Below are 461,373 nucleotides of genomic sequence, written 5' to 3'. Positions count from 1 at the left end.
CTTGATAATGAACAAATTGCAACGTTTGTTAAACAAATTCGTTCCGTTGCTCCTGAAGCGGCCGGAACTTCCGTTGATATCATAGAAAGTGCAAATACAGTGGTTCATGCTTTTATTATTGCGGCGGTTATGGCGATAATAACTTTGGCCATCATTATATTTATCGCATTACGTCGAATATTGGATATGTGTCTTGTATTAATGCCTTTGATATTGTCAGGACTTATGACAATTATTGTGATTGTCTTAATCGATCAGCCTTTGAATTTTGCCAATATCATTACATTACCGCTTTTACTTGGAGTTGGTGTATCCTTTAATATCTATTTTGTAATGAATTGGCGTGAAGGACTATCGAATCCCTTATCATCGCCAACTGCTAGAGCGGTTCTATTTTCAGCTTTAACAACTGGAACGGCTTTTGGATCTTTGGCAGCTTCAGCCCATCCTGGAACAGCGAGTATGGGGTTATTACTATTGATATCCCTAGGATGTACATTGGTGGCGACATTAATATTTGTTCCTGCGTTATTACCCAAACGGGATATCGATAGGGAATAAATCTATTGGGATGTTTCATTCCAATAGATTATATAGAGGTAAGGGTTAGAAACAGGCCTGAATGAATTTTTGAAAAGCTAGAGCACGGTGACTAATTGAATTTTTTTTCGAATCAGACATTTCTGCAAAAGTTAACGGGTTATTTAATGGTTGAAAAACGGGATCATATCCATGACCGTATTGTCCACGGGGAGGCCAAATAAAATTACCGTCAACTTTTCCTTCAAATTCATATGTTTTACCGTTTGGATATGCAAGGGATAGCACACAGATAAAATAAGCCGATTTATCAGGAATGGACTGTAATTTATCATGTATTTTTTGCATGGCCATAGAATAATTCTTATGGGGTCCCGCCCAACGAGCAGAATATAAACCAGGATCCCCATTCAATCCATTAAGGCAAAAACCGGAATCATCTGCCAAAGCAATCATGTTTGAGACATAACTGGCTTGTAAAGCTTTCAAACGGGCATTTTCATGAAAGGTTGTCCCTGTTTCTTCAGGTTCTGTCAGATTAAGTTCACCTGCCGAATGAATTCTTAATGAAAAATTGGAAAGTAATTGATGAATTTCCTTTACCTTATTTGGATTATGGGTGGCGAGAACAAGTTCTGTATCACGAATAATTTTAGGTGGAAGCGAAAACATTTAAATTCTTTCATCATTCAAAAATTAAATATGTTTAAATGAGAATTACCTCTGATTAAATTATAATGCCATAATAATTTGTTTAAAATTAGAATAAATATAAGGTTATGATTTTAATGTACAATAAAATAATATTTCTAGATTAATTTGCGGCAATTATTTTTAATATGATCTAATAAAATTTCATACTTAATAAATAAAATTCATTATTAAAAATATTACTTTATATCATTCTGATAGATAATTTATTTTTCTAAAGTGGTATTTATTTTATAAATCATTTATTTTTAATAATTAATGAATGATCTATGATAGGAAAAAAGAATGCAGTCAATTGATGCGGCTTTAGCGGGTAATTTTCAATTTGATCACCAAATCAAGATCAATCGAATGGGATTTGGTGCGATGCGTATTGTTGGTAAAGGTGTATGGGGGGAACCTGAAAATCGTAAGGAAGTTATTGCAACTTTATATCGTACGCTAGAATTGGGGATTAATTTTATCGATACGGCAGATAGCTATGGTCCTTTTATCAGCGAAGAATTAATTTGCGAAGCACTTTATCCTTATCCGAAAAATTTATTGATTGGCACAAAAGGAGGTCACACTCGGCATGGGCCGGATATTTGGCGACCCATTGGCAGTCCAGATTATTTACGTCAATGTGTTTTAATGAGTATGCGTCGTCTAAAACTGGATCAAATCCGTTTATGGCAATTGCATCGTGTGGGGGAAGATACTTTTCCGGAATTACAGTTTGAAGCTATCGCCAAAATGCAGCAGGAGGGATTAATCGGTCATATTGGGTTATCTGCCGTATCTGTAGGGATGATTAAACGTGCGTCAAAATTTTTCAAGGTTGCTTCCGTTCAGAACAAATATAATCTGGTTAATCGGGAATCAGAAGCCGTTGTTGATTTTTGTGAGGAAAATAATATCGCTTTCATACCTTATGCACCTTTGGAACAGGGGGTGAAATTCACTGGTCCTGTTCTTGAAGAAATTATGAACAAAAAACACGCCTCAGCCCGTCAGATAGCGTTGGCCTGGCTATTAAAACGTTCAAAAATCATTGTTCCCATTCCCGGAACGGGTTCCGTTCAACATTTAGAGGAAAATACAGCAGCGGTGAATGTTAATTTGACGGATGATGAATGGACAAAACTTGATTTGGAGGGGAAAAAGATTTGGGATAAACAAAAAAAATCTGCAAAATTATATTTGTAAACTGAATAAAAGATCGACATATTCTTGGAATAACAACATAGTTGTTTTTTACTCATATTAAAAATGTTATATAAGAATAACTCCTAATAATCGAGTTTTCACAATTGATGTAGAGTTTTTTTTATGTCTTCGAAAAATTCTGATCCGTCTAATACTGGTAATAAATATAGTAATTCAATTATAAAACGCCCCAGATACCGTATATGGCGGATGTTGGTTGGAATACTTGCAGGCTTGTTCCTTTTTATTCTTGCGGGAGGTGGATTATTTGCCTGGATAAAATATGAGGGAGCCGTACAGGATTTGCCTACTGTTGAGGGGTTGAAAAATTATGCCCCGCCTGTTATGAGCCGGATATATGCCAATAATGATCGTGTCATGGCAGAATTGGCATCAGAGCGGAGATTATTTGTTCCCATTACCCTTATTCCGGATCGGGTCAAGAATGCTTTTATCTCGACAGAGGACAAGAATTTCTATTCTCATGGCGGGATAGACCCCTTGGCAATTGTACGTGCGGTTGTACAAGATATGTTCCGTAAAACGTCAGGTAAGCGTCTGGTGGGGGCGTCAACGATTACGCAACAGGTTGCGCGTAATATGTTGCTTAACAATAAGCGGAATTTGAATCGCAAGATTAAGGAAGCTATCTTGGCAATTCGAATTGAACAATCCCTGACCAAAGATCAAATTCTGGAAATTTATTTAAATGAAATTTATCTTGGTGATGGTGCCTACGGGGTTGCTGCGGCCGCACAAACTTATTTTCATAAAAATCTTGATCAGCTGACCGTGGCAGAAGCGGCCTATCTCGGTGGATTGCCGAAATCTCCTTATAATTATGATCTTTATCATCATCCAAAAGCAGGGCTGGAACGTCGTAATTTCGTTTTGAGCCGTATGCTAGAAACTGGTGCAATCAGCAAAGAAGTCCTGAAACAGGCAATGGATGAACCTCTGCAAGTGACACAATCTGTTATAAGACGTGGACCTTTGGCAGGAACACAATGGTTTTCCGAGGCTGTAAGGCGTGATCTGATAGATCGCTATGGAATGGATAAAACAATGCAGGGTGGTTTGGAAGTTCATACGAGTTTGGATCTAAAAAATCAAAATCTAGCAACAAGGTTAATGCAGCAGGCATTAATGAAATATGATCGGCAACATGGTTGGCGAGGTGCAATAAATCATTTAAATATTGAAGATGGAAAAGAATGGAGTGATTTGCTAGCCAGACAAAAAAATCCTGCCGGGATATTGGATGCATGGCGTGTTGCCATTGTTTTGAATAGTAGTACGGGAAAAGTTGGATGGTTGGAGAATAAGAATGAGAAATTGGCTTTATTGGAAAATAAGGATGTAAGTTGGACAAAGCGTTCTTCTCATCCATTAAAAATGGGCGATGTTGTTTTAATTGAGCCTTTGGCTGATAATGGTAAAGTCGCCTTGCGTCAGGTTCCTCTGATAGAAGGTGCGTTAATTTCTGTTGATGTTCAGACAGGCCGCGTTTTATCCATGTTTGGTGGATGGTCATTTGCTGAGTCACAGTTTAATCGAGCAACACAAGCTCAACGACAACCAGGCTCTTCTTTCAAACCCATAGCTTATCTGGCGGGGATGGAACAAAATATTCCGCCATCTCAGATTTTTATGGATTCCCCTTTTTCAGCAGGTAGTTGGCATCCAAACAACTATGAAAAAACATTCTGGGGACCAACAGCGTTACATAATGGCTTACGTTATTCAAGGAATTTGGTCACCATTCGTTTGGCCGCTCAAGTCGGGATGAATGCTATTTCAAATTTGGCAATTGCATTAGGTGAAGTAGATTCAATGCCTAAGGTTTTACCTGCCGTTTTGGGTGCTGTGGAGACAACGGTTTTCCGTCATGCTGGTGCCTATGCAAGTATTGCGGCAGAGGGGTTGTTAACAAAACCAACCTTAATTGACTATATTCAGGATCGGAATGGAAAGGTAATCTGGCATTCAGATGTCTTGAAGTTGGAACATTCGGAAGATCCAGATAGGCTTCCCCTTATTATTGATCATCGTAAACGTGTTGCATCAGCTCAAAGTTCCTATCAAATTATAACCATGATGGAAGACGTGATGAAACGTGGAACCGGTATGTCGGCAGCGCGTGGGATAGATCGTCCACTTGCCGGCAAGACAGGAACCAGTCAGGATTTTAATGATGCGTGGTTTGCAGGATTTTCACCGGATGTCGTGACAGTAGTATGGTTTGGGTTTGATCAGCCAAAAACATTGGGAAAAGGTATGTCTGGCGCTGTTGTTGCCGCGCCAGTTTGGAATGAATTCATGAAAAACATTCTGGCTAATCGCCCCAAACTTGATTTTGCAAAACCAGAAGGTGTTTTTCTAGCAAGTTATGATACGAGTAAAGGAAGTGTAACCGATGCTTTCAAGGAAGGACAAACCCCGGGAATTAGCATCAATTTGAATAAGGGGGCAGCAACGGGTGAGTTGACAGCCCAGGATACAGGAGCTGAAAATATACCTGATTCTGAAGAGTCCATGGATAGTAATGAGGGGATTGTATCTCCATCTAATGAAGGAAGTGAAAAAAAGATTGGTGAAAAAACAGGTCAATCTTCATCTTCAGGTGAAGGGGAAGATATAGGTATGGGTGGATTATATTAAGGTTGACCTTGTATTTTTATTAAAATCTTGTTAATTGGATTAATAATTAATTGCATTTAAGGTAAATAAAGGAAACGAGTATGTCTGCGGAGAGTGATACACTCCAACAAACAATAGAGCAGTCTTTAGAACTGCTGAGGAGGCATCTTTGACTGGGATACAGCTAAAGATCGTCTAGCCGAGTTAAATAACCGCATTGAAGATCCCAATCTATGGGATGATGCGGAAAATGCGCAAAAGATTATGCAGGAAAGAACAGGGCTTGCCAATCAAATTGAGCGGGTTGAACGGTTGGAGCAGGATTGCAAGGAAAATCTTGACCTAATTGCGTTGGCTGAACAAGACAATGACATGGAAATTGTTCAGGATGCCTTGCAACAATTGCAATCAATGGAAAAAGAAGTTAAACGTCTTGAATTGGAAAGTTTACTTTCTGGTGAAGCCGATCGGAATGACTGTTATCTGGAAGTGAATTCCGGGGCAGGAGGCACGGAAGCGCAGGATTGGGCTGAGATGATGTTAAGAATGTATACACGTTGGGCTGAACAACATGGTTATAAGGTAACCATGTTGGAAAGTACTGAAGGGGAACAGGCGGGTATAAAATCGGCAACATTGCAAATAAGCGGGATAAATGCCTATGGGTGGCTGAAAACTGAAGCGGGAGTTCATCGCTTGGTTCGTATTTCGCCTTTTGATTCCGCTAAAAGGCGTCATACATCTTTTGCTTCTGTTTGGGTTTATCCAGTTATAGATGATTCAATTGATATTGAAGTAAATGAATCAGATTTGAAAATCGATACGTATCGTGCATCGGGTGCTGGCGGACAGCATATCAATAAAACGGAATCAGCCATAAGAATTACCCATGTTCCAACAGGAATTATTGTCGCTTGTCAAACGGATCGATCACAACATCGTAATCGGGCAACAGCAATGGAAATGTTGAAGGCCCGTCTATATGAATTGGAATTAAAAAAACGCGAGGAAGAGGCGGCACAGACAGAAGCCAATAAAACTGATATAGGTTGGGGTCATCAAATCCGTTCTTATGTTTTGGCACCCTATCAATTGGTGAAAGATTTGCGAACGGATGTGGAAAAAACCAATCCAGATGCTGTTCTGGACGGTGATCTGGATGATTTCATGGCAGCGGCACTGGCTTTAAGGGTGGGGGCAACACGTTCAGAAGCAAGTGCGAAAGCAACATGATAAAAAGGCTTTGTTAAAAACTTTGACTAATAATGATTTATCAGTGGATAAGTATTGAAGATGAGTAATTTCACAGGAAATGGAAAATGATTCATGGTTAATCTTAATCAACGTCATCCTATTGAATCTATTGGTATTTTAATTCTTGTTATTTTGTTTCATATTTTTGGAATTCTTGGATTATTGTTTCTGATGCATTCCAATAAAAAAGAAGATATGCCTGCTCCATTAGAAATAAGGGTTGTAGATGTATCTTCCGCCGCATCCTCAGCTTCCGCACAGGTTTCACAACCACCTGCACCGGAAATGATTGTTCCACCTCCACCAGAGATTGAGCCCCCCCCAATTAATACAGAAGCCCCTGTACAACCTAAACCGCCTAAAATTGTAAAAAAACAAGTCAAAAAAAGGGAACCGGCTGCCCAACCTGCAAAAAGCTCGGCATCCGATAGTCAAAATCAAGGGAATATGAATGGTACATCTGGTGAGGGGATGTCGAATACTCCAAATGATGGTCCTCCTGACAGAAGTGCTGGCAGCCGTGCACTTAATGGTGTTAAAATGAATTATCCTCCTGATATGGAAGCAGCGGGTAAGGAAGGTCGGGTTATACTATCCTGTGATATTGAAGCGGATGGCCATACCAATAATTGTAATGTAATTGAAGCCAAAGGAGGAAACTCGTTTAAAGAAGAGGCTCTACGCTATGTGGCTTCTGCCCGTTATCGTCCAGCCACACGCAACGGTATGCCAGTAAAAGAGAAAAATCATCGTCTTACAATCAGTTTTAAATTAGGTGCTGGATAAAAATGGTTCATTTATTTTGGATTGGATATGTCAATTAATCATCTTAAATGCAAATAAAGTTAAAATTTCTTTGAATTTAGTTACGTTAATGTCGAAAAATATGAATAAATTTACCAAACAATATATTGGGCAGACTAACATTGATAATCTGTGCTTTCATGATATGAATTTTTATGACAAAAATTTTAGGGATGGTTTAGTTGATGCTTTAAATATTTGTAAAAATATATTTAAGGAACATGATCGTTACGTTATTGGGTTATCAAAAATCAATCCCAGAGCGTCACCAATTCGATAACAGATATGGTATATAGGTTTGAAATGAACCTAGAATCAATTATAAGTTGATGGTTATTCATATCAATATAAAAATAAATAACAATGAATATGTTTATGTTGTCTGAGGTTGTTTAAAGAAATTACTGCCCAGTAAAATTAACGAAGGAATGTGTTAAATATGGATAAAAATAAAAGTTTATTTCGATTGATTCGTTTTAAATTCACTGTGATTGCCGCATTTTCTGGAATGCTTTGCCTGTCAGGTATAAACAATGGTTTTGCACAGCAGCCTCAGCAAAATATACCAACATCAACTGCACATGATAACTCCGCTTCTCAACCAATGCAAAATTCAGCGGGTAGCAACGTAAATCCAGTCGTTTCTTCGACCATAGACAACCCAGTAAAACCGGAAGCTGTTCCTCAATCATCAGAAAATCCATATGGTTTAAAAGCTTTGTGGAAAGCGGGTGATATTGTTTCAAGGATAACATTGCTTGTGTTGGCAATAATGTCAGTAGGGAGTTGGTATGTAATCGTTGCAAAAATTGTTGTCCAAAATCGTGTAACGCGTGCTGGAAAAGAAGTGCGTGAAAAACAGTTCTGGCAACAAAACACTTTAAAAAAGGGTACGGAGAGTTTAGGTAGTAACTCTTCCTATCGATATATTTCTGAAAATGGTATTGATGCACTGATGCATTATGAAGGCTCCTTGCAGGAAACGATTGATTTATACAGCTGGGTGTCCATGGCCTTACATAGAGCGCTTGACACGATACAGGGACAATTGCAAGGCGGTCTGGCTTTTTTGGGAACGGTTGGATCCACTGCCCCTTTTGTAGGATTGTTCGGAACAGTCTGGGGTATTCATCATGCCTTGACCGCCATTAGTATCGCTGGACAGGCTACCTTGGATAAAGTTGCCGGTCCTGTAGGCGAGGCTTTAATTATGACAGCAATTGGTTTGGCTACGGCTGTTCCAGCTGTTCTGGGATATAATTTCCTGGTTCGTCGCAATAAAGTGATTATGGATCAAACTCGCAATTTTGCTGCAGATGTTCAAACAGTCTTACTTGGGGGAAACCTGAATAATAAAAAAGTGATCTCTGAGTAAGGAAAGAAAGGCACATGAGCTTTAATTTGAATGGTAATCGTGGTGTGGGGGATTTTATCAGCGCGGAAGGGGATTATGATGAGGTGGTATCCGAAATCAATACAACCCCCTTGGTTGACATCATGCTTGTACTACTGATTATCTTTTTAATCACTATTCCTGTTGCCACACACGCTGTAAAGGTTGATATACCAGAACGTAATAGTCATTTAACTCAAACCAAGGTAGGAAATATAGCCCTTGTCATTAAGGCGGATGGTCAAATATTTTGGAATGAACAGCTATTACCTGACGATAATGCATTAAAGGCAAAATTGGCTTCGGTAGCATCTTTACATCCTCAGCCCCAAATTCAAGTTTGGGGAGACATACAGGCAAAATTTGAGAAAGTTGGTCAGGTTATCCAGGGTTGTCAGCAAGCCGGGATCAGTCGGGTTGATTTTATTACGAAACCCATTAGGAAATAGTAATACGGTATAGGGTTAAGCCAGATTATATGATTGAAAAGGATATAGTATAATGCGTTCATTACGTTCTGGACATGCTCGCAGAATCATGATTCAGCAAGGTGAAAAGGAAGAAGAGGTCATGGTAAATATTAACACGACCCCCTTGATTGATGTAATGCTGGTTTTATTGGTAATGTTGATCATAACTATTCCTCTACAGACGCAATCCGTACAATTGGCCTTGGGAAGAGCAGTTCCAGTAAATGAAACAGAACTTCCAAAAACGGTGACAATCGGTATTGATTTTGATAATAGTTTGTCGATTGATGATACTGCTATTTCCAATGAGGATGCGTTACTTGATCGTTTTCGTGAAATAGCTGCTAATTCTGACCAGCCAGTTGTTGTCGTAAAGCCCAATCGATTGGCCAATTATAAAAATGTTGCCATTGTTTTGGCTGATGCCCAACGGTTAGGAATAAAAAAGATAACAATTGCCAATCAACAGTAATGGATGAGGATAGATCGGGATATTAAACTATGAAACCTGTTACTTTATTGCGAAATTTATGGATGGTGGCTTTATTGGGAACTGCTGGAGGTTTATATTCAGTTTCTATTGAATCCAAAGAAGTGGTAAGCCAAAAAATGGCTGCTCCTTTAAAAAACATAGAACATCTTATGAAACAGGGAAAGATTGCCCAGGCCAATGCTGCGCTTAAGGAAGTTCAGACAATTCCAAATCCTTCCGCCTATGAAAAAAATATTATTGAACATTTGCGGATTGCTTTGGCAATCAAGCAGAATGATCTTGATGCAGCCTTTACCGGATATGATGAGTTGATTAATTCCACACGTACGTCTGCATCCGAAAAAATTCAAATAAGAATGGCGCAGGCCAGCCTTGCCTATCGAGCTCGACAATATGTGAAGGCAATAGAATATATTAAACAGTATTTTTTGGTTGGTGGTACCAATACACACATGAAAACATTGTTGATCCAGTCATATTTTCTTAACAATAACTATAAGGAAGCAATGACAGCTCAGCAAAAACAAATAGATGAAGAAATAAAAAATGGTCAGGTACCAGCTGAATCCCAGTGGCAAATTATGGCTAATTGCCAAGAAAAACTTGGAGATCAGGATGGTTTGCGACATAGTTACACGCAATTGGCTATGCATTATCCCAAAGCCGAATATTGGGGACATATTATGGCGGCACTATCATCCAGTCGTGATTTATCACCCTCTGTCAAACTTGAAATACTCAATTTGCGTTTTAATATGAATTTAATGAGGACCAGTGAAGAATATATGGAAATGGCGGAAGTGGCAATGCAAGCCAATATGCCGCATTTCGCATTGAAAATCCTTGCGGCTGGTTATGACAAGGGAGTATTGGGTACGGATCATAACTCTACACGTGTTATGAGATTTAGGAAATTTATTCAGGATAAAATTAACGAGAATAAATCAGCGTTACCTGCAAAATTGGAAGCTTTCGAAAAGGCACCAAATGGTGATGATATGTTGATGCTTGGATATGATCAGGTTATGGACGGTAAAGGTCAGTCAGGTCTGCTATTGATGAAGGAAGCACTGAAAAAAACGTTGAAAGATTCTAATGAGGCGTTGCTTCATTATGCTATGGCACAACTACAAGTTAACCAGAAAAATCAATCAATTCAAAATCTAAAATCTATCCAAGCACAGGGAGTTATAAAAGAAATTGCTGATTTATGGCTGATTAAATTACAGACAAAATCCTAAATCTTGAAATAGGATATATTGAAATACTAAGTAATTAATAATAATATGCTTTTTCGTGAAGAGGATAGTTTGCGATATTTTTAACAATTGTTTATTTATTTGTCTATTTTGATAAATCCACTTAAAAGGCATATTTCTTGATAGGTTTTTATTTGGGTAAAATTTGTTTATTTAAGGTGGAGGGATTAAGGAACTGGGAATGCTTATTCATACGGAAGAAACACCAAACAATCATGCATTGAAATTCATTTTGGGTAAACCGATCCTTGATTCGAACCAGACAATTGATTTTACGAATAAAGAGGCTTCAAATATGTCGCCACTCGCATTGAGCCTGTTTGATGTTGAGGGAGTGAAACGTGTTTTTTTTGGTCACAATTTTATTGTTGTAACCAAAGATGAGAAAGTTTCCTGGTATGGGCTGAAATCAGCGTTAAGTGCTATCATCATGGATTTTCTCTTGATGAAAAGACCCGTTCTCGATAAAACTTCAAAAGTCAATGTGATCGAGATGGAAGTTGCACCTGAGGATCAAGCGGTTGTTGAGCAAATAAAATGGATATTAGATACGGAAATTCGTCCCTCTGTAGCCAAAGATGGTGGCGATATCATATTTTACGGTTATAAGGATGGATGTGTTTATTTAAGAATGCAGGGATCCTGTCAGGGATGTCCCTCTTCAGCAATGACTTTGAAACATGGGGTGGAAGTGATTCTGCAGCGACATCTTTCTGAGGTTATTACTGTGGAGCAAGTAAGAATTTAATTTTATTTGCTAAAGAAAATATCAAAAAAATCTATGTTTCGGATCAATTCGGATGATTGAATTGGAAAAAAGAAATGGATGAAACATCTTCTTTGTCTATGGAATGTCTGGATCGTCTTTTTAATTTGGCACGGACGCCTAGGGGTTGGTTAAATAGGGATGTGGAAACTTCTGTTTTATATCAGCTTTATGACTTGGTAAAAATGGGTCCTACTTCTGCAAATTGCCAGCCAGCTCGGTTTACTTTTCTTAGTCATCCGGTAAGTAAGGAAAAATTGAGACCCGCACTTACAGACGGGAATATTGATCTGGCACTATCCGCTCCTGTTATTGTTATTGTAGCATATGATCCAATATTTTATGAAAAATTACCGATTTTATATCCAGCGGTTGAATTGAGATCATGGTATGCGGGAGACATGCCATTTGCTGAAGAGACGGCTTTGCGCAATTCTACTTTGCAGGGAGGATATATGATTGTTGCGGCTCGTTCATTGGGGCTTGATGTTGCTCCCCTATCGGGTTTTGACAATACAATGGTGGATCGACTGTTTTTTGAAGAGCAGGGTTGGCATTCCAATTTTTTGATATGTTTGGGATACGGGAATAAAGAAAATATTGGGAAACGAAATGAAAGGCTTGCGTTTGAGGAAGCCTGCTTAATGTTGTAAATCTATGAAAAACGATAAAACAATTTTAGTCATTAATGGTGCCTCTGCATCTGAGCAGGCACCTAATTTTATTTCTGTTGTTGTTAAGGATCAAATATATAGGTTGGAATGTGAAAAAAAATCCTTTGAACGAGGTGCCCCAGAACGATTTCCAATCTATTTCAATGAATTTGTACGGAACGGTTATTTAGTCGCTAATAAGATTGATCTTATTTCTATTATTATTGGACCTGGATCTTTTACGGGATTGAGGGCTTCCATTGCATTCTCATTGGGATTGCAAACAGGGTTACATTGTCCGGTTGTCCCTTTACGCCGTGGTGAGGCGATTTTTCCATATATCGAAAAAGACTATTCTGGTAAATTAGTTTGGCATATGACCCTGGCCCGAAGAAATAGGGTATTTATTGAAACCAATCAAAAATCTGAAATAAAAGCTTTCGATTTTGTTGATATACCATGGCCGGAAGAAGAAGTTATTTTGTCAGGTGAAGCGTTTCCAATTATAAAACCTCTTATTCCAACAAAAGTCAATTGGCGTAAATCCTCTATAAATGAGGCGGATGCAGTTATGATGGCCAAGATTGCGGATCATTATGATCAGGGTGATAAAGTTACGAATAAACTCTATCCTTTATATATAGATCCTCCCAAAGCGAGTTTACCTGCTGGTGGACTGCGAAAAGCACCAAAATAAAAATGCCGAGAGAATGAAGTGATGCCGATACAATTTATTACAGAGGGAAATGGTTTAGAATATCCATTGGCATTATTACATCAATCCGCTTTTCCAGAACATGAATATTGGAAACCTGAAGATTTCAAAACACTGATGGCTTTACCTACACATTCTGCATGTGTCTATATGGATAAAGAAAATGTAATGCTGGGTTTTCTATTTTACTCCAAAATTATTGATGAAGCGGAAATAGTTACTTTTGCTGTTTCCCCCCCCTTTCAGGGAAGAGGGATAGGCAAGGCCATTCTTGAGCAATTTATAAAAAAAATGAAAATGGAAAACATCAAATCAGTTTTTTTAGAAGTTGCTGAAGATAATAAAAAGGCATATCAGCTTTATTGTAATTATAATTTTGAAGTTCAAACAAAAAGGGTTGATTATTATGGTAAAAATAAGAATGCTTATCTTATGCTGAAGTCTTTGTCCTAGAACGACTCTTGGTAAATAGAGAAATATATCTTTTTTAATGATTTGAATTAAGTTATAAATAGTTTGAAGAAAGCTATCTTTTGAAGTTATAATTTTTGTTGAAAATTGACTTGGCAATTGTCCGTATTCCAGTTAGGGCGCATATAGGCTTCTTTGTAATAATTGAATGAATTGTATGACACGTGAAAAAATGAATAATTTATCTCATATAGAACGGTTATGTATTAAGAAAGGTCTGAAAATGACCGGGCAGCGACGTGTTATTGCCCATGTTCTTTCGCATGCCCATGATCATCCCGATGTTGAAGAGTTATATCGACGGGCCTCAAAATTGGATAATAATATCTCTGTAGCCACGGTCTATCGTACTGTTCGTTTGTTGGAAGAAAAGGGTATTCTGGAAAAACATGATTTTGGTGGGGGACGTGCCCGTTATGAAGTGACTGAACAGGGAACGCATTATCATTTAATCGATGTTGATACTGGAAAAGTGATTGAATTTGAAGATCCTGAGCATATCAAGATGATTGAGATCATGGCGAAAAAATTAGGGTTCGAACTGGTTCAGCATCGGTTGGAACTGTTTGGGCGCCGTATTAAGACAGAACAAGATTCGTAATTTTTACAAGATATATATAAATTATTTTGGTTTATGATTTATATAGAAAGAAAATATGCATAGGGAAAAGAGAAGCGGTTCTTTATCAACTTTAGAATTGAGAAGAGATAAATTTGTTGAATTACGTTCAGGTAGCCTAGGAGTCAGGTTGGCCGAGACAGAATCGGAAAAGGATGCAGCCCGAGCTTTACGTTATCGAGTGTTTTATGAAGAGATGGGAGCGATTCCTAACGAGAATATTCGTAATCTTAAAAGAGATTTTGATGAATATGATGACTTTTCAGATTATTTACTGGTAATTGACTATAATAAAATATCTGATCATGAGCGGGTCGTGGGAACCTATCGATTAATTCGAAAGGAAAATGCCGACAAGGCGGGTGGTTTTTACAGTCGTGCAGAATATGATCTTTCCGTATTACAGGAATATCCTGGCAATCTTTTGGAGGTCGGTCGCTCTTGTGTCCATCCGCAATATCGTAATCGATCCGCAATGCAGTTATTGTGGGAGGGAATTGCTGCCTATATTTTTTATTATCGAATAGATATCTTATTTGGTTGTGCCAGTTTCCCGGGAACAGACCCCGATCAATATGCCGAAATCTTAACCTATCTTTATCAAACTCAATTGGCACCCCCAGCTTTGTTAGTCAAGGCATTGCCAGAGCGTCGTGTGGAAATGTTGCGTGTCGATCCGCATCATTTGGATCATTTTCGTTGCCGATTGGAACTTCCTCCTTTAATTAAGGGTTATTTAAGACTGGGAGGATATGTTGGGGATGGTGCTGTTATCGATCAGCAATTTAATACCACGGATGTTGCAATAATTCTTAAAACTGAACTCATTGCAGATAAATACTATCGTCATTATGAACGACGTTTGAGAGACGCATTGGAATTTTGAATTATTCATGAAGTTTGAAAATTTATAAACTATTTTATAAAGTTATTTCATACATTAAGAAAATGGATTTTCATTTGGATAAATGGCATGACTTAAAAGGATGGCAAGGGGCATTGTATCTCACAGGTTTGGGAGGAATATCTGCCTTGGCTTTTCCACCTATCTATTTTATATTTATTTTATTTTTGTCATTTCCGTTACTTCTGCATTCAATTGATCATTCCAAAAATTGGAAATGTGCCCTGATGAAAGGGTACTGGTTTGGTTTTGGTTTGCATACAATCGGATTATCGTGGCTTGTAAATGCTATACTGATACGGGCACAGGACTTTTGGTGGCTTGTTCCAATTGTATCTCCATTATGTGCGATATTACTTGCATTATGGACGGGTTTGCCTACGCTTTTCTATTATTGGATAAAACCTTCAAAAAAATTAAAAATTTTTGTTTTCGCTGGTTTATGGACCGTTTGTGATATGTCCAGAGCGGTGATGTTGCCGCCTAATTGGTGGAATCCTGTTTTGACAGGTTTCCCATGGAATCCTTTGGCCAGTACCTGGGAGATCCCTGGCAGGATAGGGGATATTTTTATCCAGACCGCTTCCCTTATTGGAGTGGATGGATTGACATTGATAACGGTTATTCTCGTCTTGCTTCCATTATATGGAAAAAAAGGATGGATGATTATCGCTGGAACTATTTGTGGTTTGGCTTTATTTGGTTTTTACCGTTTGGTAGAAAAACCGCCTATTACAGATAATAATACACCCATTGTTGCCTTAATTCAGGGAAATATAGCTGAAGATGACAAGATAGCGAATACAGATCCTCGCCGAATTTTCCAGAAATACATGCAACTTACTTCGGATGCGGTTGTTCAGGCGGTAACCTTGCGTCAAGAATTGGGGCAGTTTGAAAGACCTATCATTTATGCCTGGCCTGAAAGCTCTTTTCCGGGAAGTATTCAATATGATGACGCAGCCAGAAAAGTTATGATGCAAAATAATCCAGATGCCTCTTTCGGTATTATAGGGGCCATCACCCAGCAAGAACCAAATATTCTTTACAATAGTTTGGTAGTTTTAAGGCAACCGGATGGAGCGATTGATCATGTATATAATAAAGTGAAATTGGTACCTTTTGGTGAATCCCAACCTTGGTATATTCCATTTCATGTTGTACCTGGACAGGTTTTAACACCAGGTGAGGGAAATGTCACATTGAATTTATCAAGAGTAAGTTCTTTTGCACCATTAATATGTTATGAAGTTATTTTTTCGGGACAGATTCTTGATTATAAAAATAGACCAAAATGGATATTGAATTTAACAAATGATGCGTGGTATGGAAATTCTGCCGGTCCTAGACAACATCTTGCTGCGGCAAGATTGCGTGCCGTGGAGGAAGGAATTCCAGTTGTGCGTGTAGCAAATACGGGAATATCAGCAGTTTATGATTCTTATGGAAGAAAAATAAGCCAGATTGACTGGGGCGTCAAAGGAGTAAGGGCGGTTGCGTTACCAGGAGCTTTGTCTTTTACGTTGTTTTCGTTGGGACATCGTTTTATTCCTTTTTGTTTGTCACTTATTTGTATTTTTACAGGAGTAGCAGGCAAATTCCTCTCGAGGGGGAAATAATTAACTAAAGGGCTAAAGAACAAGGTTGTATGGATGGAGAATATTCGTTTAAAGTTGAATTGGTTTAAATTCAACGTTTTTTTACCAAATATACAATCTTTTAAATGGTTATACGCTCCTAAAAAAGAAGCCATTTTTTTCTCATTGCGAACAATCATTGCCTCTTTTCTTGCTTTGGCAATTTCCTTATGGATGGAAATGGATAGCCCCAAATGGGCTGTTATGACAGTATGGATTATTTCTCAAACCTCTCGGGGAGAGACGATAACCAAATCAAAATGGCGTATTGTGGGAACCATAGTCGGAGTTGTTGTTTCGGTTTTGATTGTTGCCGCATTCCCTCAGCAACCATTTTTATTTGAAATATGTCTGGCTTGCTGGATAGGGGGCTGCTGTTTTTTTGCAAGCCTAATCCGTAGCTCCAGTTCCTATAGCGTTGTCTTGGCAGGATATACCTGTACAATTATCGCTTTTACAGCAAGTTCTGATCCTGAAAATGTGTTTATGCTGGCAATGTCCAGGGGCACTTATATTATTTTAGCTGTATTGTGTCAGGATTTAGTTGAACGTATTTTTGCTTATAATCAGGAGAAACAGGCTCGATCTAATATTGAGAAGAATATGTTAATGGCCATAACAGGAGCCCTTAATGTTATCAAGGATGTTTTTAATGGTGATTATCAGGCTGTCTACCGGGTAAGGGAAACCTTTTCTGCTATTGCTGCAACAAGAAATACCCTAGAATTCAGAAAAGCTGAAATGACTGGTAACGATCATATGATTGACCATGTTCATGCCACTTTGTTTTCTGTAGTCATTGTTTTGACTAGATTAATGAATCTAGTGCTTTACATGCGGGAATTCAAAGAGGCAGGAAATGATTTCCATAGTATTTTTTCGCAAGTTCATACTTATGTTCAATCTCTGATTCAATTTATAAATAAGAATATGGATTTTAGAGCGCATATGCAAAAGCTTGCCGATCTTCGTTGGGAATGTCGACAGATTATTGCCAATCATATTTTTCATGATACGGCTTTAAACTATTCAGATCGTGAATCTATTGAAAAACAGTCTTTTCTACATCAAAGAATTTTATATCGGGCTTTAAGTGAATTATTGGGCGAGTTGGAAGTGGTTTTAAGGGAATACAGAATGGTTCACAATCCTCCCCTGCATGACCGTTTTACATTTAGAATGCCTCCACTGCTTAATTTCAGATTGGCCTGGTCGAATGGATTGCGTGTTTTTTTGGTGGTGATTTTGTGTTGTCTGATTTGGGAAGTTACTGCCTGGCCTAATTTTACAAATGCTCTCGGATTTTCCTGTATGATTTGTGGCCGCCTATGCCTTTTTGAAAATAGTTATAAATTTTCATTGGATTTTCTAAAAGGCACAGTTTTGGCCATGATTGTCAGTGGTATTATGAATGTTACTTTAATTGCGGCAGCAAATACGATTGAGTTGCTCTGTATCGCTTTTTTCATTCCAGCTTTTATCGGGGGATTGGCGATTTATAATTTGCCAACCCGTGGTATAGGGATGAGTTTCACAATCTTTTTATCATTGATGCTGGTTGTTGATAATCAGGATAAAATGAACGAACTGACTTTTTTCAATACGGCTTTTGCCACTGTGGCAGTGGCAGCGATTGCTATTTTTTCATTCCGATATATCGCACCATATTCACCAATTCAGGTGCGAAAATCAATTCGTCAAAGAATGATAAAAGATATTCATACCCTGCCAGTATTATTGACCATTCCTCCGGCAAGAAAATGGCTTGCGGTAACGACGGACTGGTTTGTTTCATTGATGAGGCAGTTTGACCCCGCTAAGGAGCTAACACTGATTAGACGGTATAATCAAGGTGCATTGGCGGTAATGGTTATCGGGATTAATATTATTGAAATGAGAAAAATGATCATTCATGACATTTTACCTGAGGATGTTAAAAATCAATTGCGTGTTGTTATTAGAAGAATAAGTCATTTTAAAGGAGGACATCATGTCAGGACTGTCTTGATCATTAAAAGTGCTATTCGACGTTTACAGTACAGGGAAAGTCATGAAAAGAACCTTGCACAAAGACTTGAAATCGGTACGGCAATTGCATGTTTAATACCAATACATTATGCATTGGAAAAAAATCTTACATTTTTCAATTTATCATACAGTGATAATTAATGTGTCCCTGTTATGATTAATAATTTTAATTATTGAATAGAATAAATAAAATTATTTGAATGGTATAATTTATGTTTATTGTTTCCAATCTTTTATTTTTAATGATTATTACCATAATTTTACTGTTTTACAGTTATGTTGTCGGATATCCATTTGCCAGAAAAGTAAATAAATACGGATCTTTTGAATTATCTTTCCCTTTTGGTATCGCTATTTTGGGAATAACTGCATTATGGATCAATAATTTATTTAATATTGGAACATTTCAGGCCGCTATAATATTTTTATTTCCTCTGGGTCTGACGTTTTGGATCAATAAACCGAGTATTGAGTGTTATAAAAAAGGTTTTTCTGACAAACCGATTATTATTTTACCTCTGATTTTGTCATTTATAGCAGTATCAGGTGTTTTTATCAAAATAAATGGATCTGATGTTGGGATTTCTACACCTTTATTTGACCATATAAAAATAGCCTTAGTTAATTCAATTGTTAGGGATGGCTTCCCTATAATAAATCCTTTCTGTATTGATCCATCTTCAGGAGAATTATTTCATTATTATTATCTTTTTTATTTATTGTCAGCAAATATTGTTGTATTTTTCCATTGTTCAGGTTTAAATGCCGATATTATTCTTGCTTTTATTTCTGCATTTATTTCTATATTTACTTGTTTCTATTTATTAAGTGAATTATTTTCGAAATCTATTAATAAAAAAAAAGGTCAATACTTATTCTGTTTCTTTTTATTTTCTGGTTCGATTGTTTCTTTTGTCGATTTATTGACTGGTTATAAACTTTTTAAAATTCTATCAAATGTTCATCCCCTAGAATCATGGATTGTTCAAGCCGCTTGGGTGCCACAACATCTCTTGGCTGCATCATGTTCAATTCTGGCCTTATTTTTAATTGGCGCAAGAAATTTAAATAATAAAATAATTTTATTTTCAATTATTATTTTGGTTGGTGCCGGATTCAGCTTTTCGGTATGGGTTGGGGGGCTTACATTTGCGGTAACATCATTAATGATTTTTGTTGAACAAATAGTTGGGAAAAAAAATAAAAAAAATGTGTTAATTAACTGGTTATGGCTGGTTCTGGGGTCTTTTATAATCATTTTACCGATTATGTATAATGTCATTACCGTCCCTGTAAGGGAATCCGGTTTTCCAATACGTATATTTATATATAATTCATCAGTTTATAAACAGTTTATAGATTTTATTTTCTTTTTCACTGGGGCAATGATTTTATGGTTTCCGGTAATAATAATTGGATTATATTGTTTGATATTTGAGATTTTATTAAAAAGAATAAAGATTGATCCATCTTTTAGGGTAATATTATTTATCTGTTTAGGGTCAATTTTTGTTTCTTTATTCATTCACAGTAGTATATATAATGACGATTTGGGTTGGCGTGCAATTTTATTATTTGTTTTGACAGGAACAACGATTGTCACTTTTTATGTCAATGAATATTGTTCCAGTTTCAAAAAAGCAATTTTTATATTCATTGCTCTAATTGGTATTATTGAACCATTAAATTTCAGTAAAATGTTGATATTCGGTGCGGATTATTATAGACCCAGACCAAGTTTAAAAGAATTAAACAAAATAACTCACCAAACCCATAAACAGGACAGATTACTAATTAATATTCATCAAAACGAGACTTTTGAACCATGGGGGGGCAATCTATTGCCACCTATAATGGTTAACAGAAAATTTTGTTTTCAAAATATTAGCTATGTCAAAACTTTTGGGCCTAACTGGGGTGACAAGGTTGAATTGATGGATCATGCGATCAGACAGTTTTATAACGGTAAGGCCAATGATAAGGATCTGGCCTTGATTAAACAGTTTCGGTGTAATGCAATAATTGTTACACGTTATGATCCGGTTTGGAGCTATATGCCTTATACAGATTTAACCAGTGTTTATTCTGATAAAAATTTGAGAATTTATAATTTTAATCGGTGAGGGAATATTTTTAAAGTTAAATCATGATGTTTTTTTCCTATTATAACAAAGTCAAGTAAATGTTATCATGGCGTTTATGAATATTTAATTGATGCTATTTGTCCTGATCTCTGATATATCCCTTTTCTAAAGCTGTATATTGAAGATCAGGCATTCAGATGCGTCTTAGCGATTTTACATTACCGTCATTTAGCTGGTTATTTGCCCCACAAAAAACAGCCTTGATATTTGCGCTTAGAACCATCATTGCCTCTTATATTGTATTGGTCATTGCTTTATGGATGGAATTGGATAGTCCGCGTTGGGCAATTATGGCCGTATGGATTGTAGCCCAGAATTCATCCCGTGGGGAAATCCTTTCCAAAGCTTATTGGATTATTACCGGAAATGTCATTGGTATTATCATGGCATTGGTTATTGCGGGCTGTTTTCCACAACAGCCTTTTATTTTTGAAATTTCAGTTGCTATTTGGGTGTCATTTTGTTGCTGGATTGGCAGTTGCACAAGAAATTTCAGGGCTCTGGGTATGGTGATGGCAGGATATAGTTGTGCCATTGTTTTATATGGTGCCGTTGATAATTTAAATAATGTTTTCATGCTCGCAATGGCACGGGGAAGTTATTTTATTTTGGGCATACTCGCAGAAAATTTTACCGCTCGCCTATTTGATCTCAATTTGCATCATCAGGCCCATAGAAAATTGACAGAGGATTTACAATTGTCAATTGAAGAGGCTGTTAAATCCGTTATTAATATGATGAATGGAGATGATTGGGCGGTTCAACGATCAGATCAATTTTTGGCATCCGTTATTTCATTAAATAATAATATTGAGTTTCGTGAAAAGGAGATGCAGGGTACAGGTCATACAGGGGATCATGCCAGGGCTGTATTATCTTCAGTTTTGAGTTTGATTATCAAAGCTTCGGGTTTATCCATTTTAATGAAACAGACAGAAGGGAAAAATTTACAATTTTCAAGTATTTTACCCCTTACACAAATCTATTTGCAGGAACTGCTAAATCATCTTAAGTCGGGTATTTCCATTGATGCATCTTTAAAAGCTTTGAATTCACTAAGATGGGAATGCCGACAACGTATTGCTGATAGTTTTTACCGTGTATTAAAAGAAAAAAAAATTTCGGATGATGAATATGCAGAAAAAACTTTAAATGATCGTATATTATATCAAGGTTTACGTGAAATTTTGGCAGAATTAGAAGTTACTCTGAAAGAATTTGCTAAAAGTCGAGATATGACCTTGAAAGACCACTTTCGTTTTATTGTCAAAAATAGTTATGATTTCAAAAGAGCTTGGAGAAATGCGATCAGGGCTTTTGTGGCAATAACATTTGGTTGTATTGCCTGGGAAATTACTGGTTGGAGCTACGGTCCGCTTTTTCTTGCATTTTTATGTATGGGATGTGCACGGTTCTGTATATTTGAGAATGCTTCGCTTGCCTGTAAGGGTTGGTTTAAGGGGGCGTGTTGGGCTATATTTGGTGGATTTATTTATAATTTTCTTTTCTTGCCTATTATTACGAATATAGAGGTTCTCTATTTTGTGCTTTTGATTCCGTTCATGATCGGGGGATTAGCAATGGCGGTGCCAAAATATGCTGCGATCGCTTCGGCATGCATGTTTTTTTTCTGTTATATGATTGGATTTACTAATGTTGGTAGGATGGATGAAGTAACCTTTTTTAATGATTCAATGGCTATTTTCATGAGTGGATTATTCGCCTTTACCGCATATCGGTTGGTTTTTCCTTACCAACCTCGTAAATTGAGGTTTCAGTTAAGACAGAAATTGCTACATGGTATGCATCATTTGGCGAATGCTATTGTTGTTCCATTACCTAGAGAGTGGATTAGTTATGTAATTGAAGCTTTTGTCGTGTTAATGCGTCAGCTTGATGAGGACCGAAATACGACGCTGGTGCAAACCTATCGTCATGGAACGATGGCCGTGACATTGATTGGTGTCAATATCATTCGGTTGAGAGCGATGGCTGCCCATGACATCATGACGGAAGATATTAAAAATATTCTAAAAGTTGTTTTAAGACGTATTGCGAAATTTGATGGCCGTCATGCCAAATATGGTCCACATGCAAGAACTGTTGTGATTGCCCATCGTGCCATTTCTCGGTTTCGGGAAAGGGAAAGTCATGAAAAAAATCTGGCAATCCGTATAGAAATCAGTGCCGCTATTTCTTCCCTAATAATTATTTCATATGCCTTGGATAAAAACGGATCTTTCTTACGGTTGTAGCTATTGAACATTATCAAATTGCCAGTAATCCCTTTTCATTTTTCAAAAAAAAGAATAGTTTGGAAACTGTCATCATATTTATGTGATTAAAAAATAAAAAGGTTTTTGTGAGTAGGTGATCGGATCCGCCAATGTGCCGTGGTATAAAAAATATTCATGGTCCAGAAAAAATTTCTTAGAAAATTACCGTTGGATTTATGCCCCAGGCTGGTCAGCATTTATTTTTGCCCTTAGAACTACCATTGCTTCTTTTTTGGCATTGGCAATCGCTTTGTGGCTGGAATTGGATAGTCCAAAATGGGCTCCCATGACAGTTTGGGTTTGTGCAAGGAACACATCACGTGGGGAAACGATATCAAAGGCATATTGGCGTGGTGTTGGAACCGTTTTTGGAGCTATTGCCGCTGTTGTTTTTGTTGCGGTTTTTCCTCAACAGCCATGGTTATTTAACATTACAGTTGCCTCGTTTGTCGCCCTTTGTGTTTGGTGTGGAACATGCATGCAGAGTTTCAAGGCGTATGCCATGGTTTTATCAGGTTATACCTGTGCGATAATTGCTTTTAGTTCCATAAACGATCCACATGGAACATTTATGATGGCAATGGCCAGAACCACTTATATTCTTCTCGGGGTTTGGTGTGATAGTTTCGTGGGTCGTTTTTTTGATGTTAATATCGATAAAAATGCTCGGACCCAATTAAACAACAATCTTAAATTTGCAATCTGTGAAACGATTCAGTCTGTTGTCAATATGCTGTCAAAAGATGAAAAGATGGTTTTGCATTCACAGGAATTGCTGACTTCGGTTATAAGTTTTGATAATTCAATTGAATTCAGGCAGATTGAAATGAATGGTAATGATCATACAGGGGATCATGCACATGCGGCTTTATTTTCAGTGACAGCTGTTTTGGCGCGAAGTATGGGTCTGTCCATACGGATGCAGCATTTCAAGAATGTAACAGCTGACTTTGCTAGTATCATTCCCAATGTTCAGGAATGTTTAAAAAGAATTTTAGATTCCATTGAAAATGATCATGATTTTAATTTGGACCAATCTTATTTGAATAAACTGAGATGGGAATGTCGACAGCATATTACAGATAGTTTTTACAAGAAAATTGATACTGAAACTCCCGATAAGGGGGCAAAACAGAGGGAAATTGTTTTTAACGACCGTATTCTTTTTCGTAAGTTAAGTGAATTACTGGGTGAGATAGAAGTTACTTTAGAGGAATATCATAAAAGCAGTCATCCTATTAAAAATGATCATTTTAAGTTTCATGTTTCTGCACCTTTAAATTTTGATCTGGCTTGGAAAAATGGTTTGCGAACTTTTGTCGCAATGATATCTGCCAGTTTGATGTGGTATATGACAGGCTGGAATATGGGGGGAACCATGGTCTCCCTGACTGGAATGGGATGTGCACGTTTCTGTTTGTTTGAAAATCCTGCACAAGTTACTTTTGGATGGTTTAAAGGTACATTTTGGGCTTTATTGGCAGGAAGTATTTTGACGCTTTATCTCATTCCACCGTTGGGAAATTTCGAATCTCTTTGTATGGCACTTTTTATTCCTACAATGTTGGGTGGATTGGGAATTGCCAATTTGAAAACGCTTCCTGTATCCGCTTCCTATGCCGCATATTTACCCTATATGTTGCAGCTGGATAACCAGGTCAGGTTGAATGAATCAACATTTTTCAATAATTCCCTAGCTTTGCTAATGGGGATATTTTTCGCGATTGCTTCTTTCCGAATAATATACCCCTATAGTCCTCTTAAAACCCGTTTGCATTTACGGCAAATGCTATTGAAAAAAATGCATGCACTCGCTTCTGTATCTTTTTATAAAAGAAGTCCCCGGATATGGCTTTTTCAAACAGCCGCTTTGTTGGTTAATATGGTACGACAGTTGAGCGGTGAGTCCAATACAAAATTGATTCATGCATATAGCCAAGGTACTGTGGCAGTGATGATGATCGGATTGAATATACTTCGTTTGCACTCCATGATCGATCATGATGTTGTGACTGAAGATATAAAGATCTTATTGAGAATTGTTTTAAGACGTATCTCCAAATATAGCGGTAAATATGGTCGGACAGTCGCGGTTTGTCATGCGGTTGTAAAAAGATTGAGAGAGCGTGAAAAAAGTGAAAAAAATCTCGCCCTTCGTATGGAGATTATTGCCGCCGTATCTTGTTTGACTGTCATTGCTGATTCCTTAGATAAAAACAAGGCTTTTCTGGATGTAACTCATCCTTTCCTGCTAAAAGAGGATAGTGTCATATAAAAGACTTGTAATTAATTAAAAAATTGATAAAAATCATTTTGTTATAAATCACCGGGGTGTCCGTTAGGGGCTGAGAATAAACCCGTAGAACCTGATCTGGGTCATGCCAGCGAAGGGAGGAACTTAATGCGATCAATTTTATTTGCTTTTGTACGTTATCTTTTACTGTTAATCCCTATTTTGGGGAGGCTTCCCTCTATTCAGGCAAAAGATATTCATATCACTCAATCTCAACCAGAAACTCATTCGATAACGCGACAGGAAATGCAGTCTGATCCTGGTGAGCAGATTATAGTCAAGGGAACTTTCCGTGGTTATCCTTCTGCCAATGGATATATTGGTAAGCAAGCTGGTGGGGGATTGATTAGACCAGAAGATTCTGTTCGATCCCTTAGTACCGTTTCTTCGGATTTTATTCATAAACAGGCACCCACGTCCAATGTTTACAATCTTATAAGTCTATTGCCAGGTGCAAATGTGTCGGGATCGGACCCTTTCGGACTTGCCACACAAACGGACATGACGGTAAGGGGAATGACTTCTGATTCTATAGGATATGTTCTAGAGGGAATGCCCTTAAATGATGTGTCCGATGGCGGTGGCTATTTGAATCAGTTTGTTGATATGGAAAATCTTGAATCAGTAGGTTTAAGTCAGGGAAGCCCCGATCTTGACAGTCCTGTTTTTAATGCTGCCGGTGGCGTTGTCAACATCAAGTTTCGTGAACCATCTGATCATCTGGGTGGAATGACCCAGTTTTCATATGGTTCTTATCATACGGGTAAGATTTTTGCCCGTATGGATACCGGAAAAATTGGCAAAACGGGTATTAAGGGTTTTATTTCCTATTCTTATACGGATGGGGACAATTGGCGTGGAGCCGGATATGACCATCGTCAACATGTTGATTTTAAATTTACCAAAGAATGGGGGAGTGACAATCGGGTTTCATTGCTTGGTAACTGGAACCGCTCTTTGATGAGCAGCTATTATACGCCCACTAAGCATGAATGGAAAATGAACGGGATAAAAAACGGTAATAATTATTCAGGCACATGGTATCATAATGGAATAGACAATAGTAATTACTGGAAATTATATCAGCAAACCTTTCAGCAAATTTATCTTGCAACTCCCGGACAATTCACGCTGACAGATAAATTGCAATTTACAGTAACTCCCTATTTTCAATATGGTTATGGAAATACGCCATATGGAGCTATGCTTTCCGATCGTGGATTATGGCAGGGTACTCTTCCTGTGGAAGGGAGCATTTCCATTCCAGGGGCTGTTGACGGTCAGGGAATAGTTATGGGAGATTGGTTCCAGCGAACTTATCGTTCAGGTTTCACTCCAGAATTACATTTAAGATTAAAACATCATCATTTATACTTGGGATATTGGTATGATTATTCAGACAACTTGATAAATGAACCTTTTACGCCAGTATCAGAAAATGGCAAACCATGGGACTTGTGGGGGGGGAAAGGCAAGACGATCCGTTTACCAGACGGTCAACCACTTTATGCAAGGGATACAAGTATAATTACGCAAGTAAATGCGGTATTTATCGGGGATCGCATGAATTTTCTTCATAACAAACTGCATATTGATGTGGGATTTAAGCAAGTTATGCTATCACAGGCTGGATATAATCGTATTCCAGGACCTCAATATCGTACCGGTAACAATGTTGCCAAACCATTGCCCAGAATTGGCATGGTTTATCAATTTACAAAGGAACATCAGCTTTTTGTCAGCGCAAGTACAAATTTTTCTGTTCCCCATCAATCGACGTTGTTTGATACCTATGATCCAAATTCTGGAACATTGACAAAGAAGGGGACAAATCATCTGAAAACAGAATATTCTATCGAGGAAGAGATTGGCTATCGCTATAATGGTCCACGACTGGTTGGTTCGGTTACATTTTTTAACTATAATTATACCAATCGCATGATCAAAACAGTTTTACGACAAAACAATGCATGGATAGGATCTTCAATTAATGCGGGTGGACAGACCTCACGTGGAATAGATGCTGAATTAGGATTGAAACCCTGGCATCATTTTAGTCCCTATATATCAGGGGAGTATTTAAATGCAACCATGGATAATGATTTTAAAACACGTGGAGATTATTTGCCTACCAGCGGAAAAAAAGCGGTAAGAAGTCCATCCTGGCAGTTTGCAATAGGGCTAACCTATGATGATGGACATTTTTTTGCCAATGGAAATATGAAAATGGTAGGCAAGCAATATGCCACCTTCATGAATGATGAAGCAATGGGTTCTTATGCAACTGGCAATCTTGCACTTGGATACCGTTTTGATTCTATTTCTTTTGCAAAATATCCAGAAATCAGGCTTAATTTTATAAATATAACTGATCAAAAACATCTGTCAGGAATAGGTACTCCAACATCAAATGCTCATAATACGGTTGGAAAAAATGGGACTGCAATCAAGGGTTCATCACCTTATTATAACATTGGTGGAGGATTTGCCACAATGTTAACGCTAACGTCCGCTTTATGAAAGTCAGGATGATGATGAGAATTTCAAGAATATTTATCTTTTTTGCGATTTTGTGTTCCATTTCCCAGGTAAAGGCAGAGGATAAAGTCACCGTAATTTTGGACTGGTTTCTCAATGCAAGTCATGAATCTTTGCTGGCTGCTCAATATAGTGGAGCTTTCAAACGTTACAATCTCCAGGTTGAGATGATCTCACCCGCTGATCCTGGTACACCACCAAGATTGGTAGCTGCGGGACAGGCAGATATTGCGATCTCCTATCCTATTCAATTGGGTATGATGATTGACCATCATATTCCGTTAATACGAATTGGATCTCTTTTAAATCAGCCCTTAAATACATTGATTACCTCGCGGAATATCAAGACCTTACAAGATTTAAAAGGAAAAAAAATCGGTGTTTCCGTTGCCGGGGATGATCATACGATTTTGAAAACAATGTTGGAAAAGACAAACGTTCAGTTATCCGATGTACAGATCATAAACGTTAATTTTCAGCTAGAACAGGCATTAATGACTGGGGCAGTTGACGCAGTTATCGGTGCATCACGGAACTATGAAGTGATTGATCTTGAACAGAAGCATTATCAATTCAATATTTATAATCCAGAAGATTATGGTGTTCCAATTTATGATGAAATGATTTTTGTAACTCGTCCTGAACTTGTAAAAGATTCACGAATTATCCGTTTCATGCAGGCCTTAAAAGAGGGGAATGTATATTTGAAAAGCCATTCTCTAGAAGTGTTTAACAAGACAATTAAAGATCATCCTGAATTGAATACGCCCTTAAATAAAACCGCTTGGAATGTGACCCTAAATTTATTACCGACAGATCCAGTTATCTATGATAAAGCAAAATATCAACAATTTCTTGATTTTTTGTGGAATAAAAAGGTTATCAAGCATCCTGTACAAATTTCATCATTTACAGCTTATTGATAAATGGTAATAATCTTAATAATTTTTTAAATATATTGAAAGTAACATGGAAGTCAAATAATATCAAAATTATAATAAAATTTATTTAAGTTCGAAATTTTAGAAAGATTATTATGCAGGGTCAATTACTAAATTATATAGTGCAAGATAATAAAGGCTATATTGTTGGAGATAATGGTCAACGTTACCAATTTTCTGGAAATGAATGGAAAGAAAATCGTATTCCAACCAAAGGGGAGCGTCTAGATTTTGAGGTTGATGCCTCAGGACAAGCTAAATCAGTTTTCTTTGCTCTTGATAGTCAGAATGGTTCAAGTCATGAACAAAATAGTGATCAATTCGATCCAAACATGCATGAATTATATCAAACAGAGTCAACTTATAATATGTTTCAATGGTTCTGGAAATGCTTAAGAAATCTTTTTAATTTTTCTGGAAGGGCAAGAAGAAAAGAATATTGGTTTTATATGTTGATTTTGTTTTTATTAACTATTTTTATTAATGTTTTTGTACTTCTGGTTGTTGGTTTTATGGTTGGAAATCTTGATGACTATACAATGAGCATATTGACAAATATTACAAGTTCATTACTAGTCATTGTTTTTATAATTCCCTCATTCGCAGTAACCGTTCGACGTATGCATGATATAAATCATTCGGGTTGGTGGCTTCTAATAAGTTTTGTTCCCATTATTGGTTCAATATTATTTCTAATATGGATGTTGAAAAATACCAAATTTGAAAGAAACAAATGGGGATCACCTGCTAAATCCAGATAGATGATAATTTTTATGAAATTCGTATAATCATTAAATTTGGTATAGAATTTAAAATTCATATACTATTACGGTTAAAATCCGTAATAGTATAATTTAAAAAATCATATAGTGTTTAAAATAATTTTGCATAAAAATGATTTTAAACCAGAGGCAGATAACTTCACATTGTTGCACTTCAGAAAATAAAGGCTCTTTATGTAGAAGACAATGATCAATGTTATCAATTTCTGGGAAAAAATGGTAAGAAAATTATCATCCAGCCAAAAGGGGAATGTCTTGATATTGGTTGTTGGCGCTTTGGAACAAGCATATTTTTTTCTTGTTCCTGTTGAAAAATTCTAATAAATTTTGTGAATTATTAAGGTAGAAATAACCAAAAAAATTCGGTATCACATTTCATTTCAGGATTTATTGTTAATCTTTATTTTGTAAATATATTTTTTTAAGATTTTCATAAAAATTTTTAGGCGGTTTTGTGTTGAGAAATCTTGCTGTAATTATTCATCACTTACATGATATTAATTGTTCAGGCTAATGGTTATTGATGTATCCGATTGATAAATGTTTTATTATTATTATTTGACATGCAATGAATACATAATACCGGATTTATCAATGGGAATCTCCTGTCTAAATTTTCAACAATTAAGATATATCTTGAATTAGGGATCATATTAGAAGGCAGTGATAAAACTGCCTTAGGAATTTTGATTAATGAGTTAAACTATGATGATAGGATAATTTTGCCATAGCACAGGAAACAAGACGACTATCCAAACTGCTGGCACGACTGGTTAAAATGATTGGGGCCTTCGCACCTAGTACTATTCCAGCACTGTCTGCCTGTCCAATGAATGATAGAGATTTGAAAAAAATGTTTCCTGCCTCTAGATTGGGAACAACCAGAATTTGGGCCTTTCCAGTTACGGGTGTATCAAGACCTTTCATTGCCGCTGCCTCAGGGCTGATGGCATTATCTAATGCAAGAGGTCCATCAAGAATACCATTAACAATTTGTTTTCGATCTGCCATTTTGCACAAGGCTGCGGCTTCAAGAGTAGAACTAATATCTGGATTTACCATTTCTACGGCTGAAAGAATTGCAACCTTGGGAACGCCATATCCTAAAGCATGATGCAGATCTATGGCATTTTGAATAATATGCATTTTAGTGACAAGATCCGGGGCAATATTAATGGCGGCATCTGTAATCATGTAAGGGGTATTCCAATTGGGACCATCCATTAGGAAAACATGGGTAATGCGTTTACCTGTTCTTAAACCGGTCTCTTTATTGATTACAGCTTTCAAGAGAATGTCCGTATGCAGACTGCCTTTCATCAATAAATGCGCTTTTTGTTCGCGAATTAATTTTACACTATGTGTGGCGGCCTCAGATTCTGAAGATGCCTCAATAATTTGATGGTTTTTCAGATCCAATCTATATTGTTCGGCGATAAGCTTGATTTGTTTTTTGGGACCAACAAAAATTGGGGTGAGTAAACCAAGTTTAAAGGCTTCAAGTCCTGATTCGATAGCGGTTGCTTCGCATGGATAACATACAGCACAATAAGGTGGGGATTTAACCTTTGCTTTTTCAATAATTTTTTGATGATGGTTATACATGGATCAATTTTTTCCTTTCTTTTTTATTTGTATGTGCCCCCCCAATCGTGACAGTGCGTTTTGCAGGGGACCAGACGGTAGTATTGGAATTTCTACAGGTTCCACCAAAGATGAATGATTTATAGATTTTGTCAAAGGGTAAGTGTTGTATCGTTGGTAAACAAATTTTAAACGAGCCACAATTTTCTGGCCAAAATAAAGATTGATTTTTTCAATAAGACGTTCAGAAAAATATTGAAGTTCGGTTGCTGTTGTATTAGAACATGCAATTGTTAACGTCCCGTTGGCTAGATGACGTGGAGATGTTCTATTGCCGTATATAGGGCCGATAATATCGACCCAATTAATGCTGATCTGGCTGTGGGCAAGGGATTTTTGGCGAAAAGCCTGTTTCGTAAGGCTATGAACAGTACCGCCAATTTGACTCATTGTAAAGGTGCGCCTGTCAGGATGTCGAGAATTCTGTTCTTTTGAAGTTTGTGATAAATTGCGTTTTTTTTGGTTTTGTTTGGGAATATTTGTCATTTTATGTCAAAACAGGGTTTTTGTGCGCAGTCATTATTAGAATGGTATGATCATAATCGGCGAGATCTTCCTTGGCGAGCAAAAAAAGATGAAAAACCAAATCCTTATTATGTGCTGTTAAGTGAAATTATGCTTCAGCAAACACAAGTTGCAACGGTTATTCCATATTTTTACCGTTTTATAGAACATTTTCCAACTATTAATATTCTGGCAGATGCAGATCGTGATACGGTCATGTCACTATGGACTGGACTGGGATATTATAGTCGAGCCAGGAATTTGCACCGTTGTGCTCAGGAAATTATGCGTAAAAATGGCGAGGTTCCTGATACGGTCAAGGAACTAAAGGTTTTATCAGGTGTTGGAAATTACACAGCGGCAGCGATAGCGTCAATTGCCTATAATGTTCCTGTAGTGCCAATTGATGGTAATGTCGAACGTCTGACAGCACGTTTATTTACTATCGACGCAGAGTTACCAAAAGCAAAAAAATATCTTGATGAAAAAGCTGGTCATTTAAATGATGATCTTATAGCTAAACAAAGAGCCGGTGATTTTTCCCAAGCGTTATTTGATGTGGGAGCAACAATTTGCAAACCAAAAAAACCTTCCTGTTTATCATGCCCTTTGTCTAGACAATGTTTGGGATATAAAAAGGGAATAGCTGAAACATTGCCAAGAAAGGTCGTAAAATCTTCAAGACCTGTAAGATATGGAATTGCTTTTTTTATTCAGGATCGGGAAGGCAGGATTTTATTTAGGAAACGTCCAGCAAAGGGATTGCTGGGTGGAACCTTGGAATTGCCAGGCACTCAATGGGATTTAAAGCCAATATCACTGGATAATGCAAAAGAAAGCGTTGGGGTGAAAGGATTATTTGAAGACAAAGGTTGCATTAAACATGTTTTTACACATTTTGTGCTTAAATTAAGACTTTATAAAAGAATAGAAAAAATTGATTTATCGTTTAGAAATCGAGATGAGTTATGGTATGATTTCGATGACATACAATTTCTTCCATTTTCTTCATTGATGAAAAAACTTGTTCAACTGGGCTTTGATTGATAGATAAATACAGGTGGTTTTAAATATGCAAACTGTCGTAAGCCCGAAAAAAATTGGGATTTTATTGGTAAATCTGGGAACACCGGAAGCAGCGTCTTATGGCGCAATACGACGTTATTTATCAGAGTTTCTCTCAGATCGACGTGTTATAGAAATGAATCCTTTGATTTGGCAACCTATTTTACAGGGGATCATTCTAACAGTTCGACCATTCCGGATTGTAAAACCTTATCGAATGATTTGGGATAACCAAGAAAATAAAAGTCCATTAAGTGTGATTACAGAACGTCAAATTCAAAAGTTGCAATCACGGTTCAAGAACAAACCTGTATTAATTGATTGGGCAATGTCATATGGAAAACCATCCATTGAGCAAAAAATCAGTCATTTCTTAAAAAAACAATTTTATCATTTATTTCTCTTGCCCTTATACCCGCAATACAGTGCGACAACCACGGCAAGTGTCAATGATAAGCTATTTAGAATTTTGCAGAAATATCGCAAACAACCTGCAATACGCACGATGTTTTCGTTTGCGGATCATCCGGTTTATATTCAAGCTTTATATAAACAAATTGAAACGACCTTAAACTCATTATCCGAACAACCCGAACGTATAATTTTATCTTTTCATGGTCTGCCGCAAACCTATGTCGATAGAGGAGACCCGTATGAACAGGAATGTCAAAAGACCGCCACGGCATTGCGAAAAATGATGAATAAAGATGAGCGATATATGCCGTTGGTTTATCAGTCCCGTTTTGGGCCCGGCAAGTGGCTAGAACCTAATATCACTGATGTTATTAAAAAACTTGTCACGGAAGGTGTAAGAAATATAGCGGTTATGGCGCCTGGTTTTATAACAGATTGTCTTGAGACAATTGAAGAAATCGGTCATCAATATAAAGCTTTATTTTTAAAAGAAGGAGGTAAAAAATTCATTTATATTCCCTGTCTAAACGATGGGGAAATAGGAATTGATATGCTTGAGGGCTTTATTAATGAAGAATTGCGGGGGTGGATTTAAATATCTGATTATTTTAGATGAAATATTGAAATAAATGATTTTAGCTTAAGGAATGAGAAAGATTATGCAAAATATATATAGAATACACAATAAATTTTATTATTTGTTTATTATAGGTTTCAGTTTTATTTTACCATCAACAAATGTTTCGGCTTTGGTTGAGCATCAGAAAACCTCTATAAAAACTATTTCTTCAATTGTATCTCACCCTGACAAATCAGATAACGACAATCCTGTTATAGATTCAATTTTATTAACCGGAAATAAAAAAATAAGTTCTGAAAAATTATTACATGTTATTCCACTTCATCAAAGAAGTAATGTAAATGAAACAAAAATAATGCAATCAATGTTTAAAATTGCGAAAGAATATAAAAAAGCAAATATAAAAGTAACAATAACCCCAATTATTGGTAAGGTTATTAATAATCATACATCTATTCAATTTGATATTCACGAAAAATAATATTAAAATTGATTGAATTCATTTGTATCTTGGGAAATTCGTTCTTCAACTGTTTTTTTGGTTTTTAATGTGGAGCCGATAATTTTCAATATAAATAAAATCAACAGGCCAATGATAATGTCAATAATAATCATAGTGCCAAAAATACCCATAATCTTCCTCCTTTAAAAATTCTAATTCATTATATGTTGAAATGGTTTGATTGTTAATGCCTTATTTATATTTAACAATGGCTATCTGTATTGAAATTATTGCGACAAGCAGTTTAAAAGCATCAAATGGTTTTACAAATTTGGGATTTACGATTGTTTCCCTGATAGGATATGCCATATCATTTTATTCATTATCGATCGCATTAAGGATCATTCCTGTTGGAATAGCCTATGCAATTTGGTCTGGGGTGGGAACAGTAGGAATTTGCATGATTGGATGGGTGATTTACCAACAAAAATTAACTATGACTTCAATTATGGGAATATTATTTATAATTATAGGAGTTTTGATTATTAATTTAGGACAAAATTCTCATTAGGAATTAATTGGAAGCGTTGATTCCATTTAATGATTATAGAATAAACGCCCCAATTTATTTTATCGGCTTGGTGGAGCCATAAAAGAAGGTTCTATATTTTTCTTAATATGTTTGGCAAGAATTTCATCAAGTTTTTTATAGTCCTCTTTTGTCAATTGCCAGCCCAAGGCATCTTGAACACCATTTATCTGTTGGGGTTTTCTAGCTCCCCAAAGTGCAATATTGCCTTTATAACGATCAATGACCCAGCGAACAGCCAAGGCTAGCAAACTTTTATTGTAGTTTTTTTGTGCATATTCTTCCAAATCTCTAGTCGCTGCCAAATAATGTTCGAAAAGGGGTGGTTGAAATTTAGGATCAGATTTTCTCAAATCATCCCCCGTGAATTTAGTGTCTTTGTTCATTTTTCCACTTAACAAGCCACGGCAAATTGAACCGTAACAAAGGGTGGCTAACTTATGTTTTTCTGCGCAAGGAAGAATATCATTCTCGATACTTCTTTCGAACATGTTATATGGAGGTTGAATAGCGGCCAAATCGGCATATTGGCTGAATTCTTCAATTTGTTTGGTTGAAAAATTGCTGACACCGATTGCTTTGATCTTGCCCTCTTTTCTCAATTTTTCCATAGCCTGTGCCGTTTCTTTAATCGGGGTTTTATCATCTGGCCAATGAATTTGATAAAGGTCAATATAGTCTGTATTCAGTCTGCGTAAAGAATCCTCAATTTCTTTTTGAATACGTTTTGGGCTGGAATCTCTAAACATTTTACCAGAATTATCCCAATTTAATCCGACTTTAGTGGCCAATACAATATTATCTCTTTTCCCTTTTAAGGCTTTACCTACGACTTCTTCTGCATGGCCAAAACCATAAACTGGCGCTGTATCAATCATATTGATACCATTGTCTAGTGCTGCATGAATGGTTTTGATAGCATTGTCATCATCGGGTCCTCCCCATGATGATCCGCCGATTGCCCATGTTCCTAGAGCAATTCGAACGATTGTTTTATCAATATTGTGGATTTTGATTGTGTCATGTTGATTAGTCATGATCCCTCCTTATAAGACTTAAATATTTATATCAATAATAAGTTTATCATGATTTATATTTTGCGCGTAATTATTATTTAAATATTAGTAGTAAAGATATTAATATTTAATTTTTCATTAATCCATATAAATGAATATTTAGTAATAATAGTAGTAAATAAAATTTTTATTTGTGTTTCTACAGTTTTATTATTGAATCATTCAATGGGGGGCAGTTCTTCATCTGATTTCAGTTTCGGAGTACTGGCATCCATAATGGCTAGTATTGCAGCTGTCAGAGGTGAAGCAAGGATCAGTCCTGGCATGCCTAAAATTGTACCAAAAACAGTTTGAGATAAGATAGTGATAGCAGGAGGCATTTTTACAGTATGTTTTTGGATAAGAGGTGATAAAACATTTCCTTCTAAAAACTGGATGATACAATATAAGATTATGACCAATATACCTTCTTTATTCCCTTGAGAAAAACCAATTAAAACGGCAGGAACAGCCCCTATGATTGCTCCGATATAAGGGATAAAATTCGCCATGCCGGCAACAAAACCCAATGCAAGGGCCAGGGGTACCCCAATAATGCTTAAACCAATGAAAGAGCAAATCCCGACGACTAGCATGTCCAGAGATTGTCCAGCTGTCCAGGACCATAAGGCATGTCCGCCAACCATTAATAACTTACGGATTTTTGGACGTTGACGACCTGGGAAAAGACGGAGTAGGCCATTACCGTATAAATTTGGTGAGGCAGCAAAATATAAACCCGCTATGAATACAACAAATATGGTGCCAAGAACCCCAAATACAGATGTAATGAAACCGGTCATTGAACCTGCAATTCTAGAGCCAAGGGTAAAATGAGCATTACTATTATTAGAACCCCCGCCAATAGAATTGGGAAGATAATTCATAATCATGTCTCCCAAGGGATTATTATGCAAACGATCCCTGAAAGTCCCGACTTGAGTTCCAAGAGCATGTTTTAATTTGATAATTTGTTCATTAATCTGCGGTCCGCTGGTTAGGATGACTGCACTAATAATGCCAACAATTAAAATTAAAACTATGGTCAGAGCTAGCCAGTGGGGAAGATGTGTATGTTTGCGAACGATCGTTGCAAGTCCCTTCAGAATTATGGCGGTTAGTGTTGCCGCAAAAATAATCATCATCAAATCGCCAATAAGCCAGATTGCTATAACCCCTACGGTCAGCAAGATGACAATTTGAAGAAGGGAATAGAGCTGTTCCTGTTGGGTTGGTTGTTCTGAATTAGAATTAGGAGACATTTTATTATATATTTATAATATTATGAATATGATCCATCATGCGATGATTGTTGTGATAATTCAATAGTTAAATAATATCATGTTGAGTTTTTAGAAAGAATTTTCACGCATGCTTTTTTCATAATGGCTGACTGTCTCTTCCACTGATCCGTCAGCGTATATTTCTCCAGCTTTTAGCCATATTACACGGGTACACCATTGCCTGATGATTGGCATGGAATGTGTTGTTAAAACAACAATTTCTGCCTTATTGATTATATTTTCCAATCGTTGTCTTGCTTTACCCTGAAAATTGTTATCTCCAGCCATGAACCATTCATCCATGAGCAAAATATCTGGGGTTACAGATGTTGCCAGACCAAAGCTTAATCGCATCATCATACCTGCAGAATATGTCTTGATTGGCAAATCGAGAAATTCATGTAATTGTGCGAATTCCTCAACATCTTTTTCCAGGGCTTTGATCTGCTCATTATTGTATTTAAGACGTTTACCCCTTAAATAAATATTTTCTCTACCAGAGAGGATACGGTTCATGCCAGCATTCGTATCCAATAAAGATTCTATTTTACCGTTAGTAATGATTTTTCCAGAATTGGGTTCGTATATTCCAGTGATTGCACGAAGCAGGGTTGATTTTCCTGCCCCGTTGTGGCCGATCAATCCAATACGCTCTCCCGCTTTTATTGATAGATTGATATTTCGCAATGCTTGAACTGTTATACGGTTAGTATTGTCAACCAGAATATCAGCACCTGTTTTCTGGTTTAAGGGTTGTTGTTTAGAGATGAACTTTCCTGCCTTAGCAAATAATGTTTTTTTTAAGGAACGATGATTGCTATGATAAAGAGGGAATTGTAATGAAAGTTCCTCTAATTTTATAAAACTTGATTGATTCATTGATTGGATTTTATAACGCTCTTACATTACGAACAGTATTTTTAAAAAATTCTATATTGATATTATCTTTTAGCATGTCAATAAAGCAGTAGTTGATATTGTTTGAGGAGGCTATTAAAAAAGGCCAGCATGATATGCTGGATTTATTTTTGTTAAAAGAGGTCAATTCCAATAAGGTTGTGTCTTTTTGACAGAAATATAGATTAATCAGTTCAGGACAATGTGGGGCTATGATAAATTCAGCCTGTGAAAAAAGTGCGATTTGTGATTCCCAGTCCATATTCTCTAAATGGATAATGGGTAAATTCAATTCATTACAAGCCTGGGTCAAGATTGATTGAAAATGATCAGAAAAACAGGATTGATTTTTCTGATTTGTTGCAATCAAGAAATTTGTGGGAAGGTCATTTTTATATCGGGAATTTTTGTTAATGAAATTGAAGATTTTTCTAGTGTCATGAAAATTGAAATAATCGTAAGGATAATGACTGTTTGGATGGAATAATGCTAGTTTTTCCGCTTTATATATACCGTCCTTCAAAAATATTGTACGAGAGTTTAGCTTAGCTTTTTCTAATGTGTTATCATATAATTCACGAGATATTGAATTATCAATGAATATATTATTGTTTCTATATTCAGGAATGGCAATTTTCATTGTTGTAGGTGTATATAAATTTGCCAGATAAGATTTTGACAGACAATATCCCATCCAGTGGTCATATTGCATCCATTTGGGATCAAAAGCGAGAAAAATTTCTTCTAATAATTGTGCGTTAATTAAATCAATCTCTATTTGATCTAAAGACTGATTTTTACAAAAATGAAGAGTTTCATCAATTAATTGTAGATCATTTGTTATAACTACACCATCGAATCCCTCTTGAACAATAAAATAAGCATTTTCAAGAATTGATAAAAAGAGATTTCCTTCAGGGATATAAGTTAGAATATCATTTAAATTGTTATTGTGCGGATCAATCTCAAATCCTAAATCATTTAAATTTTGCCCTTCGTAAGCCGGGATCAAGGGATGACGCAAACGTTTTGAATGATTAACTGAGCTTTTCAATACGCCAGGCGGGCGAAAAGTAAAAATAGAACAATTTTCCTTAATATTCATGGTTCAATCGCTTTGTATATCTTATAAATAAATAGTTTAAATTTTATATCCAAAAAGCCAGCCTTGTTTTCGACCGTATAAACATTATCCAAGCAAGTCCCCATAATACAAAACTATAAACTAAAGCACTTAGATAAACAGAAATGGTAGGGATTTCACCTAGAATAGGTCCCTTGATGATCTGCATTGTGCTAAATATTGGATTAATTAAAAGTAAATATTGATGTTTGTGAATTTGATATGGCATCCACATGATCGGGGTGATGTAATAAACAATTTGTATAAGACTGTTGATTATTTGAGGAATGTCTCGAAAACGCGCACAAATACAACCTAGAAAAATACTGATGGCAAGACTATTGATAATCCAAATAATAAATCCTGGTATGGATAATAATATAATCATACCAGGCCATTTATTGTAATAAAGAATTACAAGAAAGGGAGTAATGCAGTTTAAAAGGGTAATCAGGAAATTCCTGACAACAGTACGGATCGCTTGCAGGAAAAAGGGAAGTTTAAGTGAATGAATGAAAGTGTCGGTTTGTAGAAAACATTGACATGCATCAACAATCATATTGGCAATACCGTTTTGCCAAAAAATAAAAGAGATTGAAAGATAAGGGAGATAGGTTTCCGTATGGATTTTAAACAGAGAACCGTAAATGAGACCAATTGCCAACATCATCGTCGCTGATGAGAATGTCATCCATATAGGTCCTAAAAGGGAACCTTTATAACGTAATTTGATATCTAGCCATGCCATTGAATAAGCTAGTTTCCACAATTTTAAACTTTCTTTAATATCGATCCAACATTGTAGATGTCGATAATAAAAATTCTGATTACTGGTTCGTATTTGCGTGGACATTTTAAAGATTAGACATCAATTCTTGTTGAAACAAAATATTTAGTCATGGTTTATCACAAAGAATAAAATATACACAAATCATTCTTCAAAAAATGACGGGGATTTTTTTTATTCTTATACTTTTAATAATAAGTTTTCTTACTCTATTGTAAAGAAATGCTTTATAATGTACACCTTAGATAGAATTCTTAAAGTGTTTATCTGATTCGTACAAGTCTTTGCAATCCGAACAGCTTCGTAAGATAACACTGAAAAAAATGGATTTATTTGGAAATAAATTCTTTATGGAATGTAGATAAGGGTAAAGGTATAATGAAGCGATCAGAAGATTTTACAGGATCTGGCGAAAAACTCAAATCTGGTTCAATGAAGTTTATTATTTCCAGACAAAACGAAAAACAACTTCATGATAAATCTCTTTATTTATCCATGGTTCGTTTTGGTGTGCTCGGATGTATTATTGGAATGTTGGCTGCATGTGCAAACAATGCACCCCGTCAGCAACAAATACCTATTGCTCAGGAAGTTGCGCATTATAAAGCGAATGCCCGTTCTTACTATACTCCACCAGGGCCTCCAGAAGATCCATGGGGGCCATATATTCGGGAGGCATCTGCTCGGTTTGATGTGCCTGAAATATGGATTCGGGCAGTTATGCAGCAGGAGTCTGGTGGAAGTTTATACCATAATGGGCAACTGGTAACTTCGGGTCCCGGTGCGATGGGGTTGATGCAGTTAATGCCCCCAACATATGATGAAATGAAAATTGCTTATAATCTAGGGGATGATGCTTATGATCCTCATGATAATATCATGGCTGGAACGGCATATATTCGTCAAATGTATGATATTTATGGCTCTCCAGGTTTTTTGGCTGCATATAATGGGGGGCCTGGCAGATTGGATGATTTCTTAACACATAATCGTACATTACCTTTGGAAACCCGACGGTATGTTGCCTCAATTGGCCCTCAAATTCAGGGTATAAAACCAAACCGACAATCGCAAGCTGATTTGATGGTAGAGGGTCATGAAAATGGTATGGGTGTCAGTGCAGTTCAATATGCTGCGGCAACGCAAGCCGGATTTCAAAGAATGGCATTATCGCCTCAAGCTCAGGCAGTGCAGAATGCATGGCAAAATCGCCAGACGACAGAAACGCTTAATCAGGCCAGTCTTAATGGGACAAGCTCTGCAACAACTGATAGTTTGAACAGGCAAAGTTTACAAGTAGCGGGCTCAGCAGCGACACAAGTTGCTATGGCATCACCATTGTCTTCACAGCCTGCTGTATCAACCTATCCAGTTAAATGGAAGAATTTTGACACTCATCCAGTTGCTTCTTCAACTGCACCATCAGTCGTTACGCGTCAAGATGTTAAATCAGCATGGTTGGCTAGGGGATATCAATCAACCCAGGCACCAGCAATGCAATCGCGTCCAATGCCTGTTCAGGTTGCATCAGCTCCGGCAGCTTTGCCATCAAGATCAGAACGGAAACAATATTATAGACCCATTTCCTACCAATTTCCAGCTGCAGTGGCTTCTGTAAATTATAATCGTAAAAGAGGTATGGATTTAACTAAAAAAGAAAATGAGTCGTCATTATCAGGGAACTGGGGAATTCAGGTCGGAGCTTTTGCTTCATCAAGTCAGGCGAAAAATGCAGTTGGTATTGCAAAAAATCGAGCTTCTCTTTTTTCAGGTAAGCAACAGGTACAAGTCGTTCAAAAAGGTAAAAGTAAGATATATCGCGCTCGGGTGACAGGATTAAGTTTAAATGCCGCTCAGATGGCCTGTAAAAAATTAACTGCTTGCATCATGATAAAACCATCCAATAGTTAATGATTCTAAAATTTAATTCATTAGATAATATTAAAAGCGTGCCAAATAATTATATGTTTAGTTCGCTTTTATTAAAAATTAAATTGTGAATATCTGCAATTTGGGTTCAGTTATTGCCCGAAAAAATTGAAGGTCTGTTATAATCTTACGGTTCAACTGTTCTACTGTAATTCATGATCAGTATGGATTATGCATAATTGTTTTTCCAATTGCAATGGTATCAGCTTGTATGACTTGCCAAAATAGTTTTGGCTTTCAATGGAAAGGATATTACAACAACAGTAATAGTTGTAATGTCTGTTTGTTGCTTTATTTTCTCTGCAAAAAAAGCTTAAAACCTAGTTGGCAGGAATCAGCAGACCAAGGTCAAGATTGCAGATGAAACGTGAATAACAGCAAAACCTAGTTTTTCCGATTTCTTGCAGAACAAGATGGATTCTTCCAGATTTTATCCGATTTTGACTTAATCAATAGCGGAAATTTTTGCCCAAACAAGAATGTTGGTAGAAATTTCTTTCTTACGGCTTAATAAACCTTTAAAGGTAAATGTATGTGGTTAAGTGAGTTTTTTTATATTAATCTGATCTGAGATTAGATGGTAGAAAAAGAAAAGCATGAAGTAATATTCATTAACCATATGAATGTCGATGTCATTCAAACCGATTATTTTTTCGTTGCTAATTAATTAATAAAATCCAGATTTGTTTTTTTGATTACCCCTTGATGGTCGTTCCCGTTGGCACAGGAGAAACCAGAAAAAATGGCTGAAGGAACAGTGGTTTGCCAGCCATATAGGTCAAGATGGAAGAATAGGATGCATATCTTTGATTATGGGTTTTCCATGGAATATGAGTTGAAACTTTTCAATCAGCATAGACCAGTTGAATGGCGACTGACATTGATGATTAACGACGTATATAGAAATCAAGTTCATTTTTAGCTTGTTTTGCTTCTTCAGGCAATAATTCGACACAGTGAGGAGAAGTTTGTCTTTTAAGTGAAACAGCTGTTGCCTTGATAATTAAAAAATCAGTTCCAGATTTAATATACTGCCAATATGAACAAGATGCCAATCTGTTTTTTTCAACATTGGCACTATATTGGCATAATGACGGTATGATAATACGGTTTTCCAGAGATAGGAAACCGATTTTATGGTTCAAAAAGGTGAATCAATAACCTATTATTGTTACACAATATTGTAATCGTTAAAAATCAGTTATCCTGATTAACAGAATGTAAAGAGTTCCTCTTTGGGGAAACGTGATTTAGGTTGTTTGGCGTTATAATCAGTTTTATCATGATAACCCAAAGTAATTACAAGAATACTTGTAAATCCTTTTTCTTTTAGGTGGAATTCTTTGTCTAAAATATCTGCATCAAATCCTTCAATGGGACTGGCATCTATATTTGCTAACGAGGCACCTAGTAATAAGTTTCCAAGAGCAATATAACCTTGTTTTGCTGTCCAATTGGGAAGATCCTTTAGAATTTTTTTATGCAGATTCATATATCCGATATAAAGATTGATAAATTCTTCCTTGTTTAAATTTGGGTTATGACGGCCATCCTTAATTTCTTGTTCAATAATTTTGCGAATATAGGCTTCATCCATATCTGTTTTTGAACAAATAACAATTGTATGTGAAGCACGGTCAACCTTGTGTTTATTATAAAGGAATTCTTCCCTTACCATTGATGAGGCAACGCGCTTAATACCATTTTCCGTGGAAGCGACAATGAAGTGATAAGGTTGTGAATTAATTGAAGTAGGTGTGTAGCGTAAAAGGTCAACTAACTGATTTATAATATGATCAGGAATTTTTTTTGTTGGATCATATCTTTTAGCGGTAAAGCGACGGTGTGCAAATTTTTCGATATCCATGATTATCCTTACGTTAATAATTCATAATAAAATTATATACATGTAAAAAATGTATAATAAATTAATATATGCCTATAATCGTAAAATGAATGGAAAAAGAGATCAACCTTAAAATGGTCGGTTTATATTACGATTATTTAAAAGTGATAAAGAATTATGTAGTTACAGCCCGTATAATGATAGATAAGATATACATGCAATTCAATTCTTTAATTATTAATTAATTTACAACTTTAGGCTTGTATTGAGTGTTTCATGAAATGTTTTATTAATATAGAAATTTGTACTATAAAAATTAACTTACCAATTTAAACATGTTATTTTTTAAAAATGTATTTTTTCAAATTTTTTGTGTCCATTTATGAGAGTCAACAACATTTTAATTTTTCATAGTAAATAGATGAATAATTTGAAGATTAGGCAGTGTATTTAGATAAGATTTATAGCCATTGATGCTATTACTTAAATAGCAAATATGCGGGTTTAAGGTTTTGCTAAATTATAGATTTTATTTGGATGAATGCTATTGAAGCATCAATGCATAATTTTATTATAAGGATGAAAATATTATAGATATCCGGGGGAAAATTTTGTAACAAAAAAAGGTAGGATTTTACGGTTATTTTGTATAGTGGTATTATCTCAAAATATTTTATTAAATTTTAATAAGATATCAGTCAAAAAGGTTTTGACATTTTATTCTACTAAACAGAATTGATAGCGTAATAATCAGCAAGGTAAATAAATTTATCGAGGTTAGAGAGGAAAAATGCGATAATTTTATAGAAATGGGGCCTGTAGTAACAGATTGAGGTCCATAGGTTAAAAGTGTAAGGGCATAAAAATCAATAGTGAGAATATAAATTGTCCAAGCGATAATACTGCTAAACAAGATACCATAAATGATACGGTTAAATTTTAACATGCTCCTTCCTCCTTTCACAGAATACGGTTTTTACATTCGTAATATTCCATTATTTCAAGTAGATTTACCATTATATTGAAAATTATAAAAAAAATCAATTTAATAAAGTGGTTATATCAATTAATTTTGACTTATTAACGTTATGGATTTTGTTTTTTTAGTAAAAAAGCAAGAATTATTTTTGCCGTTTTTTCTGGCGAATTAAGTTTATCTTTATCTTCCGCAGGAAAAAAGGATTGTCTCAATAAGGTTTTGGTTGGCGGAGGGGTAATGGTTTGAACATGAACTGTAGAGATATCCTTTATTTCTTCTTTCCAACAATTTATAAGATTTTGAATAGCTGCCTGAACAGAGGTGACTGATCCCCAAAATGCACCGGGTTTCGTTATCCCCTGAAGAAAAAGAGCTTGAGAATTTGGTGTGGCGCATAACAAGGGGGACAAAGTTCGAACAAGTTTCATACAGCTTGTAAAATTGATGGAAATATTTTTTGACCAGTCTTGATCCGTTATTTGGTCAACAGGTGTAAGTGGCGTGTAATGAAAGGCTGCATGAATGAAAATATCAAGTCGATGGAATTGCTGGGCAATGGAAGGGCCAATATTATCAATTGTTGTATCGAATGGATTTTTGGGTTGCAAATCAAATGGAAATAAGGTGGCCTTACCACCTTTTTGGCGGATTATATTATCTGTCTGTATTAATCCTCCCTGCGTTCTTGCGCTGAGAACGCAGTGTGCACCAGCCTCGGCCAATGCTATGGCACAAGCCTGACCTATGCCACGACTTGCACCAGTAATGAAAGCCACCTTGTTTTTAAAAGGGAGAGTAACTAAGGATGACATGACAGTTTCATTATTTATTTTGTGTTAGGTTCATGTCATGATCTGTAAGTTGAATAGGATAGTCTCCTGTAAAACATGCATCACAATATTGCGGCTTTTCGTTATTTCTTTCCATTTCTTCCAGAGCTTTGTATAATCCATTGCATGAAATGAATCCCAGTGAATCTGCCCCAATCAATTTGCACATTTCATCAATATCATGTGTGTGTGCCAATAGTTTTTCTTTTGATGGAGTATCAATTCCGTAATAACAGGAAAACCGTGTGGGGGGAGAGGCAATACGCAGATGAACCTCGGCTGCTCCTGCAGCTCTGACCATTTCAACGATTTTTTTGGATGTTGTTCCACGGACGATGGAATCATCAATTAAAATGACGCGTTTGTCTTTTAAAATTGAACCGTTTGTGGAGTGTTTGAGTTTTACTCCAAGATTACGGATTTGATCAGTCGGTTCAATAAAAGTCCTTCCTATATAATGACTACGGATTATGCCTAACTCAAATGGAATATTGCTGGCTTTTGCATAGCCGAGCGCAGCAGGCACACCGGAATCGGGAACAGGAACAACAATATCTGCCTCAACGGGATTTTCAAGCGCGAGTTCGGCTCCAATTTTTTGACGTGCTATATATACGGATTTATTTTCAATAATAGAATCGGGACGGGCAAAATAAACATATTCGAAAATGCAAAAGCGATGAGAAATATTATGAAAAGGTTTAATGGAACGGATACCCTCATCATTAATGATGATGACTTCACCAGGCTCGATATCACGGACAAATTCCGCGCCCATGCTGGAAAGTGCACAGGTTTCACTGGCAACAACCCAGCATTCTTTTTCCTTATTCTGGTTGAGTTTGCCGAGTATCAGGGGACGAACACCTAACGGATCACGAGCGGCAATTAACATATCCTTGGAAAGGGCCACCAGAGAATATGCACCCTGAACCTGTTTTAAGGCATCAATAAAGCGGTCAATAACATTGCTGTAAAGGGAAATGGCAATCAAATGGATAAAGACTTCGCTGTCTGTACTGGATTGGAATAGACATCCTCTGCGTACCAGGGATTGTCTAAGGAGTTGTGCATTGGTAAGATTTCCATTATGGGCAACAGCAAATCCACCAAATTCAAAATCACCATATAAAGGTTGTACATTACGAAGCTGCGTGGCACCTGTTGTAGCATAGCGATTGTGACCAATCGCAATTCCGCCTGGTAATTTGGCGATAACCTGGGGATCGGCAAATACTTCACCGACCAGCCCCAAACCACGATGAATATGAAAATTTCCATTGTAAGTAACAATACCTGTCGCTTCCTGACCTCTATGTTGTAAGGCATGTAATCCCAATGCAGTCAATGATGCGGCATCCTGTGTTGTCCAGACGCCTACCACGCCACATTCCTCATGAAATTTATCATCTTCATGATCTGGGGATGTATGTATTGTTGAATAGGATATTGATTCGCTAGATTTATTCATCGCAATTCCGAAAATAAATGAATAGATAAGGGTTTTATGAGTTAAAAATGGCCAGGATTATTGTGAGGGAGCAATTGATGAATATCCCCCCTCTGGTTGAACAGCAGACGGCTCATCATTATGCGATTGATCTGTCGAAGAGGATTGATGAGATATTCCATTATGTAATCCAGTTCTGTCAGGTATTGATACTCTTGGTGTCTTTGTTTGGGGGACAACAACATCCCGTTGCATTGAGCTTGGGAGAAGATTATTAATCAGGACAGCTCCCTGATATATATAGGGAACCATTTGACTTTCTTGAAGAGGTTCAGGCCATTGTGCGGCAGGAAAAATTATTCCGCCAATCAGATAGAGAATGGCCAACCCTGCATATCCCTTAACCCCACCACATATTGCACCAAGCAACCTGTCCAGACGACCCAAAAGGGAGATTCGCGCAGAATTTTGACCGACAACGGCATTTGCCAGCGCATTAATGACAATACAGGTCAAGGCAAATATAACAATAAAGGAGGCAATATTTGCCAAATTTTCAGAGTTTACGTAAGGCGATAGCTTGGGGGCAAGATCGGGATACCAGCGATTGGCCAAGCTGGCTGCAATAATCCATCCAAATAGACCTATACATTCACGAGTAAACCCTCGCGTAAGACCGGATAAGGCACCAAGGATAATTACACCAAGACAAACAAGATCAATCCAGTTCATAGAATTAAGCACTTGATTAACTTATTCCCTTTAATAAGATTATAAAGCGGTATTAGTAAATAAACAATTCATTTACCGCAATGGGTAAATAAAAAATATTTTTATAATTTTTAATTACAAAAAACAAATAACTGTAAATTGTTTGATAATCATGGATCTCAATTATGAAGGTGGTTGAACTATATCATAAATAGAAATTATTTTTCAGAGTTTTTCAATCACGGGTTAATATATTATCTTCACGTTGTAAAATCTTGATTGGATCATTGTCGTAATTTTCTGTATCCTCTTCAGGTTGCAGACGGCTGGGTAATAGCATTCCATTCTGATCCAGAACAGGGTAGGCGGCTGAAGCTACAACATGAGTGTTTGTACGTTTTAAATCACGGGCCAATTCAATCATGAATGAACCATACTGAATCTGGTTTTTTTTATCGTCTGTACTTTGTCGAAGATTTTCATAATAGATAGCGATAACTTTGCTTTCAATTTCACGGAATATATCCTTCTCTTCGGCAAGTTTACGGGCAATATTCTCGTCTTCATTAATCAGCAAGGTTGCTGTTGTATGAAGATTTTTATGGATGCGTCGCATCATTTTTTGCAATGGATCCATCATGGGTTTTGGTAAAATGATTCTTTGTTTAACCATTTTCTGTACGGTTGAAAGAACATTCCTGTCCAGGACATCACCCGCATTGGCAATTTGTGTACAGAAGGTTAGGATTTTTTCCACCTGATTCAATTCATTTTGATTCAAAGCTTCGGGATCCAAACCGGTGACGTAACTTTGTATTGAGTTTGTTAATTTATCTAGCGTATTATCAAAACGTCGTGCGGCGCTGGCAATTTGAGGTGTTTGATTTTTAAAACTATCGTCAACACCATTCAGCATTTTTTCCAAAATATCACATAAACGCAATGATTCCCGGGTTGCATTGCCAAGGGCAAGAATAGGTGATTGAATGACGGATTTATCAAGATAGACCGGTTTTGAGGGATCCTGAACGGTTTCCTCTTTTGTGCGTGGAAATATTTTTTTTAGTAAATTGGCGTAGGGGGTTAGGAAAGGCAAGAATAGAAGTGCCGTTGCAATATTAAATAATGTGTGAAAATTGGCGATAGATCGGTTGATATCAGGATAGTAATATGTGAACCAATGGGTGAGTGGATGAATAAAGATAAAGACAATGGCCGCACCGATAACACGGTTTATTAAATTTCCCATAGGTAAACGTTTGGCAATCACGTTTTTTCCTGTTCCCTCTATCACGGGATTGAGAGCGGTACCGATATTGGCGCCCAAAACCATGATAAAGGCTGTTTCAGCAGGTATGACATTGTGAGAGGCGAAGGACGCTATTAGCAATACAACCGCCACGGAAGAATGCATAATCCAGGTCAGGATCATTGATAATAAAATTGTAATAAAAGGCATATCTGTAATGTTGCCCAATACTGTACGAAGCGCTGGTTGGTTGGTATAGGGATGAAGGATTACCAGAAATTGATGTAGGGAGATCAGAATCAGGCCCAATCCGATGAAGACGCGTCCAAAATCACGGATATGATTAAGACCCCGGCGAAACATGATGACGCCTATCAAAACAAAAAGGGGTGCGATACGGGACACGTCAAATGATAATAGCTGGACAATTAGGGTGGTTCCAACATTTGCCCCCAGCATAACCGCCAATGCAGAAGGTAGTCCGATTACCCCATTGGCGGCAAATCCAGTGATCATAAGTCCCGTTGCAGTTGAGGATTGCAAGATTGCGGTGATACCTGCACCTGCGATAAAAGATTGGAATCTGTTTCGTAACATGGTTGACAGGAAATGATTTAACCGTGCGCCAAACGCTCGTTGCACACCGGTTTGAACCATATGAACACCCCATAAAAGCAGGGCGACACTACCAGCAAGATCAATTACAGTAACAAAATTCAAGGAATATCCTCTTTTAAAGTTTTAAGTTATTGAAGTTAGAAGAAAAAAGTTTTTTAAATAAAAAAAGTTATAAATTAAAATTATATAAATAATTGAAAAATTCCTTGTCAAAAGGTGAATATAGCATAATTTTACGCGCTTGAAATTAAACTTTCCAATTTAATTCTCGAAACTGTCGGATTTAAATTTTGAAAATATTACTGGTATCGGTTTTCGTTAATTGGGATATTTTAGATAAGATTTTCAATTTTTTGATATTTTAAAAATTGAAATTGTTTTTTTTCATTAATATATTAAACTAAAATCAATTTATATTGTAAGAAAGAAATTAATTATGTCAAAATCTGATAAAAAGTTTATTAATCTTTCAGAAGATTATGAATTGAATTATATTTTAAAGAAATATAACAAAGCACAAAATAAAGCTAATCGTGATATGTTGATAAAAATTATTAATGATGCGAAAAAAAATAACCCTGAAATAAAAGAGATAACGCATTCTATGATTGATTCCATTTTAAAAGATAAATTGGACAATTTTGAATAACAAAAAAAATCTAAAAAATAATTTTTGTTTTAATGTTATTAAGAGCGTTTTGTAATAAAAAAATTGTGATAAGGGATTAATTTTTAAATAGTAAAAGGTGATAAAGCCATCACTATGTTATTGTTATGCAAATTATAAATTATTCTAACCTTATCACAATGTTATTGAATATAAATATAAGATTTAAATTAATTATTTATTATTGTGAATTGAATAATTGATTATTTTTTTTAATAAATACCGTTTTGCTAATTTTAAATTCTATTTATGGAATGATTTATAATGGAAAACTATCAATAATTTGGTTCTTGGTGTTTTCGAGTTTATCAAAATAGCTTAAATCAAGTTGTCTTAATGGAATATGATTTAAATTTTTGAATAAAACGGGGTTATAAAAATTTATTTCTGTACGATGTATGCCTGCGAAATAATCAAAGAATTTCCATTTTCCTCCATCATGCAATTTATTATCCCATAACCAAATATTTGGGATATGATAGCTGTCTGCAATAACAAGTCCATGTAAACTGCTGGATGCAATATATTTGCAGGATTTTAGCTGGTCAATAAAAACGTTAATATCAGGATCGGTGATATCAATAAAAAGAGTATTGGGTGTATTTTGTAATATTTGCTCTACCCAGCTCTTTTTATATTGACTGTGATGAACAATAAGACCCCAGTCATATTTTTTTTCTTTGTTGGGGTTATATATACGGTCACATATTAATCCAGGATCCCCATAAGGTAATCTACATTTATGTGAAGTGAAGGATTCATGGGTCAATGGTCCACGTAATAAAGAAATCTTGAATAATTCAGTAGGTAATGAGGAAGGTGAAAGAGTTCCGCTCCCCCATACAGGATAAATTCTGTTTCTTGGTGTTGCCCAGTTTAAAATGCTGCCTATTCCGATTAAGTCTGTGTTTTTTAAATTGGTTCTACATATTATTTTTTTACTTAAATATCCAATAATATATAAATTTAGTTCATCACCTATATTTGTGAACTGTTTGTTGCGCCACCAATATAGATTAACAGAATTGTTCATTTTTTTGTTAACCAGAGTGTTGAATTGGTTTATATCAAATTTTATTTTATATGTTTTTTGAAGCTTGAATTTCTTCCATTGTTTATTTTTTAGCTGTACAGTTTGAAATAATGTTTGATGATGATGTGTTGTAATGGGAATATTATAATAATAACAGTTTAATCGTCGAGAAATAAAAGAGTAATTTCCGGGAAATTGATGTTTTATAATAACATGATCAAACAGGTTTTTTTTATCATGGATGAATCCTGTTTTCATATCAGTTGTGGACAAATAAACAGGGTGGTGATTGTTTTTTTTCTGAACCATATAGAGGTGATGGTTTAGATAGCATAAAGAAGATTCTTCTTCAGTTCTGCAGATTATAAAATTTTTAAGTGACATAGTTAAAAAAGTTTTTAACCTAATTTAAATTTTGTCACCTAAATTAAATGTGAATGTTTATTGCGTCAATGAAAATTCATATTTTTATTGTCATACAATAAAATATTTTGCTTTAGGATGAAAAATTACCAAAGCTGACGTTGACTGCTCTGGATGCAATTGCCATTCTTCAGATAGGGAGATTCCAATCTGCTTTGCGTCAAGAAGATTCAATATATATTTTTGATCCTCAAGATTAGGGCAAGCGGGATAGCCAAACGAATATCTGGACCCGCGGTAATTTTGCATCAACAGCTTGTTCATATCAGGATCATCTTCACTACTGAAACCTAGCTCTGCCCTCATTCGTTGATGCGTATATTCAGCCATTGCCTCGGTTATTTCAACAGATAAACCATGCAAATATAAATAATCCTGGTAACGGTTTTCTTCAAACCAGATTCTGGCTGTGTCTGAAGCTTTTTGACCTACAGTGACAATTTGCAAGCCAATTACGTCACGAATGGGATCATTATAATCCCGGATATAGTCAGTGATGCAAATGCGTTGATTGCCAGGCTGTCTTGGAAGGGTAAATCGGCACAATTCGGTTTTCCCATCCCTATCGAAGAGGATTAGGTCCTCAGCGCTCGCAGCGGCTTTCCAGTAACCATAAACGGCTTGTGGTTGAAGGATTTTTTTCTGTTCACATTGTTGGATCAATTTATATAGTATTGGTCGTAAATTTGTTTTCGCATCTTGCAGGAATTCTTCCAGCGTTTTTCCCTGCTTTTTCATTCCCCACTGCAATTGATATAAAGAACGTTCGTTTAGGAAGGGTAAAACAGCTTTTAAACTGGTTTCCAACTTTCGCGCACCCCAAAATGGTGGATTGAGGGGAGGTTCGTGAGAAGTCATTTTATTTCTTCGCAAGGATGATTCTTCCATGGAAAGAGGAACTACAATGGTTTTTTCCTTTTTTTCGGGACGTTTGAGTCTTTTATTTTTGATTTTTTGGGCAGCAAGATAATTACCTAAATCACCATGGGTTAATTGTTCCATAAGTGTCAAACCATCAAAGGCATCCCTGGCATAGGCAACCATCCCGTTATTTTTTTTATAGATTTCCGCACAATCTTCTTCAACGTAGGCACGTGTTAAAGCTGCTCCTCCGAGTAGGACAGGTATGCTGAGGCCTTGTTGCGCCATTTCTTCAAGGTTTTCTTTCATGATAACAGTTGATTTGACCAATAATCCAGACATGCCGATCGCGTCAGCATTATGTTCCTTTGCTGCCTTAATCATGTCTGCTACAGGTACTTTAATGCCTAGATTGACAACCTTGAAACCGTTGTTGCTTAAAATGATATCGACAAGATTTTTGCCAATATCATGTACATCCCCTTTAACTGTCGCCAAGATCATCGTACCATTGGTTTCATTATTTTTCTTTTCCATAAAAGGTTCAAGAAAGGATACGGCTGCCTTCATCGTTTCGGCAGATTGCAGGACAAAAGGAAGCTGCATTTTCCCGGATCCAAATAATTCCCCTACCGTTTTCATGCCATTAAGTAAAAGGGAATTGATTATTTCAAGGGGGGCATAGGTTTCCATCGCCTTTTTTAAATCATCCTCCAAACCTTTGCGATTTCCATCTACAATTCGGTTATGCAATTGTTCTTCAATGGTGGTAGCGATAGCGCGAGTTGCCACTTGTGTGGCTTTACGATCAGCAAAAATTTCTAAAACTTTTTTGAGCGGGTCATAATCATCAGTTCTTCGATCAAAAATCAAATCTTCAATGACTTTAACTTCATCTTTGTCCAAAAGGTGCATGGGCCGTATTTTAGAAACATGAACAATGGCAGCTGTCATTCCCATTTTCTGGGCATGATAAAGAAAAACAGAATTCAAAACTGCTCTGGCGGCTGGATTAAGTCCGAATGATATATTGGATAATCCGAGCACAATTTGAATGTCAGGGAATTCATCGTGGATGGCTTTGATCCCTTGTAAGGTCCATAAACCCAGTTTACGGTCATCTTCTACTCCGGTGGCAATAGTAAAGGTAAGAGGGTCAATCATCAAATCGGAGTGAGGCAGGCCATATTTGTTACAGGCAAAATCAACTAATCGACGGGTGATTCGTAATTTGTCTTCAGGTGTTCGTGCCATTCCTTGTTCATCAATGGTTAATGCAACAACAGCGGCACCAAATTTACGGGCCAGTTTTAAACGATGGGCCGCTATTTCTTCACCATCCTCAAAATTGATTGAATTAATGATGGGTTTTCCACCATGAAGTTTAAGACAAGTTTCAATCACTTCCGTACTAGTAGAATCTATAACGAGAGGAACATTGATAGATGACGTGAGGCGAGGAATAATTTCCTTCATATCCTTTTTCTCATCATGACCTACAAAAGCCATACAAACATCCAGGGCGTTTGATCCTTCTTTCAGTTGCTCACGACCGATTGTAACGCATCCATCCCAATCTTGTTGATCCTGTAAATCACGCCATTTCTTAGAGCCATTGGCATTACAGCGTTCCCCAATCGAAAACAGACTATTTTCCTGTCTTAAAGGTGTGGGGGTAAAAAGACTTGAAACCGAGGGAATCCATATTGAACTTCTGGGTATACAGGCTGGTCGGTCTGTGAAGCATCCCCCCAAAGCCGCTTCGTTTTTGAGCATCTGATCAAATGCAGCAATATGATTAGGATTAGTTCCACAGCAACCACCGATCATATTTATTTTCTGTTCTTTTATATAACGGGACATCCAAACGGCCATTTCTTCTGGAGAAAGTGGATAGTGCGTTTTACCGTTGACGAGTTCTGGCAATCCTGCGTTAGGTTGCATTGAAATTAAATGCGGCCAGTATTGAGATAGCCATTTGATACCCTCGGCCATTTCCCGAGGACCTGTTCCGCAATTCATTCCCATCATTTGAACATCCAACGCTTCAATGACGGTCGCTGCGGCAGCGATATCACTTCCAACAAGAAGGGTGCCTGTTGTCTCAATGGTTACTTGTACAAAGATTGGTAAAAAAATATCAGCTTCTTTTAATGCTATCTTGGTTGCGTTTACAGCAGCCTTGATTTGAAGTGGATCTTGGCATGTTTCAATTAAAAAAGCGTGAACACCTCCTTCAATCAAACCTCTACATTGCTCTGTAATAGCGTCTTCAAGTGAATCATAATCAATATTTCCCAAGGAGGGTAGTCTAGTCCCGGGTCCGATTGATCCAAGAATATATCTATTTTTTTTATCAGCAAATGAATTTGCGGCTTCATTGGCAATTTCAGCGGCACGTTTGTTGATTTCTCTTGTTTGGTCCTGAAGGTCAAATTCGGATAGGGTGATGGAAGATCCTCCGAAAGAATTTGTTTCCACCATATCTGCACCTGCTGCAAAATAGCGTTTATGAATATCCCTAATCAAATCGGGTCTAGATAAATTAAGGATTTCTGTACAGTTTTCCTTTCCCCAAAAATCTTTGTTAATATCGAGGTCAAGTGCTTGAATGATGGATCCCATTCCTCCATCACATAAAAGAATCTGTTCATGAAGTTGATTCAAAAGCTGACTTTGTTTGGACATAGAAAACCTTGATGTTAGCATTTTTTATTTATTAAAATCAGGATACTCAATTGAAATATCTACCATAATTTTAATAAAATGAAATTTATTAAATAAATAAAAAAAAGAATAAGAGGTCCATTTCGCATTTTAATTATTTGAATTAATTTTGATACTCCAAGTCCGGTTTGAAGATATGTGAAAAGAATGATAGGGTAAAACTCATTATAGTATTTATTGCATATTCAGCATGAAAAGAATTGAATTATTAAAATGATAATGATATTTTGGCAGAAAAATTGCAAAGCATTAATTGATATAGTTAATTAAGGAAATGATTTTATTGTTTATTTTAATGGTCAAATGAATTTATGATAATGAAGACTGCATATTAAAAAAAGCTGTTCTTATTAAAAATTTGTAAAATATTTTGTTAATTTAATTGATAAAGGATGATCGGTGGATCAACCAGATAAGGGCTCCATACAGTCAGGAGCAGGGCAAAGCAATAATCAAGGGAAAACGCAGAAGCTTTCCCCAATGATGATTCGTTTACGGGCAACAATGGCAGCTGCAAAATATCATGGGGTTGATCTTGATATACGTGATTTTGCAGCTGAGCCTGGTGAAGACTCTCCATCCCCGGCAACCTTGGCACGCTGGTTGAATAGTCAGGGGCTGATTGCTAAAGGGATGCGTTTGAAATGGCGATATTTGATACGCTTGTACAATTCACCTCCCATAGTACTAATGTTTAAGGATGGTTCCGCAGGATTGATGGTGGGTGTCAATCCTGAAAAAAGGATTGTTTTTTTAAGAGATCCGTTGAAGGGAGAGGGTGAACCTCCTATTCCTGTTGAAGAAGTCCGTTTAAGGCAGGCATGGACAGGTGATATTCTTCTTGTAAAGCAAAATAAAAACCTGTCTGAAAGTGAAGATAAGCTCGATTTTAAATGGCTTTTCAAAATGGTATTGCGTGAACGTGCCTCCTTGCGTGATATTTCAATAAGTTCGATGATAATCAGCGTTTTGCAAATTTTTCCTGCTTTTATAGTGATGCAGGTTGTAAATCGGGTGGTTGCTTTTCAATCAATGGCGACACTGGTATCGATTAGTGGATTGTTGATTGTCTTAAGTTTTTATGAAATTTTAATTAGTTATGCCAGACGAGAGATTACCAACGTTATGGCAACACGTTTGGATGCTCGTATTTCAATTCATACCTATAATCGTTTGCTTTCTTTACCGTTGGAATTTTTTGAACGACAACAGACTGGTCGTTTGATCGGAAAGGTTTCTCAGATATATCAGGTGCGAGATTTTATCACGGGCCGATTAATGACAACTTTTCTGGATTTGTTTACATTAGTTGTTATTTTACCATTCTTATTTTACATTAGTGTTATTTTAGCATGGCTGACCGTTGTTGCAGCAGGTTTAATAGGTTTAATTGTGGTTATTTTTATTAAACCCTTAACATATTATTATAGTAACCGTATTGAAGCGGAAATGACACGTGGATCAGCAATGTATGAAACCGTTGCGGGTATACGAACTGTTAAAACTTTAGCTTTGGAACCTTCACGTCGTCGTGAATGGGATAATATCGTTGCTGAGGTTTGTAAATGGCGGTTATCAACAACGCGTATGCAAAATTGGCCTGAAACATTGGTTATGCCGTTGGATTTTTTTATCAATCGAGGGATTATTCTTATTGGTGCCTTTATTTGTATAACCAATCCAACAGCGGGAGTTGATGCTGGTGCAATTGTTGCTTTTATGATGCTGGGAGGTCGTGTCGCGGCTCCTCTCGTTGGGTTGGCTAAATTAATGACCGTAATAACAGAAGTAGAAACCTCATTATTTCAAGCGGGGGAAATATTAAATAATCCAACGGAAACAAAAGCGTTGACTACAGGATTAAGACCAAAGATTATTGGTGCGCTATCCTTTGAAAATATTAATTTTACATATCCTGGGGGAAGTAGTCGGGCGTTAAAGGATTTAAATTTTTCAATTCCAGCAGGTACGATGTTGGGTTTGGTAGGACGAAGTGGATCCGGTAAATCCACTATAACGCGTCTTTTACAAGGCGTTAGCCGAAATTATGAAGGTTTTCTAAGGCTGGATGGTGTAGATTTGCGTGAAATCAATCTTACCCATTTAAGACGCTCTTTTGGTGTTGTTTTACAGGACAACTTTTTGTTTCGTGGAACAATTAGGGATAATATTACCGCTGGACGTCCCGGATTGACGATGGAAAAGGTTATCTGGGCAGCACGAATGGCTGGCGCTGAAGAATTTATCGAACGTATGCCCGCAGGATATGACACTTTTATCGAAGAGGGTTCAACGAATATTTCAGGAGGACAAAGGCAACGTCTTGCAATTGCAAGAGCTGTTATTCTAGACCCAAAACTAATGATTCTAGATGAGGCAACATCCGCTCTTGATCCTGAAAGTGAAGCGTTGGTTAATGCCAATTTGGAGCGAATTGCCAAGGGAAGAACGATGGTTATTGTTTCACATCGATTATCATCATTAGTTAATTGTGATCAAATACTGGTTATGGATCAGGGTGAAATGCAGGCAATTGGAACACATGAACAATTATTAGAAACCTGCGAAATTTATCGTACTTTATGGTTGCAGCAAAATCGACATGTTGATGAGAGAAAGCATTCAAAAAAGAATGAAGCCCAGAAACCTGTAATTACGGAAGGAACATAAAATGGTGGATGATAATCATAAAAATCAGTTGCCAGGAAATGTGAATTCTGAAAATAACAATGAAAAGTCTAATATTTCTAATGAATTGACAGATACTACTGAAAAAAAAATAAAAAAAACTTCAGAAAAAAAAGATGTTTCATCGACTGATGAACAGACAAGCATACCAGAAGGATATTTGCCTGCAGCAGATAACGAGACAGAATCTCAAGCTGATATGCCGATAGCTTTACTAGAGTTTACTTCACCTACTGCAGCTATTATCAATATGCCGCCAACGGCTTCTGCCCAGTATATTACTTGGGTTATTGGAGCTTTGGCGCTTTTTTCCATTATCGCGTTATGTGTGTTTCCACTTGACAAAGTGGTTTCAGCTCAAGGTCGACTGGTTTCAGTGGATCCACCTTTGTTAATCCAACCAATGGAAGAGAGTATTATTAAATCAATTGATGTTAAAGAGGGGGATTTTGTAACGAAAGGACAGGTTTTGGCTCATTTGGATCCGACAATTCAACAGGCTGATATTGATAATCAACGTTTACAAGTTGAAAGTGGACAGGCTGAATTTGACCGTTTGCAGGCCGAAGCTGCTAATAAAAACTATACAGTGGACCCATCTAATCCTTATTCGGTAGAACAGGGGAATAGTTTTATAAAAAGAAAACTTGAGTATGATGCGAAAGTTGATGGTTTCAACCAGAAAATCAACGAACAATCGTTTCAACTTAAAAACTTTCTCGCAACTACTGCTGTATTGAAAGGGAGATTGCAAGTTGCATCTGATATTCATTTGATGCGGAAAAAATTGCAGGAACAACAAGTGGGAAGTCGCTTATCAACTTTGGGTTCGCAAGATACTTTAATGGATGTTGAGGATAAATTAATAACAGCACAACAATCAGCGAATGCCACGCAAAAGAAAATAGCATCTTTATTAGCTGATAAACAGGCCTACATTGAAAGTTGGAAGGGTGAAGTTTATAAAAATCTAACTTTAATTCAAAGACAATTGGCAAAAGATAAGGGAGAGTATGAAAAGGCAAAACTTCGTCGTAAAAAAGTTTTGATGAGGGCCGAACAGGATGCAATCGTACTATCAATTTCAAAAGGTTCTGTTGGTTCTATACTAAATTCTGGAATGCCGTTTATGACTCTAGTACCTGTTGGTACAGGTTTGGAGGTTGAAGCTGCTGTACAAGATGCGGATGTTGGATATATGAAGTTGGGTGATAAAGCGATTATAAAATTTGATACTTTTCCCTATACACAATATGGTGGAGCGGAAGCAGTTGTAACAAATGTTAGTGCCGATGTCTTTCAGCCTGGTGATACAGGTCAGGATATGAGTAATCGTCGGGGTGCAGCACCTTTACAATTTCGAGAAAAACCTTTTTATCGTGTAAGATTGAAAATCAATAAATACACTTTGCACAGTATACCGAATTTTTTTCATCCAACCCCTGGACTTACTGTTACAGCTGATGTTCATGTTGGTAAAAGAACAGCGGCTCAGTATTTAATGAATGGTATTGTACCTAAGTTAACAGAAGGAATGCGTGATCCACAGTAATGTAAAACATAAGGTGAAATTGAATTGGGAAATTTATGATGCGTGTTTTTTTTAATCCCTTGAATAAAATCAGAAAAAAGAAAATTCAAAAACTTTTGAATAAAGGGAAAAAACATTATGAAAGAAAAGAATATGTTTCAGCATATAATTGTTTTTCACAGGGCGCATCTTTAAAATCCCCTGAAGCTCAATATTACCTGGCTTTATGTTATTTAAATGGACATGGAGTTGCTTTTAGCCTGCAAGAAGCGTCTTTATGGTTTGAAAGTGCAGCATCAGCTGGCTATAATGACGCTGAATATATGCTTGCATTATTATATATGCGTGGACTTCCCGAACTTAATGCAGTAACGGGACATGATATATTTACCCTAAAACAGGCTAAAGTTTCCGATGACTTGAAAACCGATTATGAAAAAGCTCGTTATTGGGCTCAAAAAGTAGCTGAAAATGGGTCTGCTGATGGTCAGGCCCTCTATGCTTACCTCTTATCAGAAATCACATCTGAACAAAATCAATTTGATGAAATAATAAAATGGTATGATAAGTCAATTTCCCAAGGTTCACCGCAAGGTTATATGGGGAAAGGATTATTTTTATTAAAAATTAGCAAAACCCAGGATGATTTTTCCAAAGCGGCTGCATTATTGCAAGTTGCAGCTGAAAATGGACTTGGTACGGCGATTTATACCTTGGCTATTATGTATGAAACTGGAAAAGGGGTTGAAATTAATCATGAATATGCTGTTCAGTTGTATAAACAGGCTGCGGAATTGGGTATTCGACAGGCTCAAGCATTATATGGCATTGCCTTACGAAAAGGAAATGGAGTTGAGCGGAATTTCATTGAAGCTGAAACTTGGTTAAGACGTGCTGCCGTAGGTGGGGATGTAGAGGCTGCTTCGGTATTGGCCGATATGTTGGCATCAGGTAATAAGGATATACCACCTAATTATACTGAGGCTATAAAATGGTATCAGTTTGCGTTTTTAGAAAAACAGCATGTTGGTGCCGCTTTTGCCTTGGGATATTTATATTTTAATGGTTTAGGAGTTGTTAAGGCTGTAGATAAGGCAATTGATCTTTATAAATTTGCTGCGGATAGAGGATATTTGCCAGCGTTAGATATTCTTGCCGAAATCGCTCTTACAAATTCTCAATATATTTCTGTAGAAGAAGTCGTCGATAATTATTTGCGTCCCCAAGCGGAAAAAGGCAACAAGAAAATTATGTTAAAATTAGCGATGGCATTGACAAACAATAAAAATTCTGAAGTTGATTTAAACAAAGAAAAAGAAGCAAAAAAGTGGTTGCAAATCTGTTGTGATGAAGATGCAGAAGCTCAATATTGGTATGGGCGCATGTTGTTGCAGGGAATTGCTGGGGAAAAAAATCTTAAAGAAGCTTGTAAATGGATCAAGTCTTCAGCGGAGCATGGGATAGTCAAAGCGCAATTATTATGGGCTTCCCTTTTGTCGGAAGGGAAAACGGAAGATGGAAAAATTCATATTCAGGAAGCTTTAGAATTTTTTAAAAAGGCTGCTGAAAAAGGTGATGCATCGGGCATGTTTTCATTGGGTGCAATTTATGGGGGTGGAAATCATTTAAGAGAAAATAGGCAGGAAGCTCAAAAATGGTTTGAAAAAGCTGCTGAATTGGGTCATTCAAAAGCTCAGCTGATGTTGGGACGTTATTTATATGACGGTTTAGCGGGAAATAAAGATATAGCTAAAGCGCGTTATTGGTTTGAAAAAGCAAAAGATAATGGGGAAAAAGAAGCAGGGTTGGTATTGAATGCACTAGATGAGGAAATAAATCAGCAAGATTTGAAACCTGTTAAAAATAAACAAGTGGAAGTGGCTCCTGGTTTGTTTATATTTCAAGACACATAGCTAATTTATATTTAATTGCTTAATTGTGAGGCGTTGTGTCAGGAAAAAATAAAGCACAATTAGTGGTTTACGCTAGAAAAAAAGCAGAAGGGCTCGAAAAACTAAGAAAGAATGCACAGATTGCATATTCAAAAGCCCAAGAAGCTAAGCAAAATGGACAAATTGAGATTGCACTTCAATGGATGTGTAGAGCGCATCATTTAACACGAGGCAATCCGAACATTATCTTTGATTTGGCAGTTTTAAATCTAAAAACTGGTAATTTAGAGGGTGCCCATGATTTATTGCAGCCTTTATTGAAGCAATATGATTTCTATGAAGGCTGGATAGCACAAGCAGTTATTTATTCTTCTCGCAAATCCTCAAAACAATTAATTGAAATTTTGAATTATTTTCTTTCTCATTACAGTCCATCCCCGGAAACATGGTTATTGACTATTAATCTCTTGAAACAGGTTTCAAATATTGTCGGCTGTTGTTGTATCAAGGGCTCATTAAATGAAATATGGATAGATTCATTTAATGATTATCCAGTCAGTATTTATTTGGATAATCAATTATTTATTAAAACAAATCAGCCAAAAATTATCCTGCCTTCAGGCTGGCAGAAAAAATATAAAAAATTACGTATTGAACAAGATGGTGTTCCTTTTGTAGGCAGTCCTGTTGATTTGGAGTCAATTAATCTAACAATTGGGTTTGTAGAAGTTAAGAATGAAACATTAATCGGGTGGGTTTGGTGTCCAGCCGAGCCCAGTCGAATACCTTTGATCACTATAAAAGATTATAAGGGAAAGATTTATCATCAATTTCAACCCAAGGATGATATTGAGGTTGTTACTCTTGAAACACCTTTATTACAGGCAAAATCTTTTAGAATTCCCATCCATGATTTTTCTGCCGGAATGTATTCTGTTCAAGATGAGTTTTTGCGTCATTTAATTGGTAGTCCTTTGGATCCAAGCTTGGAATTCAGGGCAAAAACTTTTTTAATCCATATGCAAACCCCTGCATATCATAAGAAAAATATTAAAATTTCAAATGTAGCTCATTTTTTTCCTGTTCAAGCAGTTTATAAAGGATATGACCCAGTAATAGATAAAAAATCATCAGAGGGCATAGTTATTGTCATACCTGTTTATAAGGGAAAACAGATAACATTGGATGCACTTCAGAGCGTATTGAATAGTGTACCGGAAAATGTAAAGATTCAATTGGTTAATGATGCTTCTCCTGATAAGGAACTGGTTGTTTCATTAAAGAAATTCATAGATGACCAGCAAGTTTTTTGCATTAATCATAAGGTAAATAAGGGTTTTCCCACTGCTGTTAACAGTGGTATGAAGGCTTGGCCTGGATACGATATTATCTTGTTAAATAGTGATACCTTTGTAGGAGGGAAATGGACCGAAACGCTTTGTCGGGCCGCTTATCAGGAAGAAAATATTGGAACGGTAACTCCTTTTTCAAATGATGCGGGTATTTATTCTTATCCTTATCACGATAAGAAGAATTTGATGCCTGATAATCAAACAATTTTTCATTTTTCAAAAATATTTAAAAAAATAAACGGGCATCAATTAATAGAGATACCTACGGCACATGGTTTTTGCATGTTTATCCGACATGACTGTCTGGCGCAAACAGGATTGTTTCGTGAGGATTTATTTGCCCAGGGATATGGTGAGGAAAATGATTTTTGCATGCGTGCACGGCATTTGGGTTGGAAACATGTTTTGGCAGCTGATTGTTTTATAGGACATAAAGGGGGTGTTTCATTTGCGTATGCAAAAAAACTATTAGGGAAAAGAAATACGGAAATTCTCAATCGGCTTTATCCAGGATATGATGAAATGGTACAGGATTTCATACGTGATGATCCGTTATTGCCATTCCGTCGAAATATTGATCTATATAGAATTCAAATCCTGTTTGATGCTCAAAAGAAACGTCATGAGAAGTATCAATTTGTTTTACTGGTCACGCATCAATTTGGTGGAGGAGTGGAAAGGGCGGTTCAAGAAAGAACAGATATTTTACGTTCCCAAGGTTTTATTCCAGTATTGATCAGACCGACAATTTTGGAGGATGGCTGTCAGATTGAAATTCAATTCAAATCAAAAAGAAATTTGGAAAAAGAAATAAACCTGATTTTTCCCAATCTAATTTTTTATTTTCCTCATGAATTAGAAAAATGCCTAAATTTTCTACAATTTCTTTCTGTAGATTCGTGTGAAATACATCATTTGAAAAAACATCATAAATTGATGACAGATTTATTACTTAAAATAAATAAACCTTATGATGTATATATTCATGACTATCTGATTTTTTGTCCGAGAACCGTTTTGTTAAATGAAACCATGCATTATTGTGGAGATCCGAATGATTTGCAGATTTGTCAAAATTGTGTAAATAGTTTGTGGAAGGAAGAAGAAAGCCCTAATTTCATTGATATGGAAAAATGGTGGCATGATTCATGGAAGGAATTAAAACAGGCAAGGGCTGTTTATGTGCCTTCTAATGATGCATTTAAACGTGTTTCAAAACATTTTCCAGAATTGGGACAGTTGGCGTTAAAATTTCTCGAAGACGATCGTCCTGATCTCACTATGAAACAATTAACATTCTTTTCTCAAAAGCCCTGCCAGTTGAATGGAAAGATCAAAGTTAGAGATAATAGTTCAAACCGTTTCCGTATTTGCTTAATAGGTGCGATTGGAGTGGAAAAAGGGTTTGATGTCATTCTTGCCTTACTTCAAGATGCTGATAAGCGTGATTTGCCGATTGAGTTTGTATTGGTTGGTCGTTCCGTGGATGATGATTTGCTAATGCGTTCCGGTCGCATATTTGTAACAGGAGAATATAAGGAGGAAGAGGCAGTTTCCATGGTGCGGGAACAAGAGGCTGATCTTGCATTTTTCCCGTCAATTTGTCCGGAAACCTGGTGTTATTCACTAAGCATTGCTTGGCGGGCTGGATTGAGGACAATAAGTTACGATATTGGTGCTATTGCTGAAAGAATTAAGCGAACTGGACGAGGAAATGTCATTTCGTTAAATTTATCTATTGCCAAACAGAATGATTTTTTATTAAAAGAATGTAAATATGTTGGTCATTAAATAAAAATTAAAATTTGTTTTGAGAAATTATTAATTTTTTATTAGTTTTAATAAAATATTATTTAGTTATTTTAACTTTGCTATACTTAGCCATCTTTTAAAAAGGAAATATATTAATGTCAAAGTCTGATGATCAATCAAATAATAATCAGTATCAACAACGAATTATTGATTTAAATGTAAATGGTCATTTAATGAGTTTGGACACTGGATTATATTGTATTTATCATGTTGCCAATCAAATTCCAGCTGATGAATTTGGTTTGCCTGGACTGCGTATTTCTGTTCCTCCCTTCAAACAGAACGCTACAGTTGAGATCAAGACTTTTGAAAATGATGGGTGGCTAGGCGCTGAAAAAAATGCTGTTCTAGTACGTATTTCGGGAGATGCGGGTTTGGTTCTTGTAACAGTTTATCGGAATCCATCAAATAATTATCCCGCACCTCAATTACAGGTTATTCGACTTAATGATGCTTCTGAAAATGATAATTCAAATAATTTGACAAATGGATTGGGCAATCAAAATTCGGGTATCAATGAAAAAATAGCCAGACAGTCAAAGCGTGCGGTAGCTCAACAACAGAATGAAATTGAAAAAGAAGGCAAAATGCGTGTTGTCGCCCATGTTCAACGTCTTGGTGACGTTAGTGTCGAACTTGGAGATTGGATTGGTATTCCAGACAGTAAAACATGGATTGAAGGATTCGGTTTGTCATTAGATGATCGTATACAGCCAGAAGATATTGAATATCAGGCTGTATTGGGAAAAGGGTGGTTTTCTCCCTGGTATAAGGGTAATGAATTTTGTGGAAGTAGAGGAATGTCACTTCCCTTGTGCGGTTTGCGTGTTAGATTGAATGGTGATGCCGCGAAAAAATATACCTTATCCGTGAAAGCAACCTTTATAGATGGAACTAAATTAGGTCCTGTCGATGATGATACCATTCTTTCATCGGAAACCATTGCGCCTCTAGAGGCATTTAGCCTGGATTTGATTGATCATGACAAGGGAAAAAATAGCAAGGAAGTCCCTGGAACTCATGTTAGTTCCAGCAATGTGAAGAGTATAAAACCAAGAACTAATATCAAGGTTAAAAATGCTAAACATAAATCTTCATCTAATCAGAAAAAAACTGAAAGCTGATTTTAACCAATATTGATTACCAAAATTAATTATGTTTAATTAATAATTATTGAATTAGCTCGTTAAAATTGTGAAATATTTATTCATACATCAAAATTTCCCCGGTCAGTATTTACATATAATAAAATATCTTGCGGGAAAGCCTGATAATGAAATTGTTTTTGTCAGTCAAGTGACGAGGCGAACAATTGGGGGAATTCGGAATGTCTTTTACGGTAAAATTGATCCCGTAAATGAATTGCACTCTTCCTTGAACGAATTACATCAGGCCGTTAAAAGAGGAGAGGAAGTTTACCAAACTCTTAAAAAATTAAAACAGCTAGGTTTTGTCCCTGATATCATTATTGGTCATCAGGGATGGGGGGAGATGTTGAATGTTCAGGATATTTATCCTGATGTTCCAATATTGAAATATTGTGAGTTCTATTATCATTCAGATGGATTGGATGTTAAATTTGATCCGGAATTTTTATCTGATGAACTGCTTCCGTCACGGGTCAGAATCAAGAATACCATTAATTTAATCTCTGCGAATAATCCAGGTTGGGGACAGACCCCTACGTTGTTTCAGTGGAAAACCTATCCTGAATGGGCGCGTGGACAAATTACAGTGTTGAGAGAAGGGGTTGATTTAAAGATTTGCAGTCCTGATGCAGATATATATAATCATACAATGAAATTTGAGGATTTCATCATCCACCCCAAAGATAAATTGGTCACTTATGTTGCCCGTGGATTGGAACCCTATCGAGGGTTTCATATTCTTATGCGCTCCTTACCCAAAATTTTGAAAGAACGTCCAGACGCAAAAATCGTTATAGTTGGTGGGGATCAAGTCAGTTATGGTGCTGCGCTTCCCGGTAAATTGACCTGGAAACACTATTTTCTTCAACAGTTGGGTAATCAACTGGATCCCACTAGAATTTATTTTGCCGGGCTTTTGTCTTATCCCGTTTTTTGCAAACTTTTAAAACGGTCAGATGCGCATGTGTATATGACCTATCCTTTTGTTTTATCGTGGTCTTTACGAGAAGCGATGGCGATGGGTTGTCCGATTATTGCCAGTGATACTGACCCAGTCAAAGAATTTATTGTTCATCAGAAAACTGGAATTCTGACACCTTTTTTTGATAAAGAAAAACTTGCTGATAATGTTTTGGAGGTTCTTGAAAATAATGATCTTTCAAGTAAAATCAGACATTTTTCTCGGGAAGAGGCTGAACGATCTCTTTCAATGGATATTTATTTAAATAATTATAATACATTAATCGATGATCTTATAAATCATCGAACGCCAGATCTAAGTCTAGGTAAATCCCCTGCCATGATTGGAGAGGAGCTGTAGATCATATCCGTAAAAGGGAATTTAAATACGTTAAACTATTGTATATTACAATTTTTTTTAAATTAAGTTATATTAAAATTGTATTTTATTGAAAAATACTGATATATACGTTTTTTGCCAAATTCTCTGATTTATAATAAGGAAAAACCTTATGGATTTTGATCGCATCAGCCGTCGTAAATTTACGCGTTCTTTTCTAATGGCTTCTGGTGCCGCTTTTATCGCCGGTCGTTATGGAAATCAGGCATTCGCTGAAGAGCAATCTCAAACTGGGGATAGTCATTTTCCTAATTTGGGAACAATGCAAAAATTTCAGGGGGCTGCAAGAAAAATAACACTTGCTTGGAGTGCGGATTCAATATGTACGGTTGCCTTTCCAGTTGCACAAGCCAAGGGTTTTTTTAGTAAATATAATCTGGATGTAAATTTTATTGATTTTGCAGGATCTGTCGACCAAATGCTGGAAACAATGTCGACAGGTAAGGCTGATGGTGCGTCAGGTATGGCCCTGCGTTGGTTGAAACCTTTACAGCAGGGATTTGATGTTAAACTTGTTGCGGGGTTACATTCTGGCTGTTTGCATTTATTGGCTTCTGGTACAAGTTCCATAAAGAATCTAGCAGATCTGAAAGGTAAGACAATCGGTGTTGGAGATATTGGTGGACCTGCAAAAAATTTTTTCAGCATGCGTTTCAGGGAAATCGGGATAGATCCTGAAAAAGACGTAAATTGGCGTCAGTTTCCATCTGACATTCTACCTTTGGCTATAAAACGTCAGGCGGTCCAGGCTGCAGGACTGGATGATCCCTTGGCTTATTTACTTAAGCAGGAACATCATCTTGTCACTATAGATTCCAATATGTCAGGTGAATGGGCAAAAATCGCCTGCTGTGTTGTCGGTTTAAGAGGGTCATTGATAAGAAAAGATCCATTGGTAGGCAAGGCACTTACTCAGGCAATTCTGGAAGCAGGTCAATGGGTGCATCATAATAAGGAAGAGGCGGCTGAAATTTTTAAACCCTATGCGCCCAAGGCAACTGTTGGGCAGTTAACTGAAATTCTTGAATCAGAAGGAACCCATCAACAGGTTATTGGCAGCAATCTCCGGCAAAATGTATCTTTTTATGCACAGCAATTAAAACAAATAGGTGTTTTTCCTCTTTCTCTCGATATAAATGCGTATGCCGATAAAGTTACCGAGGACATTTTTGCTTTATGATTCAAAAAGTAAAAATGGCATATTGGCCGCAATTGGCAGCTTTTATAATGTGGTTTGGGACTGCTTTTCTTACCTATTTTATCAAAAATGCTGATGATTTTCCCAGAACAACTGAATTTACCTGTCTATGTATCATTATAGCAGTTTTTTGTGTAGTAACGCTTCCATTTAATAAAGTTAGATATTATGGACCATGGTTGCTGGCTCTGGCTCTTATTACAGGAGGATGGGAAATTGTACAGGCAAAGTGGTTGCTACTGCCGCGTCCTTTTTTTGGTGCACCACAGGAATTATTGGATGTATTCATAACAGATTGGTATCGCTTACTGGATTCCCTGTTACATTCCCTAACGTTGCTGTTGGGAGGATATATTTTTGGTTGTCTTATTGGCTTTTTAATCGGAATAGGAATGGGATGGTCTTTACGTTTTGGCTATTGGGCCCATCCTGTATTGAGGTTTTTTGGACCTTTGCCACCTGTAGCTTTTTTACCTTTACTTTTTGCCGTTATACCATCCAGTTGGTTGGCGGGTGAACTGTTAATGGCATTTGCCGCCGCTTTTCCTGTTGCAGTATTGACATGGTCAGGAATCGCAGGGGTCAATCCGGGATATTATGATGTTGCCCGAACGATGGGGGCAAGCTCATCCTTCTTGATTCGTCATGTTGCCATTCCTGCAGCTTTACCTTTTGTTTTTGTAGGGATGTTCATGGCTTTGGGTTCCTGTTTCTATATGCTTGTCGTAGCGGAAATGCTGGGGGTAAAAGCAGGTCTCGGGTTCTATATGCAATGGGCGCAGGGATGGGCTGCCTATCCAAATATGTATGCGGCTTTAATCATCATGGCGGTAATGTGCACAAGCTTCATGACCCTACTTTTTAAAATTAGGAATCGTTTATTGCGTTGGCAAAAAGAAAGTATTAAATGGTAGGGATGTATGGCGGAAAAACAAAGGATTGACATCACACATTTAAGTCATGGTTATAGCCTGGATAATGATGATTTACCGGTATTGGATGATATTAATCTGACAATTGAACCACAGGAATTTGTTGTCATACTGGGCCCATCAGGATGTGGTAAATCAACATTGTTACGAATGATAGCGGGGCTTGAGCAACCTTTGAATGGATTGATTCAGGCAAATGGACAGGAAATTTCTAAGGCAGATCCATCAAGAGTGGTTGTTTTTCAGGATCCGACCCTATATCCATGGTTGACAGTCTGGGATAATGTCAATTTGGGTTTCAAAATCCGTAAGGAAAAGAACAATCATGCAGTTCAACTGATGCTTGAACTGATCGGGTTGAATAGTTTTAAAAATGCCTACCCTCGACAATTATCTGGTGGCATGGCACAAAGGGTGGCGTTGGCCAGAGCCCTGGTTAATGATCCAGGCATTCTTATTTTGGATGAACCACTGGGAAAATTGGACAGCCTGACTCGCATTACAATGCAAAAAGAGTTGGTTCATTTATGGCAACAAAGAAAATTCACGGCAATTATGGTAACCCATGATATTGAGGAGGCATTGTTACTGGCAACGCGCATCATTGTCATGCGACATCGTCCAGCGCATATCATAGGTGAATTTCGACTCAATATGGATTATCCAAGGCATAGAGACACGGAAGAACTGATTAAAATTCGTAAAGATATTTTTCATCTTTTGGGTCATCAATCAGATTGGTAAAAATTAGATCTACCAGCATATTTAAACGTTCAACGTTTATTTAAAGAAATAGGATGAATTATAAAAATCATTATTAATCTTTGATGATTTTTATAATAAACTAGGAGAAATTTTAAGCTCCTAGTTTATCTGATAAGCTATATATTTATTTTTTATATTTTTTAATTGCGGTTTCAATTAATTCACAAGCTTTTGCCTTATTGTCCCAGCCTTGGATTTTAACCCATTTACCCTTTTCCAAATCTTTATAATGGGTAAAGAAATGTTCGATTTCTTGGCGGGTAATTTCTGGAAGCTCTAAAACTTCATGAATTTTCGAGTATAGAGGATGGATTTTATCGTGTGGAACACAGATCACTTTTTCATCCATGCCTGATTCATCCTCCATTTTTAAAACACCGATTGGACGGGCACGAATAACACAACCTGGAACCACCGCTTCCGGAATCAAAACCAGCATGTCAATAGGGTCACCATCAGCTGCAAGGGTGTTGGGAATAAATCCATAAGCAGCAGGATAAGCCATGGGGGTAAAGACAATACGGTCAACAAAAACAGCACCGCTTTCTTTGTCAACTTCATACTTTACTTTTGAACCCTTGGGAATTTCAATAACAACATTAATATCATTAGGCACGTCTTTGCCCGGTGCAATCTTAGAAAGATCCATAATCATGTTCCATTATTATTTAAAACAGAAATACTAGCGAATTGCCGTTGATTTATCAATATTGAAACGGGTTAAATTGCTAAACAGGGATGACCTGATAGTCATATCTGGACTTGATCCTAACATTTTGGAAAAATTATAAAAATATATCCCAAAACTTTTGATGATATTAGGATTATGGATAAATGAAATTGAATGGAATGGGTAATAATCAAAGTTTTTTCGGATAAACGTAAAGAAAACGCTTGCAAAAATGATTGTTTTGCGGCAAATATGAGCTGCGTCAACGCGCCTGTAGCTCAATTGGTTAGAGCCGACCGCTCATAACGGCCTGGTTGCAGGTTCGAGTCCTGCCAGGCGCAGACGCTTTTTATCCAGCCTGAGGGCAATAAAAGATAACGGTGATTGTCTCAGGTTCTTCCCCCTAAATATTTAATACTAGATAGATGATATAAGGAGCTTCTTAACGATGGCTGGGCCTCAATATGTATACGTGATGAAAGATTTGACAAAGGCTTATCCCGGTGGTCGTGAAGTGTTTAAAGGCATAACTTTGTCTTTTCTGCCTGGGGTAAAGATTGGTGTTCTTGGGGTCAATGGTGCGGGTAAATCAACTCTATTACGCATTATGGCAGGTAAGGATAAGGAATTTGGCGGGGAAGCCTGGGCAGCTGATGGAATCAGGGTTGGATATTTAGAACAAGAACCGCAGCTGGATGAAACTAAAACGGTTGGTGAAAATGTTGCCGAAGGTTTTGGCCCTTTAAAAAAGGCTGTTGATCGGTTTAACGAAATTTCAATGAAATTTGCCGAGCCGTTGGATGATGACACCATGAATGCCTTGTTGGCAGAACAGGCTGATCTGCAAGAAAAAATTGATGCCGGTAATGGTTGGGAACTTGATCGTCAAATTGAAATTGCCCTTGATGCGTTACGTTGTCCACCAGCTGATGCAAGAGTCGATAAATTATCAGGAGGTGAGCGACGTCGTGTCGCCCTGTGTCGCCTGTTGCTGGAAAAACCAGATATACTTTTATTGGATGAGCCGACAAATCATCTTGATGCGGAAAGTGTGGCATGGTTAGAACAGACATTACGGGAATATGCTGGTACCGTTATTCTGATTACCCATGATCGATACTTCCTGGATAATGTTACGAACTGGATTTTGGAAATTGAGCGTGGCCGTGGTTATCCATTCGAGGGTAATTATTCTTCATGGCTTGAACAAAAGCGCAAACGTCTGGCTCAGGAAGAAAAAGAGGAAAGTGCACGTCAACGGGCTTTGGCGGCAGAACAGCAATGGATCAATTCCTCACCAAAGGCACGTCAGGCGAAAAGCCAGGCCCGTATTGCAAAATATGAGGAAATGCTTTCTCAAAGCCAGGAAAAGGCAACAGGTGTTGCGGATATTTATATTTCTCCTGGCCCCCGTTTAGGTAATGTTGTTATTGAAGCGGATAATCTCAGCAAAGGATTTGGTGACCGTTTACTAATTGATAAATTAAACTTCAAATTGCCTCCTGGAGGGATTGTAGGAGTAATCGGTCCAAATGGTGCGGGTAAATCAACCTTGTTCAAAATGATTATAGGTGCTGATAAACCTGATGAAGGTGAGATACGTATTGGTGATACGGTAAAGTTGGGATATGTTGACCAATCCCGTCATGAATTGGATCCTAATAAAACCGTATGGGAAGAAATTTCCGGTGGGACGGATGTCCTTTATCTGGGTAAGCGGGCAATTCCTTCGAGAGCCTATGTTGGAACATTTAATTTCAAGGGCTCGGATCAGCAGAAAAAGGTTGGTGTTCTATCCGGTGGTGAACGAAACCGCGTTCATCTTGCCAAAATGTTAAAACAGGAAAGCAATGTAATCCTGCTGGATGAACCAACCAATGATCTTGATCTCGACACTTTGCGTGTTCTTGAAGAGGCTTTGGAGGAATTTCCCGGTTGCGCTGTAGTCATCAGCCATGACCGATGGTTTCTGGATCGTCTTGCAACTCATATCCTTGCATTTGAAGGGGATAGCCATGTCGAATGGTTTGAAGGCAATTTTGAAGCGTATGAAGAGGATAAGCGACGGCGTCTGGGCCCTGATGCAACAGAACCTAGTCGTATCAAATATCGTCCAATTTCACGATAATTTCGGTTATTATTGATTTAAATTGAAAAAGCCCATATGATTTTTATCATGATGGGCTTTTTATGTAAGTTTTGATATCTGTGAACTGGTTGGATTTAAGAACTTCACGTTTGATTTTATCGCCGGTAAATTGGCAGGATATGCCGGATATTTTGGCTTTAAAAACGGATGTATTGACCTTTAGTAGTATGTTGGGTGGTGTTCGATCTTCATGGCAAGTGCAAAAGGAAATGGCTGAAGATATTCTTTATTGGGGATCACATAGGATTGGCATATATACTGTCCGCAAGCATATTCAAAATAGAACAGGTCAATTTTTGGGAATAACAGGGATACACTTGCGCAATGATAACCGTGGGCATGCATTGAGATTTGCACTATGGGGATGGGCGCAAGGGAAAGGATATGCCCGTGAGGCAGCATTTGCTGTACTATCGGCCGCCCATGAGCGTGGGTATAAACGGATAGTGGCGGTTACCAAAGAAAGAAATATAGCCTCTCGTCGTATTCTTGGAAGTATTGGCATGAATGTTGAGGAGCAATTCATGCGTCATGGATACAAGATGCTAACCTATGTCAGTGTATTATCGTAGAGAGAATGATTGTATAGTCCGACCAAAATTTAAAAAGATATAATGTATATTGTAATTTTTATGCAGACATGAAAAATCCAGAATACGGACAAAAAAAATTTTTTTCAGTTAAAGGCACATCCGTATTCCAGATTCCAGATTTTTTAAAGAATTATACTTATGAATAAATTATGCTGTTACCTTTTTTGGTTTGGAGCCTTTGGCACCGTAATATAGAATAAATGCGTAACAAATCAGGGTTAGAAAGAAAGCATGCTGAATTCCAATGGAATCGCTTAGCATTCCCTGAATGAACGGTACGACTGCACCACCAACAATAGCCATAACTAACAAACTCGATGCCTGTTCTGTTAGAGGGCCCATTTCTGCAATACCAAGTGAGAATATGGTTGGGAACATTATAGAGTTGAACAACCCAATCGCCACAATGGAATAAACCGCAACGTACCCTGTGCTAAACATGGTTGTCAATAAAAGACAGAGATTGATAATTGCACACCAACTTAGCATTTTACTTGGCGAACTTTTGACCATCACGGCTGATCCAACAATCCTGCCAACCATGGTGCCTCCCCAGAATAAAGTAACATATTGTGCAGCTTGCTGTTCAGACATTCTGCCTATTTCTGGCAGGGTCAGATAATTTATCATAAAACTGCCCAATGCGACTTCGGCACCAACATAACAGAAGATTCCTATAGCGCCCAAAACTGCATGAGGATGTTTGAACACGTCAGAAAGTTTATAGTTTTGTATCTGTTGGTTTTGATTGTCGTCTTTGTTGGTAGGTAATTTAAAGATTGCTACAAAGCCAGCCAGTAAAACAAGGATAATTCCAAGCACTGCATAAGGAGTTTGAACAGATTTAGCTTGTTCTTTACGATACTGTTCAATTTTAGTATTGGTTGAATCAGAAATATGTTGTTTGAGCTGTGTGAGATTTTCCTGATCAATTGGTTGCAATTTCAGGGTTGAAAAGCTTTCAAGAGCTTCAACCAAGGATCCGGTTGGAATTTGATCAATTTGTTCAGCGGTGAAATGACTTAATAAGCTTAATTTTTTTTCAGTTGGTATATTGTTTAGTGTTGTTCCAATTAATTCGGGGGAAAATTTTTGTAATTTTTGTTGGATTAGGGAATCCGGAAGCTTTTCGTATACATAAGGAGGTATGTTTTTCAAAGCATAAGCAACATTTTCATTGGAGGCCTTTGCAAAAATTGCCTCTATATCATTTGTTGGATTATTTTCAAGAGTTGAAATTAACTGGATGGTCTGTGGATCGGATGCAATCCTGTTGGGTATTGTATAAGCGGCACCGGTTAAGATTAGAATACTGCCAAGATAAGGAGCAACAGTCGTCCCAAGGGCATTCAAGGCCTGGGCCATGTTAAGGCGGCTAGAACTTGTTTTTTGTGGCCCTAAAAGTGTGACATAAGGATTGGCTGAAACTTGCAGGATGGTAATGCCGGTTGCCAAAATAAATAGGGCAAGAAGGAAAAAGTAGTAATTGGCAATTGTTGCTGCCGGCCAGAATAAAAATGTTCCAATGGCGGCAATAATCAATCCGGTAATGATTCCTTTTTTATAGCCAAGCCTAGATACAATTTTGCCTCCTGGAACAGACATTAAAAAATATGCTCCAAAAAACGTGAATTGCACCAGCATCGCTTGTGTGTAATTAAGGTTAAAGACGGTTTTGAGATGTGGAATCAAAATGTTGTTTAGACAGGTTAAGAAACCCCACATGAAAAACACGATTGAAATAACACTTAAGGCAATAGGGTAATTGGTAAATTTATTGTCTTGAGTTGTTATGGATGACGCTTCATTTGAAGAATGACTCATAAACTTAATTCCCTTGTTATTTAGGGTTATATTTTATATCAAGATGGTTTCTTTTTTAAGGTAAATATAGAAAGGCAATATTTATTTAACAAGAACTCATAAATTATAGCAAAGCATAAAAAGTGTCTGTTAAAAAGGTTTTTTTTAATTAAACCGTAAAAAATGCCACGAAATTCTTAATCTTGAATTGCTATTTGATAATCCATTTATTTTTTTGTGAATTACGCTTTTCCCAACCTTTTTCTTCAAGCTCTGGTTTATCCCGGATCGTTTGTGGATATCCAACACAGAGGTAAGCGATAAATTCAAGGGTTTCCGGTATTTCAAGAATTTGATGTATATCCGTCGGTGTTATGATGGAAACCCATCCAACGCCTATACCATAGGCTCTGGCAGCTAACCAGAAGCTATATATGGCCATAACAGTTGAGTAAGCGGTGGTTTGCGGCATTGTCTTGCGTCCCAGGCCTTTACCCTGATCGGGATTGCGTTCGGAAAAAACAGCAATATGATGTGGAGCGTCATCCATTCCGGATAGTTTTAGAGAATTGTAAAGCTTTTGGTTATCGGAACTGTAATCACGGCTTGCCTCTAAATTATTTTTTTTAAAAACATTATGGATTTTCTGTCGCAATTCGGGCCTGTTAATTTTGATAAAATACCAAGGTTCACTCAATCCAACAGAAGGTGCCTTACATGCAAAAGACAATAATTGATCCATTATTTCGTCAGGTATAGGATCTGGTTTAAAATGCCTGACATCCCTTCGCCAAGTGAACAGCTGTTCAAGTTCATTTATAAAATGATCTGAAAAACGCTCTTTAATCATGATTACTGGCAGGATAATTATTATGCCATCATAAAATATTTTATGATGGTCAATTTAATTTAGGAGTGGTTTTGAAGTTGGCGTTTTAAGGCTGCAATCAAAGCGGATACATCATTTTGATGACGTGCAATAAAAGATGTGTAATCTCCTCTTTGAGTTACGGCAAGTGATGCATTTTCACCAATAATATCAACAACCATTGGGGAGCCATTTTTAATTTCAATAATCCACTGAATGACGACATCTGGCTGTTTTGGACGTTTCAAGGTAGTCTGAATGGATTTTTTGTTTCCCTCTGTTGACGTAATTTCGCCAATGGTAAATGAAACCCCTTTATATTCTCCAAGCCGATTGGTAATTGAATTAACGAGTACCTGATGAAAAAGCTGGGTATATTCTTGTTGCTGGTCTGAAGTGGCGACTCTCCAAAAACGCCCCAGACAGAATTTCGCGATACCATCGACATCAACATATTTATTCAAAATAGGCAGAAATTTTTCTTTTTGTTCAGTCTTCGAATAATCTGCATTTACAATGGCAACCATTTCATTCCCGGTGGATCGCAGCCACTCTTTCAACTGATTGTCGGAATAGGTGGCTTCTGAAGCATGAACTTGGGTTATAAGAGGGAAAATCGCTTGTTTTGAAACAACGTTCCCGGCAAGGAGAATACCGCTAATCGCAAGTGCAGGAAAAAAGATTTTACAGGGATGAATTTTCAAAATATAGCTCCTAAATTATTTAACATACCATGCAGGGACAGTTGCTCTATGATCCTCGATAAGTGCTTTGATTTCAGCATCTTGCTGTTGTTGATAGGCACTTCGGATGGTTGCGTAAGGATCCAAAGAATCCTGTTGCAATTGATTCATTGCATCAAGATAATCAGCCCTCGAACTTATTACACCTAAAATATTATATGCCCAGTTAAAAGTTATCAAGCCATATCCTCTGGGAACATAATTCCATGGTGACAGACCAACCGCAATGATGGATCCCCCACCTTCACGTAGAGAGGTTGGTCCCATGAAGGGAACGAATAGATAGGGACCTGATTTTACGCCCCAACTGGCCAGAGTCATACCGGGGGTGGTGTCATGATGTTTATATCCAGCCATTTCGGCTACATCTATTAATCCTCCAATTCCGGCCACCATGTTTATACACCAACGGGCAAAAGCATCTCCAGCGCGTCTTGATTTACCTGCCCCGACATCTGAGAAAAAGACAACGGGTTCATCCATGGTGCGTATCATATTGCTGAGTGATTTTCGAACTACTTTCGGCACCGCCCATACATACGCTTTGGCTACAGGTTTCAACGTATATTTATCCATTTTCATTGTAAAATTGTACATTTTACGATTGGTTGGCTCATATTTGTCATTATTATGTTTATATTCAGCCAAGGCTTCAGGATCTTTTGGTGGCGGATTACTGCATCCATTCAGAAAAATGCCAAGACAGCCCAGAAAAGTTAAGCAAGGTAATAAAAAATTCTTTTTTTTCAGTTCGGATGATTTTGGAAAATTAAAGAAAGAAAATAGGGTGAAATTCATGGCAACCTTTGTTAACTTTTAATTCGTTATAACAATTTTAAATTTTGATCATACAATTTAAATGAATTAAATAAATAATCATAACAATTTAGGCAATAACAATTCAGAACATAGCAGATTCATCATTAAACAACAGAAAAAAGAATTTGTATTAATTAAAATTGAGACATGAAAGATCTGATTGTGGTAATAAAACAACAAATAACGAAAGATCTTTTATGTTATGCTCATGTCTCAAAATTAAAAATCTGATCCAAACGATTATATAGAAAATTGTTGAAATTAAATTCCACGATTATGTTTAATATAATCCCATGCAGCATTAATTTTTACGATTTTTTGGTTTGCCTTTTCAATTTCCTGTGGATTTCCCCCTTTTGCTGCAATAAGGTCAGGATGATAGATACGAACAAGTTCACGCCAACGGTTGCGGATAGTTTCGGTATCCGTTTTAGGATCAACCCCAAGTATTACGTATGCATCAGGTTCGTCAGAAACAGAACGGGGACTGCCTCCTTGGGCTGCATAATCCCATACTCGTTCTGAGAGACCGAATATATGCTGGATATGTCGCAAATATTTTTCTTCAAGCGGATGAAGAGGTTCCGATTTTTTTAAATCAGAACGGGCCAGCATATATAGAAGGATAAAAACATTTTCAAGTTTGCCTTTTTCCTCTTGGAAATTATGTTTAAGAATTTTTGCAAATTTTGGATAATCATCAACTCTTGAACGGGCCCGATCAAAAAGCATACCTATTTGCTTTTCTTGCTGTGGTGGAATATGAAGATGATGTTTAAAATAATCAACCTCACTTCGGTTGACCGGACCATCACATTTGGCAAGCTTGGCAGATAAAATGATGAGACATAATGCCATAACTTGCTCTTTTTTACCGGCATTTGAGGCCATTTGCACAGCAATATAGGTGCTGGCACCCACAAGATCGGGAGAGATCTTATGTTTCCATTGTTCAACCCATCCTCCCAAAGGTGGATTCAACAGCTTGTTTTTATCCGCAGCATGACCAATGGCAGCACCTAGTAATGCTCCAAGAGGACCACTTGTTGCGAAGCCGGCGATTGTTCCAAAAATTTTTCCAAAAACAGGCATTGAATTAATATAATAGAATTAAACTCGCTTCATTCTATTATTCTTTTGTTAAAAGGCAAATTTATTTTAAAAGTTTTCGTGGCATATATTATCTGTAATATGAGGGATAATTTATTTATTTAATTACAGTCAATGATTTTTATTGAAAAAAGTTGGAAAAATCAAATAATTATATATTTTTTAATATATAATGTAACGCTGTTAATCTTAGCATAGAGGATAGCGGATGATTTGCACACCGTTTTGCATCAATTTCAGTAATCAAATGAAGCAGGGTAAGATTTTTTGATACCGCCATTTGATCTAAAATATTCCAAAAGTCCTGTTCCAGAGCGATGCTTGTGCGATGGCCAGAAATTTGAAAACTGCGTTTTTTTAAATAATGTCGTGACATGATTTTTGATTGGCTTGCAATTATACGGATATTATAAATTGATCAAATGCCCATTGGGCTGTTTCCTTGATAATAGCATTATCATGATTTTTCCAATTTATTATTAGTGGTAAAAGATTTTCTATATTTGAATTACCTGCTGCAATCAGGATATTCCTGATAAATCGTAAATGACCAATACGCTTTACAGGAGATCCAGTGAAAAAACTTCTGAAATCTTCCTCATTGAATTGAAGAAATTTTGCAAGTGGGGGTGAAACAAGTTCGGTTCGAGCCTGTAACTTGATGTGACGACTTTGGCTGGCGAAACTATTCCATGGACAGACAGCCAGACAATCATCACAACCGTAAATTCGATTATGCATAGCCTTACGAAATTCGATGGGGATACTGCCGGCATATTCTATAGTGAGATACGAAATACAGCGTTTTGCATCCAGTTTAAAAGGCTCGGGAAAAGCTTGAGTTGGACAGGAAACCAAGCATTTTTTACAGGAACCACAATGTGATTTGCTTGCAGGTAGAGGGGGAATATGAAGGGTGGTCAATATCTCACCTAAAAAAAGCCAACTGCCAAATTGACGGGAAACCAGATTTGTATGTTTTCCCTGCCAACCTAAACCTGCCTTTTGCGCGAGAGGTTTTTCCATGATGGGTGCCGTATCGACAAAAACCTTAACCTGTTCATTATTTGAATAATATTTTGTCTCTTTTAATATAAATTGGGCTAAATGTTTCAGCCATCCCTTGATTATATCATGATAGTCCCGATTACGGGCGTAAACAGATATATTTGCATATTCAGGATGTTTAAGATTTTCCAGGGGATTTTCCCGGGGACCATAATTTACTCCCAAGACAATTGCCGTTTTCACTTCTGGCCATAAATGGTGGGGACTGGAACGATAATATAGACGATCTTCCAACCACTGCATGGTTCCATGTCGTTTGAGAGAAACAAACTCCTTAAGCAAAGCCGCTTTTTCTGGTGGAAGAGATGCTTCACAAATGCCACATTGATCAAATCCCAATTCAATCGCTTTTTTTTGTATAAGTTTGGAAAAGTTTTTAGGTAGCATGAAGATATGAATATATAACTACATCAATTGTAATTCAGATTATCTATTTTATAGAATAGGTTTGTATATTCAAACAAGTTTTCTTTAAGTGTAAAAAACATTCTTAAAATGAAAAATATCCAGAGATATGATTTTTATTGTCACGTAAATAAATATAGAAATAGGTCATGATTATAGTTTTATTTGCAATTGACCTAATTATTTAAAAATTGTAACGTCATAATTTAAAGAACAAATAATAAGTTGTTGTTTTAAGAAAAGTAATAATTCAAATAAAAATTCAGTTTATCAATTAAACAATTGTACGGTTTTTTTTAAATCATAAACTTTATAAGTATTCAATTAATATCACGTAAAGGGGCAAGTAAAAATGCAGAAAAAACGTATTGTTGTATTAGGAGGTGGAATTGCAGGAATGGAATTCGTGACCCGATTATCCTCTTTATTGAAATCTGAACAATATGAATTAATGTTAATTGATAAAAGCGAATATCATATTTGGAAACCGATGCTGCATACATTTGCTGCAGGAAGTGCGAAACCCAATGAACAGGGGATTAACTTTCTTACACAGGCCAAACGTGATGGTTATATCTTTAATCCTGGAAATGTTTCAAAAATTGACTTGAAACAGAGAAAAATCACTTTAGACGCATTATATGACAAAACCAACAAAGAAATACTTCCGGAACGGAATATTGAATTTGATTATTTGGTTATTTCAATGGGCAGTAAAACCAATGATTTTAACACTAAAGGTGTAAAAGAATATGCCTATCCAATTGATGATCTGGATCATGCCCTTGATTTTTACAATGATTTAAGGAATTTTATAATACAAGCTGCAATTTTGAAGGAAAAGCATCATGTTGTCATTGTTGGGGCCGGAGCGACTGGAGTTGAGTTAAGCGGTGAAATTATCTATCAGCTTAAACAGTCTTCACAGTATGTTGGGTATGATTTTACCGATTATTTGCATTTGACAGTTGTGCAATCGGGGGATCAGATCTTACCCACTTTTGAGAAAGAAATTGGTAATGCTGTCAAAGTGACCATGAATAAAATTGGCATAAATACTTTGTTATCAGCGCGCGTAAAGGAAGTAACCAAGGATCACGTATATCTTGAAAATGGTGCTGTAATTCCTGCAGATCAGGTTGCTTGGACAACCGGAATAAAAGGTGATAATTTATTGCAGGAAATTGATGGTGTCGAATATTCCAAACGATCCCAGATTGTTGTGACCCCACGATTACAAGTCGTTGGGTTTCCCTATGTATTTGCAATGGGAGATTGCTCTTCTGTTCAAGATAACTCTTTACCACCAACCTCACAGGTGGCTACGCAACAGGCCTACTATTTAAGTCGTAATTTTTTAAAACTGATTCAAGATCCTGCTTCGGTCAACCTTTTTGATTATAAAGATTATGGTTCACTTGTCAGCGTTGGACGTTATCAATCTTTTGGTGTTTTTGGTCATCATATTGCAATAAGAGGGTGGGTTGCAAAAATTGCACATTTATATTTGTATCGGTCACATCAAATCAGAATATTGGGTTTGAGACGTGCAATCAGTGCAATTTTGGCAGATAAATTCAGAAAGCTGTCAATATAGTTAGGCTCGATAAAAGGTTTTGGGTTTGCTTGTTTGTATTAAGAGCATAAATAAATCATATATCCACCACAGCCAGACAATTCCGCAAAAAACATAACCTATCAGGACTATTTTTGTAACTAATCCTAAAACCATAAGGAAAGCCATCAGGATACCGGTAAAAAATTTGTTTATATAGATACGATGCACCCCGAAGAAACCCAAAAAAAACCAAAGGATCATAGCGATTACAAATGATCGGTTTCTAACATTTAAATTGGTTACCAGACTTATTAATCTTTTACATTCCTTTAAAGTTAAATTGTTATTGAACATTGATGATTAGCTTCCATTAAAAATTAATGATCAATGTATTATATAGTTTAAATATCTTGATTTTAAATATATTGGGATATGGGAATGTACTATTAACTGTTTGTTAAAAATATAAATAAATTATTGATTTATGTTTGATCAATGTTCATTATTATTGAACATTGATTGTAAATAATATGTAACAAACTTTGAATCATTCAAGAAACTATTCTATTCTTCATAAAAAGCGCAAAGTTTGTTTCCATCAGGATCACGAAGATAAGCCAGATATTTATTTGTTCCTTTGCGTAAACCTGGAGGGTCCTCAATTGACATACCACCATTGGCTATTCCTGCGGCATGGAATTGATTGACCTGTTCGGGAGAGTTCATTTGAAATCCGATAGTTCCACCATTGGAATAAGTTGCAGCCTGTCCGTTGATTGGCTTGCAAATAATCAGTTTTTGACCATCCTTCGCATAAAAAGGGCGCCCCTTTTTATCAAATCCTGAATCGGAAAGATTCATAACCTTGAAAATAGCATCATAGAATTTCTTTGCTTTTTCTATATTGTTGGTGCCGACGCAGATGTGACTGAATAACATATTTATTTCCTTATAAAATTACTTGATTTGTATAAATAGGTTAGAATTGATATTGCCTTTTCACAATGAATTTTTTAATTTTTTGATTGTTTTTGAAGAAAAATGAGAGAAATTAAATCGTATCTCTCCTTGAGACCCTCCAAACTCTTCACCCTTTGCAATAATTATTTTTTGTTTTAACCATTCCTGTAAAAGGGTGGACAATTCCTTATTTTTGTCTGGAGGACATTTTGAATAGAGATAAAGTCCACCTTTTGGAGGTTGAAATTGGAACAGAGATTGGTAATTTTGATCCAACCAATGACATAGATTCTTTGCTTTTTTCGAAAGTTTTTTCTGTAAAAAATTGAAATGATTATCCATTTGATGGGTTAAATAATACTGGGCAAGTAATTGTGGTAAAACACTTATTCCACCCTCGATTTGACGTCTAACATTGGCAAGCTGATGGATAATGGGACGGGGGGCTATAATCCAACCAACACGGGTTGCTTTACCAATATATTTAGATAAAGAACCAAGATATATAACCTGTTTGTATTTGTCATACATTTTGATAGATCTACAATCAGTATTCTCATCAAATGAAAGTAGGCTATATGCATCATCTTCAATAAGAGGAATTTGATTATCATGACAAAGCCGTAGGATTTCTTTTTTACGAAAAGATGAAAGGATTGAACCGGTTGGATTTTGAAAAACTGGATTTAAAAAAATCATTTTTACGGGATGTTTACGAATCAATTTCTGGAGTATTTCTGGGTTCACCCCATTTTGATCCAGTGCAGCAGGATGAACACGTAAACCGGAAGCTTGAAAAATGGGAAGTCGGAAAAAAGAGGAAGGGGTTTCTACCGCAATATGATCGCCTGGTCCTAACAAGGTTTGAGTCAATAAAAAAAGGGCCTGCTGAGTTCCAGTTGTAATTAGAATTTCGGATAGGTCAACTGATATACCTATACGTTTTTTCATATGATATTGAACGGCCTGGCGAAAGGAATAAAGACCTAGAAGCGTAGTTTCATCATCTTGTTCTAACGATAGAACATGTTGCCAGGGTAAATCGGTAGGATCAATTTTTGGTAAAAGGGAAGGTGCAAGATCACCAGTTGCCATATCAATAAGGTTGATATGCTTTTCCTGAGCCTTTTTACGTAATTCTTGTATATGAATTTGATAGGGATCTCGCTGATATTGGGTATATACCGATTTGACAGGATACCAATTCATTGATGGATAAAGATTTATTTCATGTTTGAGCGGATTTACATAAGATCCACTGCCTATTTTTCGAATTAATAATTTTCGGTCTGTCAATTCGTTCAATGCACGGATAACAGTTGAACGATTGATGTTCAGGAGATGGCTCAACTGCCTTTCAGAAGGCAATCGTTCACCAGGACCCAGGGTGCCATTGATAATGGCTTGCTGAATAAGATGAATAAGTTGTTGATATAACGGTTTATTGGAAGAGGAAGACAAAGTCCACATGATGATCAAACCCTGAATACAGAGTCATGATATAATATTAATATTTTTTTTACTATATTATTTTTTTATAAGAAATGTGGAATTATTTCCATTGCTGGATATTATCAAGCTAGGTTTTTGGTTATAAAGCATATCCCTTTCAAAATTGCCGATTGTATTTATTGTAAAGGCATCGAACGATCTTTCTATTATCCCTTCTACAAACGGGAAACTTTTTGTCAAATTTATAATTCCAGTTGATCCGGCATTGCTTATTAGTCATAGTACTTCTCAAGTGAGTTTATAAATTTAAAGATTACATATAAATTGGATGGGTTTGAATCATACCAATTGGATGTTTTAATTCCCTGAATGTTTATGCATGATAATCTTAATTTAAACCGGAGAATATATTAATGAATAAAAAAGTAGGATCTGAAAGAGTAAAACGTGGTATGGCCCAAATGCAAAAAGGTGGGGTCATTATGGATGTTGTGAATGCAGAACAGGCAAAGGTAGCAGAAGCAGCGGGTGCAGTTGCCGTGATGGCTCTGGAACGGGTTCCTTCTGATATCCGTGCTGCTGGAGGGGTGGCTCGTATGGCTGATCCAACTATTGTCGAGGCTGTTATGAAAGCGGTGACTATTCCTGTAATGGCAAAAGCCCGGATTGGTCACATTGCCGAAGCTCGCGTACTTGAAGCGATGGGTGTTGATTATATTGATGAAAGCGAGGTTCTTACACCTGCAGATGATGAATATCATTTGCTGAAAAGTGAATATACAGTGCCTTTTGTTTGTGGATGCCGTGATTTAGGTGAAGCGTTGCGCCGTATCGGTGAAGGTGCCTCTATGTTAAGAACCAAGGGGGAACCGGGCACAGGTAATATTGTTGAAGCTGTACGTCATATGCGCAAGGTTCAGTCACAAATTCATCATGTAATGGGATTGAAAGACGATGAATTGATGGTATATGCACGTGATCTTGGTGCACCTTATGAATTGGTTAAACAGGTTAAACAGCTTGGCAAATTACCTGTTGTAAATTTTGCTGCGGGCGGTGTGGCAACACCTGCGGATGCGGCCTTGATGATGTCATTGGGTGCTGATGGCGTTTTTGTTGGATCCGGTATCTTCAAATCAGAAAATCCCGAAAAATTTGCCCGTGCAATTGTTCAGGCAACAACTCATTATGAAGATTACAGATTGATCGCCGAATTATCCAAGGGGTTGGGTGTGCCAATGAAGGGTATTGAAATGAGCAAATTATCAATGGATGAACGAATGCAAGAACGGTCCCACTAGATTTTGGGAAGGGGGAAATTTAAATTTCCCCTTTATGGAATTTTTATAATGTTGATCAAAAAGGTATATATGAACCATTATGCATAAAAAAATTGGGGTTCTTGCGTTACAAGGAGCAGTGAGTGAGCATATTGCCCAGTTGCAGGGATTGGGTGCTTTGGGAATTGAGATTAAAACAGCAGAAGATCTTAAGCGGGTGAAGGGATTGATTATACCTGGTGGTGAATCAACAGCAATCAGCCGTTTGATACAAGAAGTTGGACTTTATGAACCAATACGTGATTTTGCAAGAAAAAATCCGGTTTTTGGTACTTGTGCAGGCCTAATTTTGTGTGGTTCCTCTATTACAGATGGTGGAGAGAAATTAAAACCTTTAAATTTGATCGACATTGCCGTAACACGTAATGGTTTCGGTCGTCAGATTGACAGTTTTGAAGTTGATTTAGATATAGGGAATATAGGAAAAAATATTCCTTCCGTTTTTATTCGCGCCCCCTATATTGCTTCAGTTGGTGAAAATGTAAATGTCCTGGCGGTATATGATAAAAAAATCGTTATGGCGGAACAGTGCAATATTCTAGTTTGTTCTTTTCATCCCGAATTGACAGAAAACAATCAGGTTATGGATTATTTTATATCCAAGATTGACAGTTGATGAAATTTATAAGCTAACCGTTCCTTTGTTTTCTTTCCAATGAACAAAAAAGCCAGCATGATGTAGTGATTGCTGGTTTTTTTATTTGCAAAAAGATAATTTTTAAATAAAACGTTTCACTTATTTATCATTTTAAATTTTAATAAAATAGTTTATTTATTTGAAATATTTATATTAAGGTATTTGATAATGAAAATTAAAAACGTTCAAATCAGGAATTTCAAGCGTTTTACTGACTTGAAAATTGAGGGGATTCCAGAAACTGCCAAAATGGTTGTTTTGGTAGGGCCGAATGGTTGTGGAAAATCATCAGTGTTTGAGGCATTTAATTATTGGCAGTCATCGAATTTTTCACAAAAAATTCATCAAATGAATAGTTCAGCTCAAAAAGAGTATTTTCTTAAACAGAGGGCAATGATAGAACAGATAGATAATCATTCTGAATATTATCTTGATATATGTAAAATTGAAATATATTTACACCAAAATGGTAATAAATCGAAATTTTATTTTAGGACAGCATACCGTAACGACCCTGGTTTTTCCGTTAATACTCTTGAAGCTAGTTGTGGCAATAATACTTTGGCATTTATTGAAAATGACCAACGTGTTAAGTTGAATTACCAAAAAATCATGAAAAGAACAATTGATAGGTTATATGAAGAAGACAATGACAGTAAAACAATCAAAAAATTAAGAGAAGAACTAATTGGTAAACTTCAACAATCAGTGCAAAATGTATTTAGTGATTTGATATTAAATAATATTAAAGCACCATTAGAAGAGGGTACCTTTTACTTCAAAAAAGGAATTATAGATCATTATAATTATAAAAACCTGTCCAGTGGGGAAAAAGCCGCCTTTGATTTATTATTAGACCTAATTATTAATCTTGATGAATATCAAGGTGCTTTATTTCTTATTGACGAGCCTGAAGTGCATATTCATACCAATTTACAGGGTAAAGTGATTGAAGAGATGTATAAGCTTATTGAAGGTGAAGGGCAATTGTGGATTACGACACATTCACTTGGTGTCATGATGAAGGCTAAAGAACTTTCCCTTAAAAATCCAGGCAGTGTCGCTTTTCTTGATTTTGACCAGCATGATTTTGATCAAGCGGTTACGTTAAGGCCTTCGCCGATTGATCGGGTGGTATGGCAGAAATTCATGTCGGTTGCTTTGGATGGTTTGGAAACAAAATTGGCTCCCGAAATTATTGTCATGTGTGAAGGGAGTTTAGAGGGTAAAAAACGCTTTAATTTTGATGCGAAAATTTATACTTGGATTTTCCAAAACCAGTATCCTCATATAACTTTTATCTCGGGAGGGTCATGCAATGATCTGAAAAAAAAGAGCCGGGAATTTAGAATGCTTTCTTCGGTTTTGGAGCAACAAAGTAAAGTGCTACGTTTAATTGACCGTGATGATTACAGTGATGAAGAAGTTAAAGAATTTCAGAAAAAAGAAATTTTCACAATTGGTCGTCGTGCTATAGAAAATTATCTCTGGGATGATGAATTGATTACAAAATTGTTAGAGAAACATAATAAAATCGAATTATTGTCCGAAGCTTTAGCCGGTAAAGAAAAGGCCATAAAAAACAGTGTATCACGTAAACATGCAGAGGATGATTTAAAAAGTGCTTCGGGTCAAATTTATATCGGGTTGAAGGAATTATTAAATTTGAGCAGATGTGGAAATGATCACATTACCTTTATGAGAGATACGATGTGTCCCCTTATTACTCCTGATACTAAACTTTATAAAGAAATGAAGCGGGATATTATTGAACCTATTTTGGAATGTGCTTCATCTAAACAATAATTTTGTCTTCAAGGGGTATCAAGACAAAACTTTAAGCAATATTTTTAGTTTATATTATTGAAGTTATAATCAATTCCATTCATCCAGTTTCCAATCGCCTTTATTCCAGTCATTATGCAATTCTGTCGCTTTTTCTTCTAAATTTTGATCCAAGATAGCCTGATGTATAGTTCGCATTAGTCTTTGGTAATAGGCAAGATTATGCCAGGTTAGCAACATTGCTCCAAGGATTTCCTTGCTGCGGAAAAGATGATGGATATAGGCACGACTGTGTTTTGAACAGGCGAGGCAATCACATTCTGGATCAATAGGTCGCCGATCATGAATGTGACAGGCGTTTTTCATATTAAGTGTTCCACGGCTTGTATAGGCACGACCGGTTCTTCCCGCTCTTGTTGGCATGACACAATCGAACATGTCAATCCCCCGCATAACTGATCCCAACATATCCTGTGGCGTTCCCACACCCATTAGATAACGAGGTTTGTCTGATGGAAGATAGGGAACAGTCACATCAAGGGTTTCAAACATTTGTTCTTGGGGTTCACCAACAGCAAGTCCGCCAATTGCATAACCTTCAAATCCTATTTTGTTTAATGCCTCCGCGCTTTCAATCCTTAAATCGGGTTCAATACCTCCCTGAACAATGCCGAATTGAGCATAACCAGGTCTTGTCTTGAAGCGTTTTCTTGACCGTTCCGCCCAACGCATCGACATACGCATTGAGCTGGCAATGGTATCATGACTGGCTGGAAGTGCAGGACATTCATCAAAACACATGGTTATGGTGGCATCAAGCAGATATTGAATATCCGTCGAGGATTCTGGTGTCAATTTATATGTGGATCCGTCAATATGAGAACGAAAGGTAACACCTTCCTCGTTCAGTTTACGTAAGGCCCCCAGAGACATCACCTGAAACCCGCCAGAATCCGTTAAAATAGGTCCAGACCAATCCATAAATTTGTGTAATCCACCCAGTTCATGAATCAGTTCCGCCCCTGGACGAAGCATCAGATGATAGGTGTTTCCCAATACTATTCCCGCTCCGGTTGAACGGACAGCATCCATGGTCATGGCTTTGACTGTTCCCACTGTTCCTACAGGCATGAAGGTTGGTGTGATTACGTCGCCATGAGCGGTATGTAATATTCCCGCACGGGCTTTATGATCTTGAGCTTGTTGTGTCCAATGGAATTTTAACGATGTCATGATTGGTGTGTCAAATTAAAAAAGGTCAATTTATTGATGTTATATAAATTTATTCTATGAAAAGGAAGATTAAAAAATTATCTAATTATCATGGATATTGAAAATTTATCATAATCTGGGGGATAGTGATCATTAATAAAATGATTATATTCTTTGATATTCTTACAAATTTTCGAAAAACCTGAATATTTTAACATTATAATTGATAAATATTGTAATTAGAGATAGGTATTTAATATAGTTAATATTCATTCAGTAATAAATCAAAGTATTGCAGAAGATATGGCTGTTGTTGGTTCTATCCAGAAAAAACAGAATCAGTTTCTTAATTTCTCCCAGAAAAATCCCTATGATAATTTATCTTGCATGAAACCTGAAAATGTTTCATTTATTTAAAATGACAGGGTTGTTATAACTCAAGAAATTAAAATACTTTGTTTATTATAAAAATTCTTTTTCAATAATACATGCATCCCCGTAAGAATAAAAACGATAATTGTTTCGAATAGCATGTTCATAGGCTTGACGCATTTTTTCTGTTCCACCAAAAGCGCAAACCAGCATAAATAATGTGGATCTGGGTAAATGAAAATTAGTCATCAAGATATCGATGGATCTGAATTGATGACCTGGACGTATAAAAATGGATGTTTCCTGTTGAAAAGGGTGAAATATTCCTTGTCGATCAATTGCACTTTCCAATAATCGCAAGGTTGTTGTTCCCACCGCGATAATACGTCTTTTTTCAACTTTAGCTTGATTCAATCGTTCAGCGTTTTCTGGACTGAGCACGCCATATTCTGCATGCATATGGTGATCATTGATGTTTTCACTTCGCACTGGTAAAAATGTTCCAGCACCCACATGTAGAGTAAGGGCCAGCCGTTCAACACCTTTATGATCAAGCTGGATTAATAATTCTTCTGTAAAATGCAATCCGGCTGTAGGAGCGGCAACTGCACCAGGATTTTGTGAAAATATTGTGTAATAATCCAGCTCATCCCTTTCAGTTGGTCCATAGGGACGACGAATATAGGGAGGTAGCGCCAATTGGCCAGATGTATTAAGCCATTTATCAAATTCATTACCCTCAAGATTAAAACGGATAAACGCACCACCACCTGTTTCAAGTTTTACCACTGTGGCAAAACATTTTTTATCTGGAAAATCAAGGCGGTCTTGTTCCTTTAAACGTTTACTGTTTTTGATCAATACATGCCAAGTACCATCTCCCATCGGTCGATCAAGTGTAATGCCAATGTGAGCCATACCCCTTTGTGCGAATAATTTGGCGGGAATGACCTTTGTATCATTGGCAATCAAGATATCACCTTTTTGAAAATAACAGGGTAAATCCCGTATTGTTTTATCCTGAAATTTTCCCGATTTTGATGGAATGTAAAGAAGTTTGGCAGCCTCTTTGGGACGAGCCGGATGCTGGGCAATGCAATGTTCAGGAAGCTTGAAATCAAAATCTGCAGTAAGATCAGTCATGGATTATTATGGTTGAGTCATTAAAAAATGTTGAGAATATACATTTATTAAATGTATATATCGGTTAGAAAGATCAAGAGATAAGAATTATTGGTTTTCTTGGCAAGTGTACAAACGAACTGTATCGTCTTCATAACGTATATCATTTAATGTTTTTTCTTCAGTTAAAATACGGCATCCTGTCACATCGGGATTATCTTTTGCTCCAACGCGATAATAAGCCAATGAATTCTTTACTGGTTTCCCTTGTTTAATCGTATCATTATTAAAATTACCCATAACCATAAAGGATAATCTTTCCGCCTGTGTTATCTCATGTGGCGTGAAAATGGCGCTGGTTAGAGGAAAAGCGTTTTTTTGTAATTTGCCATAATAGGCAGGTAACTTATTTTTCGAAAATTGATGCAAGTTACTCATATTATAGATTAATGCAATGATTGCTAATAATAAGGTTAGTAATTTTGTATAATAATTAACATCACGCCCAATTAAAATGGCACTGATGATACAGATCAAAATTATATGGGTATAACTGTAATGGGCCAGTCTTGTTTTGGCGAGACTGAAGATCAGAAAACTTGACAGGATTGCAGAAAGAATAATTAAAATATCATATGAAAACATTTTCCATTTTCTAAATGAAAAAGAATAAATCAAGGCGAAAATGAAAATTATGGTGATCAGACTAAAATGATCCACAAGCTGATTAAAAAAATACCAGATGGAATGGTAATGACCTGTAATACGGTCAGAGGCTCTGGCTATAAGGTCATAGCAGTACATTTCCTTGATAAAATCGAACTTGTCATAGGGATAACGTAATGCTAGCCAGATTAAAATAGGTGAAAAAAAAATGATTATGGGAAAGGTAAATGATTTTATTGAAAGCTGTTTGTTTTTGAATAAATAAACGTAAGCAATAAAATAGGGAATAGCCATAAAAAGAGCATGCCAGCTTTTTGTTAAAAAAGCCAAGGCAGAAAAAAAAGCCGCAAGTGTAATATGTCGGGTATCATTTTTACTTGCTAGGGCAATTACAACCATAACTTGGCAAAATATATAAAAAGCATCCGCGTCTCCAGAACGGAAACCGTGGGTTTTGATTATCAGGGATGCAGTAAATATTAGGGATAAAAAAAGAATGGAGCTGATTATATTATATTTTTTATATGTGTAATAACAGACAATACTGCAAAGCAGTATTGTTGAGACTATTGAAAATAATCGTACTGTTAAAATGGATTTCCCAAATAAAGAAATGATAATACAAGTTGGTAAAAAGCTGAGTATGGGTTTTAAATTCCACATATCAGTTTTATTCATCCATGTGTTGATAATCCAGTTTTTATTGATATTCATTTCAATTGAACTGACTGCATGACGGCTTTCGTCCCAGCTATCGAAATGGGTAAGATTTATATGATAGAAAAGGGTGCAATAGAAAACTGCAAGAAGTACAAACAATAGAATAATAAAAAAATTTTTTCTTGTTAATAAAAACATAATTATTCAGTCATCATTATAAAAAACAGGTTTTTATTCATAATCAATTATTTCGTTAGAAAATAAAGTGTTTGAATGAGCGTTAAAATGTTAATTTATAAATTTTTACATGAAAATAAAGATATTTCGTTCTGATCATGTTTATTTTTTAATTCTGTTACTTTTTCAGTTACGGGATGACATCGATTGATATCGGAATTGTCGTTGCCTTGATCCCGATAAAAAACCAGTGCTTTTGATATGGGTTTTCCATATTTGATTTTATCATAATTGAAATTGCCAAATACCATGATGGCTAAACGTTCATTCTGTTCTATATGTTGTGGTACATATAAGGTATTATATTTTGGATAGGCATTTTTTTGTAGTTGATAATAATAGTCTGGCAAATGTATTGAAGAGATTTTATGTAGATTGGTAAATGCAAAAATAACTGCTATAAAACTTAGAATAATAATAAAATATCGGGTATATTTATTAATGTCTCGACCAATCAAAATACTTGTGACCAGACAGATTAATATAATATGCGTATAGCCATAATGGTAAAGTTTTGTTTTAGCCATACTGTAAATCAGCAGACTACTCAAAATGGCTGATAAATAAATGATGATATCATAAGTTAAAAAATGTTTTTTCCTATATTTGTAACTATAAAATATGGAAAATATAAATGTTAAAAAAATGAGGCCAAAATTATTGAATAAAATTTTTATAAAATAATTCCAGCCATGAATATGATTTTCAATCATATGGGAGGAGCGTTTTATTAAATCATAACGCACCATTTCTTTGATAAAAGCAAAACCATCATATTGATAACGTATGCCAAGCCATATTAATATGGGCAAACTAAAACAAATGACAGGATATAAAATAGCTTTTATATTGAACCGATGGCTTTTAATTAGATAACCATAGGAAATTAAAAAGGGTAAGCCCAGGAAAAGAGCATGCCAACTTTTTGCTAGAAAAGCTAACGATGAAAAAAAAGCGGCCAGAGTAATATGAAAATGATCATACTTTGTTGCTAATGATAATGTTGCGGTAATTTGACAAAGGATAAAAAATGAATCAATGTCGCCGCTTCTGAAAGCATGGTTACGAATTAAAAGTGAGGTTGTAAATAGAAGTGAAATAAAAAGAATGGCTGTGTAAATATTATATTTTTTAATTGTATAATAACAGACAAGATTACATAAAAATATTGCACATAAAAGAGAAAAAAGACGGATTGCTAGAATTGATTTGCCAAAAAGTAAAATCATTAGACAAGTTGGCAGAAAACTTAAAATAGGTTTTAAATTCCACATGTCGGGTTGGCCAGCCCAACTGTTTATAATATAATTATGATTGTAGATCATTTCCAAAGCACTGACGCCGTGTCGGCTCTCATCGGAACTGGCAAAAGGGATTTGATTGATATGAAAGAATAGAATAAAAATAAATAAACCCATTAAGGCTATTAATAAAATATTCCAAAAATTCTTTATGATTATTAACATGTTTAAAATATTTATAAATTAAAAATAATTTTTTTATATTAAAATGATTGGGAGTCAATGAATATTATACAATAAAATTTTATATAATAATAAATTTATAATGAATATAAAGACTTGCAGTTTATTTGTTATTGTGAAGGAATATAGTTTAAATATTTAAATTATATTAGAAACTACGAAGCATGATAGTAGGATTAATAGTCTAATAAACTATGATATTTTTTATAATCTGGATAATCTATTAGTCTCATAAATCGCTTTATGTTGTAATTAATCTATCTTTAACAAAAGTTATATTTTAACTGTTAAAAAAATGATTAATATTTTTTATAGCACAATACGGTTTATTGCCAATTAAACTTTTGGTTTTGTTAAACTATTTATCATTTGATATTATATTATAAAATTTAATCGGTTTTTTTTCTAAAAGCATCTAAACTTATAACCTGTGATTTCTCTTTCGATGCGTTACTTTCCTTAGAAGGTTTAGCATCTTTTAATTCTTCCATATTATTTGTAACTTTACGGAGTGTTTGAACAGGTGTCTTTTCTTCAGATTGAATCACGGTTAGACTAGAGGGAATAGGCTGAAAATTAAATGCTAGATTAACAAACGGATCCGCAAACCCAATAACAGATCCGAAGGGAATAACCAATATACTCCCAACTCCGCCAAATGAAAGACCAACAGACATTTGCTGTTTAATTCTGTTGATTTTCAGATCCCAAAATTGATGTTGTAAAACAATCGTCATTTCTTCTGGATATTTTTCTTTAAGTTGGGGTGGAATAATCACATTAGGATAGTCGGTTTTAAACTGGATATAGAAATTATGGCTCCCAGGCAGTCCATTTTTTGCAACTGATTCCAGAGCTTTTAACATGACCTCACGATAGGCAGCTTCAATCCATTCATTATATGGTAAAAGGGAAGGAGGGTTTTCGTTAGAACCTGAATTATCTGAATTGGTCATTGTCTAAACTTTAACTATAAAATCAATAATCTAAAGTGAAGGGTTTCTGTTGCCCGGCACCCTTCAAGCCGCGCTTGTCACATTGGCTTATTAGGCCGCGATAGCGTGTGCCTCGAAATTATCGTTGGCATTTGTAAAAAACAGTCCGATAACGGTGGTACAATACCGAGCAAAAAATATATCTTTACTACGCGTGTCGATCCTGTTTCGTCCCCATAAGCTTTATGGTGGAGACGCCGGGTACCGCCCCCGGGTCCACTACGCCTATTTCATATACCGTTTATTGCCATAGTTGGATAAACCAACAATTTTAATATAATAATATTTCACTAATAAAAAAAGGGGAAATTAATTTTTTTTGATCCAAATTAAATTTCTGGGTAACCGTAATTAATTTCCAATTGTTTTTACTTATTATTTCTTTATAATTTTCCGTAATAATCTTAACAGGAAATAAGCAATGAAAAAATCAGTAATCTTTGGAACAACCGCAGCCATTCTTGTACTAGGTTCAAGTCTTGGAGGTGGATATATCTATCTTCAGCATCAGCTACATAATCGTCTTGATGCGGGAATTAAAATGTTGGAGCAATCCTTTCCGGGTTCTTCTATTGTTTATGATCGCAGTGTAACCAATGTATTCACACGTAGTGCCATTTTGGAAAAAGTGAAGATCAAAGGCCAGTCTGGGCAATTATATACAATGGATAAATTGAATATCAAATCTGGTTCACGTAATGGATTGATGAGCGCTACAATTGATAATTTTGAAACAAAAATTGATAGTGACTTGATGATGAATAACGGGCAGATTCACGTTGATCATATTGATTTAAACAATTTTGTTCCCAGAAAGGATTTGCTTGACATCGATGCATCTGGAAAAATCAAGAGTGTTTATTTTTCAAAGGCAAAATTTGATTTGTTAAATCTGAAGAATATTACAATGAAATTATCTTCTGGATCGGAAAAGATAGCAATAGCTCAATATCAAATCAAAAATTATGGATTAGATCGGAAATCCGACCAAACTTTGAATGATTTCCGTTATTATGATAAAGTTAACAATCGGGACAATTATTTCAATATTCAATCACTTCAGATTAAGGATTTGAGTTTTGCTAAATTTTTCCAAAATATTGAAAATGGAAAAACGTTTGAATTTGCAAGTGACGAACCTAAACTTTTTCATATTAAAAATGTCGAATTAAAAATTGATGTTGCACGATACCAGCTTGGTGACATGCAAATTTCGACAGAAAAAGATGGAAAAAACCGTTTGTTTAGAGGTAATAAATTCGATAACTTACAATTACAAACCGATAGTGATCCAAGACTGTACGCTTTAAAGCAATATGGTTATGATCAACTAAATATGTTCGGGAATTTGTCCGCGCAGTATCATTATGATCTGCAAGAATGGAATCTTGAACCGTTCCAGATTGGTGCAAAAAATATTGGGAATGTAAAAATTAATGCTCGTGTAAAAGGTCCGGAAAAACCATCAGCAAATAATGAAATGGCAATGATAAATGATTATAAAATTGTATCCTTTACAATGCATTTTCGTGATGATGGATTAATACAACATTTGGCTGATCTTAAAAGCCGTGAAAAGAATGAATCCGTTGATCAGATTAAGCAAGAATGGATTGAGGATTTACAGAAACCCGATAGAGATTTTCCGGAATTGTCTAAACAAGCTGGAAATGCTGTCATTGATGTTATTCATCATCCGGATCATGAGCTTACAATTGAGGTTAATCCAGATAAACCTTATTCATTTTTAGATCTAACTTCATATAATGCCAGTCAGATAATTGATCATTTGAATATTAAGGTTCATAGTGATTCTAAGCATTAATAATGGATTTTATAAAATAAATTCATGAACTTATTCGGCTGGATTGAATAAACTTACATAAATTACATTTTCAAGATGTGCAAAATGAATAAATTGAAAAAAGTATTTTTCTCTCTATTTGTTTTGCTTTTTATTTATTATAGGACTGAATTTATATAATATACGTTATAGGGGGGGTCCTGTTCATATTAGAATACACGCATAATGCCCTGACACGGATTGCAGGAAAAAAGGGCATTATTCATATTCCAAGGCGTTTGTCCTTAAAGTTTTCCAAACGGTCATTTTCGAGAATATAAATGTGACGCTTGAAGATGGTAGTTATTTAAATGTTAAGAAACTGAAACTAATACCAGCAATGGGCAGGAAAGTAGCTAAACTTGTTGCCAAAGATATTGAATGGAATAAAGATGGAAAAATCAGGGTATCAAATTCATATTAACTATTTGAGAACAGAGGGTATGGGAAACGGTACAAGAATTATTTTGGGAAGTATAGCCAATTTTTTATATAAAACAGGCTATCATTCAATTACGGTTGATTTTTCATATGATGATAATCAATCATTTTTTACTAATGAAGCCTGCTATATATTTCGGAAAAAATTTTGTCCACATTGATTTGTCCTGTTTATTGGGTTTGAATTTAAAGCCGCATTTTTTTTAAATAGCTAACGAGGGGAATATGCAAATCATGACTGTTAAAAACCATTAAAATCATATATTTTAGGAAAATAGTTTTATACTGGTTTATAAATAATTTCTTAGTCGTACTTAAAATGAGTAAATAGATTATTATGGCACTTACAGAAGAACAACAGGCAGATATTAAAGCGCAGTCAAGTCAGCAACTTTATACAAAACGGCCAATTTCGCCAGGTTTGGAAGAAATGCTTTATCAAGCTTTTCCTGTACTGGATCATGGATTTGTCAGGGTTGTCGATTATATGGGTAATGATTCTGCAATTGTTCAGGCAGCCCGAGTTTCATATGGAACCGGTACAAAAAAAGTATCGGAAGACCGTGGTTTGATTCGATATTTAATGCGTCATTATCACACAACCCCTTTTGAAATGTGTGAAATTAAGTTTCATGTTAAATTGCCAATTTTTGTAGCACGACAATGGATTCGTCATCGTACGGCCAGCGTGAATGAATATTCGGCCCGATATTCAATAATGGATAGAGAATTCTATATTCCCGAACCTCGCGTATTGGCAATGCAAAGTAAGGTTAATCATCAAGGTCGTGGAGAAGTTCTTTCTGCTGACCAATCAGAGGCAGTTCTATCGCTTTTACGTAATGATGCGCAAAAATGCTATGATGATTATGAAAAAATGCTTCGTACTCCTGAAGAAAATGGTTTTGGGCTGGCTCGTGAGCTTGCCAGAATGAACTTGACCTTGAACAGTTATAGTCAATGGTACTGGAAGGTTAACTTACATAATTTATTTCATTTCTTGCAGCTAAGAATTGACTCGCATGCACAATATGAAATCCGTGTTTATGCCGAAGTAATGCTGAAAACGGTTCGGGCATGGGTTCCTCTGGCTTGTGAGGCATTTGAAGATTATCGCAAAGGGGCTGTAACATTTTCCTCGACCATGATGAGTGTTATTGGCAAGTTGTTAAATGGACAATCTGTTGATCAAGCTGACAGTGGATTAAGCAAACGTGAATGGACAGAAATGATGCAGATTCTGGATCATTACAAATCCTAGAGTTAATGTGTATATAAAATCTCTTGGAAAGATTGAAAATGGAAAAACTTTTATATGTTGCTGGTATTATCATTTTATTTATCGGCATTGTTGCAGCGATGTGGTTTCTTCCTTTTGGACGTAATCTGGATGCGGATAATCAGTATCTACATGAGACTTTTTATACAAAGAAAAAATGAACTATGGTAAATATTTGATTATAAATATGAAAGTAGTTGAAAATTTCATTATGGATTATAAAGATAAAAAGAATCTTCCTGTCGATGAATATGAGTATGAATTGCCTGGTGAATCCGTCCATTCGTCATCTGAATCAATGGGAGAAAGTTTTTTTACCCAACCTTCAAATCTTGATTCTGACATTAAACCTCTAGATCCAAATCAAAAAATTGAATTTGCCACTTTACGTCCTTGGTATATTGCCTGTACTTTCGTTTTGGTTTTGGGGTTGATTTTTGAATTTGGAATTTTAGGAAAAAACGGAAAGCAGGGACCTTTATGTCGGTATATGCCAAAAAATAAGGTTTGTTATGTTTTGGCAGGTCCTGGATCTTCTTTAGAGAAATAGATTCGGGGTGACAGGGTTTTTAGAAATTTTTGCTATTTGCAAGTCCTGTTTTACAAATGGCGGGATAAATTAAATCTGCAATAGCATGGTAGGCTTGACTTTCTGGGCCATCAGGTTGTTGAACGGTTATGGGAATTCCCTCATCTGATGCCGTACGGATCGCAGGTAAAATAGGTATTTCCCCCAAAAAAGGTATATTCAAAGCTTTGGCTTCTTTTTTAACACCATCCTGTCCAAATATATAGGTTTTTTCCTGACAACGAGGGCAAAGAAAATAAGACATATTTTCAATGATACCCAATATAGGGGTTCGCGTTTTCTGAAAAAGAGAAATACCTCTTTTGGCATCCAATAAAGCAATATCCTGAGGTGTGGAAACCATTATCGCACCATCTAATTTAATGGATTGGCCAAGGGTAATTTGAACATCACCCGTTCCAGGAGGCATATCAATCAACATGATATCCAACTCTCCCCATTTTACGTCTGACAACAGTTGTTTGACCGCCCCCATTACCATGGGTCCCCGCCATATAACCGCCTGATTCGTGGGAACCAGCATGCCAATGGAAATTGCTGAAATACCCCATGCCGTCATTGGGATCAGTTTGTGGTCTCTTACTTCTACCTTGCCTTTTAGATCAAGCATATGTGGAATGGAAGGGCCATAGATATCAGCGTCCATGATGCCAACCTTTAATCCTTTTTGAGACAAGGCAATCGCAAGATTGACAGTTGTTGAGGATTTTCCAACACCTCCTTTTCCCGAAGCGATTGCAATGACACATTTAACCGAATTGAGAGTTTCAATGGGTTTGGCATTTTTTATATTATTTGCTTTTATTGAAGTTGTATCTGATTTGGTATGACCGGTTTGTTTGGGTGGGAATACCAAGCGTTTTGATATGGTTGGATCATGTAAGCCGGAAGAAATGGCATTCATAAAAACACGGGCTTGTTCCACATCTTTAAGCTGACTTAAATGGTGTTCGATTTTTGCCCGTAATGGTTCCACTTGAGCGGGATCAACATTGGGGACTTTTAACGTTATATGTATTTTTTGGTTTTCAATATGAAGCGTTTCAATCAAATCAGTGTCTAGCAGCCGAATATAAGGAGACCATGGAAGCGTAAAATCTTTCAAAGCCTCTTTGACTTTTTGCCGGTTAATTGAAATAGGGTTATTCATGTAAAACCTTGAAGAAACAATCATTAAAAAATGTAATTATCAAGTTTATTTTAAAAAGTATATAACAGATTTGTAAAGTTGTAATGAAGCTCTGAAACTAATTTTCTTCATTTTATTTAGAAAGAAAATGTAGAATAAATTGGAAAGAATCGTTAAGGAATAAAGTTCTGATCAAACAGCAAAAAAAATCAAAAAGGGATCATCGTATCGATGCTTTGCGTGGATTGGCGCTGATCATGATGTATATTGACCATATTCCTGAAAATCTTCTAAATCGTTTTACCATGCGGAATGTAGGGTTTGCCGATGCAGCAGAAATTTTCGTATTATTAGCTGGATATGCTTCCTGGCTTGCATATGGAAGAAGGATTCCACTTGACGGGTTTTGGAAAATTTGCAAAAGGATTTTTGCACGTTGCTGGAAAATTTATCTTTTTCAGATAGGCTTGGTATTAATTACATTATTCAGCATCTATCAGTGGCGTCGGGTATGGATACTGCCAGTTGATTTTTTAGAGCCTGAATTGGCGCATGGTCACAGTATCTTAAGAGTATTCTGGCGGTTGTTACTTCTGGATGCATTGCCAAGCAATCTGAATATTTTGCCACTCTATATCATTTTACTCGCCTTTTTTCCCATCCTTTATTTAATCATGAAATATCGTTGGTGGTTGGCGTTGGGAATAAGTTTTTTGCTATGGAGTTGGGTTAATCTTGATCCATGGTTCAATTTTCCTAACTGGCTCGATCCTGATGGTTGGTTTTTTAACCCTTTAGCATGGCAGTTTTTATTCACGCTTGGGGTTTATGGTTCTATTCTCGCAGGTAAGCATGAAGGTGATTTTCCATATTTTGTATGGTTACAGGGACTTGCTATCGCTTATTTAATCTTTTCTTTCCTAGAAGCGTTTCCATGGGGATATTGGGGATTACCCGATTTGAGATTGATAGAACTGCATACTCCTGCAAAGGCTTATCTTTCACCATTGCGATTGATGGACGTTATCGCAATATTTTATCTTGTTCAATCTTCAAAATGGACCAAACATTTTTCCGAAAATAAAGTTGGACAGCTTTTGGCTTTATATGGTCGACATTCGCTGGAGGTTTTTTCCTTGAGTACGGTTTTTGATCTATGGGGGCGTTTGATGTTCGCTAGCTGGGGACAATCAGTATTTTTGCAGCTAGGTATAAATTGTATCGCAATATATATTCTTTATCTCCTGTCTTTATATCTTGATAAAAAAAGACAACGATTAAGAACTATCAATCTAAGATCCCAATAATATTATTAAAGTTCAATAATTTCAAAAATCAGGATTTATTCAGAAATAAGCTTATCATGAATTCATGTCTAAGATGTTAGAATTTTAAAACAGTGTAACCATAAAATCATGATTTTAGATAAATTTATATTTATTTTAATGAATTTTATGGTTAAATTAATTCAGTTATTTGATCTCTGCATGTTTTTAGAAAAGAGATAAGTTTGCGCATGAAGTAACCTGTAATAATGCTGTTATTATTTTTAATGAATAAAGAATAAGTATGTCAAAAAATCTTTTTCAAGGGGATTTGACACGTTGTTTGATCCTTACCATGGGGATATTCGGTTTGGTTTCAACTCATCGGTTGCAAGCTCAACCTGCTGTTAACTTACCTTTTATAGGTCGTTTAACTTGGCCAGATAAATTTAGTTCTCGATGTTCTTCTGGTAGTTTTGCAAATGTTGCCGAAAAATTATTGCCGACGGTGGTTAATATCTCAACCAGTCGAGTTCTTAAACCGGGGCAGCATGATGATGAAGATGATGACAATACGGAGGATACCGCTTCTGATCCAGATTCCCCTTTCGAAAAATTCTTTCAAAACTATATGAATGGCAAGAGTGGTCCTGATGACGGTATGGAACATCTTCAGGCGTTGGGTTCTGGTTTCATTATTGATTCATCAGGCCTTATCGTAACAAATTATCATGTTATTAAAGATGCCGACCAGATTTTGATAACTTTACAGGATAATCGGACGGTTAAAGCGGTATTGAAGGGATATGACGAAAGAACAGATATTGCCTTACTTAAGATTAATGTGAAAGAACCATTAACCATTGCGCATTTTGGTAATAGTGATTATTCAAGGATAGGTGACTGGGTTTTGGCAATTGGTAACCCATATGGTTTATCTGGAACCGTGACATTCGGTATTATTTCATCAAGGGGAAGGGATATAGAACAGGGGCCATATGACGATTTTATTCAGACAGATGCCCCAATCAACAAGGGAAATTCCGGAGGTCCCTTATTTAACATCAAAGGAGAGGTCATAGGCATTAATACAGCTATTTTTTCACCTTCTGGAGGGTCAATAGGCATTGCTTTCGCCATACCTGCCAATGAGGCAAGGGATATTATCAATCAGCTTCGTGTAAACGGCAAGGTGACTCGTGGATGGATTGGTGTTCGTATCCAGGAAATTAATGAAAGTATAGCGAGCAGCCTGAATGTAAAACCGTTTCAGGGAGCCTTGGTTGTAAAAATTGAGAAGGGTAGCCCTGCTGATAAAGCTGGATTAAAATCTGGCGATATCATAGAAAAAATAAATAGCCAGGTTGTTACAGCCCACACAATGCCAAGGATGGTTGCTGCCGCTCCCATTCATTCACAAATTAATTTAACAGTTATAAGACGGGGAAAAGTTGTTGATTTACCTATAGAGATACAAAATCTTGAAGAAAATGAGGAAAGTAAGGAGAGTGATATTCAGGATGAAAAGGCAAGAGTATTAGTAATTAAAGATCTGAATATTACGGTCAGTACGATAACGAATTTACTAAGACAGAAATATAATCTGGCAGAAAAACAGCAGGGCGTTGTAGTGACCGCCGTACATCATAAAGAGAAAAATTTGATGCAGCGTTTAAAGCCCGGAGATGTAATTGTGGGAACAAATACTAAAACTGTAAATGATGTTGATATGCTTCAACAGGCAATCACAAGTGTAAAAAAAGAAAACAGAAATCCTACTTCAATGCTTTTGCTGGTTCAAAGCGGTTCTATTATGCATTGGGTTGCAGTCCCGTTCGTTTCCGAAAGAAACAAAAGCGATCATAAACGATAATTCTGATCATGAATTCCAGGATTTACGGTTAATCGAGCAAGGTATAAATGAGGTTTGGAATTAAAAGGCTGAATTTATATCCCGCTGTTATTCAAAGTGTTCGGTTATTATTATCTGTAGCAACAGCAAGCCTACTTGCACATCTATGTAAATTGAACGAACCTTATTGGGCATTAATTACAGCTGTTATCGTGACGCAAAGTCGTATCGCTCAAACCCTTCAGACCAGTCGTGATCAAATTATTGGTTCTCTGATTGGTGGAATTGCAGGGATCATAGCCATTGCCTTGCAGATTTATTGTGGCTGGTCACCGATTATAGTGTTTACAATCGTAATGATTCCGATGGTTATGTTCGTTTCATGGCGTCCCACCATGAGGCTTGGAGTTGTGACACTTGCAGTCGTTTTTCTATTCCCTTCACCCGGAGGGATTTTTGAAAGACCTTTTGATCGTATCTTTTCAATTGTTGTAGGTGTATTGGCCTCTTTATTGGTTAGTTATTGTATATTGAGACCTCAGGCTAGATATCATGCCTTTTTACATGCCAAGGAAGCTTTTAGTAAATTATATAAATTATTACACGCTGTATTGATTGAAGGAATTTCATGGGATGCTGTTGAAGCCAAAAATGATGAAATCATTACAGAACTTCGCGAATTGGCCAGTGATATAGATGAAGCACGTAAAGAACGGCCTACCTGTGTTTTGGAAGAAACGGATCCTGTACTTGTGCAGTTATTTCCAATTTTGCGACGTTTGCAAAGTGATAGTATTTTTGTGGCAAGAGCAATGGAGGCTTATGGTCAAAAATTACATCCCAATACCGAAAAAGCCTTGGAACATGCTTTAAAAGAAATATTTTATTTTTTTAAAATTCAGTCTGTAAGACAGGCCAACGGCAAACATAAAAAATTGCGGAATGCCTGTGATATTCATGTTGATTTTAATTCCTTGTTAAATCCACTGCTGGAAGAGGCTAAAAAATCTTGCCCTTCCATCATTCAATTTACATTAAAGGCACTTTGTAATGATTTTTGCAGAGGTCATGATATCTTTTCCTCATGAAATGCTTTTAACGATATTATTTTGGTTTCTTATAGTTTGAGATTTCATCATCGCTTAATGTTCTTGCTTCATTGGCAAGCATTATTGGTATGCCATCCCTAATTGGATAAGCCAAACCTGCATTGCAACTGATCAGTTCATCAGCTTCACGATCATAAATAAGAGGGCCTTTTGTCACAGGACAGACAAGGATTGAAAGCAGTTTTGGATTAATGGGAGGGGTATTTTGAGACATTTGTTTATCCTTTAATGAATTAGATAAATTCTATTGGCAATCGGGCTTAAGAAAATAATAAGGTTGATAATTGACGACGTCCCTGCAACGTGGCTGGATCGTCAAATCCCCAAGATTCAAAAAAACGTAACAATTGTTTTTTTGCCGCTTCATCATTCCAGCTTTTGTCTCTTTTCATAATTTCAAGCAATTCATGTGCGGCTTCATTCCTTTTTCCGGCACCATTTAAAGCGGTAGCCAGTTCATAGCGTGCCTGATAATTATCTGGATCCGATTTGATTCTCTCCATTAATGTCTGTGTATCTCCAGTGTTTTTTTCACCTTCCAATGCAAGGTCAATGGCAGATTTTGCACCTATAATTTCGGCATGATTCTGTATGGATTCCGGAACTTGCTCAAGACTTTCCTGTGCCGCTTCTGGTCCTGCACTGGCAAGAATTGATCGTATCAACCCGCCCCATGCTTCAGGTTTTTCGGGTTCCAGTTCAAGGGCTTGGGAAAAAATACCCATTGCCTCATCGAATTTTTTGTTATGCAACAATGTTTGTCCCTGTTCAATTAAATCCGCGCTAGGCATTGCACTTCCAGCGGTTTTTAATAATTGACTGACAAATTGTTGAATTGCATTTTCAGCTTGCACCCCTTGAAATAAATCAACTATTTGCCCCTGCCAAAAAGCAGCAACCAGAGGGATAGACTGAATGGGAAGGCCGATTTGCATCAACTGTTGGACAAGGGCTTGATTTGCGTCTATATCGATCTTTACAAGTTTCACGCGTCCTTGAGTGGCATTTGCAATTTTTTCCAATAATGGTGTAAGTTGTTTGCAAGGGTTGCACCAATTCGCCCAAAAATCAACTAAAACAGGAATTTTTTGGCTGGCTTCAACGACTTCCTGAACAAAGCTATTTTGATTACCTTCAATAATACTCGTTTTGGAAGAAGAAGCCGATGAAATGGCTGTTCCATGTTCAGTCAAAAGTTGACCTTTTGCAGGTTGGGACGGGGAGTTAAAAAGCGCCATAAATCATATCCTGTTTCATTTAAATGAAAAATTTGATTCTCATATGTTTAACAATTTCTAGATATTAGAATTTATTTTTGTATATATTATAGTGGATGAGAGACAGGAAATAAAAATAATTTTTAATTTTTGTTTTTTCCGCTTGCATCTTTAATAGAAATATCATAAAAGGCTTTTACGTTCTTCAGAGCGGGCGTAGCTCAGGGGTAGAGCACAACCTTGCCAAGGTTGGGGTCGTGGGTTCGAATCCCATCGCCCGCTCCAATTAATAATTTATTAAGTTAAATCTTACTTAATATAGATTAATTTTTTAATCAAATAATCATTATATTTTCTGTAGCGTACAAAAGAAATTATATGAAATTAATTCATATATTGTTATTAAATGTATAAATGCTTGAGAATAAGATATTATCGTCATAACTTGGGTTTTTATTTTAAATATTCCAACTAAATATAGTTCGTAATAAATTCAAAAGATTATATGATTTTTTATTTCAAAAATAATTTATAGAAACTGAAAATTTCCATTATTGATTTTTCTCGGAATTTATTATTTGAATTTCTATCAGAAAAAATTGCCTTTATATTGTGCAATAGGTTCGCAGTAATTATGTATCAATCATTATTTTTTTAATGGACTAGATAAAGATTGAAGAGTAATTGTGAAAAAAAAGTTATTGATTTTACTTTTTATTTTATTGGGATTTGGAATTTGTGTTCAAGCGCAAAATCCATGTCAAAATAAGTTTTTATATGGAAAACCGCCAGTTATTGAATGGCCGATAAAAACAGTCTGCTTCAAAGATTATGCCGCTTCTTTTTCAGATATAACTTTGGGGAATATTTATTCAGCTGAATTTTTGACAAAAAATCAGGTAATGGCCAGTAAGAATATGAAAAGATATGGTAAATTTGATAATCGTGATCCTGTTATCAGGGATTACAGAGGATCAGGTTTTGATCGTGGTCATATGACGCCTAGTGGGGATATGCCTGATTATCAATCTCAGGTACAGACTTTTATCTCCAGTAATATTGTACCTCAGACAAAGCAGCTGAATAGTGGAAAATGGAACTGGATTGAACATAATGTAAGGAAAATGGCAATATTCTACGATCAGTTATATGTTATAACAGGTTCTTATTTTCAGGAACCGGTCAAAAGAATCGGTTATGACGGAGTATGGGTTCCGTATGCAGTCTGGAAAGCGGTTTATATTCCGTCCTTAAAAAAGGGTGGGGTTTATTTTTGTAAAAATTCACATAGGCCTGTATGTTATCGCATGAGTATAGCTTTTTTCATTTACAAAACCGGGATTGATCCTTTTCCAGCGTTATCCAATGATATCAAGGAAAATAAATTTCCCTTGCCTAAACCTGTTCGTCCAAGGGTTAAGTAATATTTTTTATATTTTGAAGACAAGAATTGAATTTAATATGGAATACTGTTTCTGACCTTTTTGAATAGTTAATGAGAATTTTATTGTATTATGCTTTTTATCAGCATATTTTTCATACACTTATGTGTATTGGTAGTACCGGGCTCTGATTTTCTATTAAATTCAAGAACAAGGTTAACAGGCAATAAAAAAACTGTCATTCAAGTTGTAACGGGTACAACATTGGGGGCAATTATCTGGGCTTTGTTCTCGTTGTTGGGATTGCACCTTATTTTTCAATATTACCCTTTTTTACGAGAATTAGTTTTATTTGGCGGGTTAGTTTATTTATTTTATCTGGCATTTCAGATTTACAGATCGGCTGATTTACCATTGCCAGCAGAGCACGGCATTGGTCATTCATATTTTTTTACCGGATTGCTTACCAATTTAACCAACCCGAAAGCTTTACTTTATTTTTCAAGTATTTTTTTCAATTATTCATTTTGGGTCAAATCCTTCCAATGTTTTTTTTTATTTTTATTATGATAACGCTTGAAAGCCTGATCTGGTTTCTTTTTGTAGGATTGGTTTTTTCACATTCCGGGATACAGGCCTTTTATTAAATCTATAAGTTCAGGATAGATAGATTATCAGCATGTGTTTTTATAATGTTTGCATGCTCAATTATATTTAAATTATTTGTAAAATAAACTATCCTTATTATGTATAATTAAGTTGGTATTAAACTATTTAGTATATTCCATGGTTGTGAATATTTGAAAATAGGAACACATAATCAGAGGATTTGTGATGTTAACGATTATTCAATCTCCGTCAAAATATATCCAAGGTGCTGGTGCACTTGAAAAAGTTGGTAAATATGCCTTGATGCTGGCCAATAGTTATTTGGTTGTCGCTGATAGTTTTGTAATGAATTTGACACAAGCCACATTGGAAAAAAGTTTCCAGATTTCCTCGGTGCAGGCATATTTTGAAATTTTTAGGGGAGAGTGTTGTAAAAAAGAGATTAATCGTTTAGGTGAAATTCTAAAGAGACACGGTTGCAAAGGGGTTGTCGGTGTTGGTGGCGGGAAAGCCCTTGATACAGCGAAAGCCATTGCGTTTTATAATAAGGTTCCGGTTATAATTGTGCCGACAGCTGCATCGAATGATGCGCCAACCAGCGCTTTATCTGTAATTTATACCGAAGATGGCGCTTTTGAGGAATATTTGATGTATCCTTCCAATCCTGATATGGTAATTATGGATAGCACAATTGTTGCCAATGCACCCCTTCGTTTATTGATTTCAGGAATGGGAGATGCATTATCTACCTATTTTGAAGCCAGAGCCTGTTATGAGGCAAGAGCTGTCTCCATGGCAGGGGGGCAATCAACATTGGCAGCCTTGAATTTGGCCAGGTTATGTTATGAAACCTTGTTGGAGGAAGGGTTGAAGGCGAAAGCGGCTGTCGAGGCTGGAGTTGCTATAAAAGCTGTCGACCACATTATCGAGGCGAATACGTATTTAAGTGGCATCGGATTTGAAAGTTCTGGCTTGGCAGGGGCACATGCAATCCATAATGGATTAACCGTTCTTGAAGAATGTCATTCCATGTTACACGGTGAAAAAGTTGCATTCGGCACTTTAGCCCAGCTTGTACTTGAAAATGCGAAACAGGAAGAATTGGAAACCGTTCTTGATTTTTGTGTACAAATAGGTTTACCGGTTACTCTTGACCAAATTGGTATACAGGATAATGATGATCTTAAGGGAAAAATAATGAAAGTGGCAAAGGCAAGTTGTGCAAAAGATGACACTATACACAACATGCCTTTCGAAGTTTCTGAAGATCAGGTTTATGCCGCTATTATGGCTGCTGATAGAATTGGTCATAAATGGTTAAAAAACTATAATATTGTTTTGTAGCTGCATTCAATCATACGCAATTTCGTGAGATTGTGTATGATATTTTGTTAATTATTCTGTATTAGATTGAAAATCAATTTTTCTTAAATTAGAAAGCGTCCTAAAATTACATTCCTTGACATGATAAATCATACATGCTTCAGTTTCATGTGGATTTTTTAGGGATTGTCCATCCTGGTCAAAAGATATCCTGCATTTCTTATAGCTGATAATTAATTTATTTTTCTTGAGTGCAAAAGGATCAACAAAACCCGTAATCTCAATTTTGCAGCTTGGAGTGTTATAATGAATCATGCCATAAGCGGGATAGTATGGCATATAACCTACAGCCGCATAATTACCCTGAGTTCTGTTTTCATAGAGGATCAGATTAACGGTGTCCTTTTCGACAGTTTGTTCTGTAATGGATTGTGAGGAATGAGATGGATTCATTGCCATTGTGGGTAAAGATAAAATAATGCAGATAATTGTATATGCATATTTTATTTTTGATATCAAGGATAAGGATTTCATTTGGGTTGACCCTTTTCTTCGGATTTGCTTGAAGAAATATTCTCTTTAATCGTTATCGGATAAATACGGTTTACTATTGGCAATGTTTCAAAAGAGCAAAAATCCCCATGCCATGTACTACAAGGAATTGTCTCACTAAGTATTTTCAATTGATGGTTTTTTGTAATTTGCATAGATATTTTGCAATAGGGATCTTCTTTGGCAGTGAATTCTAGTTTTGATGGATCATGATGGTTGAGTTTCGTATTTCCATGGGTATTTGCCTGACAGGTAGGAGAATTGTAGGCTATTAAAGTTGCTCCAGGATGGATGGGATCTAAGGCTATGACATAATTTTTGCTTATGCCGACATGGCTTTCGAAAATTTCTATTTGTGGTAAAATTCTAGACGATTTATTTAATGGACCGATTTTAACACTGGATTTTGTATTTACAGATCTTGCATATGCCAAATTCGATAAAACAGTCAAAGAGATTATTAGAGACAGGATTGTATACGATAAAAATTTTATCAATCTAAAACTCCACATTTGGGTTTTAATAAAAATTATTCTAAATGAAGGTTTAGGATAAACGTAATCTTGTTCTGATTTCAAGCTTGTAAAAAAAATTAAAGCTTACGAATCAAATTGTGAAAATTAGGATGCCATATTTATAATAATAATGGCATTTATTTTAACTCAGTTCATTTCATAAAAAAGTTGTTGAATAGTATCTAATCCATTAATCTTGTTTGCCAAGATAAGTTGTAACAAAATTCTGGCTTTTTGCGGGTTTAAATCAGCTGCGGCTATAAATTTGTTGGCATCATCATTAACTTCAACATTACGATTGACAAATCCGCTTCCCGTTCTGCTGGATCGAACAACAATAACACCCTTGCTGGCGACCTCTTTCAATGCTTGTATCGCCTGGGTTGATGTATTTCCATCGCCAACGCCAGCAAGGATTATGCCTTTTGCACCTCTTTTGACCGCATCATGAATAAGATCTCCATCCATCTGGATATGAGAATAAATAATTTCAACACGCGGAAAAGGGGCTTTCTCAGGTATGGCGTAAATATGTTTCCTTGCATTACTGGACGTACGGTAAAAATATACATGATCATTATTGATAATGCCGATTGGCCCTGTATTGGGGGATTGAAAAGTTTGAAGGCTGGTTGTATGGCTTTTTTGAACAGAATGTGCATCATAAATCATGTCATTCATTACTATCATGACAGGTTGGTGATAAGCCTCAGGGCGTGTAGCCAATTTAACAGCATTGACAAGATTGGATGCACCATCTGAACTGATAAAATTGGTCGGGCGCATTGCACCCGTCAAAATAATTGGTTTTTTCGAATTTATAAGTTTATCAAGAAAAAAAGCGGTTTCTTCCATGGTATCAGTGCCATGGGTAATGATAATTCCTGATATCGAAGGATCATTTTCAGCAGCCTGAACTTTTTTGGCCAATTTTAACAAAATTGTATCAGACATATCCTGAGAACCGATTTGCGCCACAGGAACAACATGAATTTTTGCCATGTTTTGTAAAGCAGGTATGGAAGCGACAAGATCTTCTCCTTTGGTGTTGCCTGCTTTATATTCGAGCTTGTCTGTTGTTGCTGATCCTGCGATGGTTCCTCCGGTAGTTAGTACAAGAACCTGTTTTTTTTCAGGTTTGATAACACGATCTATATCATTCATCGGTTTATCTTTCTCAGTTTTTGCATAAGAAGGGGAAAGTAAAATCAGACTTAATCCCACGGGGATAATTAAAAACTGAAAGAGGGGTCTAGGTAAAATATTCATTATATCAGAATTAATTTTATATAATTTAATTATATTAATTGATCCAGGTTACTACCCTACCCATATTCAATATACTATTTTTCTATTAATTAAAAATATTATTATTAATATGCTCTATAGCTCTATAAAGAGACAAGGTACAGGTTAAATGGTTTTAAGTGTGTTCAAAAAAGGCTGTAAACGATTCATGATGCCTTATTTCTCACAGTGGAAGATGACAATTTTACCTGTTTTGCAAAAGGGATATAAAACAGATTTTATACAGATAACTGAAAATTGTGACATGATCTGTTTAATTGATCTATCTTACGCCCTGCATCCACAATCATTCATTAATACGATAGAATTTGAATGTGGAGATCCTACGATAAATCTGAATGAATTCTTGATTTCAAAACGTAAATTTTCAGTCAATATTTCCGGAGGAAAAATAAATACGAAATCGACGATTGCATTTAAAATCATTACTGATACAGGATTAGAGCAAATTTTTACGGTTTTACTGGATGTTATTGGTCAAAATAAAACAGTTTATAATCAAAGGCACGGTTTAAGAAAACCTGAATTATGGGTTATTAACAGCGATCCAGATCAAAATTATAAACAGGAATTTGGATTATCCTGGATTGAAGGTGATTTATTATTAAATCTTAAAACACTTAATCTCTGGCAATATGACCCTAAAATTAATTCAAAATGGTTCAAGATTTTTACAATGCAGGGGGTCGTTAAGCCGGTTCCAATTGAATATAACCTTTCTGACAAATCTTGTCTATCGCAAATTGAAAAATCATCAAGACCTGATATTAAAAGGAATTCATTGTGTAATGAGAATATTGATGTCAAGTCCATTCATACAGATGCATTTATATCTGGGAATCCTATAGGAAAAGGGATTTCTGTCGTTACAGAAGGAATGATTGCCGGACAAAGTCTTTATATTGGAACAGCAGGAATAAAACCTAAAAATATTTATCTTGGTTGTAATGGGGTTGTTTCGACTAAACATCTTTCAGCAGATTTTTTGCAACTCGCATTCTTTTCCATTAAAGAACTACCAAATTATGTTCCAATAGGCACATTAATATTATGCCATGATTATCCAGGTTATTCTTCACCAGTTTTACTTTGCTCCATCAAGGATAAACCGAAAAATTCTGGGGAATGGAATATTGTTAATGATAAAGTCTTGCTAAAAAATAACATATCGGGAAAACCGGATTTAACTGTAGTTTCTTCCAATTTATCATTATTGGATGATGATAAAATTGTAGAGATAAGACCCTCGGTCACAAATATTTCAAATCGGACTGTTAAACCTGTTCCGTCAGAAAAATCTTTTTCTGCAAATAATCACCATTATATAAGGTTGTCATCCAAAGATTCAATCATACCATATTCAAAGAAAATAGAAAATTCATGGACTAAACTTAAACTGGATAAAATATCCCCTGTTCAAAACATTTCAGATGAATGGCAAAATAAAAATGAATTATGGCAAATTCCCGCAACGGGATTGTTACAAATAAATGGCTCATTCATATTCAAGGAAGAAAATATGGATTTGTCAGGACCAATCTCTTTTCATGGTGGCGATCAATTGGTTTTAAAAATTGTTAAAACCGGAAAAACAGTTCGGTTCCAACCTGTTAATCAAATTGAATTTCCCCTGATTCCTTATATCAATGATGTGATGAATACAATTTGTGCCAGTCCAAAGTTAACTTTTTCTAATGCGATTCCTGTAACAAAAGGAGATCAAATAAGTTTTGAAACGGTTTATTTGCATCAGCCTGATGCCTTGAAAAACAATCTGGACCTGAAAATTAATAAAGCTATTTTCGAGATATATATCTTATAAGTAATTTTATCAGGTTCAAAGTGAAAAATAGTTGAATAACCATACGATTCTATAGCCTGAAACATATACTCATCGATAGATCCAAATTTGTTTGTATAACATATGACAGTATGACCAATGAATATAAATCTTATAAATCAATGGGAAGTTATTTAAATAAATATTCAGTTTTGCTGAGGTAGATGAAGCAAAAAAGTTTGTTTCAATCTTATCTTTGTTGTCTCTATGAAGTTATGCCGCAAATTTATTTATTTCTAGCTTGATGCATTGAAGAAGATGTCCAAATCCGATAAGCAAGAGTTATATCGTCCGGAACATAAACAACGAGGGGTAGTTTGCTATTGTAGTTTATAAAGGTTAAATTGGTCGTAATTGAAACCTGCTTCTCTTGTTCAATGTTCTGTGGACAGGCCATCAGGGTAGAAGCCGGTTTGCTGATTTTGTCTAATCTGTAAAAATCATATCCCCATCCTTGAATTGTTTGTGTTGTCATATGACCGTGGATTATGACCGTGTTACAGTCTGATTTAATTTTTTTCTGGGGAATCAATTCAACACGTGCATTGTATTCATTTGAAAGGGGTGGTAGTTGAATTACGATTCTTTGATATCCTTTTTCTGCTTTAGGCCATATGGATAGTTGATTTTTACCAAGATTAGCAGAAGCATGATATAATGGTATTAAATAACACATGGATAAAAGAAGAAGAAATTGTTTTCGAATTAACATTTTTATTTCCTAAATGATAATTTTAGTTTTTAATTATAAGTTATGATAGTAAAATTATTCAACAAGACCTTGTAATTTTAATCTCAAATATAATTTTTAATTAAAGTAAAAGGGATTTAATATATTAATTTAAATTTTGATAATTTGCAGGGTTGATCATTTGAGGGGTGTTGTTTAATTGCTATGAAACTTTATATTTACGAACATTGTCCTTTTTGTGTCATGACAAAAATGATTTTTGTTTTGAAAAATTATCCCGTCGAAATATCATATTTACTATATGATGACATTCATGGTCCCATGCAAATGGTAGGGCGCAAACAGTTGCCTATATTGGAATATCAGCAAAATCGCTTTATGCCGGAAAGTCGTGATATTATTAACTATATTGATACAACCATAGATAAGCCAAAGATTACGTTGCCTGATAATGAAGAAATTATGGAATGGATCAGTCATGTTCAACGTTTTATTTATCGCTTGACCTATCCTCGTTGGGTAAATGCACCGTTTCCTGAATTTTCCACAGAAGAGGCAAAGAAATATTACCGTAAAAAAAAGGACCCCTCTGGCGGGGGATTTGTTTCTGATCTGGCTGATCCGAGCTTGATCCAGAGAACTCAAAAGGCGATTGACTGTCTGGAACCCTTAATGAAAAATTATCCTTTGTTGGATTTGAAACGGCAGCTATCTTGGAACGACTTTTCACTTTACAGTATGCTTCACTCGCTATCGATTATCAAGGGGATTACCTATGGCGTCAATGTTGATCGATGGCGTAAGAAAGTTTCTGAAACATGTTCCATTCCCTTGAATGATGCTTTTGCAAACTGAATGTGTTTTATGTAACTCTGTGATGAATCACTTGACCGATTATTATTAAAACGGGACTACCTATTTTTTTTTGCATAACCAAATCAGGTAAGGTTTTTAAATTTCCGATAATTACCTGCTGATCGTGAAAGGTTCCTTTTTCAATCGCAGCAGCAGGCCATGTTTGTTCCAATCCTTTATCAATAAGTGTTTTACATAAAAGAGGTAAAGAAGAAAGTCCCATATAAATGACCAAGGTTTGGTCTTTAAATATCATGTTCTCCCACGGTAGGTTAAGTTGATCTGTTTTCTTGGTATGACCGGTTAAAAATAAGCAGGCCTGTGCACATTCACGATGTGTTAGGGGAATTCCGGCATATGCCGCACAACCATTAGAAGCGGAGATGCCGGGTATAATTTTAAATGGAATTCCAGCATGCATTAATGCCTCGGCCTCTTCCCCACCGCGGCCAAATATAAAAGGATCACCACCTTTCAATCGTAAAACACGTTTGCCTTGTCGTGCATATTTGATTAGTGAATCATTTATTTCTTCTTGTTTTAAAGTATGGTGATTTTTTTGTTTTCCTACAAAAAATAATAATGCATCACGACGTATGTAATCTAGGATTTTGGGTGATAATAAATTATCATATAAAATGATATCAGCATTTTGCAGGTGATGAAGTGCTTTTATGGTTAGTAAATCCGGATCACCCGGTCCTGCCCCAACCAGCCATACCTCACCTTTCTTCAAAAAAGGTTCTTTTGCAATATTCTTGAGAAAATCAAATGCTTGTTTTTCTTTTTGTTGGCTAATAAGGGAAGTGCCATAGCCATCAATGAATCTTTCCCATAACCGTTGTCGTTCTTGATGGGTTGATAATATTTCCTTGGCCCAATTCCTGTGTTTTCCGATGAATGAAGCTAATGGACCGATGACTTGTCCGAGTAGAGGTTCAATTTTTTGACGTATTCGCCGTCCCAATACAGGAGCGGAACCTCCTGTGGAGATGGCGATCTGTACAGGATCACGATCAATAATCGAAGGGGTGATAAAGGTAGATAATTCCGCATTATCAACGGTGCAGACAGGAATATTTAATTTTTTTGCCCATAGGGAAATAAGAGTATTATATTCATGATCGTCAGTCGTGATAAAAATTAAGGTAGCGTCTTTCGCATTTTGAATAAAATCATTTTCGTTTAGTAAAGGGGAACAAAATTTAATCAGTTTTTCTTTTTCATAGGTTTGCAATTCTTTATTAAAGGTTTGCGCATAAACTTCAATTTGTACATTTTTTCTTAATAAAAGCCTGATTTTACGTGCCGCAATTTTACCCCCGCCAATTATCACTATTCGCGTTCCATCTATACGCAAAGTTATTGGAAAATAAGAGGGAACTTCCGAATTTATCAAATTGTCATTCATGGATAGTAGAGAGTAAATAGAGTTTCAACTGAAGAAATTTATCTGATAAAAAGCCTCATATTTATTTAAACAAATAATTTGTAAAAATAAAGAGAAAACAGAAAAAACACGTAAGAAAATAGTTCTTAATTGTTCGGGGTGTATCTTTGCGATGACGGATATGATTTTTTATTCATAAATGTGAAAGATATAAATCTCATATCTTGAGAAGCATATTTTTCTTTTGTAAAAAAAGATTGATGATGATAAATATGAAAACATTATAAATTAAGGTTTGGATGACTATATGAAGACCTATGATAAAGGGGTCAGGCCATTGTAAACAATTAATCTATCCGTAAACAATTCTATCCAACTAAATTGTAGCGTTTCTGAAATAAAGTTAATTTTATGATCAATTTGATGATGCAAGAAACGGATTTTGTCTATAGTGAAAAAAGCCTTGAATATGATCCTACCTAATAATCCACGTTTCAACAAGATCGCTTTTATCTTAGTTTTATTGGGTAGCATAATCTATATTATCCTTCATTTGCGTGAAGACATAATAGGCGTTACTAATCCATCTTTTCTGGCATTTGTATTATTGGCTCTGGCTCTTGTTATTGCTTTGGGTTTTGAATTCATAAATGGTTTTCATGACACGGCCAATGCTGTTGCAACTGTAATTTACAGCAATTCCTTGCCGCCAATTGTAGCTGTTGTCTGGTCGGGTTTATGGAATTTCCTGGGTGTCTTGTGTTCAAGCGGCGCTGTTGCTTTTACAATAGTTTCTCTTTTACCTGTTGAATTAGTTCTCAAGGTTGGAAGTGAAGCTGGATTTTCAATGGTTTTTGCATTACTTCTGGCTGCAGTGATCTGGAATCTGGTAACTTGGTTTTTCGGGATTCCGAATTCTTCATCTCATACTTTAATTGGTTCGATTTTGGGCGTTGGTCTAATGAATCAGTTGCTTATGGGAAATAACAGGGCAAGTGGTGTTGACTGGGGACAGGCTTTGCAGGTTTTCAAGGCTCTTGTATTCAGTCCTTTGGCAGGATTTACGATTGCATTACTGGGAATGTTTCTGTTGAAGAATTTTTTACCCATCACCTCTTTTTACAAAGTACCTGAAGCAGGAAAGACACCTCCTTGGCCGATCCGTTTATTATTGATTCTTACATGTACCGGTGTAAGCTTTAGTCATGGTTCAAATGATGGGCAAAAGGGTATGGGATTAATCATGCTTATTTTGATAGGAACCGTACCAACCGCATATGCGTTGAATAATGCGGTTTCATCAAAACAAGTCGAGAATTTCATGAATAAAGCGGTAGTTATTGATCAAGTTCTCATGAAATATAATAATAATCCAGATTTACCTACAATTGATCAAAGTCGTCAAATTCTGACAAAAACAATTCAGTCCAGTAAAATTTTTCCCGAAACTATTCCTGCTATTCGTATGATGTTGCAATCCATTCAGCATGATGTAAATAACAAGGAAACTTTTAAGCAAGTCCCGGTTGAATATCAGGCCAATTTAAGAAACGATTTGTATTTGGTTGAACAGAATCTGGTGCATTTTACCAAGGTATCTCCCCTGACATCTTCTCAAAAGGATTTATTTGAAAAATTCGAGAAAGAGATTGTCACGGCAATACAATTCATTCCTCCGTGGGTCAAGGCTGTAATTGCAATTGCCCTAGGTTTGGGAACAATGGTTGGATGGAAAAGAGTGGTTGTTACAGTAGGCAGGAAAATTGGTAAAAATGAAATGAGCTATGGTCAAGGTGCGGTTGCTGAAACTGTCGCGATGACAATGATACAAATGGGAAATCAGTTTCATATGCCTATTAGCACCACTCATGTCGTGACTTCTGCGGTGGCAGGAACTGCATTGGCCAACGGTGATGGTATTCAATGGAGAACAATACGTAATATGGCAATGGCGTGGATTTTAACCTTGCCTGTTTCAATTATGTTATCTGCAGTTCTATTTTGGATATTTTTAAAATTATTTTAGTTTGGGATTTATGTTCAATAAACGAATAAAATTTTTGTGTAAAATGTCTATCTACTACTTGAAATAAATAAAAAATCTGTAAATAATTTGGTAAAATTACATATCGTTTTTCTATATTTGTATATAGAAAAACGTAAAGATAAAAATCTGTTTATTGTATGTTTTTATTTCATTCAATAACAAACTGTAAGAGCTAACAAATGTATCATTAAATAATCAAATTTGTTTTGTCATATTAGAAAAAAAATCATAACATGCTTTGTTAATGTTGAGCTGGCTATTCAGGAAACGGAAACAATTAAATATTTGGGTTATTTTTTTATGTATCAAACTAAATCACGCTTCTCCGGAATATAAAGATATTTTTCTTGGATTTGTTAGAATGGATTTATAGCAGTCTGACCATTTATTCTTGAAATTTTTATTGTATAAAATGCTTTCCTGACAGGGGGCAACATACCAAAGATTATTATTAAGTTCCTCTTCCAGCTGTCCTGGTGACCAATTGGCATGACCAAGGGCTAGTAACGCTTTTGAAGGACCATGCCCTTCTGATAAATCACGTAAGATATCCAGGCTTGTACTCAATTTGATTTGTTTTGTTACATAGACTGATTCCTTACCTTTCCAGTCATTTGTGTGCAGAACCAGACCATGGGCATTTTCAATTGGACCACCCGCTGTAATGGAAAAATTATTTGATGTTGGCATCGTTTTAATTCCAAGCTGATTTAGCAATTCTTTTGGAGTTGGTTTGGCAATATGACGGTTAATGACAATGCCCATTGTACCTTCCTTCGGAGAATATGCACAAATAAAAACAACCGTCTGTGCAAATGCGGGTGAGGTTGTAAAAGGACTTGACATTAGAAAACAGCCTGCCAATCCTTTGGTAAGATCAAGGAAAGAATGTGTCATTTTTCAAAGAAACCAAATATAATAATTTATTTAAAATGAGATGATTCAAATTAAACTATACTATCAGATTTAATGAAATGTAAATGAACAGCTTTTAATAGTCCGTTTCAAAAAAATAATTTATAATTGCTGTGATGTAATTATTATAATTTACTTAGTTTTTTAATAGTTAGGGGAACGAAAATCATGAGGGAAACGGTACTGGTCACAGGTGCATCGGCTGGATTTGGAATGGCAATAGCCGAAGTATTGGTGCAGGAGGGTTATCAGGTTGTTGCAGCAGCACGTAGGATGAATAAATTGGAATCCCTATCAAGCAAACATCCTGGAAAAATTTTTCCACTTGAAATGGATATGACCAAATCAGAATTGTTTTTGAGTCAATTGGGTAGTTTACCAGCCAAATTTCAGAATATTGATGTTTTGGTCAATAATGCAGGATTGGCACTTGGCGTGGAGCCAATTCCCAATATTGATTTAAAGGATTGGGATCGGATGGTTCAAACAAATATTATCGGATTAATTCATTTGACTCAGTTGGTTATTAGTGGAATGCTTGAAAGAAAGAGGGGACATATTATTTCCTTGGGAAGTATTGCAGGTACGTATCCATATCGTGGTGGGAATGTTTATGGTGCGACAAAGGCATTTGTTAAACAGTTTATGTTAAATCTTAAAACTGATCTGGTTGGCACTGCATTGAAGGTAACAAATATTGAACCGGGTCTTTGTGGGGGAACCGAATTTAGCGAGGTAAGACTAAAAGATTCTGCTAAAGGTAAAGAAGTTTACAAAGGTACAATTCCCTTAACAGCTATGGATATTGCTGAAACGGTACGTTGGATTTTAAGTCTTCCCTCTCATGTCAATGTTAATCGAATTGAACTTATGCCTGTTTGCCAAGCGCCGGGTGGGGTTGCAGTAGTAAAAACAGGAAATTGATATATCGTAATAATTTATCGTTAACATTAAAGGAGCTTTAAATGTCGGATCAATCAATACGTGAGTTGTTAAGAACAAAATATCGTGTAGAGGATGGAAAAAAATTTCTTATAACGGATTATAATGCGGATGATACTGCCGGATTATCCCTATCTCCCAAAGAAGCAAAAAAAGTGCTGAAGAAACGTATTAAACGGTTAAGTTATTTACAAGAGCTGTTATTTGCGAATGGGCATTCAGCTTTATTGGTCGCTTTGCAGGGTATGGATACTTCTGGTAAGGACGGCACGATTAAACATGTCACTTCTGGAATAAATCCGCAGGGCATTACGATAACTTCATTTAAGCAGCCTGGTCCTGTAGAATTGATGCATGATTATTTGTGGCGTATTCATATGGCCGTTCCTTCCAGAGGCAAGATTACGATTTTTAATCGAAGTCATTATGAGGAAGTGCTTGTTACCAAGGTTCATCCCTCTATTTTGGCCAATCAAAAACTACCGTTGCGGGTACTTAACAATAAAAATTTCTGGTCTGACCGTTATGAAGATATTCGTAATTTTGAAAAATATATTTATCGACAAGGTATTGGAATAGTTAAATGTTTTTTAAATATATCCAAAGAGGAACAGCGCAAGCGTTTATTGGCACGTTTGGAAAATAAAGAAAAACAATGGAAATTTTCCCCCAATGATCCAAAAGAGCGTCAATTTTGGGAAGAATATCAAGGTGCATATCAAGAGGTTATTGTGCAGACAGCGGCACCAAATGCCCCCTGGTTTGTGATTCCTGCCAACAACAAATGGTTTGCACGTTTGGTTGTCGCGGAAATCATGATTGATGAATTGGAAAAACTTCATATTCCAGAACCCAAGCCAAGTCAAGAAGTTCTGGAATCTTTAAATTCACTGAAAGCTGAATTAGGAGGTAAATTTTCTGATAATAAAGCAGGAAAAAAAATCAAAAAGAATAATAAAATCAGTAAAGATAAAAAAATAAAGAATCTAAATAAGTCTAAGGAATAATCTTCAATGATTATTGAAACTCGTTTTTTTTCTTGGCTGTTCATATTGTCCAGCCTCTTTTTTTACTCTTTTCAAAGTCTGGCACAACCTGCTTCTGATAAATGTGATAATGAAAATTTTTTACATATTCAACAAGAGTATGAAAATAATATTGAACATTTAACTTTCAAGGATGTTCCTGTTCATCTTTGTGGTAAGGTGATCACAGTAAGTGATGCACGTTATACCAGAAGTGGCTTACATGGCTATTTTTATCTTTATGTCGGGAAAGGTGTATCCATTCGAATTGTGAATAATCTCGATGAAATGAAAGCTCCAACCTGGCCTTGGGTAAAAAGAGGGGACTATGCTGAAGTTGTCGGGCGATATTATTATGATAGCCCAAGACGTCAAGGAGTTGATTGGACGCATAAGGGAGCAAGCAGAAAATGGCCCTATCCAGGTTATGTGATTATAAATGGTATAAAATATTATTAATTCAATTAGAATTTTAAATATAAAAATAAGATTATGCGTTTTGAAACATCATTTTTTGAAATTTTGATGATAAAGTAGAATATATTTTAAACCAGCTCGTTTTTTCTTGATAGAATTGAATTTATTTCTTTTATGCAATTAAGGAATATTTTATTATTTTTTACTATTACATGAACTTTGCCACCTTTTGTTAATGTACCAAACAATATTTCATTAGAGAGGGGTTTGTTAATAAAGTCCTGAATAATACGATGCATAGGGCGTGCTCCATACAATGGATCATATCCATTTTCAACCAGCCAATCCTTTGCCGATTTGGAAATTTCTATAATAATGTTTTTATTTGATAATCTAGTGTTTAATTCATTAATGAATTTATCAACAATTTGAGCAACGATTGGTTTTGATAAAGGTCTAAAATTAATAATCGCATCGAGACGATTTCTGAATTCTGGTGAAAATTTTTCGTTTACGGCCTCGTTTGCATATCCTGCTTGATGATTTTTTACAAAACCAATTGCTGAACGAGCAAATTCTGTTGCCCCTGTATTGGTGGTCATAATAATGATAATATTTCGAAAATTAATTTCCTTACCATTATGATCTGTTAAAATACCATGATCCATTACCTGTAAAAGAATATTATGTAAATCAGGATGAGCTTTTTCAATTTCATCAAGAAGAAGAATGGCATAGGGATTCTGGTCAATTATATCTGTCAACAATCCACCCTGATCAAAACCGATATAACCGGGTGGTGCACCAATCATTCTTGAAACAGAGTGTTTTTCCATATATTCAGACATGTCGTATCGGATGAGCTTGATGCCAAGATGAATTGAAAGTTGTCGAGCGATTTCTGTTTTTCCAACGCCTGTTGGTCCTGCAAAGAGGTAGTTACCTATTGGTTTTCTTTCGGAACGCAACCCGGCACGGGAAATTCTTATGGCTGAAGCTAATGTCTCAATTGCTTGATCCTGCCCAAAAATAACTTTTTTCAGTTTATTATCAATTTGAGAGAGAACCTTTTTATCACTGGTTGAAACAGTATTTTCAGGAATGCGGGCTATATTAGCAACTGTTTTTTCAATGTCATTGACTGTAATCGTTTTTTTGCGTTTTTTGGCAGGGGAAATGGCCTGTATAGCACCAACCTCATCAATTATGTCTAATGCTTTATCCGGAAATTTACGGTCATGGATATATCTGGCAGATAAGGTAACCGCTGTTTCAAGAGCATCATGAGTGTATTTTACATTGTGATATTTTTCATAATTTTTTTTAAGACCTTTTAAGATGTTGATTGTTTCATCTATCGAAGGTTCGGGAATATCGATTTTTTGAAATCTTCTGACTAAGGCATGATCTTTTTCAATATATTGCCGATATTCCTTATAGGTAGTTGATCCGATACATCTTAAACTGCCTTCGGCGAGTGCTGGTTTTAAAAGGTTTGATGCATCCATGGATCCGTTTGTAGTGGAACCAGCTCCGACTATTGTATGAATTTCATCAATAAAAAGAATGGCATTTTTTTTTTGTTTAATGGATTGAATGAGGGATTTTAAACGTTCTTCAAAATCACCTCTATATCGTGTACCAGCTAATAAAACTCCCATGTCTAATGCATAAATTATAGAATTATGCAATAACTCAGGTGCTGTCTTGTTTACAATCTGTAAGGCCAGACCTTCTATGATAGCGGTTTTTCCTACACCAGGATTTCCAACCAATAACGGATTGTTTTTTGTTCGACGTGCCAATATTTGGATTGCACGCTGAATTTCATATTGCCTTCCAATCAAGGGATCAATACGGTTTTGACGGGCTTTATCGTTTAGATTAACGCAATAAAGTTGTAAGGGATTGGTATTCTTAGAGTTTGAATTTTCTTTTTCAGTATAGGTAAACAGATCATTCAACTGGTTATCGATATCATTCTGAGGTAAAAAATTTGATCCAAAAAAATGGGTGGATTCTGTATTTTTTGTTATACCATGTGCGATAAAATTCAGAATGTCCAATTTTGACAAATTCTGCATTTGTAAAAAGTAAACCGCATGACTTTCCTGCTCAGAAAAAAGAGCAATTAAAACATGCACGGCACTAATTTTTTCACTTGGGTCTGAAGAAAGATGGACAGACGCGTTTTGAATGACCCTTTGAAATGCATGCGTGGGTTTGGGGGATGGTTTTTTTTCAGTTACTAGAATATTCAGGTCATTTTTAATAAATGTGAAGATATCTTGACGTAATTTTTCAAGATTTATCTGACAGGCTTCAAAAATTACAATAGCATCGGGATCGCCTGTCAATGCATAGAGCAAATGTTCAAGCGTCATGTATTCATGTTGAAAATTTAAAGCAAACTCAAAAGCTTGTCGTAAGGAATGTTCTAAGTTATCAGATAACATCATTTAAACTTTCAAACTGTGAAATATCGAAAGAGAAATCCTACATATTCCTTTTATTTATTATATAGTTATTGAAAAGGGTTTATAAAGTTAATATTTTGATCAAATCATATTTAATTAAATTTATTCTTTTTCTAATAGGCATTGCAGTGGATATTGATGTTGTTTGGCAAGATTCATAACCTGCATAACTTTTGTTTCAGCAACCTCGTATGTGAATATACCACATATTCCTATTCCATTGTGATGGATTTTTAACATGATTGAAACAGCATTTTCAGTTGTTTTTCTGAATATTGTTTCCAATGTGTAAATGACAAAATTCATGGGAGTGAAATCATCATTGAGCATAAGAACTTTATACAGGGTGGGTTTCTTCAAATTTGTTTTTGTCAGCGTTTTTGTGTTCTTTCTAGAATCATGCTGGTTCTGGTTGTAAGTCATACAATAAAGAGAAAATGATTTACTAAAGGGATTCATTATGATGTATTTGGAGTGCATTTTATAAATTTCATAAAATATTTTGTTAAGGTTCAAATTAAGGAAGAATCTAATTGAATGATTTTGATTTGGACTTGTATGGTTGCAAAATATGGCGTAAATTCAGATGTATATTTTTTATATGAATATAAAGTTCCAAATATATATTCGTAAAGATAGTAGTGCAATTTCTTGTAACGTTTTGTTTAACATGGGGATTTGATTCCAAAAATAAACAAAACAATTTAAGAAGTTAATCATTTTTAAAGGTCAAGTAAACGTTTAATGAAAAAGAAGCTGGAAAATTAAAGTGTCCACTTATTGCAATCATATAAAAAAATTGAAACAGTTAAACTTTACCGTAAGTCTTAAGAAAATTATGAGAAAAACGTCCAGGAATTTTTTCTTAGTTTTTTTTACGGCTGTATATTCCTATACACTATTTTATGCGCATTGTGCGCATGCCCAGTATGTAGGAAGAATCAGTTCAATTGTAATGGACGTTAATGGCCGAGTCTTGTCAGAACAGGATGCTGATTTGAAACGGTTTCCAGCCAGTTTGACAAAAATGATGACCTTATATATGGCATTTCGCGCCTTAAATGCCAATGCCATACGATTTGATCAGAGAATTCCTATAACCATTCATGCAGCTTCAATGGAACCTTCCAAATTAGGAGTCCGTCCAGGTTCATATATTACTGTCAGGGAAGCTGTTTTAGGCTTGATTACTAAATCAGCGAATGATGCGGCTAGCGCTCTTGGTGAATTTATTGGAGGTGGAGACGAAGAACGCTTTGCCAAAATGATGACACAACAGGCCAAAGTTTTGGGAATGAATCGGACACGTTTTTATAATGCTTCTGGCCTTCCAAATCCTGGTCAACTAACAACTGCGCGTGATTTGGCAATTTTGGCACAACATTTGATTTCAGATTTTCCTCAATATTATCCTTTGTTCAGAACACCTTACTTTTATTTTCGTGGACGGACAATCCCCAATCACGATCCCCTGTTAAAAGGTTATGCTGGCGCGGATGGGTTAAAAACAGGTTATACAGCTGCGGCAGGGCATAATCTTGTAGGATCAGCCGTTCATGATAATGTCCGTTTGATTGGTGTTGTTATGGGTGCACCAAGTAATGGTTCACGAAATCAATACATGATGAGTGCACTAGATGACGGATTTGCAAAAAGTGGTGTGGCTCCTGTTGCTAGACCGGTTTATCTGGCAAGAACAAATTCCTTGAAAAAACACCCACGTTATAATAAACATCCAAAAGTAATTCTTGTTCGTGCAACCCGTACTACAAGAGGTAAAAAGTCGGTTGAAGTGGCACAGGCCTCGTCACGTACTTCAATTGCAAAAAAACGGGATTCGATTTTTAAGCGTAATATCAAAAAGGTGGCTGTGAGACATCATGCCATATCCAGACATAATCGGAAAAAGTAAGACTGGACAGGGATCATAATCCTAGCTAGGTATATAAGAAAAGTTCGTAAATTATACCACGTTATTTATTATTGGTAATTTGATAAAGTCTTATTGGAGAGTTAGGAATGACAGATCGTCGCATGATGTTTTACACTCAAGAGGATTTTGTTGGGTTAAGAGCTGTGGGACGTTTGGCAGCAGAAACACTTGACATGATTACTCCTCATGTTCAGGAAGGTGTTACAACAGACGAACTTAATCAGATTATTCATGATTATACAATTGATAAAGGTGCCATTCCAGCACCACTTAACTATCGTGGTTTTCCAAAATCTTGTTGTATATCTATCAATCATGTAGTATGTCACGGTATTCCTGGAGATCGTAAATTAAAAAATGGAGATATTGTTAATATCGATGTTACATCTATTCTTGATGGATGGTTTGGTGACAGTAGCCGTATGTATGTCGTTGGCAAGGCCTCACGCTTGGCACAACGATTGATAGACGTAACCTATGAAAGTCTGAAAAGGGCAATAGATATTGTTAAACCCGGGAACACTTTGGGGGATATAGGGTACGTCATTCAGCAATATGCAGAATCACAGCGTTTTTCTGTTGTACGCGATTTTTGTGGTCATGGAATTGGACGCGTTTTTCATCAAGAACCCAATGTATTGCATTATGGAAAAAAGGGGCAGGGACTTGTGCTAAAACCAGGAATGGTTTTCACTATTGAACCTATGTTAAACGCTGGTAAGGCAGACGTTAAAATTCTTGATGATGACTGGACAGCCGTAACGCGTGATCGATCTCTCAGTGCGCAATTTGAACATATGATGGGAGTAACTGAAGATGGATGTGAAGTATTCACCTATTCACCCAAAGGTTGGAATTGTCCTCCTTATATTTGATGATTTTTATCAAAATGGAAATTAATAAATCAAAATTTGATAAAGAGTTGTATAAAATGAATATTTGTTTGAAATTCTAATTTAAGACTAATAAATTCATCAAAACAATATAGATTAGAATTTCAAAAAGTTTTAATATTGAGTTATTTAGAATTTCTAAATAGAGTTGAAACTTAATTTAAATCAAGTTTTTTATTTTTGAGAACACCAAATAATTATTTATTTCATAAAATTGTTATAAATTAAAATATTTACCATAGGATAAGAATGCTTTGGTCTTGTATTTAAACAATATATCAAGACCAAAAGTTTTAATTAATGTTTTAAAAACGTTCATTAAACTGGCATTATTATAAAATTGACTATCGAGCATTATAAATGATGTTAATTTGTTTAGTTCAATTAAAATTATAAATAATAAAACAAATGGTTGTCTTATTAAGTCTTTATTTAATTATTATATATAGATATTATAAGTCAATTTATAGTGATTTGAACTTTCAAAAATGAAAGATATAAAATGTCCAATTTCTTTTTTAATGATCGTGCTTCATTAGTGAATGATGCTATTGAAGGTACATTAGTCACAGCTCCCTATAATAATCTTGTGAAACTTGATACTGACCCTTCTATGAGAATTGTGGTTCGTAAAGACTGGGATAAGAAAAAAGTTGCCGTTATTTCGGGGGGGGGATCTGGACATGAGCCTACTCATTTAGGATTTGTTGGTAAAGGAATGTTGACAGCCGCTGTATGTGGCGATTTGTTTGCCTCTCCTTCGGTTGATGCCGTATTGACCGCCATTACAACAGTAACAGGTGAAGCTGGCTGTTTATTGGTAATCAAAAATTATACAGGAGATCGTCTAAATTTTGGACTTGCGGCTGAAAAGGCAAAACAGTTAGGCTACAAGGTAGAAGTTGTTATGGTGAAGGATGATATTTCTTTACCTGACAATAAACAGCCACGTGGTATTGCTGGCACTATTTTTGTCCATAAAATGGCCGGTTATGCTGCCGAGACCGGGTATTCTCTTGAGGAAGTTAAAAAATTTGTTGATTATGCAAATAGGCAGATTTTTAGCCTGGGAGTTGCCATGACTGGGTGTGATTTACCCCAGTCCCAAAGTGATGATAAACGAATTCCGGAAGGATCTATTGAACTGGGTCTTGGTATTCATGGTGAACCAGGCGCCACGACAATTAATACTCAAAATAGTCGTGAAATCATGGATATCATGACAGCAAAAATCAAGGCTTGTATAAATGATTCGGATCGTCTTGCCGTCATGTTGAATAATCTGGGTGGTGTTTCGGTTACAGAAATGGCCATTTTGGCTAAAGAACTTTCATATTCTGCACTTGCTTCAAATATTGACTGGATTGTAGGACCAGACTGGTTTACGACAGCGCTTGACATGAAGGGTTTTTCATTATCAGCCATGGTTTTGGATGACAAGATCGTCAGCGCTTTGACAGCACCTGTTGAAATTACAGGATCTTTTAAGGCTGTTCAACCTACTAAAATTGTACATATGCCTGTTAATCCTGTTGAAACTAAAGTGCAATTCACACCTTCTGATAATCCAGTTGTGGCACATATTATCGCCGTTGTTACAAAGACATTGAGTGATCTTGAAGGAAAATTGAATGATCTGGATGCCAAGGTTGGGGATGGAGATACAGGTTCAACATTTGCTGCAGGGGCAAGAGGTATTGCCGAATTGTTAAATACCAATCAATTACCCTTAACCGATCTGACAAAACTCTGTCTAGTCATTGGTGAAAGACTGGCTGTTGTTATGGGGGGCTCCAGTGGTGTTTTAATGTCGATTTTCTTTACTGCAACAGGTCAAAAAATTGCTGAAGGTTCATCATTTGTTGAGGGTCTTGTATTTGGCTTAAAACAGATGAAACATTATGGTGGGGCTGATCTTGGGGATCGTACGATGATTGATGCGTTACAACCTGCTTTGGAAATATTGCTTAAAGATCAGAACGATTTAAAAGGTGCCGTTCAAGCGGCTGAAAAAGGCGTTGAAAATACGGCAAAAGCAACGAAAGCAAATGCAGGACGTTCATCCTATTTGAACAGTGGTAGTTTGGCGGGAAATCCTGATCCGGGTGCTGTAGCTGTCGCAGATGTTTTTGCAGCCTTGTCAAAACAGTGTCCAAATAGATAAGTTATAAATTATTCTTGAAAAGCTGGCTATGTTATAATAACAAGCTAGCTTTAATTTTTTGATAATGAGAAATTAAATTTTATTGGTCATATACTTCTACTTGATTTAAATGTAATACATTTTCATCATAAAGACTTATTTTGACATACTGGGCGTTAATATTATTCACTCTTATAATTAATGGGTTGCCATCGGCTCCACCAAAAATAATTCCGTCAGGATAATCAGCGACAATTATCCAGTTTTCGTTATCATCAGATACTTCAACTTTTATTTTTGAGGCACGATCTTCAAAGTTTAGACGATTATAAATGATTATGTGTTTAATGTTGATTGTGCGGGGTAATTCCAGTTTCCACCAAGGGTTATATTCTGTTGCAGTATGAAAATTGTAATCTGGACCAATACGTCCATTAACTGCGCCCGCAGCATCTTTGTATATGTCATTGAATTTTGAAAATGCACAAACGGATGATTGTGAAGCTTTACCGCCAAGCGCCCAGTTCACGGCCTCAGGTTTTTTTATCCACCTTTCCTGAAGTGCAATTTCATTGAATTGTTGATAAAAACCTACATTTCCTGTTTTTTTTATTGTATCATGAATATATTGGTAAAAGTCATTGGGCTTAAGATTCTTTAGACCTCTTCTTAATGAAGAACGTGGATTGAAAATTGGATTGATACCATCATGTGTAATGCAACGTTCCACAAAATCTTTGCCTTTGACAGGATGGCATATCGTGCCATGAATGTTAACATATGGATCAAGATAGTAATAACCACTACAAAAATCATATGGTTGTAATTTGCAGAAGTTGCGCAATTCTTCCACAATAGGGTTTTCCATTTCAAAAACAGCTGATGGAATAAATCCCTCACAATATGGCCATATGATGGAATTATCATTATTGTATAGGTATGAAATCTCTTGTTTTTTCATAAGAAGATGGTCAATTGCCCGGGCGGATAGTGCCAATACCGGTAAAAAACAATATTTAGAATTTTTAAAATAGGGTGTTATCGTATCTTTGAAAACCCAATGATCCGGTATGCTTAAAATGTTGTGGGCAATTAAATCTGTCTGTTTTTTTTCAAGGGATGTTATTAAGGGGTCTAGATTAATATTTATTAAGACATCATTTTCAATCATTATATAATGATTATAGTTAGGCAAGGCTTTGCGTAAGGCATATAAAGGATAATCAGCGTTATACCATAAAGTTTTTTGACCGGGAATATTCGGGATATTGAATTCAGAAAAATCAGAGGTATGACCTATTTTAGGAAAATCACCTACATCCAAGATCTCCCTGCTTTCATCAGCAAGAATAACAAAATCAGCTTTGCTAAAAGAACCTTTAAGGCGTCTTGCCATATATTCGATATCATCATTCCAAATATGAGTTCTAAATGCAATAATAACACTCATTGAAAAAACCTTAAAATAAAATATTGAAAGTTAATATATATTTTGTAAGTGTTATTTTGTCTATTTTTATATTAAAAATAAAATTGTGTTATGTTTGTTTATGCAAGATATAAAAAATATTTCTTTAATAGATTTTTTCAGAAATATTTTAATTAAATAATACACGTTCAGGAAGTGATATGAAAAGCGTAATCAAAGAAATAAGACAAAAAAAATATAAATATTCATTAGGTATATTACTCATTTCAAGTGGTTGTTTTTCTGGGGCAGTTTATGCGCAGGTTGGTAATGGGGTTGATGCCTTAGCGTTTGGTGAGGTTGCTCAAGAAACCATGTCTTCAGAACCTGTTGTGGCGTCAAAAGGAATGGTTGTTTCGGCAAGTAATCTTGCTGCAAAAATTGGATCTGAGGTTTTAAAGAATGGTGGAAATGCAGCTGATGCAGCTGTGGCAGTTGCCTATGCAATGGCGGTTACCTATCCTGCCGCTGGAAATTTAGGGGGCGGGGGGTTCCTCACGCTTCGTTTACCAAATGGACAGGCTTATTTTATAGATTTTCGAGAGAAGGCGCCAAAAGCAGCAACTTCCAAAATGTTTGTTGACAGTAATGGAAAGAAAATGCCCAATGCTTCTATATTGGGATGGAAAGCTGTTGCTATTCCGGGAACGGTGGCAGGTATGGAAATGTTGCGTAAACGATGGGGAAGCAAGTCTCGTGCGGAATTAATGGCCCCAGCTATTAAACTTGCGCAAAATGGATATATCTTGACGCAGGAAGATATCGATCTGATGGCGACTTCTCTGTCTGATTTTGCCAAAGATCGCAATGCAGCTAAAATTTTTCTTAAATCAGATGGAAATCCATGGAAAAAAGGGGATATCTTTCGTCAAAAAGATTTGGCAGATACCTTGCAAACTATTTCAAAGCATGGGGAAGATGTTTTCTATCATGGTTCAATTGCAAAAAAAATAGTTGATGCCAGTAAAAAGCATGGTGGAATATTGTCCTTGAAAGATTTTGAAAATTATCATCCACGAATGATGCTGCCATTAACTTGTTCTTATCGAGGTTATCATATTGATACAGCCCCGCCTCCAAGTGGAGGGGGAATAGCTTTGTGCGAAATGTTAAATATTTTATCCGGTTATGATTTACATAAAATGGGTCTTCAGACAGTTCCTGCGGTGGAAAGACAGGTTGAAGCAATGCGTCGGGCCTATTCAGATCGGAGAGATTTGGGGGATCCAGAATTTGTTGATAATCCTGTAAAACACCTGAATGATCCCGATTATGCAGAAAAAATACGTCAAAGCTTGACCTTTAAAAAAGCGGTTGTTTCTTCCGACTTGATTCCCGGAAAGGTTACCGAGGTAACATCGTCGAATAAGAAGGAAGGAAAAGCAGTAATATCACATGAAAGAAATGAAACGACGCATTTTTCTGTTATTGACAAGGATGGCATGGCGGTTTCATTAACCTATACGCTTAATGGCTGGTATGGAGCGAGGGTTGTTGCTGGCAATACCGGTATAATTATGAATGACGAAATGGATGATTTCTCAACGGTGCCAGGTGAAGCAAATATGTATGGAATAATCGGGGGTAAGGCTAATGAAATTGCCCCGGGAAAAACGCCCTTATCTTCAATGACACCAACAATAGTTTCCAAAGACAATAAAGTCTTTATGGTAATAGGCAGTCCCGGGGGGTCAAGAATTCCCACTATTATTCTTTCTGTGATAACAGGTGTCATTGATTACAAAATGAATATTCAGCAGGCGATTAATCTTCCCCGTATACATGAACAATGGCAGCCTCAGGGAATTCAGCTTGAACATAATGCGTTAAGTGGTCAAGTTCGTAAAATTTTAAAAAGAAAAAACTATCCCTTGGATCTTTACTCTACTTGGGGAATTGCCGAAGGGATTCTTGTTGGACATGATAAAAACAGAAAGACTGTTTATTATGGCGGGATGGATTATCGTCATGCTGGCGGGGGAGCTATAGGATATTAATTTTTGATTATACATATAAAAAATAATTTTTTTGAAAATCAAAAAAAATACTTGCCAATTTTTTTTAATTTGTAATAGAAAGAAACTGGAAAGCTTGGGTGGACGAACACCTTGTGAACTCGGTCAGGTCCGGAAGGAAGCAGCCATCACGAGTATCGTTTGGGTCATTCAAGCTTTCCTTGGATTTAAGACAAATAAATTAGAATCTCAGGTAATTTAGTGGTATAATCAAAATTCGCAAAACCTGATTTTATCATATTTTCTGGAATGGTTGTTAATGAAAGATATTCCGGACGAGCAATTACCCACCCCAGATATAGAGTCTGCTGGATTATTTGAATCCTTATCGAGCGATGATTCTGAGATCAAACCCTCATCTGATGAAAAGTCTTATCGTGTCTTGGCACGAAAATATAGACCTCAGGATTTCAAGGATTTGATTGGTCAAGAAACGATGGTACGCACTCTGCGCAATGCTTTTGCAATGGGTAGAGTTGCTCATGCTTTTATGCTTACGGGAGTTAGGGGAGTTGGCAAAACAACAACCGCCCGTATTATCGCGCGTGCATTAAATTGTATAGGGGTTGATGGTCAGGGTGGACCTACGGCAGATCCCTGTGGTGTTTGTCCAAATTGCAAGGCAATTTTGGCAGATCGGCATCCTGATGTATTGGAGATTGATGCAGCTTCTCATACAGGTGTTGATGATGTAAGGGAAATTATAGACGGTTCACGTTTCCGTCCCATTCAGGCCAGGATGAAGGTTTATATCATTGATGAAGTTCATATGTTATCGCGTAATGCGTTTAATGCATTGTTGAAAACACTCGAGGAGCCACCTGACCAGGTTACATTCATTTTTGCGACAACTGAAATTCGCAAGGTTCCCGTAACGGTATTATCACGTTGTCAACGGTTTGATCTGCGACGTGTCCCGCAGGATCAGCTAAGTCAATTTTTTCAAAAAATTTCAAATCGGGAAAAAGTAAACATATCTGATGAGGCTATTCATTTGATTGCGCGTGCAGCTGATGGATCGGTCCGGGATGGTTTATCCTTGTTAGATCAGGCTATTGCACTTGGCCGTGCCACTATCCCTGATCAGCCAGAAAATGATAAACTGGATCATGAAATTACGGCTGAAGCTGTTTCAGGCATGTTGGGATTTGCGGATAAAACCCTAATATTCGATTTACTTGAAGCAATTATGTCAGGAAAAGCTGATCAGGTTCTAAGCTTGACTGAACAGGCTTATGCAGGTGGCGTTGATCTGGGCGTGTTATTATCCGATCTTCTGGAACTAATTCATCTTCTTTCAAGAATGAAATCATTGCCAAATTTGCGAAATGGTTCTGAGCTATCAGAACTTGAACGAAATCGTGGTGGTCATCTGGCTTCCACACTTTCCATACCCCTATTGGGTCGCGCATGGCAAATGCTGCTTAAAGGGATTAAGGAGGTTGATATGGCTCCCAATCGTAAGGCAGCAGCTGAAATGATTTTGATTCGTTTATGTTTTATAGCCGATTTACCCACTCCTGGTGAAATAATCAAGCATTTATCCAATTCCCCTGAACAGAAGTCAGACCAATATTCTCATCATTCCTCATTATCATCTTCAGATATGCAATCATCAAAGCCAACGTCATTGGTATCTGTATCAAAAGGGGGTAGCAATTTTCATGGATATGATAAAGCTTATGCCATAAATCCATTGATACAACCAAAATCTGAAGTCCTGTCATTGCCTAAACAAAATCCCGAGATCGAAAATCCTCGAATTTTATGGAACAGTTGGCGGGAAATTATATCTTTTGTAAAGCAGCAACAGGCTGCAATTTTGCATGCCCATTTACGTAATGCGGTTCATCTGGTTAAATTCGCACCACCAATGATTGAAATAAGAATTGAAGATAGGGCTCCCGCAAATCTGCCCCAACAATTATCAAGATTGTTGAATGAACATTCAGGGTTGCGATGGACAATTGTTCTTTCCCAGCAAAAGGGTGAACCAACCTTGATGGAACAGGAATCTTTACAGGTTCAGGCCGATTTTGACGAAGTTGCATCTGAACCAATCGTAAAAGAAATTATGCGTATATTTCCTGGGGCTGTTGTTAATAAGGTTATCAATCCACATCTTGATGAATATGGTCTATTTCCAGAACACAATTCATTTACAGACAGGGATGAGCAAAGTATGTCAGATCTTGAAACTGAAAAAAAATCAGCAATGATAGATGATTTTGACGAATTGACATATAATTAGTCCCAAAATTAAATTTTGAAAGAGAATTGAATGAAAAATTTTGCCAATCTTATGAAACAAGCTTCTCAAATGCAAAGCAAGATGACCGAGATGCAAGAAAAGCTTGCCGCCATTACAATTGAGGGTGTTTCAGGGGCCGGTATGGTAACTGTAACATTGGGTGGAAAAGGTGACATGAAATCTATAAAAATCGATCCGAAATTGGCTGATCCGGCTGAAATGGAAATGTTGCAGGATCTTATTGTTGCAGCTTACAGTGACGCACGTAGGCGACTTGATGAAACAACACAGGAAGAAATGCAGAAAGTTACCGGGGGAATAAATCTTCCTGAAGGTTTAAAATTTCCTTTCTGATTGACCAGAAGTTATCTTGTGAATATGGGTAATAAAGGTAATTTTTTGTTAGTTAATTATCTTGGTAAGAAGAGGGTATCGTGGGTGGTCCGGAAATTGAACGGCTAATTTCTTTATTTGGTAAATTACCTGGTTTTGGACCACGTTCGGCGCGTCGTGCTGTTTTGTCATTACTAAAACAGCCACATTCCCGTATGATTCCCTTGGCAAACGCGTTAGAACAGGCAGCCAAGATGGTGAGAATCTGTTCTTCCTGTGGTAATTTGGATAGCAGTGACCCATGCCAGATCTGTAATGATTTAAATCGTAATCGTGAATTGATTTGTATCGTTGAGACAGTTGGGGATTTATGGGCACTGGAAAAAACCGGAGCGTTCAGGGGCTATTATCAGGTGTTGGGCGGCACTTTATCCCCCTTGGCTGGGGTAGGGCCAGAGGATTTAAATCTAGCGCCTCTTTTAAAACGGTTGAAGCGCAATGAAGTCAAGGAAATTATTCTTGCACTAGGTGCTACGGTTGAGGGTGTAACAACTATGCATTGGCTATATGATCAATTGTTACCCTGGCATGTAAAAATTACCCGTGTTGGTCAAGGCATTCCAATGGGTGGCTCACTGGAAATTCTTGATGAAGGAACCCTGACAGCGGCTTTGACCGCCAGACGTCCAGCTTAGTTATGCAAATTCGTGATTTTTTACTGCAAAAATCATGTTGTTTATGATAATAAGTTGCATCTTTACAAAATAAAGGAAAGTTCTGTGTCCAATCAAGGGAGATCAACTAATTTTTTCCCAGTTTCTGATTCACTCCCTAAAGTTGCTTTTATTACGGGAGCGACCGTAAGGTTAGGGCGTGAAATTGCTTTAACCTTGGCAAGATTTGGATTTGATATTGTTTTACATGCTCGTAAGCGCACTCAAGAAGCTGAAACATTGATAGAGGAAATTCGGCAGCTTGGGAGAAATGTAATTCTACTGACAGCCGATCTTTCCGATGCTGATCAGGTTAAACGCATGATTGAACTGGCAGTAGATCAATTGGGATCAATAGGTATTCTGATTAATAATGCAAGTGTATTTGAGCGCGATGAATGGGATAGTGTAACCTTGCAATCCTGGCAAGAACATTTAATGCCCAATTTATGGGCCCCTTTTCAGTTAATTCAGGATTTTGCAAAATTATTACCGAAGCAATCTAGTGGATGTGTTATTAATTTGCTTGATCAACGTGTATGGTCTCTAACACCACATTTTGTCAGTTATACAGTTTCCAAATCCGCATTATGGACATTAACACAAACAATGGCCCTAGCATTGGCACATAAATCAATTCGAGTCAATGCTGTTGGACCCGGTCCAGCAATGGCTCATAAACGTCAAACCGCCGAACAATTTGCCAATCAATGCAAATCTGTTCCGTTGCAGCGTGGCACGTCTGCACAGGAAGTGGCGCGAGCGGTACTAAGCTTGATATGTTTACCATCTGTGACGGGACAGATGATCGCTTTGGATGGAGGGCAACATTTACAGTGGTCACCGACATTAATGCCAGATAAAAACGAGTAAAACAGGATTTATTTATGAATTTTTCCCTAGTATGGTCAGGGCATTATGACATACCCTTACGTCGTATTTTTATTCGTGACTTAATTTTGATGGCACGTATAGGTGTTTATGATTTTGAACAGGAAAATACTCAGCGTATTCAATTGAATATTTCCATTGGAATTCAGGAAGAAAAAGGCGTTGGTCCAGACATTTTATCCCGGACGGTATCCTATGCGGATATTGTTGATGATGTAAAAGACACTGTTCTTCAGACCCATTTTCATTTGGTCGAAACGTTGGCTGAGACCTTGGCTGACCGTATCTTGAAAGATAAGAGGATTCAGGTTGTTCGCGTCATGATTGAAAAACTGGATATTATTCCGGAGACAGCTGGGGTCGGCGTTGAAATTGAACGATGGAATAGATAAAGTCTGCTATTAATACCAGAAAATTTGCAAAATACTTTTTTATCTTTAATTGATTAAATACAAATTTATTAAAATTCAAGTTTGTTATGCTATCAAATGCGATTTAAATGGTAAGACTGGTTAATGTATTTATAATCAGAAAAGAGGAATTCATAATGAATTCCTGTATCATTTTTAAGAATCGTTATCGTCGTCGTTATTTTTAATTGCTTCTATTTCAGAGCCGATAGCATCAACATCGTCCTCAAGATCTGAAGCATCCTCAATTACATCATCGACATCAGCATCTGAATTTTCCAGATCATCAGTATCAATCATGGTATCGATTTCTTTTTCTTCGTCCAGATTGCCGCTTCCTTCAATTTGACGATGACGAGGTAGTTCAATGGGTTGTTCAGTGCCACATTTTGGGCATACAGGTAACATTTTGTTTAAATCATAAAAACGAGTCCCACAAGCACAACATGTTCTTTTAATACCCAATTCTAGCTTGACCATTTATGTATCCTGTTCTCTGATCGAAAAAATAAAACATAAATATGGCGAAATGCCAGTTTATTGTCTTATTGTCAAATGATAAAATACGATTTGTTGATTTAAATCAAAGTTTTTTTTGTTTTTATACTCTATTTGTTAAATTGGAAAATAAAATTATGACAGTTACTCACTCAAAACAACCACTTGTTGTTTCTTTTCTACAACAACCTTTAAAAGGTAAAGTGAATGTTCCAGGTGACAAATCAATCAGCCATCGTGCTCTAATGTTATCGGCTCTGGCAAATGGAGAAACAAAAATCACGGGATTGCTTGAGGGTGAGGATGTTATGCAAACCGCTCAGGTCATGCGTGCTTTGGGAGCAATTATTCATCAAAAGGCACCCGGTGAATGGCACGTTATAGGCAAGGGGGTTGGATATCTGAATGAACCCGATGATGTTTTGAATATGGGAAATTCCGGAACGTCGGCGCGGTTGTTGAGTGGGATTTTATCAACACATAATATTTTCAGCGTTATGACAGGTGATTGCAGTTTGAGAAAACGCCCCATGAGAAGAGTTATAGAACCCTTGAGCCAGACTGGTGCCCAGTTTATTACGCGCGATGGGGGACGTTTGCCTATGGCGATCAAGGGAGTGGAAAAGGCTAATCCCGTTACATACCGGTTACCTGTTGCGTCTGCCCAGGTAAAATCCGCCATTTTGTTGGCGGGTCTAAATGCCAATGGCATGACAATTGTAGAAGAACCGATTGCAACAAGAGATCATACAGAAAATATGTTGAATCATTTTGGGGTTAAGGTTGATATTAGCACCTTAGCTGAAAAAGGGCGCAAAATCTGTTTGCAAGGCCCAACAAAACTAGTAGCTAAAGATGTTAATGTTCCAGGTGATCCATCCTCTGCTGCATTTTTGATGGTAGCTGGCTTGATTATTTCCGGATCAGAAATACTGATAGAGAATGTTGGACTTAATCCTTTGAGAACCGGGATAATTGAAGCGTTGAAAATGATGGGAGCAAATTTGCAGATATCTAATAAGCGTCAGGAAGGTGGTGAAATAACGGGTGATATCATTGTTAAAAACACGACATTAAAGGGTGTTGACCTTCCGGCTTCAATTGTCCCATCCATGATAGATGAATTTCCAATTCTATCGGTTGCTGCTGCGTATGCCAAAGGCGAGAGCCGTTTTAGAGGATTGGCAGAATTACGGGTTAAGGAAAGTGATCGGTTTAATAGCATCATAAACATGTTGCGGAAAAATGGTGTTTCTGTTGAATCTCACGGAGATGATATGATTATTGAGGGTACCTTTGGTAATATTCCAGGGGGAGGCGAAGTTGAAACCCATATGGATCATCGATTGGCAATGAGCGCTTCAATCTTGGGATTGGTTGCAAAAAAAACGATAACTATCGATGATATTCGTTTTATACGCACCAGTTTTCCTGGATATTTTGAATTGATGAATTCACTGGGGTGTGGATTTCAAATATAAAATATAATTATAACTTAATATAAAGGCTAATGAATATTCATTATGAATAAAAATATAATTATAGCAATCGATGGACCTTCAGGTGTGGGAAAGGGAACATTGGCCAAGTCAGTAGCTGATTATTTTCATTTACCTTATCTTGATACGGGATTGCTTTATCGGGCAGTTGGTAGAAAAATGCTGGATGCAGGTGAAAAACCAGATTCCAAATCTGTCCTGGCTTTTGCTGAAAATCTTCAAGAAAAAGATTGGTTAAGAAATGATCTGCGTATACCTGAAGTGGATAAAGCGGCCAGCCAGGTTGCTGCCAATCCAAAAATCAGAGCCGCTTTATTAAATGTTCAACGCAATTTTGCCATGTTAAGAGGCGGGGTTATGGATGGTCGGGATATTGGAACGGTCATTTTTCCTTCCGCTGATTTTAAATTTTATCTTACGGCCTCACCAAGGATACGGGCAGAAAGACGCTGGTTGCAATTTGCTAATTCTTCAAAAGCCGAAAATAAAGAACAGCAGATTAACAAAATAGAGATGGATTTGAAAACCAGGGATGAAATGGATTCGTCTCGAGAAGTAGCTCCGTTAAAACCTGCAGAGGATGCTATTGTAATTGATACAGATCATTTGACAGCTCTGGAGGTTCTAGAAAAAGTGGTTAATAAAGTAAAAAGACATAATAATTGTTAAAAAGATAAGAAATTTAAATTTATCTTTAATAAATTATTGAAAAAAAAGTAACTTCCTTATATGCTCCCCTCTATTCTTAAAGAATAGAATAAAATATTTTTTCGTTGAAATTGTTTCATGAATTCAATCGTGAAAAAGTCGTATTTTTATAAATAGATTCATTCTATTTTGGAAACGCGCAAATTAAAGTCTGTATATAAAAGGCAATATTTGTCTTTAAATGTGACTGGGATTACAGAAACTCATGGCTGCAGCCACCACACAAACCCCTAATGATCATTTTGGTGGGGAAGATTTCGCTACGCTTTTAGATGAAACCCTTGGACAAGATATTGGGTTCGAAGGCTCCGTTGTTGTAGGTAAAATTGTTCGTTTAACGGATGATTATGCGATCGTTGATGTCGGTTTAAAAAGTGAAGGACGTGTTCCTTTAAAAGAATTCGCACCTGCGGGTGTAAAGGCAGAAGTTAAACCAGGCGATATGGTTGAACTTTATGTGGAACGTTACGAAGATCGTGACGGTTCAATTCTGCTTTCACGTGAAAAGGCACGTCGTGAAGAGGCATGGTCTGCTCTTGAAAAAGCATTTGAAAATAACCAACGCATAAACGGAACCATTTTCGGTCGTGTCAAAGGTGGATTTACTGTTGATTTAGGTGGGGCAATGGCTTTCTTACCTGGATCACAAGTTGATATTCGCCCTATCCGTGATATCAACCCCATGATTGGTGTAGCACAGCCTTTCCAAATTTTGAAAATGGATCGTGCCCGTGGGAATATTGTTGTTTCTCGTCGTGCGGTATTGGAGGAAACACGTGCTGAACAACGCAGCGAGTTGATACAAGGATTAAAAGAGGGCATGATTCTGGATGGTGTCGTAAAGAACATCACGGATTATGGCGCCTTTGTTGACTTGGGTGGTGTTGACGGATTATTGCATGTCACGGATATAGCCTGGAAACGTGTCAATCATCCAGCTGAAGCTTTACAGATTGGTCAGCCGGTACGTGTTCAGGTTATTCGTTTCAATCCTGAAACTCATCGTATTTCTTTGGGTATGAAACAGCTTGAAGCTGACCCATGGGAAAATGTCACAACAAAATATCCTGTTGGCTCACGATTTACTGGTCGCGTTACAAACATCACGGATTATGGCGCTTTTGTTGAATTGGAACCTGGAGTCGAGGGGCTTGTTCATATTTCCGAAATGTCTTGGACAAAGAAAAATGTTCATCCCGGCAAAATTGTATCAACATCTCAGGAAGTTGATATTGTTGTATTGGATGTTGACAGTTCAAAACGTCGTATTTCATTAGGTTTGAAACAGGTTCAACCAAATCCTTGGCAACAGTTTGCTGATACACATCAGGTTGGTTCTGAAATTGAAGGTGAAATCCGCAATATCACCGAATTCGGCCTGTTTATCGGTCTATCAGCCGATATTGATGGTATGGTTCATATGTCTGATCTTTCATGGGATGAACCTGGTGAAGTTGCTATTACTCACTTTAAAAAAGGTGACGTTGTTAAAGCAAAAGTACTTGATGTGGATGTTGAAAAAGAACGTATTTCATTGGGTATCAAACAGTTAAGTGAAGATTCTGTTGCAGATGCACTTGCAAAAGTCAACAAGGGCAGTATTGTTACATGTACCATCACTGGTATTCAACAAAATGGTATTGATGTAAGTGTTAATGATATTTTAAGTGGATTCATACGACGTACCGAACTTTCTCGTGACAAGGCGGAACAACGTCCGGAACGTTTTAATGTCGGTGACCGTGTAGATGCTAAGGTTGTTTCAATTGATAAAAATGCACGTCGTTTAACCTTAACGATTAAGGGACGTGAAGTTGAAGAGGATAAACAGGCTATTTCTGATTATGGGTCTTCAGATAGTGGCGCTTCCTTGGGAGACATTCTTGGAGCAGCTTTCCGACGACGGAATGAAAACGAGCCGGATGTAGAATAGGATTTTTATATTTTTAACTTTTAAAAAACAGGCTTTGTAAAAAGTCTGTTTTTTTTATTGATACAATTTATTCTTTTAATGAAAACTGTTAAAAGATAATTTTTATAATTTTAAAAAATTATAATTCAAATTGGTTGTGATTACGCAATCTTTTGTAGTATATCGTATATAAATTATATTTTTTACTAAAATCATAGATTTTGTTACTTTTTCTAATTAATTAAGAATTATTAAGTATTTATCATGGCAGTCATTTACAATACAAATTATACGCATAACTCTAATTCTTACTTAACTCTTGCTGTTTTTTGGGCAGCAAAAAAACTATGGGGGGATGATAATGTTGTTGTAGTTGATAATATGGATATCTTGTCAGTTGCAGCAAGTGGAGAACATGAAGTTATTATTTGTATTGATGGACAGCGAACTGATTATGAATTGATGAAAAGGCTTAGACCGTGTTTTAAAACCATGATTTTCTGGGCTTTTGAAGATCCCTTCATGTTGGATTTCAATGTTCAGGTAACGACTATTTTTGATTATGTGTTTACAAACGACCCTATTTGCGTGAAGGCCTATCAAACAGAAGCATTTTATTTACCTTTGGCTGCAAGTGATCAAATTCATTATCGTAAAGTGAAAGAAACTGATGCGCTGGATTATGATATATGTTTTGCGGGGACAATGTGGCCAAACCGTGTTGATATTTTACGTCGTGTTATAATTGCCTTTCCCCAGGCACGGTATAAATTGATTTGCCCTGGGAATGAATATTTGCCACCTTTGCCAGCTGATTTGAGTGAAAGGGTTATACATAGACCTGTAAGTATTGAAGCGTTTACTGATTTTGCCAATGCAAGTAAAGTTACCTTAACAATGTTTCGCAATTATGCCAGTCATGGAGATATAGGGCAGGCAACTGCACCTGGTCCACGTCTATATGAATTGGGTTTGGCTGGTGCAGCACAGATTGTGGAATTGCCAGCAGGTATGAATGAGAAATATTTAAAAGAGATTAATGGCGTTGCTATTGCCCATAATACTGAAGAAATCATTAAACAGATCGCAGAGGTAATTGAAAAAAAGAATATCAGAAAGAAAATGGCGATTTCCTCCCAGCAATCTGTAATGAAATCACATTTGTATCAAAATCGTCTGAAAGTTATTGAAGATGTGACTCAGGCGGATTTTTCTCTAAAGAAAAAAAAGAAAAAAATTATTGTTGAATCTCAGTTTAAAAAAAAATTGAAGGTCTTATTTGTCACGCATTCCACTATTCGTGAACAAGTATGGGGTGGCATTGAAGTATATCAGCAGATTATTTCTTTTGGACTAGTAAAAGATGTGGAATTTTATTATTGGCTTCGTCGAAGAGGTGCATGTACGCTAACAGATTCCAATGGTCAAGAATTGGAACGGTTTGACATGCCAGATGTGGGCTGGTTGGATTCCATGAATGATGCCGGGGAAGAAACTGCCTTTTCGAATATAATTAATCAATATGGATTTGATGTGGTTCACATTCAGCATTTAGGCCATCACACTCTTTCTTTACCGATTATAGCCAAGGCTTGCGGTATTGGAACGGTTTTTTCTTTTCATGATTTTCTGGCGGTTTGTTCTCATTATAATCTTTTGAATTACGAACAACGTTACTGTCGTATTGAAGAAAATAAAGATGTTGGAACTTGTGATGTTTGCCTTAAAATTTCTGAAAAGCTGGATTTTGGTGTGCAACAGACACGACGTGCATTTGTTGGAAAGGTCATGAAATCCATTGATGCATTTTTATATGGAACACAACATTCGTTTGATGTGGCAAAATATATTTATCCTGTTGTTGAAAATAAAAAAAATTATATTCTTGGTATCCCTTCGCCAGACACAACAATACCTTTGATAAAAAAAGAGTTCAAACCCTTGGAAGGCAGAAAACTGAAAGTTGCGACTGTTGGTAATTTTATCCGTTCAAAGGGTGCAGATACGATTTTATCCATATTACAGACTGCCAATCCAAATTTGTATGAATTTCATATTTTTGGATATATGCAGCCTGACTATGAATCTGTCCTAAAAGATTTGAAACTTGATAATATTATATTGCATGGTTCATATGGATTGGGTGAAGTTTCGGCATTGCAGGTAGCAGATGTAGCCCTGATATTGTCAATATGGCCCGAAACATATTGTATATCGCTTTCTGAAGTTTGGCAGAATGGGTTAATTCCCATTGTGACAGATGTTGGTGCGTTAAAAGATCGTGTGCAGGATGGAATTAATGGATTTACGGTTCCCATCGGGGATGTGAATCTGGTTATTGATCGATTGGAACTGATACGTTCCGATGAAATATTGCGTCAGAAGCTTATCAATAACATTTCACCTGATTTATGGGTTAATTCAAAAGAATATGCTGAAAAATTATTGCAAGTTTACGATGAAGTCGTTCCTATAAATATGTTGGGTAACAGCGGGTTGCGATGGGATATAGGGCGGCTTCATTATATTCCACATGCATCTTGGAAAGAGCAGGCACCACCTCGTCATATTTTTGATGCGCCCACAAGTAGCAGTCTTTATATCGAGCTTCCACAGGAAATTGAAGATTGGGCAGTTGTACAGGGAGCACATTTTTATATTGATGATATCTGTTATCATATTCTTAATGTCGATGATGACAGCAAATTTAAAGAGGCAGATGAATTCCATATTCGTGGATGGTTTATTTATCCTGATATGTCCAATGCAGGAAATTTGTATACGGTTTTGATTCATCAGGATAGTGATTTGACAATTTTCTTAAAATGCGATCGAGAAAGTCGGGAGGATGTGGCATCTAATTTTGTTAATGCTCCTGTACGAAATGGATTTTCGTGTAAATCAGCATTGAGAGGAAAATGGTGTGAGGGCCGTTTCAGAATTGGCTTGATTAATGTTGTCAATGGAATAGCGGCATTTCAACTGGCTGGTTACGAAATAAAGGTTAATGCCGGAAAAGTTGTTAAAATCTATAATGAATTTCATGATAATCAGGTTATATTAGATGATTTTCTGCGTATTACTGAAAAAGATGGTATTATGCGTGGAATAAAATTAAGTGATATTTCTGAAAATAGATTGTTTCATAAAAATTTAGGTAAACTAGAATATTATATTCAAAATTTATCTACGGATGTTAATCCGGAAAATGAAAAAGCAGGGAATTTGCTTAAAATTTCTGGATGGGCCTTTGATCGCACAACAAGTAAGGCAGGGCAGATATATCTTGCCTTTGTTAATGAATCTTTTAAAAACTGTTTTTTTGTTGCCACATCAAGATTTATTCGTCATGAAACAATTTCAGTTTTTCAAAATGTTCCATTAAACAATGGCTTTTACATACAATTGGATTTACAGAAAGGATATTCTCTAAAATTAGAAGGAAAATTTCAAATTTTTCTGATTAATCTCATTCATAATGAATTTTTGGTTGTTCCAGTGAATATTTCTGTGAATTTTAAAAATAACCAGGTCAGTAATATTATGGATGATATAATAAATGAAGATACAATTGATCAATATACGGATTTTTTGAAAAGAAAATTATTTAGGGAGTGATTTTAATTAATAAAAATAATTTCAAATAAATTTTAACTAGCGATAAGTATAATTATTTAAGTAGCTATTTTAATTAAAATATAAGGTGGTAAATCGTGTATGATAGTGAAGAAAAACAACCCAAATGGATGGTTTTCGACTTAGAATGGTATCGTAATCGGTATAAAAGTTTTTCGTTACTGATACAGGATATATATCAAGGCGATGTTTTTGCTTATCATTCAACTAATGGGTATAAGGTTGGAAATTCGCCCAATCCGTATTTTGATGAAAAATGGTATTTGACAAAATATTATGATGTAAAGGAGCTTATAAAAAAAGGGAAATACACTTCTGGATTTGATCATTACTGTAAAATTGGCTTTAAAGATCATTCACCACATTGGTTATTTTCAGAAACATTTTATAAAAAGCATAATCCAGAAATAAATGACCTGATTGGCGAGGGAAAACCTTATATTAATGGTTATGATCATTATTTACGGGTTGGAGATAAATCCTGCCTTACAGGAAGTTTTTTTTTCAATCCCTGTTTGTATTTATCCCAAAAAGAGAATTTAGACGAAATTACAGAATATGGTCCATATCAATATGTTTTAACAAATGATACGGATGATTTCGATAAATTCAGACTTTCATGGTTTTTTGATCCAAAATGGTATGGAAATACATATTCAAAGGAAACATTAAAAACCACCAATTATCAATACTTGAATCTTCTCCATCATTATCTATCCAATCCAACACCAACATTATTCTCGCCTTTGGAACAATTTTCCGAACAATTTTATCTTGAAAACTATCAGGATTTATCTCCTTCGATTTTGATGGATGGTCATGGACTTTTTCGAAATGGTTATGAACATTTTATTGTATGTGGATGCAAGGAAAAACGAAAACCATTGAAGGATTTTGATTATAATCAATTTTCTGATGAGATATTTGAAAAAATTGCAAAAGACAATCTATATCTGAATATATTTGAATATTGGGTGGCTCAACAGGATTTGCATCTTTTAAATAAATTCATGGAAATCCAAAAAAAATATTCAAACGATAAAGACAAAATCGAAAATAGTTTTGATATACAAAAATCAGTAAAGAATCAAGAGACCGTTGAATCTGGGGATGTTTCAGACGCCATATCTACGCGAAAAAATGAAAAAGGGTTTCCAGTTATCGAGGATAACATTTCTAATATTGAAAAGGAAATAGCCTCTTCAGATTATATGCCAATATGGCAGACTTTTGATGAAAAATGGTATGTTCACAAATATGATCATGTAACTTCAAAAATGAAGGCACTGGAAGTTGATAGTGTTGAAGAATATTATAAAACATTTGGTTGTTTTGAAGGTCATTCCCCCAATCCTTATTTTGATGAGGAATGGTATTTACAGAAATATCCTGATGTAAAACTAATGGTTGATTGCCATCAATTTACTAGTGGTTTTCAACATTATTGCAAGGAGGGATATCATACCCATGATCCGCATTGGTTATTTTCTGAAAAATATTACAAAAAAGTAAATCCACATTTGACAAATGAGAATTTGGAAAGGAATGGATTTGTTAATGGATATGACCATTTTCTGAAAGTGGGAGATATTGAGGGAAATAGTGGCAGTCTTTTTTTTAACAGTAATTTTTTCATTGGAAAATATCAACAGGCCATTAAGGAAGGGTTATCGCCTTATCAACATTATCTAAAATATTTGGATGAAATTGATAGTAAAATACAGGTATCCTGGTATTTTGATCCAGAATGGTATGCGCAGAATTATCCAGAAATAACAAAGGCAATTTCAGAAGGAACATTCAACAATTATATTCATCATTATCTAGTAAACAATCAAGCTTTCAATTTCAATCCAAATGCCTGGTTTGATGAATCCTTTTATGATCAAAAATATAAAAGCCAGCTTGAGAATGTTCAAGCGTTCAAAAAATATAGAAATGGATATGCTCATTTTATTTACGAGGGAATACAGCTTTTGTGGGATCCCTGTGAAGAAATAAATTTACAGCAATATGCTGCGGATAAAGCTGTTAAACAGGATATTCAAAAGGGACTTTATCCAAATGCCTATATTCGATTGCTAGCTAGCGGAACAAATTATGGGGGGAAGAATAAGGATTTACCTGTTTCGTCACAATCTGATAGTTTGCCAATTCAAAAATATATAGAAAATGACAAGGATGCAGTTGATCAAGCATTATGGGCTAAATTTGATGGGGAATGGTATATAAAAACCTATCCTGACCTAAGTGAAAGAATGAAAAATTGTGGTTTGGATGATGTGGAAATTTATTATAATCAGGTAGGTTCAATTTTAGGTCATTCTCCCAATCCCTACTTTGATGAGGAATGGTATTTACAACGATATCCTGAATTAAGAAAAAATATTGATCGTGGAGCGTTTAAATCAGGTTTTGAGCATTATTGTAATCAGGGTTATTTGACACATGATCCTCACTGGCTTTTTTCAACACATTATTATTTAAAAAATAACGCTGATTTTATTCATGAAGTTATTAATGATTCCCAATATATTAATGCCTATGATCATTATCTGAAAAAAGGGGATGGATTACGTCGTACAGGATCCTTGTTATTTGATCCTTCAATCTATCAACAGGCATGTTATGAACGTGAAGATGTAAAGCGCAGTCAAAACCCTTATAGAAATTTTCTTTATTATCTTAGTGATGTTGAAAAAAATACAAATGTCTCTCTTTATTTTGACACATCATGGTATTTAGAAAAATATCCTGATGTAAAACAAAAAATTGCTGATGGTGAATATCTTTGTGCTTTACATCATTATTGTTTGAATGAAACTCCAAAACTATTTAATCCATCTCCATGGTTTGAAGAAGAATTTTACCTAGATCATTATAAGGATATAAATCAAGCCATTGAATCAACAGCAAGTTTTAGAAACGGCTATGATCATTTCATACATTATGGTGCGTTAGAACTTCGTTCTCCAAGGATCGATATTAGTCTGCACGAATATTATCTATCAGGGGATATTCGTGATAAGGTTGAAACGGGTATATTTAGGGATGCTTTTGCTGCTTATGTATTTGAACAAAAACTTGATCAGTGGATAAATAAGCAACCTGATGATTCTCATTATCGCTTGACTAATGAAACAAAGGAAAGCAGAACATATTTTAAAAAAAAATCAAGACTTGTTTTACCATCGGTTGTTCATGAAAAGCTTGATTTCTCCTATAAGGGTCAGGCGGATATCTGTGTAATTATGTTGATGCACAATAATCTGACGGTAACATTGACAGCGTTGGCATCCCTTCGCTCTAATTTTAATGGAAATATACAATTGCTTTTGGGTGATAATCACTCGATAGATGACAGTAAATTTATCCAAGGTTGTTTGATCGGTGCTTCCGTAAACCGTTTTCCTTATAATTTTGGCTTTGGTAAAGCATGTAACATATTGATTGAAGACGTTGATGCCCCGATTGTTATCTTTTTGAATAATGACATTAATTTATTGCCGGGAGCAATTGATGCACTTTGTAAACGGTTGACTTCAGCAGATAATATTGGTGCAGTCGGAGGTAAAATAATTCATCCAGATGGATTGCTTCAAGAGGCAGGCCAGATTATTTGGCGGGATGGAACAACGACAGGGTATTTGAGAGGAAAAGACCCATTGATTCCCGAGGCGAATTTTGTTCGGGATGTTGATTATTGTTCAGCGGCGATGTTGGCAGTAAAATCAAAAGTGCTGAAGGAATTGAATGGATTTTCCCCTATTTATTATCCAGCCTACTTTGAGGATACGGACTTTTGTGTTCGGATGATAAAGGCAGGATATCGTATTGTATATGATCCCAATGCAGTTGTCGAACATATGGAGTATTGTTCAAGCAATCCGATTATTTCAAGTGGTTTGATAAAGCGAAACCATCGATTATTTGCCAGAGAACATGCGGATTTTTTAAGGTTTCAATCTCCCCGGCATAGTGACAATGTTTTAATTGCGCGACAGAGACGAAATATAAATAAAAGAATTTTATTCATTGAGGATAGGGTTCCTTTAAAACATCTTGGGTCTGGGTATATTCGTTCAAATGACATTATCTTTCAAATGTCTGAATTAGGGTATGAAGTGACGGTTTATCCTATAAATTACTTTTATCCCCATGTTTATCAGATTTATTCAAGCATGCCTGATACGGTTGAGGTATTGTTCAATCATACAGTTGAACATCTTCGTGATTTCTTTAAGGAAAGGGCGGGATATTATGATTTGGTTTGGATAGGAAGAACCCATAATTTAAATAGAATATTGCCCATGATGGGTGAAGCTAGCCGTTATTTACCCCAGGAAATAATCCTTGATACAGAGGTTGTTGCGACACCCCGGACACGATTGCAGGCAAAGCTATTGGAAAAGGAAATAGACGAAAATTTTCAACAGGCTCTTGAGGAGGAGTTATCCTGTGCAAAACATTGTCAAGAAATTGTAGCCGTTAATGAAATTGATGCAAATTATATTAGACAGGCAGGATTTAACAATGTCGATATCCTCGGACATAGTATCAACATACGCAAATCACAAAAGGAATGGAAAGAGCGCAAAAATATTCTTTTTGTTGGTGCTTTGCATGATGATCAGGCACCTAATTATGACAGTTTGAAATGGTTTATAACTTCTGTGATGCCGATTTTGATTGATAAAATGGGATCGGATTTTACTTTTTCAATTGCAGGCTATGTAAATCCTTCTGTTGATATATCCGCCTTGATTAATTATCCTGATATAGATTTTTTGGGAATGGTGCCAGATTTGTCCAGTTTATATGATGATCATCGTGTCTATATCGCACCAACGAGATTTGCGGGTGGCATTCCCTATAAGTTACATGAAGCTGCATCCTATGGAATTCCTATCGTGGCGTCAAATTTATTGGTGGAACAACTGGGATGGCAAGATGAGAGGGATATTCTTGCAGCCTCCACGGATAATCCGGAATTTTTTGCCTCGCAAATTATTAGGTTGTACCAGACGGAGGAATTATGGAATCAACTGCGTCAAAATGCCCTTGATCGTATTGCTCGCGAATGCAATCGTGAACGGTTTAAGGAGCAGTTGCAGTCAATTTTATCAAAAGTTATTTTACACAGGTGTTAAAAGGTTCATATGGCTATAAAATCAAAAAATAAATTTCAAAAAACTAAAAATGAAAAAGTAATGGTATGCAGTGGTGGACGTTATGAATCGCAGGCCAATGCGCAGATCCGTGAAGCCATTATATCAGGTTGGGAAAGTGTTTTTGGTGAAGGTAATGTAATTTCCACGAATATTGCAGGAGCCGCGGCTGCAATTGAGTATATAAAACCTAAAATTGTTTTTTCAATTGGATCATATTTACCGGAAAGCACCTATTTTGGAGAAGTATGTCACAGGGCAAAAAAATTCAATGCGATCACCATTTTTTGGGCGACAGAAGATCCGTATGAACAAGATGCCAATTACAGAATTATTGACGATTTCGATGTAATATTTTCCTGTGATCGTTGGGGGACGAATTTTTATAATCATCCACATACCCATTTTTTACCTTTGGCAGCTTGTGAAAAGTTGCATTACCGTCCCATTGACGAAACCATTGAAAAAACGGTTGATGTCATGTTTTGTGGTGTTGCATTTGGTAGCCGCAAGGATGTCATGCGCAGCATAAAACCAGCCCTGACAAATCTAAAAGTAAAAATTATCGGCCCGGGTTGGGGTGAATTCGGGATTGGCTTTTCAGATGCCAGGATAGAGAAAGATCAGTTAATTGAGTTATATCAGCGCTCGAAAATTGTTCTTAATTTGGGTCGTAGCCTTCATTTTGAAAATAAACGGTATATGATTATGCCTTCAAACCCTGGACCAAGAACGTTCGAGGCATCTGCCGCAGGTGCTATGCAGCTTTTTCATGAAGATAATTATGCAATTCATGATTTTTATGAACGGGATGAGGTCCCGGTTTTTTCAACACGTTATGATTTTCAACAACAACTTGATAAATATTTGAATAATCCAGATTTATTATTGGAAACGGCTAAAAAAGCACAGGCACGCACTCTGCGGGATCATCTCTATAATAACCGAATTCAGACCGTTATGGAAATTTTGAAAAATGATGGATTTCTAGACTAGATTATATTTTAGAAAAATTATTTGATATCATTTATTTAAGACAGGAAAAAAATTTTAAATATGCGGGGATTTATACTCAATTTTATCATACAGACTAATACAGGGTATATCTCAGGCGATGATGGGCAGCGTTACGAATTTAGTGGCGATGAATGGAAGGAAAATATCGCCCCTCAAAAAGGGACCTGTGTTGATTTTCAAGTCAATCAACTCGGTAGGGCTGTTGCAGTTTTTATATTAATTGATGATAAAAATGTTCATTTTATGAATAAAATTCAATCGCGGACCCAATATGAACAACAACTTGAAAAAGAAAAAAACTATACGATCATAGGATGGTTTAATAAATGCATCAGAAATTATGTTAATTTTGAAGGAAGGGCCAGAAGAATGGAATTTTGGTCGTTTCAAATTTGTTACTTGGCCGTTTTTTTTATTGGACTACTCATAATTGGCCTGTTATTTTCTGCTACCGTTTTTCAAACGGATACTTCATTTGATGGAATACTAATTTTTGAGGTCTGTCTATATCTATCAATATTCTTGTGGAGTATATTTAGCATTGTAATGTTTATTCCCATGATTTCCGTTGCGGTCAGACGTCTTCATGATATTAATTTGTCAGGTTTTTGGTTGCTTCTTCATTTCATACCCGTTGGTTCAATTGGTGTTTGGATCATGTTTTGCATTGATACTAAATATGAAGATAATCAATGGGGGCCTCCAGCAAAATTAAAATATAGATAACTGATTTTCATCCTTTTTCTTTAACAGTTTTACAGAAAAGGGATTTTTGTTATCAGTCTGGATAATATAAAATAAAAAAATATAAAATAATCTATGTTAATAATTTTAACAGTATTGTTTGTAATTCTTTAATAATATTAATTCTATTATTATGGAATTATTTTGGTTGTTTGTATAATTATTTATTATTACAATATAAATACAAAGATTGGGATATTCCGGAATATTGACCAGAATATTCAATAATCAGGTGTTTCTGATAATTCGGTGAATGCAAAAAGTCCACCATTTATCTTTACTGAAAAGGGTGCAAACAGATGAACATGTCAGAGAATAACATTGATGTATCTAACCAATATGATAATGAAGAAAATAATACAATCATTGATTGGTTTAATAGATGTATAAAAAATTATTTGACAATAGAGGGAAGGGCTGGAAGAAAGGAATTCTGGTATTTTCTGCTTATCTTTCTTACCGTTCTGGTTATAAGCACGGTCGTTCTTTTTTATGTTGTATATAATATAGGATCATCATCCCATCCAGTCTTGTCAATTCTTGTATGGGTTATTTATCTTTTTATTTTCTGTTGGCTTTTATTTACGTTCATTCCCCTGATTTCGGTTTCAATCAGGCGTTTGCATGATATTAATCTATCGGGGTGGTGGTTATTGCTATATTTTACCGGCATAGGGTCATTAGCCCTTATTATCATGTTTTGTATTGATAGCAAACCAACGGAAAACAGATGGGGAAAGCCTGCACATAATATAAATCAATAGTGACTACTTGATTATGAAATAATATCTCATCCATTCAAATTTCAGGTTAAAATATTACAAAATCAAAATAAGTGATATTATAAATGAGATATACTGTGGATAAATTTTCTGACATTTTAGGTGGTGATAATCAACATATCACTGAATATTTGGATTACTATGTTCTTGATAAAAAAGAGCCAGAATTTGCTGTATTGTTAACTGGTAAATGGGGCATCGGTAAAACATATTATATCGATGCATATTCAGGGATTGATAAATTACAAAATAGCAAAATCATTTTAAATGAAAGTGAATTACCGAAAAAAAAACGAAATTGGTTTATAATATATTTGGTATTTATCTTTCGAAAGTTGGTATCCGTTGGTATAAAATTTGATCATTATCTTGTATTCGAACCTGATCGATTAAATAAAGTATTATCAAGAAATGAAAAATTAAAAAAATATAATATACGATTTATCAAGATCAGCGTATTCGGTATCAAAACTGTAGAAGAGCTTGAAAGTAGATTGACTAAATCAATTTTTGGTAATTTTAATATTCTATCAGATATTGCTTCCTTATTGATTAAAAATGCAAATATTTCTAATTTTGCCAACCCTTATTTTTCCTTACTCAAGGCATTTATTTCATTAACAACTTTTCCAGATTTAAAAAAAAAATTGAAATCTATTATTTCATCAGTGAAAAAACATAATCTGGTTTATATTCTTGATGATTTGGAAAGATCAGATATTCCCTTAAAAGAGTTGCTGGGCTGGATCAATCAAGTTGTAGAGGTTGAAAAAATGAAAGTTATCCTTATAGCGAATGAGGAAAAGCTTTTGATTGAACAATCTGAAATTTCTGAGATTGAAGATAACGAAAAAAGTAACAAAGACAGTAACAGGCAACCTGATAATGTAAATCAGGGTAAAATAGTTGATCGCAATAAACAGGCTGTAGATCCTGAAATTCTGAAAAAATCCGATTTATATAAAGAATTTAAAGAAAAAGTCATTGGGAAAACTTTCAAAATTCATTCCAATTTTGAAGCTGTAGTGGATTATTTTTTATTTACTGGCGAGGATGGCACGGAACCCAACAAATATAAAAAGATTATTGCACAATTTAGTCCCTTTATCAAAAATATTTATAAAGATAGTCAAATTGCCACACCAAATTTAAGAGGGCTTAAACAGGCCATAGATGATTATGGATATTTGTTACATAATATCAAAGACGATTATTATCCCCTGGAAAAGGATAATGAATTAAAGGGTGAAGAAAGAGTAAAGAATGAAATAAAAAGAAAATTTATTGATATATTGATTGAAAATTTTTTTATTTTAAAATTAATAATTATTGAATGGAAAATAACGGAAAATGATTTATCTGAAAAAATCATGAAAGATATAAATAAAATATCAGTTAATTTGCGCTATTCTTTTAATAATGATCCACCAGAATTAAAAGAAATATATGCTAAAAATTATAAACTTCTGAATATTATAAATAAAAGAAGATTTTTTTATAATAATTATTTAGAAAGATTTTTTCTTTCATTTAATTCAATATAAGTTACTATATTTGAAATGCATGTATGGGTTAATATTCTATTTAGATCAGATTTTACTAATATAGATAAAAACATTAAAAGTTTTTTTGATAAGAATCGAAAGGATTTATTGGATAAATTAATTTTTTATAGATCATTAGATAAAAAAGATTTTCAAAATTTACTTAATGAATTTAAGGTTAATTATACTTCGTTAAAATATTTGGATTTTCCTATATTTTTTCACTATTTGGGATTAATTATTTATTTTAATGAAAAGAAATTGATTAAGGAAGATATAAATTCAATTAAGTGGCTCGCAGTTAATTATATCAGGAAATATTGCAAGGCATGGATAATAAAATATGGAAATGATGTAGATTGTGATTCACTTTATAATCCAAAAAATTATGATTTTTTATCGCGTCATAATCCTGTTTTTTCTGAAATACTGGACAATTTTAGAAAGTTCAAAAAAATATGTATTTCTGAATTGTCCAAAGATGAAGCAAATGAAAAATTAAAAAAAATAATTCAGATGTTAAGGGAAGAGGAAAATATCGATTTTGATAATGTAATTTACTTTAATGATGAAAATCGGCAAAAAGAAATTTTTATCAACAATGATTATATTGATGAATTTGTTCAGGCAATAGTAAATTGTAAAAATTCTTTGATATATGATTTTCATCATGCGTTACATTTACGGTATAATAGTAACCATTCTTATAATAAAGAGATTCTTATTAAAGAAAAACCTTTTTGGCAAGAAGTTGTTGAAAAACTTAAAGAATATATAAAAGATTATGATAGTGATAATTCTCTTAGAACCGTTAAAATTGTAAATTTGGAATTGCTGATAAAAGATATTCAAGAATTTATAAAGAAACTTCAAAAATTAAAGGATTTTGAAAAGTATAAAAACATGATTTCTTAATCTAAATAAATAATGAATGAGGTTGAGTTGCTTATTGTTTGAGATTAGCCGCATCTTTGGTAATCTGGGCGAGGTCATCAATTCTGATCCATGTTTTAAAGGCTTTCCGAATATCGCCGGCACCCATCCGATAATAGATTAGGGCTGATCTTTGCGGTGTGTCCAGGGGCAATCCCAATTCGCTGAAGGCCAAATATTGTGACGCGAGTTTGTCAATGCTGGAACATTGCAATGGGATACTCCTCAGCAATGACGCCTTGGCCAGTTGCAGTTCATGTTCGCTGACGGGTTGCGTCTGCATGGCCTGCAAGTCTTTCAGGGCTGCCTTGCGGGCGAGATCAACCTTGTCAGGATCCGCACCAAAACTGATGTTATATCCCGCACGTGTGCGGGACCAGTCAAAAGAGCTGTTTACGTTATAGACATATCCTGTCTTAACCCGCAAGTCTTTGTAAAACCGTCCCGCAAATCCGCCACTTAATATTTCATTGCCAAGGTTCAGGGCATAATGATCCGGATGGTAAACGTTCAGCGGGATGGATTCAACCAATGCGACGCTGCTTTGCACTGCGCTTTTATCGGGAACATGAATGTAGGAGGTCTTGCTATTTGGACGTTGAGGCAAATCAAGATTGGGCCTGACACCTTTCGCCTTCCATGACCCGAAATATTTTTCAACGGTTGCCTTCGCTTTTTCAGGCGTTATGTTGCCTGCCACAACAATTGTTGCAAGGTCTGGACGAAAGGATTGCTGAATTTTTTCAGGTCAAAACCGGAAATTACTGATATTTAAATATTATATTTTTCTTTTCTCAATTTTACATATTCATTGATAAGTAATTCTGTATTCATATGAGATTCTTGTGAATAAAAACTTAAATGAGAGACAGTAAAATCGGAAAATAAAGCTGTTTTACGATTTAAATATTGTGGTGTATTGCTTGTTAAAATTTGTTCATCATCGCATTGAAAAGGCAACATCATAAAGCGTAAATCTCTTCCTTTCCAAGATATAAAATTAATTGATAACCTTTTGTCCCATTCTACAATTTTTGATGTTAAAGGTAGGGGCTTTCCACGATTTTTAATGAAATAAGAGTGCAGCTTTTCAGCTTTTTCTCCATTTTCCCATAAACTACCCTTAAAACCGTTAGGTGGAAGTTCAAATTCACCTACCTCATCAGGGATGGATAAATTCTCTTTTTGAAAATAGGCACATACGCCGTTGTTGATAACGTTTGCTGATAACAGGAAATATTCATCATTTCTTCGTCTGAAATCAATGAATTCCTTCAGTTTTTCAAGTTCAATATAAACTATATCATCATCACATTTCAGGAAAACATCATCTTTGAAAAGGTCAATTCTTGAAGCATAATATCGATAGGCATGATAATAGGGATAAGATTCGTTTAAGTTGCCTATGAATTGTTTTATTCTGTCATTGACATAACAGAACTCTAGCCATGCACCAAATCCGCCTTGCAAGTATAATTTTGGTATATTGTCTCTATTAAGGAGGTTGAATGTTGGAAATTCATATCCGTTGATTGAAATATTTATGTTGTTATCACTTCCCCTGCTGATCGTGAGGATATTATCGCAGTAAGCGTTTAGGAGAGTGAAAAATTCTGTTTTAAAAATTTCCTCTGTATTGTCTCTATTATTGTCATATAAATTTTTTGAATCAACTCTTCTTATTTCCGAACCGGAGTTACCCCATCCACCTATGACAACCTCTGTAAATTTATCCTGGTTTTTTTCTACAAATGCTATATGAAGATCATTTGATATTCTTAAAGGAATGGTAAGTTTAGAATTTTTGGGTAAATCTTTATAAAATTGGTAACCGGCATTATCTTGCATATATGCTATTGGTCCGTAATTGTTTCTGACATATTCTTTATCAGTTTTATTACGGGTAAAATCCCATATATGCCATTCATCTAATAAATTATTGTTTAGTGCATATCGTATATATTGATTTAAATTTTCCATTCTGTCTTGACGACCGGCAAATGTAATTAAAATATTTTTTGACATATAAATTCCACTACTTAATTTTTATAAGATGAAGGGTAAAGATTATAATTTTTAATTCAAAATAACAATAATATATAATTTTATTTCTGGTTAATTGGCCCTTTGGTAATCTGGGCGAGGTCATCAATTCTGATCCATGTTTTAAAGGCTTTGCGAATATCGCCGGCACTCATCCGATAATAGATTTGGGCTGATCTTTGCGGTGTGTCCAGGGGCAATCCCAATTCGCTGAAGGTCAAATATTGTGACGCGAGTTTGTCAATGCTGGAACGTTGCAATGGGATACTCCTCAGCAATGACGCCTTGGCCAGTTGCAGTTCATGTTCGCTGACGGGTTGCGTCTGCATGGCCTGCAAGTCTTTCAGGGCTGCCTTGCGGGCGAGATCAACCTTGTCAGGATCCGCACCAAAACTGATGTTATATCCCGCACGTGTGCGGGACCAGTCAAAAGAGCTGTTTACGTTATAGACATATCCTGTCTTAACCCGCAAGTCTTTGTAAAACCGTCCCGCAAATCCGCCACTTAATATTTCATTGCCAAGGTTCAGGGCATAATGATCCGGATGGTAAACGTTCAGCGGGATGGATTCAACCAATGCGACGCTGCTTTGCACTGCGCTTTTATCGGGAACATGAATGTAGGAGGTCTTGCTATTTGGACGTTGAGGCAAGTCAAGATTGGGCCTGACACCTTTCGCCTTCCATGACCCGAAATATTTTTCAACGGTTGCCTTCGCTTTTTCAGGCGTTATGTTGCCTGCCACAACAATTGTTGTAAGGTCTGGACGAAAGGATTGCTGATAGAAATTTTCCAAATCATTTAAGGTTAATTTCATAACTTTTTCAGGGACTGGCTGACGTAAACTTGGGTCATTAATGGGATTAACCGCTTTTGCAACGGATCTGTCAAAATGATAACCTGGGGACTGGTATAATCCTTTTAGGGACTGCGCTGTTTGTGATTTGACGATATCTAGGTTTTCTTGTTTGAAAGAAGGATTTAACTCGCTATCAGCCAATAACTGCATACCACGGTCAAAATAGGGCGTAAGAACAGATAATGAAAATTCGCTTCCTGTATTGATATCGGCAGCGATGTCATCAATCTGTTTGCGAAAAGCCAGACGATCATAAGTCTTGGTCCCATACTTGAACATCTCATCTGTAATGTCTGAAATACCTTCCTTATCTTTTTCCTCTTGCAGACTTGAGTTCTGTCGAATGGCACCGAATACACTTATGGTATCACTGACATTGATTGGCTGAACAATCAAACGAATACCATTTTTCAGGGTTATATCTGTAGGTAAAGGGGATGCCTTGGGTATATTAAGTTTTTTCAGTGCCTTATCAGCCCATTCAGGCAAGGGGACAGGTCTATCAGGAATTGAGGTAAAAGATTCAGCACCTCCATAACCTTTTTTCGATAGAGGATTTCCGGAATCCTCAGGTGTGAGAATCGCCGTGATCGCTTCTTCCGGTTTTAAAATCCTTTTTGCCAATTGGTTAACTTTTTCTGGAGTGACTGCATTAAGAGCGGCAATCATATCATCAGGACTATTTAATTTCTGAAAAGCCAAGGCATTTGACCAGCTGCTGGCCAATCCCGTGATACTGTTGGCAGAGAATTTGAGGGATGCAATCTCCTTGCGTTTTGCCGCTTCAACAAGTTCGGCCGGAACACCATTTTCATGAAAATATCTAAGGATTGTCTGAACCTCGTTCAAAAGGGATTGATAATTCCTGTTTTTTGGAAATGCTGCAATAGCCACGCCAAAGCCCGTATTGCCTTTGGGAATATATTCAAAATCAGCTGACAGGGCCTTTCCCTGTGGCACTAAACCATATAACTTTTCCCGCTGGCTTGAAATAACGTCACTCAGAATGGTCGCGGCGGCATAATCACTGGATTTTTCCCCAGGCATACGCCATGCCATTGTTATAAGTCCAGCTGGGAGATCCGTTGGAAAATGTAATGTTTTGGCTTTTATTGGCTTTAATTTGAAAGAGGTTTGTTTGGGTAGATTTTTGCGAGGTAGGGAAGAAAAATTTTGTTTGACAGTTGCCAGGGTTTTTTGGGGATCAATATCGCCTGAGATAACAAGGATTGCATTATTGGGTGTGTAGTAAGTTTCATAAAATTCACGTAAATCCTGAACGGTTGTTTTATCAAAAGATGGACGGGTTCCCAAAGCATCATGTTCATATGGGGTGTCCTTGAATAAAATCTTTTGTAATTCAGAAACATATTTATAAATTGGATTGGACAAATCCCTTGAAACTTCTTGTTCAATCGCTCCACGTTCCTTGTCCCAATCCGCGGCATTTAAGCTTAATCCATTCATTCGTAAAGCTTCAATTTTCAGGATAACATCTAAATCTTCGGCAGGAGCTGTGTAATAATACTGTGTGACGTGTTCTGTGGTAAAGGCATTATAGCTTCCGCCCAATTGTGCCCCGATAATTGCCAGCTGATCCTTGTCTAGACCTTTGCTTCCACGAAACATCATATGTTCCAATGCGTGTGCAGTTCCCGGGAATCCCTTTGGCGTTTGGTTGGAACCGGCAAGATAGTTGACTTGCGCCGTAACAACAGGGGCCAAATTATTTTTAATGATAATCACCCGTAATCCATTTTTCAAAGTGGCGCGAATTACCTGCTGTTTTGAAGAAGATATATTTTTTGATGAAATATGATTGGTGGGAACAGAATAGGCAGGATGAAGAAACCCGCTAAAAGGGGTGGTTGCAAGCAAAGTCAAGCTTAGTGTCAAAGGGGGTAGGATTGATCTCATGTCTTTGATTTCCTGTTCGGGTCTTGTCTATATAAAATATTTAAAACAGGGTTGTTTAATTTGTAAAAGCTAATCTTGCTTAATTACAGAGGATCTGTCAAAGACAATCTATTGTAAGATTGGATATATTAACTTGATTTGTATGAAAAAGGATAATTCGTAATTTTCTTAAAAAGTAAGATAGTAACATCTTACTTTAATAAGATATCCATATTGAATAAAATCTGAATTACGATTCTTGTTCCGTTGCGTGATCGGAATTTAAAGTGATGTATCGACCTATAGAAATTTGTTTGATCAGATCAAATTGTTTGTCAATGAAGTCAATATGTTTTTCTTCAGAATCCAAAATTGAAACAAAAATATGACGAGTCACGTAATCCTGTATCTGTTCACAATAGGAAACTGCCTCGCGTAAATCTTTGCAAGCCTTCATCTCCATCTGGCGATCAGCATGGAGGATCTCTTCAACTGACTGACCAATCTGTACGGTGTTTAATCTTTGCATATTGGGCAATCCGTCAAGCATGAGAATACGTTCAATCAGCGAATCTGCATGTTTCATTTCCTCAATGGATTCCTGGTATTCTTTTTTGCCAAGAATGGTGACTCCCCAATGACACAGGGTTTTGTAGTGAAGATAATATTGATTGATGGCTGTTAATTCATTTGTAAGTTGAATATTCAAATATTCAATTACTTTTTTATCTTTGATCATTAATGAAATCCTTAATTGTTGTATGTTTAAATTACTTGATATTATTAAAATAATCTTTGTGATTATTTAGTTAATTATATGTTTTTTTTATAAATAAAAAAAGAAATAAATCCATGATCAAAAAAAGTTTAGATACGTAATAAAAAAATTGTAGACATAGTTATTAAGAATGGTTATTATAATCATTATTAACAACCTAGTTGTGATGGGGCCTTGGCGATGTATATTTGTTCATGTCGTGCATTAACCGACAAGGATATAGGAAATGCTATTAAGGATGGTGCAGACTGTCCAAGCAAAGTTTATAAATCTTGTGGTTCAAAACCCGACTGTGGTCGATGTATTCAACGGATTTTGAGTATGTTGAAAGAACATAGGCAAAACGCGATCCAACCCTAATTTTGTATGTTTGTTTCTTGATATCCTTTAACCCGCTTTTTAATTAAAGCGGGTTCTTTTTGTGAAGGTTAAAATATAATTTTTGGAAATGTATATTGTTTGATTAAGCTTGATATAATGCTATAACTTTTTTAAAAGTTGCTGGATAAAAGTTTCATGTTTTCAAATAATAAACCCCCCATTTCTGATCGAATTCTCGCTCTTGATCTATGGTTACTGGATCGTTTTTTCCAACCAATTGCTGACCGTCTGCCAGAAAAATGGTCAGCATTGAAAATTGGAATGAGTTTACAGCTCGGATCGCTGGTTTTTTCAGCCGGTTCTCTGATTCTACTTGTTCTTTATTTTGAAATGAGTATTTTTTCTGTGCTTTTTAATGTAATGGCATGGTGTCTTGGCGTGTTATTTTATTTATCCATTTATCGTATGCAATCCATTATTCGGGTAGGATTTCTCAATCCGTTTCGTATGATGCTGGCAGGCATAAGAATTATCTCGATTCCATTTGCAATCTATTCAATCTATCTAGGAATCGTCGCGGATCAGCGTTTTCAGGAAACATTATTATTGAACAGCATCAGTAATACAATTTTTGTATTTGGCATCTATCTTATCTCCTGTCAGCCCAGCCCTCCGCCAGAAAAGAAACGTCAAACCGCTTTTTCATTGAATACAATGTAAAAAATATTTTAATTCCATAAAAATAAGTTTTTAAAAATGGTAATCATAAATCTATAATCAAATCGTATAAAAGCTGAAAAAGCTATCAAAAATGATGTCTATGTTTATGACAGTTTTTCTGAAGAATTAAAAACACAGATTTTTTTCATTTTAAAGAATTTATTAGAAATCAAACATGAATATTATTCAAATGATAATAAATACGAACATGTTTTAGATTTAATTGAATGTGTAATTAATATAAGGACAGCAAGTTTTTCAAAAAGTTAATCCCTATTATGAGTTTAAAAACGATAAAATTTTAATTGAGTTGATTGAGGAATTGAATAAACGTTTTCTTTATTCGGGCGTAGGGTATCAGTATGAAAAGGGTGAAATAATCCGTATTGATCATCAATATGTTCATAAGGAAATCGTTAAACCTGCATTGGAGATTATTCATAATAAGGCTTTTGAAAAGGTTAATGAAGAATATAGTAATGCACATAAACATTACCGGAATCAATATATCAAGGATTGTATTGTCGCATGTAATCGTGCTTTTGAATCTTTGTTGAAGTCGATTTGCAATGAATGTGAATGGGAATATGATCCAAACAACCGGGCCAGTGATCTTATAAAAATTATACACAACAATGGATTGTTTCCTGCTGGGATGGAAAAGACAATCGACAATTATATCATGATTCTCAAAACAGGGGTGCCAGAATTGCGAAATCATTTTGGTGGTCACAGCAGTTCGTCTCAATCTCCATCGCGATCAATTTATATGGCGGAATATGTTTTACATCTTACCGCGACAAATATTGTTTTTTTATTTAATGCTTTCAGGGATTATCAATCCAAACAGAATTAAGGATTGTTTTTCTGATATTCCATGACTCTCTGTTCAGCCATATTTCGCCACGGTGCATCTGAAGGTGCGCGTTGTAAGGCCTGTTGAAAAAGAGTGAATGATTCTTCGGTCATATGACCATTTTTTTGAATTATCAGTTCGGCAATTTGCGCGGCCAGGTAAGGGTCAAAACTTTGGTCAAGAGCTGTTTCCCAGGCTTGAATAGCATTGTCTAACTGACCTTGTTCAGCTTCAATCCGGCCTAGTAAGAGGTAACCTTTTATCCGTTTCGGATCATTATAAGCAAGCGTGACAATTTTTTCTTTCAATTGTTTTACATAAGGTGCGAGATCTTTATTCTGTTTTTGCTGTTCAGCTATTCTTGTCCGTAAGGGTTGAGAAGGCAAGGCAGGTACACCATTAAGCAAATAGAGACCTATGGCGGTCAGGGGAATGCAAATCAAGCCGCACAGAATAAAAAAATGACCATTGGTTGCCGGATCACAAGATATGGAATTATTTTTTTCACTTTGATCGTCCGAATTTAAAAGCCGGCGTTGAATTTCAAGTTTTGCCTGATGATATTCTTCTGGTAAAATCAATTCCTGTCGCAATTCACTTTCCAGTTCTTTAAGTTGTAACTGGTAAAAAGCTAGTGAAGGATTATTCGCTAATGAAGGATATTTTTTTCGGTACAGACTTATAAAACAGGGTATCAAACTGATAAGACTGATTAAAATCATCATTATCCATAACATGGATCAAGGTTCTTTCATCAATTTTTCGAGACGTTTTTCTTCATCTTTATTTAAGGGAGATGGCTTCAACCCTTTTTTCCTGAAATTTATGAGAGCTATTAGACACCCTGTCAAAAGGGCAAGTAAAGGCATAAACCACAATAACGCGGTTGCAAGATTAAGGGGAGGACTTAACCGCACGAAATTGCCGTAACGGTCAACCATCCATTGGATGATTTGATCATCGGTTTCACCAGCCTGAACATGTTGGCGAACGACTTTTCTTAGATCCCTTGCCAGTTCGGCATTACTGTCTTCTATGGATTCATTCTGGCAAACAAGACAGCGTAATTGCGAGCCAATTTCTTCGGCTTTTTTTTCCTGCCGTTGGTTTGGCAATATTTCATCAGGGCTGTCGAGACCATAGGTGGGAATAGAAAAAAAGTTAATGATTATCAGGACAAGAATGATAACTAATCGCATTGATCAAGTCCCTACAAGTGAAAGCAGGGATGAAACAGCAGTTTTATCCAAAGGTTTGGCATAATGCCAACGTATAATTCCCCCCGGGATAATAAGAAAACTTTCAGGCACGCCAGAAATTCCCCAATTGATTCCAATCATCCCCTCATCATCCTGTCCTAGATATTGATATGGATTTTCATGACGGTTTAGAAACTGGTCTATCGTATTATATTTGTCTTTATAAGCTATGCCCCATATGGAAAGCCTGGTGGAAAGCTGATTCAAAATTGGCATCTCACTGATACAGGGTAGACACCATGAAGCAAAAAAATTGATTAATACGGGTTTGTGCTGTTGCTTTAACAATAGACTGTCAAAATTTTTGTAGGATAATATTGGCTTGAGTTTGAAATTTGGAATAGGTTTGTTCAAATTGGGAAGTTCTATTTTATGCGGATCGAATTTTCCATTTTTTAAACTGGAAAGCATCGTGGCAAACCCTCCACCTGCAAGAACGGTTGCACCCAGTGGTAATCCCCATATCAATCGTCGTCGGGTAATGGATTTCATGATGATTGTTCCATATTTTGCATAGAAAATTTTTTATTGTTCTTATTGGCGCAAAGATCAATAAGGGTGATGATACCTCCTAATATCATAATGAAACCACCGATCCAGATCCAGGGTGCCAAGGGGTTGAAATGTAATCTCAGGACATAGACGCTAGCTTTGTCATGATTGTTCCTGTTATCTCCAAGAACAGCGTACAAATCAGCGATAAAATTGGTATGAATGGCTACATCTGTTATGACCTGTTGCTGGCGAGGAAAAAAATGTCGGGCAGGAAACATCCAGCATATTGTTTTATTATGTCTACTGATTTTAAGAACCGCCTCCTCGGATTGATAGTTGGGTCCATTTCTTTTCTGTACAGATTCTAGGGTCCATTCATAACCCGCCAGATGCAGAGTTGTCCCAATAGGTACCTCAACAATTTTTTGTTGACTATAGGCCATTCCCACAATCCCCAATAAGGTAACAGCAACGCCAATATGAGCAATATAGGCAGCATAAAAGGATCTGGGTAAATTTTTCATCCGGCTGATATTATTTTTGAAAGAGGTATGAAATAAAGATAATTTACCGCTGAAATCTGTGAGGGCACCCATGATTACCCAGAATGAAACCCCTGTCGCAATCGCTGGCAAGAAACGATGTAAATAAATAAAACTTGCGATAACGATAATGATCGTAATAATTCCCATAATGGATAAAGGACGAAGCAAATTTTTTATTTTTGCTTTTTTAAATGCCAACCAAGGTGCAAATGCCATAAAAAAAATAGCAATAAGGGCCGGAGGGATAAAGGTTTTGTCAAAAAATGGTTTTCCAACGGAAATAGTCTCTCCATCAATCATTTGTAAAACAGGAGGGTAGAGGGTGCCAACCAAAATAATGGCAGCCAGGGAGCAGAATAATATATTGTTGAGAATGATTGAGCCTTCTCGAGATAAAGGCGCAAATAATGCCGTGAATAAAAGAAGTGGAGCCTGCCACGCAAACAGAACCAAAGCGCCTCCACAAATAATTGTTAGTAATACAAGAATGAAAATTCCACGGGTTGGATCTGATGCAAATGCGTGTACGGAATTTAATATGCCAGAACGCACCAGAAAAGTTCCACATAATGCAAGAGAAAAAGTTATAATGGAAAGAAAAATCGTCCATGCTTTCAGGGCTTCACGTTTTTCAACGATCAAGGCTGAGTGTAATAAGGCGGTTCCCGTCAACCATGGAATTAATGCGGCATTTTCGACAGGATCCCAAAACCAGTAGCCTCCCCATCCAAGAACATAGTAGGACCACCATGATCCAATTGCTATACCAGCGGTAAGAAAAACCCATGCAGTAATAACCCAGGGTCTAATCCATCGTCCCCAGACTGCATCAATTCGTTTTTCCATCAATGCGGCAACAGCAAAGGCGAATGGGATTGAAAAACCTACATAGCCAGTATAAAGAATTGGGGGATGAAACGCCAATCCCGGGTCCTGAAGTAGCGGGTTCATTCCTTGACCTTCCATCGGGGCAGGCCAGATTCGCAGGAAAGGATTTGATGTAATCAGGCAAAAAAGTTCAAAACCAGCTGCGCATCCGCCAAGAATGGCAATGATTTTTATTCTCAATGAAAATGGAAGATGATGACTGAAACTTGAAAAAAGAACCCCGAAAAAGGAAAGTATAAATGCCCACAAGAGAATTGAGCCTTCGTGATTTCCCCATATGCCTGTTACTTTATAAAGAATGGGTTTGTCACTTGCACTATTCTGTAAGATATTTTGCACAGAAAAGTCATTATTCAATGCTGCTGTAACCAAACAAATAAATGTTATCAACAGAGTGAAAAACTGTCCCCATGCCAGGGGGGACGCTAGATTCATTAAATGAAAATTATATTTTTTGTTTCCTAGTAATGGCAGAACAAATTGAGCCCCCGCCAAACAGCAGGCAAGTGCCAATGCAAAATGACCAAGTTCGGGACTTAGAAGAATTGAAAACATTTGTCATTCCATTGCTTATTGGGGTTTTATCATGTGGTTCCAGCTGTCTGGATCGGGTGGTGGACCAAAACGCGGATCCCACTTGCCATTTTTGCGCAAAGCGTCGGCGATTTCTTTAGGCATGTAAGTTTCATCATGTTTGGCCAATACTTCAGTGGCGATGAATATTCCTTGAGGATTTAAGTAACCAATGGCAATAACGCTTTGTCCCTCTCGAAATAGATCAGGTAAAATGCCTCTATATTTTATATGAATGGCGGCTTTTCCATCTGTAATATCAAATATAGCCATTGGTGTGTGATGGTCATTCTGATGATGAAGGGAGTTGGCAACAACCATTCCTCCCAATCGTATTGTGGTAGAATTAGATATGGATTGGTTTATGAGTTGGGAAGGAACTTTGAAATAGACCAAGTTACTTGAAAAAGCTGATAAAATCAATGTGATTGCAATCGCGAAGCCCATCATGCAAGTTAGAATTATCCATAGACGTTGAGTTTTACGTTTCATGATTAAGTTTTTTCATAATGTCCAGTTTATTTTTTGCCTGGTGAAACCGTCTATAAGTGGTAAGCCATAAAGCCAAAATAGTTAACAGGGTAATTCCATAAGCGGAAATCAAGTAGGGGAGATGCGACATGATCATTGCATTGACAAAGATTGTGAATTGATAAGTAGGCGATGGATCTGGTTTTCAAGAATGGCGGTTCGCATTCGTGTAAATAGTATACCTATAAATCCAAGGGAAAAACCCAGTGAACAGAAAATCAATGGGGTAGCAATGGAAAGAGTGATTGAAGAGGCATGGGTTAAACTGAATGTATTTGGCTGATGTAATGTGTTCCACCATTGAACACTGAATTTGATTATAGGGAGATCAAAAACGCCTGCAAGGGCAAGAATGGAAGCTGCCTTATAACCCTTTTGAGGTTCATCAAAGGCATGACATAAAGTGATATGTCCTAAATAGAGAAAAAACAATATCAGAACTGATGTTAATCGTGCATCCCAAACCCACCAAGTGCCCCACATGGGTTTTCCCCAAATGGACCCCGTTATTAAACATAGGGCAGTTACAATAGCTCCAACAGGTCCAATTTCTTTGGCCGCTAGATCGGCTAAGGGATGTTTCCAGACTAGGGATGAAAAACCGCAAAAAGCAAGTAAAATATAACCGGCACTGGCAAGCATGGCCATGGGAACATGAATATACATAATTCTTACGCTATCCCCTTGCTGCCAATCTGCTGGGGAGATAAAAAGGCCCCATATTATTCCAATGACGATGAAAAGCAAAGCAAACCCGTTGATCCAGGGCTGCAGTTTTGTCGTAAACTGAAAAAAAATTTTCGGATTTGCCAATCGATTGATTGAAAAAAATCGATTACTTCTTGGTTTTGATAGAGTTCTTGAATCAGTCATTGAAAAATAATCAGGGTTTATGGAAAATAAGAGGATATTTTATATTTAAAAAACTGGCAAGCTTATCCATTCTTGGTCATAATATGTTTTTTTATTTATGATTTGTAAAGTAGTGATGGGAGAACAAATGTTATTTGTAATAATGTGTAATGACAAACCTTCGTCTCTAGAAATGAGAATGGCTGTTCGCTCTCAACATCTGGCGTATCTTAAAACTTATGAAAAACAAATAAAAATTGCTGGTCCCTTATTGGATAATGAGGGAAAAAGTTGTGGCTCACTCATTATTCTGAATGTAGAAGATCGTGCAGCTGCCGAGGGATTTGCCATCAGTGATCCTTATGCAAAAGCAGGTTTATTTGAAAGTGTCATAATTCGTTCCTTTAAGGAAGTTTGTTCCGAAGGTCAGATGATTCGAAAATATATTATGGAATAATTGAATTTTCACAATAATAAATGATAGAACATTATTAATGTATTTTATATCTATCAACGTTATATATCATTGGGATTTTTTATGAAAGATTTATCATTGTTACAAAAAGTTGTTATACCATCAGGAATAGCACCTTTAGGATTATATATAAGGACTCGTTATCCAGAGTTATGGTTTTTACAACCTAATGAATTAATTTTTCAAAAAAGGAATGTTGAATTCAAGATTGATGAACATATAGCATTTAACACATTTTTTGGTGCGTTTTCACTTACAACATGGATGAATAAACCGGATATAAAAGAAATTGTAATTTCAATTCAATTTTCAGGTGAAGGAATTGTTACCATATGGCATGATAATGGTTATGAGCCTCCATTTTATGTTATGCAAACAGCAATTAAAGGTCAAAACCAAAAAATTGATTTGACAATAGATTTAAAAAAACTATCGGGGAAAACAGGAATTATTTTTCCAGAGATAACAATTTTAAGCGAATCTTTTTCAATATCTAAAGTTTTTTATTTTACTACACAAAAACCAACAAATAATGTACGTATGGCTTTAATAATGCCTACTTTTAATAGAGAAATTTATGTAAAAAGAAATTTAGAGATAATTAAAAATTCTACATATGATGAACTCGATAATAAAGTTTCAATTTTTATTATTGATAATGCTAATTCTAATAGTTTTGATGATATAGAGTATGAAAATGTAAATATAATAAAAAATCGTAATTTCGGGGGAGCAGGAGGATTTGCTAGAGGTATATTAGAAGTTTTAGATAGTCAATCTAATTTTACTCATGTATTATTTTGCGATGATGATGTATTAATTGAGCCTGAAGTAATCTGCAGAGCTTTTCATCTTGCAAGTTTTTTAGATGATAAAAGCATTATTCCTGGTGGAATGATGAACTATGGTGATCGAGGACGTTTACATGAAATTGGAGCACAAGTCAAAGGTTTTGATTTTAGTAGTGTAAAACCTAATTTGGATTTGACAACATCTTCTGGTGTAATATTTTATGATAAATTAGAATATAGTACTTTTTATGGTTGGTGGTTTGTAGTTTATCCAAAAAAAATTATTGAAAATTTTTTACCTGCTCCATTTTTTGTAGGTTGGGATGATGTTCAGCAAGGACTTGTTTTACAAGGAAAAGTCGATATCGTAACATTAACGGGAATTGCAGTTTGGCATGAGGAGTTTACAAAAAAAGAAGTTAATTGGAGATGGTATTATCATATTCGTAATGGATTAATTGTTAATTTTGTATATGGAAAACCACCTATATTTAAAGAAGCATTAAATATATTTAAATGTCTTTTAACCTATAGATATGAACGTGCAGAATATTTATTGGCTGGCATAAAGGACGCAATGAAAGGGCCAGAGTTTATAAAAAATTTAGATCCTGAAATTTTTCATCAGGATCTTGTAAAAAAACAAAAAAGTAAATTATTAAATATCCGTCAAGATCAGATGGATATGAAAGATTATAATCGTTTTATAAAGTATTCATTTATAAGAAAATTATTTATAATTTTAACATTAAATGGACATTTGTTACCTTTAAAATTAATGTATAAAGCTGAAACTCCTCTTGATCATGGATGGGTCTTAGAACCGTTACATAGCTTTAGAATAAGTGCTATTTTTAGGTGCCCTAAAGTAATTTATTATGAAAAAATTTCTAATATGGGTATAACTTGTGAAATTGATTCAAAACGTTTTTTTAATCTGTGTAATGAATTGTTTCTTACAATAATTGAATTATATAAAAAGCAATATATATTAAAATTTAAATGGAAAAAATCATTTAACGGTTTAATTACTAAACATTTTTGGAAAAATTATTTAGGATTAAAATAAAATATTGTTTTAATCTTTATAAATTTAATTATACCAATAAAAGAGTTTTTGGGTGAATATTGTAACGATTCCCCACAAACTCATTGTCATGAATGATAATATCAAAAGAGCGGCAAACATCAAATCTGTTTGAAAACGGTTGTTGGCGTTTTGCATTAAATATCCCAAACCGGAAGACGCGCCGACCCATTCTCCAATGACCGCACCAATGGGAGCGATAGCTGCCGCGATTTTCAAACCTGACGAAAAAGCGGGTAAAGCAGCAGGAATACGTATAAATAAAAGTTGTCGTAAGGCAGATGTATTCATGGTTTTGCTTAAATCAAGATATCCTTGAGGTGTTCTGTTTAGACCGTCAAAAAAGGATGAAGTTACGGGAAAAAAAATCATTATAACGGTCATTACAATTTTTGAACTTATTCCGAAACCAAACCATAATACGAGTAAAGGGGCTAGAGCAAAGGTGGGAATTGATTGACTGATAATGATGATGGGCATTAACCAGTGACGGAGAAAAGGAACAAGTATCATAAAAAGAGCAAGAAACATTCCAAAAAAACATCCAATTACCAACCCTATTATGGTTTCTTGTGTTGTTGTAAGCGTGGCTTGCCATAAAAGCTGATGATTAATGTTTAGAGCTTGAATGACCGCTGAAGGTGAGGGTAAAAGATAAGCGGGGATGTAATTGAAAAAACTGATCAACCACCAGATAAAAATCAAGCTTCCGATTAATGAAACAATGCGGATACTTATTAAAAAAGATTCATGTAAATGAGTTTTCATGATTGTGTTTTTTCTATCAAAAGAGATAATAAATGGGCTTGGGCCTTTTGTAAGTCGAGATTTTCCAGCGGATGAGGTATAGATCCAGGAACTACCAAAGAATCGTATAGTTTTGCAGGAGTTCCTGCCATAATCTGAATTTGTTCTCCCAATCGACAAGCTTCGAAAGGATCATGTGTGATAAGAATAACTGTTTTACCTTTCAACAATTTTGCCGTATAGGTTTGCATGTTGGTTCGTGTTACACTATCCAATGCTGAAAAAGGTTCATCCATTAAAACGATGGGGCGATTTTCGTACAGTGTTCTTGCAAGAGCGATACGTTGACGCATTCCGCCAGACAGTTCGGATGGATATGCATTTGCAACATGGGATAAGCCTACTTGTTCAAGGATATCTAAAGCTTTATGCCGATTTGGTTTTTCACCACGGAGTTTACTGCCTAGGGTGACATTATATAGTATTTTTGCCCAAGGCATTAACAGATCCTGTTGTCCCATATAACTGATCCGTTTTGATAAAGATTTGTTATCATCCGCTTTTACGCTTCCCAGCTTATAATGTTGCAATCCTGCAATAATTTTTAAAAGACTACTTTTACCCACACCACTTGCACCAAGAATAATACTGAATTTTCCGGCTGGAAAAACAGTGTTTAGATTTTTGAACAATTGACAATTATTGAAGGTTAATGAAACATTCTCTATCAAAATGCTTGGGGGATTGGAATCAGACATTATTTTCAGTTAATCCAAATGGAATTGAAATGCGAGGAGGAAAGGCAAGCTGGTAATCTCTTCCACGTTGCAGTGAATAATTGGGATTATAAAATGGATCATAATTTATGATTTTAAAATGTTTTTTTTTCAGGGAAAGAATTTCCTGTCGTTCTTTTCCGGCACGTTCACCCTTGTAATGATTTCCGAGTGAAAGAGATTCGTAATGGATCAGTTGTGCATTCTGACACTGGATGATATGATATTTTTTCTCTCTTAAACGTAAACAGAAATCAATATCATTATATGCTATTTCAAATGTCTCATCAAATCCATTAACCTCGTTAAAAGCCAGACGACGAATAACCATACAGGCACCTGTCACGGCACTGACCTCATGATCATGCGTCAGGTAAAAATTATCTGACTTATGAAAACGACCGGCATGTTCACATAAATTAGCGGCACCCATTATAACGCCCGCATGCTGAATATTTTTATCAGGATAAAATAGTTTTGCACCAACAGCGCCTACTTTTTCATTTTGCATATGACCCATCATTAAGGATAACCAGTTTTGATCCAGAGGTTCAATATCATCGTTTATTAGGGCTATAAAAGGGTATTTAGAATGCCTGATGGCAACGTTGCAACTTTTCGAAAAATTGAATTGATCTGTTTTGACAAATAGAACTTTTAAATATTTATAATACTGGAATGAACTGAGAAATTTTTCTTGTTGTTTTGTCAACGGTTTATTTTGCGAGATGACAAGAATAATTTCTAATTTTGGGTAAGAGGTTTTTTTTATTAGTTTTGTAATACATTGATGTATGGTTTCGGAACTGAGGGTTGTCGGGATGATGAGACTTACGGGATTTTGATAATTTATATAATTTATATCAAAGGGAAATATATGCGTATTAACACTAAATTGCCAATTCAGCTCAGTTTTGAAAATTTTGATGATTTCAATTATTTCATTTTTATCATGTAATGATACTTTTGCAGTCCTATGACTTAAGATCAGAGGGACATGATAAATAAAATGATTTTTTTTCCATAAATAAAGGGCCAAAGCCATTCTAATGGCATAAATGGAACGAATTGGAGAATCAAATTCTTTTATGAAATCATCAAATATATCTTTTCTGATAATCCATATATCTTGGGTAAGATAACCTGTCAGTAGAATCGATAAGTTAAAATTTTGCTTGAATACAGGGTTGCTGTGTTCATTCAGATTATTGATTTCATCTGAATCAGCGTAAAGTGCGGCCGGATAATGTTGACGAGTAGCCTGATCGGCAAAAACAGCCAAACTGTGTTCTTCTAAAACTTCGTTTGAATTTTTAAGAATGATATAATGTGCTTGAAAAGCTTGGGGAGTGGTTCTTCCTCTAGTATTCGGATGCTGGTAAAAATTGTTCCAGTCAATTTCCATGGTTTTACCATAATATGTAAATAATGAAAAAACAGGCCATAGATGAATATAATTACTTTCATATAGTTTCTTTATCTCGTTACTATTCCAGTTTTCATATAAATTGTACCAATATTTATATGGTAAATTAGGAAAAAATATTTGTTGATTTTGTAATAATCCCATTCGAATACGTTTGTTTAGATGAATGAAGGGATAACAAAAAATTTTTATAAAAGTAAAAGGATTTATAATAATTAATATTAAAGCCGTCGTTAAGCGGCTCAGAGCCCGAATTTTTACTGATGAAACTGATTGTAAAGCGGAATTAAAAATTTTGGCGATTGGATAGATTCGTAAACAGTTCGTTTTCTCAGGAAGATAAACAAGAGATACACGCCAAAAGTTGGGAAGAAACCTACCGGAGACAAGATAAGTTAAAGGTTCAAATGTTGGGTCATCCCTATGGTTTATATATAGATACAATGGGATCGTTTTGGGTAATTTTTTATGTAATTTTACGGAAATCAGGCACCATTTTTTTTGATATTTAGAGGGTAATAACCTTTCAAAATAGAAAAAATCTCGGAAAAGTGACATCTCATCTCACGTTTGTTATTCGACAATTATTTTAAATTATAAAATTATTAAAAACTTAATTTGGTTTATTTTAACATTTTTGAATAAAAATTGAAATATTTGTGAAATTATATTTCAATCTTAAGTGGCTTATAAATGGGTATTGAGCTTATTTTCGTCTAATAAAATTATATAGGGGTCATTGATAATGGTAAACAATATTGAAGCCGTACAAAGTAACCTCTCATATGGACGTAAAAAAGGGTTTTTACGATCATGTACAATGGGTATTCTTTTTTTGAAGATCTCGATTTCATTTTCTTATGCAAATGTCTATCAGACTAACCGATGGAGATCAAATATAACTCCTTTTTTAAATAAAGAAAAAGAAGAAAAAAAAGATAAAGATGAAAATGATCAACAGGCTGAATATATTTGTTATGAAAAATCCATCCGTTGCACAATGTGGAATGCGGATAGGGTCGTAAATGTTGATCCATATAAAGACCTTCATTATCAAGTAGGTTATTCAACGCTTGCCTTTCCAAAGGGAAGACCGACATTTTATTCAGCGAGTAAAAAACTTAGTATCGCTTTTGGTCTTTATATTAATTACGACATTGGGGCTTTATTAGGTCCAAACAAACGAGCGAATGGACCAAAAGTTTCAAGTTATCAAGGAACTTTACGTCGTGGACGTCCGATTATTGTTGTAAAATATACTGATTTCGCCTTAACGGTTACACCAGATATTGGACGTTTTGGACTTGAACATCATGATCTGTTCGGAGCGGATTTGAAATATACAGGTATTAAGAATCTGGTAATTGGAGGGGGTTTACTCCAACCCACTTTATCAATGTTGGATTCTGAAACTTCCAGGGGATTTTTTCTTGCAGAACGACCCATGGTTATCGATATGTTAAGAAATGTTGCCGGAGGGGAACCTCGTGCTGGTTTCAATGTTATTCATTGGGGGCAGCGATACCTTATCAGTGTTGGCTATACAGGGCAACGCGTTGGTAAAAAATTTACCAATTTTCAACAGGGGCAGAAGGGAGGCGTTTTAAGATTGGCGGGTCGTCCAATAGCTTCAAGAAATATTGATCTTCATTTGGGCGTAACAGGAACATTTGCCGTTCATGGTGAAAATAGAAAATATTCTATTGTAAGTTATAATGAATCCCGTCTTTTCCCTTCCGCGGCAGATTTTAAGACAGGAACCATCAATGGTGTCAACAGTATATGGGCTGTAGGTCCTGAATTTGCCTTACGATGGAAAAGGTTGATTTTTCAAGGGGAATATTATTCATTTTTTATGCCAAGAAAGAATGAGGGATATGGACATAATGATAATCTTCATTTTTGGGGATGGTATGGAAGTTTAAATTACGCGATTTTCGGGGCTCATCGTCATTATTTACCCTCTCGCGCTATTTTTGCAGCACCAGAAGGTTCACTGTTTAATCCTGCCGCTGGGGATTGGGGAGCTTTGGAATGGTCAGTCCGTTGGAGTTATCTGAACCTCAATAGTCATGCTGGGGATTATGAAAATAACAAATATGCAGCAGGAGTGCAAGGTGGAAAACAGAAAGTCATAGCAACGGGGTTTAACTGGTATCCGTCACCACATTTCAGGGTTATGATTGATTATAATCATATAATTTCATCACGTGCTAGAAACAATTTATGGCATTTAAGAAAAAAAGATAGCAATCTAATAATTTCACGTTTACAACTAACTTTTTAAGGTTTTAAAGTGCTATTTTTAAAATTTATTTAACATGAAAAATTATTTTTTCTAAATATAATACTATATTTTAACGTAAATAAAAATATATTACAAAAATATTGTATACATAATCAATACTGGATACATTAATATTTGAAAAAAATAATTGAAAATTCTTTCAAAGATTAAACAGGTCTTTATTAAAGAAAATCCATGGAAATTGTAAAATGCGAAAATCTTATGAAACTTCTATGGCTTTTTCAAAATTCGGGATTTATTCAATATCATTATATTTTTTATTGAATTGGGTTTCAGCCGCGAAAGCCAATGATGATTCTTTATTCCAAACAAATCAGGTTACTTATTTAGATCCTTATAAAAATATAATTTATGACATGTGTGATTTTAAAATCAGCTTTCCCAAAGGTAGATTTTTATTAAATTCAATGAATAATCATTTCAGTCTATCAATTGGAACGTCCATTCAATATGATATTGGTGGTTTCATAGGATCCGATAAAAAACATAATCAACCCGATATGGGTGGGTCACAGGCTGTATTGAGGCGTGCAAGATTTATCATAACAATTGCCTATGATAACTTTAAAATTATTGTTGCTCCTGATGTTGGACGTGGTGCATTGGTTAATGATTCATTTCATGAGATTAATCTTAATTACATCGGGTTTCATCATACAGATTTATCCATTGGTTTGATACAACCATCAGTCACTTTGCTGGGATCTGAAACATCTGCAGGATTTACCCTGGTAGAACGCCCCATGATCATTGATCTTGTAAGAAATATAGCTGGTGCGAATGCCAGAATAGGATTTACAGCCTCTCATTGGGGAAAAAATTATTATATTGGCGCTTCAGTTACCGGACAGCGTTTTGGTAAATTTTATCAGGATTTTCAAAAGAATCAAAAAGGGGGAATTATTCGTGCTGTCATCCATCCAATAGGATCTCAAAATTATGATTTGCATATGGGAGTGAGTGGAACGGTCGCATTTCATGGAGATAATCGGAGATATTCCATGAATGCACTGCCAGAGGCCTTTATCTGGCCGGGGCGTTCCTATATTCGTACCGGAAAAATTAACGGGGTAAACAATGTTTGGGCAATAGGTCCTGAATTCGCCTTTAGATTCAACCGTTTTATTATTCAGTCAGAATATTACTCAATTGATTTGCAAAGAAATTCGGAAAATAATTCACGCCGATCAAATTTAAAGTTTGCTGGATGGTATGTCAGTACAAATTATGTCTTGTTCGGTCAACCAAGACAATATTTTTCCGAACGTGCCTATTTTTCCGCACCAAAAAATGCGCTTTTTAATCCAGCGGTAGGGGATTGGGGAGCACTGGAATGGACAGCACGCTGGAGCACCATGAATTTAAACAGCCATCGATACGATTGGGATAATGGCAAACCAAAAAATATACATGGTGGAAAACAGCACGTTATCGCAACAGGTTTCAATTGGTATCCAGCTGATCAGATGCGATTTTCGCTTGAATATAATTATGTTTTTGCCACTCGTTCAAGAAATAATTATTACAATAGTGCTGGTCGTAAAAGTAATATTCTTATTTCTCGTATCGAATTTAATTTTTAGAAATTTAATTCTCCCAAGGGCTTGATTTTTAGAGGTAAGGCTTTAAGCTGTTCTTGAGAATATACAAATTTAAAAGGATTTGAATGATTATTCATTACTGAAATGAGACAAAATTTATAAACAGAACTGCTCTGTTTAATCTTTCTTCAGTTTAAAGCTGTTAATACAGTAGGATCCTTCATGGTTCAAAAAAATCGAATAAATAGTGTAGAGGCCTTATATAGGAATATAAGACCTATTTTGTCATGTTCATTTAATATTATTGTTTTAAAAGCTACTATTTCTTTTGCCTATGCCCAAACAGAACGTGTTTCTAATTCATTGATTTCTGCGTTTCCTAATTCCAGAAACAAACAATCCATCTACCTATGTTTGGATCATAAACAGGATTGTACAATGTGGAATGCTGACAAAATTCGAAACATTGATATTTATAGGGATATTTCTTATCAAATAGGTCATTTCAATTTGAATTTTCCCAAGGGACGTCCAACTCTGGTATCCAGTGATCGTCGATTCAGTATCTCTCTTGGGGCAAGTTTACAGTTTGATATTGGTGGAATTATAGGTCCGGATAATAAACGCAATGGATCCAGAATGGATGGTTCACAGGCATTTTTGCGTAGGGGGCGATTTAATGTTGCTATCCGCTATGATGATTTCATCATTAATATAACACCGGATGCAGGGCGCCCAGCATTGGTTAATAATTCCATTTATGAGGCCTATTTAAAATATGTCGGATTTGAAAACACCATTATCGCTATCGGTCTGTTACAACCTCCCATAACTATGCTGGATACTGAAAGCTCAAATGGATTTATTCTGGTTGAACGTCCAATGATTGTTGATCTGGTTAGAAATTTAACAGGATCAGATGCCCGTCTTGCCTTGATGATGACTCACTGGGATAAACGGTATTATCTTAGCGCTTCAGTTACCGGACAAAGGTTGGGAGGAACCTATCAGGATTTTCAAAGAAATGAACTTGGCGGTATTGTAAGAGCGGCGGTAAGACCTTTAGCTATCAATCATTATGATATGCATTTGGGTTTATCAACAACTTTTGTGACACATGGTGATAGCCGAAAATATTCATTAAGTACGGGACAGGAGGGGCAAGTTTGGTTGGGCCGTCCTTATTTGCGAACAGGAACTATTCAGGGTGTAAATAATATATGGGCAATAGGACCTGAATTTGCGGTAAGATTGAATCGTTTTCTGATACAGTCTGAATATTACACCATGTTTTTGCAACGGGTTGCGGAAAAGTCAGGCAATAGGCCCAATTTGCATTTTTCTGGCTGGTATATTAGCGTCAATTATGTCCTGTTTGGACAACCAAGATCCTATGATGAAAGTAAAGCTGTTTTCACTCCCCCTGTCGGGAGCTTTTTCAATCCTGTCGCGGGAGAATGGGGAGCTTTGGAATGGTCAATCCGATGGAGTAACATGAACCTTAATCATTATAAATATCGTATGAATGAAAACGGTCATTATCTTGGGGTTCAAGGAGGAAAACAAAATATATTTGCAACAGGGTTGAATTGGTATCCCTCGTCACATATGCGGATATCACTTGATTATAATCATGTAATGGCGACACGGTCTAGAAACAATTACTATAATTCAACTGGACGCACAAGTAATCTGATTATGTCCAGGGTACAATTTACATTTTGACAAACTAATAAAGTTCCAGTTGTTCATGTTGTTTATTTTGTTGAATTTTAACAGCATCTTCAAGATCAATTGAAATCAGTTGGCTTATGCCGCGTTCCTGCATCGTGACACCATAGAGGCGTTGCATGTGACTCATGGTAAGTTGATGATGGGTTACAACTAAAAAACGTGTCCCTGCCTGTGACATGTCAGACAACAATTTACAGAAACGTTCAACATTGGGATCATCTAGAGGGGCATCAACTTCATCAAGAATACAAATTGGAACAGGATTACATCGGCTGACAGCAAATACAAGTGATAAGGTTGTCAACGCTTGCTCACCACCAGAAAGTAAAGAGAGCGTTGAAAGATTTTTTCCTGGAGGTTGAGCATAAATTTCCAAACCGGATTGTAATGGATCTTCATGAGGTAAAAGCTTAAGATAGGCTTGTCCGCCATTAAACATACGGGTAAATAATTCCTGAAAATGATGATCCACTTCCTTAAAAATAGCGTTTAATTTGCTTCTTCCCTGTTTATTAAGTTTACAGATAGATTCACGTAACTGTTGGATTGCTGTGGTTAATTCATTGAATTCGTTTTCAAGATGGTTAAGTTCTGTTAGTTTTTCCTGATATTCGAGGTCTGCCCGCAAATTGACAGCTCCAAGTGCTTCCCGCTGTGCCTTTAATGATGCAATTGAATTTTTTAATTTTTTTTCTGCCTGATCATCCAGATCATGATCATTTCTCTCGTTTGACAGGTTTTTGATTTCGTCGGTAATGTCGCTATCAAGTTGAGCAAATACAATCTCGGCTTGTTCTTTTTTGGTTTCGGCTTTTATAAGTTGTTCTTGAATTTTATTTTTTTCCAGCTTTATATTTTGTAAATTCTGTTCGGCATTTTTTTTTGCTTGATCATATTCTATATTTCTTTTTTGCAATTCTTGATAATTTGCAACAGATTGCCGTTCTGCATTTTTAAATTCATTAAGTTTGGATTTTAAGATCTCAGGTAGTTTATCTATATCTTTAAGTTGATTTTCAAGATTCAGTATTTTTTTAAGAATTTGCTCTTTTTCGTTTTGTCTTTCTCTGAAATGTTCTTGCCATTTGTCCAATTGCTGAGCAAGGGATTTTTTTTGAATGTCCAGATTATCTTTTTCTTGAAGAATTAAATGATAGTCAAGCCGTTTTTTTTCTTTTTCTGTTTCATTAATTCCATAGTCCTCTTTCAGTTTTTTTAATTTATTTTCCATTTCTTCACAATTAATGCGATGATTAAGATTATATTCCGCTTGATGAAAAAGAACGGAAATTTCTTTTAGATCGTTTTCAAGTTTCTGACATCGTGGAGTCAGGGCATCCAGTCGGCTTTGCTGCTGAATAGTAATTTCCTTAAGAGATTGATAAGAAAGCTGAGCCTGATTTAATTCAGTTTCCGTTTTTAGAAAAAATTCATTTTCATTATCTAACTTTTTGCTAAGCGTATTGATCGTATCTTCAATAACATGAACAGATTGAAACATTTCTTTAGGATTTTCTGCTTGATTAAGTTGTCTTTCCAAATTATTTAAATTTTCCCTATTTCTATCAATCTCTATTTCAAGATGTGCAAGTTTTTCCTGTAGAGATTCAATCTGGATTTTGTTTTGTGCATTTTGGTTCAAGCGTTGTTGATATTGTTCCTTGACTAAGGAATATTGATGTTCAAATCTATTGATATCCTCTTTTTTTTGCTGAACAATCCGTTCTTTTTCTTGTTCTATACGTAAATATTGATAAATTTTCTCTTTATCTGGTAAGGGTATCTGAGTCTTTTTATGTGCTTGTTCAAAATATAATTTTTTTGTTTTAAGTTCGTTTTGAGCCTGTTGGACAGCAGGTTCAATGGCGTTAAATTGAGCCTCGGCCATTCTGGCTTCATTTTGCAAAGCGTAAAAATCCTGAGTAATTATTTGTGCCCGTTTTTCAATATCCCTATATTCGCTTTTGATTTGCAATAATTTATTTTTAAATTGTATTTGTGTATTTTTTAATTGTTCATACAACTTTTCTATCTGTGGTGATTTTTGTAAATGACGTTTTAAATCCTCTTCGATATTTTGCAGAAGGTGTTTTTGAACCAATCGTTGTGCAGATTTGTTTTGAATGGCATGTGTTTGGTAATAACCATCCCAGCGCCAGATATCTCCTTGTTGAGTAGCCAGCATTTGCCCTGGTAAAAGATAGGGAAAAAGTTTATTCCCTTCTTCAACTGAATTTACAATTCCAATTTGCTGAAATGCTCTTTGTAAGGGCGGCGGCGGGGAAATAACATCAAACAGGGTTGGCAATGCACCTGTTAATGTTGTCTTGATATTACTTAGGGTAACCCAGCCCCGGGATGCATCAAGACCAGTTGGTGCATCAATAGTGTCATCAAAAATTGCAGCTATAGTTTTTATCCATTTCTGAGGTATTGATAAAGGATCAAGAACGGCTGGTAATTCAGTATTGATGTTTTCCTCTGATGTTTGTTTAAGGATTTGTGCCAATCCTTGCTGTCTTGCTTCTAAATTACGAATTTCACTTTCATGCTGTTGGACAATGGAAGACTGTTTTTCCAAAGCTTCTGTATTTTTCTTTAGGTCATTTTCAATTTGTTCAATTAAATGATGCTGTTTTTTTAATTGTAAATTAATATTTTCATATTGTGTTTGTTTTTCCTGAAGATATTCAGGAGCAATTAGCTGTTTTGCCAGATATTCCTGTTGTTTGGTTAAAGTCTCGAATGAATTCTGTGCCTGTTGTAAGTTGGTATGAATTATGTCAAGATTCTTTTTGTTTTGATCATGGATCTGTAATGCTTGATTATAAGAATTTTCCTGTTCAAGGCGTTTTTTTATGGCTGCTTGATGATGCTCGAGTGCCAAATCAATTTCTTTTTTACTTTTTTCAAGTGTAATTTGTGTGTTGATTAACTTTTCCTGAAATTGTTGTTCTTCTTCTGTTGCTAAAGACTGACTTTGCAATTGAGTGATTTGATTAATAGTATTTTGATAATCATCATTTAATCGCTTTTCTTGTGATTTGATTTGTCTTATTGTCTGATTGAGATCATTATAATTTTTTTCTAACTGTTGGGCATGATAAGTTTGTTTTTCCTTTTCAAATTCCTTGGACTGAATGGTTTTCTGAAGAATTTGTCGGTTTGCTTCAATCTCCTCTAGTTTTTTTTCGAGAATATCTAGTTGCTCTCGTTTTTTTTGCAGTTTTTCAGCTGAAGGAAGTTTTTCAAGACAACTTTTTTGTTCGGATAAAAGCTGTTCATATTCGAATTGAAATTTGGTTTTTTCATCATTTACCTGATTAAAATATTGCGTTATCTCATGATTTTTATTTATAGATGTAGACAGTTTTTTTTCATCTTCATGGATTAAATCAAGCAGGATAGCACTTTTTTCTTCTAGGGTTTTAACCTCCTGTTCAATCTGGAGAATTTTTGTTGGATGATGGTCAAGTTTTTCATTAATTGTGTTGATTTTGATTAGAATATTTTCCTGATCGGATTGATTATTTTCAAGATGAGACTGTATGTCTATCAATTGGGTTTTGTTTTCTCTCAGCCGGTCATTCAATTGTTTTATTTCTTGTGTTTTCTGATTTAATTCATTTTCAAGTCTAGAAATCTGCTGGCGCTGATGATCACAATGAACGCGCGCCTGAATTTCCTGTTGATGCAGGGTAGCGGATTCTTTTTCCATAGCTTCCAGATTGTTGTGCAAATCCAGAATACAATTTTCTTTTTCCCCAATTCTATTTAGAATAATTGAAATTTGCGTTTTAAGATCAAGAAGCTGTTTTTGCGCCCGTTGGTAATAAAGTATCTGCAAATTGGTTTCTTTATCGCGTACAGCTGTAGATATCTCACGGTATCTAGTGGCTTGTACAGATTGTTCTTTAAGTGTTTGGGTTTGATTTGTCAGCTGCTCTTTCAGGTCATTTAATCTGTCTAGATTTTCTTCAGTTGCTTTTAATTTCAGCTCTGCCTCTCGTCGACGGTTATATAACCCAGATATCCCTGCAGCCTCTTCTAGAACCTGTCTTCTTTCCTCTGGTGAGGCGGAAATAAGTTGTGCTATGCGATTTTGACTTATAATTGCTGTTGAACGTGGACCTGATCCAAGATCAGCAAATAGGGTTTGAATGTCCCTGGCGCGTTGTATTTTTCCATTAAGGCGATATTGACTGCCTCCTTCCCGTTCAATTTGGCGGGAAATCTCAATTTGATTTTGGTTATGAAAACAGTTTGGAATAACCTCATCAAACCCGTTTTCGGTTTGGTTTTTAATATTTTCAAGAGTTATTGCAACTTCGCCAATGTTAAAGGCTGCACGTCGTGCAGTTCCTGCAAATATGACATCATCCATTCCTGTACCCCGCAGGGAACGGGCGGAACTTTCCCCCATAACCCAGCGAATAGCCTCTACAATATTTGATTTACCACATCCATTGGGACCAACTATACCAGTTAATCCTGGTAAAATATCAAGTGAAGTCGTATTTGCGAAACTTTTAAAACCAGAAATTTTTAAATGGGTAAAATATATTGGCATATAAGTTTGTTGGTAATGAAATTATGAAGGTACAGGTCTTGTCAACGCATCATTAACTTCCTGATCAAATTTATCAAGTGTTAATTCACCAACAACTTTTTTACCGTTGAAGATAAAGGTTGGTGTACTGTCTATTTTGAAATGTTTTTCAGCGTAATTGCTTTCTTCCAATATTATTTTTTGAATTGCGTCATCATGAGTTACCTGCTGAAAACGCTCTTTGGACATACCAGCCAAAATCGAATATTTTTGCAATTCTTGCAAGGGATCAGCATTTTCATTGAAAGCCCATTGATCAAGATTACTCAGGAGGGCTGTAATAAACGGTTTATATTGATCTACTGGTAGGGAGCGTGCCACAATCGCGGCTTTTAGAGCTACTTTATCCAGGGGAAAATCTTTAAAAATGTAGAAAACTTTTCCAGTATCAATATATTTTTTTTGTATTTGGGGAAGTATATCATGTGCAAAACGTCCACAATGCACACAGGTTAGCGAAAACCATTCTTCAACATGAACTTTTGCATTGGAATTCCCGAGTGTACGAGGAGTTGAAAAATTTTTAGGTATTTCCGCATGAGTGGGAATTTTGGTCGCCATAATAGTCAAAACAGGCAAAACTGAGGCTAGTAAGGAGCGTCGTGTTATGAACATGATATTATTTCCAGTAAAATAAGTTCAAGTATGAGAGAAATTACAATTTAGATAATATCCCAAAGGATTGGTAAAATTATTAATTATTTCTCATTTATAATTTTTATAACAAAGAAAAACCATACAGTTCTGGAAAGCAAGTTAAAAAAATTCTCAACCACCACGAAATATAAAGTATACAGCTCCCATAACGCATAAACCGGCCCATAAATAATCAAGCTTAAAAGACTGATGCATGAAAAATATGCTGAAAGGGATAAATACGGAAAGAGTTATTGCTTCCTGCATGATCTTTAACTCACCAAGGGATAGTTTTGTAAACCCAATCCTGTTGGCAGGAACCTGGATAAGATATTCTCCGAGAGCGATGCCCCAGCTGATTAATGCAGCTATATACCAGGGTTTGCCGGATAATGTTTTTAAATGACCATACCATGCATAGGTCATGAATAAATTTGAGCAGACAAGCATCAATGCTGTAATAAGCCAAACAGGCATATATTTTCCTTATGTTCGTAGGGTTGTTGGTGATATCAATCTTGGAATGATTGAAATGAATAAGGTGTAAAGAGTAATATTATTTCCAATATAATTTATTTAAAAATGAATTTTTAAATAAATTGGGATTGTTATTTGTGTCTCTATTTCTATTTTTTAAAATATTAATACTGGTTTTTTAATTTGTATTCCCTAATATAATGTTGGTAACATCTTGGTGATTCATCAAAATATGCAGTATTTTCAAAAAGGAGATTTGGATGATTATTGTTTGTGGTGATGTTTTAATTGACTTCATTCCCGATAAAACAAAAGATGGTGCAGATTGCTATTGTCCAGCCCCGGGCGGATCTTGTGCAAATATATCTGTTGCAATAGGTCGTCTTGGTGGCGCTGTCGGATTTATGGGAGGAATTTCCACTGATTTTTGGGGTGAGAAATTGATGGAATTTCTCGAAACATCCAACGTTGATGTAAGATATGTTGCCAGGGGAAACCAACAAACAACCCTTGCCTTTGTTGAATTGGGCAATGAAGAACCCGCCTATGCCTTTTATGATGAAAATACTGTATCGAGATTATGGGTCCGTTCACAATCACCCGGATTTTCCGACGATGTCAATTTGATCCACATTGGTTCTACTTCTCTGATTGAACCTCCTATTTCTGAATCTTGTGAGCAGATGTTCAGAATGGAAAAAGGAAAAAGAATTTTATCAATTGACCCAAATTGTCGACCCAGCAATACACATCATCCAGCTGTTTATAGAGCACGTATGGCACGTCTGACAGCCATGGCGGATATTATTAAATTATCCAAATCTGATCTGGAATTCTTATTGCCTGACATCAGAGTTGATGATGCTGCCAAACATTGGATCAATCAGGGTACCTCCATTGTTATTATTACACGTGGAAGCAAGGGTGTTCTTTGTTATCTGCCAGGTCATGAAGTCATTGATGTTCCATCTGATTATATTGATGATGTGGTAGATTCAATCGGGGCAGGGGATACCTTTATGGCGGCAACCCTGACCTATTTACAAAAAAATGGATTTTTGACACTTGACAAAATTAAGACTATTACGCCTGCTGAAATTACCAAAGCCTTAAAATATGCATCGGTTGCTGCGGCAATGATTTGTGAACGGCGTGGAGCCAATCCTCCTTGGGAACAAGAGGTTGATGAACGGATTAAAAGGAAAGCTATAAAATTATAGAGTGATATGAACCCTGTTTGATAATCAGGGTTATATATTGTTTGAATTGGTTTCTGATAGGGTGTCTGAATCGTTGGATGTGGGTAAAGACCAGTTCTGAGGGATATGCATTCGCAGACGACGTATATGTCGCGGGTCAGCCTCCAGAACCCTGAATATCAATCCAGATGGGTGAGTTAATACCTCTCCCTTGGTCGGAATATGTTCAGCCAGATGGAAAACAAGTCCACCCAACGTATCCATATCTGAATTTTTTTCTTCTTCGGTCAAGAATGTTCCAATTTTTTCCTCAAGATCTTCAAGATGTGCTCTTGCATCCACATCCAGCGTATTGTTTCCCCGTTCGATAATCATGTTGGCCTCAGGTTCATCATGTTCATCAGCAATATCGCCCACGATTGTTTCCACCAGATCTTCAATCGTTATCAATCCATCAATGCTGCCATGCTCATCAATTACCAGCCCCAAATGAATCCGGTGTACACGCATTTGTAGCAGGAGATCAAGAACTGGTATTTGAGGTGCGATAAAAAGGGGCTGTCGAATGACTTTACCAAAATCGAAATCTTCACTGTGTCCAATATAGGAAATTAGATCCTTAACGTGCAACATCCCCTGGATATTGTCTAATTCCTGATGATAGACAGGAACTCGGGAATGATTTTCATGCTGCATAATTTCCAGTGCCTGCTTGAAATTGATTGAATCATCAATGGCAAATATATCAGCCCTTGGTATCATTACATCATCAGCCGTTTTATCTTTCAATCTCAATATATTGGAGATCAGTAATCGCTCATGCGGATTGAATTCCTCCTTGTTGTCATCGGGAATTGTAGGTAAATGATTGTTTCTGTCATCTACAAGGTTGACAATTGATTGTCGCAAATTGTGCTGATGTCTTTGATGGAACCAACGTTTAAAAAAAGATTTGTAACGGTTTGGCTTTGTATTTGATTGTGACTGTTCTGATGCGGTATTATTCGGCGCATTATTACTTGGCGCACGAAACATGGCTATATACTCCCAAAAGACGAGTTTTTCCAGGGATTCGGGATCCCGATTTTATTTAAAAGATAGGATTCCTTCATTTCCATGGTTTTTGTTTCATTACATTTAAGGTGGTCATATCCCTTTAAATGCAATAAGCCGTGAAAAATAAGGTGTGTCAAATGATGGCGCATTGGTTTTCGGGCTCGACGGGATTCTTTTTGAATGGTTTCCAGGGCAAGAATAATGTCCCCTCCATAGGATTGGGGATCTGGATGCTCAAAAGTAAGAACATTTGTAGGCTTATTTTTATTCCTGAATTGGCAATTCAATTTTTGTATTGTCTGGTCATTGGCAAAACAAAGCGTGGTTTGTTCAGCAAAAGGTTGCAGGGTATAAATACGGTATATCAATTCCTTGAGATCAGGAATCAGTTTATACCACCTCTTGTCTTGTATAATTACTACTTCACTAAAAAGAAAATCAAGAATTTGATATCGATATTGCCGGAAGAGGGATGTCATCAGGAAATTTCTTTCTAGGATTTATTCTCGGAAAATATTTTTAATTTTGCTGACTGTTTGTCATAAGCCCTTACAATACGGTTAACAAGAGGATGTCTGACAACATCTTCCGCCTTGAAACGAAGAATCTCAATACCGGAAACACCCTGTAACGTATCAATTGCATCCTTTAATCCTGATTTGATCATGGGGGGCAGATCAATTTGGCTAAGATCACCGGTTATGACCATTCGTGAACCAGCCCCTAACCGTGTCAAAAACATTTTCATCTGAGCAGGAGTGGTATTTTGGGCTTCATCAAGTATGATATAGGCATGTTCAAGTGTTCTACCTCGCATAAAGGCAAGAGGAGCCACTTCAATTTCCCCGCTGGTCAGTCTTTTGACAACTTGATCTCCTGGCATCATGGCGTATAGAGCATCGTAAAGGGGACGAAGATATGGGTCAATTTTGTCTTTCATATCTCCAGGCAGAAACCCCAATCGCTCGCCAGCCTCTACAGCGGGACGAGATAGAATAATACGATCAATCTGACCAGATAAAAGCATGGAAACTGCCTGGGCTACAGCAAGAAATGTTTTTCCTGTTCCAGCAGGGCCAATTCCGAAAACCATTTCATTTCTTGCCAGCATTTTCAAATAGTTTGCCTGTCCCGTTGTACGAGGTGAAATGGTACCTTTACGTACAGAAATTGTTGGAATTGATTCTGGTTGTTTGAGTTCCATGGATTCAGGAGGTTCATTTTGTTTTGATGGATAAAGAATGGATAAAAGTCCGTTATAGGCCATGCGTATGAAATTATTAACGATGGTAGAGTTAATTTCATTATGGGTATATATATGTTGATACAGATTGCTTACTACTGTTTTGGTAAGTTCAACCTGTTGGATATCCCCTTCAATGACCAGATAGTTTCCCCGACAACCCATGGTGACCTGAAGTTCGTTTTCAATTTGAACCAAATAGCGGTCATGATCTCCCAACATTTGAGCCAGTAATAAATTGTCAGGAAATTGCAGGGTTGTTTTTAAAAAAGATTCGTTTTTTACTTCTTCTGATAAAAGAATGGGATAAATCTGTAGGGAAACTTTATTATTCAAAATGGTTCCTTTTTAAACTAATGTTCCTGAAAGCGAATTTGTCAAAGATTTATCAATTCTAACTTGACATTCCCGACCGATTAGCGATGTGTCACCCTGAATGTGAACCGCTTGCAAATAGGGGGATTTTCCCGTTATCTGACCTTGTTTTCGACCTTTACCAACAAAAAGGATGGGAATGGTACGTCCGACCGTATTCTGGTTAAATTGATCTTGCTGTTCTCTTAACAAAGCCTGTAAGGCCTGAAGACGAGCATCTTTTTCTTCTTCCCTAACCTGATTCATGGAAATAGAGGCAGCCGTTCCGGGTCGGGGGGAATATTTAAAGGAAAAAGTTTGTGAAAACTGAACGTCACGGACAAGCTGCATGGTATCTTCAAAATCTTTCAGGTTTTCACCAGGATGACCGACAATAAAGTCTGAAGATAAAGCAATATCAGGACGTGCCTTGCGCAATTTATCAATAATCTTACGGTATTCATCAGCTGTATGCCCACGGTTCATGGCCTTGAGAATACGGTCTGATCCGGACTGAACCGGCAAATGCAGAAATGGCATTAACGCAGGTAAATCACGATGTGCGTTGATAAGGCTGTCATCCATATCCCTTGGATGGGAAGTAGTGTAACGAATACGGCTTAATTCTGGTAATGTTGAAAGTTTTTCTGCGAGACGAGCCAGATTCCAAATGTTTCCGTCAGGACCCTCTCCATGATAGGCATTGACGTTTTGACCCAGTAAAGTGATTTCCTTTACGCCAATACTGCAAAGATGAGTAGCTTCATCAAGAATTGCCTGAACTGGACGACTGACTTCGGCACCACGTGTATAGGGAACAACACAGAATGAACAAAATTTGTCACATCCCTCTTGAATTGTTAAGAAAGCACTGTAACCTGTATTTTCCTGAGGTATGGGCAAAAAATCAAATTTGCTTTCAACAGGAAAATCGGTTTCGATTATATTCCCCGATTGCCGGGCCACTTCCAAAATCATTTTTGGAAGACGGTGATAAGTTTGAGGACCTAACACGATATCAACATAGGGAGCCCTCTGAAGAATGATATTCCCCTCAGCCTGAGCTACACATCCAGCCACTGCTATAAGGGTGGGGTTCCCCAGCTGATTACGATATTCCTTTATCTGTTTCAAACGTCCTAGTTCTGAAAAAACCTTTTCAGTGGCTTTATCGCGTATATGGCAAGTGTTAAGAATGAGAACATCCGCCTTTTCAGCTTTATCCGTTACTTTGTATCCTAATGGACGCAGCAAATCGACCATTCGGTTGCTGTCATAAACATTCATTTGACATCCCCATGTGATTATATGCAGATATCGCCGTGATGTTTCATTATCTAAATTTGCATTTGTCAAAGTAAAGTCTCGTTGAACCATATCAGGATTTGGCCTTGGTATTAGGATATTTTTGAATTACAATAAAATACACTTTTTATAAAAAGACAGGAATAGATACAAGCTATTTATCCATTAATATATGAAAATTAATATTCAAATTGAAGATAAGTAAAAGGTTTTTATTATTTAAATATGAATTAATATTTTGTATATCAAGAAATGTTGCAAGAAAAAATTGAATTAGTTCATTAACATTTATATAATTTAATACAGGTATGATAAATCGTAATTCATATTTTATCGGATAGAAAATATTAAATTATTTTCTTTATTTCATCTTTAGAATGGTTTGATCTTAATGCAACAGTACCCTTGGCAATAATATCCCAGGTTTCCTGCGCAAGATGTTTACGGGTCTTGAAATTTTCTGGATATAAAGGATCATGAAAAATAACGGATGCATGCATATCGGAATATTGACTGAGATTCCATAAATGTGGTGCCAATTCCATATCACCATACCAGCAGTAAATGGGTCGGGTGAACCTGTTGACAGGTAACATGTCCAAACGATCATATGTAATTGAGATTGGTTGAATAATGGGTGTTTTATAAGTTGTGGTGTTCTTACCATGGGGTTTTGCCAATGCAAAAAAAGAGGACATAAAAGGGTATAAATGCGATCCATCAGAAGAGGTGCCTTCTGGAAATAAGATTAGGCTATCATTGTTTCTTAATCTTGATTGTAGTTCAATTTGTTCTTTAGCTGTTGAGTGTCGTTGTCTGCTGACAAAGGAAACGCGGCCAAGTTTACATAAAATACTGATAAGAGGCCAGGTTCCGACCTCCTTTTTTGCAACAAAACATCCAGGCAATAATCCGCCTATAGTGACGATATCCAGCCATGAACAATGATTGGCAATGTATAAGATTGGACGATCCTGTCCTTTTTTTGAGTCCAAGGCAATAATCTTGCCGAAGGTATGAAGGCGTAGCCCCAGTAATTTTCCCACAATATACCAATAATACCTTGCAAAATTGGTTTTTAATTTTCCAGGGAGTTTGACAAAGATTGATTGTACTGGAATAGCCATTCCAGTCCATCCCAAAATGGTGAAGATTCTGAGTATTGCCCTAATTTTTTTCAAAAATTTAGGATTATAGGTATTAACTGCATTTTCATTATTGTCAAATAATGAATTGAAACCTATACGTGACCTATCTTTAATTTTTTTATTATTTGACTGAAGAATAATATTCTTAATTTTGGATAACATAAATAACAAAATTCATAATTTTAACAAAAAATAAAATACAGTTTTCTCAGTATTGTAATATAAAAGTAATAATCACGGGCTTTATAATTGTTATCTGAAAATATGTGTAACGACAAGATTTATTCATAAAGAAAAATTTAAAATAATTTACCAAATTTTTGGCGTTTTTTTATTTTAATGTATTTTTCTTTTGAAGAGTTCCTTTAATTTTTATAAAAGAAAATACTTTTTATAAAATCCAATTTTATTCAGTATACTATAGGGAATATGCGTTTTGTCATCTTTGTGGTTTTGGTTTGAAAACGAAAAATCCATACAATATAAAGGTGATAATAGAAAATTAGGCATTCGTGATTATTTCATATTCATAGTGTTATTTATTTTGAGCTGTTTTAAGCAGGGAGTGGCTGCAGATCCTCAATATTATAGAGTGAAAATATATTCAACAGGAAATGAGACAATTGATAAAGTTTTGTCAAACACATCCAATTTGGTTACTTTACAAAAAACAAATGCTGTAAATGCGTTTGCGTTGGCTGGTCGAATTAAAAGTGATTATGCCCGTTTTAAAAATGCTATGGACAGTTTCGGATATTATGATGCGAAAATCAGTATCAAGGTTGGAACTGCGGCTGCGTTACATAATCAAAAAAATGTAAAATTGAATAAAAGAGAGCAATCCGATGATATATTCAAACATGAAAAAGATATCATTGCCAATGGAATAATTGATGGTGCAAGTACGGATTTACCAAATTTTATTGATAAAGTGCCTGTCCAGCAGGATGTTATCATTATTGTTCATATCCAAAAGGGATCCCAATATCGCATAGGTCAGTTAGAGTTCAAGAACTTACAAAAAAATGAAATCATCCAGTTATCAGCTAAGCAGCAAAGGGAATTCGGATTGAAAATTGGTGATCCTGCCGTTTCCGCTGATATCGTTGCCGCTCGGGACAAACTGATCAAGGGGTTGCAGGAAGAGGGACATGCCTTGGCTAAAATGGGAGAGCCCGTTGCCTATCTGCATCCAGACAATAAAACCTTGAATGTTGTTTTTGGTATGAATATGGGTCCTGTAGTGGACATAGGTGATATCGATTTCAAAGGTTTGAAAAAGGTCAACGCGAAATATATTCGTCGCCGGTTGTTATTGCATGCTGGACAGTTATATCAACCCTCAACCATTGAAAACGCACGCATGGATCTTTCTTCAACTGGTGTTTTTTCGAGTATTGATATGCACGTTGCAGATCATGTTGATCAATCGGGTCGAATACCATTAACCATAACCTTTAAGGAGGCTAAACGAAGAACCGTAAGTGTTGAAGCGGGATATTCGACGGATCTTGGAGGAAGGTTAGGTGCAAAATGGACGCATCATAACATATTTGGTAATGCCGAACAGTTAAAATTGGCAGCCATAGCGACGGGTATAGCAGGAACAGCCCAACGGGGACTGGGATATGATGTGTATGCGGATTTTACCAAACCTGATTTTGGACATCGTAACCAGGATTTTAATGCACGTATTGAAGCTGTAAAACAGAAGCTGTACTCGTATAATCAAACAGCGTTTCTTGCAAAGGTTGGAATGACAAGAAAATTTGGTAAACGCTGGAGCATGTCAGCTTATTTGGGTGGAATACAAGAACATATTATTCAGCGAGGTGAAAGAAACAATTATACCATGATCAACCTTCCACTGGGTGCGGCATATGATGGAACGGACTTGGTCAATCCAATGATGTCTCCAGATCACGGAATGAAAGCGTCTGTATCTATAACGCCGACGGAATCTTTTGGAGACAAGACTATATTTTTTGCAATCATGCAAGGAACAGCCTCTACCTATTTTGATTTAACGCATCTGGGATTAACGAAACCTGGTCGTTCAATTTTTGCATTTCGTGGAAACATTGGCAGTATTCAAGGGGCCTCACGAATGAATCTTCCTCCTGACCAACGTTTATACGCAGGAGGTACTTCAACTGTAAGAGGATTCCGTTTCCAGGGTGTCGGTCCTCAATTTAAGGGGAGTAAATATGCAAAAGGGGGAAAGGCAATGGATACGGGAACGGCTGAATTCCGGCAAAGAATACTTGGACAATTTGGTGCCCAAGCCTTTATTGATGCCGGTCAGGTCAGCAGTGACAGTATGCCTTTTGAGGGGAAGGTTCAGGTAGGTGTTGGTGGTGGATTTCGATATTATACGCCCATGGGGCCCATACGTTTAGATATCGCAGTACCCGTTAAGCGACCATATCGAGGAGATCGGTTCGAAGTTTATATAGGTTTGGGGGAAACTTTTTAATGTCTCAATCTAGTAAGGAACCTGAAAAGAAGCAATCCATTGACAAAGTATCAAGGAATATAAAGGTTAGAAAAGTCAAATATTCTATAATCAAGGGTATATTATGGTTTCTGGCAAGCATACTCATATTGCTTGTAGCTATGGTTTTTGCATTATTCATTTATCTTAATACGCAGAGTGGAAAAGAATTTCTTTCAGATAAAATTGATGTTTGGACCGATCATTCCATAAATGTTAAGGGAATTCACGGGAATTTTCCTAATCATCTGATTGTTGAAGAAATCACGTTGAAAAAATTGCCATCAACGGATAAACCGTGGTTAATATTAAAAAAAGTCAAACTTGATTGGTCTTTTTTTGAATTACTGTATAAAAAATTATTTATTCAAAGTCTTTTGGCTGAAGAAATTGATATTGAGGATTTACCAAAATCCACACAATCACCAGACGCATCATATTCCACATCATCCGATTTGTCATTTTTATGGTTGTTTGCCTCGATTAACCATTTACAAATTAATAAATTGCATCTTGCTCAGACAATTTTTTCAAAAACGTTAGATTTAAAGGTTAACGGAAAACTATCGACTTCTAATATATTATTCTTTCTAGATGAATTTAAACTGAATGCATTGCCTGACACAAATCTGGAGCTTGATGGTGAAGAACTTAATAAATCAACAAATCTTTCCTTGAAGTTAACAGTTAAAAATCATCAGGTTTCAAAAGGACAGTTAACTTTTTTGGCAAAATCCAATCCAGATGGAATTCTTGAACGTTTATTAAAGTCCGATCAATTAACTCCCTTATCATTTAATTTGTCGCTTGATGGACCGTTTGATTCATTGAATACAAAAATGGAACTGAAATCAAATCAGACGTATTTAAGGGAAAATGGACATATTGACCTTAATCATTCAAAAATGAATGTTGATTTATCCGGTCATTCTCCAGCAGTGACCTTGAATCCGCAAATTCATTGGGATGGATGGGATCTAGATGCCAGATTGACTGGATTATTGACAAAACCAATCGGTCAGGGAAAATTCAAACTGGTCAATCTAGCGGCTGGTAAAACGTTTTTGAATAATCTTATTGTTTCTTTTTCGGGAGAGCAAAATGATGATTTGCAAGCCATAAATTCAAGGCAAATCGATAGAGCCCATATACATTTAATTGCAGAGGGGTTGCGTGTTCCCGGAAAACATCCAATGATGTTTGCCAAAGTCCCAATTATAGCAGATGCTGTATATGGAATAAATGAACCTGAACAATCAATTGATTTTCGAGTTCAACATGACCTTGTGAAGGCTGTGGGACATATCTTTTTTCACCCTGTCTTAAAAGGATCAATTGATCTGGCTCTACCACATTTAAGTGATATAGCCGAATTGACAGGTGTTAGGTTGGGAGGTCAATCAGTATTCAATCTTGCTTTTACAATGCCAGAGCATGCAGATAATCCAATTTTATTTGATTTGGATGGTCCCATACAGGTCAATCAAGGATTACCTGAAATAGTAAATATGGTTGGATCCAAGGGACATCTTGGCATTCATGCACGTATTTTCCATAAAGAAAAACCTGATATCTATTTGGATAATTTGACAATATCAGGTCAAAATTTATCAATTCAAGGTAATGGACATTTATTGGATCAACAGGTCAGGGCGGTTGTTAATCTTAATATAGATAATCTTATGGCACTTTCCCCGTTATTGACGGGTCAGGGAAAGGCGGTTTTAAAAGCTGATGGATCTTTGAAAGATCTGGGTTTGAAATTTGAAATGGCCACTAAATTTCAAACATCATCAAAAAGAGATTATGCAATAGCGCCAAGCGATTTAAAAATGAAGGCTGAGCTGAATCATTTATTTGCGCTACCAACGCTTTTGGTATCCTTGAATGGAAATCTTGACCGTTCACCGATAGAAATGGAACTGTTGGCAAGTAAAAAGAAAAATACTGATAATTATTATTTTAATTTAAGAAAATTGAATTGGCGATCCTTGAATGGTCTCGCTGATTTTTGTATTTCCGGTAAAAATATAATTCCTAATGGTAACCTTGATATAAAAATAACTCGACTGGCCGATTTTAAAAAATTGGTTCGACAGAATATTGAAGGCAATCTTGCCTTACAAATCCATTCCTCACCGCATACAAACCAAAAATTATTCGTTAATGCAAGCAGCAAAGTGAATATGCCTAATTACAGGTTCAATAATTTGCTTTTAACGGGTTATATTGATCATCCATTAGACAAATCCTTAATCAATTTAAAAGCGCAAATTTCGGATTTTCAGCTTCCACAGGCAAAAGGTAATATCCGGTTAAGTGCCAATGGTTTTATCGATAACTTGAAAGTAGTGGCAAATGCTGATTTTCCTTCATTAATGCAAAGTAAAGGTGCATTTGATACAGCACTAGTGTTGGATTTGAAGAAAAAAAATGTTTTTTTGCAAAAACTAAATGCATTGGCAAAAGGTGAAAATATACACCTGACTGCTCCAGCCAAGGTGGATTTTGGGGAGAAAATAGCCATAGATCATTTTCGTTTAACCTTGGCTCCTCCAAATGCGCCCTTGGCCATTATCGATTTGGCTGGAGTAATTATGCCAACATTAAATTTGAATGCTAGTATTCAAAATGTGACTCCTGCCATTTTAAAACCTTTTTTACTTCAGTTACAGGCTAATGGAACCTTGGATGCCCAGGCCAGGTTAAAAGGGACGTTGGAAAAACCCACAGGTTCAATTCAAATTAATGCAACGAATATTAAAATGCTTACAGGAGAAGCCGCCTCTCTACCTGTTGCACAATTGATTTCTCGGACAAATTTGATGGGTAAAAATGCCCAAACGCATACGCATTTACAGATGGGAAAGAAATTTGATTTGAATATGAATGGTTTAATACCTTTAAATTCAAATGGTAAGATGGATTTGAATCTCGAAGGGAAAATTGATTTGGGATTGGGAAATGCGATTGCGGGTGCCTATGGTCAGCAAGTCAAGGGCAATATCAATCTTGCCATGCAAATTGCGGGTAGTTTTATGGAACCGATTGTTAATGGAACTGTACAGCTTTTCAAAGGAAGTTTTAGAGATTACGCACAAGGGACAAGTATTCAGGATATACAGGCAAAGCTTGTCGGGAAAAAAGATCATATAACCCTTGAATCACTTACTGCCAAGGCGGGACATGGGGATATATATGCCAATGGACAAATTGGAGTTTTTCAACCGGGTATTCCGGTAAGCTTGCATATGAATATGAAAAATGCCCGTCCATTGGTTAGTGATTTGTTGACAGCCATTCTTGATGGCGATATCGATGTTAGTGGAATGGCAAAATCAAAAATTGATATGAAGGGAATAATTCGGATCAAACATGCCGAGATTAATATACCGCATTCTATTTCAAGTTCTGTTGTTCCATTAAAAGTAATTCGTCCAGGTGACAAGATTGAAACAGAAAGCAGGCCAAATCTTCCAGGACCCATTATCGGTTTGGATTTAACCATTAAATCTGCCGGTCAAATCTTGGTTCAAGGTTTCGGACTGTTTACAGATATGGCAGGCGCATTGCATATCACTGGAACAGCTGATGCGCCTTCAGTTGCGGGGGGAATGAAAATGCAAAACGGTCATATTGATCTTTCAGGAATATCATTGGATTTCACAAGGGGTGTGATCGGGTTTCAGGGAAGTAATGTAGATCGCAAGATTGATCCCTCTCTGGATTTTGAGGTAAAAAAAACGGTTGAAGGAAACACGGCCAGATTATTGATTACAGGTTTTGCAAGTTCACCCAAAATCACGTTAACCTCTTCCCCTCCATTGTCACAAGACAGGGTTCTAGCCATTCTATTATTTGGTGTTGATTCACAAAGTCTTTCGGCAACCCAAATGGCAGAAATAGGATTGGCATTGGCAACGTTGGGTGGACAAAGTGCAGGGATTGATCCCTTGGGTACCGTGAGAAAAAGCCTTGGATTGGATCGACTTTCTTTAGGAGGGGGGAGTCGTAGCAATGAAAATGGAGGCTCCAATAATGGGGCAAGTGTTGCGGCAGGGAAGTATGTGGCAAAAGGTGTTTATATTGGTGCCAAACAATCTACAGGGAATGCAGGTACACAGGCCGAGATGCAGATTGATATCACCAAACACTTGAAAGCTACTGCAACGGTTGGTACGGGAAAAGACAATTCAAGATTTGTTACCCCAGATAATGATCCAGGTAGTAACGTGGGATTGCTTTATGAGTTTGATTATTAAGGTAAATTAGAAAATATTAATTTTAATTTGATATCAAGAATTTATAAACTAATCAGGAATTCGCTTATTTAACATTAAAAAAAGATGATTTGAATATGTTTTGAAACAGTATGATTATTCAAGCGTCTTTTTTTCTTAAAGCTGTTATTCTTTCCAGTTTTTTAATTTGCTAGTTTTTCCAATGCCAGGATTGAAAGTATTGCAAGGATCAAGATCTTTGTAAAAATTCTTCAAAGGATCTTTGGCTGGGTAAAGATGACCGACATTATGTTCAGCGGGATATTCCGCTCCTCTTTGATCAAGAATTCTCAACATTTTTTCTTCAAGTGCAAATACATCATATCCTTTTTGAATAATATAATCCTGATGAAAAACGTGACAAAAGAAATGACCGTAATATAATTTATGGAGAATTGGTTCTTTTATTTCTTCAGGCAAATGTTCCACCCATTCTTTATCATTACGGCGTAGGGCAACATCAATGGCCAGAATATTTTCAACCGTATCCGTATGGACATTCCTGTAACGAACAGCAGCGCCTGCTACGGCAAAGCGATGCAGGAATGCTTTGCGACCTTCTTCGGCATTGCATTCAAAAAAGCTTCCCGATGTTTTTTCCTTAAAATAAGATTTTAAATGGGAACGAACAGGTTCAATTTCTTTTTTGCCCACTTTCAATAGCAAATGATGTTCATATTTTTTTGCATATTCGTTCATTCGTTCCGGCAAATGCTGGGGAAATAATTTGCTAAAAAACTGCATTGCCTTGTCACTGAAATGTTTTGGGAAAAACGGGATTTTATTTGTAATAAAATCAAATTTGTTTTTCAGGGAGAATAATTGTGGAATATGTGCAGTACCCAGACAATTTATAAAAATGAATGTATCTTTTCCGTAAATAGCGGCAATATTGTAAGCATCTTGATGGATATACTCACCGGATATGGGAACTATTTTCTTGCTGAGCATATTATATCGAATATTGGTAAGATCATTTGGATCGTTTGTACCGATATAAAAAACTCTTGTTTCCTTTTCCTGTGGAAATGTATCAAGGCGTACAGCAAAAATTGAGAGTTTACCGGCACATCCAGAGGCTTCATATAAATGATTGGGATCGGCATTATAACGGGCGGGTGTAGGGGCATCAACTTCGCAGACATGATCCCTATAATGATGGTCTGAACAGCATTTATCAGATTGTTTTATCAATTCATGATCAAAATTACCGTGATCAAGTCGTCCCAGAATTTCCTCAGGTGTGTTACCCAACTCAACGCCAAGATGATTAACAAGTTCTAATTTACCCTCTTTGTTACATTGGGCATAAAGGGCCATCTCGGTATAGGCGGGGCCTCGCTGAACCAATGCTCCACCAGAATTATTGCTTATTCCTCCAAGAACTGAAGCACCGATGCAAGATGATCCGATTACAGAATGAGGATCACGATGATAGGGCCTTAATTTTTGTTCAAGTTCATTTAAAGTCGCCCCGGGAAGACATATTACCTGCTCACCATTATTAATCACATAAATTTTTTTCATTTTCATGGTGTTAATAATGACAATGTCACGATCATAATCATTGCCATCGGGGGTAGATCCACCGGTCAATCCAGTATTGGCGGCCTGCATGATAATTATTACATTTGATTCTATACAGGCCTTGACAACATTCCACTGATCCAAAATATGCTCTGGCGTTACAATTGCGATTGCTTTCCCTGATCCATATCGAAAACCATTACAATATAATCCCATTTTGGATGGGTCAGTTATAACGTTTCTGCTTCCAGATATTTTTGTTAATTGAGCAATCAAATTTTGATTGGATGTATTATGAGAGGCAGAAATCGATTTTTTTTGAAAAAACATTTTGTATACGCTTTTGACAATCTAAAAATTATTCAGGTTCTAATAACCTTTATAAATAGTTAATAAGCCTTTTATCATACTCGTTTAATATCATTTGTAAAGGATAACAAAATGTCATTATATATTCATTTATTATAAATAAAGACATGAAAAAAAAGGAGAGTAACTCTCCTTTCATTGTAATTGTAATGATCAATTGATAAATTCTAAGCTGTTTTCATCACGTTTGTTAATTCGTTGAGAACGTCTTCTGGTTTTTTTGATTCCAAAACGGCCACCTCGGTTACAAAACGGTCTTGAGCCGCTTCAAATAGTTTTCTTTCGCTAAAACTGCCATCGAGACTGTCAGCATTTCTGCGTAGATCCCTTAAAACTTCAGCAATCTGCATCAGATCACCAGAATTGATTTTTTCCTGATAAACCAAAGCCCGTCTTGCCCACATACCTTTGCTGGTTTGCGGCTTGCTTTTAATAATTGACATGGCTTTTCCGACAATTTCACGGGAAGCAATTTTGCGTAATCCAGCTTTTTTTGCTTTATCTAAAGGGATACGCAGGGTCATCTGATTATCTGGAAAAGAGATCTGGATCATTTCCAGTTTCGTGCCTGCAATCTCTTCCACGCCAATACGATCAATTCGGCCTACACCATGTGCAGCATAGACAATGGCATCGCCTTCTTGAAAAGGAAAAGAGGTTTTACTATTGGATTGTTGTGCGGCGGTTTCTGCGACGGCTGCTTGAGCCATTTCGTCGGTTACACCACCTTTGGAAGAATTTTTCAATACACTCATTTAATATACTATACCATATTCAGGATAAATTGTCATTTGATATTTTAGAAAAGGCAAAATTTTATATAATGTGTATATATAGGTATTTTATTTTAATTTACCATTGAATTCCGTTAATGGAAGGAATAGGGCGTTGAGAAGATTGATTGATTTGTTCAAGCAAATCGATCTCGATGCTGCGTGACATTGTTAACATGGGCAAGGAATGCGGACTTTCATCAAAGGGATCTTGCAAATCATTTCCAATTCGGTCCAGAGCCAAAAATAAAAAACCCACAAGTGCGGACCCTAATGGTGTGATCCACCCAAGTGTATCCACCATTGAAAAAGGAAGAATGATGCAGATAACTTCACTTAGTAAACGGGGCAGGGTGGAAAACTGGATTGATAAGGGTGTATTTTTAATTCTTTCCAAGGCACCTTGTGCATTGGCCAAGTCAGATAAAATTCTGTCGATTTGAGAGTGAAGGGCACCGTCAATATTTTTTTGGCGGCTTTCCTGGGTTACCATATAGCCGATCTGAACGAGAATGCCATTAGGCTGGTTGCGCTGATTTTTAATATAGGTTTGAATGGAATGGGGCAATATTTTTTTAACATTATAGCTGGTCAGGGAATTTTTACCTCTTAAATGATAGGATAGACTGTATGCATATCCGGCCATGGCATATATAAGCTCGGGTTTGCTATCGAGAATACTTATGCATTGTCTGGCAAATGATCGACAGTTATTTGTGACTGACCCCCAATGTATACGTGCCTCCCACCATCGATTATATGCCGTATTGTTTCTGAAATTCATAAAAAGGACGAGCACAGATCCAATCAGGGCGGTTGGTAATGCGGATTGATCAAACCAGTGTAGATTAAAAATTTTATATCCAATGACGACTAGCATGTCCCAAATAAATAAAATGAGTAAAGGTTTAAAACTTGTCTGTATAAGAAAAAGAAGTCCACGTTTCGGGTTTACAATCATAGTATAATTTTCATCATTATAATGGATAGTTATTGATTTTATTAAATAAATTAATGGAAAACTATGGTTTATTTTTGTTGATTGTATTTTTTCTTTAAAAATTGATAAGATTAAGAAAATAGCTGATTTACTTTCAAGCGCATAAAATCACCAAAAACTAGACAAAAAACGAGTATAAACATTTTGAATTGATTTAAATAATCTTATAAAATTATGCTGATTTTAAATCTGTATAATTATAATACTAAAACATGTTTAATTTGTGTTTTGATGCTAAATTAAGCTATTTTTGTATGTAGAATTCAAACCGGATATATATTGTAGTAAAAAAATTAGTATACAATCAAGTTTGTTTAAAAAATTCTCCATTCATAAGGGGATTTTTTATTAAAGGGTTAATTATTTAAATGAAGAATTCTTTGTCTCCGCAACAAGAAAAATTAGAACAACTAAAACAATTACTGCCAGAGGTTTTTACGGAAGGTAGGGTTGATTGGGAAAAGCTAAAATTATCTTTGGGAGAAGATATTAATATTAAAAATGAACGTTATGTTTTGAATTGGGCGGGTAAGAGTAATGCTTATAAAGTATTGCAAGAACCGACATCTAAAACATTCTCCCCAGACAAAAATGAATCCGTTGATTTTGATAAGACAGAGAATTTATTCATTGAGGGCGATAACCTAGAAGCTTTGAAAATACTCCAAAAAAGTTATTTTGGCAAAGTTAAGATGATTTATATTGATCCTCCGTATAACACGGGTAATGACTCTTTTATTTACCCGGACCGTTTCAAAGAAAACCTTGAGGACTATCAAAAAAATGTGGGGGATAAAGATGAGGATGGATATTTAATACAAAATTCTGTTTTTAAGAAAAACAGGAAAGAAAATGGGCAATATCATAGCAATTGGCTTAACATGATGATGCCAAGATTATATCTTGCCAAGAACTTACTTAGAGATGATGGCGTCATTTTCATTTCTATAGATGATAATGAGGTTCATAATTTACGTTTGTTAATGAACGAAATTTTTGGAGAGGAAAATTTTGTTGCTTGTATAGTTTGGGAAAAAAGGTTTACAAGAAGTAACAATTCTAAAATGTTTGCTAGTTTAGTAGAGTATTTATTTTGTTTTAGAAGAAGTGAGTTACTATCAGAGCTCAGAGAAAAAAGAAATGAAAAAGCCGATTCAATATATGACAATCCAGATAATGATATTAGAGGCGATTGGACTAGCGTTTCTTATGTAAATCCTGCTACAAAAAGTCAAAGACCTAATCTTGTATATGAAATTGAAAATCCATTTACGAAAGAAAAAGTTAGGCACCCTACTCATGCGTGGAAATATGAAAAAGAAACATATTTAAAACACGTAAAAGAAAATAAATTATACTGGGGAAAGAATGGTTACAATACTTATCCAAGATTAAAAAAATTTCTTGATGAAATGAAAAATGGTATGGTTCCAGTAAATTTGTGGGGCAGAAATGATGCAGGAACTACTGATGAAGCAAGTAAAAATTTAGAAGATTTAATGGGGTGTAAATTATTTGATTTTTCAAAGCCATGTAAATTAATTTTAAAAGCTTTACAATTAGTAGATAGTGCTGAGAAAGATTCAATTATCCTAGATTTTTTTGCGGGTAGTGGAACGACAGCCCATGCGGTGATGCAATTGAATGCTGAGGATGGAGGTCATCGCAAATGTATCTCTATTCAATTACCAGAAATATGTGATGAAAAGTCAGAGGCCTTTAAAGCTGGATATAAGACCATTGCTGATATTGCCAAGGAACGCATTCGAAGAGCAGGTAAAAAGATCAAGGAAGACAATAAGGATAAAGAAAATATTGATCAGCTTGATATTGGATTCAAAGTCTTAAAAGTTTCTGATAGCAACTTTAGAGAATGGCGAACCGATATATCCAGTGAAAAACTTGATGAACAATTAGATCTTCACGTTGATCCCATTGCGGAAGATGCTTCAACAGAAAATATGGTTTACGAATTAATGCTTAAAAATGGCAAGGATTTAAATAGTCATATCAAGCATCATAATCATATCTATTCTATATCAGACCAAGAAAATCATGATGAAAACATCCTTGTTTTGCTTCTTGAAGAGGTGAATGAAAGAATTATTGAGAATGTTCTTCAAGAAAATCCCAATAAGGTTATTGCCCTGGATAAACTTTTCAAGAATAACGATCAATTAAAGACAAATACCGCATTACAAATGCAAGATGCAGATATCAAGTTCGAAACAATCTAAGGGTTTGGTTATGAAGTTAGAATTTGAAGCGAATTTAGAGTATCAAAAAACTGCGATATCTGCTGTGGTTGAGTTGTTTAAAGGGCAATCTAAGCATACAGCAGGGTTTAACCTATATTCAAATGGAAATAATGATCCAATTATTGCGGTAAAAAATAATTTGGATATTGATAAAGAGCAAATCTTTCAAAATTTACAGGAAATTCAAGAAAAGAACGGTATTGCAAAATCTCGGTCGTTAGACAGTATGGATTTTTCTGTTGAAATGGAAACAGGCACAGGAAAGACCTATGTTTATTTAAGAACGATATATGAACTCAATGCCCATTATGGGTTTAGTAAATTCATTATTGTTGTACCTTCTATAGCTATTCGTGAAGGCGTTCAGAAAAGTCTTGAAATAACACACGCACATTTCCAGAATATTTATGCAAGAGAGCCTCTGAATTATACTATTTATAATAGTAAGCGACCTGTTGATATCAAAGATTTTGCCCAAAGAAATAATATAGAAATCATCGTTATGAACATTGATTCATTTGCTAAAGATCAGAATGTTATCAATAAAATCAATGAAACAGGCCATAAGCTTATTGAATATATTCAGGCAACCTCTCCTGTTGTGATTATTGATGAACCTCAGAATATGGAGACAGAAAAGCGGAAGGAAGCGATTAAAAGCTTAAACGGTTTATGTCATCTACGATATTCCGCAACCCATAAGCATCAATATAATAGTGTCTATCAGCTTGATCCGGTAAAAGCTTATGATCTGGGGTTGGTTAAGCAAATTGAAGTTGATTCCATTTACAGTGATGCAGCTTTTAATGATGCTTATGTTTTTGTCGGTGATTTTAAGACAGCCAAAACCAGTTGTTCTGTTAAACTTACTATTCATGTGAATGATAAGGTTGGTGTAAAGAAAAAGACCATTTCTGCAAAGGTTGGTGATGATTTATTTGAATTATCCAATCACAGAGAGGTTTATAAAGATGGATATATTCTTAATGAGATGAATGTACAAGATGAAAACATTACCTTTTCTAACGGTATTACTCTCTATAAGGGGCTGGAAAACGGCAATGATGCAAAAGATGATATTAAAAGATTCCAAATTCGAAGAACGATCAAAGAGCATTTGGCTAAAGAAGCCAAATTAAGCAAAGATGGTATAAAGGTCTTATCTTTATTTTTTATGGATAAAGTATCTAATTATCGAGACTATGAAGAGAATCAAGCAGTAAAAGGTAAGTATGCACTTTGGTTTGAGGAAATTTATAGAGAGGAATTCAAGAAATGTTATAAAAAAGATATTTCAGATAAGGAACTTGATCGATTGCATAATGGTTATTTCTCCCAAGATAAAAAAGGAATATTAAAAGATACCAAGGGCAATACACAAGCTGATGATGATACCTATAGTTTGATTATGAAAGACAAAGAGAAGCTTTTAGATATTAACGAGCCGTTACGGTTTATATTTTCTCATTCTGCATTAAGAGAAGGTTGGGACAATCCTAATGTTTTTCAAATATGTACTCTGAATGAAACAACCTCTGAAATGAAGAAACGCCAGGAAATAGGGCGAGGATTGAGATTGGCCGTTGATAAAGATGGGAAAAGAATACGGGATAAAAATATTAATCGTCTGACGGTTATTGCCAATGAATCTTATGATGATTTCGCAAAAGCTTTACAAAGTGAGATTGAAGAAGATTGTGGCGTTAATTTTCAAGGCCGGATTAAAGATAGGGCACAAAGAACGAAGGTTATTTATAAAAAAAATTTTCAGGCAGACCCGTTATTTTTAGCAATATGGAATAAGATTAAATATAAAACAACCTATCGTGTTCATTATGATACTAATCAATTAATAGACAAAGTTGTCGAAGCTATCAAAATTTTACCTAAAATAACAGAACCTATTCTTTATATGGAAAAGGTATCTTTGAATATTGATGAAGAAGGTATCCAGACTAATTATTTAGCAAGTGATCGTAATAAAACTCAAATAATTGCTAAAAATATTCCTGATATATTTGCTTATATTGAAAATAAAACTCAACTGACGAGGACAACAATTTTAGAGATATTGAAAAAATCTGAACGAATTGGTGATATTTCCAAAAATCCTCAAGATTTTCTTGATAAGGTTTGTGATGTTATTTCTAGAGAAATGCAGGAATTAATGATAAATGGTATTCGGTATCAAAAAGTTGGGCTTACTGAATATGAAATGAAGCTGTTTGATAGTAAAGAACTTGAAATCTATATGAATGACAATTCTTTTCAGGTCACAAATACTGGCAAAACCATTTATGAAAATATAGTTCCTTTAGATTCAGAAACAGAAAATCAGTTTGCTAAAGAGTGTGAGACTAGTGAACAAGTTAAATATTATTTTAAACTTCCAAATTGGTTCAAAATAAAAACGCCTATTGGAAATTATAACCCTGATTGGGCATTAGTGTTTGAAAATGATGCAAAGATATATTTTGTTGTGGAGACTAAAAATACAGGAAATGATGTTGTTGATTTATCAAAACTATCTAAAAGTGAGCTATTGAAAATTAAATGTGGCAAGGCACATTTTAAAATTATGGATGATGTTAGGTATGAGGTTGTAACGAAAGTTTCAGATCTTAGTCATATTTAAAATAATTATTACATCTTGTAATTAGACGGTAATTACAACTCATCGTCTTTTTTTAACAATCGGTATGTTTGTGTATTGATTTGATTACATGTTTTTATTTAACATAATAATTCATCAATTTTTGTAAGGATTTCTTCTGAATTCCTTCAGAATCAAAATTGTCAGGATCAAGCCAGTCATTAAATGCCTTGGAAAGTTTTTGAAATTCAAGATCAAGAATTGAATACCATGCTGTATCCCGGTTACGGCCATGAATAACCAAAGCTTGACGGAATATTCCCTCGAATGTGAAACCGTAGCGTAATGCCGCAGCACGAGAGGGTGCATTTAAGGTATCACATTTCCATTCAAGACGACGATAACCAAGTTCCTCGAATGCATATTTCATTAAAAGATAGATTGCCTCCGTGGCCATTGTTGTTTTTTTTAATCGTCCAGAAAAAATAACGCTACCAATTTCTATCACACCATTTGTTGGATCTATTCGCATGAGAGCAATTGAACCGATTGCTTGATTGGAATTCTTGTCAAGAATGGCATAATGAAATGGATCCTTGATATTTTCTAATTTAAGTAGCCATTCCCGATATTCATTAAAATCATTAAACGGACCGGATAAAAGATAGGTCCATAGCCCTTTATCAGTACCGTTAAAAAAGGCATCATAAAGTTGCAAAGCATGTTGTCTGACATTTATGCGTTCAAGCCGGCAATATTGTCCCGTGATTGTTTCTTTTTTGGGAAGCTTTGCTTTTTTCCATGAAGGAAGAGCTTGACCAATCGGTTGTTGATAAGTATTAAAACGGATCGACATCGTGGACCTTTCTATGAGGAGAATAATTCCAGTCAGGCAAAATTACTGTTAGAAATTGAATAAGCATTTTTTTAGTGGAGCTATACGAAAGAATGACATTCTGGAATGAAAAACTATATTTGATTAAAATTTTTTATATCTTTTTGGGGAGACTTGCCAAATATGGCTTTGTAATCACGACTAAAATGTGAGGGACTTTCATAACCAACCTGATAGGAAGCAGTGGCAGCGTTAAGATTATTATTGATCATCAGACGTTTTGCTTCATGAACGCGTAACCATTTTTGATATTGTAACGGGCTTTTTCCGGTTAGTTGGCGAAAATGATGATGCAAGCTTGAGGGGCTCATGTTAACAGCACTGGCAAGATGGCTTATTTTCAAGGGTTGAGAATAATTTTGTTTAAGCCATTCGATTGCTTTTCTGATATTAGATCCTGTATTACCAGTTGTTATAATCTGTAAAAGAATTGGTGCGGTATTGCTGGTTAGCAGTCGATAGTAAATTTCCCTGATGACTAACGGGGCAAGAACTGGAATGGTTTCGGGCTCATCCATTAAGGATAGAAGCCTGTACATGGGTTCCAAAAAGGATACATTAACACTGCAAATAGATACACTGCTACATTTCGTTTTGTTTGAATTCCTAAGATCAATTTGTGTACTTAACTCAGCAATAATATTGCGTTCCAAATTTAAGGAAATTCCAAAACAGGGTTTAATAGGGGATGCTTCCATTATTTGGCTGTTCGTAGGGATGTCCAGAGAAGTAATGAGCAAATGATGTTTGTCGTATGGAAAGATATTTTTATCAATAATTATCTGTTTAGTACCCTGGCATAACAAACTGATACTCGGTTGATAAAAACAGGCACATGCTTGACGAGGTGTCTCTTGTCTAAAAAGTTTGAGATCTTTAATCAGGGTGGTATGTGCACCCGTTGTTTTTACATGTCGTTCAAGAATATTGATTATTTTTTGATAAAATAATTCGGTTTGACTGTCTGAAGACTGATTGAGTGTCATTATAATGGATTAGACAAATTGATGATTATTCAGATTTTATAAGTAAACATAAATTATTTGCAGGATCAGGTAATTATTACGGAATATCAAGATATTATACAACGCTTTTTTTATCGTATTATTTATTTGAAAATCAAACAATAGAAATGATTTTCGATAATTTTCATATCATATTTGAGATAAAAAAATGAAGTATATAAATCTAGGTCGTACAGGTCTTAAAGTATCGAGATTATGTTTGGGATGCATGAGTTTCGGTGAACCCAACCGGTTGCCACAAGCCTGGTCAATTGATGAAACTGCTGCACGCCCTTTTTTTAGACAGGCGATTGAGGCGGGAATTAATTTTTTTGATACGGCAAATATTTATTCTGGAGGCAGTTCAGAGGAAATAACGGGGCGAGCATTGAATGATATGGCACGGCGAGAAGAAATTGTGGTGGCGACCAAGGCTTTTTTCCCTTGGCGGAATTCGCCTAATACAGGTTTTCTATCGCGTAAAGCTATTTTTCAATCAATTGATGACAGTTTGTCACGATTAAAAATGGATTATGTAGATCTTTACCAAATTCACCGCTTTGACCATGGAACCCCGATCGAGGAAACCATGGAGGCCTTGCATGACATCGTGAAATCAGGAAAGGTTCGCTATATTGGAGCATCCTCTATGGAAACATGGCGTTTTGCCAAAATGCAACATATTGCAAGGCAAAATGGATGGACACGTTTTGTTTCCATGCAGCCTCAATATAATTTGCTTTATCGGGAAGAGGAACGGGAAATGTTGCCTTTTTGTGCGGATCAAGGTATTGGTGTCATTCCTTGGAGTCCAATGGCAAGGGGACGATTGACTCGTGATTTTGATGAATTTACACGACGTACTCAAAATGATGCTTTTGCTTTGAAAATGTATCAGGATGCAGAACAGCAGGATCGAAAAGTCGTGGAGGTTGTCGCAAAGATTGCTAACTTGCATCATGTCCCTCGTGCATATGTCGCATTGGGCTGGTTATTATCAAAAAAATACGTAACGGCACCTATTATTGGGGTAACAAAGGCTGAACATTTGACAACGGCTGTAAAGGCGCTTGATTTTTCTTTAACAGAAAATGAAATAAACAGTCTTGAAGCACCGTATGTACCGCATCCTGTAAATGGAATTATTCCTCCATTGTCAAAGGAACCTATGACGATTACACCGCCCAGGGTTTAGATATTCCAATTCATTTGAATTGCATTATCTGCAAAATCAAAAATATTTAAAATTGCAAACAAAAAGATTGAGCTATCATGAGATATCGATTTTTGGGAAGAACAGGTCTGAAGATAAGTGATTTATGTCTTGGAACCATGAATTTTGGTGATGTCACGGATGAAAAAGAAAGCTGCATGATTATGGATAAGGCAATTGATGCAGGAATTAATTTTTTTGATACGGCAGATGTTTATGGAGGATTACAATGGCCAGAAATTCCTAAGGGATATGGCATTTCTGAAGAAATTATTGGACGATGGCTTAAAAAGAGCGGTCAGAGAGACAAGGTTGTATTGGCTACCAAAGTTTACCAGCCTATGGATTTTGGGCCGAATGACCGGCATTTGTCAGCTTATCATATTCGAAAAGCGTGTGAAGACAGTTTGCGACGCTTAAAAACTGATCATATTGATCTTTATCAAATGCATCATATTGATCGAGAAACTCCATGGGAGGAAATATGGCAGGCAATGGAGTTATTGGTTCAACAGGGAAAAGTTTTATATATAGGAAGTTGTAATTTTGCTGGTTGGCAAATAGCCACAGCTCAGGGATTGGCCAAGGAACGTCATTTTTACGGACTGGTTTCTGAGCAAAGCCCCTATAATCTGACAGAACGTTACAGTTGAGCTGGAAGTCCTTCCATCCTGTCGATATCATGGTCTTGGATTTATTCCCTATTCTCCATTGGCAGGTGGATTGCTTTGGGGTGTCCTCTCGAAACAGAAAAATGGCGAGCGACGTTTTAGAGAACAGGAACTGAAAATAATTGAAAAATTAAGATACCAACTTGAAAAATATGAGAATCTTGCTGCTGAACTTAAAATAACTCCTGCAAATTTAGCCCTTGCCTAGTTAAGATATCAACCTGATGTCACAGCACCGATTATTGGACCTCGTACTGAAACACAGCTGGATAATGCTATTGAAGGGCTTTCCATTACATTGTCAGATAAAATAATATATACTTTAAATGATATTTGGCCCGGTATGGGGGGTGAGGCACCTGAAGCCTATGCCTGGTAGAAATTTTTCAAGTCTATAATTATTGATGATAAATTCATATAATCATGTGAATTAATTTATTTCGAAAAATTGTGAAAATAAGATTAAATAAATTATTTTCACAATTTTTATTTGATTTTAAAACAATGTTGTCAGTCAGAAATTGTTTCGTTATGTTTTAAATTTTTAGAAATTTTGGCTTTTTGACTTTCAGTGCGTAATTGTCCGCATGCTGCAAGAATATCACGCCCTCTTGGGGTGCGGATGGGCGAGGAATAACCTGCCTGCATAATGATATCGGCAAACTTTTGCACCTGTTCAGTTTTGGAGGGTTTGTAATCACTGCCTGGCCATGGATTAAATGGAATTAGATTAACCTTGGCATGAATACCCTTTAATAGATGCACCAGTTCACGTGCATCTGATTCACTGTCATTAATTCCCCTTAACATAATGTATTCAAACGTTATACGACGTGAATTACTTGCTGCAGGGTATCGACGGCAGGCTGCCAGAACGTCTTTTATAGGATATTTACGATTTAAGGGAACGAGCTCATTTCGTAAATCATCCCTGACAGCATGAAGGGAAATGGCTAGATTAATTGCCAGTTCCCTTCCACATTGATCCATCATGGGAACTACACCGGACGTTGACAAGGTAATCCGGCGACGAGAGATTCCAATTCCCTCATCATCCATAACGATACGCATTGCCTTGGCAACATTGTCATAATTATAAAGAGGTTCGCCCATTCCCATCAGAACTATGGTTGATAGAAGACGGGGTCTTCCAGCGGTCGGGGTTGGCCATTCATTATAACTATCCCTTGCCGCCATGAATTGACCTATCATTTCTGTTGCACCAAGATTTCGAACCAGATTTTGCGTGCCGGTATGACAAAAACGGCAGGACAACGTACATCCGACCTGTGAGGAAATGCAGACAGCACCACGATCTTCTCGACGATCGGGAATATAAACTGTTTCAGCTTCTTGTTTATCCCTGAAGCGAAAAAGAAACTTGCGGGTATCATCTTTTGAGGTCTGTTGCATAACCAGTTCCGGTCGGCTGATCACACAATGTTCTGCCAATTTGGCTTGCAAGGGTTTACTGATTGAACTCATCAAAGAGAAATCGGTAACACCTTTATGATAAATCCAGTGCCATAACTGTTTCGTACGGAAGGATTTTTCCCCCATACCCATTAGGACCTCTTCCAATTCTTCCCGTGAAAGTCCAACAAGTTCCTGTCTTCCATCTGATAATTTCAAGGACGGAGGACTGAAAAGTGCTGACTTTGCTAGAATTCTTTTTTTTTCTTCTTCAGAAAAATCGGAGATAATAGGGGTATTCATAAAAAAACGATTCAATTGATAATAAATAAAAGAAATTAGGAACGCAGATAAGAGCCGTTAATTTCAATATAACCTTGTGTTAGGTTACAGCTCCAAATTTTTGCGTGTCCCTCTCCCAGATTCAGGTTGACTTTAATTTTTATGACTTGTTCTTGCATATGCTTGTTAACTTTATCTTGGTCATAATCTGATAAAACCTCACCTTGTTTGGCAACCCAAATATTACCTATTGCCACTGACAAAAGGTCACGGTCGGCTGGTTCGCCGGCTTTGCCTACCGCCATTACAACACGTCCCCAATTGGCATCCTCACCTGTTATTGCTGTTTTCACAAGAGGGGAGTTACCGATTGATTGTCCGATTTTAAAAGCTGATTCATTGTTAACGGCACCTTCAACCTTGATTTCAATCAGTTTTGTTACGCCTTCACCATCCCTAATAACCAAAAGAGCCAATTCTTGTAACAATTTTTCTAAGGCATTTGAAAAATTGCTTAATCTTGGGTCATCAATATCATTGATTTCGGTATTGGGGGTCTGACCCGTGGCAAATAAAAGAAGGGTATCAGAGGTTGATGTATCGGAATCAACTGTTATTGAATTAAAGGTTGTTTTGACTTTTTCATTTAATAATTTTTGTAAGACAGTAGCAGGCAATTTTGCGTCAGTTGTAACAAAACAAAGCATAGTGGCCATATCAGGTGCGATCATACCGCTCCCCTTAGCGATTCCCTGAATAGTGACAGGAATATTGTCAATATCTGTTTTAAGGGAAAAGCCTTTGGCAAATGTATCCGTAGTCAGGATTGCTTGAGCTGTTTCCTTCCATTGATCAGAAGCCAATTTCGAATAAAGTTCTGGAAGATAATTGATGATTTTTTGATAAGGAAGCTGTTCGCCAATAACCCCTGTAGAGGCAACAAAAATTTCTTCGGGTGTGCAGTTTATTGTTTTTGCAGCTGCCTGTGCTGAATATTTAACTGCATCAAAACCTGCCTGACCCGTAAATACATTGGCAATACCGGCATTGACAAGTAATCCCCTGGCTTTACCGCGATATAAAATTTTTCTGCACCAATCGATAGGTGCACCTGGACATTTGTTTTTGGTAAATACTCCTGCGACGGTTGTGTTCGGAGCGAATTCCATTAACGATAAATCAAGACGTCCAGTATATCGTAATCCTGCTTGAACAGATGCAAGTTTTACACCGGCAACGGGGCAAAGTTCAGGGAGGGTTACGGCAAGCGGAGAAACAGGATAACTCGACATGGTAGACTCTTTTTCAACAATGGAGCAAAATAATGGATACGACAGGATTGATTCATATCCGGTTATAATGAAATATTTATATTTTATAAAAAATGTTTTTTACAAGTTTTCTTTATAAGAAAAAAGAATTTAATGATATGTTTTTTGAACTAAATTCTTTAGGGATATTAATCAATAAACATTCTGAATTTATAAAAGGGAAAATTTATTTTCCCTTTTATAAAAATTTTTAATGATTTGTTCTGTCAGAGTTATTTTTTTTGTGTGGCAGGCATTTGTGTTAAAGAATGAATGGCTTCATCATTTTTGGTAATTTTACTTTGTTTAATTACATTTTCAATAATGGTTTTCATTCTTTGTTGATACAGGTTTTTGCGAATTTCATCTTTTACCTTATCCAATGGTGGTACCGGAGCGTTTCTATAACCAAGAACCTTGATGACATGCCAACCAAATTGGGTTTTCACCGGAGCGGTTGTAATTGTATTTGCTTTCAGCGCAAAGGCTGCATTGATGAATTCCGGTGCAAGAGGGTCATTTTGTTTGACCCATCCCAAATCACCGCCATTTTCGCTACCGCTCTCTTTATCGGTTGAATATTGTTTGGCAAGATTAGCGAAATTTTTGCCTGCATGAAGTTGACTGATGATTTTTACAGCTTCCGGTTGTGTTTTTACAAGAATATGACATATATGCGCCTCTTTAACAGGGGCTGCGTTGGCGAAATGCTGATCGTAAAAAGTTTGAATGGCTTTATCGTCAATTGGATTTTGTTTTAAATTCTTTTCCAATTCAGATTTTTGGAATGTTGAAAACAGGATATCCTTTTGCATGAATTCAATTTGTTGCTTGACCTCAGGGGAATTCTGTAAATTCTGTTTTTCAGCAACTTGTAGGACTGCATTTTGAACAATTAATTGCTGAAGGATTATTGTTGTCAAAACAGGTGCAGGCAGACTTTTATATTGATCGGGCAACATCTTGCGCATGTTTTGGACATCATGATACGTAATATTTTTATCATTAACAGTTGCCAAAACAGTATTTTCATCTATTTTGCTGGGACTTGACTGATTTTGAGCGGCAGGTGCTGACGGGGTAGATGTGACAGCAGGTTCAGCGGCAATAACTGCTTTTGTCAAAAGGCTTGAGGAAAAAAGAAGGGTTGCTGCAAATTTGAATGATTTGTTGTAAAAAGACATATAGTACCTTTATTATTGAGAGGATTAAAGATAATTTTGAATATGTTTATATCATGGAAAGGTGAAATTGTCCCATTATTTTAATAAAGTTCCTTTCTTGAAAAAAGTTAAACCACTTTTAAAATTTTAAAATGATATTTATGGTGTAAGTAAAGTTGGTTATAATACCGGTGAACTTATTTCTATATGTATTTTTCTGTCTGGATTGAATTGTGTTCTAATTTAATTATAACTAGCCCTTTGTAATGACAGGCAGGATTACAAAGCGTTATTTGGAAAACATTGATGTTTGCAAAATTTGCCCGTGTCTTTTTCGGCACCTCTAATGAGCGTTCATTAAAAGCTTATCAAAAGCGACTACCTGAAATCAATCAATTGGAACCTGAAATACAGGCTCTGGATGATGTTGCATTGGCTAATAAAACGGTTGAATTTCGTCAAAGGTTAGCTGATGGAGAAACACTGGACAATTTATTGCCAGAAGCGTTTGCTGTAGTCAGAGAAGCTTCGAAAAGGGTTTTGGGAATGCGTCATTTCGATGTCCAGCTGATAGGGGGAATGGTTCTTCACGATGGTAAGGTTGCCGAAATGCGTACGGGTGAAGGTAAAACATTGGTGGCAACCTTGGCCGTATATCTGAATGCACTATCGGGAAAAGGGGTGCATGTTGTAACGGTGAATGATTATCTTGCCTCACGTGATGCTGCTGAAATGGGCCGGCTCTATAGTTTTCTTGGCATGAATGTCGGAACGATTATCGCGGATTTGAGTGATATTGAACGTAAGGCTGCTTATGCCGCCGATATTACATATGGGACAAATAATGAATTCGGCTTTGACTATCTTCGCGATAATATGAAATACAGTCTTGATGAAATGGTTCAGCGTCCGTTTAATTACGCCATTGTGGATGAAGTTGATTCGATCTTGATAGATGAGGCTCGTACTCCATTGATTATTTCGGGGGTTGCGGATGACAGTTCAGATCTATATCGTTCTGTTGATGAAATTATAAAAGAGATAGTCAAAGATCCTGCCAATTATGAAAAAGATGAAAAATTCCGTAATGTCATTCCAACAGAAATGGGAACCGAACATATAGAGCAGTTAATGCGTGAAAAGGGTGTATTGAAAGAGGGGGGGCTGTATGACACTCATAATATCGCGTTGGTGCATCATATGCAGCAGGCATTACGGGCGCATACCTTGTTTGCCAGGGATGTGGATTATATCGTCCGTAACAATAAGGTAATTTTAATTGATGAATTTACTGGACGTATGATGGATGGACGTCGATATTCCGATGGATTGCATCAAGCACTGGAAGCCAAGGAACATGTGGAAATACAGCAGGAAAACCAGACTCTAGCTTCAATCACTTTTCAAAATTATTTTCGTCTTTATCCGAAACTCGCCGGTATGACGGGAACGGCAATGACAGAAGCCGATGAATTTGCCGAAATTTACAAGTTGGACGTTGTGTCAATTCCAACCAATCTTAAAGTTCAGCGTAAGGATGAACATGATGAAATCTATCTGACCGCGGCTGAAAAATATGATGCGGTTAGCCAGCTTATCGAAGAGGTTCATAAAAAGAAACAGCCTATCTTGGTTGGAACAACATCGATTGAGAAAAGTGAACATCTTTCAAATTTGTTGAATAAAAAAGGCATAAAGCATAATGTATTGAATGCGCGTTTTCATGAAAAAGAAGCTCAGATAGTTGCTCAAGCTGGAGTTCCGGGAGCTATTACAATTGCCACGAATATGGCGGGTCGTGGTACTGACATTAAATTGGGTGGGAATGTGGATATGCTTATCCATCAGCAGCTTTCCCATATCGAGAATGAAGATGAACGCTTGAAACAAGAAACGGCCCTTAAAGAAAAAGTTCAAAAAGATCATGAACTGGTTAAAGAGAGCGGCGGACTGTTTGTAATTGGTACGGAACGTCATGAAAGTCGTCGAATTGACAACCAGTTGCGAGGACGTTCGGGGCGTCAGGGAGATCCGGGAAATTCACGTTTCTTTTTATCCCTCGAGGATGACCTGATGCGGATATTTGGTTCCGAACGCATGGGTGGTATGCTTCAAAAAATGGGCTTGAAAAAAGGGGAGGCCATTGTTCACCCTTGGATCAACAAGGCACTTGAAAAAGCCCAGAAAAAAGTTGAGGCGCGCAATTTCGATATGCGTAAAAACACTTTGAAATATGATGATGTCATAAATGATCAACGTAAGGAGGTATATTCTCAGCGTCGGGAATATATGGCTCTGGAAGATGTTTCAGAAGTGATTGCATCTATGAGACATGATGTGATCAATATGTTGATCGAAAAATACATACCTGAAAAATCCTTTGTAGAACAATGGCATATTAACGGATTAACCGCGGATGTAAAACGGATATTCAATCTTGATCTACCGATTAAGGAATGGTCTGAAGAGAAAGATATTTCAATTGATATACTTGAAGAGCGCATTACGAAAGCCGCTAATGAAATGATGGCCACCAAGGTCGCGAATTATGGTGTTTCAATTATGCGATATGTTGAAAAGCAAGTTTTGCTAACAACGCTTGATGCTGTGTGGAAAGAACATTTGTTGCGATTAGATCAAATGCGTCAGGGTATCGGACTGCGGGCCTATGGTCAGAAAGATCCGCTTAATGAATATAAGAAGGAGGCTTTTGTTCTTTTCAATTATATGCTGGATGAGCTTCGTGAACGGATTACCTCACTTTTGGCCAAGGTTGAAGTCAACGTCTCTGATGATGAAGGGGAAAATTCTTCTTCGGATCTTATAGAGGGGGAAACCCCTCAGACATTATCTGATGCACCAAAAGAATGGGCAGATACGCCCAGAAATGCACCATGTCCATGTGGTTCAGGCAAAAAATTTAAACATTGTCATGGTCGGTTTGTTTAAAAATCGGGACATGTTTATTAGATTAAGATTGAAATCAAACTGTAAGAATTAAGAGAAAAATTAATGGCAGGACATTCGCAATTTAAAAATATTATGCATCGCAAAGGGGCTCAGGATGCTCGTCGGGCAAAAGAATTTTCAAAAATAATTCGTGAAATAACCGTTTCAGCAAAATCAGGTTTACCTGATCCAGCCGCCAATCCCCGTTTACGTGCAGCCATTGCGGCAGCTCGTGCTGTCAATATGCCAAAGGATAATATTGATCGTGCGATTAAGAAAGCCGCAGGTGGCGCAGATGGAGATAATTATCAAGAAGTGCGCTATGAAGGATATGGTCCATCCGGAGTTGCCATTATCGTTGAGGCATTGACAGATAATCGTAATCGTACAGCTTCAGATGTTAGGGCCGCATTCAATAAATATGGCGGATCCTTGGGGGAAATGAATTCTGTCGCATTCATGTTTGAACGTATGGGTGTTATTACCTATCCCAAAACGGTTGCAAATTTTGATTCAATATTTGAGGCGGCTATTGAGGCAGAAGCGGATAATGTCGAAGAAAATGATGATGTTTATGAAATAACATGTGCGATGGAAAATTTCTTTGCAGTCCGTGACGCATTGGAAGCCCGGTTTAAAGATCCTGAAAGTGCAAAAATTGAATGGCGTCCATCCAATACAGTTGCATTAGATGAAGATAATGCTCGCACCTTGCTAAAATTAATTGAAGTTCTGGAAGATCATGATGATGTTCAGAATGTTTTTGCCAATTTTGACCTTTCGGACGAGATTGCTGAACGGCTATCGGCTTAAGAGTTGTGGTTAGAATTCTTGGGATAGATCCCGGTTTGCGGTTTACCGGATGGGGGATAATTGATGCATGTGACAATCGTCTTACCTATGTGGCAAGTGGTGTCCTGTCTACGAATAGTGATCATTTTGTTCCTCAACGTCTCTGTGTATTAGCATCAGGTTTGGAAAAACTGATTGGTCTTTATCAACCTGAAGAGGTTGCGGTTGAAGAAACCTATGTCAACCGGAATGGCTCTGCCACCTTGAAATTGGGATATGCTAGGGGGGTGGCATTATTAGTACCCGCGCAAAAATATATTAATGTTAATGAATATGGTGCTAAAACAGTTAAGCGTGCCGTGGTTGGAACGGGAGCGGCGACCAAAGATCAGGTATCTGTTATGATTCAGCGTTTATTGCCGGGAGCCAAAATTCCAAGAGCTGATGCAGCTGACGCTTTGGCGATAGCGATTTGTCATGCCCATCATCGGATAAGTCAAATTCGTGTTAATAAAGGAACAATAATGGCATGATAGGACAATTGACTGGGCTTTTGATTGACCAAAATGACAGGGATCGTTGTCTCATTGACGTGAATGGGGTGGGATATGTGGTCTATGTTTCAAGCCGGACCTTATCAAAATTGCCTCGTCCTCCAGAAATTGCCCGTGTATTGATTGAAACCATCGTCAGAGAGGATGCCATATTACTTTATGGATTTGCTGATGGAAAGGAACAGGAATGGTTCAGGATGCTAACAACGGTACAAGGTGTTGGGGTTCGTATGGCGCTGGCGATTCAATCCGTTCTTACGCCGGATGAATTGACTTCGGCCATTATGACAGCTGACAAGGCAAGTTTAATGCGGGCTTCAGGTGTAGGGGCAAGATTGGCTACGCGCATCTTAACTGAACTAAATGGTAAAGTGGCTTCTGGTTCAGATGTGATTAATTCAATTACAATTTCAGGTCAGACAACCGACAATAATGAGACTAATATTGTTGTGGATGTGTTGCTGGCCCTGGAGGGACTTGGATTTCGTCGAATGGAATCCCAACCAATCGTCGGGCGAGTGATTAAAGGTATAAAAGAGAAAAATCAACCCCTTCAACTTGATCATATTATTCGAGAAGCTTTACGTGAGTTGGCCCGATGAAGTCTGAAATAAATCGTCCCATAGATGCAACAAAACGTCAGGAAGACACTGTGGAGGTCGCGTTAAGACCTCAATCTTTGGCTGAATTCATTGGGCAAAAATCATCACGAGAAAACCTTTCAATTTTTATAGAGGCGGCAAGACAGCGAGATGAGGCGTTGGATCATGTTTTGTTACATGGACCACCAGGGCTGGGAAAAACAACCTTGGCGCAGATTGTTTCCAGGGAGTTGGGGGTTGGTTTTCGTGCAACATCTGGACCCGTAATTCAAAGGGCTGGTGATTTGGCGGCAATTTTAACCAATTTACAACCAAGGGATGTATTATTTATTGATGAAATTCATCGATTGCATCCTTCAATTGAAGAAATTCTTTATCCGGCAATGGAGGATTTCCAGCTTGATTTAATAATCGGGGAAGGACCTGCGGCTCGATCGGTTCGTATAGATTTGCCCCCTTTTACGCTTGTCGCAGCAACAACGCGGTCAGGTTTGCTTGCCACACCTTTGCGGGATCGGTTTGGCATTCCGTTACGGTTGATATTTTATACAACAGATGAACTCAAATTGATTGTTGAAAGAGGGGCCTGTAAGCTAGGATTTGAATTGACTGAAGATGGGGCTGCGGAAATTGCCAGAAGATCTCGTGGGACGCCCAGAATAGCGGGCAGGTTGTTACGTCGTGTACGTGATTTTGCGTTTGTCAAGCATAAGAGTGAAAAAGCGGTTGATCGCGAGATTGCTGATGCAGCCTTATCAAGATTGGAGGTTGATCAGCTTGGATTGGATGCAATGGATCGTCGCTATTTGTTGCGTATTGCTGAATTTCATCAGGGTGGGCCGGTCGGTGTTGAAACGTTAGCTGCGGCCTTGGCAGAATCAAGGGATACTCTTGAAGATGTTATTGAACCTTTCCTGATCCAGGAAGGTTTGGTTCTTCGTACAAGTCGTGGCCGTGTTTTGGGAGAGAGAGGCTGGCAACATCTTCATCTGAAACCCCCTGCATTATTAAATACTCAGTTTGATTTGCTGGATAATGATGTGGAGGAGGAATGAAAATCATGGAGATCATCCCTAGTAATTCATTTGACAAAGGTATAAGTAATCCTGCTTTGGCGAAAGAGGAAGTCAAAACTTACCGGTTCAGGGTTTGTTATGAAGATGTTGATGCGGCAGGTATCGTCTATCATGCCCGTTATTTCGGAATTGCAGATCGCGCTCGGACAGAAAGCATACGACGGTTGGGTGGAACAATCAGTGATTTGTACAAGGATTTCGGCTTGGTTTTGGTTGTGAGGGAAGCCGAGATTAAATTCCGAAAACCCTTGTATATTGATGAACTGGTTATTGTAAAAACAAATATAATCACAACTTTGGGGGCAAGTTGCTGGTTATCACAAGTTTTTTTCCGTAATGAAGAAATTGTGACTGAATTAAAAATTCAGCTGGTTTGTCTGAAGAAGGAAACCTATATGCCAGCACCTTTTCCAGCGGATTGGAAAAGAATTTTTGCTGCCATGATGTAGGCAAACCAGTTCGAATAAATTTTTACTCATTATCAAAACAAGATTGTTTTTATTGGAAAAAAAATATATCAAATGGATATTGGAAAATAATAAATAGTCTCAAGTTATATATGAAATTAAATTGAGTGAGACTAATTGTGCAGGAGGCATTTTTGGATCCATCAATTAATGCAGCAAATCTGGCCACACCATCGGCCAGTTTGTCCCCTTGGGCGCTCTTTGTTCATGCGGCGCTAGTAGTTAAACTTGTTATGATCGGCCTGGTTTGTGCCAGTATTTGGGTATGGGCTGTAATTTTTGATAAATATTTTACCCTCCGCAAGGTTAAACGTCAGGCAGATGAATTCGAGGATTTATTCTGGTCAGGTGGGAGTCTTGATGAATTATATGAAAATATTGGGGTGAAACCAACCCATCCCATGGCTGCAGTGTTTAGTGCGGGTATGGGTGAATGGCGTCGATCAGCAAGAATTAATGGAATTGAGATGAGCAGTGAGGGAGTCAAACAGCGAATTGATCGTGCCATGTCAATCACTATTACCCGTGAAATGGAACGCCTGGAAAGATGGGTGACTTTTTTGGCAACAGTAGGGCCGGTGGCACCTTTTATCGGATTGTTTGGAACCGTGTGGGGTATCATGCATGCTTTTGCTTCCATCGCACAATCCAATAACACAAGTCTGGCAGTGGTTGCCCCTGGTATTTCAGAGGCATTATTCGCGACGGCACTGGGTTTGTTGACAGCCATTCCCGCTGTAGTGGCCTATAATTTTGTTAATAACAAGCTTAATTTATTTGCTGAAAGACTTGAAGGTTTTGCGGCTGAATTTAGTGCGATTCTTTCTCGTCAATCTGAAGCAAAAGAAAATCAGGAATAAAATCAATGGGATTTTCTTTAGAGGGTCGAAACAGACGGGGGCGTGGCAGACGTCCACAGGCAGATATTAACGTTACGCCGATGGTTGATGTCATGTTGGTTCTGTTAATTATTTTCATGGTTGCGGCCCCTATGATGACAAGCGGAATTAATGTTGATTTACCAAAAACTGCCGCGAAACCGGTAAATGCAGATACCAAACCGATTACTGTTACAGTCAGGGAAGATGGATCCGTTTATTTGGGAGACAATGTTGTAGATATGAATCAATTGGTGGAGCAGTTGAAAGTCATGTCTCAGAATGATTCTGAACATCGTATCTTTGTTAAGGGAGATCAGCATATCAATTACGGCAGGGTCATGGAAGTGATGGGACGTGTTACAGCTGGAGGATTTACGCATGTCGCGTTACTTGCACAAATGCCTGATACAACATCCAACCCTTCTTCAAAAACGCCATAATTGAGGATTATGTATTTTGCTGGGCATGTACCGTTCTGAGAGAAAAATTTTCAGATGCTCTTTTTTGGCATCAATCGGAACGCATTTTGGGGTTATCGTTCTGGCGATTCTATTATCATGGTTATTTCATTTTGCGCCTCCACCCCCACCCCCTGAAGAAAAAGCAGTAGAGGTTGAATTTACAAGCGATAATGCAGGACAAGAAGTTCCAGCTAAATCGGAGCAAGATTCCCCGAACCCGAATGCGCCTGCATTGGAAAAACTGGATGCTCCACCTGCGCCAACACCTACTAAAACTGAACCTGTCGAAGAAACGCCTCCACCTCCGCCTCCACCTCCGCCAATGCCCCCTCCACCTGATGCGGTTGCAAAAATGCAAAAACAGGATTCGATTTTACCTAAAACTGTTGAAACGCCCGCACCTGCAGAGGTAACGTTACCACCTACTGTTTCACCATTGGCATCCTCTTCAAATTCTCATGTTCCATCCCCACCATCACCAATGCCTATGCCCACCGCGTTACCTCAGGTGCAGAATTTCTCTCGATTGACAAAAATGGAAAAAGCAAAAAAAGAAATTCCTGATACACATTCACTTGAATCGACGTTGGATGCCTATCAAGCTGACCAGAAACAAACACATCCTCCCAGAGCCAAAGCAAATCCAAGACAGGGAGGGGCTCCTAATGGTGGTGGAGCGAGAAATGGCGATATCACAAGAGGGCTTTCAGCAGGTCAGCAGGGGAAAATAGCGGCATCTGTTCGTCGATGTTATGTTGAAGACACAGCAGCAAAAGATTATGCTAATTTTGTGGCACATTTAATTGTAACAATTGATGCTTCAGGAGAGGCTAGAATAGTTAAATTTGATTCAGTGACTCATGCAAAAATGAATACTGATTCAACATATAGGGCATTAGCAGAACGGGCAAGGGACGCCGTGTTAAGTCCTGTATGTTCAAAATTGCCGATACCTTCAAATCTGTTGGGAAAGACGGGTCAGATTCGTTTTGTATTCCGTCCATAATTATGTCTAAATTTGTAAGTTAATATGCATTATCAATAATAGGGAAAATAGGATTATGCGCTCAATAATTTCTGATAATGATGCTGATATTTTACGGGATGTTTTAATTCCTCGCCGAAAAATTTTGTATGGATGTGTAGCAGGTGGAATTGTGGCAACACCTTTATCATCTGCATTTGCGCAGCAAGCCGGCGGTGCAGATGAAATTACAGTTGATCGGGCAAGAAACGAGCCTATCCCTATTGTTATTCCTGATTTTGGTTCTGGGAATGGCGGTGCCATAACTCAGGTATTAACAGATGACTTGAATAATACAGGGTTATTTCGAGTTATTAGTAGTACATCACCAACCTCTACACCTGATTTTGCCGCCTATAAAGCCATGGGGGCTCGTGCTATCGTGACTGGATCAGAGGTGAATGGGCGAGTTGAATTTCGGCTATGGAATGCGTTGACCGGTGAACAGATTCAGGGAACAGCCTATTCAATTTCCGGGTCAGGTGCCATAAGGGAGGATCTTCGTCGTGTTTCCCATATGATAGGGGACGTTATTTATGAGCGTTTATTGGGGGATAAGGGATATTTCAATACACGAATTGCATATGTTGCACAGACCGGCCGCCGGTCAGATCCCACAAAACGTCTGGCAATCATGGATTATGACGGTGCTAACAGTCGAATCTTAACCAGCGGGCGCTGGCTTGTCTTGACGCCCCGATTCAGTCCTGTTTCTAATCAGATAGCATTTATGTCTTATGTCAATAACCGTCCTCGAGTTTACTTGTTTGATCTTCAATCAGGCAGACAAAGAATTTTGGGAGATTTTTCGGGTATATCTTTTGCACCGCGTTTTTCGCCTGATGGAAGGTCTGTCATTATGTCTGTAACAAGGGGAGGAGGTTCTGATCTTTATTCTGTTGATCTGGGTTCGGGCAGCAAACGTCAATTAACCAGTTCCGGGGCTATTGATACGAGCCCTTGTTATAGTCCTGATGGATCTCAAATTGTTTTTTCTTCAGATCGGGGTGGAAGACAGCAATTATACATAATGAGTGCAAGTGGAGGTGGAGTCCGACGTATTTCTTATGGAAACGGTAGTTATGCAGGCCCCGTATGGTCACCAAGAGGTGACCTTATTGCGTTTGTGAGAATTGGCGGCGGTGGATTCTCATTGGGTGTTATGGCGCCTGACGGTACTGGAGAAAGAATTTTAACCCAAGGTTTCACTGTCGAAAGCCCAACATTTTGTTCAAATGGCCGTGTTATGGCGTTCTGTAACCAATCGTCTGCCGGTGCGCGTGGAAGCGGTTTTTCTTCATCCATCAAGATGATTGATGTTTCCGGTTTTCATGAGAGAAGCATTCCTACATCAACGATGGCGATGGATCCTTCTTGGTCTTCTGGCAACAGTTAAAATAAATTTTGGAAATAAAATAAAATTATTGCGGTAAAAAATTCAATTTTTGCTAAAATCGCTTGTGTATTTAACTTGTTTAGATATAAATGAAAGACTAGAATTGAAATTGATATGTCTTTCATAAAATAAGACTTTTTGGATTTTGATTTTGATTTTTTTAGGCAATATTTACCAACATAAAAGTTGAGAAAATAGAAAGCCGTTTTGTAGGAATACATACAATGAATATAAAGCTTATTAGTGCTTTTGGTGCTGCGTTATTACTAGCAGCATGTTCTGGCGGAGATCATAAAGGTGCGACAACCGGTAATGGTGGTGGAACACAAGCTCCAACCGTGAGCGGTCCAGTTCCTGGAAGTCAAGCTGATTTAGTTGCTAATGTTGGTGATCGTGTTTTCTTTGAATTCAATTCAAACAAATTAACGGATGATGCCCGTGCAACCTTGAATCGTCAGGCTGATTGGTTGAAAAAATATCCAAATGTCCAGGTCATGATTGCCGGTAACTGCGATGATCGCGGCACAGAAGAATATAATATTGCATTAGGGTCTCGCCGCGCAAATGCAGCTCGGGATTATTTGGTATCCTTGGGCGTTGCATCAGATCGTATGACAACCATCTCATATGGTAAGGATAAACCTATTGCTGAAGGTGACAACGAAGAAGCATGGTCACAGAACCGTAATGCGACTACTTCAGTTCGTTAATTCCTAGCTCGATAACTTTTCAATAAAAGCCGGTAATACGTATATACGTTATGCCGGCTTTTTGTTATGTAATGTAAAAGAACGTAATTTATAAATGGTTAAAGCTTTTTGAATTTATTATCAAATGAGGGATAGTAAAGGGTTTGGCAATGATAACGAAGCAAAAACATTCAAAAATTTCTAATTTACTTTCAATTGATCATCCAAAGGTCAAAGGAAGTATAACAGGTTTATTTCTATCAATTATGATTTGTCCTTTTTACGGTAATGCCCAAGAAAATAACAGCCGTCAGGTTATTGCGCTACAAAACCAGGTCGCACAATTAAAATCGCAGATCAGCCAGCTTCAGGCACAGAATACTAATTTTAATGATGATTCTGATAATTATCGTAAAAAAAGGCATAAAGATAAAGATGAGGATGATAGTTTATCAACAAATAACAGTTTACTTCCCGATTTAGTTAGCCGGATAAACAATCTAGAAGATCAGCAAAGGGTTATGAGGGGCGAAATTGATGATTTGTCAAACCAATTGAAAACTCAAAACGATCTTATCAATAAGAAAATTGATGATATGAATTTTGCTGCTGGTCGTGGAGGCGCTTCCAATGGTTCTTCAGATGATGTGGTAACTGATTCAAAAAGTGAAATTTCTAAAAAATCATCAATTTCGGATGATTCAGGAACAATTAAATCTGTAAAACCTGAAACAGGTTCAACCTTGAGAGATGGTCAACAGGCATTGTTGAATGGTAATTTTCAGATCGCAGAATCCATCGCCCAAAAAATTTTATCCACGCCTGAAGGTGCCAAGTCCCCTAGTGCACGATATTTGCTGGCTCAGGCTCAGGCTGGACAAGGAAATTTCAAGGCTTCATCAGTAAATTATTATGCTGTTTATAAAAATTTTCCTAAATCTCCCAAGGCTCCATCTGCTTTGTTGGGTGTAGGATATTTAATGTTAAAAAATGGCAAGGTTCAGGAAGCTTGTCAGGCTGTAAGTCTGCTTCATAGTAAATATCCAAATGTTTCAACCCAGGTGAAATCTTCTGCCTTGAATTTAAGTCGTAAAGCTAAATGTTCCTGATTTGTTAAATCTGTATGGATGATATTTTAAAACCTGTATCTCAAGATGAATTTAATTCTTGTATTGAGTCATTGGGACCTTGGGGTAACGATGATGAAAAGTTGCCACCCATTGTATTGGCTGTATCTGGTGGTGCAGATAGTTTGTGTCTTGCATTGTTGGCATCCCGTTGGCGACGAAATGTATTTTCTTTAATTGTAGATCATGGAATTCGGTCAAATTCGGCTATAGAGGCAGCACTTACACAAGAAAGATTGAAGGATCTTGGAATTGAATCAAAAGTTCTGACATTAGATAATCTAAAACCTGGAGCCGCATTGGAAGAAAGAGCGCGTATTGAGCGTTACAAAATATTAATTCAGACATGTTGTAAAATGGGAAGCATAGATTTGCTTTTGGGTCATCATGCTGGGGATCAGGCGGAAACTGTACTGATGCGAATACGTGCCGGAAGTGGTGAGGATGGAATTGCCGCTATGGCTGCTATTACGGATTTGCCGCAGATAAGGTTAATAAGACCTTTACTATCGATCGCACCACAACGTTTGAGAATAACCTTAAAACAGGAAGGGATTATATGGGTCGAGGATCCATCCAATCAGGATCTAAAATTTCAGAGAAATCAGGTGAGAAAGGAATTGTCGTCGGCCTGGGCATCTTCAGGATCTGTCTCAATACTATTACATCGCTCGCGGGAAGAGAGTAAAAAAAGAATGAAAAAAGATCAGGATCAGGCTGTTTTTGTTACAGAAAACATTTTGATCAGATCAGAAGGATTTGCTTATTTTTCCACCAAAGGTATGGATGAAAGAACGCTGGGTGCTTTAATCAGAACAATTTCCGGTTCTGTGTATGCACCCTTGCAGAAATCAATTAATCGGCTTGTTCAATCAATGCGTAAAGTTACTCTTGGTGGCGTACAAATTATGCCAGCTGGAAGGTTGGGAAATGGTTGGATGATGATTAGAGAGGCAACTGTTATTGAAAAGGCAAAAATGGCTCGGCCAAATACGATTTGGGATTATCGTTTTCGAGTTATTATGCCAGAATATGATATTAGTGATAAAGTTACGATTGCTGCATTGGGTAAAGCTTACAAACAGTTTTCATGTAGAGAGGGATTGCCTGTTTGCATTTTGAAAACATTACCTGCTTTTTGGTATAATGATAAATTATTGGCTGTACCTCATTTGGGAATATATTCGGACGAGTCCGTCAAAGAATGGGATATTGTTTTCCAGCCTAGACAATCCTTGACACAAAGTCATCTTTTTTCGACCACAAAATTAGCTTAATTATGTAATTATGTTTATAATAAATCGGTTTAAATTCAATATTTTTAAGGAAAAATATTTTTTAGGGTAGGAAAGATTTGTTTCAGTTCTTATGTTATTAAGTAAGAGATAAATTGTAATATGAAGAATATAAAATGATATATATTAAATATTCTTTTTTAAAAACGTGTTTATCCTAAAACATGGAAATATAAAGTAGAATGAAAAATTTTGGGCGTAATTTAAGTTTATGGATACTTGTTATTGTATCAGTAATGTTAGTGGTTGGATATTTTCGGCCAAGCAGTAATGTTGTTGTAGACAATCAAGTTAGTTATTCTAAATTTCTGGGGGATGTTAACGCTGGAAACGTTAAATCAGTTGTCATACAGGACCGGTATTTAACTGGAACAAATCAGGATGGAAAAAAATTTCAAACCTATTTGCCAACACAGGATACTTCGCTTTTATCAACCCTCACTGACCATAAAGTTACGATAGAGGTTAAACCTGTAGATAATCATCCAAATCTTTTTTGGCAGCTTGTATTGAATTTATTGCCAACATTGCTGATTATCGGTTTATTTATTCTTCTCATGCGCAATATGCAAAGCGCAGGGGGAAAGGCAATGGGATTTGGTAAATCTAAGGCCCGTTTGCTGACTGAAAAACAGGGACGTGTCACATTTGCGGATGTGGCGGGAATTGATGAAGCTAAAAGCGAGTTGGAAGAAATTGTTGAATTCCTTAAAGATCCACAAAAATTTCAGCGGCTGGGTGGCAGAATACCAAAAGGGGTCTTGTTGGTTGGCCCTCCTGGAACAGGGAAAACCTTATTGGCGCGTGCGATTGCTGGCGAGGCAAATGTTCCATTTTTTACAATTTCAGGTTCTGATTTTGTAGAAATGTTTGTTGGAGTGGGGGCTTCTCGTGTTCGAGATATGTTTGAACAGGGTAAAAAAGCTGCTCCCTGTATTATTTTTATCGATGAAATTGACGCTGTTGGACGTCATCGTGGTGCTGGTCTCGGTGGTGGTAATGATGAGCGAGAACAGACTTTAAATCAGATGCTGGTTGAAATGGATGGATTTGACAGCAATGAAAGCGTAATTCTCATAGCCGCAACGAACAGGCCTGATGTTTTGGATCCGGCATTGTTACGTCCAGGAAGATTTGATCGTCAGGTTGTTGTGCCTAATCCTGATGTCGGGGGTCGTGAAAAAATCCTTCGCGTACATATGAAAAAGGTTCCGTTAGCATCTGATGTTGATCCAAGAGTAATTGCCCGTGGAACACCAGGTTTTTCTGGTGCTGATCTTGCAAATCTTGTTAATGAGGCGGCTTTGTTGGCTGCACGGTTAAACCGTCGAACAGTATCGATGCTGGAATTTGAAAATGCCAAAGACAAGGTCATGATGGGTTCAGAACGTCGTTCATTGGTCATGAGTGAAGATGAGAAAAAAATGACCGCTTATCATGAAGGCGGGCATGCCATTTGCGCATTATTTACTCCTGGATGTGATCCGGTACATAAGGCTACAATTATTCCACGTGGACGCGCATTGGGAATGGTGATGAGTTTACCGGAAGGCGATCGCTATTCAAAAAGCAAATCGAAATGTTTGGCTGAACTGGTTCTTGCCATGGGTGGACGTTGTGCCGAATCAATGATTTTTGGTCCGGAAAATGTTTCAAACGGTGCATCTGGCGATATCAAAATGGCGACGGATCTTGCACGACGGATGGTTACTGAATGGGGTATGAGTGAAAAAATTGGACTTGTTTCTTATGCTGAAAATGAACAAGAGGTTTTTCTTGGTCATTCCATGGGACAAGGTAAAAATATTTCCAGTGAAACCGTTCATGAAATAGAAGCCGAAGTTAAACGTTTGATTGATGATGCACATAAACGTGCAACAGCGTTGTTAGAAGAGCACAGGGAAGATCTTGAAAGATTGGCTCAAGGTCTTTTGGAATATGAAACTTTAAGTGGAGAGGAAATTAGACAGGTTCTTCGTGGTGAAAAAATTGAACGTAGCCTTGTTGATGACACGACAAAAAAATTGAGATCATCAATCGATGTGGCTCATCATTCAGGTGATAATGTTGGTTCTGATGAAATAAAAAAGGATGATGCTGGTCATGCTGATAATCCTGTTCCTGCAACAGGTGTTAATTTTGAGGAACATAACTAGGGTTTTAATTTTATGGATTAAAACTATTTTTTTAAGTGAAAAGAATATATTCTTTTCACTTATTTTATTTGAGATTGATATTAGATGACACTGTCATGATTATAGCGTTAAGAATGATATGATTATAAATCCTACAGGATTTTTATTTGGAAATTCAGCCCGGTTTGCAATCAAAAATGAGCTTGCATTACCTTTTGCAGGTCAAGAAAAAAAAGTTGCCTTTTCAATGATTGAGATAATTGAGAATCAAAAACTGGAAATTGGGTATGTTAAAGATTGTTTTCATTCACCCTTATATTCTAATCAGATAAGAAAAATAACAACTGCCTCACCTCTGGCTGGATTGCCTGAAGGTTCTCTAATTATGGGTATACTGAATGTAACGCCTGATAGTTTTAGCGATGGTGGCAAACATTATTCAAGTTCAACTGCTATTCGGGCCGCTCATAAAATGGTTGAGGATGGTGCGACAGTAATCGATATTGGTGGTGAAAGTACACGACCTGGCTCTCAACCTGTGTCAACTGAAGAGGAATGTCATAGAATTATTCCTGTTGTTAAAGCATTAAAAGGATGTGGTGCCTATTTGTCTGTTGATACGCGTCATGCTGAAACAATGAAATATGCCTTAGATGCAGGAGCTGATTTAATTAATGATATTTCTGCTCTTGATGATAGGGAAAGTGCACAGGTTATTTCTCAGGCTCAATGTCCTGTGATTTTGATGCATATGCGTGGAAACCCCCAGACAATGCATCAATATAAGAATTACAACAATGTTTTGGTTGATGTTTTTGCAGAGTTGCAAAGAAAAATTCAAAAAGCGGTAAATGCAGGTATTCGTCGTGAAAATGTAATACTTGATCCAGGTATAGGTTTTGCAAAGAATAATTTTCAAAATATGGAACTTTTAAAAAAATTCGCCGCTTTTGCTAACTTAGGTTGCCGTTTGCTTCTAGCAGTCTCCAGAAAACGTTTTATTAGGGAAGTTGCTGGAAAAATGAATTTTGAGGAATATGATGCCGCTACCATGATAGCGTCATCTCCAGCATTTTATTTTGGAAATTCAATTGTTCGTGTTCACAATGTGCCCGCTGCGGTACAAAGCATGAAAATGTGGCAGACTTTATATGGTTGATTTCTGTCATATCAATTGTGATGTTTTATTGTTTAACATGGGAAAAGTTAATGAAAAATCATAGATTACTTTTTGGAACAGATGGAATTCGTGGTACAGCCAATAGTGATCCTATGACGGTAGAAGTGGCACAGAAGCTTGGCCAAGCTGCAGGATTGATGTTCATGGCTGGAAAAGACCATAGAAGACATCAAGTTTTGATCGGAAAAGATACACGTTTATCAGGCTATATGATTGAAAGTGCCTTGGTTGCCGGTTTTTTATCGGCAGGAATGGATGTGATTCTGGTTGGTCCGATGCCTACGCCAGCGATTGCAATGTTGACTCGCTCCTTGCGTGCTGATCTTGGGGTTATGATTTCTGCATCACATAATCCATTCCAAGATAATGGAATAAAAATTTTTAACAGAGATGGATTTAAGCTTTCCGATGCACAGGAGCTTGAAATTGAAGCTATGATGCGATCTGATTTGTCAGGTCAATTGGCTGGTAATGAACATATTGGTCGGGCCGTACGTCTGGATGATGCAGCAGGTCGCTATATTGAACATGCAAAGGCTTCTTTTCCCCGTGGGTGTCGCCTTGATGGTTTGAAAATCGTTATTGATTGTGCAAATGGTTCCGCTTATCATGTGGCCCCCAAAGCACTGTGGGAGTTGGGCGCAGAAGTTATATCGCTTGGATGTAAACCGAACGGTTTAAATATTAATAAAAACTGTGGCTCAACACATCCAGAAACGTTAATCAATTCTGTGTTGGAGCATAAGGCTGATTTGGGAATAGCTCTTGATGGCGATGCTGATCGTATGCTGTTGGTTGATGAAGAGGGCAAGCTTATCGATGGTGATCAGATTCTGGCTTTAATTGCATCTTCCTGGGATAGAAAGAAGATGCTCCAAAATCATTCAATTGTAGCGACAGTGATGTCCAATATGGGACTCGAGCAGTTTTTGGATGATACCGGAATTCAATTAACGAGAACCTGTGTAGGTGATCGTTATGTTGTTGAAAAGATGCGTCAACTTGGATGTAATGTTGGAGGGGAACAGTCTGGGCATATGATCCTTTCTGAATTTTCAACGACCGGTGATGGTCTTATTGCTGCATTGCAAGTATTGGCAGTTATTATTGAAGAGGGTAAAAAAGCAAGTGAAGTATGTAGAATGTTTATGCCGTTCCCTCAAAAGTTATATAATATTCGTTTTAACGGAAAAAACCCTTTAAATACCGAAGCAGTTAAAAAGGTCGTAAGGGATTCGGAATTGAAATTGGGTAAAGAGGGAAGGGTCCTTCTAAGGAAAAGTGGGACAGAACCCTTGATTCGTATTATGGTTGAGGCAAAAGATAATCAGCTTGTGGATCTTGTGTTACAGCAATTAAAACAAGTGATTGAAAATAATATCTAGGTATTGACTTTATGTAGTTAAATATGAAAGCAGGTTGTCTATTATTTGATGATTTATTGAATAATGTTCCTTTGGGACAGAAAGTATCTCTTTTATGCTTTGAACGAAAGGAGAGAGGGGTTTATCCTGATCATAACAATTTTCAATCATGTTTTGAATCATTGTTAAAGTCATTTCCGGATGGAACTGTAATCCAATTACATTATTCTTTATCATAAAGGCCTGATGTGGGCAACCTTGACTAAATGCGAGTAATTTGGCATGTGCTGGAATATCAAATTGTTCACCATGCCATAAAAATGTGACAAAATTTTCAGGCCATTTGATTTTCTTACGCTCCTTGGATTGAATTACCTGAATAGGAAACCAACCAATTTCTTTATGCTTAGCGATTGTAATATGGGCATTATAAATGTCAGCAATTAATTGAGCCCCCAAACAAATGCCTAGAGTTGGAATATTTTTATTTATTAAGTTTTTAATTAATTGTTTTTCTTTTGATAACCATTTATATTTTTTTTCATCATGAACACTCATGGGACCACCCATGATAATTAAAAGATTGATGTTATAGGAAAGAGGAATGTTTTTTTCATCCATTTCGTACAATTTCAAAATAATTGTTTCATATTGATGTATTTTTAGCCAATCAAGAATATAACCTGGTGTCTCAAAAGAAGCATGCTGCAAGATTAATGCCTTCAAGATTGTTTCCTTTGGTATGAATGTTTATGTTAAAAATTTTGATGAATTATAATAATATTATTGGTAAATTGAAACAAAAAAGCCTCTTGATATGAGATCAAGAGGCTTTGATGATTTATCAATGGATAAACTAAAGAGTTTTATCCCCTTTGTGCCAGCTGCAAGGACAAAGCCCCCCGTTTTGTAAAGCATCAAGAATGCGGAGGAATTCTTCTGGATTGCGACCAACAGACAGGTCATTTGCACTGACGTGACGGATAATCCCTTCTGGATCAACAATATATGTCGCTCTTAAATCAACACCAGCTTTATAATGAAGAATACCTAATGCTGCAGAAAGTTCACGCTTGTTGTCAGCCAACATTGGAATCTTCAGATTTTTTAAAGTTTCATTATGAAGACGCCAGTTTAAATGAACATATTCAGAGTCAATCGATACACCGTAAACAGCAGTGTTACGTTCTGAAAATTCTGTTTCCATGTCGCTAAAAGCCGCGATTTCCGTTGGGCAAATGAATGTGAAATCCATAGGCCAAAAGAAAAATAATTTCCATTTACCCTTGTCGCTTTGATTATTGATCGTTATAAATTCTCCATTCAGTCCATCAGGACCAGCAGGAACAGTTGTAAGACTAAAAGATGGAAATTGATCACCAACAGTCAACATATTATTTTCTCCTAATAAAATAACATTATAAAATTTTTTTTTGGTTCCTCTATTAATATGTGTAAAAAATGCTAATATTTCAAATGAAATATTTAGTAATGAATGATTGAAAAAAACGATGGAAGCACTCCCTTCGCCGCAACAATTACGTTATCTTATTGCATTGTCAGAATTACATCATTTTGGTCGTGCGGCAAATGCCTGCTCTGTCACACAGTCAACATTATCTGCAGGAATTTTAAGTTTAGAACGTCAGTTGAATGTCTCTATATTGGATAGAACAGCAGGAAAAAGGGTTGTATTTACACCATTGGGACAGGAAATAGCTGAACAAGCGAGAATTGCATTACAGGGTTTGGAAACGGTTCGTGAAATGGTAAGTTTTGCGCATGAACCACTTTCCTCTTCTTTGAGGCTTGGAATCATTCCCACAATTGCACCTTATATTTTATCTTTTTTGGTTAGGGAAATTCGGAAAACCTATCCAAAACTAACTTTGACTATTCAGGAAGATATAACTGAAAATCTAATGGAAAAATTATTCATTGGATATCTCGATTTATTGATTATTGCAATGCCATGTTCCTGTGGAGGTGCGGATACCTATGCGCTTTATAAAGACAAATTCTATTTAATAACACCCAAGGATCATGTCTTAGCCTCTTTGGATAGGGTGTCATTACATCAGATTGATCCAAAAGAAATTATAATGTTGCAAGATGGTCATTGTTTACGCGATCAGACCATTGATATGTGTCGACAAAGTCAGACCATGAAAGCGGTCAACGATTTTAGCAACAATTTTGTCGCCTCTTCTCTGGATACGGTAATAAGTATGGTTGAAGTCGGTTTGGGAATTGCATTTATTCCCGAAATGGTTATTAGATCCGGTGTAATAGTAAACAAGGATGTAGCTGTCTGTTCTTTAGAGGGAAATCCAGCCTGGAGAACAATTGGCCTGGCTTGGCGTAGAAATTCATTGAGATCGGCAGAATTCAAGCAATTTGAAAAAGTTTTCCAAAAGCTTAAACTTTAGAAAATAATCGCTTTGCATTTGACATTTTTTAATTTTTCTTTATATAAAAAGGGACTTTTGTATTTATTGCCTGGGATGAATTAATTATGAAAATCAGAAATAGTTTACGTTCTGCGAAACTTCGCGATAAAGATTGTCGCATTGTTCGCCGTCATGGAAAAGTATATGTAATCAACAAGAAAAATCCGCGTATGAAAGCACGTCAAGGTTAGTTCTTAATTTTTATTACTTTTTACAATCCTCTGTTTAAGAGGATTTTTTATAGAATATACAATTCAAACAATATGCGTTCTAAAAAAGTTATTTTTTGTCTTTTATTAAATCAGAACGTACCATTTCAACATAATCTGGATTTACGTTTGTATTTGATTCATGTATGCCTTTTGCAATCAAATAAATGCGAGTGGCCGGAATACCCTGATTAATTAAGACAGCACGTATAGTAAGCCCACGATTTAAGGCGTTTCTTCTTGGTGTAGAAATATCATCAACAGTTCCATGACTATATGCATTAAGGTAAATCTGTACGTTAGGATTCCGCTTAAGTATATTAGCCATATCCATTACCGTTTTCATCATTATTTCGTTTAATTCAGATTCATCTCCTTTAAAATTAATGATGGTGTGTTGATCATTAACCACGACATTTCCTTGGGCTTTAGGATTAATCTTGGGCATGGCAGGAGAGGCTGGTGGATGTAAAGGTACGTTTAGCTCTGGATCTCTAAAAACAGGGTTGGGAGGTGGGGAATTGGGAATTGACGGGATGGCAGCTTGTGTTTGTTTTGGCTTTGACGGCGTAATTTTGGCAGGATTTGTTGGTTGTTTTGTGTGTTTGGAAATAGAAGTTGCTTTTTTATTTTTTGTCGATTTTGGTTGGATATTTTTTGCAGGACCTAGATTATTCAAGGCTGAATTATTGACACTAACCTGGGCAAAAATCATGTTATTCCAAGAGGAAAACAATACGGTTGAAAATATGGTCAAATAATAAAGATGCTTTTTTTTTAGTGCTGGTGCAGAAGATGATAAAAAAAACATTGACGAATTCTCAACCTGTTAGAATAAAAGAATAACTAAAATTAATTATCATTAATTATCAAGGTTTGGAAATGTTTTCTAATATTGTCTCCCTAATTTTAGGGAAAAGTGCTGCATTTCCTGCAACGGTATTAACGGACATTTTTAGATCATCTAATGGATTTCCTTCAGGATCGGTTACATATCCGCCTGCTTCCTTGACCAATAGAATTCCTGCGGCAACATCCCAGGGTTTTAAATCCATTTCCCAAAAACCTTCATAACGGCCTGCTGCAACCCATGCTAAATCCAGGGCAGCGGCACCATAGCGTCTTATGCCTGCAATTTTTGGCATGACTGATTTAAGGATTTTTACAAATTTTTCCTGTTTATTAATGTCGGAAATGGCAAAAGGAATGCCAGTGGCAAGTACAGCCTGAAACATGTCTCGTCGAGAGGAAACGCGAAGGCGACGTTCATTCAGAAAAGCGCCGACACCCTTTTCAGCCCAAAACATTTCATTGGCAACCGGGTTATAAATAACGCCGGCAACGATTTCAACCTGCCCTTTATCATTACGTTTCTGAAGGCCTATGGAAATTGCCCAATGTGGTATTCCATGTAAAAAATTAGTTGTTCCATCAAGAGGATCAACAACCCAGCGCCAGTTCCAGTTATCTCCCCCTGAGGCACCGCTTTCTTCCATAAGAAAGGCATATCCAGGTCTCGCCTTACTGAGTTCTGTTTTAATAGTCGATTCGGCCTTTAGGTCTGCTTGTGATACGAAGTCCCCGGGACCTTTGACACTCACTTGCAACATCTCAACTTCATTAAAATCACGAAGAAGCGTGCGTGCAGCTTTTTGTGCTGCATTCTGCATTACGGTCATATGAGGGGAAAGTCGAATCGCCATTAATTTTTCCTAGAATTTACAAAAGGCATCTGAATTTTTCAGTTAGTATTTAACCTAACTTAATAATGCAAATTTAAAAAGATGTCTTTCTTAATTGACTAAGATTTGACATCTTTTCTTTAGATCAAAATAAAAATGGTTTAGGTTTAAAACTATAAAAAAGCCTAATTTTTTGCTCTTTCAACATAGCTACCATCTTCTGTTCGCACAACGATTTTTTCTCCAGCCTCGATAAAAGGGGGAACCATTGTTTTTACACCATTGGATAACATGGCGGGCTTATAGGAAGAACTTGCTGTTTGACCTTTTACCACAGGTTCGGCCTCAACAATTTCCAAGGTTACCTGAGGGGGCAATGTGACGGAAATGGGATCGCCCTCAACCAAATTGACTATGACCTTCATATTATCCTGCAGAAACGCAACCTGATCCCCAAGTATATCTTTTGGCAACATAAATTGTTCAAAAGTTTCCGGATCCATGAACACAAGATTATCACCATCTTCATAAGAGTAATTATATTCCTTGTCCTCGGTTAACAGACGTTCGACGGTATCGGCAGTACGCCAACGTTCATTGGTTTTGTTGCCTGTTTTAAGATCACGCATTTCGACTTGAATAAAGGCACCGCCTTTACCAGGTGTGATGATTTGCTGCTTAAGGACAGACCACCGACGTCCATCATGTTCAATAACCTGACCTGCACGGATTTGGTTTGCCTGTTGTTTCATAATACTCTCTGATGATTAAAATACTAAAAAGACGGTTTATCGTTCTTTTTATATAAAATGGACTAGGCGTTGCTGCAAGATATAATTTAAATTTTATGATTATGATTTTTAGGGTCAAGAATCGAGGATGGTTTTTCGGGATCATAATAGTCTGGTCCCAATGGAACTTTTCCATACCCTCCAGGAATATCAAGAACATAGGTAGGCCAAGCTATACCTGTAACGCGCCCTCTTAATGCACGAAGTAATTCCTGTCCATTATTAATGGGTACATAAAATCGATTGGTGCCAGGCGCTTTATCCAGCTGATGTAAATAATAGGGCTTTATCCGCCATTCAACAAAAGATCTCAATAGGTTTTCCAGCGTTTCAATATTATCATTCACATTTTTCAATAATACGGATTGGCTAAGAAGAGGTATCCCTCTCGAGAGCAAACTGCGAATGGCCTTGAATGCGTAAGGGGTAAATTCAGCTGGATGATTGGCATGAACAACGATCCATAGCGCCTTGTCTGTGTCCAGACTTTCAATAAAGATCTTGTCCATAAGAGAGGGTGCGGAAAAGGGGACACGTGTATGAATCCGTATGGTTGAAACATGCGGTATGTTATTTATTTCTTGTATAATCAGTTTCATTCGGCGTGGCGAAAGAATAAAGGGGTCGCCCCCTGAAAGAATAACTTCACGAATTTTGGAATGTTTTTCAATCCATTGAAGTGCTGCAATCAATTCCCTGTCATTAAGTAAACCGTGATCTGGGCCAACATGTTCCCTGCGGAAACAGAAGCGGCAATAGACAGGACAAATCTGTAGAGGTTTCAATAATACACGGTCTTCATAACGATGAACAATCCCTTTGATTGGTGATAATGCTTCATCTCCAATGGGATCATGCATTTCATCCGGGGTAATTTTCAATTCATCAGGATGAGGAATGTATTGTAGACCGATTGGGTTGGGGTCATTATTTTCAAAATCATGAATAAGATTCACCATTTCAGGAGAAATGGCGGTGGCATAAAACTGTTCCAATTCTTGCAGAGGCTTTCTAATGGTTTGATCAATTAGCCTGGAATCAATTAAATCCTGAACATTTCGAAGTGTTTTTGATGTCATGAATTTTTTCTTGCTTTGAAGAGGAAAGCTTTTATTTAATTTAAATTGTTACATATTTAAAGACATAAATAAATTTCTCAACATAATAAGGAACCCTGCAATATTATGTCTGATCTTAGAGTATCGATAGCCGATCGTTTACCTTTATTGAAACGTCGTCAATGGATCATGAAATCCATTCGCAGTTTTTTTGATGCTCGAGGATACATGGAAATTGAAACGCCTTATTTGGTCAAAACTCCTGGGGAGGAAGTCCATTTACATCCGTTTCATTCGGTATATGAAACTCCCCAAGGAGAAAAACACAATCTCTTTCTTCATACCAGTCCAGAATTTTCCATGAAGAAGGTAATGGCAGAAATTCATCAGCCTATTTTTCAATTGGCACGGGTTTGGAGAAATCAGGAGGGAGGTAATATTCATTCATCAGAATTCACGATGTTGGAATGGTACAGACCAAACTGTTCCCTTGGTGATCTTATGGATGAATCAGAATTGCTGTTAAAGAGGTTATTGCCACCTTATATTGATTATAATCATTACAAGCTTGATTTTACCAAACCGTTTCAACGTCTGACAATTCAACAAGCCTTTGAGATTTATGTTGGTATTGACTTGCTTGATCTTCCTGAAGATGTTGCCTTATTGGCAAAGGCGGCAAAGGTTGATGCAAGGAATAATGAAACATGGGAAGATTTGTTCTTTCGTCTTCTATTGGAAAAAGTCGAACCGAATATAGGAAGACAAAATCCAACGTTCCTGACCCATTGGCCTTTAAGCCAAGCAGCCCTGGCAAAAAAGGATCCCTTGGATCCGCGGGTGGCTTTGCGATTCGAATTATATGCAGGAGGTCTGGAACTGGCAAATGCATTTGAAGAATTGACCGATCCACTGGAGCAGAGAAAAAGATTTGTTTACGATCGTCAGCGTCGTTCTGAATTATATCCTGAAATGAAATATTGGGAGATGGATGAGGAATTATTGCTTTCACTTGAAAAATTGCCTGTATGTTCGGGAATTGCCATGGGTGTAGATCGATTGGTCATGTTGGCAACAGGTGTGACCAATATACAGAATATATTATGGGTATGAATAACGTAGTTTTATTGATAGAAATAAATGATTGAATGCTTGTCGAAATGTTTATTACAAGTTAAATCATAAAGATATTATGTCTAATGTTCATTAAACGCTGGTGAGTAAGAATTTAATATAAGGATTTTGACAGGATGAGACATTTAAACGGTGGTAATTGGGCTGATAAAAATTATTTAAAAAAAATTTCAATTCAAATTTGTGGTTTTATAGGACTACTCTCATTAGTTAATTGTTCCAATAGTGGTGTCTCCGAGCATGAACGAGAATGTCAATGGCATGGGAGCCCATCCTGGTATTGCCGTCATACTGCCAAAGTTGATACATATTATACAAAAGGGAGCACAAAACTTTATTTTATTCCTTCTTACAATAATGTTAAAGAATTTCCAGTGCCTAATATGCCTGTTTATGCTGACGAATCATTGGATCAAACAGTAAGAGCTTCTATCGTGTTGGCGGATTATACGGCGGCATTGCGGAAAACAGGTCTGTTATCGATTATTGAACGTCGGGGTCCCTATACGCTTTTTGCAGTACCAAATGCACCAATGGAAAAGCCTAATTTTTTTGTGAATGGTTCATTGATGGACGTTCAGAATGAATCTTATTTGAAAAGATTGATGGGGTATACAATAGTGTTTGGAAGTTATTCACCTGAATATCTTAAAAAACTGGTATTGCAACATAATGGAACTTACACTCTAACAACCTATTATAATGATCCATTATATATTTCCATGGACGATACTAAACAGCAATTGATAGTTAAAAACAAGGTTGGAGAGAGAAATAAAATCTGGGTAAATGGTATTCCCCAGGCCAATGGTTTCATATATGTGACTCAGGATTTACTGAATGTTGTTCCATAATTGAAAGAAATTTTGTAAATCGCAATAAAAGGGATGAAAGTCATTTTCAAATATAGGTTCGTATTATTTTTTTTATATAGTTTTCTATATTTCTTTCCCTTTCATTGCTTGGTCATGCCAGATTCAGACCGATCATGATACACGTTAAAAAATTGAACAGATAATACACAATCCTTATTTAATAATTTTTGATAAAAGAACAGTAATTTATCAAGTTTCAGCATTATATTTAACAGTTCATAATTATGATTTCAGAAGTGATTTAATTCGTATTGGATATTCTTCCTCTTAAAAAGCTGGATGTTGCTTATGTCGGTATTATTAGAAAAAAAACGAATTTTTTTTGTTAATAATTTTATCCAAGATAATACCAGATTTATTTTTATTACTAATTATAGAATGGTTATTCTTGCTCAGCCTCGTTTATAGATTTTAACATTTCTTTGATTCCTTGGGCTGGACCTTCAGCATGTCCCCATACAGCATTTATAACTGCAAGAAAGTCTGCGCCAGCCTTTACAAGGGGTTTGCAATTTTCAGATGTAATGCCGCCAATTGCAACTACAGGAAGTTCCATTAATTCTGACCACCATTTTAAGAGTTCAACAGGAGTGCGAATTTCTGTATTTTTGGTTAATGAAGGAAAAAAGGCGCCATAGGCAATATAATCAGCACCGTTTTCACCAGCTTGCATTGCCAAGTCTTTACTGTCGTAACAGGAAACACCTAATTGTAAATGATCTCCAACAATTTGTCGGGCTTGTTGTATAGGCATATCTTCCATACCTATATGAACACCGTCACATTCAAATTTTTTTGCCAGATCTGGACGGTCATTAAGTATAAAAGCAATATCACGTTCCTGAACGACAGGTTTAAGAATTTCAATTGCTTGGCATATTTCAAGGTCCGTGACATTTTTTAAACGAAGTTGAACAGCTGCAATAGGTCCGGCTTCAAGGGCTTCAACTAGTAAGGGTTTAAATTTTTCTGGATTAAGTTGAGGTGGTGTTAATAAGTATAACTGGCAATTAGACATTATCTTGTTAATTCGATATTGGATTGTTTTTGATAAAAAGATAGGTTAGAACCTGTTTAATAAAAAGATATAGATATGTATAGAGAATAAATAATGTTCCATTTCTGTTTTAATGAAAATAATGTTGGTCACTTTTACTAAATATATCGTTGTTGGAATAGCGAATACCCTCTTAACTTTAGGTATTAGTTTTATTCTTATATATTTTAAAGTCAATTTGTATTTGGCTAATATTATTGGATATATTTTTGGCTTTATTTTAAGTTTTATATTAAATTCATTATTTACTTTTTCAGTACAATTGACTGTTTTAAGGTTTTCAAAATTTTTTATAACTTTTTTATTTTGTTATTTTTTAAACCTCTTAGGGATGAAAATATTCTTAGATTATTTTTTGATCTCTTCTAATTTAAAAGCCTATTTTGCCCAATTGATTGGAATGGTCGTTTATACTTTGAATAGTTTTTTTATTAATAAATTCTGGGTCATGAAATAAATAATACATTGATGTTATTGTATGAGAATGGAAGATAAAAGAGATTTTTATAAAGCGGGGTGAAATATGGACAAAGAAACAATTCCCTCATTAGCTCTGATCGTGCCTTGTTATAACGAATCGGATATATTTAAACATAGTTTAAATATTTTAAAAAACTTTCTCAATTGCCTGGTTGAAGAAAAAAAAATCAGGGAAAATAGCTATATTCTTTTTATTGATGATGGAAGTGAAGATGATAGTTGGCAGCAAATTATACTGGCTTCACGTGAATTATCCTGTGTAAGAGGAATAAAATTATCCAGAAATTGTGGGCATCAAGTTGCACTGATAGCGGGTTTATCTTCGGTTGATACGGACATATGTATCAGTATCGATGCGGATTTGCAGGATGATATACAATGTATAGACAAAATGGTTGAAAAATATAAACAGGGATTTGAAATTGTTTATGGCGTCAGAAAGGATCGTTCCACGGATACTGTATTCAAAAGAGGAACCGCAATTTTATTTTATCAATTAATGGAAAAAATGGGGGTTGAACAAATTGCCAACCATGCGGATTATCGTCTGTTAAGTTATCGTGCTTTGCAGAGTCTGCTGAAATTCAAAGAGCGTAATATATATATACGTGGTTTGATACCTTTACTTGGTTACAAACAAGCCAGGGTCTATTACACAAGAAGTAAACGTCTGGCGGGTGAATCAAAATATCCATTGAAGAAGATGTTGGGACTTGCACTAGAAGGGATTACCTCTTTTTCAATAATACCTTTGAGAATAATTTGTTTTATTGGATTTATAACTTGTTTTATTTCACTAATTGCAATTGGCTATATATTGACTGAAAAAATGATGGGCTATGTTGTTCAGGGTTGGGCTTCTGTTCTTATATCAATCTTTTTTTTAGGAGGAGTGCAACTTTTTTCTTTGGGAATTATAGGTGAATATATTGGAAAAATTTATATGGAAGTAAAAAAGCGTCCCAAATTTTTTATTGAAGATACTATAATGAAGGAATAATAAATTATTAATTAAAAAAAAAGCGTTTTAGTTATGTAATAAAACGCCTTTATATTATATGCAAACTATAGTTATTATTTTTTAAAGATATCAACAAGTTTATTTAAAATTTCTAAGGCTTCATGACGTGGGCGCTGAAAGACATTACGTCCAATTATAGCTCCGTTTGCACCGCCATCTTTTAGTGATTGATATGTTTCTAAAAGATTTTTTTCCGAGGTATGGGTTCCGCCTGAAAAAATAACCAATCGACGTCCGGCAAAAGCGGATTGCATGATATGTTCAGTGCGTTTGGTTAAACTGGAAATGTCAATTTTTTCTTTTTCATACACTTTTTTGGCTTCAGGCAAATGTAGATGAGCCGTGGGTGGCTTAATTTTAATAATATGGGCACCCATTTGAGCGGCAATATGTGCGGCATAGGCACAGACATCAATGGCGGTTTCACCATCTTTATCCAGTGAGGGGCCACGTGGATAACTCCAAATGACTGAAATTAATCCAACGGATTTTGCTTCCTCAATAATTTCCTGAAGATTTCTCATCTGATCATAAAAATAATCACTTGCGGGATATATTGTATATCCGATACCGACACAACCTAAACGGAGAGCTTCCTTAACTGAACCTGTTATTCCCTGATTTTTTGCATTGTTCAGGCAATTTGCATTGTTAAGTTTAAGAATGGTTGGAATTTGATGGGTATAGATGCCGGCCCCACATTCCAACGCTCCCAATGGAGCAGCATAAGCGTTCAATCCTGCGTCAATGGCAAGTTCATAATGATAATGAGGATCATAGGCCGCTGGATTGACAGCGAATGATCTTGCTGGTCCATGTTCTACCCCTTGATCAACAGGGAGAATAATAAGTTTGCCTGTTCCCGATAGTTTACCGTGCATTAACAACCGTGCAAGATTACGTTTTGTTACCGGGCTATCACTTTCGTAATTATTAAGAATATGTTTAATTTGAGGGGTTAGTTTCATTGTTAAACCTAAAAACAAATCATTAGAGAAGTGAAAAATTATAATATTCTTTTCCAGAAAGGATAGTAAAATTAAGTTTATGTGATTTTTTGTAATATGAAATAGTCATTACTTAGAAGTAAGAGAATCTTAATTCGGTCAAGTCAAAACTTTCTGAACGTTTGGTTAAAATAATCGCTTGAAGTGAGTCCGCACGATTTTTGAGGAGGTTAAACTGTTTTGATTTTGAATTAAAGAGTATTTTTTTTTGGCCAAGTCTCAAAGCCGCCAATGCCAATCCGGCATTATCGTAGCAATCGAGTGCATCATCAATTGGATTTGAAAAAAGTTGTTTGCCAAATTTTATAAGTTGCATCCACCAGCGTACACCCATATAAGCAACAGCATTCTGGGGAGAGATGAAAGTTATAGGGCAGTAATTATTTTTAATATGTGAATTAATAAAGTAAAATTGGGATAAATGATTGACGGTAAAAAAGTATGCATTTGTATCAGTAGTGTATTTATTAAATGAGAAAATTATATTTTTTTGTGATATAAAAGTGAATTTATGGGCTTGCATTTTGGATAAGTGTCTTTTTTTAAGTATTTAATCGATAATTACCTTTAAAAAATAAAAAGGTTTTTATTATTTGGATATCATATAAGGTGTAATAACATGGAAACGCATGAAGTCATTAGTACAATTGAATCTGATAATAAAAACAATTCAGAAAAAATAAATATATTGTCCATAAACAATACTGAGGAGGAAAATAATCAGGATTCATCAGATAAAAAGCTTGAAAAGGCGTTTGATAAAATAGAATTTTTTTTAGACAAAAAATTATCTTCACCTGATTCTATAATTTCAAATAAAAATGCAGATAAAATTTTAGCAAATTTAGACATTTTAATTACCCAGGTAAAAGATGTATTATTAAAAGTGGATTAGTTGGAAAATAAAATTAACAAGATCGTTAGAGATGAAAGAATGGCGCAAGTAACAATTTCCATTAATGGTTTTAATTATACAGTTGGATGTGAGGACGGGCAGGAAGGTCATTTACAGGCAATGGCCAATATTGTTGAACAACATATAGATATGATACGAAAGATAGGGGGCCAGAGTGGTGAGGGACGCTTGTTGGCTCTGGCAAGCCTGATTATGGCGGATAAGCTTCATGACATAACTAATCAATTGAATGCATTGGAAAAAAAACAAAATGAGCATGAGATTGAGGTTTTAAGAAACAAGAACCGTGAATTGCAAGAACAATTAAAATATTTCTCCGAACGGGCGGAGACTATTGCAGACAGGATTGAAATAGCCTAAATATATAATGGAGGCTGCCAGGTTCGTTAGAAAGTTCATCTCCTGGGCCGATAATTTCTTCCAAGGGAGCTGGCGCTGACGTAATCGTGGTTTCGTTATTCTGGCACCCACCTGTATTTGCAGGTCCGGAAGAGCTGACAGTTCGACGGCTATGGCGGCTTCTTTATTTTTATTAAAAGACATAGATGCAAAATATTTCAAATCAAAAAAAAATGCTGCGACAAAAAATGCGGCAATTGAGAATTGAAAATCAAATTTTACAGCAAAAAAAAAATAAACAGTTAAATCGAAATATTGTTCAGTATATTCATAAAAAACATTTTCGTAGTCAGAAAGTTGCGTTTTTTTGGCCTCTTGAATTTGAAGCGGACATACGGGATAGTTTGCATGAATTATATCGGCAGGGATATCGTATTCTATTACCCGAAACGCCACCGGTGGGATTGGCCTTGCAGTTTCACTTATGGTATCCGGAAGTGCAGTTGAGGCCTGGACGGTATAAAACCTTATATCCAGATACGGAAATCATGCACCCCCAGATAATTATGCTACCCTTACTGGCATTTGACCGGAAGGGTAACCGATTGGGTTATGGTGGAGGGTATTATGATAGAACATTGGCTGTTTATCCGACGGTTAAAACCGCTGGTATTGCTTTTTCCTATCAAGAGGTATCAACCGTACCGGTTGAAAAATTTGATTGTTCTTTACAAACGATTATTACTGAAACAGAGATTATTCACAGTCAGAAGGATTAAAGGTGCGTATTGCTTTTCTAGGGGATATAGTAGGTCGTAGCGGTCGAGAAGCCGTTATAAAAGAATTGCCCATGTTAAGATCTAAACTATGTTTGGATCAGGTTATTGTAAATGCAGAAAATGCCAGTCATGGATTTGGGTTGTCTCCTATTATCGCACAGGATCTTTTCAGAGCGGGTGTTGATGTTATTACCTTGGGTAATCACAGTTGGGATCGTAAAGACCTGATTACCTATATCGCACAGGATCCACGTATAGTCAGACCTATTAACTATCCCACTGGGACTCCGGGGCAGGGTTATCATATCTCCTTTACAAAGGATGAAAAAAAAATATTGGTTATCAATGCAATGGGTCGTCTATATATGGATCCGCTTGATGATCCTTTTAAAATGATTGAAACTCTTTTGATATCCTATCGGTTGGGTGAAACAGTAGATGCTGTATTGATAGATATACATGCCGAGGCTTCAAGTGAGAAAATGTCTCTTGGATATTATCTGGATGGAAAAGTTTCTGCGGTTATAGGAACGCATACGCATGTTCCTACCGCTGATTATCGGATTTTGCCGTTGGGTACTGCCTATCAAACGGATGCGGGTATGTGTGGGGATTATAACAGTGTCATCGGTATGCAGAAAGAAGCGGCCATTAACCGTTTTGTTACAAAAATGCCTGGATATCGTTTTCAGCCAGCTGAAGGATCAGCCACTATTTGCGGATTATTCATTGAAACAGATGATGTAACGGGATTGGCAAAACGTACGTTTCCCATTCGTTTCCAAGGTGAACTGGACACTTTTTTGCCTGATATAAAATAAAGCAGAATACAACTCATTGTCGCAATAAAATATAATTGATCTTTAAATCCATATCAAAATGATCTGGAAGATCCGGAGGGATTTTGGGTAGTTGTGCATTTCTGAACATTCCAAGGATTGCCGCATCCAGAGCGTCAGAACCTGAGGAGTTGGTAAGATTTATCGAGAGAACCTGTCCATCCCGGCTGATAACGACATGAACGGAAGGACTGCCATCTTCTCCTTTACGAATAGCATCAGGTGGATAATACATATGTTGTTGGATCCAGGCTGCAATCAAATCACTGTAATCGGAACTTACCCCTTTAATAGTAAATTTATCTGCATATGGAGTATTGATTTTACCATTTTTGACTAGAGGACCAGTGGACATATTAATGGCTGAACGTGACCCCTGGGGTCTTATTTTTGCCATTCTGCGATGAGAAGCGTTTGGATTTTCATTAAAATCCAAGTTTGTCAGGTTTTCAAAAGGCGATTGAGATCTTACGGGATGAGCAGTTTTTCTTTTGATCCGTGGAGGAATATTTTTATAAAAATATTTATGTTCTTGATTTAAATTGATTTTCCTGTTTTTGTGTCTCGATTTTTCTTTTTTGGATGGTATTGGTTCCGCATCGGGTTGTGGGACTGTTATTCTGTTTTCAGATGGGTTTTCATCCGGTTTTGGAACTGAGGCTATTTTTGGAGGTACAGGAAGCGAATCAGGAATGGGAGGGGGAGAAATCGCCTTGCTTGGGGCCGGTTCCCCATTATATCCTTCACCTTTTAATCCTGATTGTCCTGTTGATCGAGGTAGAAAAACGACATCTACTGGTTTACCCTGACTACTATTTCCATATGGATTGGTATTTTTGTGATTTATATAGAGGCTTCCCACAAAAATAAGAATTACAATAATTCCATGAAAAAAAAGGGAAGTGGTAAAATATAAAAAAAAAGGATGTTTTTTTGATTGGTCAGGAACATGAAGACAGGTATTTTTATCTATTGAATAGTGTAAAAATCGACCTGTTATAATTTTCTCAAGTTTATTGTCAATATTATCAAAAAGTCTAAAATTGCTATTGAAAGGTTCTTTGCGAAGAAGTTTGAAGCCTTTCAATAAATGGTTATAATTTTTAGGGCGATCCAGCAGGGAAGGTTTTAAATGGCATACCGATTGATGATGAATTACTGATCGATCTGATTTTTGAACCAAATTCCAATATAAATGACGTTTGCCTTTTCGTCTGCCAGATATTGGGGAAGGGTGTCTACCAATGTTCATTCGACTGTAATTTTCTTCGGATGGAATGTTTATTGACTAAAACTTTATCTTTTTAACATAATGTAATCTAAAAAAGAATAAATCTTCGATTAAAATAATAATTAATATTATTTCTATATATTATCGTGTCATTAAACTGGATATGAGATAATGACTATTTTAATGATCAAATCATCATCTGACATTGAACAGGGAATGCGGTTTCTTGAAAAAACAGATCAAGATCTAGCAAAAATTATTGATAAAGAAGGACCCTGTCGATTGAAAATCGATAGGAAAACGCCTTATGATGCCTTATTACAGGCCATAGCGGGGCAGCAATTGCACGCAAATGCAGCGAACGCTATTTTAAACAGGTTGAAACTGGCTAATTCAGGAGCTTTGCCAGATCCTAAAACTTTGTTAAAATTAAGCCCAGTTCAATTACGAGATTGCGGCTTTTCATTCCGCAAGATCGATTCCCTATACGCTCTGGCCATGGCTACCCTGGATGGTATTGTTCCAAGCTATGAAGAGGCTTTAACTTTATCAGATCAAGATCTTATTGACCGTATAACCGTTCTGCCGGGAATTGGATGCTGGACGGTTGAAATGCTTTTAATTTTTACACTTGGTCGTATGGATATCATGCCAAAAGATGATTTTGGAATTAGGGAAGGCTGGCGCATTTGTAAAAATCTTGCACTGCAGCCTAAACCCAAACAACTGGAAATTGCCACCAAGATATGGAGTCCATTCAGGACAATCGGGGCATGGTATTTATGGCGAGCTGTTGAGCAATCAAAACCTTTGAATAAACGTAATCTTTTAACATTATAAAGTTAATCAGAAAATTGTGATAGATCCAGAACAATTTTTCCGATATGCTTATTGCTTTCCATCAATTGATGCGCCTTTCTGACTTGTTCAAATGGAAAAATCTTGAAAACTTGAGGTTCAATAATTCCGGTATCTAAAAGTGGCCATACATGTTTATGTAAAGCGCGCGCGATTTTTCCCTTAAATTTTGTATCACGAGGTCTTAAAGTGCTGCCTGTAACAGTAACACGCTTCATGGCGATCAATCCCAGATTCACATTTTCCGCCTTTATACCTCCTTGGAATGATATGATAACCAAACGTCCTTCTTCACTGAGAGATTTAATATTATCACTGAAATAAGAAGCGCCCATAATATCTAAAATCAGATTAACACCTTGTTTATTCGTAAGCGATTTGATTTTTTCATAAAAATTATCTTTTTTATAATTTATAAAGTCTGTTGCGCCCAATTTTTTACAAAAACTCCCTTTCTCTTCAGTGCCAACAGTCGTATAAATGGTTGCTCCAAAAGCTTTGGCCAATTGAATTGCGGTAGTGCCTATTCCGCCACTGCCGCCATGGATCAGAAGGGAATCATTCGGTTTCAGATTGCCGATTGCAAAAAGGTTTGTCCAAACTGTAAAAAAAGTTTCAGGTAAAGCCGCCGCTTTTATAGCGTTATATTGTTTGGGCCATGGAAGACACTGTACGTAGGGAACAGAACAGTATTGTGCATATCCACCACCATTTGTTAATGCACAAACTTTGTCTCCGATGGAAAAATGGGAATTTGACGGGGATGAAACAATTTCTCCTGCTATTTCTAAACCCAAATGTGGATTTGCATTTTTGGGAGGCGGATAATTGCCCTGTCTTTGAACGATGTCAGGACGATTGATACCGGCAGCTTCAACCTTTATTAAAACTTCATTTCTTCTTGGTACGGGAATGGGAATACTGGATAATTTCAAAACGTCTGGATTACCCGGTTGATCAAAGATTACCGCTTGCATCATAGAGGGAAGAGAAATGGACATATATTAATGCTTTCATGAATAAGGAGTAATTACAGTTTATTTGACCATAAAAAGGAATATTTTATAATAAAATGTAATTTACATTGGAAAAGATAGATGAAACTCTGTAAATTTATCTTTTCAATTCACCCTTATATTTCTCTAACATATTGATTACATGCTTTATAACAGTTTGTCTGATTTAGTGGCCGGTTTACCCAGACATTATCGTTTATTGGGAATAGATCCTGGTAAAAAACAAATTGGGTTAGCCTTATCCGATATAACCCTGATGCTTGCTTCCCCTTTTTCTGTTGTAAAAAGAAGGAAACTATCTGTTTTTGCTCAGTACTTGAAAGAATTATCTATAAAAGAAGAAGTTGGAGGTCTTGTTTGCGGATTACCTTTGTCGCTGGATGGTGACTTTGGGCCTGCAGCACAAGCAGCTAAAGATTGGATTATGGCTGTTTCTAATATGAGTGGTCTTCCGGCCTGTCTGTGGGATGAACGGTTGTCTTCCAGCGCAGTTAACCGTTTTTTGATTAATGAAGCGGATTTAAGCAGGAAAAAAAGGGATGAAATTGTAGATAAAATGGCTGCGAGTTATATATTACAATCCGCTCTTGATACTTTAAAACCCAAGTAAATTATCTTTTGTTGCAGAAGTGGCGCCCAATGCATTGAGATATGATCGATAGATATCAAGCCTTTTTTTTGATTCTTGAATTTCGGCTTGGGGTAGGGGCTTTGTTTTGTCATATCTTGATCGAAGGTTTATTATAGATTGATAAGCCTCATAACGATACCGTTTGAGCCGTTCAAATGAGGCTGGATCGGCTTTACCATAAAAATTGTGCATATAACGCTCATTCAAGTTAACTATGTTTTTATATTCATTTTGGACATGCTCGAGAATTGATTGCTGTTTTTTGGATGCACATGCAAATAAAAAAGGAAAGCAGATGAAAAAAATGAAATATTTAACATATCGTTTTGGCGTTTGTGTCATATGAAATTAATTCTTCATGAAATATGGCCGATTAAAAAATAGATCAATCATCAATACAAGATGTATATCTATAATTATACTAGGCATGAATGATCAAGATGAAAATAGTTATAAATAAAAATCAACTGTTCGTTCATTATAATATATTCGTATAATGAAAAATTTTCTTTTAAATGACAAATAATGATGATTAACGCAAATAACCCATATTTAAAACAAGTTAAGCGATTAATATTCAAGCAAAATGTATATTTTTTTATTCTTGCGTTTTGCAGTGGACTCATTGGGGCAATTTCAGTTCAGCTATTAAATATTATGTCCCTTACTCTCCACAAATTCTTATTTCATTTGGATGGAAATGGTCATTTGTCGGGATTAAGTTACGTTAATCCATGGTATTGTATATGTATTCCCCTGATCGGAGCGATAGGTTTATTCCTTGTCCGTTATTATATGGGTCAATTTTTCAGTGCAAAAATTGCAGATATAATTGAAGCAAATGCATTATACGGTGGTAAGCTTTCTGTCAAAGACAGTTTTTATTTAACGCTGCAGACCCTTTTGTCCAATGGGTTCGGTATTTCCTTGGGATTGGAATCTGCTTATACACAGGTTAGTGCCGCAGCAGCATCCAAAATCGGACGCTTCTTTAAAATTAGACAGAATAAATTGAGAATACTTGTTGGCTGTGGAGCGGCAGGAGCCATCGGTGCAGCCTTCAACTCGATTTTAGGAGGGGCTTTTTATGGATTTGAAATTGTTTTAGCTTCATATAATTTTATAAATTTCCCCTATATCATGATTGCTGCAATGTCTGGATATATAATGATTCATTGTTTGGGTGGTGCAGGACCCGTTTTTCATATTGTTCCGGATTCTATTCATTATATTGATTATGGAATTGTATGTATTTTTTCACTGATTTGCGCAATCATTGCCATTATGGTCATGTATGGGGCGACACGTATTGAAATTTATATAAATCAATTGAGAATTCCGAAAATTTATGGACTGGTTGCTGGAGCCCTGATGGTGGGAGGGATGGGTATCCTGACCCCTGCTGTATTGGGATCTGGTCATGGTTTTCTTTGGGTTGTCTTGGATCATGGTATTGCCTTAAAATTGGCAGTTTTTATTTTGTTTTTAAAGGCAATCGCCTCATCCGTTTCCCTGGGAGTGGGATTTAGGGGAGGATTGTTTTTTGCTTCAATGATGCTTGGTGGAACAGCGGGAATTGTCTATGGCAATATTGTATTATATCTAGGGATTCATACATTTTCCCCTCTTGTATATGCGGCAATAGGGATGGCGGTCATGTCGGCGAGTATTATTGGCGGTCCCTTAAGCATGATGTTTTTATCTCTTGATATGACGCAAAGTTATTCTATGACAAGTGTGATTATTTTAGCTGTTATTGTGGCTATCGTTACAGTGAGAAAAATATTTGGATATTCCTTTGCAACCTGGCGTTTCCATTTAAGTGGAAAAAAAATTCGCTCAGCTTTGGATATCAGTGGATTGACGAGAACGACCGCACAGACATTGATGAAACCTGTTGATTTTACGCTTGATTATAATTTACCTCTTAATCAGGTTATACATTCGCTGCAATTTCATCATAAAGAGTTATTAATATTAAAGAATGAGGAGAATGAATATGCAGGATTGGTCGAATTAAAAGATATATTTGAGAATTTAGTTCATTATCAAGAACAAATCGGGGAACTTGCAATCAGAAAAAATCGGGTTTTGACCCCGGGTATGAATATCAAAGAAATGATGGATGGTTTTGATGACATACATGAATGCCCATGGCTAATTGTTGTGCGTGGAACCGACAATTATGAAATAATGGGCATTGTAAATGAGGATGATGTTCTGAATCGATATAATGAAATTCTTGAAAGACAAATAAAAGATCTGACAGGAATGAAATTATATAGAGAGCTATAATAATGATATAAGGCACTCAATAAAGTGCCTTATAAATGAAAATTGTGTCAGATCAATGAAATAGAAAGTTATTTGTACTAGTCAAGTGTGTGACGGTTAAAAGCCTTGAACCATTGGTTGCCAAATTCAGTTACAGCGGCAAGAACTGCTGGATCAGCAATGAAAAGATCAAAAATGCTTGGTGGCAGGGTAATACCAGCAGATCCGATCATCATGCATTCTAAAGCCTGACGGGGGCTTTTGAAGCTTGCATTAACGATTTCAACATCTGGTTTGTGTTGGGAAATCAAGTTTTGCAATTCTTTAACGGTTTCGGGGCCATTTCCACCTTGTGCATCAATTCTGCTGACATAAGGGGAAAGATATTTGGCACCTGCCAAAGCCGCCATAAATCCTTGAGCGGCACCATAGATTGAAGTTCCCAGGGTTGGGATGCCTTCCTTGGTTAATTCTTTGATGGCAACCAGACCGTTAGGGGTTACAGGAACCTTAACAATAAGGTTTTCTACACGAGAGGTCAGTGTATGAGCGTCTTTGATCATACCTTCTACAGTTGGAGAGATAACTTGAGCAAGCAACATTCCCTTTCCACCCATTGCATCACGGATGGCTGGTAACAAATCGAAAACGGACTTGCCACTTGCTGCAACAATACCGGGATTGGTTGTAACACCATCAACAGGTACCATCGCACAAATTCTTTTAATGTCTTCTACATCAGCTGTATCAAGTAAAAATTTCATATTTTATACACCTTTTTAGAATTATTTAAATGATTTAAATTCATTATATGATAAATAATATGTGAACATTAATAATGCTAGTGTAAAAAATGATTTTTGTTAAGTTTTTTGATAAAAAAATCAATTTTTTGTGATATTTATTTGATTCAATTTATAATTGAACAGTTTTAGGGCTCTAATTGGTAATAAAATTACAAAAATTGATAGAATCAGTTATTATTTTTAAATTGTGATTTTATTTAAATTTTTAAAATAATAATTTTTTAATTGACATTTAAAAATTTAATAGTTCGTTTTTTTTATATCCTTGCTGTAGGAATGACTGATTAAAGATTAGCAAGGATATTTATTTAAATTTTAGACTGAGTAATACATATCAAATTCGATAGGGTGAGGCGTGTGTTCGAAGCGATATACTTCTTCCCATTTGATTTTGCAATAACTGTCAATCTGGTCCTGAGTAAATACATTTCCCGCCAATAGGAAATCATGATCAGCTGCAAGAGCTTCCAATGCTTCACGTAAAGAGCCACATACGGTTGGAATTTCTTTAAGTTCTTCAGGAGGTAGATCGTAAAGATCCTTGTCCATTGCATCACCAGGATGAATTTTGTTTTTGATGCCGTCAATTCCAGCCATTAGCATTGCCGCAAATGCGAGATATGGGTTTGCTGTTGGATCGGGGAAACGGATTTCAACACGTTTTGCTTTAGGACTGGTCACATATGGAATGCGACAGGAGGCGGAACGGTTGCGAGCCGAATAGGCTAACAAGACAGGAGCCTCAAATCCTGGAATCAATCTTTTGTATGAATTGGTGGATGGATTTGTAAAAGCGTTTAACGCTTTTGCATGTTTAATAATTCCACCAATATAATACAGGGCTTGATCTGAAAGGTCGGCATAGCCATTTCCTGCAAAATTTGGAGTGTTGTTTTTCCAGATGGATTGATGGACATGCATACCAGTGCCATTATCACCATAAATTGGTTTTGGCATGAATGTTGCAGTTTTGCCATATGAATTTGCAACATTATGAACGCAGTATTTATAGATCTGCATAAAATCAGCGGAACGTACTAGGGTGGCAAAAGCCACTCCCAATTCGTGTTGAGACTGGGCAACCTCATGATGATGTTTTTCGATAGGCAATCCCATCTCACCCATCGTGCTAAGCATTTCTGCACGCAAGTCATTTTCCGTATCAACAGGTGGAACAGGAAAGTAGCCTCCCTTCACCCGAGGACGATGTCCCATGTTTCCTTCGGGATAATCTTTTAGGTTTGCATCAGGGCCTTCTATACTATCGAGTTGATAGATACCATAATTGGAACCGACACCGAATTTGACATTATCGAAAATGAAGAATTCTGCTTCTGGCCCAAAATAAGCCGTATCGCCAATTCCTGTTGATTTTAGGTATTGTTCAGCCAGTTTCGCAGTGGAACGAGGATCACGATTGTAAGCGGTTCCCGTTGCAGGATCAATGATATCACAAATAAGAATAAGCTGGGGTTTCGCCGTAAATGGATCCATAACTGCTGTAAATGGATCAGGCATTAAAATCATGTCACTTTCATTAATAGCCTTCCATCCGGCGATGGAAGAACCGTCAAACATAATGCCATCCTCAAAAATATCAGGCTCTATGGTTGATACAAATTGTGTGGTATGATGCCATTTTCCCCGTGGATCCGTAAAACGGAAATCAACAAATTCTACAGAATTTTCCTGAAGCAGATCCATAATTTTGGCAATAGCCTCTTCTTTGGAAGCTGAAGAAGAAATCAATTGGTCGGCCATGTACTATTAGTCCTTATTATATGATAGAAATTTATGCATTCAAAAACGTAACAGTGTCATCCATAAAGATAATATTTTTCTTCCCATATGGTTATAACTCTCAAAGGGATACTTCATTTTGTCAAAATGAAAAAGATAAAATTGATTATAAAGCTTCAACCCCACTTTCACCTGTACGAATGCGAATGGCATTTTCCACAGGAATAACAAAAATCTTTCCATCACCGATTCGGCCAGTTCTTGCTGTATTGAGGATGATTTCAATTGCACGTTCGACGATATCCGCACTACAGACAAATTCGATTTTAACCTTGGGCAAAAAATCAACGACATATTCAGCACCACGATAAAGTTCGGTATGGCCTTTTTGGCGGCCGAACCCTTTTACTTCTGTTACCGTAATTCCTTGAAGGCCAATCTCTTGAAGCGCTTCTTTAACCTCATCGAGTTTAAAAGGCTTAATAATGGCTTCGATTTTTTTTATCATCTTGTTTCTCTATATTCATCAAATAAAAATTATATAGCGATAATACTGTTACTGTTTACGATAACAATATTAAAGAATGTTTGGAAAGTTCTGTCCAGTGTAAAGATATAGAGAATTTTTAACAATGAATAGAACAATTTAATAAAAAATGTCTATTATTTAAACATTATGCCTATTTTTTATATTATTTATTTAAAATTGCTATAAAATAGACAATGATTTGTAGGGTTTATGTAATTTTTTTGCCTAAATTTTTATCATAAAAAATTTTAATTCATAAATTGCAAATTATTGTTTTTTATAAATTAAAGGCGTTTTTCCCACATCTGTTCGATATATCATGGAAGATTCTTTTTCAACAAAATGAATATTGAATTGGCATTTATGTTTCAATTTTTCAAAAAGGGAATGTGATAGAGTGTTTTTTTTATCAGATTCAATCAATGATCGTATCATTATATCGCAAATTTTGTCTTTATGTTTATCATATTGATTCTTCATTTCATAAAGATTTGAAACCGCAATTATTAAATTTAAGGTTTCAGAATTTTGGTTTATTTGGAATTGAAATTCCTCAGCAATTTTGTTGAAGCTAAAAATGGAATCAATCTCCAGTTTCTTAGATAATAATGTCAGGAAATGTGGAACATAAAATTGATGATTTATCAAAGAGATAAAATCGTCACTGCGGCCTACATATTCAAACTGTATCGAATTGAGAAATCGACTGGTATAATTTGGACGCCTTATGACGCGATCCCCTAATCTATAACGCAAGACAGGGGCTTCATTTGCAAATAATCTTGTGACGACAAGATCTCCTTCTTCGTTTTCTTGAACCCATTTACCGTTTTTATCGACAATTTCTATCAGATGTAAACCGGGAACAGCTGTTAGGATTGAACTTTCCGGATTGAGTTGTAAACCTATAGTTTCGGCCTGTGTGGCAGCAAAAAAACTCAATATGATTAAATTCTGATAGATATCTTTTAGATCAGATTTAATTTTTTCTGGAAGACATCCACTGCCATATAGAGCTATTCTCAAACTATCCTTTTGTTGATCATTTAATTCACTTGCATAAGGAACGAGCAGGGCGATATCGCGGACAATGCCCATGAAACCTTTTTGTCCCGGATTTTGCATAATACGCTGATAAATTTTAGCGGACATGGGTCCGATACCAAGATAATTAACATTTGGAATTTCTTGTAAAACTCCACCAACCATGGTTCCGCTGCTCCATAATTGACTGTCAGATAGAGTGGTGCCAATCCATTTGGCCTGTTGTTCTTCCATATAACGTGAAATAATATGTTTTCCGATAAAATTTCCTGCCCATCTGTAAGTATCCCTTAATTCTTTTTTTGAAAATACGATTTCGGAAGATCTTCCTGAGGCGGTACCTCCACTGTTGGCAATTTGAAAATTACCATTTTCGATCGGGACAATCATACCTGGACGTTTGCCAGAAAATAAATCTGTATAAATTTCTTTATCAGTAAGCGGAATGGCGGAAAAAGTTTCAAAATCGTTTAATTTTTCCTTGCCAATCGCTTGATCAATACGTTCTTTCCAAATAGGGTTGACTCGACATATCTCGATCAGCTGTTTTAATCTTTTAAGAATAAATTCGTTCTGTATTTCAAATGGAATTGCATCAAAATAAGTTTCCGTTAACCGTTCAAAATAGCGAATGGTTGATAAAAACGTTGGAAATTGAGCAATATTTTGGATTGATTGTGGATTAAACAAAAAATCAGGAAAAACAGTTTTCAGTAATTCCTTGTTTGGATGGATATGCAAGATAGGGGCTCCTTGGGTAAAATATGGGGATGGAATGAATTTAAAAGGTTTTAAGAATGGAATTTGCTGCGGTCTCAATATGTTTGGTCAGGTCAGCGATATCATCCATTGAGATTTCATGATTCATGATAACGATACGGAGGGCGGTGATATGATCTAGATCCACTTTTGAAATGAAATAGCGTCCTTCATCACGGATTTTATCTCTTATTTTTAATTGTAAATAATTCAATTTTTCTTTCGATAGTTTTTTTTCATTTGGCAAATATCTGAAGCAAAGAATGTTGGATTCAGGTTTGTGCAAGGTTTCAAAATCATCTAGGGTCTGTAGATATTTGTATGCTTGAAAGGTGGTTTTGACTAGAAGGTTTAATTTGGTTGCAAAAAATTGTTGACCGTATAAAGACCAAACAACCCATAAATTTAAAATGGAAGGTCGTTTGGTACATTCGAAATTTTTAGTTCCACTTTCGAATTTTGTTATTTCATCTTCAAATTCCTCTGTAACATAACTGGCTTGAATCGGAAATGTCAGCTTTGTTTTATCACCATTTTTATAAAATAATAATGTACAAGCCGCAGGAACAAATAATGTTTTATGAGCGTCAAGACAAAAAGAGTCAGCGTATGTTAAGCCTGCTACTCGGTTTCTCAATTGATCGGAAACTAGAAAGGATCCGCTATGTGCTGCATCAACATGAAACCAGGCTTTATATTTAATGGCGAGTTCCGACAATTCTTTTAAGGGATCAATAGCCCCAATGCTTGTACTACCTGCAGCAGCGATAATACAGAAAATATCTTTTCCGTTTTTATGGGCTTTATTTAAAATTTGCCTTGCTTGTTTTATACAGATTTGTCTTTGAGCGTTCAGGGGTAATAAAATGATATTGTCTTGACCAAGACCAATAATGCCAGCAATCCGGCTGACAGAAAAATGTGCATCCGTTCCTATAGCTATGGTAGGTACAAGGTTTTTTTGACCAGCATTTCCTTTTTTCCAGATATTTGGGTATTTGTTATTGCGGGCGGTTATTACCGCGGTTAAATTGGCCAAACTTGCTCCAGAGGTTGAAATCATGCCATAATTACTATTTTCCCATCCCAAAAATTTAGCAAATTTTTCCGCAATTATTTTGTCTGCTACATTAGGTAGGGGGCCGCATTCATAAAATGATGCTGGCTGGGGGCACAGAGAATTTACAACATCATAAATGGCTGAAACAGGAATGACCGATGAAAATTGTCTGGCCATATATCCTGTAGAATTTACTTTGATTGCAGTATTGATGTGTAAATCAACAATCTGGTTCAGTCGTTCAATAATTGACTCACCGGATTTGTGATCTGTCAGATGAAGGGCAATATTGAGGAGTTCATGCGGAGTTATACAATGAATTCCTTTCTTGGTTTTATCTTGAAGCAATTTATAAAGTTTTTGTTGAATTTTTTCAAATAAAAATGAAATATTATTTGGGTTAAAAGCATCATATAATATTGAGTTATTTTTATTTATAATTTTATTACTGGATACCTTATAGTTATTCATTGAAATACTTTCTTAATATTTATAATTCAATTTTTAGGTTGTATATTATCCATAATAAAATAAGTATTACATAAATTAAAAAGACAAATAACAGTCAAAAAAAGAAAAATTGTTTAGAAATTACTTAACAGGATTATTAATAAATTATTTATATTTTGTCTGAAATACATTGATATTTGTCAATTTTACTTATTATTAATTTACCTAATTGGACTGTATTTTAATAAAGCCTGTTATTGCATGGAATTTACGTTGATGAAAAATACAGTTCTTATCATTATAGACTTACAAAATGATTATTATCCAAATGGAAAATTTCCATTATTTAATATGAATTCTGTTGGTAAAAGCAGCATGGAAGTTTTAGCTGCCGCACGGCAACATCATATTCCAGTCATCCATATACAACATCAGTTTCCCATGAAGGATGCACCCTTTTTTGTTCAGCATACTGAAGGGGTGAAAATTAATAAGGATGTAAAACCATTGAATAATGAAATATGTATTACAAAAAATTATCCTAACGCTTTCAAGGGAACGGAATTGAAGTCCGTTCTTGATAGACATAATTATAAAAATCTTATCGTTATAGGTGCCATGTCCCAAATGTGCGTTGATGCGACAGTCAGGACAGCCTTAGATTATGGATATCAGGTGACATTGATCCCTGATTGTATTGCGTCAAAAGAAATAACCTTTAACGATGTTGAAGTGCCTGCGCCAAAAGTTCATGCTGCAATGTTATGGATATTATCTTTTGCTGGTGCCAAAATAATGCCCAAAGATGAATTTTTGGCACATCTATCTTAAATGAAAATGAATTACGATATATTATCATGTTTGACCGTTATCTAAATACGATTGAAACAGTGATGGCTAATAATCATGCTGTTTTTCTGGGAACATCTCAAGCAGTAACTTTGCTCTATCTGGATTATAAAATTTCATCAAAACAATTTAAAATTGCTTTGGAAAATTACATAAATAAAAATCCATTACTGCAACAAAAACTGGTCATTCAGAATAAAAAATGGTGTTTGCAGAAAAATTCTCATCCCGTTTCTAATTTTGAAGTTTTTAGATACGAGGACAAAATTAAAGATTTTGATTTGATTCTTGAAAAAGAAGTTAATAACATTCTTGATTATAATCAAGTTTTATCAAAACTGAAAATTATCTATCCTGTCCAGAATAAAGGTTGCATAATTATCCTTACTCAACATCATGCTATCATGGATACCTATTCAGCAAAAAAAATTCTTAAAGATTTAATAGATTCAATTTCTATTGACGAAGAAGAAAAACATTATGAGCATTTTCCTGTATGGAAATATTTCAATGCAAAAGAGGTGGCCGATTGCGATATCCGTCAAGTTCATAAACCTGACAATGATTTTTCACAGGCTTTGAAAATCTTTGATAATCCCTTGCCTCTAAAATGGACCGCTGTTGATACATGGATTATTAACCCATCGCTCTTATCATCCATGGAATATTATGCAAAGAAATTGGATTGTAGACTTAATTCCCTTTTGACTGTCATTTATTCAATTGCTGTAATGAAACTTTTAAATATTAATAACATTAATACTTATAGTGCAGTAACCTACCGTAAAAATAACGATTTGATGAATCAATTGGGTTGTTTATTGGATGTTGTGAATATCAATGTAAAAATCTGGGATATTGATGATTCAGTCAGGCGGTTTGAAAGGGAAATAAGTTATATTAAGAAACACTTATCCAAGGAACTGGAAACAACCAGCCAGATTCTTGCGGATGCAAAAAAACAAAAGCTGTCTTTTCAAAAGGCTGTAAGATTGTGCGAAGGATTGGGATTCACCAATAGTGGTAGAACAGATACCTTAAAGTTTGAAAATGATATAAATGTTCTTGCCTATCGGTCCGTTGCCAATCGCACATCTGGTGCATTGTTATTTACGTATCATATGTCATTTCATAAGGGAAGTTTGATAACAAGTGTTTTAACATCGCAATTATTACTGGATAAAAAATCCATTCAGTTATTTATTCAAAATATCAATAAATACATTAAAATAATTGATCAGAGAGTGAAGTTGATGAAAGCTCAGGATTAAATCTATCTTGAACGGATTTTATATTTGTTTCGATAATCTCTTGGGGTGAGACAGGTGATCTTGGTAAAATTTTTTCTGAACGAACTTGAATTAGCATAACCAAGATTCCATGAAATTTGTTCAATAGGCATATCGGTTGTTTCAAGAAGGCCTTTGGCATATTCAATGCAAAAATTCTGTATGTAATTTTTTGGAAGCAGTTTGGTGGCTTTTTTAAAACGTCTTAAGAAAGTTCGTTCTTCAAGTCCCGATTGAATAACAAGATTTTTGACGTTTATATCATGAATATCTGCATTCATAAGCCAATATTGCGCCTTAAGGATAGCTGTATCATTATGATCCAGTTTTGGAAAAAAAGACATATATTGATTTTGAAGATCTCTTGGTGGATCAACATTCATGAATTGAGTCGTTTTTAGCATTATATGATGGCCAAAAAATTTTTCTACAATATATAATCCAATATCGACCCAGGACATGATTCCACCACTAGTGATAAGAGTTTCGTTATCAACCAGAAGTTTGCTTTTATTTACAATGATTTTTGGAAATTTTTTTTTAAGGGTATCAGCATATAACCAATGGGTTGTGGCTTCCTTTCCATTTAACAATCCCGTTTCAGCTAGAATAAATGTTCCAACACAGATTGCCGCAATTATGGATTGTTGAGAATGATGATGTCTAATAAAATTAATTATTTCGCCAATATTATCCGGTGTATGGATTCCGCTCATACAGGGAGGAATAATGATCACGTCTTGTTTGGCTAGAAAATTTGTAAAATCGTGATCGTTGGAAATTACCTTGACCTGAATTTTTTTAAATGAGTTACACGCATATTCTGCCAGATTAAATAAATCAATCAAACCGTTGATAGCTGTCTGTTGATGATCTGAATAAGAAATAATTACAATTTTTAAGTTAAATTGATTCGTCATCATGGATTAAAACCAAATTTGTAGGGTATCAATTACCCTACAAAATAAATTATTGATTTAAAAGTGGTTTTAAAAAAACGCCTGTATAACTATTTGGTGACTTGGCAATTTGTTCTGGTGTTCCTGTTGCTACAATTTCACCACCGCCACTTCCACCTTCAGGTCCGAGATCAATAACCCAATCAGCGGTTTTGATAACCTCCAAATTATGTTCGATAACAATAATGGTATTTCCCTGATCAACCAGTGTATGTAAAACCTCCAGTAACTTACGTACATCTTCCGTATGTAGTCCTGTTGTAGGTTCATCAAGAATATATAGGGTTCTTCCCGTTGCCCGCCTTGCCAGTTCCTTGGAAAGTTTGATACGCTGTGCCTCTCCTCCTGAAAGGGTGGTGGCCTGTTGTCCAAGATGAATGTAGCCAAGTCCAACCTGTTTTAGTATGTTTAGACGGTCGTAAATTCTGGGAGCGGATGAAAATAATGGTATGGCTTCATCTACTGAAAGATTTAGAATATCGGCAATGGAGTGGCCCTTGAATTTGATTTCCAACGTTTCCCGATTGTATCTTGCTCCTTTACAGGTATCACAGGTAACAAACATATCTGGAAGAAAGTGCATTTCAATTTTTATGACCCCATCTCCTTGACAGGCTTCACATCGTCCGCCCTTGACATTAAAGGAAAAGCGTCCTGGCTTGTAACCTCGTGCACGGCTTTCTGGCAGCTCTGCAAACCATTCTCTAATTGGTGTGAATAAATCTGTATAGGTTGCCGGGTTGGAACGGGGGGTGCGTCCAATGGGGGATTGGTCTATGTCAATGATTTTATCAAGTAGTGGAATATTCTTGATGGATTTATATGGAGAGGGTACAGCATTCGAACCCATCAATTGTCTGGAAAGGGCCTTATAAAGCGTATCAATGATCAGGGTGGATTTTCCACCCCCCGAAACACCCGTTACGGCGATAAAGGTCCCAAGAGGAAAATCAACAGTAACATTTTTTAAATTGTTACCTGTTGCGTTACACAGTGTTAATATTTGCTTTTTATTCATTTTCCTTCTTTTTTTGGGAATGGCAATGAATTTTCGGCCACTCAGATAATCGCCGGTAAGGCTGTCCGGATTTTTTTCCACTTCCTTGGGTGTGCCCATGGCAACGACATGTCCCCCCATGATGCCAGCCCCGGGGCCCATATCAATAAGATAGTCAGAAGCCTTGATCGTGTCTTCGTCATGCTCAACAACGATCAAGGTGTTTCCAAGGTTTTTTAAACGATCAAGAGTGCCGAGCAACCGTTCATTATCCCGTTGATGTAATCCGATTGACGGTTCATCCAGAACGTATAAAACCCCTGTCAGTCCAGATCCAATTTGACTGGCCAGACGAATGCGCTGGCTTTCACCTCCAGATAGTGTGGCTGAACCTCTGGATAATGTAAGATAATCAAGACCGACATCATTGAGAAATTTCAAGCGGTCAATAATTTCTCGCAGAATTCGATGGGCAATTTCTGCTTTTTGAGGGGATAGAGTTTCTTCAACACTGGAAAACCATTTTAATGCTTGATGGATGGGATAATCTGCAATTTCTGCAATGTTTTTATTGTTTATTTTGACACATAAAGCTTCGGGTTTAAGTCGGGCGCCATGACAAGCGTGACAAGGATAATCCGCCCGAAAGCGATTGAGATCTTCCCTAATGATATGACTGTCAGTTGAATGATAGCGTTTATCTAGATTTTTGATCACCCCTTCAAAAGGTTGAGTTACAGTATAGGATTTTTTTTCATCATGATAGTGAATCGGAATTTTTTCATCTGTACCATGCAGAATGGCATGTTGAATTTTTCCAGGGATTTTTTCCCATGGCGTGTTGATTTTAAAATGAAAATGTTCGGCTAGACTTGCCAAAGTTTGTTGATAATAGGGCAGTGAAGTATTTTTCCATGCTGAAATAGCCCCTTTTTCCAAAGAAAGTGCAGGATTGGGAATGATCAGGTCTGGGTCGAAAAAGCTTTCAGTCCCGATACCGTCACATACTGGACATGCACCTTGGGGTGCATTGAAGGAAAAAAGTCTTGGTTCAATTTCTTCAAGAGTAAATCCGCTTTCAGGACAAGAATAACGTGATGAAAAGCTTAAATGAATTGATTTTCTTTTTTCATCTTTACGTAAGACCTCCTCCACTTGTGCAAGACCATCGGAAAGGGATAAGGCTATTTCAAAACTATCTGCCAATCGATTTTCTATACCCTGTTTAACGATGATGCGATCAACAACCACCTCGATCGTATGTTTAAGTTTACGATTTAATTCCGGCGCTTCTGAAATGTCATATAGTTTCCCGTCAATTTTAACCCGTGTAAAACCCTTGCGTTGAAGTTCCGCAAGCTCTTTTCTGTATTCCCCTTTACGACTTCGTACAATGGGGGATAACAACATCAATCGGGTGCCTTCGGACAACTCCATCACTCGATCAACCATCTGGCTAACGGTTTGTGCTTCAATTGGCAATCCCGTAATCGGTGAAAAAGGGGTTCCTGCTCGTGCCCATAACAGGCGCATATAATCATGAATTTCAGTAATGGTGCCAACTGTTGAACGTGGATTGCGGGATGTTGTTTTTTGTTCGATTGATATCGCGGGAGACAGCCCCTCAATGGATTCAACATCGGGTTTCCCCATTAATTCCAAAAACTGGCGTGCATAGGCTGAAAGGCTTTCAACATAACGTCTTTGTCCTTCCGCATATATAGTGTCAAAAGCCAAAGAGGATTTTCCCGATCCGGAAAGGCCCGTGATAACCGTCATCTTGTTTCTGGGAATATCAACATCAATATTATGTAAATTGTGGACTTTTGCTCCACGCACTTTAATATGGGTAAGCGCAGTCGGTGATTTATTTTTCATGATATGATTGTTATATGGTTTTGTATCTTGTGATTACTGTTTTAAAAAAATTACAGGATGGTATAGAAAGAATATAATTCTTTTAAAGATGGAAAAAAAGTAAAGATATAGCATTTTTTACTATAAAGAAATGAGGATAAAATGGCAGGAAGTGTTAATAAGGTGATTTTGGTTGGAAATCTTGGACGAGACCCTGAAGTTAGAAGTGCACAAACAGGTGCCAAGATAGTTACTCTCGCAATTGCCACCAGTGATACATGGAACGATCGTCAGACTGGTGAACGCAAGGATCTGACAGAATGGCATAGAGTGGTAATTTTTAATGAGCGTCTTGCTGATGTTGCAGAAAAATATTTACGTAAGGGTCGCAAGGTTTTTATTGAGGGTATATTGAGAACCCGGAAATGGACTGATCAGCAAGGTGTTGAACGGTATAGCACAGATGTGGTTGTTGACCGATTTAGAGGAGAACTGGTTTTGTTGGATAGCGCGCGAAGTGGTGGAGATTCAATGGATAATTATGGTTCGGAATCTTCATTTACACCACCACCTGCGGCCCGTCCAGCCAGTAATGCATCATCTGGTAATAGATCCAATTCCAGTTGGGATGCTTCCATGCCTAGTAATAATGATTTGGATGATGAAATTCCCTTCTAAGTCTATCGATGGAGTTTTGATCACTGGAATATCATTGATGTCATTGGTTTGATAATAACTTGTATATTTTTAGTGATCCGCACTCTAACTAAATATAAACAGAATGTTATAAAAAAGATACGATCTTATTATCGTGACGTGATAATATTAGATCTAAATAGTAAATCCTTTTGTATTTTTGTTTTTAGCAAGCTTTTGATCATAAAATTATTTATTTTCTTTCCACTATAAAACTTATAAGTTTTACTCTATATTATAGGAATATTATTATTTAAGGGTTATTTTGCAAAGATCATAAGACATTCTTACGTTGTAACCTGATTTAAAGTTATTTGTTTGTAGATTAGTTTATAATTAATTAAATGATGGATCTGCCTTGACCGATTTACCAGAAAATACTTCATCCTTTTCAACCGATATTACCCCTGTTACCGTTGAAGAGGAAATGCAAACCTCTTATCTGGCGTATGCCATGTCTGTAATTGTCAGTCGTGCTTTGCCGGATGTCAGAGATGGGTTGAAACCCGTTCATCGTCGAATTTTATATTCAATGTTTGAAAGTGGTTTGACCCCTGATAAACCTTATCGTAAATCTGCCCGTGCTGTTGGGGATGTGATGAGCAAATATCATCCGCATGGGGACTCATCAATTTATGATGCCATGGTAAGAATGGCACAGCGTTGGTCTATGCGGGTATGTCTGGTTGACGGTCAGGGGAATTTCGGGTCTGTTGATGGGGACTCTCCAGCAGCTATGCGTTATACAGAGGCACGTCTGGGGAAACCTGCCATATTTTTATTGGAAGACATAAATCAGGATACAGTTGATTTTCAGCCAAATTATGATGAAAGTGAGCGGGAACCCGTTATCTTGCCCGCAGCCTATCCAAATCTTTTAATAAACGGTGCCTCGGGTATTGCGGTAGGAATGGCGACGAATATACCGCCTCACAACCCTGGAGAAATTATCGATGCCACCTTGGCATTAATTGCCAATCCAGACATGGATCTTGCACAATTAATGCAAATTGTACCTGGTCCAGATTTTTCCACTGGCGGTATCATTCTTGGACGTTCAGGTATTCGTAATGCATTTGAAACGGGACGTGGATCAATACTGGTGCGGGGACGTGCCAGTATCGAGGAAATTCGTAAGGACAGGCAGGCCATTATTATCACCGAGATTCCCTTTCAGGTAAACAAGGCGACTTTACAAGAGAAAATTGCGGAGCTTGTACGTAATAAGCAGATTGAAGGTATCTCCGATATCCGTGATGAAAGTGATCGTTCTGGTATGCGGGTGGTCATTGAAATCAAACGTGATGCTACCGCGGAGGTGGTCTTAAATCAATTATACCGCTTTACCCAGCTACAGACGACTTTTGGTGTGAATATGCTTGCATTAACCAATGGAAAACCTCAGTTACTGGGATTGAAAGATGCGTTAAATGCCTTTATCTCCTTCCGTGAGGAAGTGATTTTGCGTCGGGCGCGATTTGAATTAAGAAAATCTAGGGATCGGGCGCATCTATTGTTGGGTCTGGTTATCGCGGTTGCTAATATAGATGAAGTTATCGCTTTAATCCGCTCGGCTCCGGATACGGTAACAGCTCGTGATCAATTATTGAATCGGTCCTGGCCTGCGGAAGATATCCAAAGTCTTTTAAACCTTATCCAAGATGAAGGTAATACATTAAAAGACGGAAGAGTTTATCTCAGTGAAGTGCAGGTTCGTGGTATTCTTGAGTTGAGATTGCAACGGTTAACCGGTTTGGAACGTGAAAAAATTCTAAGTGAACTAATGGAAGTTTCAAAACGGATTGAGGAATTGCTGGAAATTATTGCGAGTCATTTGCGTCGTATGGAAATTATGCGTGATGAACTTGTTTGTGTAAGATCTGCAATTGCCTGTGAAAGAATGACCGATATTGTCGATTATGAAGGCGACCAAACTGATGAAAGCCTGATTGAACCTGGACAGATGGTTGTAACCATAACACGTGAGGGATTTATCAAGCGTACCCCATTGGACACTTTTCGTTCTCAAAATCGTGGGGGTCGTGGCAGAACTGGGGCCGGAAGACGTGGAGATGATATAATTACACGATCCTTTAACGCGCATACACATCAATGGGTAATATTTTTCTCTTCTGGAGGAAAGGCGTACCGTGCAAAAGTTTGGCATTTACCAGAAGCCAGCCCAACGTCAAAAGGTAGAGCATTGGTCAATTTATTGCCTGATTTAGGAAATGATGAGGTGACAACAGTATTGCCTTTGCCTCAGGATGAGGAATTGTGGTCAGATTTGCATCTTGTGTTCGCCACCTCATCCGGAAACGTCAGACGTAATCGCCTGAGTGATTTTGGAAATATACGTTCTTCCGGTTTGATTGCCATGAAACTAGATGAACATGAACGGCTTATAGGGGTTGCTACCTGTCAGGAAGGTCAGGATGTTCTTTTGGCCACCAATAAAGGTCGGGCTATACGTTTCCAGATTACCGACAGTTCTTTGCGCGTTTTCTCCGGACGTGGAAGTACCGGTGTTCGTGGTATCAAATTGGCTGATAATGATGAGGTTATTTCCTTAACTGTCTTAAATCATGTTAATATTTTAACTTCTGAACGACTTGATTATTTACGTTACAGTAATGCGAAACGACGTGCGGAAAATGCCGAAACCAGTGATGATGAAACGATTGTTGAAAGTGAAGATCCGTTTGAGGACGAAGTTGAAAATAATGAATCTGCTGTAGAGCTGACAACAGGACGCTTAAGCGAGCTACAACGGTCTGAGGAAATTCTTCTGACGGTAACCAATGCCGGTTTTGGTAAACGGACTTCCGCTTATGAATATCGAGTAAGTGGTCGAGGCGGATTGGGTATTGCTAATATAAATCTGACGGGCAAGAACGGGGATGCCGTTGTTGCAACATTTGCGGTATGGGAAAATACAGATGTAATGATGGTGACGGACAAGGGACGTTTGATTCGCGTGCCAGTTAACCAGATACGGATTACATCAAGAACAGGAATGGGAGTAACTTTATTCCGTATTGATGAAGGGGAAACGGTCAGTAGTGTTTTTCCTGTGATTGATAATTCTGATGACAGTGATGAAAATCAGACAGACACTGATTCAGCCTTATCAGAAGATGAGGATGAATAGGGAATGCCGAGAATAGGATTTTATCCAGGCACATTTGATCCTATAACGAATGGTCATATTGATATTATTAAAAGGGCCGTTCGTATTGTGGACAAATTAATCATAGGGGTCGCTTTAAATGCAAATAAGCAGCCCTTATGGTCTTTGGAAGAGCGTGTGACATGTATTCATGAAGCTTTGATTGAGGAATTTGGTGAAGTCTGCAAAATCTTAAACCATAGCGGATGCGATATTGATGTTATCGGATTTGACAATCTTCTAGTTGATTGTGCAAAAAAATATAATGCGCAAATTCTTATACGCGGTTTAAGACAGGCAACAGATTTTGATTTTGAATTTCAGATGTGTCTAATGAATCAATGTTTGGATCCAAACATCGAAACGATTTTTTTAGTTGCCACTGAACAAAATCGGAGTATAGCTTCAAGATTTGTAAAAGAAGTGGCTTTATTGGGCGGGGATATATCATCCTTTGTTCCAAAGTCTACTTATAACAGGTTTCAGAAGATGTTCTTGAAATCGTGAAATAACAAATTATTCATGTAAATAAAGTGAAAAAATAATGGAAAATAATAAAAAACTATCAGTAGATACAATTCATATGAAATTGAAGGATGGAACGGTCATTATAAAATTGCGTCCAGATCTTGCACCATTGGCAGCGGAACGTTTGGTCGCGTTGACTGAAAGTGGATTTTACGATAATACCCCTTTCCATCGTGTTATAGAGGGTTTTATGGCTCAGGGAGGCGATCCAAGTGGTACAGGTACCAAAGGGAGTGACTTGCCAGATTTGCCCGCTGAGTTCACAAAAAAAGAGGGTTTTCGTCGTGGTACAATAGGCATGGCACGTACAATGGATCCAAACAGTGCCAACAGTCAGTTTTTTATCATGTTTGAAGAGGCGCCGCATTTGAATGGTCAATATACAATTGTTGGCGAAGTTATCGAGGGAATGGAATATGTAGATCAGATTAAAAGGGGAACCGGGGCAAATGGTATGGTTCAAGATCCGGACCGTATTGTTCGAATGATTACAGTTTCATAACTAAATTTTTTAAAGAAAATGAAAAATAGTGGTTGACTTCTTCGCGAATAACCACTATTTCAATGCTCACACCGCAAGAAAACAGCGGACTTTCTAAGAGCCGGTAGCTCAGTTGGTAGAGCATTCGACTTTTAATCGAATGGTCGAGGGTTCGAATCCCTCCCGGCTCACCATCAAAGAATGATGGATATCAAATCCCCTTATAATTCAGTATTTTAAACGTATGTAAATATAATACAAATATATGTTTATGACGTTGTCAATATTTTCACAACAATTTCAAAAAAAATTTTAAATTAATTTTTTAACGTAGATAAATAGATAATTTCTTTAATATGATATAATTTTTTGTATTATATTATTTTCTTTTTGAAAAAAGAAATAATAGTTAAAAAAGTATATTTTTTCTAGTTTTTGTAAGGCTTAATGCATCCAGATTTGTAAAGTTTGGATTGATCTGCCTCTTGCAGTATGATAAATTGGTAACAATTATTTGATAGTGCTTCAGTCGAGTTCTTTTTTCTTTCTTGAGGTACATATTAAAAAAATTGATAGCAAAAGTATTGGATATAATTTTTGCAAATAAATAGTTAAATCATTATCAGGAGAAATTCATTGGTATACACTGTTGGTCAATATCTTGCCACACGGCTTGCCCAACTTGGGTTAAACCATGTTTTTGCAGTAGCGGGTGATTATAACCTTATACTATTAGATGAACTGGAAAAAGTTTCAGAATTAAAACAGGTTTATTGCAGCAATGAGCTTAATTGTGGATTTGCAGCCGAAGGGTATGCTCGTTCACGTGGACTGGGAGCTGCCGTTGTAACTTTTAGTGTTGGTGCATTTAGTGCATTTAACGCTGTTGGTGGTGCTGCAGCTGAGAATTTGCCTTTAATCTTGATTTCTGGTGCACCTAATAACAATGATTATGGCAGCGGACACATTTTACACCATACAACGGGTCATTATGACTATTCATATCAGCTTGAAATGGCCAAATATATCACGGTTGCGGCTGTCTCAATAACACATGCCGATACAGCGCCAGCTTTGATTGACCATGCAATTCGTCAGGCTTTATATCATCAGAAACCTGTATATATCGAATTATCTTGTAATATTGTTAATTTGCCTTGTGCAAGACCGGGACCAATTACCAGTCTGACCTATGAAAAAAGTAGTGATGTTGATTCATTGGAGGCTGCAGCAAAAGCTTGTCTGGAAAAAATCAACAATGCCAAAAATCCTGTTATTGTAGTTGGCAATAAAACACGCGCTGCAGCTGCAGAGAAAGAAGTGATTGCATTGGCCAAACATTTAGGATGTCCTGTGGCCACTATGGCGCATGCGAAAAGTTTCTTCCCTGAGGAAGATCCTCATTATATTGGAACTTTCTGGGGTGAAATCAGTTCACCTGGTGTCGAGGAATATGTCAAGAATTCCGATTGTCGTATTTATGTTGGCGCGGTATTCAACGATTATTCAACGGTTGGATGGACTTCCCATTTATACGATGAGGATAAGGATATTCTATTTTCTCCGCATCATTTACGTGCAGCAAAAACAGAATTCAGCGGTTTCAAACTAAAAAACATTCTAAAACACATCACACCTCTTATCAAAAAGAATTCAACTGCGTTGGAATCTTTCAAAGCTAAGCATCATGCTGAAAAAGCTGCTGTTGCTGCAGAAGGTAAAGCACCTTTAACAACAGTTGAACTGACCCGTCAAATTCAAGGAATTATTGACAATAATACAACGATTTTCCTTGAAACAGGGGATTCATGGTTTCATGGTATGCATTACAGGCTTCCTAATGGAGCTCGTGTTGAATCAGAAATGCAATGGGGACATATTGGCTGGTCTGTTCCGGCAATTTTTGGTTATGCAGTCAGTGCCCCTGAACGTCGAAATATTGTGATGGTCGGTGATGGTTCATTTCAATTGACAGCTCAAGAAGTTGCTCAAATGATTCGTCATAATTTGAACGTCATTATTATCTTGATCAATAACCAGGGTTATACGATTGAGGTCAAAATTCATGACGGTCCTTACAATCGTGTTAAAAATTGGGATTACGCGAATATCATCAACACGTTTAATGCTGAAGATGGTCATGGACTTGGTTTGAAAGCTAAAAATGGCGCAGAATTGGCTGATGCGATGAAAACAGCGCTTAATCATAAACAAGGTCCGGTTTTAATCGAGGTTGCTATTGATCCTCAAGATTGTTCTCCTGATCTTGTTGTTTGGGGCAAGAAAGTTGCCAAGGCGAATTCAAGACCACCACGTGAAAAAAAATAAAATCATCAAATAATTTAGTATAAAACCTTTTCATGATTGTTTAATGAAAAGGTTTTCTTGTTTAGATATTTACCTAAAAAGTTCGTCCACAGGCTTGTTAAGATAAACCGGTAAAACTTCCTGTGGGGTTCCATCCATTTTCAAAAATCCCTGTTCCAACCATATGATCCGATTGCACCATTTTATAAGAATTTGCGGCGAATGAGTTGAAATAATTAAAATTTGTGATTTTTTTACGATATTTTCCAATCTGTGCGTGGCTTTGAGCATAAATCCTTCATCACCTGTCATGAACCATTCGTCCATTAATAGGATTTGTGGATCAATTGCAGTGATGAGACCAAAACCCAATCGCAAATTCATGCCAGAACTGTAGGTTTTTACCGGTAAGTCAATGTAGGGTCCTAATTCAGAGAATTCAATGACCTTTTCTTCGATTTCATTCATCTGCTTATGGGGAACACCATCAATATAACATCTTAATCGTATATTTTCTCTTCCTGTTAATTCAGGATTCATTCCAACTGATGGATCTAATAATGAGCTAATATGACCTTCAATACGAAGATGACCGCTTACCGGTTCATAAATTCCTGACATCGTACGTAAAAGAGTTGTTTTTCCGGCACCATTTGTACCGATCAAACCTACTCTTTCTCCACCTTTAATGCTAAAGCTTATATCGCGTAAGCTTTGAACATAAATTTTTCTATGTTTGTCTTCGCTAAGACGTCCAGAAAGGAAAATATTGGTGATTTTTCGTAAATTACGCATATTTTCATGATATAAAGGAAAAGATATATAAAGATTTTTTACGGTAATACTGGGCATGATATCTAAATCCAGTAGGGAATGCGAAAACGTGTTTTACTGAAAATGGAAATTGCGGTTACCCATAATATCAGGCTGTAAATAATCGCAGCAAACCAGATAGATGAAGACACATATTCTCCAAGAATGGGTGCGCGTACAATTTCAAACAGAGGGTAAAGTGGATCCAGAAGCATATAGTTTTTGTTGAAATGAATGAAATTAATCTTCCAGATAATGGGAGTTATAAAAAACAAAGCTTGCATTATACTGGCTATAATAGGTGGAACATCTTTGAATCTGGTGCCTAGAATACCGATCAATAAACAAATAGCCAAACTATCCAGTGTCCATAATATACCAGAGGGAATTAAAAGATATAGTGTATAGGGCACGACCTTTAGAATGCAGAAGACAATTACAATGACTAATAGGTTATGGATAAGGATTAGGAAATTACTGATGATACTTCGCCATGCATATACGCTGTAGGGTAGACGTGTGGATAAAATCAATTTCTCAGAATTGGTAAATATTGTGCAGCTATCAATTGTTAAAGTGCTTATAAAAGTCCATAAAACCACGGAAAGGGAAACATAGGGAAGATATTCATGAATATTAATGTGTAAAAGATATGCATAAAGAAAACCAATAGTCGCAATTTTGCTTCCCATTATAATGGTGATCCAAAAAGGCCCCAGAATTGATCCCCGATAGCGTAATTTAATATCTGTCCAACCCAATTTACAATTTAACCTCCATTTCACAAATCCTTCCAGAATATCTAAAATGGCAAGTTTGATATTTTGTGAAAACTTTACAGGGCCAAGATCAAGGATCGGTTCTTTTGGTAAAATCTGATTATCATTTGACATTGCAAAGTCCATATATTTATTGGCGATTAAATAATAAATAAAATTAAAATATAGTGTTTAAAATTGCTTTTCAAACAAAAAAACAGCATTGATCGGTTTCAAAATAATTGCATCAATACTTTATAATACTTTTTATTTATGAATATATTTAATGATTATTTATAATAATTGTTAATATTGTAACAATAATAATATAAATTTAATTTAAAATAATTTCTACATTATTTGATTTGATCAGTTCTCGAAAATATTATCATAAATTAATAGGTTATTTAGATAACGTGTCGTATAAATAAAAAAGTGAATAATTTTCAGTTATTAAAATATGTTGATCAAATGAAAAATATATCTATGCATGAAGTCAAAGATGCTGTCCTTGTTGGTGCTGGCATTGTAAGCTCTACGTTGGGCACATTATTAAAAGAATTTAATCCTGATTATAAAATTACCATTTTAGAAAGATGTTCCGAAGGTGGCGATGAAAGTTCAGCGGCATGGAATAATGCGGGAACAGGTCATGCTGGTTTATGCGAATTGAATTACACTCCCTTTATTAAGGGGGAGGAAATAAATTTAACCCGCGCAATTGTCACGAATTCCAGATTTGAGACTTCACGCTTGTTTTGGAGCTATTTGGTCGAGCAAGGGAAATTTACAACGGTTCGGGATTTTATAAATCCAGTACCTCATTGCAGTTTTGTTTATGGGGCTGATAATGTTGCATTTTTAAAGCATCGATATGATAAAATTCGTGAATTTGCAGGATTTGCAAAAATGGAATTCACTGAAGATCATCAAAAAGTTAAGGAATGGGCGCCGCTGGTTGGTAATGGTCGAAATGCAAGTGAAAAAATTGCATTGACACGTGTGAAGGGTGGTACAGATGTAAATTATGGTGCCTTGACACGTAAATTATTGGCACAACTTGAAAAATATGATGACGTTTCCATTCAATATGATGAGCAGGTTGTTGATATAAAACGGGTTAATGGTGTTTGGGAAATAAAATATAAAAATCGGATAAGTGGTTACGAAAATATTGTTTTATCAAAATTCGTTTTTATAGGTGCAGGTGGCGCAGCGCTATTATTATTACAGAAATCCGGCATACCTGAGGGACGTGGGCTGGGTGGATTCCCAGTAAGCGGTCAATGGTTACGATGTGATAATCCCACGATTGTAGAACAGCACCATGCCAAGGTTTACAGCCTATCCATGGAAGGATTGCCTACTGTTGTGGCACCGCATTTGGATACACGTGTCATTGATGGTAATAAATCAATCCTATTTGGTCCATTTGCCGGATTTACAACTAAATTTCTAAAAAAGGGTTCATATTTTGATTTCCTTTCATCGGTTCGTTTGGAAAATATTGAACCTTTATTATCTGTGGCGATACATAATATTGACTTTATTCGATATCTTATTCGCCAGAGTACACAAACGATGGACGACCGTATTAATGCTTTACTCCGTTTCTATCCCCAGGCAAAAAAATCAGATTGGAAACTTCAGGTTGCTGGACAGCGTGTTCAAATTATCAAAAGAGATCCATATGGTAAACCAATCCTGCAAATGGGTACCGAGGTTATAACATCCAGTGATAAATCCCTTGCCGCTTTACTGGGTGCCTCTCCTGGTGCCTCTGTATCAGTTTCAATTATGGTGAACCTGATTAAAAAATGTTTTCCTGAGCAAGTCCAGGGAAAATGGGCCAAGAAATTGCATGAAATATTCCCTGCTGAAGAACAGGAACTTCAAAAAGATGCGGGAATTTATAACAAATTGCATGATTTTTCTGATAAAGCGTTACAATTAACTTAAGATTTTATCTGAATAGTTTTAAATACCCATTTAAAATGGGTATTTTTATTTCAAATCTTTGATAAGTCGATCAAAATTATTATTTCCTTTGTTTACTCTTTCTTGCATTTTTGAAATAATTTTGCATGTCGCATATTGACGCCATAAATTACAAAGAAAGAATCCAAATACTCCTATAAAAACACCAATTGCTACGTAGAGCATGTTATCTTGGGGCAAAAGACCCATAATCCAGCTGCTTAATGCACCAAGAATAAATTGAATGGTTCCCAATAATGCGGACGCACTTCCTATTTTTCTTCCATGTAGGGTAAAGGCAAATATGGTACAATTAGGAAAAATAAATCCTAGGCATCCCATGATTATTACAATTGGAGAACAAACCAATATAATGCCTAGACAATTATGAGGTAGTGGTAAAAAGCAAAGAATAATAAACAGGATTGAAACGATAAATGCTACATTTACCGCACAGTTTGTTAAAAAGCTTGGTTTAAATTTGTTGATTAAAATACCATTGAACTGATTACAACCGGCAATTACAGCGGAATTGATACCAAACCAAAGTGCTAGCTGCAATTTAGAAAAATGCATAACATTACTCAATATATCAGGTGTACCGCTCAAATAGGCAAATATCATGAAAAGTCCAAAACTGGTTATCAAAGTGTTTGAACTAAAGACAGGCTCTTGAACAATGCGAATATATCGCCATAAAATTGATCGGATAGAGGATTGAATGCGGTATTTAATGGGTAAAGTGTCAGGAAGCATTATTATTACTGAAACAGTGCCCAAAAAGCCGTAGATTGTCATTATCCAGAATAGGACACGCCAAGGAAATTTGGCAACAATAAGACCACCAAGTGTTGGCGCTGCAATAGGAACAATCGCACCAACCAATGCCAGTTGTGCCATTATTTTAATGCCTCTCTTTCCGGTGGCAATATCCCTTACCATGGCTCGAGGAACAACCATGGCGGTTGAACCTCCTAGCGATGAAAGAAGGCGGCATAAGCAAAAAAGATAAAAATTTGAAAAGATTGCACAACCTGCCGAACCTAAAGTGAAAAGTAACATGCCTAAAAATAGAGGAGCCCGACGTCCGTATCGGTCAGATATCGGACCAGATGTAAATTGACCAATGGCTAAGCCGATAAACCATACCGTTAAAGTGATCTGGGCTGCACCATTGCCATAACCTGCCAAATCTTGACTGATCTGAGGAAAGGCGGGAAGATACATATCTGTTGCAAGGGGACCAATCGCAGTCAACAGGCCAAGTATGACTATAATCCACCAGGATAAATCTATAGTGTTTAGGTTATCTTGTTTCAATTTATTCATAGTTTCGTATTTAAATTTATTTTATGTTAGTAAATAGATTATTAATGAATTAATTCAATATAAATTAAATGTTATGTATAAAATATCGGTTTAATCAGGCTGATGATTTTACCATTTACACCTTACGGATTTTTTGTGCATATGATGGAATAAAAGATAAAAACATCTGAATTTATATTTTTAGATCATCAAGAATCTTGTTCAGCATTCGTAAATAATAATTTCCAAAAAGAATGTTATGAATAATCAAAGGGAATATTTGATAAATTGCCAAACGTTTTTGCCATCCTTTCTCAAGAAGATTATAAGATTGATAAAAAATGTCATAAGGATTACCAAAAAGGTTTAACATGGCAATATCAACTTCATTATGGCCATAATAACAGGCTGGGTCAATTAAATAGGGTTGATTGTAATGGGCAAGGATATTACCGGTCCACAAATCTCCATGAAGGAGGCTGGCTATAGGATGATCAGGCAAAAAGTCATCAAGTTTGATAACAAGATGTTCTATTTTTTTTGCAGTTGTTACGGGTAAATGGGACAGGTAACATGCCAAACGCCATTCACCCCAAAATTTTACCCAACTAGATGAAGGTGTATTGATAACATTGATTGTTCCAAAAGCATAATTGTCCTCCCAGCCATAATTGGAGTTATGGATGTTATGAAGTTTGGTTAACATTTTTCCAAGATTGGACCATGTTTCCAAGGAAAAAGAATTTGTTTCCTTAATTCTTTCCAAAATTAAAATTTCTGAATTGGCAAGAATGACTTTTGGAACATCAATGCCATTACTTGCAAGAAATTTAAGCATTTTTCCCTCACTTTGAGGAGATGCACCATTTTTGATCACATAATTTTTCTTGTTTTTTGTTATGATATGGAATGTTTCGGAAACATCACCCTGGGTTAAGGGTTGTGCTTGTTCTATCTTGTCATTAAGATATTTTTCCGCAATAGAAATGAGGGCAGAGGGAGGGTAAATATTCATGATATTTGCTGTTCAAAATAATTTGCTAGATTTTGACAAGCCTCGTTTATTTGAGACCATGTTCGTGAAAAAGCATCTTGATTTTTGTAATAGGGATCTGAAATTTCTTCATTCTGATGATTGGGAATATAATCAAGCAATAATTTTATTTTACTATCTGTATCATATGGTGCCAATTTTTTTAATTGAACGATATTTTTATGATCCATACCAATTATATGTGTAAAATCATGAAAATCCTGTAGCTGAATTTGCCTTCCAAGATAATGGCGAATGTCTATTCCATGTTTTATGACCTCATGTATGGTACGCGGATCTGGGGGTTGATCAATATGCCACGCTCCTAATCCAGCAGAATCAACAGAAACTGGCAATTTCCTTTTTTTGACTTCTAGACTGAAAGCAGCTTCAGCCATGGGGGAACGACAAATATTACCCAAACAGACAAACAATACTGAATATAAAGTCATAGAAAACTCAATGTTATGATAATAAATTATTGAGAAATATATTGATTTCGCAAATCTATTTTTATGTTAAAATACTTTTGCTATCATGACAATGCTAAGCTTCATAAGTTTTTTAACTGTTTTAATAAGCAAATTTGGTAATTTATGCAAACTAATATATAGTAACTGCTATAATTATGATGATTCATATATCAGTCTATTATAATTTATTTTATGTTAGTTATTTTTTCATATAGAATATGGATTTTGCTAACTTAATTATTTAAAATAACAAAAATTTTGAATGGTTTAAATCAAGGGGATGATAGGTGCCTGCTGGTGAAATTGTTGATCCAACCAAAAATCCAGTAAATCGTTTGTGGCGTTTTTTTCTGCGAATTGGTATTCCCGTGCTTGGGGTTATTTTGGTTTCTTTTGTCGTGGTTGGGGTAACCCTTCATTCTTATCACACGACAAAAGCTGGGATTTCAAAATTATCACATGTGATTTTGCGGACCGAACAATCTAGGATTTCCGAAGAAATATTGTCTTATCTCAATCCAGCCACCAAGGGTGGGGGATTGGCGGTTGATATGTTAAGTCATATTCCATCCGAATATAAATGGGGAATGTTTTATAGTTATGCGATGAGCAGTTTACATCGTACGAAACAGGCTGAATCTTTTTATTTGGCTGATAGTGATGGTCGTTTCAATATGGTTGAACGTGTTCCTGATCATCCTGACCAAGTAAGGGTTGTAACATTGGAGCCAGATCAAAAAGGTGGACGTTTTTTAGAGGAATATCACATTTTTGACAGTAAAAAGGTTATTAAAACACGTTATATGCCAGCCAACGCCTATGATCCTCGTTTACGTGCGTGGTATCATACAGCAGTTGAAAATAATAAATTGACTTGGTCATCACCTGTTTTGATGCCAACAAAAAAAGGCTTGGCGGTGACGGCATCTATACCTTTTGTGGATAAAGATGGAAAAAAAAATGTTTTTGCAATGAATATCTCCTTGCAAGAATTGACGAAATTTTTGGCTTCCATAAAATTGAGCAATAATGCGCGGATCATAATCATTGACAATACTGGTCATATTATTGCCTCTCCTAATCTATTGACCTATTTTGTTGGAAATGAATGGAATCCCCAAGATTCAAAAATCAATCCTGCGGTAAATCCCGTGATAGCTAGAGCATATGATCAATTTCAGATCCAAGGTTCTGGTATTCATTCCTTTAAAATGGAAAAAAAACCTGATCTTGGTCAGGGACAGGATCAGAAAAAAAATTCAAAAAATATTATTGATAAACAGAAACAAGTCGCTGGCAATTATATTTGCGTAACTTCCAGATTACCTGATTCAATACAGAAATGGGTTATCATGATTGTTATACCAGAAAAAGATTTTTCTGGTTTTGTAGCTTCAGGTGCAAAGCAGAATCTGCTTTTTTCCTTGTTGGTTGTTGCATTGGCCGCATCAATGGCGGGATTACTGATTTATCAGGGACATCGTATGGATAAACTTGGTCTGCGTTTCCAGCATATTCAAAATGTGGTTGAACAGGAAAGTGACGCTATAGAGATGGTAGCCTCAACGCCGGAAGTTTTTGACCCGAGAAATGAAGCGCTTATTCTTACCGAAAAACTTTGCAAGCTGGTTTCTGCACATCGAGTCAGTATTTGGCATTTTTCAACTGATCATAAATCCTTGATTTGCAATGATATATATGATCGGACAGAAGATAATCATGCTGGTGGATATGAATATTCTATTTCGGAATTACCCAATTTTTTTGAATTGCTTGAGGCAGGTGAAACAGTTGTTGTGGACAATGCTGAACATGATCAGAGAACGGCTGAATTATATCGACTGTTTATGAACTCTGTTTCTACTCGATCGCTGATGATTACCCCTGTTTTAGGTAAAAATGGAACAATAGGGGCAATTCTGGTTGAGGATACGCCTTATCTTTATAATATAAATCATATCACAAAAATTTTTGCTGGGCTGGTTACAATGCGTTTTGTTGCGGCCCAAGTTGAATTTGATCAGATTGGCAAACACCAAAGACTACACTATGAAAATGGTAAAGTTTCTTCTCAGAAAGAATTTTTGAAAAAAACGGTCGAAGATGATTTGGAAAATACGGAAAAAGATATTAATCATGATTATCTGATAGATCCGGGTCAGTTTTCAAAAAATAAAATTGATTTTGGTCAATTTGATAAACAAGGCGAACAAACCATATATCCTGCTGTTGCGATGATGGATATTTCATTTAGTGGGTTTTTGTCTTCTGATATTCAACATACGGTGGAATTAATCAAACCTGTCAAAAATTTAGTCATTGTATTGGAGAAAATCGCACAGAAATATGGTATTTTCTACGTAAGAATTATGGGTGGTCATCTGATTGCTGTGACGGGATGTTCAAAGGAGCCAGATATTACCGCCCCGATCAGATTGGCTCAAGCGGCAATAGATATGCGAGAGGCCTGTCTGGAGATTATCCCCCATAAATATACAAGTTCTACATTTGGGATTGGAATAGATGTTGGTCCAGCAATCGGGTCCTGGTTTGGCAAGGACGCAAAAACTTTTGCATTATGGGGGCCCGTGGTCGGAATGTCTTCATTGATGGCACAAATGGCCAAAGATGATGCAACGATTCAAGTGACACAAGAAGCCTATGCGGCTTTAAGAAACGATTTCCTGTTCAGATCAAGAGGAAATTTCTTTATTCCTGATATGGGTGTTGCTGATATATTTATTCTTGCTGGCAGACGATGAACGATTATCAAAATAATAATGACCAGTATGCCAAAAGGGAGAGTGCTCCCAGATCGGATAAACAGGTCGAAACGATTTTATCGAGCTTGAATGATAATGGTATTCATGATGTTGATCGATATATGGAAACCATTCGTATTCGTGAAGCTGAACAGGGACAAACATTATATGAACGTTTGAAAACTGTAGAACCGGGTTTCTTTTCGATTTTCAGAAAAATCGGAATTGTTATTTTTTGGTACATGCAGCCTGTTCTGAATGTAATTGGTTCAGCAACACGCAGTTATTTTCGGTTTCTTTTGTCTGTTCTGGCAGTTTCATGGGGAGTGCTGGTTGAAAGCATCTCTCCTCTAACATGGCGCAGGACAGTAAAGTATGAATTCAAAAGAATGGTAGGGTTGGCCATTGGCGGTGGATTTTTCAGCACTTTCTTTACGGCTAGTCTTGCGGGTTTGGCTGTGGTTTCTCAAGCGATTTTATGGCTTGGCGCAGCAGGATTAACCAAAATGACTGGACCCATCCTGGTTACAGTTCTGGTTCGAGAACTGGCCCCGGTGCTGGTGGGAATGATTTTATTAGGAAGAAATGGCATTCTGACCGTAACGGAATGCAGTTTACTAGCAATGGGTGGACAGCTTAAATTTTTTACGTCTATGGGAATAGATGCTTTTATAACCATTGTAGTGCCAAGAGCCTGGGCTTTTACTATTGCCAGTTTTACCCTGGGAATGGTTTTTGGTATTATCTCGTTATTCATGGGGTATCTGGTAACTTATTTTATGGGGACAATGCATGATTCCATTTGGATGTTCTACAGTAATATCCTCGCCGCAATGACGGGATGGGATTATATTCTGGTACCCTCAAAATTTATCGTTATGGGTTTTTTGATTGGTGTTGGTTCTTGTATCACTGGTATGAATGTCAAAGTTACAGATGATCCTGCAACGTTATTGCCCAAAGGTTTTACGCGCGGTATTTTGCTCATCATGGTGGTTAATATTTTATTTACAATAGGATTTTAGTGATGGTGGATAAAATATTATTGAATATAGATAACGCCAAACCTTCATTTGAAGAGAGCGCGTTGCCTTATGTGCCATACAATTTAAAATTGCGGGCAGGCGAATGTATCATTGTTGAAACGGGCAGTATGGAGTTATCAACTGCTTTAGCAGATTTATGTAGTGGTATTGTCAAGTTAGATGAAGGAAGTGTCAAATTTGAGGGGATGGAATGGTCTTCTCTGAATGAGCCAAGATTATCTGCCTTAAGGGGAAGAATAGGTCGTATATTTCAACAGGGTGGTTGGGTTGATATGTATCCTGTCGCAATCAATATCTTGATGCCAATGTTGCATCATTCCTCTTCAGCTATCGATAAATTGACCAAGCAGGCTTTGACACTATGTCGAATTTTTGGTTTGCCTGGTCTTCCCATGGATACGCCTCGCCATATGATGCCGGTAGATTTACATAGGGCTGCATGTGTGAGGGCCTTGTTGGGAAACCCTGATCTAATTTTATTGGAGCACCCTTTTGAAGGATTTTCAGAAGATTTGTTATTCCCACTGTTTGAAATGTTGAATACGGCACAAAATAAAGGGGCCGGTGTTATTTGCTTTACACAACAGTTTTCTTTGTGGAATTATTATAGGGAACGGGTGACGCATTGGATGCGGTTGCAGGAAAAAGGGTTAACATTGGAAAATCAATAAGAATATTTATCCTTAATTGCATGAATGATACGGTTATAAAATAAAATGTTTAACAGCAAACGATACACAAAAGCGCGACAGTTATTTCAGCTAAGATATGCTAATGAGTGGACAGGTGGTCTTGTTCTTTTATGCTTATTGGCATTTATTGGTGCAATTATTGAAGCTGGTGTATTACGGGACTGGCTTACCCCTGCGGCACAACTGAATATTATCCTGCCACAAACAGGTGTTGACAATCTATCGGTTGGAGATGATGTGGAGGTATTCGGTATTAATGCGGGGACCATACAAAAAATCAATGTCAATTCTGATGGTGGTTTAACAGCAATAGCAATGCTGGATCCCCAGATCAGAACTTTTATCAGACGAGATAGTACAGTCACCATCAAACGTAAATTTGCCGTAGCAGGTGCCGCTTTTGTTTCTATAACAAGAGGGTATAGTACGCCGCTAAATTGGCGTTATGCTGTTTTGTCGGCGAAGACAGAGCCTAATCCTGCAGACCAGATTTCACAAATGGTATTGCAAATTCATAAACGTATTGTTCCAATTATGGATAGTGCAAAAAATATGATGGCTTCACTTGAAATGACAGTTGAGGGAATTCAACAGGGGCGTGGAACAGTCGGTCGTTTGGTTAATAATGATGAATTAATCAGAAGAGCTGAAAATATGGTTCAAACAATCAACAATGTTATTGAACAATTGAAACCGATTGAAAATAATATTAATCATGTTGTTAAAAATTCTGATAAGGTCATGGTTAATTTCAAAAAAGTTTCCAGAGATTTAAGCAAGGCTTCACCTTCTTTGAAACCGATAGCTAAAAATGTTCAAGATGCAACGGCAGAGTTGCCGGATATGATGATTCAATTGCAATCAACAATGGGTGATCTACAACGATTGATTATACAACTGAAAAGTATGTGGATATTGGGTGGAAATGGAAAAGCGCCTCATAAAACAAAACGTCTACATGCAAGAGAGGTAAGACCATGATAGGAAATTTAGGAAAGATTCCGTTTTGTCTTACAGGTTTTCTATTTCTGGCAGCATGCGGCGTTACACAAAATGATCCACCTAGAGATGAGCCTTTGCAACGAACTATGGACGTTGCCAAACAGGGAGTATTTTATAATCGGTTAAAACAGGCTGAAATAAATTATCTAAAATCATATCAATTTGCTTTAACCCGTGATGATCAGAATGATATTGAGAATGCAGGTTATAATTTGGCTGTTGTTCAGTTGGATATGAATAATAAGCAGAAGGCTTATGAAACTGTTCAGGCTGTCCGTAACGAATTATATATTAGAGACGAAAAAAATAGTCCTCAACTGGATTTAGTTGAAGCAGCCATTTTATACCGGTTGCATCGTCAAGACGAGGCTTTGAGACTTTTACAAAATGCGGTACAAACGTCGCAAGATGATATACGGGAACGGGCTTATTTTTTCATAGGATTGATTGCTAACGATCAAAATAATATTTCCCTGTTGGTTAAAGCTTCTCAAAAGCTTGATCAATTAATTCTAAAAGATAAAAATGCAAGAAAAGAGGATAGTTGGAAAGCGGATCAAGGTGAATTGCATGCATTGTTGAATTATAGAAATGGGAAATATGATGATGCTATTACCACGTCAAGATTTGTAGAGGTAAGCCGTCGTCAACAAATTGAATATAGAGCAATGGTTAGGGCGCTTGTTATTCAGGCTATGGCTTATGAATCAAAAGGTGATCGGATTCAGGCAGCCAATTTATATATAAGGGCTGGCAAAAGTGCCCGATTTTTAAAAGAATATACAGATGCCAAGAATTATTTGTATAAAGCTGTTGCATTACAGGCTGATCAAATAACTAATAATTTGGCATCTCATGAATTATCAACTGTGAGACAAGAAGAATTTAAAATGAAAGAAAATTCTTTAGATAAAAATTAATGGCAATAATAATAATTTTATTTAAGAAATAGAGCTAAAATCGCTAAATATAGCCAACCAAAAATAAGAAGAGTACCTCCAATTGGTGCTATGGGTAAAAATGGATGAAAACCGGTGAAACTGATGTAAAAGACACCTGAGCAAAACAAAGTTAACCCTAGAATAAATATACATCCGATTAGAAAAAAATGTAAATTCAGTTTCCATATTTTTTGTAATATGGAAACTGATATCAAGGCTAATCCGTGAATGAATAATATATTATCCGCTATTCGACTCATATTTCTGCCATCATTAATGAAATATTGATCTGGTAAATGGGAGGTGAGGGAAGAAAATATAACTGCCAGTAAACAGTAAAGTGCCCCGAAGGCGAGAGAAATATTAATAAATAAAAATTTTCTTTGGAATTCCATTTTTCACCTTATTTATACGATTTAAAGAGTTGAAAAAAAACTATTTATGAATTAAGTATAAAAAAATAATATAAAGATTTAAGATGGCAAAGAGGTTAAAAGAATAAAAAAAAAATTGTGTATTATTAATTATAAAACAAAATTATATTAAAAGTATTTTATAAATATTGCAAAATATATTAATTTTTTAGGCAATACTAAATAAAAACGTGTAAGTCAAAAAATAACAATTAAGTTTATTAATTCATTGTAAATAGCGAAATAAACTTGAATATTTGTTTAAAAAATCGAAAATATTAATTTTTCTAGAGATTTATCTCTAGAATTTATCACTTAATAACCAATATAAACCAATAAAAATATTTATACTTAATAATAAGCATGATTTTTAAAGTGGGAATTTTTTTTAATGAGAACTGATAATAAAGAAGAAAAATTTTCGAATATAACTGATATAGATGCTGTTAAAAGGGCGTTGGAAAGTATAGGGGATTCTACAAATAAAAAGATAGTGAAAGAAAAAGGAAATGATAATTTTCCTAAAAGACGGTTTATCAGGGATCAAGGAGTAATTGTTAAAAAACAGAATTCAGAAAAATTTTCTAGAAAAACATATTTTCAAGATTTTTCTGTTGATGATAAACTGTCAAAATATAACCGAAAATTATCGATAACAAACGAAAAAGATGAAAATAATTTCAAAACCATTCTTAAACATGTTGAAATACTTGTCGAGAAAATGACATTGATGCAAAAACAAGTCGAGAATTTGGAAAAATTGAATATTCAACTTTCAGAACAATTCAAGAGTGTGACATCCAGTTTTAATAAACCAAATGAAATTGAGACTGTTGAGATTATGGAAGATGATGATATTGTTGATGAATTGGGTCAAAAACCGGTCAAATGGTGGATTAGAAAGCTTGACTAATGTCCAAACTGATTGTTAAACATTATGAAAATTTATGGAAAGGACATTTTAAACTTGATAGAGCAGAAGCTGTTCAGAAATATTCGGATGGTAATGAAAAGTCTATCAAGCGTGAAATATTAAGAGTAAATGACAGTGTTGCGGTTTTATTATTTCGTCATGATAATGGAAACATTATTTTAACTTCACAATGGCGGGCACCTGTTCTTGCAAGAGGTGACGATAATAATCCGGTTATAGAAGTATGTGCGGGTAACATAGATTCATCAGATTATGATCCCTTAAAAAAAAATCCATTGGAAGCGGCTTATCAAGCTGCTTACCGAGAGGTAAAAGAAGAGACAGGTTGGCATATAAATCAGTTGTATCATTTATTTTCCTTGTATAGTTCGCCAGGAATCACAACAGAAAAATTATATTATTTTATCGCTTCCGTGGATAAGCAAGATCAAAAAGGTGGTGGATTACGACAGGAAGGCGAAAATATTGAAATATTGGAAATGAAATTGACGTTGGCCTTTGAATGGATCAAAGAAAATAAAATTGTTGATTTGAAAACGGTATTTTTGTTACAATATTTCGGTAATAATATTAATCTATTTATATAAGACTAAATATTTATATGTAATTCAAATAATCTTTTGGCTGAAAAATCAATATAATTATATCAGTCTGTATCATGTTTGTAGAAAAAAAGTCGTGCAGACGAAAGATTTTATATTTACTTGTCTATACGGTTATATTGTTTTTAATTGTAATTAGTGCTGATTTTAACTAGTATTTACTCGTTTATAAATTTAAAACGTGTAAAGATAATTTGTAACAGAAGAATAAGGAATAAGTCGTGGTATTTCGTCGGGATCTTTTGCGTACTACAGCAGGAGCCTCCTTGGTTGGAATAGTTGGTGGAATAACAAATATTTCCCCAGTATCTCTTGCAAGGGCAGATGAACATAATTCTGTGGATCAGGGAAAACCATTTGATCAAACTACGGTAAGACAATTGGCAAAATCAATGGCGCAACGTGCGTATAAGGCACCAGATGATCATTTGCCAGATGTGATTGACAAACTAGATTTTGATGGATTTAGGGGAATTGAATTCCGCCATGAAAGAGCTTTATGGAATAATGAAAATTTAAATTTTTCTGTTGAATTCTTTCCGAGAGGTTTTTTATATCGACCACGTATAGATATTTACGAGGTAATTGATGGGGTTTCCAAGCCTGTTCAATATCATTCTGACATGTTTTCCTATGCGGATCCTAAACACAAAATTGATCAGGATTTGGGATTTTCTGGTCTGAAACTGATGACCAAACTCAATCAATCGGAAACAATGGAAGAATTTGCAGTATTTTTAGGTGCATCCTATTTCAGGGCGATAGCCAAAGGTCAACAATATGGTTTGTCTGCGCGTGGTTTTGCAAAGGGAACCGCGGATCCACAAGGAGAGGAATTTCCTCTATTTCGGGCGTTCTGGATTGTCAAGCCTAAAAACGGCATTGAATCGTTGGTTATATATGCATTGCTGGACAGCCCTTCATTAACCGGGGCATATTGCTTTACAATTCGTCCAGGTAACATGACAATATTCGATGTTGAAACCCATATCTATCCCCGTAAATTAATTTCTAATGGCGGAATTGCCCCCTTGACTGGCATGTTTTATTTTGATGCCAATGATCGTAATCACATTGATGATTGGCGTCCTGCCGCCCATGACAGTGAGGGTCTTCTTATATGGACGGGTGCAGGACAACAAATATGGAGACCTTTAACCAATCCAGTTGATTTACAATATTCTGTTTTTGTTGATAACGCGTTAAAGGGTTTTGGCCTAATTCAACGTAAACATGCCTTTAGCCAGTATGAAGATCTGTCTTTGCATTATGAATTAAGACCAACCGCCTGGGTTGAACCCGTGGGTGAATGGCAAGCGGGTAGTGTCAATTTGGTTGAAATACCTTCCCCCAGTGAAGTCAATGATAATATTGTGGCATTCTGGCGTCCCAAAGAAGTTTTTAGAGAAGGAAAAGAATATTCCTTTACTTACCGTTTATATTGGGGATGGGATAATCCATGGACAACATCCTTATCTCGTATTGCTGCAACCAGAATAGGGGCAGTTGTGGATAAACCGGATGTAAGATTTATTTGTATAGATTTTTTTGATGGGCCATTGAACGGCTATTCATCGGACAAACAATTGCATGTCAATGTATCCTCTTCCACGGGTCAAATTAGCAATATAAGCATGTATTCAGATACAAATTTGCATAAATGGAGAACGACTTTTGAGTTTGATCCTAAAGGGGCCAAAATGGCTGAATTGAAATGTGTTTTAATGGATGGGGATCAACCAATTTCCGAACAATGGACCTATCGTTGGACACCGTAACATATTTGTGAAATTTATTGTTTAATAACCCAAGCATGAAAAGCTTGGGATTTTTTTTAGGTAGGTATAAGAAACGGTTATTATTTTCAAAAATCATTTATCCATGTATGAGTAAATTGATTTTATAATCAACTTCTTGGATGCAATTGTTTCCAGTCTATTGAAATATTTATATTTGTAAGTTAGGCTTCGGGTATTTTAAATAGGAGAAAAAAATACTTATGGTTGAATTAAAGGTCAATAATCATTGTCATCTGCAAAATGATTTGAATGAAATCAAATTCCAGGACTTAACAGCTGACAAATTTGAATTTGCTGCCCTTCCTCCAGAATCTCCTATTGAAATGCCTGTGCAAAATTTATTTTCAAGGCCAAATATTTATAATCGTTCTAAAAGAATGAAAACTGAACCAAAGACAATTTTCTTTAGAAGATTGTTTGTTTTTTTATTATCTTTTTTATTAACGGCGTACGCCTCCTACGAAATGAATCTAGTGTTTAACAGCACAGGCATGAATTCCCTTGGCGTTATTATTCTGATTATTTTTACAGTATTGTTTTTATGGATTGCCTTTTCCTTTGTTTCATCACTTGGAGGATTTTTTGAGCAATTGAAACAAAAGGGAGGTCTTTCGCTAAATATCGATCCCAAAGCACAAATTCCTAATTTGCGTAATAAGACAGCAGTGCTAATGCCTACCTACAACGAGGATCCACATCGTGTTTTGGCTGGTTTGAAAGCAATCTTTAACAGTCTTCAAGCGACTGGTCAGGGTGATCACTTTGATTATTTCATTTTATCGGACACTACCGATCCGGATGTATGGGTTGAGGAAGAGGCAACTTATTTACGCCTGATTGAAGAAACAAAGGGTCTAAATAAGATTTTTTATCGACGCCGTTTTGAAAATACCGATCGTAAGGCTGGAAATTTGGGGGAATGGGTTCGACGTTTTGGTGGGGCCTATGAACATATGTTGACTCTTGATGCGGATAGCCTGATGGAAGGGGACACGATAGTAAGAATCTGTGCAGCCATGGAAGAAAACCCAGAAGTTGGATTGATTCAAACTTTACCGGTTATTGTCAATGGCACAACGTTGTTTGCGCGGTTGCAACAATTTGCCGGACGGGTTTATGGTCCTACTATCGCTTATGGTTTAGCATGGTGGCACGGGTCAGAAAGTAATTATTGGGGACATAATGCGATCATACGGATCAAGGCTTTTGCCGAGCAGGCTGGATTGCCCCATCTTCCGGCAGTGAGAAAACCTTTTGGTGGCATGATCATGAGTCATGATTTTGTTGAGGCGGCTTTGATGAGAAGGGGGAGATGGGCCATTCATATGGTTCCTGCATTACAGGGTTCCTATGAGGAAAGTCCGCCTTCCTTGACTGATATTGCTATCCGTGATCGTCGTTGGTGTCAGGGGAATTTGCAGCATGCCATGATAATTCCAACAAAAAAGTTAAGCTGGATAAGTCGTATACATATGATAACAGGTATTGGAGCGTATGTAATGTCACCATTGTGGCTGTTATTTTTGCTTGCGGGTATTCTGGTATCACTACAGGCTTTATTCATGAAACCGGAATATTTCAGTACAACGGATCGCGTATTATTTCCTCACTGGCCCCAGGTTGATCCAGTCCAGGCTGAATATGTTTTTATTTTAACTATGCTTGTTTTGTTGGCCCCTAAATTTTTAGCGTGGATTGCCCTTTTGGCCAATCCTTTTTTAAGAAAAGGATGCGGTGGAGAAATCAAGGCTTTGTTCTCCATTGTTATTGAAACGCTTGTTGGTGGATTGATTGCACCTGTTGCGATGTTGATTCAAACCGCGGCGGTAGCGTCAATATTGTTGGGATATGATTCAGGATGGAATGCCCAACGTAGAGACGTCGGTTATATTCCTTTAAAAGATGTTATCCGGGATTATTGGCCACATACAGTTATTGGTATTTTAATGGGTGCAGCTGCCTGGGCAGTTTCTTTTTCTTTATTTTTATGGATGACACCTGTATTGCTGGGATTATTATTGGCAATTCCTCTAGTATGGATGACTTCAAGTCAGAAAATTGGAATTTTATGTCGAAAATTGGGTTTGCTAATAATTCCTGAAGAAGTTAATCCGCCAAATATTTTGCGACTTGATAAAAAAGAAAAAGAAAAAATTGCGAATTTGGAAGTTAAAAATGCCTTTCACAATTTAGATAACAGTAAGCTAATTCAATTTCATTTGGCTCAGCTCCCTCAGGAACGGAATAAAGGGGAAGCTATTAATGCAAATGAATTGGTAAGTATTGTTAAAATTGAGGAGGCAGACAATCGTCAGCAACTTTTGGAGAATTTAACAAAAGCGGAAAAATCGGCTGTACTAGCTTGTAAAAAAGCTCTCATCAAATTTTTTAAAGTGCCATTATAAAGATTATAAAAAATGAGATAAAATCTTTAGAGATTGTCTTACTTCTATGCTAGGAAGTAAGACTTAAAATAAATCATATAATTTTTTATAGTTTTTCATTTTTAAAAATTAATTCAGAATGTAATATTGTTGAATAATCAACGGTTTAGTTAAATTGATTAGATAATGATTATTATATAATATTTAATATTTGTTTTTCAAAAACAATAAATGTTTTTGTTTTTATCTCTATTGTTCGATAAACGCATGTTTTTTTCCAATTCAAAAATTTTTTCTGTCAGAATTTCACTGGATTGATTTGTTTTTTTTCCTTTTTTGGTTAGAATTACAAATTCTACGTTATTGGCTTTATGAGAATAACGCTGGCTGCTGACACGATAACGTTTATAAATTTTTGCAAAAATTGATACACGGCCAATTGTACAGTTTTGGCGTATCATTTCCTCCAAAGGTATAAAACCATCTGTACTATAGCTAGTCATTATCCATTGTGTAGGTAGAGTCTGAAGAAGTGTATTATAAGCATCACTTGCCTGTTTGCGAATGGTATAAGCACTTTTTCGGTCTTTTCTCCAATCCTTACGAATTGCAGATTTATCCCGGCAGGAAATTTTGTTGGATATATTAGGCTTGTCCCACAAGGTAATACTGTTCAGGACATGATAATTGGATCCGTATGGATGCTGGTTATAGGGTGGATCTAAATAGGCAATTGAGTAATCGGGTAAATTCATATTTTGTAATTTTTCAGCAAGAAGTTGCGCATCCATCTGAAAAATTAAATTTTCCTGATGATTGTTAAAAAATTGTATAGGTTGTAGCTTTAAATCTCCCGCAATACGATAAAGGGCGGTTTTTGTTTGTCCGCCCCATCCCTTATGAAAGCCTTTGAAAACGCCACTTGTATTTGCATGATAACACGCACAATAAAGTAGTGGAGCAAGCAGGCAGGCAAATTGAATTTCGCTAAGTTTATTTTTTTGTTCCCATTCGAATATTTTTTCACGTATTGCATCAATTTTTAAACCGTTTTTTCGCATGTAAAAAAGCCGGTCTTTGGATAAATCATATTGGTCATCATTTTCAGGACATAAATGAGAGGTTACCCAATTTTGTATCGGTGGCAGATTATTTAGATACAGCAAAATATCTTCATAGGATTGTTCATTGAAGAATTTGGGAGAAGATTGTATCTGTATTGAAGCAATATTGAGGATTCGGCTATAAGGTTCCCAATCATTGGAAAATACGCGATAGCCTATTTTTTTTGCAAGGCGGCTGACTACGCCGCTGCCTGAAAATAAATCTATAAACAATCCATTTTTTGGCGAACCATTAGTTTTGGACAGACCGAGATGAATTAAATCCAATAATTTTCGTTTATTCCCTATATAGGGTATAAGTTGATTAAATAAAAAGTTATCAGTTTGATAAGCTGAATGTTTTTCTTTATTCCACTGCATTTAGTATATTAAACTTGTATGGTTTACTTGTCACGATCATGAAGGAAGAGAAATAACAAAATTATCACAGAGTAAATTTGATCAAAAAATTTGTTTTTTATGGAAAATATTACATTTTATAATGACGTAAATTCATTACGTTTGTAACCTTGAATAAATAAAGCGGATAGTAATGAGGTATGCTGAATTTTATTTATAATTTTTTCAGCAACAATCGGTTTGGGATAAAAACCGATACCTAATCCTGCAGAACTCAACATGGGCAGGTCGTTGGCACCATCGCCAATTGCCATTGTTTCATCATTGGACAAGGAAAGTTCTTTTGTAAGGCGTTGAAGATGATTCAATTTAGCTTCTTTTCCAAGAATTGGAGGAATAACCTTTCCATCAAGCATATTATTCTGAAAACTTAATTGATTTGCATGATTTTCATCAAATTGACAAATCTGGCTTACTTTTTCGGTAAAATAGGTGAATCCTCCGGAAATTAAAGCTGTATGCGCATAATGGTTTTTCATTGTAGCTACAAGAATTTTTGCCCCTTCATTGAGTTTTGTTTTATTCCAGGTTTTTTCCAAAAAATTTATAGAAACGTTTTTCAACAAGACGATTCTTTCTTTTAGGGCTGTTTCAAAATCAAGCTCACCATTCATGGCACGTTCGGTTATTGCAGAAATGCGATCGCCAATTCCTGCTTCGGCAGCCAGGTCATCAAGTGTTTCATTTTTCACGATAGTACTGTCCATATCAGCTATTAAAAGCCTTTTTTTTCTGTGCGTGGAACAGGTTATAAAAAAATCTGCCTCATCAATATCCAGCGATTTTTTAATATCTTGATAAAGTGCCAGAGCTCCGGTTAGATTATTAATGGAAGCTGGAGCGATAAAATCTATCGCTTCTTCATGAGAAAGCCATTGATAATTCAGATATGAGAATTTCTGTCTAACTCGATCTATAATTGATTGATTAAGCAATGAGGGTGGTGTTACCAAAGTAAAAATAAAGGACATAAAATTATCCGTGATAAGATTGGGGCTTTAACATAATGAATTCAGATCAATTTGATTTTGGTTAACTTTTAATGATATTTCTCATAAAAACAAGAACTTCTGAAATTTAATTATATAAAGCGGTTTTCAGGGAATTGTTTTATAACTAATTAGTGATTCAATTATTATGAATAAACCAAAACATGGATTATGCTTATGGAACAGGCGGTGCTTCAATCACGGTCTTTAAATAATGAATTGCGGCAGGGAAAAAAAAATTGGGCGGTTATTGTTGCCGGTCCAACATGTTCAGGTAAATCTTTCCTCGCTTTACAGCTTGCACAAAGTTTAAATGGATCAATTATCAATGCGGATGCAATGCAATGTTATACTGATTTACGTATCATAACTGCTCGTCCCTCTTTTGAGGATGAAAAACGAGTTCCACATTATTTATATGGGGTGTTGCCTTGGTATGAAACGGGTAATGTTGGTTGGTGGCGACAACAGGCACTTAATCAGTTGCAGAAAATATGGGAAAATCACAAATTGCCTGTATTATGTGGTGGAACAGGCATGTATTTTCATTCCTTAATTCATGGTATTGCCATGATACCTGAACCGGATCCGTCAATAAGGAAACAGGCACGTCAGTTGGTCAATGATGGAAAACTGGCAGATTTATATAATGAATTGGTCAAAGAAGATCCTGAATCGGTCGAGGAATTAAAATCTAATGATTCTCAAAGAATTGCTCGAGCATGGGAAGTCTGGAAATCAAGTGGGAAAGGATTGAGATATTGGCAAAAACATGCGCATTTACCTGGTGCAGATTGTAATTTTATTGTTATTCGCCTTGCACCTGAGCGTTCTGTTTTACGTCAAGCCGTAGCTAATCGTTTTGGATTGATGATTGATGAAGGTGCACTGGAAGAGGTTAAACTTTATGCGGAAAAAAAACCGTCTTTGTCATGTCCTTTGTCCAGAGCTCATGGAGTTCCAGAGTTCATGGCTTATCTTAATAACAGGATTTCTATTAACGAGGCCGTTGAACAGGCTGTAAAGAATACGCAACGATACATTAAGCGTCAGGAAACATGGTTTTCACATCGAATTTTAGCTCCAGTACAGCAAACTTGTATTTTTAATTCAAGAATAGACAAAAACACGCAATATTTGCAAAGAATTATTAAAAAATCTGAACTTTTTATTAATAGTTTTATTGACGAATAATCATTTATTGATTAGGGTAATTTCAATAATAATTTATAAGATAAGATTAAACTGCAAATCATTTTATTTGGTTTAAATTTATAATTCTATTAATACCAAGGATTAATTGAAAATGACAGAGGCTATGCAAAAGAACGGTAATAATGCTCTTAAAGAAAAAAAAAATTATGATATGACTGGAGCAGAAGTTCTTTTACAGGTACTCGTTGATCAGGGTGTGGATATTATTTTTGGATATCCGGGTGGGGCTGTTCTGCCCATTTATGATGTTTTATTCAAGCAAAAGAAAATTCGCCATATTCTAACACGCCATGAACAGGCTGCCGTGCATGCCGCAGAAGCCTATGCCCGTTCAACGGGAAAGGTAGGTGTTGTTTTGGTTACCAGTGGACCGGGCGCAACCAATACCGTTACTGGGTTGGTGGATGCCTTAATGGACTCCGTTCCCATTGTTTGTATCAGTGGACAGGTCTTCAGAAGTTTGATTGGTAATGACGCTTTTCAAGAAGCGGACACGGTTGGGATTACTAGGGCCGCGACTAAATTTAATTATCTGGTTAAGGACACGGAAAAATTGGCTCAGAAATTGCATGAGGCATTTTATATAGCCAAAACAGGTAGGCCCGGACCTGTTCTTGTCGATATTCCTAAAGATATCACTTTAGAAAAAGCACCCTATATTAAGAAAAACAAAGTCGAACCTTATCCATCTTATAGACCGGTTACTGAACCCGATGAAAATCAGGTTGTAAAAGCGGTAGATGCAATGAAAAAGGCAAAGCGTCCCTTATTCTATATAGGAGGTGGGGTTATTAATGCTGGAAAAAAGGCATGTGAATCGTTAAAGAAATTGGTTAACTTAACCGATTTTCCGTGTACTGCTACGTTAATGGGTCTTGGTGCATTTCCCGGTTCAGACAAGCATTTTCTCGGCATGTTAGGAATGCATGGAACTTATGAAGCAAATATGGCCACCCATGATTGTGATGTCTTGATTGCTTTGGGTGCGCGATTTGATGACCGTGTTACAGGCAATGTAAAACATTTCTCACCGAATTCCATTAAAATACATGCTGATATTGACCCTTCTCAAATTAACAAGATTGTAATTGTTGACATACCTATTGTCGGGGACGTGGCCAAAACGATCGAATTGATGATCAAGCTATGGGACAAAAGGGAAGATCAGAAAAAAGATTTGAAAAACTGGTGGAAACAAATTGAAGCATGGCAGTCAATAGAGTGCCTGAAATATGATCAGGATAAATCAAAGGGCAGTATTGTAAAGCCCCAGCATGCCATTCGTTCGCTTTACAAAGCGGTTAAAAAAAGAAAAAAAGAGGCATATGTAACAACAGAAGTCGGTCAGCACCAAATGTGGGCAGCTCAATATTATGTTTTTGATCAGCCTAATCATTTCATGACATCTGGTGGATTGGGAACCATGGGGTATGGATTACCGGCTTCTGTAGGAACACAAATTGCGCATCCCGAGGATCTTGTTATAGATATTGCGGGCGAGGCCTCTACCATGATGAACATTCAGGAACTGGCCACAATCAAACAATATCGTCTGCCAGTGAAGATTTTTATCTTGAATAACCATTATATGGGTATGGTGCGACAGTGGCAGGAATTGGTTCATGGTGGACGCTATTCTGAAAGTTACAGTGAAAGTCTGCCTGATTTCGTCAAATTGGCGGAAAGTTTTGGCATTAAGGGATTGAGAATAGAAACGATTGATGACCTGGATAATGTCATTGATGAAATGCTTGATGAGCCGGGACCAGTGTTGGTTGATGTTTGTGTTCAGCAAGAGGAAAATTGTTTTCCAATGATTCCAGCGGGTGCACCCCACAATCAGATGATATTGGGACCAAATAAAAAATAAGGCTTGGCATTTTTTATTTTATTTTAATGTTGGGAATAAAAATGGGCAATCAACGTAATAATGTATCGTTATCTGAAGTCATCGAAGATAAAGATAATTTTGTTAAAGCTGTTTTTTCTTTGATTGTTGAAAATGAAAGTGGTGTTCTGTCCCGTGTTATAGGTCTGCTGTCGGGACGCGGGTATAATATTGAAAGTCTTACTGTCGCGCCTGTAAATAAGGATGAAAAGAAATCCAGAATCAATATTCTGACTTCTGGCACTCCCATGGTGATTGATCAAATCAAAGAGCAGTTAAGTAGGCAGGTTCCTGTCTATCATGTTGTTAATTTATGTGAACAGAGTTCATATGTTGCACGCGAATTAGCATTAATTAAGGTTGTTTCCAAAGGAAATGAAAGAACAGAAGCGTTAAATTTGGCTGGTGCATTCCGGGCACAGGTTGTTGATGCAAGTATTGATTCCCTTGTGTTTGAACTGACTGGTAAAACTGAAAAAATAAATGCTTTTGTGGATTTATTACGTCCATTGGGTTTGGTAGAATTGTCCAGAACAGGTATTGCCGCCATTGGACGTGGTTGTCATACAATTTATTAAATTCAAAATTTGTAAGGATTATTAAGATGCGTGTTTATTATGATCGTGACGCAGATGTTAATTTGATCAAGAATAAAAAAGTTGCTGTATTAGGCTATGGCAGTCAGGGTCATGCCCATGCAAACAATATGAAAGATAGTGGGGTAAAAGATATTGTAATTGGTCTTCGTCCAGGTTCCAAAAGTGCACAAAAAGCAGAAATGGCTGGTTTAAAGGTTATGAGTGTGGCAGATGCTGCCGCCTGGGCTGACGTTGTTATGATTTTGACTCCAGATGAAGCACAAGGGGATTTATATCGTGAAGAACTGGAAAAAAATCTTAAGCAAGGAGCCGCAATTGCCTTTGCACATGGTTTAGCCATTCATTTCAAGATTATTGAACCTCGTCCTGATCTGGATGTTTTCATGATTGCTCCAAAAGGTCCAGGCCACACTGTTCGTTCAGAATATCAGCGTGGTGGAGGGGTTCCATGTTTGGTTGCCGTTCACCAGAATCCTTCAGGTAATGCCCTAGAGATTGCGCTTTCTTATGCCGCCGCAATAGGTGGTGGCCGTTCTGGCGTTATTGAAACAACCTTTCGTGAGGAATGTGAAACAGATCTTTTTGGTGAACAGGCGGTATTATGTGGTGGATTGGTAGACTTGATCCGAAATGGGTTTGAAACGCTTGTTGAAGCAGGCTATGCACCTGAAATGGCATATTTTGAGTGTCTTCATGAGGTTAAGTTGATTGTTGACCTTATTTATGAGGGAGGGTTTGCCAATATGAACTATTCAATTTCAAATACAGCGGAATATGGAGAATATGTTTCAGGTCCTCGGGTTATTACAGAAGAATCTCGTAACGCCATGCGGAATATTTTAAAAGATATTCAGGATGGAACCTTTGTTAATAAATTTATGACTGATAATAAGGTTGGACAAATAAGTTTAAAAGCACGTCGCCAGCAATTGAACAATCATCCAATTGAACAGGTTGGTGGAAAATTACGTGAAATGATGCCATGGATTACAAAAAACCGTTTGGTTGATAAAAGTAAAAACTAGTTTTTTAAATTTTTTCGTTTTAATAAAGCTATGATTTAATAAAATCATAGCTTTTTTTTGTGTAAAAAGTAAAAAGATTACCAGCTTATTGAACGATCCAGCTGTTTGTTCAAAGCATTAGTTTTATCAAGGATATTAGCAATGAATTGATCTTTTTCACTCGCTTTGAAATAATTGAAAATATCCTGTATTGTATTGAGTGCTGTATATCCCCGGTTATTCTTAAACAACTTTTCAGCATGGTCATACATACCCTGCGCAATTAGTCGTTTGATATTGATATTTTGATCGTCAATATAAAAATTAATCAGTTGATCATATGTTTGTTTAATTTCAATACCTTTATGTAACATAATTTGAAGCTTTGCTTTTTTTAAAATTGCATCGGCACCATTATAGCGGGTTTTTGGATTATTTTTATGATGGGCAACAGCGATAAATTCTGTATAAGTTGTAAGAGCTTGATCATATTGCTGTGAATTGATTTGAAGTTCGGCCTTGGTTAGATAGGCATTGCTGATTTCATAATATAATTTCTCGTCTTGAGTATCTTTATAAAGTTTTATTACGTCGGTTAAATATTGCAAGGCGAATTTGCTCTGTTTCTGTTTTTCCAAAATAATGCTTTTATTGATATATGCCTTGATAATTATGTCATTCAGGTCATTTTGTTCTGAATCATGAACTGATTTATATTTGTTCAAGATCTGGTCGTAGACAGAAGAGGCCTGGTTCAAGCGGTTAAGATCAGTGAGGATATTGGCTTTGGTAAGCAGTGCCATAGCGACGATCTTCCTGATTTTTGGGTTGGTGAATTGTGAAAAATCATCATGAATTTGGTTGCATAGAACCAACGCTGTATCTGTATCATGTTTACTGTTTAAAATCTGCGTTTTACCTAACAGGGCAATGGATTTGTAATATGGCAAATCTTCATCTTTGTTTGTAGAGGCATTGATTTTTGCCAGAATTTCATCATAGGTTTTTAATGCGGCGTTTTGTGGATCATTGCCAAATAAATCTTTTTGATTTTCAGGAATGTGAACTACGCGATGAAGTATTTCGGCTCGATATAACAAATTTTGCAAAAGAAATTTTTTGATCTGAGGATTGGGATCATCATGATATAACCGAATAAATGCATTGCTGTTATAAAGTGCTATTCCCCATTCTTTACGGTCAAGACGGTTTTTGGTTCTGGCCATAATGGATCGGGCAGTGATTAACCGAAGGGTTGGATCTTTGTCTTTGACAAATTTTTCTACAATTGATGAATGGATGTTGAGGGCTGTATCATGATGCCCAGTTTCGTTCAGAATTACAGTTTCATTATACATAACCTGAGCAATCATGCGCTTAATATCAATTTTCTGATCAGATCCATATGTGGAAACCAAATATGAAAAGGCTAGCATGGCTTCATCATATTGTTTTTGTTGAAGTAAGAGGTTACCTTGGTTAAACCGCGCTTTTGCCACATCATACCGTATTTTTTTATTGTTGCTGCCCATGTAGAGGTTGCTGAGTTGTTCATAGGTAATGATGGCTCCTTCAATATCATGAAGATTGGTAAGGATTTCGGCTTTTTTTAATAAACCCTTGGCTACAATTTTCTGAATTGTCTTATTGTGACGATTACCGTAATATTCTGACAGAAAACTAAAGTCCCCCATAGCCTGTAATGGTTTGTTATTTTTCAGATATAAATATCCAGATTGCAAGGCTGCATCCGCATGATTTTCGCTTTGCACTTCATAGCGATAATATATTCCAATACCAACACATGTTAAGAAAATGAAAGCATATAAAATTATTTTTTTACGCATGAATATTACTTTACCCTTAATTTAAAATATTTGGGGATAATCCTGACTATTTTATCGTTTTTTTTGAATAATTACACTTTAATTTAAAAATAAAATATTTTTCACTCGACAATGAAAATTCTATTTTCTGTTAGGATTATAAATTTAGGATTAACAATTATACCATAATTGTAATCTATTTATAAGATGAATAGCCAGAAATTCATAACATATTGTGTTTAATTATATATTATTTAATTTTCAGGAAAGAACATATGAAAAAAAAGAATTTGGGCAAAACAGGATTGCAAATTGATATTATAGATCTTTATCAATCGAATTGGATGGATGAAAATATAGCTTATAAAGAAACGCTTTTTGCCTATGAACAACTTTTGAAAGAAGGAAAGATCCGTGCCATAGGTGTATCAAATCCCAATTTGAAACAATTGTCAAATTTCGATACAGGTTGTCCACAAAGCAGTAATTATCAATATATCAAACATTACAATCTAAATATAATCTTTACGACAATCCGCAATTTGATGATACATTACGTAATCTTGTGATCAGAAAAAATATTGGGGTAATTATTTATTATAGTCTTAATTCAGGATTTTTAACGGGGAAATATCGAAATTATAAAGATATGATCACAGTGCGAGAAATGACAAGATTGCCACATACTTGAATGATCAGGGCATGTGGATTTTGAAAAACTTTAGATAAGATTTCAGTCAATCATCATGTTAATCAGGCATTTATAGCTTTGGCATGGTCGCACGCACAAAAAGAAGTTGCCGGCCTCTATTGCAAGTGCGACAAGTATCAAGTCAACTAAAGGATTTAATTAATTTTTTAATGTTAAATCTATTACCTGCTGAATTATCTGACCTAGATCAGGCAAGTATGAAACAGTGGCAATTAAATGGTTCAAGAGATTTTCAGACTTGGATTTTACTCTAAACCTTTTTAACTGCTAAAATAATAATCATGCTGATAATACAGGCAGTTCCTAGCCAGTCTATTAAGGTAAATTTCACATTTAAAAGGAAAACAGAGAAAAAAACAGCTGATAACGGTTCCACCGTTGCTAAAATGCTACCTTTTGTGCTGCCCAATAATTTTATTCCTATAAGATAGAAAAGAAAACCAAACATTCCTCCACCAAAAATGACTATCATCAGTTCAATCCAGTTAACAACATTTAGATTTACCTCTAGATGCCAGAAAGGGTAGAAAAAATTGAGAATGATCCCGCCGATTAACATACCCCATCCCGCAATGGTTGAGGTATTATATTTTTGGAGAAGGGGGATTGGATATAATGTATAAATTACCGAACTAAGAATACTGATACCACCGTATAACAAAGCTTTTGGGGGAAGGGTGATTTCATAAATCGAACCGTTTGTAATGATACAGAATGTTCCTGTAATTGCTAAGATAATGGATAGGATAACATATAAAGAGGGAGGTTTTCTCAAATAGATAGTCAATATGACTGCAATGACGATTGGATATAAATATTGCAATATTGTTGCTGTTGCCGCATTGGAATATTTAACGGTTAAAAAGTAGCAGAGTTGTGAAACAAGAATGCCAAAAATTGAAAAATTCACCAGGTAGATAATGTCTTTTCTGTTTTTTAAGGGAAGAAAAATATTTTTCCCGTATTTGCGATAACAAAGTCCTAACAGGATTGTTCCAGGTAACCACATGCGTATCGCGATCATCCAGGCTGTATCAATATGAACGGTTTGCAAAAGATATTGTCCGATTACACCACTCAATCCCCATAGGCAGCCAGCAAGGATGGCAAAAAACATTCCTTTTGTTTGATCAGAGAATTTGAAACGGTATGGGGATTTATCCGGGGAAATTGTATTGTTCATGTTTGAATACTTCATGAAAATATTTAAGTGAATTAAATTCACTATTAAAAATATTTGGATGACTCAATAAATGGCTAAATGCTTATTTAATAAACTTTTTTGAAAAATAAAGTTTAATTTTGGTGAGATTGGTAGATTTTTCTTGAGCTTAACTTAAATAGTGTTTATATAACACACTACGTTTATGGGTTGGGCTTGGAAAATGGGCTGCCCTTCTTATGACGTAAGTTTCGATGTTAGCAATAACGTATCCAGAATTTTTAAGGAGTATGAAATGCCCAAGATCAAGACCAAGTCATCGGTCAAGAAAAGATTTAAGATCACGGCAACAGGTAAGGTGCTGGCTGGTCCAGGTAACAAACGTCACGGTTTGATTAATCGTACCCAAAAAGCAAAACGCAGCAATCGCGGGACACAGGTATTGGAACCACAGGATGGTCGTACAATTAAACAATGGGCCCCATACGGTCTGCCACGCTAAGGAGTACAAAGAACTATGGCAAGAGTTAAAAGAGGTGTTACCACACACGCCCGTCATAAAAAGGTATTGGATCAATCCAAGGGTTTTCGCGGTCGTTCGTCAACCAATTATCGCATTGCGCTTGAACGTTTGGAAAAATCTTTACAATATGCATATCGTGATCGCCGCGTTAAAAAACGAGATTTCCGTTCATTGTGGATTCAACGTATCAATGCCGCTGTTCGTGAACATGGATTGACCTATAGCCGTTTTATCAATGGTCTGAATAAGGCTGGTATCGAGCTGGATCGTAAAGTGTTATCTGCAATTGCTTATGATGATGCAGCAACCTTTGCAGAAATCGTTAAAAAGGTTCAGGCTGCACTTGCTTAACTTTTTATGAGATTAATCTGTTCATGAAAATGAATGGAATAGAGAGGGTTGTCTGATGACAGCCCTTTTTTGTTTATTGAGGGGTTAGATGGATAAGGATCTTGAAATCATAAAGCAGGAAACGCTTCATGCTTTAGATCAGGCACAGGATTTGCGTGCATGGGACAGTGTTCGGGTATCAGCGTTGGGGAAATCAGCCCCGTTGGTACAGAAATTGAAAGAATTGGGAAAGGTTGAACCTGAATTACGTAAAAAGCGTGGTCGTGTTTTAAATGAATTAAGAAATGAGCTGACCAAAGCAATTGAAATACGTAAGGCCATTCTTGAGGAAAAAGCGTTAAATGAAAAATTGAATGCGGAGGCAGTTGATGTCTCAATGCCTGTTTCTGTTGTAAAAGGTACATTGCATCCCTTGCAACGAACAATCGAAGAAATTGTTGCCATTTTTGCGGCAATGAACTTCAAGGTTGCAGAAGGGCCTAATATCGATACGGATTGGTTTAATTTTTCTGCGTTGAACATTGATGAAAACCATCCCGCGCGTGCTGATCATGATACGTTCTATCTCCCCTCCAAATCTACAGATGAACAGCAACTATTATTAAGGACTCAGACTTCAACAGTACAAATTCGCACGCTTTTGGAACAGGAACCTCCCATACGCATCATTGCACCAGGTCGTACCTATCGTGCAGATCATGACGCAACTCATTCACCGATGTTTCATCAGTGCGAGGGTATGGTTGTAGAGAAAAATATCACTTTGGGTCATTTAAAGGGATGTCTTGTAGATTTCCTTAGAGCTTTTTTTGGAATACCAAATTTACCCGTTCGTTTTCGTTCGTCCTATTTTCCGTTTACTGAACCTTCCATGGAAATCGATATCGGCTGGAACCGCAAAACTGGAGAATTGGGTGGTGGTTCGGATTGGCTTGAAATTCTCGGCGCAGGGATGATGCATCCACGTGTATTGGCAAATTGCGGTGTTGATCCTCGTGAATGGCAAGCTTTCGCTTTTGGTGTCGGTATCGAACGTCTGACGATGTTAAAATATGGAATTGCTGATTTGCGGTCATTTTATGAAGGTGATGTACGTTGGCTGCGTTATTACGGGTTTTCCCCTTTCAAATCCCCAAGCATTCATGAAGGGATATAGGAAATGAAATTTACACTGTCTTGGCTTCATGATCATTTGGATACAAATAGATCTCTTGAAGATATATGTGCAGCCTTGAATAAAATCGGTTTGGAAGTGGAAGGGGTCGAGGATCCTGGTAAAACACTGGCACCTTTTAGGACAGCCAAAATTATTTCTGCCGAACAGCATCCCAATGCTGACCGTCTTCGTGTTTGTCATGTTGATGCTGGTAAAGGATTTGAAGATATTCAGATTGTTTGTGGTGCACCCAATGCCCGTGCTGGGCTAATAACGGTTTTGGCACCTGTTGGTACCTATGTGCCTGGAAGCGATATTACAATCAAAGCGGGTAAAATCCGTGGAGAGCAAAGTAATGGCATGATGTGTTCTTCCCGTGAATTAAATCTGGGAGATGATCATGATGGTATTATGGAATTGCCAGTTGATACTCCAATAGGTGTATCTTATGCAGAATATGCCCAGTTGAATGATCCAGTCATTGAAATTGCTATCACTCCAAATCGTGGTGACGCATTATCAATAAGAAATATAGCCCGAGATTTGTCTGTCGCCGGTATGGGAACACTGAAACCACTGAAGGTTCCAAAAATACAAGCGCAATTTTTATCAGCTTTGAGTTGGAATAACCAATATGAAGACGCCTGTCCCTGGATTCTGGGCAGAACAATTCGAAATGTTAAAAATGGTCCAAGTCCCGAATGGTTACAAAAACGCTTAAGAGCTGTTGGAATAAGACCAATTTCATGTTTGGTTGATATAACCAATTATTTTGCCTTTGATCTTGGGCGTCCATTGCATGTTTATGATCTGGACAGGATTGCAGGCAAGCAGCTAACAATATGTCATGGCAATGGTGAAAAATTCCTGGCCTTGGATGAGAAAGAATATCAGGTCACTGACAAAGATTGTGTCATGATTGATGAAGCCGGTGTTCAATCCTTGGCAGGATTGATGGGTGGTGAAAAAACAGGTGTCAGCGAGAATACAACAGATATCTTTCTTGAATGCGCTCTTTTCGATCCTGCTTTGATTGCCTTGAGTGGTCGACGTCATATGATCGTGACTGATGCGCGACAGAGGTTTGAACGGGGCGTTGATCAGGCTTTGTTACCAGATGCGATCGAATTGGCTACGCAAATGATTATCAAATTGTGTGGGGGGCAGGCAAGCGATGTGGTTCATGCAGGTCAAGAACCCAAATGGCAGCGTACTGCAACATTGCATTATAATCGTTTGAAAGATTATGGTGGATTGACAGTATCGGAAAATAGGGTTTCGGAAATACTGACCAATCTTGGTTTTGTGATTGCAGAAAAAAATTCGGAATGGATAAGGGTTGATGTACCTTCATGGCGTAATGATATCGCAATGCCCATCAAAATGGCCTATAATTCCAAGTTGGATGTGGTAAAAAAAGACAAACTGCTTGATTCTGTAAGAGCCCTGGAGGGTGAAGCAGATTTGGTGGAAGAAATATTGCGCATAGAGGGATTGGATAAAATTCCCGCCTGTTCCATGCCTTTGATTCAGCCCGTTCCTTCACCTGCATTGACAACAGATCAGGAGCGTTCTATTCTTTGTTCCCGTTTGCTTGCTGCACAAGGTTTGATCGAAACAGTAAATTTTTCATTTGTAGATCATGAAATTGCTGCACGATTGGGGGAAGCACCTGAATCTTTACGTTTAATGAATCCAATTTCAAATGATATGGATCAATTACGGCCGACCCCTCTGGCTTCGATCCTGCCTGTTATGCAGCGTAACATAGCACGGGGTATTGGTGATATTGGACTTTTCGAAACTGGGCCTGCCTTTACACGAAATCAGGAACGCCTTATTGCAGCCGGTGCACGGTACGGACATATGCAACGTCAATATGATGGTAAAGCACCAAAAGTTACTTTATGGGATGTAAAAAAGGATGTTTTAACGGTTCTCGATGGACTGGGCATATCAATTGATTCTTTAAAAACGGTTGGTGAAACACCGAATTATTATCATCCCGGACGTTCTGGCCGGTTGAGTTTGGGGCCAAAAAATATATTGGCTTATTTTGGTGAGTTGCATCCTTCCTTGGTGAAAGAATTTGGTTTTGATCAGGCTCCCATGATTTTTGAAATTATGCTTGATACAGTAATTCCAAAGAAGATTACCAGGAAAAAGGCACCTGTACTTTCAATCTTTCAACCCTTAAAGCGTGATTTTGCCTTTGTTTTAAAAGACGGGATCCCTGTCGAGCAGCTTTTACAGGTCGTTAAACAGGCTGATCGCAAATATATAAATTCGGTTGAATTGTTTGATGTTTATAGAGGAGATAAAGTTCAGGCAGATCATAAATCCGTCGCTGTTCAGGTAACTATCCAGCCAAATGACCGAACATTGAAAGATGAGGAAATAGAGGCAATCTCCCAAAAAATCATCAAGGAAGTTGCACGTTTGCTTGGTGGAAATTTAAGATAAATTTAGTCTGTTTGTATTAAAGCCCATGTAAGAAGCCGTTACATGGGCTTTTTAAATTCCGCGATATATTTATATATTTACTATTTCACTCTTAATTTTGTCTGGTCTAAATATTATGCCTGTGACGAATAAATCCTTGGGGAATTTTTCTTTTAATCTGTTTGCGACCCTGTCAGGACTTTTGACGATTTTATTATGGTCAAGTCTGGCCATCATGACAACTTTTGTAGCCTCAATACCCCGATTTGAGCTTCTATGGTTTGGTTTCGGCTTGTCTTTTGTTATTGGAACATTGATTCTGGTCCTAACGGGACGTTTAAATGAAATGAAACAGCCATTAAAACCCTGGATCACCGGATTTAGTGGAATTTTCTTTTTTCATTTGTTCTATTTTTTGGGATTGGCTTTGGCACCGCCAGCGCAGGTAACCTTGATGTCATATCTATGGCCAACAATGCTGGTTGTTTGCAGCGCTTTTTTAAGTAAGCGACAGTTTCATATAGCATATTTGATTGGCGTTCTGATGGGATTGGCCGGGACTGTTTTTTTAATGTATGGAGGAAAAAATACAGTAATTACCCCGTGGGTTTTATTAGGGTATTTTCTTGGTTTTTTATGTGCCATCGTATGGACAATCTATTCATTGGTTAATAGAAAATATGTAAATGTTCCAGCTGGCATGCTGATTGGTGTTTGCGGTGGAATTTCATTGGTAGCCATGCTGATTCATTTCAGTATTGAACCAACAGTCATCCCATCCCTGAAAGAAATGATAATCTTGATCTATATGGGTTGCGGTCCGATGGGAATTGCCTTTCTTGCCTGGGATTATGCCTCAAAAAATGCTAATATGTCGTTATTGGGAAGCTTGGCCTATTTGGCACCTTTACTATCCATGGTATGGCTGGTGGTGGCCGGTAAGGCTCCAGCAACATTTGGATTGGGAATGGCTGTTATTTTAATTGTGGGGGGAGCAATAGTTGCAACTTACCCTTTAAAACATGTAAAAGAATAGCAATCTTTGTAAAAAATCTATAGATATATAACTAAAGTTAAATTTGATTTATTGAGACAGTCTTATTGATATTGGTGCACCATGACAGATACGCCTTTGGAATCTATTCGTAATTTTTCTATTATCGCTCATATTGATCATGGGAAATCCACCCTTGCTGATCGTCTTATCCAGGCATGTGGTGCATTGACGCAAAGGGAAATGCATGCCCAGGTTTTGGATAATATGGATATTGAGCGTGAACGTGGCATTACGATCAAGGCGCAAACTGTAAGACTGCATTATAAGGCAAAAGATGGAAAGACCTATATCCTTAATTTAATGGATACACCTGGTCATGTGGATTTTGCCTATGAAGTAAGCCGTTCTCTTGCCGCTTGTGAAGGATCGTTGCTGGTCGTTGATGCATCTCAGGGGGTAGAGGCGCAAACCCTGGCGAATGTGTATCAGGCCATTGATGCAAACCATGAGATTGTTCCAGTTTTAAACAAGGTTGATTTACCAGCTGCGGATGTTGAAAAAACCAAGGAACAGATTGAGGAAATCATAGGCATTCCGGCAGATGATGCCATTGGCGTCTCGGCAAAAACAGGTTTGAATATTGATGCGGTTTTAGAAGCATTGGTGACCCGTCTACCTTCTCCCAAAGGGGATTTGGAGGAACCTTTGCAAGCTTTGTTGGTGGATAGCTGGTATGATACTTACCTTGGCGTCATTATTTTAGTGCGTATTAAAGAAGGTCGCCTTAAAAAGGGGATGCGTATTCGCATGATGTCAAACAACAGAACATATCATGTTGAACAGGTGGGTGTTTTCACGCCCCATATGCGCGAGGTTGAATCTCTGGGTGCTGGAGAGCTGGGTTTTATCAATGCCGCGATTAAAACCGTGGCAGATTGTCATGTGGGTGATACGATTACCGATGATCGCCGACCTGCGACCGAACCTTTGGCTGGATTTAAGCCATCAATTCCCGTTGTTTGGTGTGGATTATATCCAATGGATGCCGATGACTTTGAAAAGCTGAGAGAAAGTCTAGGTAAATTGCAGCTTAATGATGCATCATTTCATTATGAACCAGAAACTTCCGCTGCGTTGGGATTTGGTTTCCGCTGTGGATTTCTGGGATTGTTACATCTTGAAATTATACAAGAACGGTTAAGTCGAGAATTTGACCTTAACCTGATAGCTACAGCACCCTCGGTTGTTTATCATTTATACAAACGGGATGGGACGATTGAGGATCTTCATAATCCTGCTGACATGCCTGATCCCACCCTGATTGAAAAAATAGAGGAACCATGGATAAAAGCATCCATTATGGTTCCTGATGAATATCTGGGAGCTGTATTGGGTTTATGTACAGAACGCCGTGGTCAACAGATTGACCTGACATATGTTGGGGCAAGGGCAATGGTTGTTTATCGCCTGCCGTTAAATGAGGTTGTCTTTGATTTCTATGATCGCCTCAAGTCCGCGACACGAGGATATGCCAGTTTTGACTATCATATGGATGGCTATGAAGAAAGTGATTTGGTTCGAATTAGCATTTTGGTAAATCAGGAACCTGTTGATGCCTTGGCCTTTGTTGCTCACCGTTCCGTAGCGGAATCACGCGGACGGGCAATCTGTGCCAAATTGAAAGACTTAATTCCGCGTCAACTGTTCAAGATTGCCATCCAGGCAGCAATAGGGGGACGTGTCATAGCGCGTGAAACCATTGGAGCCCTATCAAAGGATGTTACTGCCAAATGTTATGGAGGTGACATTTCTCGAAAACGTAAACTGCTTGAAAAACAAAAAGAAGGTAAAAAACGTATGCGACAATTTGGTAAAGTTGAGATTCCTCAATCAGCCTTTTTAGCAGCATTGAAAATTGACCGATAATTTTTGATACAAGATTTTCATTATTACTCTGACCTATTTGATTTTTTGAGAAATATCAAATAGGTTTTTTATTGTTGATTTGTCTGAATGCTAGCGTTTCTTTTAATTTGTACTTTAATCTATTTTTCTGTTTTTTTTTATTTTTTGGGTAAAAATCAAGTTCCTTTAAAAAAAGGGTTTACATTTCTTTCCAGTCGTAAAAATAAAAATTATATTAATTATAAAAATTGTAAACATGAATTATTTTCCGCTGACGATTTTATTTATAAACGATATGCAGAACAAAACACTAACATTAACCGATGTAATCTATATCCTGTAATCCCCGTTAATTTCGAATCCATTTTCATATTTAATTGTCTGCAAATGTGGTTGATCGATAAGAGATTGCATTGGTATATAGGTTTTGAAGTTTCAATGGGGGCATTCATCAAGACTGATTCTTCCTTGCCCCAGGAAATTCAAGATCAAGCTTTTTGGGCCTATAATAATAAACGTGTTGATTTTTTACTGGTTAATTGCTTCGGAATACCCAAATTGGTAATTGAATATCATGGTTCTGGTCATAACCTTTCAAGGGATGCAGAGGACCGTATGAAAATCAAACGGGCTATTTTATACAAAACAGCCATTCCTTTGCTTGAAATTAGTTATACGATGTCTAAAAATGAGATTATTTATTGGTTAAATCAGTTTTACAAGGAACATATCAAAAGTGATGAGAGGGGTTGAAATCGAACCTACAGTTAAAAATTCATAAAGTTTTTAAAACCATATTGAATTCGATATAAAAGATCAGTTTAATATCTAAATATATGAAAATTATTTATGAATCATTTTTTGAAATTTATATTAATCTATATTGTTAAAGGGTTTAATTTCAGTTTTAAAGTTTTTCAGAAATTATCTTTGTTTTTTATGAAATTTTTCTTGCCTAATATGAAAAAATCGTTATCTTTCATTTTTAGTTAACCTTTTGTGGAGAGATGGCCGAGTGGCTTAAGGCGCACGCTTGGAAAGCGTGTGTACGTGAATAGCGTACCGTGGGTTCGAATCCCACTTTCTCCGCCATTCAATAATACATTATCCCATATTATAAAACATTTGAACGCATTTAATCTTTGGCTATATCAATGTTAACGGATAAGGCCATAAAAACAGCCAAATATCAGGAAAAAGGTAGAAACAAGCTTTATGAACGCGGTTTATACCTGGTTATCACAAAAGCAAACTCCAAAATATGGCGTTTCAAATACACTTTTGCAAAAAAGTGAAATGCTAACATTTGATTCTTATGCTTAAATACCATTAGCAGACATGTGAGAAGCAAAATATGGTTAAAGCTATCGATCTTGGAATTGCTAATTTACAACAAAAATTTTTTCAATCTATACAGCAAAAATTGTTTTAAAAATATTTTAATGATTGGTGGATTCAAATAAAGATAAGTATTTGAAGCTTATATATAATCTTTAAATGTAATATTATTTCTAAATTTAAAATTAATATCGCATGCATACTTCTAAAAGAAATAACATACAGGAAAAAAAATGACTGAAAAAAAATAATATTCTTGAGCCATATCTCTGAAGAAAAAGAATTGGCAATACTATTAAAAAAAAATATTAAAGAATTGCTCCTATCTTCAGTTGATGTTTTTGTATCTAGCGACGATCAAAGTATAACACTTGGCAATAAGTGGCTTGAAACAGTCAGTAACAATCTAGAAAAGTGCATTCTAATCATTGTTTTGTGTAGTCAAGAAAGCATTAAAAAACCATGGATAAATTTTGAATGTGGAGCTGGATGGTCGCGAAAAATACCAATTATACCTATCTGTCACTCTAATATAACAGTTGCCAACTTGCCCATTCCATTAAATCTATTGCAAGGATTTGATATACAAAAACAAGGTAAACTAACAGGATTAATATCCAGAATTGCGAAAGAAATAAATATAGATACACCAAAATTTGATGAACCGTCCATATTACAAGAAATAGAAAAATTTGAAAAAAATTATCAGATAAATTCTAAAATAAAAAACGAACTAAAGGAGATAGAAGAAAACACCCCATCTTTTTATAAAATCCTAAAAGATATATTCGCTAGTGGTCAAATTAATTCATCGAATTGTAATATTTCTATAAATAGATTTACGCAGTCATTATTTGATGACATTAAACAAAATCTAAAAAATTTACAAAAAAATCAACTTTTAGAATTTCAATATAAATCTGGTGGAGGAATAGAAATTAATGCAGGAGAATCAACGAATATAATGGGAACACTTTATTTAAATTTTAAAGACTTTTATAACATTTACAAACAATATTTAACTTAAAATCCTATAACATCAACCCTTTAGACTGATTTTGTTCTTTGCCTCGTTTTCATGAGTCTATTTTAAATCTTTACTCTAAATTTTTCGATCATTCTAGATAATAAAAATTCTGAAGAAATCTCAAAAGAGATAAAGGTCAATCTTTATATTGCATTGGAGAAAATTATGCTCACTCTGATTTTATGGGGAAAGTGCAATGGAATGAAATAATAAAATTGACAATTTTAACACTACATGTTAAATTATTATTCACAATGGATTATTTGTAATTTTTTATTAAAAAGCGGTGGCTTATTTCAGTTAAATTTAAAAATATATCAGATTTTTAATAGGGATGGGATAGTTGTGTTTTTCACAGAATCCATGTATCGAAGGTAATTCGCTAGTGTCTTTCATCGGTAGCTATTAAGATTTTTTGGTATATATATTTTTTATAAATTAATTATTTGTTGAGAAATTGAGGAATTTTACGGGTGTAAACCTGGTAAATTTTAATTTTCAGGTAAAATTTAAAAAATACCGATCAAGCTGCTGTTTTTATATTTATAGGTTATACTTTGATTCCTTTAGATTTCATCATGGTTATATTTGAATGGCAGCTGATTAATTTCACATATAATGGCAATGATTAGTATTAGTGCAGCTTCAAGGATTGCTGGGACTTGCAGTTTTTTGTCAACACGATTTTAAATGAGATATTCGAAGATTTTGGTGAGAATGCATTGTTAGAACTCACCTTGGTAAGACGTGCTGAAATATAATTTGGTGAAGTTCCAAAGTGTGTTGCCCTATTAATGACAGCTGAGAAGTATATGATGATTGTAAAGGGCTTAAAATTGTTGGTTAAAGACGTAATTAAGATCGATTGTCAATTGTTCATACTGTGATTTATGAGGATCCTTACAACCCAGCTTTATGGACAGATTTTTTTTGCCATTTTCCAGAATGTATGAAAGCTTAAATATTCTCCGTTTCTTATCCTAAAAGGAACGAGTGTTGGAATGGGTGAAGATAGCAAACCATTTACAGTTAATTTACCAACAAGTTTTACTGGAAGGCTCAAATATGTTTTGAAACAAGTAAGCAGTAATAAATCTTCTGTTATTGCCGCAAATGATTGTCAACAATAATTAACAACCTTTTGTATTTATCAATCAGAATAATGATTATTGGTTTGTGATGTAAAAATAGATTTTTTTTCTTTGGGATATTATTAATGGAAACAATGGAACAGATGGAAGGTTTCAGGATTATTAAGAATCTGTTCAAGAAATATCTACAAAAAATCAAGTTATTTCTACATTAAATGAAGATAAAGATCATGTATTAGCTATTTTTAATCATTTTTAATGAAGCAACTGCTGTCATGTGGGTTGATTTATATGAAAAAATTACAGGCTATTATTGATAGCAACGTTGTCAAAAATATAAAACAAACAATGTCGCCATAATATTATGGGTATGGGCATTGTTTTATAATATCAATTTAATAAAAACCGTTCTTGTGAATGGTTTTTTTTATTAAGGATAAATAGATGAATAATTATTTAATTAATAATAATGAACCAAAAATTTTACCGGCGAATGAAACTCAATGTAAATCGCAAAAAAATAATATTATTGAACAAAATGATCGTGAAATATTTGAGTTGCCTAGCGGATGTTTGAGTGGAACAATACTGCGTTTATCTTGCAAGGGCCCAACAGAGCAAAAATTCTATAGTTTTTCTATAAAAAACCGTATGCTTGACAATGATACAATCGCAACTGTTAGGTTTAGCCCAACAAGCGATAGTAATGTTACGGCGGATAGATATTCGCTTCAGGAACAAACTTTTACAGTTCGTTTCAATGGAGGGGAACTTAATAAAGATGTCCCCTTGAAATGTGAAGTCAAGACAGAAAAAGAGGAGATTTTAGATTTTGTCTGTATTCTTCCAATTCGTGCGGAGGGTGTGCTGTATGAGAATAATGACGGTCTTGTCGTCATTATGGGGGCTACAGGTCCAAAAGGGGAAAAAGGTGATAATAATTTAAACGATGAAACAACAGATTTACATGTTAAATCAATCAATTCCTCAGCTCTCGTTCCAACAAAAGCCGCCCCTTCAGCCTCACTTTTTTCAATAGTAAATAAGGTATATGAAACACGTTCATTTAATCTGCCAAACAGACCAATTGAAATTACAATGCATAGAGGCGGGAAAGCAAGAATTATAGAAAATACAGTATATAATGCTGTAAATTCTTATCGTGCCCATCAAGAGATATCCTTTGAATTTGATATTCAGTCAACAGCTACGGATGGAAAGTTCATTATATGGCATGACAATCAAACCGACAGACTGCTTGATCATAGTTTGGAATTGCGAACATCAACCTATGAAGATTTGAAATCTTTACGTTTTACTGGCTTAAAAAATACACCTTATTATGATGTTGTCAAATTAAGTTCACTGGATGAATGGTGTCAGTTTATAGCAAAAGTCAATCGTCCATTTTATCCTGAAATCAAGAGATTTGAAACCATAGATCAAGTTACACAAATTGTAAAAACTATTCAATCTTATGGATTAAGCCATCTGGCGACTTTTGAAAATGGTACCTATTCAGTATTGGAACATGTTCGCTCTTTAGATTCAAAATGTCGTGTAGGGTATATACAATTTGGTGAAGACAACAATATAGATTCAGCTATTAAAAAAATGCAAACCTTGGGAAACGGGGTTTTGTTATGGCAAATTGACACTGTTTCGCAAGATCCCTCAATTATACAAAAATGCATTGATGCCGATGTTGGATTAAGTGTTTGGACTGCTGCTGATGATCATGAATTTTTAAAGGCACTTACAGCTGGAGCAACTTCTGTAACTTGCAATAATTATCCTGTTCAAGCATTTTAAATAAGGGGTTGAAAATGAAAGATATTATAATAGCGGGTCGTGAACTGTCACAATTTCCAATAAAAATAAATGGAACATCAACAATTGACAAGAATAGTGATGGAACATGGACATTTAAATCAACAGATACGAACAGTAATGCTTATGGATATTATAATGTTCCCGCGATATTTGGTGAAACGGTTAGTCTTACAGTAACGGCAGTATCCTTGGAAGAAGCTGATGATAATCAAAAATACCCTTCGATTGCCGTACGTTGGATATCAGCTAACGGAGTATGGAAACAATCATCAGAAAATTATGTAAATTCAACAATGGTTGGAGTATATACGGCTGAGTTGACCGTCAATGAACCTGTTGATCCAGGTGATATCATTCAAGTCTCATTTGGTCATTTCCGTCCGTCCATGGCATCCGGAAAATTTTTTGATGCACAAGTCAATATATCAAATAGTATGTATCCAGTTGCAAGAAAAATGTTTGCCTCGACATTGACAATCGAAGCGAGTAAAGCCGGTGAATTGCCCGATTTTTCTTATAAAACCCAATTCCAACAGTTAAATTTGAATATGATAAAATGGGATGATAACAGCACCTTAATATTGCAGGATGATCAGCTGAAAGTGGCAAATGCAGAAAATAATCTTTGGTACGTTAATCCGAAAATATTGATGTCCTTACCAGAACTTAGTGATTATTTTACAGTCAATGTTTTTCATGGAATGTATGATTGGACCGGTGGGAGTTTCAAGTTGACTTTTGCAGATACAAAAACTGGAAAATTAATTGATTTTAAAACCGATGCCACAAAAAAATTGGTAATACAATATGAAATAAATATATGATGGTGCACTTGATTATTAATCAAAATGGATAAAGGATGCATTGGAGATTATTTATAGGAGTAATATATAATGCATCTTGTTAAAGAAATTTTTCAAATTTTTCATAAATATAGAATTTTACCGCATTTTAATTGTGGTGCTCTTGGAGATAATAATTATGGCTGGATGCCCATAGCTTGATTCCATTATGATGGTTATTATCATGAATTAATGAGATTATATCTATCCAAATTATTAATTTAATTCATTTTTAAACAAGGATGTGGATTTATTTACGGTACATCCTGCAGTTTCAGTTGAGAATGATTTTTTCCGTCTCGCAAAAGATGAAGATAAATCAATTACAAATATGCAATTGCAGAAATTGCCTTACATTGCATATAATCGGAGTTTAGCTTTACTAAATAAACTTTTAATTTCTGAATAGCCTAAAGTTTGGCAATATGGTCCTGTTTATACATATATGATGTTTTAAATATCTTTAATGCTGATTTAATTGATGATTATATTTAAGATAACAAATAATTTATATTTTTAATTCCTTCACGTGTATGGGTAACATTTTGTAAGTTTCCTTTTAGAATTTTATCAGAAAAAGGAGCGTCATTATTTGATTGTATATTGATGTTGTATTTTGAAATAATGGTTTGTAAAAGTTTGTTTATGGTGCCTCTTTTTTTGGTCTTCATTTAAATCAGATTTGAAAATCTTGTTAATTTATCCTATTAGGAACTGATTATTCCGTAAAAGTTGCCGCCTTGCATCAAGCTTATGTTTGGTTTTTAAAATAGATGAAGAAATTTCTTTTCTTTTGGTCAAGGTAAAATTCTTTATTCAAATATGGTCTTTCATGCCAGCTATGTGATTGTCAGGATTTGGCGAAAAACTCTTGATGTGTCAAGAAAACGGTTTAAAGGAAAGCAAACCTAAATTATTGAATAAAGTCTTAAATTTTTATATGGATAAATTAGGTTATGAAAAAAATGAATTAGCCAAAGTAATACAATGCAATATCGACGACCTAGATCAATTGATAAGGTTGAATTCATATAATTAAAATTATTGTTTTACAACAGTAAAACTTCAGTCACCCACCCATTGCGGTGGGTTTTTTATTATCCACTTCCCATTCTAAAAAGGAAAAATCATCATGACAAAAACCACAGGTGGAATTTATCTGAACCATTTGAAACATGAGGTGATAACACCAGCTCTGAACTATATAAATCTTGGTGGACAGAGGGCGATCAATCAGGTAACGGGAACTTTTCTGGTGGAGGGATATGCATGCAACTATACATATCTCAGGCAGCTGGGAAAGGGGCCGGCGTTGGGGCCATGTCAGATGGAACCCGTGACCTATCACGATATCTGGGAGAATTATCTCAACAATGCCAGAAGGCAACCGCTAAGAAGTCTTTTAATGCATATCGCGGGTGATTTTAACCTGGACAACAGGGGGATACCGAAAACCGAGACATTGACAGGAAACCTTTTCTTTGCTGCGGCCATGTGCCGCGTTTTCTATATCCGGATCAGGGAGATACTGCCAGATTCCAGGAATGCAACAGCGATGGCCCAGTATCACAAGAAGTACTACAATACGGCGTTGGGAAAGGCGGATTGGCAAAAGAATATCGACCGTTTCCAGCAGGCCATTGATTGTTAGGAATTATATGTTTTATTATTCAAAATAATAAGCATTTATAGGCTATTAAAATATATTTAAAATAAAAAAAACAAGCTTTTTCATTTCGGGGTATAATGTGGGGTATAAATAAGATAAAAATATTAAATTTATTTTATTTATCAATTTGTTACTAGTTTAGTTCGTTATATACTTTCTCCGCCATTCAATAAATTATTCTGTATAAATTACATTTCCCAAAAATATTAAGTTTTTTTTGTAACTTTATGATGTTTTAATATTATGAAAAAATTATCAGTTAATAAAAAAGAAATTTATATCTTTTTTTTATTTGTCAACCTTGTCATATTAATGGGTAGTTCTTAAGGATTATTAAAAAAAACAAATAAATTTTTTAAAATTTACAATATATTATCAATGTTCTGCTTAGTATAAGACTTGGTGATGTTATCATGGTTATTGATGTTATTTTTGCGGTAGTCAGGGTTTTGCAGGAAAGTTATTGACGCTTTTATTTTTGAATATTTTATGACATAATGTCAATATTATTTCCAAATAAAATAATGTTGGATTAAAATGTTACGTACAGAATTCGCACAATTACGAGAACAGGCTGGGATTTCCATTAAAGATTTGGCTAATGAGGCAGGTTTTACACAAAGAACATTATATAGATGGGAAAAGGGTGAAGCCGTTCCGCGTAAGGCTGTTATGACATTATTACAAAACAAGATAGCCATTGCGGGAAATGGGCAATGCAAATTCAGGTTCATTGATCTGTTTGCGGGCATAGGGGGGTTGAGACGTGGATTTGACCGGATTGGCGGTCAATGTGTGTTTACAAGCGAATGGAATATATATTCGCAAAAAACCTATAGGGCCAATTATGCATGCAATCATGAAATTGCGGGTGACATAACCAAAATAAGTGAGCGGGATATACCTCATCACGATATCCTGCTGGCGGGTTTTCCATGTCAGCCATTTTCAATTGCCGGCGTGTCAAAAAAAATATCCCTGGGATTGAAGCACGGGTTTGCATGTGAGACACAGGGCAACCTGTTTTTCGATGTCGCGCGTATTATCAGATATCATCGTCCCAGATGTTTCCTGTTGGAGAATGTGAAAAATCTTGTCAGTCATGACAGGGGAAGAACCTTTTCAATCATTCGCAATGTGTTGGAACATGAGCTTGGGTATTGCCTGCACTGGCGTATCATTGATGGAAAAGGGTTTGTTCCCCAGCATCGTGAGCGTATTTTTATCGTCGGGTTTCTGGATAAAAACGATTTCAGTTTTGATACATTATCCTTGCCCGATCCGTTGTCAGGGCCTCGCCTCTCGGCAATCCTGCACCCTGAAAACGGTAGTGAAAAACCGGAAAGCCACTATACCGTGGGAGAAAAAGCCTCTGTTTCCGAAAAATACACGTTATCCGACAAATTATGGAAGTATCTGCAAAACTATGCTGACAAGCACAAAAAGGCGGGAAACGGTTTTGGTTTTGGACTGTGCGATCATGACAGTGTGGCCAGAACATTGTCGGCACGCTATTACAAGGACGGATCTGAAATCCTTGTCTCACAGGGATGCGATAAAAATCCGAGACGGTTGACCCCGAGAGAATGTGCGCGACTGATGGGGTTTGACAGGCCTGGGCAGTCAGATTTTAAAATTCCCGTTTCGGATACCCAGGCATACAGGCAATTCGGAAATGCGGTCGTGGTTCCTGTTGTTGAGGCTGTTGCCAGTCATATACTTCCCCATTTGCAAAATTGACAAGTGTTTCATTATTAAAATGATCGATATTGTTGATCAGAAAACTAGAAGTAGAATAATGTCGTGTATTCGTTGTAAAAATACAGCTCCTGAAATGTTTATACGCAGAATATTGCATTCACGAGGTTATCGTTACAGGTTGCATGATCATAAACTGCCCGGCAAGCCAGATATGGTTTTTCGAAAATATAATGCTGTAATTTTTATTCATGGCTGTTTTTGGCATGGGCATGACTGCCATTTGTTTAGGATGCCTTCATCAAGAGTGGAATTCTGGAAAAATAAGATAGAGACAAATAAGAAAAGGGATATGAATGCTATTTGTAATCTTAGGGAACTTGGTTGGAGGTCGATGATTATATGGGAGTGTGCCATTAAGGGGAAAAAAAAGGTTTCTGTAGAAGACCTGGTGTCTATTACCGATTACTGGTTTCGTAAATGTAATGATAATATGCAAGTTAGAGGAAAGTAAATGGCCTCATTAAATGAACTTTCTTATTGGCTGAATGAACAGAGAAGAATGGATAGGGTCTGGTATGTAAAACGTCTTTCAGCCAATGATACTTTGGCATCAGGATCTCATCAGGCTGGTCCTTACATGCCTAAAAAGCTGCTTATGGATCTTTTTCCATCATTGCAATATAGTGGTAAAAAAAATCCAAGGGTTACATTCGAACTGCGACTTGACAGTTGTCATGATATCAGGGATGTAACGGCAATATGGTATAATAACAAATGGCATGATGGTGGAACTCGAGATGAAGTGCGTATAACAAACTGGGGAGGTCAGCATTCGGCTTTGCTTGAACCTGAAAATACGGGTTCTTTGGTCATTTTTTCTTTTCAAAGACAACAGGGACGGGATGTTTCTCTTTGTAATGTGTGGGTGTGTGATCATGTAACAGAGGAAGATTTGATTGAAAATCTTATAGGAGTTATTATTCCCGGGAAACATATTATTCGATCCTGGGATAGGAATTGCTTTGAAGAAAAGAACAAAACCAATTCTTGTTGCTTGTCACCAGAGAATATACCAGAAGATTGGAGAAATAACTTTCCGACAACTATAGATATTTTTAAAAAAGTGATTGAGTTAATACCTGATATTGGTGATACTGTTGATGAGCGTCTTATTAGACGTAGAAATTGTGAATTTGAGCTTTTTAGAAATATTGAAAAAAATATAGAGTTTTCTTTTATTCGGCAGGGATTTAGTACGATTGACGCATTTCTTGAAACAGCAAAAAAAATTTTGCAAAGAAGAAAAGCACGGTCAGGTCGTTCGTTAGAGCTTCATCTTAGAGAGATTTTTTTAGAAGAGAAATTAAAGGAAGGGTTAAATTTTTCATATCAACCAGAGACGGAAAATGGTAAAAGACCAGATTTTGTTTTTCCATGTGAAAATGCCTATAAAAATCAACATTTTTTATCAAAACAATTGAGAATGCTGGCTGTTAAAACAACATGTAAGGATAGATGGAGACAAATATTAAATGAAGCGGATCGTATCCCAGTTAAACATTTGTTCACATTGCAAGAAGGGGTTTCGGTAAATCAGTTTCAGGAAATGTGTGAATCAAATGTTAGATTGGTGGTGCCAAAACTTTTAATAAATAAATATCCTTTGGAAATTCAAGGACATCTTCAAACCCTAGAATCTTTTGTGGGAGATGTGCGTTTATTGTCCAATTAATATAGATGCGAAAATTTATCGTGATAGCTTTCTGGTAAACTTATATCTTTTAAAGATAACTTATCAAAAGCGGGTGTAATTTATATATTGTGATTGCCATCTTCTTCGTTATTTAATAAATTTTTTAAGATAGAATAATAATTATTCTCAGAATCAATTTACCCGATAAGAATTTTAAATTCGTAATTTCAATATTTCATCCCATCGTGTTGTATAGCGTTGACTCAACTGTTCCCGTTTAAGGTGCCATCTTGCCTTTTTTCTCTGTCCACCTATGAGAATCGTATGAGATCCCATTTGTTGATTAATCCTGTCGATCACTTGCATAAGACTATTATTGCGCTTGATTGATTGGTCATTTTGGGTATGGGTGAAAAAATCGAGCTGTCTTTGATTTTTATGGATGATATCCAAAAGCATTATGCCTGCTTTATGATAATGGTATTCAGCCCTGAAAATTTTACGAAGCCCTTTTTGAGCAGCCCTGATGATTTCTCGGCTATCATCTGTAGGATATGGCATGGATATGGCAAAGGAAGGGTTGTATTGTAACGATTGATCGTGAAAACGGTTGGTTCTTAAAAAAACCAGAACAGCATGGGTAATGGAATGCTGTTTTCTTAATTTTTCGGCAGCTCGGCAAGTATGCAAGCGAATGGCTTCCTCAATATCAAACAGGTTGTTGGTACTTTGACCAAAACTTCGAGAAGCGACTATATTTTTTTTGGGTGTATGAAAATCTGTCAGTTCAATACAGGAAATTCCTCTTAATTCCAGAACAGTACGTTCCAAAACAACTGAAAAATGCTGTTGCATAAATTTGGGGCTGCAATTTTTTAATTGCCAGGCATTTTCAATACCCATTGCGATCAGTTTGGCATTTAAGCGACGGCCGATGCCCCATATTTCAGAAATTGGTAAATTTTCAAGAATATGTCTAAAATCAGGACCATGAATATCTAAACAGAAAATACCTTCATGTTTTTTATCTTTTTTAGCGATATGGTTGGCTATTTTTGCAAGAGTTTTGGTGGTTGACAGACCAATGGAAACAGGGATTCCAGTGTTTTTCTTAATGATTTTTTGAACATGGCGACAATAATTATTGGTTTTCTGATCCCCATTCAAATGAATAAATGCTTCGTCAATAGAATAAAGCTCAACATGATAAAAATAATTCTGAACTGTTTCAAAGACACGTTGGCTCATATCACCATAAAGTTCGTAATTGGAACTTAATAAAGTGATTTTCTCTTGTAAATCCGAAGGAATTTTAAATGCCGGCATTCCCATGGGGATGAAAGGTTTAAGCTCGTTAGAGCGGGCAACAACACATCCATCGTTATTTGAAAGAATACCAACCGGATGATTTTCCAATTTTGGATTAAAAACACGTTCACATGAAACGTAAAAATTATTACAGTCAATTAATCCAATCATTATTTTATTTATTATGGTTGAACAGTTTTTAACGATTGCGGTTTCTGAAAGAATGGATTGTATGAATGACCACTCCCCAGATCATGGTTTCTTTATCCTTGATTTCTATAGGGGGGTAATTAGGGTTGCCAGATTTCAAATAAGGGATATTGTTTTTAATTGCCAAAGCTTTACAGGTTAACTCTCCATCAACAGAAACAATGACAATATCACCCTGACGGGGATCTAGCGATCGGTCAACTACCAAAAGATCATGATCGAAAATACCGTAATCAATCATGGAATCTCCAGAAACCCGTATGTAATAAGTTGCAGAAGGATGATCAACCAAATGTTCTGTGAGCTCCAGTTTCCCTTCAAGATAGTCATCTGCAGGAGAGGGGAAACCCGCTTTCACCAGCATTTCAATGTGAGGTAAAAAATATCTGCGTGTGTCAGGATGGACAGGGTGAATGGAAACTATTTCTGTCTCAACCATAATTTGATCTCCATAAATAATTTTTTGGCTGACTATAAAAGTTAATTTTCTATTAATCAATGAAAGAATAAAAATTTTTATAGTTATTTGAATGACTTATTTGGCTTTGTTATCAAGTTTGAGATATGGGATCATTTAGGATAAACGGATTAATTATTTAATAGTAAGAATGAATTTTAAAGTCCGAAAAATTACAATCTAGATATTGGGTAATTATAACCGATATAAATCGTTAAAGTTAATGAATATATTTATTTATACCATGAATTATATATATAAATCAGATGGTTATCTTTTGAGATTGGAGTGTATTCAGTAATTGATTTTAGTTTTTATTAGGTTAAATTATGAAATTTAGATTTATACAGACAATTTTTATGAGTATATAATTATAATCTTGTTATATCGCTTAATATATGTTGCGGGTTCTTAAATGAAACCTATCATCGATATGACGAAATCATTATTACAAAACGAATGATAACATATCGTTAGCTGTATCTCAATTGAAAATCAATGACCAAATATCAAGCTTCAGATGGATCAATTGTAAAGTGTCCATTAATCAGGTTTGTTCCAGATAGACAATCTATGTTTACATCGGGACAGCAAATATTACAGCTTGGTGGTGATATGGAAAAATTCCCATTGGTGCGAATATACATGATGTTAATGGATATTATGGGAAATTAGTAATTTTTCCTGATTAAATTACGACACCAAAAATTATGGAACATCAAATAATTAGGTCATTCTTCCGCTTCTTATTCTTTCACTGCACCATGTATGTTAGGTGAATTTAAAAGATGATATAAATTATCATTATGTTTGTGTAGTGGCCAATCACTGGAAAAATTTATATTATCATATTTTTAACTAAAAGTAATAATATTGAAACAAATGGTAATAAAGATGGTAAATAATCCTAATATTAGTAAATTGAAAATGAAGAAATTTTTTCTTTGAAGATGCGGTAAAACATTACTAAATATAATGTTTAGAATTATAGCCACCCTACGGGGTGGTTTTTTTATTAATGTATTTATATATTCAAAAAATCAATTATTTATTTTATTATATATATTTAATGAATTAGTTTAAATATTAAAATAATATTTTTTAAATGCAAAAAATTATTAATTTTTAAAATTGAAAACTAATATGTAATGATATATAATAAATACATTTAAAAAGCCGAAAAATAGAATGAGAACAAAAGGTGCTTAAACAAGTTTTCAATTCTATTTTCCGGAAGCGAAATGTATTATATGGAATGATATGAAGATATTCAATACTTATTATTAAAAAATTAACTGTTTTTTTATATTTTAATTATAAAATTATTAAAAATCATTGAAATTCAAATAAAAATTGAACTAATAAATTTTTGTTGATTTGTATAAAAATCAAATTGATTTTGATTTTGTTTTCAGCGACAGTTTTTTGGCAAATTGTTGCAATAATTCGTGATGCAACAAGGCAACTTGAACTGAACTTGCCAATTGTCGGGCGGAAACAGTATAAGAAGCATTGGAAACAACGGCGGCATAATCAGCGTGATAAAATTCTTTTGCCGATAAAACTTCTTGCACTGCTTTGTTGCCAACCGGTTTGGTATACAATTTGCATTGTAAAATTAATGTCTTGTTGTTTTTATAGGCAATAACATCGGCTCCCTGATCGCCACTAGCGTTTGTTACCTTAGCATCCCACCCAATCTGTTGCAGTAAATTTGCACAAAATGCTTCATATTCCAGAGGTTTTAGATAATTGACGTTATTAACATTTTGTTTTTTTTCTAAATTTGTTTGTTCAACAATTATATGAATATGTTTGACTAGTTGTTTTTTGATTGATGGTAACAAATCAACAAGATTTTTTTTTGTCAGACGCGGACGAATTCTAGTCTTAATAAATCGTTGTATTTCTTTGAACCATCTATCTTCGATAATGGAGCCATAATCATCTTTATAACAAAGTTGTTCTCTTTTAAGTGTTAATATTTTCCGATGACGTTTTATTTCATTGATTGCCAATTTCATAGCTCTTTTTTTACGGTAAAAGCTTGTAAATTTCAGAAATGAATTTCTAAGTGTAAATTTCTTGCGGATAGTAAAGATAGTTATAAAAACAATAATAGATATGAAAATCCGTTGATATGGATATGTAAATATTAAATTTTTAAAATTATATAAAATAAAAAAAGTTGTATTATTTGTATAAGAATTTTTTTCCTCTGAAATAATTTTCAAAGCCGTATTGAACATCGATGTTGTTCCTTGTAAGGAAAGTTCGATAGTTTGATTGGGAAATGTAATGTATGCGTTTTTTTTTGTAATAATTTCTTTTACAAATATATTGCTTTGGTCCGTATTCAATGAGGTTTCATATATGAATGGATGTGTATTTTGCTTTTTTTTTAAATAGTAAGAGTGATGATCGGTTTTGAAAACAATTGAGGGTTGCTTATTAAATTGATTATCGAATTGAATAAGGGCTAGCTTGATCAATATGGGTTGATTGGTCTTTAAATTGATAAAAAAATTAAATTTTTTTTCTTTTTTTTTAATAATTATTTGATTGTTGGTTACAGATTCTATTTGCCAATTATTGGTTGCAGCTTGTGATGCAAAAGGATAAAAAAGATAAAAACTGAAAAATAATAAGTTAAAAGCAAATTTAGGTAGCATAAACAAATGAATAGGGGTTTCGTGAGATATTTTTTTAATAATTTATGAGAAAATTGACAAAGATTTATATTATTTTATACAATTCAATAGTGCCAAATATCATTTTACATGATTAGTTTATCATTTTTATGGTGCCCAAAAGAAGACTCGAACTTCCACAGCCTTGCGGCTACAGGTACCTGAAACCTGCGCGTCTACCAATTCCGCCATTTGGGCTCTTAAATATATTGATACTTCTTACTGATGTTCTTATAGTTGGTCAATGGAATTTTTGATTTTTTTAATTTTTCAAATGAGAATAAACACTATTCGATAAATTTGATTATGAAGCTGGGAAAGTTTGATGCGTAAAATAGCAACGATTATTGGTGGTAATGGATTAATTGAAAATTACCTTGTTGAGCGGTTGGTTAAGCAGGGATATGTGATAAGATTGGCAGTACCTTTTCCTGCACATACGAGAGAACAGAAAATATTTGGTAATGTTGGACAGGTTACCCCATTGTTTTGTTCATTTGATCAAGAAAATACTATTGTTCGATCCATTGAAGGTGCAAGTGTCGTTATTAATCTTGCAGAAGCTTTTGTTGGAAAAAGCAAGGGTAATCTTGAAAAAATAAATGTAAAAATCGCTGAAAAAATAGCAAAAATCGCAAGTGCAGCAGGTGTCAAAAATTTATTGCATTTTTCTGCTTTGGGTGCTGATTCCACAAGTCCTTCCTCTTATCTGGTCAGCAAGAAAAAGGGGGAGGAAACCGTATTGAAAACATATCCTTCTTCAACGATTGTAAGGGTTGGAATCAGTTTTGGTCCAGAAGATCAGTTTTTGAATAAGTTAGGATTTCTATCAACTTTTTTCCCTATTATGCCAGTTTATAATGTTAATACACGTTTACAACCTGTCTATGCAGGGGACATTGCTGATGCTGTTATCAAGATTGTTGAAAGTGAAGAAAATCATGGGGAAATTTACGAGTTGGCGGGTCCAGAAATACTTACTAATCGTGAGTTGATTTCCAAGGTTTTAAAAATAGTTCATCGAAAAAATGATGTAAGCGGGTTATGTCCAGGTTTTATAAAATTAATGGCTTATTTCCTGGAATATATGCCAGGTTCCTTAATGACCGCACGATTGGTTAATTTAATGAAATATGATTCTGTTGCTGGTCACAAGGGTAAAAATTTTGAATTTCTAGGTATTGTTCCATCTTCAATTGAAATGATCGCTCCCGCTTATCTATATTGTTACAGGCCTGCTTGCGACTTTGAAGAATTAAAAAAATTACAAAAAGAAGCCTATATTTGAAAAAAAGTTATGAAAGGTCAGTAGTACTGTCTTTTTATTAAAAATGGAATAGGATAGAAAGTTTAGGTGTAATCTGCCTTAAATATTAAGGAATTTAATTATGCCTAACCTAATGCTTAAATTTGTTAATTTAGATCAGCAGCAGCCTGAAAAACGTAATGCTGTTGAACGCAAACATGATTTTAACGAGATTTATCGACGCTTTTCAGAGGAACAAGCCAGAATTCAGGCCAGTCGCTGTTCACAATGTGGTATTCCATTTTGTACAACGAAATGTCCATTATCAAATTATATTCCTGACTGGTTGAAACTTACGGCTGAAAATCGTTTGGCAGAAGCTTATGCACTTTCAACTGCAACCAACAGTTTTCCTGAAATCTGTGGGCGCATCTGTCCACAAGATCGTTTGTGTGAAGGCAGTTGCGTAATTGAGGCGGATTACAAAAGTGTTACAATTGGAGCGGTGGAAGCTTTTATAACCGATCATGCATTTGATCAGAATTGGGTCACACCTATTATGCCTTTGGAAGAACTATCGCAATCTGTGGGAATTATTGGTGCCGGACCTTGCGGTTTGGCTGCAGCGGTCGTTTTACGAAAAAAAGGATATCAAGTCCATGTATATGATCGCTATGATCGGGCTGGTGGTTTAATGGCTTATGGTATACCTACCTTTAAACTTGAAAAAAATATTGTAACTCGTCGTCAGGAATGGTTAGAAAAATCAAATGTGATTTTCCATTTCAATACAAGTGTCTCAGATAAAACAGCTGAGCATTCCATCGCTTTTGAGGATCTAAGAAATAAACATGATGCGGTATTGATTTCAACGGGAGTTTATAAAAAGAAAGAAGTAAGCCTTTTTGGTTCAAATCTTAATGGAATTGTGCAGGCACTGGATTATCTGATTGATTCTCAAACGCAAAATAACGATAAAAATGAAATGAATGCAAAGGGTAAAAGAGTTGTCGTTATTGGCGGTGGCGATACTGCCATGGATTGCTTAAGAACTGCAATTCGTCAGGGGGCGAACTCAGTTCAATGTTTGTATCGTCGAGATAGGGCAAATATGCCTGGCTCTATGCGAGAGGTAAAAAATGCAGAAGAAGAAGGTGTGGAATTCATTTGGCAGGCAGCTCCAGATGCTTTTGTAGGTGAAGAAAAAGTGGAGGCAATTCGCGCATTAAGAACCGAATTGGGTTTGCCAGATGCTGGTGGTAGACAAAAAATCAGAATTATACCTAACAGTCATTTCACCTTGCAAGTGGATATGGTTATCAAAGCACTTGGATTTGATCCTGAACCATTGACCACCCTGTGGGATAACGACCAATTGGATACAAATGAATCTGGTACCATAAAATTGAATCATCATAGTCGTATGACTTCTTTACCTGGTGTTTTTGCAGGCGGCGATATTGTACGCGGGGCAAGTCTTGTTGTATGGGCTGTCAAGGATGGGCAGGATGTGGCGGAAAAAATTGCCCATTGGCTTGAACAACAAAATAATAAACAGAATGTTTCTGCTGCTTGAAAACAGATATCCAGAATTGAATGAATTCATTACGGTAGGTTATGAAAATGAATAATTATTCCTTTGTTGAACAAAGAAAAAAGAATGAAGCGATCCTAAAAGATGTTTATTCCACCGAACAAGAACATGATGCTTGTGGTGTAGGATTTGTTGTGGCTCTTGATGGTCAAAAACGCCGAGATGTGGTTGAGGCCGGTTTGGCAGCTTTAAAAGCCCTATGGCATCGTGGCGCTGTTGATGCTGACGGGAAAACAGGAGATGGTGCCGGTATTCATGTTGAAATACCACAGGATTTTTTCTTGCAATCCATTCGTAGTGGTCATCATGCGGTAAAACAGGGGCAGCTGGCTGTAGGAATGATCTTTCTTCCTAAAAATGATTTGGCAAGTCAGGAGCGCTGTCGACAAATTATTGAAACCGAAATTATGGGGTTTGGCTATTCAATTTATGGTTGGCGTCAGGTGCCAATTGATACGAACTGTATCGGTGAAAAAGCGAATGCCACACGTCCTGATATTGAACAGATTCTTGTCATCAATACACATCATCATTCAGAGGATGTTTTTGAACGCAATCTTTATATTATTCGACGGAAAATAGAGAAAAAGGCTGTTGAAAGTCATGTTGATCTTTATATTTGTTCAATGTCCTGCCGTTCGATAATTTATAAGGGCATGTTTTTGGCGGAAAATCTGTCCGATTTTTATCCGGATCTGTTGGATGAACGATTTGTCAGCCGTTTTGTGATTTACCATCAACGTTATTCAACCAATACTTTTCCGACATGGAAACTTGCGCAGCCGTTTAGACGCATTGCCCACAATGGTGAGATAAATACGTTATCAGGTAATATAAACTGGATGAAAAGTCACGAAACAAGACTTTCCCATCCGGATTTGGATGCCTATATGACAGATTTGAAACCGGTCATTCAATTCAATGGATCTGATACCGCGGCGTTGGACAATGTATTTGAGCTATTAACCTTTGCGGGTAGGGATGCCCCTACGGTAAAGGCCTTGATGATTCCACCGGCCCTGGGATTGCTGCAGGATATTACCCAAGATGTGAAAGATATGTACAGCTATTCCAACGCGGTAATGGAACCTTGGGATGGACCTGCCGCTTTATGTGGAACCGATGGTAAATGGATTATTGCCGGATTGGATAGAAACGGGTTACGTCCTTTACGTTATACGATAACAGCTAATGATTTGATGATTTTGGGATCAGAAACAGGAATGGTGCATATTCCTGAAGACCAAATTCTTGAAAAAGGCAGATTAGGACCAGGAGAAACAATAGGTTTTGATATGGATAATTGTCTTTTTTATCGCCCTGAAGATATAACACAGCTTTTAGTTAAACGTCATAATTATAGTGATTGGATTACGAATACGCAGCAAATTACTTCCATAGTAAAAGATCAGGATAATGAGCCTGTCTTATTCGCAGAGGATGAATTACGTAAAAGACAGCTTGCTGTTGGAATGAGTATTGAAGATCTTGAAACAGTATTGCAGCCTATGGTTGAAAATTCTGCGGAAGCGATCGGTTCAATGGGCGATGATACGCCCTTGGCGGTACTTAGTGAGCATTATAGAGGATTATCGCATTATTTCCGTCAACGTTTCAGCCAGGTTACCAATCCACCGATTGATAGTCTACGAGAAACCCAAGTTATGACGTTGAGCACTCGTTTGGGAAATTTGGGTAATATCTTGGATCAGTCTTCCGAACAGTGTCAGTTATTACGTCTAAGCAGTCCGGTTTTGACGAGCAGTGAATTTATAGCATTGAAACAATATTGCGGTAAAACCGGGTGCAGTATTGATTGTAACTATAAGGTTAATGATGGTGAAAAAGGGCTTCGTCAAGCATTGGCAAGAATTTGCAGTGAAGCTGAAGAAGCTGTTCGATGTGGGTGTACACATATATTCCTTAGTGATGACAAGCAAGATAGGGATTATGCCAATATTCCAATGATTTTGGCAACGGCTGCCGTACATACTCATCTTGTTCGTCAATCCCTGAGAACCTTCACTTCTGTTAACGTGCAGGCGGCAGATTGTCTTGATGTGCACTCTATTGCGGTTTTAATCGGGGTTGGAGCTACGACAGTCAATGCTTATCTTGCTCAGGAATGTATAGCGGATCGTCATAAAAAAGGGCTTTTTGGAAATATTACATTAAGACAGGCTGTTCAAAACTATTGTAAAGCCGTAGATAAAGGCTTGTTGAAAATTATGTCCAAGATGGGAATTTCTGTGGTTTCTTCTTATCGAGGTGGATATAATTTTGAAGCGATTGGCCTGTCCCGGGCATTGGTTGCTGAATTTTTTCCGGGAATGTCTTCCAGAATTTCAGGGATAGGTTTATCAGGAATTGCACAAAATATAAAAAAGTCCCATCAATTGGCTTGGGATCCCAATGTGAAATTGTTGCCGATCGGTGGGTTTTACAAATGGCGTCAACAAGGTGAGAAACATGCTTTAAGCAGTTCTGTCATTAAACTGATTCAGCAGGCTGTGGAAAAAGACAGTTGGCCATTGTATCAACAATATGTCCATGAAATTCACAGACAACCTCCAATGGCTCTAAGGGATTTATTCGATTTTCAATCGACAAATAAACCGGTCCCTGTTGAATCGGTTGAGAATATTACAAAATTAAGAAAAAGATTGATTTCCCCCGGAATTTCTCTCGGTGCGTTAAGCCCCGAAGCACATGAAACTCTTGCGATTGCCATGAACCGGATTGGAGCCCGTTCAGATTCCGGGGAGGGAGGAGAAGACGCGGTTCGGTACAAACCCCGTGAAAATGGGGATAATGCATCGTCGGCAATTAAACAGGTTGCATCTGGAAGATTTGGGGTAACCGCTGAGTATTTGAATAATTGTCGTGAAATTGAAATCAAGATTGCCCAAGGTGCAAAACCGGGTGAGGGTGGACAATTACCAGGATTTAAGGTCACGGAATTAATTGGTCGTCTTAGACATGCCGTCCCAGGAGTTACTTTAATTTCTCCGCCTCCTCATCATGATATATATTCGATCGAAGATTTGGCGCAACTTATTTATGACCTCAAACAAATTAATCCAGAGGCAACTGTGGGTGTTAAGCTGGTTGCAGCTTCAGGAATTGGAACAATTGCTGCCGGTGTAGCTAAAGCCAAGGCTGATACAATATTGATTTCAGGTCATAATGGCGGAACGGGTGCCTCTCCATTGACTTCCATTAAATATGGTGGAATTCCTTGGGAAATGGGGTTGGCGGAAGCGCATCAGGTGTTGATGTTAAATGGTTTGCGTGACCGGGTGGTTTTACGTGTTGATGGTGGTATCAAGACTGGTCGGGATGTTGTTATTGCTGCCATGCTAGGAGCGGAGGAATTCGGTATTGGTACACTCAGTCTTATAGCAATGGGTTGTATCATGGTTCGTCAATGTCATTCCAATACCTGCCCCGTTGGGGTTTGTACCCAGGATGAAAAATTGCGTGCAAACTTTGTTCAGGATGGGGCTGAACGTGTGATCAATCTGTTTTCTTTCATTGCTGAAGATGTAAGAAACATTCTCGCCACACTTGGATTTACATCTTTGACAGACATAATCGGGCGAACAGATCTGTTACGTCAGGTTTTACGTGGTGCATCTTATCTGGATGATTTGGATCTGAATCCATTATTGGCACGAGTGGATCCGGGGATGCATGCTGGTTATTGTGTTCGTGAAGGGCGTAATGAGGTGCCTGAAACATTGGATGCACAAATGATTGTTGATGCTCAGCCATTATTCGAACATGGTGAAAAAATGCAATTGCGATATAATGTTTATAATACATATCGAGCAATTGGAACAAAAATTTCATCAATGATAACCCGTCGGTTTGGTATGAAAGGATTGGCGCCGGATCATTTGACCGTTCGTCTTAATGGATCAGCAGGCCAATCGTTGGGTGCGTTTGCAGTTCAGGGCTTGAAGCTTGAGGTTTTTGGGGATTCCAATGATTATGTCGGGAAAGGGTTGTCAGGAGCCACCATTATTGTGCGTCCTGTACCAGAAACAAAACTTGTTTCAAATCATAATGTGATTGTTGGTAATACAGTCTTATATGGTGCAACGGCCGGATATCTGTTTGCGGCCGGAAAGGCAGGTGAGCGTTTTGCGGTTCGCAATTCGGGTGCCACGGCTGTGGTTGAGGGATGCGGTGCCAATGGATGTGAATATATGACTGGGGGAACAGTGATCATTCTGGGTGAAATAGGTCCTAATTTCGGGGCCGGTTTCACAGGTGGAATGGCCTTTGTCTACGATCCCCACCAACAGTTTGAACGTCGTGTCAATGCGTCAACTTTGCGATGGCAGCGTGTGATTGATAAAAAATGGGAAGACAGGGTCAAAAACCTTATTGAAAAGCATATTGAAGAAACAAAAAGCCGATATGCTGCGCATCTTTTACATGAATGGCAGAATACAATAAAACATTTCTGGCATATTGTTCCCACAGAATATGCTCGAGTTATAAATTTTGAATTTAATGAAGATATTTTAAAAGAAACTGCATAATTTAGAACGATATTACATCAAATTATGGATGGGCAATAGGATCAATTTCATAAAAATTTATCCTATTTTCAAAGATTTTATCATTTTATTTTAATGAAAATATGTTAATTATAATGCAGTAAAGCTTTCATAACGGTCTAAGATGAATTCTATATTTTTTTACGAGGAATTTTTTTAGTTATATTGACTTAAGTTGATATCCCATCCGTATTAGGCTTGATATATAAAATAATTCTAATTTTGTTTATAGCGGAGAGACATCAATATGCCAGTTACAGGCCTGGCCACTGTTTTATTAGCGACAGCTATATTATTGGTCATTGTAAGCGCCGTTCAGCCATTGGCAAAACGGCTGGAATTATCTGAAACTGTAATACTGGCTATTGTTGGGGTTGTTCTTGGTGGAACAGCTGATTTGATTTTACACAGCTCCCACATACATGTTTTTGATACAGCCGCTGAAATATTACTTGATTTTCCAATAAACAGCGAAGGTTTTTTGTTAATATTCCTGCCCATATTGGTTTTTCAGGCGGCATTGGCTATTGATGTGCGTCGTTTGGCCCATGAAATCGGCACGGTTCTTTTATTGGCCATTGTTGCGGTCATTGTCTCTACTGCCACTATAGGTCTGGCCTTATATCCCTTTTCGGGTATGCCTCTGACGGTTTGTCTGCTGGTTGGAGCGATCGTTGCAACGACGGATCCCTCTGCTGTTGCAGGCATATTCAGAGAAATTGGGGCGGCAACTCGTCTTACCCGTTTGGTTGAAGGCGAAGCTTTATTGAATGATGCTGCAGCAATTTCCATTTTTTCGACTTTGGTTGCCGCTATTATTGCGCATAAAGAGGTACATTTATTTAGTTCAGCTCTAGCAATTTTTCTTTCTTTTGTCGGGGCATTGATTGCAGGATTTTTTTTTGCACGTTGCGCTTTGTGGATGATTGTAAGTTTGGGTTCAAATACAGGTCGATCTGCGGAAATTACTTTAACGGTTGCCTTACCATATATTTCCTATATTGTCTGTGATGACTTGTTGCATTGTTCCGGTGTTGTGGCAGCGGCAGCGGCAGGATTGACCTTATCCGCTTATGGTCCCTCGACATTTAGACCTCAAACATGGCGATTTTTGAATGAGTTATGGCAACAAATAATATTTTGGGCAGGATCGCTATTATTTGTGTTGGCTTCTATGCTTGTCCCCCGTTTATTGATTGGTATGACAAAATGGGATTTTATTCTTATTTTATTGGCGACAATTGCCGGGTTGCTGGCACGTGCAATGGTTATTTTTGGGATGTTGCCTTTACTTGCAGCTACAAAACTTTCACCTCCAGTGCCGACGCCATTTAAAGCGACAATGGTATGGGGTGGATTAAGAGGTGCCATTACACTGGCCCTTGCATTGGCGGTAACAGAAAATGAATTGATACCAACACCGATTTCCCAGTTTGTAGGTATTGTTGCAACGGGTTTTGTATTGTTTACCTTATTGGTTAACGGAACAACATTAAGGGCGGTGGTAATTTATTTCCGGCTAAATGAACTTGCACCCATTGACCAGGCTGTGCGCCACCAGATTCTAGGAATTGGATTGGGTAATGTTAAGGACAAGGCTCGTCGCGTGGCAAATGAATTTGGATTTTCAAATGTCATTACTAATTATACGCTTGAAGAGATTGACCGTCGTATTAATGAGGAAAGAGAAGCAAATAGTTTTGATACAATGTTGACTGATCGTCAACGTATTTCACTGGCTTTGATTACAATAGCTGCACAAGAGCGGTCAATTTTACTGGATCTTTTCCGTATGCAGGGTTTGCCACGAAGAGTGATGGAAACTCTTTTGCGTTCAGCGGAAGCTACGTTGGATGGTGCATGGACCGAGGGAAGGTATGGATACGTAAAAGCGATGCAGAAAAGATTGCATCCTCCTTTTCGATTTCGTGTTGCGCAATATATACATCGAAAATTGCATATCGATCGTCCCTTGATGTACTGCATGATGGAACGGTTTGAAATATTGCTGGTATCCCGATTTGTATCGATTTCCTTAACACGTTTTATGAAAAGGCGTATAGAGCCGACATTGGGTGTGCGAATTGCCGAAATTGTTTCAGAAGTTCTGGATAGGCAAAATCGTATGTTGGATGATGCGCTGGAAATTATGCGCATTCATTACCAGGGATATATTGAAGCTCTTGAATCAAGGTTTTTGAAATTGGTCACTCTCAGATTAGAAAGTGATGAATATAACAGTCTTTGGGCTGAGTCTTTGGTTAGTGATGAGCTTTATTCCGAATTGGAAAAAAATGTTGAAAAGCGTTTTGAACGTTATAATCGCCGCCTAAAATTCAATCTCAAAAGTGGATTGGAAGAGCGCGTGAAGGAATTGCCATGTTTACGTGGTGTGCCACAGGCTGTTTTATATGATATAAGTATGTCTATGTCGGTCTATTTTGTATTTCCGAGTGAAAAAATCCTTCATCGTAAACAAAAGGTTAAAAATGTCTATTTTGTCAGTAGCGGATTATTTGAAACACATTCTGCAAGTAAAAGTCTAACATATGGGATTGGTGATATTCTTGGTGCATCAGAACTTGTTGCGGGTAAAAGAATTTATGCAAATTATCGTGCATTGAGGTTTGGATATTTATTGGTGATGCCAGCCGATGTATTTAAACGGTTAATTCAAGATTATCCGATTGTGGCCTATAATCTTTCAAAAATTGACGAGGCAAAAGATCGCCCCAATTCCCAGGATGACGATTTCATGATGTTGGGATATACACGACGTATAGCCAATAAGGAAAAACAGTTGATGTTGGGGTATGAGTCCAAGGAAATCAATAATTTAAAAAATGAGGGTAACATTGAAAATAATGATAAACAAAATAAAAACTGATAATTTATTCTTTTTGAATTAAAAATAGAACAGCAATCAGAACCAGATATGATTTCCATCACAGTTAATAAAAAGAAAATAGAACTGGATGTTCCATTAGATATGCCATTACTTTGGGTTTTGCGGGATATTGTTGGATTAACGGGTACGAAATATGGATGTGGTATTGGTTTATGCGGATCATGCACCGTTCATCTAGATGGTAAAGCTGTAAGATCTTGCTCCATTCCTGTTGGTGATATCGGGAATAGGGAGATAGTTACTATCGAGGGGGTTGGGGAAGACTCAATATTTCAAAAATTATTGGCGGCTTGGAAAGAGACGGAACCAACGCAGTGTGGTTATTGTCAACCTGGTCAGATCATGACGGCTTTAGCCTTGTTAAAAGAAAATGATAAACCTGATAAAAACGAGATTATAGAAGCTATGACAGGTCATATCTGTCGATGTGGAACATATCAACGTATTTATAAAGCTATTCAAATTGCTGCAGGTATAATGGATGAAGCATAAAAAAATTTCCCGTCGTGTTTTTTTGGGAAAAACGGGTGCTTTGCTTTTTGGGTTCATGTTACCGGTAGGGGGCAATGCACAAAATGATCAGTTAGAGAAAGATTCAGATTTTTCCGAGCGAAAAAACAAAAAACAACAATATTTAAATGCTTTCATAAAAATAAAAGCAAATAACGAAATCACTTTTTTCATACCCGATATTGAAATAGGGCAAGGGATTTTAACGGCTGCCTCAATGATTTTGGCCGAGGAATTGGATGTTGATTTAAAATCGGTTTCAATTGAAACCAAAATGATTGAAAATGAACAAATAAAAAATATGAAACCAAATGAGGATTTAAATCTGACCTATGGTTCATGTTCTGTTGCGAAAGATTGGTTCCCTCTCAGACAGGGTGCGGCCGAATTACGAATGATGCTTTTACAAACAGCAGCTGCGGAATTGAATATAGATAAAGGACGATGTCATACTGAAAATGGATATGTTGTTTGCCCTGATAATCAAACATTCTCGTACGGAATGTTAATTTCAAAAATTATGACACTTGATATTCCAGAATCTGTTCAATTTAAAAATAGATTAGATTATAAAATTATTGGCAAACCACAACCAAGGATTGATACGAATAAAAAAATTAAAGGTCAGTCTGTTTATGGTATGGATATTAAACTTTCCGGGATGAAAACGGGTTATATTATCAGCTCCCCGATCGAAGGGGATCAAATCCATCAAATCGATGATAGACAGGCCAAAAATGTTCCTGGAATCCAGGATATTTTAAAAAATGAAAAATCAATATGTATTATTGCTGATAATTTTTGGCATGCCCTGAAAGCGGCTGAATGTCTCGTGGTAAAATGGCAGGGTGATGAAAATATTCAACTGAATACATCAATGATTTATGAGAATTTAAAAAAGGGTATATCAAAACCTTCCACTATGCTTTTTCATAATAAAAATGCTTCAGTATCAGTTGAAATGGAAAATGAAAAAAAACTGTTTCAATGGGATTTTTTTCAGCCTATGCTTTTGCATGCGGCATTGGAACCTATAAATTGCACAATATATTTTCACGACAATCAATGTGAGTTATGGATAGGTTCCCAAGCTCCATCAATGTTAAAGGGGCATATTGCTGAAAAATTTCATCTTTGTAAAGAAAATGTAATTCTTCATTATAATGAAATTGGCGGTAGCTTTGGTCGTAGATTGGATCAAAAATACATTCTTGATGCAGCTGAATTCGCACGACAGGTGTCATATCCGGTAAATTTTATATGGTCAAGGGAAGCCGACTTTCAAAATGATGCGTTACGTCCTCCATATTATGACCAGTTAAAGATAGGCGTAAATAACAAATTGGCGATTACCTCTGTTCATCATAAAATGATGACTTTTATTGACGATACAGACAAGAGGAATCCATCCAGTCCGAATTACCTTTTGGGGTTGGATACAATGCCTTATCATATTCATGACTATAAGTTTGAATATTCTGTATGTGACGCTCCGAAATTGAATTTCGGATCTGGACAGGGTAGAGAGGCAACTCGTAATGTTTTTGTATTGGAAAACATGATTAACAATCTGGCATTATATACGCGTATGGATCCGATTAAATACCGTAAAACTTTGGGTCTTGATGATCGTGCAAAAGCAGTTGTTGATTTGTTATTGCAAAATGTCGAATGGAATAAATTTCAATCTGGAGGCATTCGGCAAGGTTTCGCCATGGCACATGTATTTGGCAGTTATGTCGCTCTAATTATAGAAGCTGAAATTACAACCAGTTCAGTCATTCTTATACATCGTGCTGATGTGGCGGTTGATTGTGGTTTTATTGTAAATCCAGAACAAGTTTGTGCGCAAATTGAGGGTTCAGTTGTTTTTGGATTAAGTGACGCCTTGTATGGTGAAGTGCAAATAGAAAACGGACAAATTAAACAGCGGAATTATAATCAATATCGAGTATTGAGAATGAATGATATGCCTAATGTCAAGGTTCATATGGTTAACAGTAATGAATCTCCATCAGGAGTAGGTGAATTGGGAACAATAGTGGCAGCACCAGCACTGGGCCATGCCTTGGGATTGATTCAGGGTAAATTTTTTCATTCATTGCCTTTGGCGAAGCAGGTATTTCAGCATAAATAAGAATTTTCATGATTAAATTCATCAATTCCTTAATTTTTTTTATGAAAAATTATCGTTTATTCATAATTTTATGTATCAATTTTTCCAGCTCATCATTTGGCATATTGATCGGTCAGGCAGCTGATATGAAGAAGGACCAAATGGATAAAGGAGAGTATCTTTTTCACGCATCAGGTTGTGAAAGTTGTCATACAGCTGATCATGGACCAAGACTGGCAGGGGGAAAACCTTTTTATATATCCAAACAGGGAGCTGTTTATTCTTCAAATATTACCTCAGATGTGAAAACAGGAATTCAGCGTTATACAGATGATGAATTTATAAGTGCATTACAAAAAGGAATTGGTCATAAAGGAAAATATTTGTATCCCATAATGCCCTATACTGCCTATCGTGCCATGAGTCGTGATGAAATATTGGCAATCAGACGTTATCTTGAAAAACAACCTGCCATTGAAAATAAAGTTCCTGATAAAGAAATGGCTTTTCCCTACAATATGCGATGGGCCATTCGTTTTTGGCAGATCATAAATTATACGGGCAAGCATTTCGAGTATAACAATCAAAAATCACAATCATGGAACCGGGGAAAATTTTTGACTGAAGGACCAGGTCATTGTTCATATTGTCATACTCCTGAAAATTGGTCCAATGGTCGCTTTGTTATAAAAGATTATGCAGGGGGCGGTCATAGGGGATGGACAGCATATAATATCACCGCTGATGAGGATACGGGAATTGGTTCATGGAGTGACACTGATTTGGAAAAATATTTATCCCGGGGATATGTTTCAGGTCATGGAGCTGCATCCGGTCCCATGGCAGATGTTATAAATACGCAACTATCTTATTTAACACCCCAAGACATTCATGCAATTGTAATTTATCTACGTTCTTTACGTCCCGTGGAAAAGCAACAAGGGTCAGCCAAAATATCTGTTGAAGAATTGGAGGTTACTGAACAAAGTCATAGTCATGGAAGCCATCTTTATTCTTCTGTTTGTTCAAATTGCCATCTGGAAAATGGTCAAGGAAGACAAGGGGAATATGAAAGGCTTTGGGGTTCGAGAACAGCAACGATAACGGGTGGAAATAATCTTGTTAAGGTTATTTTAGAAGGATCCACCCTTAAAGATCCTAAGCTGGGTAATTATATGATGCCTTCTTTCAAGGATGTTTTCAATGATCAGGATATTGCAGATATTGCCAATTATGTTATTTCCCATTTCGGGGGAAGAAACGGGCATGTAACCGCTGAACAGGTTAGAAAAGAAAGGGCAATGTTAAATAAAGAATAAATAGTGTAAATTAAAATATTATTTATTTTTATTCATTAATTCTAATATCTCTTTAGCTGCTTCATAAGAGGGTGGTTGATGATGTGGTGCTTTTAAAGCGTTTAGAATTTGAATAAAAGCTTCTTTTTGTTTTTGAGCCATATATTTATTATCTAAAAATTCGATAACCTTCTCACCCAATTTTACGGGATTACAGTTTTCTTGCAAGAGTTCAGGTACAACTTCTTTTTGGGCTAGAAGATTAACCATTGCTACAAAAGGCACCTGAATCATGTGTCTGGCAATCATTGCCGTGATGGGATGGACTCTATAGGTTACGATCATGGGTATATGGGCCAATGCAAGTTCCAAGGTTGTGGTTCCGGATTTTGTCAGGGCAATTTGTGCTGCTGCGTAGGCATTATATTTATCCTTTTTTTCATGAATAACCAGTGGTTTTACAGGCCAGTCTTCAATGATTCTTTCAACATAATGTCTGGCGAGGGGAGAGGTGGGTAACACGGCAATGAGTTCTGGTTTTGTTTGTTTTAATAAAATTAAAGTTTTTTTGAATACGGGCATAAGCTTCGGCAATTCGGACCGACGACTGCCAGGCATTAAAAGTAAAATCGGTTGAAGTGGATCTATATGATGTTCAGAGCGAAAATCATCGGCATTTGCATGATGCATTTCTGTCTCGATAATGGGATTGCCAACAAATTGGGCTTTAATTCCATGTTTTAAAAAAAAATTTTCTTCGAAAGGAAAGAGGCAAAGAAGTTTTTCCCATAGTCCCGGAAATTTTTTTACTCTATTTTCATGCCATGCCCAAACCTGGGGTGCAACATAATGAACTCTGGGAATTGATAAAGATTGGACTTTTTTTAATAATCGTAAAGAAAAACCGGGACTATCAATTGTTACAATGATATCAGGATGAATTGTTTCAATATGTTTGACAGCTTGGTTAAGGCGTTTTGACAAGGTCCATATTTTGGGAAGGACTTCAACCAATCCCATCACGGCAAGATCCTGCATGGGAAAAAGGATTTTCATTCCCTGTTCTTGCATTCTTGGCCCCCCAACACCTAAAAACTGCAGATCGGGGTTAAAATGACGCAAAGCTTTAATTAGTTTTGCTCCCAATTCATCACCACTGGTTTCACCAGCCAAGATCCATATTATTGGTGGATTTTCTGATTTGTTCATTATTTATGTTTATTTTGATATAATTTTTCAGGATTAATCAGGGGACGGCTTATTTCCTTGATCGATTCGTTTTGCCATGCATTATAGAAGCAACTTTTACGCCCGGTATGGCATGCCACGCCTTTCTGATCGACAAAAAGCAGCAGTGTGTCGCCATCGCAATCAAAAAGGAAATTCACCAATTTTTGTGTCTGACCTGAAGTCTCACCTTTATGCCATAATTTTTTACGGCTGCGAGAATAATAACAGACCTGACCAGTGGAAATAGTTTTAATAATTGCTTTCTGATTCATCCATGCCATCATTAAAACTTCCTTACTATCATATTGTTGGGCAATAGCTGGAACCAGACCATCCTGATTGAATTTTATCTTGGCCAATAATTCATTGAAATTGTGCATTATAATTTTTTTTCGTTGTTAAAACCATATTGTTAGAATACAGTTTGTTCATTGAGAATATCCATCTTAATTATCATTTAATTAATTAAATAATAAATAGCTTAGAACTAAACTGTTTTAAATCGCCAACTTATATATTATTTAATTTGGATTGAAAGAATAAGGGTTTGCATGACGGTATCTTCAATCAGGAAAATTCTGTTTATCACATCTACCCGATTGGGAGACGCCGTAATTTCAACGGGAATACTTGACTATTTGTTACAAACCTATCCACAAGCAAAGTTTACAATTGCTTGCGGACCAGTGGCAGCTGGTCTTTTCGATGCAATGCCAAGGCGTGACAAGACATTGGTTATGAATAAATACCGCTTTGATTTTCATTGGTTATTATTATGGTCACAATGTGTGATGCAATCCTGGGATTTGGTAATTGACCTTCGTGGTTCAGGAATAGGCTATTTTTTAAGAACAAGAAAAAAATGCATTGTACGTGGTGGAAGGATTAAGGAACATCGCGTCCATTATTTGGCCAGGTCATTATCATTGCCCTATACACCTTTACCAGTAGTATGGATTGATGAAAAAAATAAAAAAACGGCTGCAGAAAAATTGCCTGCCGACCATTATATTGCCTTGGCACCAACCGCAAATTGGATTGGCAAGATTTGGCCAATCGAACGGTTTATTCAAGTGGCAAAAAAACTTTTGGTTTTTAATAAGGATTATGAATTCGTTCTTTTTTATGGGCCAGGAAGTCAAGAGTTTAATCTTGTGGATCCAATGAAAACGAGCAGTTTGCCAGTTATAGATAGTGGTGGTCAAAATACTTTAACAGAAGTTGCCGCTTTATTATCACGTTGTAAAGGTTTTATAGGTAATGATTCAGGTTTGATGCATTTGGCCGCCGCTTGTCAAATTCCAGTACTTGGTTTGTTTGGACCAAGTAAATTGTCAGAATATGAGCCAGCCGGGAACTATGCCCAAGGATTGTCAGCGTCAGGTGGAAATGGAATGGCAAATATGGAAAACTTAACTGTTGATGAAGTTTATAATGCTTTTCAGAATCTTTTGGAAACCTATAATAAACAAGATAGGCAAAATGATTAAAATGTAATTTAGGAATAAGTTTTGTAAATATGAGCAATCCATCAAATTTCCGTATTGCACACATTATGGCGGGAGCGGTTAATGGTGGGGCAGAATTGTTTTTCGAGCGATTATGTATTGCCCAGCATCTTCAAAAATTATCTGTATTACCTATTATACGGAAAAATTCCGATCGTAAACGGAAATTTACCGAGGTTGGTTTATTCTCCCATGAATTACGATTCGGTGGGTTGTTGGATCTTTCAACGAAGTATGAACTAAAAAGAATTCTAAAGGATTTTTCACCAAGAGTAGTGGTGGCTTGGATGAATAGGGCGGCCTCTTTTATGCCAAGGGGTGATTGGATAAACGTGGGACGTTTAGGCGGGTTTTATGATTTAAAATATTACAGGCAATGTGATCATCTGGTTGGTAATACCAAAGGAATTGTAGAATGGATCAAAAACCAAGGATGGCCGGAAAATCGCGTTCATCATGTTCCCAATTTTGCAAGAACATTTCCCGATGCATGTGCAAGACGTCCCTATTATATTCCCAATAACGCACCGTTTTTACTGGCGTTGGGTAGACTGCACGTTAATAAAGGATTTGATATTCTTATAAAGGCGATGCCTAATCTTGCAAATACCCATTTGCTTATAGCAGGGGAAGGCGAAGAGCGTCAGAAGCTTGAAAATTTGGCAAGATTCTTAAAGGTTCAAGATCGTGTCCATATGCCTGGATGGATTGGGGATATATCAGGTATTATCCAGGCTTGCGATATTCTGGTTTGCTCCTCTCGTCATGAACCTTTGGGTAATATAGTTCTAGAAGGTTTTTCCGCGACTAAACCGGTGGTTGCATTGGCTGCGCAAGGACCTGTGGAATTGATAGACAACGGGGAAAATGGTCTCCTAACCCCTCTGGAAGATGAAACAGCCTTATCAAAAGCTATCGCGTCCTTGACAAATGATGCGGCATTATCTCAAAGAATTGCAATTGCAGGACGTCAAAAATTCGAAAGGGAATTTAGTCAGGCGACTGTTTTACAAAAATGGTATGAATTTTTAACGAGAATTGAGAAAATCTGATGTGCGGAATAGCAGGAATTGCCTTGAAAGATGGCCACAGCATTTCTGAACATCAAAAAAAGATCTTATTGGAGGCTTTGCATCACCGGGGTCCTGATGGAAACGGATCATGGGAAAATAGTCATGTTGTTTTGTTGCATTCGCGTCTTTCCATTATTGATATAGAAGGGGGAAAACAACCTCTATCCAATGACAGTCAACAAGTTTTGATTGCAAATGGTGAAATATATAACAGTCCCGAATTACGCCATCTTTTTAAGAATTATATTTTTAAAACGGGAAGCGATTGTGAGGTAATCCTTCCCTTATGGCAGAAATTTCATGCCGATTATGTGAATTCCCTACGTGGCATGTATGGAGTTGCCATGGTTGACATAGATGAAAAAACGCTTGTTTTAAGCCGTGATCCCTTTGGTATAAAACCTTTATACTATGCTAGTGTAGAACAGGGTGTTGTATTTGCTTCTGAAGCGCAAGCAATTATCAAGGCAGGTTTTGTTAGGCATGATGATATAAATCAGTCTGCAGTCGATACATTGTTGCAATTGCAATTCATACCGGGCTATAAAACAATCTATAATAATATTTATCGGATTTTACCTGGTGAAACCCTGATAATCCGAAATGGTGAAATTATTCATCGGCAAACACAGTCTTGTTTTCCAAAAACAAGGTCTATGATTACAGATGAGAAAAAAGCTTTAAATCAGCTTGATAGTCTTTTGGAAGATTCGATTCGTATTCATGAACGTTCTGATGTGCCATTCGGACTTTTTCTATCTAGTGGTGTCGATAGCTCAATTATATTGAAAATGATGCAGCGTCTGGGACGAATTAATCGTCTTCATGCCTGGACAGCCCGTTTTGAGATAAATAATGATTCTGGCTATGTTAAGGATGAAGCATTACAGGCGGCATTATTGGCAAAGGAAATAGGTATTCAACATCATTGCGTCACTATAAATCAGCAGGATGTTTTCAGACATTTACCTAAAATTATTGCATGTATGGATGATCCTGTTGCCGATTATGCAATTATCCCAACATGGTTTCTTGCAAATGAGGCCAGATCCATAGTTAAGGTTATTTTATCTGGTGAGGGTGGTGATGAATTATTTGCAGGTTATGGACGATATCGTAAAGCAGCAAAATCTGTTTGGCTAGGCGGTAAAAGACTTTATCGCAAGGGTATTTTTGAACGAGACAATTTATTCCTTCATTCCGTTTCCAGCGAATGGCAAGATTATTTCAGATTACAATATAAATTGCAGGATAAAAATGATTCACGCCTGAAAAATGCTCAAAAAATTGATATGATTGATTGGTTACCCAATGATCTTCTAATCAAGCTTGATCGTTGTCTCATGGCTCATTCTATTGAGGGAAGAGTCCCATTTCTGGATAAAAAAATTGCAGCATTCGCCTTCAATCTTGAAGATCATTTGAAAATAAGAAATGGCCAAGGGAAATGGATATTACGCAAATGGCTTGAGTGGCAATTTCCACTAGCACAACCTTTTGCCAAAAAATCTGGATTTAGTGTTCCAATTGGTTTGTGGATCGAACAGCACGCCAATGAATTGGCCCAGGCGGTTTTTTGTCAGACAGATATTGGTAACAAAATTTCCTTATCAAATGTGAGATCTTTATTTGAAAAGGCATCTGGACGCAAGGAACGATTTATGGCTTGGAATATTCTATTTTATGCAATATGGCATCAGGTGCATATTGTTGGGAAAAATCCGCTGGGAAATGTTTTAGAAGTTTTAATGGATTGATAAAGGATTTTGCTTGTGCATTACGATCTGATAATTAAAAATGGTAATTGTCTTTTACCATGGGGACAATATGAAACTGGTATTGGTGTAATCAAAGGGCGTATTCAATCCCTGTCTGTTCAATCAAGTGATGCTGCTGAAAAGATTATTGATGCGAAGGGTCTTTATGTTCTTCCAGGTTTGATGGATTGTCATGTGCATTTTCGCGAACCGGGAAATGATATGGTTGAAACAATTGAAACCGGGACAAGAGCGGCAGCGATGGGTGGATTGACCACTGTTTTTGATATGCCCAATACAAATCCTCTCACAGCGGATAAGGAAATGATCATATGGAAACAAGAAAGGGCAAGGGAGACAAGCTGGGTTAATTTTGGATTTTACGTTGGTGCCACAAGGGAAAATACGCAAAACCTATCCAAGCTCGAAACGATGAGAGGGGTGTGTGGTATCAAGGTTTACGCCGGCTCTTCAACCGGTTCCTTAATGGTGGAAGATGATGAAAGTCTTGAAAATATCATGCGGTATGGTCATCGTCGAGTATGTTATCATGCCGAGGATGAATATCGTTTACAGACTAGGAAAAAGTTATTCTGTGAGGGTATGCCTTACGAAAATCATCGTTTGTGGCGTGATGAGGAATGTGCATTTCTTGGAACACGACGTATCATAAAATTAGCTCGTAAAACAGGTCGACCCGCGCATATCTTGCATACAACGACACAGGAAGAACTTGAATGGTTGGTTGATTATAAAGATATCGCAACTGTTGAAGTGCTAGGAAATCATCTAACCCAAATCGCACCGGAATGTTATGAACGGTTAGGAGGTTTGGCGGTGATGAATCCTCCTATCCGTGATAAAAGACACTATGATGCGTGCTGGAGAGGGATTGAGAATGGTGTGGTTGATATCGTTTCCTCGGATCATGCGCCCCATGATCCAGAAGCCAAGGCAAAACCATGGCTATGCTGTCCATCAGGAATGCTGGGTGTACAGACTCTCGTGCCACTTATGTTGAATCATGTAAATGAGGGACGATTATCGCTTGGTCGTTTGGTCGATTTAATGGCATCTAATCCGGCAAGAATATATGGCATGCCTACAAAAGGACGAATTCAGGTCGGTTATGATGCGGATTTCACCCTGGTTGATATGAAAACAAATCGTCGTATCACCAATGACTGGATCGTTTCACCTGCAGGTTGGACCCCTTATGATCAAATGGAAGTGACAGGATGGCCTGTTGCAACAATCGTAAAAGGTAAAATCGTGATGCAGGATAATGAAATTTGTGGGAAACCTGACGGAGATTTGGTAGATTTTCTACCATGAGTCTGCATCATATCTAACTTTATCATCGAAAGGAAATATCCGATGAAAAAATTCATTTTGACCGCTATGATTGGATTTTCTCCAATACCCGGCGTGGCTGCTTTTGCACAGGATTGGACTGCATCCTGTGGCAATGAACCCAAGTCACCAGTGATAAACGTAAGCAATGTTACCAAATACAATGCCAGTGTTGAGCAGTTTAATAATTATAACAAGGCTGTTCATGTGTATTATGCATGTATTTCAAAACAGGCGCATGCAAAACAGGTTGCCATCAGCCAAAAAGCAAAAAATGAAATGGAATCGATCCAAAAAGTTAGCGCTGAAATGAATGCTAGAATTACTGCCAATCTTACTAAAATGCGTGCCATGATTGTCGATGGAAGTAAAAAATTAAAAAATGCAACAGGTGGAAAATAAAAAAACTGCCAAATTCAAGTCATAATAAACGCACAAAGGAGAAACTGTAAGTGTCAGAAGACCTGTTTAAAGAAATAGATGAAGAATTACGGACAGAAAAACTGCATTATTTCATGAGACGTTATGCTAAATTGGCAATAGTTGTTATTATTGCTGTTCTGGCCGTATTTGGTCTTTTACAGTTTAATCATTGGCAAAAGCATAAGAAAATTGTAAATGCATCAAATTCTTATATGCAGGTCATGCAAAAAACAGTACAGTTATCTCCTCAATCCAAAGATGATAAGATGGTTGACCAGATCATTGGTGAATTTAACCATATATCCAATCATTCTCCCCAATCTATACGGGCATTGGCACAATTAAAACAAGCATCATTACTATTGGATCAGGGAAAGCTTAAAGAGGCATCCGCAATTTGGGAAGCTTTAAGATTTGATAAAACTGCATCGCCTGATTTTCGTAATCTGGCTAATTTATTATGGATTGAAAACCATCTTGATAATGTAGATCCAGGTGAATTACATAATCGTATCAGAGAATTGTTGGATCACAAGACTCCCTGGTATGCTTTGGCACGAGAGTGTGAGGCGATTTTGGATCTTAAAACTGGTAAAGTTATAGAGGCGAAACAGGTTTTTGGACGTTTATCTACGGATATGAATGCCAGTCCAGAACTACGGAAAAGGGCAAATGTGATGTTGCAGGTTATTGCAGCGAATAAAAGGGTTTAACGATGCAAGATATTCTACCTATAAAAAAGAAATTTTCACGTCGATCGATTCTTGCGACAACCGCAACTGGAATGGCCTTGGCAGCTTGCGGGCATAAGGATAATAAACCTGTTATTATTGGTAAACGAATAGACGTTTTTAGTACTGGTGCCGGACTGATGGTCGATCATAGTGACAAAACTCCAATCACTATTCCATCACCAGTTATCGACGAGAAATGGATGCTTGAGGGAAGAACGGCTGATCATGCCTCAATTCACAGTGCGGTGGGTGGCGTGCGTAGAATGTGGAGTTGCAGTATCGGATCAGGAAATTCCGAACCAAGCCCTTTATCCTATATTGCGCTGGGATCAAAAGGCCAGGGCATCATCAATACAACTCCGGTTATAGATGGCAATCATTTTTTCACAATGGATGCTGTGGGTAAGGTAACTGCGTTTGATTGGCAATCACGTAAGTTGCTATGGCGGCTAAATCCCAAAAAGAAAAAGTCAAGATCAAGTAATTTGGGAGGTGGTATTGGATTAACCGAGGATGCTTTATATATTGTGGATGGCGTGGCCGAAACTTTGAGGGTGGATCGGGAAACGGGAAAGGTTGTATGGCGTGTGGATGTTGGTACACCTGGTCGTTCCGCACCAACAATCGTAAACCAGTTATTGTTTTTTGGCACCATTGATGGACGGTTATTTTGTTTGGATACAAAAACGGGAAATCAGTTATGGTCCTATAATACAGGCAGTGTTCAAACAAAATTATTTGGTCAGCCAGCACCAGCCTATTCAGAAGGCATTCTTGTCGCAGGCTTTGGATCAGGAGATTTGATTGCGTTGCGGGCAAATACCGGGGAGCAGATTTGGACTGATACGCTGGGTCGAAATGGCCGTAATGCTTTTGTGGATTTTGCGGCAATCAGTGCGCTTCCTGTAATTGCTGATGGTACGGTATATGCTATAAGTATCGGCTCAATCTTGGTGGCACTGGATTTAAGGTCTGGTCGACGTATTTGGGAACGTGAAGTTTCAGGTCAAAATTCAATGGTTGTTATTGGCGATTGGTTATTTGTTCTTTCCCTTGATCAGCAACTGGCTTGTCTTGACCGTGTAACGGGTCGGGTTCGTTGGGTCACTCAACTGAGACGTTTCAAGAATATGGAAAAATATAAAGATCCCATCGCTTGGTATGGTCCTGTATTGGCAGGCGGACAACTTATCTGTATCAGTGATTTTAACGATATTGGACTGGTAACCTTCAGTCCGGCATCAGGTAAAATAACCAATATTGTTAAAACAGGTATAACTCCCGCTCTAGCTCCGGTGGTTGTAAATGAGCGTTTGCTGATCCTGGGGCAAGATGGTAAATTAACTGCTTTTGGTTAGGAAATAAAATACGTGACATTGGCTAAACACAAATTGCCTGTTATTGTGATCGCGGGTCGTCCTAATGTCGGTAAATCGACATTATTCAATCGGCTAGCGGGAAGACGCTTTGCAATTGTAAGCGATCAGCCGGGGGTGACACGAGATCGGAAATCAGTTGACATTCTTCTAAACGATCGCCCCGTTACCTTAATTGATACGGCTGGATGGGAAGAGGATGATCCCGAAACTGTTCATGGTCGTATGCGTATATCCTCCGAACGGGCGGTTGATATGGCAGATGTGATTCTTTTTTGTGTTGATGCCAGAATGGGTATAACACCTGTTGATGAACATTTTGCTCAATGGTTGAGAAAACAGGGGCGTAAAATTCTTTTGGTTGTGAATAAGGCCGAAGGTCATTCCGGAAATGTAGCCGCCTTGGAAATGTATAAATTTGGTTTGGGGGAACCCATTCCTGTTTCTGCAGAGCATGGTGAAGGTATCATGGATCTTGTAGACCGGATTGAGGCGGTGCTTCCAATTGAACAGTTCCAGGATAATTCGGCATTAAATATATCATTGGAAAACTCTGAAGATAAACCATTGAGATTGGCAATTGTGGGACGTCCCAATGCCGGCAAATCAACTTTGATCAATCAATTGATAGGGGAGCAGCGTGTAATTACCGGGCCGGAAGCTGGATTAACGCGGGATTCAATTTCAGTATCCTTTCATGATGAAAAAGGGGAAATTGAATTGGTTGATACCGCCGGATTGAGGAGAAAAGCCAGAATTGATGAGACACTTGAAAAAATGTCTGTCTCTGCCAGTATTGAAGCCCTTAAAATGGCCGAAGTGGTTGTTTTGGTTATTGATGCTGAATTGGGCATTCATGAACAGGATTTACAAATTGCCCGTCTAATTGAAAGAGAAGGACGCTGTTGCGTTATTGCGCTTAATAAGTGGGATATTTTAAAGGATAGGGTGGCTACCCGCCAGACTATAAGAGATAGAATTGAGATGTCGCTTTCACAAATGCATGGCATTCCTATCATTGCTTTTTCAGCTCTTACAGGTCGAGGGGTTCATAAATTAATACCCGCGGTTCGAAAAGCCTATGATATTTGGAACAAACGTATTCCGACAGGGGAATTGAACCGTTGGTTTGAAGAGGCTATTTTGAGGCATGCCCCTCCCATGATTGATGGACGCAGATTAAAATTACGTTACATCACGCAAGCCAAGGCCCGACCACCAACCTTCATATTATTTGGAACTAGAACTTCAAAACTTCCCCTGGATTATCAGAGATATTTGATGAACGGTTTGCGTGAAATTTTTGATATGCCTGGAACGCCAATCCGTTTGCAATTCAGAGATAGCAAGAATCCATATATTCATGAAAAACAATGAAACTCAAAAAACACATTTTTAAAATTATTTTGTAATAAATATAAAAAATCTTCATACTTTTGCCTAAAACTTTGATAAAATTGAACTAAGTGATAAAAGAGTCCAAACCTTTTATTGCTTTTCAATAAAGAAAGGATGGCTTTTTATGTTTAATAAGAAAATGTTAACCTCTTTGGTTGTTGCCGGCGGTCTAAGCCTTGGCAGTATGGTATCCGCAATGGCCCAACCTGTTGGAATGGCACCTCCTCCTCCACCCCCCGGTGGCATATTTGGGCCTGCGGTTGGTCCATTGGGATACATGTTCGAAAATCTTAATCTTAGCGCCGAACAACAGGCAAAAGCCAAGGTAATCGTCGATAGTGCTCGATTAAAGGAAGAAACCACTCGTCAGCAAGTTGAGGCTGTACATAGAGATATGGCAAATGCTTTATTGGCACCTGGTAAAGTAACAAAAGGAAATCTTGATCCATTTGTGGATAAATTGGAAAAACTTCACAGAGAAACTGCTGAAAATCATACCAAGACATTACTTGCCCTTCGTAATATTTTGACGCCAGACCAGTTGGTTCAGTTAAAAGCGCGTATTATCAAGATGAAGGATATTCATGGTCAAATGCAGTTATTGCGTGGACAGATGCGTCAAACAGCAACAAATGGAACCGCAGCACCAATGGTTGCTCCTAACCAAGCTCAATAATAATCAATAATTAGCTGAAGCTTTTTATAAGAAGCATGGTGACAGATAGAATTGAACAACATGCTTCTTATTGAACAATTATTCAATTGACAACCAATTAAAAATCAGGTTAATTCTATTTCTTGGATTAAGAAACGTTACCTCACGAAGGCTCGTGCAGTAACGCGCTATTTATTGTGTAAATGTAAGGAAAAAACGTGTTTAACCGTTTATCTGGTAAACTTTCTGGCGTATTTGACGGACTTTCGAAACGGGGGGCATTGTCTCAGGAAGACGTTAATGAGGCCATGCGTGAGATCCGTTTGGCAATGCTTGATGCCGACGTTGCTTTGCCTGTCGTCAAGGAATTTGTTAAAAAGGTTCAGGAAAAATCTGTTGGTCAGGAAGTCTTGCACAATATTTCACCTGGTCAGGCAATTGCCAAAATTGTAAATGATGCATTGATTGATGCATTGGGTGGATCAGGTGCTGTACCTCTTGCATTGAATGCTGCGCCACCTGTTCCTTATTTGATGGTGGGTTTGCAAGGATCTGGTAAAACCACGACTTCGGCAAAGATTGCATATTTCCTAAATCGTCGTGAACGCAAGAAAATATTGCTTGCCAGTTTGGATACCTATCGTCCTGCCGCCCAATTGCAATTGCAGCAATTGGCCAATCAGATACGCGTAACCGCATTACCCATTATCGAGGGACAAAATCCATTGCAAATTGCCAAACGGGCCATGGAGATCGGTCGTTTAGAGGGATATGATATTGTTATCCTGGATACAGCTGGACGTTTGGCGATTGATGATGTTTTGATGCAGGAGGTTCAAAATATCAGAGATGCGGTTCAGCCTGTTGAAACCCTTCTTGTCGTTGATGCTATGACAGGGCAAGATGCGGTTAACACAGCCAAGCGTTTCAATGAGAAAGTTGGGATTACGGGTGTTGTTATGACCCGTATGGATGGGGATGCACGAGGTGGTGCCGCATTATCAATGCGGGCAATTACTGGCGCCCCAATCAAGCTGGTTGGTATGGGTGAAAAGGTTGATGCGTTACAGGAATTCTATCCCGAACGTGTCGCCAGCCGTATTCTGGGATTGGGAGATATAGCGGGGCTGGTTGAAAAAGCTTCTGAAACTCTCGATACAGAGGAAAATGAACGTCTTGCCAAGAAGATGCTCAAGGGAAAATTTGATTTGAATGATTATTCGACTCAAATTTCACAGATAAATAAAATGGGATCAATTTCCAACATTATGGACATGATCCCAGGTATGGGAAAAGTTAAAGAAAAACTTGGCAATAAAGAGATAGACACCTCGATTCTTAAACGTCATCAGGCCATTATTTCATCAATGACTAAGGCCGAACGCAAAAAGCCTGATATTATTAAGGCATCTCGTAAAAAAAGGATTGCGGCAGGATCGGGGACAACAGTTCAGGAAGTCAATCGGTTGTTAAAACAATATGATCAGATGGCTTCCATGATGAAGCGGTTTAACAAGCTGGGCGTTAAAGGTTTAATGCGACAGGGGTTATCTGCTCTTTTACCTAAAGGAATGACGCCTCCACCTGGTGGTGGGATGATGCGTTAGTTTCTTTCATTAATGGCTAGAATCTGGAGAAAAAGAATCAATGAGCCTTAAAATCCGTTTATCCCGTTCAGGGTCAAAAAAACGTCCATACTATCACATAGTTATTGCTGATAGCCGTTCACCTCGGGATGGACGTTTTATTGAAAAAGTGGGTTCTTATAACCCCATGCTTCCTTCCGATCATGCTGAAAGAGTTCGTTTGTTTAATGAACGGATTAGTTATTGGTTGACAAAAGGGGCACAGGCAACCGATCGTGTTGCACGTTTTTTGGCAAATGCTGGTTTGGCGGAAAAATTTGTCTATAACGAACAGCCTCAGAAGTCTGCGCCGAAGAAAAAGGCCCAGGAACGTGCTGAAGCCGCAGCTAAGAAAAAAGAAGAAGCTGAAGCTGAGGCTTAATTGTTGATTATTGAATAAGGTTGCCCCTTTGATGAAAAGACAGTTGGTTCATGTTGCAACGATCGGGAAACCCCATGGCGTTAACGGGCTGGTAAGGGTTTATTCGTATCTGGAAAAGGCAACAGATCTACAAAATTACAGGGAACTGATTGATAATCATGGGGAGCGCTGGTCTTTAATCTGGAAAAATGAACCAATTGCCATCCTTTATGATGGAAATAAAAATCCTGTTGATTCCAGAACAAATGCCGAACATCTGACAAACCGTAAGTTATACGTAACAAGAGATTCTTTTTCAGATTTGGAAGAAGAGGAATTCTATTTGGTAGATTTAATTGGTTTGCAGGCTCGTGTTCAGAAAATCAATCAGCAAAAGGAAGCGTTTGGTATCATTGATCATGTCCATGATTATGGTGCGGGTACCAGTCTTGAAATCAAACTGGATTCCAAAGAAATCATTATTGTTCCTTTTACAAAGCAATGTGTACCGGTAATTGATCTTGAAGCGGGATGGGTAAAAATCTGTTTACCTCATTTTATTGAGGTTTCACCTAATGAAGGTAATAAGGGAAATGTGTTGGCAGATTGAATTGTTGACTTTATTTCCTGAGATGTTTCCCGGCTTTTTGGAATTTTCCCTGGCGGGCAAAGCATTAAAAGAGGAAAAATGGACTTTGAAAACGCATGATTTGCGTCAGTTTGGTCATGGCAAACATAAGGCTGTTGATGATACGCCGTTTGGTGGTGGGGCAGGAATGGTTATTCGAGTGGATATACTTGATGCTGCCTTACAGGCTACTTTACCGCAGGATGATCGTCCAGTTGTTTATTTTTCGCCGCGAGGACGTGTATTGCAACAAAAAGATATTCTGCGGTTTGTATCAGGGAGTGGTTTATATTGTATTTGTGGTCGCTATGAGGGGATTGATGATCGGATATTTCAAAAATATTCAATAGAGGAGATTTCTATTGGAGACTACATTCTTTCTGGTGGTGAGCCTGCCGCACTTGTTTTAATGGATGCCTGCATACGTCTGTTACCTGGTGTTATGGGATCTGATACCAGTGGGGAAGAAGAAAGTTTTTCTGAAGGTCTTTTGGAATATCCGCATTATACGAAACCTGCCAAGTGGCAGGGATATGACGTGCCCGAGATTTTACTTTCAGGACATCATGGGGCAATTGCTGCATGGCGTCAAGAACAGGCTGAAATGGTGACCAGAATGCGCAGACCAGATTTGTGGGACAGTTACCAGCGTAACAGTAACCTTAAAAATAATGACTGAATTTATATATTGTTAAAGGAAAAGATGATGGATATTATTCAAAAATATGAGGTTGACGAAATTGCTCGTTTAACAGCAGATCGTGCCATTCCTGAATTTTTCCCTGGGGATACAGTACGAGTTGATGTTCGTGTTGTTGAAGGGGAACGTAAACGTGTTCAGGCTTATGAGGGTGTCGTAATTGCACGTTCAAATAAGGGACTAAATAGTAATTTTACCGTTCGTAAAATTTCAAATGGTGAAGGAGTGGAACGTGTATTTCCTCTTTATTCTCCAACAATTTCTGCGATTACGGTTGTCCGTCATGGTCATGTTCGTCGTGCAAAACTATATTATTTGCGTGGTCGTAGCGGTAAGTCAGCCCGTATTGCAGAACGTAATCGCGATGTTAATAAAAAAACAGAATCTGTTTAACAGGTTGAACTGATTTTTTATTTTATATTCTGATAATTTATAAAAATTATCAGAATAAATTATTTTAGTTTCTTGATATTTTGGATATATAAACTTATTGAATATAAAATTTTAAAAGGATAAAAAAATGAAAGCTCGTACTTTGTTTGATAAGTTGTGGGATAGTCACGTGGTAAAACAACTTCCAAATGGTACGGCACTCCTTTATATTGACCGTCACTTAATTCATGAGGTTACTAGCCCGCAGGCATTTGAAGGGTTACGGTTGGCTGGACGTAAAATTCACAGTCCGGAAGCGATGATGGCAGTTATTGATCACAATGTTCCCACAACAGATCGGGATAAACCGATGGAGGAAGGAGAAAGTCGTCATCAGATAGAAGTTTTAGAGAAAAATGTTAGGGAATTTGGTGTCCCATTCATTCCATTAAAATCTGCCCGTCAGGGGATCGTCCATGTTGTTGGACCCGAGGAAGGGATAACATTACCAGGTATGACTATTGTTTGTGGTGACAGTCATACTTCTACCCATGGTGCATTTGGTTCGCTTGCTTTTGGTATCGGAACTTCGGAAGTTGAACATGTGATGGCAACCCAAACCTTGCTACAGAAACCAGCCAAGAATTTTAAGATTAATATTGAAGGTAAATTAAAACCAGGTGTAAGTGCGAAAGATATTATTCTTGCTGTTATAGGAAGAATTGGTACAGCTGGTGGAACAGAACATGTAATAGAATTTACTGGTTCAGCGGTAAGAAATCTTGATATGGCGGGGCGGATGACCTTGTGCAACATGGCTATTGAAGCTGGTGCCAGAGCCGGGATCATAGCACCTGATGAAGTTACTTTTGAGTATATTAAGGGGCGTCCATTTGCACCAAAAGGGAAAAATTTTGATGACGCTGTAGCTTACTGGAAAAGTTTGGCTTCTGATGATGGGGCGTATTATGATAAAGTTGTTAATATAGACGTCAACAATCTTGATCCTATGGTAACATGGGGAACTAGTCCAGAAGATGTGATATCTATTAAAGATAAAGTGCCAGATCCAGAAAAATTGAGGGATGAATCTCAACGTAAAAGAAAAAAACGCATGTTGAACTATATGGATCTGAAAGTTGGTCAACCGATTGCCGGTACAAAAATTGACGCTGTTTTTATAGGCTCTTGTACAAATAGTCGTATAGAAGATTTTCGGGCTGCGGCATATATTCTTAAAGGGCATAAAATTGCAGATCATGTCTGGGCATTGGCTGTACCCGGGTCTGGATTAATTAAGAAACAAGCTGAATCCGAAGGATTGGATAAAATATTCAAAGAGGCAGGTTTTGAATGGCGTGAAGCTGGTTGTTCCATGTGTTTGGCAATGAATCCAGATCGTTTGGAACCAGGACAAAGGTGTGCCTCCACTTCCAATCGTAATTTTGAAGGTCGTCAAGGTCCTGGCAGTAGAACACATTTAGTATCTCCAGCCATGGCTGCCGCTGCTGCAATCAAAGGTGAATTAACGGATGTAAGGGATATGATGTGATGGAAAAATTTGACAGTTTGACAGCAATTGCGGCTCCATTACCCGAAGAAAATATTGATACTGATAAAATAATACCGGCTCGTTTTCTCAAAACGACCAAAAGAAGTGGTTTGGGTAAATTCGCTTTCTATTCTTGGCGTTATGATGATAATGGAAATGAACGAAATGATTTTATACTTAATCGTGACCCGTATCGTCAGGCGAAAATTTTAATCAGTTATGAAAATTTTGGTTGTGGTTCGTCTAGGGAACACGCGCCTTGGGCTTTGCTTGATTTTGGAATACGATGTGTAATTGCACCTTCCTTTGCGGATATTTTTTTTAATAATGCATTTAAAAACGGAATATTGCCGATAAAGGTGTCCAGGGAAATTTGTGAACAATTGGTTGAGGATACCAAAATGGGAGCAAATGCTCGTATAACGGTTGATTTGGTACATCAAGAAATTATACGACCTGATGGTGAAAAAATTAAATTTGAAATTGATCCATTACGCCGTCAATTGCTTTTGGAAGGTTTGGATGATATTGGTCAAACCATGCAACATGTTGAATCAATTAGAAATTTTGAAAAAAACAGAAAGGAAAAGCAACCCTGGTTTCCTGAGATAATAATTGATGAACATAATATATAATTAATTCTATTCATAAATGGTTCATTTATTTAACTGAGCCATTTTTTATATTTAATTAATCACAAAACTAGGCATTAGTCTTTAGATTGAATTATTTTATAAGAAAAATTATTTGTCTAAAATTAATTATACAATTTTTTTGCAAACTCATTCTTAACAATAAAAACCAATGTATAAATCAGGTCAAAAATTATTTTTTCAAAATTAAAGCTTTTTTAATTAGGTTATGTAATAGATAATTACATTTTCTTTGTTAAAACTAATAAAGTTAAAAAAAACAATATTTTTAATTATTTTTATTATTGCGAGAATTTTTATGACAAAAGAAAAAAAAATTTTGGTTTTGCCAGGGGACGGGATTGGTCCAGAAATCATGGAACAGGCTGTAAAAGTACTTGAGTGGGTAGATAAAAACTCGACATTATCTTTCAAGCTTGAATATGAAGTGGTTGGAGGTGCATCCATAGATCAAAATGGAATACCATTAACTCAAGAGGTTATTGAAAAAGCAAAAAAAGCTGATGCGGTTCTTTTTGGAGCTGTTGGTGGACCGAAGTGGAATAATATTGATTTTAATAATCGACCTGAATTAGGGATTATTGGTTTACGTAAAGAACTTGGCTTATTTGCCAATTTACGTTCAGCGATTGTTTTTGATTCTCTGATTGAGGCCAGTTCAGTTAAACCTGAGATCATTAAGGGTTTGGATTTAATGATTGTTCGCGAAAGCACAGGAGGCGTTTATTTTGGTTCTCCCAGAGGAATTGAAACATTACCTGACGGAACTCGTAAGGGAATCAATACAGAAGTTTATACAAGTAAAGAAATCGAAAGAATTGCCCGTGTAGCTTTTGAGTTGGCTCGTCAACGCCAAAATCATGTTTGTTCTGTTGATAAATGTAATGTGATGGAAAGCGGTCTTTTATGGAAGGAAGTGGTGACAGAGATTCACCAAAAAGAGTATCCAGATGTCAATTTATCTCATATGTTAGCAGATAATTGTGCAATGCAATTGGTCCGTCAACCCTCACAATTTGATGTTATTCTGACCAGCAATCTTTTTGGGGATATTCTGTCAGATTTGGCTGCAATGCTGACGGGAAGTTTGGGTATGTTGCCTTCAGCTACACTAGGGGAGAAACAGTCAAATGGGGTTATTCCAGCATTGTATGAACCAATTCATGGCAGTGCTCCAGACATAGCTGGACAAGGAAAAGCCAACCCCTTGGCACAAATTCTTTCTTTGGCGATGATGTTGAAATATTCATTTAATGAACAACAAAATTCACGGAAAATCGTAAATGCATGTAAATTGGTATTAAACCAAAATTATCGTACACCGGATATTATGAGTATGGGAAAAAAAGAGGTAAACACGCAAGAGATGGGAAAACTTATTCTTGATCATTTAAATGGAAAAAATTAAAAATATTGAATATAAAGTTTTTAACATAACTTTTGAAAAATTATTATTCATTGGATGAATAAGATCAATTACAACGATATGTAAGGTTATATTCAGCATAGGAAATGCTGGTAATCAACATTATCAATATAATATTTTGGGCAAATTTAATTCGTATCTAATATTATTTGCTCAATTTAGATTAATGGATTTTTGGTGATAAGAACTGATATTGTAAAATGTAAATTTACTTTAGAATATATCTTATAAAAGAAATATCATTTAATTTCTTTTATAAGAATAAAACTTTTGCGGTTTAAAAACCTTCACGTTCCAAACGTTTACGTTCCATTTTACGTGCACGTCTTACAGCTTCTGCAGCCTCTCGGGCACGTCGTTCAGAGGGTTTTTCATAATGGCGACGAAGTTTCATTTCACGGAAAATTCCCTCGCGTTGCATTTTCTTTTTTAAAGCTTTCAAAGCTTGATCAACGTTATTGTCTCTAACCAAAACCTGCACTTGGCCATCATCTCCTGTTAAAGTTAAAAGTTAAATAGTAAGGTATATAGTGTATATCAATGTTTATAATTGTTATAAGTTTACCGCAAACATACTCTATTTTATTTAAAAAGAAAATAGATTATTATTGTCTCACGGTTTTCAACTTATATAAAGTTTTTTATTTGTCTCGTTCTATAAATTTTGATTTACCTTTATACAAAGCTGGTGAAGAGTTATTATTTCTGCATGAAGATAAAATTCGATTTATGCAGGATATATTTTTTTTTATCCATCATGAAGCCATGTCTATCGTTGAACCAATATTAGATGAATATAGAATTGGGTTGGCTCATTTTCGATTGATGCAATTTATCTGTCATTATCCTGGGATTTCGGTAGGTGAGCTATGTTCAATGCTTGGAATTACAAAACAAAGTTTGAATCGCGTATTAAGAGAGACGCTTGAACAAGATTTTGTCTATTTTCAGCAAACTCCAACAGATCGCAGGAAAAAAGTGTTATTCTTGACAAAAAAAGGGAAAAAACTAGAGGAGGAACTTTTTAGTCTTCAACGCAAACAATTTGTTCGCGCTTTTAGAGAGGTTTCCAATAATACATATATAGAAGGATTCCAGCGTATATTATATGGTATGATCAGTAAAAAATCCAAAAAAATGCTAGAAAATCTTACCATTCGTAAAATCAAAGATAAAAATAATGTCGGAAAATAACAAATCACCAAACGAAAAAGATATTTTACATATTTTAGTTATCGATGATGATCCGCGTTTACGCCGGTTGTTACAGCGTTATTTAAGTGAAAATGGTTTCCGGATCAGTGGAGCGGAATCGGCATATGAGGCACGTCAAATGTTAAAGTTTTTGCAACCTGATGCATTGGTACTGGATGTTACAATGCCAGGTGAGGATGGTTTGCAATTGACACATTCCCTTCGGGAGGAAGGCAAGGATATGCCGATCATCCTTTTGACAGCCAGGGGAGAACCGGAAGATCGCATAGCTGGATTGGAAGCTGGCGCAGATGATTATTTGGGAAAACCTTTCGAACCCAAAGAGTTGTTGCTTCGGCTGAAAATTCAGTTTCGCCGATTGACGCAGCCCATTGCAGCGGAAAATATACGTTTAATTCGTCTTGGAAATATGGAGTTTGACCCTGTTCGAAATTTGTTATGCGATAAAAATGGCATTATTCATTTAACAGGAGGGGAGATAGCCTTGTTAAGGGTATTGGCGGCGCAACCTAATGAGATTTTATCCCGTGAGGAAATCGTTCAAAAAATTGGAATGGAGGAAATTGGTGAGCGTGCCGTTGATGTCCAAGTAACAAGGTTACGAAGACGTATTGAGACGGACCCTCGACAACCGCAATTTTTACATACCGTAAGGGGTAAAGGGTATGTTTTAAAACCTGGATATTGAAAAATTAATTAATAACAGAAAATATAATTGTGAAAAATTCATATACGAATTTAAAAATTCCAAATTATTTTATAAATCGTAAATTTATTGTTGAACGCACTGTACGACGAATTTTGCCGCGCTCTTTATTTAGTCGTTCACTTTTGATGATTTTAATTCCATTGATTGTTACGCAAACAATTTCACTGGAATTGTTTTATGGTAATTATCTTAGTACTGTTTCTCGTCGTTTGACAGATACTGTTGGCAGTGAGGTTGAGTTCATCGTCAATCAGTTTAACCAAACTAATTCGAGAATAAAATACAATCAGATTATTGAAGATGCACAAAAATATTTTCAATACTCGATTACCTGGCGCAAAGGTCAAATATTTCTTGGGAACTCAAGAAAAAAATCGAATATTATCGGGCCTGTTGATGAGCTTCTCAATCAAACCCTGACGGATCGACTTGATGAACGGTTTGTTGTTGACTGGTTCAGTGTAAAAGATCAGGTCAAGATATCCATAGAATTAAAACAAAGTGTAGTGGACATTCTAATACCCAAAAAAAAATTAACGGCTGGTAGTGTTTGGCTTTTTATTTTCTGGATTGTGGGAAGTGCCTTGGTTTTGTTTATAATGACTTCTGTTTTTGCATGGATACAGTTCAGGGCCATTCGAAGATTATCCAGATCTGTTGAAAAATTTGGTAAAGGGATTGATCCAGGTAATTTACATCCTGATGGTTCAAGAGAGCTAAGAAATGCAGCAATTGCCTTTAATGTCATGCGTGAAAGAATTTTAAGATATGTCAAGCAACGTACTGTTATATTGGCAAGTGTTTCCCATGATTTGAGAACGCCTTTGACCCGATTAAGGCTCAGTTTAGCCATGCTCCCTCAAAAAGGAATGTTTAATGCTGAGGAACAGGTTCAGGATATCTTGGAAATGATTACCGACATTGAGGAAATGGAACAAATGATTTCTGCTTATCTTTCCTTTGCAAGGGGTGAAGGAACGGAAGAACCGATTTTAACAGATGTTTCTCAGTTAATTAAAGATTGTGTTGCAGCAGCATCTCGGGCTGATACACGATTTTTGTCAGTTGAAATTGATCATGACCTGCCAGATTTGATTATTAGACCTCATAGCATACGCCGAGTTTTTTCCAATATTTTAGATAATGCTAAAAGATATGGGGGGGATGTAAAACTAAGGGTTCATATGAAAGGAAAAGGAATACAGTTTATCATCGATGATGACGGTCCAGGAATAGAAATCGAAAGAAGGGAAAGTGTATTCACGCCATTTGAGACAGGTAATAGACAAAAAGGGACCGGATTGGGACTGTCTATTGCGAAAAATATAATTCAGGGACATGGTGGTGATATAAAATTAGAAACCAGCCCATTGGGAGGGCTGAGAGTAATAATATTTATACCCAGATAGTTTTATGGCAATGTATTTCCTGAGCTGCCAGGTCCACCCGTTGTAAGTGGATTGCTTGAGAAAGGACCACCGTTACTGTTCGGTCCGAAGGTACTTCCAAGTCCCATTGCACTTAGTGGAGAGTATTTGCCAATATTTCCTAATAATTGCTGGAAAAAATTAGTTTTTGTTCCAGGAGTTGGAGTTACTTCTGATACCATGCTGACATTTTTAGCGTCTCTTTTACCCAATTCTTGAATTTTTGTTAATGTCCCACTTTCATTAAAATATAAGGAGAGCACTTTTTGCTTTTTTATTCCTGGATAGGAAAGCGGGACAAGATGAGTCATCATCGATATGTAAATCCAGTTATTATTATTAAATGTCGCGTAGGTTGTAGGAGATCCCAAAATGTCGATAACATCTGATTTACTGGTACTGCCAACTTTTAATGCAGAAAGGTCATTTTTTTCAATTATTGTTCCTCTTGGCATTGGAGGGGGGGAGAGAACTGAGCAGGCGGAAAATAATAGGCTGCAAGAGATTAAGGAACCTAAAATAATATTCTTGCTTGTTTTTTGCTTAAATTGAGGACAGGATTTATTTTTAAGAAGGGATACAAGAGGTTTTTTGTTGAAGCTGGAAGGCATAATGAATACATGATCCTCAAGTTAAACGAAAAATTAATCTTATAATTTAAAGAGGTATTGTAGTTTAAATTAAACTGCAACAAAAAAAAACATTAGAAAGAAAAAAATGAATAGCTGTTGCGAGTTTTCAAAAAAAATATTTATCAATCAAATACAAAAAAAAGGATTCAGGATTACCATTGAAGCGGATAAATCAGAAAGAAAGGCTTTGGCTGAGCGGTTTTCAATTCCTGAAATTCTTTCTTTGTCATGTTTTTATAAATTGGCTTATTTTCATGGTGGTCATATAAGGGCGCAGGGAATACTGAAAAGCAGCATAATACAAAATTGTGTTGTTTCCCTAGAGGATTTTCCGGTTGATATCGAAGATGGATTTGAGTTGATTTTTATACCTTTGTCTCAAGTTTCAAGTGAACTGGAGGAGCTGGATGATCCAGATATCATTCCTTATGATAATGACTATATTGACATTGGAGAGGTGACTGCACAGCAACTGGCATTATTACTGGATCCTTATCCTCATAAGCCTAATGTTGAAAAAAAACTGATAATCAAAGAGAAAGATTTGGAAATACAAGGGATAAAACGTAAAAAGGACAGTCCATTTAAAATTTTGGAAAAATTGAAAAAGGGTTAAAAAATTGTTTTTTCATAATATATTTGTATATTAATATTCTTGTTATTTTAATCAATTAAAGTATATTGTTTTTCAAAAGTGTTAGGTAAATCTTGACACGCTTTTTCAAGCTTGCTTAAAAGCCGATATTCTGTTAGACAGGTTGCTTCAATTTGAATGTTCAATCATGTCGAATGAAATTGGTTATACTGGTTAAATTATTAGATAAATTAGGATAGGAGGGATCCCATGGCTGTTCCAAAGAAGAAAACGTCACCATCACGTCGTGGAATGCGTCGTAGTCATCATGCTTTACGCACTGAGGCTTATGGTGAATGTGCAAATTGTGGTGAACTGAAACGTCCACATCATGTGTGTAGCCACTGTGGCTATTATGATGGTCGTGAAGTCGTCGCTGCCGGAGATGCTTTGAAGACCGCAGTATATCAATAAGACTGGAAAGCGTATTATAAATACCGATAAAAACATTTTGGTGTTAAGTTTAATGGTATTTATAAATTGTAACTGTATTTATGACTGCAGAATCAGATATTCAAACGAAGCCTCAATATGATCTTGCGATTGATGCAATGGGGGGGGATCATGCCCCTGAAATTGTTATCAAGGGTCTTGAGATTACAGCCGTTAGACATCCAGAAGCAAAAATACTGTTAATCGGAGATAAAGAAAAATTGTCTCCGTTACTGAAAACATATTCCAAGGCAGCCAGAATATGCGATGTTCAGCATACAGACGTGGCTGTTCCAATGGAAATGAAACCTACTTCCGCTTTGAAACTACGAAATTCATCGATGCGTCTTGCCATGCAAAGTGTTGCATCGCAACAAGCCAAAGGGGTTGTTTCTGCCGGAAACAGTGGTGCAATGTTAGCACTGGCACAGGTTATCGTTAAAACGATGCCTGGTATTGCACGCCCGGCAATGGCTGCGATTACTCCAACAGCTAAAGGTGATATTGTAATGTTGGATCTGGGGGCGAATGTTTCCTGTGACAGTCGAAACTTGGTTGATTTTGCCATAATGGGTAACGCTTTTGCAAAAGCTGTGCTTGGTTTACCTAAACCCACAATTGGACTTTTAAATGTTGGTTCAGAAGAATTGAAGGGTGATGATCGTCTTAGAAATGCAGCCGAAGTGTTGCGGAATAGTCCTTTGTCCGGACAATTTTATGGGTTTGTAGAGGGACATGATATAACGGCAGGTACAACAGATGTTGTTGTTACAGATGGATTCACTGGAAATATTGCCCTAAAAACAGGTGAGGGTGCCCTCAAACTCGTTTTTCACCTTTTAAAACAAGTTTACAGTTCTGGCTTGCGGGGAAGGTTGGGTTATCTGTTTGTTCGACCCGGATTGGAACGTATGCGCGAGTGGCTGGATCCCAAACGTTATAATGGGGCAATTTTCGTAGGTCTAAACGGGGTTGTTGTGAAATCTCATGGAGGTACGGATGAAGAAGGTTTTGCATATGCCGTGGATGTTGCGATGGATATGATCAAGCACGGATTTTATGAAGAAATCCTTACGGGTTTATCACAGGTAAATCCACAGTAATAGCGGTTATATTAAATTAAAGGGTTTCTATAGGAATGGTTTATCGTTCACAACTTGTTGGATTTGGTGGATATTTACCTAAGCGTATCTTAACAAATGATGATTTGACATTGATGGTAGATACATCTGATGAGTGGATTCGTGAACGTACAGGTATTCGCGAACGTCATATTGTCTCGGAAGGTGAGACATGTGTTTCCATGGCTGTTGAGGCCGCAAGGCAGGCAATTGAATATGCAGGGATGAGTGTGCAGGATATTGATGCAATTATTGTCGCGACTTGTACACCTGACAAAATATTTCCAAGCACTGCGGTTGAAATTCAAAAAGCGCTTGGAATAAAAAAGGCTTTTGGATTTGATGTTTCATCTGCCTGTGCTGGATTTGTATTCGGATTATCAGTTGCAGACAATTTTATTCGTTGTGGACAGGCAAAAAATGTATTGCTGATAGGTAGTGAGGTGTATTCTCGAATTCTTGATTGGAAGGATAGAAGGACCTGCGTTTTGTTTGGTGATGGAGCGGGTGCTGTTGTTTTAAGTGCTGTTAACACGGAGACCGAGAGAGGAATTCTTGGATGCTATCTTCATACGGATGGTCAATATGCGGATTTATTATATGTGGAAGGCACACCAGCAAAATTTCAAGATCAATGCTTTTTACGTATGAAAGGGCAGGAAGTTTTTCGTCATGCAATAACAAAACTATCCGAGGTTATTGAAGAAGCGCTAAATGATCACAATCTAATATATCGTGATATTGATTGGTTGGTTCCACATCAAGCAAATTTACGGATTATTTCACGTATGGGTGCAAAAATCAAATTACCCCCTGAAAGGGTGATTGTAACTGTTGATCGGCATGCCAATACGTCTGCGGCATCCATACCGTTGGCCTTGAATGAAGCAGTGAGAGATAATCGTATGAAAAAAGGTGATTTAATCGTAATTGAAGCAATAGGAGGCGGTTTAAGTTGGGGGTCTGCATTGGTAAGATTGTAAATATATTTTTAAAAAATTAATTTAAAAATAATTCAGAATTTATTTGGTAACACTATTGAATAAATGGTGTTAGACTTGTCATTTCAGTAACGGATTGTAATTATTTTAGACTATGCAAACTTTAACTCGTGCAGGATTAATTGAAAAACTTTATAGTCATATTGGCTTATCCCGTAGTGAATCAGCTCAATTGCTAGAAACGGTTTTGGAAAAAATCGTTGTAACCCTGGAAAAGGGTGATTCGGTTAAAATCAGTGGATTTGGTACTTTTTCTGTCCGAAGAAAAGGAAACAGAATTGGGCGTAATCCTAAAACAGGTGTCGAGGTTGAAATAGAACCCAGATATGTTTTGAGTTTTCGCTCCAGTCAGAAATTGAAAAAAAATGTTAATGAGGGTATGATTAAAAAATCTTCTTGAAAGGATAAATAATGACCCAAGGTAACTCTGCTCAGATTATTAGTCAATCGAATGAAAAAGTAGATCCTGATTCAGAAGATAATGGAGTTACCAAAAAGGAACCTGGGGCTTTCCGTACTATTAGTGAAGTGGCTGATGAAATTCATGTACCCCAACATGTTCTACGTTTTTGGGAAACGCGTTTTCCTCAGGTACAACCAATAAAACGAAGTGGTGGTCGTCGTTATTACCGTGTTGAAGATGTAACGCTTCTAAAGTATATATCTGAACTTTTATATATCCAAGGATATACGATAAAAGGTGTTCAGCGTCTTTTACAAGAAGAATTATTGAATAATAAAGTTTCGGATAATGAAAAATTAAATTTTAAATCGGAATCTGATATATCGATAACAAATGAATCTCAATCTCCAAATGATGATCTGACAAATACAGATGAAAATAATCAGCAAGATTTATGTAAGGAATTGGAAAAATTGAAAAATGAAAAATCAATGCTGATTGATTCATTAAAAAATGTTTTGGTTGAGTTGCAAGAATTGAGAAAAATAATAGCTGAGGCTTAATTTTATATTGATCCAAATAAAATTGACTGCTATATGGCTGTATAGATTTGACGGGCAGTAGCGCAGTCTGGTAGCGCATCAGTCTGGGGGACTGGGGGTCGTGGGTTCGAATCCCGCCTGCCCGATATTCGTTAATATTTTCTTTTTTCAGCTGTCCAATTGTTCCATAACATAATTATGGCGGCCATTATCGCTGGACCGATAAATAAACCAATCATCCCCCAAGATTCCAACCCTCCCAAAATACCGATTAATACCCATATAAATGGTAATTTTGTTGAGCCACCAATCAAAGCTGGTCTGATAAAATGATCTGCAATAAAAATAATGATGCAGCCGACAATCAGTATAGTTAAAGCGATCAAATAGGAAACTTGAAAAAAAGCGATAAACGCAACTATACCAATGGCAATCAGGGGGCAAAAGGGGATCATTGCAGCCAAGGCTGTCAATATGCCCAACAATGCCGCATGCGGTATATGCAGAAAATAGTATAGGGTTCCGAGAATGATACCCTGTCCTAGCCCGACCAGAACTAGTCCCGAAACTGTTCCATGAACTGATGAGATCATTTGTTGAGCAATTGTTTCCCCTTGTTTGCCAAACAATCGTCTCGAACCTGATTTGCATTGATGAATAATTGATTCTCCATCTTTAAAAATAAAAAATAAGGTTAAAATTGAAAAGAAAAACAGTAAACCTCTATGAAGGATTTGTGACCCTATTTTTTGTGTAACATATACTCCATGACTTAGATGCAAATTGGAAATTAGTGTCGAGGCAGAAGATGGATCTTCAAGGTTTTCTTTCCACCAGTGAATGATATTATTGTTTATAACTGGGATTTTATTAAGCCACTCGGGTGGTGGTAAACCCTCACGACTAATTTTAATGACCCAACTTATGCCTGTTTGCAAATCTTTTGTCGCTTCAAGTGCTATAAAACCCAGGGGAAGAAGAAAAACCAGGGTAATAAAACAGGAAAAAATAAAGGGTAGTATAAAATTAAATCGTTCATAGGGCCATTTTTGCTTGACAGTTTTGTAAAATGGCCAGCATGCTATGGCAAAGATAATTCCCCAAATCAGGGAAAACAAAAAGGCTTTAATGGTATATAGACCAAATAGTATCAATACGATACTTAAACAACTGTGAGCAATAGTTTGATTATGGATTTGCTCTGCCAGTGACAATTGGCGCGAAATTTTTCTATTGATTATATGATCATCTTGGGACATGTTAATTATTCCCCAATATCCGTTATAATTCTTTTTTGATAATGGAAATGGCGAAGGCCTGAATGAAGGCGGCCTCTTTTAAGGCTGTATATCGACCTGCAGCTCCCCCGTGCCCTGAATCCATATTTATTTTCAAAAGCAAGGGATTGGACGATATATTGTGATCTCTTAGTTTTGCAATCCATTTTGATGGTTCCCAATAGGTAACACGGGGATCAGTCAGGCCTCCCATTGCAAGTATGGCAGGATAGTCTTGTTCTTTTATATTATCGTAAGGTGAATAACTTGCTATATATTGATATGCTTTTGAATCTTTAAGAGGATTGCCCCATTCTGGCCATTCTGGAGGTGTGAGAGGTAAAGTAATGTCTGACATTGTGTTTAATATGTCTACAAAAGGAACGACAGCAATGATTGCCGCAAAAAGATCAGGGCGTTTATTGGCTATATATCCCATTACCATACCGCCTGCTGATCTTCCGTCAGCAACGATTTTTTTTGGCTGTGTATAATTTTGTTCAACAAGATAATCGGCACAGCAAATAAAATCGGTAAAAGTGTTTATTTTGTTGAAGCGACGCCCCTCCATAAACCAATTCCAACCTTTTTCTGATCCGCCACGAATATGGGCTATGGCATAAATCCACCCTTGGTCGATATAATTCAATGCTGTTATGGAAAAAACAGGGTCAATGGCATATCCGTATGATCCGTAACCATAAAGAAGAGTTGGGTTTTTACCGTTTAATTCAATATCTTTACGATAGGTCAAGGTCATGGGAATTTTTTCACCGTCGTTTGCAATAGCCCATATCCTTTTTGATTTGTAAAGGCTTGAATTATAACCGCAAGGAATTTTCTGCTGTTTAATGATTTCTTTTTTACCAGTTGGAATATGAAAACGATTCCAGCAACGTGGAGTTGTAGGAGACTGATAACTGTATCGTAACAATTCTGTATCATATTCAAGCGTTTCATCCAGGGAAAGAAGGTATGCATCTTCATCACCTGAGATAATTTTATTTTCATCGTTTGTATTGGTGATGATTATTTTTGTATTAACCTCATGACGTTCCAATCTTATAAAATAATTTTTAAACGCCTTGAATTCCATTAGGTAAATATCAGGATTATGATTAATCCAATTTTGCCAAATTTTTTTTTCTATTTTATCCTGTATCAAATTATTCGGTATGGGCAATCGCATGAGTTTAAAATTGTATGCATTATCTTCATTTGTATAGATAATAAAATGATTGTTCCAATCTGTTATTTTGTAAAAAACACCTGTTCGTCTTTTTTTAAAACATATTGCTGCATATGTGGGATGTTGTCCCGATATGATCCAGACCTCGCTGGTATCATGATTATTGGCTGTTATATAAATCCATTGGTTGGAAAGACTGCGCTCAATATTAATAAAAAAGCCTGAATCTTTCTCTTTATAAACTAGAGTATCTTGAGAAGTGGCTATATGATGTCTGTAAATTGCGGTAGGTCTGCCTTGATCATCGCGATAGACCCAAAATATATACTGACTGCATGGTGAAAAACAGTAAGATCCAGAACAGGGTGAAATGGATTGTGGTAATACATCTCCTGTTTCCAGATTTTTAATTTTTAAATGCCAAATTTCTGAGCCTTGGGTATCTTCAATATAGGCAAAGTATTTATGGTTAGGGCTGTGTGAAACCGAGCTTATTTTATAATAATCAATAGTACTTGCCTGAATATTTGGATCAATAAGCAATTGTTCTCCAAAATCATGAATTGATTTTCGATAAAAACTCTTATGCTCTTTTCCCTCTTCAAATCGTGAATAATATATCCAGCTACCGTCAGGTAGTTCAGGGCTGCTTTCTTTATCAGCCAATTTTGATTTCAAGGAAAGAAAAAGCTTGTTTTGCAACGGTTTAGTCTGCTGCATTATTTTATTAGCATAATTATTTTCCTGTTCAAGATATTGTTTTATCTCTTTTTTTAGTTTTGAAGGATTGGACAAGACTTCCTGCCAATTATCATCTTTTAACCAGGCATAAGGATCAGTTCTTGTAAATCCCAGTTGTTTTATGATTTTCTCTTTTTTTGGTGCTTTTGGCGGAAGAATTGATGACATAAGCTAGAACATTTCCCCATTTTTAAATAATTTGCATAAGAGACAAGACTATCATATTTTATCTGGATTAATGAAATAATTAATTATTAGAAAATTGATGGTTTCATATTGATAATGTAAATTCTGTATATTTTGATAAATAGTTTTGAAAGTAATTTGAATGTCAGAAAAAAGAGTTTTAATTGTTGGTGCCGGTTTTTCCGGTGCTGTGATTGGCCGTATTCTTGCAGAAAATGACTGGAATGTGCATATTATTGATGAACGATCCCATACTGCTGGAAACTCATACTCCGAACGGGACAAAGATACAGGAGTCATGGTACATATTTACGGTCCCCATATATTTCATACAGATAATGAAGACGTATGGAATTTTGTAAATAAATATTCAGAAATGATGCCCTATGTCAATCGTGTGAAGACCATAGTTAAGGGACAGGTTTTTTCATTACCGATTAATCTGCACACGATTAACCAATTTTTCCAGAAAGCATTATCTCCTGATCAAGCAAAAGAACTTATTGCCGAAAAAGGTGATAAGTCAATTAAAGAGCCTGAGACATTTGAAGAACAGGCTTTGAAATTTGTTGGTAAGGAATTATATGAGGCTTTTTTCAAGGGTTATACCCTTAAGCAATGGGGACTGCATCCCTCTGAATTGCCAGCATCTATCTTAAAGCGTTTACCTGTTCGTTTCAATTATGACGATAACTATTTCAGTCACAAATTTCAGGGAATACCAAAAAAGGGCTATACAGATTTGGTCGATAATATTCTTGATCATCCTGGAATTAAAATTTCTTTGAATACAGTTTTTGATAAGGAAAAATCAAAATATTATAAACATGTATTTTATAGTGGTCCATTGGATGGTTATTTCCATCATCAATATGGTCGTTTAGCATATCGCACCCTGGATTTCGAAAGATTCACATATCAGGGAGATTTCCAGGGAACGGCTGTAATGAATTATGGAGAGGAAAGCGTTCCATATACCCGTATAACAGAGCATAAATATTTTGCACCTTGGGAAAGTCATGAAGGCTCGGTTTGTTATAGAGAGTATAGCCGTTTATGTACAGAAAAAGATTTGCCTTACTATCCAATACGTCTTGTAGGTGAAATGAATCAGTTGGATCAATATATAGAATTGGCCGAAAAGGAACCTGATATTACATTTGTTGGACGACTGGGAACCTATCGTTATCTTGATATGGATGTAACCATTGCAGAAGCAATGAAAACAGCAAGATTATTTTTGAAATCCATTGATAATAATGAAAAAATGCCAGTATTTACAGTCAGTATGAAGTAATTCATATTCATATTGCCTAAATCTATCTAAAAAATAATCGCTATTTCAATGTTAAATCGACTTGCTTTAATTTTAGCGATTATAAATTATTCTAATCAAAAATATTTATGGTCAACGGCAATAGTTTATCAATTTTTTTATAATAATTCGTAATTTACGATATCTTTCGTTATTTATAAAATTTACGTAAAATTGTCTAGATTCATAATTTTTTAGAATTTAAAAAATTTTGAAGAATTCGTAACAGCTTTTGTTTGATTTTTTAAAGTGCTCTATATAGGTTCTTTTGAAGACATACATTAACTATATAGTTTTAAAATCGATGAGTGATTCAATAAAATCAAAACAAAATCAATATGTTTTAACACTTTCTTGCCCTGATAAACCAGGTATTGTTTCCGCAATTTCTACAGGATTATTTGAAGCTCAAGCCAATATTGTTGAGTCGCAGCAGCATGATGCTCTTTCGGGTTATTTTTTTATGCGTGTTGTGTTCACCCTAGAGAGCAATAAAAAAAATTATCAATGGTTATATTCCAGATTGGAGGCTATTGCTGCCCAATTTAAAATGACATGGTTCTTGCATGATCGGGAACGTAAAAAACGTGTGTTGTTGATGGTATCAAGATTTGATCATTGTCTGGTTGATCTTTTATATCGATGGAGAATAGGGGAACTGGCAATCGAACCCAGTGCAATTGTTGCAAATTATCCATATGAAGATTATGGTCATATTGATATGCAAGATGTTCCATTTTATTATCTTCCTATTCTTAAGGATACCAAAAGGGAACAAGAAACGAAATTGTGGGATATTATTAAGGAAACCCGGACAGAGCTTGTTGTTCTTGCGCGCTATATGCAAATTCTGTCTCCTGAAATGGTAAAAAAATTGGCGGGTCAATGTATAAATATACATCATTCCTTTTTACCCGGCTTTAAGGGTGCAAAAGCCTATCATCAGGCTTATGAACGAGGGGTTAAATTGATTGGTGCAACAGCACATTATGTAACCGAGGATCTTGATGAAGGTCCAATTATAGAACAGGACGTTGAACGGGTCAGTCACAATGACACCCCTCATGACCTTATCCGTAAAGGAAGGGATATTGAAAGACGAGTTCTGGCAAAAGCCGTGCGTTATCATATTGAAGACCGTGTTCTTTTAAATGGTCACAAAACCGTTGTATTTTCGGATTGATCAGGGAAATAATTTCCCTCTCAATCCAGTTTTTATGCGATGGGCATACTGAGAATTCTTTGCGATGATGCCCATGCGAATAAAAAGATCGATTAATACAAGATTGACATTAAATTTGAAATCATCTGTTTCGCACACTTGATGGTAAACATCTTCTAATTTTTTTAATTGGAAAGATTCAACCTCTCCATCATTGGGAACCGGTTGAAAATCTTCCGGCAACCATAGATCATAGCAATATAACACATCTCGCCTTAACCCTTCAGGTCTGATCATGCTATAAGTAATCAGTGATTTATATTCCGCATTTATCATGAGGGCGTTCGGAATGCTTGCTTCTTCACGTGCTTCTTTTTCTAGAGTGTTGTTATGGGTAAATCCTGCTGGTATACCTCCCGCGACGATATGATCCAGTTTTTCAGGATCAAGCCGTTTATACTTTGCCCGTTTCGCGATCCACAAATAAATTTGATTTCTTTTCTTAACCAAACCATTGAGATGAACTCCAGTTCCAATCAGTCCAAGATCAGGAATAACGGCACGATCAATTTTTCCAACCGGTTTAGCATATGGTGAGGGATAGACATCAAAAAGTTCATTCATGGAGCGAACCATATTATTTTCAATTAGTTGATTACCCAGCATCTCGATTGAATATTGTGCTGGTAAAGTACAAATATTATTTTCTTCCATAACAACATGATGTTTTTGGAGAGTATCCATAAATGAAGGTCGAACCCATCCTATGATCTGATTATGCGCCTTGAAAGGTAAAAAATCTTTTTGTAACTTGGCGGTGTTACATTTTTTTATATGACGAAATAAATTTTTAAATTCAATATGTTGCATTAAAAATCTCTTATATTGCTTTAATAGTTTTTTTATTTCAAAGTTATCTATTTTTGTATTTTTTCATTTTTAGGGTAAACACTTCATGTATATTGATAAAACAATTACAATCTTTTGAAAATAACATGTCACGATATTCCAAATTTTCCTATGTCGACAAAGAAAGCACTCGTTCAGGATGGTCAACTTTACTTGAGCTCTTGACCTATTTGTGGCCTCGTCAGCATATGACGTTGAAAATTCGCTTTATCTTTGCGATGCTTTTGATGATTGTTGCCAAAATCATAGCCTTGGGCGTTCCTTATCTTTATAGCAAGATTGTGGATTATTTTTCCCAGAATAATCATGAAATAATTTATGTACCGATTTATCTTATTGTTGGATATGGATTGGTTAGGATTTTTTCCAGCTTATGTTCGGAATTGAAAGACACGGTTTTTGCGCCATTACGATTTCGGGTGATGCGTATAATAACCCTAAAATGCTTCGAGCATGTTCAAAGACTTTCACTAAAATTTCATTTAAATCGACGAACCGGAGCAATTACACGGGCTATTGAGCGGGGTGGTGAGGGAATTGAAACAATTTTGAGAGTGGGTATATTCAGTATCGTTCCAACAGTGATTGAAACCTTGATGGTTCTCGGTGTGATTGCTCATTTGTATAACGGATATTATACACTTGTTGTCTGTCTTGCAATATTAGCCTATTTTTTCTTTACGATTTGGTTTACATCTCGGCGTATCAAGATTCGTCGAAAAATGAATGAAATTAATAATGAAGCCAATAATCGTGCCTTGGACAGTTTGCTGAATTATGAAACTGTTAAATATTTTTGTAATGAAGCCCATGAAATAAGACGATATGATGAAGCATTGGCACATTATGAAAAAGCTTCCATTAAAACACAAATAACGCTCAATATCCTGAATTTTGGTCAATCTTTCATTATAGCCATTGCATTGACATTTATTATGTTAATGGCAGCACGTGACATTGTCAGTTATCATTTTACTGTCGGAAAATTTGTCTTGATTAACACCTATTTGATGCAGCTTTATCAGCCCTTGAATTTTCTTGGCAGTATCTATTCTAATTTGCGAAAATCAATTGTTGATTTGGAAAATATGTTTTCTCTTTTGGCACAGCCAATGGATATCAATAATCAAGAATGCGCCAAATCACTTCCAACTGAATTGGTGAATGCGGGGCCTGCCAAAATTGAATTTAAAGATGTTTTTTTTGGTTATGATCCCTCTCGGGAAATTTTGCATCATGTAAGCTTCCTGGCGGAACCAGCCCAGCAGATTGCCATTGTTGGACCAACAGGGGCTGGGAAATCAACAATTAGCCGTTTGCTGTTCCGTTTTTATGATGTTACAACTGGTGCTGTATTAATCGATAATGAGGATATACGGTCTTATAAACAGGATGATTTGAGAAAGGCCATTGGAGTTGTGCCTCAAGATACGGTTTTGTTTAATGATTCGATTGGTTACAATATTGCTTATGGTAAATTAGGAAGCTCACAAGCAGAAATTGAAAAAGCAGCAAGGCTGGCTCAAATCCATGATTTTATTGTTGGTTTGCCCAAGGGATATCATACTCAGGTGGGAGAAAGAGGCTTAAAACTTTCCGGTGGCGAAAAACAAAGGATAGCTATTGCAAGAACAATATTGAAAAATCCAAGGATTTTAATCCTGGATGAGGCAACAAGCGCGTTGGATAGTCAGACAGAAAAAGAAATACAGCAGGCTCTTTTCCAGGTTTCTCAGGGTAGAACCGTGATTACAATAGCTCATCGTTTATCAACAATTATTCATTCGGACATGATTTTGGTTATGATGGATGGGAAAATATGCGAACAGGGAACTCATGAATTCCTGCTTGCAAAAAATGGTTTTTATGCCAATATGTGGTCTATACAGAGTCAACATTCTGATAAATAGGCTAGAAATAGTGAAAATTTTTAATTTTGAGGTTTAAAATTTGGATTTTTACTTGACTATTTCGTGAATTTTAGTCATAGGGCTAAACTAAGTATTTTTTATTTGCCAAACATTAAGTCTTGGCTTTCACAATCCGAGGATGAAAACAAATGTCTCGCCGTTGCCAAATCACAGGCAAAGGTGTGTTGACAGGAAATAATGTCAGTCACGCCAATAACAAAAACCGTCGCCGTTTCCTGCCTAATCTGCAGGATTATTCCTTAAGGTCCGATATTTTGGGTCAACAAATACATTTACGCGTCACAACGCATGGTCTCCGTACCATTGAACATAATGGCGGTTTAGACAATTTCCTGCTAAATACACCGAATCGCAAGCTTACAGAAGAGGCTTTAGTGATTAAACGCCGTATTCTACAGGCTCAGGAAAAAAAATCAGCAGTAGCTGCTTAAATTTTTAAAAAATTGATTATCTAGTAATTAAATAACTTCCTTGATTTAATCTTAAGGGAGTTATTTTGAGTTAAAAAAGGAAATTATTCTTTTAATCTTATGATTTGATGAATATATTTTCTGAATATTTTTCTATCGTTTGTGGAGGTTTTACTTTTGTCCGACCATTCTGATCTTTCTAAAATCCGTAATATAGGTATTACCGCGCATATCGATGCGGGTAAAACAACGACAACTGAACGTATTCTATATTATACAGGTGTCTCCCATAAGATTGGTGAGGTCCACGAAGGGAACACCACTACTGACTATATGGCACAGGAACGTGAAAGAGGGATTACCATTACTTCCGCTGCCGTTACCTGTGAATGGAACAAGCATCGTATCAATATTATTGATACTCCGGGCCATATTGACTTTAACATTGAAGTTAACCGTTCATTGCGCGTGCTTGATGGTGCGGTTTTCATTATCGAGGGTGTTGCTGGTGTCCAACCTCAGTCTGAAACGAATTGGCGTTTGGCTGACCGTTACAATGTCCCTCGCATTATTTTCATTAACAAGTTGGATCGTACAGGTGCAAATTTTGAATATGCTTTCAGCACTTTAAAAGATAAGCTGGATATTGTCGCTATCCCTTTACAGCTTCCGATTGGTGCGGAAGAAAATTTAAAGGGTGTTATCGATCTTGTTAATATGAATGCCATTGTATGGGAAGGTGATGATCTTGGTGCCAAATACAATATTGTTGAAATCCCTGCTGAATTAAAGGAAAAAGCAGAAGAGGCACGTCAAAATCTTCTGGACACCGTTTTGGCTGTTGATGATGCGGCTATGGAAGAATATTTTGAAAAAGGTGATGTTTCTGTTGAGGTTTTAAAGAAATGTATTAAAAAAGGTACCATTTCTGGAGAATTTCGTCCGGTTCTTTGCGGTTCTTCTTTCAAGAACAAAGGTGTTCAGCCTTTGTTGGATGCAATTGTTGATTACCTTCCTGCTCCTGACGATGTGGAAGGAATTCGTATTGCACCTCCTGAAGATGAAGAGGTTGATGAAAATAAATTACCAATCATTCCCGTTGATCCAAATGGCAAATTTGCCGGTTTGGCTTTCAAAATCATCAATGATAAATATGGTTCTCTAACTTTCGTGCGTGTTTATCGTGGTATCTTACGTTCTGGTGACACGGTTTTGAACACAACCCATGGTCATAAAGAGCGTATTGGACGTATTTTCCAAATGCACGCTGATAAACGTATAGAAATCAAAGAAGTGCATGCTGGTGATATTGCCGCTTTTGTTGGATTGAAGGATACGAAAACAGGGGATACTTTGGCAGATCCGGCAGATCCGGTTGTTTTGGAGCGCATGCAATTTCCAGTACCTGTTATCGATATTTCTGTCGAACCAAAAACCAAGGAAGCGGTTGAAAAAATGACTCTTGCGCTTCAGAAATTGGCGGCAGAAGATCCATCTCTACAGTTAAAGACGGATCAGGAAACGGGGCAAACAATTCTTTCAGGTATGGGTGAGTTGCATCTTGATATCATCATTGACCGTTTACGTCGTGAATATGGTGTTGATGCGAATATTGGCGCACCACAGGTTGCATATCGTGAAACCATTACTCAGTCTCATACAGAAACCTACACCCATAAAAAACAGTCTGGTGGTGCGGGTCAGTTTGCTGAAGTCAAAATTATTTTCGAACCTACCGAACGAAATGAAGGAATCATATTCGAAAATAAAATTGTTGGCGGTGCGGTTCCCAAGGAATATATTCCAGCTGTTGACAAGGGTATCAGAAACCAGGCATCTACCGGTGTATTAGCAGGATTTCCAACTGTAGACTTTAAATTTACGCTTGTTGATGGTAAATATCATGATGTTGACTCTTCTGCATTGGCGTTCGAGATTGCCGGTAAAGCCTGTTTCCGTGAAGGAATGAAAAAAGCTGGTCCTGTCATTCTTGAACCTATCATGGATGTCGAAATCACTACACCTAATGATCATGTTGGTGATGTTGTTGGTGACTTGAACCGTCGTCGCGGAATGATTCAAAGTCAAGAAACTTCTGGAAGCACTGTCATGGTTCGCGCTTTTGTTCCATTGAAAGAAATGTTTGGCTATATTTCTGATCTTCGTTCAATGACCAAAGGTCGTGCGTCCTTTACAATGCAATTCCATCATTATGATCCAGTTCCCCGTAATGTTACGGATGAAATTATTAGTCAATCTGCCTAATTTTAAATAACAATTTGATACGATTTAAAGCAGCCTTTTTTGTATAAAAGGCTGTTTTTTTGTGAAAATGTATGTGATTAAATAAATATTTTAGGTTTTATTTGTGTAATTTAAAAAATTATATCATAATTAATCTTTATCAAAAAATTTTGAAATTTTATGGGATTTATTAAAATAAATTTATCTTTTTTTAAATTAAGACATCAAAACTAGTGAAAATAAAGTTCAATTAGAACAGTAGATTTATTTTAATACGTTAAGGGTTGCAGGCGATAAGTCAATAAGGTGATTTATGGAAACCTCGTGTTACTATTATTACTTATTTTTCTAAAGTTTAAAATTATATTAATAAAGCTTTGGAGGTAAAGAATGTCAAGAGCGTTACCCTTTTGCCGTTATTGATGAAAATACAGGGAAAGTTTTGGGTACAACTAGTTTTTTTTGGAATTGCCCCTGATCTGCGACGTTTGGAAATTGGTTATACATGGTATGTAAAATCTTTTCAAAGAACTCATGTAAACATAAATTGTAAATATTTATTGCTAGAATATGCTTTTGAAAAATTGCAAGCCAACACCGTCGTTTATGAACTGATATTTTTAATTTCAAAAGTCAAAGAGCAATTTAACCACTTGGTGCAAAAAAGGTGGAATTCTACGTGCACATATTCTTAGACAAGATGGTACTTTGTACGATACCATTATTTACACCATAATTTCAAGTGAATGAACAAACGTCAAAGTATATATATCTGCTTTGTTAAATAAGTTATATTAATGAATATTCACATATTAGAAGTATTTTAAATCAGATAAAAATAAGTGAGAGGCAATATTGATATGAGAGTTAAATATTGCCTCATGTCAAATAATATTTTTAATAACTGGTATTCCCTTTATGTTCCATAATTTTTTTATAAATAAAAAGAATGATAACAGCTCCTACAATTGAAAATAATATTCCAGCTTTTTCTCCATCACGATAGAAATGAAGAAGCTCACCTAACCAAGTTGCCAAAGCGGAACCGGCAATTCCTAAAAGAACGGTGATAATAAATCCGCCCGGCTGTTTTCCAGGCATAAGTAATTTTGCAATACCACCAATAATAAACCCAACAATAATAGCGCCAATTAAAGAAAACATAAGTTACTCCCTTGAACAAAACTATCTTGTTGTATAGTGTAAACGATTTTTTACTAAAACAATAGATTTATTATTATCTTTTATTTATCCGAATGCATGTAATCGATGAATGAGAGCGATTGAAATTTCCCTGACCAAATCGAAATTATATTGCATGGGTTTAAATATTTGACGGTCATCCATTGCATATGCACCTTCATTTCTTGGACCTTTTGGTTCATAAAAATATAGATCGGATACATGTTCAGATGCTTGTGGAAAGATATGATTGACGAGCATATGCAAAACCGAGGGTATTTCCAAACACAGGATTTTAATATCCAAATGTTCTCTGTTATAACCGTTAAATGGAGAGAAATATGGAATCTTGGTTGATAACATCCAGATTTTTTCAATTAATGCCAATCGGATAGCATGTAACAGGATTTCCTTATCATCCATGATTGGCGTATTTTTCCAAATTGACAGAAGAATAATATGATCTTTCTGTATGCGATGAAAAGTTGCCTGGGTACTTGACCAGCAATCCAGCCGTTGCAATCCGTTTGCCAGCGCCATATAGGATTCCTGTATCACAGGATTTTCTTCAGTTGCAGCCCGATCTAGCCAGATGCCGGGATCAAGCATATAGATTCCGGCTCTCAAGACAGATGCATCGGAGTGCTTAAGGGCATGAAAGGCAAAATCGAGGGATTGCCTGAACCGTTTGCTGTTTGTCAACATTTCTTCAAATGTATCGGGGTTGGCCGACATTGCGGTACCCAAACCTTGAAGTACATTAGCACACCAACCCAATTGTTGTAGAATTGCATTGTTAGGAATAGCACGCAATTCCCTTGGATGTTTTATATAACTTCTTCCCGCTGCTGTATCATTTTGGCGAACTGCCGGTCTTGACCCCGTTTGATCAATGAGGGAGGGACCAAATGTGCTTAACAAGGTTCCATATCCCTTATCATTAATCAATTCATTCATGGATGCATTGATCGTTGAAAAAAAATCTGCATTAAAATCTTTTTCATCATAGATGGGATCATGTTCAACCTTATCAAAATCGTAGATATGCTCTGCTATGATACTGATTGTGGCATTGGCCAGCAATTGTGTGCCAAAAAGTAAATATCCGTCTCCACCTTGAAAGGCCGTTTCTTGTCTGCTTCGTATACCAAGTTTATGAAAATATTGCTCAGTAATTTTTGGGGATAGATATTCCAGACGATCTTGCATGCTGAATGGATGACCACCACGACCGATACTTTCGCCATGTGTATCGAATAAAATAAGTTGAATATTTGATAATTGATATTTAGCCAAAAGTTTTGCAATTTTCTTGCGTAATTTTTCAATCTGATATGTGGCTGCAATTTGACCAATAAATCTGCCGGAATCAGAATACCCAAATTGCAGGCATAACTTGCCTGTTTTTTTCAAGTAATTGCGCCAATGCGGTGATCTCAGGGCTTGTTCAATAATCTTGTCGCCATGATTGAGGGCATAATCTGTTTCAAATAATGGCGAAATCTCGATATTTTTCTCAATCCCAAATAATCTTGCAAGCCAAAGGGCCATAAGTAATGTAAAACCGCTTTCTGTTTCCGCAATTAAAAAGCGAATAGGGGTTTTGCTATCAATATGTTTGAATATCTGGGTTAACAGCATCATTAATATGCTTGCCGAGGCCTTTTCAGTTAGCAAAGCACCGAAATCCACAGGAACAGGGTCAATTTTATCCAATGCTGTATTTATCGTATTAAAAAGTGTTCTTGTATGAGAAGGATTTTCAGGATTACTGGTTATCCCCAATCGTTGACGGGCCATATTATGAATTTGGGTGGAATTAAGTCTAACATGGGAATGTGAAAGACTTAAACCATGAGTGACAAAACCCGCCTTCGCGATCAATAAATCAATAATGAAATTATCATCAACATCGTTCATGGCTTGATCAAAAAGAGGAAGAAGCTGATCGGTTGAAAGAATTGATTCATGACGGTTTTCAATCAATATTCGGGAAAAATTTGAAAATTGATCAGGGTCAGGCTTTAAAGGACAGTTATGGATTTGATTCTTGACACAGTTTAGGGCAATTGCAACAGTATTTTTTAATTGGTCGACACCATTTGGGATGTTGTCTAATTGCTGATATAGACGTTCCAATTGTAATTTTTTCATCTGTAGGCGTATGAGTAAACTATCCCACCAGCCTATGTCGCTTCGGCCATCCGTATCATATCCTACCCAACTGCTCAGTAAAATTGGACTGGGATTCAGATTGGTCCAATGGTCAGGCCAATATTCCTTTGCTGTCTCAAAAAGTGTATAATTGAGCAGATCCAAAGCATTTCGTCCCCTAACAATGGCATTATTTGCAAGTTGAAGTTCTTCTTTCAAATCAGGGGGGGCAGATCGTCTGTGAGTCGTAAAAAAGGGAATATTTGTGTCATCATCTATAGGATGACTGGCCATATCTGCCAAGGCTGTGTAAACCGGATTGGCAAGGGAAAAAGTTGGATGTGCCGTAAAAATTGCGGCAAATTTGGTAGTTTCAACTAATTTCTTGAAATTTTCAAAACTTGCTTCCTTATTTTTTTCGTTTGCGTAATCGGATTGCTGGATTAATTTTTTTAAGACGGTTTCGATACGTTGCCGAATATTATCTTTAGTGGGATTGTAAAGGTATTTCTGCAGATGTTTGGCATGTGACAAAAAAGCGGAATCTCTTAATTTCTGGATTATTTCTTTGAGATTTTCTGTAGTAAGATCATTTGACTCTAATTTTTGGTTAATTTTCTGTGCTAAGGTCAGGACAGGATTTTCTGTTGGTTGGTGATCTTTTTTTGATCTCAATTGATTAGTTAACTGTAGCAGCTCATCAAGTATCTGGGAAGAGGAGTTCGTTGATTCCGTCATGATCCAAAATTATCCATTACTAGTTTCATATAAATAAATCTGTCTTAATATGATTAATTATTATAAAGAGAAATAAAAGGTATAAATTCACGATAACAATAATTACACGAAAAAATGTTGAAGGCGATGAATAAAGTTTCAAGTCCAGATGACCACGTAAAAATAATTTTCCTACGCTATCATCGATTGGCAACTATTTTGCTGTTAATCATGGGATGTATAACTTTATTAGGCTATTATCTGACGACTTATACAGGAATCAAACATAATTTCTGGGTTGAATTGATTTTGGCTGGTAGTCAGGCTGGATTTATCGGTGGATGTGCTGATTGGTTTGCGGTGACGGCATTATTTCGACATCCCATGGGTTTGCCCATTCCTCATACCGCAATTCTACCAAAACAAAAAAAACGTCTAGGATACGGGTTGGGATGGTTTATAGCTCAGTATATTTTTACTGAGAAAGATATCACTCTTATTTTGAAAAAAATGGATCTTCCAAGTTTTTTGGGAAAATATTTGAATAAAACAGAGAATATTGAATATCTGAGCAGTATTTTGTTGAAATCTCTTCCTGATTTTCTTGATCGGATTGAAGATGGTCGGATCAGTAACTTAATAACAAAAATTATAAATCGTCTTTTGAGTGGAGAATCAATCTCACCTTTTATCGGTAGAATTATAAGAACAATGCTCGATATCGATCAGCATCAAGACATAATTTCATTTATTTTGGAAATTCTTAAGAAAACGCTTAAAGAAAAAGAATCCAGCCTCAGGGAAATGATTCATAGTCGAGTGGAAGAACAGGGTGGTCGTTTTCTGGGATGGATGATCGGTGATTCAATTGCGACAAAAGTTTTGGTCGCTGTAAATAAGGAAATGGATCGGATAGATCCACATAATGATGCTGTAAGAGAAAAAATCGGCCAGTGGATAAAGGATGAAATTGATAAAATTGAGAATGATCCTGAACGTGTCAAAAATATATCTGAAGCCTTTAGACAAATTGTAAATCATGAAAGTATACAGGAATGGCGTGAAAATCTTTGGAAAAAAATTAGAAAATTTATTCATGATGATGCCAGGAATGAGGAAGGATGGTTTAGGAATGTGATTATTGATTCAATTCATTATTTTTCTGAACTGCTACAAAAAGATCCCAAAATCAGAAAAAAAATAAACAAGGCGATATTGAAACTTATTTCAAGATCATTACCAAATTTTAAGGAAGGGTTGATCCGTTTTACTGAAACTGCTGTTTCGCAATGGGATAGTCAAGCGTTGGTTGATCGACTTGAATGTCGAATAGGCAAGGATTTGCAATATATACGGATAAATGGTTCTATTGTAGGATTTTCAATCGGAATAATCTTTTTTTTATTTGTTAAACTGTTTTTTAATCCTTAAACTGTTGTATTATAAAAAAATAAAAAAACTTTTAAATCGATAAAAATGGACTTATATAGTCCTATATAAAATGTTTTATTTGATCGAATTGATAAATTATGTTGAAACTATCCAAACTTATTGATTATGCAACGATTATTATCATAAGCCTTGATCAATATAAAACTGTTGTCTCTTCATCCACACTTGCTGCGAGAACACATATTCCTGAACCTACTGTTGCCAAGATACTGAAAATGCTAACCAAAGCTTCCTTGACAAAATCTTCGAGAGGACCGGGGAGTGGGTATTATCTATTGAATGAGCTTAGTGAAATTTCCCTTGCTACGGTTGTTAGAATTATTGAGGGACCCATTAAGTTGGTTGATTGTAAAAAGGATGATTGTCGTATTGAGAATGAAGAGTGTATTTTATATGGAAAATGGGAAGTATTGAATTATCAAATAAAAAATGTTTTTGAAACTTTAACTTTGGCAGATTTAAAAAAGAGTTCTGCCAGACTTGACTTAAATAAGAATTAACAAATTCAAGAAACGAACATTTAGAAACAGAGCATATTATGAATAAACATGTCCAAGATGAGGCCTTGTTGAAGCAGCTTAAGACAGATACCTACAAGTGGGGGTTCGAAACGGATATTGAAATGGATATCCTACCCAAGGGACTTGATGAAAATGTTATCCGTTCAATTTCTGCTCGCAAGAATGAGCCTGATTGGATGCTGGAATGGCGTTTGAAAGCCTATCGGATGTGGATGACCATGGAGGCTCCAACATGGGGTAAGTTCAAACATCCTGAAATTGATTTCCAGGACTTGCATTATTATGCAGCCCCAAAAAAGAAAAAAGGACCAAAGTCTCTGGATGAGGTTGATCCCGAATTGTTAAAAACATATGCAAAATTGGGTATACCCTTAAGAGAACAGGAAATTTTGGCGGGGGTTGAAAAACCGGAAAATGGAGAGACTGTACCTGTTGCCATTGATGCAGTTTTTGATAGTGTCTCTGTTGCCACGACGTTTAAAGAAACTCTTGCGAAAGCGGGTGTGATTTTTTGTCCAATTTCAGAAGCTATACAATCTTATCCAGATTTGGTTAAAAAATATCTTGGTAGTGTGGTGCCACAGGGAGATAATTTTTATTCAGCCTTGAATTCCGCTGTTTTTACGGATGGTTCATTTGTATATGTTCCGAAAGGTGTGAAATGCCCTATGGAACTTTCAACCTATTTTCGTATAAATGCAAAAAATACCGGACAATTTGAACGTACGCTCATTATTGCTGATGATGCTTCTACCGTATCATATTTGGAGGGATGCACAGCTCCTCAACGGGATGAAAATCAATTGCATGCTGCTGTTGTAGAACTTGTGGCCATGAGTGAGGCTTTTATAAAATATTCCACAGTCCAAAACTGGTATCCGGGTGATAAAAATGGTAAGGGTGGAATTTACAATTTTGTTACCAAGCGTGGTGCTTGCCGTGGTGTACGGTCACGTATCTCATGGACACAGGTTGAAACCGGATCGGCAATTACCTGGAAATATCCTTCCTGCATTTTACAAGGGGAAGGATCAATCGGGGAATTTTATTCTGTAGCGGTAACAAATGGATATCAGCAGGCTGATACCGGTACAAAAATGATTCATATAGGAGCCAATTCACGTTCCACCATTTTGGCAAAAACCATTAGTGCAGGAAAATCTGACAGTACATATCGTGGATTGGTTAGAATGATGCCAAAAGCCCGAAACAGTCGCAATTTCACTGAATGTGACAGTTTACTGATCGGAAATAATTGCGGTGCACATACAGTTCCCTATATTGAAAGTAAAAATAGTTCCGCCAAAATTGAACATGAAGCGACAACTTCCAAGATTTCCGAAGAACAGTTATTTTACTGTCAACAGCGTGGATTAACCAAGGAAGCGGCAATCGGATTGATTGTGAACGGGTTTTGTAAAGATGTTTTAAAAGAGCTTCCAATGGAATTTGCTGTAGAAGCGCAACAGCTTTTACAGATAAGTCTTGAAGGAAGTGTGGGTTAGTTTAAACTATGAATATGTTATTAGAAATTAAAAATTTACATGCATCCGTTATTGATGATACTGTTGAAAATGGATCAAAGCAAATTTTGAAAGGTGTCAATTTATCAATTCCCGCTGGTGAAACTCATGTTATTATGGGACCTAACGGTTCTGGTAAGTCAACGCTTTCCTATATCTTGTCTGGTCATCCCAGTTATAAAGTGACATCTGGTCAGGTATGGTTTAAAGGGGAGAATCTTCTGGAAATGTCTCCTGATGATAGAGCCGTGGCGGGATTGTTTCTTGCCTTTCAGTCTCCCGTGGAGCTTCCTGGGGTCAATAATGCCAATTTTTTACGTACAGCAACCAATTCCGTTCGTAAGGCGCGAGGACAGGAAGAACTTGACGCGGTGTCTTTTCTTAAACTGGCCCGTCAGTTGGCAAAAAAGCTTTCATTTCCAACAGACATGTTTAAACGCAATGTAAATGTCGGTTTTTCTGGAGGTGAGAAAAAACGAAATGAGGTTCTGCAAATGTCCTTATTGCAACCATCTTTTGCAATATTGGATGAAACTGACAGTGGGTTAGATATTGACGCGCTGCGTATTGTCGCAGAAGGAGTTAACACTCTTCAATCTTCAGAATTTTCCTCTTTAATTATCACTCATCATCAGCGTTTATTGGATTATATCAAGCCTGATTATATCCATATTTTAGCAAGGGGTCGCATTATCCATACTGGAGGAGCTGATTTATCACTTCAGCTTGAAAAAGAAGGTTACGGACGGTTTTTGGATGAAATTGATGAATAATGTCACCGCGATGAACAAGCGTGAAAATTGGTTGGAAATATTAAATAGGTTGTCTTTATCTGAATATTTACAAGACAAGAGAAATATTGTTGATAAATTGCTGACTCTTCAATTCCCGACACGTAAAACTGAAGCTTGGAAATACAGCGATTTGAAATGGTTGCAAAAAACAGATTTTTCGCGTGATTTTGTTATTGATGAAGCGTTTGTTCATAGGGCCTTAGAAGAAATATTAACCGTAGATTTGCTAAATTTACCTAGAATAATCACCTATAATGGTCAATATCTAGAGACTTTTTCAACAATTAGTTTTCATTCAAACGAATTTTCTTTAAATAAGAATTTCAAAAGTGGTTGGTCAATTCCGAACGATGATTTTTTGACGGCATTGAACAAAGTTGTTGAAAATCCCGTTTTGCAATTTAATTGTAATAAAAATTTCAATGATCAGACAATTTTATGTATTAATCTAGGGAAAGCTGAAACAACTGAAAAACTGTTTTTTTCACCAAAGTATTCATTTTATATTGAGAAAGAAAATAAATGTTCTGTAATTGAAATAAATTATGGAAAAGGTGTTTATTTTGCAAATTCCGTTCATGAAATAGAACTGGGAAGAAAGTCTAAACTAAACTATACCATTATCAACCATACATTATCAGAAAGCTATAATTGTTCTAGTAATTATGTTAAATTGTCTGATCATGCATGTTATCAGCAATTTTTGTTGAATAAAGGTTCCAGATTTTCACGTTATGAACTGAATATTGATTTGGCCGGGGAATGGAGTAAGGCAGATTTTGATGCTGTCCAGATTTTGTCAGGTCAACAGCATGCCGATATTGCATCAAAAGTGGTTCATAGTGTTCCACATTGTCAATCCAATCAGAATGTTAAAAATATCCTATCTGATAACAGTCATGGGGTTTATCAGGGCAAGGTGCTAGTCAATCGTTTAGCCCAGAAAACGGATGCACAGCAGCAAAACCAGGCCCTATTATTGTCAGATAAAGCGGAAATAGATACTAAACCTGAGCTTGAAATCTATGCAGATGATGTTAAATGTTCCCATGGTGCAGCAATAGGGGCATTGGACCAAGAACAATTGTTTTTTTTAATGTCTCGTGGAATTTCTTATGAATTGGCCAGAGAAATGTTGATTAATGCATTTGTTAACGAGTCTATTGAAAAGATCGAAGATACCCTATTGCAGAATTTATTATATTATTACGTAACCGCCTCAACTTGAAAAGTGATTGCGATGTCTAACCCTGTCTATTCTTTTAATATTGAGCAAATTAGAAATGATTTTCCAATTTTAAAACAAAAAATTCACGGTAAAGATTTTGTATTCTTGGACAGTGGCGCATCAGCCCAAAAACCAATACAGGTTATTGAAGCGATGCAAAACGCCGCATATACGCAATATGCAAATGTGCATCGAGGCATTTATGCCATGAGTGAGGCTGTTACAGATCAATATGAATCAGTCCGAAAAAAAATTGCCGGTTTTTTAAATGCATTTACGTCCGATGAAGTGATTTTTACTAAAAATAGTACTGAAGCGATCAATCTTGTAGCCTTTTCCTATGGAGGTCTGATAAAAAAGGGGCAGGGTGTTTTAATAACTGAAATGGAGCATCATGCCAATCTTGTTCCCTGGCAAATGTTGCGTGACAGATTAGGGATCCATTTATACATTGCACCAATATTGGAAAATGGTGATATCGATATATTGGCATTTGAACAAATTTTAATTGAAAATGATATTGCATTGGTTGCTGTAACCCATATGTCCAATGTGTTGGGAACGATTAATCCAATCAAAATGCTGGCTGAGATGGCACACAAGAATGGTGCCAAAATTCTTGTTGATGGCAGTCAAGGAATTGTTCATCAATCGGTTAATGTTCAGGATCTTGATATAGATTTTTACACTTTTACAGGACACAAACTTTACGGTCCTACGGGTATTGGCATTTTATGGGGAAAAAAAGAATGTCTGGATCAAATGCCTCCCTTTATGGGAGGAGGGGACATGATTGAGAATGTGACTTTTGAACGGTCAACCTGGGCAAAAATTCCTACTAAATTTGAAGCCGGTACACAACCCATACTTGAGGTGATCGGTTTGGGGGCTGCAATAGATTATGTTTTATCTATCGGATATGATATTTTAATGCAGCATGATAAAAATCTGGTTGAATATGCGCTGATTAAAATGAGGAATATTCCTGGTTTATCTATATTGGGATCATCATCTTTAAGGGGAGGGGTAATCTCTTTTTCGATAAAGGATATTCATGCTCATGATATTGCAACCCTGTTGGATCAAAATGGTATCGCCATTCGTGCAGGTCAGCATTGTGCTGAACCGTTAGTGAAAAAATTTGGTTATACAAGCGTATCGCGGGCTAGTTTTGCAGTTTATACAACTTTTGATGAGATCGATAAATTTGTGGATGGATTGAACATGATTATTGATTTTTTTCAAAGATCTAATCATTGATAAAGATTTTTTACCCATAATTATATGAATGGCAGAGTTTTTTTATGGATAATGTTGATCAAAAAAGGTCAGATAATATTGGAAAAGCAGTATCTACATCTGAATCTGATGTTAATCAAGAAAATATCGAGGCTTGGAAACCTGAGGATAATTCAAACCCACAGATTAACAATCCTAAGGAAGAAATTGATGAAAATGCAATTATTGATGCTGTTTCAACAATTTATGATCCAGAAATTCCAGTTAATGTATATGACTTGGGATTAATTTACGCTATCGATTTACATGATGATGGAAAGGTGCAAGTTGAAATGACTTTAACAGCGCCTAATTGCCCAAGTGCGCAAGAATTACCCGTCATGGTTCAGCAAGCTATTGAAAAAGTTAAAGGGGTGACCGAAGTAAAGGTGGAAATTGTCTGGGACCCTCCCTGGGATCCTTCAAGAATGAGCGATGAAGCTCGACTAACCCTGAATATGTTCTGAAATTCATATCGGTTTAAATTTTAACTGAAGATAAATAATAATGTTATTTATCTTCAGTTTCTTTTTTTAAAGCTTACGAAACGGCGATAGCATAAAGGCAGGTACAAATTGTCCAAATCCAATAACAGGTGTATCGTTATCAATTAATGCATGTGTTAGGGGAATACGTGGAGCAACTTCAATCAAATTCTTATTATCCGCCTTTCTAGATTTGGTTTTTTGTTGACGAGAATTTTTATTTTTAACCAATTTCTTATCTGTTGAATTATCTGTTTCTTTAGAGGTATTCATAAAATCGTTAATATCAAGAACGGGAATGGTTTCATTTATAAGTTTTTCGATATTTACAATTAACTCTTTTTCCTCAAGTGTTGCAAGGCTGTAAGCATAACCCGTTTTTTCCGCTCTTCCTGTTCTTCCAATTCGATGTACGTAATCTTCGGGTTGAAGAGGTATATCAAAGTTGAAAACGTGCGTTAGATTTTCAACATCTATCCCTCGTGCGGCAATATCAGAACAAACGAGGAACCGAATTTTTCCATTTTTAAAATCTTCCATCGTTTGGGTTCGATGATGTTGTGCGATATCACCATGAAGAGAGGCACTTTTGAAATCATGTTTCTTCAGGGAACGAGTTAAAATGTCAACATCTTTTTTTCTATTACAGAAAATTATCGCATTTTTTACATTTTCCTGCTGTAAAAGAGTGCGTAAAATTTTTCTTTTTTTGTTATCAGGAACGATGATAACTTTCGATTCAATAGTTGAGGCTACTGATGAAGGTGGTGAAATAGATATTTCAATTGGATCTACAAGAAAAGAATTTGTCAATCTTTTGATTTCTGGGGGCATCGTAGCTGACAAAAGCAGGGTTTGTTTTTGTTGGGGTAAATAGGAAACAATTTTTTCAATGTCTGGGATGAAACCCATATCGAGCATACGATCTGCCTCATCAATGACGAGTATCTGAATCTGATTGAGTAAAATTGCTCCCTGACCAAACAAATCAATCAATCGACCCGGTGTTGCAATAATAATATCGGTTCCACGTCGAAGATTTTCTTTCTGTTCAGACTGACTTTCGCCACCAACGAGTAAACTATGGGAAAATTTTACATATTTATTATATAGTTTCAGATTATCTGCAACCTGAAGTGCCAATTCACGAGTGGGTTCTAGAATTAAAGCGCGTGGCATTCTTGCACGTCCCTTGGACTGGGAAAGCATCTCGAGAATTGGTAATGTGAAAGAGACGGTTTTACCGGTACCGGTTCTGGCTATCCCAACGATATCTTTTTTTTGCAAAGCCATGGGAATGACAGCTGCCTGAATTTCCGTAGGCTTGTCAAATCCTATTTTATCAATGGCTGACAAAATTGAGGGAGACAATTTGAGTTGTTCAAAAGTCTCAATTTTTTCAATCGCAAGATTTGTAGATGTATTGTTGTCAATTAATTTGTTTTTTTGTATATGAGAAGGCAAAATAAAACTTACCGTTAACACTTAAAAATAATAAAAATAGCTTATTCATTTATATAATAAGAATATTGTAATTAATCAATATACTTATTTTGTTGTAAAACAGAATAACTAATAATAATTTCATTAAAAATTTAATAATAAAATGTCTATTATTCCCAAAAATATAATTAATTTGAAAATATTACAAATTTTATTATAAAGATCAGTCTTAGGTCGTATAGATCGGTTTGCTTTTTGATAGGCTGACGTAAAACTATATAGATGGAAAATTATCATTAGAATAGTGGTAATTATGGCGGCATAACCAGACCAGTTTACAGTTTTGTCAAAATAGTGGTGAATAAAAAGAATCAATTGACAAATCAGGATGGCAAAAGCGTTAAAACCATTAAGTTGATAAATTCTTTTCAGGTTTTGCAATAATACGGAAGATTTGAGTGTTTTATCAAGTAATCCCACTGATGATTGAACACTCAGACAATAAAAAAACAGACTTCCGATCCATATGGAAAGAGCAATAGAGTTAATCGAAGTGATAATTCCCCAGTAAAAATTCATATGAGCCATACTAATTTCCTAGATATTGTGGTTTCGATAGATTAAATCCGTCTTATCATTGACGTGATGATTGTTAAAATCATTCATGTCAAATAAAGGCAAAAAAAGCAATTTTTCTTTATAGTTTGCCATATTATAATCATTCGTAGTTATAATTATAAGTGATATACTTAATTCATCACATTGAAAGATATATCATTATGCAATTAAAAAATGAAAAAACTAATTTGCTTCTGATAAATCCAGAAGAAATGAATCAGGTTGACAAGATCGCAATGCAATATTTGCCTGTTTTAACTTTGATGGAAAATGCTGGATTAGCTGTTGCACGGGCAATTATGCAATTTTATAAACCTTGTAAAATACTTGTTTTATGCGGTCCTGGAAATAATGGAGGTGATGGATATGTCGTGGCACACATACTTGCCAATGAGGGATGGCCAGTTAAGGTTGCCTCTTTGAAACCTCCAGAAAAGGGAACTGATGCTTACAAGGCTTTTGTTCAATGGAATGGCGATAAAACTGATTTTAATATTCAATCTGTGAGGGATGCAGATTTAGTTGTGGATGCTGTTTTTGGTGCGGGATTATCTCGTGACATTGATGATCATATAAGTTCGGTGTTGAATGCTGCAGATCATCTTGTTGCCATAGACATGCCCTCTGGTGTTGATGGCAAGACGGGTATAATCAGAGGTTATGCTCCCCACGCTGAATTGACCGTAACGTTTTGTAGAGCCAAAGCGGGACATTATCTTTTACCTGGACGAGAATATATAGGTAAACTTGTTATTGCAAATATAGGTATACCAGAAAACATATTGTCAGAGCTATCAATAAATACCTGGTTGAACGAACCGGGATTATGGGAACTTCCAATTGCAGACGTTGAAGATTATAAATATCATCGTGGCATTGTAAATGTTGTGGGAGGGGGAACGGTAACAGGAGCCGCTCGTTTATCAGCATTAGCAGCTTCTTCCTGCGGGGCTGGATTGGTGCATATCTTTGCCTTTGGTAGCCGTGATTTATATTTGTTAACTTCACCCTGTTTTATGGTTGATGAGGGTGATTTCACTGATACCTTACAGGATAAACGAAGAAAAGTCTGGGTATGCGGGCCTGGTCTGACAGAAGATGAGGTTAAAATATCCCTAACAAATTTAATCAAGACAAATAAAACGATTGTTGCCGATGCAAGCGCTTTGACAAAAGAAAATTTTGATTTGTTGAAACAATGTGCCGTTATTACGCCTCACATAGGTGAATTTAAACGGATATTTGGTGATTTTAAAGATTGCCGGATTGAAGCGGTTAAAAAGGCAGCTAGTATTCTTAATACAGTGGTCATTCTCAAAGGTCCGGATACATTAATAGCTTCTCCCGATGGCAGGGTAGCGGTCAATTGTCATGCAAATGCACGATTGGCGACAGCAGGATCTGGGGATGTACTAACGGGAGTCATCGCGACTTTGCTTGCGTGTGGTATGGAGGTATGGGAAGCGTCTTGTGCCGCGGTCTGGATTCATGGAGAGGCAGCTTTTTTACATAACAACTCTTGGCCTAATGCAATGGACTTAATTCACAATCTTGGCAAGGCGAGAGATAATGGTCGATATCACGTAGAAAAATGAAAATAAGAAAAATTGAGTTTTGTTAAAAAAATTGTTGCCCTGCGATAGATAGTGCGTTAAATAGAAAAACTTCAATGCACAGACGTGCGGATGTGGTGAAATTGGTAGACACGCTAGACTTAGAATCTAGTGGCGCAAGTCGTGGGGGTTCAAGTCCCTCCATCCGCACCAAAAACGTATGATGTTAATTCCATATGATTTTTGTGATCTGGCTGTTAAAGTGATATAAATTAATGTTAATTCTGAAACGCTCTATAATATTAGGGTAAAATTTAATTTAGACCGAGAGGATGGCCTGGCTGATGCAGGTTACTGAAACGCTTTCTGAAAGCTTAAAACGCGGCTTCAAAATCATTATTGAAGAAAAACAACTCGCTGAAACGAGAAATCAACGATTAACAAAACTTGGACACGAGATGAATATCCCTGGTTTCAGGCCGGGAAAAGTGCCATTAACGATTGTTGAGCAACGTTATGGAGAATCTGTTCAGAATGAGGTTGTCAATGAGGCGATTTCAAATGCAGTCAGAGATACATTGAGTGAAAGAGGTCTGCGACCTGCCCGTCAACCATCGGTCAATCTCAAAGAGGGTTATAAAAAGGGGGATGATCTGGAATTCACTTTTGAAGTTGAATTGATTCCAGACTTTGAAATTCCAGATCTTAAAGATATTCATTTGACTCGCTTAAAAGCCAAGCCAGATGAAAAATCGCTTAAATCTGCTTTTGACACAATTGCCCAACGGCAACGTGAATTTAAGGCTATTGATGAAAAGCGGCCTGCTAAATCCGGTGATGTTCTGTCTGTTGATTTTGTGGGTAAGGTTGAAGGCGTAGCTTTTGAGGGTGGCACTGCAGAGAATGTTGATGTTGAAATTGGTGGTAAGGGGTTTATTCCGGGATTTGCAGAACAGATTGAAGGAATGACACCAGGAGAGGAAAAAGTAATAACGGTTACTTTCCCTGAAAACTATCAGGCTGCCAATTTGGCTGGCAAGGAGGCAACATTCGATATCAAGGCAAAAACCTTAAAAGAGGCTATTGTTCCTGAAGTGAACGATGAATTTGCAACCAAACTCGGATTTGAAAATTTAGATAAACTAAAAGAAGCTGTTGAAAAGCAAATTGTTGCTGAATATGATCAGATGTCCCGTTTGAGATTGAAACGTGATATTTTGGATGTGTTGGCTGGGAAAGTTAATTTTGAATTGCCTGAAGGATTGGTTGATACAGAATTCAAGCAAATTTGGCAGCGTATTGAAAATGACCGTAAAAATGATCTTCTTGATGAAGAAGACAAGAACAAAGACGAGGAAACTTTAAAGGCAGATTATCGCAAAATTGCAGAAAGACGTGTTCGCCTTGGATTGCTGGTTGTTGAAATTGGAAGAGTTAATTCGATAACAATTAATGAAGACGAACTTTTTCAGGCGATGCGGGCCGAGGCAATGCGTTATCCGGGGCAAGAAAAAGAAGTTATGGAATTTTTCCAGAAAAATCCGCAGGCTGTCGAATCTATTCGCGGTCCACTATACGAGAATAAAGTTCTTGATTATATTACAGAGCTTGCCACGGTAGAGGATAAAGAGGTGAGTCCGGAAGAGCTCTCTAAGATGCCCACTGTTAAGATTTAGGAATTTCATAGATTTTGGTATTGGGAATGTCTGGAAATTTTTCCAGACATTCTTTTTTTGGAAAATTGAATTCTATCTTATTTTTGTTGTATTTATTTTCTTAAATTGAATAAATATACTATTATTTAATCAAACATAAATTTGGGAAGAAAATTAATGAGAGATTTCAAGTCTCTGGAAATATATGATAATACACTTGTTCCAATGGTTGTTGAACAAACGTCCAGAGGGGAACGTGCTTTTGATATTTATTCTCGTCTGCTTAAGGAAAGAATCATTTTTCTCACGGGTCCTGTATATGATCAAGTTGCATCTTTGATTTCTGCTCAGTTATTATATTTAGAAAGTGTAAATCCAAAAAAAGAAATTTCTTTCTATATCAACAGCCCTGGTGGTGTAGTATCGGCTGGTTTGGCAATTTATGATACGATGCAATATATACGTTGTCCTGTGAGTACTGTCTGCATTGGTCAAGCTGCCTCAATGGGATCATTACTTTTATGTGGAGGTGAATCCAATAATCGATTTGCCTTGCCCAATGCGAGAATTATGGTTCATCAGCCTTCTGGTGGTGCGCAAGGTCAGGCAAGCGATATAGAAATTCAGGCCAAAGAAATATTGGAAATACGTAAAAAGCTTAACGAGATTTATAAATTGCATACCGGAAGAACACTAGAGGAAATTGAACAACGTCTTGAAAGAGACAGTTATATGTCACCTGAAGAGGCTAGGGATTTTGGTATAATTGATAAGGTGGTTCAAAATCGTAATGCAGATTTGTTAAAAGAAAGTGACAAATAGTCATAATATTATTATAAGATTTCTTTAAAAATTATCTTATTTAACTAAATAATTTATATAATGATATTTACTGGTTGGTATTTCTGACCCTGACTTTAATTGGGGGTGAAGGTTAAAATGACTGATAATAAAAAAGATTCAAAAAATGCATTATATTGCTCCTTTTGCGGGAAATCACAGCATGAGGTGCGTAAATTAATCGCAGGTCCAACCGTATTTATTTGCGATGAATGTGTCGAATTATGTATGGATATTGTGCGTGAAGAGAATAAAACGCAAATAGCAAAAAAACAAGGCAATCTACCCACTCCTAAAGAAATTTGTAAAATTTTGGATGATTATGTTATAGGACAGACAGACGCAAAAAAGGTTTTGTCCGTTGCTGTTCATAATCATTATAAACGGTTAAACCAGATCGATAAAGCTGGTGATGTGGAGATAGCTAAATCCAATATTCTGCTTATTGGACCAACCGGAACCGGTAAAACCTTGTTGGCCCAAACTCTTGCAAGAATTCTGGATGTTCCTTTTACAATGGCAGATGCAACAACCCTGACCGAGGCAGGATATGTTGGTGAAGATGTCGAAAACATATTATTGAAATTGTTACAGGCTGCAGATTATAACGTGGAACGGGTGCAGCGGGGTATCGTTTACATTGATGAAATTGATAAAATTTCACGTAAATCCGATAATCCTTCAATTACAAGGGATGTAAGTGGCGAAGGTGTTCAGCAAGCTCTTCTTAAGATTATGGAAGGTACTGTTGCATCTGTTCCTCCTCAAGGAGGACGGAAACATCCGCAACAGGAATTCCTGCAAGTGGATACTACGAATATTCTCTTTATTTGTGGTGGTGCATTTGCAGGTTTGGATAAAATCATTAGTGATAGGAGTGTAGGGTACACGATTGGATTTGGTGCAGATGTAAATTCACAAGATCATAAAGAAGTTGGGAAATTGTTTCGACAGATGGAACCCGAAGATTTGATGAAATTCGGGTTAATTCCTGAATTTATTGGAAGATTGCCCGTAATCGCTACACTTGATGATCTTGATCAAAAAGCCTTGATGAAGATACTGACTGAGCCAAAAAATGCTCTAGTAAAACAATATCAAAAACTGTTTGAAATGGAGAACGTGAAATTGCAATTTACAGAAGAAGCTATTCAGGAAATTGCTAATAAGGCTATTGAACGACAGACAGGTGCGCGTGGGTTGCGTTCAATTCTGGAAGATATTCTTTTGTCGACAATGTATGAATTGCCAGATCTTAAAGGGGTAAGCAAAGTTGTCATTAATAAAGAGGTGATTAACCATAAAGAGGAACCGGTTTATGTTTATGAGGAGATATCCCCTCATAAAGAACAAACTGCATAAACACTTATTGTTTTATGGAAAAGACTCTTTTAAAAAGGGTCTTTTTTATTATTATCAAAAAAGGTTGAGAAATATCTTATTTTTGATGTAAATTTTTTTTATATTAATTTATTATCTGTAATAAATCTTGATATTTAGGATTGTTTTTTACTCATAAAGGTTCAGAATAATTAATTCTGTTTATTACTTTAAAAAAAATTAATACACTGCATATATAATATTAAGATTGTAATCTTATAGAATGTGCCATCCTGGGCATTCTTACAGGATCGTCCATATAAGGAGGTCATAAATTTATGACAGAAAAGAAAATTGAATCCGAAATCTCTGAAGAAAAAGAGAAGGATGCCAATAAAGACCAAGAAATAAGACAGCCCAATATTATGGCTGTTCTACCGTTAAGGGATATTGTTGTATTTCCATATATGATTGTACCTTTATTTGTAGGGCGAGAAAAATCGGTCTGCGCTTTAGAGGAAGTTACAAAAAATCATTCAAAAATATTGCTTGTTTCCCAAAAAGATGCTTCAGTTGAAGATCCTACGGAAAAGGATGTTTATTCATTTGGAACAATTGCAACTATTTTACAGTTGTTAAAATTACCTGATGGAACAGTCAAGGTATTGGTAGAGGGTATTCAACGTGCCAAGGTCAAGAAATTTATTGATCATGAAGCTTTTTTTGAGGCAGAGGTTGAGCTTATTGAAGAAACGGAGAATGATGACAAGGAGATTAATGTCTTAAAAAGAACAATGACTAATCAGTTTGAGCAATATGTTAAACTGAACAAGTCGATCGCGCCTGAAGTTCTGGTAGCTGTCAATCAAATTGAAAATTCTTCCAAGGCTATAGATACAATTACAAGCCATCTTAATCTTAAAGTTTCTGAAAAACAGGAAATACTTGAAACGGTTGATTTGAAAAAACGCTTGGAAAAACTTCTTGAACATTTGGAAACAGAAGTTGGAGTATTGCAAGTTGAAAAGCGTATACGAAATCGTGTTAAAAAACAGATGGAGAAGACACAGCGCGAATATTATTTGAATGAGCAGTTAAAGGCTATTCAAAAAGAATTGGGCGAGGGCGAAGACGGTAAAGATGAGTTGACAGAATTAGAAGACAAGATAAAAAAACTTCGCTTAACCAAGGAAGCTCGTGACAAGGCATTATCTGATCTTAAAAAATTACGCGGGATGAGTCCGATGTCTGCAGAGGCAACCGTTGTACGTAATTATTTAGACTGGATTGTAGGTTTGCCTTGGAAAAAACGTTCCAAAATTTCCAAGAATCTAAAAAAAGCGGAGGAAATTTTAAACCACGATCATTATGGACTGGAAAAGGTAAAGGAAAGAATTCTTGAATATCTTGCTGTTCAAATCCGCTCTTCCAAACTTAAAGGTCCAATTTTATGCCTTGTTGGACCACCAGGTGTTGGTAAAACATCCCTTGCCCGTTCTATAGCCAAGGCAACGGGACGTGAATATGTTCGTATGTCCTTGGGGGGTGTACGCGATGAAGCCGAGATTCGTGGACATCGTCGAACATATATTGGTGCAATGCCCGGTAAAATTATTCAGGGAATGAAAAAGGCTGGGACTTCTAATCCTTTATTCTTACTGGACGAAATTGATAAACTTGGAGCAGACTGGCGCGGAGATCCAGCTTCCGCTCTTTTGGAAGTTCTTGATCCTGAACAGAATTCCACGTTTGTAGATCATTATCTAGAAGTCGATTATGATCTTTCTGATGTAATGTTCATTACAACGGCAAATAGTTTCAATATGCCACAACCTTTATTGGATCGTATGGAAATTATCCGCATTGCCGGTTATACAGAAGATGAGAAGGTTCAGATCGCCTGTCAGCATTTGATCAAGAAGGAGGGGGAATCTCACAGTCTTAAACCTACAGAATGGTCAATTGATGATGAGGTTTTGCGTGAACTTGTCCGCACATATACCCGTGAGGCAGGTGTACGTAATCTTGAACGAGAGATAGCGAAAATTGCTCGTAAAATTGTCAAGAAGATCGTTTCTGGAGAATGTGACCATGTAAAGATCACGTTGGATAATCTGGAGGATTATGTCGGGGTTAAACGGTATTTTTATGGTGAAAGTGAAGAACGCGATATTATAGGTGTCGTAACTGGACTTGCGTGGACAGAAGTAGGTGGTGACATTCTTCATATAGAAAGTGTCATGGTTCCAGGCAAGGGGCATATAAAGATAACCGGGAAGCTTGGCGAGGTAATGCAGGAAAGTGTATCTGCAGCCTTATCTTATGTAAAAAGTCGAGCTTTACAATTTGGAATACATCCTGACTTGTTTGAAAAGCATGATATACATGTTCATGTTCCTGAGGGTGCAACCCCAAAGGATGGACCATCTGCTGGTGTTGCGATGGCAACCAGTATTGTCAGCATTATGACAGGTATTCCTGTTCGTAAGGATATAGCCATGACAGGGGAAATCACTTTGCGGGGCAGGGTTTTACCTATAGGCGGTCTTAAGGAAAAATTGCTTGCTGCATTGCGTGCAGGAGTTAAGAAAGTTTTCATTCCTCAAGAAAATGAAAGGGATTTGGTGGAAATACCCGATAATGTCAAATCAAATCTGACAATTGTTCCGGTTAAAATGGTAGATGATGTTATTCATCAAGCATTGATTAGACCCTACGAATCTATTGAGCTAGAGGAAACCTCTGCACCAGTAATTGCGAAAAAAAGTAATGTTTCATCAAAAAAACAGCTGGCACATTAAATAATGTGGTGATATTGCAACCAAAAATAGAATAAATGTATTAAAATAACTATTGAAGTCCTTGAACGGTTGACGTTCTTGAAAAGTGCTTCAATAGTTTAAGATATGGATGTAATATCCATTAGCAGTTAAATTTAGTCTGTGATTATTATAGAAAGAAAAAAGAATGGAAAAACCTCTAAATAAACAAGAACTTGTTGCCGCTGTTGCTGAAAAAACAGAATTGTCAAAAGCTAAATCAGGTGAGGTTATTGATGCAGTATTGAGTACTATTGAAGAAACACTTGCAAAAAAACAAGAGGTTCGCCTTGTAGGTTTTGGCAGTTTCGTCACTGCTCATCGTAAAGCAGCCAAAGGGCGTAACCCACGTACAGGTGAAGAAATCAAGATTCCAGCATCTACTTCAGTACGTTTTAAACCTGGTAAATTGTTAAAAGAAGCTGTTAGTAAATAATTTTAAAAAAAAGTTCATTTTTTTTGAAAAAATGACTGGACAACACAACGGCTTCAGTGTTAAGAAGTCGTTGTTCCGGTAAACGGAGCGGGCGATTAGCTCAGTTGGTAGAGCATCTCGTTTACACCGAGAGGGTCGGCAGTTCGAGCCTGTCATCGCCCACCATAAATTAATGTTTTATTAAATATTAATATTGACAAAATATTAAAGAGCTTTTAGAAAAGCTTCATATAATGCGCGGGTGTAGCTCAGTTTGGTTAGAGCGCCGGCCTGTCACGCCGGAGGTCGCGGGTTCGAGCCCCGTCACTCGCGCCATTTAATTTATAGTATAATGGCACAATAATAGAAAATCACTAAAATTTTCATCAAAATAATTTGTTCCATCAAATTTATTAAAATAATCAATAAAAATCAATATATTTAATATTAACAGTGTAATTCTTTTTTTTCTTTGATATAAAGAATTGAGTTCATTTTTGATAAATGATTTAATTTTCTATAAAAAATTAAAGAGTATTAGCCATGCAGGCAATTTTAAACAGTTATTTACCCGTGTTAATATTTGGGATTATTTCTTTAATAATTGCGGTTGCAATGTTGGGTGCGGCATTATTTTGTGCAAAACAAAAACCATATGCTGAAAAGATAACGCCTTATGAGTGCGGATTTCCGGCATTTGAAAATGCACGTCATATGTTTGACGTGCGCTATTATTTGGTGGGAATATTATTCACGATATTTGATCTGGAAATGGTGTTTCTGTTTCCATGGGCTTTGACCCTGTCTAAAACTGGCATGTTCGGTTTTTTCTCTATGGTTGTATTTCTTTTAGTCCTGACCATAGGTTTCGCGTATGAATGGTGCAAAGGTGCACTGGAATGGGATTAAGTAAAAATAAGTCCATTGTCGGTTAAAACGAGTAGATAATGAATATAAAAATAACAAATAAATCTGATCCTGATCAGATTTACTGGAATCAAGAAACGTTACCTCCTGGATCTGAACAGGATGCAGTTATTAAAGGAATAACGGGGGCAATTTCAAATAAAGGTTTTGTTGTTGCCAAGCTTGACCAATTAATCAATTGGGGAAGAACTGGCAGTCTTTGGCCAATGACTTTTGGATTGGCTTGTTGTGCTGTTGAAATGATTCATGCCTATATGCCACGTTATGACTTGGATCGTATGGGGGTTGTACCAATGGGATCGCCCAGACAGGCAGATGTCATGCTTGTGGCTGGTACGGTAACGAATAAAATGGCACCTGCTTTACGTCGATTATATGACCAGATGTCAGAACCAAGATGGGTTCTTTCAATGGGATCCTGCGCAAATGGTGGGGGATATTATCATTATTCCTATTCAGTCGTAAGGGGATGTGATCGTATTGTCCCTGTAGATGTTTATGTACCCGGGTGTCCGCCAACCGCTGAGGCATTAATTTATGGTATTATGTTGTTGAAAAAGAAAATCAAGCGTACAGGGACAATTCTTCGTGGTTAATTTTACAGGAAATTCAAAAAAAAGAACTTTAAGTCAAAAAGCAAATTTGCAGGCGATTGGCATGATGCTCATGTCTTCGTCAAATGGCGTTGCCAAGGCTGAGTTTGATCACGATGAACTAATCATATTGGTTAAACTCAACTGTTTGCTTGATGTGTTAATTCTGCTTAAAAATCATCCCATTTGCAAATTCGAACAATTGATGGATTTGTGCGGTGTTGATTATCCCTACCGTCAAAAAAGATTTGATGTTGTCTATAATCTTTTATCTGTAACATTGAATCAGCGTATTCGTATCATTGTTCATACAGATGAAAAAGAACCGGTTCCCTCCGTTCATCATTTATGGAAAAATGCAACGTGGTGGGAACGTGAATGTTATGACATGTTCGGTGTATTATTTTCCGGACAGCCTGATTTGAGGCGCATTTTGACGGATTACGGATTTGATGGACATCCTTTGCGAAAGGATTTCCCTGTTACAGGATATGTAGAAGTTAGATATGATGCTGATCAAAATAAAGTAATTTATGAACCGGTCCATTTGACACAGGAGATGCGGGACTTTGATTTTGACTCACCCTGGGAAGGTATTGTAACACTTCCTGGTGACGAAAAGATTCATGAGAAGCGTCAAAATATTAAACCGTATTCTATATAGGATTAAACGGTAAAAGGATATTTGATGAGTGAAATTATACAAGAAGGGGTAACCGATAAAACATCACAGGTGAAATCTGAAATTTCTCAGAATATATCTCATGTTTTATCAGGTGATACGCACACGATTAATTTTGGTCCACAACATCCTTCTGCTCATGGTGTGTTGCGTGTTGTAATGGAGTTAGAGGGTGAAGTTGTTAAAAGGGCAACTCCGCATATTGGTTTATTACATCGTGGAACAGAAAAATTACTGGAGCACAAGGCTTATCATAAGGGACTGCCTTATTTTGACCGTTTGGATTATGCCTCTCCAATGAGCGAGGAACATGCCTATGTTCTTGCTACAGAAAAATTGTTGGGGATTGATGTTCCCGATCGTGCAAAATGGATAAGAGTTCTGTTTGCCGAAATAACCCGTATATTAAATCATTTACTGAACGTGACTGCCATGGGTCTCGATTGTGGGGCGATGACACCTGCATTGTGGGCTTATGAAGAGCGCGAAAAATTAATGGAATTTTATGAAGGTGTATCTGGCGCCCGCTTTCATGCGAATTATTTTAGGCATGGGGGTGTGGCTAAGGATATGCCCGCAGGTATGGAAGAGAAAATTGGAAAATGGGTTAGAGATTTTCCAAAATTAATTGATGATATTGAAGGATTGTTAACAGAAAACCGTATCTGGAAACAGCGAACTGTTGGAATTGGAATCTGTACAACTGAAGATGCATTGTCATGGGGATTTTCTGGTCCATGTTTGCGAGCATCGGGAGTTGCATGGGATTTGCGGCGATCCCAACCCTATGATAATTATGATAAAGTTGATTTTAAAATTCCTGTTGCTCGGCAAGGGGATTGTTATGATCGGTATTTGATTCGTGTTGTTGAAATGCGCGAGAGCGCCAAAATAATTGAGCAATGCCTAAGCAAGATAAAACCTGGTCCAATTAAGACTGAAGATAATAAAATCTCACCTCCAAAACGCAAAGATATGAAACATTCAATGGAGGCATTGATTCATCATTTCAAACTTTATAGTGAAGGATTTCATGTTCCTGCAGGCACAACCTATACTGCTGTTGAAAGTCCAAAAGGTGAATTTGGGGTATATCTTGTGGCGGATGGCGGAAGCAAACCTTATCGTTGTAAAATACGTCCGACAGGTTTTTCGCATCTTCAAGCATTAGATGAATTATCCCATCGATATATGTTGGCTGACATGGTTGCAATTATTGGTTCGTTGGATTTGGTTTTTGGTGAAGTGGATAGATAGGGTGTAATGTCAGAAAGTAAAATGAATATTGAGCCATCTGACTTCACTTTTGATAAAGAAAGTGAAATGCAGATAGAGAAGGTGCTTGCAAAATATCCGACAGGGAGAAAAGCAAGTGCTGTTATACCTTTATTATATATCGTTCAAGATCAGATGAAACGTTTGACCAAAAGTGCTTGGGTGCCAAAGGCGGCCATGGCTGCTGTTGCAAAACGTCTGGAAATTTCTCCTGTGAGGGTATTTGAAATTGCCACATTTTATACAATGTTTAACCTCGAACCCATAGGGCAATATCATTTGCAAGTTTGTGGAACAACACCATGCTGGTTGAGGGGATCGGATGAAGTGGTTGAAGCCTGTAAAAAAGCGACAGGCATCAGGGAATTTGGTCAAACCAGTGAAGATGGATTGTTCACGCTTTCCGAGGTTGAATGTTTGGGTGCCTGTGCAAATGCGCCTATTCTACAGGTTGATCATGATTATTATGAAGACATGAATGGTCCAAAAACCATTGAGTTAATTAATGCATTGAGAAGAGGGGAAAAACCGCCTCCAGGATCTGCATTAAATCGTTTGAATTCGGCTCCTTTGCGTCAAGATCATTCCTTATCAGATAATTCAAAGGCCAAAAAACGATGCTAGAATCTAAAGACCGTATTTATGTCAATTTGCATGGTCAGGATGACTGGAAATTGGCAGGTGCTCGTAAACGGGGTGATTGGGATAATACAAAGGCTATTTTATCTTTGGGACGTGAAAAAATCGTTAAAGAGGTAATTGATTCAGGGTTAAGGGGACGTGGTGGCGCAGGTTTCTCTACAGGTCTAAAATGGTCGTTTATGCCCAAAGGGGATGGTCCCTTACCTCATTATCTGGTAATTAATGGGGATGAATCAGAGCCTGGTACTTGCAAGGACAGGGAAGTTTTACGTCATGAGCCTCATAAAATTGTTGAAGGTGCATTGCTTGCCTCTTTTGCGATAGGCGCGCATGTTGCCTACATATATATTCGTGGTGAATATTACAATGAAGCCAACAGACTGCAAGTTGCCATTGACGAGGCATATGAAGCGGGATTGATCGGTAAAAATGCCTGTGGTAGTGGTTGGGATTTTGATTTTTATATTCATCGCGGTGCAGGCGCATATATTTGTGGTGAGGAAACAGCCCAGCTTGAAAGTCTTGAAGGCAAAAAGGGGCAGCCGCGTCTGAAGCCACCTTTCCCAGCGGGTAAGGGATTATATGGTTGTCCGACCACGATCAATAATGTTGAAAGCATTTCGGTAACCCCTACAATAATGCGTAGAGGAGCCGCTTGGTTTTCAAGTATAGGGCGTAAAAACAATACTGGTCCAAAACTAATGGCGATTTCGGGTCATATTCAAACCCCCTGTGTATTTGAAGAGGCATTGGGATTGCCCTTGAAGGAAATTATTGAACGTCATGGCGGGGGTGTACGTGGTGGATGGGATAACCTTTTAGCTGTTATTCCGGGTGGTACGTCAATGCCCATGCTGAACAAGGAAGTGTGTGATACCGTTATAATGGATTTTGACGGTATGCGTGAAGTTGGATCCGGGTTGGGAACGGCTGGCATAGTTGTGATGGATAAATCAACGGATCTTATTAGGGCGATTACACGTATTTCTCAGTTCTATAAACATGAAAGCTGTGGTCAGTGCACTCCATGTCGGGAAGGATCCAATTGGGTGCTGAAGGTCATGAAGAGAATGACAGAGGGACGTGCAGAAATAGAAGAAATTGATATGTTGATGGATGTAACGAAACAGATTGAAAACACAACAATCTGTGCAATGGGTATGTCTGTTGCCTGGCCTGTGCAAGCATTAATTCGTAATTTCCGTCCAATGATGGAACAAAGAATTATGGATTATAAGAAAACCCATGGTGGTGCTGTTCAGGTCCAGGTGCCTGTTGGAACGCCGGTATTGGGATAGGAAGGAATTATGGTAAAAGTTATCGTTGATGGTATTCCTGTGGATGTTCCCAATGGTTCTTCAGTATTACAGGCCTGTGAGGCAGCAGGAAAGGAAATCCCTCGTTTTTGTTATCATGAAAAACTTTCTGTGGCTGGAAACTGCAGAATGTGTATGGTTGAGATAACCGGTTCTCGTAAACCTCTGGTTTCATCATGCTCACAGCCAGTAATGAATGGAATGCAGGTTTTGACCGACACAGAAATGGTCAGGGCAGCGCGTCGCAGTACGATGGAACTGTTATTAATCAATCATCCCTTGGATTGTCCTATTTGCGATCAGGGTGGTGAATGTGATTTACAGGACCAGGCAGTAGGTTATGGACGTGAATGTTCACGATTCAGGGACGAAAAAAGGGCAGTTACTGATAAGTATCTCGGACCCTTGGTTCGCACTGTCATGACACGTTGCATTCAATGTACACGTTGTATTCGTTTTATGAATGAAATCGCTGGTACGGCAGAGCTTGGCGGAATCAACCGGGGTACCAATCTAGAAATCACCCCCTTTCTTGAAGAGGGTATCAATACAGAACTTTCAGGAAATCTTATTGATGTTTGCCCTGTTGGGGCTTTAACGGCCAAACCAACCGCGTTCCGTTACCGTTCGTGGGAACTGAAAAATACTGATTCAATTGATGTGATGGATTCTGTGGGAACGAATATAACTTTACAAGTGCGAGGAAGTGAGGTTTTGAGAATTCTCCCCCGTCAAAATGATGATGTTAATGAAAGTTGGCTTGCTGATAAGGGTCGTTTCTCTCTGGATGGTTTGAAACGGCGGCGTCTGGATCGACCATGGATAAGGAAAGAAGGCAAACTTGTCGAAACTTCATGGAATGAGGTAGTTCAGGTTGTTTCCCAAAAATTAAAATCTACGAAAAAAGAACGTATAGGCGTCATTGCAGGGGATTTATGTGATGCAGAAAGCATGTTCGCATTAAAAAATTTGATGAACGATCTTGGAGTCAGCAATTTAGATTGTCGTCAAGATGGGGCATATTACGATACCTCTTATCGTGGACATTATGTTTTCAATAGTACGATTGCAGGAATTGAGCAGGCTGATGCTTTATTGATGATAGGTGCTTTTCCACGTCAAGAGGCACCTGTGTTGAATGCCCGTATTCGTAAAAGATGGTTGTCTCTTACCGAACAATTCCCAATTGCATTTATAGGTGAACTTATTGATGATCCTACGTATAAAATTGAGAATTTAGGAGAAGATCCAACTTTAATTGATTCATTGTTACGAAATGAGCTTGCCTTTAACAAAATTTTGAATAATGCGAAACGCCCAATGATTATTATTGGACATGGGGCATTGGTTCGTGAAGATGCAAAATTAATATTTGAAAAAACCTTGGCTTTGGCTCATAAAATTGGTGCCGTAACCGAAAATTGGAATGGATTCAATGTCCTTCATCATGCAGCCGCTCGTGTTGCGGGTCTGGATATGGAATTTTATCCTAAATCGGATTCACAAGATGTACGCTCGATGGTTACGGGTGGCACAGATCTTTTGTGGTTGCTTGATGCAGATGAAATTGATCTTTCAAAATTGGCTGCCGATTGCTTTGTGATTTATCAGGGACATCATGGAGATCAGTCTGCCAAACGTGCTGATATTATTTTACCTGGAGCCGCTTATACAGAAAAATCAGGTATTTATGTTAATACTGAAGGCAGAATTCAGCAGGGTAACAGGGCGATTTTACCTCCTGGAAATGCCAAGGAAGATTGGAAAATTATTTCAGAAATTGCCCAATCAATGAATATTGATCTTCCTTATTCCAATTTATATGAGTTAAGAACTTGCCTGGCACAGGCCTATCCTGTATTTAAGGAAAAGGGAGTAGTTAGAAACCAGATGTGTTCTTCCATAAATATTTCAGAAAAAAACATTGAAAAACAATCTTTTAGGGCGATTATTTCAGATTATTTCTTAACGAATTCAATCAGTAGAGCCAGCCTCACAATGCATGAATGTTCAAAAACACGTGGTGCTAATTCATCGGCAAAAGCTGCGGAGTGATATCATGGAACATTTCTTTTTTCATACATTACTCGGATCAGTTATCCTGATTATATTAAAAACACTGGCACTATTGGTTCCAGTGCTTGTCGGTGTCGCTTATTTGACTTGGTTGGAACGTAAAGTTTTGGCTGCAATTATGCTTCGTAAAGGTCCGAATGTTGTTGGTCCTTTCGGTTTGCTGCAACCCTTTGCCGATGCGGTTAAAATGATTTTTAAGGAAACGATCATTCCTGCCAAGGCAAATCGGGTCTTGTTTTTTGTCGCGCCAATTCTAGTCTTTACATTGTCCCTATTCGCATGGGCGGTAATTCCCGTGAATGATGGTTGGGCTGTTGCAAATCTTAATATTGGTATCCTTTACCTATTGGCGATTTCCTCCTTGGGTGTTTACGGAACTCTGTTGGCCGGCTGGGCCTCGAATTCGAAATACTCTTTATTGGGGGCCATGCGTGCCACGGCACAGATGATATCTTATGAAGTCTCGATTGGACTTGTTATCGTTTCCGTACTGTTGCTTGTTGGTAGTGCAAATATGAACGATATTGTCCTGGCACAAAAACATGTCTGGTTTTTTCTGCCAATGTTTCCCATGTTCATTATTTTCTTTATTTCATGTTTAGCTGAAACCAATCGTCCACCTTTTGATTTTTCAGTTGGAGAAAGTGAACTGGTGGCAGGTTTTTTTGTGGAATATTCCTCAATGGCCTTCGGATTATTTTTTCTGGCCGAATATGGTAACATGATTTTGATGTCTGCAATTACCAGCATCATATTTTTAGGTGGATGGTTGCCACCCTTTGATTGTGTGCCGTTTACCTGGATACCTGCACCTTTCTGGATGATAATTAAAGTTTTATTTTGTCTATTCTGTTTTATATGGGTAAGAAGCGCGTTTCCAAGATACCGTTATGATCAGTTAATGCGATTAGGCTGGAAAATATTCTTACCCTTTTCATTAATATGGGTTGTGCTTACCGCTGCGTTTGTAATGGTAACCGGCGTAGGGATATATGGAGGAGCTGGTTAATGGGTTTTATTGATAGAACCGCACGGTCTTTTTTATTATCAGAATTGTTGACAGGACTGGGAATAACACTACGATATTTCTTCAAACCGAAGGCAACAATCAATTATCCCTATGAAAAAAGTCCTCTCTCACCACGGTTTAGAGGGGAGCATGCCTTGCGTCGTTATGCCAATGGAGAAGAGCGTTGCATTGCGTGCAAATTGTGTGAAGCAACGTGTCCGGCTGAAGCAATTACCATTGAGGCTGAAGAGCGGAGTGATGGTTCGAGAAGAACTACCCGGTATGATATAGATATGACAAAATGCATCTATTGCGGGTTATGTCAGGAAGCATGTCCTGTTGACGCGATTGTTCAAGGACCCAATTACGAATTCGCCACTGAAACCCGGGAAGAGTTGATGTACGACAAAAGCAAATTATTGTCCAATGGGGATCAATGGGAAAGTGCCTTGGCATTGAGACTGGAGCAGGATGCTCCATATCGGTGAGGCAGGAAACATTTAAAATGAATAAATTAATTTATATATCGGGTCTTATAAAGATCTTTGATCAGGAATTAGGATAATGACACCGATTATTCTTTTCTATATTTTCGCAATAATTTTGCTACTATCAGCATCTATGGTTGTTTTTGTTCGAAATTCAGTTCATGCAGCCCTATTTCTAATTCTTGCATTCTGTAATGCCGCTGGATTGTTTATGCTGGCCGGTGCCGAATTTTTGGCTATACTTTTGATAGCCATATATGCTGGTGCAGTCATGGTTCTGTTTATGTTTATTGTAATGACAATGCAAATAGAGCTGGTCCAGTTAAAGGAAGGAATGCAGCGTTACATGCCTGCGGGTTGTATCATTGCTTTTATTCTTGTCGTTGAATTTATTATGATTGCCATCCATTGGCATATTGATCCTGAATTGATAAGCAGGGGTCAAAATTCTGCGTTGTATGATATTCCGAATACCAAAGCATTGGGGGGTATTTTATATACGCATTATGTTTTGTTATTCCAGGTTTGTGGATTAATCCTGCTTGTTGCAATGATCGGGGCAATTGTCTTGACCCTGCATAAAAATTCTAAAAACCGTAGACAGAACATTATGCGCCAACATATGCGCGAACCGAGCCAAACTCTGGAAATTCGTGATGTGCCCTTGAATAAAAGCATTCAGGATATTGGCGGTTTCCTTCGTCCCAAAGAGACTTATTATGGTGTTGCACAAGAGGATTCCTTCGGTCCAAAACCTGGTGATAAAACCGATATTACTGAAAAAAGACAACAAAGGGAGCAAATGAAATGAATATTTTAAATTCTGTGGGGCTTGCTCCCTATATGATTGTCAGTGGTATTTTATTTTCAATTGGTCTGTTTGGTATTTTTGCCAATCGGAAGAATTTAATTGTTATATTGATGTCTATTGAATTGATGCTTTTATCTGCAAATCTTAATTTAATTGCATTCTCTTCTTTATATAGTAATTTAACAGGGCAGATTATGGTTATGTTTAGCCTTACAGTCGCCGCTGCAGAATCTGCCATCGGACTTGCCATCATTATGGTATTTTATCGTAATCGTCGGTCGGTGGAAGTGCAAGATACGATGATGATGAAGGGGTAAAGAAATGACATCATCATTATTTATTACAGCTGTTATCTCACCCTTGGCTGGTTTTTTATGCGCTGGGTTAATGGGGCGGATAATCGGTGATTCATTTGCGAAGTTTATTTCTATTCTTGGAATGTCCATATCGGTTACATGTGCATGGCTTGTAACTTGGCAATTTTTTGCCAATCATATGGATAGTCAAGTTGTTCATTTCATGGAGTGGATCAATGCCGGTAATTTTCACATTAACTGGTATTTGAAACTGGACAGTTTGTCTGTCGCCATGTTGACGATGGTATCAAGCATATCCTTGTTAATCCATATCTATAGTATGGGATACATGTCGCATGACACGATGCCAACTTATCGTTTTTTTGCATATTTATCTTTATTTACATTCAGTATGATTGCCTTGATTACCTCTAATAATCTGGTTCAATTGTTTTTTGGCTGGGAAGGGGTAGGTTTATGCAGTTATTTACTTATTGGATACTGGTATATGCGTCCAGCAGCTATATCAGCCGCAATCAAGGCTTTTGTTGTAAATCGTATTGCGGATCTATTTTTTCTCGTAGGCATTAGTTTGCTTTTTATCACGACCGGTTCGGTTTTTTATAATGAAATATTTCAAAAATTACCTGATTTAGTTCAACTGCATTATCATTTATTGGGTTTTGATTTCCAGATATATGAAATTATTGCATTCCTGCTATTTGTCGGGGCCATGGGAAAGTCTGCCCAATTGTTTTTTCATGTATGGTTACCGGATGCAATGGAAGGACCAACGCCAGTTTCCGCACTTATTCATGCCGCAACTATGGTGACAGCAGGTGTATTCTTGATGGCAAGAATGTCACCCCTGGTTGAATTGGCTCCACATGTTAAGATATTCATTATTGTTATAGGATCATTAACAGCATTATTTGCCGGTTCTGTTGCTTTGGTACAATCAGATATTAAGAAATCCATTGCTTATTCAACCTGTTCTCAGCTTGGATATATGTTTGTCGCAGTTGGTGTGGGAACCTATCAAATTGCAGTATTCCATTTAACGACACACGCTTTTTTCAAGGCATTGTTGTTTCTTGGTGCGGGATCAGTGATTATCGCGCTTCATGATGAACAGGATATGTTCAAGATGGGTGGATTGTATAAAAAATTACCTTTGACTTGCATATTGATGTGGATAGGTTGTTTAGCATTGGGTGGAATATATCCATTTGCAGGTTACTGGTCAAAAGATGCCATTCTGGAAGCTGTTTGGGCAACCCAATCTTCCTTGGGATATGCGGCTTGGGTTGTATTGTTATTAACTGCGTTTCTTACAAGCCTATATAGCTGGCGGATGTTGTTTCTTGTGTTCCATGGAAAACCAAAACATAAGGAAAATTATGATCATGCAAAAGAATCTCCTTTCTCTATGACTTTACCCATGATCATACTTGGTGTTTCATCAATTATTGGAGGCATTATCCTATATCCTTATTATATAGGTTCTCAACAAGTTATATTTTGGGGAGGTTCAATTGTTAATGTTTCAGATAATTTGCATATGATTATTGAACAACATACACCTGCAATTATTGCATTAATGCCACTTATACTTGGTATACTGGGTATTTTAATCGCTTATTTATGTTATATTGTTAATCCGAATATCCCTATATCATTAGCTCAGTCAATGAAGGGGTTTTACCGTTTTCTATTAAATGCATGGTATTTTGATAAACTTTACGATGTAATAATTATCCGTCCTTATGCAGCTTTGTCTAAGGCATTATGGAAAATTGGTGAAAAAGATATTATCCAGGAATTTCCTGTCATACTGGCGCAATTTACAAATCGTTCTGCCAAAGGGATATCCTGGATTCAAAATGGTTCTTTTGCTTTATATGCTTTTACCATGGCAATTGGGTTGGTGGTTATCGTCGCCACTTTCCTGATCTATCAATGATATTAAGTTAAGTCAGGATAAATCCGATGAATTGGACGCTTGCTATTCCAGAAATTGTATTAACAATTGGTGGTCTTATTATATTGTTATTCGGGGCGCTGCAAAAAGAGGAAAATTCCTTTTTTCCCTCTGCCATTTTTTCCACGGCAATATTTATTGCCGCGGGATTTTTAACGTTAACCAATGCAAATGGGTTGGCATATTACGGGTTATTTGTAAATGATGAATTTTCCCGTTACATGAAATTGCTGGTTCTTATTGCAGGTTTATTAACAATTATTTTGTCCTTGGATTTTAATAAAAAAAATAAAACAACATATTTTGAATTTATAGCGTTGATTATTTTTTCCACGGTCGGTGCAATGGTTATGGTCTCCTCCAATAATCTTATGAGCCTGTATCTTGGACTGGAGTTATCTTCGTTATCGTTATATATTTTATGTGCAATTGATCGTAACAATCCGTTATCAGCTGAATCTGGGATAAAATATTTCATTTTGGGATCAGTCGCGTCTGCAATTTTACTTTATGGTATTTCAATGCTTTATGGCGTAGCTGGAAGTATGGAATATAACAATGTTCATAAAGCCATCGCAGCGGCAAATTATAATAATATGGGTTTTGTCGTGGGACTGGTTTTTGTTTTAATCGGAATATGCTTTAAAATTTCTGCAGTACCTTTTCATATGTGGACACCGGATGTTTACCAAGGTGCTCCAACGCCTGTTACAACCTTTCTTTCGACGTCGCCAAAATTTGCAGCTTTTGCATTATTTTTACGGTTAATGACGGGACCTTTTGGAACCCTATCCTATCAATGGCAGTTTTTGATTGAAGTTATATCATTGTTATCCATAATTATTGGAAGTATTGGTGCTATATCTCAATTAAATATTAAAAGAATGATGGCTTATTCTTCAGTTGCACATATGGGATATGCAATGGTTGGATTAGCCGCAGGAAATTCAAATGGCGTTTTGGGAACGATCATTTACTTGACAACTTATCTTTTCATGAATGTCGGAACTTTTGCCGTGATTACATCTATGACACGAAAAGGTAAGGTTGTAGAAAACATAAATGATTTGGCCGGACTTGGTAAAAGTGATCCGGGCATAGCGGTTGCTATGGCAATTTTCATGTTTAGTATGGCAGGTGTTCCGCCACTTGCAGGATTCTTTGGTAAATTTATGGTTTTTTGGGCAGCTATTCAGGTGCATTTATATGTACTTGCAACAGTTGGAATTGTTGCCAGCGTTTTAAGTGCTTTTTTCTATCTTAGGATTGTCAAGATCATCTTCATGGATAAATCTCATGGACAACTTGATCATCGTTCATTATCAATTTCTTTTATGTCCTTTGGTATGAGCGCGTTAACGGTAATTTTTATCATATTTATGGGCCCAATGATGCATGTTGGACGCATTGCGGCTAAATCTTTGTTTAATTAATCATTCAAGTGTCTAAACGTGGAAAAAAGAAGGTTCTGGAAATTTGAACATTATTCCACGTTATCGTCTACCAATGATCACTGCATTGAGATGGCCAGATCAGGACATAAAACAAATCTGGCTGTTTTGGCTGACTCTCAGTCATCACCACGGGGAAGCCGTGGGCGCAAATGGATCGAACCTCAGGGTAATTTAGCTTTTTCTTTATTATATTGGCCAAGATCATCGAATATAAAATTGAATTGGATTCCGTTTGTTGCAGCATTATCTCTTTATGATGCTGTAAGATTTTACAGCAAAGTCGATCATGAATTATTTATTAAATGGCCTAATGATCTATTGTATAAAAACAGGAAAATTGGTGGAATTCTAATTGAAAGCAATATTTCCAAGACCAGCCAATTAGAATGGTTGGTTATGGGTTTTGGTGTCAATATCAATAGTTATCCTGATTTGAATAGAAAATTGGGTTGTTTAAAAGATTTTGTAATTAAACCACCCTTAGCAAAAGAGTTATCAGAGAAAATTATATATTATTTTGATTACTGGATAAATTTTTTAACAAATGATCAGGAAAAAATTATACGTGAGGCATGGATAGAGAAATCAATACCTTTAAATTCAAAATTAACTGTAAATTTACAGCAAAATAGTTGGGAAGGAATTTATTGTGGTATTGATGAACATGGGTTACTATTATTACAAACTGTAAAGGAAATGCGAAGTTTCTCTACAGGTGAAGTTTTTTGGTTAGATAATTCTCAGGATTGTTAAAGCGTGTTAATGGTCATTGATGCGGGCAATACCAATGTTGTATTTGCTATACATAATGGTGAAAAATGGGTGGGTTCATGGCGAATGAGTACTATTCCCAATCATACATCAGATGAATACGCCGCGACATTACTTATTTTACTGCAAGCACGTGGGATAAAAACTGATCAGATTGACAACATTATCATTGGTACTGTTGTTCCCCCGATTTTATATCAATTGAGATTATTGTGTCGACAATGGTTTGGCGTCGAACCTCTTATCGCTTCATCTGATCTGGATTGGGGATTCAAAATTTTAATTGATAACCCTCATGAAGTGGGTGTTGATCGTTTGCTAAATGGCCTAGCAGCTCATACTTTATTTGGGGGTCCTTTAATTGTTGTGGATCTAGGGACAGCCACAACATTTGATGTTATTGATGAAAAAGGAAATTATTGCGGAGGAATTATTTCACCCGGTCTTACTTTATCTTTGGAATCTCTACATAAAGCCGCAGCTCGACTACCAAAGATCGGTATAACGAAACCCATTTCCGTGATAGGTAAAGAAACAGTTAACGCAATGCGATCAGGTATATATTGGGGATATATAGGTCTTATTGAGGGTATCATAAAAAGGATTGGAGCCGAAGCTAATTGTTCCTATCGTGTTATAGGAACAGGCGGATTGGCATCCTTATTGGCAGAAGGTACCGATATTTTTGAAAAAATTAGTCTGGAATTAACGTTAGAAGGTTTAAGATTGCTTGCAAATCGTAATAAAACATCATAGTAAAAATAATAAAAAAGGATAAACATGAATGAAACTGCAAACGATTTTGCCTTTCTTCCCTTAGGAGGAACAGGTGAAATTGGTATGAATTTTAATTTATATCGTCTTAATGGGTCATGGCTTGCATTTGATTGTGGCATTGGTTTTAGTGGTAACGACATGCCGGAAGCCGATATTCTGGTGCCTGATCCTGAGTTCATTATTCGATATAAAGATAGTTTGTTAGGATTGGTTATCACTCACGCACATGAAGATCATATCGGTGCGATAACATATCTTTGGGAAGCATTGGAGTGTCCAATCTATGCAACATCGTTTGCCGCTTCAATTATTAGAAGAAAATTGAGAGAGGCTAACTTACTGAATGATGTCACAATTCATCTGATTGATATTGGAGCCCGTATCAGAATTGGGGAATTTGATCTGGAATTTATACCTGTAACGCATTCTATACCTGAAGCGCAAAGTGTTGTAATTCGCACTCCTTATGGAACAGTATTACATACAGGTGACTGGAAATTCGATCCTGATCCTGTAATAGGTCATCCAACAAATCTTTCAAAATTTGCCGAGATAGGTGATGAAGGTGTTTTGGCAATGATTTGTGATAGTACGAATGCGATTGTCAGACGTGCGCCTGAATCAGAGGGTGCCGTCAGAAAAAGCATGGTTGATCTTATTGCCAATATCAGGGGAAGAGTTGCAGTAACTTGTTTCGCAAGTAATGTCTCAAGGATCGAGACGATTGCTTATGCAGCAAAACAGGCAAATCGCCCTGTGGTAATTATTGGCCGCTCTTTGCAGAATATTGAAATTGCAGCACGTGAAAATGGATATTTTCGTGATATTCCTCCGTTTTATACGGAACAGAATATGAATGAAATTGATCAGGAAAATGTTGTATTCATTATTACGGGAAGTCAAGGTGAGGAAAGATCAGCCTTAACCCGTATTTCCTATGATACACATCAACATATATCTTTTGGTGTTGGAGATACTGTTATTTACAGCAGTCGTACAATTCCCGGTAATGAATTGGCAATCATGCGTGTACAGGATAATCTGGTGCGTCGCGGGGTCAGGGTAATAACATCCGTAGATCATTTGGTTCATGTTTCAGGACATGCCAGTCATGATGAAGTTACAGAATTATATAAACTGGTAAAACCAAAATACGGCATTCCTGTTCATGGTGAGTGGATTCATTTGAATGCACAGGCGGAAATTGCCAAGTCTTGTAACTCTGAACCTATCCTGCTTGAGGATGGAGATATCATTCAATTGGCACCAGGACCAACCAAAATTGTAAATAGTGTACCTTATGGCCGCTTGACGGTTGATGGAAACAGGCTTTTATCCATAGATGGGAACGTATTGGCGGCACGTCGACGCATGCTTTATAACGGTGTTATTGTTGCAAGTTTTGCAGTGGATGATGAGGGTATGTTGTTGAGTGATCCAAATATAAGCGCGCCCGGTTTACTGGATCAGTATGATGATTGTGATCTGATTATTGATAATTTTGCCGATGCAATTGAACAATTGCCAAGAACAGTTCGGTTGAATGACGAAGAATTAATTGACAAATCGAAATCAATACTAAGACGTATTCTAGGGCGTAAGCTTGGTAAAAAACCGCTTATCGAGGTTCACGTCATACGGTTGTGATATTCTATTGATATTGAGTAATATTAATCGATTGTAATGTTTCATAAAAATATGGTTTTAATAGGATAAATATGCGTCTATCGTCCAGTTTTCTTCCAACTTTAAAAGAAGATCCAGCTGAAGCTCAAATTATCTCTCATCGTCTCATGTTAAGAACAGGGATGGTTCGGCAAATGTCTTCTGGCATTTATGCATGGCTGCCCTTGGGTTTGAGAGTTCTTGACAATATATCGAGAATTGTGAGGGAAGAACAAAATGCTATCAATGCACAGGAAGTTTTGATGCCAACTTTGCAATCGGCGGATTTATGGAAACGTTCTGGGCGTTATGATGCTTATGGACCGGAAATGCTTCGTATTGTTGATCGTCACAAACGTGATCTTTTATATGGTCCCACGAATGAAGAAATGATAACGGATATATTTGGACAATTTATAAAATCCTATAAAGAACTTCCACAGCTTTTATACCAAATTCAGTGGAAGTTCAGGGATGAAATTCGTCCACGTTTCGGTGTGATGCGCGGACGGGAATTCTATATGAAAGATGGATACAGTTTTGATCTTAATTATGAAGATGCCGTTGTAACCTATCATAAAATGATGCTTTCTTATCTCAGGACATTTCAAAGAATTGGTGTGAAAGCAATTCCAATGTTGGCTGATACAGGTCCGATAGGCGGGGACTTAAGCCATGAATTTATTATTCTGGCACCTACGGGTGAAAGCGGGATCTATTTTGATTCTGATTTCACGGAACAGAACTGGCTTGAAATGCCGGTTGATACAAATGATAAGGAATCCTTGGCCGCTTTCTTCCAACGTATGACACGATTTTATGCCGCCACTGATGAAAAACATGATCAGAATGAGTGGCAAAAAGTTCCAGAATCCAGACGCTGTGAAGGACGTGGAATTGAGGTGGGTCAAATCTTCTATTTTGGAACAAAATATACAGAGGCAATGAATGTTTCTGTGATAGGGCCTGATAGTGACAAAATAAATCCTCACATGGGTTCTTACGGTATTGGGGTTTCCCGTCTTGTCGGGGCAATAATTGAATCATCACATGATGATCAGGGGATAATATGGCCAGATGCTATTGCTCCTTTCAAAGCCGTGATTATTAATTTGGGATTGAAGAATCAAGCTTGTAAGGATGCTTGTGAAGCATTGTATAAAATGGATCAAGAACAGTTGTTATATGATGATCGTGATGAACGGGCAGGAGTGAAATTTGCAGATGCTGATTTGATGGGGCACCCTTGGCAAATTATTATCGGTCCAAGAGGAATAGGTAATAATGTTGTCGAGATTAAACGTCGTGAAACCGGCGAAAGAACGGAAGTATCTATAGAACAGGTGATGCATTATATTTCCTCTTATCAAGGGTAATGGATTTATGTTTGGCTCTTTTGAAAGAATGGTTGCAAAACGATATCTTCGTGCAAGAAAAGGTGAGCGTTTTGTTTCAATAATAGCTATTTTTTCATTGATAGGAATAGCCTTGGGTGTTGGAACATTAATAGTCGTTATGGCTGTTATGAACGGTTTCAAGGCTGATTTATTGGGACGTATACTAGGCTTGAATGGAGATTTGAGTGTATACAGTCAATCTTATGATGGGCCAACCTCTTTAGGGGGATATAATAATTTATCCAACAGAATTGAACAAATGCCCCATATTACATCAGCCATTCCCTTTATTGAAGGACAAGTGTTGATAAGTGCTGGAAATTTCAACTCTGGTGGAATGGTTAGGGGAATGACAGCTTCTGGTTTGGAAAAACTCAAGGTCATTAGTAAAACCCTTGATCCAACAGTTTTGAAACAATTTCAAGGCGATGATGTCATCATTATTGGTGAAACTCTTGCTGAGCAAGCAAATCTGGGAGTTGGTTCAAGGTTAACTTTAATTTCACCTAAAGGGTCCGCAACAGTAATGGGTAATATTCCCAGAATCAAATCCTATAGAATTATTGGTATTTTTGATTCTGGTATGCATGAATATAATTCCAGTTATGTTTTTTTACCGATGCGGGCAGCACAGAAATATTTTCAGCTTGATGATGAGGTAACAGGGATCCAGATATTCTCGAATGATTCAACCCATATTCAAGCTGTTACGCATCAACTTGAGAATTCGTTTAGAAATGATAATCTGAAATTTGTCGATTGGACTCAGAGCAACAATGCTTTTTTTGGAGCAGTGCAAGTTGAACAGAATGTGATGTTTCTTATTCTGGCGTTAATTATCTTGGTTGCTGCTTTTAACGTCATATCCTCTTTGATTATGATGGTCAAGGATAAAACACGTGATATTGCCATACTTAGAACCATGGGGGCATCACGTGGTGCGATAATGCGGATATTCCTGATGTGCGGGGCATCTGTTGGGGTAACAGGGACATTGATAGGTACTATATTGGGAATTTTATTTTGTAAAAATATAGAACATATACGTCAGGGTTTGCAAAAAATCACGGGAACTAATCTATTTAATCCTGAGGTTTATTATCTTGAACATTTGCCGGCTAAGTTAGATTGGTCAGATGTGATACAGGTTGTGTCAATGGCTCTGTTCCTTTCTTTACTGGCCACATTATACCCATCTTGGAAAGCGGCAAAAACGGATCCAGTTGAGGCATTGAGAAATGAATAATCAAGTTGTCCTTCAGTTAGATAAAATTTCACATGCCTATAAAAATGGTGATGAGAACCTTCAAATTTTGCACAATGCTGATTTTACGCTCAACCATGGTGAAATTGTTGCCCTGATTGCTCCTTCTGGTACGGGTAAATCAACCTTGTTGCATATTGCAGGATTGCTTGAAAAACCCCAAAAGGGCGAAATTATTATTCAAGGTCGAAAATCATCCAGATTGAATGATCGGGAAAGAACGCAATTAAGATTAAATTCGATAGGATTTGTTTATCAGTTTCATCATTTGCTAGCTGAATTTACTGCCTTGGAAAATGTTTTGATACCACAATTGATGGCAAGGCGTTCTAAAACGAAAGCGGTAAATATAGGTAGGGACTGGTTAAAGAAATTTGGTCTTGGTCATCGTGTCGATCATTACCCAGGAAAGTTGTCTGGTGGAGAGAAACAGCGGGTTGCAATTGCACGGGCTTTGGTAAATTCACCAAAAATTCTATTGGCGGATGAACCAACGGGAAATTTAGATGAAAAGAATTCCGAGCATGTTTTTAATTTGCTGTTACAGGTTGTACGTAGTGAAGGTTTGACAGCTTTGATCGTTACTCATAATCATTGCCTAGCCACCAAAATGGATCGGGTTGTTACCTTGCATGAGGGCAAAATAATTCCTTGTCATTTATAATAAGGTATAAAAATAGATGTCTCTTGCCTCTTTTATCCATCTTCGTAGCCATTCTGCATATTCACTAAGTCAGGGGGCTATTCGCATACCTCAAATGGTTAAGCTGGCCAAGACAATGAACATGCCAGCTATCGCAATTACGGATACAGGAAATCTGTTTGGGGCATTAGAATTTTCAAAAACTTGTGTTGAAGCAGGCATACAGCCGATTATTGGATCTCAGATCGGTATTCCCGTTTTAGGTGAGCAACCGCGTCATATTACAAATTGGCCAATTGTTTTGTTGGCCCAAAATGATATTGGATTGTTGAATCTACAATTTCTTTCATCAGAAGGTTTTCTAAATGGAGATCCATCGGATCCCTTTGTCAATGTAGATACAATATATGAACATTCAGAGGGTTTGATTCTTTTAACTGGTGGAACACGGGGGCCTATATTTCAATTATTATCTGAAGGTCAGGAAAAGCATGCATCTATGTTGCTTGAACAGTTTGCAAAAGCTTTTCCAGGGCGTTTGGCTGTTGAATTGCAACGTCATAATCTGGCTGAGGAAAAATCGGTTGAGCCAGGTTTAATCGATCTGGCAGACCGGTATGGCTTACCCCTTGTAGCAACAAATGAATGTTTTTTTCCGACTCCTGAATTGTACGAGGCGCACGATGCGCTAATTTGTATTGCGCAGGGATGCACTGTTGATATACAGGATCGTTGGAGAGTTACACCTGAACACTGGTTCAAGCCTCCGGAAATGATGTGTAATCTGTTTTCGGATCTTCCTGAAGCATGCAGTAACACGATTGAAATCGCAAAACGGTGTGCAGTGAAAATAGAAACAAGAAAACCGATGCTGCCACATAGTAGAAAAATCAAGGCGGGGACAACGGCCGAGGATACGCTTGAACATATGGCAAAAACAGGTCTGGAAAAACGTTTGATATCCATATGCGATCTTACACAAGATCATCGCCAGAAATATGTAGATCGTCTTGATTACGAAATAAATATTATCAAGAATATGGGGTTTTCAGGTTATTTTCTTATAGTTGCTGATTTTATTCAGTGGGCCAAGGAACATGATATTCCTGTCGGACCGGGAAGGGGATCTGGGGCAGGATCCTTGGTGGCCTGGGCATTGACGATTACTGATTTGGATCCTTTGCGCTTTAATTTGCTGTTTGAGCGCTTTTTAAATCCTGAACGTGTTTCAATGCCGGATTTTGACATCGATTTTTGTCAAGACCGGCGAGATGAAGTCATTGAATATGTAAGACAAGCCTATGGAACCAATCAGGTGGCACAGATTATAACTTTCGGAAAATTGGCTGCGCGTGCTGCTGTTCGTGATGTTGGTCGTGTTCTTGGATTTCCTTTCGGAATGGTCAATAAGGTTGCTGAACTCATACCAAACAATCCCGCCCATCCTGTTACCTTGAAACAGGCCATTGAAACTGAACCTAGATTGCAGGAAATGCAGGCAACAGATGAAAATATACATCGTCTTTTACAAGTGGCTTTGCAGTTGGAGGGATTATACCGTCATGCAGGTACGCATGCAGCGGGTGTGGTCATAGGGGACCGTCCGCTGGTTGAACTTGTGCCGCTTTATCGTGATCCGAAAAGTGATATGCTTGTTACGCAATATAATATGAAATTTGTCGAACAGGTTGGGTTGGTTAAATTTGACTTTTTAGGATTAACCACCCTGACGATTTTGCAGCGAGCCGTTAAAATGCTGGAAAAGTTGGGACAACATATTGATCTTTCGAAAATTCCGCTTGATGATACCCTGACTTATGAAATGTTGAGTCGAGGTGAATCCGGAGGCGTTTTTCAATTTGAAGGCGCCGGGATGCGTGATGTTTTGCGTCAAATGCAGCCCAGTCGTATAGAGGATCTGATTGCTGCTGTCGCTTTGTACCGACCGGGTCCGATGGCCAATATTCCCGATTATTGTCGACGTAAGCATGGAGAGGAATGGCAATCACCGCATGAAAAAATAAGGGATATTCTTGAAGAGACTTATGGCATCATGGTCTATCAAGAACAGGTCATGCAAATTGCCCAGAGATTAGCTAATTATAGTCTTGGGGGGGCGGATCTCTTACGTCGAGCAATGGGTAAGAAAATTCGTTCCGAGATGGATAAGCAGCGTGAGATTTTTACTGAAGGTGCAACTAAAAATGGTATTGATCGGCAAAAAGCGATAGAGATATTTGATTTGATGGCGCGGTTTGCTGATTATGGATTCAATAAATCCCACGCTGCTGCTTATGCTCTGGTTTCTTATCAGACAGCATGGATGAAAGCGAATTATCCAGTGGCTTTTTTTGCCGCGTGTATGTCACTGGCACGAGAAAAGACAGATAAATTAGCCATTCTTCGACAAGAGGCGAAAAGAATTGGTATTTCTGTCTTGCCTCCTGATATCAACAAATCCGGTGCTGATTTTGAAATTGAGAAACAACCTGATGGCAGTTTGGCTATACGCTATGCATTAGCTGCGGTTAAAAGAGCGGGTTTTAGCGCCATGGAAGCCTTGGTTCATGATCGGGATGGTCGGGATTTCAAAAATCTTGCAGATTTTGCCGAACGCATTGATTATCAGAATTTAAATAAGGGGCAACTCGAAAATCTTGCCAAGGCGGGCGTATTTGATTCAATCGAAAATAACAGACATAAGGTTTTTGCATCAGCTGAAGTTATTTTACGGAGAGCCCATGCACGAAAAGAGGAAAAATCAAGCGGCCAAATTGGATTATTTCAAAATGCCACAGCGCATATGGCAGAACCGTTAAAAATTAACAGTGTGGCTGAATGGCCTGAAATTGAACGGTTAACTATGGAAGCTGAGGCAATAGGCTATCATATGACAGCCCATCCACTAGATTCATTTAGGTCTTTACTGATCAAATTGGGAATACAACCGATAAATAATCTCGAAACAATTGCTCGTTCCGGAGAAGGAAGAATTAAACTTGCTGGCTGTATATTAAATTGTAAGGAACGTCCTACCCGTAAAGGTACCAAAATGGCTTGGGTTGGATTATCGGATAAAACTGGAGCCTGTGAGATAACTTTTTTTTCTGAAAGTTTGACCCGTTTTCGTGATTTGCTTGTAGCTGGTAAAATGGTTATCGTAACGGTTGATTTAAGATTGGATGCAGAAAATTTGCGTATAACGGCAAATCACGTGGAAGATCTTGAAACATCGATATCCGGTTTGGTCAAGGAACTCAAAATATGGGTTGATGACGTTCAAGCTGTAGAAACAATTTCAAAATTGTTGGAAAATACGCAGAAAGGCAATGGTAAAATCATATTAATTCCCAATCTTGTTCAGCAACAAGAGGTGGAAATTTTATTACCAGGATACTATAATGTATCACCCGTTCTTGCACAGCATATCAAAGTGATCAATGGCGTTGAAAAAGTAGATCAATTCTAAAAAATAAAAAATTATAATAAAATTTTTTGAAATAATTTGTTAACCGAGCTGGTTATAACATCATAAATGATAAATGGTCATTAATATTTTACAATAGGTTTAATCAGTTATAAATCATAGAGATTTGAATGATAGAGAATAAAATCAAAAGAATTACTGTTCCCCAGATATCGGCGAAAAAAAATAAGGAACCAATTGTTTCCTTGACTGCCTATACTGCTTCAGTTGCACAAATTGTGGATCCTCATGTTGATTTGATACTTGTGGGTGATTCACTCGGGATGGTCATTTACGGATTTGACACGACTTTGGCCGTGACAGTTGAAATGATGATCGAACATGGCAAGGCTGTTATGCGTGGATCAAAAAATGCGTGTGTTATGGTTGATTTACCTTTCGCCTCCTATCAGGAAAATCCGCAGCAGGCCTTTAGGAACGCAGCACGCATATTGCAGGAAACGGGTGCAGCAGCAGTGAAACTCGAAGGTGGGGAGGAAATGGCTGAAACCGTTGAATTTCTTGTCAAAAGAGGTATACCTGTTTGTGGACATGTTGGATTGATGCCGCAAGCTGTTCAAACCATGGGTGGGTTTAAAATTGCAGGAAAAAATGCCAAACAAATTGAAAAAGTCATGCAGGATAGTAATGCTATTGCCAATGCGGGTGCTTTTGCAATTGTTTTGGAGGGAGTGGTTGAATCAGTGGCAAAAACAATTACGGAACAATTATCAATTCCAACAATTGGAATAGGTGCTTCTCCAGCCTGTGATGGACAAGTCTTGGTATGTGATGATATTTTTGGCGTTTTTCAGGGATTTAAACCAAAATTTGTTAAACGGTATGCTCAAATTGGTCAAACAATGGAAGAGGCAGTCAAATCATATGCCATGGAAGTCAGATCCAGAACTTTTCCAAGCGCTGAATTTTGTTTTGAAAAATAGACCAAATATTTCTTGTTTAAGGTTTTGAAAAAGGCGAGCATTCATTGATGCATCGCCATTTTTGATATATCTAGTATTATGCTAATGCGGCTGCAATACGTTTTGCAAATAATGTTGGATCAGATGGCATTTCCCCATCCTGTATTTTTGCAAGATCAAGCAGTATAAATGCAGCTTCATCTATATTCTCGCCTGAATTTACTTTCTTGATTAAAGATTTGATTAAATTATGATTTGGATTAATTTCCAGCACAGGTGGGGCTGAAGGAATTGAGCGATCGTTACGACGCATTAAACGTTGCATCTGTAAATCGGGTCCGTCCTCTTTTGCAGCCAAAATTACAGGACTGTCAACAAGGCGTGTCGTCATGCGAGCATCCGTAATTTTGTCTTTCAAACTTTCCATCAAAGTTTTTAAAAGTTTTTCTTCTTCCTCGCTGTTGGATCTTTCCTCTTTTCCCATAAGTTTATCGAGATCTTCCTTGGCACGGGTAATGCTGCGTAAAGGTTTTTCCTCAAATTTTCCAAAACGATCAGGCCAGAAAGCATCCACGGGATCAGTGAATAATAAAACCTCGATTCCTTGTGCCTTGAAACCTTCAAGATGAGGTGATGTTTTTAAGACTTCAAGGGAATCTCCAGCCAAGAAATAGATGGCCTCCTGATTTTCTTTCATACGTTCCACATAGTCGGAAAGACTTGTCAAACCATCAACGGTAGATGAATAGAATCTTGAGATTTTGGCAATTGTATCATTATTTTCATTGGGTTCCCAAAGTCCTTCTTTAAAAATTGCCCCGAAAAGTTCCCAAAACTTTGTATATTTTTCTTTATCTTCCGAAAGTTTTTTTAATTCACTGATCACACGGTTAACAAGGTTCTTACGAATACGTGCAAGAACGGGCGTGTTTTGTAGCATTTCCCTGGATACATTTAGGGGAAGATCTTCAGTATCCACAATCCCCTGAATGAAACGTAACCAAGGTGGAAGCATGTCCGCTTCATCCGTAATAAACATACGGCGTACATGCAATCGTACCTTGCTTTTTCTTTCTTGATCGACTGGTGCGAATGGAGAAACCATTCCGGGAATAAATAACAAAGAAGTGAATTCAATCACGCCTTCAGCATGCCATAAAAGCGTAGCCAATGGTTTGTCAAATAAATGGGTTACATGACGATAGAATTCATCTAGTTGTTCATCGGATATATCGCCACGTGGTTTTGTCCAGATTGCTTGACCTTCATTGGCGGATGTTTCTTTGTCATCCTGTTTAATCGTAATGGGCCAGGCAATATGATCTGCCCATTTACGGATAATATTCTCCAGTCGCATGCTTTCCAAATATTCTTCAGCATCTTTTTTAATATGAAGAATAACATCTGTACCAGGTGTATTTCTTGTTGAGGAAGCGATACTATACTTGCCTTTACCTTCAGAGTTCCATGCCCAGGCTTCATCCGATCCGGCACGTCGTGAAATTACCTCAACTTTATCCGCCACCATGAAGGCTGAATAAAATCCAACACCAAATTGACCGATGAGGTTAACACGATCTTCGGGTTTGGCATCCTTAAGCTGTTTTTCAAAAGCTCTTGTTCCTGATTTTGCAATGGTTCCGAGATTTTGGATCATCTCATCCTTACTCATACCGAGACCATCATCACTGATCGTTAATAAATTTCCCTTTTTATCAACGGTTAAAATTATTTGGGGTTTATCGGGCAAGGCAACTGTTTGATTGGTAAGCGATTCAAAACGTCTTCTATCCAATGCATCAGCAGAATTGGCAATTAATTCTCTTAAAAAAATTTCTCTCTCTGAATAAAGTGCATGAACAACCAGATCCATAAGGCGTTCAACTTCTGCACTAAAATTGTGTTGTTCTTCAGCATGCGTAGATGTTGCATCACTCATTTTCACTTGTAAGCCTTTATTATATTTATGGGTTAAAATTAAATTTGAATTAATTATATAACAAAATAAACTGGAAATTAACGAAGACAATTAATAATTTTTTTTGGTAACAATTAAATTTTTAAAAATTCTTTCCATTGGCTGGTAATCATAATCAGAAATTCAGTCATAATTTTTTGAATTCTAAAAAAATTTTCATTGAGTTGGAAACATTCTTCATTCAAATACAATTTTTTATTTATTTCAATTTGTAAAACATGAATATTTTTAAAAGGATTTCCATAATGACTGGTAATATACCCTCCTGCATAAGGTATATTTTTTTTCACAGTCAAGCCTTTTGATTGAAAATATCTAGCAGTCTGGTTTATTAACAGCGGGCAACAGCTTTTTGAAAAATTGTCCCCTAATATTATATCTGCAAAGGCAGGGGTTTGGATGCGTGGGGATGGCATTGAATGTACATCGAGGATGATGCCTCCATTAAAACGATTTTTAAAGTTATGAATGAAATTTTTAATTTGTTGATGATAGGAAAACCAATAATTTTGAATTAGTTTTTCAATATGATTAAATGAAAGATAATATTTGAAAATAACTTTTCCTGAATTACTGATTTTATGAACTGTTCCAATTCCGTTTTTTACCCGAGCGGATTCTGTATCACACCATGGGGGAAGTTGTTCTTTGAACATTTTTGGATCAAGTTCCCATGCCCATCGATTGAGATCACAGAAAATACGGGATAATTCTGCATTTAACAAACTTCCACCATAATTAGGTACATGATGAAAAAGTTCATGGACAAAACTGTCTTCACTCTTGCGTAATTCATCCAAGGGTAATCTTGTTAGTTCAAGCAAATTCTGTGGATAGAATTGTCCAGAATGAGGTGAGCTGACTAAAAACGGTAAAACATTATTATCAGGTTTTTGTAAATGATATATTTTTGTTTTATGAATTGGCACAAAATAACCTTGCTAACGGAAAAAAAAGAATGATTTTATATAAAATATTTTATTTTTTTGCATTTGACCACTTGCGCTTTTAAACTAAGATGTGTATCAAGCAGTTTATCAAACGTTAAGATGGGCGCATAGCTCAGCGGGAGAGCACTACCTTGACATGGTAGGGGTCACAGGTTCAATCCCTGTTGCGCCCACCATCTTATCATAACCGTGAAAAAAACTAATCATCATTCAAAAATTATTGTCTTTCGTTTATACGTATAATCATCATAATTTACCTGTATAATTTAAAAAACATCTAAATTTTCCTGTTTGTGTATTGGATAAAATGATGATTAATAATATTTATTGTGTTGGCAGAAATTTTGCTGAACATGCAAAAGAATTGGGAAATCAAATCGAATCTGTCCCCGTAATTTTTAGTAAACCCAACACCTCCTTGGTAGAGGGAGATTCAATTATCCTACCTGATTTTTCACAGGATATTCATTATGAAACAGAAATTGTATTAAAGATTTCCCAGGATGGTTTTAAAATTTCGGAGAACAAAGCCGAAAATTATTATGATGAAATCGCTCTTGGCCTTGATTTGACGGCTAGAGACCTGCAAACAGCATTGAAAGAGAAAAAATTACCCTGGTTTTTGGCAAAGGGTTTTAAAGATTCCTGTTACCTTTCCTCTTTTGTAAAAAAGGAACTGTTATCTCATCCTATTTGCTTTTCAATGAAATTAAATGGAGAAGAGCGTCAGAGAGGAAATAGCAATAACATGATATTTAATTTCAGCAAGATTATATCCTATATTAGCCAGTTTGTTCCATTAAAAAAATCAGATGTGATTTTCACTGGTACGCCAAAGGGTGTAGGCAAACTGAAATCTGGGGATCAAATATCACTTTTTTTGCAGGAAAATGAAATTGCTATAGTGAAAGTGAAATAATTACATAATTTTAATTAAAATTATTTGGTAAGCCAATGTATTTTTCGACATAAAAGGGTAATAGCGATGAGACGAAGACAATTTTTGGCAAATTCTATTGGCACAGCAGTTATGGTGGTTGGAAGTGGAAAATTTGTTTTTTCGAATATACCCGCTTTTGCGAGATCATCATCCGAATATAAATCCTTTCTTTTCAATATCTATCAACAGGCTGTTCAGCTAGGATTCAATGCCTCTATTATGAGGCATGCTTTGAATTATTCTTTACCGAATAAAAAAGTGATTGAACTTGATCATAAACAGCCAGAATTTGTCATGACATGGCAACAATATTACAAAAAAGTCATAACAGTAGAAAAAATAGAACAAGGTCGCAATAAATTTCATGAACTTCAAACGTTTTTGACTGCCCTTTGGCAGATTTATGAAGTTGATCCTTCTATACTTGTTGGAATATGGGGAATAGAATCCTTTTATGGCAAATTTCTCGGAAAATTTAATGTTATTGATGCTTTGGCAACTTTGGCTTATGAAGGTAGAAGAGCTAAATTTTTCAAAATTGAGCTCATGAATGCATTAAGAATTCTTAATCATAGAAATATCAATCCCGAAAATATGATGGGCAGTTATGCTGGTGCAATGGGCCAGCCCCAATTTATGCCCAGTGCATATTTACGGTATGCGGTTGATTTTTCAGGAAACGGTCATCCAAATATTTGGACAAATGAAAAAGATGTACTGGCTTCAATTGCCAATTATCTGAAGAAAAATGGTTGGCATGGATCTGAACCCTGGGGACAAAAAATTTTATTGCCAAATGATTTCAATGGTTCATATATCGGACATAGTGTTTCAAAAACACTTGGTGAATGGAAATCAATGGGCGTTAAGCGATTAGATGGTTCGGATTTTTCCCGTCTGGATATTTATGGCAGTATTTTGAAACCGGATGAGAAAAATAATAATGGTTTTATGATTTATCATAATTTTAATGTAATACGCCGCTACAACCCTTCGGATTATTATGCACTTGCAGTCGGATTGCTGGGAGATGCGATGATTGCATAAAATGATTGTTTTTTTGTAATATAAATATAAAATAACAAAATATTAATTTCGTGAATTTGTATTATATCGTGAAAAAATATTTATTTTCTCTATTGTTGATAAGTATAGTCTGTTGTACCAAGGAAGAAAAACCGTTGCAACCAGCTCAGATTCACTATGTGGTTGGTCAACCTTATCAGGTTGGGGAACAATGGTATTATCCAGAGGAAAATTTTTCCTATCATGCAACAGGTTTGGCAGTTATATCCAAAAATCAGAAAGATAAAGTGACAGCTGATGGGGAATATTATGACCCGCAACGTATGACAGGAGCACATCCCACATTGCAATTACCGAGTATTATAAAAGTTCGCAATGTTGACAATGGTAGGGAAATTTCAATTCGTTTGAATGATCGTCCATCATCTTATCCTTTAAGATTGTTGGAATTGACGCCAAAAGCTGGTGAATTATTGGGAATTTCAAACGGGCAAACAGTGAAAATCGAAATTGTTGAGGAAGAAAATCAAAGCCAAAATCTTGCTTTTGAAATGCCCAATGGTCCGCAAACGGAAATGAAAGTTAACACTGCGCCTTTGGATACAATCATGGTTGAAAATCTGAATGGCAAATCAAGCGAAAATAATGCGAAAAAAAAATCAGATCCCACTTTCCAAAAAGCATTAAATTCTTCATTAATATTAAAAGATTTGCCCGTCGCTTTTACGCAAGGTCAAATTACAGGGGGGCAAATATGGATTGATTGTGGCTCTTTCACCTTGCGAATTTATGCTAATAAATTGGCGGCACGTATTGGTGGGAGAGTGATCTATAGTTTTGAAGGAGGGCGCAGAATATTGCATGTTCGTTCTGGTCCCTATCAATCAGTCGAAAGTGCTGATCAAAATCTTGATTATTTGTTAAAATCTGGCATTAAGGGTGCCAAAATTATAGTTGAATAGGAACAAGCGTGCATACTCGTAGATCAATATTGACTGGAATTAGTGGCGTAGCTGCATCTCTGGCTCTGATAGATTCAAATTCAGCAAGTGCCCGAAGAGCCATTCGTAAGGCGGCAGGAAGGAAATTCTCGTCAGCAACTCAAGAAACGGTTTCGAATGGTCCACCAGCCGTAACACCAATAGGTCTTTTTGATACGTTGGCACAATACGCCTTTATCATGGATTATAATACAGGTACCGTTTTGATGGATAAATTGGCAGACCAACCTATGCATCCGTCGTCTTTGACAAAAATCATGACCTGTTATGTTGTTTTTGCCATGCTGCGAACCGGGCGTTTAAAACTTGATCAGTTGCTTCCCGTAAGTGAGAAAGCCTGGAAAATGCAGGGATCAAAAATGTTTGTTCCCCTGAATGGACAAGTTTCTGTCCAGGATTTGATCCAGGGTGTTGTTATACAGTCCGGGAATGATGCCTGTATTGTACTTGCCGAAGGAATTGCCGGATCTGAACAGCAGTTTGTATCCATGATGAATGAAATGGCGCCCAAGATGGGATTGCGGAATTCTCATTTTATGAACTGTACCGGATGGCCGGATAGCAATCATCTGATGTCTGCCCGTGATATTGCTCTGATAGCCTATCATCTTATTCATGATTATCCCGAATACTATCATTTTTTTTCCGAAAAAGAATTCACTTTTAATAAAATCACCCAGGGCAATCGAAATGTTTTGGTAGACAAAGGGCTTGCGGACGGTTTGAAAACAGGACATACTGATGCTGGCGGTTATGGATTATGTGCCAGTTCTGAACGGAATGGTCGTCGGGTCATAATGGTGGTCAATGGATTAACCTCGATGAATATGCGGGCCCATGAGAGTGAACGTTTGATAGAATGGTCTTTCAATCAATTTGAAAATGTTAAGTTATTCAATAAAGGGGATATTGTTGAACAGGCACCAGTTTGGATGGGAGCACAAGAAACAGTTCCGCTGGTTGCAGGTGAAAATCTTGTTTTAACCTTGCCTGTCGGGATGCGTGAAAAATTGAAGGTAACCCTTGATTATAATGCCCCTTTGTCCGCACCTGTTATGAAAGGACAAAATGTTGAGGCCTCTCTGTCCGTAAAAAATGGTGGAATTACTGTACAAGTTCCCATAATAGCTGGTGAGACTGTTGAAAAAGCTAATATTATTTCACGTATGATGAAAAATGTAAGCTATCGATTAACGAATAAAAATTAATCAACATTATTTTATTATTTATGTCAGGATATTTTATTACTTTTGAGGGCGGTGAAGGTGCTGGAAAATCTACACAAGCTCAATTATTGAAAGAAAAGCTGCAAAAAGATAATATTGATGTTCTCTTAACCCGTGAGCCAGGTGGAACAACGGGTGCCGAGGCCATTAGGAAATTATTGTTATTTGGGAATTGCGATTTTTCGCTTAAAGCTGAAATCCTGGCTCATTTTACCGCAAGGTGCGATCATGTAGATCAGGTCATAAAGCCAGCGCTGCAGCAGGGTAAAATAGTGCTGTGTGATCGTTTTATTGATTCAACACTGGCATATCAAGGTTATGGATTAGGTAAGGAAAATCCGGATATTTTGGAATTTATTCAAAAATTATCCAATTTGATAGATTTAATTCCCAATTTAACATTGATATTCGATGCCCCTTATGAAACGCTTATTGAGCGTTGTTTAAAACGTCAAACAAAAATTGATGCTTATGAACAACTCGGGTATGATTTTCATTATCGTGTTCTGAATGGTTTTCAATTGATAGCTAAAAATAATAAAAATCGATGTAAAGTTATCAAAGCTCATAAATTATTGCATGAGGTAACTCGGGAAGTTTACAATCTCGTCACGCATAAACTATCTGAATCAAGATATATTAAAAACAATGACAGCAAAACTAGATGACTCTTTATGGGGACATGAAAGGGAATATGATTGTTTCAAACAAGCCATTTTCCAAAATAAGCTTCATCATGCATGGTTGATATGTGGTGAGGTCGGGGTAGGCAAAAAAACTTTTGTCAATCATGTCATTCGTTTGATTCTTGGTAGCTCTGAAAATGTGTTGGCTAAGATAAGGGCGGGTAGTCATCCTGATTTATTAACGGTTAGTCGAAGAATAGATGAAAAGAAAAACCGTCTTCGTTCGGAAATTTTGATGGATGATATAAAAACGGTTGGAACGTTTTTACGATTGACTTCTGCCAATGGCGGGTGGCGCATTGTCATTATCGAAGAGGCGGATTTGATGAATCAGAATGCGGCCAATAGCTTATTAAAAATTTTGGAAGAGCCACCAGATGCTGCTTTAATTTTTTTAATCACTGCACATCCAAACCGTTTGTTGCCAACGATTTCAAGTCGTTGTCGTAAATTAATGCTTCATCCCTTATCAAATACTGTTTTATTAGAAGCCTTGATTAAATTAGCCCCCGAATATTCTGAGGCAGAATATCAAAAGATAATTACCCTGTCTCAGGGATCGATCGGTAAAGCATTATCATTATTGAATTCTGACACCTCAAATTTGCAAAATATTGTTGATGCCTTTTTCGAGAAGCCTTTCAAAGGAAGTGAGCTGAATGAAAAAGTTAAGTATATTTTACAAAAAGAAGATGGATTTTCTGTTTTTTTTAGCTTATTGACAGATAAATTCAATATGCTGATCGGTGAGGCTATAAAATCAAGGCAGAAACGATTTGGCAATCCATCTCGAACAGTAATGGAATGGATTGACATTTGGCAAAAAATTTTAAAATGGCATAAAGATACAGAATCTTTTAATTTGGATAAAAGACAAACCCTAATTTCCGATTTCGAACTAGTAAGTGAATTATGAAAAACCATTATATGATAACCACCCCGATTTATTATGTAAACGGGTTCCCCCATATTGGTCATGCCTATACCTCAATCGCTGCGGATGTTTTGGCCCGATTCAAACGATTGGATGGATATGATGTATTCTTTTTGACGGGTACTGACGAGCATGGACAAAAGGTTGAGCAGGCTGCCCACAATAATGAACAAACATCGGAAGTATTTGTAAATGAAATTTCTGCAAAATTCAGAAATATGGCTGATCAGTTAAACATATCATATAATGATTTTATACGAACGACCGAGGAACGTCATAAAAGAAGCTGCCAGACTTTATGGAAAAAAATCGCTGATGCTGGTCACATTTATCTTGGCGCTTATGAAGGATGGTATTCACTCAGGGATGAGTGTTATTATAGTGAAGATGAACTAACGACTACAGCAGATGGACAAAAGATTGCGCCCACAGGGGCACAGGTCAAATGGTTAAAAGAACCATCCTATTTTTTTAGATTGTCTGCTTGGCAAGACAAGTTGTTGGAATTTTATGAATTGCATCCAGAATTTATCGGCCCAGAAAGTCGTAAGAATGAACTGTTAAGTTTTGTAAAATCTGGTTTACGTGATTTATCCATCAGTCGTACGAGTTTCAAGTGGGGTATTCCAGTTCCAGGCGATAAGGATCATGTCATGTATGTATGGTTCGATGCGTTGACAAATTATATTTCCGCATTGGGCTATCCTGATACGGAATTATCAGATCGGTGGCGTTTTTGGCCAGCAGATTTGCATTTGGTGGGGAAGGAAATTGCACGTTTCCATGCGTTGTATTGGCCAGCTTTTTTAATGGCGGCGGGTTTGGAAGTTCCCAGACGAATATTTTCGCATGGCTGGTGGACAGTTGAAGGTGAAAAAATGAGTAAATCAGTAGGAAATGTTGTTGAGCCTATTGAATTGATCAATGAGTTCGGACTGGATCCTGTCCGATTTTTTCTTTTGCGTGAAGTTCCTTTCGGTGGAGACGGAGACTATAGCAGACAATCCCTGATCAATCGCATGAATAATGAATTGGCCAATGATCTGGGTAATCTTGCACAGAGAACTTTGACTCAAATTACCAGAAATTGTGACGGTATTTTACCAGATACTGGAAAAAGATTGGATGTGGATATACAGTTGATAGCAAAAGCTAAACTGTTGCCGATTTTATTAAGGGAACAAATGGACCGTCAGGCTTTTAATGAATCTTTAGAGGATATTTGGAAGGTTATACGCGCTTCAAATGCATATATCGATCATCAGGCGCCATGGAAATTGAAAAAAACTGATTTCGAGCGTATGAAGACTGTTTTAAGAACCTTGGTTGATGTGTTGCGCGAAATTGCCACTTGTTTACAGCCATTCATGCCTAATAGTATGGATACATTATTGACCCAGCTTGGGGTTGGTAAAAATGAACGTAATTTTTCAGATCTTGAAAAAGAAATTCATTCAGGAATAAAATTACCCTTACCTTTTCCTATTTTTCCTCGTTATACGGAAGCTGAACAAATCTGATGCATCTGGTTGATTCACACTGCCATCTTGATTTTTTTGATGATGATGAAAAAAAAGCCATTATTGATCGTGCAACACATGCAGGTTTGGGTGAAGTTGTAACAATAGGAACGCGTTTATCAAATGCGCGGCAGCAAATAGGAATAACCGATTATACAACTGATCATTTGAGTGTATGGTGCACGATTGGAACTCATCCTGAATATGTGATGGATGAACCTCTTTGTTCTGTTGACAGAATTGTTGAATTGACCAATCATCCCAAAGTTATAGGTATAGGTGAAACTGGACTTGATTATTTTTACGGTAAACAAGAGGCTTTTGAACGACAGAAAGAATCTTTTGAAAATCATATCCGTGCCTCGCAACAAACTGGATTGCCTGTATGTATTCATGCCCGGAATGCAGATGATGATATTGCCAAAATCTTAAAGAGAGAGACAGAAAAAGGAGGAGGATTTCCATTTTTAATTCATTGTTTTACATCTAGTATGAAACTGGCCGAAACAGTTCTAGATTTGGGTGGATATATTAGTATTTCAGGTATAATCACTTTTAAAAAAGCCCAGGATTTACGCGATATCGTTCTTCATTTACCTCAAGATAAAATTCTTGTTGAAACTGATTCTCCTTATCTGGCTCCCGTACCATTTCGGGGCAAACAAAATGAACCTGCATATGTTTATCAAACAGCAGAATTTATGGCAAAATTGTTGGCGGTTGATTTTGAAACGTTTAAAAAACAAACAACAGATAATTTTCATCGTCTTTTTAAAAAGGCGTCTTTTTAAAGGTAAATTGTTTAATGAAAATTACTATTCTGGGATGCGGAGGTTCGGGTGGTGTCCCATTGGTAGGAGGTGATGATGGTCAGGGGAATTGGGGAATATGTGATCCCCTGGAACAAAAGAATCAACGAACTCGATCCTCTATCGTTATTGAATTGAATAATGGCAAAAGAATTCTAATTGATTCAGGTCCTGATATACGAACTCAGTTATTGAGAGAAAAAATTGGCAGGGTTGACGCTGTTATTTATTCTCATGCACATGCAGATCATATTGCTGGTCTGGATGAATTGCGTTCAATCAACAGAGTTTTGGGTAAAGCCTTACCAATATATGCAACGAAAGATACATTATCTGAATTGAAATCAAGATTTGCCTACGCATTTAAGCCATGGAAAACCCAACCATATTTTTTTCGTCCAGTTTTGGATGTTCATCAGATTGATTATTATGATAACTTCATGATTGAAAATCAATCTATTCAAACATGTGAACAGATACATGGTTTTTGTAAATCCATGGGCATACGATGTGGTGATGTGGCATATTGTACCGATGTGGTTCGGATTCCGGAACAAGGGTTGAAAATTTTATCTAATCTTGATCTGTTTATTGTGGGATGTTTTCAACGGAATGAACATCCTGCCCATGCATGGATTGGCAAGGTTCTGGAATGGAAAAAAATTATCAAGCCAAAAAGAACGATTTTAACGCATATGGGACCTGATATGGATTGGAATTGTCTAAAGGCAAATCTGCCGCCGGACATCGAAGTTGCCTATGATGGACTAATTCTCTATTCTTCGTAATCATACAAATAATAAATTAAAACATACAAGAGTATAATATGACTGCTGCATCTGACGGTTTAATTAAGGACGCTCCCTTTGCAAGGGCATTAAGTGAACGCTATTTGGCCTATGCCCTGTCAACAATAATGTCGCGTTCATTACCAGATGTAAGGGATGGATTGAAACCTGTTCATCGTCGTTTGATATATGCCATGCGTCAATTGAAACTTGATCCAAAATCAGGATTTAAGAAATGCGCCCGTATTGTTGGGGATGTTATTGGTAAATATCATCCACATGGGGATGCCGCTGTCTATGAAGCGCTCGTTCGTCTCGCACAGGATTTCGCTGTACGGTATCCCTTGATTGAGGGACAGGGAAATTTTGGATCCATTGATGGTGATAATGCTGCGGCCATGCGTTATACTGAATCCCGTATGACAAGAATTGCCCAGTTTTTATTGCAAGGTATCGATGAAGATTGTGTTGATTTTCGTGATACCTATGATGGAGAGGAAAAAGAACCCGTTGTTTTACCAGGTGCATTCCCAAATCTTTTGGCAAATGGTGCAAGCGGAATTGCTGTTGGAATGGCAACAAATATTCCCCCACATAATGTGGGTGAAATTTATCAGGCCGCTATGATCCTTATTAAAAATCCTGAAGTTTCTACACAGGATTTGTTGCGTTTTGTAAAAGGTCCAGATTTTCCAACAGGAGGGAAAATTGTTGAAAATCAAAATGTTATTCAACAAACTTACGAAACTGGTCGAGGCTCATTAAGGCTCAGGGCAAAATGGGAAGTTGAACATGGCCGATTTGGAACTTGGGTTATCGTTGTTAAGGAAATACCCTACCAAGTGCAGAAATCCAAATTGATTGAACAGATAGCCACTTTGATGGAACAGAAGAAACTTCCATTATTGGCAGATATAAGAGATGAAAGTACTGATGAAATACGGCTTATATTAGAGCCCAAAGTTAAAACAGTGCAGCCTGAAATTTTAATGGAATCCATGTTTAAACTGACTGTCTTGGAAAACCGGTTTGCTTACAACATGAATGTGCTTGATCGCAATGCCGTTCCTAAATTGATGGGATTGAAAGCCATTTTGAAATCATGGTTGGATCATCGTTATGAAGTCCTCAAACGTCGAAGTCAATATCGGTTAAATGTTATTGAACAGCGATTGGAAATTCTGGAGGGTTTATTAGCGGTATATCTAAATCTTGATGAAGTTATTCGTATAATTCGAGATGAAGATGAAGTTAAAACTGTTTTGATGCAAACTTTCAATCTGTCAGATGTTCAGGCTGAAGCCATTCTCAATATCCGTTTGAGAAGTTTGAGACGATTGGAAGAAATTGCAATAAAAAATGAATATGCTCAACTCACAAATGAAAAATCTAATTTAAAAACGTTGCTGGCAAGTGAATCTCTTTGCTGGAAAGAAATCAACAAAGAATTGAAAGAGGGTTTGAAAACGTTCGGTCAGTCCGATGATGGTTTGAGAAAAACGGAAATTTCTGAAGCGCCTAAAACAATAGATGTTATGGATATTCTGGAAGAGGTGGAACGTGAACCTCTGACAATTATTTTATCCTCCAAAGGTTGGATACGTGCTTTGAAAGGACATAATCTTGACAGTGATAAGCTGAAATTCAAAGAAGGGGATCATTTATTTAAAATATTGGAATGTCATAGTAATGATCGAATTTGCATTATCGGTAGTGAAGGTAAATCATTCAATATAAAGGCATTAGATTTACCAAGAGGCCGAGGTGATGGTCAACCCATACGTCTTCTTGCTGACATAGCAAATGATGCTGAGGTTATTGAATTTTTTATTTTAGATGAAAAAAAGAAATATGTTCTTGTTTCAACCTCAGCAAAGGGATTTGTCATTTCTGGGGAAAATCTAGTTACTGAACGGAAAACGGGTAAACAAGTTCTAACTTTAAAGGATAATGAAAAAACATTCGCTTGTCTTGAAGGTAATGGAAATTATATTGCCATTGCGAATTCATCCAGTAAATTTCTGATATTTCCACTAGAACAAATTCCTGAATTAAAAAAGGGTAGTGGTGTTCTATTACAGAAATTGGGTAAAGGAAAACTGAAACTGGTTATAGTTTTTGATTCTGAGATTGGTTTTACAATGCCTGGTCAAACAAAAGTCAGAAATTTTGAAATATTGGAAAATTATATAGGTAATCGTGCATCTGTTGGACATAAATCTCCTAATTGGTTGAGGATTTAGTCTTATTTTAGTCCAAAGGATATTTATAAAATAATTAATTAATTAATTAATATTTAAAATACCCCTTTATAGATGAAAATTATAACTGTTTTAATAATTTTGCCGCTTCTGGAGCAAAATAAGTCATAATCGCATTTGCTCCAGCTCTCTTGAAACAGAGAAGCGTTTCAAGAATAGCCTGATTATTATCAAGATAATCATGGTTAATCGCGTTTTTCAACATGGCATATTCACCAGAAACCTGGTAACTGACAATTGGAATATTGAATCTATCTCTTACCATTCGGATTATGTCCAAATAGGGCAATCCCGGTTTGATGATAACTGAATCAGCACCTTCTTGAATATCAAGTTCGACTTCAGAAAGAGCCTCTCGACTATTGGCAGGATCCATCTGATAAGTTTTTTTATCGCCTTTTAAAAGTTTTCCTGATTCCAGCGCATCTCTGAAAGGTCCATAATAAACACTGGCATATTTTGCGGCATATGACATGATTCGTGTATTAACAAAATTATCATTGTCCAATGCCTTTCGGATTGCCGCGACCCTACCATCCATCATGTCAGAAGGCGCGATAAAATCCATACCTGCTCGGGCTTGATTAATCGATTGTCTGACTAGTATCTCTATGGTTTCATCATTGGCAACATAACCATTTTTTATTATTCCGTCATGGCCATGGCTGGTATAAGGATCAAGAGCTACATCCCCGATTAATAATATTTCTGGAAATCTTTTTTTAAGTTCTCTTGATGCACGGCAAATTAGATTATCGGGATTATAGGCTTCCTTTCCCTCTGGATCACGTTTATCGTTGGTGGTCACAGGAAATAATGCAAGCGCGGGGATATCCAGATTTGCAGCAGGTTCTATATATGCAGCCAGACGATCAACAGTAACCCGTTTAATTCCAGGCATTGAAGAAACCTCTGTTTCAATATTGTTGCCCTCAATAATAAAAATTGGCCAAATCAAATCATCTTTACTCAATTTATTTTCAGCTACCAGACGACGCGTTGCAGAATCAATTCGATTGCGTCGCATACGAGTCAGAGGAAAGCTTCCAATCATGGTATCAATCCTTAATTAATTATGAAATTTCTGTTGTAATTTACTGTGTTTATGACCATAAAGCCAATAAATAATTATACCTATGAACATCCATCCCCCAATGGTTAACCATGTTATATTGCTTAGGGAATACATCAGCACACAACAAACCAAAGTGCCAAGTATCGGTATGATATCGCCACCTGGCACCTTAAAACGCCGGGGGAAATCTTTATGGGTTCGACGTAAAATCATTACTGATATACATACGAAAAAAAAGGCGGATAATGCACCTATAGAGCACATTTCACTTAAAATTGAAATAGGAATAAAGGCAGATAGAATACAGATAAAAACCATAAAAAACATGTGTGATAGATGAGGAGTTTTATGGTCGGGATGAATAACAGAAAAGAATTTGGGAATCAAACCGTCTTTAGAAAGGGTAAAAAAGATACGTGTTTGACCTACAAGAAGTAATACAAGAACAGGAAAATAACCAATGATGATACTGAATTTGATTACGGGCTGTAACCATTTATAAGGGGTGTGATCAATGGCTGTTGCCACAGGTGCGCCATTGCCAAGCAATTGATGAAAATTGACAAGCCCAACAATAACAAAGGCAAACGTGACATAAATGAGTGCTGTAATTGTAATGATTATTAAAATAGCTTTCGGGATATCCCTTGATGGATTTTTAACTTCCTGTGCAGTAGAAGCTACACTATCAAAACCTATATAGGCAAAAAAGATCATGCCGGCAGCTTGAAAGATTCCTGAAATGCCAAAATGACCAAATTGACCTGTATTTTCTGGGATAAAAGGCTTGAAATTGTCAAAATCAACATAGGAAAATCCAAAAGCGATAACAGCAAATACAACAAACAACTTGATCAAAACAATCATATTGTTCATTCGAAAGGATTGTTTAATCCCTTGTATCAGATAAAGAGACAGAAATATGATGACAAATGTGGATGGAAGGTTCAATATCCCAGAAATATTCTGGCCGTTTATATTTATTTTCTCTAGTGGTGAAGCGAAAAATTGATAGGGTAGGTGTAAGTGAAAACTTATCAGAATTGACTTTAAATATTGTGACCAACTTACCGCTACCGCTGCTGCTCCGACAGAATATTCAAGCACCAAATTCCATCCAACAATCCAGGCTATAAATTCTCCCATAGCGATATAGATATAACTATAAGAACTGCCCGATTCTGTAATCATTCCAGCAAGTTCACTGTAACATAATCCTATGAATGAACATGCCAATGCTCCTATTAGGAAAGAAAGAAGTACGGCGGGACCAGCATGTTCTGATGCAGCAATACCTGTAACTGTAAAGAGTCCGGTTCCAACAATTCCACCAACGCCAAAAAAAATCAGACTAGGCATGCCGATTACGCGCGCCAAACCGTTTTCATGCTGGTTATTTTCTATGGATTTTTTTCTAAATAGTGATTTTCTCTTGGATAGATCCATAGAATAGCCCTTTTTTAAAATTTATCACAATATCGTGTAAAGTTCTTAAAATAAATCATATTTTTTTGGAATTTATTTTTTCAGTAATAGCGTATTATCTTACATATTTAATTGCAGAAAATCACAAAATTGAATATTTAATAGAGAGTCTCTTAAATATGTAGTTTTCTAGGAATCCATGAATGTCCGAAAATAATTTATATCATCAATTTTTTCAATCTGATGTTTCTCAAACAGATCCTGAGGTTTACGCAGCTTTACAAAGCGAACTTACCCGTCAACAGGACGGTATTGAGTTAATAGCAAGTGAAAATATTGTTTCCAAGGCAGTTTTAGAGGCTCAGGGTAGCGTATTGACGAATAAATATGCTGAAGGATATCCCGGACGTCGTTATTATGGCGGATGTGGCGAAGTTGATAAGGTGGAAGTTCTTGCAATTGAACGTGTCAAGAAAATTTTCAACGCGCAATTTGCCAATGTTCAACCACATTCCGGTGCGAATGCCAATCTGGCTGCATTTATGGCTACTGTCAAACCTGGTGAAAAAGTATTGGGAATGAATTTGGCAGCGGGTGGACATTTAACCCATGGTGCGGCACCTAATTTTTCTGGAAAATGGTTCCATGCATTGCACTATGGAATTCGAAAAGAGGATGGCTTGATTGATTATGACGAGCTCGAGGCGACTGCAAGAAATGAAAAACCACGTTTGATTATTGCAGGTGGATCTGCATATCCCAGAATTATTGATTTCGCCCGTTTCAGAAAAATTGCCGATGAAGTTGGTGCTTTTCTGATGGTTGACATGGCTCATTTTGCCGGATTGGTTGCAGCAGGCCTTTTCCCAAACCCAATGGATTACGCTGATATTGTCACCAGTACAACGCATAAAACTTTACGTGGACCTCGTGGAGGAATTGTTTTAACAAACAGTCCCGATTTGGCTAAAAAAATCAATTCAGCAGTATTTCCCGGATTACAGGGTGGTCCATTGATGCATGTCATCGCTGCAAAAGCGGTGGCCTTTGCTGAAGCAATGCATCCGGAATTCAAGACCTATCAAAAAGCGGTTGCAAACAATGCCCGTGTATTGGCAGACACCTTGATTGAATGTGGATTTGATATTGTTACAAATGGTACGGACAGCCATTTGTTACTTGTTGATTTACGTCCCAAGAAAGTAACGGGAAAACAGGCGGAAGAAAGTTTGGAAAGAGCGGGAATAACCGCAAATAAAAATGCGGTTCCTTTTGATCCGGAAAAACCGGCCATTACTTCCGGTATTCGTCTAGGTAGTCCAGCAGGGACAACTAGAGGGTTTGGTGAAGCAGAATTTCGTGAAATTGGTCTCTTGATAAATGAAGTTCTAACTCCATTGGCAAATGCCAAAGATAATGATAACAGTTTTGCGGAAAAAGCTGTTCGCGATAAAGTCATGGCTTTATGTAAACGCTTTCCCATATATAAAAAGTAATTATTTCAAGGGTATTGCAGATTCAGCCATTTCATAAATTATGGCGTTTATTGCCCCCATATCAGCGAAGATTTTATCTAAGCAAAGTGGGGGGGATATTAGCACCTTCTATATCATCAGAACCCTTTTGTGACCAAAGCGTAATAATAATTGGTGAGTTTTCAAAAGCTTCTGGTTTGGGTGAAGGTGCGCGTATAATGTATAATGCACTTAAAAACGAAAATGTTATCGTTCAGAAAATCGATATCGACCCCTATGGTTTTTCTTATACAAAATATAAGGAAGCGCGTAGAATTTTATCAGTTTATCCATACGCATCATTGATTTTTCATATCAATGCCCCACAATTGGCATTTGCATTATTGAATTTACCTCGTTTTTTATTGAAAAACAGAAAAATAATAGGTTATTGGGCATGGGAGCTTGAAATTTTGCCAAAAGAATGGGAGGTGGGTTTCAGATTTGTTCATGAAATATGGGTACCCTCTCGTTTTGTCGCAAAAGCCGTTAAACATTGGGCTAATAAATATCAAAAAAAGATTACGGTTGTTCCTCATCCTATTGCAGCATATCCTGTAGCAATTGCGTCAGGTCTAACTCGTGAAAGTCTTGGTTTACCCCAAGCAACTTTAAATATATTAACATCTTTTAATCTTTCTTCATCTTTTGTTAGAAAAAATCCTATAGCCGCAATCAGGGCTTTTAGAAAAGCGTGTGAAACAATAGCTCATGATAAAATTAGCCTTATTCTCAAGGTTTCCTATATTAATGATTTTCGTCAGGATTTTAATGAATTAAAGAAAGCAATAGATGGACAAAAAAATATCATTCTTTATACTAATTTATTGACAACAGAGGAAAATAGGGCGCTTATATTTCATTCTGATATTATTTTGTCACTTCATCGTAGTGAAGGTTTTGGGTTGGTGCCAGCAGAAGCTATGCAATACGGAAAAGCTGTTATTTCCACTAATTGGTCTGCAACTAGTGAGTATATTGATGAAAACTGTGGTGTTCCTGTTAATTACAAACTGATACCTGTAAAAGACCCACGAAAAGTATATGAATTGCCGAATGCCTTGTGGGCTGAACCTGATATTGAATATGCCGCTAAAAAAATTAATGAATTGTTTTACAATGAAAACTATCGTAATAATTTAGGTGTTTTATCTAAAAATAAAATTAAAACGATATTTAATTCAAAATTTTTAAAAAAAAGATTTAATAATTATTTGGTAAGAAATAATGGATAAATCATTTAATATTTTAGTATGGCAATGGGGTAGAAAGGGAGCGGGACCAAAAATTGCTGTTGAATTGTCAAATGCTTTAAGATCTATTAAAAATTTAAACATTCTACTATCCTTATCCGATCGGGCTGAAATTATTGATTATAATCCGGAATGTCAAATTGGTATAAAGTTTAAAACATATTCATCAATATTGGGATATTTAATACGATGGATAGAGTCTCCTTATTGGATATTGTATTTGATATATCATCTTAAAAAAAATAAGGTAGACTTGGCCATATGCACAATGCCGGGATTATTAGATATGATTATGATTTCGGCCTTGAAAATATTGAAAATCCCATGTGTTGTAATTATTCACGATGCTTATCCTCATCCGGGGGATGGATATCTTTTTCAACATTTTTTGCAAAGACAGTTGATTAAAAATTCAGATTTGATCGTAACTTTTACTCAATACGTATACAATCAATTAAATAAAAGGAATTTTTTATCAAAATCAAAATTTATAAGGGTATGGCATCCCCCTTTAAAATATGATTATGAAAATATTTCTGTTTCAAAAAACAAAAATGAAATACATCTTTTGAATTTTGGTCGTCTTTTGCCTTATAAAGGGTTTGATCTGTTAAATGACGCTTTAAAACTAGTCAAATCGGATAGGTCTTATATAGTTCGTATAGTAGGGCAGGGTCCAAAAAGCAAGGTTTTAAAACTGTTAAATCGTAGAAAAAATGTATATGTCGAAAATAGATGGGTTCCGGAAAATGAAATTGCATCCATTTTTGAATGGGCGGATGCTATAATCTTGCCGTATGAGGAGGCCAGTCAAAGTGGTGTTTTGGCCATTGCCCTGGCATTTTCAAAACCCGTTTTAATAACAAGGGTAGGAGGATTAATGGAGCAATGCAATCATAAAGACCTTGTTTTTTTATGCAATCCCAATCCTGAAGATATAGCCAAAAATATTGAGAAAATTCTGGAGTTGCCTTTTCCGTTAAAAAGAGAACATATGGATACGTCACATGAATGGAAAAAAATGGCAAAGGATTTAATTTCGCAAATAAACGAGAAATTCAATTTTCATTTAAAGTTAGATACTCGATGACAGAAGTTTCGATTTTGACAGAAAATTTTGCTGGAATGAAAACGCAAGCCCTTGGGTTTGTTAAAAGGGCACAATTCGATTACAGTTTTCATCAGTTAAAACCTAGATTTCCCTGGAAATTTATTTCAGCACCCTTTTGGCCCAATCCTTTGAAAGCGGTATTTCCTTTTCAACCAAAAGATAATTCTGTAATTGTAAGCGTAGGAAGTGTGGGGGGTGTTGTAAATGCCGACTTACGCAAGGAAAATCATATAGCCATACATATACAGAATCCGCGTATCGCATTAAATAAATTCGATCTTATCATTGCCAATCCACATGATAATATTAAAGCGGACAATGTTCTTGTATCGCGTAATGCATTGCATCATATAACTCCCTCATTGCTGTCTGAAAATTTGCATTATTGGAATTCCATTCTTCATGATCCGGTAAAACCATTGGTAAGTGTTTTGCTGGGCGGAAATAATGGCAGATTCAAATTTGGTGTAAAAGAAGCTGAACAGATTGCTTATCAATTAAAAAGGGTTATTACTAAAAACAATATTTCACTTGCGGTGACTCCTTCAAGAAGAACGAATCCTTCAGCTTTAAAAAGATTGAAAGAAATATTATCACCATTTAGTGTATATATTTGGAATGGTGAGGGAGAAAATCCCTATTTAGGATTACTGGCATGTGCTGATTATATATTGGTTACAATTGATAGTGTTTCAATGGTTTCTGAGGCTATTGCCACTTCTGTACCAGTAATGATCTTGCCATTGCCCGGTAAATCAAAAAGAATTTCTTCCTTCATCAATTCAATGATTAATGAAAAACGAATCAGGATGTTTGAGGGGAAACTTGAAACATGGCGTGTCACCTCGATTGATGATACAGATGAGATCATCAATCAAGCAAAGTTAAAATTAAAATTATAAAATTTTATTAATAATTTACTTTTATTTTTTCTTAAAAAGAGTATATTGAATACATCTTTAATGATTTATCTTAGTTGTAACAGGGTTTATTAAGATTTTTATTAAAGATGTATTTTAAATATATTATTTAATTAAAATTAAGGGTCACTATAAATGCTAACCGAAGCTCAAAAAACGCTTGTTAAAAATACAGTGCCAGTTTTAAGAGAGCATGGCATTGAACTAACTTCCTATTTCTATAAACGGATGTTGAATAATAATGCTGAACTTAAACAGATTTTTAACCGTGGACATCAAGAAGCCGGAAAGCAACAACATGCACTTGCTACGGCTGTTCTGGCATATGCAGAAAACATCGATAATCCAACCATACTAGAAAATGCTTTCATTCATATTGCCAATAAACATGTAAGCCTGAATATTCGGGCGGAACATTATCCTATTGTTGGGGAACATCTTCTGGCATCTATTAGTGAGGTATTGGGTGAAGCCGCTACCGATGATCTAATCGAAGCTTGGGGAGCTGCCTATCAACAATTGGCTCAACTGTTAATTGATATTGAATTGGGCATATACAAAGAACAGATCAGAGAACATGCATGGACAGGTTGGAGAGGATTTAAAATAGTCAAGAAAATTCCTGAAAGCGAACAAATCACGTCGTTTTATCTACAACCGGTTGATGGGGGCAAGCTTCCGGAATTTTATCCTGGACAATATGTTTCAGTTCGAATTTATGTCCCAGAATGGAATTTAATTCAGCCGCGTCAATATACATTATCTGATTCTCCTGGAAAAGATACGTTGCGTATTACAGTTAAACGTGAAGATGGTAAGGGGAAAACTCCGGCAGGTAAGGTTTCCAATCTACTTCATAAGAGTTATGATGTTGGAGATATCATAGATCTGTCTGCACCAGCAGGAGAATTCTATCTAAATCAGCAAGGGAAAAATCCGATTATTCTTATGAGTGCCGGGGTTGGAATTACTCCCATGTATTCCATGCTGTCTTTTCTGCATGAAAAACAAAGTAATCGTTCTGTCCATTTCATTCACGGAACACATAATGGTAAACAACATGCCTTACGTGAAAAAGTAAATGAAATTGTTGAAAAAAGTCCCACTTTTAATCGCTTTATTTTTTATTCAAAACCTGATGGTGAAGATAGACAGGGAATAGATTATGATTATCAAGGGCGTATGGACATCAATAGGATAGATCAGTCAATTTTTGATAAAGATGCTGATTATTATCTTTGTGGACCTGTTGAATTCATGAAAGATGAGGGTAAAAAATTGAAGGAAAAAGGTATTCCACCTGAAAAAATTCATGTTGAGGCTTTTGGAACAGGAGTTTTTAGCATTTAATCAATTAAATGTTTTACCATGATAATTATATACTTTTTTTAGAATATTCTGTACTCTGTCCATAAAAGACATCTTTTGAAAGAGAGTAGTCATGGTAAAATATTATAAAATGTTAATATTGTGTATTTTGTCATGGATATTTTTTGATAATTCGCTTGTAAAAGCACAAAATAATTTGAATATTCCTAAACCGGTTAACTTGATATTTGATGTGTATAACAAGAATTTACATGTTATTGTTATAAAGGCATCGTACGTATTAACATCGGACAATTATTTTGCAAAAGCTCATTTTAATTCTGCAGGTGTTATAAGTCTTTTCATAAATCTGGATATGATGTCATCAGTTCAAGGGGAAATCGATAATAGTAATTTGTTACCAAATGAATACCAATCATCTGGAAAATCCAAAGGTAAGAAATTTGTTGCTAATATAGATTTTAACCATAAACAAAATGTAAAAATAGAAAAACTTGATCCTGCAATTGAAGACAATCGTGATGTTGTGACTGAAAGTCAAAGGAATAACAGTATAGATATCTTAAGTGCAATGTTGCAATTGGTTCAGCGGGTCAGAGCGAATAAAAACTGTAACGACCAATTCAAGATTTTTGATGGATCTCGTATATTCACGTTTCAAAGTAAGGCGGCTGGTACAATGCCTATACCATCTTCGTGGACAAGCCCCTATAAGGGAGAAGCATTATTTTGTAAGGCGGTGGCTCAACAAACGGCTGGTCTCAAACGTTCACGTCACCGCGCTCTATCAGCACAACCCCAACCTGGATATTTATGGTTTAAAGAGATTGACAATATAGGAATGTTACCTGTCCGTTTTGAATTTAACAATCCAAAAATGGGAAATGTAATAGTAATTCTGAGACAGGCTACAAAATGATCAAGGTTTTTTATCAATCATTTTCTCAGCAATTATCGGTACATCCTTTATGGAGCGTGCACGCATGGTTGCTTCTTTTCCAATACACAAATCACCATAGCCCCATTCGGCAAATATGCTTCCCGTAATGTGTGCGTTCCTGGCGACAAGAATATCATTTAGGTGATCACCTACCATTACAGTTTTAGTTGGTAAAACTTGAAGATAGTTGATTATTCCTAAAAGATGAACCGGATAAGGTTTTTTATCTGCAAAACAATCACCTCCAGCGATAAAATCAAAATATGATTGCAGATTGAGTTTTTCCAAAATATTCTTGGCTGCTTGCGTAATTTTATTGGAACATAAAGCTATTTTCCAACCATTTTTTTTAAATTTTATTAGAACTTCTTCCGCCCCTTCAAAGGGTTTGGAAAGATCGGCCGCATGTGGGACATAATCCTTGACAAATCTTTCAATAGCCTCATTTCTGTCAATAAAACTTGCCTCTTTTCCTGCATTATCTAGAATTTTTTCAACTGTCACCTTAATTCCGTCACCCAATGTAGAACGCACTGATTGTGTACTGATAGGAGGTAATCCATAGGATTTCAGCAAAGTCTGACAACTGCGATCTATATCTGGAAGACTGTCAATTAAGGTTCCATCCATATCAAATACGATCAAGGGATAAGGTTTTATATTCATAATTTTTGTTTTAAGCCTCATTTGGGATATAAAAAGTGTAAATATTTTGATAGTATGACATAAATTTTTTACAAATATCATGACAAACAATGCATAAATTATCAAATTCCACCACGGAAACCGTTGCAGTTATTCTGGCTGCAGGAATGGGAACCCGTATGAAATCTTCAAAACCAAAGGCAATGCACCCCATTGCAGGGCTTCCAATGATACGTTTATTATTAAATCAGGTTGAAAAGGTTTTTGATCGAATTATTGTGGTTCTCGGTCCGCATATGGAGACTCTTGCCGATCTTGTAAAACCGCATCAGGTTGTAATCCAGAAGCACAGATTGGGAACCGCCCATGCCGCATTGCAGGCAGAGGCCTATTTTGGAAAGGGTATTGTCACTGTTCTAAATGCTGACAATCCCCTGATACGGGAAAATACATTACAGCGACTTATTGATGAGAAAAAAAAACCAAAAACTGATTTGGTTTTATTAGCTATGGAATGTAATGATCCCAAGGCTTATGGACGTGTGATTGAAAATAATGGTCATGTAATAAAGATTGTGGAAACACTTGATGCCTCTGACGCAGAAAAAAAAATAAAATTGTGCAATTCTGGGGTAATATGTGCGGACGCACTGTATTTTTCCAAATGGCTGAAAGAAATTGAAAATCATAATGCAAAAAAAGAATATTATATTATAGATATTGTTTCTTTAGCAGTTAGGGAACATAAGGTGGTAAAGGCTCTAAGGGCTTCAGAAACGGAACTTACAGGGATCAATTCGCAATCTGAATTGGCTTTTGCTGAATCCATAATTCAAAAAAGATTAAGAAAACAGGCGATGGATAACGGGGTGACAATGATTTCACCGGAAACTGTTTTTATGTCTTATGATACCAAGATTGAAAATGATGTAATTCTTCATCCCAATATTGTTTTTGGCAAAAATGTGGTCATTCGTTCAGGGGTTGAAATCAAATCATTCAGTCATCTTGAAGGCTGCGAAATTAAACAAAATGCCATAATTGGCCCATATGCTCGTATCAGACCTGATACGGTGGTGGGTCAGGATGCGCATGTCGGTAATTTTGTGGAATTGAAAGCTACAGCTTTAGGTGACGGGGTGAAAGCAAATCATCTTTCTTATCTTGGTGATAGCATTGTTGGTAAAAAGACAAATATTGGTGCAGGAACGATAACCTGTAATTATGATGGGTCGAGAAAACATAAGACGGTTATTGGAGATGAGGTATTTGTCGGTTCTGATGCCATTCTTGTTGCTCCTGTAGAAATTGGTAATAAAAGTTTAATTGCGGCAGGAAGCGTGATTACGGATGATGTTCCTGATAATGCCAAAGCATTTGGTAGGGCCAGGCAGGTAAATAAAAATAGCAAGGTTACTTTAAAAAACTGATATTAAAGGGAAGTTTATGTGTGGGATTGTTGGAATACTAGGGAACCAATCTGTTACTCCTCTGATTATGGAAGCTTTGCGTCGTCTTGAATATCGGGGATATGATTCTGCAGGGATTGCAATATTGGATCATGGCCTGTTAAATCGTCGTAGAGCTCCTGGAAAACTTGATAATTTATCGAAATTACTTTTGTCTTCCCCAATAAGCGGCAATCTGGGCATTGGTCATACAAGATGGGCAACACATGGAGCTCCCACGGAAAACAACGCGCATCCTCACATGACGGATCGTGTGGCTGTTGTTCATAATGGAATTATTGAAAATCATGTTGCATTAAGAAAAGAGTTGACAGAGCTAGGACAAGTGTTCAAAAGTGAAACGGATAGTGAAACAATTGTGCAGCTTGTCGATTATTATCTGAAACAGGGATGTGCACCCCAAGAAGCTGCCTTCAAGGCTTTGAAAAGGCTTGAGGGAGCTTATGCCATTGCGATGATTTTTTCCTGTGATGATAATCTTATAATCGGGGCTAGACATGGTGCCCCACTGGTTGTCGGATATGGTGATCATGAAATGTTTGTGGGGTCTGACAGTCTGGCAATCGCACCTCTTACCACAAAAGTTGCCTATATGCCGGATGGCGTATGGACTGTTTTGACACGAGAAGGTGCTGAATTTTTTGATATGGAAGGTGGAAAAGTTGAATGTCCAATTCAAAAAACGGCGTTGATGTCAGGGGTTGTCGGTAAAAATGGTTACCGTCATTATATGGAGAAAGAACTTCATGAGCATCCAATTGTCATAGGGCAGACTTTAAGGCGGTTTGTCGATCCATCATCCCATAAAATAATATTGCCTCATATGCCATTCGATTTATCAACGTTGAAAAGGGGTATAATTACGGCATGTGGATCAGCATTTTATGCTGGTCTTATTGGACGTTATTGGTTGGAGGAATATGCCAGATTGCCCATTGATATAGATGTTGCAAGTGAAATGCGCTATCGCAATCCTCCTGTTGAAAGTCAAGGGATGGGATTGGTCATATCGCAATCAGGAGAAACGGCCGATACCTTGGCAGCCTTGAGAAATTTAAAAAATGAACATCAAAAAATAGTTTCTATTTTAAATAATGAATTCAGTACTATAGCCAGAGAAAGTGATGTTGTTCTCGGTACGGATGCTGGTGTGGAAATTGCTGTCGCCTCTACAAAAGCGTTTACAGCCCAATTGACAGTATTATCATGTCTTACCCTTGTTATCGCTCGTGAGAAAAATAAGATTACCCCTGAAAATAAAAAAGTATGTTTGACTGCATTGATGGATCTCCCCAGTCGTGTTGCTGAAGTTTTGCAAATGAAAGATAAAATTCAGGAAATTGCCCATAAAATTGCCAATGCTCAAAGTGTGATTTATCTGGGAAGAGGGATAATGTATCCTGTTGCAATGGAGGGAGCATTAAAACTGAAAGAAATCTCGTATATTCATGCTGATGCCTATGCCGCAGGTGAAATGAAACATGGCCCGATTGCCCTGATTGATCAAACGGTTCCAGTCATTGCGGTTGTGCCTTCCGGTTTTTTATTTGAAAAAACACTTTCAAATTTACAGGAAGCAAAAGCAAGGGGTGGACATATTATTGCTTTCACTGATGCAAAGGGTGCAGAGGCATTGTCAACCATTGCAGAACAGATCATTGTTTTGCCTACAGTTCATGCTTTTGTAGCGCCAATCCTTTATACGGTACCCGTTCAGATGCTTGCTTATGAAGCTGCCATTTTAAAAGGCACGGATGTTGATCAACCCAGAAATCTTGCAAAATCCGTAACTGTTGAATAATTAAGATCAATAACAGATAGATTGAGTTATATGTTCCTAAAATTATTAAATATCATTTATTTTGGGAGCATATAAAATACATATTTCGATACAAAATCACTGCGTAATCGTAACTGATATATTTTTCATATTTTCCAATTTTCCTGCGAGGGAGAGTTAAATAATAATTTTGAAATTTTTTTTTATCCGATTTATAAAGCGTTAATCATACTCAATCATAAAAAAGTAAAGCTTTAATGAAAAATAATCAAATTTTAGATAAAATGCCCAAATGGCGTTCAAGTGATACAATTTGGATGTTGAGTCTTTATGGAACGGCGATCGGTGCAGGAGTACTTTTTTTACCGATTAACGCTGCGGCTGGTGGATTAATTCCTTTACTTTTATTGACTATTCTTGCCTTTCCAATGACATTTTATGCACATCAGGCTTTATGTAGGTTCGTATTGTCGGGATCCGAAAATGATTATGGTGATATTACCGTTGTCGTTGAAGAAAAATTTGGAAAAAAAATTGGGTATTTAATCACATTATTTTATTTTTTTGCAATATTTCCTATTTTATTGGTTTATGGTGTAAGTCTTGTTAATACTGTTCAAAGTTTCATGCAACATCAACTTGGATTGACACCACCGCCCAGAGCGTTGACTTCGTTTTTTTTAATCAGTTTTTTGATAATGATCGTTCAGTGTGGTGAAAATCTTATAGTCAAAATAATGTCGACCCTGGTCTATCCATTTGTTGCAATTTTAATATTGATTTCTTTATTTCTTATTCCGCATTGGAACCTGAATCTTTTCAGGGATATAAGTTTATCTGGAGCATCACGGGAGGGAGGTAATGGAATGTTTCTAACATTATGGCTGACGATACCTGTTGCGGTTTTTGCATTTAATCACTCACCGATTATTTCTTCCCTAGCTGTTACCAAAAGCAAAGAGTATGGTAGATGGGTTGAACCAAAATGTTCACAGATTATTAAATACAGTAATTTGATGATGGTAGTTACAGTATTATTTTTTGTATTTAGTTGTGCTTTATGTCTGAGCCCAGCCAATTTAATTGAAGCGAAAAAGGCAAATATCACCATTCTTTCCTATTTGGCTAACCACTTCCATACCCCATTTTTAAAATTTATAGCGCCAATCGTTGCTTTTGTAGCAATTTGTAAATCCTTTCTTGGCCATTATCTTGGGGCGAAGGAAGGATTTAATGGGGTTTTGGAAAAATCATTATATCATTTTTTTGGGAAAAACATTTCCCGTAAAACTTTGGATCGATGTGCGTTATTTTTTGTATATGTAGTTACATGGTTTGTTTCAAGCAATAATCCCAGTATTTTAGGTATGATTGAATCCATTGGTGGACCAGTTCTTGCTGTTATTTTATTTATTCTTCCTATGGTTGCCATTCACAAATTACCTGAATTGGCAAAATTTAAAGGAAAATCAAGCAATATTTTTATAACCATAATGGGATGTATAGCTATATCAGCCGTTATTTACCAATTTTTTATTTGAACGGATTTCATCAAAGCGATCTATTATAAAATGCTGATTATAAAAAATCTATCTGCCAATTTTTCTTAAGGGTTGACCTTCCATTAAATTTTCTTCGATTTGCTCCAGACTAATATTTGACGTTTCAGGTACAAATGCGAAAATGAAAACGATAAATATCAGATTTAGGCAGGCATATAACAAAATGGTATGTGAAGCACCGAATGTATTGATCAATGTCAAGAAAGTGAATCCCACCCAAAAATTTGCCAACCAATTTACCACTGTTGAAACAGCAATACCAAAATCACGTCCTTGCAAAGGTTGTATTTCGGAACATATCGTCCAGATTAAAGGCCCTGCAGACATGGCAAAACCGATAATAAACATTAATAGCATTGTAACACAGCAATATTGAAGATAAGAATTTGTTTGGATATTATTATCTAAAAGAAAACTGACAGACCCTAATCCAATCGCCATCATCGTAAAACCGATATACAATATTGGTTTTCGACCCGATTTATCACATATTCCGATGGCAAGAAAGGTTGCGAAAACATTTACCAGACCAACTAAGGCTGTAAACCATAACCGTGCATGACCGTGATATCCCATATTGGCAAATATGCGAGGGGCATAATACATAATAACGTTCATGCCTGTAAATTGCTGTATAATCTGTAAACAAATACCCAATAGAACAGAACGTTTGAAATTTGAGTTATAGAGAAATAAATAAAATCCTTTTTGGGAATTTTCCAGTTGCATTTCAATATTTTTAATTTCTCTCTTTATTAGGGTATTATCGTTATTTCTAATAGAGGATAAAACATTATAGGCTTCTTTTCTTCGACGATGCATTAATAACCATCGTGGGCTATTTGGTAAGATTAGAAGACCCAGTAAAAATATGGTTGCGGGAACGGCCAAAATTCCCAGCATCCATCGCCATGCTCCATAATATCCGAATATAGTGTCGGAAATGAATGCCATGAATATTCCTACTGTAATCATTAATTGATAGGTTGATATCATTGCACCCCTTTTTTCTTCCGGTGCAATTTCAGCCAGATACAATGGGGCAGTCATACTGGCGATACCGATTGCAAATCCTAGAACAAATCGCCACATGATGAGGTCAGAAACACTGTTGGACAAGGAACAACCTATCGAAGCGGCGATAAAAAAGGTTGCACTTACGATCAAACAGCGATTTCGTCCAAATTTGGCTGAGGCCCAACCGCATATTAAAGCACCAAAAGCGGCTCCAAACATCATGATACTAACTATTTTTTCAATATCATGGTCATTTGCTGAAAATTCAATTTTAATAAAATCATTTGCGCCAGCCATAACACCAATATCTAGGCCAAATAAAAGTCCAGCCAATGAAGCAAATAGATCAATTATAAAAAGGTTGTTAGGAGAAAAAAAATTCGTTTTGTTTTTTTTTAAGGAAAGATCCGAGGGTTTCATTTTTCCTCCCGAAAAATTTATTTGTTCCTTTTTATTTAAAAACTTGTTTGACAATCATCACAATTCACATAAATGTGAATGTGATTTATTTAATACATCAATACAACAAAACCTATTATACCTAATGCACAACAATAATATCCAAATGGTGTTAGAGCCCATTTCTCATTATTTTTGAAATATTTCATAAGAAATGCTGTACTTAGAAGTGCTGTAATACATCCGATGATTGTCGCAATACCCATATGTAAAATATTGTCAAAAGGAATTTGCTGTTTGTAGATTTTCCAGCTTTGATGAGCAGAAGCCGCCAAAATTACCGGAAGAGCCATTAGAAAGGAAAATCTTGCAGAATTTTCATGAGATAAATTTCGAAGCAATCCAGACACAATGGTTGACCCCGAACGTGATATACCTGGAAAGAAAGCCAGACATTGAAATAATCCAATAAATAAAGCATCTTTTACTTTTAAGTCAGCTATTGCAATCGTTTTGTCTACCGATATATTTTTTCTGAGTTTATCAACTATAAAAAGCATTATTCCGTTACATACCAAGAAAATTGACACTATATCGGGTGTCGAAAAAAGGTTTCTGATCAATTTTTCAAAAAAGGCACCGATGAATATTGCGGGTAAGGTGGCAACAATAAGAAGAGAAAAAATATAAAAACTTTGACGTTGTATTTCTTTTCCATCCTTACCTAATGCACCCTTGAAAAGGGCACTCCAATCTTTCCAGAAAAATATTAGAAGAGCAAAAGCGGTGCCGAAATGAAGCATCACCATAAATGGCAAAAACGTTGGATCTTGAGCGTGAATTTGCCATCCTAGCAGAGCGGGAACTAAAACGGCATGACCAAGGCTGCTGACAGGAAAAAGTTCCGTTGCACCTTGTAGAATGGCAATAAAAATGGCCTGAAGAAAAGACATGAAGTAACCTTTTTTCGATATTATAAATCGTTTAATATATTTTATCAGGCATTTTAAAAAATTAAATCATATAGTTATTGATCAATACGTATTATTAGAAAATAATAATTCAGAGATTTAAGGGATCATGACAATTTCAAACATTGAAAATTAATAGTGTATTTTGACGTTTTATTTTATTTTTTAAAATTATATTATTTATTGATGTTAGGTTGGAATGATAAAGGGTAGATGTTAATGATTAAACAAAGAAATGTTAGTGCATATATGGCTAGCACTTTTGTTTTGATAATTGCTATCGGATTTTATGCATATTCTAGATTTATATTATTTGGAACCGGAGAGGATCGATATACTATTGAAGCTCAATTTTTTTCTTCCAATACGGTTAACCCTGGTGGAAAGGTTATTTTATCGGGTATTCCAGTTGGGGTTATAAAATCCATCAATCTTAATAAAAAGACATTCATGTCCGAAGTTAAAATGGATATTAACAAAAATATTCATTTGCCCACTGATAGTCAGTTTGTCATTTCATCAACTAGTATGACGGATGATGGCGTTATAATCATTAAACCAGGAAAAAACAGAGATTTTATCAAGGCTGGAAATAAAATCAGTAATACAATGCCTTATGTTAGTCTGGAACAGCAAATCAGTAATTATATTTTCGGAAGTATGAGTGTCGCATCACAATAATAATGAATTGAATATTATTACTTGCAATGCGACGAATTTTGAATTTATTTCTTGAGTTGATTCAATAAATCAAAATCTGTTCTTTCATATGTCAGAGGAGTGATTGAAATTGATTTATTATTGATGGCTTGTGTTTCCGTTCCTATTTTATCTTCCTTGATTGGTCTGTCAAAATTAAGCCAGAAATATTCGTTTTGTCGTAAATCTTTTCTTTTAACTGGAACAATATTCTCAATATATCCCAATCCTTGTGTCGTGTATTCTATTGTATTCACTTCATCATATTGGCAATCGGGAAAATTGATGTTGATACACCCATTTTTTAAATTCTTTTTATGTTCTAAAATTTGTTCTATAATTTTTGCACCGAAATACTCCGCTGTATTCCATTGAACAGGATACCCATCTCTGAAATTCTGACTAAGAGCAATTGAAGGTATTCCCAATAAGGCACCTGTCATTGCTGCGCCAACAGTACCTGAAAATATGGTTTCAATACCAAGATTGCTTCCCCGATTCACGCCAGATAAAACCAGATCAGGACGTTGGGGTAAAATTTCTTGAATCCCCATTACAACACAATCACCCGGTGTACCGGATATTGCAAAATGATTATTTGATTTTTCCATTATGCGTAAAGGGTGATGAATACTTATAGATTGAGCAGTCCCGCTTTGATCCCGTTCTGGAGCAATAACCCAGATTGTCTTGGCAATTTTCGATGCTATGTTTTCCAGAATTTTTAAGCCAGGTGCATCAATGCCATCATCATTTGTTAAAAGAACATTATTTAATAGTTGAAAATTCATTTTTAATCCGATTATTATCTATTCAATTTGAATGAAATATTAACGGTAAAGGGTAAATTATTTTATGGGTAAAAACCATACCCATAAAATGAATAGATCAAATTACAGTCTGACACCGACATTGAAAAGTGCAACCCATCCTTCTGGAGGAAGACCCGCCGTTGTGAGTGCGTGTGTAAGGGAGGCGTTCCAGAATATATTGCCTGAGGATTTGCGAATACCGAAACCTGCACCGGCAAGGTTGCCTCCTTTTTCTGTTTTTGGCATATCGCTGTATGTAAATACACCCCGTGTCATTCCGACATCGAGAATACCGTAGAGTTCGGTATTTTTTATCAGGGCGTTGCAGAAGAATTGATATCCGCCACAATCCATATTTTTTGTGGGAATGAACCATGAGAGGTCATTACGCATGTAAATTCCTGCATTTCCGATCATGGTTTGTTGCATAAAACCTCTGACCGTATAGGGTCCGCCAATTTGCATTTGCTCATTCGCATATTGGTTTTTAGTGCTATATTCCCCGTGGATGGAAGTATGCCACATAAAATTATCAACGATAGGTTGATATCCATCGATATCCAAACTTGGCTTTACATATTGCGTATGGGGATTATATCGACCTGAGTTATCGATCCAAGACTTTCCTCCCATTGCCCCCCCCAAACCGATTTTCATTCCGACACTGACATACCATGTTCCACCCCAAAGATGCATTGACTCACTAGCATTAAGATTCAGGAATGAGAGTTTTGCACTTTGCGTGTTCATTTTGGAATGATTGAGATAACTGTCAAAGGATTTCAGCTCATAGGTAGCTTGTAATGTTGTAACACCGATGGAATTACGAGCGACAACTCTCGAGGCACCGATATGGAAATCTTTTTGGGTCGTATCGTATCGTCCTTGTCCTGGCCAGTTGAAATGTAGACGATAGAAATCGTCATAGCGATACCATCCTCCGAAGAATGTCCATGGTCCCAGAGGGATTGAGCCTTCAGCGGTAAAAAAGGAATTGTGTCCATCTCCCTGACGTGAATTGAGTGAATGATCATATTCTACAGTCCACATATCCAATAATCCGAAAAGGTCTTCGGCAGTAACCATGGTTCGTCCGATAGTTCTTCCCGAATAGCTTTGTCCATTATTGTCAACTGTCAGCTGACCATGAAGAATGCCAGGATCATGGGCATTGATTTTAACCACTGATGTGCCCGGTTTTTGCCCAGGTGCAATTTTCATTGTGGCAGCCCAGTCAGGCAGACGGTTCATCTGATCCATTCCCTGTTCCAGATCCCGCAGGTTTAGAATTCCGCCCTTAACCCATGGAAAAGCCATGGTTTCATGGTTTTTTGCAGACACTCCCTCGAATTGGAAGTCTGAAATTTTTCCATCTACCACAACAATATGCAATTGACCTGACTTGAGATCTTGTTGAGGCAGATAGGCCCGAGTTGTTACAAATCCATGATCAATATAGGCCTTGTTGAGCTTGTTTAGGACAGTATTCATATCATCAAGTGACATGCATTTGTTTTGCCATGGTCTGGTGATATGTTTGACTGGCAGTTGTGAGAGGTTTTGTGTATTAACGACGATGATGGAATTGATATGCACACATGCCTTACCATGCAATGCAGGGGCCTGATCCTGGTTTACCTGTACATTACTGGAGGGTGGAGGTAGGGTCTCCATTAAATGTTGTCGTTCTTTATGTTGCAGATATTGTTGATATTGATTAAGATTTTGTGCAAATCCCTGTATGTTTATAAAAAAAGTACAGGGAACGACGATTAAGAATAATCGTAGATATACAGTCTTAAAATTCATTTATCTTGTATCTGGACGGAATTACGGATTTTTCTTGTTAACCATCTCATCCATTGTTTTAAGAATGGAAGGAACATTATCAATATTAAAATTAATGGTTAATGTTGTTCCGTTGACGCGATGAATGACCAGATGGGCAAGTTTGTTTTTGGTCAATAGCTGTTGAAGGTCATTATCAATAGCTTTGGTTGCGATACATCCGTTTGTCGTACAGGCAGCCCAAGGCAATTCGACAGGTTTTGCACGATCGAAAGTTAAATTGGCTGGACTTTGTAAAGAGAATCCAAGGGGAACAACCACTGTAAATTGAAAGGGTACAGGTTTTGACAAATCGTTACTTTGCTTAACTTTTTCCAACAAAAGAGAGGCGATAGGGCTTTGGCTGTTGTTGGGCCCTTTGGTTAATAGGTTTTGTTGAGCGATACATCCCTGGGACACGGTTTTATTGTTCTGTTCCGTGGCGTTTGGATAGGCACAATGAATATCCCAGCTGCCTATTCTTTGATTTACGGTAATGGGGGAAATTGCAGAACTATTTTTACTATCAGATGCTTGTTTACTTGTTTTTTCTGCAGCGAATCCATGAGTGGAATTTAACAAAGCGATTGTAAGAGCGCTTAATAAAAGCAATTTTTTCATAAAAAACCCTAACCTTAAAATATTGACCGCTATTCCCACAATTACTTATGGAAAATTGGTTTAAATAAAAAATAATAAACACTGTGTTATATTAAAAAAATAAAATTTTCATGGTTATAAAATTATAATAATACTAAAACTTATCAACGGTTTTCGATTATATATAAAATTATTCTTTTTAAAATACATTTTTAATAATTTTAAATAAAAAATTATTGTTGCTTCGATCTAAATTATATATATCATATCAAGCTTTGATTAATTCTTAGAATTTATTTTTAAATATTTATTTTAGTATTCCTATTAGGTACCCTATGTTTAAAACTAAATATAATCCCTTTTATATTTCTCGGATTTTGCTAATAAAACGTCTAAAATACACGATTGTGACGGGATTATTCTTGGGAGGGAACCTTTTTTCAACCTTTCCGATTTATGCCGGGCCCAGGCCCGCTTCTAATATAGTGGTTGATCCAACAGCCCCGGTAAATAAACGGCCATCTATTGATGTAACGAATAATGGAATTGATCAGATCAATATTGCACATCCCAATAATGCTGGTGTTTCACATAATCTTTTCAACCAGTATAACGTTAATGAATCGGGTCAGATTTTAAATAATTCCTCCACAATAACCAAGACAAAACTGGCTGGACAAATCACGGGCAATCCCAACCTGAATGATAATCATAACGCTAATTTGATTATTAATGAAGTGACTGGCCGTTCTCCAACCAGATTGCTTGGATATACTGAAATCGCTGGTAAACAGGCTGCCCTGGTTATTGCCAATCCCAGTGGAATCACTTGTGCGGGATGTGGATTTGTCAATACGACAAGAACCTCTCTTGCAACAGGTAAGACCCAGTTTGATCAGGAAGGCCACCTGCAGTCTATCAATATAAATGATGGAGAAGTGGCATTTGAAGGAAAAGGCGGGAATTTTGCCGAAGTTCCCGTTTTGGATATTATCAGCCGTAAAGTTAGGATTGAAGGACCTGTAAATGGTCAGGATATTAAAATCACCGCAGGACGCAACATTTATGATTATGTAAATGGAACTGCAACGGCGCAAGAACCAGATAACAGTCAAAGACCAGAATTTGCTATTGATACATCTGTGTTGGGCGGGATGACGGGCAATCATATTCAAATGATGGTTAACGAAAAGGGAGCCGGAGTCCGTGTAGATGGCCGTATGGCATCTACGGCTGGCGACATGCAGCTGACTGCTGATGGAAAATTGCTTATTAATGGTGAAATGTCAGCCCGCAACAATTTACATGCCAAAATTGATATTGTTGAAAATACAGGGACGATAGGGGCTGACAAACAGCTCTCTTTGCAGGCGAATTCCTTGACAAATTCTGGAAAGATTATTGCCAATGGAAATGATAGGAATCAACTTTCAATCCGAGATAATCTAACAAATTCCGGATCGATTCTAAGTCAGGCAGAATTACAATTGACTGCGCAAAACATCAATAATACCCAATCAGGTATGATTAACTCCCAACAAAATCTTTTCCTGTCCGGCCATGATGTAGTGAATAATGGGCAAATGAATGCTGTGAATGGATCTTTACAGGGAATTTTTCAGGGGAATGTAACTAATCATGGCACCCTTGTTTCCAACAATATGGTAAATCTTTCTACGGCTGGTCGTTTTGACAACAGTTCAGGCCAGATTGGCTCTCTGAACAAAGGGGATGTAACGGTTCGTGGCGGGGATATCAATAACCAGTCCGGCCT

At 36.7% G+C, this 461,373-nt stretch carries 386 protein-coding genes, 10 tRNA genes, 3 other RNA genes, 1 pseudogene and 1 riboswitch (1 of these 401 only partly in view); of the genes and pseudogenes, 269 read left to right on the top strand and 131 right to left on the bottom strand.

Annotated elements, in window-relative coordinates; translation table 11 throughout:
• Positions 1-561 carry the 3' portion of an MMPL family transporter gene (locus H3R33_RS05830; RefSeq protein WP_198184724.1) on the top strand. It extends 2,052 nt beyond the left edge of the window, so only the last 561 of its 2,613 coding nucleotides appear in the window; its start codon lies off the left edge, out of view; the stop codon is at positions 559-561.
• Between the two features lie 45 nt (positions 562-606).
• Here H3R33_RS05830 and rdgB read toward each other — a convergent pair whose 3' ends face one another.
• Positions 607-1,212, bottom strand: coding sequence for an RdgB/HAM1 family non-canonical purine NTP pyrophosphatase (gene rdgB / locus H3R33_RS05825; protein WP_155568951.1), 606 nt, complete (start codon positions 1,210-1,212; stop codon positions 607-609).
• Between the two features lie 324 nt (positions 1,213-1,536).
• Between rdgB and H3R33_RS05820 the strand changes: the two genes are divergently transcribed.
• From H3R33_RS05820 to H3R33_RS05715, 22 genes are all read left to right on the top strand, one after another.
• Positions 1,537-2,439, top strand: a complete 903-nt coding sequence (locus tag H3R33_RS05820) for an aldo/keto reductase (RefSeq protein WP_198184725.1) — start codon at positions 1,537-1,539, stop codon at positions 2,437-2,439.
• A 123-nt stretch (positions 2,440-2,562) separates the two neighbouring features.
• Positions 2,563-5,100 carry a penicillin-binding protein 1A gene (locus H3R33_RS05815; protein ID WP_198184726.1) on the top strand — a complete coding sequence of 846 codons (2,538 nt, stop codon included), beginning with the start codon at positions 2,563-2,565 and terminating at the stop codon, positions 5,098-5,100.
• A gap of 80 nt (positions 5,101-5,180) precedes the next feature.
• Positions 5,181-6,312, top strand: a protein-coding gene (prfB, locus tag H3R33_RS05810; protein ID WP_110438641.1) for a peptide chain release factor 2 whose coding sequence is annotated in 2 segments (ribosomal slippage) — positions 5,181-5,249 and positions 5,251-6,312 — 1,131 coding nt in all. Because the reading frame shifts where the segments join, the coding sequence is not laid out codon by codon here.
• A gap of 93 nt (positions 6,313-6,405) precedes the next feature.
• Complete coding sequence (locus tag H3R33_RS05805; protein ID WP_122123220.1) at positions 6,406-7,119, top strand: energy transducer TonB; 714 nt, start codon at positions 6,406-6,408, stop codon at positions 7,117-7,119.
• A 457-nt stretch (positions 7,120-7,576) separates the two neighbouring features.
• Positions 7,577-8,512: a MotA/TolQ/ExbB proton channel family protein gene (locus H3R33_RS05800; RefSeq protein WP_230873026.1), complete on the top strand. Its 936-nt coding sequence runs from the start codon at positions 7,577-7,579 to the stop codon at positions 8,510-8,512.
• 44 nt (positions 8,513-8,556) lie between these two features.
• Entirely contained in the window at positions 8,557-8,979 is a 423-nt protein-coding gene (locus H3R33_RS05795) for an ExbD/TolR family protein (protein ID WP_370552691.1), read from the top strand.
• 52 nt (positions 8,980-9,031) lie between these two features.
• Positions 9,032-9,472 carry a biopolymer transporter ExbD gene (locus H3R33_RS05790; protein WP_230880467.1) on the top strand — a complete coding sequence of 147 codons (441 nt, stop codon included), beginning with the start codon at positions 9,032-9,034 and terminating at the stop codon, positions 9,470-9,472.
• Between the two features lie 29 nt (positions 9,473-9,501).
• A complete protein-coding gene (locus H3R33_RS05785) occupies positions 9,502-10,734 on the top strand; it encodes a lipopolysaccharide assembly protein LapB (protein ID WP_198184728.1) in 1,233 nt (410 codons plus the stop codon).
• 199 nt (positions 10,735-10,933) lie between these two features.
• Positions 10,934-11,500 (top strand): NifU family protein, encoded by a 567-nt coding sequence (locus tag H3R33_RS05780; protein WP_155567806.1) that lies wholly within the window; start codon positions 10,934-10,936, stop codon positions 11,498-11,500.
• 74 nt (positions 11,501-11,574) lie between these two features.
• Positions 11,575-12,171: a malonic semialdehyde reductase gene (locus H3R33_RS05775; protein ID WP_155580129.1), complete on the top strand. Its 597-nt coding sequence runs from the start codon at positions 11,575-11,577 to the stop codon at positions 12,169-12,171.
• A gap of 4 nt (positions 12,172-12,175) precedes the next feature.
• Positions 12,176-12,868 carry a tRNA (adenosine(37)-N6)-threonylcarbamoyltransferase complex dimerization subunit type 1 TsaB gene (locus tag H3R33_RS05770; protein ID WP_110438647.1) on the top strand — a complete coding sequence of 231 codons (693 nt, stop codon included), beginning with the start codon at positions 12,176-12,178 and terminating at the stop codon, positions 12,866-12,868.
• Between the two features lie 21 nt (positions 12,869-12,889).
• A complete protein-coding gene (gene rimI, locus H3R33_RS05765; RefSeq protein WP_198184729.1) occupies positions 12,890-13,339 on the top strand; it encodes a ribosomal protein S18-alanine N-acetyltransferase in 450 nt (149 codons plus the stop codon).
• Between the two features lie 175 nt (positions 13,340-13,514).
• Positions 13,515-13,958, top strand: coding sequence for a Fur family transcriptional regulator (locus H3R33_RS05760; RefSeq protein WP_110438649.1), 444 nt, complete (start codon positions 13,515-13,517; stop codon positions 13,956-13,958).
• Positions 13,959-14,013: 55 nt separating this feature from the next.
• Positions 14,014-14,862 (top strand): GNAT family N-acetyltransferase, encoded by an 849-nt coding sequence (locus H3R33_RS05755; RefSeq protein WP_198184730.1) that lies wholly within the window; start codon positions 14,014-14,016, stop codon positions 14,860-14,862.
• A 74-nt stretch (positions 14,863-14,936) separates the two neighbouring features.
• Positions 14,937-16,499: an apolipoprotein N-acyltransferase gene (lnt, locus tag H3R33_RS05750; protein ID WP_198184731.1), complete on the top strand. Its 1,563-nt coding sequence runs from the start codon at positions 14,937-14,939 to the stop codon at positions 16,497-16,499.
• A gap of 33 nt (positions 16,500-16,532) precedes the next feature.
• Entirely contained in the window at positions 16,533-18,686 is a 2,154-nt protein-coding gene (locus tag H3R33_RS05745; protein ID WP_198184732.1) for an FUSC family protein, read from the top strand.
• A 71-nt stretch (positions 18,687-18,757) separates the two neighbouring features.
• Positions 18,758-20,668 (top strand): hypothetical protein, encoded by a 1,911-nt coding sequence (locus H3R33_RS05740; protein ID WP_198184733.1) that lies wholly within the window; start codon positions 18,758-18,760, stop codon positions 20,666-20,668.
• A 158-nt stretch (positions 20,669-20,826) separates the two neighbouring features.
• The gene (locus H3R33_RS05735) at positions 20,827-22,944 is read left to right on the top strand and encodes an FUSC family protein (protein ID WP_198184734.1); all 2,118 of its coding nucleotides are present in this window, start codon (positions 20,827-20,829) and stop codon (positions 22,942-22,944) included.
• A gap of 115 nt (positions 22,945-23,059) precedes the next feature.
• Positions 23,060-25,240, top strand: coding sequence for an FUSC family protein (locus tag H3R33_RS05730; RefSeq protein ID WP_155566495.1), 2,181 nt, complete (start codon positions 23,060-23,062; stop codon positions 25,238-25,240).
• A 42-nt stretch (positions 25,241-25,282) separates the two neighbouring features.
• Positions 25,283-25,375: riboswitch (TPP riboswitch) on the top strand.
• Positions 25,367-27,778, top strand: coding sequence for a TonB-dependent receptor (locus H3R33_RS05725; RefSeq protein WP_198184735.1), 2,412 nt, complete (start codon positions 25,367-25,369; stop codon positions 27,776-27,778). Its footprint overlaps the riboswitch before it by 9 nt.
• 14 nt (positions 27,779-27,792) lie before the next feature.
• Positions 27,793-28,719, top strand: a complete 927-nt coding sequence (locus tag H3R33_RS05720; protein ID WP_230882731.1) for an ABC transporter substrate-binding protein — start codon at positions 27,793-27,795, stop codon at positions 28,717-28,719.
• 113 nt (positions 28,720-28,832) lie between these two features.
• Positions 28,833-29,498, top strand: a complete 666-nt coding sequence (locus H3R33_RS05715; RefSeq protein ID WP_198184736.1) for a DUF805 domain-containing protein — start codon at positions 28,833-28,835, stop codon at positions 29,496-29,498.
• A gap of 711 nt (positions 29,499-30,209) precedes the next feature.
• Here H3R33_RS05715 and H3R33_RS05710 read toward each other — a convergent pair.
• Positions 30,210-31,124 carry a bifunctional enoyl-CoA hydratase/phosphate acetyltransferase gene (locus H3R33_RS05710; protein ID WP_198184737.1) on the bottom strand — a complete coding sequence of 305 codons (915 nt, stop codon included), beginning with the start codon at positions 31,122-31,124 and terminating at the stop codon, positions 30,210-30,212.
• A 3-nt stretch (positions 31,125-31,127) separates the two neighbouring features.
• Positions 31,128-31,649 carry a DUF721 domain-containing protein gene (locus H3R33_RS05705; protein WP_110438659.1) on the bottom strand — a complete coding sequence of 174 codons (522 nt, stop codon included), beginning with the start codon at positions 31,647-31,649 and terminating at the stop codon, positions 31,128-31,130.
• 3 nt (positions 31,650-31,652) lie between these two features.
• On the opposite strand from H3R33_RS05705, the gene mutY reads away from it, so the two are divergent.
• The 3 genes from mutY to H3R33_RS05690 all read left to right on the top strand — a co-directional run bounded on the left by mutY (position 31,653) and on the right by H3R33_RS05690 (position 34,207).
• Entirely contained in the window at positions 31,653-32,714 is a 1,062-nt protein-coding gene (mutY, locus tag H3R33_RS05700) for an A/G-specific adenine glycosylase (RefSeq protein WP_198184738.1), read from the top strand.
• A 25-nt stretch (positions 32,715-32,739) separates the two neighbouring features.
• Positions 32,740-33,741 (top strand): ferrochelatase, encoded by a 1,002-nt coding sequence (gene hemH / locus H3R33_RS05695; protein ID WP_155567825.1) that lies wholly within the window; start codon positions 32,740-32,742, stop codon positions 33,739-33,741.
• A gap of 64 nt (positions 33,742-33,805) precedes the next feature.
• Positions 33,806-34,207 carry a POTRA domain-containing protein gene (locus H3R33_RS05690; protein ID WP_155571717.1) on the top strand — a complete coding sequence of 134 codons (402 nt, stop codon included), beginning with the start codon at positions 33,806-33,808 and terminating at the stop codon, positions 34,205-34,207.
• A gap of 2 nt (positions 34,208-34,209) precedes the next feature.
• On the opposite strand, the gene H3R33_RS05685 is transcribed toward H3R33_RS05690, so the two are convergent.
• Positions 34,210-34,359, bottom strand: a complete 150-nt coding sequence (locus H3R33_RS05685; RefSeq protein ID WP_155565110.1) for a hypothetical protein — start codon at positions 34,357-34,359, stop codon at positions 34,210-34,212.
• A 56-nt stretch (positions 34,360-34,415) separates the two neighbouring features.
• On the opposite strand from H3R33_RS05685, the gene H3R33_RS05680 reads away from it, so the two are divergent.
• Positions 34,416-34,739 carry a multidrug efflux SMR transporter gene (locus tag H3R33_RS05680; RefSeq protein ID WP_110438663.1) on the top strand — a complete coding sequence of 108 codons (324 nt, stop codon included), beginning with the start codon at positions 34,416-34,418 and terminating at the stop codon, positions 34,737-34,739.
• A gap of 59 nt (positions 34,740-34,798) precedes the next feature.
• On the opposite strand, the gene H3R33_RS05675 is transcribed toward H3R33_RS05680, so the two are convergent.
• From H3R33_RS05675 to H3R33_RS05655, 5 genes are all read right to left on the bottom strand, one after another.
• The gene (locus tag H3R33_RS05675; protein WP_122123250.1) at positions 34,799-35,794 is read right to left on the bottom strand and encodes an aldo/keto reductase; all 996 of its coding nucleotides are present in this window, start codon (positions 35,792-35,794) and stop codon (positions 34,799-34,801) included.
• Between the two features lie 197 nt (positions 35,795-35,991).
• Positions 35,992-37,074: an AI-2E family transporter gene (locus H3R33_RS05670; protein ID WP_122123251.1), complete on the bottom strand. Its 1,083-nt coding sequence runs from the start codon at positions 37,072-37,074 to the stop codon at positions 35,992-35,994.
• Positions 37,075-37,164: 90 nt separating this feature from the next.
• A complete protein-coding gene (locus H3R33_RS05665) occupies positions 37,165-37,974 on the bottom strand; it encodes an ABC transporter ATP-binding protein (protein WP_198184739.1) in 810 nt (269 codons plus the stop codon).
• 10 nt (positions 37,975-37,984) lie between these two features.
• Positions 37,985-39,097 (bottom strand): glycosyltransferase 61 family protein, encoded by a 1,113-nt coding sequence (locus tag H3R33_RS05660; RefSeq protein ID WP_198184740.1) that lies wholly within the window; start codon positions 39,095-39,097, stop codon positions 37,985-37,987.
• A gap of 43 nt (positions 39,098-39,140) precedes the next feature.
• Complete coding sequence (locus tag H3R33_RS05655) at positions 39,141-39,968, bottom strand: ABC transporter permease (protein ID WP_198184741.1); 828 nt, start codon at positions 39,966-39,968, stop codon at positions 39,141-39,143.
• A 312-nt stretch (positions 39,969-40,280) separates the two neighbouring features.
• Between H3R33_RS05655 and H3R33_RS05650 the strand changes: the two genes are divergently transcribed.
• Positions 40,281-41,813 (top strand): lytic transglycosylase domain-containing protein, encoded by a 1,533-nt coding sequence (locus H3R33_RS05650; RefSeq protein ID WP_232342124.1) that lies wholly within the window; start codon positions 40,281-40,283, stop codon positions 41,811-41,813.
• 905 nt (positions 41,814-42,718) lie between these two features.
• Here the strand turns inward: H3R33_RS05650 and H3R33_RS05645 are convergent.
• The 6 genes from H3R33_RS05645 to H3R33_RS05620 all read right to left on the bottom strand — a co-directional run bounded on the left by H3R33_RS05645 (position 42,719) and on the right by H3R33_RS05620 (position 49,616).
• Entirely contained in the window at positions 42,719-42,976 is a 258-nt protein-coding gene (locus H3R33_RS05645; protein WP_198184742.1) for a hypothetical protein, read from the bottom strand.
• A 65-nt stretch (positions 42,977-43,041) separates the two neighbouring features.
• Entirely contained in the window at positions 43,042-43,698 is a 657-nt protein-coding gene (gene nfsB / locus H3R33_RS05640) for an oxygen-insensitive NAD(P)H nitroreductase (RefSeq protein ID WP_198184743.1), read from the bottom strand.
• A gap of 1,065 nt (positions 43,699-44,763) precedes the next feature.
• Positions 44,764-45,468, bottom strand: a complete 705-nt coding sequence (locus H3R33_RS05635) for an SDR family oxidoreductase (RefSeq protein WP_198184744.1) — start codon at positions 45,466-45,468, stop codon at positions 44,764-44,766.
• Between the two features lie 10 nt (positions 45,469-45,478).
• On the bottom strand, positions 45,479-46,957 hold the full coding sequence (purF, locus tag H3R33_RS05630; RefSeq protein WP_198184745.1) for an amidophosphoribosyltransferase: 1,479 nt from the start codon (positions 46,955-46,957) through the stop codon (positions 45,479-45,481).
• A 57-nt stretch (positions 46,958-47,014) separates the two neighbouring features.
• The gene (locus tag H3R33_RS05625) at positions 47,015-47,668 is read right to left on the bottom strand and encodes a CvpA family protein (protein ID WP_198198880.1); all 654 of its coding nucleotides are present in this window, start codon (positions 47,666-47,668) and stop codon (positions 47,015-47,017) included.
• Positions 47,669-47,882: 214 nt separating this feature from the next.
• Positions 47,883-49,616 (bottom strand): Na/Pi cotransporter family protein, encoded by a 1,734-nt coding sequence (locus H3R33_RS05620; RefSeq protein WP_198184747.1) that lies wholly within the window; start codon positions 49,614-49,616, stop codon positions 47,883-47,885.
• A 334-nt stretch (positions 49,617-49,950) separates the two neighbouring features.
• Between H3R33_RS05620 and H3R33_RS05615 the strand changes: the two genes are divergently transcribed.
• Positions 49,951-50,163: a hypothetical protein gene (locus H3R33_RS05615; RefSeq protein ID WP_198184748.1), complete on the top strand. Its 213-nt coding sequence runs from the start codon at positions 49,951-49,953 to the stop codon at positions 50,161-50,163.
• Positions 50,164-50,440: 277 nt separating this feature from the next.
• Here the strand turns inward: H3R33_RS05615 and H3R33_RS05610 are convergent, their stop codons facing one another.
• Together H3R33_RS05610 and metH are read right to left on the bottom strand one after the other, a co-directional pair.
• The gene (locus H3R33_RS05610; protein ID WP_198194722.1) at positions 50,441-51,598 is read right to left on the bottom strand and encodes a polysaccharide pyruvyl transferase family protein; all 1,158 of its coding nucleotides are present in this window, start codon (positions 51,596-51,598) and stop codon (positions 50,441-50,443) included.
• Positions 51,599-51,688: 90 nt separating this feature from the next.
• Complete coding sequence (metH, locus tag H3R33_RS05605) at positions 51,689-55,186, bottom strand: methionine synthase (RefSeq protein ID WP_198184750.1); 3,498 nt, start codon at positions 55,184-55,186, stop codon at positions 51,689-51,691.
• Positions 55,187-55,624: 438 nt separating this feature from the next.
• Here metH and H3R33_RS05600 point away from each other — a divergent pair, with 438 nt between their 5' ends.
• The 9 genes from H3R33_RS05600 (at position 55,625) to H3R33_RS05560 (ending at position 69,882) form a co-directional block, all read left to right on the top strand.
• Positions 55,625-57,895, top strand: coding sequence for a peptidase domain-containing ABC transporter (locus tag H3R33_RS05600; protein WP_370552685.1), 2,271 nt, complete (start codon positions 55,625-55,627; stop codon positions 57,893-57,895).
• Position 57,896: 1 nt separating this feature from the next.
• On the top strand, positions 57,897-59,465 hold the full coding sequence (locus H3R33_RS05595; protein WP_198184751.1) for an HlyD family type I secretion periplasmic adaptor subunit: 1,569 nt from the start codon (positions 57,897-57,899) through the stop codon (positions 59,463-59,465).
• 35 nt (positions 59,466-59,500) lie between these two features.
• Entirely contained in the window at positions 59,501-61,357 is a 1,857-nt protein-coding gene (locus H3R33_RS05590) for a tetratricopeptide repeat protein (protein WP_198184752.1), read from the top strand.
• Positions 61,358-61,392: 35 nt separating this feature from the next.
• Complete coding sequence (locus H3R33_RS05585; RefSeq protein WP_198184753.1) at positions 61,393-64,479, top strand: glycosyltransferase; 3,087 nt, start codon at positions 61,393-61,395, stop codon at positions 64,477-64,479.
• 116 nt (positions 64,480-64,595) lie between these two features.
• Positions 64,596-65,624 carry a hypothetical protein gene (locus H3R33_RS05580; protein WP_198184754.1) on the top strand — a complete coding sequence of 343 codons (1,029 nt, stop codon included), beginning with the start codon at positions 64,596-64,598 and terminating at the stop codon, positions 65,622-65,624.
• Between the two features lie 70 nt (positions 65,625-65,694).
• Positions 65,695-66,969: a glycosyltransferase gene (locus H3R33_RS09225; RefSeq protein ID WP_198184755.1), complete on the top strand. Its 1,275-nt coding sequence runs from the start codon at positions 65,695-65,697 to the stop codon at positions 66,967-66,969.
• A gap of 151 nt (positions 66,970-67,120) precedes the next feature.
• A complete protein-coding gene (locus H3R33_RS05570; RefSeq protein WP_198184756.1) occupies positions 67,121-68,188 on the top strand; it encodes an ABC transporter substrate-binding protein in 1,068 nt (355 codons plus the stop codon).
• Positions 68,185-69,120, top strand: a complete 936-nt coding sequence (locus H3R33_RS05565) for an ABC transporter permease (protein WP_155566520.1) — start codon at positions 68,185-68,187, stop codon at positions 69,118-69,120. The genes H3R33_RS05570 and H3R33_RS05565 overlap by 4 nt, the downstream gene beginning before the upstream one ends.
• 6 nt (positions 69,121-69,126) lie before the next feature.
• Complete coding sequence (locus H3R33_RS05560; protein WP_198184757.1) at positions 69,127-69,882, top strand: ABC transporter ATP-binding protein; 756 nt, start codon at positions 69,127-69,129, stop codon at positions 69,880-69,882.
• 145 nt (positions 69,883-70,027) lie between these two features.
• On the opposite strand, the gene ppa is transcribed toward H3R33_RS05560, so the two are convergent.
• Entirely contained in the window at positions 70,028-70,552 is a 525-nt protein-coding gene (ppa, locus tag H3R33_RS05555; RefSeq protein ID WP_198184758.1) for an inorganic diphosphatase, read from the bottom strand.
• A gap of 288 nt (positions 70,553-70,840) precedes the next feature.
• Here ppa and H3R33_RS05550 point away from each other — a divergent pair.
• From H3R33_RS05550 to H3R33_RS05540, 3 genes are all read left to right on the top strand, one after another.
• Positions 70,841-70,914 (top strand) — tRNA-Ile (locus H3R33_RS05550).
• A 107-nt stretch (positions 70,915-71,021) separates the two neighbouring features.
• Positions 71,022-72,701 carry an energy-dependent translational throttle protein EttA gene (gene ettA / locus H3R33_RS05545; protein WP_198184759.1) on the top strand — a complete coding sequence of 560 codons (1,680 nt, stop codon included), beginning with the start codon at positions 71,022-71,024 and terminating at the stop codon, positions 72,699-72,701.
• A gap of 80 nt (positions 72,702-72,781) precedes the next feature.
• Positions 72,782-73,294 carry a GNAT family N-acetyltransferase gene (locus H3R33_RS05540; protein ID WP_198184760.1) on the top strand — a complete coding sequence of 171 codons (513 nt, stop codon included), beginning with the start codon at positions 72,782-72,784 and terminating at the stop codon, positions 73,292-73,294.
• Between the two features lie 168 nt (positions 73,295-73,462).
• Here the strand turns inward: H3R33_RS05540 and H3R33_RS05535 are convergent, their stop codons facing one another.
• The 7 genes from H3R33_RS05535 to queG all read right to left on the bottom strand — a co-directional run bounded on the left by H3R33_RS05535 (position 73,463) and on the right by queG (position 80,113).
• Entirely contained in the window at positions 73,463-75,139 is a 1,677-nt protein-coding gene (locus tag H3R33_RS05535) for a sugar MFS transporter (protein WP_232342125.1), read from the bottom strand.
• Positions 75,140-75,329: 190 nt separating this feature from the next.
• Entirely contained in the window at positions 75,330-75,968 is a 639-nt protein-coding gene (gene bluB, locus H3R33_RS05530; RefSeq protein ID WP_198184761.1) for a 5,6-dimethylbenzimidazole synthase, read from the bottom strand.
• A gap of 59 nt (positions 75,969-76,027) precedes the next feature.
• Positions 76,028-76,690: a phospholipid-binding protein MlaC gene (locus H3R33_RS05525; RefSeq protein ID WP_110438693.1), complete on the bottom strand. Its 663-nt coding sequence runs from the start codon at positions 76,688-76,690 to the stop codon at positions 76,028-76,030.
• A gap of 15 nt (positions 76,691-76,705) precedes the next feature.
• The gene (locus H3R33_RS05520; protein ID WP_155566526.1) at positions 76,706-77,527 is read right to left on the bottom strand and encodes a VacJ family lipoprotein; all 822 of its coding nucleotides are present in this window, start codon (positions 77,525-77,527) and stop codon (positions 76,706-76,708) included.
• 282 nt (positions 77,528-77,809) lie between these two features.
• Positions 77,810-78,640, bottom strand: a complete 831-nt coding sequence (locus tag H3R33_RS05515) for a TerB family tellurite resistance protein (protein WP_110438695.1) — start codon at positions 78,638-78,640, stop codon at positions 77,810-77,812.
• Between the two features lie 169 nt (positions 78,641-78,809).
• On the bottom strand, positions 78,810-79,034 hold the full coding sequence (locus tag H3R33_RS05510; RefSeq protein WP_122123276.1) for a ribbon-helix-helix domain-containing protein: 225 nt from the start codon (positions 79,032-79,034) through the stop codon (positions 78,810-78,812).
• A 20-nt stretch (positions 79,035-79,054) separates the two neighbouring features.
• Complete coding sequence (gene queG / locus H3R33_RS05505) at positions 79,055-80,113, bottom strand: tRNA epoxyqueuosine(34) reductase QueG (protein ID WP_198184762.1); 1,059 nt, start codon at positions 80,111-80,113, stop codon at positions 79,055-79,057.
• 370 nt (positions 80,114-80,483) lie between these two features.
• Between queG and H3R33_RS05500 the strand changes: the two genes are divergently transcribed.
• Positions 80,484-81,728: an NAD(P)/FAD-dependent oxidoreductase gene (locus H3R33_RS05500; RefSeq protein WP_198184763.1), complete on the top strand. Its 1,245-nt coding sequence runs from the start codon at positions 80,484-80,486 to the stop codon at positions 81,726-81,728.
• Here the strand turns inward: H3R33_RS05500 and H3R33_RS09220 are convergent, their stop codons facing one another.
• From H3R33_RS09220 to H3R33_RS05485, 3 genes are all read right to left on the bottom strand, one after another.
• Complete coding sequence (locus tag H3R33_RS09220; RefSeq protein ID WP_155566530.1) at positions 81,729-82,043, bottom strand: TM2 domain-containing protein; 315 nt, start codon at positions 82,041-82,043, stop codon at positions 81,729-81,731.
• 210 nt (positions 82,044-82,253) lie between these two features.
• Positions 82,254-82,628: a VOC family protein gene (locus tag H3R33_RS05490; protein WP_198184764.1), complete on the bottom strand. Its 375-nt coding sequence runs from the start codon at positions 82,626-82,628 to the stop codon at positions 82,254-82,256.
• Between the two features lie 60 nt (positions 82,629-82,688).
• Entirely contained in the window at positions 82,689-84,119 is a 1,431-nt protein-coding gene (locus H3R33_RS05485) for a PLP-dependent aminotransferase family protein (protein ID WP_198184765.1), read from the bottom strand.
• A gap of 395 nt (positions 84,120-84,514) precedes the next feature.
• On the opposite strand from H3R33_RS05485, the gene pdxS reads away from it, so the two are divergent.
• From pdxS to H3R33_RS05470, 3 genes are all read left to right on the top strand, one after another.
• Complete coding sequence (gene pdxS / locus H3R33_RS05480; protein ID WP_122123282.1) at positions 84,515-85,402, top strand: pyridoxal 5'-phosphate synthase lyase subunit PdxS; 888 nt, start codon at positions 84,515-84,517, stop codon at positions 85,400-85,402.
• Between the two features lie 79 nt (positions 85,403-85,481).
• Positions 85,482-86,057: a pyridoxal 5'-phosphate synthase glutaminase subunit PdxT gene (gene pdxT / locus H3R33_RS05475; RefSeq protein WP_122123283.1), complete on the top strand. Its 576-nt coding sequence runs from the start codon at positions 85,482-85,484 to the stop codon at positions 86,055-86,057.
• Positions 86,058-86,246: 189 nt separating this feature from the next.
• Entirely contained in the window at positions 86,247-87,884 is a 1,638-nt protein-coding gene (locus tag H3R33_RS05470; RefSeq protein WP_198184766.1) for an AAA family ATPase, read from the top strand.
• 69 nt (positions 87,885-87,953) lie between these two features.
• Here H3R33_RS05470 and tgt read toward each other — a convergent pair whose 3' ends face one another.
• The 6 genes from tgt to ssrA form a co-directional block, all read right to left on the bottom strand.
• Positions 87,954-89,096 (bottom strand): tRNA guanosine(34) transglycosylase Tgt, encoded by a 1,143-nt coding sequence (gene tgt / locus H3R33_RS05465; protein WP_110438705.1) that lies wholly within the window; start codon positions 89,094-89,096, stop codon positions 87,954-87,956.
• A 441-nt stretch (positions 89,097-89,537) separates the two neighbouring features.
• Entirely contained in the window at positions 89,538-90,590 is a 1,053-nt protein-coding gene (gene queA / locus H3R33_RS05460) for a tRNA preQ1(34) S-adenosylmethionine ribosyltransferase-isomerase QueA (RefSeq protein WP_198184767.1), read from the bottom strand.
• Between the two features lie 87 nt (positions 90,591-90,677).
• A complete protein-coding gene (locus tag H3R33_RS05455) occupies positions 90,678-92,093 on the bottom strand; it encodes a glycosyltransferase family 39 protein (RefSeq protein WP_198184768.1) in 1,416 nt (471 codons plus the stop codon).
• Positions 92,094-92,188: 95 nt separating this feature from the next.
• On the bottom strand, positions 92,189-93,550 hold the full coding sequence (locus H3R33_RS05450) for a glycosyltransferase family 39 protein (RefSeq protein ID WP_198184769.1): 1,362 nt from the start codon (positions 93,548-93,550) through the stop codon (positions 92,189-92,191).
• 455 nt (positions 93,551-94,005) lie between these two features.
• Positions 94,006-94,572, bottom strand: a complete 567-nt coding sequence (locus H3R33_RS05445; RefSeq protein ID WP_198184770.1) for an SspB family protein — start codon at positions 94,570-94,572, stop codon at positions 94,006-94,008.
• A gap of 34 nt (positions 94,573-94,606) precedes the next feature.
• Positions 94,607-94,917, bottom strand: a transfer-messenger RNA (tmRNA) gene (gene ssrA, locus H3R33_RS05440).
• A gap of 115 nt (positions 94,918-95,032) precedes the next feature.
• Here ssrA and H3R33_RS05435 point away from each other — a divergent pair.
• The 5 genes from H3R33_RS05435 (at position 95,033) to H3R33_RS05415 (ending at position 98,724) form a co-directional block, all read left to right on the top strand.
• Complete coding sequence (locus H3R33_RS05435; RefSeq protein ID WP_198184771.1) at positions 95,033-96,436, top strand: hypothetical protein; 1,404 nt, start codon at positions 95,033-95,035, stop codon at positions 96,434-96,436.
• Positions 96,437-96,846: 410 nt separating this feature from the next.
• Positions 96,847-97,056, top strand: a complete 210-nt coding sequence (locus tag H3R33_RS05430; RefSeq protein WP_198184772.1) for a hypothetical protein — start codon at positions 96,847-96,849, stop codon at positions 97,054-97,056.
• Positions 97,057-97,232: 176 nt separating this feature from the next.
• Positions 97,233-98,156, top strand: a complete 924-nt coding sequence (thyX, locus tag H3R33_RS05425) for an FAD-dependent thymidylate synthase (protein WP_198184773.1) — start codon at positions 97,233-97,235, stop codon at positions 98,154-98,156.
• A gap of 38 nt (positions 98,157-98,194) precedes the next feature.
• Positions 98,195-98,335: a hypothetical protein gene (locus tag H3R33_RS05420; protein ID WP_155565153.1), complete on the top strand. Its 141-nt coding sequence runs from the start codon at positions 98,195-98,197 to the stop codon at positions 98,333-98,335.
• A gap of 26 nt (positions 98,336-98,361) precedes the next feature.
• Positions 98,362-98,724, top strand: coding sequence for a hypothetical protein (locus H3R33_RS05415; RefSeq protein WP_155569000.1), 363 nt, complete (start codon positions 98,362-98,364; stop codon positions 98,722-98,724).
• Between the two features lie 19 nt (positions 98,725-98,743).
• On the opposite strand, the gene H3R33_RS05410 is transcribed toward H3R33_RS05415, so the two are convergent.
• A complete protein-coding gene (locus H3R33_RS05410) occupies positions 98,744-99,913 on the bottom strand; it encodes an Mrp/NBP35 family ATP-binding protein (protein WP_198184774.1) in 1,170 nt (389 codons plus the stop codon).
• Between the two features lie 134 nt (positions 99,914-100,047).
• Here H3R33_RS05410 and H3R33_RS05405 point away from each other — a divergent pair, with 134 nt between their 5' ends.
• From H3R33_RS05405 to H3R33_RS05395, 3 genes are all read left to right on the top strand, one after another.
• Positions 100,048-101,199 (top strand): OpgC family protein, encoded by a 1,152-nt coding sequence (locus H3R33_RS05405; RefSeq protein ID WP_370552778.1) that lies wholly within the window; start codon positions 100,048-100,050, stop codon positions 101,197-101,199.
• 262 nt (positions 101,200-101,461) lie between these two features.
• Positions 101,462-103,030 carry a Do family serine endopeptidase gene (locus H3R33_RS05400; protein ID WP_232342127.1) on the top strand — a complete coding sequence of 523 codons (1,569 nt, stop codon included), beginning with the start codon at positions 101,462-101,464 and terminating at the stop codon, positions 103,028-103,030.
• 47 nt (positions 103,031-103,077) lie between these two features.
• The gene (locus H3R33_RS05395) at positions 103,078-104,097 is read left to right on the top strand and encodes an aromatic acid exporter family protein (protein ID WP_198184775.1); all 1,020 of its coding nucleotides are present in this window, start codon (positions 103,078-103,080) and stop codon (positions 104,095-104,097) included.
• Between the two features lie 16 nt (positions 104,098-104,113).
• Here the strand turns inward: H3R33_RS05395 and H3R33_RS05390 are convergent, their stop codons facing one another.
• Both H3R33_RS05390 and H3R33_RS05385 read right to left on the bottom strand, forming a co-directional pair.
• The gene (locus tag H3R33_RS05390; RefSeq protein ID WP_198184776.1) at positions 104,114-104,332 is read right to left on the bottom strand and encodes a Trm112 family protein; all 219 of its coding nucleotides are present in this window, start codon (positions 104,330-104,332) and stop codon (positions 104,114-104,116) included.
• Positions 104,333-104,378: 46 nt separating this feature from the next.
• Positions 104,379-105,356, bottom strand: coding sequence for a tetratricopeptide repeat protein (locus H3R33_RS05385; RefSeq protein WP_198184777.1), 978 nt, complete (start codon positions 105,354-105,356; stop codon positions 104,379-104,381).
• Between the two features lie 189 nt (positions 105,357-105,545).
• Here H3R33_RS05385 and H3R33_RS05380 point away from each other — a divergent pair.
• From H3R33_RS05380 to H3R33_RS05365, 4 genes are all read left to right on the top strand, one after another.
• Positions 105,546-105,620 (top strand) — tRNA-Gly (locus tag H3R33_RS05380).
• A 401-nt stretch (positions 105,621-106,021) separates the two neighbouring features.
• The gene (locus H3R33_RS05375) at positions 106,022-106,759 is read left to right on the top strand and encodes a DNA/RNA non-specific endonuclease (RefSeq protein WP_198184778.1); all 738 of its coding nucleotides are present in this window, start codon (positions 106,022-106,024) and stop codon (positions 106,757-106,759) included.
• A gap of 90 nt (positions 106,760-106,849) precedes the next feature.
• Complete coding sequence (locus H3R33_RS09215; protein ID WP_198184779.1) at positions 106,850-107,287, top strand: LysE family transporter; 438 nt, start codon at positions 106,850-106,852, stop codon at positions 107,285-107,287.
• Positions 107,288-107,551: 264 nt separating this feature from the next.
• Complete coding sequence (locus H3R33_RS05365) at positions 107,552-108,670, top strand: glycerol dehydrogenase (RefSeq protein ID WP_198184780.1); 1,119 nt, start codon at positions 107,552-107,554, stop codon at positions 108,668-108,670.
• Between the two features lie 51 nt (positions 108,671-108,721).
• On the opposite strand, the gene H3R33_RS05360 is transcribed toward H3R33_RS05365, so the two are convergent.
• From H3R33_RS05360 to H3R33_RS05350, 3 genes are all read right to left on the bottom strand, one after another.
• Positions 108,722-109,183, bottom strand: coding sequence for a hypothetical protein (locus H3R33_RS05360; protein ID WP_198184781.1), 462 nt, complete (start codon positions 109,181-109,183; stop codon positions 108,722-108,724).
• Complete coding sequence (locus tag H3R33_RS05355; RefSeq protein ID WP_198184782.1) at positions 109,180-109,698, bottom strand: hypothetical protein; 519 nt, start codon at positions 109,696-109,698, stop codon at positions 109,180-109,182. The genes H3R33_RS05360 and H3R33_RS05355 overlap by 4 nt, the downstream gene beginning before the upstream one ends.
• 165 nt (positions 109,699-109,863) lie before the next feature.
• Positions 109,864-110,985 carry an asparaginase gene (locus H3R33_RS05350; RefSeq protein WP_232342128.1) on the bottom strand — a complete coding sequence of 374 codons (1,122 nt, stop codon included), beginning with the start codon at positions 110,983-110,985 and terminating at the stop codon, positions 109,864-109,866.
• Positions 110,986-111,133: 148 nt separating this feature from the next.
• Between H3R33_RS05350 and H3R33_RS05345 the strand changes: the two genes are divergently transcribed.
• Positions 111,134-112,846, top strand: coding sequence for a hypothetical protein (locus H3R33_RS05345; protein WP_198184783.1), 1,713 nt, complete (start codon positions 111,134-111,136; stop codon positions 112,844-112,846).
• Positions 112,847-113,090: 244 nt separating this feature from the next.
• Here H3R33_RS05345 and H3R33_RS05340 read toward each other — a convergent pair whose 3' ends face one another.
• Positions 113,091-113,576 carry an ecotin gene (locus H3R33_RS05340; RefSeq protein ID WP_198184784.1) on the bottom strand — a complete coding sequence of 162 codons (486 nt, stop codon included), beginning with the start codon at positions 113,574-113,576 and terminating at the stop codon, positions 113,091-113,093.
• A gap of 183 nt (positions 113,577-113,759) precedes the next feature.
• Here H3R33_RS05340 and grxB point away from each other — a divergent pair, with 183 nt between their 5' ends.
• Positions 113,760-114,410, top strand: a complete 651-nt coding sequence (gene grxB / locus H3R33_RS05335) for a glutaredoxin 2 (RefSeq protein WP_122123307.1) — start codon at positions 113,760-113,762, stop codon at positions 114,408-114,410.
• Positions 114,411-114,417: 7 nt separating this feature from the next.
• Here grxB and cysG read toward each other — a convergent pair whose 3' ends face one another.
• Entirely contained in the window at positions 114,418-115,809 is a 1,392-nt protein-coding gene (gene cysG / locus H3R33_RS05330) for a siroheme synthase CysG (protein ID WP_232342129.1), read from the bottom strand.
• 460 nt (positions 115,810-116,269) lie between these two features.
• On the opposite strand from cysG, the gene H3R33_RS05325 reads away from it, so the two are divergent.
• Positions 116,270-117,826, top strand: coding sequence for an inorganic phosphate transporter (locus tag H3R33_RS05325; protein WP_155565194.1), 1,557 nt, complete (start codon positions 116,270-116,272; stop codon positions 117,824-117,826).
• 336 nt (positions 117,827-118,162) lie between these two features.
• Here H3R33_RS05325 and H3R33_RS05320 read toward each other — a convergent pair whose 3' ends face one another.
• Positions 118,163-118,744, bottom strand: coding sequence for a YqgE/AlgH family protein (locus H3R33_RS05320; RefSeq protein WP_122123309.1), 582 nt, complete (start codon positions 118,742-118,744; stop codon positions 118,163-118,165).
• Positions 118,745-118,930: 186 nt separating this feature from the next.
• Between H3R33_RS05320 and H3R33_RS05315 the strand changes: the two genes are divergently transcribed.
• From H3R33_RS05315 to H3R33_RS05305, 3 genes are read left to right on the top strand one after another with little or no spacing between them, the layout of a single operon-like run.
• A complete protein-coding gene (locus H3R33_RS05315) occupies positions 118,931-119,686 on the top strand; it encodes an SDR family NAD(P)-dependent oxidoreductase (protein ID WP_198184786.1) in 756 nt (251 codons plus the stop codon).
• 41 nt (positions 119,687-119,727) lie between these two features.
• Entirely contained in the window at positions 119,728-120,711 is a 984-nt protein-coding gene (locus H3R33_RS05310) for a PPK2 family polyphosphate kinase (protein ID WP_198184787.1), read from the top strand.
• A gap of 6 nt (positions 120,712-120,717) precedes the next feature.
• Positions 120,718-121,188 (top strand): DUF3465 domain-containing protein, encoded by a 471-nt coding sequence (locus H3R33_RS05305; protein WP_198184788.1) that lies wholly within the window; start codon positions 120,718-120,720, stop codon positions 121,186-121,188.
• Between the two features lie 86 nt (positions 121,189-121,274).
• Here H3R33_RS05305 and clpA read toward each other — a convergent pair whose 3' ends face one another.
• Both clpA and clpS read right to left on the bottom strand, forming a co-directional pair.
• A complete protein-coding gene (gene clpA / locus H3R33_RS05300) occupies positions 121,275-123,602 on the bottom strand; it encodes an ATP-dependent Clp protease ATP-binding subunit ClpA (RefSeq protein ID WP_198184789.1) in 2,328 nt (775 codons plus the stop codon).
• A 123-nt stretch (positions 123,603-123,725) separates the two neighbouring features.
• Entirely contained in the window at positions 123,726-124,046 is a 321-nt protein-coding gene (gene clpS / locus H3R33_RS05295) for an ATP-dependent Clp protease adapter ClpS (RefSeq protein ID WP_155567877.1), read from the bottom strand.
• Between the two features lie 346 nt (positions 124,047-124,392).
• Between clpS and H3R33_RS05290 the strand changes: the two genes are divergently transcribed.
• From H3R33_RS05290 to H3R33_RS05280, 3 genes are all read left to right on the top strand, one after another.
• A complete protein-coding gene (locus H3R33_RS05290; protein ID WP_370552777.1) occupies positions 124,393-125,535 on the top strand; it encodes a D-alanyl-D-alanine carboxypeptidase family protein in 1,143 nt (380 codons plus the stop codon).
• 107 nt (positions 125,536-125,642) lie between these two features.
• Positions 125,643-126,431 carry a type I methionyl aminopeptidase gene (map, locus tag H3R33_RS05285; protein ID WP_162988552.1) on the top strand — a complete coding sequence of 263 codons (789 nt, stop codon included), beginning with the start codon at positions 125,643-125,645 and terminating at the stop codon, positions 126,429-126,431.
• A 520-nt stretch (positions 126,432-126,951) separates the two neighbouring features.
• Positions 126,952-128,613, top strand: coding sequence for a dihydroxyacetone kinase subunit DhaK (locus H3R33_RS05280; RefSeq protein WP_198184791.1), 1,662 nt, complete (start codon positions 126,952-126,954; stop codon positions 128,611-128,613).
• Between the two features lie 79 nt (positions 128,614-128,692).
• On the opposite strand, the gene H3R33_RS05275 is transcribed toward H3R33_RS05280, so the two are convergent.
• On the bottom strand, positions 128,693-130,042 hold the full coding sequence (locus H3R33_RS05275; protein ID WP_198184792.1) for a discoidin domain-containing protein: 1,350 nt from the start codon (positions 130,040-130,042) through the stop codon (positions 128,693-128,695).
• A gap of 179 nt (positions 130,043-130,221) precedes the next feature.
• Here H3R33_RS05275 and ggt point away from each other — a divergent pair, with 179 nt between their 5' ends.
• From ggt to folB, 7 genes are all read left to right on the top strand, one after another.
• A complete protein-coding gene (gene ggt / locus H3R33_RS05270) occupies positions 130,222-132,057 on the top strand; it encodes a gamma-glutamyltransferase (protein WP_198184793.1) in 1,836 nt (611 codons plus the stop codon).
• 87 nt (positions 132,058-132,144) lie between these two features.
• Positions 132,145-132,239, top strand: an RNA gene (ffs, locus tag H3R33_RS05265) — signal recognition particle sRNA small type.
• A gap of 95 nt (positions 132,240-132,334) precedes the next feature.
• Entirely contained in the window at positions 132,335-134,326 is a 1,992-nt protein-coding gene (locus H3R33_RS05260; RefSeq protein WP_198184794.1) for a DNA polymerase III subunit gamma/tau, read from the top strand.
• 30 nt (positions 134,327-134,356) lie between these two features.
• The gene (locus tag H3R33_RS05255) at positions 134,357-134,680 is read left to right on the top strand and encodes a YbaB/EbfC family nucleoid-associated protein (RefSeq protein ID WP_110438740.1); all 324 of its coding nucleotides are present in this window, start codon (positions 134,357-134,359) and stop codon (positions 134,678-134,680) included.
• An 80-nt stretch (positions 134,681-134,760) separates the two neighbouring features.
• Positions 134,761-135,354 carry a recombination mediator RecR gene (gene recR / locus H3R33_RS05250; protein WP_198184795.1) on the top strand — a complete coding sequence of 198 codons (594 nt, stop codon included), beginning with the start codon at positions 134,761-134,763 and terminating at the stop codon, positions 135,352-135,354.
• Between the two features lie 84 nt (positions 135,355-135,438).
• Positions 135,439-136,245: an SDR family oxidoreductase gene (locus H3R33_RS05245; protein WP_198184796.1), complete on the top strand. Its 807-nt coding sequence runs from the start codon at positions 135,439-135,441 to the stop codon at positions 136,243-136,245.
• Positions 136,246-136,259: 14 nt separating this feature from the next.
• Positions 136,260-136,655 carry a dihydroneopterin aldolase gene (gene folB, locus H3R33_RS05240; RefSeq protein WP_155580185.1) on the top strand — a complete coding sequence of 132 codons (396 nt, stop codon included), beginning with the start codon at positions 136,260-136,262 and terminating at the stop codon, positions 136,653-136,655.
• Between the two features lie 174 nt (positions 136,656-136,829).
• Here folB and H3R33_RS05235 read toward each other — a convergent pair whose 3' ends face one another.
• Entirely contained in the window at positions 136,830-137,153 is a 324-nt protein-coding gene (locus H3R33_RS05235) for a TIGR02300 family protein (RefSeq protein ID WP_122123317.1), read from the bottom strand.
• A gap of 155 nt (positions 137,154-137,308) precedes the next feature.
• Here H3R33_RS05235 and aroA point away from each other — a divergent pair, with 155 nt between their 5' ends.
• From aroA to H3R33_RS05185, 10 genes are all read left to right on the top strand, one after another.
• Positions 137,309-138,652, top strand: coding sequence for a 3-phosphoshikimate 1-carboxyvinyltransferase (gene aroA / locus H3R33_RS05230; protein ID WP_198184797.1), 1,344 nt, complete (start codon positions 137,309-137,311; stop codon positions 138,650-138,652).
• 42 nt (positions 138,653-138,694) lie between these two features.
• Positions 138,695-139,339: a (d)CMP kinase gene (gene cmk / locus H3R33_RS05225; protein WP_198184798.1), complete on the top strand. Its 645-nt coding sequence runs from the start codon at positions 138,695-138,697 to the stop codon at positions 139,337-139,339.
• A gap of 244 nt (positions 139,340-139,583) precedes the next feature.
• Positions 139,584-141,311: a 30S ribosomal protein S1 gene (gene rpsA, locus H3R33_RS05220; RefSeq protein WP_110438746.1), complete on the top strand. Its 1,728-nt coding sequence runs from the start codon at positions 139,584-139,586 to the stop codon at positions 141,309-141,311.
• Between the two features lie 243 nt (positions 141,312-141,554).
• Entirely contained in the window at positions 141,555-144,908 is a 3,354-nt protein-coding gene (locus tag H3R33_RS05215) for a glycosyltransferase (protein ID WP_198184799.1), read from the top strand.
• Between the two features lie 95 nt (positions 144,909-145,003).
• Positions 145,004-150,076 (top strand): glycosyltransferase, encoded by a 5,073-nt coding sequence (locus H3R33_RS09210; RefSeq protein ID WP_198184800.1) that lies wholly within the window; start codon positions 145,004-145,006, stop codon positions 150,074-150,076.
• A gap of 9 nt (positions 150,077-150,085) precedes the next feature.
• Positions 150,086-151,090 (top strand): glycosyltransferase, encoded by a 1,005-nt coding sequence (locus H3R33_RS05205; protein ID WP_198184801.1) that lies wholly within the window; start codon positions 150,086-150,088, stop codon positions 151,088-151,090.
• A gap of 60 nt (positions 151,091-151,150) precedes the next feature.
• On the top strand, positions 151,151-151,837 hold the full coding sequence (locus H3R33_RS05200; RefSeq protein WP_198184802.1) for a DUF805 domain-containing protein: 687 nt from the start codon (positions 151,151-151,153) through the stop codon (positions 151,835-151,837).
• Positions 151,838-152,160: 323 nt separating this feature from the next.
• On the top strand, positions 152,161-152,619 hold the full coding sequence (locus tag H3R33_RS05195) for a DUF805 domain-containing protein (protein ID WP_198184803.1): 459 nt from the start codon (positions 152,161-152,163) through the stop codon (positions 152,617-152,619).
• 95 nt (positions 152,620-152,714) lie between these two features.
• Entirely contained in the window at positions 152,715-154,181 is a 1,467-nt protein-coding gene (locus H3R33_RS05190) for a P-loop NTPase fold protein (RefSeq protein ID WP_198184804.1), read from the top strand.
• Positions 154,182-154,196: 15 nt separating this feature from the next.
• Positions 154,197-155,096 carry a hypothetical protein gene (locus tag H3R33_RS05185; protein WP_198184805.1) on the top strand — a complete coding sequence of 300 codons (900 nt, stop codon included), beginning with the start codon at positions 154,197-154,199 and terminating at the stop codon, positions 155,094-155,096.
• 31 nt (positions 155,097-155,127) lie between these two features.
• Here H3R33_RS05185 and H3R33_RS05180 read toward each other — a convergent pair whose 3' ends face one another.
• The 4 genes from H3R33_RS05180 to bfr form a co-directional block, all read right to left on the bottom strand.
• Positions 155,128-155,853, bottom strand: coding sequence for an insulinase family protein (locus tag H3R33_RS05180; RefSeq protein ID WP_198184979.1), 726 nt, complete (start codon positions 155,851-155,853; stop codon positions 155,128-155,130).
• A 32-nt stretch (positions 155,854-155,885) separates the two neighbouring features.
• Positions 155,886-157,139: a hypothetical protein gene (locus tag H3R33_RS05175; protein ID WP_198184806.1), complete on the bottom strand. Its 1,254-nt coding sequence runs from the start codon at positions 157,137-157,139 to the stop codon at positions 155,886-155,888.
• 80 nt (positions 157,140-157,219) lie between these two features.
• Positions 157,220-159,934, bottom strand: a complete 2,715-nt coding sequence (locus H3R33_RS05170) for a pitrilysin family protein (protein ID WP_198184807.1) — start codon at positions 159,932-159,934, stop codon at positions 157,220-157,222.
• 229 nt (positions 159,935-160,163) lie between these two features.
• Positions 160,164-160,652 (bottom strand): bacterioferritin, encoded by a 489-nt coding sequence (gene bfr / locus H3R33_RS05165; protein ID WP_110438757.1) that lies wholly within the window; start codon positions 160,650-160,652, stop codon positions 160,164-160,166.
• 219 nt (positions 160,653-160,871) lie between these two features.
• On the opposite strand from bfr, the gene H3R33_RS05160 reads away from it, so the two are divergent.
• From H3R33_RS05160 to H3R33_RS05150, 3 genes and pseudogenes are all read left to right on the top strand, one after another.
• Entirely contained in the window at positions 160,872-161,051 is a 180-nt protein-coding gene (locus tag H3R33_RS05160; protein ID WP_155565201.1) for a bacterioferritin-associated ferredoxin, read from the top strand.
• Between the two features lie 156 nt (positions 161,052-161,207).
• Complete coding sequence (locus H3R33_RS05155) at positions 161,208-161,732, top strand: hypothetical protein (RefSeq protein WP_198184808.1); 525 nt, start codon at positions 161,208-161,210, stop codon at positions 161,730-161,732.
• Between the two features lie 286 nt (positions 161,733-162,018).
• Positions 162,019-162,588: pseudogene (locus tag H3R33_RS05150) on the top strand (STM4504/CBY_0614 family protein); the annotation flags it as partial.
• On the opposite strand, the gene ccmI reads toward H3R33_RS05150, so the two are convergent.
• The 7 genes from ccmI to H3R33_RS05115 are packed head-to-tail and all read right to left on the bottom strand — an operon-like array spanning position 162,585 to position 167,752.
• Positions 162,585-163,313 carry a c-type cytochrome biogenesis protein CcmI gene (gene ccmI / locus H3R33_RS05145; protein WP_198184810.1) on the bottom strand — a complete coding sequence of 243 codons (729 nt, stop codon included), beginning with the start codon at positions 163,311-163,313 and terminating at the stop codon, positions 162,585-162,587. The pseudogene H3R33_RS05150 and the gene ccmI overlap by 4 nt on opposite strands.
• A 15-nt stretch (positions 163,314-163,328) precedes the next feature.
• Positions 163,329-163,787: a cytochrome c-type biogenesis protein gene (locus tag H3R33_RS05140; RefSeq protein WP_122123330.1), complete on the bottom strand. Its 459-nt coding sequence runs from the start codon at positions 163,785-163,787 to the stop codon at positions 163,329-163,331.
• A 3-nt stretch (positions 163,788-163,790) separates the two neighbouring features.
• Positions 163,791-164,339 (bottom strand): redoxin family protein, encoded by a 549-nt coding sequence (locus H3R33_RS05135; RefSeq protein ID WP_155565206.1) that lies wholly within the window; start codon positions 164,337-164,339, stop codon positions 163,791-163,793.
• On the bottom strand, positions 164,336-166,330 hold the full coding sequence (locus H3R33_RS05130) for a heme lyase CcmF/NrfE family subunit (RefSeq protein WP_155567907.1): 1,995 nt from the start codon (positions 166,328-166,330) through the stop codon (positions 164,336-164,338). Before H3R33_RS05130 ends, H3R33_RS05135 begins: the two co-directional genes overlap by 4 nt.
• Before the next feature lie 15 nt (positions 166,331-166,345).
• Positions 166,346-166,840, bottom strand: a complete 495-nt coding sequence (ccmE, locus tag H3R33_RS05125; protein ID WP_198184811.1) for a cytochrome c maturation protein CcmE — start codon at positions 166,838-166,840, stop codon at positions 166,346-166,348.
• The gene (locus H3R33_RS05120) at positions 166,830-166,970 is read right to left on the bottom strand and encodes a heme exporter protein CcmD (RefSeq protein ID WP_198184812.1); all 141 of its coding nucleotides are present in this window, start codon (positions 166,968-166,970) and stop codon (positions 166,830-166,832) included. The genes ccmE and H3R33_RS05120 overlap by 11 nt, the downstream gene beginning before the upstream one ends.
• A 2-nt stretch (positions 166,971-166,972) precedes the next feature.
• Complete coding sequence (locus H3R33_RS05115) at positions 166,973-167,752, bottom strand: heme ABC transporter permease (protein WP_198184813.1); 780 nt, start codon at positions 167,750-167,752, stop codon at positions 166,973-166,975.
• Positions 167,753-167,879: 127 nt separating this feature from the next.
• Between H3R33_RS05115 and H3R33_RS05110 the strand changes: the two genes are divergently transcribed.
• Together H3R33_RS05110 and H3R33_RS05105 are read left to right on the top strand one after the other, a co-directional pair.
• Positions 167,880-168,188: a YciI family protein gene (locus tag H3R33_RS05110; RefSeq protein ID WP_155569045.1), complete on the top strand. Its 309-nt coding sequence runs from the start codon at positions 167,880-167,882 to the stop codon at positions 168,186-168,188.
• A gap of 81 nt (positions 168,189-168,269) precedes the next feature.
• The gene (locus H3R33_RS05105; protein ID WP_198184814.1) at positions 168,270-170,066 is read left to right on the top strand and encodes a glycosyltransferase family 2 protein; all 1,797 of its coding nucleotides are present in this window, start codon (positions 168,270-168,272) and stop codon (positions 170,064-170,066) included.
• A gap of 24 nt (positions 170,067-170,090) precedes the next feature.
• Here the strand turns inward: H3R33_RS05105 and H3R33_RS05100 are convergent, their stop codons facing one another.
• Genes H3R33_RS05100 through H3R33_RS05090 form a run of 3 tightly spaced genes read right to left on the bottom strand, consistent with a single transcriptional unit; the run spans position 170,091 to position 173,591 of the window.
• Complete coding sequence (locus H3R33_RS05100) at positions 170,091-170,852, bottom strand: ABC transporter permease (RefSeq protein ID WP_198184815.1); 762 nt, start codon at positions 170,850-170,852, stop codon at positions 170,091-170,093.
• Complete coding sequence (locus tag H3R33_RS05095; protein WP_122123338.1) at positions 170,849-171,589, bottom strand: ABC transporter ATP-binding protein; 741 nt, start codon at positions 171,587-171,589, stop codon at positions 170,849-170,851. Before H3R33_RS05095 ends, H3R33_RS05100 begins: the two co-directional genes overlap by 4 nt.
• The gene (locus H3R33_RS05090; RefSeq protein WP_198184816.1) at positions 171,582-173,591 is read right to left on the bottom strand and encodes a glycosyltransferase; all 2,010 of its coding nucleotides are present in this window, start codon (positions 173,589-173,591) and stop codon (positions 171,582-171,584) included. The genes H3R33_RS05095 and H3R33_RS05090 overlap by 8 nt, the downstream gene beginning before the upstream one ends.
• A 187-nt stretch (positions 173,592-173,778) precedes the next feature.
• Between H3R33_RS05090 and H3R33_RS05085 the strand changes: the two genes are divergently transcribed.
• The 3 genes from H3R33_RS05085 (at position 173,779) to H3R33_RS05075 (ending at position 178,607) form a co-directional block, all read left to right on the top strand.
• Positions 173,779-175,320 (top strand): OprO/OprP family phosphate-selective porin, encoded by a 1,542-nt coding sequence (locus tag H3R33_RS05085; protein WP_155565214.1) that lies wholly within the window; start codon positions 173,779-173,781, stop codon positions 175,318-175,320.
• A 209-nt stretch (positions 175,321-175,529) separates the two neighbouring features.
• On the top strand, positions 175,530-176,924 hold the full coding sequence (locus tag H3R33_RS05080) for an OprO/OprP family phosphate-selective porin (RefSeq protein WP_198184817.1): 1,395 nt from the start codon (positions 175,530-175,532) through the stop codon (positions 176,922-176,924).
• A 180-nt stretch (positions 176,925-177,104) separates the two neighbouring features.
• Positions 177,105-178,607 carry an OprO/OprP family phosphate-selective porin gene (locus tag H3R33_RS05075; protein ID WP_198184818.1) on the top strand — a complete coding sequence of 501 codons (1,503 nt, stop codon included), beginning with the start codon at positions 177,105-177,107 and terminating at the stop codon, positions 178,605-178,607.
• 4 nt (positions 178,608-178,611) lie between these two features.
• Here H3R33_RS05075 and H3R33_RS05070 read toward each other — a convergent pair whose 3' ends face one another.
• From H3R33_RS05070 to H3R33_RS05060, 3 genes are all read right to left on the bottom strand, one after another.
• Positions 178,612-183,186 carry an AAA family ATPase gene (locus tag H3R33_RS05070; protein ID WP_198184819.1) on the bottom strand — a complete coding sequence of 1,525 codons (4,575 nt, stop codon included), beginning with the start codon at positions 183,184-183,186 and terminating at the stop codon, positions 178,612-178,614.
• 21 nt (positions 183,187-183,207) lie between these two features.
• Positions 183,208-183,840 (bottom strand): thioredoxin domain-containing protein, encoded by a 633-nt coding sequence (locus H3R33_RS05065; protein ID WP_198184820.1) that lies wholly within the window; start codon positions 183,838-183,840, stop codon positions 183,208-183,210.
• A gap of 153 nt (positions 183,841-183,993) precedes the next feature.
• The gene (locus H3R33_RS05060) at positions 183,994-184,338 is read right to left on the bottom strand and encodes a DMT family protein (RefSeq protein ID WP_155565218.1); all 345 of its coding nucleotides are present in this window, start codon (positions 184,336-184,338) and stop codon (positions 183,994-183,996) included.
• A gap of 260 nt (positions 184,339-184,598) precedes the next feature.
• Between H3R33_RS05060 and H3R33_RS05055 the strand changes: the two genes are divergently transcribed.
• The gene (locus tag H3R33_RS05055) at positions 184,599-185,558 is read left to right on the top strand and encodes a carbohydrate kinase (protein WP_198184821.1); all 960 of its coding nucleotides are present in this window, start codon (positions 184,599-184,601) and stop codon (positions 185,556-185,558) included.
• Positions 185,559-185,588: 30 nt separating this feature from the next.
• On the opposite strand, the gene H3R33_RS05050 is transcribed toward H3R33_RS05055, so the two are convergent.
• The 5 genes from H3R33_RS05050 to H3R33_RS05030 form a co-directional block, all read right to left on the bottom strand.
• Positions 185,589-186,572: a hemolysin family protein gene (locus H3R33_RS05050; RefSeq protein ID WP_155580220.1), complete on the bottom strand. Its 984-nt coding sequence runs from the start codon at positions 186,570-186,572 to the stop codon at positions 185,589-185,591.
• Between the two features lie 2 nt (positions 186,573-186,574).
• Positions 186,575-187,072: an rRNA maturation RNase YbeY gene (ybeY, locus tag H3R33_RS05045; protein WP_198184822.1), complete on the bottom strand. Its 498-nt coding sequence runs from the start codon at positions 187,070-187,072 to the stop codon at positions 186,575-186,577.
• 14 nt (positions 187,073-187,086) lie between these two features.
• On the bottom strand, positions 187,087-188,172 hold the full coding sequence (locus H3R33_RS05040) for a PhoH family protein (RefSeq protein ID WP_230881031.1): 1,086 nt from the start codon (positions 188,170-188,172) through the stop codon (positions 187,087-187,089).
• 12 nt (positions 188,173-188,184) lie between these two features.
• The gene (miaB, locus tag H3R33_RS05035; RefSeq protein WP_198184823.1) at positions 188,185-189,567 is read right to left on the bottom strand and encodes a tRNA (N6-isopentenyl adenosine(37)-C2)-methylthiotransferase MiaB; all 1,383 of its coding nucleotides are present in this window, start codon (positions 189,565-189,567) and stop codon (positions 188,185-188,187) included.
• 275 nt (positions 189,568-189,842) lie between these two features.
• Entirely contained in the window at positions 189,843-190,622 is a 780-nt protein-coding gene (locus H3R33_RS05030; RefSeq protein WP_198184824.1) for a 1-acyl-sn-glycerol-3-phosphate acyltransferase, read from the bottom strand.
• A 457-nt stretch (positions 190,623-191,079) separates the two neighbouring features.
• Between H3R33_RS05030 and H3R33_RS05025 the strand changes: the two genes are divergently transcribed.
• Both H3R33_RS05025 and H3R33_RS05020 read left to right on the top strand, forming a co-directional pair.
• Complete coding sequence (locus tag H3R33_RS05025; RefSeq protein WP_232342131.1) at positions 191,080-193,119, top strand: autotransporter assembly complex family protein; 2,040 nt, start codon at positions 191,080-191,082, stop codon at positions 193,117-193,119.
• On the top strand, positions 193,119-197,399 hold the full coding sequence (locus tag H3R33_RS05020; RefSeq protein WP_198184825.1) for a translocation/assembly module TamB domain-containing protein: 4,281 nt from the start codon (positions 193,119-193,121) through the stop codon (positions 197,397-197,399). The genes H3R33_RS05025 and H3R33_RS05020 overlap by 1 nt, the downstream gene beginning before the upstream one ends.
• A 144-nt stretch (positions 197,400-197,543) precedes the next feature.
• Here H3R33_RS05020 and dld read toward each other — a convergent pair whose 3' ends face one another.
• From dld to H3R33_RS05005, 3 genes are all read right to left on the bottom strand, one after another.
• Positions 197,544-199,274: a D-lactate dehydrogenase gene (dld, locus tag H3R33_RS05015; protein WP_198184826.1), complete on the bottom strand. Its 1,731-nt coding sequence runs from the start codon at positions 199,272-199,274 to the stop codon at positions 197,544-197,546.
• A 206-nt stretch (positions 199,275-199,480) separates the two neighbouring features.
• Entirely contained in the window at positions 199,481-200,068 is a 588-nt protein-coding gene (locus H3R33_RS05010) for a CarD family transcriptional regulator (protein ID WP_122123352.1), read from the bottom strand.
• Positions 200,069-200,165: 97 nt separating this feature from the next.
• Positions 200,166-201,047: a bestrophin family protein gene (locus H3R33_RS05005; RefSeq protein ID WP_198184827.1), complete on the bottom strand. Its 882-nt coding sequence runs from the start codon at positions 201,045-201,047 to the stop codon at positions 200,166-200,168.
• 407 nt (positions 201,048-201,454) lie between these two features.
• Here H3R33_RS05005 and H3R33_RS05000 point away from each other — a divergent pair, with 407 nt between their 5' ends.
• Together H3R33_RS05000 and H3R33_RS04995 are read left to right on the top strand one after the other, a co-directional pair.
• On the top strand, positions 201,455-203,323 hold the full coding sequence (locus H3R33_RS05000; RefSeq protein WP_198184828.1) for a site-specific DNA-methyltransferase: 1,869 nt from the start codon (positions 201,455-201,457) through the stop codon (positions 203,321-203,323).
• Between the two features lie 10 nt (positions 203,324-203,333).
• Positions 203,334-205,979 carry a DEAD/DEAH box helicase family protein gene (locus H3R33_RS04995; RefSeq protein ID WP_198184829.1) on the top strand — a complete coding sequence of 882 codons (2,646 nt, stop codon included), beginning with the start codon at positions 203,334-203,336 and terminating at the stop codon, positions 205,977-205,979.
• A gap of 94 nt (positions 205,980-206,073) precedes the next feature.
• Here H3R33_RS04995 and H3R33_RS04990 read toward each other — a convergent pair whose 3' ends face one another.
• A complete protein-coding gene (locus H3R33_RS04990) occupies positions 206,074-206,793 on the bottom strand; it encodes a GNAT family N-acetyltransferase (protein WP_198184830.1) in 720 nt (239 codons plus the stop codon).
• A gap of 113 nt (positions 206,794-206,906) precedes the next feature.
• Complete coding sequence (locus tag H3R33_RS04985; RefSeq protein WP_198184831.1) at positions 206,907-207,818, bottom strand: AraC family transcriptional regulator; 912 nt, start codon at positions 207,816-207,818, stop codon at positions 206,907-206,909.
• A gap of 187 nt (positions 207,819-208,005) precedes the next feature.
• Here H3R33_RS04985 and H3R33_RS04980 point away from each other — a divergent pair, with 187 nt between their 5' ends.
• The 3 genes from H3R33_RS04980 to H3R33_RS09130 all read left to right on the top strand — a co-directional run bounded on the left by H3R33_RS04980 (position 208,006) and on the right by H3R33_RS09130 (position 209,928).
• Positions 208,006-209,031 carry an aldo/keto reductase gene (locus H3R33_RS04980; RefSeq protein WP_198184832.1) on the top strand — a complete coding sequence of 342 codons (1,026 nt, stop codon included), beginning with the start codon at positions 208,006-208,008 and terminating at the stop codon, positions 209,029-209,031.
• Positions 209,032-209,108: 77 nt separating this feature from the next.
• Positions 209,109-209,702 carry an aldo/keto reductase gene (locus H3R33_RS09135; RefSeq protein ID WP_232351591.1) on the top strand — a complete coding sequence of 198 codons (594 nt, stop codon included), beginning with the start codon at positions 209,109-209,111 and terminating at the stop codon, positions 209,700-209,702.
• 58 nt (positions 209,703-209,760) lie between these two features.
• The gene (locus tag H3R33_RS09130; RefSeq protein WP_232353025.1) at positions 209,761-209,928 is read left to right on the top strand and encodes a hypothetical protein; all 168 of its coding nucleotides are present in this window, start codon (positions 209,761-209,763) and stop codon (positions 209,926-209,928) included.
• A gap of 302 nt (positions 209,929-210,230) precedes the next feature.
• Here the strand turns inward: H3R33_RS09130 and rlmN are convergent, their stop codons facing one another.
• The 3 genes from rlmN to H3R33_RS04960 all read right to left on the bottom strand — a co-directional run bounded on the left by rlmN (position 210,231) and on the right by H3R33_RS04960 (position 213,909).
• Positions 210,231-211,436: a 23S rRNA (adenine(2503)-C(2))-methyltransferase RlmN gene (gene rlmN / locus H3R33_RS04970; protein WP_198184833.1), complete on the bottom strand. Its 1,206-nt coding sequence runs from the start codon at positions 211,434-211,436 to the stop codon at positions 210,231-210,233.
• Between the two features lie 35 nt (positions 211,437-211,471).
• A complete protein-coding gene (gene argJ / locus H3R33_RS04965; protein WP_110438793.1) occupies positions 211,472-212,707 on the bottom strand; it encodes a bifunctional glutamate N-acetyltransferase/amino-acid acetyltransferase ArgJ in 1,236 nt (411 codons plus the stop codon).
• 251 nt (positions 212,708-212,958) lie between these two features.
• Positions 212,959-213,909 carry a peptidylprolyl isomerase gene (locus H3R33_RS04960; RefSeq protein ID WP_198184834.1) on the bottom strand — a complete coding sequence of 317 codons (951 nt, stop codon included), beginning with the start codon at positions 213,907-213,909 and terminating at the stop codon, positions 212,959-212,961.
• A 285-nt stretch (positions 213,910-214,194) separates the two neighbouring features.
• On the opposite strand from H3R33_RS04960, the gene secA reads away from it, so the two are divergent.
• The 16 genes from secA (at position 214,195) to glmM (ending at position 231,901) form a co-directional block, all read left to right on the top strand.
• Positions 214,195-216,837, top strand: coding sequence for a preprotein translocase subunit SecA (secA, locus tag H3R33_RS04955; RefSeq protein WP_198184835.1), 2,643 nt, complete (start codon positions 214,195-214,197; stop codon positions 216,835-216,837).
• Between the two features lie 63 nt (positions 216,838-216,900).
• Positions 216,901-217,650, top strand: a complete 750-nt coding sequence (locus H3R33_RS04950) for a YebC/PmpR family DNA-binding transcriptional regulator (protein ID WP_122123364.1) — start codon at positions 216,901-216,903, stop codon at positions 217,648-217,650.
• A 5-nt stretch (positions 217,651-217,655) separates the two neighbouring features.
• The gene (gene ruvC / locus H3R33_RS04945; RefSeq protein ID WP_110438797.1) at positions 217,656-218,162 is read left to right on the top strand and encodes a crossover junction endodeoxyribonuclease RuvC; all 507 of its coding nucleotides are present in this window, start codon (positions 217,656-217,658) and stop codon (positions 218,160-218,162) included.
• Positions 218,159-218,785, top strand: a complete 627-nt coding sequence (ruvA, locus tag H3R33_RS04940) for a Holliday junction branch migration protein RuvA (RefSeq protein ID WP_122123365.1) — start codon at positions 218,159-218,161, stop codon at positions 218,783-218,785. Before ruvC ends, ruvA begins: the two co-directional genes overlap by 4 nt.
• Entirely contained in the window at positions 218,782-219,840 is a 1,059-nt protein-coding gene (gene ruvB, locus H3R33_RS04935) for a Holliday junction branch migration DNA helicase RuvB (protein ID WP_110438799.1), read from the top strand. Before ruvA ends, ruvB begins: the two co-directional genes overlap by 4 nt.
• 5 nt (positions 219,841-219,845) lie before the next feature.
• Positions 219,846-220,310: a YbgC/FadM family acyl-CoA thioesterase gene (locus H3R33_RS04930; protein WP_198184836.1), complete on the top strand. Its 465-nt coding sequence runs from the start codon at positions 219,846-219,848 to the stop codon at positions 220,308-220,310.
• A 152-nt stretch (positions 220,311-220,462) separates the two neighbouring features.
• Positions 220,463-221,188: a protein TolQ gene (gene tolQ / locus H3R33_RS04925; protein WP_110439004.1), complete on the top strand. Its 726-nt coding sequence runs from the start codon at positions 220,463-220,465 to the stop codon at positions 221,186-221,188.
• A 5-nt stretch (positions 221,189-221,193) separates the two neighbouring features.
• Positions 221,194-221,649 (top strand): protein TolR, encoded by a 456-nt coding sequence (tolR, locus tag H3R33_RS04920; RefSeq protein ID WP_110438801.1) that lies wholly within the window; start codon positions 221,194-221,196, stop codon positions 221,647-221,649.
• 25 nt (positions 221,650-221,674) lie between these two features.
• Positions 221,675-222,676, top strand: a complete 1,002-nt coding sequence (locus H3R33_RS04915; RefSeq protein WP_370552687.1) for an energy transducer TonB — start codon at positions 221,675-221,677, stop codon at positions 222,674-222,676.
• A 55-nt stretch (positions 222,677-222,731) separates the two neighbouring features.
• Positions 222,732-224,090 carry a Tol-Pal system beta propeller repeat protein TolB gene (gene tolB / locus H3R33_RS04910; RefSeq protein WP_198184838.1) on the top strand — a complete coding sequence of 453 codons (1,359 nt, stop codon included), beginning with the start codon at positions 222,732-222,734 and terminating at the stop codon, positions 224,088-224,090.
• Positions 224,091-224,314: 224 nt separating this feature from the next.
• Positions 224,315-224,800, top strand: coding sequence for a peptidoglycan-associated lipoprotein Pal (gene pal, locus H3R33_RS04905; protein WP_110438805.1), 486 nt, complete (start codon positions 224,315-224,317; stop codon positions 224,798-224,800).
• Between the two features lie 149 nt (positions 224,801-224,949).
• Positions 224,950-225,888 carry a hypothetical protein gene (locus H3R33_RS04900; protein ID WP_198184839.1) on the top strand — a complete coding sequence of 313 codons (939 nt, stop codon included), beginning with the start codon at positions 224,950-224,952 and terminating at the stop codon, positions 225,886-225,888.
• Positions 225,889-225,902: 14 nt separating this feature from the next.
• On the top strand, positions 225,903-227,183 hold the full coding sequence (tilS, locus tag H3R33_RS04895) for a tRNA lysidine(34) synthetase TilS (RefSeq protein ID WP_198184840.1): 1,281 nt from the start codon (positions 225,903-225,905) through the stop codon (positions 227,181-227,183).
• Between the two features lie 200 nt (positions 227,184-227,383).
• Complete coding sequence (ftsH, locus tag H3R33_RS04890; protein ID WP_198184841.1) at positions 227,384-229,357, top strand: ATP-dependent zinc metalloprotease FtsH; 1,974 nt, start codon at positions 227,384-227,386, stop codon at positions 229,355-229,357.
• Positions 229,358-229,475: 118 nt separating this feature from the next.
• Positions 229,476-230,495, top strand: coding sequence for a dihydropteroate synthase (gene folP, locus H3R33_RS04885; RefSeq protein ID WP_198184842.1), 1,020 nt, complete (start codon positions 229,476-229,478; stop codon positions 230,493-230,495).
• Positions 230,496-230,545: 50 nt separating this feature from the next.
• Entirely contained in the window at positions 230,546-231,901 is a 1,356-nt protein-coding gene (gene glmM / locus H3R33_RS04880; RefSeq protein WP_198184843.1) for a phosphoglucosamine mutase, read from the top strand.
• A gap of 9 nt (positions 231,902-231,910) precedes the next feature.
• On the opposite strand, the gene H3R33_RS04875 is transcribed toward glmM, so the two are convergent.
• Together H3R33_RS04875 and H3R33_RS04870 are read right to left on the bottom strand one after the other, a co-directional pair.
• Complete coding sequence (locus tag H3R33_RS04875) at positions 231,911-232,606, bottom strand: type 1 glutamine amidotransferase (protein ID WP_198184844.1); 696 nt, start codon at positions 232,604-232,606, stop codon at positions 231,911-231,913.
• A gap of 130 nt (positions 232,607-232,736) precedes the next feature.
• Complete coding sequence (locus tag H3R33_RS04870) at positions 232,737-233,273, bottom strand: peroxiredoxin (RefSeq protein ID WP_198184845.1); 537 nt, start codon at positions 233,271-233,273, stop codon at positions 232,737-232,739.
• Between the two features lie 118 nt (positions 233,274-233,391).
• Here H3R33_RS04870 and H3R33_RS04865 point away from each other — a divergent pair, with 118 nt between their 5' ends.
• Together H3R33_RS04865 and ykgO are read left to right on the top strand one after the other, a co-directional pair.
• On the top strand, positions 233,392-234,309 hold the full coding sequence (locus tag H3R33_RS04865; RefSeq protein WP_155565250.1) for a hydrogen peroxide-inducible genes activator: 918 nt from the start codon (positions 233,392-233,394) through the stop codon (positions 234,307-234,309).
• Between the two features lie 86 nt (positions 234,310-234,395).
• Entirely contained in the window at positions 234,396-234,521 is a 126-nt protein-coding gene (gene ykgO / locus H3R33_RS04860) for a type B 50S ribosomal protein L36 (RefSeq protein WP_110438813.1), read from the top strand.
• Between the two features lie 88 nt (positions 234,522-234,609).
• Here the strand turns inward: ykgO and H3R33_RS04855 are convergent, their stop codons facing one another.
• The 4 genes from H3R33_RS04855 to H3R33_RS04840 all read right to left on the bottom strand — a co-directional run bounded on the left by H3R33_RS04855 (position 234,610) and on the right by H3R33_RS04840 (position 238,091).
• Entirely contained in the window at positions 234,610-235,350 is a 741-nt protein-coding gene (locus tag H3R33_RS04855; RefSeq protein ID WP_198184846.1) for an OmpA family protein, read from the bottom strand.
• A gap of 58 nt (positions 235,351-235,408) precedes the next feature.
• On the bottom strand, positions 235,409-236,236 hold the full coding sequence (locus tag H3R33_RS04850) for an inositol monophosphatase family protein (protein ID WP_198184981.1): 828 nt from the start codon (positions 236,234-236,236) through the stop codon (positions 235,409-235,411).
• Between the two features lie 170 nt (positions 236,237-236,406).
• Positions 236,407-236,973, bottom strand: a complete 567-nt coding sequence (gene efp, locus H3R33_RS04845; RefSeq protein ID WP_110438815.1) for an elongation factor P — start codon at positions 236,971-236,973, stop codon at positions 236,407-236,409.
• Between the two features lie 86 nt (positions 236,974-237,059).
• Positions 237,060-238,091, bottom strand: coding sequence for a lysine-2,3-aminomutase-like protein (locus H3R33_RS04840; protein WP_198184847.1), 1,032 nt, complete (start codon positions 238,089-238,091; stop codon positions 237,060-237,062).
• A 105-nt stretch (positions 238,092-238,196) separates the two neighbouring features.
• Here H3R33_RS04840 and epmA point away from each other — a divergent pair, with 105 nt between their 5' ends.
• Both epmA and H3R33_RS04830 read left to right on the top strand, forming a co-directional pair.
• Positions 238,197-239,183 carry an EF-P lysine aminoacylase EpmA gene (gene epmA / locus H3R33_RS04835; RefSeq protein ID WP_110438817.1) on the top strand — a complete coding sequence of 329 codons (987 nt, stop codon included), beginning with the start codon at positions 238,197-238,199 and terminating at the stop codon, positions 239,181-239,183.
• A gap of 137 nt (positions 239,184-239,320) precedes the next feature.
• On the top strand, positions 239,321-240,058 hold the full coding sequence (locus H3R33_RS04830) for a fasciclin domain-containing protein (RefSeq protein ID WP_198184848.1): 738 nt from the start codon (positions 239,321-239,323) through the stop codon (positions 240,056-240,058).
• Between the two features lie 403 nt (positions 240,059-240,461).
• Here the strand turns inward: H3R33_RS04830 and thiE are convergent, their stop codons facing one another.
• Positions 240,462-241,097 carry a thiamine phosphate synthase gene (thiE, locus tag H3R33_RS04825; protein ID WP_198184849.1) on the bottom strand — a complete coding sequence of 212 codons (636 nt, stop codon included), beginning with the start codon at positions 241,095-241,097 and terminating at the stop codon, positions 240,462-240,464.
• A 112-nt stretch (positions 241,098-241,209) separates the two neighbouring features.
• On the opposite strand from thiE, the gene H3R33_RS09205 reads away from it, so the two are divergent.
• On the top strand, positions 241,210-241,593 hold the full coding sequence (locus tag H3R33_RS09205) for a GtrA family protein (RefSeq protein ID WP_122123381.1): 384 nt from the start codon (positions 241,210-241,212) through the stop codon (positions 241,591-241,593).
• 66 nt (positions 241,594-241,659) lie between these two features.
• Positions 241,660-242,616 carry a glycosyltransferase family 2 protein gene (locus H3R33_RS04815; RefSeq protein ID WP_198184850.1) on the top strand — a complete coding sequence of 319 codons (957 nt, stop codon included), beginning with the start codon at positions 241,660-241,662 and terminating at the stop codon, positions 242,614-242,616.
• A 74-nt stretch (positions 242,617-242,690) separates the two neighbouring features.
• On the opposite strand, the gene H3R33_RS04810 is transcribed toward H3R33_RS04815, so the two are convergent.
• The gene (locus H3R33_RS04810) at positions 242,691-243,605 is read right to left on the bottom strand and encodes a class I fructose-bisphosphate aldolase (RefSeq protein WP_198184851.1); all 915 of its coding nucleotides are present in this window, start codon (positions 243,603-243,605) and stop codon (positions 242,691-242,693) included.
• Between the two features lie 112 nt (positions 243,606-243,717).
• Entirely contained in the window at positions 243,718-243,960 is a 243-nt protein-coding gene (locus H3R33_RS04805) for a hypothetical protein (RefSeq protein ID WP_146206662.1), read from the bottom strand.
• Positions 243,961-244,263: 303 nt separating this feature from the next.
• Here H3R33_RS04805 and H3R33_RS04800 point away from each other — a divergent pair, with 303 nt between their 5' ends.
• The 5 genes from H3R33_RS04800 to H3R33_RS04780 all read left to right on the top strand — a co-directional run bounded on the left by H3R33_RS04800 (position 244,264) and on the right by H3R33_RS04780 (position 246,499).
• Positions 244,264-244,539 carry a hypothetical protein gene (locus H3R33_RS04800; RefSeq protein ID WP_198184852.1) on the top strand — a complete coding sequence of 92 codons (276 nt, stop codon included), beginning with the start codon at positions 244,264-244,266 and terminating at the stop codon, positions 244,537-244,539.
• Positions 244,540-244,578: 39 nt separating this feature from the next.
• Positions 244,579-244,920 carry a cell division protein ZapA gene (locus H3R33_RS04795; protein ID WP_122124259.1) on the top strand — a complete coding sequence of 114 codons (342 nt, stop codon included), beginning with the start codon at positions 244,579-244,581 and terminating at the stop codon, positions 244,918-244,920.
• 8 nt (positions 244,921-244,928) lie between these two features.
• Positions 244,929-245,085: non-coding RNA, 6S RNA (gene ssrS, locus H3R33_RS04790), on the top strand.
• A 20-nt stretch (positions 245,086-245,105) separates the two neighbouring features.
• Positions 245,106-245,678, top strand: coding sequence for a 5-formyltetrahydrofolate cyclo-ligase (locus H3R33_RS04785; RefSeq protein WP_198184853.1), 573 nt, complete (start codon positions 245,106-245,108; stop codon positions 245,676-245,678).
• A 2-nt stretch (positions 245,679-245,680) separates the two neighbouring features.
• Positions 245,681-246,499 (top strand): TIGR00282 family metallophosphoesterase, encoded by an 819-nt coding sequence (locus H3R33_RS04780; protein WP_198184854.1) that lies wholly within the window; start codon positions 245,681-245,683, stop codon positions 246,497-246,499.
• 13 nt (positions 246,500-246,512) lie between these two features.
• Here the strand turns inward: H3R33_RS04780 and H3R33_RS04775 are convergent, their stop codons facing one another.
• The gene (locus H3R33_RS04775) at positions 246,513-247,769 is read right to left on the bottom strand and encodes an energy transducer TonB (protein ID WP_198184855.1); all 1,257 of its coding nucleotides are present in this window, start codon (positions 247,767-247,769) and stop codon (positions 246,513-246,515) included.
• Positions 247,770-247,919: 150 nt separating this feature from the next.
• Here H3R33_RS04775 and H3R33_RS04770 point away from each other — a divergent pair, with 150 nt between their 5' ends.
• Positions 247,920-248,588: a DNA-3-methyladenine glycosylase gene (locus H3R33_RS04770; protein WP_232342132.1), complete on the top strand. Its 669-nt coding sequence runs from the start codon at positions 247,920-247,922 to the stop codon at positions 248,586-248,588.
• 2 nt (positions 248,589-248,590) lie between these two features.
• Here H3R33_RS04770 and H3R33_RS04765 read toward each other — a convergent pair whose 3' ends face one another.
• Positions 248,591-249,607 carry an NAD(P)H-quinone oxidoreductase gene (locus tag H3R33_RS04765; protein ID WP_230882835.1) on the bottom strand — a complete coding sequence of 339 codons (1,017 nt, stop codon included), beginning with the start codon at positions 249,605-249,607 and terminating at the stop codon, positions 248,591-248,593.
• Between the two features lie 157 nt (positions 249,608-249,764).
• Between H3R33_RS04765 and ruvX the strand changes: the two genes are divergently transcribed.
• Positions 249,765-250,232, top strand: coding sequence for a Holliday junction resolvase RuvX (gene ruvX, locus H3R33_RS04760; protein ID WP_198184856.1), 468 nt, complete (start codon positions 249,765-249,767; stop codon positions 250,230-250,232).
• Here ruvX and H3R33_RS04755 read toward each other — a convergent pair.
• Positions 250,218-250,595 (bottom strand): hypothetical protein, encoded by a 378-nt coding sequence (locus H3R33_RS04755; protein WP_155565265.1) that lies wholly within the window; start codon positions 250,593-250,595, stop codon positions 250,218-250,220. The genes ruvX and H3R33_RS04755 overlap by 15 nt on opposite strands.
• A 315-nt stretch (positions 250,596-250,910) precedes the next feature.
• Here H3R33_RS04755 and H3R33_RS04750 point away from each other — a divergent pair, with 315 nt between their 5' ends.
• Positions 250,911-252,548 (top strand): chloride channel protein, encoded by a 1,638-nt coding sequence (locus H3R33_RS04750; protein ID WP_198184857.1) that lies wholly within the window; start codon positions 250,911-250,913, stop codon positions 252,546-252,548.
• Between the two features lie 77 nt (positions 252,549-252,625).
• Here H3R33_RS04750 and H3R33_RS04745 read toward each other — a convergent pair whose 3' ends face one another.
• The 5 genes from H3R33_RS04745 to H3R33_RS04725 all read right to left on the bottom strand — a co-directional run bounded on the left by H3R33_RS04745 (position 252,626) and on the right by H3R33_RS04725 (position 258,936).
• On the bottom strand, positions 252,626-253,291 hold the full coding sequence (locus tag H3R33_RS04745) for a transaldolase family protein (RefSeq protein WP_122123392.1): 666 nt from the start codon (positions 253,289-253,291) through the stop codon (positions 252,626-252,628).
• A gap of 357 nt (positions 253,292-253,648) precedes the next feature.
• Positions 253,649-255,037: a type I glutamate--ammonia ligase gene (glnA, locus tag H3R33_RS04740; protein WP_370552692.1), complete on the bottom strand. Its 1,389-nt coding sequence runs from the start codon at positions 255,035-255,037 to the stop codon at positions 253,649-253,651.
• 202 nt (positions 255,038-255,239) lie between these two features.
• Positions 255,240-255,578 carry a P-II family nitrogen regulator gene (locus H3R33_RS04735; protein WP_198184983.1) on the bottom strand — a complete coding sequence of 113 codons (339 nt, stop codon included), beginning with the start codon at positions 255,576-255,578 and terminating at the stop codon, positions 255,240-255,242.
• Positions 255,579-255,869: 291 nt separating this feature from the next.
• Positions 255,870-257,387 carry a hypothetical protein gene (locus H3R33_RS04730; RefSeq protein ID WP_198184859.1) on the bottom strand — a complete coding sequence of 506 codons (1,518 nt, stop codon included), beginning with the start codon at positions 257,385-257,387 and terminating at the stop codon, positions 255,870-255,872.
• A gap of 40 nt (positions 257,388-257,427) precedes the next feature.
• Positions 257,428-258,936: an aminotransferase class V-fold PLP-dependent enzyme gene (locus H3R33_RS04725; protein ID WP_155565270.1), complete on the bottom strand. Its 1,509-nt coding sequence runs from the start codon at positions 258,934-258,936 to the stop codon at positions 257,428-257,430.
• A gap of 255 nt (positions 258,937-259,191) precedes the next feature.
• Between H3R33_RS04725 and H3R33_RS04720 the strand changes: the two genes are divergently transcribed.
• On the top strand, positions 259,192-259,746 hold the full coding sequence (locus H3R33_RS04720) for a cysteine hydrolase family protein (protein WP_198184860.1): 555 nt from the start codon (positions 259,192-259,194) through the stop codon (positions 259,744-259,746).
• Positions 259,747-259,772: 26 nt separating this feature from the next.
• Positions 259,773-261,035, top strand: a complete 1,263-nt coding sequence (locus tag H3R33_RS04715) for a hypothetical protein (RefSeq protein ID WP_198184861.1) — start codon at positions 259,773-259,775, stop codon at positions 261,033-261,035.
• Positions 261,036-261,037: 2 nt separating this feature from the next.
• On the opposite strand, the gene H3R33_RS04710 is transcribed toward H3R33_RS04715, so the two are convergent.
• Both H3R33_RS04710 and uvrA read right to left on the bottom strand, forming a co-directional pair.
• Positions 261,038-261,976, bottom strand: coding sequence for a GlxA family transcriptional regulator (locus H3R33_RS04710; protein ID WP_110438837.1), 939 nt, complete (start codon positions 261,974-261,976; stop codon positions 261,038-261,040).
• Between the two features lie 46 nt (positions 261,977-262,022).
• Positions 262,023-264,887, bottom strand: a complete 2,865-nt coding sequence (uvrA, locus tag H3R33_RS04705) for an excinuclease ABC subunit UvrA (RefSeq protein WP_198184862.1) — start codon at positions 264,885-264,887, stop codon at positions 262,023-262,025.
• A 141-nt stretch (positions 264,888-265,028) separates the two neighbouring features.
• On the opposite strand from uvrA, the gene ssb reads away from it, so the two are divergent.
• The 6 genes from ssb (at position 265,029) to H3R33_RS04675 (ending at position 272,068) form a co-directional block, all read left to right on the top strand.
• Complete coding sequence (gene ssb, locus H3R33_RS04700) at positions 265,029-265,544, top strand: single-stranded DNA-binding protein (RefSeq protein WP_198184863.1); 516 nt, start codon at positions 265,029-265,031, stop codon at positions 265,542-265,544.
• Positions 265,545-265,989: 445 nt separating this feature from the next.
• Positions 265,990-268,713 carry a DNA gyrase subunit A gene (gene gyrA, locus H3R33_RS04695; RefSeq protein WP_370552693.1) on the top strand — a complete coding sequence of 908 codons (2,724 nt, stop codon included), beginning with the start codon at positions 265,990-265,992 and terminating at the stop codon, positions 268,711-268,713.
• Positions 268,714-268,716: 3 nt separating this feature from the next.
• On the top strand, positions 268,717-269,238 hold the full coding sequence (gene coaD, locus H3R33_RS04690; protein WP_110438841.1) for a pantetheine-phosphate adenylyltransferase: 522 nt from the start codon (positions 268,717-268,719) through the stop codon (positions 269,236-269,238).
• Positions 269,239-269,275: 37 nt separating this feature from the next.
• Positions 269,276-269,761: a peptidylprolyl isomerase gene (locus H3R33_RS04685; protein ID WP_232342133.1), complete on the top strand. Its 486-nt coding sequence runs from the start codon at positions 269,276-269,278 to the stop codon at positions 269,759-269,761.
• Between the two features lie 97 nt (positions 269,762-269,858).
• A tRNA-Lys gene (locus H3R33_RS04680) sits at positions 269,859-269,934 on the top strand.
• Between the two features lie 442 nt (positions 269,935-270,376).
• Entirely contained in the window at positions 270,377-272,068 is a 1,692-nt protein-coding gene (locus tag H3R33_RS04675) for an alpha-keto acid decarboxylase family protein (RefSeq protein ID WP_198184865.1), read from the top strand.
• A 69-nt stretch (positions 272,069-272,137) separates the two neighbouring features.
• On the opposite strand, the gene H3R33_RS04670 is transcribed toward H3R33_RS04675, so the two are convergent.
• Both H3R33_RS04670 and H3R33_RS04665 read right to left on the bottom strand, forming a co-directional pair.
• Positions 272,138-272,899 (bottom strand): ABC transporter ATP-binding protein, encoded by a 762-nt coding sequence (locus H3R33_RS04670; RefSeq protein ID WP_198184866.1) that lies wholly within the window; start codon positions 272,897-272,899, stop codon positions 272,138-272,140.
• A 5-nt stretch (positions 272,900-272,904) separates the two neighbouring features.
• Positions 272,905-273,753, bottom strand: a complete 849-nt coding sequence (locus H3R33_RS04665; RefSeq protein ID WP_198184867.1) for an ABC transporter permease — start codon at positions 273,751-273,753, stop codon at positions 272,905-272,907.
• Between the two features lie 336 nt (positions 273,754-274,089).
• On the opposite strand from H3R33_RS04665, the gene mqo reads away from it, so the two are divergent.
• Positions 274,090-275,577: a malate dehydrogenase (quinone) gene (gene mqo / locus H3R33_RS04660; protein WP_198184868.1), complete on the top strand. Its 1,488-nt coding sequence runs from the start codon at positions 274,090-274,092 to the stop codon at positions 275,575-275,577.
• A 45-nt stretch (positions 275,578-275,622) separates the two neighbouring features.
• On the opposite strand, the gene H3R33_RS04655 is transcribed toward mqo, so the two are convergent.
• The 3 genes from H3R33_RS04655 to H3R33_RS04645 all read right to left on the bottom strand — a co-directional run bounded on the left by H3R33_RS04655 (position 275,623) and on the right by H3R33_RS04645 (position 278,388).
• Positions 275,623-276,924: a multidrug effflux MFS transporter gene (locus tag H3R33_RS04655; protein ID WP_198184869.1), complete on the bottom strand. Its 1,302-nt coding sequence runs from the start codon at positions 276,922-276,924 to the stop codon at positions 275,623-275,625.
• Between the two features lie 172 nt (positions 276,925-277,096).
• A complete protein-coding gene (locus tag H3R33_RS04650) occupies positions 277,097-277,918 on the bottom strand; it encodes a fructosamine kinase family protein (protein ID WP_198184870.1) in 822 nt (273 codons plus the stop codon).
• On the bottom strand, positions 277,915-278,388 hold the full coding sequence (locus H3R33_RS04645; RefSeq protein WP_198184871.1) for a low molecular weight protein-tyrosine-phosphatase: 474 nt from the start codon (positions 278,386-278,388) through the stop codon (positions 277,915-277,917). The genes H3R33_RS04650 and H3R33_RS04645 overlap by 4 nt, the downstream gene beginning before the upstream one ends.
• Before the next feature lie 308 nt (positions 278,389-278,696).
• Between H3R33_RS04645 and H3R33_RS04640 the strand changes: the two genes are divergently transcribed.
• The 5 genes from H3R33_RS04640 to H3R33_RS04620 are packed head-to-tail and all read left to right on the top strand — an operon-like array spanning position 278,697 to position 284,831.
• Positions 278,697-281,171 carry an adenylate/guanylate cyclase domain-containing protein gene (locus tag H3R33_RS04640; RefSeq protein ID WP_198184872.1) on the top strand — a complete coding sequence of 825 codons (2,475 nt, stop codon included), beginning with the start codon at positions 278,697-278,699 and terminating at the stop codon, positions 281,169-281,171.
• Complete coding sequence (locus H3R33_RS04635) at positions 281,168-282,196, top strand: ABC transporter permease (RefSeq protein ID WP_198184873.1); 1,029 nt, start codon at positions 281,168-281,170, stop codon at positions 282,194-282,196. Before H3R33_RS04640 ends, H3R33_RS04635 begins: the two co-directional genes overlap by 4 nt.
• A gap of 2 nt (positions 282,197-282,198) precedes the next feature.
• Positions 282,199-282,888, top strand: a complete 690-nt coding sequence (locus H3R33_RS04630; RefSeq protein ID WP_198184874.1) for an ABC transporter ATP-binding protein — start codon at positions 282,199-282,201, stop codon at positions 282,886-282,888.
• A gap of 45 nt (positions 282,889-282,933) precedes the next feature.
• Complete coding sequence (locus H3R33_RS04625) at positions 282,934-283,890, top strand: MlaD family protein (RefSeq protein WP_110438851.1); 957 nt, start codon at positions 282,934-282,936, stop codon at positions 283,888-283,890.
• Positions 283,887-284,831, top strand: coding sequence for a hypothetical protein (locus tag H3R33_RS04620; RefSeq protein ID WP_110438852.1), 945 nt, complete (start codon positions 283,887-283,889; stop codon positions 284,829-284,831). Before H3R33_RS04625 ends, H3R33_RS04620 begins: the two co-directional genes overlap by 4 nt.
• A 17-nt stretch (positions 284,832-284,848) precedes the next feature.
• Here the strand turns inward: H3R33_RS04620 and H3R33_RS04615 are convergent, their stop codons facing one another.
• Positions 284,849-285,247, bottom strand: coding sequence for a DUF423 domain-containing protein (locus H3R33_RS04615; RefSeq protein WP_110438853.1), 399 nt, complete (start codon positions 285,245-285,247; stop codon positions 284,849-284,851).
• Positions 285,248-285,656: 409 nt separating this feature from the next.
• Between H3R33_RS04615 and H3R33_RS04610 the strand changes: the two genes are divergently transcribed.
• The 4 genes from H3R33_RS04610 to mdoH all read left to right on the top strand — a co-directional run bounded on the left by H3R33_RS04610 (position 285,657) and on the right by mdoH (position 291,005).
• Positions 285,657-286,178 (top strand): hypothetical protein, encoded by a 522-nt coding sequence (locus H3R33_RS04610; protein ID WP_198184875.1) that lies wholly within the window; start codon positions 285,657-285,659, stop codon positions 286,176-286,178.
• Positions 286,178-286,786 (top strand): NUDIX domain-containing protein, encoded by a 609-nt coding sequence (locus H3R33_RS04605; RefSeq protein ID WP_198184876.1) that lies wholly within the window; start codon positions 286,178-286,180, stop codon positions 286,784-286,786. The genes H3R33_RS04610 and H3R33_RS04605 overlap by 1 nt, the downstream gene beginning before the upstream one ends.
• A gap of 236 nt (positions 286,787-287,022) precedes the next feature.
• Positions 287,023-288,579 carry a glucan biosynthesis protein G gene (locus H3R33_RS04600; protein ID WP_198184877.1) on the top strand — a complete coding sequence of 519 codons (1,557 nt, stop codon included), beginning with the start codon at positions 287,023-287,025 and terminating at the stop codon, positions 288,577-288,579.
• 221 nt (positions 288,580-288,800) lie between these two features.
• Positions 288,801-291,005: a glucans biosynthesis glucosyltransferase MdoH gene (gene mdoH / locus H3R33_RS04595; RefSeq protein WP_198184878.1), complete on the top strand. Its 2,205-nt coding sequence runs from the start codon at positions 288,801-288,803 to the stop codon at positions 291,003-291,005.
• 197 nt (positions 291,006-291,202) lie between these two features.
• On the opposite strand, the gene H3R33_RS04590 is transcribed toward mdoH, so the two are convergent.
• Together H3R33_RS04590 and serB are read right to left on the bottom strand one after the other, a co-directional pair.
• Complete coding sequence (locus H3R33_RS04590) at positions 291,203-292,468, bottom strand: DNA adenine methylase (protein ID WP_198184879.1); 1,266 nt, start codon at positions 292,466-292,468, stop codon at positions 291,203-291,205.
• A 116-nt stretch (positions 292,469-292,584) separates the two neighbouring features.
• A complete protein-coding gene (gene serB / locus H3R33_RS04585) occupies positions 292,585-293,478 on the bottom strand; it encodes a phosphoserine phosphatase SerB (protein ID WP_198184880.1) in 894 nt (297 codons plus the stop codon).
• Between the two features lie 195 nt (positions 293,479-293,673).
• Here serB and miaA point away from each other — a divergent pair, with 195 nt between their 5' ends.
• The 4 genes from miaA (at position 293,674) to ilvC (ending at position 298,223) form a co-directional block, all read left to right on the top strand.
• Positions 293,674-294,690 carry a tRNA (adenosine(37)-N6)-dimethylallyltransferase MiaA gene (miaA, locus tag H3R33_RS04580; protein ID WP_198184881.1) on the top strand — a complete coding sequence of 339 codons (1,017 nt, stop codon included), beginning with the start codon at positions 293,674-293,676 and terminating at the stop codon, positions 294,688-294,690.
• Positions 294,691-294,802: 112 nt separating this feature from the next.
• The gene (gene ilvB / locus H3R33_RS04575; protein ID WP_370552688.1) at positions 294,803-296,581 is read left to right on the top strand and encodes a biosynthetic-type acetolactate synthase large subunit; all 1,779 of its coding nucleotides are present in this window, start codon (positions 294,803-294,805) and stop codon (positions 296,579-296,581) included.
• A 41-nt stretch (positions 296,582-296,622) separates the two neighbouring features.
• Positions 296,623-297,177 (top strand): acetolactate synthase small subunit, encoded by a 555-nt coding sequence (ilvN, locus tag H3R33_RS04570; RefSeq protein ID WP_110439014.1) that lies wholly within the window; start codon positions 296,623-296,625, stop codon positions 297,175-297,177.
• A gap of 26 nt (positions 297,178-297,203) precedes the next feature.
• A complete protein-coding gene (ilvC, locus tag H3R33_RS04565) occupies positions 297,204-298,223 on the top strand; it encodes a ketol-acid reductoisomerase (protein WP_198184882.1) in 1,020 nt (339 codons plus the stop codon).
• Between the two features lie 77 nt (positions 298,224-298,300).
• On the opposite strand, the gene H3R33_RS04560 is transcribed toward ilvC, so the two are convergent.
• Positions 298,301-300,049, bottom strand: a complete 1,749-nt coding sequence (locus H3R33_RS04560; RefSeq protein WP_198184883.1) for a tetratricopeptide repeat protein — start codon at positions 300,047-300,049, stop codon at positions 298,301-298,303.
• Between the two features lie 254 nt (positions 300,050-300,303).
• Between H3R33_RS04560 and H3R33_RS04555 the strand changes: the two genes are divergently transcribed.
• Positions 300,304-300,597, top strand: a complete 294-nt coding sequence (locus H3R33_RS04555; RefSeq protein ID WP_198184884.1) for an aldo/keto reductase — start codon at positions 300,304-300,306, stop codon at positions 300,595-300,597.
• A 393-nt stretch (positions 300,598-300,990) separates the two neighbouring features.
• Here H3R33_RS04555 and H3R33_RS04545 read toward each other — a convergent pair whose 3' ends face one another.
• Positions 300,991-301,923 (bottom strand): DMT family transporter, encoded by a 933-nt coding sequence (locus tag H3R33_RS04545; RefSeq protein ID WP_110438864.1) that lies wholly within the window; start codon positions 301,921-301,923, stop codon positions 300,991-300,993.
• A 274-nt stretch (positions 301,924-302,197) separates the two neighbouring features.
• Between H3R33_RS04545 and rpmI the strand changes: the two genes are divergently transcribed.
• The 18 genes from rpmI to H3R33_RS04460 all read left to right on the top strand — a co-directional run bounded on the left by rpmI (position 302,198) and on the right by H3R33_RS04460 (position 320,509).
• The gene (gene rpmI, locus H3R33_RS04540; protein ID WP_110438865.1) at positions 302,198-302,404 is read left to right on the top strand and encodes a 50S ribosomal protein L35; all 207 of its coding nucleotides are present in this window, start codon (positions 302,198-302,200) and stop codon (positions 302,402-302,404) included.
• A gap of 15 nt (positions 302,405-302,419) precedes the next feature.
• Entirely contained in the window at positions 302,420-302,776 is a 357-nt protein-coding gene (gene rplT / locus H3R33_RS04535; RefSeq protein WP_110438866.1) for a 50S ribosomal protein L20, read from the top strand.
• Positions 302,777-302,864: 88 nt separating this feature from the next.
• Positions 302,865-303,932 carry a phenylalanine--tRNA ligase subunit alpha gene (pheS, locus tag H3R33_RS04530; RefSeq protein ID WP_198184885.1) on the top strand — a complete coding sequence of 356 codons (1,068 nt, stop codon included), beginning with the start codon at positions 302,865-302,867 and terminating at the stop codon, positions 303,930-303,932.
• Positions 303,933-303,935: 3 nt separating this feature from the next.
• Complete coding sequence (pheT, locus tag H3R33_RS04525) at positions 303,936-306,395, top strand: phenylalanine--tRNA ligase subunit beta (protein WP_198184886.1); 2,460 nt, start codon at positions 303,936-303,938, stop codon at positions 306,393-306,395.
• Between the two features lie 115 nt (positions 306,396-306,510).
• A complete protein-coding gene (locus H3R33_RS04520; protein ID WP_110438869.1) occupies positions 306,511-307,410 on the top strand; it encodes a DMT family transporter in 900 nt (299 codons plus the stop codon).
• Between the two features lie 81 nt (positions 307,411-307,491).
• On the top strand, positions 307,492-309,297 hold the full coding sequence (gene lepA / locus H3R33_RS04515) for a translation elongation factor 4 (protein ID WP_198184887.1): 1,806 nt from the start codon (positions 307,492-307,494) through the stop codon (positions 309,295-309,297).
• A gap of 87 nt (positions 309,298-309,384) precedes the next feature.
• Positions 309,385-310,029, top strand: coding sequence for a DUF2726 domain-containing protein (locus H3R33_RS09245; protein WP_408869243.1), 645 nt, complete (start codon positions 309,385-309,387; stop codon positions 310,027-310,029).
• Positions 310,030-310,277: 248 nt separating this feature from the next.
• Positions 310,278-310,368, top strand: a tRNA-Ser gene (locus H3R33_RS04505).
• Positions 310,369-310,430: 62 nt separating this feature from the next.
• A complete protein-coding gene (locus H3R33_RS04500) occupies positions 310,431-310,571 on the top strand; it encodes an Arm DNA-binding domain-containing protein (RefSeq protein WP_198184889.1) in 141 nt (46 codons plus the stop codon).
• A gap of 299 nt (positions 310,572-310,870) precedes the next feature.
• On the top strand, positions 310,871-311,641 hold the full coding sequence (locus H3R33_RS04495; RefSeq protein ID WP_198184890.1) for a toll/interleukin-1 receptor domain-containing protein: 771 nt from the start codon (positions 310,871-310,873) through the stop codon (positions 311,639-311,641).
• A gap of 1,001 nt (positions 311,642-312,642) precedes the next feature.
• Complete coding sequence (locus tag H3R33_RS09125) at positions 312,643-312,771, top strand: hypothetical protein (protein WP_255518762.1); 129 nt, start codon at positions 312,643-312,645, stop codon at positions 312,769-312,771.
• A gap of 405 nt (positions 312,772-313,176) precedes the next feature.
• Positions 313,177-314,544, top strand: a complete 1,368-nt coding sequence (locus H3R33_RS04490) for a glycerophosphodiester phosphodiesterase family protein (RefSeq protein WP_198184891.1) — start codon at positions 313,177-313,179, stop codon at positions 314,542-314,544.
• Positions 314,545-314,558: 14 nt separating this feature from the next.
• On the top strand, positions 314,559-315,389 hold the full coding sequence (locus H3R33_RS04485) for a hypothetical protein (protein ID WP_198184892.1): 831 nt from the start codon (positions 314,559-314,561) through the stop codon (positions 315,387-315,389).
• A 262-nt stretch (positions 315,390-315,651) separates the two neighbouring features.
• Positions 315,652-315,816: a hypothetical protein gene (locus tag H3R33_RS09200; RefSeq protein ID WP_198184893.1), complete on the top strand. Its 165-nt coding sequence runs from the start codon at positions 315,652-315,654 to the stop codon at positions 315,814-315,816.
• 723 nt (positions 315,817-316,539) lie between these two features.
• Entirely contained in the window at positions 316,540-317,058 is a 519-nt protein-coding gene (locus H3R33_RS04475) for a hypothetical protein (protein WP_198184894.1), read from the top strand.
• A gap of 555 nt (positions 317,059-317,613) precedes the next feature.
• Positions 317,614-318,816 carry a DNA (cytosine-5-)-methyltransferase gene (gene dcm, locus H3R33_RS04470; protein WP_198184895.1) on the top strand — a complete coding sequence of 401 codons (1,203 nt, stop codon included), beginning with the start codon at positions 317,614-317,616 and terminating at the stop codon, positions 318,814-318,816.
• 58 nt (positions 318,817-318,874) lie between these two features.
• A complete protein-coding gene (locus H3R33_RS04465; RefSeq protein ID WP_232342134.1) occupies positions 318,875-319,288 on the top strand; it encodes a very short patch repair endonuclease in 414 nt (137 codons plus the stop codon).
• On the top strand, positions 319,289-320,509 hold the full coding sequence (locus tag H3R33_RS04460) for a type II restriction endonuclease (RefSeq protein WP_232342135.1): 1,221 nt from the start codon (positions 319,289-319,291) through the stop codon (positions 320,507-320,509).
• A 174-nt stretch (positions 320,510-320,683) separates the two neighbouring features.
• Here H3R33_RS04460 and H3R33_RS04455 read toward each other — a convergent pair whose 3' ends face one another.
• Entirely contained in the window at positions 320,684-321,949 is a 1,266-nt protein-coding gene (locus tag H3R33_RS04455; RefSeq protein WP_198184897.1) for a Y-family DNA polymerase, read from the bottom strand.
• Positions 321,950-321,977: 28 nt separating this feature from the next.
• The gene (locus H3R33_RS04450; RefSeq protein WP_110438882.1) at positions 321,978-322,427 is read right to left on the bottom strand and encodes a LexA family transcriptional regulator; all 450 of its coding nucleotides are present in this window, start codon (positions 322,425-322,427) and stop codon (positions 321,978-321,980) included.
• 516 nt (positions 322,428-322,943) lie between these two features.
• On the opposite strand from H3R33_RS04450, the gene H3R33_RS04445 reads away from it, so the two are divergent.
• Positions 322,944-323,120 carry a hypothetical protein gene (locus H3R33_RS04445; protein WP_198184898.1) on the top strand — a complete coding sequence of 59 codons (177 nt, stop codon included), beginning with the start codon at positions 322,944-322,946 and terminating at the stop codon, positions 323,118-323,120.
• Between the two features lie 713 nt (positions 323,121-323,833).
• Here H3R33_RS04445 and H3R33_RS04440 read toward each other — a convergent pair.
• Both H3R33_RS04440 and H3R33_RS04435 read right to left on the bottom strand, forming a co-directional pair.
• Entirely contained in the window at positions 323,834-324,463 is a 630-nt protein-coding gene (locus H3R33_RS04440) for a restriction endonuclease (RefSeq protein ID WP_198184899.1), read from the bottom strand.
• A 783-nt stretch (positions 324,464-325,246) separates the two neighbouring features.
• Positions 325,247-325,333, bottom strand: a tRNA-Leu gene (locus H3R33_RS04435).
• Between the two features lie 127 nt (positions 325,334-325,460).
• Here H3R33_RS04435 and H3R33_RS04430 point away from each other — a divergent pair.
• The 7 genes from H3R33_RS04430 (at position 325,461) to H3R33_RS04400 (ending at position 339,396) form a co-directional block, all read left to right on the top strand.
• The gene (locus H3R33_RS04430; protein WP_198184900.1) at positions 325,461-326,423 is read left to right on the top strand and encodes a complex I NDUFA9 subunit family protein; all 963 of its coding nucleotides are present in this window, start codon (positions 325,461-325,463) and stop codon (positions 326,421-326,423) included.
• A 100-nt stretch (positions 326,424-326,523) separates the two neighbouring features.
• Positions 326,524-327,957: an NAD(P)-dependent oxidoreductase gene (locus H3R33_RS04425; protein WP_198184901.1), complete on the top strand. Its 1,434-nt coding sequence runs from the start codon at positions 326,524-326,526 to the stop codon at positions 327,955-327,957.
• 47 nt (positions 327,958-328,004) lie between these two features.
• On the top strand, positions 328,005-332,525 hold the full coding sequence (gltB, locus tag H3R33_RS04420) for a glutamate synthase large subunit (RefSeq protein ID WP_198184902.1): 4,521 nt from the start codon (positions 328,005-328,007) through the stop codon (positions 332,523-332,525).
• A gap of 265 nt (positions 332,526-332,790) precedes the next feature.
• Positions 332,791-335,430, top strand: coding sequence for a cation:proton antiporter (locus H3R33_RS04415; protein ID WP_198184903.1), 2,640 nt, complete (start codon positions 332,791-332,793; stop codon positions 335,428-335,430).
• A gap of 48 nt (positions 335,431-335,478) precedes the next feature.
• Positions 335,479-335,943 carry a (2Fe-2S)-binding protein gene (locus tag H3R33_RS04410; protein WP_110438888.1) on the top strand — a complete coding sequence of 155 codons (465 nt, stop codon included), beginning with the start codon at positions 335,479-335,481 and terminating at the stop codon, positions 335,941-335,943.
• Entirely contained in the window at positions 335,933-338,098 is a 2,166-nt protein-coding gene (locus tag H3R33_RS04405) for a xanthine dehydrogenase family protein molybdopterin-binding subunit (RefSeq protein ID WP_198184904.1), read from the top strand. The genes H3R33_RS04410 and H3R33_RS04405 overlap by 11 nt, the downstream gene beginning before the upstream one ends.
• Before the next feature lie 125 nt (positions 338,099-338,223).
• The gene (locus H3R33_RS04400) at positions 338,224-339,396 is read left to right on the top strand and encodes a cytochrome c (protein ID WP_198184905.1); all 1,173 of its coding nucleotides are present in this window, start codon (positions 338,224-338,226) and stop codon (positions 339,394-339,396) included.
• Positions 339,397-339,414: 18 nt separating this feature from the next.
• Here H3R33_RS04400 and lpxB read toward each other — a convergent pair whose 3' ends face one another.
• Both lpxB and hisI read right to left on the bottom strand, forming a co-directional pair.
• Positions 339,415-340,584 (bottom strand): lipid-A-disaccharide synthase, encoded by a 1,170-nt coding sequence (gene lpxB, locus H3R33_RS04395; RefSeq protein ID WP_198184906.1) that lies wholly within the window; start codon positions 340,582-340,584, stop codon positions 339,415-339,417.
• A complete protein-coding gene (gene hisI / locus H3R33_RS04390) occupies positions 340,584-340,985 on the bottom strand; it encodes a phosphoribosyl-AMP cyclohydrolase (RefSeq protein WP_198184907.1) in 402 nt (133 codons plus the stop codon). The genes lpxB and hisI overlap by 1 nt, the downstream gene beginning before the upstream one ends.
• A gap of 171 nt (positions 340,986-341,156) precedes the next feature.
• On the opposite strand from hisI, the gene H3R33_RS04385 reads away from it, so the two are divergent.
• From H3R33_RS04385 to leuB, 17 genes are all read left to right on the top strand, one after another.
• A complete protein-coding gene (locus tag H3R33_RS04385) occupies positions 341,157-342,095 on the top strand; it encodes a glycosyltransferase family 9 protein (RefSeq protein ID WP_198184908.1) in 939 nt (312 codons plus the stop codon).
• A 29-nt stretch (positions 342,096-342,124) separates the two neighbouring features.
• Complete coding sequence (locus H3R33_RS04380) at positions 342,125-343,165, top strand: glycosyltransferase (RefSeq protein WP_198184909.1); 1,041 nt, start codon at positions 342,125-342,127, stop codon at positions 343,163-343,165.
• A complete protein-coding gene (asnB, locus tag H3R33_RS04375; RefSeq protein WP_198184910.1) occupies positions 343,165-344,943 on the top strand; it encodes an asparagine synthase (glutamine-hydrolyzing) in 1,779 nt (592 codons plus the stop codon). Before H3R33_RS04380 ends, asnB begins: the two co-directional genes overlap by 1 nt.
• Positions 344,944-344,958: 15 nt before the next feature.
• Entirely contained in the window at positions 344,959-346,278 is a 1,320-nt protein-coding gene (locus H3R33_RS04370; RefSeq protein ID WP_198184911.1) for a dihydroorotase, read from the top strand.
• A gap of 42 nt (positions 346,279-346,320) precedes the next feature.
• Positions 346,321-346,698 (top strand): hypothetical protein, encoded by a 378-nt coding sequence (locus H3R33_RS04365; protein ID WP_198184912.1) that lies wholly within the window; start codon positions 346,321-346,323, stop codon positions 346,696-346,698.
• Positions 346,699-346,748: 50 nt separating this feature from the next.
• A complete protein-coding gene (locus tag H3R33_RS04360; protein WP_155568000.1) occupies positions 346,749-347,432 on the top strand; it encodes a tetratricopeptide repeat protein in 684 nt (227 codons plus the stop codon).
• 2 nt (positions 347,433-347,434) lie between these two features.
• Positions 347,435-348,811 (top strand): PQQ-binding-like beta-propeller repeat protein, encoded by a 1,377-nt coding sequence (locus H3R33_RS04355; RefSeq protein WP_198184913.1) that lies wholly within the window; start codon positions 347,435-347,437, stop codon positions 348,809-348,811.
• Positions 348,812-348,823: 12 nt separating this feature from the next.
• A complete protein-coding gene (der, locus tag H3R33_RS04350) occupies positions 348,824-350,206 on the top strand; it encodes a ribosome biogenesis GTPase Der (RefSeq protein ID WP_198184914.1) in 1,383 nt (460 codons plus the stop codon).
• Positions 350,207-350,351: 145 nt separating this feature from the next.
• Positions 350,352-350,903 carry a Spy/CpxP family protein refolding chaperone gene (locus tag H3R33_RS04345; RefSeq protein ID WP_110438901.1) on the top strand — a complete coding sequence of 184 codons (552 nt, stop codon included), beginning with the start codon at positions 350,352-350,354 and terminating at the stop codon, positions 350,901-350,903.
• A gap of 197 nt (positions 350,904-351,100) precedes the next feature.
• Complete coding sequence (gene ffh, locus H3R33_RS04340) at positions 351,101-352,489, top strand: signal recognition particle protein (RefSeq protein ID WP_198184915.1); 1,389 nt, start codon at positions 351,101-351,103, stop codon at positions 352,487-352,489.
• 40 nt (positions 352,490-352,529) lie between these two features.
• The gene (gene rpsP / locus H3R33_RS04335; protein WP_110438903.1) at positions 352,530-352,889 is read left to right on the top strand and encodes a 30S ribosomal protein S16; all 360 of its coding nucleotides are present in this window, start codon (positions 352,530-352,532) and stop codon (positions 352,887-352,889) included.
• Between the two features lie 31 nt (positions 352,890-352,920).
• Positions 352,921-353,478 carry a ribosome maturation factor RimM gene (rimM, locus tag H3R33_RS04330; protein WP_198184916.1) on the top strand — a complete coding sequence of 186 codons (558 nt, stop codon included), beginning with the start codon at positions 352,921-352,923 and terminating at the stop codon, positions 353,476-353,478.
• Positions 353,462-354,175 (top strand): tRNA (guanosine(37)-N1)-methyltransferase TrmD, encoded by a 714-nt coding sequence (gene trmD / locus H3R33_RS04325; RefSeq protein WP_110438905.1) that lies wholly within the window; start codon positions 353,462-353,464, stop codon positions 354,173-354,175. The genes rimM and trmD overlap by 17 nt, the downstream gene beginning before the upstream one ends.
• Positions 354,176-354,202: 27 nt before the next feature.
• On the top strand, positions 354,203-354,589 hold the full coding sequence (rplS, locus tag H3R33_RS04320; RefSeq protein WP_110438906.1) for a 50S ribosomal protein L19: 387 nt from the start codon (positions 354,203-354,205) through the stop codon (positions 354,587-354,589).
• A gap of 127 nt (positions 354,590-354,716) precedes the next feature.
• Positions 354,717-356,120, top strand: a complete 1,404-nt coding sequence (gene leuC / locus H3R33_RS04315; protein ID WP_198184917.1) for a 3-isopropylmalate dehydratase large subunit — start codon at positions 354,717-354,719, stop codon at positions 356,118-356,120.
• On the top strand, positions 356,120-356,755 hold the full coding sequence (gene leuD, locus H3R33_RS04310; protein WP_155566702.1) for a 3-isopropylmalate dehydratase small subunit: 636 nt from the start codon (positions 356,120-356,122) through the stop codon (positions 356,753-356,755). Before leuC ends, leuD begins: the two co-directional genes overlap by 1 nt.
• 316 nt (positions 356,756-357,071) lie before the next feature.
• On the top strand, positions 357,072-358,181 hold the full coding sequence (leuB, locus tag H3R33_RS04305) for a 3-isopropylmalate dehydrogenase (protein WP_155568004.1): 1,110 nt from the start codon (positions 357,072-357,074) through the stop codon (positions 358,179-358,181).
• Positions 358,182-358,476: 295 nt separating this feature from the next.
• On the opposite strand, the gene rpsU is transcribed toward leuB, so the two are convergent.
• Complete coding sequence (rpsU, locus tag H3R33_RS04300) at positions 358,477-358,680, bottom strand: 30S ribosomal protein S21 (RefSeq protein ID WP_084440514.1); 204 nt, start codon at positions 358,678-358,680, stop codon at positions 358,477-358,479.
• Positions 358,681-358,844: 164 nt separating this feature from the next.
• Between rpsU and H3R33_RS04295 the strand changes: the two genes are divergently transcribed.
• The 3 genes from H3R33_RS04295 to H3R33_RS09195 are packed head-to-tail and all read left to right on the top strand — an operon-like array spanning position 358,845 to position 361,532.
• Entirely contained in the window at positions 358,845-359,393 is a 549-nt protein-coding gene (locus H3R33_RS04295; protein WP_162988571.1) for a MarR family winged helix-turn-helix transcriptional regulator, read from the top strand.
• Positions 359,380-360,102, top strand: a complete 723-nt coding sequence (locus H3R33_RS04290; protein ID WP_110438910.1) for a response regulator transcription factor — start codon at positions 359,380-359,382, stop codon at positions 360,100-360,102. Before H3R33_RS04295 ends, H3R33_RS04290 begins: the two co-directional genes overlap by 14 nt.
• Before the next feature lie 29 nt (positions 360,103-360,131).
• Positions 360,132-361,532 carry an ATP-binding protein gene (locus tag H3R33_RS09195; protein WP_155568005.1) on the top strand — a complete coding sequence of 467 codons (1,401 nt, stop codon included), beginning with the start codon at positions 360,132-360,134 and terminating at the stop codon, positions 361,530-361,532.
• A 2-nt stretch (positions 361,533-361,534) separates the two neighbouring features.
• Here the strand turns inward: H3R33_RS09195 and H3R33_RS04280 are convergent, their stop codons facing one another.
• Positions 361,535-362,161: an outer membrane protein assembly factor BamE gene (locus tag H3R33_RS04280; RefSeq protein ID WP_110438912.1), complete on the bottom strand. Its 627-nt coding sequence runs from the start codon at positions 362,159-362,161 to the stop codon at positions 361,535-361,537.
• 106 nt (positions 362,162-362,267) lie between these two features.
• Between H3R33_RS04280 and H3R33_RS04275 the strand changes: the two genes are divergently transcribed.
• From H3R33_RS04275 to H3R33_RS04245, 7 genes are all read left to right on the top strand, one after another.
• Positions 362,268-362,798, top strand: coding sequence for a DUF177 domain-containing protein (locus tag H3R33_RS04275; protein WP_198184918.1), 531 nt, complete (start codon positions 362,268-362,270; stop codon positions 362,796-362,798).
• 228 nt (positions 362,799-363,026) lie between these two features.
• Positions 363,027-363,230 (top strand): 50S ribosomal protein L32, encoded by a 204-nt coding sequence (gene rpmF, locus H3R33_RS04270; RefSeq protein WP_110438914.1) that lies wholly within the window; start codon positions 363,027-363,029, stop codon positions 363,228-363,230.
• A gap of 80 nt (positions 363,231-363,310) precedes the next feature.
• Complete coding sequence (gene plsX / locus H3R33_RS04265) at positions 363,311-364,351, top strand: phosphate acyltransferase PlsX (protein ID WP_198184919.1); 1,041 nt, start codon at positions 363,311-363,313, stop codon at positions 364,349-364,351.
• A gap of 35 nt (positions 364,352-364,386) precedes the next feature.
• On the top strand, positions 364,387-365,352 hold the full coding sequence (locus H3R33_RS04260) for a beta-ketoacyl-ACP synthase III (RefSeq protein WP_198184920.1): 966 nt from the start codon (positions 364,387-364,389) through the stop codon (positions 365,350-365,352).
• 112 nt (positions 365,353-365,464) lie between these two features.
• Positions 365,465-365,770 carry an integration host factor subunit alpha gene (locus tag H3R33_RS04255; RefSeq protein ID WP_122123476.1) on the top strand — a complete coding sequence of 102 codons (306 nt, stop codon included), beginning with the start codon at positions 365,465-365,467 and terminating at the stop codon, positions 365,768-365,770.
• Between the two features lie 11 nt (positions 365,771-365,781).
• Positions 365,782-366,336, top strand: a complete 555-nt coding sequence (locus H3R33_RS04250) for a MerR family transcriptional regulator (RefSeq protein WP_198184921.1) — start codon at positions 365,782-365,784, stop codon at positions 366,334-366,336.
• A gap of 51 nt (positions 366,337-366,387) precedes the next feature.
• Positions 366,388-366,461: transfer RNA gene (locus tag H3R33_RS04245), tRNA-Pro, on the top strand.
• Between the two features lie 6 nt (positions 366,462-366,467).
• Here H3R33_RS04245 and H3R33_RS04240 read toward each other — a convergent pair.
• Both H3R33_RS04240 and H3R33_RS04235 read right to left on the bottom strand, forming a co-directional pair.
• Positions 366,468-367,574, bottom strand: a complete 1,107-nt coding sequence (locus H3R33_RS04240) for an AI-2E family transporter (protein WP_198184922.1) — start codon at positions 367,572-367,574, stop codon at positions 366,468-366,470.
• Between the two features lie 22 nt (positions 367,575-367,596).
• Positions 367,597-369,690 carry a S9 family peptidase gene (locus tag H3R33_RS04235; RefSeq protein WP_198184923.1) on the bottom strand — a complete coding sequence of 698 codons (2,094 nt, stop codon included), beginning with the start codon at positions 369,688-369,690 and terminating at the stop codon, positions 367,597-367,599.
• A gap of 160 nt (positions 369,691-369,850) precedes the next feature.
• On the opposite strand from H3R33_RS04235, the gene glf reads away from it, so the two are divergent.
• A complete protein-coding gene (gene glf / locus H3R33_RS04230) occupies positions 369,851-371,005 on the top strand; it encodes a UDP-galactopyranose mutase (protein ID WP_198184924.1) in 1,155 nt (384 codons plus the stop codon).
• A 322-nt stretch (positions 371,006-371,327) separates the two neighbouring features.
• Positions 371,328-372,206 carry a formyltetrahydrofolate deformylase gene (gene purU / locus H3R33_RS04225; protein WP_122123480.1) on the top strand — a complete coding sequence of 293 codons (879 nt, stop codon included), beginning with the start codon at positions 371,328-371,330 and terminating at the stop codon, positions 372,204-372,206.
• Here the strand turns inward: purU and H3R33_RS04220 are convergent, their stop codons facing one another.
• Entirely contained in the window at positions 372,207-373,055 is an 849-nt protein-coding gene (locus H3R33_RS04220) for an NUDIX hydrolase family protein (protein ID WP_198184925.1), read from the bottom strand.
• 125 nt (positions 373,056-373,180) lie between these two features.
• Here H3R33_RS04220 and H3R33_RS04215 point away from each other — a divergent pair, with 125 nt between their 5' ends.
• From H3R33_RS04215 to fusA, 3 genes are all read left to right on the top strand, one after another.
• Positions 373,181-375,004, top strand: coding sequence for an ABC transporter ATP-binding protein/permease (locus H3R33_RS04215; protein WP_198184926.1), 1,824 nt, complete (start codon positions 373,181-373,183; stop codon positions 375,002-375,004).
• 149 nt (positions 375,005-375,153) lie between these two features.
• Positions 375,154-375,456, top strand: a complete 303-nt coding sequence (rpmB, locus tag H3R33_RS04210) for a 50S ribosomal protein L28 (protein ID WP_110438924.1) — start codon at positions 375,154-375,156, stop codon at positions 375,454-375,456.
• A 156-nt stretch (positions 375,457-375,612) separates the two neighbouring features.
• Positions 375,613-377,700 carry an elongation factor G gene (gene fusA / locus H3R33_RS04205; RefSeq protein WP_198184927.1) on the top strand — a complete coding sequence of 696 codons (2,088 nt, stop codon included), beginning with the start codon at positions 375,613-375,615 and terminating at the stop codon, positions 377,698-377,700.
• A gap of 876 nt (positions 377,701-378,576) precedes the next feature.
• Here fusA and H3R33_RS04200 read toward each other — a convergent pair.
• Positions 378,577-378,843, bottom strand: coding sequence for a GlsB/YeaQ/YmgE family stress response membrane protein (locus H3R33_RS04200; RefSeq protein ID WP_110438926.1), 267 nt, complete (start codon positions 378,841-378,843; stop codon positions 378,577-378,579).
• Positions 378,844-378,927: 84 nt separating this feature from the next.
• A complete protein-coding gene (locus tag H3R33_RS04195; protein WP_198184928.1) occupies positions 378,928-381,753 on the bottom strand; it encodes a phosphoenolpyruvate carboxylase in 2,826 nt (941 codons plus the stop codon).
• A 126-nt stretch (positions 381,754-381,879) separates the two neighbouring features.
• On the opposite strand from H3R33_RS04195, the gene H3R33_RS04190 reads away from it, so the two are divergent.
• From H3R33_RS04190 to H3R33_RS04160, 7 genes are all read left to right on the top strand, one after another.
• Positions 381,880-383,163 (top strand): DUF445 domain-containing protein, encoded by a 1,284-nt coding sequence (locus H3R33_RS04190; protein ID WP_198184929.1) that lies wholly within the window; start codon positions 381,880-381,882, stop codon positions 383,161-383,163.
• Between the two features lie 98 nt (positions 383,164-383,261).
• On the top strand, positions 383,262-383,684 hold the full coding sequence (locus H3R33_RS04185) for an Rrf2 family transcriptional regulator (RefSeq protein ID WP_198184930.1): 423 nt from the start codon (positions 383,262-383,264) through the stop codon (positions 383,682-383,684).
• Between the two features lie 38 nt (positions 383,685-383,722).
• On the top strand, positions 383,723-385,210 hold the full coding sequence (sufB, locus tag H3R33_RS04180) for a Fe-S cluster assembly protein SufB (RefSeq protein ID WP_155565350.1): 1,488 nt from the start codon (positions 383,723-383,725) through the stop codon (positions 385,208-385,210).
• A gap of 8 nt (positions 385,211-385,218) precedes the next feature.
• Positions 385,219-386,001 carry a Fe-S cluster assembly ATPase SufC gene (gene sufC, locus H3R33_RS04175; protein WP_198184931.1) on the top strand — a complete coding sequence of 261 codons (783 nt, stop codon included), beginning with the start codon at positions 385,219-385,221 and terminating at the stop codon, positions 385,999-386,001.
• Positions 385,994-387,250 carry a Fe-S cluster assembly protein SufD gene (sufD, locus tag H3R33_RS04170; protein WP_198184932.1) on the top strand — a complete coding sequence of 419 codons (1,257 nt, stop codon included), beginning with the start codon at positions 385,994-385,996 and terminating at the stop codon, positions 387,248-387,250. Before sufC ends, sufD begins: the two co-directional genes overlap by 8 nt.
• A 12-nt stretch (positions 387,251-387,262) precedes the next feature.
• Positions 387,263-388,510 (top strand): aminotransferase class V-fold PLP-dependent enzyme, encoded by a 1,248-nt coding sequence (locus H3R33_RS04165; RefSeq protein WP_198184933.1) that lies wholly within the window; start codon positions 387,263-387,265, stop codon positions 388,508-388,510.
• Between the two features lie 44 nt (positions 388,511-388,554).
• Positions 388,555-388,995: an SUF system Fe-S cluster assembly protein gene (locus tag H3R33_RS04160; protein WP_155565353.1), complete on the top strand. Its 441-nt coding sequence runs from the start codon at positions 388,555-388,557 to the stop codon at positions 388,993-388,995.
• A 66-nt stretch (positions 388,996-389,061) separates the two neighbouring features.
• Here the strand turns inward: H3R33_RS04160 and H3R33_RS04155 are convergent, their stop codons facing one another.
• Both H3R33_RS04155 and H3R33_RS04150 read right to left on the bottom strand, forming a co-directional pair.
• Complete coding sequence (locus H3R33_RS04155; RefSeq protein ID WP_232342137.1) at positions 389,062-390,477, bottom strand: DEAD/DEAH box helicase; 1,416 nt, start codon at positions 390,475-390,477, stop codon at positions 389,062-389,064.
• A 123-nt stretch (positions 390,478-390,600) separates the two neighbouring features.
• Positions 390,601-391,044 carry a hypothetical protein gene (locus H3R33_RS04150; RefSeq protein WP_198184934.1) on the bottom strand — a complete coding sequence of 148 codons (444 nt, stop codon included), beginning with the start codon at positions 391,042-391,044 and terminating at the stop codon, positions 390,601-390,603.
• Between the two features lie 191 nt (positions 391,045-391,235).
• On the opposite strand from H3R33_RS04150, the gene H3R33_RS04145 reads away from it, so the two are divergent.
• The 30 genes from H3R33_RS04145 to panB all read left to right on the top strand — a co-directional run bounded on the left by H3R33_RS04145 (position 391,236) and on the right by panB (position 424,153).
• Positions 391,236-392,669, top strand: coding sequence for an NAD(P)H-hydrate dehydratase (locus tag H3R33_RS04145; RefSeq protein WP_198184935.1), 1,434 nt, complete (start codon positions 391,236-391,238; stop codon positions 392,667-392,669).
• Between the two features lie 86 nt (positions 392,670-392,755).
• Positions 392,756-392,840: transfer RNA gene (locus tag H3R33_RS04140), tRNA-Leu, on the top strand.
• Positions 392,841-392,971: 131 nt separating this feature from the next.
• Positions 392,972-394,303 (top strand): trigger factor, encoded by a 1,332-nt coding sequence (tig, locus tag H3R33_RS04135; RefSeq protein WP_198184936.1) that lies wholly within the window; start codon positions 392,972-392,974, stop codon positions 394,301-394,303.
• Positions 394,304-394,459: 156 nt separating this feature from the next.
• Positions 394,460-395,104, top strand: a complete 645-nt coding sequence (locus H3R33_RS04130; protein WP_198184937.1) for an ATP-dependent Clp protease proteolytic subunit — start codon at positions 394,460-394,462, stop codon at positions 395,102-395,104.
• Between the two features lie 117 nt (positions 395,105-395,221).
• A complete protein-coding gene (clpX, locus tag H3R33_RS04125) occupies positions 395,222-396,484 on the top strand; it encodes an ATP-dependent Clp protease ATP-binding subunit ClpX (protein ID WP_155568024.1) in 1,263 nt (420 codons plus the stop codon).
• Between the two features lie 383 nt (positions 396,485-396,867).
• Positions 396,868-399,243 carry an endopeptidase La gene (lon, locus tag H3R33_RS04120; protein ID WP_232342149.1) on the top strand — a complete coding sequence of 792 codons (2,376 nt, stop codon included), beginning with the start codon at positions 396,868-396,870 and terminating at the stop codon, positions 399,241-399,243.
• A 166-nt stretch (positions 399,244-399,409) separates the two neighbouring features.
• Positions 399,410-399,697, top strand: a complete 288-nt coding sequence (locus H3R33_RS04115; protein ID WP_110438938.1) for an HU family DNA-binding protein — start codon at positions 399,410-399,412, stop codon at positions 399,695-399,697.
• 89 nt (positions 399,698-399,786) lie between these two features.
• Positions 399,787-399,862 (top strand) — tRNA-Val (locus tag H3R33_RS04110).
• Between the two features lie 72 nt (positions 399,863-399,934).
• Positions 399,935-400,012: transfer RNA gene (locus tag H3R33_RS04105), tRNA-Asp, on the top strand.
• A 207-nt stretch (positions 400,013-400,219) separates the two neighbouring features.
• Positions 400,220-400,585 (top strand): NADH-quinone oxidoreductase subunit A, encoded by a 366-nt coding sequence (gene ndhC / locus H3R33_RS04100; RefSeq protein ID WP_122123496.1) that lies wholly within the window; start codon positions 400,220-400,222, stop codon positions 400,583-400,585.
• A gap of 38 nt (positions 400,586-400,623) precedes the next feature.
• A complete protein-coding gene (locus tag H3R33_RS04095) occupies positions 400,624-401,199 on the top strand; it encodes an NADH-quinone oxidoreductase subunit B family protein (RefSeq protein ID WP_155565358.1) in 576 nt (191 codons plus the stop codon).
• Positions 401,192-401,860, top strand: coding sequence for an NADH-quinone oxidoreductase subunit C (locus H3R33_RS04090; RefSeq protein ID WP_347401040.1), 669 nt, complete (start codon positions 401,192-401,194; stop codon positions 401,858-401,860). The genes H3R33_RS04095 and H3R33_RS04090 overlap by 8 nt, the downstream gene beginning before the upstream one ends.
• A 24-nt stretch (positions 401,861-401,884) precedes the next feature.
• Positions 401,885-403,135, top strand: a complete 1,251-nt coding sequence (locus H3R33_RS04085; RefSeq protein ID WP_155565359.1) for an NADH-quinone oxidoreductase subunit D — start codon at positions 401,885-401,887, stop codon at positions 403,133-403,135.
• Between the two features lie 6 nt (positions 403,136-403,141).
• Complete coding sequence (locus H3R33_RS04080; protein WP_155580337.1) at positions 403,142-403,777, top strand: NAD(P)H-dependent oxidoreductase subunit E; 636 nt, start codon at positions 403,142-403,144, stop codon at positions 403,775-403,777.
• On the top strand, positions 403,771-405,093 hold the full coding sequence (gene nuoF / locus H3R33_RS04075; protein WP_155568028.1) for an NADH-quinone oxidoreductase subunit NuoF: 1,323 nt from the start codon (positions 403,771-403,773) through the stop codon (positions 405,091-405,093). The genes H3R33_RS04080 and nuoF overlap by 7 nt, the downstream gene beginning before the upstream one ends.
• Before the next feature lie 9 nt (positions 405,094-405,102).
• Positions 405,103-407,166 (top strand): NADH-quinone oxidoreductase subunit NuoG, encoded by a 2,064-nt coding sequence (nuoG, locus tag H3R33_RS04070; protein ID WP_198184940.1) that lies wholly within the window; start codon positions 405,103-405,105, stop codon positions 407,164-407,166.
• Positions 407,167-407,170: 4 nt separating this feature from the next.
• Positions 407,171-408,196 (top strand): NADH-quinone oxidoreductase subunit NuoH, encoded by a 1,026-nt coding sequence (nuoH, locus tag H3R33_RS04065; RefSeq protein ID WP_122123501.1) that lies wholly within the window; start codon positions 407,171-407,173, stop codon positions 408,194-408,196.
• Entirely contained in the window at positions 408,196-408,684 is a 489-nt protein-coding gene (gene nuoI, locus H3R33_RS04060) for an NADH-quinone oxidoreductase subunit NuoI (protein WP_198184941.1), read from the top strand. The genes nuoH and nuoI overlap by 1 nt, the downstream gene beginning before the upstream one ends.
• A gap of 76 nt (positions 408,685-408,760) precedes the next feature.
• Positions 408,761-409,495, top strand: coding sequence for an NADH-quinone oxidoreductase subunit J (locus H3R33_RS04055; protein WP_198184942.1), 735 nt, complete (start codon positions 408,761-408,763; stop codon positions 409,493-409,495).
• The gene (gene nuoK, locus H3R33_RS04050; protein ID WP_110438948.1) at positions 409,492-409,812 is read left to right on the top strand and encodes an NADH-quinone oxidoreductase subunit NuoK; all 321 of its coding nucleotides are present in this window, start codon (positions 409,492-409,494) and stop codon (positions 409,810-409,812) included. The genes H3R33_RS04055 and nuoK overlap by 4 nt, the downstream gene beginning before the upstream one ends.
• 4 nt (positions 409,813-409,816) lie before the next feature.
• A complete protein-coding gene (gene nuoL / locus H3R33_RS04045; RefSeq protein ID WP_198184943.1) occupies positions 409,817-411,754 on the top strand; it encodes an NADH-quinone oxidoreductase subunit L in 1,938 nt (645 codons plus the stop codon).
• Positions 411,755-411,780: 26 nt separating this feature from the next.
• Entirely contained in the window at positions 411,781-413,205 is a 1,425-nt protein-coding gene (gene nuoN, locus H3R33_RS04040) for an NADH-quinone oxidoreductase subunit NuoN (RefSeq protein ID WP_198184944.1), read from the top strand.
• 18 nt (positions 413,206-413,223) lie between these two features.
• Entirely contained in the window at positions 413,224-413,979 is a 756-nt protein-coding gene (locus tag H3R33_RS04035) for a biotin--[acetyl-CoA-carboxylase] ligase (RefSeq protein ID WP_198184945.1), read from the top strand.
• Between the two features lie 3 nt (positions 413,980-413,982).
• Positions 413,983-414,753, top strand: a complete 771-nt coding sequence (locus tag H3R33_RS04030) for a type III pantothenate kinase (RefSeq protein WP_198184946.1) — start codon at positions 413,983-413,985, stop codon at positions 414,751-414,753.
• 24 nt (positions 414,754-414,777) lie between these two features.
• Positions 414,778-416,421: a ribonuclease J gene (locus H3R33_RS04025; RefSeq protein ID WP_122123508.1), complete on the top strand. Its 1,644-nt coding sequence runs from the start codon at positions 414,778-414,780 to the stop codon at positions 416,419-416,421.
• Between the two features lie 71 nt (positions 416,422-416,492).
• Positions 416,493-417,815 (top strand): proline--tRNA ligase, encoded by a 1,323-nt coding sequence (gene proS / locus H3R33_RS04020; RefSeq protein ID WP_198184947.1) that lies wholly within the window; start codon positions 416,493-416,495, stop codon positions 417,813-417,815.
• 7 nt (positions 417,816-417,822) lie between these two features.
• The gene (locus H3R33_RS04015; protein ID WP_198184948.1) at positions 417,823-419,082 is read left to right on the top strand and encodes a lipoprotein-releasing ABC transporter permease subunit; all 1,260 of its coding nucleotides are present in this window, start codon (positions 417,823-417,825) and stop codon (positions 419,080-419,082) included.
• A complete protein-coding gene (locus H3R33_RS04010; protein ID WP_198184949.1) occupies positions 419,075-419,764 on the top strand; it encodes an ABC transporter ATP-binding protein in 690 nt (229 codons plus the stop codon). Before H3R33_RS04015 ends, H3R33_RS04010 begins: the two co-directional genes overlap by 8 nt.
• A 16-nt stretch (positions 419,765-419,780) precedes the next feature.
• Positions 419,781-423,212, top strand: a complete 3,432-nt coding sequence (dnaE, locus tag H3R33_RS04005; protein ID WP_198184950.1) for a DNA polymerase III subunit alpha — start codon at positions 419,781-419,783, stop codon at positions 423,210-423,212.
• Positions 423,213-423,340: 128 nt separating this feature from the next.
• The gene (gene panB, locus H3R33_RS04000; protein WP_198184951.1) at positions 423,341-424,153 is read left to right on the top strand and encodes a 3-methyl-2-oxobutanoate hydroxymethyltransferase; all 813 of its coding nucleotides are present in this window, start codon (positions 423,341-423,343) and stop codon (positions 424,151-424,153) included.
• Positions 424,154-424,229: 76 nt separating this feature from the next.
• Here panB and htpG read toward each other — a convergent pair whose 3' ends face one another.
• On the bottom strand, positions 424,230-426,071 hold the full coding sequence (gene htpG, locus H3R33_RS03995; RefSeq protein ID WP_122123514.1) for a molecular chaperone HtpG: 1,842 nt from the start codon (positions 426,069-426,071) through the stop codon (positions 424,230-424,232).
• 113 nt (positions 426,072-426,184) lie between these two features.
• Entirely contained in the window at positions 426,185-427,039 is an 855-nt protein-coding gene (locus H3R33_RS03990) for an N-formylglutamate amidohydrolase (RefSeq protein ID WP_198184952.1), read from the bottom strand.
• Positions 427,040-427,161: 122 nt separating this feature from the next.
• Between H3R33_RS03990 and H3R33_RS03985 the strand changes: the two genes are divergently transcribed.
• The 11 genes from H3R33_RS03985 (at position 427,162) to parC (ending at position 438,233) form a co-directional block, all read left to right on the top strand.
• Positions 427,162-427,236, top strand: a tRNA-Val gene (locus H3R33_RS03985).
• 134 nt (positions 427,237-427,370) lie between these two features.
• Positions 427,371-427,979, top strand: coding sequence for a fumarylacetoacetate hydrolase family protein (locus H3R33_RS03980; RefSeq protein WP_155568042.1), 609 nt, complete (start codon positions 427,371-427,373; stop codon positions 427,977-427,979).
• Between the two features lie 66 nt (positions 427,980-428,045).
• Positions 428,046-429,047, top strand: coding sequence for a lytic transglycosylase domain-containing protein (locus tag H3R33_RS03975; protein WP_198184953.1), 1,002 nt, complete (start codon positions 428,046-428,048; stop codon positions 429,045-429,047).
• Between the two features lie 134 nt (positions 429,048-429,181).
• On the top strand, positions 429,182-429,988 hold the full coding sequence (locus H3R33_RS03970) for an SPOR domain-containing protein (protein ID WP_198184954.1): 807 nt from the start codon (positions 429,182-429,184) through the stop codon (positions 429,986-429,988).
• Positions 429,989-429,996: 8 nt separating this feature from the next.
• Complete coding sequence (locus tag H3R33_RS03965; RefSeq protein WP_198184955.1) at positions 429,997-431,235, top strand: D-alanyl-D-alanine carboxypeptidase family protein; 1,239 nt, start codon at positions 429,997-429,999, stop codon at positions 431,233-431,235.
• Between the two features lie 20 nt (positions 431,236-431,255).
• Complete coding sequence (tmk, locus tag H3R33_RS03960) at positions 431,256-431,921, top strand: dTMP kinase (protein ID WP_110438965.1); 666 nt, start codon at positions 431,256-431,258, stop codon at positions 431,919-431,921.
• The gene (locus tag H3R33_RS03955; protein WP_198184956.1) at positions 431,902-432,855 is read left to right on the top strand and encodes an AAA family ATPase; all 954 of its coding nucleotides are present in this window, start codon (positions 431,902-431,904) and stop codon (positions 432,853-432,855) included. Before tmk ends, H3R33_RS03955 begins: the two co-directional genes overlap by 20 nt.
• Complete coding sequence (metG, locus tag H3R33_RS03950) at positions 432,852-434,393, top strand: methionine--tRNA ligase (protein ID WP_198184957.1); 1,542 nt, start codon at positions 432,852-432,854, stop codon at positions 434,391-434,393. Before H3R33_RS03955 ends, metG begins: the two co-directional genes overlap by 4 nt.
• Positions 434,393-435,184: a TatD family hydrolase gene (locus H3R33_RS03945; RefSeq protein ID WP_198184958.1), complete on the top strand. Its 792-nt coding sequence runs from the start codon at positions 434,393-434,395 to the stop codon at positions 435,182-435,184. Before metG ends, H3R33_RS03945 begins: the two co-directional genes overlap by 1 nt.
• Positions 435,185-435,198: 14 nt before the next feature.
• The gene (locus H3R33_RS03940) at positions 435,199-435,990 is read left to right on the top strand and encodes an MBL fold metallo-hydrolase (RefSeq protein ID WP_198184959.1); all 792 of its coding nucleotides are present in this window, start codon (positions 435,199-435,201) and stop codon (positions 435,988-435,990) included.
• 38 nt (positions 435,991-436,028) lie between these two features.
• A complete protein-coding gene (gene parC / locus H3R33_RS03935) occupies positions 436,029-438,233 on the top strand; it encodes a DNA topoisomerase IV subunit A (protein ID WP_122123523.1) in 2,205 nt (734 codons plus the stop codon).
• Between the two features lie 79 nt (positions 438,234-438,312).
• Here the strand turns inward: parC and hemB are convergent, their stop codons facing one another.
• On the bottom strand, positions 438,313-439,305 hold the full coding sequence (gene hemB, locus H3R33_RS03930; protein WP_122123524.1) for a porphobilinogen synthase: 993 nt from the start codon (positions 439,303-439,305) through the stop codon (positions 438,313-438,315).
• A gap of 15 nt (positions 439,306-439,320) precedes the next feature.
• Positions 439,321-440,772 (bottom strand): APC family permease, encoded by a 1,452-nt coding sequence (locus H3R33_RS03925; RefSeq protein ID WP_198184960.1) that lies wholly within the window; start codon positions 440,770-440,772, stop codon positions 439,321-439,323.
• A gap of 182 nt (positions 440,773-440,954) precedes the next feature.
• Between H3R33_RS03925 and glyA the strand changes: the two genes are divergently transcribed.
• The 6 genes from glyA (at position 440,955) to H3R33_RS03895 (ending at position 447,797) form a co-directional block, all read left to right on the top strand.
• On the top strand, positions 440,955-442,247 hold the full coding sequence (glyA, locus tag H3R33_RS03920; protein WP_198184961.1) for a serine hydroxymethyltransferase: 1,293 nt from the start codon (positions 440,955-440,957) through the stop codon (positions 442,245-442,247).
• A gap of 14 nt (positions 442,248-442,261) precedes the next feature.
• The gene (locus tag H3R33_RS03915; protein ID WP_198184962.1) at positions 442,262-443,500 is read left to right on the top strand and encodes a glycosyltransferase family 4 protein; all 1,239 of its coding nucleotides are present in this window, start codon (positions 442,262-442,264) and stop codon (positions 443,498-443,500) included.
• Complete coding sequence (locus H3R33_RS03910; protein ID WP_198184963.1) at positions 443,493-444,608, top strand: glycosyltransferase family 4 protein; 1,116 nt, start codon at positions 443,493-443,495, stop codon at positions 444,606-444,608. The genes H3R33_RS03915 and H3R33_RS03910 overlap by 8 nt, the downstream gene beginning before the upstream one ends.
• Positions 444,605-445,531, top strand: coding sequence for a mitochondrial fission ELM1 family protein (locus H3R33_RS03905; RefSeq protein WP_198184964.1), 927 nt, complete (start codon positions 444,605-444,607; stop codon positions 445,529-445,531). The genes H3R33_RS03910 and H3R33_RS03905 overlap by 4 nt, the downstream gene beginning before the upstream one ends.
• 153 nt (positions 445,532-445,684) lie before the next feature.
• Positions 445,685-446,899 (top strand): NO-inducible flavohemoprotein, encoded by a 1,215-nt coding sequence (hmpA, locus tag H3R33_RS03900; protein WP_122123529.1) that lies wholly within the window; start codon positions 445,685-445,687, stop codon positions 446,897-446,899.
• Positions 446,900-446,990: 91 nt separating this feature from the next.
• Positions 446,991-447,797: a DUF3108 domain-containing protein gene (locus H3R33_RS03895; protein ID WP_198184965.1), complete on the top strand. Its 807-nt coding sequence runs from the start codon at positions 446,991-446,993 to the stop codon at positions 447,795-447,797.
• On the opposite strand, the gene H3R33_RS03890 is transcribed toward H3R33_RS03895, so the two are convergent.
• Positions 447,798-448,484, bottom strand: coding sequence for an HAD family hydrolase (locus H3R33_RS03890; RefSeq protein ID WP_198184966.1), 687 nt, complete (start codon positions 448,482-448,484; stop codon positions 447,798-447,800). It abuts the gene before it with no gap.
• 89 nt (positions 448,485-448,573) lie between these two features.
• Between H3R33_RS03890 and glmU the strand changes: the two genes are divergently transcribed.
• From glmU to H3R33_RS03875, 3 genes are all read left to right on the top strand, one after another.
• On the top strand, positions 448,574-449,893 hold the full coding sequence (gene glmU, locus H3R33_RS03885) for a bifunctional UDP-N-acetylglucosamine diphosphorylase/glucosamine-1-phosphate N-acetyltransferase GlmU (RefSeq protein WP_198184967.1): 1,320 nt from the start codon (positions 448,574-448,576) through the stop codon (positions 449,891-449,893).
• A gap of 16 nt (positions 449,894-449,909) precedes the next feature.
• Entirely contained in the window at positions 449,910-451,733 is a 1,824-nt protein-coding gene (glmS, locus tag H3R33_RS03880) for a glutamine--fructose-6-phosphate transaminase (isomerizing) (protein WP_155568060.1), read from the top strand.
• Positions 451,734-451,969: 236 nt separating this feature from the next.
• Positions 451,970-453,253 (top strand): aromatic amino acid transport family protein, encoded by a 1,284-nt coding sequence (locus H3R33_RS03875; RefSeq protein ID WP_198184968.1) that lies wholly within the window; start codon positions 451,970-451,972, stop codon positions 453,251-453,253.
• Between the two features lie 48 nt (positions 453,254-453,301).
• On the opposite strand, the gene H3R33_RS03870 is transcribed toward H3R33_RS03875, so the two are convergent.
• Both H3R33_RS03870 and H3R33_RS03865 read right to left on the bottom strand, forming a co-directional pair.
• A complete protein-coding gene (locus tag H3R33_RS03870) occupies positions 453,302-454,711 on the bottom strand; it encodes a sugar porter family MFS transporter (RefSeq protein WP_198184969.1) in 1,410 nt (469 codons plus the stop codon).
• Positions 454,712-454,800: 89 nt separating this feature from the next.
• A complete protein-coding gene (locus H3R33_RS03865) occupies positions 454,801-455,643 on the bottom strand; it encodes an undecaprenyl-diphosphate phosphatase (protein WP_155566763.1) in 843 nt (280 codons plus the stop codon).
• 237 nt (positions 455,644-455,880) lie between these two features.
• Here H3R33_RS03865 and H3R33_RS03860 point away from each other — a divergent pair, with 237 nt between their 5' ends.
• A complete protein-coding gene (locus tag H3R33_RS03860) occupies positions 455,881-456,342 on the top strand; it encodes an MlaD family protein (RefSeq protein ID WP_198184970.1) in 462 nt (153 codons plus the stop codon).
• A 44-nt stretch (positions 456,343-456,386) separates the two neighbouring features.
• On the opposite strand, the gene surE is transcribed toward H3R33_RS03860, so the two are convergent.
• The 3 genes from surE to H3R33_RS03845 form a co-directional block, all read right to left on the bottom strand.
• Positions 456,387-457,151 carry a 5'/3'-nucleotidase SurE gene (surE, locus tag H3R33_RS03855; RefSeq protein WP_155569203.1) on the bottom strand — a complete coding sequence of 255 codons (765 nt, stop codon included), beginning with the start codon at positions 457,149-457,151 and terminating at the stop codon, positions 456,387-456,389.
• Between the two features lie 102 nt (positions 457,152-457,253).
• Positions 457,254-458,981 (bottom strand): ShlB/FhaC/HecB family hemolysin secretion/activation protein, encoded by a 1,728-nt coding sequence (locus tag H3R33_RS03850; RefSeq protein ID WP_198184971.1) that lies wholly within the window; start codon positions 458,979-458,981, stop codon positions 457,254-457,256.
• Between the two features lie 21 nt (positions 458,982-459,002).
• Positions 459,003-459,620: an invasion associated locus B family protein gene (locus tag H3R33_RS03845; protein WP_110438987.1), complete on the bottom strand. Its 618-nt coding sequence runs from the start codon at positions 459,618-459,620 to the stop codon at positions 459,003-459,005.
• Between the two features lie 314 nt (positions 459,621-459,934).
• Between H3R33_RS03845 and H3R33_RS03840 the strand changes: the two genes are divergently transcribed.
• Positions 459,935-461,373: filamentous hemagglutinin N-terminal domain-containing protein (locus tag H3R33_RS03840; protein WP_198198878.1), on the top strand; the 1,439-nt coding region annotated here is incomplete at its 3' end.

The sequence above is a fragment of the Commensalibacter sp. B14384M2 genome (genome assembly GCF_016101865.1).
GTDB lineage: Bacteria > Pseudomonadota > Alphaproteobacteria > Acetobacterales > Acetobacteraceae > Commensalibacter > Commensalibacter melissae.
The sequence above is the reverse complement of the archived record's forward strand: the minus strand, read 5'-3'. Positions and strand labels throughout refer to the sequence as shown.

Bases quoted from the DNA above. Each gene is read 5' to 3' on its own strand.
- rdgB (WP_155568951.1), bottom strand. From the start codon at position 1,212: ATGTTTTCGCTTCCACCTAAAATTATTCGTGATACAGAACTTGTTCTC.
- H3R33_RS05820 (WP_198184725.1), top strand. From the start codon at position 1,537: ATGCAGTCAATTGATGCGGCTTTAGCGGGTAATTTTCAATTTGATCAC.
- H3R33_RS05815 (WP_198184726.1), top strand. From the start codon at position 2,563: ATGTCTTCGAAAAATTCTGATCCGTCTAATACTGGTAATAAATATAGT.
- H3R33_RS05805 (WP_122123220.1), top strand. From the start codon at position 6,406: ATGGTTAATCTTAATCAACGTCATCCTATTGAATCTATTGGTATTTTA.
- H3R33_RS05800 (WP_230873026.1), top strand. From the start codon at position 7,577: ATGGATAAAAATAAAAGTTTATTTCGATTGATTCGTTTTAAATTCACT.
- H3R33_RS05790 (WP_230880467.1), top strand. From the start codon at position 9,032: ATGCGTTCATTACGTTCTGGACATGCTCGCAGAATCATGATTCAGCAA.
- H3R33_RS05785 (WP_198184728.1), top strand. From the start codon at position 9,502: ATGAAACCTGTTACTTTATTGCGAAATTTATGGATGGTGGCTTTATTG.
- H3R33_RS05780 (WP_155567806.1), top strand. From the start codon at position 10,934: ATGCTTATTCATACGGAAGAAACACCAAACAATCATGCATTGAAATTC.
- H3R33_RS05775 (WP_155580129.1), top strand. From the start codon at position 11,575: ATGGATGAAACATCTTCTTTGTCTATGGAATGTCTGGATCGTCTTTTT.
- H3R33_RS05770 (WP_110438647.1), top strand. From the start codon at position 12,176: ATGAAAAACGATAAAACAATTTTAGTCATTAATGGTGCCTCTGCATCT.
- rimI (WP_198184729.1), top strand. From the start codon at position 12,890: ATGCCGATACAATTTATTACAGAGGGAAATGGTTTAGAATATCCATTG.
- H3R33_RS05760 (WP_110438649.1), top strand. From the start codon at position 13,515: ATGACACGTGAAAAAATGAATAATTTATCTCATATAGAACGGTTATGT.
- H3R33_RS05755 (WP_198184730.1), top strand. From the start codon at position 14,014: ATGCATAGGGAAAAGAGAAGCGGTTCTTTATCAACTTTAGAATTGAGA.
- H3R33_RS05745 (WP_198184732.1), top strand. From the start codon at position 16,533: ATGGAGAATATTCGTTTAAAGTTGAATTGGTTTAAATTCAACGTTTTT.
- H3R33_RS05740 (WP_198184733.1), top strand. From the start codon at position 18,758: ATGTTTATTGTTTCCAATCTTTTATTTTTAATGATTATTACCATAATT.
- H3R33_RS05735 (WP_198184734.1), top strand. From the start codon at position 20,827: ATGCGTCTTAGCGATTTTACATTACCGTCATTTAGCTGGTTATTTGCC.
- H3R33_RS05725 (WP_198184735.1), top strand. From the start codon at position 25,367: ATGCGATCAATTTTATTTGCTTTTGTACGTTATCTTTTACTGTTAATC.
- H3R33_RS05720 (WP_230882731.1), top strand. From the start codon at position 27,793: ATGAGAATTTCAAGAATATTTATCTTTTTTGCGATTTTGTGTTCCATT.
- H3R33_RS05715 (WP_198184736.1), top strand. From the start codon at position 28,833: ATGCAGGGTCAATTACTAAATTATATAGTGCAAGATAATAAAGGCTAT.
- H3R33_RS05710 (WP_198184737.1), bottom strand. From the start codon at position 31,124: ATGTATAACCATCATCAAAAAATTATTGAAAAAGCAAAGGTTAAATCC.
- H3R33_RS05705 (WP_110438659.1), bottom strand. From the start codon at position 31,649: ATGACAAATATTCCCAAACAAAACCAAAAAAAACGCAATTTATCACAA.
- mutY (WP_198184738.1), top strand. From the start codon at position 31,653: ATGTCAAAACAGGGTTTTTGTGCGCAGTCATTATTAGAATGGTATGAT.
- hemH (WP_155567825.1), top strand. From the start codon at position 32,740: ATGCAAACTGTCGTAAGCCCGAAAAAAATTGGGATTTTATTGGTAAAT.
- H3R33_RS05690 (WP_155571717.1), top strand. From the start codon at position 33,806: ATGCAAAATATATATAGAATACACAATAAATTTTATTATTTGTTTATT.
- H3R33_RS05685 (WP_155565110.1), bottom strand. From the start codon at position 34,359: ATGGGTATTTTTGGCACTATGATTATTATTGACATTATCATTGGCCTG.
- H3R33_RS05680 (WP_110438663.1), top strand. From the start codon at position 34,416: ATGCCTTATTTATATTTAACAATGGCTATCTGTATTGAAATTATTGCG.
- H3R33_RS05675 (WP_122123250.1), bottom strand. From the start codon at position 35,794: ATGACTAATCAACATGACACAATCAAAATCCACAATATTGATAAAACA.
- H3R33_RS05670 (WP_122123251.1), bottom strand. From the start codon at position 37,074: ATGTCTCCTAATTCTAATTCAGAACAACCAACCCAACAGGAACAGCTC.
- H3R33_RS05665 (WP_198184739.1), bottom strand. From the start codon at position 37,974: ATGAATCAATCAAGTTTTATAAAATTAGAGGAACTTTCATTACAATTC.
- H3R33_RS05660 (WP_198184740.1), bottom strand. From the start codon at position 39,097: ATGAATATTAAGGAAAATTGTTCTATTTTTACTTTTCGCCCGCCTGGC.
- H3R33_RS05655 (WP_198184741.1), bottom strand. From the start codon at position 39,968: ATGTCCACGCAAATACGAACCAGTAATCAGAATTTTTATTATCGACAT.
- H3R33_RS05650 (WP_232342124.1), top strand. From the start codon at position 40,281: ATGAAGCGATCAGAAGATTTTACAGGATCTGGCGAAAAACTCAAATCT.
- nfsB (WP_198184743.1), bottom strand. From the start codon at position 43,698: ATGGATATCGAAAAATTTGCACACCGTCGCTTTACCGCTAAAAGATAT.
- H3R33_RS05635 (WP_198184744.1), bottom strand. From the start codon at position 45,468: ATGTCATCCTTAGTTACTCTCCCTTTTAAAAACAAGGTGGCTTTCATT.
- purF (WP_198184745.1), bottom strand. From the start codon at position 46,957: ATGAATAAATCTAGCGAATCAATATCCTATTCAACAATACATACATCC.
- H3R33_RS05625 (WP_198198880.1), bottom strand. From the start codon at position 47,668: ATGAACTGGATTGATCTTGTTTGTCTTGGTGTAATTATCCTTGGTGCC.
- H3R33_RS05615 (WP_198184748.1), top strand. From the start codon at position 49,951: ATGTCAAAATCTGATAAAAAGTTTATTAATCTTTCAGAAGATTATGAA.
- H3R33_RS05610 (WP_198194722.1), bottom strand. From the start codon at position 51,598: ATGTCACTTAAAAATTTTATAATCTGCAGAACTGAAGAAGAATCTTCT.
- metH (WP_198184750.1), bottom strand. From the start codon at position 55,186: ATGTCCAAACAAAGTCAGCTTTTGAATCAACTTCATGAACAGATTCTT.
- H3R33_RS05595 (WP_198184751.1), top strand. From the start codon at position 57,897: ATGGTGGATGATAATCATAAAAATCAGTTGCCAGGAAATGTGAATTCT.
- H3R33_RS05590 (WP_198184752.1), top strand. From the start codon at position 59,501: ATGATGCGTGTTTTTTTTAATCCCTTGAATAAAATCAGAAAAAAGAAA.
- H3R33_RS05580 (WP_198184754.1), top strand. From the start codon at position 64,596: ATGTCAAAGTCTGATGATCAATCAAATAATAATCAGTATCAACAACGA.
- H3R33_RS05570 (WP_198184756.1), top strand. From the start codon at position 67,121: ATGGATTTTGATCGCATCAGCCGTCGTAAATTTACGCGTTCTTTTCTA.
- H3R33_RS05565 (WP_155566520.1), top strand. From the start codon at position 68,185: ATGATTCAAAAAGTAAAAATGGCATATTGGCCGCAATTGGCAGCTTTT.
- H3R33_RS05560 (WP_198184757.1), top strand. From the start codon at position 69,127: ATGGCGGAAAAACAAAGGATTGACATCACACATTTAAGTCATGGTTAT.
- ppa (WP_198184758.1), bottom strand. From the start codon at position 70,552: ATGGATCTTTCTAAGATTGCACCGGGCAAAGACGTGCCTAATGATATT.
- ettA (WP_198184759.1), top strand. From the start codon at position 71,022: ATGGCTGGGCCTCAATATGTATACGTGATGAAAGATTTGACAAAGGCT.
- H3R33_RS05535 (WP_232342125.1), bottom strand. From the start codon at position 75,139: ATGAGTCATTCTTCAAATGAAGCGTCATCCATAACAACTCAAGACAAT.
- bluB (WP_198184761.1), bottom strand. From the start codon at position 75,968: ATGATTAAAGAGCGTTTTTCAGATCATTTTATAAATGAACTTGAACAG.
- H3R33_RS05520 (WP_155566526.1), bottom strand. From the start codon at position 77,527: ATGAATTTCACCCTATTTTCTTTCTTTAATTTTCCAAAATCATCCGAA.
- H3R33_RS05515 (WP_110438695.1), bottom strand. From the start codon at position 78,640: ATGCCTGTTTTTGGAAAAATTTTTGGAACAATCGCCGGCTTCGCAACA.
- H3R33_RS05510 (WP_122123276.1), bottom strand. From the start codon at position 79,034: ATGTCACGACATTATTTAAAAAAACGCAGTTTTCAAATTTCTGGCCAT.
- queG (WP_198184762.1), bottom strand. From the start codon at position 80,113: ATGCTACCTAAAAACTTTTCCAAACTTATACAAAAAAAAGCGATTGAA.
- H3R33_RS05500 (WP_198184763.1), top strand. From the start codon at position 80,484: ATGCAGAAAAAACGTATTGTTGTATTAGGAGGTGGAATTGCAGGAATG.
- H3R33_RS09220 (WP_155566530.1), bottom strand. From the start codon at position 82,043: ATGTTCAATAACAATTTAACTTTAAAGGAATGTAAAAGATTAATAAGT.
- H3R33_RS05490 (WP_198184764.1), bottom strand. From the start codon at position 82,628: ATGTTATTCAGTCACATCTGCGTCGGCACCAACAATATAGAAAAAGCA.
- H3R33_RS05485 (WP_198184765.1), bottom strand. From the start codon at position 84,119: ATGTGGACTTTGTCTTCCTCTTCCAATAAACCGTTATATCAACAACTT.
- pdxS (WP_122123282.1), top strand. From the start codon at position 84,515: ATGAATAAAAAAGTAGGATCTGAAAGAGTAAAACGTGGTATGGCCCAA.
- pdxT (WP_122123283.1), top strand. From the start codon at position 85,482: ATGCATAAAAAAATTGGGGTTCTTGCGTTACAAGGAGCAGTGAGTGAG.
- H3R33_RS05470 (WP_198184766.1), top strand. From the start codon at position 86,247: ATGAAAATTAAAAACGTTCAAATCAGGAATTTCAAGCGTTTTACTGAC.
- tgt (WP_110438705.1), bottom strand. From the start codon at position 89,096: ATGACATCGTTAAAATTCCATTGGACACAACAAGCTCAAGATCATAAA.
- queA (WP_198184767.1), bottom strand. From the start codon at position 90,590: ATGACTGATCTTACTGCAGATTTTGATTTCAAGCTTCCTGAACATTGC.
- H3R33_RS05455 (WP_198184768.1), bottom strand. From the start codon at position 92,093: ATGTTTTTATTAACAAGAAAAAATTTTTTTATTATTCTATTGTTTGTA.
- H3R33_RS05450 (WP_198184769.1), bottom strand. From the start codon at position 93,550: ATGGGTTTATTTATTTTTATTCTATTCTTTCATATCAATCAAATCCCT.
- H3R33_RS05445 (WP_198184770.1), bottom strand. From the start codon at position 94,572: ATGACCAATTCAGATAATTCAGGTTCTAACGAAAACCCTCCTTCCCTT.
- H3R33_RS05435 (WP_198184771.1), top strand. From the start codon at position 95,033: ATGAAAAAATCAGTAATCTTTGGAACAACCGCAGCCATTCTTGTACTA.
- H3R33_RS05430 (WP_198184772.1), top strand. From the start codon at position 96,847: ATGGAAAAATCAGGGTATCAAATTCATATTAACTATTTGAGAACAGAG.
- thyX (WP_198184773.1), top strand. From the start codon at position 97,233: ATGGCACTTACAGAAGAACAACAGGCAGATATTAAAGCGCAGTCAAGT.
- H3R33_RS05420 (WP_155565153.1), top strand. From the start codon at position 98,195: ATGGAAAAACTTTTATATGTTGCTGGTATTATCATTTTATTTATCGGC.
- H3R33_RS05415 (WP_155569000.1), top strand. From the start codon at position 98,362: ATGAAAGTAGTTGAAAATTTCATTATGGATTATAAAGATAAAAAGAAT.
- H3R33_RS05410 (WP_198184774.1), bottom strand. From the start codon at position 99,913: ATGAATAACCCTATTTCAATTAACCGGCAAAAAGTCAAAGAGGCTTTG.
- H3R33_RS05400 (WP_232342127.1), top strand. From the start codon at position 101,462: ATGTCAAAAAATCTTTTTCAAGGGGATTTGACACGTTGTTTGATCCTT.
- H3R33_RS05395 (WP_198184775.1), top strand. From the start codon at position 103,078: ATGAGGTTTGGAATTAAAAGGCTGAATTTATATCCCGCTGTTATTCAA.
- H3R33_RS05390 (WP_198184776.1), bottom strand. From the start codon at position 104,332: ATGTCTCAAAATACCCCTCCCATTAATCCAAAACTGCTTTCAATCCTT.
- H3R33_RS05385 (WP_198184777.1), bottom strand. From the start codon at position 105,356: ATGGCGCTTTTTAACTCCCCGTCCCAACCTGCAAAAGGTCAACTTTTG.
- H3R33_RS09215 (WP_198184779.1), top strand. From the start codon at position 106,850: ATGCTTTTTATCAGCATATTTTTCATACACTTATGTGTATTGGTAGTA.
- H3R33_RS05365 (WP_198184780.1), top strand. From the start codon at position 107,552: ATGTTAACGATTATTCAATCTCCGTCAAAATATATCCAAGGTGCTGGT.
- H3R33_RS05360 (WP_198184781.1), bottom strand. From the start codon at position 109,183: ATGAAATCCTTATCCTTGATATCAAAAATAAAATATGCATATACAATT.
- H3R33_RS05350 (WP_232342128.1), bottom strand. From the start codon at position 110,985: ATGAATATTTTACCTAGACCCCTCTTTCAGTTTTTAATTATCCCCGTG.
- H3R33_RS05345 (WP_198184783.1), top strand. From the start codon at position 111,134: ATGGTTTTAAGTGTGTTCAAAAAAGGCTGTAAACGATTCATGATGCCT.
- H3R33_RS05340 (WP_198184784.1), bottom strand. From the start codon at position 113,576: ATGTTAATTCGAAAACAATTTCTTCTTCTTTTATCCATGTGTTATTTA.
- grxB (WP_122123307.1), top strand. From the start codon at position 113,760: ATGAAACTTTATATTTACGAACATTGTCCTTTTTGTGTCATGACAAAA.
- H3R33_RS05325 (WP_155565194.1), top strand. From the start codon at position 116,270: ATGATCCTACCTAATAATCCACGTTTCAACAAGATCGCTTTTATCTTA.
- H3R33_RS05320 (WP_122123309.1), bottom strand. From the start codon at position 118,744: ATGACACATTCTTTCCTTGATCTTACCAAAGGATTGGCAGGCTGTTTT.
- H3R33_RS05315 (WP_198184786.1), top strand. From the start codon at position 118,931: ATGAGGGAAACGGTACTGGTCACAGGTGCATCGGCTGGATTTGGAATG.
- H3R33_RS05310 (WP_198184787.1), top strand. From the start codon at position 119,728: ATGTCGGATCAATCAATACGTGAGTTGTTAAGAACAAAATATCGTGTA.
- H3R33_RS05305 (WP_198184788.1), top strand. From the start codon at position 120,718: ATGATTATTGAAACTCGTTTTTTTTCTTGGCTGTTCATATTGTCCAGC.
- clpA (WP_198184789.1), bottom strand. From the start codon at position 123,602: ATGTTATCTGATAACTTAGAACATTCCTTACGACAAGCTTTTGAGTTT.
- clpS (WP_155567877.1), bottom strand. From the start codon at position 124,046: ATGACTTACAACCAGAACCAGCATGATTCTAGAAAGAACACAAAAACG.
- map (WP_162988552.1), top strand. From the start codon at position 125,643: ATGACAGATCGTCGCATGATGTTTTACACTCAAGAGGATTTTGTTGGG.
- H3R33_RS05280 (WP_198184791.1), top strand. From the start codon at position 126,952: ATGTCCAATTTCTTTTTTAATGATCGTGCTTCATTAGTGAATGATGCT.
- H3R33_RS05275 (WP_198184792.1), bottom strand. From the start codon at position 130,042: ATGAGTGTTATTATTGCATTTAGAACTCATATTTGGAATGATGATATC.
- ggt (WP_198184793.1), top strand. From the start codon at position 130,222: ATGAAAAGCGTAATCAAAGAAATAAGACAAAAAAAATATAAATATTCA.
- H3R33_RS05260 (WP_198184794.1), top strand. From the start codon at position 132,335: ATGAAAGATATTCCGGACGAGCAATTACCCACCCCAGATATAGAGTCT.
- H3R33_RS05255 (WP_110438740.1), top strand. From the start codon at position 134,357: ATGAAAAATTTTGCCAATCTTATGAAACAAGCTTCTCAAATGCAAAGC.
- folB (WP_155580185.1), top strand. From the start codon at position 136,260: ATGAATTTTTCCCTAGTATGGTCAGGGCATTATGACATACCCTTACGT.
- H3R33_RS05235 (WP_122123317.1), bottom strand. From the start codon at position 137,153: ATGGTCAAGCTAGAATTGGGTATTAAAAGAACATGTTGTGCTTGTGGG.
- aroA (WP_198184797.1), top strand. From the start codon at position 137,309: ATGACAGTTACTCACTCAAAACAACCACTTGTTGTTTCTTTTCTACAA.
- cmk (WP_198184798.1), top strand. From the start codon at position 138,695: ATGAATAAAAATATAATTATAGCAATCGATGGACCTTCAGGTGTGGGA.
- rpsA (WP_110438746.1), top strand. From the start codon at position 139,584: ATGGCTGCAGCCACCACACAAACCCCTAATGATCATTTTGGTGGGGAA.
- H3R33_RS05215 (WP_198184799.1), top strand. From the start codon at position 141,555: ATGGCAGTCATTTACAATACAAATTATACGCATAACTCTAATTCTTAC.
- H3R33_RS05205 (WP_198184801.1), top strand. From the start codon at position 150,086: ATGGCTATAAAATCAAAAAATAAATTTCAAAAAACTAAAAATGAAAAA.
- H3R33_RS05200 (WP_198184802.1), top strand. From the start codon at position 151,151: ATGCGGGGATTTATACTCAATTTTATCATACAGACTAATACAGGGTAT.
- H3R33_RS05195 (WP_198184803.1), top strand. From the start codon at position 152,161: ATGTCAGAGAATAACATTGATGTATCTAACCAATATGATAATGAAGAA.
- H3R33_RS05185 (WP_198184805.1), top strand. From the start codon at position 154,197: ATGCATGTATGGGTTAATATTCTATTTAGATCAGATTTTACTAATATA.
- H3R33_RS05175 (WP_198184806.1), bottom strand. From the start codon at position 157,139: ATGTCAAAAAATATTTTAATTACATTTGCCGGTCGTCAAGACAGAATG.
- H3R33_RS05170 (WP_198184807.1), bottom strand. From the start codon at position 159,934: ATGAGATCAATCCTACCCCCTTTGACACTAAGCTTGACTTTGCTTGCA.
- bfr (WP_110438757.1), bottom strand. From the start codon at position 160,652: ATGATCAAAGATAAAAAAGTAATTGAATATTTGAATATTCAACTTACA.
- H3R33_RS05160 (WP_155565201.1), top strand. From the start codon at position 160,872: ATGTATATTTGTTCATGTCGTGCATTAACCGACAAGGATATAGGAAAT.
- H3R33_RS05155 (WP_198184808.1), top strand. From the start codon at position 161,208: ATGTTTTCAAATAATAAACCCCCCATTTCTGATCGAATTCTCGCTCTT.
- ccmI (WP_198184810.1), bottom strand. From the start codon at position 163,313: ATGATGATTTTAATCAGTCTTATCAGTTTGATACCCTGTTTTATAAGT.
- H3R33_RS05140 (WP_122123330.1), bottom strand. From the start codon at position 163,787: ATGCGATTAGTTATCATTCTTGTCCTGATAATCATTAACTTTTTTTCT.
- H3R33_RS05135 (WP_155565206.1), bottom strand. From the start codon at position 164,339: ATGAAATCCATTACCCGACGACGATTGATATGGGGATTACCACTGGGT.
- H3R33_RS05130 (WP_155567907.1), bottom strand. From the start codon at position 166,330: ATGTTTTCAATTCTTCTAAGTCCCGAACTTGGTCATTTTGCATTGGCA.
- ccmE (WP_198184811.1), bottom strand. From the start codon at position 166,840: ATGAAACGTAAAACTCAACGTCTATGGATAATTCTAACTTGCATGATG.
- H3R33_RS05120 (WP_198184812.1), bottom strand. From the start codon at position 166,970: ATGTCGCATCTCCCCTACTTGATTTCCGCTTATGGAATTACCCTGTTA.
- H3R33_RS05115 (WP_198184813.1), bottom strand. From the start codon at position 167,752: ATGACTGATTCAAGAACTCTATCAAAACCAAGAAGTAATCGATTTTTT.
- H3R33_RS05110 (WP_155569045.1), top strand. From the start codon at position 167,880: ATGTTATTTGTAATAATGTGTAATGACAAACCTTCGTCTCTAGAAATG.
- H3R33_RS05105 (WP_198184814.1), top strand. From the start codon at position 168,270: ATGAAAGATTTATCATTGTTACAAAAAGTTGTTATACCATCAGGAATA.
- H3R33_RS05100 (WP_198184815.1), bottom strand. From the start codon at position 170,852: ATGAAAACTCATTTACATGAATCTTTTTTAATAAGTATCCGCATTGTT.
- H3R33_RS05095 (WP_122123338.1), bottom strand. From the start codon at position 171,589: ATGTCTGATTCCAATCCCCCAAGCATTTTGATAGAGAATGTTTCATTA.
- H3R33_RS05090 (WP_198184816.1), bottom strand. From the start codon at position 173,591: ATGTCACTTTTCCGAGATTTTTTCTATTTTGAAAGGTTATTACCCTCT.
- H3R33_RS05085 (WP_155565214.1), top strand. From the start codon at position 173,779: ATGGTAAACAATATTGAAGCCGTACAAAGTAACCTCTCATATGGACGT.
- H3R33_RS05080 (WP_198184817.1), top strand. From the start codon at position 175,530: ATGCGAAAATCTTATGAAACTTCTATGGCTTTTTCAAAATTCGGGATT.
- H3R33_RS05075 (WP_198184818.1), top strand. From the start codon at position 177,105: ATGGTTCAAAAAAATCGAATAAATAGTGTAGAGGCCTTATATAGGAAT.
- H3R33_RS05070 (WP_198184819.1), bottom strand. From the start codon at position 183,186: ATGCCAATATATTTTACCCATTTAAAAATTTCTGGTTTTAAAAGTTTC.
- H3R33_RS05065 (WP_198184820.1), bottom strand. From the start codon at position 183,840: ATGTTCATAACACGACGCTCCTTACTAGCCTCAGTTTTGCCTGTTTTG.
- H3R33_RS05060 (WP_155565218.1), bottom strand. From the start codon at position 184,338: ATGCCTGTTTGGCTTATTACAGCATTGATGCTTGTCTGCTCAAATTTA.
- H3R33_RS05055 (WP_198184821.1), top strand. From the start codon at position 184,599: ATGATTATTGTTTGTGGTGATGTTTTAATTGACTTCATTCCCGATAAA.
- H3R33_RS05050 (WP_155580220.1), bottom strand. From the start codon at position 186,572: ATGTTTCGTGCGCCAAGTAATAATGCGCCGAATAATACCGCATCAGAA.
- ybeY (WP_198184822.1), bottom strand. From the start codon at position 187,072: ATGACATCCCTCTTCCGGCAATATCGATATCAAATTCTTGATTTTCTT.
- miaB (WP_198184823.1), bottom strand. From the start codon at position 189,567: ATGGTTCAACGAGACTTTACTTTGACAAATGCAAATTTAGATAATGAA.
- H3R33_RS05030 (WP_198184824.1), bottom strand. From the start codon at position 190,622: ATGGCTATTCCAGTACAATCAATCTTTGTCAAACTCCCTGGAAAATTA.
- H3R33_RS05020 (WP_198184825.1), top strand. From the start codon at position 193,119: ATGTCTCAATCTAGTAAGGAACCTGAAAAGAAGCAATCCATTGACAAA.
- dld (WP_198184826.1), bottom strand. From the start codon at position 199,274: ATGTTTTTTCAAAAAAAATCGATTTCTGCCTCTCATAATACATCCAAT.
- H3R33_RS05010 (WP_122123352.1), bottom strand. From the start codon at position 200,068: ATGAGTGTATTGAAAAATTCTTCCAAAGGTGGTGTAACCGACGAAATG.
- H3R33_RS05005 (WP_198184827.1), bottom strand. From the start codon at position 201,047: ATGATTGTAAACCCGAAACGTGGACTTCTTTTTCTTATACAGACAAGT.
- H3R33_RS05000 (WP_198184828.1), top strand. From the start codon at position 201,455: ATGAAGAATTCTTTGTCTCCGCAACAAGAAAAATTAGAACAACTAAAA.
- H3R33_RS04995 (WP_198184829.1), top strand. From the start codon at position 203,334: ATGAAGTTAGAATTTGAAGCGAATTTAGAGTATCAAAAAACTGCGATA.
- H3R33_RS04990 (WP_198184830.1), bottom strand. From the start codon at position 206,793: ATGTCGATCCGTTTTAATACTTATCAACAACCGATTGGTCAAGCTCTT.
- H3R33_RS04985 (WP_198184831.1), bottom strand. From the start codon at position 207,818: ATGACACTCAATCAGTCTTCAGACAGTCAAACCGAATTATTTTATCAA.
- H3R33_RS04980 (WP_198184832.1), top strand. From the start codon at position 208,006: ATGAAGTATATAAATCTAGGTCGTACAGGTCTTAAAGTATCGAGATTA.
- H3R33_RS09135 (WP_232351591.1), top strand. From the start codon at position 209,109: ATGAGATATCGATTTTTGGGAAGAACAGGTCTGAAGATAAGTGATTTA.
- rlmN (WP_198184833.1), bottom strand. From the start codon at position 211,436: ATGAATACCCCTATTATCTCCGATTTTTCTGAAGAAGAAAAAAAAAGA.
- argJ (WP_110438793.1), bottom strand. From the start codon at position 212,707: ATGTCGAGTTATCCTGTTTCTCCGCTTGCCGTAACCCTCCCTGAACTT.
- H3R33_RS04960 (WP_198184834.1), bottom strand. From the start codon at position 213,909: ATGTCTTTTTACAACAAATCATTCAAATTTGCAGCAACCCTTCTTTTT.
- secA (WP_198184835.1), top strand. From the start codon at position 214,195: ATGTTTGCAAAATTTGCCCGTGTCTTTTTCGGCACCTCTAATGAGCGT.
- H3R33_RS04950 (WP_122123364.1), top strand. From the start codon at position 216,901: ATGGCAGGACATTCGCAATTTAAAAATATTATGCATCGCAAAGGGGCT.
- ruvA (WP_122123365.1), top strand. From the start codon at position 218,159: ATGATAGGACAATTGACTGGGCTTTTGATTGACCAAAATGACAGGGAT.
- ruvB (WP_110438799.1), top strand. From the start codon at position 218,782: ATGAAGTCTGAAATAAATCGTCCCATAGATGCAACAAAACGTCAGGAA.
- H3R33_RS04930 (WP_198184836.1), top strand. From the start codon at position 219,846: ATGGAGATCATCCCTAGTAATTCATTTGACAAAGGTATAAGTAATCCT.
- tolR (WP_110438801.1), top strand. From the start codon at position 221,194: ATGGGATTTTCTTTAGAGGGTCGAAACAGACGGGGGCGTGGCAGACGT.
- H3R33_RS04915 (WP_370552687.1), top strand. From the start codon at position 221,675: ATGTACCGTTCTGAGAGAAAAATTTTCAGATGCTCTTTTTTGGCATCA.
- tolB (WP_198184838.1), top strand. From the start codon at position 222,732: ATGCGCTCAATAATTTCTGATAATGATGCTGATATTTTACGGGATGTT.
- pal (WP_110438805.1), top strand. From the start codon at position 224,315: ATGAATATAAAGCTTATTAGTGCTTTTGGTGCTGCGTTATTACTAGCA.
- H3R33_RS04900 (WP_198184839.1), top strand. From the start codon at position 224,950: ATGATAACGAAGCAAAAACATTCAAAAATTTCTAATTTACTTTCAATT.
- tilS (WP_198184840.1), top strand. From the start codon at position 225,903: ATGGATGATATTTTAAAACCTGTATCTCAAGATGAATTTAATTCTTGT.
- ftsH (WP_198184841.1), top strand. From the start codon at position 227,384: ATGAAAAATTTTGGGCGTAATTTAAGTTTATGGATACTTGTTATTGTA.
- folP (WP_198184842.1), top strand. From the start codon at position 229,476: ATGATTATAAATCCTACAGGATTTTTATTTGGAAATTCAGCCCGGTTT.
- glmM (WP_198184843.1), top strand. From the start codon at position 230,546: ATGAAAAATCATAGATTACTTTTTGGAACAGATGGAATTCGTGGTACA.
- H3R33_RS04870 (WP_198184845.1), bottom strand. From the start codon at position 233,273: ATGTTGACTGTTGGTGATCAATTTCCATCTTTTAGTCTTACAACTGTT.
- H3R33_RS04865 (WP_155565250.1), top strand. From the start codon at position 233,392: ATGGAAGCACTCCCTTCGCCGCAACAATTACGTTATCTTATTGCATTG.
- ykgO (WP_110438813.1), top strand. From the start codon at position 234,396: ATGAAAATCAGAAATAGTTTACGTTCTGCGAAACTTCGCGATAAAGAT.
- H3R33_RS04855 (WP_198184846.1), bottom strand. From the start codon at position 235,350: ATGTTTTTTTTATCATCTTCTGCACCAGCACTAAAAAAAAAGCATCTT.
- efp (WP_110438815.1), bottom strand. From the start codon at position 236,973: ATGAAACAACAGGCAAACCAAATCCGTGCAGGTCAGGTTATTGAACAT.
- H3R33_RS04840 (WP_198184847.1), bottom strand. From the start codon at position 238,091: ATGACATCAAAAACACTTCGAAATGTTCAGGATTTAATTGATTCCAGG.
- epmA (WP_110438817.1), top strand. From the start codon at position 238,197: ATGTCTGATCTTAGAGTATCGATAGCCGATCGTTTACCTTTATTGAAA.
- H3R33_RS04830 (WP_198184848.1), top strand. From the start codon at position 239,321: ATGAGACATTTAAACGGTGGTAATTGGGCTGATAAAAATTATTTAAAA.
- thiE (WP_198184849.1), bottom strand. From the start codon at position 241,097: ATGTCTAATTGCCAGTTATACTTATTAACACCACCTCAACTTAATCCA.
- H3R33_RS09205 (WP_122123381.1), top strand. From the start codon at position 241,210: ATGAAAATAATGTTGGTCACTTTTACTAAATATATCGTTGTTGGAATA.
- H3R33_RS04815 (WP_198184850.1), top strand. From the start codon at position 241,660: ATGGACAAAGAAACAATTCCCTCATTAGCTCTGATCGTGCCTTGTTAT.
- H3R33_RS04810 (WP_198184851.1), bottom strand. From the start codon at position 243,605: ATGAAACTAACCCCTCAAATTAAACATATTCTTAATAATTACGAAAGT.
- H3R33_RS04805 (WP_146206662.1), bottom strand. From the start codon at position 243,960: ATGCAACTTATAAAATTTGGCAAACAACTTTTTTCAAATCCAATTGAT.
- H3R33_RS04800 (WP_198184852.1), top strand. From the start codon at position 244,264: ATGGAAACGCATGAAGTCATTAGTACAATTGAATCTGATAATAAAAAC.
- H3R33_RS04795 (WP_122124259.1), top strand. From the start codon at position 244,579: ATGGCGCAAGTAACAATTTCCATTAATGGTTTTAATTATACAGTTGGA.
- H3R33_RS04785 (WP_198184853.1), top strand. From the start codon at position 245,106: ATGCAAAATATTTCAAATCAAAAAAAAATGCTGCGACAAAAAATGCGG.
- H3R33_RS04775 (WP_198184855.1), bottom strand. From the start codon at position 247,769: ATGAACATTGGTAGACACCCTTCCCCAATATCTGGCAGACGAAAAGGC.
- H3R33_RS04770 (WP_232342132.1), top strand. From the start codon at position 247,920: ATGACTATTTTAATGATCAAATCATCATCTGACATTGAACAGGGAATG.
- H3R33_RS04765 (WP_230882835.1), bottom strand. From the start codon at position 249,607: ATGTCCATTTCTCTTCCCTCTATGATGCAAGCGGTAATCTTTGATCAA.
- ruvX (WP_198184856.1), top strand. From the start codon at position 249,765: ATGCTTTATAACAGTTTGTCTGATTTAGTGGCCGGTTTACCCAGACAT.
- H3R33_RS04755 (WP_155565265.1), bottom strand. From the start codon at position 250,595: ATGACACAAACGCCAAAACGATATGTTAAATATTTCATTTTTTTCATC.
- H3R33_RS04750 (WP_198184857.1), top strand. From the start codon at position 250,911: ATGTCCCTTACTCTCCACAAATTCTTATTTCATTTGGATGGAAATGGT.
- H3R33_RS04745 (WP_122123392.1), bottom strand. From the start codon at position 253,291: ATGAAATTTTTACTTGATACAGCTGATGTAGAAGACATTAAAAGAATT.
- glnA (WP_370552692.1), bottom strand. From the start codon at position 255,037: ATGGATCTGCTTCAGGAAAATTCTGTAGAATTTGTTGATTTCCGTTTT.
- H3R33_RS04725 (WP_155565270.1), bottom strand. From the start codon at position 258,936: ATGAATAACTATAAGGTATCCAGTAATAAAATTATAAATAAAAATAAC.
- H3R33_RS04720 (WP_198184860.1), top strand. From the start codon at position 259,192: ATGAAAAATACAGTTCTTATCATTATAGACTTACAAAATGATTATTAT.
- H3R33_RS04715 (WP_198184861.1), top strand. From the start codon at position 259,773: ATGTTTGACCGTTATCTAAATACGATTGAAACAGTGATGGCTAATAAT.
- H3R33_RS04710 (WP_110438837.1), bottom strand. From the start codon at position 261,976: ATGATGACGAATCAATTTAACTTAAAAATTGTAATTATTTCTTATTCA.
- uvrA (WP_198184862.1), bottom strand. From the start codon at position 264,887: ATGAAAAATAAATCACCGACTGCGCTTACCCATATTAAAGTGCGTGGA.
- ssb (WP_198184863.1), top strand. From the start codon at position 265,029: ATGGCAGGAAGTGTTAATAAGGTGATTTTGGTTGGAAATCTTGGACGA.
- gyrA (WP_370552693.1), top strand. From the start codon at position 265,990: ATGCAAACCTCTTATCTGGCGTATGCCATGTCTGTAATTGTCAGTCGT.
- coaD (WP_110438841.1), top strand. From the start codon at position 268,717: ATGCCGAGAATAGGATTTTATCCAGGCACATTTGATCCTATAACGAAT.
- H3R33_RS04685 (WP_232342133.1), top strand. From the start codon at position 269,276: ATGGAAAATAATAAAAAACTATCAGTAGATACAATTCATATGAAATTG.
- H3R33_RS04670 (WP_198184866.1), bottom strand. From the start codon at position 272,899: ATGCCCAGTATTACCGTAAAAAATCTTTATATATCTTTTCCTTTATAT.
- H3R33_RS04665 (WP_198184867.1), bottom strand. From the start codon at position 273,753: ATGTCAAATGATAATCAGATTTTACCAAAAGAACCGATCCTTGATCTT.
- mqo (WP_198184868.1), top strand. From the start codon at position 274,090: ATGAAAAATATATCTATGCATGAAGTCAAAGATGCTGTCCTTGTTGGT.
- H3R33_RS04655 (WP_198184869.1), bottom strand. From the start codon at position 276,924: ATGAATAAATTGAAACAAGATAACCTAAACACTATAGATTTATCCTGG.
- H3R33_RS04650 (WP_198184870.1), bottom strand. From the start codon at position 277,918: ATGAATATTTACCCTCCCTCTGCCCTCATTTCTATTGCGGAAAAATAT.
- H3R33_RS04645 (WP_198184871.1), bottom strand. From the start codon at position 278,388: ATGACTTTATATTCAGTATTGTTTGTCTGTTTGGGTAATATTTGTCGT.
- H3R33_RS04635 (WP_198184873.1), top strand. From the start codon at position 281,168: ATGAACGATTATCAAAATAATAATGACCAGTATGCCAAAAGGGAGAGT.
- H3R33_RS04630 (WP_198184874.1), top strand. From the start codon at position 282,199: ATGGTGGATAAAATATTATTGAATATAGATAACGCCAAACCTTCATTT.
- H3R33_RS04625 (WP_110438851.1), top strand. From the start codon at position 282,934: ATGTTTAACAGCAAACGATACACAAAAGCGCGACAGTTATTTCAGCTA.
- H3R33_RS04620 (WP_110438852.1), top strand. From the start codon at position 283,887: ATGATAGGAAATTTAGGAAAGATTCCGTTTTGTCTTACAGGTTTTCTA.
- H3R33_RS04615 (WP_110438853.1), bottom strand. From the start codon at position 285,247: ATGGAATTCCAAAGAAAATTTTTATTTATTAATATTTCTCTCGCCTTC.
- H3R33_RS04610 (WP_198184875.1), top strand. From the start codon at position 285,657: ATGAGAACTGATAATAAAGAAGAAAAATTTTCGAATATAACTGATATA.
- H3R33_RS04605 (WP_198184876.1), top strand. From the start codon at position 286,178: ATGTCCAAACTGATTGTTAAACATTATGAAAATTTATGGAAAGGACAT.
- mdoH (WP_198184878.1), top strand. From the start codon at position 288,801: ATGGTTGAATTAAAGGTCAATAATCATTGTCATCTGCAAAATGATTTG.
- H3R33_RS04590 (WP_198184879.1), bottom strand. From the start codon at position 292,468: ATGCAGTGGAATAAAGAAAAACATTCAGCTTATCAAACTGATAACTTT.
- serB (WP_198184880.1), bottom strand. From the start codon at position 293,478: ATGTCCTTTATTTTTACTTTGGTAACACCACCCTCATTGCTTAATCAA.
- miaA (WP_198184881.1), top strand. From the start codon at position 293,674: ATGGAACAGGCGGTGCTTCAATCACGGTCTTTAAATAATGAATTGCGG.
- ilvB (WP_370552688.1), top strand. From the start codon at position 294,803: ATGACAGAGGCTATGCAAAAGAACGGTAATAATGCTCTTAAAGAAAAA.
- ilvN (WP_110439014.1), top strand. From the start codon at position 296,623: ATGGGCAATCAACGTAATAATGTATCGTTATCTGAAGTCATCGAAGAT.
- ilvC (WP_198184882.1), top strand. From the start codon at position 297,204: ATGCGTGTTTATTATGATCGTGACGCAGATGTTAATTTGATCAAGAAT.
- H3R33_RS04560 (WP_198184883.1), bottom strand. From the start codon at position 300,049: ATGCGTAAAAAAATAATTTTATATGCTTTCATTTTCTTAACATGTGTT.
- H3R33_RS04555 (WP_198184884.1), top strand. From the start codon at position 300,304: ATGAAAAAAAAGAATTTGGGCAAAACAGGATTGCAAATTGATATTATA.
- H3R33_RS04545 (WP_110438864.1), bottom strand. From the start codon at position 301,923: ATGAACAATACAATTTCCCCGGATAAATCCCCATACCGTTTCAAATTC.
- rpmI (WP_110438865.1), top strand. From the start codon at position 302,198: ATGCCCAAGATCAAGACCAAGTCATCGGTCAAGAAAAGATTTAAGATC.
- rplT (WP_110438866.1), top strand. From the start codon at position 302,420: ATGGCAAGAGTTAAAAGAGGTGTTACCACACACGCCCGTCATAAAAAG.
- pheS (WP_198184885.1), top strand. From the start codon at position 302,865: ATGGATAAGGATCTTGAAATCATAAAGCAGGAAACGCTTCATGCTTTA.
- pheT (WP_198184886.1), top strand. From the start codon at position 303,936: ATGAAATTTACACTGTCTTGGCTTCATGATCATTTGGATACAAATAGA.
- H3R33_RS04520 (WP_110438869.1), top strand. From the start codon at position 306,511: ATGCCTGTGACGAATAAATCCTTGGGGAATTTTTCTTTTAATCTGTTT.
- lepA (WP_198184887.1), top strand. From the start codon at position 307,492: ATGACAGATACGCCTTTGGAATCTATTCGTAATTTTTCTATTATCGCT.
- H3R33_RS09245 (WP_408869243.1), top strand. From the start codon at position 309,385: ATGCTAGCGTTTCTTTTAATTTGTACTTTAATCTATTTTTCTGTTTTT.
- H3R33_RS04500 (WP_198184889.1), top strand. From the start codon at position 310,431: ATGTTAACGGATAAGGCCATAAAAACAGCCAAATATCAGGAAAAAGGT.
- H3R33_RS09125 (WP_255518762.1), top strand. From the start codon at position 312,643: ATGGGTGAAGATAGCAAACCATTTACAGTTAATTTACCAACAAGTTTT.
- H3R33_RS04490 (WP_198184891.1), top strand. From the start codon at position 313,177: ATGAATAATTATTTAATTAATAATAATGAACCAAAAATTTTACCGGCG.
- H3R33_RS04485 (WP_198184892.1), top strand. From the start codon at position 314,559: ATGAAAGATATTATAATAGCGGGTCGTGAACTGTCACAATTTCCAATA.
- H3R33_RS04475 (WP_198184894.1), top strand. From the start codon at position 316,540: ATGACAAAAACCACAGGTGGAATTTATCTGAACCATTTGAAACATGAG.
- dcm (WP_198184895.1), top strand. From the start codon at position 317,614: ATGTTACGTACAGAATTCGCACAATTACGAGAACAGGCTGGGATTTCC.
- H3R33_RS04465 (WP_232342134.1), top strand. From the start codon at position 318,875: ATGTCGTGTATTCGTTGTAAAAATACAGCTCCTGAAATGTTTATACGC.
- H3R33_RS04460 (WP_232342135.1), top strand. From the start codon at position 319,289: ATGGCCTCATTAAATGAACTTTCTTATTGGCTGAATGAACAGAGAAGA.
- H3R33_RS04455 (WP_198184897.1), bottom strand. From the start codon at position 321,949: ATGATTGGATTAATTGACTGTAATAATTTTTACGTTTCATGTGAACGT.
- H3R33_RS04450 (WP_110438882.1), bottom strand. From the start codon at position 322,427: ATGGTTGAGACAGAAATAGTTTCCATTCACCCTGTCCATCCTGACACA.
- H3R33_RS04445 (WP_198184898.1), top strand. From the start codon at position 322,944: ATGACCAAATATCAAGCTTCAGATGGATCAATTGTAAAGTGTCCATTA.
- H3R33_RS04430 (WP_198184900.1), top strand. From the start codon at position 325,461: ATGCGTAAAATAGCAACGATTATTGGTGGTAATGGATTAATTGAAAAT.
- H3R33_RS04425 (WP_198184901.1), top strand. From the start codon at position 326,524: ATGCCTAACCTAATGCTTAAATTTGTTAATTTAGATCAGCAGCAGCCT.
- gltB (WP_198184902.1), top strand. From the start codon at position 328,005: ATGAATAATTATTCCTTTGTTGAACAAAGAAAAAAGAATGAAGCGATC.
- H3R33_RS04415 (WP_198184903.1), top strand. From the start codon at position 332,791: ATGCCAGTTACAGGCCTGGCCACTGTTTTATTAGCGACAGCTATATTA.
- H3R33_RS04410 (WP_110438888.1), top strand. From the start codon at position 335,479: ATGATTTCCATCACAGTTAATAAAAAGAAAATAGAACTGGATGTTCCA.
- H3R33_RS04405 (WP_198184904.1), top strand. From the start codon at position 335,933: ATGAAGCATAAAAAAATTTCCCGTCGTGTTTTTTTGGGAAAAACGGGT.
- H3R33_RS04400 (WP_198184905.1), top strand. From the start codon at position 338,224: ATGAAGAAGGACCAAATGGATAAAGGAGAGTATCTTTTTCACGCATCA.
- lpxB (WP_198184906.1), bottom strand. From the start codon at position 340,584: ATGAACAAATCAGAAAATCCACCAATAATATGGATCTTGGCTGGTGAA.
- hisI (WP_198184907.1), bottom strand. From the start codon at position 340,985: ATGCACAATTTCAATGAATTATTGGCCAAGATAAAATTCAATCAGGAT.
- H3R33_RS04385 (WP_198184908.1), top strand. From the start codon at position 341,157: ATGACGGTATCTTCAATCAGGAAAATTCTGTTTATCACATCTACCCGA.
- H3R33_RS04380 (WP_198184909.1), top strand. From the start codon at position 342,125: ATGAGCAATCCATCAAATTTCCGTATTGCACACATTATGGCGGGAGCG.
- asnB (WP_198184910.1), top strand. From the start codon at position 343,165: ATGTGCGGAATAGCAGGAATTGCCTTGAAAGATGGCCACAGCATTTCT.
- H3R33_RS04365 (WP_198184912.1), top strand. From the start codon at position 346,321: ATGAAAAAATTCATTTTGACCGCTATGATTGGATTTTCTCCAATACCC.
- H3R33_RS04355 (WP_198184913.1), top strand. From the start codon at position 347,435: ATGCAAGATATTCTACCTATAAAAAAGAAATTTTCACGTCGATCGATT.
- H3R33_RS04345 (WP_110438901.1), top strand. From the start codon at position 350,352: ATGTTTAATAAGAAAATGTTAACCTCTTTGGTTGTTGCCGGCGGTCTA.
- rpsP (WP_110438903.1), top strand. From the start codon at position 352,530: ATGAGCCTTAAAATCCGTTTATCCCGTTCAGGGTCAAAAAAACGTCCA.
- rimM (WP_198184916.1), top strand. From the start codon at position 352,921: ATGAAAAGACAGTTGGTTCATGTTGCAACGATCGGGAAACCCCATGGC.
- trmD (WP_110438905.1), top strand. From the start codon at position 353,462: ATGTGTTGGCAGATTGAATTGTTGACTTTATTTCCTGAGATGTTTCCC.
- rplS (WP_110438906.1), top strand. From the start codon at position 354,203: ATGGATATTATTCAAAAATATGAGGTTGACGAAATTGCTCGTTTAACA.
- leuC (WP_198184917.1), top strand. From the start codon at position 354,717: ATGAAAGCTCGTACTTTGTTTGATAAGTTGTGGGATAGTCACGTGGTA.
- leuD (WP_155566702.1), top strand. From the start codon at position 356,120: ATGGAAAAATTTGACAGTTTGACAGCAATTGCGGCTCCATTACCCGAA.
- leuB (WP_155568004.1), top strand. From the start codon at position 357,072: ATGACAAAAGAAAAAAAAATTTTGGTTTTGCCAGGGGACGGGATTGGT.
- H3R33_RS04290 (WP_110438910.1), top strand. From the start codon at position 359,380: ATGTCGGAAAATAACAAATCACCAAACGAAAAAGATATTTTACATATT.
- H3R33_RS04280 (WP_110438912.1), bottom strand. From the start codon at position 362,161: ATGCCTTCCAGCTTCAACAAAAAACCTCTTGTATCCCTTCTTAAAAAT.
- H3R33_RS04275 (WP_198184918.1), top strand. From the start codon at position 362,268: ATGAATAGCTGTTGCGAGTTTTCAAAAAAAATATTTATCAATCAAATA.
- rpmF (WP_110438914.1), top strand. From the start codon at position 363,027: ATGGCTGTTCCAAAGAAGAAAACGTCACCATCACGTCGTGGAATGCGT.
- plsX (WP_198184919.1), top strand. From the start codon at position 363,311: ATGACTGCAGAATCAGATATTCAAACGAAGCCTCAATATGATCTTGCG.
- H3R33_RS04260 (WP_198184920.1), top strand. From the start codon at position 364,387: ATGGTTTATCGTTCACAACTTGTTGGATTTGGTGGATATTTACCTAAG.
- H3R33_RS04255 (WP_122123476.1), top strand. From the start codon at position 365,465: ATGCAAACTTTAACTCGTGCAGGATTAATTGAAAAACTTTATAGTCAT.
- H3R33_RS04250 (WP_198184921.1), top strand. From the start codon at position 365,782: ATGACCCAAGGTAACTCTGCTCAGATTATTAGTCAATCGAATGAAAAA.
- H3R33_RS04240 (WP_198184922.1), bottom strand. From the start codon at position 367,574: ATGTCCCAAGATGATCATATAATCAATAGAAAAATTTCGCGCCAATTG.
- H3R33_RS04235 (WP_198184923.1), bottom strand. From the start codon at position 369,690: ATGTCATCAATTCTTCCGCCAAAAGCACCAAAAAAAGAGAAAATCATA.
- glf (WP_198184924.1), top strand. From the start codon at position 369,851: ATGTCAGAAAAAAGAGTTTTAATTGTTGGTGCCGGTTTTTCCGGTGCT.
- purU (WP_122123480.1), top strand. From the start codon at position 371,328: ATGAGTGATTCAATAAAATCAAAACAAAATCAATATGTTTTAACACTT.
- H3R33_RS04220 (WP_198184925.1), bottom strand. From the start codon at position 373,055: ATGCAACATATTGAATTTAAAAATTTATTTCGTCATATAAAAAAATGT.
- H3R33_RS04215 (WP_198184926.1), top strand. From the start codon at position 373,181: ATGTCACGATATTCCAAATTTTCCTATGTCGACAAAGAAAGCACTCGT.
- rpmB (WP_110438924.1), top strand. From the start codon at position 375,154: ATGTCTCGCCGTTGCCAAATCACAGGCAAAGGTGTGTTGACAGGAAAT.
- H3R33_RS04200 (WP_110438926.1), bottom strand. From the start codon at position 378,843: ATGTTTTCTTTAATTGGCGCTATTATTGTTGGGTTTATTATTGGTGGT.
- H3R33_RS04195 (WP_198184928.1), bottom strand. From the start codon at position 381,753: ATGACGGAATCAACGAACTCCTCTTCCCAGATACTTGATGAGCTGCTA.
- H3R33_RS04190 (WP_198184929.1), top strand. From the start codon at position 381,880: ATGAATAAAGTTTCAAGTCCAGATGACCACGTAAAAATAATTTTCCTA.
- H3R33_RS04185 (WP_198184930.1), top strand. From the start codon at position 383,262: ATGTTGAAACTATCCAAACTTATTGATTATGCAACGATTATTATCATA.
- sufB (WP_155565350.1), top strand. From the start codon at position 383,723: ATGAATAAACATGTCCAAGATGAGGCCTTGTTGAAGCAGCTTAAGACA.
- sufC (WP_198184931.1), top strand. From the start codon at position 385,219: ATGAATATGTTATTAGAAATTAAAAATTTACATGCATCCGTTATTGAT.
- sufD (WP_198184932.1), top strand. From the start codon at position 385,994: ATGAATAATGTCACCGCGATGAACAAGCGTGAAAATTGGTTGGAAATA.
- H3R33_RS04165 (WP_198184933.1), top strand. From the start codon at position 387,263: ATGTCTAACCCTGTCTATTCTTTTAATATTGAGCAAATTAGAAATGAT.
- H3R33_RS04160 (WP_155565353.1), top strand. From the start codon at position 388,555: ATGGATAATGTTGATCAAAAAAGGTCAGATAATATTGGAAAAGCAGTA.
- H3R33_RS04150 (WP_198184934.1), bottom strand. From the start codon at position 391,044: ATGGCTCATATGAATTTTTACTGGGGAATTATCACTTCGATTAACTCT.
- H3R33_RS04145 (WP_198184935.1), top strand. From the start codon at position 391,236: ATGCAATTAAAAAATGAAAAAACTAATTTGCTTCTGATAAATCCAGAA.
- tig (WP_198184936.1), top strand. From the start codon at position 392,972: ATGCAGGTTACTGAAACGCTTTCTGAAAGCTTAAAACGCGGCTTCAAA.
- H3R33_RS04130 (WP_198184937.1), top strand. From the start codon at position 394,460: ATGAGAGATTTCAAGTCTCTGGAAATATATGATAATACACTTGTTCCA.
- clpX (WP_155568024.1), top strand. From the start codon at position 395,222: ATGACTGATAATAAAAAAGATTCAAAAAATGCATTATATTGCTCCTTT.
- lon (WP_232342149.1), top strand. From the start codon at position 396,868: ATGGCTGTTCTACCGTTAAGGGATATTGTTGTATTTCCATATATGATT.
- H3R33_RS04115 (WP_110438938.1), top strand. From the start codon at position 399,410: ATGGAAAAACCTCTAAATAAACAAGAACTTGTTGCCGCTGTTGCTGAA.
- ndhC (WP_122123496.1), top strand. From the start codon at position 400,220: ATGCAGGCAATTTTAAACAGTTATTTACCCGTGTTAATATTTGGGATT.
- H3R33_RS04095 (WP_155565358.1), top strand. From the start codon at position 400,624: ATGAATATAAAAATAACAAATAAATCTGATCCTGATCAGATTTACTGG.
- H3R33_RS04085 (WP_155565359.1), top strand. From the start codon at position 401,885: ATGAGTGAAATTATACAAGAAGGGGTAACCGATAAAACATCACAGGTG.
- H3R33_RS04080 (WP_155580337.1), top strand. From the start codon at position 403,142: ATGTCAGAAAGTAAAATGAATATTGAGCCATCTGACTTCACTTTTGAT.
- nuoF (WP_155568028.1), top strand. From the start codon at position 403,771: ATGCTAGAATCTAAAGACCGTATTTATGTCAATTTGCATGGTCAGGAT.
- nuoG (WP_198184940.1), top strand. From the start codon at position 405,103: ATGGTAAAAGTTATCGTTGATGGTATTCCTGTGGATGTTCCCAATGGT.
- nuoH (WP_122123501.1), top strand. From the start codon at position 407,171: ATGGAACATTTCTTTTTTCATACATTACTCGGATCAGTTATCCTGATT.
- nuoI (WP_198184941.1), top strand. From the start codon at position 408,196: ATGGGTTTTATTGATAGAACCGCACGGTCTTTTTTATTATCAGAATTG.
- H3R33_RS04055 (WP_198184942.1), top strand. From the start codon at position 408,761: ATGACACCGATTATTCTTTTCTATATTTTCGCAATAATTTTGCTACTA.
- nuoK (WP_110438948.1), top strand. From the start codon at position 409,492: ATGAATATTTTAAATTCTGTGGGGCTTGCTCCCTATATGATTGTCAGT.
- nuoL (WP_198184943.1), top strand. From the start codon at position 409,817: ATGACATCATCATTATTTATTACAGCTGTTATCTCACCCTTGGCTGGT.
- nuoN (WP_198184944.1), top strand. From the start codon at position 411,781: ATGAATTGGACGCTTGCTATTCCAGAAATTGTATTAACAATTGGTGGT.
- H3R33_RS04025 (WP_122123508.1), top strand. From the start codon at position 414,778: ATGAATGAAACTGCAAACGATTTTGCCTTTCTTCCCTTAGGAGGAACA.
- proS (WP_198184947.1), top strand. From the start codon at position 416,493: ATGCGTCTATCGTCCAGTTTTCTTCCAACTTTAAAAGAAGATCCAGCT.
- H3R33_RS04015 (WP_198184948.1), top strand. From the start codon at position 417,823: ATGTTTGGCTCTTTTGAAAGAATGGTTGCAAAACGATATCTTCGTGCA.
- H3R33_RS04010 (WP_198184949.1), top strand. From the start codon at position 419,075: ATGAATAATCAAGTTGTCCTTCAGTTAGATAAAATTTCACATGCCTAT.
- dnaE (WP_198184950.1), top strand. From the start codon at position 419,781: ATGTCTCTTGCCTCTTTTATCCATCTTCGTAGCCATTCTGCATATTCA.
- panB (WP_198184951.1), top strand. From the start codon at position 423,341: ATGATAGAGAATAAAATCAAAAGAATTACTGTTCCCCAGATATCGGCG.
- htpG (WP_122123514.1), bottom strand. From the start codon at position 426,071: ATGAGTGATGCAACATCTACGCATGCTGAAGAACAACACAATTTTAGT.
- H3R33_RS03980 (WP_155568042.1), top strand. From the start codon at position 427,371: ATGATTAATAATATTTATTGTGTTGGCAGAAATTTTGCTGAACATGCA.
- H3R33_RS03975 (WP_198184953.1), top strand. From the start codon at position 428,046: ATGAGACGAAGACAATTTTTGGCAAATTCTATTGGCACAGCAGTTATG.
- tmk (WP_110438965.1), top strand. From the start codon at position 431,256: ATGTCAGGATATTTTATTACTTTTGAGGGCGGTGAAGGTGCTGGAAAA.
- H3R33_RS03955 (WP_198184956.1), top strand. From the start codon at position 431,902: ATGACAGCAAAACTAGATGACTCTTTATGGGGACATGAAAGGGAATAT.
- metG (WP_198184957.1), top strand. From the start codon at position 432,852: ATGAAAAACCATTATATGATAACCACCCCGATTTATTATGTAAACGGG.
- H3R33_RS03945 (WP_198184958.1), top strand. From the start codon at position 434,393: ATGCATCTGGTTGATTCACACTGCCATCTTGATTTTTTTGATGATGAT.
- H3R33_RS03940 (WP_198184959.1), top strand. From the start codon at position 435,199: ATGAAAATTACTATTCTGGGATGCGGAGGTTCGGGTGGTGTCCCATTG.
- parC (WP_122123523.1), top strand. From the start codon at position 436,029: ATGACTGCTGCATCTGACGGTTTAATTAAGGACGCTCCCTTTGCAAGG.
- hemB (WP_122123524.1), bottom strand. From the start codon at position 439,305: ATGATTGGAAGCTTTCCTCTGACTCGTATGCGACGCAATCGAATTGAT.
- H3R33_RS03925 (WP_198184960.1), bottom strand. From the start codon at position 440,772: ATGGATCTATCCAAGAGAAAATCACTATTTAGAAAAAAATCCATAGAA.
- glyA (WP_198184961.1), top strand. From the start codon at position 440,955: ATGTCCGAAAATAATTTATATCATCAATTTTTTCAATCTGATGTTTCT.
- H3R33_RS03910 (WP_198184963.1), top strand. From the start codon at position 443,493: ATGGATAAATCATTTAATATTTTAGTATGGCAATGGGGTAGAAAGGGA.
- H3R33_RS03905 (WP_198184964.1), top strand. From the start codon at position 444,605: ATGACAGAAGTTTCGATTTTGACAGAAAATTTTGCTGGAATGAAAACG.
- hmpA (WP_122123529.1), top strand. From the start codon at position 445,685: ATGCTAACCGAAGCTCAAAAAACGCTTGTTAAAAATACAGTGCCAGTT.
- H3R33_RS03895 (WP_198184965.1), top strand. From the start codon at position 446,991: ATGGTAAAATATTATAAAATGTTAATATTGTGTATTTTGTCATGGATA.
- H3R33_RS03890 (WP_198184966.1), bottom strand. From the start codon at position 448,484: ATGAATATAAAACCTTATCCCTTGATCGTATTTGATATGGATGGAACC.
- glmU (WP_198184967.1), top strand. From the start codon at position 448,574: ATGCATAAATTATCAAATTCCACCACGGAAACCGTTGCAGTTATTCTG.
- glmS (WP_155568060.1), top strand. From the start codon at position 449,910: ATGTGTGGGATTGTTGGAATACTAGGGAACCAATCTGTTACTCCTCTG.
- H3R33_RS03875 (WP_198184968.1), top strand. From the start codon at position 451,970: ATGAAAAATAATCAAATTTTAGATAAAATGCCCAAATGGCGTTCAAGT.
- H3R33_RS03870 (WP_198184969.1), bottom strand. From the start codon at position 454,711: ATGAAACCCTCGGATCTTTCCTTAAAAAAAAACAAAACGAATTTTTTT.
- H3R33_RS03865 (WP_155566763.1), bottom strand. From the start codon at position 455,643: ATGTCTTTTCTTCAGGCCATTTTTATTGCCATTCTACAAGGTGCAACG.
- H3R33_RS03860 (WP_198184970.1), top strand. From the start codon at position 455,881: ATGATTAAACAAAGAAATGTTAGTGCATATATGGCTAGCACTTTTGTT.
- surE (WP_155569203.1), bottom strand. From the start codon at position 457,151: ATGAATTTTCAACTATTAAATAATGTTCTTTTAACAAATGATGATGGC.
- H3R33_RS03850 (WP_198184971.1), bottom strand. From the start codon at position 458,981: ATGAATTTTAAGACTGTATATCTACGATTATTCTTAATCGTCGTTCCC.
- H3R33_RS03845 (WP_110438987.1), bottom strand. From the start codon at position 459,620: ATGAAAAAATTGCTTTTATTAAGCGCTCTTACAATCGCTTTGTTAAAT.